Raw genomic sequence first — 461,373 nt, 5'->3', positions numbered from 1 at the left:
CTTTAGTTTTGTTACCAAGACAATCGGTTTTAATCCTTAAACTGTGCTTTCCAGCGCGCTATTGCTTCGTTATCCAAGTATAGTTTCACACTCATCTCTTCATGGATTTTTTCCTCTAACTCTGCAATCCGGTGACGCTCGAGCACATTCAACCCGATATCGTTTCGCATTTCGAGTGCCCGATTATCTATTCCGATAATGATGGCTTTCCGCTTTTTCTGCAATGCCCGTATGCCCGCATGGAGGCGTGTGCCCACATATTCACATTGTTCGTTTTCAAGGAACTCATCAAATGCGGATAACTTAGGTGCAATATAGCGGATATCCGATGTTAGGCTCTCGATATATGATTGATCTTTCGCCCCCTGTATCCAAACATACACCTGGCGATAGTGTGCTTTCAGAATTTCGAGCATCCGCTTGTCCCGTTCGGGATCGCGCATGTAATCCGTAATGGTAGTGACTACCGTATCGCGCTTCTTGGGGTTAATTTGCGAGCAATGTGGTTCATTTAACCCCCACGCCGTAGGGCAGCCTGTGTTGACAACATTCCTAATCCCAATTTCGCTTAACTTATTTAGGGTATAGTTATCCCTGACAGCATGAAGATACTTGGTTGAAAACAGCGCCTTATACATCATCCGTGAATATGCGGACACGGGTTTTTCCTGATATTGCCACCAACCTACTCCCAACAATACAATTTTGTGATGCAATACGGCTAAATCTTTTAGTCCGACCTTCCATTGGCTTTTCCGCAGGGTATTGTTCTTCAATAGATTAGTGCCCCCTACGAGGCCGGTGTCATATTTTCGAAGCCTGAATAGGTCTTTTGGATGAATGGAAAAGTGAGTGGGCACGTTGATGACAAAATCATTCATAAAAAGCTCATCCGCAATCCGATTGACCGCATCCATAATGATGTGGTCTCCAAGATTAGTGGTACCTATTGACGTGTCAAAAATGATTTTCGGCATAGAACTCTTTGCAGTTTATCTCTTCATTAAACGTTGAAAGGTTGGGACAAAAAATAGTGCTTTTAGCATCATCCATCCTTGGGCCCTTGTTTTGGGTACAAAGATAACAAACAGCGCCGTACATGCATATGCCAATAACGTTGCGTATGCAGCACCAATCATGCCATACTTAGGAATCCACACAACATTCAGCACGATATTCGCCAATGCACCAATCAGTGCACGGATCAACGATAGAAATGTGTATCCCTCTGCGATGAGGTATTGGCCACTTGCCACATTGAGGAAAACAAATATGCCCGCCCAAACATGGACGGTGAGAATGGATGCTCCTGCCGCAAATTCGGGCTTGTAAAGCAAGCCATACAGCATCGGAGCGGCAAATGTGATCAATACGGCGATGCTAATGCTGATTACCGACATCAGCTCATACAGGTTTTGCAACCTTCGTTGATAACGGGCCGCATCGTCGCGCCGTGCATTCATAATGGCTGGAAACAATGCCGTCACAATGGCCATCGGGATGAAATACCACCCTTCACTGAGGCTCACCACCGTGGTGTATATGCCCAAAATAGCCTCGCCCATGTATGCTTCAAGCATCAGTTGATCGATTTTCATGTATAGGGTAATGAAAACGGCCGAAAACGCCAATGGCCAAGCATAGTTGAGTAAGTGCTTGGCCATCGATCCGTCAAACTTCCAATCGAAAACACGGTGCCCCCGACGATGATACATATATAGGTATCCCAAGGCCAGCAATACTGAATCTACTAACAACATCCACACAAACCACGTGAGGGATGCTTGCCAGAGGACGAGTAGCAGTTTAGCCAACGCAGACAGTAAATTGGCTCCCACCTGCACATACATGATGTATTTTCCTTGTATGCTTGATTGGAAGTAGCTGTCTATGATATTGATGGATTGGAAAAGGCAGACAAACGAAACGATGATCACGTATTCAATCGGCGTGGCGCGCGCTTCGGCAGCATACCTACCAATAAGATGGTAGGTGAGGTAAATTAAAGGAAGTGCTACGATGCCGGCAATCAATCTGAGGCGGAATGCTGTGCCCAATATGCTGTGTTGCTTGTGCGGCTCTTGTAGCAATTGGCGGGTTACGAAACTGTCCATACCCAATGCACAGGCAGCCATGAAAAAAGCGACCAATACCAGCGGGTAGTTGAGTATACCGTTTTGACTGTTGCCTAAATAATTGGGAATAACGATGGCGGTAATCACCATTTTAATAAACAATGATCCCGCGCGGGCGATCATTAGCCAGCCTGTGTTCTTGAAATAGGTGTAAAACGCAGCTTGGTCGAACCCGGGCAAAGACGGAGTCTTCATTAAAACAACCTGCTAGACGACCTCCACCACTTTACCAAACCCCACCAGACTGGGGTGTTTGGCGTCCAGGTCGGTTACCAAATAGGAAATGGCATTGAGGCTACACACTTTCATTTTCTGTACAGAATTTAGTTTTTCCGCAATGCTCAGGATAGCGGTCTTACTTGAGCATCGGATCATCGCTTTCTTGATTTGCACGACCTCCCAATCGGAGTCGGTTACGCCATCCTCTACCGAAAGGCTGTTAGTGCCAAGTAGGCACAGGTCTACCCGTATCTCCGACAACTGGTTGATCACCTGAGATCCAATGCTGATATTGGTATTGCGGGAAAGTTTGCCTCCGATGAGGATGACATCTGCATGGGTGCGCTCCGCCAATTCGAGCGCCACCAAGGGGCTGATGGTAAAGAATGTACACTGAAGACTTTCGGGTATAATCCGTGCCAGCTCAAGCATGGTAGTGCCCCCGCCCGCTAAGACGGTCATTCCATTTTGGACGAGCTTAAGTGCTTTGCTGGCAATTTGCTTTTTGGCATCGCGCGCATACACGTTGTTTTCCTGAAAGGGGTATTGGAACGATTTGGATAACGCCCCGCCATACACTTTCAATACTTTCCCATTCTCTGCCAACTCATTCAAGTCACGTCTTATAGTATCTTCCGAGACATTGAGCTGTACACTGAGATCCGACGATAATACCTTGTTATGCAAGTTTATTTGATGGATGATAAAAGCTTGCCGTTCTTCTTTCAACATGGTGTATGCGGTTTATTCATCGGGTAAAGATAGGATAAACTTAGATAAATTTGTTTTATTTGTACGCGTGCTCTGAAAGTAGCTATAAAAATTAACTAATGAAATCGATGACCGAATCACTCACCGCAATCACCAATGGGATTGTTTTTACTGGCGAAAAGCTGGTTAGCGACCGCGTCGTTTTGATTAAAGCAGGTAAGGTGTCAGGCCTTATCTCTACGGTCGAAATTCCTGAAGGTGCTGAAATCGTCGACGCAATGGGGAATTATGTGGTGCCGGGGTTCATCGATTTGCAAATATATGGCGGTGGCGGACGGCTATTTTCGGCTAGTCCCACGAAGAAAACAATGGATGAGATTGCCCAGGGCTTGGTAACGTCGGGCACCACCAGCTTTATGATCACCGTGGCCACCAATACCATGGAATTAGTTGATGAAGCATTGACCACGCTGAGCGACTACCGGCACCCCGCGTTATTAGGCTTACATTTGGAGGGGCCGTATCTTAATCCGGCAAAGCGGGGAGCCCATCCCGCAGCATATATCCGCAAGCCGGAAAAATCGGAGATCAGTAGGTTGTTGGATAGGGGAAAAGGTTGTCTGCGCATGATGACCATAGCACCCGAGCGGTTTGACCCCGAGACCATTACTTTGCTGCTCGACCGCGGAGTACTATTATCTGCCGGACATAGCGATGCCACGTTTAACCAAGCAATGGACGGATTTGGCAATGGCATCCAGGCGGTCACCCATTTTTTCAACGCCATGTCTCCTTTCCATCATCGCAATCCCGGATTACCGGGCGCTACATTCCAGTCGGATAAAGTAAAGGCGAGCATCATCGCCGATGGAATTCATGTGGATTATCAGACACTCGCCATCAGCAAAAGGCTATTGGGCGACCGGCTCTTTTTGATTACCGATGCCGTAGTAGAGGTGAATACAGGCACTTATACGCATGTCTTCAAGGGCGACCGGTATACCTTGCCAGATGGCACGCTATCGGGGTCAGCATTAACGATGATGCAGGCTGTCGCAAATTGTGTCCTTCATGTGGGGATTTCACTGGAGGAGGCTTTGCGGATGGCGACCTTATATCCGGCGTCGTTGATCGGGGCAGCGCATTTGGGCCGAATAACAACGGGAGCCACTGCAAATGTGGTTGTTTTCGACAGCCTATATACGGTTAAGCATGTTTTTCTTGAGGGAAAACGCCAATGAGAAAATTAGTCAACCTCCTTTACTTTCAAGTACTCGTAGCCATTATCATTGGGGTTCTGATCGGCCATTTTTACCCGACACTCGGTGTCCAGTTAAAGCCATTTGGTGATGGCTTCATCAAACTCATCAAGATGGTAATTGCGCCGCTGATCTTCTGTAGTATCGTATTGGGTATCGCGGGGATGGAAGACGTCAAGAAAATCGGTAAGGTCGGCGTAAAAGCGTTACTGTATTTCCAGCTGTCTACCATGGCAGCCATGCTGCTCGGTGTGCTGGTCATCAATCTGGTTAAACCGGGAGAAGGTATGCACGTCGACCCAAAAACACTGGATACGACCGAAGTCTCCTCTTATATTAAGGAAAGCGGACACCAGGGCGGTGTGAAGGACTTCCTATTGGATATCATCCCCGAGAATGTCTTCGGTGCCTTATCGTCAGGAAATCTGCTGCAGGTGCTTTTCTTTGCGGTATTGTTTGGCTACGGTCTATCGAAGATAGGCGCTAAAGCCGAGCCCGCCATGCGCGTCATGCAATCTTTTCTGGATGGTTTATTCGCCGTAATCAAAATGATCATGAAAGTAGCTCCAATCGGAGCGATGGGGGCTATGGGATTTACCATCGGGAAATACGGTATCAGTTCCCTCTCGTCACTGGGTATGCTGATGCTTTGTTTTTATGCTACGTGCTTGTTGTACATCTTTGTGGCTGTAGGCTTGATCCTCAACTATTACGGCATAAGCATCTTCAAGATGCTCCGATACATCAAAGAGGAATTGCTTGTCGTGCTGGGTACCTCTTCTTCAGAATCGGTACTACCGGTGATCATGCAGAAACTGGAGCAAATGGGTTGCTCCCGGCCGGTAGTAAGGCTCGCCATACCTACTGGATATTCATTCAATTTAGATGGGACAACCATCTACCTCACGATGGCGGCCATTTTCCTTTCGCAGGCATTGGATGTGCCGATGAACCTGATGGAACAACTGTTGTTATTGTTTGTGCTGACTATCACATCCAATGGCGCAGCGGGTGTAACAGGAAGCGGATTTATTATTCTGGCTGCGACACTACCCATTGTCGGGCATATGCCGGTCGAATCCGTGGCGTTGATCTTCGGTATCGACCGCTTCATGAGTGAAGCACGCGCGCTGACCAACGTCATCGGCAATACGGCCGCGACCCTTGTCGTAGCCCGCTGGGAAAACGAACTGGATATGGACCAATTGAAATCGGAGCTGGGTTAGCTTATTCCTCTTGCTGTGCCGGCTCTGAAGTCTCACCTTCGTTGGCGAGATCAGCCAGAATGTGATTTACTTCCTCTTCCGTGGCGGTAAGCTTGGCTTTGCATATATTGGTGAGCAGCGCGGCACGTTTCACTTTCTCCGAAAGCTCATCGATGGAGATTTCTCCCCGCTCAATTTCCGACACAATGGTCTGTAGTTCATCAAATGCGTCTGTATAGGTGTATTTCTTATTCATCACTTGGATTTAACTCTTTTACCGTGCTTATTATGTTCCCCGAAGCCAGGGATGTCTCAACGATATCGCCTTTTTGAATGCCGTCGGTACTTTTTACAGCACGCCCGTTTAGTCGGGTAATGCTATACCCTCGGCCCAGCACCTGCTGGGGATCCAATAGGTTAATGGACCGTTCAGTACTCGTTAAATCAACCTTTGTGTTTTTAAGGCTTGCTAAACTGATCGTTTTCAATCCTTGCTGGGCGTTTAACACTTGTTGTTGTGCTTGCCGTAGAGACATTATACTTGCCATATTCAACTGTATGCGCCCGTGTCCGAGCGCCTTTTGTTGCTGCTTCACCAAATGGATGCTGTTTAGGCGGAAATAACGACCCGTATCGTTGAGGCTGGTTTTATATACGGCCAATAGCTGTGTCGCCCGTTGTATGATGATATCTCTCGCCCTGCTCACCGATAGGGCGAAATTGTGAAAACGCCGGATAAGAAAGTCCGCCAGTTCACTGGGTGTGATCGCTTTTTTGTAAGCCACCATTTCACTCACCGTTTCGTTGGTCGAGTGACCGATACCAGTAAGTATGGGAATGGGAAATTTGGCGATAGCCGCAGCCAACATATAATTATTGTAGCTTGATAAGCCGACTTCGCCCCCACCACCGCGGATGATAGCCACCGCATCATATGCATCCGAATGCTCGGCGATGCGTGTCAATTGATTGATAATGGAAGGGATTGATTTATCGCCTTGCAATAAAGCCGGGAACAATGTTTTCTCAAACCGGTAGCCCCAGGGATTTCCGTCGACGATTTTCAGGAAATCAGCATACCCCTTACTTGTTTCTACCGATATGATAGCTAACCGCTTTGGTACGACAGGCAGCGAAAGCCCCTTATTGGCTTGAAAAATTCCCTCTTTTTTGAGGCGACTGATACTCTCCTGCCTTTCCCTTTCCAGTTCACCAAGCGAATACGCTGGATCGATGTCCATAATGCGGAGCGTCATACCATATAGGGGGTCATATGAGATGGTCGCCTGAAACAAAATCGTGACTCCATTTTTCAGGGGCTCTCCTGTAATTTCGATAAACCGTTGGTTGACGCGGCGATAATCACCATTCCAAAGCACGGAGCGCATCTCGGCAATGACCTTGCCGTCCATCTTTTCCACCAGCTCGGGGTAGCAATGGCCCGAGTGCGCGTAATGGTTAAGCTTGTTCATTTCCGCTTTTATCCAATAAACACTTTTATAGCGCGCTGCAATGGCTTTCTGAATACTACGGGCCACCTCTGCGAGGGAAAAGACCGCCTTGTCAAACAATTTCTCGGGCATAACCAAAGGTAAGCTTTTTCCATAAAATCACTACCTTTGTGCCATGAAACCTGCCATATCATCGCTTTGTCTAAGCAAGGGGCAATGAAAATGCAGGTTCCATAAGGCCCTTAAGTGCAAAGTATATTCGAATGAAATTACCTATCATCGCCTATGGCGACCCTATTTTAAAACGAAAAGGGATAGAAATTGAGAAAGACTATCCAGACTTACAGGAATTGATAGCCCATATGTTTGAAACAATGTATGCCGCCCATGGTGTTGGGCTGGCTGCACCTCAGATTGGACGCTCCATTCGCCTATTCGTGATAGATGCCAGCCCTTTTGACGATGATGAGCCAGCTCTTAAAGATTTTAAGAAAGTCTTTATCAATGCGGAGATGATCGATGAGCACGGGGAAAAGTGGTTGTTCAATGAAGGGTGCTTAAGCATTCCGGAGGTTAGGGAAGACGTAAGTAGGTACCCCGCTATTTCTATCCGTTATTTTGACGAGAACTGGGTGGAGCATGAAGAGGATTTCACCGGGCTTGCGGCGAGGATTATCCAACACGAGTATGACCATATCGAGGGTAAGCTATTTACAGAGAAACTTAGTCCGCTGCGGAAGGCCATGATAAAAAGCAAATTGGAAGCGATCTCCAGGGGGCAGGTTGATGTGGATTATAAAATGAAGTTCCCCGCGTTGAAAAAGAAAAAGCGATGAGGCGCCGGTTTCAGCCCCCTACGATGGGTAAACTAAGCCGATACTTCACTGCAACGATCCGGATAATCACCACCGTGCTTACACTCAACAATGCGTTGACGTTGTAACCTACGCCGAAATTATCAAGTACCACAAAAAGGACAGCCCCCGAAAGGCAGGCCGTGGCGTAGATTTCTTTCCGGAAAATCAATGGCGTCTCATTCATCAGTGTATCACGGGTTACCCCACCCATTACCGCAGAAAACATACCCAGCACGACAGCGGCAATGCTGTTGCTCTCAAACTCCAGCGACTTCTGCACGCCTACCACGGTGAAAAAGCCGATGCCCAATGCATCAAATAGAAAGAGTGTCCTGGCCAACTTGCCCCAGATGTTGCGGAATGCAATAGCAACCACCACCCCGGTTAGTATGGCTAATAGATAAGCACCGTCATCTACCCATACGGGTCGTGTGTTGAGAAAGATGTCGCGAAGGCTGCCGCCGCCGATGGCGGTTACAAAGCCAGTAAACGCGGCCCCGAAAATATCGATATTATGCCGTCTTGCTGCCATCGCACCCGATATCGCGAATACCATGGTTCCCAATAGGTCGATATAATAGATGAATTCCAAAACACCGTTGCGTTAGTTTCAGCTGTAAAAATACAATAAATTCCTGTCCGGTCAGTATTGCCGTGCGAATCTTAGCAAGGCACAATCCATTAATCGAGGCTTGAAGTCAGATTTTTCCGGCCTGATTTAGAGCAGTTAACAAAGAAATACATCACTATTTTCAACCTCTGCTTTGGAAGTAGTGAAAATAGTTATACCTTTGCATCCCGCTTCGGAGGAGGCGGTTGTTCATTGTCAGGTTGCGGATGGTTTTGGTTTGGTTTTCCTGGGGTTCTGTTGTGTTGTTTTGGGGTCGGAAAAAAAACTTAAAATTTAATTTGCAATAACGAAAAAGGTTTCTACCTTTGCAGACCCAAACGGAACGGGGTTCAGCGATGAAGAGGTTCCGGCCCACCGGCGCGATGCGGGTGGGGATTGAAAGCAGCAAGTTTGGCCGGTATAATCTGCCGGTTGGATATAAAAGCCGAAGCGCGAGCGGATGGCGGGAGAGTTCTTGAAAGTTATTGATATTCATGTAGCGTAGCGAGTAGTCTGATTTGATCGGGCGAAAGCTTGAGAAGAGAAGACCTAAGCCGGTCGGGGTCGATAGACATAATTAATTTAAGATCGGTTCTAAGGATTGAGTTTTTTAGGGTCGGCGATCTTAACGATTCATTTTTACAATGGAGAGTTTGATCCTGGCTCAGGATGAACGCTAGCGGCAGGCCTAATACATGCAAGTCGAACGGGATCCACCAGCTTGCTGGTGGTGAGAGTGGCGCACGGGTGCGTAACGCGTGAGCAACCTACCCATATCAGGGGGATAGCCCCTCGAAAGAGGGATTAACACCGCATAAGATTATAAGATGGCATCATCAAGTAATTAAATATTCATAGGATATGGATGGGCTCGCGTGACATTAGCTAGTTGGTAGGGTAACGGCTTACCAAGGCGACGATGTCTAGGGGCTCTGAGAGGAGAATCCCCCACACTGGTACTGAGACACGGACCAGACTCCTACGGGAGGCAGCAGTAAGGAATATTGGTCAATGGGCGAGAGCCTGAACCAGCCATGCCGCGTGCAGGAGGACGGCCCTACGGGTTGTAAACTGCTTTTGCACGGGAACAAACCCCGGTACGTGTACCGGTTTGAGTGTACCGTGAGAATAAGGATCGGCTAACTCCGTGCCAGCAGCCGCGGTAATACGGAGGATCCAAGCGTTATCCGGATTTATTGGGTTTAAAGGGTGCGTAGGCGGCGCGCTAAGTCAGTGGTGAAAGACGGTGGCTCAACCATCGCAGTGCCGTTGATACTGGCGCGCTTGAATGCGGATGAGGTAGGCGGAATGTGGCAAGTAGCGGTGAAATGCATAGATATGCCACAGAACACCGATTGCGAAGGCAGCTTACCAAGGCGATATTGACGCTGATGCACGAAAGCGTGGGGATCGAACAGGATTAGATACCCTGGTAGTCCACGCCCTAAACGATGATGACTCGGTGTCGGCGATAGAATGCCGGCGCCCAAGCGAAAGCGTTAAGTCATCCACCTGGGGAGTACGCCCGCAAGGGTGAAACTCAAAGGAATTGACGGGGGCCCGCACAAGCGGAGGAGCATGTGGTTTAATTCGATGATACGCGAGGAACCTTACCCGGGCTTGAAAGTTAGCGACGGCGCCAGAGATGGCGCTTCCCTTCGGGGCGCGAAACTAGGTGCTGCATGGCTGTCGTCAGCTCGTGCCGTGAGGTGTTGGGTTAAGTCCCGCAACGAGCGCAACCCCTATGAATAGTTGCCAGCATGTAATGGTGGGGACTCTATTCAGACTGCCTGTGCAAACAGTGAGGAAGGCGGGGACGACGTCAAGTCATCATGGCCCTTACGTCCGGGGCTACACACGTGCTACAATGGGCGGTACAGCGGGCAGCCACCTGGCAACAGGGCGCCAATCCCGCAAAGCCGTTCACAGTTCGGATCGGGGCCTGCAACTCGGCCCCGTGAAGTTGGATTCGCTAGTAATCGCGTATCAGCAATGACGCGGTGAATACGTTCCCGGGCCTTGTACACACCGCCCGTCAAGCCATGAAAGCCGGGGGTGCCTAAAGCATGTTGCCGCAAGGAGCGTGTTAGGGCAAAACTGGTGATTGGGGCTAAGTCGTAACAAGGTAGCCGTACCGGAAGGTGCGGCTGGAATACCTCCTTTCTAGGGTACCCCATCGGTACTCGCCACGCACATGGATCATCAATTGACTTCAAAAAGGAAAAAAGAAGAATAGGACACCGTTCCCTTACACGGTATCCGACAGGCAAGAGATAAGCTAGTCCCGTAGCTCAGTTGGTTAGAGCACTACACTGATAATGTAGGGGTCAGCAGTTCAAGTCTGCTCGGGACTACCGATTTCGGGGAATTAGCTCAGCTGGCTAGAGCACCTGCCTTGCACGCAGGGGGTCAACGGTTCGAATCCGTTATTCTCCACGGTTTTCGTTGGATGTGCGGATGCACAGGTAAACGGAAAAAAAGTTCTTTGACATATTGGAAGAAAACAAGAAGAGAGAAGAGAGGGCAACAGAAGCCGTCCGCGCGAGCGGCGGCAAGAGCAGCCGCATGGTAGCAAAAGGCTATGCGGTGAAGAAAGTCAATAAGGGCACACGGGGGATGCCTAGGCTCTCAGAGGCGATGAAGGACGCGACAAGCTGCGATAAGCGCCGGGGATCCGCAAATGGGAATTGATCCGGTGGTTTCCGAATGGGGCAACCTGATGTACTGAAGGTACATCGTATAATACGCGAACGCGCTGAACTGAAACATCTAAGTAGGCGTAGGAGGAGAAAACAACAGTGATTCCGTAAGTAGTGGCGAGCGAACACGGATTAGCCCAAACCGGATATGTTACGGCATATGCGGGGTTGTAGGACCACGACATGGCATTTGCATAGCGAAGTGGAAACCGGAAGGGAAGCCGGTACCGTAGGGGGTGATAGTCCCGTACACGTAAGCGAAGCAAGCCTAGTGGTATCCTGAGTACCGCGGGGTCGGAGACGCCCTGTGGGAATCGAGCGGCACCATCCGCTAAGGCTAAATACTCCTGAGAGACCGATAGTGAACCAGTACCGTGAGGGAAAGGTGAAAAGAACCCCGAACAGGGGAGTGAAATAGAACCTGAAACCGTGTGCTTACAAGCGGTCGGAGCGGACCTGTTCCGTGACGGCGTGCCTTTTGCATAATGAGCCTACGAGTTACTCTTCATTGGCGAGGTTAAGTGGTTCAGCCACGCAGCCGAAGCGAAAGCGAGTCTGAACAGGGCGCACAGTCAGTGGAGGTAGACGCGAAACCTTGTGATCTACCCTTGGGCAGGTTGAAGGTGCCGTAACAGGTACTGGAGGACCGAACCGATAAACGTTGAAAAGTTTCCGGATGACCTGAGGGTAGGGGTGAAAGGCCAATCAAACTGGGAAATAGCTCGTACTCCCCGAAATGTTTTTAGGAACAGCGTGGCGCTTAGTTCCATGGAGGTAGAGCTACCGATTGGGTGCGGGGGAGTCACATCCTACCAAATCCAGACGAACTCCGAATGCCATGGGATATGCGCCGCAGTGAGGCTCTGGGTGCTAAGGTCCAGGGCCGAGAGGGAAAGAACCCAGACCATCAGCTAAGGTCCCCAAATACACGCTAAGTTGGACTAACGAGGTCCGGCTGCACAGACAGCTAGGATGTTGGCTTGGAAGCAGCCATCCATTTAAAGAGTGCGTAACAGCTCACTAGTCGAGCGGCCGGGCGTGGATAATGAACGGGCATCAAGCGTGTTACCGAAGCTATGGGGTAATTAATTACCGGTAGGGGAGCATTCCGGCGGGGGCGAATCCGCAGCGCGAGCTGCGGTGGACTTTCCGGAAAAGCAAATGTAGGCATAAGTAACGATAAGGGGGGTGGGAAACCCCCCCACCGAAAGACCAAGGTTTCCTGATCAACGCTAATCGGATCAGGGTCAGTCGGGGCCTAAGGATAAGCCGAAGGGCGATTCCGATGGACAACGGGTTAATATTCCCGTACTTTTGATGGTTGCGACGCGGGGACGGAGAAGTGACACCACCGCGCACTGACGGAATAGTGCGTTGAAGGGCGTAGGTATACGTATCCCAGGCAAATCCGGGATATGTGCTGAAACCCGATAGTACGGCAAACCTCCGGGGGCGCCGATAGCGTGGGTAATCAGGCTTCCGAGAAAAACCGCTAAGCTCCAGACCATCAAAACCCGTACCGCAAACCGACACAGGTGGTTGGGGTGAGAATCCTAAGGTGCTCGAGTGAATCATGGCTAAGGAACTCGGCAAAATGGCCCTGTAACTTCGGGAGAAGGGGCGCTGCCAGCAATGGCAGCCGCAGTGAAAAGGCCCAGGCGACTGTTTAACAAAAACACATGGCTTTGCGAAATCGAAAGATGAGGTATAAGGCCTGACACCTGCCCGGTGCTGGAAGGTTAAGAGGGGATGTCAGTCCGCAAGGGCGAAGCATTGAATCGAAGCCCCAGTAAACGGCGGCCGTAACTATAACGGTCCTAAGGTAGCGAAATTCCTTGTCGGGTAAGTTCCGACCTGCACGAATGGTGTAACGATCTGGGCGCTGTCTCAGCCATGAGCTCGGTGAAATTGTGGTATCGGTGAAGACGCCGGTTACCCGCAACGGGACGGAAAGACCCCATGAACCTTCACTACAGCTTAACATTGGGACTGGGTGCGTGATGTGTAGGATAGGCGGGAGGCTTCGAAGCGGGTTCGCCAGGATCCGTGGAGCCGACCTTGAAATACCGCCCTTTGCGTATCCGGTTCCTAACCCCGCTGAAGCGGGGGACACTGTTTGGTGGGTAGTTTGACTGGGGTGGTCGCCTCCAAAAAGGTAACGGAGGCTTTCAAAGGTAAGCTCAGTACGCTTGGTAACCGTACGCGGAGTGCAATGGCATAAGCTTGCTTGACTGTGAGGCATACAGGCCGAACAGGGTCGAAAGACGGACATAGTGATCCGGTGGTTCTGCATGGAAGGGCCATCGCTCAAAGGATAAAAGGTACTCTGGGGATAACAGGCTGATCTCCCCCAAGAGCTCATATCGACGGGGAGGTTTGGCACCTCGATGTCGGCTCGTCACATCCTGGGGCTGGAGAAGGTCCCAAGGGTTCGGCTGTTCGCCGATTAAAGTGGCACGCGAGCTGGGTTCAGAACGTCGCGAGACAGTTCGGTCCCTATCTGTTGCGGGCGTGGGAACATTGAGTGGGGCTGGCCTTAGTACGAGAGGACCGGGCTGGACCGACCGCTGGTAAACCAGTTATGCCGCCAGGTGTACCGCTGGGTAGCTACGTCGGGTTTGGATAAGCGCTGAAAGCATCTAAGTGCGAAACCGGCCACGAGATGAGTGTTCCATTGAGGGTCCCCGTAGACTACGGGGTCGATAGGCCGCAGGTATAAAGGTGGCGACACCAAAGCCGAGCGGTACTAATAGCCCGAAGCTTTCTCAAGCAGCAGAATCTGGCGCCCTCTCCGATCACTCCCTGTTTTCTTCCAGTAATATGTCATAACGATCTTCAGGTGCCTATATCGGCGGTGACCACCTCTTCCCATACCGAACAGAGAAGTTAAGCCCGCCAGAGCCGATGGTATTGCCGTAACAGGCGTGAGAGTAGGTCGGCGCCGGATTTTATCCAAAAGCCCCGTTGCAGCAGCAAACGGGGCTTTTTTTGTTATATGCTAGGATAGATTTTCCAATCACGCTACAATAGGTTTCCCCAACCTATACGGATTAAACCAAAGGTAAAATTACACCAAAATAGGTATTGCCCACGTTTCTAGCGCTTTTGATATTTGTGTTGTTCGATAATGTAGTCGACGATAACAAATACCGTAAATGCTCTACCAAGCTATTGAAAACATCCAACGTGCGTTGAACGATAGCATTACACCTACTGTGGCGATAGGCAACGTGGTTGATATCGTCGGCGGAGGCGATGAGCAAAATGATACCAATATCATTATCTCTTTGGTCAATATCGAAGAGGTACGTCTAGCCCGGGATCAACAGTACGTTGTTAAGATCAACGATCAATTGCTCCCCAAGCATCCACCGGTTCATCTCGATATAACGCTGTTATTCACTGCTTACGGTGCTGGATACGAGAATAATATCAGAAACCTGCAAGATGTTATTGCTTTTTTTCAGCGGCAGCCGGTTTTTCGGTCGATGGAAATTGCGGAGCTTGCCGCCGATGGTATTGATCGGCTCACCGTGGAGCTGGTTACCCTCAGCTTGGAGCAATTGCAACAGCTCTGGTCAATGCTGGGGGGCAAGTACCAGCCTTCTATCCTTTATAAAATACGCATGCTGACCATTGATAGCGTACAAAATCGCCCGGTTGCCCCGATTAAACAGATTGATACTCATTTTAAGCGAAAGGGATAGAAACATGGAGACCACCACTGTACGATATGAGAAACTGTTTTCGATTTTGCTCACACATGTCGATTTTCCTTCGCCCTCCGATGGCGACAGCTGGCGTGCAATACTCTCCAATGAAATGGCTATTGAACCCGATGAGCCAACCAAGAAATTATTTGCTACCCATGAAATTAAATATCGGTTTACCTACAATACATTATCCTGCTATATTCGCGTGGAGACGACTACGGACCGTCCTTTTCATCGATTGCCCACTAATTTTTCAGCGCGATTTATCTTCCATGCATCCGGTGCGCTGATAGCTAGATCTGCGCTGTCACCGGAATTGGGCGGAACGAATACTTATCACGTTCGCGTGAAGCTCAAGACCACCACTTCTTCCGCCAATTTGCAGAATGGATTATTGACCGGCGTTGTGTCGGCAATTCCGGATGTGGTATTTCAACCCGGATATGGCGACCAACCCGGGCAATGGGTAAACTATCCCGTATCCATCAGCGGTTGTATGGCGGTTCTGGATATCCTAACGGAAGGTAGTGGGAAAAATAGGTTGTATAAGCAAGAGGCATCGCAGCTACTCAACTATACCGTCGCAAACGGTAAGTCGGACCAACACCTATATCGAATTATCCTAAAAGCGTAAATGTATTACAGTTTATAACCATAAAATTTATTAAGATGGCACAAATTAATGAAACAGCAATCAAGACCCCGGGGGTATATGTCAATGAAATACCCTTGTTTCCACCCTCAGTGGCCCAGGTCGAAACCGCAATCCCAGCGTTTATCGGTCATACGCAGAGAGCCGAAAACGAATTGGGTGAGTCGTTGACGAATATACCGACCAAGATATTTTCATTGAAAGAGTATGAGCGGTATTTTGGGGGACCAGAGAATCAGTCCGACATCAAGGTAACCGTAAATGAGACTACCGAGGGAACGACCGTCACATCGCTCTCCGCATTGGCCGAACTACCTGTAGACAAGATTTCAAAATACAAGATGTACTATAGTCTACGTCTTTACTTTGCCAACGGTGGCGGGCCATGCTATATTGTATCAGCTGCTCCGACTACCGCCAATATTACGCCGGCGACATTGGAAGGCGGATTAAATGCGTTGGCTGCAGCCGATGAGCCGACAATCATCGTTATTCCAGACGGGTTGTCGCTGGCCAAAGACAAATACTATGAGCTGGTTGGAAAGACCATCGATCAATGTGTATTGCTCCAAGATCGGTTTACATTGGTAGATGTACACAGTGAAGGTACGAATGTGACCAATACCGTTAATACTTTCCGGACAGATTTTGCCAAAAACGATAACCTGAATTATGCTGCCGCTTATTATCCCTACCTGAAAACCACCTTTGAATATGCCTACGCAGATACCGCTGTGAATGTCGTGGTGGTAACGAACGGTACTGCCGCAGGGGCTGTGAAGTTAAACACGTTGAAGACCACACAAACGGCCATCTATAACCTATGCTTAGAAACCATTAGTAATAAATTAAGCCCGACCTTGGCGCCATCGGCCGCTATAGCCGGTATTTACGCGCGTGTCGATGGCTCGAGGGGGGTATGGAAGGCTCCTGCCAATGTTTCCGTTAATTCTGTATATGGCCTGAGTGCCAATATTTCGGATGCCGAGCAAGGTGCGATGAATATCGATGCAACAACAGGAAAGTCGGTGAATGCCATCCGCTCATTCCAAGGAAAGGGTTTTCTCGTATGGGGGGCACGTACGTTAGCCGGCAACGACAACGAGTGGCGCTATGTCAATGTAAGAAGACTGTTCATTACCGTTGAAGAATCGGCGAAAAAGGCAACGATGCAATTTGTGTTTGAGCCCAATGATGCCAATACATGGGTGAAGGTACGTGCTATGCTTGAAAACTACTTGACCTTGCTTTGGCGCCAAGGGGCATTGGCAGGCAGTAAGCCGGAACATGCATTTTATGTGCGCTGCGGCCTGAATCAAACCATGACTGCGCTAGACATTCTTGAAGGTAAGCTAATTGTTGAAATCGGTATGGCTGCTGTGCGTCCTGCCGAGTTCATCATCCTCCGGTTCTCACATAAGATGCAGGAATCGTAAGGTGTTCGTTCTATTCATTACTTGATATTAAATCTATAAATCCGAAATAAAATGGCAAATTATCCGCTACCAAAGTTCCATTTCCAAGTAGAGTGGGGTGGAGCAAAAATCGGCTTCACCGAAGTAACCGGCTTGGATGTTTCAGTCGAAGCAATCGAATACCGCGACGGGGCCAGCCCGGAATATCACAAAATCAAAATGCCCGGCCTTCAGAGTTTCTCCAATATTACGATGAAAAGAGGTGTTTTCAAAGGGGACAATGATTTTTACAATTGGTGGAATACCGTCGCTCTTAATACCATTGAGCGGCGCGACATTATCATCTCTTTATTGGATGAAGCGCATGCTCCGGTTGTCGTGTGGAAAATAAAGAATGCTTGGCCACTTAAAGTACAATCCACAGACTTGAATTCGACTGGTAATGATGTGGCTATCGAAACGGTCGAGATCGCGCATGAAGGGTTGACGATCCAAAATGAAGGGTGATGTTTTCCTATCCGCCAGTTGGCTTCCATTTTTTGGTGACTTTTGAGTTGTTTCCGCAGACGCCCAATGATTTCCGTTTTCAAGAAGTGAGCGGTTTGGAAATGACCATGGAAACTGAACCCATCGCAGAAGGTGGTCAGAACCGCTTTACATGGGAACTGCCCGTAAAAGCCAAGTATAGTGACTTGGTGCTTAAGCGTGGTATGTTTATCGGATCGGGAATTCTGATGTGGTGTAAAAATGCCTTCGAGAATTTTGTATTCGAACCTGTAAATATCCTGATTGCGTTACTGAATGATCAGCATGTGCCTATCCAGGCTTGGTATGTAGTTAATGCTATACCCAAAAAATGGGCTGTATCAGCCTTTGATGCTGAAAAAAGCAGTGTTGTTGTAGAAAGCATTACACTGAGTTACCAGTATTTCAATATTATCAGTGTAGACTCCGTGTTGTCCGCTGCGGGAAGTATAAGTGGTTCGATTAGCATTTAACTCGAAATGGATCATGCCTATCGAAATTAAAGAGCTCCACATTAAGGCGGTAGTGGTTGCTGAACAACAGCAGGCACATCCGCCAGCAACAGTCAACACGGCAAAACTGAAAAGGGAAATTACGGACGACGTACTCAGGAAAGTTTTGCTGAAGCTTAAACAGAAAAATGAACGATAATGTTTGGTGACCTTACATCTGCCGAAAAGTTGTACGTGGAGCCGTATATCGATGCAGCTTTCACCCGGAAAGCGCCGGGCGACAAGTTCAGTGCGCTTATCAATCCGGCCACGTATACGTGCAAATACGAGTTTGAATATGATGATACACAAGCTGGCGGGAAGTCTTCCGTGCAACTCAAATTCAACAAAATCAAACCGCAGAAATTCACGTTTGATTTTCTATTTGACAGTACCGGTGTTGTAAAAAACGCATCGGTGTTAAATATTTCGGTTGCCAACCCTTTCGCTAAGCCGGTTTCGGTAGCTGAGCAAATCGAAGATTTTAAGAAAAAGATTATCGAATTCAAGGGCACAACCCACCGCCCCTACTACCTTAAGATCCATTGGGGAACATTGCTTTTCAAAGGCGTACTGAACCAAATTGATATCGAATACAAGGTGTTTACTACCGACGGTACGCCCATACGTGCAGTGGCCAAGTGCTCGTTTACCGAAAGTATTGAGGACGATCTCCGCGAGGCCCTTGAGAACAAGCAGAGCCCGGATATCACCCACGAGCGGATTTTTACGGGAGCTGAACGTATTGATCGCATGACGGGTCAAATCTACGCGCGCGATACGTGTTATATCGCTGTCGCTTCATTCAATGAGTTGGATGGTTTTCGAAAGATTACGCCCGGCACCAAGCTTTATTTTCCACCCTTAGAGAAATAGCACGATTATGTCCACAGCCAACCTTAACGATCTGGTCACCTATACGATTCTCGTTGGAAACCAACCGGTGCTGACGGCAGCCGATGAGTTGCCTCAGGTACTGCATGTGGTGGATGTCCAGATTGAAAGTTCGCTCAACAAAATCCCAATAGCCACGCTTACTATCGCGGATGGTAATCCCTATGAACAAGATTTTGAGTTGAGCAGCAGTGGATTACTCGCTCCGGGAAAGTTTATCGAAATTAAACTGGGCTACAATGGGAATAATGCTACGGTGTTTAAAGGGCTCGTCACGGCTAACGGCCATCAAATACAGGACGCACAATCGCTATTGGTCGTTACCTGTAAGCATGAGACCGTCAGGATGACGATTGCGAAGAATAGTCGCCATTATGCGGAGATGAAGGACTCGGACATCGCTGAGCAATTGCTAACCGAAAGCGGCATCAACGACTACGATGTGATGGCAACGGATGTTACTCATGAACAATTACTCCAGTATCAGGTTTCTGACTGGGATTTCATGATGACGAGATTGGACGTCAATGGGCTTTATTATTCGGTTGATGGCGGAAAAATAGTGATTCAACGAACTGATGTCGACGGACCATCGCTACTGACGCTTGCTTATGGGAATAACATTGTGTCATTTGACGCAACCATCGACGCACGTGTCCAGACCTCGGAAGTGGTTGGGTATGCGTGGAATCCTGCTGTACAGGACATTACGGAATCTGAAGGGGCGGAGGGCTCGTTTGCCTATGCCGGAGCGCAGTCAGCGGGCGAGCTGGCGAGTATTATGGACAGGCCGCTCGAAATCAGGTTGCCCGGATCGATGGAAACACAGACACTCCAGTTATTGACGAATGCAAGGAAGACTAAGCAATCACTTTCCAAGATCAAGGGAAAAGTCAGATTTGCAGGTGAATCAATCGTTATCCCAGGCTCGTTTCTTACGCTATCTGGGCTGGGCGATCAATTTAATGGGAAGGTTTTCGTTTCCGGGGTGCATCACGAATTTGGCGAAGGGAGCTGGATGACGGAGGCGACGCTGGGCGGGGACGAGGTTTTTTTTTCCGAACAACTGTTTCCGGAACATCCTGTCTCGTTCACTGGCCAATATGTGGCTACACAAGGGCTGCATGTCGGCGTGGTAACGGATATCATCGACCCGGCTGGCCAGGGGCGGATCAAGATACGGCTACCGATCGTCAGCATGGCTGATGATGGAATTTTTGCGCGATTGACCACACTTGATGCTGGAGATAGCCGTGGGACATTTTTCATGCCGGAAGTCGGTGACGAAGTGATCGTCGGCTTTTTGGGAGATGACCCCAACTATCCTGTCATCCTAGGGATGCTGCACAGCGGAGCAAAACCCGCTCCACTTGTTGCGGCAGAGGCAAATGACGAAAAAGGATATGTATCCCGATCAGGAATAACCATACTCATCCATGACGGTGACAAACGGGTCTCCATCGAAACACCGGGCGGCCGGAAGCTGGTGCTTGACGATGCTAACAGCCTATGCAAGGTGGAAGATGCAAAGGGAAATAAATTAGTATTGGACGATAGCGGCATCACGATATCCGCAGCGAAAGACCTTGTATTAAAGGCAACGGCATCGATATCCCTATCGGCGCCGCAGTTGGATATCAAGGCGAATGCGGCGGCTAAGTTGTCCGCCAGCGGTTCGCTAAGTATCGAAAGTTCGGGCATTGCCGAAATAAAAGGATCAGTCGTAAAAATTAATTAACGAATCATGAGTTTAGCCGCAAGAGTCAGCGATATGCATACGTGTCCGATGAGTAGCCCCAATCCGCATGTTGGCGGCGTTGTACTGCCAGCTGGTTGCCCCACGGTGCTGGTTGGCGGGTTGCCAGCAGCACGGATAGGTGATTTATGTGCATGCCCCGGACCACCCAATGCCATTGTTAAAGGATCTGCAACGGTGTTAATCGGTGGACTTCCAGCGGCACGTATGGGTGACCCGACAGCACACGGGGGAGTTATCACGGGGGGGTGCGCAACAGTAATCATAGGAGGATGAATAATGTATAAGTTACACAAATCTTTCCTCGGTACAGGGTGGGGGTTCCCGCCGCAATTTGACAACCAAAGTGGAAATGTAGCTATGCTTAGTGACAGTGAAGATATTCGAAGCAGCTTGGAAATCCTGCTTTCTACGCGACCTGGAGAGCGGGTGATGTTATCCGACTACGGTTGTCATCTCGACGAATTATTGTTCGAACCATTGACAACGACGATGAAGACCTATATGAAAGACCTTATTCAAACGGCGATATTGTACCATGAACCCCGTATTGAGGTCAACAAAATCGAACTTGTTGATACCGGGGAAGTGGAAGGACGTATCCTCATCACTGTGGATTATACCATTCGGGCTACCAATTCGCGGTTTAATTATGTTTTCCCCTTTTACCTCCAGGAAGGGACCGAAATAAAATGATAAGCCATGGCGTGTTCAGATAAAAATAGCTTGGTACGTGAAGGAACCGCACAATACAACAGGTTCCTGAAAGCATTGTCTCCCACTTTTGTACAAGTGGATGAACGGAACCTTCGCGAACTATTGTTGTTTGTGCAACGCTATGCGGCCCATGTATCCTATTTCGACACGGAAAATAATAGTGCGGGAACATGGGAACCCCTTATCCAACGCGATATAAGTGTTGTCCTTGCCTCTTTGACCAACTTAGCACCCCTGACATTCGCGGATTATCATAAATCACTCGTGAAACGCATCCGACTAGCGGTTCGGGAGGCGGACATTGATGAAGCTAAGCGTTGCTTTAAATACCTGTTCGATTTGGTCTACACGTTAGCCAAAACCGTTGACCAACAGTGCGCGCTGTTGGAAGATGATATGGATTATCAGCAGGTGATCAGAGATACCATCGCATTGAAAATTGATAAAGGAATACGTGCCCTGCTGACATTCTGCACAGCCAATCATAGCTTGTTGCCGGCGTCGAGCACGACAGACCCATTGGCACCTTTTATCCCATTGAATTCGTCTGTTACGGCCTATGGATTCCATTACATTAGTGATGATCCAGAGCCACTGAACATCAGTGTCCCGGATACAGATGATCTTTCAAAGATTAATTTTATCGTGCATCACAACCTCTTTCAGCGACAGGTAAAGGCCGTGCTTACGGGCACCGCACTGGCCATACAAAAAGCGGACGCATTGTTTGCCGAGTCTATGAGCAACTACAAAAAGCATCGTCCGCATATTGCGCTGCTACAAACTTTTTTGCGGTTGTTTGGCCACGCTCAGGACCAGTTAAATCGGTATGGGAAGAACCACTTGGAGTATTATTATAAAGATATATTGCAGCTCAGGCCGAGACGACCAGAGCCGGATCGGGCGCACCTTGTCTTTGATTTGCACGCCCAGCTATCCGACCACCTGCTGAAGGCCGGAACTTTATTCAAGGGGGGGAAAGACAGCGATGGGAAACCGCTTACATACCAACTATCACAGGACGTTATACTCAACCAGGCGAAAGTAGCGTCGGTTCATTCGATGAATAAAGTCAACGGGACATTGTATGCGTCAGAAAACAGCAATCAAGTTCCCATGTTTCTGTTCGGGGAATCCCAAAACCCGTCGAAAGCAATCGGTTTTGCAATTGCCTCCAAGCTGCTTTTCCTTAAAAGTGGGGAACGTACCATCACCGTATCCATTCACCTTAACGAGACACGGTTATCCGTGAAATGGAGTAGGTTTCGGAGTCTCACATTCCACACACGATTGACGGGCGAAAAAGGATGGCTGGAGGATCAGGTGCGTGCTATCTATCATCCGCAAAGTGGCGAACTGGTTTTTTCGATCACCATTGACGGCGGGAAGGACGCTGTGCAGCAGTATGATGAAAAAATCCACCAAAAGAATATGCAGGTTTCAATGCCATTGTTAATGGTCTACATTGATCAGGAGGCATCCGGGATGAGCTATGACCTGTTGGCGGAAAAAGCTATTGACAGGGTCCGAATCAGCGTAAATGTACAAGGGTACAAGGAAGCCATCTTGAGCAACGACATCGGACTGCTCGACGGCAGTAAACCATTCAAACCATTTGGTGACCTGCCGAGACGAGGCTCAGGCTTTTATATCGGGAGCGATGAATTGTTCCAGAAGCCACTGACGTCGTTGAGCTTGATAACAGACCTTCCTGCTGAATTTTCCGCAGCTTATTTGTACCGGGGAAAATGGACGGCCTTGTCGCTCGAAAGAACCAATGGCGGCTACACCCTTGGCATACCGAAACAACCCATCCAGGAGCGTAGCCTGGCAATTTTGACGCGTGCATATGGAACCGGTGACCGAGATGGCCATATCCGCCTCGCACTTACCACGGATCGGTATTCCCTATCGGCATTCATGGATAGCTTGACCCAAAGTTTCAATGAAACCAAGTTGATGAAAATTCCGATTCAAACCGCTGTTGAAGGGCTGTTTAGGTCCGACCTGATTACGGGTGAGGCAACGAAGAAAGTTGAGGCGAAAAAAATGGAGGTCGGGGTTGCGGCTTCCCTTGAAGACAACCATAAAGAGTTGTTGAAGACGGTCGTATCCGCGACACAGTTTGAAGGATTCAGGCTAGTAAGGAATTCGACCCCAACACCCAAGGAGCTCGTTGCCGGTACTTTTGAAATCAATTACTCGGCAACCGATACGTTGACTTTCGGAAATGAAACCAAACCGGGCTTTTTCCATCTCTATCCGTTCGGTTACAAACAAATCCAACAGTCTAAACGATTGGGATTGTTACCCGCTGTGTCAAACAACGGGGAATTGTTTATCGGACTGGCTGGCGTACAAGCGCCCAAGACCATTTCGTTACTTTTTGAAGTGGTGGAAGGAAGTTCCAATCCGCTGAAACCCGCTGAAGCTGTGCATTGGTATTACCTTGACGGCAACAACGACTGGAAAAAATTCGAAAAAGAGGCCCTAATTGACGGTACCAAGGGCCTTACCCGTACGGGAATCGTCGAGGTATCCCTCCCCTCGGACGCCACAAGTCAAGGTACAGTGATGCCCCAAGGAATGCTTTGGATGATGGCGGCTGTAGAAGAACAGATTGATGCAGTCTGCAAACTGGCCAGTATCCGCGCACAGGCAGGGCAGGTAGAATTGATTCAGGACGAAGCCAATATGCTTTATTTCAAAACAACGTTGCCCAAGGGAACGATTTCAAAAGCCGTGGTGAGCGACGCTGCAATAAAACGCATCGAACAGCCGATGGATTCGTTTGGCGGCAGACCCCTGGAGCTGGCAGATCGATTCTATACACGGGTCAGCGAGCGGCTACGCCATAAGCAACGGGCCATCACGATGTGGGATTACGAGCGCTTGGTCCTCGAGCAATTTCCTGCCATTTACAAAGTGAAGTGCATCAACAGGGCCGGATTCGTCGAAGCGAATGGAACAACCGTGTTTTGCGAAAATTATCCCGGGCATGTAACCGTGGTGACTATTCCGGATTTAAGCAAATCGGCCAAATCGAATCCATTGCGGCCGTATACACCGATAGGGACGTTGGTCGATATCACCGATTACCTAAAGGACGTCAATAATCCGTTCGTTACGTTGCATGTCCGGAATCCACAATTCGAGGAAATACAACTGGAGTTTGCTGTGATTTTCCGCCCGCAGTTGGATGAAACCTACCACCTCAAACTGTTGAATGACGATATCGAGCGTTTTCTTTGCCCTTGGGCGTTTGACACTTCTACCCCGGTTGCGTTCGGTGGCAAGATCCAGAAGAGCACGCTTATTGATTTTATCGACGGCCTGCCCTATGTCCATGTGGTCAGCACATTCAAGATGCATCTGATCGTTCGAGACGAAAAGCAGACCATCCAAACGGCAACCTACGATGTTGAAGAGGCGGTGGCCACTTCGTCACGCTCGATATTGGTTTCATATGCCGATGGGACGACGAGGCATCTAATCCATGTAATACCAAACTGTGAATGTGTATGAAAAGCTATACCATACCGGCAAGGCAGCAGTTGCATCCAGCGCTGGATTATGCGCTCCTACGGGAGGAAGGATTGAAGCACATCGAGCAATTGGCAAGTGACCTGTGGACGGACTACAATGCGCATGATCCGGGAATCACCATCTTGGAAGCGCTGTGCTATGCGATTACCGAACTCGGCTATCGGAGTTCTTTTGAGATGAAGCATCTGCTGCATGGTGCTACCGACCAAGTACTGTATCCGGCAAGGCAGATATTGACCACCCACCCACTCACCATCGCTGATTACCGGAAGTTGCTGGTCGATATCGACGGGATAAACAACGCATGGGTTGTTCCTGCCAAGCATCAGGAAACCCCGATTTTCTTCGACCATGAGGAAAAAAAATTGCAAGTTGACGCGACAGACACTCCTATCCGACTCAACGGATTGTATGATGTGGTCTTGGATTTTGATAGCGACGAACGATACGGCGACCTGAATAGTGGAGATGTGGAATTGCTCAGCCTTGAAGGTGACTTTGCCGTGAAATTTGAATTCCCGCGCTACGGCGACATCCATCCGGATGTGTTAGGGAAACCTATCGATTCCGTTTCGGTACAGGAAACCGATGCCACCGAACGATATGAACTGGTATTCACCGATACGAGTGGGACCGCTTTCCGTATTCCGTTCGGTATGACCGTTATCATGCATCCGCCAACAGGAAAGATCACGGCGACACAGCTTGAGGAAATGCTGGATGATATGGATTATGTCCAGCAGATCGCCGACACCTATCTGGAGAAATTGAAAACAATTGATACAATTTTCAAGCGGGCGGTCAAGCAACTGCAGTCGCATCGCAACCTGTGTGAAGACTTCCTTTCCATCAAGCAAGTACGGTATGAGGAAATCGCTGTTTGCGTGGATATCGACGTATTGCCGGATGCAGATATCGAACGTATACAGGCTGAGCTTTTCTTTGCGATTGAACGCTATCTGAGCCCATCCGTCAACTTCTATTCGCTGAAAGAACTGCTGGACAAGGGTTGGACAATACCCGATATCTATAACGGAGTAGCACTAAATAATGGATTCGTCGATCCCAAGCAATTGGATGAGACGCAGTTGCGCACGCATATTTATGCATCAGATATCATCAGCTTGTTAATGGATATCGACAGTATAGTGGCAGTCAGAAACCTGGTAATGACCAAATACGGACATAACGGAAAACCGGTGGATGGATACGTCGGCTTGGACTGGTGCGTGGCGATCAGTGAAGGACATAAACCCGCATTGAGCGATTCTCGTTCCAAAATTTTACTCTATAAAAATGGTTATCCGTTTCAGGCCCGCATGGGTGAGGTGAGCGATACCTTGTCGGTTATGAGAGCGCAGTATACACTCGGGAAACGCAAGGGCTATGACCGGGACGTTGCCGTCGTCGAAGGCCGCTCACGTGATACCCTTAGCTATTGGCCCGTTCAATACGATTTGCCCGGCGTGTACGGTGTGGGTGAGGCGGGCCTCGCACCACATGCCGATACCTTGCGAAGGGCACAGCAGCGGCAATTGAAAGGCTACCTGTTATTTTTTGAGCAGCTGTTAGCGGATTTCTTTGCACAATTGACCAATGCTAAACGGTTGTTTTCCATTGAAGATATCAAGCAGACTTACTTCGCACAATACCTAGCCGATATCAAAGATATCGACGGACTACTGTCTGACGATTTGGAAAATGCGATTGCACTAGGACCCGGTAGCGAGCAATGGCAGCGACTGTATGAACGGCAGGCACCCTATGTCGAACGCCGGAACCGTTTTTTGGACCATCTGCTCGCCCGATTTGCCGAGTCGTTTAACGATTTTGCATTGCTCAGGTATCAGATTAACTATGAGGAGCAAACAGTCGAACGCATTGCCGGTGAGGAATTGATTGCAGCGAAAATACAGACGTTGAAGCAATATCCCGAAATCAGCGCGAACCGTTCGAAAGCATTCAATTATTTTCCTCAAACGGATGAATTTGATTTAGCAACCGACCAGCTTTGGGATACCGATAACATATCCGGGCTGGAAAAGCGTGTAGGTGCACTCACGGGTATGCAGGAGTTGACCCGCAGGTTTCTGTATTGCATCAAACATACCGAAATCCGGTGTGAGGAGGAGCATGCAGACAACGAAATCCGATGCGTGCACCGCTTTGAACTGGTCTCCCGGGAAGGGGTGGTATTGACGTCCGCAAAATTCCTGACCAAAGAACAAGCAGCTACGGTGCTGGCCAAAGTCATCGATGCGGCATCGATAGTTGGAAACTACAGCATAGTGGCGCATAAGATTGTATTGCTGGTTGATGGAGAAAATGTGTTGGAAACGTTAGATACGTTTGAAGATGCAGCGGCAGCGGATGACGTTATTGAAAAACTTGCTGCTGAATTCAAGCAGGGCTGCGGAGATCCAGAAGGACAACATTTGATTGAACACATCTTGCTGCGGCCAAGAACACCAGCATTTAAGCTGATGGATCGCTGCGAAATCAGTGCTGATTGCAGCTGTGAACTCGACCCCTATTCTTTTCGTATTTCCGTGATACTGCCCTACTGGCCAGATCATTTTGATCATCCATCTTTCCGGAACTACATCGAAGACAAACTCCAGGAAGAAGCGCCTGCGCATATTCAGCTAAAGGTTTGCTGGATTGGAAACGAACAGCTCCGGCAATTTGAAAATCGATACAAAGCTTGGATCGAAGCACTCGCTAACTATTTCCAAGAGCGAAAAGAAAACACATCGGCACTACAGGAAGCCAATGACAAGCTGTTGGAACTGCTGCCGGAGCTCAAAAGCGTTTATCCGCGGGCAACGCTGCATAATTGTGCGGAAAGCAATATCGAGAACAACCCTGTCATGTTGGGCAGAACAACTTTAGGCACTTATTTAAATCAATGACCATGAACAAGATTGAGTCATATCCCATTTTTGAGGCCGATCAGGTATTGACCAATAACCACCTGAACGACACCGTAAACTATTTGGATCGGCAGAGCCGTTTATCGAGGGTCCGGCTTATTGGAAACGGCATCGTTTGCGGATTGGAAATCACGGTTGCGGATGAAGGCATAGTAATCAGTGGCGGTCACGGTATCACATCGCAAGGCTACCTTATCGAACATTGTCAGCAGGAGTATACCCACTATACCGGCTATATTTCTCCCGACATTCCCACCGGATTGAACTTGATTACAGGATGTGGTGATGGACCGGAGTCGTTGCCCTATTATGGTGTGGAAGGTATTTTTGAACTCTTACCACCCGACTCGCAAGTAACAGCTAAAACGCCGATTTCTACATTAAAAGCATATGAATATGTGGTCGTGCTATTGCTGGAAGCCAAGCAGGTGAGATTGAAAAATTGTGATACGAATGATTGCAACGACAAAGGAGGACGACTGGATTTCGAGGTGAAGCCGCTATTGGTTCATTCAGATTTGCTCAACGGGAGCGTCGAATCCGTATTCAACACCATACTGCTGAAACGGTACGGTGTACCCGTGGGCGATCGCCTGGAAAATGGTGAACAAGTGCTCCAGGCCTTTTATGACATCGTGGATAATGATACACTCGATAGGCTAGGGCAGAACCTGAATAGGTGTTGGGACCGCTACGCGCACCTCCTCGGACTTCCCGAATCTAACCCATTTGAGAAGCTGGATCTGAAAGTAATCCGGGATAAGCATAGCTATCAGAACGGCAATTTCCATTACATCCAATATTTCTATGACTTCATTGATGATCTGGTAAAGGCATTTGGAGAGTTTACAGGCAAGGCACAAGATTTTTTCGGTGGCTGCCGTGCCAATGAAGGAGCTTTCCCATTGCATCTCTTACTCGGATTGGCTTCGGAGAGTACCCAGTTCGGCCATTGGGATAATTACCGGCAATATTTCGTGCCCGTCCATTACCTTTATGGGCAACGGCATCTCAAGGAGGAGGTTACGCAATTGTTGCAGCGACTGAAATACATGGTGGAGGAATTCGATAGCACATTGCCATCCAAGAACCAACTCGTAGCGATTACGCCCAGCTACATCGGCAAGGAGTCATTGTCGGACCGTTGTATCCCTTTTTATTACCGGCGCGAAAGCCTCGACCAATGGTGGGATTTTCAACGCAACAAGCAAGGAAACGGCCGTATGGCTCGCGGCACCGGAATCACCATCAGCCCTATCCGTAATACAACTGGTAATGTCCTACTCTATGATATCGAGCGTTTCAATGCGTTCCGCATCGAAGGGCATGTGGGTAAGCGCTATTCCACGGCATTGGCTGAAATCGTAACCGAGCGGGATAGATTCAATTTACCTTTTGATGTGGTAGCATTAAGCGCGGTTGATTTGAAAGACATTACCAATGGTAATGAGGTAACTTGCAACGTTCAGGACCTGGAGTCGAATTATAACGTGCTGATTGCAGGACTGCTATGCAGGGTAGAGCAGATTTTGACCTACGTGGGCAGTCTACGGCCAAAACGGGATGTCGTTATCGGCGATGTACTGGTCGCGGACACCATCAATGTGGGCAAAATAGCTTCCCTACCCACGTTCTCTAAAAAAGTATCGTCGATCAAAAAGGAGGTCGCCGCAAAAAAGAAAGTGACTACCCAACCCGTAAGTGAAAAAGTAAACTATATCGGCAGAGTTGTCGATTTGGATACCGATGATACGGAAATCAAACTGATGGATTTCGTAGCCAAGGATATCAACGCGTTCCTGGTCACTGATCGAAAGTTGTTCGAATACGTGCTGCCCAAACCAGATTTGCTCCTGGTGTTCCTTCAGCAACTCAACGCGATTCTAGGGTATCTTTTTGAGCATGATTTGCCTGATTTCAAGGTGGATGCGTATAATGCACTCTGGGCGGATTATCAGTCAACGGTCAATAGCATCATCAAAGAATCAGCCAATTCGCAAAACGAGGCGCTAAAAGAATATTTTGCCCCTAAAAACAACAATGTATTGTTTAACTGTGCCAATGAAGAACTGTATGCGATCAGGGAAGAGTACAACGAAAGGCTCAATCGTTACCAAGAAGCGGTCACTTTCGCTAAATACTTTGAGAAACATAAGGGACTTGAGCATAAGGCGGGGGTGCCGAAGGGAGGAACATTTGTATTGGTATATCAGCCTCCGGCAGCTCGGTATTCGGCTATCATACCCGAAAGGGACCTGCGATTAGTTGCACAGCCGATCGAAGGTAGCCAGCTTGTTAAATCCACGGCGGCGGCTACAAAGGCCATAGCCGCAAACACCATGCTGCTGGGGTCAAACCGAAAAATATATACGGATGCAGTTAGTCTCATTGAACAATTGAACCTCGGTACTGCAGCCTCCAAGGTCCTGGATGCACTGAAAAAGCGTGAAGAGGAAGAAAAGCAGGTCAGCCAACTGCCCAACGGAGTGGTCATCGCCGATTTCTATGTGCCCTATGTGTGCAAAAGCGACTGCCCACCTATCGCCTATGTTTTCCCTACATCACCGGATGAGCCATCGGAACCAGGCAAACCTGACGAGCATTTACCCACAGTATCCATTGAACCTACTGTTTTCTGCATTGCCGATAAAAAGGAATATCCAATAAAAACCAATCCGGAAGGCGGAAAATTAACCATAAATGATAAAGAAAGTGAACCAAAGATTGTTCCGGCTCGGTTGGGTGCAGGCACGTTTAAGGTGGCTTATATACTAGAATCCGGGGCAGTAGCTGCGACACAATTTGTGGTACAGGAGAAAGCAGACGCAGATTTTGGAATTTCGGCGGCAACGTATTCCGAGCGTGAAGGCAATTGGAATGTCACACTGAAATCCATCGCGCCCAACGCCGACACAGGCAGTACGCAGTGGCTTATGGACGGTAAGCCGATTGCGGCGGATCAATCGGAAGTAACGCAATTACTGACACCCAACAACCCCAAGTCGGCCATTACCTACGCGATACGTGAGAGCATTTGCGGGGCCGCCGAGCGTACCCGTACCTTTATACGGGAAGATCATACCCGTACGATAGGTTCGGACGCTGCGTCGGTGACTATTCCGGTGAAAACTTCCGGTGTCATCAACCTGGTAGCCGCGCCGAAAGGGGTCGTGGTGAAGGATGGTGCATTGGTTATTCCTGCGGCGCAATTGATGAAGGAAGGAATGAAAAGCGCCATCATCGCCTACCATTATCCCAATGGCGATGAGGTAATATTGGCGGTGCTAACGGTGACGTTGGGTACAGCAGCCTTCGAAATGGTAATCGGTGTGCCGGATAGCAGCACGGTGCTGACAAGGCGTGGTGCGGTCACGGCCGTCAACATTGCGCTGAAGGCACTATCAGACGGCGGAACATCGAAATGGACCGTCAATGGGAAGGCGGCCAAAGCAACAGCCAGTATCCCACTCAAGGAGTTTGATCAGCTCAAGGAGCTGGTGATCACCCACCAGATTGAATTTGGTGATGGTTCCGGTAGTGCGGTGAAAACATTTACCCAATCCATCACGGCGTTGCGTAAACAGCTAGAAGCAAGCAAGGGGAAAATCATTGTGGAATAGCGGCCATGCAACAGCTCCGCCATATCATCCATCAGCAGTCGCTGGAAGTCGCATTTGAGCGGCCAGGGCAAAAGCCGGGCATTCAGGAGCGACTGGCCGCTGTCCATTATCAACGGATCCTACCGGGATTGGATCAGGTATTTGGCGAATTCGAAGCGGAGCTGCCCGATGGATTGACGATCCCGATCGTATCAATAGACTGCGGTATACTGCACGAAGCCAGTTGGGAAGACGAGCTCGTGGCAACGGTGTTCAACAGGATAAAGGAAGAGCTGCAGCGACACAGGGGCTCGCCAAAAGACGACAAGCAATTGGCTAGCCAACGGAATGTGGAATTTATCCAGTTTCTACAAACAGGCAGATACCCATGGGATAGCCGGCGGGAAGTTCCGGCAGACTACGAACGCCGGCTGGTACTGGACGAAATGTTTTTGGATAAGCTGACCGCGGCACTGCAGACGGCTGACGATGTGTTGAAGCGCCTCTTTTATTATTGTTCAGCTGAATTTATCATTCGGTTGGCAGAAGCACTTTCAGTGCGCCATATTCCGCCGGAGGGCTGGGCATACGTGTCGTTTTTGAAAGAGGCCGGGGTGGAATCGGCGGTGTGGCCAACGGCTGTTGTTAGCGCCTATTGTGCGGCTTACTGCCGGCCATCCGCGACCAACGTATCGTTTGCCATTGCGCTGACCGAGATGGTATGGCCAAAGATCGATACCATCCAGCGTACAGATATCGTTCAGCAAATTGCTCAACTCCTGACAACGGCAAAAAGCCAAGTGCGTCCGCAGTTCTTGGTTCCTGATTTCATCACCGCTTTGCTGCCATTGCTTTCAAGAGATTTCCCCGAATGGGCTGCGATCATCCGACAGCAAGGTGGTGTCGAACACGATGAGCCACCGGCGGCACCGGTCAAGCAAATAAGACCAATACCCGATAGCCTGGCGCGCAGGGAGCCAAATGCGACAGCAAATAGGCAACCCGATCATGTAATTGATACGTACTATGTTACGAATGCAGGCCTCATCCTCGCCTATCCATTTATCGCTCCGTTGTTACAGCGCACGGATCTCATGAATCAAGATGGGCAATTAACACTGGAGGCCAGGGGCAAAGCAACGGTGCTGCTCCAACAGCTCATTTATGAGGAGCCACTTGTAGAGGAACACGAATTGCCACTGAACAAGCTACTTGTCGGTTTACAACCGACATCGTTCGTAGATCCAACACTACTGGAATATACGTCGCAGATTCGTCAAGAATGCGAAGAAGTATTGGATGCTATCATTACGCATTGGAGTGTCCTACGCAATACTACCGTAGCGGGACTCCGGGAAACTTTTTTGCAACGCGACGGTAAGTTGACGTTACGGGCAGATGGTTGGTTGCTACAAGTCGGCTCTCAGGGCGTCGATGTGCTGCTGGCGAGCCTTCCATGGTCCATCGGGGTCATCAAGCTTCCTTGGATGGATGGCATGTTGCATGTCGAATGGACATGATAAACTAAAACGATGAGCTATGAAATTGTTAAAAATTAACAGCCGAGGGGATGCCGTTGAACTGCTCCAGGAGCTACTCAACGAGTACGGACATGAATTGGCCATCAACGGCATATTTGACGAGTCGACTGAACAGGCAGTCCGCGCATTCCAGACAAAGCATGGCTTAGTGAGTGATGGCATTGTCTATACCAAAACATGGACAAAACTCATCAATGGTGTCCCCATCGATATGAGCAAGATGGAAGAAAAGTACCTGAAGGAGTCGGACATCAGCACGTTGGCCAATTCACTTGGCGTCGACATAGCCACCATCAAGGCCGTCAATGAAGTAGAAAGCCGAGGTAGAGGTTTCAATGCGGACGGCAATCCCAAGATCCTGTTTGAGGGGCATGTGTTCTGGAAAGAACTGGAGAGGCGGGGCGTGGATCCTACCGCACACGTTTCGGGAAATTCCGATATCCTGTACAAAAAATGGACAAAAACGTACTATAAAGGAGGAGCTGCCGAATATGAACGGTTGAACAAAGCGATTAGCTTGATTCCCAATAATAGCAAAGTTGCGGCTGCGGCCTATGCTTCCGCATCCTGGGGGTTATTCCAGATCATGGGTTATCACTATGAAACGTTGGGGTATGATACGGTTGTCGAATTTGTGGGCGATATGCAATTAAGCGAGGGGAAACAATTGGAGGCATTCGGTACGTTCCTGGCTAAAAACAACCTAGTGGGCTACCTTCGGGATAAACAATGGACGGAATTCGCCAAGCGCTATAACGGGCCGGAATATGCAGCGAATCAGTACGATAGCAAGTTAAGAGAGGCCTATCAGCGGTATGCCGCGACAGCTCGGGATGAAGCAATGGTCGATATGCCACGGGGCCTGATAAAAAAAGGAAATACAGGTGAGCTGGTCCGCGAGCTGCAATCCATCCTAAACGAGTTGGATTATGCATTGCCCGTAAACGGGATTTTCGATGCCAAGACCGAACAAGCAGTCAAGGATTTTCAAGGGTCACACTTAGATAAGCATCAACAACCGTTGACCGTAGATGGTGTCGTAGGGCAATTAACTTGGTGGGCCTTTGAAAATCCACGCCCCCGGGTGACTTCCGGGGTAATTGCGTATGACAAGCTACCACCTACGGAACATGGCGAGAGCCTGTTGGGAAGAGCCGCGCTCCGGGTAGCCATTGCTGAGCTGAAAGCCGGAGCAGGCGAGGTCGGTGGAAACAACAAGGGACCATGGGTCAGGAAATACATGGAGCCTGCAGGTTTACCAGACGGACACCCTTGGTGCGCCGCTTTTGTAAGCTGGTGTTTTCTCCAAGCCGTGGGTGGCGACCGCCGCGATATGCCGTTTAACTACTCGGCAGGCGCACGCAATGTATTCAACCAGCTGAAAAGCAAGGGCTGGAGTTTCACGGGCGAATCGGAAAAGCAGCCTAAGCCGGGAGATGTTGTTTGCTGGTGGCGCACGTCGCTGGCTTCTGGCAATGGACATATCGGAATCGTCCACCATTGCAATGACGGATTCCTTTACACCATCGAAGGCAATAAGGCGGCTAACGTAGCCGGATTTTCCTATGTAAAGACCCGGATGGATAAGTTGTTGGGCTTTGCGAGGGTTGGTTGATTTTAATTAGAGACTATGTTTTCTTCAAAGGTCGCTTCGGAAAAAAAGGCACGAGAAACGAACAACGGGACGTTTTTCCAGCCCAAGCTGGCCGTAAATGATCCCAGCGATCGGTATGAGCAAGAAGCCGATGCAACAGCAGCGCGAATCATGCGGATGGCGGAGCCTGCACCGCAAAGCGGCATCGACTTTTTTTCACCGGCACTTAGCCCGGAACCCCAAACGATTTTCAGGTCAAGAGACGGAGAAAGTACACAGGAGGGGCTCAATGAAGAAACGGTAACCTGCCCTCCGTCCGAACGCCTGGATGAAATCGAGCAAAATTATCGGTCAATGATCGAATCGGCGAGAGCGGAGGATGCGGATGTTGCTGCAGACAACCTGGATTATTTTCTTTCAGGGGCCGGGGGAACCCGGACGTTAGGCGTGGAGTGGTTGCGCGGCTTTTCGGAAGTCACCGATGCAGAACGAAAGAATCAGGAGCGATTCGAAAATAGCTTAGCGGATATTGCAGATACGATACACCATGGAGATGCCCGCAGTTTTGACGACTACTGGGATGCCCAGCTAACTGGAGGTGTAACCACAGAATTGTACTATGCGAGCGGCACAAGCACCATACGCTCGACGGGTAACTTCACCTTGGATCGAATTGAGGACATCGTCAATATCAGCGGGTCGGTCGCACATCGATGGTACGACCCCTACGATTGGCACGCCGGGCTCGGCGCGTTTATTCCCGGACATGGGAGCGTCTCGGACACCGATGGTCTGGTTATGCAATCTTGCAGGGGAGCTCAACCCTTTCAGATGGAAGCCACATGGAACCAACGGGTATCGGGCACAGTGAGGATTCGGGATTATTGGTTCAATAGTACTTCGTTCAGTTGGACAGGTCCTTGACATCAAAGCAAAAAAATAAACGCCATGCGTACAGGTAATTATATCGATAAAAGCGTTGCAGGCCACCCTAAACGGGTAAATAGGCCTTTCTTCCAGCCCAAACTTGAGGTCAATGCCCCCGGCGACCGATATGAGCAGGAAGCCGATCAAGTGGCAGATCGTATCATGCGTGCTACCATTCAACGCAAATGCCAGCAATGCGAAGAAGAGGAACGGCACGTGCAGCGCCAACCAGCACAGTCCTCGGCTCCAGGGATCAATGAAGATTTCGAACACTACGTTTCGACGCTAGGTGGGTGTGGCAAACCGCTGTCATCCGAAGAACGTAACTTTTTCGAACCTCGGTTCAAGGCGGATTTCTCCGCCGTACGCATTCATACGGATGACGCCGCAGCACGGTCCGCCCATCAGATTCACGCACATGCCTATACCCTCGGAAACGATATTGTTTTCAACAATGGCCAATACCAGCCGCAATCAGCGGAAGGCAGGCGGCTGATGGCACATGAACTGACACATGTCGTACAGCAGCGGGGCAATGGGATGATGCCCATACAGCGCGACGTCAAAGCCTACTATAAAGAAAAGAGTGATGCGGTTTTTTCCGGTGGCTTCATGGACGGAGGGTCGTCTTCTGTTGCCGGATATTCGGCGCAAGCGCAGGAACTGCACGACGCCTTGGCAGGGTTGATTGCCGACGGGAAAATAAGTGAGGTCAAGTCTACGTCGGGTGATGCGGCTTGGTTTGCAGCCAACCATCATAGGAATGCCCAACTTGCCGAAATTACCCAGGCATTGACTGACGCAGGATTAACCAATGCAGAGAAACTAGCAAAAGCCATTTACGATATTCATGCAGAATACCTCTACAGCCAACAAACATTGACAACATATTCCGCATTCTATAGCCATACCACCAAATCCAAATCGGACTTGAACAGGAACAACAGCCGTGATTTGACAGAATATGAAATAAGGCAAGCAAAACGGGTGTTTAAAAATGCGATTAATTATAGCAAAGTAACGATCGAGGAGCGTTCTAAAATTGGATCGGTTGGCGGGTATGCACGGACCATTGGCAATACGATCTATTTTCCCGATGAGGTGCGAAGTACACGGTGGCTCATTCACGAGCTTACCCATGTGTGGCAATATCAAACCACAGGCTGGACCTATGCACCAAAAGCGATTTGGGCGCAAGTCGATGAAGGATACGACTATGCCGACGCCGGTAAAACCAACGATCAGTCGCTTATCGATGCCAGGGCCGCCGGAAAAACGCTGTCAAGCTACAACAAAGAACAGCAAGGCGATATCGTTGCCGACTATTTCTCCCGGTTGCAATCCGGAGCGGATGTCTCGGCATACCAGCCATTTATTGATGATATTAAATAGCGTATTGGGATGACTTATTTCGAACGGCTTACTGACGGACTGCAACTTCATGAGGTTGCCATGTTTATACTTGGTGGGCTCCTCTTTATCGTCTTGCTTTTTCTGATCGTGCTGTTTGCGCTCCGCAAAAGGCAGCTCAAACCGCTACTGCTCTTTTTTCTCATCCCCATCGTGATGCTGGGTTGGCCTTCCATTGCCAAGATACAACTGAATCAGGAAGGGTTGACCCTGGTCAACAACCTCAAGGAGCTGGAAAAACATCCGGATGACGAGGCGCTACAAAGCAAGGTAGAGCAAAGCATACAGGTGCTGGAAGAAAAAAATGTAAACGCACCGGATAAGTTAGCCGATATCGCACGGGCAAAGTACCTGTTGGGAGAGGACAAGGGGGCGTTGGAAACCATCAATAAGATACCCGAAGCGGATAAGGCGGTATTGGGCGTTGCGGAGCTGCAGCGCGCGATACGCGCAACGCAGGATCTGGAACGAAAACTGGAAAAGGCAAAAGCATCCCCTACACCGGAAAGCTTGGATATACTAAAAATCACCAAGACGCAGATTGAAGCAGATTATAAATTCAGCGAGCATGTACGGCTGCAACGCTACGTGAATGAATCGGACTCATTAATTAAAAGGAATCGGTGAAGCAATCTATTGAACATACCGGGTTAAAGCAGGCCAAGACAACGTCTTCCGGAGGCAATGTGACCACCGGCCGGCAGTTTTTCCAGCCAAAGCTCACGGTAAACCAACCCGATGACGTTTATGAGCAGGAAGCGGATGCTGTGGCCGAGCGGGTGATGCGGATGGCGTCTCCGGAGGCCGATAGCCCCCCTTTTTTTGCACCGAGGCCTGTGGTGATCCAGCGAAAATGCAAGGAATGCGAAGAGGAACACGTACACCGAAAAGAAAGCAATGGCGGTATGCCAGCGGCCGATTCAGATTTCGAACAATACGTTATGGGTTTGCCGGGCCGTGGAGCACCATTATCCGTACAAGAACGCAGTTTTTTCGAACCCCGGTTCAATCGTGATTTTTCAGACGTACGTATCCATACCGATTTGGGTGCTGTAGACTCTGCCCAACGTATCGATGCGTTGGCCTATACGACAGGGACCAATATCGTGTTCAATCAAGGTCAATACCAGCCTGACTCGGAAAACGGCAGACGGTTACTGGCGCACGAACTGACACATGTGGTACAGCAATCGTCGGACACTGTAAGGCGACAGGAAGATCCCAGAGAGAGCTTGGTAGACGAAGGTAGGCAGGGTCGTACATTTGCCCCACGGGGCAGATCACGGTCCGGCAGCGACCTTGGTGGTCGTGTACATGCAGCCATGGACGTGCCGGGTCCGCGGGGGTCCCTGGTCTATTGCCCCGCTGATGGTGTTGTTATTTTTGCCCGCGCCGTCAGTGGCTACGGCAATTTGGTTTCCATATTCCATGCAACCCCTCCAGCGACTGAGGTCGCGGGCACACAACCGCTGACGAGCCACTATGCTCATTTGGATCGCATCGATGTCTCCGAAGGGCAGGCGGTGGGTCGGCAAACTGCTGTCGGCGCCATGGGCAACACCACGGTAGATGCGGCGGGCGACTCCGGTGCCGTACCGCGCGGCATGGGCGTCCACCTGCATTTCAGTGTACTGCGGATGAACCGCGATCGTCCAGTCGCGCGGCTGTCATCTAGGATAGAAGAAAGACTGGCCATCCGCCCCGATACCTGGTTGAGTGAACTCGGTGTGGAGGTGGCCAGGCGTGAATACCGGCCTTCCACCACGGGTGACGCGGAGATAAGGCGCAAACCCTCACCGGCGGCCACAGCGAGTAACACGATAATCGTGCAGCGTTTGGAAAGAAATACGGGTGAGATGCACAGCGGGATTGCGTCTGACTATCGCCGATATTTGGGAATGCCGGAAAGTGAGTTTGACGAGCGGGGAAGGCGGCAGGCCTGGTCCGATGCCCGCCTTGTGTACGGATCGGCGCAGCGTACCATGCGGTTGGAGCAGCCTCAGATAGAATCGCTGATAGAGCGGGCGGTATTGTCATCGCCCCACTCCATGCTTCCCGTAGCCTATAGGCACCAATTGCTGTCATTTAGATCAAGCTATCCGACATTGGATACCCGGTTTACTGAGTTGGTTGATGCGGCAATGGCTGCGGATTTGTTTTTCCCCCAGCAAGGTCGTATCGCCGAAACGGGTGCGGCGGATCTTTTGGAGATCATGACAAGGATTTTTATCCTCGACCCTTCCTCATCGTCCTTGGATTTACTGCCCGGCGGCCAGGGTGAACGCTATCGTGATTTTTCTTGGGGTGTAAATGATTATCCAGGTGGTACACGCGGTGCAAATGAAGGCATGGCGGGCGAAATGACGCGGGAGCTAAGCACAATAAGACCGGAACGCAGGGCCAATACCGGTGGTAGTGCAGTTGTAACCCGAGGTGAGTTCGAGCGGGATACCGGTTTGCGAGAATACGTTGCAAATGAACTTCGGGCAATTCCTGATTTTGATGCGGCCAGTGGTTTCAGCCAGGGCCGAGGACATCGGCTGAACCAGCATGCCTTGGAATCGTTCCTTCTAATGCGGCAGGCAGCGCTGGATGATGGCGTCCCATTGATCGTCGTTTCATCGTATCGGTCGTCGGCAACAGCAAGAGCCAATGCCGCGCGGTCAGGCAACCCATCGGCAGTAGCTTCGTTTTCGGCACATACGCTCGGATTGGCGATGGACCTGAGAATGAGCTATACCATTACACAAGGGGAAAGTACGATTTCAGAAACGTACGCAGAAACCACCACTACGCCGATGCAGAATGTGGTAGATATGCGGCAGTCACCGGTACATAAATGGCTATTTATCCATGGAGCACAATATGGTTGGTTCCCTTATCAAAATGAGCCGTGGCACTGGGAATATAACCCTGTTGGGTTCAGGGATACATTTTTATCAAACCGATAGTAGCAAATAAACCAAGGCAAAATCAGAAGTCATGATTCATAAGAACAGATGAAACAAACTACTGAGCATGGCACCCCTAAAATTCCCGGAGCCGCTTCTCTTAAAGGCAGTAAGGCAAGGGATCCTGTGTTTTTCCAACCCAAACTTGCTGTCAATCAACCGGGGGATGTCTATGAGCAGGAAGCAGATGCCATGGCCGAGCGGGTGATGCGTTTGGTCCCGCCCCGGGGGAATAATACGTCCTTTTTTTCGCCAAGACCTGTTGTGGTACAACGCAAGTGTAAGGAATGTGAGGAGGAAGAGCGTAAAGCACGTCCGCAGACCCAACCTGCTGTGCAGCGCAAATGCGCGAAATGTGAGCAAGAAGAAGAACAGGTGCGCCGGAAAGCGGTTGACGTTCACGTGCCAGAAACTGATCCGGCCTTCGAGCGGTATATGGCAGGCTTGGGTTTCCAGGGCCACCCGCTTTCAGCCGAAGAACGCCAGTTCTTCGAGCCGCGTTTCAACCGCGATTTCTCGGATGTGCGCGTCCATACCGGCACGGAGGCATCGCAGTCTGCAAAAACCATCGATGCATTGGCGTACACCGTCGGCAACCATGTGGTATTCAGTGATGGACAATACCAGCCCCACACCGATGCTGGCCGACGGTTGTTGGCGCACGAATTGACACATGTGATACAGCAAAACGGGCACGTAGCCCCAAAAAGTATCCAACGAATGCCCAACGGGATCAGTGCGTCCGGGCGATGTAAGGAATACAATGTTAAGTTTGAGGGATATATCAGTAATCCGCATGGGGAACTGCTCTACCAACAAGGTGGTGTGCCGATAAGAAATGGAGACCAGGGGCAACCGCTGAAGAACCCCGATGGCTCAAATGTCGTGATTCCGTACAAGACAAAGATTGCTGTTGGCGACATCGGGTTTAAATATTGGCGAGCCGTGTGCTTGTTAGTACCCCAACGAACGAATCCTGAGCTATTTTGGGTGAGGGCTAGCTATGTGCAGCAAGTGGACGAATCATTGCCGGATAAGTCATCCAATACACCGACTGCACCGCCTTCGGCACTTTGGGATTACATTGAAGTGATTCCTGAGTGTCCCCCTCGCGCACGATTGCTAAATACATCGGTTGATCATCAGGAAATTGCCCAGGAGCTATACGGTGGGCAAGCCATAGCAGTTTCGTTGACGGATGATTTTACGTTTGACGTGCTTTACGAAAACCTGTCACCCGTTTGGAAGCCCCGATTTAAGGGGTGCGTTGCCGAGGAAGAGGAAATTCCGGCTGAACAGCAGGTTTGCCGTGCCGACACCGAATATGTTGGAGATGTCGAAATAACCCCCGGGCGGGTAAGTGCGCCCAAAGGGATCAGGCTGCATACCACGCCGGATGTGGCAGACTGTGACTATGTCGCCAAGGAGGGGATAGCAGCTACGGTCTTTGCTAAAGGAACAGATCTGATTATCATTGCGAAAGGCAATGCGGATAATGAAGGGTGGGTCAAGATCCAGATCGGGGACCAGCAGTATGAAGGATGGATACAGGAACAATTTGTCAAACGGATAAGCGACAAGGATAAAACGAAAGACGCGGTCACCTTACTGACCTATACCGTACAAACCGGCGACAAGTTGGAACCTTTGGTAAGGGAGATCTATAAAGACTATCCGTATACCACGGGCAATGATAGGCGTACGATTGTCCACGCATTTTCAGTACTGAATGAAGGCAGTCCCGCTATCTATTTCGAAGGCAATACCGGCTCTTGGAAGGATATCTTTGACCCGGATTTTGCGAAGTCACGAGATATTTACCAGACGATCAAATTATATGCTGGCGCCGAAATCCGTTTTCCAACGGTAGCTTATATCGACTATTTACGAGACGAGGGTCAAGTAGGAGTGCGTCCGGAATGGAAAAATACGGCAATCGCATTTGCCCGAAGTCTAGAAGGCTTCTTGGAAGGCATTGTCATTGGCTTCTTCAAAGCCGCTTGGGACACCGTCAAGGGGCTCTGGGACCTGATCAAAGGCATCTTTACGGGAGAGTTGCTCAATCAGGCGTACGAACTCTATAAACAGATTAAAGAAAAGGGCTGGTCGGTCATCTGGGATATGATCAAAGGTTTTGCAGAAGGTATCATCAATGACTTTGAGAACGCCTGGAAGAACCCTAATCCATACCAGAAATGGAAATTCTTCGGTGAAATCGTAGGCATGGTGGTTTTGGAGGTCGTGATTGCTTATTTCACGGCCGGGGCCGGGGCAGCAAGGCATATCGGGAAGGTGGATAAGGTACTTGACGCCCTGCCCGCATTGAAGAAAGTGGTGACCAAAGTCGGAACAAAATTAGATGACATACCTGCAAAAGGTAAGCTCGATGTATCCAAATTGGGTAAAGTAGAGAAGAAAATAGACGACTTGGGCGACATGACCGGAGAAACGCGGAAAATGCTGCGTGATCCGAAACATGCACCGATGCTCGATTCGCTTACTGACAACAAGAAAGCGGCTAAAGCACTTAAAAAATGTGCCTCACCTTGCTATAAGGATTTTCTTTCTACCCGGCAAATCGATGAGGTAGAGGCCATACTTAGAAAGGCTGAGACACACAACGTTAACATCAACTACGATGAGCTAAAAACCTATTTTCATAAAGCTGTTGATGCAGATGACCTGGATGAGAAAATTGACGTGCTCCGCAGTGGTCTTGATCGATTCACGTACGACAAATCAAGGGGGGTGTCTCCGTTCGAACTGGATCGGCTCAACAAAACCGAAAAACTAAGAAATATGCCCGGAAGGTTATCCGGGGGAGATCATCTTCCTACGGTCACGAAAGACAATGTATCGACATGGTATGGGGAAAAGCCGGTAGGCTCCACGCTTTCCCAAGCTACCGAAGGGAGTATCATGATGCCTCCGAAGCAAGTGGTCGATCGATTAAAAGCTAGGTTCGCCAGTCAGGACATCACATTCAGGAAATTGCGGGAGGAGTTCTGGAAAGAGATGTATGCTGATGGGGTGATCAATAAGTTCTTTAGCGACCGCGGTGCGGTAAGGAGCCTCGATGAAATGAAGAATGGCCGCGCACCATTCGCGTTGAAAGACGGTAGGATGGGGGGTGGTGCAAATGCAAAACTGCAACTGAACCATCAACAAGCGCTAGAACATTTGGGTGATCGTGCTGATGAGGTGTTGAACTTCGATAACCTGGAGATTGTCTCCCCACGATTCCACGAAGCAATGAAACAATGATCGTACCTGTATTAACCCCCGATAACTGATGAAGTCAATCAAACATTTGCTAAGCTATTGTCAAGCGCTGGTGACCAGCCGGTTAAATCACCATTTCACGGCCAATGATATGCCGATTTCGCTGCCCGGACCGCTGTTGATTCCCGTGGAAGATTATTCCCCGTTATCAAGCATATTAGCCGAGGCGTCGATCACGGAGCAGCAAGTGCTTGCCATTGCGCTTAGCCCACATATTCTCCCGGCTTTTTACGACCGTATTATCCAGGAGTTCCTGCCCAACGGTGGCGATATCATAGAAATGGGCGGTGTGAAGCATGCAGGTAACCACCGAGGCTTTCTGCCCACGGGCGAGACGTTGCTGTTCATCATCGCCGGGGACGACATTGAAGAACGGTTGGAGATTCAGCGGGCACTCTTGGGTGAAAGCCGATTGGTCAAAGAAGGTGTCGTCTACCTTGAAGCAGTAAAAGAAGGAGAACCTCTGATGAGCGGGCGACTGATTATCGCCCCAGAGTGGCTTGCCAAGTTGTTGCTCGGCAAAGAACAACTGCCGGTATTCGGTCCCGATTTCCCAGCCAAACCGGTAAGCACGTTATTGGATTGGGAAGATTTGGTGATTGCCGAGAAAACACGTGAACAGTTGGATGATATCAGGACATGGCTCCAGCACAATACGACGTTGGTTGATCAATGGAAGCTGCGACGGGTGATCAAACCCGGCTACCGGGTGCTTTTCTATGGCCCTCCGGGTACCGGAAAAACCCTCACAGCCACGTTGATCGGCAAAGAGTTCGGTCGGGATGTTTTTCGTATCGATCTTTCGCAGGTGGTGTCCAAATACATCGGCGAGACCGAAAAGAACCTCGAAAAAATCTTCCAAAGAGCCGAAAATCGTGATTGGATCCTGTTTTTTGATGAAGCAGATGCCCTGTTCGGCAAGCGCTCCAATGTGCAGAGTTCGCACGATCGGTATGCCAATCAGGAAGTAGCCTATCTGCTGCAACGGGTCGAAGACTTTCCCGGGTTGGTCATCCTTGCTTCCAATTTCAAGAATAATATCGACAAAGCCTTCATGAGGCGCTTCAATGCGGTTGTCCACTTCCCCGTACCGAGTCCGGCGGAACGGTACAAACTGTGGCAAACCATACTTCCTGCAAGCGGTACCCTTGAGCGGGATATTCAACTGAAAGAAATCGCTGAGAAGTACGAGTTAAGCGGGTCGGCAATCGTGCAGGCCGTGCACTATGCATCGCTTAAGGCTTTTTCCAAAGGCGATCTGATTATTGAAAAAAAAGAGCTGCTGGCCGGAATACGGCGCGAATTTGAGAAAGAGGATCGGGTATTTAAGTAGGATCGTCCTTTCTAGGCGGAGTGCTTCCTGCTTTAAAGCGGGGCTTGAAGCCCAGCGGCTTGGACGTGGTTCCGGGAGTAGGTTCAGGTGCTGGTTCCGCCTTCTCCTTTTCAGATTTTTCGCCCTCGGCATTTGGTTTTGGCGTATTGGTCACACCGGCTTTAAAGCGTGGTCTGAAGCCAAGGGGTTTTCCCTCGGATACGGGTTTGCCGGGTTCGGTATCCGGTTGTGGAGCCTTAGCCGGGGGTGTCTGCAAATCGCTACTGGTTGCCGCCTTGGTAGGTGGCGTTACCCCCGGTTTGAAACGGGGTGTAAATCCGACTGGTTTTGCTGTCGTCGTAGCCGCGGGAGTTTCTTCCGATGGTGGTGTTTCCCCGCGTGGCTTTTCCGAGGGGACAGTCGGATCCGGTGTGGTTTTGGCCGCGGGAGCCTTAAATCGAGGCTTGAAACCGATTGGTTTTGCTGTGGATGGCGTTCCTTCGGATTGCGTTTCTGATGATGTTTCGGAATCCGCCACCGATTTCACAGCGGCGGCCTTGAAGCGGGGTTTAAACCCCGAAGGGCTCGTTGAAGTTATTTCTGTCTGCTTCACCGCTTGGGATACAGATGCCGCGGGCTCATTTGCCGCTGCTATTGTGGGTTTTGCAACCGGAATCGGGGCCGTAGGGGTTGCTTCCCCTTCCAATAAATAGTCTTTACGGAGCTGATTAAACCAGTATTTTTTGGTATGGTCGAAGCTCTTTTCGCCCATTTGCGCATAATGCTGGTGAAACTCTTCATAAAGATCCGGTTTGGCGTGCTGCAATAACGCCAGATCGATTTTCTTCTTGATGAAAAATTCCTCAAAAGTCATCAGCCCATATTATGGTATACAGCCTGTACATCGTCGTCTTCCTCGATTTTGTCGATGAGTTTTAGTACATCTCCCGCACCCTCCTCGGATACTTCCGTATGTGATAAGGCGATCCGCTCCAGTTGAGCACTTTTCACTTCGATACCCTTTTCTTCGAGTAGGCGCTGCATGTTGCCAAAATCTTCGAACGACGTCTGCGCTACGACGACGTCGTTTCCTTCTTCGTCGGCTTCTACATAGAGTTCTTCCAGTCCGCCGTCGATCAATTCCAGTTCCAATTCCTCCAGATCCACGTCATCCGCAACGGTAAACCGGAAAATCGATTTGCGTTGGAAAATGAAGTCGAGCGAACCCGTCTTACCTAATGTGCCGCCTGATTTGCTGAAATAACTACGGATGTTGGCCACCGTACGATTCGTATTGTCTGTAGCCGTTTCGATAAGAACCGGTACGCCATGTGGACCATAGCCCTCGTATACATGTTCCTCATACCCTTTAGCGTCTTTGTCCGAAGCCCGTTTGATGGCTGCTTCGATGCGGTCTTTGGGCATATTTACAGCCTTCGCATTTTGAATCGCCGTTCGCAAACGTGAGTTGCCCTCGGGGTTAGGCCCCCCTTCCTTCACTGAGATGGCAATTTCTTTGCCCAAGCGGGTGAATTGGACGGCCATTTTTGCCCATCGCTTGAATTTGCGTTCTTTCCTAAATTCAAATGCTCTTCCCATCTGCTATTTTATATGTTATCTTTAAGGTTTGTAATCATTTCTTCCGTAATGTCGGCCAGATCAAATCGGGGTTTCCATCCCCAGTCTTGCCGTGCAGCGCTATCCTCGATACTATTAGGCCAAGTGTCAGCGATTGCCTGTCGGGGATCATGGGTTTCGTAGTTGATGATGAAATCCGGGAGGTGCTTACGGATTTCGGTAGCCAGCATAGCGGGCGTGAAACTTACGCCCGTAAGGTTGTAACTTGATCGTACACTTAGGGCGCTTGCTGGGGCATCCATTAATACGAGTGTACCGCGGACAGCATCGTCCATATAAAGCATGGGCAATGCGGTGTCTCCCGAAAGGAAGCAAGTATAGATATTGTTCTTCAACGCCTCATGAAAGATATGGATGGCATAATCTGTTGTGCCACCTCCGGGGGCTGCCTTCCAGCTGATGATGCCGGGGTACCGTATACTTCGTACATCGAGTCCATATCGACCATGGTAGTATTCGCAGATGCGCTCGCCTGCCAACTTACTAATACCATAAACCGTGTTGGGGTCCATGACCGAGTATTGGGGTGTATTCACTTTAGGCGAATGTGGACCAAAGACAGCTATGGAACTTGGCCAGAAGACTTTGTTGACACCGTATTCGAGGGATAAATCCAATACATTCAGTAGGCCATTGACATTGAGATCCCATGCTTGGCGCGGATGTTTTTCACCGGTTGCCGAGAGCATGGCGGCCAAAAGATACACCTGCGTTGGACGGTACTTGGTGAAAAATAGGTGGAGCGACTTCCTGTCTAATACATCGATGATTTCAAAAGGGACGTCTGGATTGGATGCTTGTGGTGCGCGTATATCGGACGTGATGACGTGTTTTATGCCGAATTTGGTGCGTAAGGCAGCAGCTAACTCTGTGCCGATTTGGCCATTTGAGCCGATGATGACTATCCGTTCTTCCATTGGCTACAAACTTAGCAAAATTTCTATCGTCATCACAGTTTGGCAGCCAATACGAAGCTCTTTCGGTACATTTTTCGCAGCCCTTTGGCACTATAGATTTCAATTACGGCTACATATATGCCCAGGGGGAGCCGTTGATTGGCGTCCGTTAATCCGTCCCAGCTGATCTTCCCTTGTGTCGCCAAGCTTTGATTTCGTTTCAACTTCCGTACTAATAGGCCTTCGTCCGTATAGATGTCGATATTAGCCATGAAGCCACTTTCCCCGAAATGGTAATTGATTTCCAGGTAGTCTTCGAAGCCATCATTGTCTGGTGAGAAGGTCTTAGACGTCAAAAATAGCTCATCTTCGGTCACTTCAGCAGGGTGTCGCGAGTTTTGATATCCCGGTGTGGCTCCACCTATTGAAGTAGCCGCTGATTGAAAGTTACCCGGAGCGTTGGTTGGTTCCGAAAAATGCTGTCTTTCTAAGGATACACCTTCATGGTTGATGATGAAAGGGGATTGCATCGCAGACATGTAAAAAAGGCTATCAATTACGGAACTATCGCTGTAAAGTACAACGCCACCCGTTTCATTATTGAAATTTGGGAGCGCAGGCATTTCGATAAACGTGCGTAAGTCGCTTTTCGGGTAATGTTGTTTGACGATGGCAGGCTTGGTCGTCAGTACGCGATATTCGTTTGGGTGGAGGAACAATGTATGGTTGGCGATTTTTTGGCGAACACCCACCACACCGCTAGCATTTATATTTGCAATATCGATTTGAGATAAGTTAATTGCCTTGTTTGAATAATTATAGAGCTCTATGAAATCTACTCCACCGGGCATCGGGTTGGAAAGTATTTCATTAATAAGTATATCACCGGGCTGAACGGCATGCCCGGGGTTAGGCTCAGCAGTTAGGTCTAACGGCTTGATGAGTAAGTAGTCGATTTTGAAATCACGCCACCGTGTGGGCGAAAAGTTGACGAAATACCCACTATACGTCCCGTTAATATAAGTGTCATCCAAGGCGTTAGGTTCACCATCTTTGTCGGAGATCACTGCAAACGAGCCGCTGTCGTACTCGTCTGTGAGGATTTGCCATAGTCCGTTCGAAGTGCAGGTTATTCGAATGCGTGCGCGGAACGTATCCGTTTGATTGGAAATGGGATCACTCTCAAAAACAATCGAGCGCGTTCGGCCATTTTGCCGCCACAGGCGGTACACATGGTAGTCATTTACGCCGTCTATTTGGAGATGATAACCCGTTTGGGGCTCATGCGGGGAGCTTTTTGTTGCAGCCAAATACAGCCTCACATAGTTGCTGGTTGAGAAGGCACCGTTTACCTGCACGCCAGCTTCCCATACCGTATTTCGTACCCGCGGCGAAGGGATGGTGATGGAAACGGGTGCCGTGGCATGTTCGACAGGGCCGAGACCGCCGTTGGTCGTATCAAACGAAGTCACATCGCCGTGCCATTGGGACGACCAGTTGCCCGAAAAGTCGTCGAAGAAGCTTACTCCCGTTGTATCGTCGGGCACCAGTTTGGCTGTCGGCCATTTCGGCCGGTTGAGCCCTTCCGTGCTAGGCTCCCAGAAGTTGAATTGCCCGTTTGGAAATAGCGACCATAAACCAAATAATAGGAAAACAGTGTGTTTCATTGGCTTAAGGACTGATCAGCAATAGTTTCCGGTTAAAGGTTTTTGAAATTCGTTACCATGAAGTTAAGCAAATTTCGTATGTTTGACAGCTTTAAAAAATAAAGTTAAACAGTATAATTTAATTCACAAAATTAACAACACAAAAAAATGAAAGTGGCAGTAGTCGGCGCAACCGGGCTGGTGGGCTCGGAGATGTTAACCGTGTTAGCAGCGCGTAATTTTCCCGTAACAGAATTGATTCCCGTTGCCTCCGAGCGGAGCAAGGGTAAAGAAATCACATTCAAGGGAAAGCAATACAAGGTGGTCACACCCGACGATGCCATTGCCCTCAAACCTGACGTGGCACTGTTCTCGGCCGGTGGGAGCATGTCGCTGTCCTATGCGCCTAAATTTGCCGAAGCGGGTATTACGGTTATCGACAATTCCTCTGCCTGGCGTATGGATCCAACAAAGAAATTGGTTGTGCCCGAGGTGAATGGCCATCTATTGTCTGCCGAAGACAAAGTTATTGCCAATCCCAATTGCTCAACGATTCAAATGGTCGTTGTGCTGAAGCCCCTCCATGAGCGATATGTCATCAAGCGGGTAGTCGTATCCACCTACCAATCCGTCACAGGAACCGGTGTGAAAGCCGTGCAGCAACTGAAGGACGAACGCGCGGGAGTGGATGGCGAAAAGGCTTATCCATATCAAATCGATTTGAATGTCATACCCCAGATAGACGTATTTCAGGACAACGGGTATACCAAAGAGGAGATGAAGATGATCAAAGAAACCAATAAGATCATGGACGATGATACCATCCGCATCACCGCTACCACGGTACGTATTCCAGTCATCGGCGGACATTCGGAATCTGTGAATATCGAATTCGCCAATGATTTTGAATTGGACGAGGTCCGGACGTTACTGGCGAATCAAGCCGGGGTGGTAGTCATAGACAATCCCGCTAATTTGGAGTATCCCATGCCCAAAGACGCTCATGGTAAAGATGAGGTATTTGTTGGCCGCATCCGTAGGGATGAAAGCCAGCCTAATACCCTTAATCTTTGGGTCGTGGCAGATAATCTGCGTAAGGGAGCAGCCACCAATGCGGTGCAGATTGCGGAGAAACTTTTGGAAAAGGGATTATTGTAGGCGTGTTTTCCCGTCATTACTGAATAATGCGAAAGCATCCGTCATTGGCGGATGCTTTTGTGTTTATGAATAAATACAACATCGAGTAAGGGTAATACGTGGCGCCGTTGTCTTATGCTGAAACATGATATAGATGATGGAAAAAAAGAACAGTACTCGATGTGTATTTCAAGCGATGGCTCTCGCAATTTTAATGTCTGGCGTTATAACTGATGTATTCGCGCAGGAAGGCAAATCCAACCTCACCCATATCGGGCTCATCTATCCATTGAGCACCAATGGCAAGACTGCCCAGTTGGACACCAATGATTTTTCGCTGCACTTGATTGCAGGAATTTCCCGGCAAGAAAACAACTTCCTGATTGCAGGCGTTGCTGGCATTGTGAAAGGTGATGCCAAGGGAACGATGATTTCGGGCGTGTACAATCAAGTGGGCGGCCATGCAAAGGGAGTGCAGGTAGCTGGTTTGATCAATCGCATCCAGCAGGATGCGGAGGGCGCTCAAATCGCCGGACTCATCAATCAATCGGGTCGTGCGCAAGGCATCCAAATTGCCGGACTTATGAATAGATCGGGCGATGCGACTACGCAAGTGGCCGGATTGGTCAATGTGGCCAAACGTGTAAGCGGAGTTCAGGTTGCTGGGCTTATCAACATTGCCGAGCAAAGCGACTATCCGATCGGGATACTCAATTTCATCAAGGAAGGCGAGCAGCAAATAGGAATTGCCGTAGATGAAGAAGGGAGCACAACGGTGGCTCTACGTTCTGGTGGAAGGGTGCTATATGGGATTGTAGGCTTGGGATATAACTTCAAGCATGAAGAAGCACGTTACGTTGTTGAAGCCGGCATCGGTGCGCATCTGGTTTCTGCAGGGGCTTTCCGGTTAAATGCGGAGGTGGCTAGTGCCGCGATGACCAATTTTGAGGATGGTGTCTATGGTAAACAACGCCTTGGTGTGCTTGCCGGTTTCCGGATTACGCCCGGTATCGAGTTATTTGCCGGCCCTACCCTAAATCACTTGCTGACCGAATCGGACCAGACAGACCTCAGGGATAGCCGGTATTTGTGGAGTTGGGATGGAGATGATGTGCATAGCGGCTTTTTCGTTGGTGGCATGGTGGGCGTGCAATTCTCGCTTTAATTTAAAAAATAACGGTAAATTTGTCGTTCACCAAATAAGCGTTGATCCATGCACGCATTGATTATCGTAGATGTTCAATATGATTTTCTCTCCGGAGGTGCGTTGGCCGTACCCCATGGTGATGAAGTCATTACGGTGATCAACCGGATTCAGGAAGATTACGACCTGGTCGTCGCCACGCAAGATTGGCATCCTGTTGGCCACAAGAGCTTTGCCTCTGTTCATCCCGGCATGAGACCTTTTGATGTCATCGAGCTAGCGGGGCAGGAGCAGGTCTTATGGCCGGATCATTGTGTGCAAGGTACGGCGGGCGCGCGCCTTAGCGATCAATTGGATCCGTGTCGTATTGAAGCTATTTTCCGGAAGGGCACGGAGCTCGATATTGACAGTTACAGTGGTTTCTTCGATAATGGAAAACGCAAGAATACTGGGTTGGCGGGCTACCTGCGCGATAGGGAGGTGTCCGTGGTATCGGTGTGTGGTCTTGCCGCTGACTACTGCGTATACTTTACCGCCATGGATGCCCTGCAATTGGGTTTTGATACCCATATCATTGAAGATGCAGTACGTGCAATCGACGGAACGGCATATGCGGTCAAGCGGGCGGCTTTCCTACAGCAAGGCGGCAAGCTGTTTGGTGAATAGCCGCTAAAAGCGGCTACCACCGCTTGGTGGTCTGCCGCCACCGAATTTCCTTAGGTTATACGTAAAACTGAGTAAAAAATAGCGTTGGAGTGCATTGTTTTGGGTGTCTTGGATATAGCGTTCGCTAATACTTCGATTGATGTTTGTGTTCCGGTTTAGTAAATCATATGCCGACAACGTAATTTCAGCTTCCTCTCGTCGCAATAAATTTTTGCCTATCGATGCATTCCACAGTGCAAATTGTTGATTGTAGCCATCCGCCAACCCTTGGTTGTAGTTATAATATAGCGATGAGGCTATACGTATACCTTTCCAAAAGGTGTAGGCGACGTCGTTGCGTATGATTTGATTGTAGGCATTGTAGTTTAAGTTGGTATTCGAATTGTTCTGTACGATGCTGTAGTTGCCGGTATAGCTTAGCCCGACGACCAAGCGAGGTCCGAAGCGACTGTTTACGCCCACCCGTTGGTTTACGCCATAAGAATTGGAATAGGTCTCCCTACGGTTGGTTAAGCCAATATCGTGATTATGATAGATATTGGTACTGAGATTAATGTTGATTTTCAAAGGTTTGACCGGTGTGCCATAGGTTGTATTGGCGCTTAAACTGTAATAGCCGTCTATGTTGACAGGCCGGGTAAATTGTCCGCCTGCACCCAGTAATATACCCGGGGCAATCAGCGTGTCGGCACCGGCGATTAAGGTGGAGGTTACGATACGGTTATTGGCAAGTTCCGCACCGACATTGACCGCAAAATTGCTTCCCGATTCCCGGTTTACACGGTTAAAGCGCAAGGTGAAGCGATGGCCATATTCCTGCTTTAGATGGGCATTCCCTGTGCGGATGTTCAATGGATTCTGATTGTTTATCACATCTTGCAGTTCATTGATAGCGGGTGCTTTTGTAGCAGTCCGATAGCCGATATCGAATTTTTTATCCCGGGAAAAATTGTAAGAAAATTCGGCACTCGGCAGGTAACTGCTGAAACGGCTGCCCATGGCGGTCGCATCCGGAAATGTACGATTGTTGTGCAGGTGCGCCTCTTGAAAGTCCATGCCGACTTCGAAGCGGAACGAATCCCGCTTGGCGATTTGATAAGACAGGCCGCCACTGTGATAGGTATAGTCATTCCTGAATTCGTTGGATAATTGCCGATTAAGCTCCCCTAGTTGCCCCGTTTCGGCCAGAAATTCAAACGTTTCCCTGTTGGAATAATTAGCCGTATTGCGCAGGCTGTAATTGGCTTGTAGGCGGCTGTGCCGACCTAAGGGTTCGGTATACGCCATTCTTCCCGTTATACCGTTGCCATAGCCAGCGGTGAAACTTCGATTACTTACCGTGTCAACACGATCCAATGTTTGATTGCGGAAAAATTCGTTGAGCGAATAGGTGCGTGCCAATCCTTTATTGCTATTGGCAGACCCATTCGCACTTAGCGAAACAGTTCTGCCTGGCTTGCCCAGCCGCAGGCTGTAATCAACGCTGCCGCTCAAATTAAAATTGGAATTTTCGTTATCGTTGTTTCGTGCCGAAGCATTCACCGGATCGTTGTTGGTTAGCATGGTACTGTTGTTCGAGAAGGTGTTCCGGTTGTTTTGCTGGAATGATAGGGTAGGCCGGAAATCGATACGCTGGTTTGAGTCGATATCAAACCGTACGCGTATGTTGGCACGGTGGCTGTAGTTTATACTGCCTGATTCTTGGTTTTGCGTGTTGAATTGATTGGCATTCGCTCCGATCAAATATTCGCGGCTGGTCAGGCTGTTGGTTTCATTGTTTGTCGAATTAAATGCATAATTTGCATTGATGTCCAATCGCTCATTCAGCCATTCGTCGTTGAAGTTGGTCGATACGCTTTTGGTGTTGTTGATACCGCTTCCACCTCCTGCACCCGATGCATTGCTGCGGTTTCTACCCCCGCGGTTATTGCGTCCGCCTTCTTGCTCACCACCAGCAATATTTGCCATGGAAAAGCCCGATTGGTTGACGTTATTAGATACCGCGAAAATGGTCAGGCGCCGGTCGCCATCAAAGCTGTTCAAATTTCCACCTGTATTGTATCTTTCGCTGGCGCCATATCCCCCTGCAACCCTTCCGAAATATCCTTTCCGGCGGTCCGGACGAGTCACGATATTGATTACTTTACGACGCTGCCCATCGTCAAACCCGGTAAACTGCGCTTGTTCGCTCTGCTCATCGATTAGCTGTATTTTGGAAATGATATCCGCAGGAAGTGTTTTCAGTGCGATGCGTGGATCCGTACTGAAAAACTCTTTGCCGTCCACGATGATGCGCTGTACATCTTCTCCCTGTGCTTTTACCTGCCCGTCTTCATCGATTTCCACACCGGGAATCTGCATGACCAACGCGTCAGCATCGGCATAGGGCTCTGTACTGAACGCCGCAGCGTCAAACTCCGTGGTGTCGCCCTTCAGTACCGCCGCGGGCGGGGCGGCAATGATGGCCACCTCTTCCAGTGCACGGTATTCGGGAAGCAGTGGGATGGTCAGCGATCCGATGGCAGAGTCGGCAGGCACCTCGATATGGACATACGCCGGTCGATATCCGAGATAGTTTATTTGAAGGCGGTACATTCCCGGTGGCACCTGTTTCATCTGGAATTGTCCATCGGTTGAGGTACTGCGTTGATCAATCAGGGAATCTTTAGCAGCAAGCAACCGCAGATTGGCACCAAATAGTCCCACATGATCCACGCTATCTACGATTTTACCTCGAATAGGCTGTTGGGCCATCATGCATTGGGGTAGAAAAAGGAAGATCAAATAGGAAAGATTCTTAAACGGATTACACATGTATGTTTAATATCGGTATGAGCGGTTATTGGTATAAGATGGAATTGCGAACGAATGGTTTAAACGTAAAGGCATTGTTACAGCAGGATGCAGCCGGTCAGCAGGATGGCTGTTCACATCACGTGGTATGTAAAAAGAACTTATATTTGCGTTTTATTTTGCATGGGCTATGATGAAGCAAAAGACGGAGAGCAGAAAGGAACGGATAATGAAGGAGGCACTCTTATTGTTTGCTGAAAAAGGCTATGTGGATACTTCAACCAAAATTATTGCCCAGAAAGCCGGAGTGTCTGAAGCACTTATTTTTAAGCATTTTGGAAACAAGGATAATCTGTTATCCCATTTGATTAAATCGGGGTACAGACGCGTATTGCAGCATCATCGGGGAATGATGATTTACCGAGATGCAAAAAGCTTCCTGCGCAATATGATCAACTTACCTAAAGAGCTGGTCAATGAAGATCCTTTATTTTGGAAGTTGCAAGAGCGATTGTCGCATCATGAGTTCTCACGGCAGCAGCATGAGCTCTTTATAAAACCAGTTTATCCAGCAATCAGAAGGGCCTTTTTGGAGTTGGGCTATGAAGACCCGGAACTGGAGGCGCAATTGCTTCTGCACATTATCGAAATATTATGGAAAAAGGAAGCAAATGGCGACCTTAGCCGATCTGCCGAATTAGCAAGAATATTAGAAGCAAAGTACAGCATAGCGACCTGAAAGGTGCAAAAAAACGCATGATTTATTGATAACACGCACGAACATGCAGAAAAATATCGTTAATATTGGGGAAAATTCCGGTATTGAGCTGCTGGGTATCGTTTTTGTAGACTGATTGACTATGCTAGGAAAAGCTGTCTTTGTATTCACATTCAGCGGATTGCTGTGTTTGAGCGCTTTGGCTCAGCAGCGCGAGGCATTCATTCCTTTTATCAACAGCGAGCACGCCTGGGTTGATTCCGTATTCAACACGTTGAACGATCGGGACAAGGTCGCGCAGCTTTTTATGGTGCGTGCCCATAGCAATTTGGGTCAGCGCTATATTGATTCGGTTGCCGCTGTTGTGCAGCGTGAGCAGCTCGGTGGGATCGTGCTGTTTCAGGGTGGCCCTGTGCGTCACGCACAGGTAATCAATCGGTATCAACAGCTTTCTAAAGTGCCCTTGCTCGTTGCGTTTGACGGGGAGTGGGGCTTGGGTATGCGATTACCCGATTCGACCATATCCTTTCCTTACCAGATGACGCTGGGTGCGGTACAAAATGAGGCATTGATTTATCAAATGGGCCTGGAGGTAGCCAAAGATTTCAGGCGGATGGGTATGAATATAAACTTTGCACCCGTTGTAGATATCAATAATAATCCACGCAACCCGGTAATTAATTTCCGATCGTTTGGCGAAAACAAACAGAATGTCACACGGAAAGGCTTAGCCTATATGCGCGGAATGATGGACGGGGGGCTTGTAACGTCGTTGAAACATTTTCCAGGGCACGGCGATACCGACGTAGACTCGCATTATGACCTGCCGCGGCTCAACTTCACGGCGGGGCACTTAGATTCAATGGAGATGTATCCGTTCCGTGAATTGATCAAAGCGGGTGCCTCGGGGGTGATGGTCGCTCACATGAATATACCCAGTTTAGATAAAACACCCAACCTGCCCTCATCATTGTCTAAGCATATCGTTACCAATGTGCTCAAGAAGAGGCTCGATTTTCAAGGGCTTACCTTTACAGACGCCATGGATATGAAGGGGGTTGTGAAAAATTTTGGCGGCGGCGAGGCCGATGTGCGGGCAATCATTGCCGGCAACGATGTGCTGGAGCTTTCGGAAAATAGTGCGCGAGCAATAGATATGGTATTGCAAGCTATTAAACAAGGCAGGTTAACGCAACAGGATATCGATACTCGCGTCAAGAAGATCATCGCCACGAAATACTGGCTCGGTCTGGACAAGCTATCGGCGGTGGATTTGACCAATCTATACCGCGATCTCAACCGGCCGCAAACCGAAGCGCTCAATCAGCGGATAGCGGATGCTGCGGTTACATTGTTGAAGAGCGATAGCCTAATCAAGGCCATAGATTATACGCGGCGTACTGCAATAATCAGCGTGGGGCTTGCGCAGATTTCAGAGTTTCAGGATATGCTGGGATGGCGTTTTGACAATCACATGCACTATGTGCTTTCCCCCCAGGCCACAGCAGATGATGTCGCCGCAGTAGCGAATGAACTGAGAAGGTTCAATCAAGTCATCGTCGCCCTTCACGACAATCGCGTGCGCCCCCGGAGCACCTTGAACTATAATAGCACTGTACGCCTATTTATCAACGAATTGGCAAGCATGAACACCGTTTTCTGCATTTTCGCCAACCCCTATAGCCTAGCTGGGTTACCCGGTATCGAACAGGCGAAATCTATTCTGGTTTGCTATCAAAATGACGACATTATGCAACGGGCTGCAGCCAAAGTCATCCTAAAAAGGCTGACCCCATCCGGAAGGTTGCCCGTTACAATCAATGCGTTTTTCCGTTATGGTGACGGGAATTAGCTACTCAATATACAGCTCCCTGACGTTCGAGGGCAAGCTTTCGTTTTTTAGCCGGTCTATGGCAGTCACTACGTATCGGTAGTGTCCGTTTTTACGCGCCATATTATCGGTATACTGAAATTGTGTACGGTCGTACGTAATATGCATAATGTTCTGCGGATTATTCAAATCCAGCGGTTCGCCCGCGTTAAATCGATATACCACATAGCCATATAGCTCCTCTGCGTCCGCAGCTGGGGCACCAGGCTGCCAATGCAAGATCACAGAGGTACCGTTCTTCGCTACCTGGGCCAATAGGCCGAAGGGCGGTTCGGGCGCAATGCTATCCAGCCAGGGCATCGTGGGTGGAAGTGATTTATAGCGATACAGGTTGTACTGCAGGGAGTCGCGGAGACCAGCGACATTATTGGTGATGTGCTTGGCACTGTAATAAATGCTCCCCTGCGCATGAGCATGTTGCCGGGCATATCGCACTTGATTTGGGATTTGACTGCGGTCCCGCCACCCAGCTCCATTTCCATCAGCCCGGTAAGCGGCATGGCCAATATACAAATGCTTCCCATTCGCATGTTGGCTCCACCAGTCCGCCAGCACCTCATAAGGTGCAGCAGGGTTGCCAAAAGGAAAATAAATCTGTGGATTGATGTAATCAACCCAACCTTCTTCCAACCATTTCAGGGCATCGGCATAAAGTTGGCGGTAGCCACTCAGGCCAGACGACGCCGAGCCGCGGGGATGATCTCTTTTGTTGTCCCAGATGCCAAATGGACTTACCCCGAATTTCATGTATTTTTTTGCGCTGTGTACACTATCGGAAACCATTTGGATGAGCAGATTCACATTATTTCTTCGCCAATCGGCGATATTTTTGAACCCATTCGGGTACTGTCTGAATGTCTCCGTATCGGGAATTTGTTTGCCGCTTTCGGGATAGGGATAGAAATAGTCGTCGAAATGGATGCCATCGATATCGTAATTGCGTACCACATCCATGACAACACCAATAATATATTCCCTTACTTCCGGAATGCCGGGATTGAATAGCTTTTTTCCACCATATACAAAGAACCAATTCGGCTTACGGCGGGTAATATGATCGCTTGTCGTATTGGCAGTTATTAGATCGAATGTCGCCCGGTAGGGATTGATCCACGCATGCAGCTCCATACCGCGCTTATGTGCTTCTTCGATGGCAAATTCAAGCGGGTCATAAAACGGCGCCGGTTGTTTGCCAGGTGTTCCGGAGAGGAATCGACTCCAGGGCTCCTTACTTTTCGCATACAATGCATCAGCCGCTGGCCGTATTTGCAGCATAATGGCGTTGATACCCGCCCGTTGGTGATTATCCAGATGCTGGATGAGCTCTTGCTTTTGCTTCTCGCTACCCAGGCCGCTGGCAGACGGCCAATCAATGTTGACTACCGTAGCGATCCATGCTCCACGTAATTCACGCTTTGGAAGCATATCCGACGGCGGTTCCGGACGGCAATAACCGATGCAACAAGCGAGTAGTAAGAAAATCGTAATGAGGTATGCAAAGCACACGCGAATATAGCTCATCTCCAGTGTCATAATCGCGGTAAAGATATTAAAATTTAGCTTTGCGCAATAAGCGGTAAGCTGGTCGACTGAAGTCGTTGTAGCTAATGATCATGCCACAATTTTAGCAGATACACCCCAATAACAAACCAACCGCACGCTACAGCGATGACTTTCAGTCCGATACTGCGGCTATCGAAGCGGAATATTCCTTTTAATGAAGCGTATGCCAACACAACGAGCAGGGGTACGGTGGGCGGGTAGAGGTGATAGCTTTCCGACCACTGGCCCTGAAGCAACGCCAATAGGGAGCGTTGAAATCCACACCCCGGGCAGTCGAAGCCTGTGATGGCCTTAAAGGGACATGGCAGTAATAAATCGTAGAGCCAAGAGCACACGTCGATGTTGCAAATCATCAGCACCCAAAGCTTGGTGCTGGCGGTACTATAGTGGTGGATTCTGCGGTTTGTCTTTATCGTCAAATGAATCTTTTAAATTGTCGAAATCATTTCTCAGGTTACTGAATGAGTCACCACCTGTGGCCTCAGCTGCCGTTGGGCCGACATATTTCGCATCGCCAAATCCGATTACAGGAATGGTCACGAAGCCGAAAAATACGGTCAATACGGTCCATAGTGGAACCTCCTTGCCAAAGCTTTTCATTAGCAAATTCAGTAACCATATACTGAAAACAATGTTGACACAAGGGACCAATGCGGCGACAATTCCCCACCAGATGGGTTTGCCCACGATCTCCGCGATGATAATCATGTTGTAAACGGGTACGATGGCCGCCCAACCCGGTTTCCCGGCTTTTTCGAACATTTTCCAGAAGCCTGCGATATACAAGACGATAATCGCCAAATAGAAAATCATCGCACCCACGCCGATGCCAGCAAATAAGCCGCCACCCATGGCGTCATAATCTCCATAATTGTCCATGATTTTTAGTTTTGATGTGATCAGTGAAATATTAAGTTAATTGGTATCTACTTGTTTTTCAGTTCAAAGATAGTAGATAATTCGAGAAATGCAACGCTTTATTGCAAACTGAGAAGCCAATCTGAGCATACATCCCGCAAAGCAGAAATAAAGCAATATCTTTGTAAAAACGCCTAAAATCAAATGGTGATGATAAAGGAGCAGATTTCGATTTTCGATATGTTTAAGATTGGCATAGGCCCCTCAAGTTCGCATACGCTCGGCCCGTGGCGTGCCGCCCAGCGATTTACGCAAAGCTTAAACCAAAAAGGGGCGCTTGAAAAGGCCGAAACCATCAAAATCTTACTTTATGGTTCTTTAGCCAAAACTGGCATAGGACATGGTACCGATGTAGCGATCCTGCTGGGGTTGAGCGGAGATGATCCCGTGACTTTTGCCGTCGACCAAGTTACTCCAAAAGTTGCGCAGATCAGGCAGGAGAAACGGCTGATGTTGGGCGGTGTCCGTGAGCTACCTTTTTGCGATACAGATGACCTGTTATTTTTATATGCTGAAAGCCTCCCTTTCCATCCCAATGCGGTAACCTTTCAGGCGTTGTTGGCGGATGGCACAGCGGTCAGCGAAACCTATTATTCTATCGGAGGTGGCTTTGTTGTCCAGGAGGGCGACGACGGTAACGACGGGCAGCAAGTTGACCTGCCCTTTCCTGTGCAAAACGCCAAGGATTTGTTGGTTTGGTGCATGAATACGGGTCTCAAGATTTCCGAATTGGTATTGGAAAATGAACAGGCTTGGCGTTCGGAGGAAGATACAAAGATCGGTATACGTCAATTGTTTGAAACAATCCGCGACTGCATCTACCGGGGGTGCCATACCACGGGCGTGCTGCCTGGGGGGCTGCGTGTCGATCGCCGCGCCTATAAACTTAATAAAAAGTTAATAGCCGGACAGCCTTATGTAGACTATCGAAGCTGGGTGGCAGCTATCCGTGCAGGGGGTGATCGTTTTCAATACACATTGGATTGGGTAAGTTGTTTTGCCCTGGCCGTCAATGAGGAGAACGCTTCGTTCGGTCGGGTGGTTACTGCGCCGACAAATGGTGCCGCAGGGGTTATTCCAGCTGTACTGCAGTATTTTATCGTATTTCACGACGGCTACGACGAAGACCGAATCATCCGGTTTATTGCCACGGCCTCCGAAATCGGGAGTATCTTCAAGAAAGGCGCCACCATTTCGGCAGCCATGGGCGGGTGTCAGGCCGAGATTGGCGTTTCGTCAGCCATGGCGGCGGGTGCGCTTACCGAGTGTTTGGGCGGTTCACAGCGGCAGGTGCTGATGGCTGCCGAAATAGCGATGGAACATCACCTTGGCCTCACCTGCGATCCTATCGGCGGACTGGTGCAGATTCCCTGCATTGAACGAAATACCATGGGAGCGATCAAGGCCATCACGGCAGCACAATTAGCACTGCAATCCAATCCGGATAAGGCACGGGTGAGCCTCGATGCCGTGGTGAAAACCATGTGGGAAACCGCTCAGGATATGAATGTCAAGTACAAGGAGACCGCAGATGGCGGTTTGGCCGTAAATATCCCGCTGAGCTTGCCAGAGTGTTAGTCCCTCAAAAATGTCGAAATTTTTAAAGTTGTTTCCGCCTTTTTTTACGTAATTTGCTACATGCCGCTTTTCATCAGTTCGATCGCTTCAGGCAGTAATGGCAATTGCTATTATATTGGTAATGGGCGTGAGGCCGTATTGGTTGATGCCGGCATTTCGTGCCGCGAGACGGAGAAACGCATGGCGAAGCAAGGACTAGCTATGCAACAGGTGAAGGCCATCTTTGTCTCGCATGAGCACACCGACCATGTAAAGGGATTAAGCGTATTGGCCAATAAATACCAATTGCCAGTCTACCTCACCAACGGCACCCGGTCTTCGTGCAGGCTAGCCATACCCGACCGATTGCTGCACCCGCTTACCGATATGCAGTGCGTCGAAGTCGGCAGTCTTACGGTAACGTCTTTTCGGAAATTCCATGATGCTGCAGACCCTCACAGTTTCCTTATCGAGGGCGACGGTTATACGGTGGGCGTTTTTACAGATATTGGCCGGGTGTGCGAGCGCGTAACTGATTTCTTTAGTCGGTGCGATGCAGCTTTTCTAGAAGCCAACTACGATGTGGATATGTTGATGCAGGGGCGTTATCCGTTTTTCCTCAAAAATCGCATTCGTGGGGGCTACGGGCACTTGTCCAACGCAGAGGCATTGGAATTATTTGTCGAACGCCGGTCGCCGAAACTTAGCTATCTTTTTTTGTCACACTTATCGCGCGATAACAACGACCCTGATTTGGCATACCAATTGTTTGATACCCATCGGGGTAACACGGAAGTGATTGTGGCCGGGCGCTATGCGGAGACGGCGGTACACACCCTAGGAACCGAGTTTCTACAGGTCAATAAGGAAGCACATATCCAAGTTGAGATTGAATATGGCTACCGGTATATTTCAAAATAAAATCCTAGAACAAACTACCCTTCTTCCTGTTTTTATTTAGATTTTTAATTAAGTTTGATTTATCTTTAATTCGGCACCATGCACACAACGTATTTAGGCTTATGGCGGGCGGGGAGAGCTTTATTTATGCTTGCTCCGTTACTTTTATTGGCAATAGCCTGTAAAAAGGAGGACAATGGAAATGGACAGCCTTCCGCAGATGAAGCGACCAATAAGTGGGTAATCGAAAACATGCGGGATGTGTATTATTGGAATACAGCTATCCCGGAGGATAGAAATCTGGATTTCAATCTCGGACCGGAGGATTTCTTTGACAAGATCTTGCATCCGGATGATCGGTTTTCATGGATTCAATTGGCAAAAGATTTGGAGGACAATCTGTCCGGCGTTTCGACGACGGTGGGGTTGGGGATTGGCCTACTTCAGATAAACCAAGCTGGCGACGTGATCATCTCAGTACAGTATGCACTGGCTGGCTCGCCGGCCGATGAGGCAGGAATCGAGCGGGGTGATATTATCACCGAAATCAATGGCCGAGCGATGACCATCAACAATTACAGCAGTGTGCTTGATGCCTACTATGGATCAGCTTCTTTTTCCGTTCAATTGGCGCATATCAATGAAAATAATCAGATCGTCGATGACCGAGAAATTGAGCTTACTCCCGTGGAGCGATTTCAAGAACAAGCGATCCATATGGATACGGTTATCAATACGCCGGGTGGAAAGAAAGTAGGTTATTTGTTCTACAATCGTTTTCTCAACGACCAACCCAATGAACTGTTGCAAGCGTTTAATAAGTTTAAGGCGGCAAATGTGAGCGATTTGGTGTTGGATTTGCGGTATAATGGCGGCGGCGGTATTTGGATCGCGGCAATTATGTCGGGCCTGATTCAAGCCAATTTTAAGGAGAAGGAGCCTTTCATACAGTATAACTATAACAGCAACTATACGGATGAGACGGTTACCTACTACGGATTGTTTGGCGGTGATTCGGAAGACCCCGATGAAGTAGCATCTGCAGACGAAGTCGTCACCGCCATTAAGGCCTTGAATTTGAATTTACCCAAAGTGTACATTATCGCTACAGACAATTCCGCATCGGCGAGCGAGCTGGTGATCAATAACCTTAGGCCGTTTCTCTCAGACGCCAATGTAATCCATATTGGTGAAACTACAGTAGGCAAGAATGAAGGTTCCTTCACCATCGTCGATGAACGGGAACCACAGCAGATTGAGTGGGGTATTCAGCCCATCGTGGTGAAGTTGGCTAATAAAAATGGGTTTGGTGACTATCCGAACGGATTGGATCCGCAATACGAAATCAACGAATGGGATTACTTGCCATGGGCACCTATCGGTTCATTAGATGATCCATTGTTAGCAAAGGCGTTGGGTATTATCGATCCGAGTTTACAACCCATTGCCGCGAAGACGATGAGCACCAAAGCGCAAACAGCACGGAGACTGCAAGCGGTGAAGGTGGCCGGGTTTGAAGATAAGCTTAATAAGCCTATCCCAGTTGATATCGGCAATCGCGGAAGGCTTAATCGCTAAGCTCCATCCCAAACAATTCAGCAATATGATTTTTTAGTCGGCCCTTCACGGCGTTGATGTCCTGCAATGCACCCAGTTCCCGTTGCATGGACGTTACATCCTTGTCATCGATGCCACAGGGCACGATGTTGCCGAAGTAATCGAGGTCGGCATTCACATTGAAGGCAAATCCATGCATGGTTACCCAGCGACTGGCGCGTACACCCAATGCGCATATCTTGCGTGCCCGGTCGTTGTCGGCATCCAGCCATACCCCCGTATACCCCGGGTATCGACCGGCCGCTATGCCATAATCCGCCAACGTACGGATGACCGCTTCCTCCAGCGTACGAAGATACAAGTGGATATCCGTAAAGAAATTATCGAGGTCAAGGATTGGGTAGCCCACCAGCTGGCCCGGCCCATGATAAGTGATGTCCCCACCGCGGTTTATCTTATGGAAGGATGCCTGCTTTTCTTTCAACCCCTGCTCATCCAATAGCAGGTTTTCAGGTTTTCCGCTTTTGCCCAGCGTATATACATGCGGATGCTCGGTAAAGATGAGGTAATTCGTGGTAGGGGATAACGTTCCCGCTAATCGGTTGGCCGATTTTTGGGCCACTACTTGAGCAAACAAGGCTTCCTGCCTATCCCAAGCCACTTGGTAATCCATTAGCCCCCAGTCCTCGAAAATTACTTTTTTATTCACCCTTTAGTACAACAAATTATCGTACGGATACCTTTCTGTGTGCATGTTCACTACCGTTTCATAGAGCAGTTTCCTGAATTCATCTACATTCATTTTATCGGTGGCCGAAATGAATACCGCGGGGCTATTGTGCTTACCCATCCAGCTGCTTTTGAAGTCCTCCAAAGAAACCGGTTGGGGCTCCATATCGGTGCCCTCTTCATGCTGTTCGCTTTCAGGGCGGTAAGCATCGATTTTATTAAAAACCGTAATGGTAGGCTTATCCAATGCGCTCAATTCCCTCAACGTTTCGTTTACCGCTCGGATGTGATCCTCAAAACTGGGGTGGGAGATATCCACTACATGCAGCAATACATCGGCTTCCCGTACTTCATCCAATGTCGATTTGAAACATTCAACCAGATGGTGTGGCAGTTTGCGGATAAATCCAACCGTATCTGAAAGTAGAAAAGGCAGGTTTTCGATCACCACCTTGCGCACCGTAGTATCTAAGGTTGCGAACAGCTTATTCTCGGCAAACACCTCTGATTTTGAGATTAGGTTCATGATGGTTGATTTGCCTACGTTCGTATAACCCACCAACGCCACGCGAATAAGCTGCCCTCGGTTCTTGCGTTGGGTCTCGGCTTGTTTATCAATGGCCTTTAGCCGCTCCTTCAGCAACGCAATCTTATTCAAAATCATGCGGCGGTCACTTTCGATTTGGCTTTCACCGGGCCCCCGCATGCCGATACCACCCCGCTGGCGCTCCAAGTGGGTCCACATGCGGGTAAGGCGCGGTAACAGGTATTGCAATTGAGCCAACTCCACCTGTGTTTTGGCCTGTGCTGTTTTGGCCCTTCGGGCGAATATATCAAGGATTAGGTTGCTACGGTCTAAGATCTTCACCTGCAGCTCCCGCTCGATATTGCGCAATTGGGAAGGCGATAATTCGTCGTCAAATACGACAATGTCGATTTCCTCAGCTTCCACGTAAGCCTTTATTTCGTCTAGCTTGCCGGAACCGACAAACGTAGCCCGATCGGGATGATTGAGCTTTTGTGTAAATACTTGCTTCACAACGCCGCCGGCGGTATCCACCAAAAAGGCTAATTCTTCCAAGTACTCTTGCTCTTTCTCCTCGCTTTCGTCAGGAAGGACAATGCCGACCAATATGGCGGTTTCGGGTTTTATAGCGGTTTCAAATAGCTGTTGTTTTGCCATGTATTGAAAATAAAAGTTAAAAACAAAAAATTACTTAGCGTTTGTCACAAGCGGCTGCTACACATGGTGCTTGTAGTGTGTATTACACGGCGTTATGGTAATTAACAAAATGCAAAGGTAAAGGTTTTTTCAATAAAATTGCTTAACTGCTCAAAGCCGGTTCGGCCAACTCTTCGTGTTGGTAAAGTGGTAACGAGACAAAAAAAACAGACCCTTCACCCAACGTGCTTTCTGCCCCTATTTTTCCGCTATTCAGGCTGACGAGTTGTTTGGATAGAAATAACCCCATACCGAACCCTTTTTCATGCTCTGTGCCATAGGTAGATTGGATATCGCCGTCAAATAACAGATTTAAATCTTCCTTTGAAATCCCAATCCCGCTATCACGGATAGTCAGTGTGGAGTTGGCGTCATCTTTACGTACCAAAATATCAATCGCCCCATTTTTTGGTGTGAATTTCAGGGCATTGCTGATGAGATTTCTGATAACAAGTTCCAGCATGTCTATGTCCGCTCGGACCTCCACATCCGGCTCGAAAGATGTCCGTATCGTAATTCCCTTTTTGTTCGCAACGAATCGCTGGATTTCAAGTACATTGGCAACGACATGCTCCGGATGTACCTTTGTTAGCGTCGGTTTCAGGCCTTTGATCTGGTTGGACGTCCAAGAAAGGAGATTATCAAGCAATTCACTAGTATTTCGAGAAGCTAGTAAGAGCTCTTCTTTCATTTTTTTCTGTACGTCGTCTGGTAGCTTTTGTTCGGTGAGAATTTCCAATACGCCCGTTATTGCGCTCATTGGGTTGCGGAGGTCATGTGCAAGTATGGATATCAACCGTATTTTCTCACTATTAGACTGCTGAAGGAGCTTATTCTGCAAACTGATCTCGTGGTTTTGTGCTTCAATTTTAAGGGCACGTTGTTCTGCTTTTCCCCGTTCCCTTTCGTAGTTGCTTCTCAGGTAAATGGTGATGCCGTACGTACAAATCACGATGACGATCATTGTTGTTGCTATGTCAATAGATCGGTATTGCACATCAGCGTATATATCGGGGATGAGATGGGGAGCGATATATTCCAGGTAAAGTAACGAGGTTGGCACAAGTAAATGAAGTAACGTCCAAACTCGGTGAAAGCGGTGGTTGGTGAAGGCAATCAGAAAAAGGTAAGTCAGCAGAAATAGGTACAGTGCAGAGCCCTGGCTACCCGAATTGTACAGGAACGTAATCGTGACGACCAAATAGCTTGCTCCTGCGTAAAATAGCAAGCTGAATGTATACTTTCCGTATATCCTGGATCGGACGTAAAGCACGACCAATATAATTGCAATAATGACGAGCATAACAGACACAACCCGGAGTTCGAGAGCGATGTTCACGGGGATTAGGAAGAGCATCAAAGCGATTGTGATCACGCCAATCACATGAAATGCCCGCTGTTCAGCGGTCATATGCTCTGGGTTACCGACTAGTTTATGCCAAAAATTCTGAAACCATACCAACATTACAAGTCATGTATTAATCTAGACAGCCTAAACCATCTGTCGAATAGCAAATATAACTTAATAATAGTTAAATATGGAGACCACCCTTGTCAACTACAAAATCAGCTATGAAGCCGCTAAAGCTATTCTGTCTCGTTGGTAAAGTAATCCCACGCCGCTTTTGCAATATCGGCGATTATCCGTTCGTTTGTTTCGATATTTTCAGTAGAGTTTGTGAGGAATACGCTAATGAAAAAATGGCTGCCTTGTGGCAATCTAATGACGCCAATATCGTGTACTGCCGCCGTAATGCCTTCCTCATTCGTTCCAGAAAAGCCAGTTTTGTGGGCAACGACCGTACCAATAGGGAGGTGCCCCTTTAGCCTGTTTGGCCCGGTTTGCGTTTTTTCCATCACTTCCCAGATGAAATTATGGCTTTCTTTCGATAGCTGACCGTTTTCATTGCGATAGAACAAAGCCAATGCCTCATTGGCTGCTCTCGGTGTGGTCCAGTTTTGGAATTGCAGGTCCCAGTTCGCTTGCATTATTTCTTCATTAATTTTTATCGAAATATCAGTTATACCCCGTTCGATAAAAAAGTCTTCAACCACCTCGGGGCCACCAATGAGCCTTAATAAAACATCGCATGCCACATTGTCGCTTTGGGAAACCATGTATTCCATTGCGTCAGCAATAGTCAATTCCACCCCCGTTGGATACGCTTCCCTTATCGGGCTCCAAATATCGGGTGTAAGGTCCTCTGGCCCGATTATTATCCGCTGATCTACTGCGAATTTTCCCTTGTCGATTTCGGACAACAACGCTGCCGCTATATGGAATTTAAAAACACTCTGCATCGGAAAGCGTTTGTCGGCATTGTACATCACTACATCGTTCCCGTCGTCCCGCGCGATTGCTACGCCGATCTCGGCATTTTTTGAAGCGGCGATTTGTTCGATTTGTTGCAGTAAAGCATTTGTTTTCCGGGCGGGCGTCCCACAAGCTGCAACCAATAACAGACAGCCTACCGATATCCATTTTTTTAATGAAGCGATCATAAGTCGTAAAAATACGAACTTTGGCGCATCAGCGCGTGGCATCGAACAATTTTCGCCCCATAATCAATCGATTTATACCCCCAATTGTCCGGGAAGCCAGCTAGTTTTACCGTTTCGATCAGGATAATCCATCATATAGCATTATTTTATTGTGAAAAGTATTCGATTCATTACTGCCTTGCTACCCTTATTTGTGGTAACCATTTCGCTAGCCCAGCAAAAGCACCGCCTCACCGAGAATTGGGAATTTGTACGCCAAGACCTTGGCGGTATCTGGGAAGCCGTGAGGCCATACAAACCTGGTAGTCCGGAGGCGTCACCCATTTGGGAAGCGGTAACTCTTCCCCATTGCTTTAATGCCCACGATGCTGTAGCACCAGGTGTCAATTACTATCAAGGCCCCGGTTGGTACCGGACAATGTTGGATATCGATAATCCGTATGACAACGGGCGTATCTTGCTCCATTTTGAAGGAGCCGGCCAAAAAACGTCGGTTTACATCTATAAGCAAAAGGTCGCCGAGCATATAGGAGGATATGACGAATGGACCGTGGACATCACGGAAGCCATTGAAGCATTTAAGTCAACAGCAGCCTATACAGAACAGTTCCGTGGGCAGGTGCCGCTTTCTATCCGATGCGACAATTCGCGCGACCTCGAACTCATTCCGTCCGACATGTCAGATTTCAACCTATATGGGGGTATATACCGTTATCTCAACCTGGTCTATGTGCCCCAGCTGTCCGTCGATAAGCTTTTTGCCTCCGCAACGATAGATGCGAAAGGACGCGAGGGTCACATTCAATTAAACGCCCGTTTCCACAATCCCGATCAGGTACCTGAAGCAGATGTCATCGTTCAACTCTTCGATCCCAAAGGCCGGCTCGTTGCCAGGCAACAGCAACACCTAACTACGCTTCGTGACCCGGTAGCAGCTCTTATGGGGATCCAAATAGAGCGGCCGGCGCTATGGTCGCCAACGGAGCCGCAATTATATACCCTCCGCCTCTCCCTGTCGGCCGGCAAAGACACGGCCATCCATACCGAGCGGATAGGGTTCCGTCATTTTGAATTTGCAAAAAAAGGCCCCTTTTACCTCAACGGCGAGCGACTCTTGCTTCGCGGGACCCACCGCCATGAAGATCACGCTGGGGTAGCCGCCGCCATGACCGAAGATATGATCTGGCAGGAGATGCGTATGATGAAAGAAATGGGCGTCAATTTCATCCGGTTGGGTCACTATCAGCAATCACGCATCGTATTGGAAGCTTGTGACAGCTTAGGTATCCTCGTATGGGAGGAGATACCCTGGTGCCGCGGCGGTTTGGGTGGTGATGTGTATAAGGCACAAGCCCGCCGGATGTTGACCAATATGATTGAGCAGCATTATAACCACCCTGCGGTAATCATCTGGGGTTTGGGTAATGAAAACGATTGGCCTGGTGATTTCGAGGTGTTTGACCAACAGCAGATCCGGGCGTTCATGAAAGAATTGAATGACCTGTCGCATCAGATCGATCCCACCCGCAAAACGGCTATCCGCAGGTGCGACTTCTGCAAAGACATCGTAGATGTCTACTCCCCTTCCATCTGGGCAGGCTGGTACCGTGGCATCTATACCGACTATAAGACGGCCACAGCCGCTGAGTTCGAAAAGGTAGACCATTTCCTCCATGTCGAGTGGGGTGGCGATAGCCATGCCCGCCGCCATTCTGAAAGCCCCGACAATGGGCTCTCCACAGTGATGCACAGTACTTCGGCCGATGAACGCGCGGGGGATGCCTCATTATTCGGTGGGCCGGCAAGGGTTTCCAAAGACGGTGATTGGAGCGAAAGCTACATCTGTAACCTCATCGACTGGCATCTTAAAGAGCAGGAAACCATGCCCTGGCTTACAGGTACCGCGTATTGGCCGTTCAAGGATTTTTCTACACCCATCCGGCCCGAAAATCCCGTGCCGTATGTCAACCAAAAGGGCGTGGTGGAACGCAATTTCAATAAAAAAGAATCGTACTACATCTTTCAGTCATATTGGACCGAAGATCCGATGGTACATATCTATGGCCACACCTGGCCGGTGCGCTGGGGTGAGCCTGGGGAGGAGAAGATGGTTAAGGTATATTCCAACGGTGCCGAGGCCGAACTGTTTGTTAACGGCATAAGCCAAGGTACTCGTAAGCGCAACAGCCAGGATTTTCCTGCGGCAGGTTTACGTTGGATGGTCGTGTTCCGGGAAGGTCAAAATAAATTGGAGGTGGTCGCAAAAAGAGGGGACATTACCGTAAAAGACAGCATAACCCAGGTTTACCAGACTGCCAAATGGTCTAGGCCCGCTACCATACACCTCGACGTATTGTGCACGAATGCCGATACGCTTACCCTCCAGGCAACGCTGCGCGATGAAAATGGTGTATTGTGCTTGGATGCAGCAGATTACATCCGTTTCTCCCTCGCTGGTGATGGTAAAATGCTGGCCGACCTCGGTACTTCGGATGGTTCACGGACGGTGCAAGCCTATAATGGCAGGGCCATGATCCGGTTGAAACAGACAGGAAGCAACCTCGCGGTGGCTGCAGCGGTGGATGGCTTGGAAACGTCGGTGTTGCAGCTCACAGACGCACCATTGCCACAAGATTCCGTCGAAACCGTGGTTGTCGAAACGCTACGCGAAAAAACCTTGCAAGATGCGCAATGGGCGCTTTCGCAACAGCCCGAAACGGTCACGGTCAGCACCGCCAAACGCAGTGCAGGAAGCAAGCACGATTTCTACTCGGAAGGCGACTACTGGTGGCCCGATCCAGATAATCCGGATGGGCCTTATATCCGTCGGGATGGCGTTACCAACCCCGACAATTTTGTGGACCATCGCCTGGCCATGATCCGTTTCAGCCGCGTTGTAGGTGCCTTGGTATCGGCATGGAAACTCACGGGTGACGAAACGTACGTCCACCACGCCCTGCGGCATATAGTGGCTTGGTTCGTCGACCCCGATACCCGGATGAACCCCTCGCTCCCATACGCCCAAGCCATCAAGGGCCGTGTCACCGGAAGAGGGATAGGCATTATCGATACGATTCATCTGATTGAGGTAGCTCAGGCACTGAAAATACTGGCCGATGCGGGATTACTAAATGTCGAGACGCTTCAGGGTACCAAACAGTGGTTCGGAGACTACCTCACATGGCTCACCACCCATCCGTACGGGATCGAAGAAATGAATGCTGAAAACAACCATGGAACCTGTTGGGTGATGCAAGTGGCAGCCTTCGCCCGGTATACCGGAAATGAAATCATCCTGCATCAATGTGCCGAACGATATAAAACGGTACTCCTCCCTAAACAGATGGCCGATGACGGAAGCTTTCCATTGGAAACCGAACGCACCAAGCCTTATGGTTATTCGCTCTTTAACCTCGACGCGATGGCGACCATCTGCCACCTGCTTTCCAGTCCGGAGGAAAATCTCTGGACCTATGCCACGGAAAACGACCGTTCCATAAAAAAAGGAATCCAATATATGCTGCCCTACATGCAACACAAAGGCAAGTGGCCACACGGGCAGGACGTAATGTATTGGGATAACTGGCCCGTTGCGCAGCCATTTCTCCTTTTGGGTGCCCTGGCCTATGGCAATAGGGAGTTGCTGAATACCTGGTCATCGCTGGAACACCACCCCTCCGAGACGGAAGTGATACGGAATCTTCCCTTACGCCATCCACTATTATGGTTCTGAACATTTTTTACCCCACATTCAACCGATAATTACCCCATTACAAGGCTTACCCGCGGGTACTTTTGCTACCGGTAACTATTTTATAAACTCATATAAACCTATACAGATGAGCAAACGTTTTACAAAAAGACGAAGCTACGGTTTCGTAATCGCGCTGTTGGTAGGTTGGGCTGGCTTGGCCTACGCACAATCGCCCATCACCGTGACCGGAAAAGTCCGCTTCCAAGACGGCACGCCTGCGCCGGGCGTCAGTGTGACGGTAAAAGGTGCCGGTACGGCTACGGCATCGGATGCCCAAGGCAACTACCGAATCGGCACCGCGGGCGATGCCGTACTGGTGTTTACTTTGTTGGGCAGTGCGCCGCAGGAAATCGCCATCAACAACCGCGCAACCATCGACGTCATCCTCGAGGAGGATGTGTCGGCTTTGGATGAAGTGGTCGTGGTCGGTTACGGCACACAAAAGAAAGTAAACCTCACCGGTGCGGTGGCACAAATCAGTGGAGATGCCTTGATGAACAGACCGGTAGCCAATGTCACTGGCGCTTTGCAGGGTGTTGCCCCTGGAGTAACCGTGGTAAGGGGCAGCGGTAAGCCTGGAGCAGAGGGTTATGGTATCCGCGTCCGTGGATTCTCCTCATCCAATGCCACCAATGCATTGGTGCTGGTGGATGGCATCCAAATGGACATGAACCTGCTGAACCCAGATGACATCGAATCCATTTCGGTGTTGAAGGATGCTTCAGCTTCCGCGATCTACGGTGCACGGGCTGCAGGAGGCGTTGTCTTAATCACTACCAAAAAGGGTACCGCTGGAAAAACACGCATAAATTTCAATAGCTACTATGGAATCAACGTGACCGCCCGCCAACCCGAGCGACTTAATTCATGGGACGAGCAGATTCTCATCGATGAATCACGCCGGAACGCCACCGGAAACCCCGAGTTTAGCGAAGAGCAACTGGAGTGGGTGAGCAATCCCAACTTCTCCGTACGTCCCAACCCCACACAGGACCGCTGGGAATACTTTGGCAACAACAATTGGCTGAAAGAAGGGATGGACAAAGTAAATTCCATGCAAAACCATACCCTTTCTTTGGGTGGCGGCACGGATAAGATGAATTACCTGGTGTCCGGCGGTTATTATAAGCGCGATGGAGTACTTCGCTACGGGCCTGATGATAATTCGCGATATAACCTGAAAGCCAACATTAATGCCGAGCTCAACAAGTACCTAAGTGTAGAGGTCGTGGCGGGCTATATCGGCTCCATCGTCAATGAAAATGCCTATGGTACCGACCAGATCATCAATCGTCTTTACCGCAGCCGGGCCCGCCAAAGCCTGTATGTGCCCGAAGAGGACATTACTGGCCAGCCTTACAACGGCGACCTCCAGATCAATGCGGTGGATATCGAGAAAAATGCCGGTTTGGAACAACGGTATTATGAATCCTTTACCGGACGGCTGAATCTCAAAGTGCAAAACCTTGTTAAAGGGCTGACATTCGACTTGTCCGGCTGGCGTAACCAGGACTATTACTCCATGGAGAACGACAGCCGTACCTTGCTTTGGTATGGACGGAGTACCAATACCGTGCGGTTCCGCATTCACGACCCAAACACCAAGGCCATGGTGAAAAACCGGGGATACCACAATAACCTTCAAGGTGTATTTACCTACAACCTGTCATTAGCCGATGCACATCACTTTACCCTACTGGGCGGTGCTTCCTTTGAAGAGTACCGCAAGGACGAGTTTTCGGCAGGTGCGCAGTCGATGATTACCAATGATTTCTTCAGCTTTAACTTCGCAGACCCGTTGACAAAGACCAATAAGGATCTGGTGGAAACCTGGGCAATCGGCTCGTTCTTTGGTCGCCTCAACTATAACTTTCGGGAAAAATACCTACTGGAGGCCTCTTTCCGGCATGATGGCAGCTCACGATTAGCACCTGAAAACCGGTGGCAATTGTTTCCTTCGTTTTCTGCGGCTTGGCGTATCGATCAGGAAGATTTTATGCAAAATCAGTCGGTAATCTCCGCACTTAAGCTCCGGGGCTCTTGGGGCCAATTAGGCAATGGGGCCGTGCTGGGGCTGTATGACTACATCGCACTCTTAACCAGCGGGCTCACCGTTACTAACCAATCCAACTTGGTGTTCAACGATATTCGTACACAGTATTTCTTCCAAAATCAGCTAGCCTCACCCCAAAAGACGTGGGAAACGGTACAACAGTCTAATATCGGTGTAGACGCCGGATTCCTACGTGATCGATTAACGCTTACGGCCGATTATTATGTAAAACGGAATAAGGATATGTTGGCTGAATTAAACCTCCCTAACCTCATCGGCGTGAACGTGCCCTCCATGAACATCGGTGAGCTGAAAAGTTGGGGGTGGGAGTTTGATGTGCGGTGGCGGGATCGGATCAATAGTTTCGATTACCGGATCGGCTTTAATATTTCAGACAACCAAAATGAACTTGTGCGGTATGACGGCCGTAACTCCATCGGTAATGGCGGTGTCGTCAATTTATTGGAAGGGTATCCGCTCAATAGCGTTTGGGGATACCGCACGGATGGTTTTTTCCAAACCAACGAAGAATATGAAGCTTATAAACAGCAAGTTACCACACCCTTTTTTCCAGGGAATGCCGGCGCAGGAGATATTAAGTACCTGGATGTCGACGGTGACGGTAGCATCAATGCCGGCGAAGGCACACCCGAGAATCCGGGCGACTTGGTGTATCTGGGTACCACCAATGCGCGTTATACGTATGGCCTGGACTTAGGTTTCAACTGGAAAAACTTCGATTTCTCCATATTTTTCCAAGGTGCCGCGAAGCGCAGCTTTCTCATCAACGAAGGCACGCTTTCCCCGATGTTGGGTACAGCAGATATGCCCTGGACCATCCACATGGATCGGTGGACACCCGAAAACCCGGATGCCTATTTCCCGCGGATGTACCAGACCAGTGCACACAATTACCGATCGTCCGATCGTTGGGCACAAAACGGTACGTATATCCGGCTGAAGAACCTCCAACTGGGATACACCGTGCCGATCCGATGGACTGGTATCCAACGGTTGCGGATTTATTTTTCTGGGCAGGACCTCTGGGAAAAAACGGATGTGTTGCGTGTATTCGATCCGGAAGTGGGCAATAACACAGGCGCGACTACCTATCCGTTTTATCGTTCATTTTCCTTTGGTTTAAACCTCACCTTTTAATCTGTACGACCATGAATTATCCCAATAAGACCAAAAGTTTGATCTGGATTTCATCCTTATGTGCGCTATCGCTTGTTGGCAGCTGTAGCTTGGATCGCTTCCCGGAAACGCAGTTTAGCGATGTGGATTTCTGGAACACGGAAACCGATCTGATGAATGCAACCAACCGGCATTATCAGCTATTGGCCGGATTTCAACTGGATGCGCGTGGCGATGATAACGTGAACCAAACCGCCAATAGTGTCAGCAATGGCACCCGCACCATACCCAATACGAGCGGCGATTGGAGCGACCCATACCGCGATATCTTTACCGCAAACAACATCCTGGAGAAGGGCGTAAAGGCGCAGGTTTCCGACGAAGTCAAAAACCGCTATTTCGGTGAAGCCCGCTTTTTCAGGGCAAGTGCCTATTTCGGTCTCGTGCAGAAGTACGGCGATGTACCCCTGCTGCTGAAAACACTGGATACCGATGCGCCGGAGCTGACCATGCCACGTACGCCCAAGGCCGAAGTTATCCAAGCGATCTATGATGACCTCGATTTTGCCGCCCAATGGTTACCCAGCCATCATGAACTGCCCGGAAACCAATATGGCCGGGCTACCAAAAGCAGTGCGCTGGCATTAAAGGCACGCGTGGCGCTATATGTGGGTACACGTGCCAAATTCCACAACGATGGCGATTGGCAGCCGCACCTCAATAATGCTGTACAGGCCGCGCAGGCGGTCATGGCCGAGGGCCATCAACTTTATCCCACGTATGACGGGCTTTTCCAGCATGAAGCCGAAGGGCCTTCCAACACGGAAAACATCTTCGTGAAAACCTATGGCGTGAGCCCTTCCAACCTGATTGTGGGCCACAACTATTCCCGCGACATGGAAAATGGGCGGAATGCACCGACACGGAATCTGGTACGCCAATACCTCTATACGGATGGCTTGCCGGCCTTTAATGGGCAAAACCAACCCTCGGCAACACGTTCTGTGCATTTCGTGGAAGAAGGCGAAGAAGATAGCTATAATGCCATCTTCGAAAACCGCGACCCCCGCTTGGCCATGACGCTTTTCCAAGCTGAAGAGCAGGCGTACAAAGGACCATGGGTGCCGACAACCACTCTCGGTTCGCGTTCGGCCTATGCCGCCAAGAAGGGGTTCAATGTCGAAGATTGGCAAACCAATGGCGCAGGTACGGTAGATAAAATCCTCATCCGCTATGGGGAGGTGTTATTGATCTACGCCGAGGCGAAATACGAATTGGACGGCGCCATCAGCGATGCCGACCTCGACCTCACCATCAATGCGCTACGGCAGCGGGCTGGTTTCGAAGCGCGTTTGACCAACGCGTTTGCTGAGGCCAACAACCTGGATATGCGTGAAGAGATCCGCCGCGAGCGGACCGTTGAACTCGCCTTGGAGGGATTCCGTTACGACGACCTTATCCGCTGGAAAACGGCCGAGGTTCAGTTGGGTGGGCAATTGCTCGGCGCCAAGTTTGACGCGGAAGATTGGGTGGGAGCCGATCCGTCCACGTTGAATATCAACGATGATGGCGTATTGATTGTCGAAGATACCAATGTCCGCTCGTTTAATACTGATCGGGACTACCGCTACCCGATACCATTCAATGAGATTACACTAAGTGGTGGAAGCGTAGTACAGAATCCAAATTGGCAATAACCATAAAATGATAACGACAATGAAAACACGAAATATATTGATTACTTTGCTCATGGTGGCAGGCGGATTGTTTTTTGCCTGCGAGGACAAGGATTATCCCGCGGGTCTGCCGGAATACGAACACCATTATTACATCGTGTATGTGCCCAATAATAACAGTGCAGTGACGGTGAATAGAAGTCAGGCCGAATTGGTGAAATTCCCGGTACAATTTTATTCGTCATTCACACGGGGCTACGATGCCGTGGCCCACTATGCTGTGGTGACACCCGATGTACCCAATCCGGCCGTCTTGGGCGTGGATTTCGAGCTAGTAGACAGTGATGGAAATACCATACAGCCCAATAGCGACGGCAAATATTCCATCACGTTCCCACAAGCCAAAAAAGCTACGGGCGCGGTGTATGTGAAATTGCTCAACAATCCAGAACCGGGGACACGCGTGGTCGAAATCAATTTTGAGGATAATATCACGCCGGATTACCGCGTCGATATCTTCTCAACGGCTTTCAGGCGAACATTAACCATTGAATAGCGATCTTGATCTATGAAGACAACACTCATCATGGGAATCGCGTTGCTCCTCACCCACGTTGGCCGCTCACAGGAGGTCGACGTGGATCGGATCATCCGCTACAGTGAAGAACAGGTCACCTTGCTGTTGGCGGAAACCCAGCGGCTCGCCGCCGATGGCCGGGTGTCTCCCCGTACATTGGATACCGCTGGCCGGTTGGTGCTGGTGCCGGCCAGCGACTGGACGAGTGGCTTTTTCCCGGGAATATTGTGGCAGTTATATGCAACTACGAACGATGGCAAATGGCTGGAGGCGGCACGGGAAGCTACAACGAAGCTGGAAAGTGAAAAATACAACGGGCGTACCCACGATATGGGGTTCAAAATCTATTGCAGCTTCGGTAACGGTTATCACCTCACCGGCGACAGCGCGTACCGGAAAGTCATCATTCAGGCGGCGCAGACACTGTCTACGCGATTCAATCCCGTAGTGGGTTGCCTCAGGTCCTGGGATCACAACAGCCACCGTTGGGACTTCCCCGTCATCATCGATAATATGCTCAACCTGGAGTTGCTGTTCGCGGCTACACGGCTTACAGGGGATTCCTCCTTCTATCATATCGCCGTGTCGCATGCCAATACCACGTTGAGAAATCACTTTCGCCCCGATGGCGGTACATACCATGTTATCGATTACAATCCTCAAACGGGCGAGATTCAACACCGTAATACCCATCAGGGCTATGCCGACGAATCGACATGGGCAAGGGGACAGGCATGGGCATTATACGGTTATACGATGTGTTATCGGGAAACGAAAGATAAGCGTTATCTGGACAAAGCGATAGCCGTTGCCCGATGGCTGATGACGCATTCCCATATGCCGTCAGATGGTATTCCTTATTGGGATTTCGACGCACCGGGCATTCCTGATGAACCCCGAGACGCTTCTGCGGCAGCCGTTATCGCTTCAGCGCTATATGAGCTTAGCACCTTCGATTCAGCAGCTGACACATTCCACAGCTTTGCGGACGGTATTGTCCGTAACCTTGCCGCGGCCTCTACCGCTCGTACAGGTACCCACAGCGGATTTATCTTGCTACACAGTACCGGGTCGAAGCCTGCGGATTCGGAGGTTGATGTGCCACTGATTTATGCCGATTACTACTTTCTGGAGGCGCTCTTGCGGAGGCGGGAGCTTTCAGGTTTGCGTAAACTCGACTAATTTTTCGATATTGCAATTCCAATGGATAGCTATTAATTGATTGACGATGCACGCCGTTGCCGTACGTTTCTGCTTTCTTGCCGCGCTGTTGTTGTACGGAAGCCTGGGATTTGGCCAAACCGTGGAAGGACCTGCGAAGTTTACACGCATCGGGCTTCGGGAGGGGCTGTCGCAAAGCAGTGTGTTCTCACTTTGCCAAGACTACCTCGGCTTCATGTGGGTGGGCACAAGAGATGGACTGAACCGGTACGATGCGCGAACGTTTATTACCTATCGGAATACCCCGTCGGATACTACCTCGCTCACCGACAATTACATCCTGTCACTCCTGGAAGATAGCAAAAAGCGGTTATGGGTGGGCACCAGCGCTGGCGTTAATTGTTACGATAGGAACCGGGACCGCTTCGTGCGGTTTCCGCTCGTCAACAATCAATCAGGCAACCGCCTGTCGGAACCGATCGTATCGGCTATCGTTGAGGACCGTCGGGGGCGGGTGTGGTTTGCTACCTCTCAAGGGTTGTATTGCCTCGATGACAAAGCAAGCCCCGGGCAGCTCACACTGGTCTTCGATGCCACTATGTACAGCGAACAACATGTGCCGATGGGATGTAATAATGTCCAGTCATTCTACGAAGATGATGATGGGAACATTTGGCTAAGCACGGTTAATGGTGTATTGATTTTTGACCCGTATCAGCGCGGGCGTTCGCTGAGGCTTACCCGTCACTTCCGGCATCGTACCGGCGAGTTGAATAGCGATGACGTGCGGGTTGTACAAGAAGTCGCCGACGGTATTTTTTGGTTTGGAACCAAGGAGGGCGGCATCAACGTGTACGATACCCATACCGGTAGGTTTGAATACCTTACCCATCAGCCACAAGCCAACGGGCTGTCGCTGGCCAGCAACGACGTGCGGTCGATTCTTAAAGATCGCTTCGGCGGCTACTGGATAGGCACCATCAATGGTCTGAACTATTACACGAAAGAAAATGGATTCTTAACCTATCTGGCCAATGATTACGACCAGTTTTCACTCAGCAACAATTCCATAAGGCCCATTTTTCAAGATACGCGCGGATCAGTTTGGATAGGTACTTATTATGGTGGTGTATGTGTCTTTGATCGGCATATTCCCACTTTCCAAAACTACACCCACAGTCCATACGTGAGCAGCTTGAGCTATAATGTAGTGAGCGGCATTTTGGAGGATAATAATCAAAATCTATGGGTAGGTACCGAAGGTGGCGGATTGAATTACATGAACCGTTCTGGCCAGGTATCCTATCATTTCAAACACAATCCAAAGGATCCGGGCTCACTAAGCCACAATCACGTCAAATCCTTGCATCTCGACACGCAAGGCAATTTGTGGGTAGGTACCTATGCCGGAGGAGTGAATTTGCTAAAGAAAGGAACCCAAATATTCCAGCATATTCGGCATGATCCGTCGGTCTCTCATTCGCTATCTAACAACAACGTCTATGCAATAAAAGAAGATGGACAGGGAAATCTGTGGTTTGGCACGTACGGTGGGGGGCTTAATCTAAAAAAACCGGGCCGTAATCTGCAATTTGAGAGCTACCGAGCGGCCAAGACAGGCCGTTACCACATCAGCTCCGATCTGGTACGGACCGTTTTCACAGATAGCCGTGGCAACCTGTGGGTAGGCACAGAGGATGGATTAAACCTTAGGCGGGCAGGGACAGACCACTTTGAGGTTTTTCGGTTTTCGCTTGACGACTCCAAAAGTATCAGCGGCAATATCATCATCAGTATCTTCGAAGACAGTCAACGCCGGGTGTGGTTTGGTACCTATAAAAATGGATTGAATCAATATCATTTTGATACGGGGGAATTCAATCGTATTTCAGACCGGGAGGGCCTACCCGGCAATAATATTTTCGGTATTTTGGAGGACAATCGCGGCCAACTATGGCTGAGTACCAATAACGGCATCTGTTGCTTTGACCCCATATCCGGTGTTGTCAAATCCTACAATACCAAGGATGGTATCGGTGGCAATGAATTTTCCATCGGTGCTTACTGCAAAACCTCGGATGGCCAGCTGGTTTTTGGCGGCTCACATGGACTTACTTCTTTTCATCCGCGGGATTTCAGTGTAAGCAGCTACATCCCACCGATTGTGTTTACCGATTTTCGATTGTTCAACCAATCGGTGGTGCCGGGGAGTAGCACCATCTTGGAAAAGCCCATTTCGATAACCGATACAATTGTACTCAACCATGCTCAAAATATCTTTACCGTAGAATTTTCGGCACTCAACTTTGTGCTCCCCGAAAAGAATAGATACGCTTACCGCCTGGATGGATTGGAAAATCAATGGAACTATGTAGATGTCCCTTTTGCTACTTACACCAACCTACATGCAGGTACATATACCCTGTTGGCAAAGGGTTCCAGCAACGATGGCATTTGGAATGAAGTGCCGAACAGGTTGACGATTAAAATATTACCTCCCCCATGGAAAACCTGGTGGGCATATCTTTGCTATGCAGCATTGGTAACAACCGCCTTGTATGTGATTGTCCGGTTTACCAAGATCAGGAGCCGGCTGGAACATCAATTGCAGTTAGAACACCTCGAGAATGAAAGACAGCAGGAGATCAACGAAATCAAACTCAATTTTTTTACCAGTATCTCCCATGAATTCCGTACACCACTTACCCTTATTCTCGCCCCTGTGCAGCACTTGCTTGCCCATATGAAGTTGGAGGAAAACGCGCGGACGATGATGGTTACGGTGAAAAATAACTCTCTGCGGCTGCTCAATCTGGTCAATCAATTGCTGGACTTCCGTAAGCAGGAAAGCGGTAATTTCAAGCTGGCAGTATCATCACATGACCTCGTCGTATTTATTGACCGGATTGCTGCCGAATTTAGACATTATGCTGAAGAACAACATATCCGTTTTGATTATAGTAAACCGATTACAGCCATAGCGGCATGGTTCGATGTCGACCAATTGGAAAAGGTGATTTACAATTTGCTTTCCAATGCGTTCAAATTTGCACCCGTAGGGGGTAACGTGAGACTGTCGATCGAAAAAATCGAACCCACAGATAAATATGCTGCAGGTTCAGTCATCGTTCGCGTATGGGATAATGGCAAGGGGATTCCCAATGACAAACTGGCATCTATTTTTGAGTTTTACTATCAACTCCATACGGGTAATGAGCAAAGGCGGGGGCATTTGGGCTCTGGAATAGGTTTAGCGCTCGCAAAAAATGTCACGGAAATGCATGGGGGTGAAATTGCTGTAGAAAGCTATTATGGTAGTGACAAGCCCACATACACCTGTTTTACCGTACAGCTTCCACTGGGCAACGCATACCTGGATGAGCGACACGTCGTATGCCGCCATACCGAAGACCCCCATCGCGGAGCTACCCCACTCCCTGATCGCAGTGTGTCTGATCTGGCCATTGCCGATGAGGTGGCAGATAACCGCGTGGGCGCACATCGCCCGCTTATCCTTGTTGTAGAAGACAATGCCGAGATACGAACACTCATTGCCGGTAGTCTCGAAACCGATTATGCCATAATGGAAGCGGCCGACGGCCTGCAGGGTTGGCAGTTGGTCAAATCCGAATTGCCCGATTTGGTGATTACCGACATCATGATGCCTGTGTCGGACGGCATATCGTTATTGAAGCAAATCAAACAACATGTAGCTACCAATCACATTCCGGTATTGCTGCTCACAGCGCGGACTTCCGTGGAAAGTATCATCGAGGGATTGCGGTATGGCAGCGATGATTACATCACCAAACCCTTCTATCTCGACGTGCTTTCCCTCAAAATCCGCAACAGTTTAGCGGCGCGCGAACGCTTCCGTAAGAAATTCATCCGTGACTATGTGCTTATGCCGCGTCAGGCCCTCCACGAGCCAGACACTGACCAGCAATTTTTGGGGAAAGTCGTCAGGCTAATCGAAGACAACCTGGCGGAGCCCCAGTTCAACGTCAATGCATTGGCCAGTGAATTGGGTATGAGCCGACCTGTATTGTACCGCAAATTGAAACAGATGACTGACCTGAGCGTTATTGAACTCATCAACGTGCTCAGGCTTAGGAAAGCAGCTCAACTTCTTGTCCAAGGCACCCTTCCCGTGAGCCAGATAGCTTATCAAGTCGGATTTAGCGACCCGAAATATTTTGGAAAATCATTCAAAAACTATTTTGGCAAGTCGCCAAGCGAGTATGCCGCGCTGGATACCGATGAACAACAGCAGGTACTCACACAGAAAATCAATTCGTTTTAACTATGCATATAATCAATTCTACTTTCGTATGCTTGGCTTTGTTTGTTTGTCAAATCGCTTACGGCCAAAGCCAGCTTTCCGTCAGGGGTTTTTGTATCGCTGCACCGAGCCCTGATCGGTTGCTCGAATTTGTTAACTTCATTGATGAGGAACTGGCGCCAAGGGGGGTGAATACGTTGGTGTTACGGATAGACTACAATTACGAGTTTGAAAGTCGGCCCGAACTGCGTGATGAAGCTGCATTATCCAAAGCGGAGGTTAAACAACTGGTGGCGGTCTGCCAGAAAAACGCCATTCGCATCATCCCACAGATCAATCTGCTTGGCCACCAATCCTGGGCCGGTAAAGCCGGGAAATTACTCACGGTATATCCACAGTTTGATGAGACCCCCCATGTGGAAATGCCTGTGGAGTACGAGTGGCCTAACGCCGATGGGCTGTACTGTAAGAGCTATTGCCCGCTGCACCCCGAAGTGCACGACGTGGTCTTTGATTTGGTCGATGAAATCTGCGATGTTTTCGAAACCGACGCCTTCCATGCGGGCATGGATGAAGTGTTTTATATCGGCCATGATAGCTGCGCGCGTTGTGCGGGTAGGGATAAGGCTGAGTTGTATGCCAACGAGGTCAACAAGATTGCGGACCATTTGGCGAGGACGGATCGCCAGCTCTGGATGTGGGGCGACCGCCTCATCGACGGCAAGATGACCGGAATCGGCATGTGGGAAGCCAGCATGAACAATACCCATCGGGCGATAGACCTGATCAATAAGGGAGTGATGATCTGCGACTGGCATTACGATCAACCCCTGCAGACTGCCGTATATTTTGCCATGAAGGGTTTTTCTGTGGTAACCTGCCCTTGGAAAAAGGGAGCTGTAGCGACGGCACAATTGCAGGATATGGTCAGTTTCAGGCAGCAGGCAACTACAGAGATGGCCCCCCGTTTCGGTGGCCTGATGCAAACCGTCTGGTCTGGTGCCGATTCGTTTCTCGATGAATTTTACGGCATTAAGCCGCCGGCGGCGGAAAGTGAAACCGCTTGCTTCAAGGCGCTGTTTGCTGAAATCGGGAAGCGCTAACATGAATGTTTAAGGAACGTCAGATTAATGCAGGGCATCATCCGGCTGTCAGGAAATTCAATATTAATCCCTAACTTTGCTTTATGATTGAACTCCCCGTGATACCGGCGAACCAATTGCAGCGCAAGCCCGATTGGTTGCGCGTAAAACTCCCCGTAGGCAAGGAATATCGGCATGTGCGCAGTTTGGTAGACGAACACAAGCTGCATACCATTTGCGAGAGTGGCAACTGCCCGAATATGGGCGAATGCTGGGGAGCGGGTACAGCGACATTCATGATATTGGGCAACATCTGCACGCGCTCCTGTTCGTTTTGCGCTGTGGCTACCGGACGGCCCTTGGCGGTCGATTTGGACGAGCCCAATCGGGTAGCCCAGTCCGTCAAACTCATGGAGGTGAAGCACTGTGTCATCACGTCGGTAGACCGCGATGACCTGAAGGACGGCGGATCTATAATTTGGGCGGAAACGGTCAATGCCATCCGCCGGGAAAGCCCCGATACCACATTGGAGACCCTGATCCCGGATTTCAAGGGTCAATGGGAAAACCTCGAACGCGTACTGGCGGTACGCCCGGAGGTCGTGTCCCATAATCTCGAAACCGTGCGTCGCCTCACCCGTGAAGTGCGCATACAGGCTAAATATGACCGTAGCCTGGAATGCCTGCGCCGCATATCCGCCGCCGGATTGCGTACTAAGTCGGGCATCATGCTTGGGTTTGGCGAAACGGAAGCCGATGTTATCGAGGCGATGAACGACCTATATGAAGCGGGTGTGCACATCCTCACGCTCGGACAATATCTTCAACCAACGAAAGCCCACCATCCCGTAGTGGAGTGGATTACCCCCATCCAGTTCAACTATTATCAAGAAATCGGACTGCGGATGGGCTTTAAGTATGTGGAAAGTGGTCCGCTGGTGCGTTCATCCTATCATGCCGAGAAGCACTTGTTTGATATGTAATAAAATCGCGCTCTTTCAGCGAACTATTTCTGTTATATGTTTGCGTATGTTCTCGCTGATTTTGTCTATCGGGAGGTCGTCGGGGTCATTGCCAAAAGGATCTTCAATAGATTCCGCAATTAACTCCAAGGATGCCATGACGTAAAATACAAACGGTACGGCTGCAATTACGAAATATCCCATAGAAAATACATATCCTATAGGCAGCGTAAGCACGTAGACGATGATGAATTTCTTGATAAACGAACTATAGGACCACGGAATCGGTGTGTTCTTTATCCGTTCACACGCACCGCAGATATCCGTTAGTGCTAGCAGTTCATTATTGATTACAATCAATTGGTCGCCCGTAAGCACCTCATCCCTATACAATCGGTTGGTACGGCTATACATCAGGGATGCCACCTGATTGGGTCCATGTTTCCTGTTGTCTAGATGCTCAAATTCGGGGTGGGCTTTTTCGTCCAACATAAACCGGGTTTTATTGGAGCGTAGGTGCTCAAATAGCGTGTGGGCATACATGGGGATGGTTTTTTCAAAGAAATCCCGATTGGCCTCGTCCTGCGGCGCGAGGAATGCGTTCACCTTGATGGCAAGATTACGACTCACATTGGTAAGCATCCCCCATTGTTTGCGCGCCTCCCACCAACGATCATACGCCGTATTCGTGCGGAATACCAATAGGATCGACATGACAAATCCCAATAGGTTATGGAGGATGGTGATATTTCTTATCCAGCTCCTTTCGGAAAGCTTCAGGTATTCCAACTCCCAATAGGCAATACCCCAAGAATAGAGCGCCATAACCACCATCAGTGGGAATAGCTTGCGCACCGTATCCGAACGATGCAGGGTAAACGTAGCATGGATCCAATCCTTAGGGTTGTATACAATCATAACACAAACATAGCGAAAGAATCTGTATCTTTGAATGACGTGAAAAACACCACAGCAACACAAGAAGCGTTCATCCAAACACCGCTTGGCGTAACCTCCATCCAAGGCGATGCAACCGGCATTGTTTCTGTTCAGGTCTTAAAATCAGATACGGTTGCCCCGTCGGTAGAAATTCCCGATTGTTTGAAAGAGGCGGTGGTGCAGCTTCAGGAATATTTTTCCGGAACACGGCGGCTATTCGAATTGAAGCTCAACCTTAAAGGCACAGATTTCCAGAAAAGCGTTTGGCAGGAATTGCTCAACATCCCCTATGGAAAGACCATTTCTTACTTAGAGCTTTCTAGGAGGCTGGGCGACATGAAGGCCATCCGCGCTGCGGCCGCAGCCAACGGCCAAAACCCCTTCTGGATTGTCGTGCCCTGCCACCGCGTCATCGGCAGTGATGGGTCGCTCACTGGATATGCCGGCGGACTATGGCGTAAGAAATGGCTGTTGGAGCATGAAAGCCCCTATAAGCAGCAATCCTTATTTTAGGGTGCTAGGATACCGCAATGCACACTATCGGAAATTTTATCAAACATCGTATTTCGGAACGCGGCATACACGTGGACCGGGGTTTTCCATGAAATGCAACAGCTTTACCTCCAAGGTCTCCATTTCTTTACATCGTTCCGATCTCTCGGAAGTAGCGGAAGATCTCACCATCATATAGCAACAGCATCAACCGATCAGAACCACTTGCCTGGCCGGAGTGGTCCCAACGGATGGTCAATTGACTGATTGGCGAACGGCTTCCGCTCATTGTCCAGATCGATTGCGTTTTTCCTGACCTAAGACTGGGCTAATTGGAATGGGCTCACACGGCTTCCAGGAGGCGCTTCGCGCTGATATCTGATACATGAGCAATTGATAGGGGTAAACTGTCGGGATAGACAAACGAATTTGATTGTTGGGTTAGGCTAGCCTTTGAGAAAGAAGGATATAATAGAGCCAAAATAAGACAATATCCTAAGGGGTTTAGGTGGGATTTTAGTTTATTTTTGTTTGTTATAGACCTTTTGACTCCAGTTAAGTTGTGTTTGCGATGGAGGGTATCGATTTTTCAGGCAAAGGGCTCAACCGAATGTGCGAGTAAAATCAAATAGACAATAAATTATGGTCAGACATTTTGGTGTTTTGGTGTTTAAGAAGGAAATCAGCGAGGCTGAGATTGAAGAAAGTCTTCGCATGATGAAAGCGCTGGTTTTGCAAATCCCTGGCCTGCTGGACATGGAATACGGTCCTTACAGCAGCCCTGAAGGGATGAATGATGGCTTTACACATGGGTTTTTAATCACGTTCGACAGCGAGGAGTCCCGAGATGCTTATCTCCCGCACCCCATCCATGAGCAAGCGAAAGACGTGGTTGTTCCCCGTCTGGAGCGCGCGATTGTCTTTGACTTTGTGGTGAAATAGCTATGGATGTGACGTATATGGATCGCCGGGCGGTCGTGATGATCGGATGTTTTGATACCAAGGGCGAGGATTTTTCGCTGCTTAGGGAACGCATCATCAAGTTGGGTCAACCCGTTTTAAGTATTAATGTAGGCGTCAAAGGGACCACAACACTTTTCCCGGTAGCTGTTGAGGCCGATCAGGTCGCTGTGGCGGCAGGTCGTACATTGGATGGATTGCGGTCGCTTGGTGATCGCGGCTTTGCTGTGGCGGAGATGGGGCGTGGTGCGGCTAATATTTTGAAAAAACTGTTTGATAAAGGACAGGTGGCAGGGGTCATCGGGATGGGCGGTGGCGGTGGCACCCACATGGCGTTGACGGCCATGCAGACGATTCCCTTCGGCGTACCGAAGGTGTGCCTAAGCACGATTGCGACCAGAGACGTGAGCATGCAGGTGGGCAGTGCCGACATCGTATTGGTACCGTCGGTAGTGGATATCGGTGGTGTAAATAGTATCAGCCGGATTACTATTGGCCATGCGGCAGCTGCTATTTGCGGGATGGTGCAGGCCAGCTGGGAGTCTGGGGAGGATGAAGGCGGTGAAGGTAAAGGGCGGATTGCCATTAGTATGTTTGGCAATACGACTGCCTGCGTTACGGCGTGTACAGCACTGTTGCGTGAACGAGGCTACGAGGTTTTTTCGTTCCATGCCAACGGTGCTGGCGGGCGTACGATGGAGTCGCTGATTGCCGGAGGGTACTTTGATGGTGTGCTTGATATTACGACCACAGAGCTGGCAGACGAACTATGTGGCGGTGTGTGCAGTGCAGGGCCAGACCGAATGACGGCTGCTGCCAAGCATGGTATCCCGCAGGTAGTCGTGCCCGGCTGCCTGGATATGGTCAACTTCGGGACACTGGATAGTGTGCCCACGCAATACCGCGATCGATTCCTTTACAGTTGGGCACCTGATGTAACGCTGATGCGTACCGATGAGGTGGAGAACCAGCAGCTTGGGGAGCAGCTTGCATTGAAGGCAAATGCATCCTCAAAAAGCACCATTGTAATGCTCCCATTAAATGGAGTCTCACAATTAGATGCTGAAGGCGGTCTTTTTTATCGTCCGTTGGTGAACCAGGTATTATTCAAATCCATCCGTGAAAACCTGGACCCCAATATCAACATATTGGATATTCCATTTCACATCAATGATCAGGGATTTGCAGCTGCTGCTGTCAATACGATGCTGGGCTTAATTGGTGGCGATACGGCAAATTAAATAGGTCGCCGAATAATTAACGAAATTTCAGACATCAGAAATATTTATAATAACAGTATGGCTAATCAATGGACGGGAAAAGGAAACCCCTATACAAAACAGGAAGTAAGAGACCGGTTTCAGAAAACGGTGAACGACGGAAAGGCGATTATCGCCGCTGGTGCAGGCACCGGTATCAGTGCAAAATTTATTGAACGTGGCGGCGCAGACTTGATCATCATCTACAATTCGGGTCGTTTCCGTATGGCTGGCCATGGCTCGGCAGCGGGTCTGATGGCTTATGGTGATGCGAATGCGGAAGCCTTGGATCTCGGAGAGTTTGAGGTGCTCCCGGTGGTTGACGAGATTCCAGTGGTGTGTGGCGTGCATGGTTCGGATCCCCGTAGAAGGATGTGGCATCACCTGCTGAAAGTGAAAGATATGGGATTCTCCGGTGTCAATAACTTTCCGACACATTGCGTTGTAGACGGTCATTTCCGCCGTGTTCTGGAAGAAACGGGAATGGGTTTCCATAAGGAGGTGGAGATGGTAGACCTGGCTACAAAAATGGATCTTTTCTCGATTGTATATGTGGCTACAGCAGAAGAGGCGCGCCAGATGGCACATGTGGGGGCAGATGCAATTATTTCACATGTCGGGACGACCATCGGTGGCTCCATTGGCGTAACAGGGGCAACCTGTAGCATGGATGAAGCCATCGAAAGGACACAAGAGATTGTTGAAGCCGGAAAGGAAGGCAATCCCGACATTTTCTTCCTTGCGCATGGTGGCCCAATCATGAGCCCTGAGGATGTACGCATGGTGCTCGATCGGACAGATGCCCACGGATTCGTTGGGGCTTCCTCGCTGGAACGGATGGGTGTGGAGCGTTCCCTTGAGACCCTAACGAGGGAGTTCAAATCACTTGCATTGAAAAAATAGCTGGCCGCTATTTCCTGCTCAAGCTAGCGCAGACCATCAAGGCCTGCGTTGAAAAATTTAGCAAGCATCATTTGGATTCCGGGTTCAGATTTTCCTATCTTCACCCAGGAAATACCAGATGATGCCTGTACCACCACTAAAAATACTCAAAGCATCGGCCGGGTCTGGCAAGACCTTCAGCCTCACGGCACATTACCTCACGCTGCTATTTTCGGGAGACAGTAAATACCGCGAGATATTGGCTATTACCTTTACCAACAAAGCGACGGCCGAGATGAAAGGGCGTATTTTGGAGGTGTTGGAGGCGCTGGCGATAGAAGATGGATCGACCGACAACAGGGCCGGTGCGTATCGTGAAATCCTGTTGGAAGCCTTCCCGTCGTGGGATGCTCAAATCTTGCGCCAGCGCGCGGCAGCGATATACCGCAGGATCCTGCATGATTATAGCCGTTTTGCCGTAAGTACCATAGACGGTTTCACACAGAAGGTCATCCGTGGCTTTACCTTTGAGCTGGGGATCGACGCCGGATACAAGCTGGAGATGAACATTCGCAAAGTAAAGGCAGACCTCGTATTGCGGCTTAACCGAAGGCTCGATGAGCGACCTGAACTATTGAACTGGATTATGGATTATGCGCAAGCTAAGATCGAGCGGGATGAAAACTGGAATTATCGCTGGGCATTGAGCGATCTAGCGGCCGAGATTTTCAAAGAAGATTTTCAGGACTTCGACAAAGCTGTCTCCGGTATTCCCGAACGGGAGCTTTTTGAGAACCTCGACAACTATTGCAAGGAAACCATCAAACAGTTTGAAGAAGCATTCGAGCAGTTGCTCAAAACAGCCACTGAGCTATTCGTTTCCTCCGGGGTAGATATCACGGATTTGGCGGGAAAGTCGCGCAATCAACTGGGCAAGTTAGGCAATCTGTCTGCCCAAAACCCACATGATGTGGTCAAAAAATTGGAGAAATACATCCACGCGCCGGACGAATGGCAGAAAGGCGGGCTTATTGGTCAGATCGCCCTGTTATATGGCGATTTGAATCCGTTATTGGAGCAGCTATACGACTTTTATACCGCACAAGGCCCGGATTACTACCTTGCCAAAGCCATCGATGAGAACCTCTATTACTTGCGCCTACTCAAAGAAATGAGCGCGTTGCTAGCCGAATGGCGAATGGATAATGGCGCTCAGCTTATCAGTGATGCACAGATTCTTCTGAACAATATCGGTATCAATGAGTCGGGCGATCCTACCTTCATCTGGGAAAAGACAGGCAATCGTTTCCGGCATTTCCTTTTTGATGAGTTTCAGGATACTTCTCGCAAGCAATGGGACAACCTGCGCCCGCTACTCATCAATGCGATAGGCAATGCCTCCGGCAGGGCCGTTGAGCATCTCATCGTGGGCGATGTGAAGCAAAGCATTTACCGCTGGCGTAATGGCGACTGGCGTATCCTATTGGATCGGGGCGAGCAGCAAATCGGCGCGGCTTTTAATACGATGGATACATCATCACTCATCCAGAACGAGACATTGGAGACCAACTACCGCAGCCATGAAAACATCGTGGCCTTCAATAATCTGATTTTTGAATATGCTCCCTCGCAATTGCAACGCAGGCTGAACGACCGCATCCTGACCGAACTGGGCAATGAACACTACGAACACTGGTGGAAACCCTCGGGTTACCACGATACGATTATCCGGGCGTATGAGGATAGCCGCCAGCAATTTCCTCCCAATGCGCGGAAGGCGGGTGGCACCGTGCAGGTAGATTTCATCGAAGTGGAAAGCAATAACCACCGGGCTAGTGCAGTAAAAGAGGAAGCACTGACCCGGTTGGCTGACACGCTCATGGGCTGGGTCGCGGCGGGCACGTACCACCCCGGCCAGGTCGGTATTCTCGTGCGTACCAATAACGAGGCGCGAGAGATTATCCAATACCTGCTTGATCGGCAGCGTGAATCTGAGGTCGCATTCGATATCATTTCGGGTGATGCATTGGTTTTGGGCAGCCATCCCGCCATCCGGCTACTGATCGATACGCTACACGCATTGGTGGGAAGACTGCCCGATTCGGCGTTGTATACGGCCAATTGCATCTACTTATTTCACCAGTTGCAGGGTAAGGGAGAGGCAGTCTCACCCGATGATTGGATGCGTATAAGCACGTGCCAGCCCGTTCAACTGGCCGGACTACTGCCTGAGCCGCTTTGCAGCAATTGGGCTTCGTGGTCCCAGCTGCCGCTGGCCGAACTCGTAGAGTCGCTGATCGTGGCTTACGGACTCCAAACGAATGAAGAAAGCCTGCCTTATCTCCTTGCATTCCGCGATCTCGTTGCCACGTTCACCGCCAACGGCGAACGGGGAATCCATGCGTTCTTAACGTATTGGGAAGAGGAAGGGAGCGATCGGGCATTGCCGGCTGCAGGCGAAACGGACGCTGTGGAGGTCCTTACCATCCACAAGTCTAAGGGACTGGCGTTTGATGTCGTGATGATTCCGTTTTGCAGCTGGCCCATCGATGGGCGCATCAACGGCAATTTCTGGGTAAATACCGAAGATACACCATATGCACTCCTCCGCAAAACACCCGTGAAATATAAAAGTGATCTCGGCAAGTCGCGTCTTTACCGGGCATATTTCGAAGAAATGTTGTTTAACTATATGGATGCCCTCAATACACTCTATGTAGCCAATACCCGGACACGCAAGCACCTTTATATCACCGCGCCTGGGAAAAAAGGTGACGGGGAGATCAGTTCGTTGCTTGCCGGCGACCTACTCCTTGACATATTACCTGATGTTGCCGGTGCGTTGAATGTGGCTTGCAACGGGGGTATGTGGTTGGGAGACGTACCCATAATGGATATCCATGGCGCGCGTGAACCAGTAGCAACTGGGTGGACGTTCGATCATTATCCGGCCTCCGCCCGGATGAAGGAGGAGTTGGCCCGCCCAGAAATACAGACCGAATTGGATATCGTGCGGTTGGATGCGGCCAAACGCCATGGGCAATTATTGCACGAATTGATGGCTGAAGCGGATTCCGAATCGGATTTAGATGTTCGGTTGGATGCTTTGCAGGCCCAGGGATTGCTTCAGGGAGAAGAGCGAGCCGACGTGTTGGCCATGGCTATGGATACCTGGAGCCATCCGCAGTTGGCGAAGTGGTTTAATGGCGCCTATTCGCACTGGAATGAACGGAGTATTATCCTATCCAGCGGTAGGACACTGCGCCCAGATAAAGTTTTGGTGGGCGCGTATGAGACCATCGTACTGGACTTCAAATTCACGCAGCACGAGGATGAATCCCACCTCAGGCAGGTAGCCGACTATCAACTGGTGCTCCGTGAGATGGGCATGCCAAACGTCAGTGGGTATGTGTATTATGGAGAATTGAAGAAATTGGTGGCCGTATGAGAACCGATCCATTCCTCCGACAAGTTGCAGCAGATCTATTGTCCCGGTTTGGCGACGATTTGAAAGACGTGGGCGTGGTGCTGACTAACAAGCGACCGATCGTTTTCCTGCGCAAACACCTGGCTGAGCTGGTTGGTAAACCCTTATGGAGCCCTTCATTTTTTACGGTACAGGAATTCCTTCGTCAGTCGGCCACGGTGCCAGAGGCGAGCCCCTTGGCACAGTTCTTTATTCTGCACCGGCTACACAACACGTTGCTCCGCGAGGAAGGACGACCGGAGGAAATACCGGATGAGTTCTATCCCTTGGCTGAGATCATCTTGAGCGATTTTGCCCAGTTGGACTATGACCTGGTAGCACCGGAAGAAGTTTATGCTGAATTACGCGACATCGCCCTCCTCCAACAACGTTTCCCCCATCTCTCTGTCGATCAGCAACGCTTCATGCGCCAATTTTGGGAGTCTTTTTCGGTGGGCAAACAGACGGCTATCCAGCAAAAATTCCTCCAGCTGTGGGGGCGATTACCCACGCTTTACCAACGGTTCAAAGCCGAACTGGCTCTGCAGAAGCTGACTACCACGGCGGGAATCTACCGCACGCTTGCGGAGGGTCGTGCGGACAATCCCGGCTTCATCGACGCATACAAGCAAGTTGCGTTTGTAGGCTTCAACGCACTCAACCAATGCGAGGTGAAGCTCTTCACACAATGGCAGGAAGCCCAAAGGACACGCTTCTACTTTGATGCAGACAGCTACTACCTCGACGACGACCTGCAAGAGGCAGGACTCTTTCTTCGGAAAAACATCCTGCAGTACGGGCTGAAGAATACCTTGGGGGAATTTCCGGTCACGTTGGCGTCAAAAACCAACCGCATTGAATTGATTTCGACTTCAGGTAAAGTAGCGCAAGCCAAGCTGTTGTCGAAATTGCTGGCCGATCGACCAGCCGAACGGGGTACTCCAACAAACACGGCCATCATCCTGGCCGATGAAAGCCTGCTCGTGCCGGTACTGCAAAGCCTGCCTGATGGCTTCGATTTTAACGTGACCATGGGTTATCCGTTAACGCAATCCACGCTTTTCGGATTCATCGACGGTTGGCTGAGCGTCCAGCAACAGTTGGCTGCTAATCAGGGGCGATACGTACATCACCTCGACGTAGAAGCTATCCTCAGCCATCCACTAAGTGGCATATTGCCCGAAGAGCGGGATGTGTTGCAGCAAACCATTAATGCCAACGAATGGCTGGAGGTACCCGTTGCGGAACTCTTGTTGAAGTCTGGAAGTTACCCTCATTTTTTTGTTCCGCGGAGCGGTGGTGAGGGATTGCTCCAAGCCTTGCATGTCCTATTAGACGGGGTGCTTGATTATCGTCAAAACTCCCATAGTCTTCGGCATATCGAGGCGGTGCTGATCCTTGCCGTGAAGAAAGCACTTAACTTATTGCAAGACGGGCTGATGCATTATCCTGAGCTGTCGATGCCTTTTCTTTGTGCACTGATCCGTAAAGCCCTCAAAGGGATATCGGCTCCAATCGAAGGTGAGCCGCTGAAGGGTGTGCAGATCATGGGCTTGCTTGAAAGCCGTTGCCTCGACTTTGAGGAGGTTTATATCATTGGGGCTAATGAGGGAAAGCTACCCAACATCACCGCTGCACCGACTTTTATCCCCGACTCCATCCGGCGCGTCCACGGCCTGCCGGTACTGGAAAATCAAGATGCGTTGTCTGCATACTTGTTTTACCGGCTACTGCAACATCCCCAGCATATCTCGGTAGTGTACAACACGGTCGTAGACGATAGCAACAATGGCGAGGTAAGCCGATTTGTAAGGCAATTGGCCTTCGAAAGCCGGTTTACATTCCAGTATCGCAGCCAACAGCAACCTATCAAGACTATCCCTGCGTCTCCTTCGCTCACCTTGTCCAAAACCGGAGCGGTATGGCATAAACTGAGCCGTTATTTAGACGACACAAACCCGGATCGCCCGAAATTGTCGGCTTCGGCGTTGACAACGTACTTGCAATCGCCGCTCCTATTTTTCCTCAAGTATATTGCTGGCATCAAGGAGCCACCCAAGTTAACCGAGGAGTTCGAAATGAACCGGCTGGGCTCGGTTGTACACCAAGTGATGCAGGATGTGTATGAGCAGCTGAAAATGAATGACGATATGATCACGGCACAGCGCATCCGGCAGAAAATCAGTCTGCTCCCACACATTTGCCTACAGGCGTTGTCGAAAGAACTGCACGGCGAAGCCAATAGGATCAGGATGCCCAATAGTATGCAGCGTATCCTGCTCAAGGTGGCCGAAGAGTATGCAGCGGTGTTCCTCCATTACGATGCGGCGCAAATAGCCCCTTTGCGCATCGTGGAGCTGGAAAACGAGCGGGATTATTCCGTGGCCTTTCCCATAGCCGTACAGGGCGAACCTCAGACGGTTAAGCTCTATGGCATTATTGACCGGGTGGATGAAGTAAATGGTAAAATGCGCATCGTGGACTACAAAACCGGGCGCGACGAAGTGAAGTTCAACGGACTGGATACCCTGTTTGCTCCCGCATCGGCGAAGAGCAATAAGGCAATGATACAGACGCTGTTTTACACGTATGTATATGAGCAGGTAACTGGTAGCCGTGGGGTAGAGCCCAACCTATACATTGCCCGCAAACTTCGTGCGGAGGGTACGTTATTTTATACCAGTGGGCGGGGAGGCAAGCTTGTTGCCGAAGGCGCTGCCCTGGAAGATATCAAAAGTCAATTTGTGACGTTCCTGCGCCAGACGTTGGAGGAGTTGTTCAATCCTGATGTTCCGTTCCGTCATAACCCGGATGCGGTGTTGTATCCCAATGACCCCTACAGCGAATTTTTAAACCAGTTGCAACCGCTATCGGATGACGAAACCTAGGAAACCACTTTTACTTTTGCTTGCTCGATCGATAACTGCTGCGCAACCTTCCCGGCGATTTCCAGAAATGCAGTACGTGCGGGATTGTCTTCGTCCATCATTACGGGCAATCCGTTGTCTCCGGAATCACTGATGCTTTTCACCAAAGGAATCTCACCAAGGAATGGCGCATTAAAGCGTTCCGCCAGCCGTTTTCCCCCATCTTTGCCGAAGATGTAATAGTTATGGTCGGGCAATTCTGCCGGAGTGAAATAAGCCATATTTTCTACGACACCCAAAAGCGGGATGTTGATCGAATCCATCAGGAACATGCCAATCCCCCGTACGGCATCAGACAATGCCACGTTTTGTGGGGTAGTTACCACAACGGCCCCCGAAATGGGAAAGCCTTGGGCCACAGTGATGTGCACGTCCCCCGTCCCCGGAGGTAAATCCACAATTAAATAATCCAATTCGCCCCACTCCGCATCATTGAACAACTGTTTAACGGCTGTACTTACCATTGGGCCACGCCAAGGAACAGGCTGGTTAGGGTCGGTGAAAAATCCGATGGACAGCAGTTTTATACCATATTTCGTTATCGGTTCGATTTTTGTCTTGCCATCTGAGGTTTTGGAGGCTTTGGGTCGTGCGCCCTCCAACCCAAACATAATGGGCACGGAGGGTCCGTAGATATCTGCATCGATTAGGCCAATCTTGGCTCCTTTAGCATGTAAAGCCAGGGCCAAGTTAGCGGCAACGGTGGATTTGCCTACGCCCCCCTTACCCGATGCAACGAGAATAATATTTTTAATATTGGGCAGTTGGTCCCCTTTCGGACCAGCCACATGGGAAGTCATATTGATATCTACGGCAATGTTTTTATCCACAAACAACGCGATGGCGTTACGGCAAGCATGCTCGATATGCCCTTTTAATGGACAAGCTGGCGTGGTAAGTACCACATCAAAACGGATTTTTGATGGGGTGATTTCCACGTTCTTTATCATATTAAGGGTCACCAAATCTTTCTTAAGGTCGGGGTCGTCTACATGGCTTAGCGCATGCAGCACTTGTTCTTTGGTAATCATCGCTCCTTTATCTGTTTGCAATTTCAACGATTACAAAACTAAAGAAAGCGAAACACAAACTTGTCATATCTTTGTTTTTAATGATAATTATCCCGTATTTAGGCTCAAAATAAAGTCAGCATTGCAGTTCGTATGTTTAGGCAGCTATTAAGCAGAATCACCAAAAGACAACTTGTCATCGGCGGTGTTGTACTGGGAATACTGGTATTGGCTGGCCTTATTGCATGCGTGGTTGCATACCATAAGCGGGAGGCATTGCTGGCATCGACTATTGCGCGTATCCAATCCAGGATGGCTGCAGATTACCAAATCGACCTCGCCATCGGGAAGGCTTATTTTTCGGGGATGACCACGGTGACCCTTGAAGAGGTGAAGGTTTTACCGCATGACCGGGAGCAATTGGCCGGTGTGGAGGAAGTATCCGTTAGCATCAAGCTTTTTCCGCTACTTACCGGCGATGTGAGGTTTGGACGTCTGCGCGTACACGACGCTCAGATCCAGCTGATCAAGAAAGACAGCATCAGCAACTATGATTTCGTTTTCAAAGGTCTGGATACGGTAGATACTGCCGAAGAGGGGCTGGCGGAACAGCCTGATGAGGCAAGTGTCAATATGGCCCAAGCGGCAAACCGCATGCTCAACAGTGTGCTCTACAAAATACCCGAGGATATGGAGCTACGTGACTTCATACTGACGTACCGTGACGATAGTATTAGCCAACGCATCAGTGTGCCAAACGCCGATATTGACAACGGTTACCTCACATCCGCCGTATTCCTTAATGACAACGAAGCGGCCTGGCAGGTCTCGGGCAAATTAAACCCCCATAAACGCCAACTGTATGTAAAGGTACATGCCAATGGTCAGAAAATCGCGATACCACTGCTTGAACGCAAACTTGGATTGAAACTCAGCTTTGATACGATTGAGACCCGTCTTCGCGAAGTTTACTGGACCAACAACGAATTTTTGCATTTCAAAGGGGAATGGGCAGTCAAAAACCTGACGATCAACCATTGGCGCATTGCCCAAAAGGATGTCGTAGTGCCCGATGCCCATGTAGACGCCGAAGTGATTGTCGGCAACAGCCATATCGAACTTTCCAAAACATCGGCTGTAACGGTCAAAAAACTTGTGGTACATCCTTTTATTCGCTATACCACCGTGCCGGACAAGACCTATGCATTTGGTCTGGAGACACCCGAAATGGAAGCTCAAGACCTTTTTGACGCATTCCCAAAGGGGCTTTTCGAATCGCTGGAAGGTATACGTGTATCGGGTAAAATCCAATATAAGCTGGATGCTTTTCTGGACACCGCCAATCCGGACAGTGTACAGTTCGACTCCAACATGGAACAAAAGGATTTTAAAGTGAATGCATGGGGCAATGCGAATATCCCGAAAATCAACAAGACGTTTGTATACACCCCCTATGAGGATGAAAAACCCGTGCGTGATATTGTGGTAGGCCCCGAGAACCCGAACTTTATACCGCTCGCCCAAATATCACCCGACCTGCGGAATGCGATCCTCACAACGGAAGACCCCTCGTTTTTCAGCCACAACGGATTTGTGGAAGAAGCGATACGTACATCGATTGCTATCAATTTCAAAGAAAAGGCATTCAAACGTGGTGGCAGCACCATTTCCATGCAATTGGTCAAAAACGTATTCCTCAACCGGAACAAGACCATTGTGCGAAAGCTGGAGGAAATATTGATCGTTTGGTTAATGGAAAGTACACGGGCTGTGAGTAAAGAACGGATGTATGAAGTGTACCTCAATGTTATTGAATGGGGACACAATGTCTATGGTATCAACGAGGCCGCCCGTTATTATTTCAGCAAGCATCCCGCTCAACTCACGCTCGGGGAAAGTATCTACTTGGCAAGCATTGTCCCCCGGCCCAAAACAGGCTTGTATTCGTTTAATTATGAAGGTGGCCTCAAATCGTACATCGCACCGTATTTTAGTTATATCGGCAATATTATGGCCAGACGTGGTTTGGCTCCGGCTGATTCATCGGGAAGTTATGGGTTTTATGCGGTGAGTCTCCGGGAAGCACTACGTCCGGACAAGCCTGTCGCCGCGGATACGTTACAGTTGGAAATGCCGCCCACGGATTTCGAAACGGAATTGCAGCAGGTACGGGGTTTGCTGGACCGTATCTTCAACAGCTCCGAAGAAGAAGAAAACCAATAGCTAACGGATGAAAATTACAATAAACCACAAAGAGTTTGAGCGTATCATAGACTATAACCAGATAAAGAAACGTATCCGGCTTATCGGCATACAGCTCAATGTAACCTACGAAAAGCAACACCCGGTTTTCATCGGAGTGCTTAATGGCTGCTTCATGTTCATGGCAGACTTGATGAAACAGATCCATATTGCCAACGAGCTGTCTTTTGTTAAACTCTCATCTTATGACGGCGTTTCCCAACGTCGGCAGGTAGACGAATTGATTGGCCTTGACTGTGACCTTGCAGATCGGGAAGTGGTCATTGTAGAAGATATCGTGGATACCGGCAACTCATTGAAACATACACTTGATCTGGTAAACGCCCAAAACCCGGCTTCGGTAGCTGTATGTACCCTGCTGCTCAAACCGAAAGCCGTAAACCATATATTTGACAATATTGCCTATGTAGGGTTCGAAATCGACAACGATTTCGTGGTGGGTTACGGATTGGACTATCAAGGCATGGGGCGGACCTTGCCGGATATCTATCGGGAGGTCATACCTGAAAAATGACGGATATCACTACGAATGCTGATCAACATCCCCTAATAGTCCCGACTGTTTCATATCGTTTCAATAGGATTTTTTAACTGGCTGACCGAGAAAGCGGACATCCAGAAAGCGGGTAAGGCCGAAATCAACGAAAGGCTTAGCGCTTTAACCCTTTATCGGCTTTAATATATGATGTGCTCAACGCAACAGATTTTCAATCAAAACCATTTAATAGTTGAACCCTATCCCATTCGGCGTAAATGTTTGAAAAGAAGAGAAACTTGTGATAATTTTTAATAGAAGTAGTGAAAATTCGCCTATTTTCTAGATTATCCTATCTTGACCAAATACTTGTATAAACAAGAAAATAGCTGGCTAAAAGGTTTTATGCAGCAAAAATCGATGCAGGATAGTACAGGTTGCAATTCAAGTAAATCGTATCTTTATTTGATAAGACGCCAATGCGATTATTTTATAACTTAAATTCATGCTATGAAAGGAACACTTACTCGCTCTCATTTACCAAACCCTTATGCCCCTAGCCAGTAACGGGTATCATCTCCTTTACCAACGTGGTTGACATTGATTAGGCTGCGGTCGGCCTAACAAATTAGGATCTAAAACTCCGCGATTAAAAACGGAAAGCAAGTTAGCTGGCAACGCTGATTCATTCGGATAGCTGTAAACGGTTATGGTCTGGTTTATATAAGACCATACAAAGCTATGCTTTTGCGAAAAAACCAATAATGAATAAATAAAAACAATACATTCAAGTTAAAATTACATGGGTATAAAAAACAAAAACACTTGGCTTTTATCTTGCGGGATGTTGATGCCTGCGCTGATAAGTATGCTTGCCATTCAGTCCTGTAAGGACAAAGAACTGACGAAATCCGGGAGCGAGTATGATCCTGGGTTACCAATCGAACTGACATCTTTCTATCCAGATTCCGGGATATTCCAGGAAAAAGTAATGTTGATTGGAAAAAACTTCGGATCTGATCCGAAGCAAATCCGCGTTTGGTTCAATCAACGTAGGGCGCCAGTCATTGGTTCCACGGGCGAACGCATGTATGTGATGGCACCACGCCTACCAGGCGACACATGTGTCATTTCAGTGGCGGTCGGCTCTGATTCGGTCGTATTCCAAAAGAAATTTCTATATCACACCTCGGTGACTGTTACAACAATTGCCGGAAATGGTAGTCGATCTGAGTACCGGGATGGTGACCTAACCCAATCCATCGTAACACCGAGGTTTCTTTGCGTGGATAAGGACGACAATATCTTTATGATCAACCGAGAGGCCGGCCTTTACCATGTAGCCCGTATAGACGAAGAAGCCAACGAGCTAATTACAGTGGCACGTGACGTCGTGGGCAATGTGCCCGCGGCCGACCCGGTCAGCGGACTGATCAGCTTTCCGACCGAAACCACGATCGGATCATTCTATACGCTTGATCCACAAGAGTTCTGGGCACCGCGAATCCGGGAAATGAAATGGCCCGCCACGGGTGACCGGCCGGAGGCGGGTTGGAAGCACAGTATGGTGTTCAATCCTTCCGACGGCTATATCTATACGCGTTATTATCATGGTCACATTGTAAAAATCCACCCAACAACGTACGAAGTCGAAACGATCTTTAAGACCGAACAGGGAGATAGTTATGGAATGACGTTTAGTCCCCTAGAACCCAACATTCTTTATATGTCATTTTTCGGCAATGCGGGTGTCAATGCGAACAGCATCTGTAGCATTGATGTAACCGATCCGGACAATACCTTCAAAAAACTCAACAGTTCAACAGCTGGCGGACATCGTGACGGCCGCCTAGAAGTGGCGCAATTCCGTAACCCGGACCAGATTTTCTGTGATCAGGACGGCAATATCTTTGTCGCGGACCGGAGTAATCACTGCATCCGTCGGATTACGCCAGAAGGTATGGTGGAGACCGTTTTGGGCATGCCGGGTACTGCGGGCTGGCGGGATGGCGGGCGCGAGGAAGCGCTGTTTAACAATCCAACCGGTATTGGTATCAGCAGCGACGGTTCGGTTTATGTGGCCGATTTCGATAACAACCGGGTAAGAAAATTGTCAGTCAATTAATCATCAAACCTCAAACTTAGGATGAAGTATTTAACCTACTTACTGGGGGTACTGTTATCAGTATCCTTCATTGCCCGCGCACAGGAGCAGAGTGCCTATACCATGCAGGGCGTGGTGTATGATGAGAACGAGAAACCTTTGGCAGGAGTTTCGATCTACCTGCGGGATAAGATCACCATCGGAACGGCGTCTGCCGACGACGGCAGTTTCACCATCCGGGCATCCCGGGGCGATATGATTGTTTTTAACTACGTTGGATACGAAAAATTCGAATACTTGGTAACCGAGGAAAAGAAGGATGTCGTGGTCCGCTTCACCGAAAAAGCAGAAGCGCTTGATGAAGTCGTGGTGACAGGTTTAGGCCGGACACAACGTAAAATCTCTTCCGTGGCAGCGATTACTACAGTCGACCCGAAGGATCTACAGACGCCAGCACCCTCCATAGCTAACCTGTTGGGCGGGCGTGCGGCAGGGGTAATCTCCATGCAGACCAGTGGCGAACCGGGGAAAAACATTTCCGAGTTCTGGATTCGAGGCATTGGCACTTTTGGGGCAAATGCCAGCGCCCTGGTACTGATTGACGGATTGGAAGGAAATATCAACACGATTGATCCGGCAGACATAGAAAGTTTTTCCATTCTGAAAGATGCATCAGCAACGGCGGTATATGGCGTTCGCGGAGCGAATGGGGTCGTGTTGATTACCACCAAGCGCGGTCAATCCGGCAGGCTAAGCATTACTGGGCGGGTCAATTCAACGCTGTCTTATCTAAACCGGGTTCCCACTTATTTGCGGGCCTATGACTATGCGAGGCTCGCCAATGAAGCGCGGGTACTTCGCGGCGAAAGTGAAATCTATTCCGACGTGGAACTGGATATCATTCAGGACGGTCTTGATCCAGACATCTATCCCGATGTAAGTTGGCAGGATGAAGTGTTGCGTAAGCAGAGCTTGCGCCAGGGTTACTACGCTAGTGCACGTGGTGGTGCACAGGTGGCCCGTTACTTTCTAAGTCTTGGGTTCACCAACGACCAAGCCGCTTATAACTACGATAAAACCAGTGTGTATTCGGCCAATACCGGTTTTAAGACCTACAACTACCGAACGAACATCGATCTCGAACTCTCCCCTTCCACCAGCCTATTTTTCGGGACGGATGGCTTTTTGGCCATCCGAAATAATCCGGGTGTAGCCAATACCGATTATATCTGGTTTGCCCAATCTAATCTGAATCCATTATTGCTACCAACCATGTACTCGAACGGACAGTTTCCGGCGACATCGGAAACCGCTTCGCTCCGGTCACCAAATGTGATGATCAATAACATGGGGCGGCGTACCGATCAGGAATATCGCGGCAAATTCACCCTACAGCTTGATCAGGACCTATCGATGTTTCTCGAAGGCCTGAAAATCCGGGGGCAAGGCGCTTATGACCTGATCAGCCATTTTAACGAAAGCCGGATGACGTATCCTGCCCTTCACCAAGCTGTAGGCCGCGACCAGCAAGGCGATCTCATTACCATCGAACGCGTACAGAAAGGCGCGATATCCTATGGGCATAGCACTAACCAATATCGGCGGTACCATTTTGAAACCACCCTCAACTACGACAAAGTGTTCGGCGGAGATGGGGCTCACCGTGCGTCAGCATTAGTTTATTATTACATCAGTGATCAAAAGTGGGCGCAAGAACCTGGTCAACCGGCTCCCAACAATTTAAGGGCTATCCCGATCCGCTATCAAGGTGTTTCCAGCCGGTTTACATATGGGTTCCGGGACACGTATATGATTGACTTTAACTTCGGATACACGGGCTCCGAAAACTTCCAGCCGGGTAGGCAGTACGGCTTCTTTCCTTCTGTAGCGGGCGGTTGGGTACCTTCAAATTATGAGTTTGTAAAAGACAATATGTCTTGGATTAACTTCTTGAAGTTCCGTGGATCATACGGTACCGTGGGTAACGACCGGATCGGTTCGCGCAGATTCCCATACCTTACACTGGTGAATCAATACACTGTCAGCCCATGGGGTACCAGTCAGATCAATGATGCGGTTAACGAAGGGGTTGTAGGAGCCGACAACCTGGAGTGGGAAAAAGCGATCAAATCCAACCTGGGTATTGAAGGCACACTTTTCGACCACAAAGTACAATTTGTGTTTGACTTGTTTAATGACCAGCGAAACGGCATCTTTATGCAACGTGTGCAGGTGCCTTCCTATGCAGGTCTGGTGAATATGCCTTTTGGCAACGTGGGTAAGATGAGGAGCTATGGAGCAGACGGAAGCACCAGCTTTACCCAGAAATTGAATGCCGATATGAACTTTACGGTAAGGGGAAACTTTACCTACTCCAAGAACGATGTACAGAACTGGGAAGAAGCTAACCCGAGGTACCGATACCAGGAAATCTCCGGGTTCCCCCACGGTGCGATACGGGGTTATCAGTCGTTAGGTCTATTCAAAGATTGGGACGATGTGGATAACAGCCCTGCCCAGTTTGGTCAGGTGATGCCCGGCGACATCAAATACCGAGACATCAACGGCGATGGAGTCATCAATACCGATGACCAAGTGCCGTTGTCGTATGCGACATATCCCCTGTTGATGTTTGGCTTTGGTGGCGAATTCCGCTATAAAGACTTTACCGTCGGTGTACTATTCAAAGGTACAGGTAAAACGGATTTCTTTCATGTTGGGCAATTTGTTCCAGGTTATGGCGTCAATGCCACCGGCTACGTGCCGTTCTATAACGGAGTTAATGGCAACGTACTTTCCCTCATCAATGACCCATCTAACCGATGGATACCACGGGAGTATGCAATTGCCCAAGGCATCGACCCGGCATTAGCCGAAAATCCAAACGCGCGCTTTCCCAGGCTCACTTACGGATACAATGAGAACAATACCCGGCTTTCTGACTACTGGAAAGGCGATGCACGTTATATTCGGCTGCAGGAGGTCACGTTAAACTACAACTTGCGCAAGGCATTTCTGCAACGGCTGAAAATCACATCCATTGACTTTCAGCTAACAGGCAATAACTTAGCTATTTGGGATAGGGTTAAGATTTTCGACCCCGAACAGGCACAACGAAATGGAGAAGTCTATCCGATTCCGTCAAGCTTTATCCTCCAACTTTACATTAACTTATAATAACAATCCAGCATATGAAACTAATGAAATTAGGTAAATGGTTGGTGCTTTCGGCAGGTCTATGCCTTACCGGATCGGCCTGTAAGGACTTTTTGAGCGTAGACAATTACTTCAGCGAAGAGCTGAAGCTTGATTCGGTTTTCGCTGAGAAACGTCATTTGGAAGCGTACTTGTGGGGAGCGGCAGGCATGTTTCCCGACGAAGCCAATTTTTTCCAGAATAATATTACGCCGGGGCCGCTGGCCACGGATGAGGCATTCACCGCATTTTTAACACTGCATAACTACAACGGGATGCGCTTTGTCCTCGGTGAAATTACTGCAGCCAATGTTGGCTCAGCAGGATGGGGGAACTATTATCGCATAATCCGCAAGTGCAATACTATATTCACCCGGATTGATGAGGCAAGAGATCTGACAGCAAACGAGCGTTATGAGATTCTTGCCTATACGCGGTTCATCCGGGCGTATGCATATTACAGTATTCTTGTAGATTATGGCCCTCCAATCCTACTTGGTGACGAGATTATCGAATCCAATGCACCATTGGCCGATTATGATCGCGCACGTACCACGTATGATGAGGCGGTGGAATACATTTGTGCAGAATTCGAGACAGCTGCAATCGCTTTGCCAGCTTCAGGGAGCCTGATGGAGTTTGGCCTTCCGACAAAAGGTGCCGCCTATGGTTTGATAGCCCGTCTCCGGCTTACACACGCCAGCCCATTATACAACGGCGGCCAGGCAGCCCGTTCGTTTTTCGGCAATTGGCGGCGCTCTACAGATAATGCACAATATGTTTCTCAAACCTACGACGAGCGGCGCTGGGCATTGGCGGCGGCTGCCGCAAAGCGGGTGATGGATCTGAGTCTGGCTGGCGGTGTTTCTTATCGCTTACATACAGTAGCAGCAGATTCGGATACCCCACCTCTTCCTTCAGGAATAATCTCCGATCCTGATTACTACAAGCCTTGGCCGGAAGGAGCTGCGGGCATCGACCACTACAAGTCTTATTCGGATATGTTTACCGGCGAATCAGTTATTCCTACAAACCCCGAATATGTTTGGGGACGCAGAAGCAGTGTTGTTCAAGCCAATACGCAAATGGCTTTCCCGGAAAAGCAGAGTGGCTGGAACGGATTGAGCGTTACACAAAAGATCATTGACAATTACCGTATGATTGATGGTCGGACCATTGACAATTCGAGCCAGGAATATCCCTATACGGAAACCGGTTTTGCGGGATCCGCTAAATTATTCTCCGGTTATCGGCTGAATGCCGGGGTGAGCAACATGTATGTGAATCGCGAAGCCCGGTTTTACGCCTCCATTGGCTTCAGCGAATGCTATTGGCCAATGAGCTCTTCAACCTCGTCGGGCTTTTATAATCAAACGATTTCCTATTATTACGATTCTCCCAATGGGAAAGGTGGTGTAAGTAGCCCGACTGACTTTCCCGTAACGGGCTACGTGATCAAAAAATTCATTCATCCCACCGATGCCTTTGGCGGAACCAATGCGCGCCGTATGGATAAGGCCTTCCCAATCATTCGGTATGCCGAAATCCTGTTATCCTATGCTGAAGCGTTAAACAATTTGACTGGTAGCCACACCATTGATGTGGATGGGCGACAACTTACTTTAAGCCGAGACACGGAAGAGATTCGCAAAGCCTTCAATCAGGTGCGCCACCGGGCTGGATTGCCGGGCATTACTGGTGATGAAAGTGTCGAAACCATACAGCAATTACTTGAAAAGGAGCGTATGATTGAGTTTCTGTTCGAGAATCGCCGCTATTTCGATGTGCGGAGATGGGGTATTTACGAGCAGACAGAGAGTGAACCCATCCGTGGTATGAACATTGAAGGTTCGAAAGACGTGTACTATACACGGGTTGTACCAAATACGTCACGAATCGGGGCGCGTATTGTAAATAGAAGGCTGGCATTACTGCCGCTTCCGCTTGAAGAGGTGCGGTTGCTGCCTTCGTTGGATCAAAATCCAGGTTGGGAAAATTAATAAATCCGAGCATGAAAAAATTTTCATATATAAAATATTCGGCCTTAGCCGCTTTCGCCGTGATAAACTTATCGTGCGAAAGGGATGAAATCTTTGAACGCGAACAGTATAAAAATGTATTCGCTCTAATTAGTGAAAATGACAACGTATCATCCAAATTCCACGATTTGGGAAGCGAAACAATAGGCTATGTTGCCGCTTCATTGGGTGGAACAACGCCGACGAACAAACCCATTGAGGTAAATCTGATTGAAGACCCGACATTGATCGATGAGTACAATCGCACCAATTTTGATGTAGATCATTCCAAATACGTCCGACCACTGCCGACAAGCAAATATGACATCGAAAAGTACTCGTTTACAATCCCAGCGGGAGACATCGGCGGACGCCTTCCGATACGGATCAGGCCGGATGGACTGTCGCCCGATTCGTCTTACTTTATTCCGTTGCGGGTCGAGTCGCATTCGTCTTACGAAGTCAATCCAGAGAAGAGCTTCCTGCTGTACCGCGTACGGATCAAAAACTATTGGGCACGTGCCGACGGAAACACCATCTACAGCATGCGTGCACGGCTACGTCAGGATGGCTCCGCATTTGAATTGCAGCTGCCCGGTACCAAAATCATGCATCCCATCGGCGAGCGCGAGGTCCGGATCATGGTAGGTAACGAGGCGTACTCTTCAAATGTGAACGTGTTTAACCGCGCGGCGATTACCTTACTGATCGGCGAGGATAACAAGGTGACCATTCGCCCCTACAAAGATGTAGAAGTCCAGCAGATCGATGGGGATAGCGACTACCCGAATACTTTTGCCATTGAGGACGACGGGTTTAAAACCTACAAAACATTCCTGCTCAACTATTATTTCCGCATGGATGGTGTAGTCTATCAAATGAAAGAAGAGCTAAGACTGGAATTTGATCCGGATGAGGAAACCAGATTGTAATAGATTTTGTCCTTTTAACTGTGTTGAAATGAAAAATAAATTTAATTACCTTGCCCTAGGCATCTTATTGTCGCTGTGCACAATGGGCTGCGACGACTATGAGGTAAAAGATATCCCGAAAAACATCTACGTCGACAAAGCGTCCTTATCGCTCTTCGTAGGCGAACAGATGCAACTGAAAGTCAGCCCTACAGACGGCACCTACAACTACCAATGGACGAGTGAAGATCCTGCCATTGCTACGGTTAGCAGCAGCGGGTTGGTCCAGGCAATAAGTTCAGGCTTCACGAATGTCATAGTAACCGGAGGCCCCGCGAAAACACTTGTGCCGATTACATCCATTACGCGGATTCCGCTTGAAGATGTTATCTTAAGTGAGAACAACATCGAGTTGATGCCCGGCGGACAAAAGACGCTTTTGGCTACCTTTATACCTGCGACGGCGAATGATATCCCGGATTGGCAGTGGGTTTCGGAGAATCCGGAAATCGCAACCGTTAGCGAAAACGGCGAAATCACGGCCATAGGTGAGGGGATTACACATATTGTCTACCGGGCAGGCACCGTGGAACAACGCGCTGTCGTGGACGTAAGCTTCACCAGTCCGTTCAATGGTCCACACATCCTCTCGGCAGCAGCGGAACGAATTATTTATGCTGCCGATTTTGATTATGGTGGTGAAGGTCTTGCATTTCACGACGCGGATGCCACCAGCGCGATTGGTAATGACAATTACCGCCGTGGTAAAGGTGATACCGAAAGCTTCGCGGTAGAAATTGAGGGCGACGGCAACAATATTGGCTATATCAATGGTGGCGAATGGTGGCAATACACCGTATACGTACAGGATGCTGGCGAATATTGGTTTGATTTGGGATTGTCGGCCGCCGGCGACGCCAAGTTAAGGGTTGAAGTGGATGGCGTGAATGTAACCGGTACCGTCGATGTTCCGAACAACGGCTCCTGGGCCGACTGGCGCTGGTTCCCAGACCCAAGATTGGTAATCAATTTCACGGCAGGCAAGCACAAGGTGAGGATATTTACCGAACAATCGGGCTTCAACCTACGGGGTATGCGCTTTTTCAAAAAATAGTGATAACCCCCCTAAATTTAAATGAATGCCAGGTAGATCAATTCCTGGCATTTTCTTTTTCATTTAAAACTTAAATGCTGTGGCGTTGCTCTTTCCAATTGCAGACCCTGTTCCTCGGGCTAGCTCACCTTATGGGCACGATGTACGCCCCCTCTTGCTTTGCGCGTATTGGAAGGTGTCTATCGAGAGGCCATACTGGAAAATGACGGATATCACTACGAATGCTGATCAACATCCCGTATAACCCGCTGTTAAACAGCTTTCTTTGACCTTCAGTGAAGGACTCATTTTTTTATAAAGAAAGTTGGAACAAATATTGTATTCCAAGGAACATTATTCGCTCGGAATGAGAGAAAATATTCCAATCACCGAAATCGTTCGCAAAAGCGATATCGTTGTACATGCGCAGGATCGGATAAGTGTTGCTTATCGATTAATGAAAAGTAATATGCTCCAGCATATTCCCGTCATGGACCAGGACAGGGTCATCGGTATCATCGGCCGTAAAGATATGCTGCGGTTGGGGTTCGGTTATACTTATGAGGGGCGGGAAGATATCGAAATAGGCATGCTCGACATGCTGCAGGTCGACCAGGTAATGGATAGAGATTTGCCCTTGGTAGCCTTGGACGCTATAGTCTGGGAAGTTGCAGAATTGATGGCAATACGGGATTTCGCTGCCTTGCCCGTTGTCGAAGAGGGTAAACTGGTCGGACTTATTTATATCAACGACATCGTGCTTTTTCTGCTCAAAGCGCATTGATACCTATTCGTCATCGCCCAAGCTTTGGGGATCCCAAAAGGTCCGGTCAAAATCGACCACTTGGTCATCAATGACCATGACCCCTTCATTCGCTAGTAATTGCTGCATTAGTGTAGGGCCGCCAAATGCCCGTTTACCGCTCAACAGACCTACGCGGTTAACTACCCGGTGAGCAGGGACAGGCGGATTAGCGCGTGACGCTGCCCGCATGGCATAACCAACCATACGCGACGATCCCGCGGTGCCTAGCGCCCGTGCTATAGCTCCATAGGAAGTGACTCGTCCTTCGGGGATTTGCCTTACGAGCTGGTATACTTGCTCGAAAAAATTAGCAGTTTTATCCGTCTCACTCGCCATCTTACGATATCGTTTTCGTAAAAAAACAAACGCCAATTGTGTCGATACTTATAAAAATCAGTATAATTGGCCTTTAATCAATTGTAATTTGATGAACAAAACTAACTAATATAGTAGACAAATCGACGCTTTTTGTTCTTTTCTTGAATCACTCAATAACAACATGATGAAAACACATACATACATCCAAAAACGTTATGCGATAATGGTGGTCTTACTGACGGGCCTTGCATTCACTTCATGTACCACCGCAACCGATAATTGGGAGCCGTTATTCGACGGAGAAACCCTCAATGGATGGAAGCGCGTTGGAGGGGAGGCCCCGTATGCCATTGAGGACGGCGCAATCGTTGGAACAATGACTTCAGGAACACCGAATTCTTTTTTGGTCACCGAAAAGGAATATGGTGACTTCATCCTCGAGTTGGAGGTCAAACTGGAAGGGGAAGCGACAAATTCGGGCATTCAGACGCGTAGCCATTTGGATGAGGCGGCCAATGACGGCCGTGGCCGCGTTTACGGTAGACAAGTGGAAATAGACCCGGGTACACGGGCATGGACCGGTGGAATTTACGATGAAGCCCGTCGAGGATGGCTTTACCCGCTTGATCTCAACGAGGAAGCTAAGGCGGCTTATAAAAAAGAAGAATATAACCATATCCGTATCGAAGCCATTGGTAATGAAACCAAGACATGGATAAACGGCATTCCGACCGCCTATGTGGTCGATACCTTAGATGCCACGGGTTTCATCGGTTTGCAAGTGCACAGCATTGGTGATGAAGCCCTGGCTGGGAAAAAAGTATATTTCAAAAATATACGGATACAAACCGAAAACCTGAAACAGCAAGATTTCCCATTGGGCATCTATGTAGTAAACCTCACTCCGAATAGCCTCACGGCGTATGAACAGCAGAGCGGTTACCAATTGCTTTTTGACGGACATAGCAACGCCGGCTGGGTAGGTGCTTATAAAGATGCGTTCCCTGCCAAGGGATGGGAAATCAAGGATGGCATTATTTCCGTATTGCCCGCTGATGGTGGTGAATCTACCAATGGCGGTGATATTGTGACGACCGAGCAATATGGTGCTTTTGATTTTTCGTTTGAGTTCAAGCTCACCGAGGGGGGCAACAGCGGTGTAAAGTACTTCGTAACGCTGGACGAGCATAACACGGGTTCGGCTATCGGGCTGGAATACCAGGTACTGGATGACGAGCGGCACCCAGATGCGAAAATGGGGAAAGATGGCAACCGCACGTTGGCCTCACTTTATGATTTGATTGTAGCCCAAAAAACCAATCGCTCGCTGCGCAAAATAGGTGAATGGAATAAGGGGCGGATTGTTGTGCAGCCCGATAATATCGTGACACATTACCTGAATGGTGAAAAAGTATTGCAGTACGAGCGCGGCTCGGATGCCTACAAGAAGCTGGTAAGCGATAGCAAATATAAAAATTGGGACAATTTTGGCCAAGCAGCACAGGGCCATCTTTTACTGCAAGATCACGGGGATCGTGTGAGTTTCCGGAACCTGAAAATTAAATCGCTATAAAAAAAGCGATTTTGCCTACCTTTACGGGCACATTGAGTGGGCAGATGAAGCATTTATTTTTACTGGTAGTAGGCGTTATGTCTTGTTTGGCCATAGCAACTACGGTGTTTGCTCATCTACCTGTGCAGCAAACGCGCTACCTCGCTTTGCGGGATTCGACCAGACAGGCGCAATTGGTGGAGAAGAAGCGATTGGCTGATTCGATCGCTCGTGTACAGGATTCGCTGACGATGCAATACATCGGCCTGCCGGATCCGGATCGGCCCAACCAATTTGCCGATAGTTTGCGGAGCCACCTGGTTGTAGAAAACGGTGATTTCATGGGCTGGCTGGCATTTGCCCGTACGTTGGAAAAGGATATCAAAACAGATGCTGAAAAAGTGAGTCGCGAGCGATGGGTTGTCGGTGCGATAGGCCTCCTGCTATTGCTGCTCGGCATTGTCAGGATTGCGTTTCCCACTGAAGTGCTTTCCATCATCCAAGCATTTTACAACGACCGGATCTTGCTGCAGATCAACAAGGAAGATACGCTATATAGCTCCTGGCCCTTTGTTTTCTTATACATTGTATTCGGTTTTACTGTTGGGCTGTTCATCTACCTATGCAGCATGTATTACACGCGGAGTAGCGGCAGTGGTGGCATAGGGGACTTCTTGGGGATATCGCTTTTCGTGATGCTTTTGTTCATTCTGAAAATCATTGTCACCCGATTCCTGGGGTTTGTCTTCGACTTGCAACGTATCGTGCGCGAATATGTATCCATATTATATTTGAGTTATTTTAATGCAGCATTAGTATTTCTTCCTATTGTGTTGGTGTTGAGCTTGGTTCCGCACAACTACACGATTTGGATTATCCCGATAGCGCTATTTATTGTATTCGGTTTGTTTGCTTTTCGGTTTGCTAAGACCGCGAGTAACCTGCTTACGAATCATCGGTTTTCGAAATTTTATTTATTTATGTATCTTTGTTGCCTCGAAATCGCTCCCGTACTTATTTTGGTAAAAGTATTGGGGAATTAACGTAAGAAACATGCAAGTGTCAGAAGCAGATAGAGCAAAGAAAGTAAAAAGCATTTTAGTAACGTTGCCTAAGCCAGAAAACGAAAAATCACCCTACTTCGCGCTGGCACAGAAGTATAATCTAAAGCTTGATTTCAGGGCTTTCATCCATGTTGAAGGAGTGCCAGCGCGTGACGTACGCAAAGAACAGCGGATCAATCTTTCCGATTTTACTGCCGTCATTTTCACCAGTCGAAACGCGGCTGATCATTTCTTTCGCATTTGTGAGGAAATGCGTTACGAGGTGCCGGCAGATCTCAAATATTTCTGTCTGTCAGAAACCATTGCCCTCTATCTTCAAAAATACATCCAATACCGTAAACGCAAGATATTTTTCGGTAAACAAACCGCAAAGGATTTGGCCGATGTGTTGAAAAAACACGCCAAGGAAAAGTTTCTTTACCCTTGCTCGGACGTTGCCAACGAAGAGACCTATAATTGGCTTCAGGATCATGGTTATAATGTTACGCCTGCGGTGCTTTTCCGTACGGTGGTCAGTGATCTTTCCGACCTGAAGGATGTTTTTTACGATATAATCGTATTCTTCAGCCCGTCCAGTGTTCAGTCCCTGTTTGAGAATTTTCCAGATTTTAAGCAAAACGATACACGGCTTGCCGCTTTTGGGCCCACTACCCACCAAGCGATCTTAGACCGGGAGCTCCTATTGGATATTGCCGCCCCGACACCGGAAGCACCCAGTATGACTATGGCTGTTGAGCAGTACATCAAAGCGGTAAATAAGTAGGCGATTTGACATGTGCCTCGCCATCCCGGGAACAATTTTTTTAAATATCTTCACCTTCTTTAAAGAAATACCGTTTCTTTTGATAAATTTATGGCCGCTATTCCGAGGAGGAATAAATTAAGTATTTATCTACATAAGGAGAAACGCTATTTTGAACGTGCGAGAAAGATAGTTACATTTGCTTAGTCAAGCAGATGGCACTCATAGAAGGTTTGGTCTGAAATTTGCTGCCGTAACGGGTTATTAATCACGGGCTTTTGAGAAAAGCAATGGGGTGATTGTCGGAATCGGGGAGGTAGGCTAACCATTGCATGTGCTTTCGTAGCCATAGATATATCTAAATGAATAGAAATTGTTTACCTATACTATCCGTAATTATATTCGCTGTTTTCTTAACCGGCTGCAGCAAGTCTGGTGGGGGGGAGCTCGTAGGTGTCAAACGGGAACGCCTTAAAACCAATAAAGTGCCGCATGGTATGGTGCTCATACCAGGGGGTACGTTTATTATGGGACAATCCGATCAGGACATTACATTCGCCCAGGTGGCCCAAAATAGGCAGGTCACTATTTCATCGTTTTATATGGATGAAACCGAGATATCCAATAGTGAATACCGGCAGTTTGTCAATTGGATTCGTGATTCCATATTGATTTACAATTACCTGCAAGACGACAATTATTTTGTACAGGTGGAAGGCTCCAACGAGCGATATATCGATTGGTCTAAAGTAAATGGAGGTAAGCGTTCGCTATGGAATTCGAAAGACCAGGCCGTTAGGGAGCGCACGCGCCAGATGTATTACCAAGGAGAAGATCGTATTTTTGGAAAAGACGAACTCGATGTACGACTGCTGCGCTACCATTACGAATGGTATGACCTGCGTGCCGCCACGGCGGCAAAAAACGATCCTGCCAAGACGCGGTCGGACTTTATCCGGCGTGACACCATTTTGGTCTATCCCGACACAACGGTGTGGCTCAACGATTTTAGCTATGCGCAAAATGAACCGATGGTGGAAGGGTACTTTTCCCATCCATCTTTTGATGAATATCCAGTTGTAGGTATCACTTGGCGGCAGGCCCAGGCGTTTAACACATGGCGCTCTCGCCTATTTGAAAATCATCAGCGTAGCCGGAAATCTGGAAGCCGCGAAATCCGCCAGCCCTATATGCTCCCTTCCGAAGCCGAATGGGAATATGCCGCGCGTGGCGGCAGGGTAGGGTCGCAATACCCGTGGGGCGGACCGTCCGCACGGAATGCGAAAGGTTGTCTGATGGCCAATTTCAAACCCGGAAGGGGAAATTATATCGATGATGGTGCCGCTTATACAGCACCCGTCTATTCTTATTTCCCCAATGACTTCGGCCTGTATAACATGGCCGGAAATGTGGCGGAATGGACATCGTCATCCTTCAACGAATCTGCATCATCATTTGTCCATGATATGAATCCAACTTACCGATACGATTCAAAGCCCGGAGATCCCCAATCGCTGCAACGCAAGGTCGTAAGAGGGGGCTCTTGGAAAGACATTGGGTATTTTTTGCAGAATTCCGCCCGTGCCTACGAATACCAAGATACCGCTAAATCTTACATTGGCTTCAGGAGCGTATCCGCATTTCCGGGAGTAGATCCCATGAATAATTAATAGACGTATCAATCAACACTTAAACATTTAGCTTATAGACTATGGCAGCACAACGCAAATTCAAAGTAGGTATCAATAACGTCGTCTCTTGGGGAGCCACGGTGGTCATCATCGGACTGATGGCTAAGTTGCAACACTGGCCTGCAGGAGATTGGCTCATCATTGCCGGTCTCGGCACGGAGGCGTTGTTATTCTTATTGCTTGGTTTCCAAAGCGAGGATAAAGATGTGGATTGGACTAAGGTATATCCCGAATTGGCTGATGACTATTCCGGAGAACTGCCAAAAGCCACAGCCCGGCCAGTAGCTAATGTCGGTACCACCGCCGCGCTTGATAAGATGCTGCAGGATGCGCATATAAGCCCCGATCTGATCGGAAAACTCGGTGATGGCTTACGTACCTTTGGCGATAAGGTATCCGCTATTTCCAATGTGTCCGATGCGTCAATTGCCACTAGCCAATTCACTGAAAAGGTGAAGGGAGCGACTATTAGCTTCGATAAACTCAATGTGGCTTTTGAGAAAGCGTCAAACGATTTGGCCAATATCAGTTCGAGCGGGTCTGATGTCAATGCGTACCATGAGCAAGTGCACAAGTTAGCAAGTAACTTGCAACACCTTAATGCCGTTTACGAAATGGAATTAAAGGATACTGGCAAAAAGCTGCAAACCATTTCTCAACACTATGACAGTATTGCGCACACCCTGCAAAACTTCAATGAGTCTGTCGTCGATACGCAGCAATTCCGGGAACAGGTAGCTCATCTCAATAAGAATCTGGCATCGCTCAATGCGGTATATGGAAATATGTTGGCCGCCATGAACCAACCCCGTGTGTAATTTATTCTTTAAGAAATTAACAACCCTTCAACCTTAAAAAAGTAATATTACACCATGGCAGCAGGAAAACAGACTCCAAGGCAACGAATGATGGGTATCCTATACCTGGTGTTGTTGGGATTGGTAGCATTGAATGTAAGTGACTCCGTACTCGATGCCTTTAAGAATCTCGCGACAAGCTTAGGTACGTCTACCCAAAATACACAAGCCGGTATAGATAATATGTTTAATGCCTTTAGGGCCACTAAGTTAAAAGACGAGCCCGAAAGAGCCAAACCGATATTGGATCGCGCCGAACAAGCCAGTCAGTTAGCCAGTAACCTTTCCAGTTATATCGATTCGCTTAAAATATTGCTCGAACAGGAAGGCGGCGGCCAAAATGAATCGACGGGTGATATTCGGAAACGTGACAACCTGAGTATCAGCCCACGCATCATGATTAAGCAAAAGGAAAAGCGTGCGGAAAAGCTGCGGGATCTCATTAATGAGACCCGGCAACAGCTGCTGGAACTATCGAAGAATGAAGTGGCTTTTTCATTGGATGCTCAAGATCCGCCTGCGCGCGGGGGTATCCAGAAATCATGGGAACAGGCTAATTTTGGTGATGGCATCCCATTGACCGCTGCCATCACAGCGTTGGAAAAAATAAAAGCGGACGTAAAGAATGCTGAGGCAGCCGTTGTGAAGCACGTTTTCGGCGAGATGGATATGGCTGTGGTGAACCTCGATCGTTTTGCAGCGGTAGCCGTTGCGCCGTCGTCTTACGTCATCCAGGGACAGCCTTATACGGCGAAAGTATTTCTCACGGCCTATGACTCTAAATCCAATCCGGAAATCACTGTAGGGGGCAATACGCTTCCCGTCACCGACGGGCAAGCTACGTATTCCATAAACACGGGCAGTGAAGGCGTTTTCAATTGGACGGGTACCATCCGTGTAAAGCAAACAGACGGGACGGTCAAAGAATACATGACCGAGCCACAAACCTATCAGGTAGCGCGGCCTTCTGCGGTAGTTTCACCGGACGCCATGAATGTCTTGTACATAGGTGTGGATAACCCCATTTCGGTATCAGCTCCTGGCATTCCGAAAGAAAGTTTGTCCGTAAGCGGTCAGGGTGTAAGTATATCCGGGTCCGGGGGCAAATATGTAGCTCGAGTGACCCAACCGGGCACCGCTAAGATAAACGTGTCGGCGCGGATGGGCGAGCAGACTCAAGCATTAAGTTCTACCGATTTTCGTGTAAAGCGTATTCCGAAACCGCAGGCCCGCGTGGCCGGCCGGTCTGGGGGCGCCGTGGCGGCTGCACAGATTAAGGGGCAGGACCGCATTTTTGCTGCGCTGGAGGATTTCGAATTTGATGCTAAGTTCAACATTTCCCGTTTTTCCTTGTTGATACAGAAACCACGGGTCGATCCCATGGGGCCATACCAAGGTACGAACGGTACGTTCTCAGGCCCAATGCAGAACGCGCTCGGCTCGATCTCGCCCGGCTCTTTTGTGTTTTTTTATAATATTATCGCCGTAGGGCCTGATGGAATACAACAAGAATTGGATCCGATCTCATTCCGGGTCAATTAAAATAGTTAGAAAGGAGGTCACGATGAAAGTGTATGGTTTTTTGGTTTCCATGTGTGTAGGGTTGATAGCCCATGCACAACAGGGCAATCTTTCCAACAGCACAACGCCTATTGCCGCTGAGGAGCCACCAGTGGACGGTTATTACGTAAAATCCGATATTTTGGATAGGGAAGTTGTGCCCTATTCAACGATAAGGCCCACGGATGTGGCGTATGTTAAGCGGATTTGGCGGGAGTTTGACGTGCGGGAGAAAATGAACAGCTTATATGCCTCACCCAAATCCCGGTTGATCGATGTGATTATGGAAGCGGTAATGGCCGGAGAGCTTACCGCCTATGACCCTACCCCTACCCAAGATGATCCTACTGGTGACAGCTTTAAGACTCGTCTTGCGCCCGACCAGGTAATGGGTAGGTTTGGCGCGGATAGTACCTTGGTAGAGGAATATGATGCGGATGGGAATGTAATCGCGTCGCACTTTGAAGCGTCAGCGTTCAATCCCGATGATGTTGTTCGATTCCGTATTAAGGAAGACTGGATTTTCGATAAACAGCGCGCTGTGTTTGAACCCCGCATCATTGGTATCGCTCCGTTGGTTACGCCTAAGGTGGATGAGATCACGGGCGGAAGCCCCAGCGGTTTTGATGGCGAAGAGCTAGTCGATGATATTCCCGGTTTGACGGAAGATGAGAATGCACCATCGGTAGCGGCAGATGCGTATCCCGCGTTCTGGATCTACTTCCCAGAAGCTAGGCATATCTTGGTAAACAAAGAAGTGGCATCCAGACACAACGACGCTACGGGGCTGAGCTACGATGATGTATTTATCAAACGGTTGTTTGCCAGTTATATCATCAAACAGTCCAACCCCGAAGACGTGCGTATAAGGGACTATATCGACAATGGAATAGACCGGCTATATGAAGCCCAGCGTATTAAAAAGGAGCTTGTTGATTTCGAGCAGGACCTTTGGTCGTATTAATGGCTAAAAATATATCGTGACGTTTTGTCTTTTTGGCACGCAAATCGTTATATACCATTTTATAATGCGAATGTAAAATTGGCTTATGGCGTATTGGGGCACATGAAGATTTCCTAAGTTTGCATTAATGTATTGACAATTGGTTTTCAAACTAGCTATTAAGTCGTGCAACTCAAAAAAGTAGAAAAAATCTCCGGGATAAGCTCGGCTGACTTTATCAAAAATCACCTGAATAAAGGTGTGCCCGTCGTCATGGATGATTTCGTCAGAAAGGATAGTCCTGCGTGGACCAAGTGGAGTTATGACTATTTCAAGGAAATGGCCGGAGATGCTATGATTTCTTTACATGGACGGGAAGACGCATCGAATGATCGAGCGGCCAGTGCCCCTGTGGCAAAAATGAAATTCAGCGAGTATTTAGACCTGATTGAGCGCGAACCGACCGATCTCCGGATTTTTCTGTTCAATCTCATGAAGTTGAAGCCGGAACTTAACCACGATTTGATTTACAATGATGTGACTGGGGGAAAAGTGTTGCAATGGTTGCCCTATCTCTTTTTCGGTGGTGAAGGGTCCAGTACGCGTAATCATTTTGACATCGACATGTCACACGTGTTTATCACCCAGTACAAAGGGGTGAAAAAGGTTTGGTTATTCCCGTTAGAGCAATCGGACTTGATGTATAAATTACCCTATAATTTTCATAGCATTGCCAACATCAAAAATCCCGATTTTGAGAAGTTTCCGGCATTAAGGCATTTAAGCGGATACGAGGCGGAGATACATCCGGGCGAAACCTTGTTTATGCCCTCTGGTTGGTGGCACTATATTCAATACGTAACGGAGGGCTATTCCATCAGCGTACGGGCTTTGCCATCCAACGTCTATGACAAATGGCGTGGGTTCAGGAATTTGGTCATTACCCGGCACTTTGATAATACGATGCGCAGAATCTTCAAAGACCGTTGGTTCAATTATAAAATCAACGCGGCGAATAAGCGTGCAGAAAGGGCGCTAAAAAAGGTTAAGTAATTCACCCGCTTTAGAAAATGAACACGCCGCCCTGAACAGTTGCTATCAGGGCGGTTTTTTTAATTTCGTACGTCATGTATTTTTTTAGGAAAAAAGACCCAAACAGACCGAATAGCCTCAATTTACGGATCATGCATGTGATTAACGTAACGGCCATTATCGTGTTTTTGCTGGCCATCCTTTACAAAATCTTGGAACGTTTTTTTTTCAACTGAATATATACAGAAAACCATGTCAACGAACAAGATAATCATTAATACTGCGCAGGCCCCGGCACCAATTGGCCCCTACAACCAGGCAGTAAAAGCCGGTAACACGCTTTATATATCTGGGCAAATCGCCCTTTCGCCTGAAACGGGCGAGCTGGTGGAAGGCACGGTAGCTGACGAAGCACGACAGGTACTCGAGAACCTCAAGGCCGTGCTGGCTGCCGCAGGGTACGCCTTTATCGACGTGGTCAAAACCACGATTTTTCTTCGTGACATGAACGACTTCGGGACTGTTAATGCAGTTTACGGCACATACTTTGAAGAGCAAGCTCCCGCACGGGAAACCGTTGCTGTGGTCGGGTTGCCAAAGAATGTTAACGTGGAGATTTCCGTTATCGCCTGGAAAGCATAGATGTCGGGACGGTTAAAATATTTTTCGGCAGCCTTCTTTGCCGCGGCATTGTGGGGTTTTATGGCCATCCCTTTGCGCGAGATCAAGGCGTGGCCGGCCGAAGACATCCTCTATTACAGGATCTTTGCTTCGGGGATATTGATCTGGCTGTTTATTTTTATTTTCCGGAGAAGGCAGTTGAGCGCCGACCTCCGTCATGTTCGAAACCTGCCCCGTTCCTTGCGGAAGCGACTCATGTGGCTCACCTTGGTCGCATCGATACTTATCGTGGGTAATTGGTTTACGTTTATCTACGCGGTTAATCATGTAAGTATCCAGTCTGCCGCGTTCGCTTACTTGGTTTGCCCGTTGCTTACCACCTTGGCAGGGTTCCTTATCCTGAAGGAGGATTTGTCCATCATCAAGAAAATCAGTATTGGCATTGCGTTTATTAGCGTAGCGATGCTGGCTCAGGGATCGCTTTATGAAGTCTCTTGGTCGGTAGGCATTGCTTCATTCTACGCCCTGTATCTAGTCGCCCAACGGGTTATTCAGCAGGTGGATAAACTGACAGTCCTCGCCGTACAGCTTACGATATGTAGTCTGCTTATTTTGCCGTTTTTGCTATGGCAGCACCACCCCCTCCCGTTGGAGTCCAAATTTTGGCTTAATATCGTGGTTATTGCAATCATATTTACCATCATACCGCTCTACATGAGTATGTATGCACTCAATGGTATCTCATCGTCGACCGTGGGTATTTTGCTCTATGTCAATCCCATCATTGCATTCGTGGTAGCTGTGGTGTATTTTCATGAACGTATCTATGTGTATCAATTGCTGGCCTATTTTGTTTTGTTTGTAGCTGTATTCCTGTTTAACTGGGGCACACTTCGGAAAGTTTTGCATAAATTCGCATGAACCGTTGAAAGCAAAGAACAGTTGTGGCATCGTTCAGCACCATAACCCCCATTGAATACCTCAAAGGTGTCGGGCCGAGCCGTGCAGACGTGCTCAAAAGCGAGTTGGGTATTCACACGTTTGGCGACCTGTTAAAGCATTATCCCTTCCGATATATCGATCGCACGCAGTATTACAAGATTAATCAGCTGCATGCCGACATGATCGCCGCGCAGGTAATCGGTCGATTGGTACATTTGGAAGAGCTGGGCGAACGCCGGGGCAAACGCTTGGTAGGCCGTTTTCAAGATGACACGGGCACGATGGAACTGGTATGGTTCCAAAGTATCGGCTGGTTGAAAAAGACCTTGCAAGTGGGGGCCGCATACGTCATCTATGGAAAGCCAGGCGTATTCAACAACCAGCTCTCCATGACGCATCCCGAGATGGAGGTTTATAATTCCCGTATCAAGCAACGGGGCAACATGAGCCTTCAACCCGTATACAGCGCTACCGAGAAGCTAAAAAAATTTGCGCTTGACAGTCGAGGTATTCAGAAACTGCAGGCTGCCTTACTGGAAAGCATCATCGGCCAACTGGAGGAATCGCTGCCGGATTACGTGGCGAGAAAGTATCACCTGATGCCGCTTCCAAGGGCGTTGGTAGCCATTCACTTCCCCCGTGACCAACAGGAACTTGCACAGGCTATTCATCGGCTCAAGTTTGACGAATTGTTTTTCATTCAATTGAAACTCTTGAAAAACAAGCTGCTGAACATCCAGAAATTCAAGGGACATCGGTTTGATATCGTAGGCAATCGGTTTCATGCCTTCTATAATGAACACCTCCCGTTTTCGCTCACCGGTGCGCAGAAACGGGTAGTTAAGGAAATCCGGAAGGACACGGCGTCGGGTGCGCAGCTCAACCGGTTGGTGCAGGGTGACGTAGGAAGCGGCAAGACGGTAGTAGCCCTGATGAGCATGTTGCTGGCTGTTGATAATGGCTTCCAGGCGTGCTTGATGGCACCTACAGAGATCCTGGCCCAGCAACATTACCAGAGTATCAAGAAGCTTTTGGGGGGGCAAATTGCTTCTGTACAGCTCCTTACCGGGTCCGTATCCAAGAAGGATCGTAGGGTTATCCATGCCCAATTGGAAGACGGCACATTGGATATCCTTGTAGGTACCCATGCATTGATTGAAGACGGAGTGCGCTTCAAGAACCTCGGGTTTGTCGTGATCGATGAGCAACATCGATTCGGTGTAGAACAGCGGGCCAAGCTTTGGCGCAAAAATCACACGCCACCGCATATGTTAGTCATGACGGCAACTCCCATACCACGGACACTTGCGATGACCTTATACGGCGACCTGGACATCTCGGTCATCGATGAATTGCCGGCCGGTCGAAAGCCCATTAAAACGCTGCATCTTTATGAAAGTGGCCGGTTGCGCATGTTTGGATTCATGAAGGATGAAATCACCAAAGGCAGGCAGGTGTACATTGTATATCCCTTGATCAAAGAAAGTGAGAAAATGGATTTGTTGCACCTTGAAGCGGGATTGGACGCGCTGCGGACGGAATTTCCGCTGCCACACTACCATATCAGTATCGTACATGGCAAAATGCCGGTGAAAGATAAGGATTTCGAGATGCAGCGATTTATTAAGGGCGAAACACAAATCATGGTCGCTACCACGGTTATCGAGGTCGGTGTGGATGTTCCCAATGCCTCAGTAATGGTAATTGAAAATGCGGAGCGCTTTGGCTTGTCGCAATTGCATCAACTACGTGGGCGCGTGGGGCGGGGGGCCGAGCAATCCTATTGTATTCTGATGTCCGGCGGTAAGCTCGGCAAAGAAAGCAAGCTACGGCTGGAAACCATGGTCCGTACGAATGACGGGTTTGAGATTGCCGAGGTAGACCTGAAACTCCGGGGCCCAGGTGACATCGGCGGTACGCAACAAAGCGGGGTACTCGACCTCAAGTTAGCCGATCTCACTACCGACCAAACACTACTGACCGAAGTGCGTAACAGCGTTATCGGTATCTTCACTGCCGACCCGCTGCTTGCCAGCGCTGAAAATGTACGGCTGCGTGAATACCTCACGCGTACGGAGCCAGGCATCAGTTGGGAAAAGATCTCATAGGATCGGGAAAAAATGCATTTTTTTAAAAAACTGTCTAAAAAAATTGCGTAGCTGAATGACTTCATATATATTTGTAGTCAAATAGCTACATAATGCGTATTCGAAGAGACGTTTTCCAAGCCATAGCCGACCCGACAAGGAGGGCTATCCTGTTATTGGTTGCAACCCAATCTATGACCGCGGGTGCAATAGCGTCAAACTTCGATACCGCTAGGCCGACCGTCTCAAAGCATTTGCAAATACTTACGGAATGCGAATTACTCGAACAAGAGCAAAACGGCAGGGAGATTCACTATCACATCAATGCAAAAAAGATGAAGGAAGTGGCAGATTTTATCGAACCGTTTCGAAACATGTGGGACGACCGGTTTAATAAACTGGAAGCGATAATGAAAAAATACCAATCAGAATAATAGCCTATATGGAACGGAAAACAAAAATCCACGCCGAGGATGGTAAACAAGAATTAGTGATAACCAGGGAATTTGATCTGCCGCTGGAATTACTTTTCAAAGCATATGTTGAACCTGAGATTGTAGCGCAATGGATGGGTACGAATGTGCTGAAACTTGAATGCAAGCCCCACGGCGGATGGGAGTTTGAGACAACCGATGCGGAGGGAAACGTCGTATTTCGGTCAAATGGGGTCATTCACGAGTTTATTCCAAACCAGAAAATCACCCGGACATTTGAAATGGAGAACACGTCCTTTGCGCCACAACTTGAGTTTTTGGAGTTTGAACGGCTTACCGACGACACCAGTAAACTCCAAATGCAAATTGTATTCCGGTCGGTTGCACTCCGGGACCAATTATTGCAGTTGCCCTTCGCTCAAGGCATCAATATGGCACACAACCTATTGCAAAACATCGTAAATAAAATAAAAACAAATTAACTCACGAAACATACAATGATGAAGAAGCGAGATAAAATTATCTATTGGATTGCCACGGCTTGGCTTGCGTTGGGGATGCTTTCGACCGGGATCGTACAATTAATTAAAATGAAGGAAGAGGTAGCGGTTATCACGCAATTAGGCTATCCCGCCTATTTTTTGACGCTCTTGGGTATTTGGAAAATTCTGGGTGTTGTGGCCATACTAATTCCTAGATCGCCTTTGCTGAAGGAATGGGCTTATGCAGGCTTTTTCTTTGCCATGACGGGAGCAGTGTTCTCGCATATTGCATCAGGCAGTGCTGCTATCGAACTATTTGGCCCATTGTTGCTGTTGGTGCTAACAGCAGTATCGTGGTTTTTCCGGCCAACCGGGAGGAAAGTTAGTACGTTGTCTGTGGCTTAAGCGAGGTAGTGTAACTGATGTAACTGATAATTATTTATATATGAATAGTAATAAAAAAGAGCTGTTGCCCGAGCAACGCGACGAACTGCTCCGCACATTGAAAGCTCGTTTTGAGAAAAACAGCCACCGCCACAAGGGACTGGAATGGGCGAAATTGGCAGCCAAGCTGGAAGCCAATCCCGAGAAACTATGGGTTCTCGATGAAATGGAAGTAACAGGCGGTGAGCCAGATGTTGTCGGCTTTGATAAGAAGACGGGCGAATTCATTTTTTACGATTGTTCGGCTGAAAGCCCTAAAGGACGCAGGAGTCTTTGTTACGACCGTGAGGCGCTGGACGCCAGGAAAATGCATAAGCCAGCGAATAGCGCGGTGGATATGGCCGCTGAAATGGGTATCGAACTATTAAACGAAGAACAATACCGAGCGTTGCAGGAACTGGGGAAATTTGATGCTAAAACGTCAAGCTGGGTCGAAACACCCGCAGATATCAGGAAGCTCGGCGGAGCCATCTTCGGTGACTGGCGTTTCGGCCGTGTCTTCATCTATCACAATGGCGCAGACTCCTATTATGGCGCCCGGGGATTCCGTGGCTCGTTACGGGTATGATATTAATAAATTGAAGCGTCCGCCGGGAGCAGCATCTCCATTGACATACCAGTCCAGCGGATCAGCTTTCTGCATATTGTCAGACCACTTGAATTCCAGGTTGATACGCTGCGTCGGCAGGCCAAGCACGGTGAGCGGGACGGTGATCATTAATTGATTGCCTGAAAGTTGATGGTTCAGGGCGCCGATGTGCCGCCAGAAGCCGTTCACATAGCGTTGAAGTTCGTTGCCATTGACGACACGGAAATCGTAACCATACCAACCCGATTGATACGATTGATCGACATTCAGCCAAAGCGTCATCCAATTATCGCCCGAGGTGGGGGTGATATCAGCTGCTGTTTGTGCGTAAAAATAAAGCGCCTCATCGCTTGCCGCAACCTTGAGGGTTTCAAAATCGTTGCGTCCCGTTTCATTTATATAGGTAATCTCAGGGTCAGACTGCGCTCCGGGATGACGGCGATGCAGGACGTCGCCGACGTAGTCGGTGTAGGCGGCCGTTACCTCCTTCCAGTCGGACCATTGGCTAATTACCCTTCGTATACCGAGCGGGGATACCGTATCCGTTCCTTTATAGTGGCGTATATTGCCTACCATTTGCATGTAATAATGGTCCTTTAGGCCATCGGTCAACGACGGTTCGATGTCTCGGCTGTATTCGGCATTAGCTTGGTCAACAAATAATGCCTGATTCTTGTCGCCTGTGCTGCGCCGCCATTTGCCAGCAATCCATTCATTCCAGCCGGTGATGAAAATGAATGGGACATCTTGCTGTAGAGCAAAATTCCATTGCTCTTGCACGTTATATCCATGCCAAAGGTCGGTTGTGGGGTTGCCGGGAGAACTGTTGCGATAGCTTCTGCCCCAATTGCCTGCTTGTTCGTAAAATGCCGAACCTCCCATGGATGCTTCTAAATTGGGGTGTTGGGCAGTGGAAACATTGACGATTTCCTTTTCACCTTTGTGATTGTAATATACCTTTTGAGGTCGCTGGAACTCAATCCAGGGCCATCCGTTGATTTTCTGCGGTTCATTGGGCCACTGGGACTCTCTGATAGTGAAAAAGTCAGCGTAGTCACGACCTGCGGCCTCCCGGGATAGCCCGATAATCAATGGTTTTCCTTCCAGGTGAAACCAGCAATTGGGATAGCGATGCGGCGCATTGTCTTTATAATAATTGTTGTAGATTTCCTCCATGGCCTCACCGGAGGCTGTATTGGTATAAAAGACGATTTGGGGTGGTTGCTTACCCTGCTTCCGAACGGTTTCGATCGCCTCCATCAGCACAACGGACTGCTTGGGATAGGTCAACCGGTTAGTGGCATCGATGACTAGGAAATCAACGCCCGCGTCGGTAAGCAGTTGCATGTTTTTCAAATGTACCCAATAATCGTCACCCCGGTAATATCCGTAGATGGATTCGCCCCAAAAGTAATACTTGCCTGGCTGACCAGCTCCGCCACCCCAACCGGGATGATCAAAATCCTTAAATACCGCCGGTGTCTTGGCATACAGTTCGCTCAAATCCCAGTGACGTTCCGAGGTAGGGGACGATTTATCGCCTTGCCACAGGAAATAAAACAGCCCCACATGGCGGTTCGCTTTTTTCGCACCGGTTTCTTCATACTGCGGTAAAATCCTGCCTAATTCGTCAACGCCCGATAGCACTTGTCCATCACTGGACCTAGGGATTAAGACGAACATCGCGACTATGCCCATTATAAAATGCATCCAACGACTGATACTTGTTGAGTTGATTATGGGGGCGATCTTTTTCTTTCCAAACATGCTCAATCGTTTTAAGAAATTAGTTGAATGTGAGCCCTAATTTGATGATACTTACTGGGTTTATAATAACGCAAATATATCCCGATGACCTTCCGATGGCAACCCGCACTATACTGTGGTAACCTGTACCATCCTGACGCTGATACATTAATGGGAAGCTTAGGGATTGCGTTTTAGGGGTTGATGGAATTAACGATATGTATTATTTCCCCATGAGCTGATCATCCCAAACTAATTTCGGTTTGCCGTCCTCACATACGACGCGGTTTGGAGCTACCACAAACATGCAGTCCGATACGACATTCCATTTTTTGTTGTAAGTTCTCTGAAAGGTGGTATAGGTTGCAACCTTATTCAAGAAAGCGGCAGTATCCGATTCCGCGGCATAGGCGATATATCCTGCAGGGCCCCCGCAAGCTTTTTCTCCGATAGCGGTAAATCGCCATTCCCCACGGTCTTCACAAGCGTGTAGAGCGGCCAATGAGTCTATCTCTTGGTATAACTTTTCCAACAGCAAACTTTCCGCTTCGGCATTCCCCACGATGGACTGCTTTTCGCACGCAAACATAATCAGGGCCGCACCGATACTCATCAAATACGCGAACGCTTTCTTCATATGTATGACACGTTATTTTTAATAAAGACGAATATAAAAAAACTTTTGCGACAATCGAAGTGCTGCTTACATTTGCGTTCAGCTATCGTAGGTAATGACACATATTTTAAACAATCCGGCATGGCATGCATTGACTTCGGGCAACAGATCTTTAGCCCACGGAAGTGGACCAGTTAGGTATTTTTGGAATGACGTGTCCCCCTTCGCCGGGTTGGAAGAAAACTCCGTTGAGCAGTTTGATGAGTTGGCTCGGCTTGTTCCCTTTGATAGTCCGTTAGCAATTGTGTTGCCTACAGCGACTACGCTACCAGCTCCTTGGAGCATTATACAGCAAATAGCTGTATGGCAAATGGTTTATATTGCGCCACTGCACAAATTGCCATCAGCTACATCCGTTGTACAGTTGGGTAGCGCGGATGTTCCCGAAATGCTGAAATTGACAAAACTAACCAATCCCGGCCCATTTGAACACAATACGCTCCGGTTCGGTCATTATGAAGGTATTTATGAAGGTGACCGGTTGATTGCCATGGCAGGACAACGGATGCACCCCCAGCCGTACGCTGAAATCAGTGCGGTGTGTACCCATCCTGATTTTTTAGGAAGGGGGCTTGCATCCCAGTTGTTGGTTAGGCAGATCCATCGAATCAAAGCAGCAGGAGAAATCCCTTTTCTCCATGTCAAGTCAGAAAATTCAAGGGCGATAGCTGTATACCGGAACTTGGGCTTTGAAAAAAGGAAAGAAGTCGTTATTTACATCATCCAAAAAATATCGCCTACCTCGTAGTCTTTTTCGTCTATAAAAACACTCGTTTCGTCTAATCCCCAATCCATTGGTCGATTGTTGATGCCCGTTTGTCTATTATCGCCCATTGCGTGTGCAACGTTTTTTGAAGCTTGTCGTCTTATCCATAAAAGCGAATAAAGAAAACAAAAATCGAATAGTTATGAAATCGTTAGTATTAAGCGCCATGATTTGCGCAGCAGCAGTAGGAAGTAGTGTCGCAAGCACGTATGTGCCCACCCATTCCGTAAAAACCGACAAGGAAATCGTAAGCGACCAAAAAACGGTCGCGACGTTCAAGCAGGTCATTGCTTTCCACCAGCGGAATGTGGATGTATTATGGCAACAGTATCAAATGGCCGAAGTGCGCATAAGGGAAAGCCGGGGCAACCACGCCGAGTTAGAACGAGATGAGGCATTCTTCAAAGGCGTTTACCAACAAGATATTGACCGCGGAATCCGTGTAAAAGAAAGCAAAAAAGCAATTGCTGAGATAGAGGCCACTTACGAGAAGAAGCATGCCCAGCGTGACACCCGTGAACGAACAGAGGTAGCTCGTTTACAAGGTCAGTTAAGGGCTGAGTTGAATAATGAAAAGAAAAGATTCGAGAAAGCGAAGAAACAACACGCCAAGTTAGTAAACGATGAGACCCTTCCATTGTTGAAACAGGCAGAGCAGCATTTTGCCAAGGCGATTGATCGAGCAAATAGTTTCGATACTGCTGACACAACCATTGCAGCGCGCTAAGCAAACCTCCTCGGAGTCTATATATAGCCAGGCAGCCCCTTTGTTAGGAGAGGCTGCCTTTGTTTTTGCGCATACCAAGCCCATTTTATTCCTAAAAAAGTTTACCTTAGTGTCACAATATTTATACACCATAAAAAAAGCATCATGAAGAAGTTATTTACAACTGTTGTTGTTTTAGCGATTGTCGCTTCGGTGGCCTTTGCCCAAAAGATGAAGGTTTTGTCTGGCGATTTTAACTTCCTGAAGGGTCAGGAGACCGTTATGGTAAAATTAGACTTCAGTGAGGTCACGTTTTACAACGAAAACCTATCCGAACAGGAATATATCGACAAGCGCATCAAGGAAATAGAAGAAAAGGAACCTGGTGAATCAGCCAATTGGGTAAATGACTGGAAATCGTTTAGGGATACCCGGTTTTTGGATAAATTTATTTCAATAGCCACGGAGAACTCTAAAGCAAATATCGAATTTACCAAGACTGGCAGTGCCCCCTATACACTTATCGTCAAAGCAATATGGATTTACCCGGGTTGGTTTGGCGGTGTGATGAAACAGCATGCCAAAATCAGTACATTACTGCAGTTTGTCGAATCCGGCAATCCGGATAAGGTACTATTGGCCATTGAAGCAGATAAGGCACCTGGAGACATTGCGTTTGTAGGGATACCCAATAACAATGACCGGATTGCAGAGGGTTTTGCCAAGACCGCGAAAACACTTGTACAACGCATCGACAAGGAGCTGAAATAGTAAGTAATTTCAAGATGTCAGTTCTCGACTGACATGTTGGGGCGAAAAAAATGACAGGTTGTCGGTAAGTTTGTCGTGAGGGCGAGGCGCAACGGATTACATGGTAAAAGAAAGGCCCTGAAACGGGGAGAATCAGGGCCTTCTAACTAACCAATTATAAACCTAAATTATGAAAAGACAATTTTACATGATGATATATTCAATTTCCATGCCTAAAATAGCTAGCGTTTGTTAAGTTTTGTTAAAAGAATGTAAGTTATTTGCCCCGTCTATTTAAATCAGTCAATTTTCCTCAGTCGCATTTTTATCGAGTCGTTTTCCATCGTTCCGGAGAGAAGGTGTCCAGTCCTTGATAAAAGGTACAACACTATTCCAGTCTTAACTGTTCTTGTACCACTGATTGGCCTCGGATGGCGCGGTAAGCTTCAATCATCTCATGCAGCTTATCTGGCTGTATTTTCGCTAGGTTTTGCTGTTGACTGATATCATCTGTGAGATTATATAGCTGATATTCTTTCGAATTACCCAATTCGATGTTGACTTGCTTATTCGTCTGAGGACCGCTATAAGGTGGTATCATCACCCAGTCTCCTTGCCGTAATGCCGTTCGCGAGCTGGCTTCCAATACCACATTGGTGCGTCCCTTTTTGCTGTTGCCCAATAACACCTCAATCATATTCTGACTATCGCTGTTTTCCACATCGATGCCCACCAGGCTGGCTAAAGAGGCAAGCAAATCCATTTGGCAAACGAGAGCGTCTGAGATGCCCGGCGTGATTTTTCCTTTCCATTGCACAATAAATGGCACACGTGTACCTGCTTCGTAAAGGCTATATTTGCCTCCTCTCAGTGTACCGGACGGTTTATGGTCGCCCAACAATTCCACAGCCTCGTCGTAATATCCGTCATTAACGACCGGGCCATTGTCGCTGGAGGAGATAATCAGTGTGTTTTCCAGTAATCCTTCATCGGCAAGTGTCTCCATAAGCTGGCCTATACACCAATCCGCTTCTACAATGACATCACCCCGAGGTCCCATGCCTGACAATCCTGCGAAACGCGGATGCGGTGTGCGAGGTACGTGTGGCTGGTGTAATGCATAGTAGAGGAAAAAAGGCTGCTTTTTGTTCTCTTTAATATAATTTTGGGCTTTGACAAGGAACGTATCGGCCATGTTTTCGTCTATCCATTTAGCCTTTTCGCCGCCTTTCATAAAACCGATACGCGGGATACCATTGACGATACTGTTGTTATGGCCATGATGCCAGCGCATACGCAGGAGTTCCGGATTATCAAGTCCTGTGGGTTCGCCCGCAAAGTTTTGATTATAATCCACCTCAATGGGGTCATGGGCATCCGTACCGACCACCGTTCCATTTTCGATGTAAACGGTAGGTACCCGATCTTGCGTGGCTGCCATGATGAACGAATAATCGAAACCGATTTCATTCGGGCCTGGTGATATGTGTTTGTTCCAGTCGACATAACCGCTGCCCAGACCCAAATGCCACTTGCCCACCACGCCTGTATGGTAGCCGGCGCGCTTCAATACATTAGGCAGTGTCTGCTGCTGGGTATCGATTAGCAGGGGAGCGGTGCCGGGGAGTATTTTGGCTTCTTTATTTCGCCAGGGATATACACCGGTAAGCAGTGCATAACGGCTGGGTGTACAGGTGGATGACGAAGCGTAACCATTGGTGAACTTCAATCCAGCTAAGGCGAGTTTGTCCATATTGGGCGTTTCTATGGCTGTAGCTCCATAGGCACCGAGATCGCCATAGCCGAGGTCATCTAGGTAAATAACAACGATGTTGGGGTGGCTGGCGTTCTTTTCTTCGTGGATTTGGCTGCAGGCAATAGTAACAAAAAATCCAATTAATAGACAGGTATAATATATTGCGCTTTTCATGGTATTATAATTTGTGGTATCATCGGAACTTAGTCCCTAAAAATGTGGAAAATACCAGCACTGTCGATACAAAGGTGCCAACAAACAAAAAAGGAGCCTTTACAGCTCCTCCAGTTTCTCTGCGGTTACTTCCGCCTTGATTTTTGCTTCCAGTTCGTCCATCAGGTCGGGGTTGTCAAGCAGCAACGTTTTCACGGCGTCACGTCCCTGGCCAAGTTTGGTTTCGCCATAACTGAACCATGATCCGGATTTCTTGATGATATTGAAATCGACACCCAAATCAATGATTTCCCCAGCTTTGGAGATGCCTTCGCCAAACATCACATCAAATTCCGCTACGCGGAAAGGGGGAGCTACCTTATTTTTTACAATCTTTACCTTTACGCGATTGCCCGCTACTTCGTCGGCATCCTTGATCTGTGCCATGCGGCGGATATCCAAACGTACTGAAGCATAGAATTTGAGGGCGTTACCACCCGTGGTCGTTTCAGGGTTGCCAAACATGACGCCGATTTTTTCACGCAATTGGTTGATGAAGATGCAGCAGCAGTTGGTCTTGGAGATCGTGCCGGTCAGTTTTCGCAAGGCTTGCGACATCAACCGCGCCTGTAATCCCATCTTCGAGTCGCCCATTTCACCTTCAATTTCGCCTTTTGGCACCAAAGCTGCCACTGAATCGATGACAATCACATCGATGGCTCCGGAACGAATGAGGTTATCGGCAATTTCAAGTGCCTGCTCGCCGTTGTCGGGTTGTGAAATCAATAGATTCTCAATGTCCACACCCAGTTTTTTGGCGTAATACTTGTCAAATGCATGCTCTGCATCGATAAACGCTGCAATGCCTCCTTTTTTCTGAGACTCCGCAATGATATGGGTAGCCAATGTCGTCTTTCCCGAAGATTCGGGACCGTATATTTCGATAACTCGACCCTTTGGTACGCCACCGATCCCCAAGGCGATATCCAATCCGATGGATCCTGTGGAAATAGCGTCAATAGGTTCTACCGCTGAATCGCCCAATTTCATGACGGTACCTTTGCCATAGGACTTCTCTAGTTTATCTAACGTAAGCTGTAAAGCTTTTAGTCTTTCTTGGTTGCTCATACATTTAGTAATTATTCGGCCAAAGGTAAATTATTTAATTCTATTTTACTAATTATTTTCGCTTTTTATTCCAGCCAGTTTGCGGTTGCCCATATTTGCCTTCCTCCGATTAGCCGGCTCACAACGTACGACTCACGACTTGCTCGAAATATTTGCACATCCATGTAATCGGGCACTCCTCACATTTGGGCCTACGCGCCACGCAGGTATATCGGCCGTGTAAAATTAGCCAATGATGGGCAATTGCCAAAGTATCTTCAGGTAAATATTTCACCAGTTGCTTCTCAACGGCGAGGGGCGTTTTGGCATTGCTAGTTAGTCCGATACGGTTGGCCACACGGAAGACGTGTGTGTCTACTGCAATGGCGGGTGCATGATATACAACTGATGCAATTACATTTGCGGTTTTACGGCCCACACCGGGTAATTTCTGGAGGTCGTCCACGCGCTCGGGAACAATACCACCGAAGTCACTGATCAGCTTTTGGGCCATGCCTACCAAGTGTTTGGCTTTATTGTTGGGATAGCTTACGCTGCGGATATAGGTATACACTTCATCGGGCGTGCTAGCCGCAAGGCTTTCCGCGTCAGGAAATCGATTGAACAAACGTGGCGTAACTTGATTAATCCGCTTGTCTGTGCATTGTGCAGATAGGATAACCGCAACGAGTAATTCGAAAGGGTTGCTGTAATTCAGTTCAGTCTGGGCATCGGGGCTGTGCGTAGAGAAATACGCCACAAAAGCCTGATAGCGTTCCTTTTTGAGCATGGCCCAGTCTTTAAATCAACGGCATGCGCCAAGCTTTGGAATACGAGGTGATCTTGGTGATGCTTCCCGATCGCGGTTGGCGCAGCAGGGCATCCATCTCGTTTTTAAGAAAATCGTAAAACAATTGATCATCGACATCTAGTCGAATACCCTCTTTATCTAATTTCTTAATGGCCCCTCGGGGGGAGTTCTTTAGCGTATAAGTTTCTATCATAAGCATGTTCAGCTATTGTGTATACCGTATATAACGCCGTAAATAGGCGATTAGTATACCTGACAGTACGTTTTCCGACGTTTACTTCTGCTTGGCCAGTTCGGACGCTTTTTGTTCGGCCAGCTGCAAGGCTTTATATGCATTCACGATTCCCCCGGTTACACAGATGTCATTCATGGACACCCGCATATTGCGGCCATCAGGTCCTGTTACCTTCACGCGTTGGTCTACCCTTGTGACGGATTGCATGATTACACGTTTTACTTCCAAAGCAGGCAGCTGTGGATAGTAGGAGCGTATCAATGCGGCAAGGCCAGCAACCACGGGCGAGGCCATACTGGTGCCCTGTTGGTCTTCGTAGGTCGATCCGGGCATTGTAGAATGAATAGCGACACCGGGGGCGAACACGTCGACCGACCGGCGGCCGTAGTTGGAAAAGGAAGCGACCAACTCGCCATCATTTTTCCACTGGGTTGCTCCAACTTCAATCCATGCGCCGGCCTCACCTTTATTAATGCCCAGGCTGTCCACATAGTTGCGGTTGGGGAAATTCGGATGTGCATCGTTGTCCTGACCTTCATTTCCCGCTGCATGGATAAGTAGGACATCATGTTCCAAGGCAAACCTTACCGCATCATCCACCACTTGTTTGTCTTTGGCGAACGCTTTACCAAAGCTCATGTTGATGACTTTTGCGCCATTCTCCACCGCGTAACGGATGGAGTTGGCTACATCTTTGTCGCGCTCATCGCCATCGGGTACAGTGCGCAACGCCATGATACGGACATTGTCGGCCACACCTTTAATGCCAATATGATTGTTGCGTGTAGCACCGATTATTCCTGCCACGTGCGTACCGTGATCAGCATCGGGGCCTACTACATCCGGATTGCCATAATAGCGCTCGTGGCTATTTTCATAATCATCGCCAACAATGGATCGCGAATCGTATTCTTTGTTGAGGTGGTAGTTGACCTGGTTGTTAAAATGCTCCACGCCATCTTCGAGGTCTTTATAGAATTTGCCGAAATCGGGTTCATCTTTCAGTTCTTTCTTTACAATTCTCAAGGCCATCTTTTCGAGATCGCCTTCAGCTTTGTACTTATCAAAGTCGGCTGGTGTCGGTTTTTCCTTACCTATCCGGGCTACCATGGTATCCACTGCGCGCTTCAGCCCGGTATAACTGACCTGTCCGAACCGGGCTTCCTGCATTTTGCTGGCGTAGTAGGTAACCATTTTTTGGTATTCCGAGAATTCCCTGCGCTCTTCACCATCCATGGGGGTGGTAGGCAATACGGATACGTACTTCGGTTCTAATTTTCGCACCAACCGCGTCACTTCGAGGTTGTCGTAATGGACATTTTCGCCGTCGGCGTTACCCAGGAAATTCCATCCATATTTATCATTGATATAGCCATTGCCATCCTCATCCGTTCCGGTGGCTATGCTATCTTTTTCGTTGATCCAGATCACATCCTTGAGGTCCTCGTGGTTTACGTCTACACCACCATCGATTACCGCTACAATTACAGGGGTGCTTTTTTTGCCTTTCAGTAAGAGGTCATATGCTTTTTCCGTGCTGATTCCCATTACACCGTCCCGCTCATAATCGAGGTTAAACCAATTGGCAGGAGGGGTATCTTTTGCTTGTCCGAATGAAAGTAGGGGAAATAGGATGATGAAGAATGCGTTTCGCAATTTCCAGAACGCCATATAGTGATCTAATTTTAAGTGTGCAGACAAATATACTATTATTGCTATGAAGTAAGCGTTTCTTGTCCGAATGTTTGATAAATATCGAGACAAAAGGTTTAATGGAAGGATTATAATTCTTTCATTTGTGCTGGAATAACTAGCATGCTTCGCCATGGATCATAAATTTTATTACCTATTGTTGATGAGTACTGTCACTACCGCCTGCACGCAGGAAAAGCCGAGCCAAGCCGCTTTCGAATGGCCAAAAGCCGCCGCCCCCATCGCGTTGACAAAGCCACATGTAAGGGTCTTACATGGCGATACGGTGGTCGATAATTATTTCTGGTTGAATGACTATTTTAAAAAAGGCCCGGACTCGGCGATGGTAGTCGCTTACCTCGAAGCCGAAAACAAGTATACGGACACCATGATGAAGGGTTCGGAGTCGCTCCAAAGTAAGCTATTCGCTGAAATGAAAGGCCGTATTAAAGAACAGGATGAGTCTGTACCCTACCTCAAAAACGGATATTATTACTATACCCGTACGGAAGTAGGTCAGCAATATTTCAAATTCTGCCGGAAAAAGGGGAGCTTGGATGCCCCGGAAGAGGTGCTCCTTGATGTGGATAAGATGGCGGAAGGCTATCCATACTACAACGCCACAGGATTCAATATAAGCCCGGATAATAAACTGCTTGCCTATGGCGTGGATACCGTTTCCAGACGGCAGTACACCATTCATGTCAAAGACCTCGAGACGGGGACGATATTAGCGGATGCAATTCCGGGCACATCTGGTGGATCGGTTTGGGCCAATGACAACCGTACGCTTTTTTATACCAAGAATAATCCTGCGACATTACTTACCGAAAAGGTCATGCGGCATACCCTGCACGCGGATAGCAAGGTGGATGCAGTAGTTTACCATGAATCAGACAATACCAACTATATCGGTGTTGGTAAAGCCAAGTCTGGCAAGTTCATCTACCTCTACTCCGGGGGCACCTTATCATCAGAAGTCCATTACCTGAATGCCGATGATCCGACCGGTGTTTTCAAGGTCTTTCAGCCTCGCATGACGGATGTGTTATACAGCGTTACCGCTCTGGAAGATCGGTTTTTGATCGTGACTAACCAGCATGCCAAAAACTTTAAACTTATGGAATGCCCATTTGACCATACCGGGATAGCGGATTGGAAAGAGGTGATTCCTCACCGCGAGGATGTCCTATTGGAAGACGTAGACGAGTTTAAGGATTTTCTAGTCATATCCGAACGTAAGAACGGCCTGATCCAATTGGCTATCCGTAACTTAAGAGAAGGCTCACAACATTACCTCGATTTTGGCGAGGAGGCCTATACGGCCTATCCTGCGACCAATCCCGAGTACAACACAACGATATTGCGCTACGGATACACCTCACTTACAACCCCTTCGTCTACTTATGACTATGACATGAATACCCACGAAAAGACCCTGCGGAAGCAACAAGAAGTCGTGGGCGGGTACAACGTTGCCGATTACACCACCGAACGTTTATATGCAACTGCCGAAGACGGCACCCGGGTACCCATTTCGCTGGTGTACAAAAAGGGATTCAAGAAAGACGGGAATGCGCCATTACTCCTGTATGGTTATGGTTCTTACGGTGCTACGATGGATCCATCGTTTAGTTCTGGTCGGCTAAGCTTGCTTGACCGGGGTTTCGTTTATGCCATTGCACATATCAGGGGTGGGCAGGAAATGGGCAGGCAGTGGTATGACGATGGGAAGATGATGAACAAAATCAATACGTTTACAGATTTCATAGCCTGTGGTCAATTTTTGGTAGACCAGCGGTATACAACCCCTGCACATTTATATGCCCAGGGAGGCAGCGCCGGCGGACTGCTGATGGGGGCGGTGAGCAATATGGCGCCCGAGCTGTGGCACGGCATCGTTGCGCAGGTGCCCTTTGTGGATGTAGTAAATACCATGTTGGATGAAACCATTCCGCTTACAACCAATGAGTACGATGAGTGGGGTAATCCGAATGACAAAGAGGCGTATGAATATATCAAAAGCTATTCACCTTATGAGAATATCGAAGCCAAAGCTTATCCCCACATATTGGTTACCACGGGTCTGCACGATAGCCAAGTCCAGTATTTTGAACCAGCAAAATGGGTGGCAAAGCTTCGGGCTACGAAGACGGATAATAACGTATTACTCCTTAAAACGGAGATGGACTATGGACACGGCGGGGCATCCGGCCGGTTTGATTATCTCCAGGATGTGGCTTTGGAGTATTCGTTTTTATGCGTATTGGAGGGGATTACGGAGTAGGACCGGGGACATTTTTTTCCTGTGATTCCTTTTTCCGTTCCTCAAAATTCTGTACCGCATTTTTGCTAGCGCGCACCGAGGCAAACACGGCCCCGATTACAAGGAGCGTAACAATGATAATGCCCCAGATACCTTTGCGGCGGTCTTGCTTCATCAGCCAAATGAGAAAGGCGATGAGCGGAACGGCAAAAATCAAGATAAAAAACCAACTGGTCCCTGTCATGTTACAAAGGTCGTAAATTTGTAGCGCTGTTTCGCTGTTTTTTTGTTTTTCCTAGTCGTCCCTGCTGTTGCACCTCGGAAATGCAGTTTACAAAAAAGTGAACAGGAAAAACATAAAATAAATGGGTCGTGATAACAATTTTTTCGCTATATTTGGCACCTTAATTGTATTAGAGCTGCAATAGCTTACACGATGAACACAAAAAATATAATAGCGGTATCTACAGTGTCGTGCTTTCAGCACCACACGATGGGCTTTTTTTGTGAAATTTCAACAGCCGAAAGGCCGGTGCTTCGGCTCCGACGACCCATATTGCCCCGGGCTTAATAAGGGGCATCCCTCTCCGAAAACGTACGGCAAGGAGTCCGAAGCCGTGCATGACCAGCTATTTTTAAAGTTATTTAGTATATCAAACACAACTTAAGGTTGTTTGTTTTCAATTTTTGGGGTCGTATATTCCAATGGAACTTTCAGATTTTAACATCATCCCCGCAACCGAGCAATACATCGGTTATGCACAGCAGATCTGCGATGAAATGGCAGAATCGGCCAAAGCCCGTGGCACCGGTATTGCGCGCCGCAGCCCGGAATATGTTGCAAATAAGATGCGTGAGGGCAAAGCAGTTATTGCTATACGCAAATCGGATGGTGTATGGGCAGGATTTTGCTATATCGAGACATGGAGCCACGGTGATTTCGTGGCCAATTCGGGATTGGTGGTCAATCCTGATTTTCGGAAAGTGGGCTTGGCCAAGGCCATAAAAAAACGTATCTTCGACCTCTCTAGGGAAAAATATCCGAAGGCGAAGATTTTTGGGCTCACCACTGGGTTAGCCGTGATGAAAATCAATTCGGATTTGGGTTACGAGCCTGTTACCTATTCGGAGTTGACACAGGATGAAGAGTTTTGGAAAGGCTGTCAGAGTTGCGTAAACTATGACATCTTAACCATGAAGCAACGCAAGAATTGCATGTGCACAGCGATGCTTTGGGATCCCGTGGAGAAAGAGAAGGAATTGCGTGAACGGATAGAGATGAAGGCCAAGGCAAAAGAACGGTTGAAACAGATCACAAAGAAATCGTCGCTCTTAAAGCGTATCGAAGCAAAGTTGTGGAAATCGACCAAGAAAATGGTGACGGCATTCATAGCCAGGCACCCAAAAGCAGTATAATCAGAATAAAAGTCAAATGAAGAAAGTCGTGTTAGCATTCAGTGGTGGGTTGGACACCTCGTTTTGCTGTATTTATCTATCCAAGGATTTAGGTTTGGAAGTACACTCTGTGATCGTCAACACGGGTGGCTTTTCGGAGGTGGAGCTGGCTCAAATTGAAAAGCGCGCTTATTCCCTTGGTGTGAAATCACACGCTGTAGTGGATGAAACCCAAAACTATTACGACAGCAGCATCAAGTACCTTATCTTCGGTAACGTGCTTAAAAATGCCACCTATCCGCTTTCGGTGAGTGCTGAGCGCGTGAGCCAGGCCACGGCCATTGCCAACTATGCCAAGAGAATCGGTGCAGAGTACGTGGCCCATGGCAGTACGGGGGCAGGCAACGACCAGGTGAGGTTTGACATGATATTCAATACGCTCATTCCCGAAGTGGAAATCATTACCCCCATCCGGGATTTGAAGTTGAGCCGCGAGGCCGAAATCGAATACCTCCACAAACATGGTGTTGAGTTTAACGCCGAAAAGGCGAAATACTCGATCAACAAAGGAATCTGGGGTACATCCGTGGGTGGAAAAGAAACACTGACTTCCCATGAAACGCTTCCCGAAGGGGCGTGGCCCACACCCGCAACTTCCACCGAGACGCGTCGGATGACCATTGATTTCGAACAGGGAGAGCCGGTAGCGTTAGATGGCGAGAAACTGGGCCCGGTTCAGGTCATCCAGGCATTGCAGGCTATCGCACAACCGTATGGCATTGGGCGAGACATCCACGTGGGTGATACCATTATCGGTATCAAGGGTCGGGTGGGCTTCGAGGCGGCTGCACCGCTAATCATCATCAAGGCGCATCACACCCTGGAAAAACATACACTCACGAAATGGCAGCTGAGCTGGAAAGATCAACTGGCGGCTTTCTATGGCAACTGGATGCACGAGGGGCAGATGCACGACCCCGTAATGCGCGATATCGAAGCGTTTTTGCAAAGTGCCCAGCAAACGGTGAGCGGTAAGGTTGTCGTAGAATTGAATCCCTATCGGTTCACCGTTATCGGTGTCGAGTCGCCGCACGATTTGATGTCCAATAAATTCGGCAGCTACGGCGAAATGAATAATACTTGGAGCGGCGATGATGTAAAGGGCTTTTCTAAGATATTCGGCAACCAGGTGTCGATCTGGCACAAGGTAAACGGAGGCGGAAAATGAGCAAAATCAAAATAGGGATCATCGGGTCTGCGGGGTACACAGGCGGGGAGCTGCTTCGCATACTCATCTATCATCCCCATGTAGACATCGTGTTTGCCCATAGCGCCAGTAATGCGGGCAATAGCGTGGCTGAAGTGCATACCGACTTATTGGGCGATACCGATCTGCGGTTTTCAGAAACTTATCAAGGCGATATCGATGTGTTGTTCCTTTGTGTGGGCCACGGCGACGCGCGGAAATTTTTGGAAGCCAACGCGATTGATCCGCATGTAAAGATCATCGATCTTTCGCAGGATTATAGGCTTGCCGCCAATCGGGAGTACCAAGGAAAATCATTTATTTACGGCCTGCCCGAATTGAACCGCGAAGCTATTCGGTCTGCGCAATATGTTGCCAATCCCGGTTGTTTTGCCACGGGTATCCAGCTGGCTCTGTTGCCGTTGGCCAACAAGCGCCAGCTTGCCGGAGAAATACACATCAACGCCACCACAGGTTCCACCGGGGCTGGGCAGAAGCCTTCCGCCACCTCACATTTTAGTTGGCGGAGCAATAACCTTTCCGTCTATAAGGCCTTTGAGCATCAACATTTGCAGGAAATCAGCGAGTCATTGGAACAGTTGCAGCCGGGTTTCCTTCCCGCGGATGAGGGCACGTTGCTACAACGCGCCATGGAGCGTATCAACATTATTCCGCAGCGGGGCAATTTCCCGAGGGGGATTCTGTCTGCCATCTACGTAGATAGTTCCCTGAGCGAAGACGAAGCCAACGGGTTATACGAGGCTTACTATGCTACACATCCTTTTACACACATCAGCAAGCCGAATATTGATTTGAAGCAAGTCGTAAATACCAATAAGTGTCTGATCCATTTGGAAAAGCATGGTAATAAGCTATTCGTCGTTAGTATCGTTGATAACCTGCTCAAGGGCGCTAGTGGACAGGCTATACAGAATATGAACCTGCTGTTTGGATTGGAAGAAAAGGCAGGACTGACGTTGAAAAGTGTAGGGTTCTAACTTTTGTGCCTAAACACCTCATCTAAGCTCTCAAAAATAGCACGCTTGGCTTTTTCAAGTTCTACCTTGGTGTGAGCGGCTGATACAAAACCTACCTCATAGCCCGAGGGTCCGAAATATATACCACGATTAAGCAGTTCGCGGTGGAATGCCTTGTAGTATTCCATGCTATGGTGATCGATATCGCTTGCGGCCCTTATTTGCTCCTTATCCGTAAATGCGAACCAAAAAATAGAGCCAACACTGAAAAGTTTGAGCTTGTAATTTTTGGCCGCAGTATATCGTCGGATTGCTTCAACAAATTCGTTGCTCTTGGTATGAAGGCTTTTATAGAAACTGCTACTTTTCAGCTCGCTGAGCTGGGCAATGCCCGCCGCCATTGCCACGGGATTACCCGAAAGGGTGCCGGCTTGGTATACACCGCCGTCGGGCGAGATATGGCCCATCAGCTCTGACGACGCCCCATATGCGCCTACGGGCATGCCCCCACCGATGATTTTGCCATAGGTAATGATATCGGGCTGGATTCCGTAATAGGCAGCAGCCCCTTCAAATCCGAGGCGAAAGCCAGTGATTACCTCATCGAATATCAATAATGCACGGTGTTTACGGGTAATGTCCCGTAGGAATTGGATGTATGCTGGCTCTTGGATCAGCAATCCGTTATTTGCCGGTACACCCTCGATGATGATGGCGGCGATCTGCCCATCAAATTGTGCAAAGGCAGTTTCTACGGCTTTGGTATCATCCAGCGGAATGACAATGGTCTCATCGGCAAACGACTGCGGGACACCTGCAGAAGATGTCTCACCGAAGGTGACAAGCCCGGATCCGGCCTTTACCAGCAAGGAATCAGAGTGGCCATGATAGCAACCCTCGAATTTGATGATTTTATCACGACCAGTATATCCCCTGGCAAGCCGGATGGCCGACATTACGGCCTCGGTGCCAGAGCTGACGAACCGGATTTTTTCAATGCATTTGTTGTTTTTGAGAATGAGCTCCGCGAGTTCATTTTCCAGTGCCGTGGGCGCTCCAAAACTTAAACCCTTTTCAAGGGCTTTGGATACTTTCTCACGTATTTTGGGATGGTTGTGACCCAATATCAACGGACCCCACGAGCAACAGAAATCGATAAATTTGTTGCCGTCAGCATCCCACAGAAAGCAACCGTCGCCACGTTCGATAAACAGGGGAGTACCGTAAACGGATTTAAATGCCCGAACCGGGGAGTTGACGCCTCCGGGAAAGTACTGTTGAGCCTTTGCATACAACTCGGCTGATTTTTCTCGGGAGATGTCTCCTTTTTTGCCGGATGGTTGATGTTCTTCATTGCTGGTAAAGGCTTTTTTTATTGCATCTAACATGCTTCGTCAATCTAAATCTTTGTTCTAATACCTGTCGTTTAGCTATTCTATAGCCATTTATTTGCTAACACTTCTTTAGCATGGTAGGTGAGGATGGCGGTGGCGCCCGCTCGTCGGATGCCTGTAAGCACTTCCATCGTAGCGCGTTGCTCGTCGATCCAGCCGTTTTGTGCGGACGCTTTTATCATGGCGTACTCGCCGCTGACGTTGTATGCGGCTATTGGGAGGTCAAAATCATCATTCAGTGATTTGATGATATCTAAATAGGCCAACGCAGGTTTCACCATCAGGAAGTCCGCCCCTTCCCGGCTATCCAATTCGGCTTCAATCAGGGCCTCCCGCTGGTTTGCCGGATTCATTTGATAGGTCTTTTTATCACCGTGTTTCGGTGCCGAATTGAGTGCGTCGCGAAATGGGCCGTAGAATGCACTTGCGTACTTAGCGGTATAGGACATGAGCGACACGTTAGTGAATCCGTTTTCGTCCAATACATTGCGGATATAGCCGATGCGCCCGTCCATCATATCGGAAGGGGCAACGATATCTGCCCCGGCTTGAGCGTGAGCCACTGCCATCCTGCCCAAAATGACAAGCGTTTCGTCATTGAGGATCTCGCCGTTTTCCACAATGCCGTCATGGCCGTCACTACTGTAGGGGTCCATGGCAACATCGGTGATGACACACGCCTCGGGAAAACGAGCTTTGACCGCGGCGATGGCGCGAAGGTATAATCCTCCTTCTTTTGTGCTCGCTGTAGCGTATTTGTCTTTGAGCGTCTCATCGATATTGGGGAATAGATCAAACGCACGAAGCCCCAATTCCATGCAGCTTTCCACTTCTCGGAGCAGGTTATCTATCGAGTACCGGTAAATTCCCGGCATCGAACCAACTTCAGATCTGACATTATCCCCCTCGACAATAAACAATGGGAAGATTAAGTTGGAAGCCCTAATTTGGGTTTCCTGCACCATATCCCTTATCACCGCAGACTTGCGGTTCCTTCTTGGTCTTATTAACATCTTCAAATCATCAAAATTATCAAATCGATACCACTTCAAACCGACTAATAATCCAATCCGAAAACAGCTTCAGCCAACCCAATCTCATCCGGAGAATAGGGAAGGGTATAAGTAAGGCCCAGCTCTTCAATTTTCTTACCGGTGGAGCGCCCGATACAGATGATCTTTTGGCCAGGGTCGACAAGGTTGTCCACAAAATACGCTTCTACGTTAGAAGGGCTGGTGAAGATAAGTACGTCGGCGTTTGATTTGGATACATCGGTATCGATACGTGTCTGATAAATTGGCAGGTTAATAACTTTGGTATCCGCCGTCAATGATTGCTGTATGGTTTCCAATGAGTCTTTCGCTCTTGGTATCAAGACAGTTGTTCCCGAAGCAATTTTACCGAATTCCTGTGCAATTTCCTCCATGTTGATTCCGAGTCGCTCCCCTGTAAAATCGGGAGCATATCCAAATTGCCTTAACATTTCCTCGGAACCCCGACCGATAACTGCGAATTTTGTCCGTTTGCTAAGCCTAGGTTGGAGTTTGAAGAAGTTCTCAATGCCATTTTTACTGCCAAAGAAAATCCAGTCGACATATTTAAGGATATACGGATCTAGCTTATTGATCATGGGAAATATCCGGATCAACGACCGTCCTTCGACGGCGATGCCGTGTTTGGCCATTGCCCGATGAAAATAGCTGGCCTCCGATAAGTCGCGCGTAATGAATATATGGGATGGCAGTTTCCTGTTTTTGTCGTACTTGCTTGCTATTCGTTCGGCCAGTCCCTCGGTATCGGTTGCAGAAAGATAAAGACGATCGGGAAACTCTTCATCACTGTCGGATTTAGAGGTCCACACTTCGTAGAGGCCTTCCTGTTTGCGGCAATAGCAACCCAAAGGGGCATGGCAGCCTGCATCAAAAAGATTCAAGACTTTGCGTTCCACAGCGATGGTGTCCATTACGTCGACGTCATTGATCGCCTGAAGCAATTCATGGAGCTGCTGGTCATTTTCACGGATCTGCACGGCCAACACGCCTTGTGCCGGGGCGGGAATAATTTCGACAGGCGGAAGCTCTTCAATATGGAAGTCACTCAAATCCACGCCGACGCGGGTTATTCCGGCCTTAGCCAACATGATTGCGTCGAAATTTTCATCACGGAGCTTTTCAATACGTGTTATCACATTGCCACGTAGGTCATCAAACTCCAGGTCTGGCCGCAGGGCAAGCAACTGTGCTTTTCGACGATTGGACGAAGTGCCCACAATCGCGTTGTGTTTGAGTGCAAGCCGCTTTTTGAGGTCTACACAGTCTTTATGGATGATGAGCAGTTCCGATGGGTCTTCACGGGCACTCACTGCCGCAATGGTCAGCCCGGGAGGGTGTACGGTGGGAAGATCTTTGTGCGAATGCACAGCGAGGTCGATGCCGCCGCTTAAAAGCTCTTCTTCCAGTTCCTTGGTAAAAAACCCTTTCCCTTCCAACTTGTCCAACCGCAAGTGCTGCACGATATCCCCTTGAGTCTTGATGACCTTCAATTCGGCGTTTACGCCGATGTCAGCCAATTTGGTTTTAATGTAGTTGGCCTGCCATAAGGCCAGTTTGCTCCCACGGGTGCCTATGATGAGTATCCGATCCACCTTTTTCGTGCTGGGGGCAACTGTTTTAGTCAAAGGTTCCTCTGTTAGCATACACAAACTTAGATAAATTCACTTTATATGTGCAATATAACTTGTTTTTGCATATAAAAGCAATTATTCATTCCAGACTTTCCCATATCGGCACGAATGAAGGCTCCGCTGTTTGTCGGTTTCTCCACTACCGTTGAGCACTGTTTAACTATTAACGGAAATCTTGCGAATAAAAGCATTATCCGAGCGGATATGTTAAAAAGACTATGCCTAACGGCGGGCGACGAAACGTTAATTGATATCGTAATGGTTGGTCTTAACCAAAATATCCTTAGCCATTACCATGGGTACTTTAATGTACTTTTTTTCCATATAGTCAATCACCTTTTCCAACACCTCCCTCGAATTGGCATCCAGCGCTCCTACCTCGGTGGCAAATACCTCGTTGAGCGCAAATGACCGTATTTCTTTTACCTTTTCAGGCACCTCACGCATGGCCAATTCCACGCGCCGTTGTTTAAGGAGAGGAAGGAAATCACGGATGTTGTCAGCGATAATTTGTTCGGCATGAGCCAGTTCGTCATAGCGCTCTTGTATATTTTTAGAAGCAATCGCCTGTAGACTGCTTACTTCTATATAATATACCGGATGATGCTGAAGTACATCCGGATGTACATCATTTGGTATTGCCAGATCCACAATTACCTTCTTGTCTGTGTCACCGTTAAGGAGTGATTCGTACAGTGCTGTATCGACAATCGCCTCTGGCGAACCTGTACAAGTAATCATGATATCAAAGCCACCTTTATAATGCGGTAACTCGCTCAATGGATAAGCATTGGCTTTGAGGTCAGCGCTCAATGTTCGAGCGTTTTCCAGCGTGCGATTGAATACCACAAAGTTGGAAAATCGATGCTTTTGTAAATATTTGGCAATGTTTTGATTGGTTTCCCCTGCACCGATGATCAGAATGCGGGGTGTATCGTGCAATTTGATTTCCCGTAATTTGCGATAGGCCAGTGAAACCACGGAAACCGGATTGCGGGAAATGCGTGTATGTGTGTACACCTCTTTGGCCGTTTTGACAAGGCGATCCATAACCATTCGTAGGAAATCACCGGTGAATCCACATTTACGGCAGCGCTCATAAGCTCTACGCACTTGGGCTAGGATTTCTTTTTCGCCCACTACCAAGCTTTCCAACGAGCAGGACATCCGCAGCAGATGGTTGAGCGCATCGATGTCTTCATACGTATTGACCTGATCTAAAAAACAATCCAGCCGCTCAGAAGGAACACAGAAATTGAGACTGTGCATGAAATCCTTAATGAACTCGGGAGTCAATTCGTGCGCCCCATAGAAGACAAATTCCACACGGTTGCAGGTACCTACATAGAATATTTCGGGAATGTCAAAGCTATTTTTGAGATTGATTAGCCTACTCTCCAACTCCTCGTTGCAAATCACAAGGTTTCCTAAATCCTTAAGATCCACATATTTGTGCGTAAATGCTATGACTTTGAGATTCTTCAAGGTTGTACTATGCTCACTTAATTTCCGGTAACAAAAGTACAACATCTCTTAGCTGACCTATGTCAGAACTGTGTAAAACACAGATATTTAGAATGGTTATAAATTAGATATGATTCTGATAGAGATTTGTTGGTAATAAATATGCTGAACTTCCGCTATAAGGTCAAAAACATTTGCCATTGCAAGTCGATTGCAATACCTTAGCGCCGTAATATGACAGTTATCGGAAAGCGGTTGTTTAAGCGTGTTTATTTTTTTGCGTTATTGATCACCATCATCGGCGCATCGTGTGGTTCCTCAGCGGAAAAGCGGGTCAGAGCCGAACGAAAACAACATGAAAAGGATAGTATAGCACTCGTTTATGATACCGCGAACGCTGATAAACGAATCGACGTATTCATGCAGCGGCTGCATAGTCGATCGGGCTTCAACGGTAATGTGCTGGTCGCAAAGCATGGTAAGATCATTTACCAAAATACGTTCGGCTGGGCTGATTACCTGATGAGAGACAGTTTGAAAATTAACTCTCAATTTGAGCTGGCATCAGTTTCCAAGCCGCTTACCGCGACAGGTGTGCTTATGTTGATTGAAGCCGGAAAAATCAAGCTCGAGCAGACGGTGGATGAATTTTTCCCGGATTTTCCATATCCGGGCGTCTCGATAAAACTGCTGCTTACCCACCGATCGGGGTTAACCAATTACCTCTACTTTACGGATAAAAAGGAAATATGGCCCGACAAGCGTAAAGGGATGTCCAATGCGGAGGTGATGGAGTTGTTGGCGAAGCATAAGCCGGATAAATACGCTAATCCGGATGTACGGTTCTTTTACAACAATACGAACTACATGGTTTTGGCAGCGATTATCGAAAAGGTAACCGGTCAGGATTTTGCTGTATATATGCAAGAGCACATTTTTGCTCCCGCAGGGATGAAAAACACCGCCGTATACTCCACGGCGGTTTACGAAAAAATCCCGACGGGTGTCATCGGGCATGACCGGATATGGCGGCGGTCAGTGGTACAGAATTTTCAGGACGGACCGGTGGGCGACAAAGGCATCTACAGCACCGTGCAGGATTTGTTTTTGTTTGACCGTGCATTGGACGAGGGCCGGTTGCTTAAACCGGAAACCCTGGATTCGGCTTATGCTGGTTATAGTAAGCCGACCAAGGAGCTTTTCAATTACGGATATGGCTGGCGCACTTTTGATCCCGGAAACCATAAGGTCGTATATCATACCGGCTGGTGGCATGGATTCCGGAATATTTACGTGCGTGATTTGGAGCAAGATATTACAATCGTATTACTAGCCAATCTGGCAAATGGCAGCTTGCTCCATCTCGATGAGCTTTATCAAATACTCGAAATGCCTGTCATCCGACAGGCAGCGTATTCCGCTTCCGGAGAGTTCATGGCCGAATAGCTAGGATGTGAAACTTTTTTCTTATTTAGTGGTTGTTTGAGAGCATGGAGAATAAACGAACACTTGTACTTGGGGCTACACCGAATCCCGCACGCTACGCCTACCTAGCTGCCCACCGTTTGTTGGCTGCGGGGCATGAAATTGTAAATGTCGGTATTAAGCACGGGGAAGTAGCGGGAGCACCGATCCAACAAGCCGGAAGTATACTGCCTGGTATTCATACCATTACGCTGTATATTGGTCCGCAACGGCAACCGCAATATTATGACTACATCATTAAAACCAATCCGAAACGTCTGGTCTTTAACCCCGGCACGGAAAACCCTGAACTGGAAATGCTAGCCCACCAGCATGGTATTGAAACGTTGGCTGCCTGTACATTAGTGCTGCTGAGCACGGGGCAGTATTGACGGAGTGATTTGCTTTTTCCAACAAAATAATGTTGCTTTGAGCTTGCGGCATTTTGTAAGATGACAACGAAGAAGTCAAAGTCTGAGAACAGTATTGTGGATATTGCGAGGGTACTGGGCATATCCCCGGCAACAGTTTCCAGAGCGCTCAATAACAACCCGCGGATCAGTGAAGCCACCCGTAAGCGGGTTAAGGAGACCGCCAAAGAAATGGGTTATCGCCACAATAGCATGGCCTCTTCCCTTCGGAACCGCCGGTCAAATATAATCGGGCTGATTGTGCCACGCATATCCATGTATTTCCATTCATTCTTTATCACATCGCTTCAGCGGCAGTTACAGGCAGCGGGTTATAACCTGATGATTTGTCAGTCTAATGATTCCGTAGATCTAGAAAAGGAGTTGGCTAATACACTGTATTCCGCACGGGTAGACGCATTGGTCGTTTCGCTTACCTTATATACGAAAGATATTACGCATTTTGAAGGGTTTCTACAACAGGGGATACCTTTGGTATTCTATGACCGTGTGCCGGTATTGGGTGCGCCTGCATACATCATCAAGGGAGATGACTATCGCGGTGGGCTATTGGCCGGTAACCATTTGATGCAGGCGGGTTGTGTGCACATGGCTTACATCAGCGGGCCGATGTCAAGTAGTATTTACCAAGAGCGCACCCGCGGATTCTTGGATGCATTGGCTAAACAGGGCATGTCAATGCGTGAAGACTGGGTTTATCACCATGAGTTGACGGTGGAAAACGCGTGGAATAGTTTGCGCAGGTTGTTTGAAGGCGAGCAGCTACCCGATGGAATATTTGCAGCCAACGACACCACGGCTATCGCTGCCGTCGAATTCGCACGCGAACGCGGCATCCGGATTCCGGACGATTTGAAAATTATCGGTTACTCCAACGATCCAAGAACAGCCATCGTCACACCGGCCATCACGTCCATTGAGCAATATCCGAGTGAAATGGCCGATAAAGTGGCCGACACGTTAATTCATGCATTACAGGCTCATCCTACGGTTTTTCATGCCATTGGTGAACCGTTGGTCTGCCCGGTTGATTTGGTGAGGCGGATGACCACCTAGTTCAATCGATGGAGATTGATGATTCACGGATAACCAACTCCGGCTTTAGCACTTCATAACGGTAGTTTTCCCGTTGTTCTTTACTGGCAAAATGGTCGAGCACGATTTTGGCTGAAAGCATACCCAGTTCGTATACGGGCTGCCACACGGTAGAAAGGGGTGGATAATAGTATTGAGCGTACGATTCGTCATCAAATCCAACCACCGAGATATCTTCCGGGACGCGGTAACCTTTTTCGCGTATGACGCATATGGCACCGATGGCTACTGCATCATTAACGGCAAATATAGCATCAACCCGGTCGTTATTGGCCATAAGCTGCATAGCTGCATCGACACCGTAGTCGGACGAAAAGCCATTGCTGTATACGATTAGCTCGGATCGGATCGGAATGTTATTGTCGTAATGCGCGTTGAGGTAGCCGTCCAGTCGTTGTTTAAACGTTGGGAAAGCAATCGGTCCGGCGATATGGGCAATATGCTGGCAGCCGGTCTTAATGAGGTATTCCACCGCTTGGTAAGCGCCATCATAACTGTCTACCAATACCTTATCTGCCTCGAAGTGAGGGCAGTCGCGGTCGAAAATAACCATAGGTATACCCGCCCGTTGGAGCCGCTCAAAGTGGCCGAAGGTTTTCGTGCGGAAGGTTGGTGAGATCAATACCCCGTCAACACGCAGTAGCGTCATATCTTGCAATAGCTTTTTTTCTTCTTCAAACGACTCGTTAGATTGGCAGATCAGTAATTTATAACCGGCCGACGATACCATGTCCTGTACGCCACTGATAACCGTAGCAAAGAAGTAGCTGGTAATCTCAGGTACCACAATGCCAATGATACCGGTTTTTTTGTTAAGCAGGCTTAATGCGAGCAGGTTGGGCTGATAACTGTGTTTTTCGGCCATCGCCAATACATTCTTTTTGGTCTCCGCGCTGATCGACGGGTGGTTGTGAAGTGCGCGGGACACGGTAGATGGTGATACACCCAGTTGTTTTGCGATGTCAATAATAGTCGTTTGACGATTTTTCTGCATTAGGGATTATTAAATTGGTAGTCGTATCGTTATGATGTCCCTAAGTTCGTTAACATATGCCGGATAACCAAATGAGTGTTGTGCCTTTAGGATAACTGTATTTAAAACTCACTGATTTACTGATAGTTGATTTGGTTGTTGGCCGCAGATAGCCTTCGCGGGCCGGCCTCATGCCGTTATATTTGGAGGTTTCCAATTCACCGAGCCTTACGGGGCTTGGTTTCCTGTTGTCACGTAACAATGAATAATGAGGCAGTAATCACGCTTAGGGGATAGTCCCCTAAAATACGGGTAATTTTAAGTTATCGCTCAACGGATATCCAGTAGCTATATAATATCTAAAAGCTGAATATATACTGGAGTCATACTGGATAGCTACTGGACAACTACTGGATAGCTATTAAAGTTATACCGGATATATACCGAGATACCATCCACATGGCGACCAAGAACGGAAAGATGATCAGCACTTTGCTCAACGATGCCTTTAGGGAGCAAATCTTAGGTTATTTTTAAATGTGGTTGCTCTGTCGCACCTTACGCAAACCTTTGCGCTTGGGTGCCGCTGGAACCCCTTGATTTATTGGCTAAAAAGCGATTAGTTTGCTATACAATTATAAATTATACATACATGCTTACCACGCTGGTTTTAGCGGATTTTGCTGATCTGGTTTTAATCTACACTAGAAAAGTAACACCGAATTAATGGCAAGTTTGAGTGGTAGTGGTATACTTGCGTTGGAAATAAAACCATGCATTAGTCTGGAATAGTTGATATGAGTAGCATTTTCAGTTTCAAATTATATGCGTTATTGATTGGTGTTTACTGCGGATCAATACACTGGGTAGCAGCTCAGGAAGGCCGTGTGTTAATCCATGCGCATAACGACTATCACCAGCGAATGCCTTTTTATCAGGCTTATGCGCAACGGGCTTATACGATTGAAGCGGACGTATTTGCCGTCGACGGGCTACTATTGGTGGGGCACGACCGGGAGGAACTGCAACCTCATCGGACACTGGAGGCGTTGTACATCAAGCCTATCGTGGACACGTTTGCGTCGAACGGCGGCAGGGCTTGGGTGGCTTCGGACAATCGATTCGTGCTCCTAATCGATCTGAAAACACCGGCCGCTAACACGTTGCAGCAGGTGATTAATCTCATTGCCAATCACTCCGCTGTATTTGACGAGACCGTAAACCCCCATGCAGTAACTGTGGTGATTTCCGGAGCGATGCCAGAACCAAAAGCGTTTGCTGACTTTCCAGGCTACATCCAGTTTGACGGACGACTTGGTGTTGACTACACCGAAGACCAGTTGGAACGTGTGGCATTCGTCAGTGCGTCGTTTTCCGGCTATGCAACATGGAATGGGAAGGATTCGTTGACCGACAAGGATTTCGAACGGGTTACGGAAGCTATCGATCAGGCACATGGAATGGGCAAGAAATTTCGGTTTTGGGGCACGCCCGACGGGCCTACGGCGTGGAATACACTTTATGAAATGGGTGTAGATATCATCAATACCGACCAGATTGAATGTTGTACCGAGTTCTTCAAAGAACGCAAACCTTTGCGTTGAGATAGCTGCTCAACGGCTTGATTTATTGGTGAAAAACTGATTAGTTTGTTGTTGCAATTATAAATATACTAACCACTAGCGGGTATGAAGACCAACCCCAGAAGTCGGGGAACCGTGGCAATGATGGACCATTAAAACAAAGATAACATGGAGTTAACCACAAGTACCAACCGCAATGCGATTATTACCAGAAATTTGCTGAATTTATTCGATGACGTAACGATTAAAAAAGGAGGGCGATAGCACGAATACCGGAAAAAAAGATAGGTGCGGCAAAGTGCCGCACCGGTCTGATTTTGGGAATGCACTTAGACTGGACATCTGTGATTGCTTCCCCGACGAGTAACACGATATGGTATCACCTTACCTCCAAAGATAGGAAAAGGAATAGACTTGACACTTTGGAGGCAAAAATTAGTGTGTAATGAATCATTTATTACGAGGTAAATGGTATGTAAGAATAGCTTTACTTTATTTTATTATCGCAGCAGACGGGCCTTTGCTGCATGCATCAACCAACTATGAAACCCAGCAGACAGGCCGTATCGTCGGCCGTGTGACTGATGCGCAAGGTTCGCCCTTGTCGGGTGCGAGCGTACGCATTGCCGGCCAACAACAAAGTGTTGCCACGGACGATGACGGCCAATTCTCCTTGGTTGTAGCACCGGGTGAACACATCGTTGAGGCTTCTTATATTTCTTACGGTACACAACAGGTGACCGTGACTGTACGCGAAGGTGCCAGTGTAGATGCCAATTTTGTTTTGACCGAAGAAGCCGATGCACTGAGCGAGGTCGTGGTTGTGGGTTATGGTACACAGCGGAAAGTTAACCTAACCGGCGCTGTAGACCAAGTAACGGCTGAAGTTTTTCAGAATCGACCCATTCCAAATATTTCACAAGGACTGGTGGGCGTCGTACCCAACTTAAATATTAAAATGTTTGATGGAAAGCCGACCCAGTCGCCCGAATTCAATGTCCGGGGAACAACCTCGATTGGCCAGGGTGGTAGCGCACTGATCTTAATCGACGGCGTAGAAGGCGACCCAAGGATGCTGAATCCCAATGATATCGAGAGCATATCGATATTGAAGGACGCATCTTCGGCATCCATTTACGGGGCACGGGCTGCATTCGGCGTTGTCTTGATTACGACCAAAGCTGCGGTGGAAGGGAAGACCTCGATCACGTATTCGACTAACCTGTCCTCAAAATCACCGACGACAATCCCGGATAATATCACGGATTCCTACCCATGGGCACAGGGATTCAGCGATGCATGGTCGCGGTGGAACGATAATGGTAACACCCCGACAGCGGTAAATAAGACCTTGCCTTTTTCACCAGCTTACCTAGCCGAGATCAAAAGAAGATGGGAGGACCCCTCATTGCCACGGATTGAGGTAAATCCCTCTACCGGTGAGTACCAGTACTTTTACAGCACGGATTGGTATCGGGAATTGTATAAGGAACGATTCTTCGCTCAGGATCACAACCTGGCGCTTTCAGGCGGTAACGATAAGGCCGCGTTCTATGTGAGTGGCCGTTATAATGGTCAGGATGGACTGTTTCGCTATAACTCAGATACGTACAGCATGTATAACCTACGTGCCAAAGGAAACATCCAGCTGACGCCTTGGTTGCAATTGGAAAATAACACCGAATACTCACGGATGGAATACCACCAACCGCTCAATGTGGGTGAAGGAAGTGGTATCTGGCGTAATATGGCAGACGAGGGGCACCCCCTGGCGCCGTTGTTGAATCCCGATGGTACGTTGTCGTTCCCAGCGGCTTACACGGTAGGCGATCAATACATTGGAAGAAACGCCGAGGATGAAGGACGCCGTTTCCTGAAAAATCGGGTGGCGGCTACCGCGACATTTTTGGATAAGAGTTTGACGCTACGTAGCGACTTTACTTTTCAAAGTTCGGACATCGGGGCGCAGCAAAATCGGGTACAGGTGCCTTATAGCCGGTATGAGGGTGTAATTGGCTATACCGGCACGAACACCAATGACCTGCAGGAATTCAGACAGACGACCGATTACCTGGCAACGAATGTCTATGCCGACTATGTGAAATCATTTAATGATGCCCATAACCTTAACTTATTGGCTGGCTTCAACTACGAGCAGTCGTTGGAGAAAAGCCTGACCGCGCGACGTAATGGTATTGTATATGCCGATGCGGATGACATCAACCTGGCGCTGGGGCAGAGTATTGTCACCACCGGCGGGAATAAGAAATGGGCAATAGCCGGTGGATTCTTTCGGGTAAACTATAATTTCAAAGAACGTTACTTGCTGGAAGTCAACGGCCGGTACGACGGATCGTCTAAGTTTCCGAATGATCAGCAGTGGGCATTTTTCCCATCGGCGTCTATCGGTTGGCGGATTTCGGAGGAGCCGTTCTGGAACGTAAACCCAACAGCTTTGTCTAACCTGAAGTTCCGTGCGTCCTACGGTTCGCTGGGGAACGGGAATATCAATCCGTATTCATTTACCGAAAACTTTGCGATTTCGCAATCGGGTCGCATTATCAACGGCGTACGGCCGCAGCGCACCGGGCAGCCTGGGGTAATACCCGCAGGGCTAACCTGGGAAACATCAACTACGGGTAACCTGGGACTCGAATTTTCCAGCTTGAATAACCGGCTCCAGTTTGTGGGGGATCTGTACCGACGCTGGACGAGCGATATGTTTACCGTTGGGCCTACGCTGCCGGCAATTTACGGGACTACCGTGCCAAAAGGCAACTACGCCGATTTAGAAACGACCGGATGGGAAGTTTCCCTGACATGGCGCGATCAGTTTGCCATGGCCGAAAAGCCGTTTACGTATGATGTCCGGGTAACGATGGCTGACTACCGGGCGACGATTACAAAATTCAACAACGAAGAGAAACGGCTGACGGATCCATATGCAGGTATGCGGGTAGGCGAGATTTGGGGATATCAAGTCGAGGGATTGTTCCGATCGGAAGAGGAAATCGCTAACTCACCTTCCCAAGCCAATGTCCCTAATACCAACACGCGGAAAAATTATGTTGGAGACTTGAAGTTTAGAAACCTGGATGGCGATGATATCATTTATCAAGGTGATAATACGGTATTCAACCCTGGCGATAAATCCATTATCGGTAACTCGGAGCCGCGCTATACTTACGGATTTAATTTGAACGGGGACTGGAATGGCTTTTTCCTCTCGGCCTTTTTCCAAGGGGTACTGAAGCAGGATTACTACCCTTCGGCAGAGGCACGGTTTTGGGGGCAATACAATCGTCCGTACAACCAGTACCCCCGCTGGCATGAAGACAACATGTTCCGACCGGAGTTGGGCAACTTCGATGCTTACCTACCACGATTGGTAGGCTACGTCGCTCAGGGTAGTGGACGTGCGTTAAGGGAAGCGAACGACCGCTACTTGCAGAATGCGGCCTATATCCGTTTGCGTAACCTCCAAATTGGTTACTCGCTGCCGAAGCGGTTGATTTCCAAACTGCACGCCAACGATCTGCGGCTGTATGTCTCTGCGGAGAATCTGTGGACCTGGTCGCCAATGTACAAATGGACCAAAGACACCGATGTGACCAATATCTACGGTTCAGACAGGGATTTGAGTGGTGGGACAAGCGGCGATGGATATAACTATCCGATGCTCAAAACCATATCGATGGGTCTAACTGTTAATTTTTAATCTAGCGAGGACGACAATCATGAAGAAATTTCATTATATCTTAACATTGGTGGCCATCTTACCCTTTGCCGCCTGTGATTTGGACGAGATGCCCGTGGATACCGCAACGAATCAAGCCATATTCGGTTCGGCAAGCGGGATGGACCTTTACGCCAATTCATTTTATGACATCCTGCCCGGCACGGATGTAGGGGTGTTTCAAGGTGACGACAATTCGGACCTGGTCGCTCGCAACGGCGTGGATGACCTATTGGCCCCCGGTGCGCTGAGCCCGATTACCAGTTCGGGGTGGAATACGACAGATTGGGACGATCTGCGGAATATTAACTATTTCATCGAAAATGCAGAAAAGAGTGCGGTGCCCGAAAAGAACCACTACATCGGCATGGCACGATTCTTCCGGGCCTTGTTTTATTTCGAGAAGGTGCGGCGCTTCGGCGATGTGCCTTGGATCGATAAAACCATCGAAGTGGGCGATGAGGCGATGTTATATGGCGAACGGACGAGCCGTTTTGAGGTCATGGATAACGTGCTGGCCGATTTGGACTATGCCATTGCCAACATTACACTGACAAGCGACCCATCCTGCACACGGATTACCCAAAATGTAGCACGGGCTTATAAGACGCGGATATGCCTTTTTGAGGCTTCATTCAGGAAATACCACACCCGGTATGATATGCAATCGACAGCCGATGCCTGGTTCCAGCACGTGGTGGATGCCGCCAACGCGGTTACCGGCTATACGCTGCACCAATCAGCAGCATCAGACCGGTCTTACCGCGAATTATTTATAACGAAAGTCCCGTACGCCGATGAAACGATTCTCGCTGTGGCCCTGGATGCCAGTTTGCAGGTATTCAGCTCGGCAAACCGCCGGTTCATCAGCCCTACCTATGGCAACCGGCCAAGCCTGACCCGTAATTTCGTGAATACTTACCTTAAGTTGGATGGGACGCGTTTTACCGATGATCCGAATTATGAAATGACGCCTTTTGTCGATGAGGTCAAGGATCGCGATCTGCGCTTAAAGCAGACCGTCCGTTTGGGAGATTACCAGCGTACAGAAAACGCAGTTCCGGTAGTGGCGGCCCCCAACTTCAATCAAACATTTACCGGTTATCAGCCCATCAAATGGTGTTATGACGAGCGGTTCCCCTATGATGACGAAAGTCGGAACGACAATGCGCACATCGTCATGCGGTGGGGTGAGGTGTTGCTCAACAAAGCCGAAGCACTGGCCGAATTCGGTACGATGAACAATACAGAATGGACCGCTACCATCGGTGCACTGCGCCAGCGTGCAGGTATCACAGGCTCCACATTGACCACCATGCCGACTGCTGCTGATCCGTATTTGGTGGACTATTACTTAGGTAAGTTTACCAATCCCGTACTGCTGGAAGTCATGCGCGAGCGGGCAGTCGAATTGGTGTTTGAAGGGCTTCGCCCTGACGATTTGAGGCGATGGCATATCGGGGAGCTTTTCCAAGAGGCTCCCATGAACGGTATCTACGTGCCTGAGCTGGGCGAACAGGATCTGAATGGCGACGGCGTGATGGACGTTTGTTTCTACCAGGGCACACGACCCACACCGTCTAATCCTTCTATCGCATTCGTAGATGTATCATCTTCAGCGGCGGTGGGAAGGATACAGCTTTCAAATGGTACCTCCGGAGAAGTAATCTGGAACCCAGGTGAACGGGAATGGTTGGATAAAAAGTATCTGTACCCCATCCCCCAAGCGGCGCGGGATGTAAATGAAAACTTAAGTCAGAACCCCGACTGGTAATGGGGATCTGGGGCAGTTGCACGATCTGCAACTGCCCTATTCATTCTAAATATAATCATCATGAAATCGTATTTTCTAATTCTTTTCTTCTGTTTCTATAGTGCTGCTGCCTTTTCGCAAAAAACGGATGTAGCTGAAATCCGCGTGGCCAGTTACAATCTCCGGATGGATACGCCTAGAGATAGCCTGAATGCCTGGCCAAACCGGAAAGAAAATGTAAAAGCATTGATCCGCTACCATGATTTTGATATCATCGGTACGCAGGAAGGATTTGTACACCAGTTGACCGATATCCTTGAACTGCCGGAGTATGCATACTTTGGTGCAGGTCGCGACGACGGAAAACAAGCCGGAGAACATTCGGCAATCATCTATAAAAAAGACCGTTTCCGTATCGTTGACTCTGGTAATTTCTGGCTGAGCGAGACACCCGGAGAGCCGGGACTCGGCTGGGACGCTACCTGTTGCAACCGAATCTGTTCGTGGGCAAAATTCGCAGATAAGGGGACGAAAAAGGAGTTTTACGTATTCAATGTACATTTTGATCATCAAGGCGTGATTGCCCGTAAGGAATCCGGAAAACTGATGGTTGCAAAAATTAAGGAAATCGCAAAGGACGCTCCGGTCATCTGTATGGGGGATTTTAATTCAACACCGGAGACCGAGCAGATCAAAGGTATGTCGGCCATACTGAACGATGCCTATACAATAACCAAACAGCCGCCGTACGGTCCGGTCGGTACCACTAATTCCTTCCGGTTTACAGCTCCAATGAAGAATCGCATCGACTACATATTTGTAAGTAAGGATTTTGAGGTGGCAAAGTATGCGGTATTAACCGATGCAAAGGACCAACGGTATCCATCGGATCATTTACCCGTGGTTGCGGATGTTCATTTAATCGAGTAGTATATGTGCAACATTTAGAATAGACCTAATATGAAAAAGCAAATCTTCGTAATTGCTGCCATGCTATGGTTTTCATTGAGTGGCTTTTCGTTGACAAACGAGCAACGGCCAATCAACGGCGTGGTAGTCAGCACTGATGGTACGCCCGTGGTGGGAGCCACGGTGAAATCACTCTCCACTGATCGCGCGACAACAACCAACGAACGCGGTGAATTTACACTCGAAGCCGCAGATGGGGAAAAACTGACGATATCCTACGTGGGCTATGTGACTCAGGAAGTTGCGGTAGCTGATGTGTCGTTGCGTGTAACACTAATAGCGGCAAGCAACTCGCTGGAAGAAATTGTCGTGGTCGGCTACGGTAGCCAAGCGAGATCTGACGTGACGGGCGCATTGACCCAGTTGAAAGGTGAAGCCCTGAAGCAAGGGGTAAGTGTTTCGGTAGACAACCTGCTTCAAGGCAAAGTAGCTGGGGTACGCATCGCCCAATCAAGTGGTGAGCCGGGAGCGGGAATCGACGTGTTTATCCGGGGTGTGGGATCTATCCGTAGCGGCAGTACACCGCTTTTTGTCGTGGATGGCGTGCCCCTGAGCAACGAAAGCGTGAGTGCGGGGGGAGCGAATTTTGGATTGGGTAGTTCGGAAGCGAAGAACCCGCTTAATTTTCTAAATACCAGTGATATTGAGACGGTAACCATACTGAAGGATGCGTCCGCAGCTGCCATCTATGGCGCACGGGGATCGAATGGTGTGGTTCTGATTACGACCAAACGGGGACAGAGCGGCGAGCCGACACTCACCTATGACATGTATATCGGATCGTCTTCGGTAATCCGGAAGCTGGATGTGCTGTCTGCCGCTGACTACCGGGCAGCGCTCCCTGATCCGGCTTACGACCATGGTGGGAATACGGATTGGCAGGACGTGATCTATCGGAATGCGTTGACACAAAACCACAACGTCTCGTTCGCCAAAGCTACTGCATCGGGAAATTACATGGCTTCACTATCCTATATGGATCAAGAAGGAATCGTGCAATCGAGCGATTTTAGGCGCACGACCGCGCGGTTGAATGCCGAGGAGTCGTTTTTCGACAACGAACGACTGAAAGTGAAAATGAACCTGACCGCAAGTGACATCGGGGAAACGGGTGTGCCGAACGGCAATACCGCGGGATCAGACGGTCAGCTCATCATCCATGCGCTGATGGCCAACCCAACACGCAATGTGCGTGATGAGAACGGTGACTACACCAACTTCAACATGAATGCGCATTACAATCCGGCTTACCTCTTGGAGGTGTTTGACGATAAGACCAATACGTTCCGTGTATTGGGTAACGTAGAAGCTACACTGCGCATCTTACCGGGTTTAGAATATCGGTTTAACTACGGTATCGATAAATCGACATCCGAAAGGAGTTCAACGATCTACCCGAATGTGACCGACCGTACGCCGTTGGGTGCATATGTGCAGAACAACCGATCGTCATTAACCACCTTGCTGGACCATTACCTGACGTACAACATCACTGCGGACCGGCATCAAGTGGAACTTCTCGGCGGGTTTTCCTACCAGCAGTTCAAATTCTCAGGTACGTCGTTTGGTATGGAGAATATCGCTAATCAGGGTGAGGGGGTTGCTCCCGAACACAATCCGGGTTATTCGGGCATTCCCACCAACCCGGGTGGGTTTGCACAGGAAAATGAACTGCAATCGTTTTTTGGCCGTGCAAATTACAATTTTGATAACCGGTATCTGGTTACGGCATCACTTCGCGCGGACGGTTCGACACGTTTCGGGGAAGACAATAAGTATGGATATTTCCCATCGTTCGCGCTGGGTTGGGTGCTCTCCCGCGAGCAGTTCCTGAGTGACGTCAGCGGCGTCCGGGAGCTGAAACTACGGGCCAGCTGGGGGCAGACGGGGAATCAGGAAGTTCCCAATAAGATTACACAGGCCAGTTATTCGCTGTCCCCATCATCTGGTTATTACCTTTATGGCGACCTCGCGTTGATCAATGGCACCGACGTGAACCGGACTGCCAATCCGGGGCTGAAATGGGAAGTGGTAGAACAATTTAACATCGGGTTGGATTTCGACTTTTGGAACAGCAAGCTTTATGGCGCATTGGAATACTATAACAAGACCACTAAGGACCCGATATTGAACATCCCATCCGAACCGCTAAGCCCCACGACAACGGTATGGAAGAACGTAGATGCGCGATTGGTTAACAAGGGGGTTGAATTGACGTTGGGTTCGCAGCTTTTAAGCACACAGCTGTTTAACTGGTCAGTAGACGTGAATGGATCGACATTGTCCAATACGATTGAGGATTTGCCCGTCTCCGAACTCTATTCGGGCAGTATTTCTGGTCCGGGCTTGTCTTCCGTTTATGCCAATATTTATAAAAGCGGTTACGAAGCAGGTTCTTTTTTCATGTTGAAGCACCTCGGATATGACAGCGAGGGGAAAGATATTTTTGAAGACGCGAGTGGCGATGGGGCGATTAATGCGGATGATCGGCAAATTTTTGAAGGAGCGATTCCCAATTTCAACTTCGGTTTGAACAGCCAGATGCGCTATAAACAACTGGACTTTTCGTTTTCCATCATCGGGCAGACGGGCGGCTATTTGGTAAATAACACGGCAATCAACCTTAACATCAATAGCTTGGCCTCCGATCGTAACGTGTTGGCGGATTATTATGATGCTGGCGCCGCCACCACCAATGCCGTGCAGTTGTCTTCGCTGTATTTGGAGAAATCCGATTTCGTACGATTGAACAACGTTCGCTTGGGCTATACGCTGGCACCGAGGGGCCTTGGTTGGTTGCAATCCGTGAATATTTATGCCAGTGCACAAAATTTACTCACGATTACCGGCTATTCCGGATACGACCCGATGGTGAACACCGCCAAGAGTGTAGGTGGAAATCAGTCGCTGGGTGTGGATTATACCACTTATCCGCCGGCAAAGACGTTTATGGTTGGTGCAACGATTAAATTCTAATCCATAAAGACATGACAACGATAATAGTTAAATCGAAGAAGTTAGTTTGCATAGTGCTGGCAATCGTCGTGGCCGGGTGCACAAACCTGGAAGAAAAGGTAATCGATGAGGTGCTGGGCTCGGAGAGTGCGAAGCCAGAGAATGCATTGGCAGCAGCTTACAACAGGCTGAGCAATGCGACGTTTGTTGACCATGGAAACGTTTTCGCGTTGCAGGAATATTCCACCGATGAGGCGTTGTTGCCCACACGGGGCAGCGATTGGGGTGATGGCGGCAGATGGCGGGTTTTCCACGAATTTACATGGGGACCGGATGAGGGTGTAATAGCAAATACATGGAATAACCTGACGCATGGTATCACGCAATCGCTTACAGCAATCGGCACCATAAACGGTCAGGATTTTGCAGAAAAAGCACTGTTCCTTGCCGAAGCGCGGGGCTTACTGGCCTTCTATACGTTTCATACGCTGGACCTCTTCGGGCAGGCACCCTACCGGGACCCATTGGTGGATGACGCGCCGTTTGAGGTATTACAGGCCGCCACTGCGATCGACGAGCTGATTCAAGAGGTAGAGGCCATCGTGCCCGACCTGGCGAACGTGGGGGAGCAATCCACCCACAGTGGGCGCTTCACCAAGCAGGCAGCATATGGTCTGTTGGCCGAAATGTACCTGAATCGTGCGGTATTCAAGGATCGCTATGCCGCGGATTTCAATTTCAATGCACAGGCCGTCGACGGCAACGGAACGGATATGGATAAGGTAATCCACTATACATCCGAACTTATTGGGTCTGGTCAGTTCCATCTTGAAAGCAATTACTTCAGGAATTTTGACATCGACAATGCTGGTCGCCCCGAGATGATTTTTGTGGCTTCGCAGGATAACAATACGTTGCGTGGCAGCGATAACGATTTTGCTTATATGCCGATGGAACGGAATCAGAAACCGTCGCCTGCCAATCGTGGAACAAATGCGTCTTGCATCACTCCTGAATTCTATTATTCATGGGAAGGTAATTTTGACGACCCACGGTTTCACCGGCACTATCAATACGATGACGGGACGTGGTTTATGAACGACGGCACCGATGTGAGTATGCCGGCGACGAGCATTGTACCCAATAGTGATGGGCTGCCGTGGTTCCATTTTAACCGAGGTATCATGGCAGGGCAACAATATGGCCCTACGCTGCTGTCTAGCGGGGCGTTTGAGATGACAGCTGATGGACGGATCAAGGTGAATATGCTTTATTGCGAAAAAAACACCACGCTTGCTATGGACTTTACGCCCGAGCTGGATTTTGATAATCCGGCGCAATCCGTGTTCACCCAAGCGCAGATCAACCGCGGGGCACGCATATTCAAGTGGGAATTTGATCCGGAGAATGGGAATGGCACGACGGGAGTGGATGTTCCGTTCTATCGTTTGGGAGGTATTTATTGCATGCGCGCCGAGGCGTACTTCCGTAAGGGACTAACCGTCGAGGCAATGGCCGATGTGAATGCGCTTCGTACCAGCAGGACGCGTGAGGCGCTTTTCGACAATGCACCCGGTAAGCCCATTAATGCATTGAACGAAGAAATCCTTTACAATGAAATCGGCTATGAAATGTACTGGGAGATGAACCGACGCAAACAGATGATCCGGTTTGGGAAATTTGAGGATGCGTATACCGCCAAGCCAGTGTCGGAACCGTTTAGGCGCATCTATCCCATACCGCAGGCCACGATGGATGCGACTGATGCTTTCACGCAGAATGAAGGGTATAACTGAACATGATACCGGTACGCAAACCTTTGCGTTTCGAAGGCTTGCATGTTAGCCTGAATTGTCGTTTTATTGCAGGACCAATTGACAAGACCTTATGGTGGTAAGACCCGATGTGCTATTTAATCACTGCTATGGCAACTATGCGATAGCGGCCATCAATGTCTTTACACTGGAGCAGGTACTGGGTGTCTTCCGTGCAGCCGGTGTTAGCCGATCGCCCGTCATCATCCAAACCACACCGGTGGCTAGGGAGTATGCAAGTCCGACGGTATTGACGGCGATGATCGGGGCGGCCGCACAGTTTTATCCCGAGGTCGTGTTTGCCCTCCATCTTGATCACGGCAACGAATCCCATATCACCGAAGCGCTCCAATATGGTAAGTACAGCTCCGTGATGATCGATGCCTCGCATGATCCCATAGAGCAAAACATCGTCCGGACGCGTAAGATGGTCTCGATGGCACATGAACGAGGCGTGTTCGTTGAAGCCGAATTGGGCGTGTTAAGCGGGGTCGAAGATCAGGTAGCGGTAGCGGAATCTGAATCGACGTATACGCGGCCTGAAGACGCTGCTTATTTTGTGGAACAGACGGGGTGCGATAGTTTGGCTATAGCAGTGGGAACCAGTCACGGCGCTTACAAATTTTCGGGCGATCAAGGGATACGGTTCGATATCCTGCGGGATATCCAGCAGCGACTGCCCGGTTTTCCATTGGTTTTACATGGGGGCTCTTCCGTGAACCCAGATGAGTTGGCCAGAATTAACCAGGCTGGCGGACGAATGCGACAAGGAGCACGTGGGGTTTCGGATGAGGAGATTTTGCAGGCGACGGCCTATGGTATCTGCAAAGTCAACGTTGCTACAGATCTGCGGGTGCTTTGGACCCGGGTACATCGCGAGTTTTTCGCTATGCATCCCGAACAGTTCGACCCCATCGTGCCTGGAAGGATGTATGTAGCGGAACTGGAGAAGCTATGCATCGAAAAATTTGAAAAATTAGGGGCGGCCGGAAAAGCGGAAGCTTTTCGGGCGTAATGCCGCTACTGATTATAAAAAGTACCTATTAAAATGAAGCAGGACGAGCAATGTCGGCTTTTAGCCAAACCCAGTGATGCCACCGCCGTCTACCAGCATATCAGCAGGGAAGACGGCGCATGGCAATACCTGAATTTCGCCGCGCGCGTAATGCGGAGAGATGAAATATGGAAGGGAGATACGGGTGACCATGAATATGCGATCATCTTGCTGGGGGGTAATTATCGGGTGAACACGAATAAAGGGGCATGGCAAACCGTCAACGGACGGAAAGATGTTTTTTCAGGCATGGCCCATTCACTTTACCTGCCGCGCCATACCCCATTCGAACTGATTGCCGAAAGCGATGTGTTGGACATTGCATATGGATGGTGTGAAACCGACCGCGATTTTTTGCCTGTATTCAAGCGGCCTGAGGAGGTACAGATCGAAATCCGCGGAGGCGACAATGCCACCCGGCAAATCAACGACCTGCTCGGCCCGGGGTTTCCATGCCATCGGTTGGTGGCCGTGGAGGTGTACACGCCGTCGGGTAACTGGAGCTCATTTCCCGCCCATAAGCACGATGAGCGCATCGTGGATGAAAATGGGACATTGGTGGAAGCAAGGTTGGAAGAGACTTATTTTTACAAAATCAGCAAGCCCCAAGGATATGCGATACAACGTGTTTATACGGCCGATGGTAGCCTAGACGAGATAGCGGTGGCCCGGCACAACGATGTGGTACTGGTGCCTAAGGGCTATCATCCCGTGGTAGCGGGGCATGGGTATGATGTATATTATCTCAACTTCCTGGCGGGATCGGATCAGTCGTTGGCCAACACGCCCGATCCGGACCATGCGTGGATATTCGGCACATGGAAGGGACAGGATGAACGAATTCCAATGGTAACTGCAAAAATGAATGGATGATGGACGGCAAAGTCAAAAAATATGATGTGCTCACAGTAGGTCGATCATCAATCGATCTTTATTCACAGAATATCGGCGCTGAATTTACAGCCATCAAGGGGTTTGATGCCTTTGTTGGCGGGTCGCCATTGAATATTGCTACAGGTTGTAGTCGGCTGGGCCTCCGTGCCGCACTGCTTACCGGTGTAGGCGATGACAAGGTGGGCGATTTTATTTTAAATTTCCTACGGCAGGAAAAAGTAGAGACAGCATTCATCCCCCGTATAACCGGAGCAAGGAGCAGCGCTGTACTACTGGGTATCCAACCGCCCGATACCTTTCCGTTGGTGTTTTATCGCAACAACGCTGCCGATTCGCAGCTTACCATTGACCATGTCAATGCTATCGACATGGGGGAAGTGCGACTGATTGAATTGTCTGGGACTGCCTTGAATATCGAGCCGAGCCGGAGCGCGGTTTTCCATGCTGTGGAACGGGCCAACGGCCACGGCGTAACAACGTTGCTCGATATCGATTTCAGGGCCGATCAATGGTCGGATATCCGATCATTCGGTATCATGGTCCGGGCGCTGCTCCCCAGTATTAAGATTGCAATCGGCACCGAGGAAGAACTCCTTGCAGCGATGTTGGAAGATGCTTCCCAGGTAACCATCGAACACCAGCAAATTTCGGCACCTACTGTAAGCGGTGATATCAATAAGGCTATTGCAAACGTATTGTCGCTAGGGGTGGAAATATTGGTGGTGAAGCGGGGTGCTACAGGTGCCACAGTGTACGATAATAAAGGCAATAAAGAAGAAGTGCCTGGATTTCCGGTAGTACCGTTGAATATCCTCGGTGCGGGTGATGCATTTGCATCGGGATTTATCTACGGTTACCTGAACGGCTGGGACGTGTACAAATCATGCCGAATGGGTAATGCCAGCGGGGCACAGGTGGTGTTGCAGCCCGGCTGCGCTAATTTTATGCCCACCCTGGAGGAGTCCCTGAAATTTATTGAGAAACACGGAGGGTTTTAATTATGAAGTTGACTACGTCACAGGCGCTTATCCGATTCCTCGATCAACAGTATGTGGAACGGGATGGCATACAGCATAAATTCTTTGCAGGATGTTTTGGCATCTTCGGACACGGAAATGTGGGGGGGATTGGCCAGGCGTTGTTTGAATATCCCGCGTTCACCTATTACCAAGCGCGTAATGAGCAAGCCATGGTGCATACCGCTGCAGCATATAGCCGCATGAAGGACCGGTTGTCTACCTTTGTTTGTACGTCGTCCATCGGGCCGGGGGCCACCAATATGTTAACTGCCGCCGCAGCCGCTACCATCAACCGGTTGCCCGTGCTGTTGCTTCCAGGAGATATTTTTGCCGGTCGCCATGTGGACCCCGTGTTGCAGCAACTCGAATATCCGACTTCTGCAGATGTGTCCGTCAACGATTGCTTCCGGCCGGTCTCTCGGTATTGGGACCGCATCAACCGCCCGGAGCAACTGATTGCCTCATTGATGCAAGCTATGCGTGTGCTTACTTCGCCCGCAGAGACCGGTGCAGTTACCCTCTGCCTTCCTCAGGACGTGCAGGCGGAGGCTTATGATTTCCCTAAGGAGCTATTCGAAAGGCGGGTGTGGTATATTCCCCGTCCGTTGCCGGATGGGGAATTGATACAGCGTGCCGTTGCTCGGATCCGCGCGGCTAGGCATCCGATGATTGTGGCCGGCGGTGGAGTGATCTACGGAGGAGCCACCGATGCCCTGCAGGCATTTGTGGATGCGACCGGTATCCCCATTGCTGAAACGTTTGCTGGAAAAGGTTCCTTGCCTTATCATGATCTCCATCAGTTGGGTGCAGTAGGGGCCACGGGTACGGAAGGGGCTAACGCGATTAGCGCAAAGGCAGATTTGGTTATTGGCATTGGTACGCGATACAGCGATTTCACGACGGCTTCAAAAACCGCATTTCAAAACCCAGCGGTTTCCTTTATCAATATTAATATTGCCGAGTTCGACGCCCACAAGCAGGCTGGGCTGGCGCTGACTGGCGATGCACGGGCGACCTTACGCGCTTTGTTGGAAAAGTTGGAAGGTTATCGCGTAGGTGCCGCCTATGAAGCCGAGGTAGCGGCCTATAACCGGAGCTGGGATGAAAAAGTGACATTGGCCTACCATCCGGAAAGCGATCTACGGCTCTCCCAGGCGGAAGTCATCGGGCTGGTCAACGATTTTTCCGCGCCAAAAGACGTGGTGGTATGTGCTGCGGGCAGCCTGCCGGGCGATTTGCATAAACTTTGGCGTACAGCAGATCCTAAAGGTTTTCACCTGGAATACGGGTACTCGTGCATGGGCTATGAAATTGCAGGGGGATTAGGCGTCAAAATGGCCGACCGGGGGCGTGAGGTTTACGTGATGGTGGGTGATGGAAGCTACCTAATGATGTCTTCAGAAATTGTGACTTCCATACAGGAAGACCATAAATTGACCATCATCCTGATCAATAACAATGGCTTTGCGAGCATAGGTGGGCTGTCCAAATCGCTGGGCACCGAGGGTTTCGGTACGCAGTACCGGGCCCGGGATGAAGGCTCGGGGCAGTTGGACGGCGACCTGCTGCCTGTGGATCTTGCCAAAAATGCGGAAAGCTTGGGTGCTGCCGTGATTCGCACAACGAACGCAGTTTCATTTAGCGAAGCATTGAGACAGGCGAAGCTCAACGATAAAACCACGGTTATCTATGTGGAAACTGCGACCGAGCGCAAAATGGCTGGTTATGGCCACGCGTGGTGGGAAGTACCCCTTGCCGCTGTGTCTGAAAGCGCCAGTGTGCGGCAAGCCCGTCAGCAGTCGGTAAGCCAAAAGGCAAAACAACGCCTTCATATATAACGTAAACTTTAGCTAATAGCCGTTGCTTATGTTCGAATCCGCTTCATCTCTTATCGCCATAACTAGTTTCGTGGGGTTTACCCTATTTGTCGGCGTCTACGCCTGGTTGCGCATGCGCAAGGATAACCTCAGCACGCAAGATGGCTATTTCTTGGGCGGCAGGAGCCTGACGGGCCCGGTAATCGCAGCGTCCATGATCATGACGAATATTTCTACCGAACATTTGGTCGGCATGAACGGTTCCGCCTATAAAAACGGATTCATTATTATTGCTTGGGAGGTAACCTCCGCCCTGGCGCTCATTGCAGCGGCGGTGTATTTTGTGCCCAAGTACCTGCGGATGGGGCTCACCACCATTCCGGAATACCTGGAAAGGCGATTTGATAAGAGTACCCGTTCGTTGATTGCCTTGTTTTTGATGGTTTCGTTTGCCGTAACCCTATTGCCCATCGTATTGTATACCGGGGCCATCAACCTGGAAAGCATTTTCAATATTTCCGAGTCACTGGGCGTAAGCAGGGAGACGGGCCTTTGGATTACGGTTGTAGTGGTGGGGTGTATCGGAGCGGCGTATGCCATAATCGGTGGATTGAAAGCAGTGTCGGTATCGGATGTGATTTATGGATACGGCCTGCTGCTCGGCGGGTTGTTGATCCCCGTATTAGCGCTTATTTATATCGGCCAGGGAAATCCGCTGAATGGGCTAGCCCGTGTATTTGAGCATAGTCCAGAGAAATTCAATGTAATCGGCCGTGAAGATTCGGTGATGCCGTTTAGCACGCTTTTTACGGGATTGGTGATCAACCAGCTTTATTTCTGGTGCATGAACCAAACGATTGTACAGCGGGTGTTGGGAGCAAAAAACCTCAAGGAAGCCCAAAAGGGGTTGCTGTATACCGGCTTGCTGAAAATCCTCGTTCCCTTCATTATTGTCCTGCCGGGTGTAATCGGCTACTATTATTTCGGCGACACCTATTACGACAATCAGGATATGGTATATCCCGAATTGGTGAAGCGGATTCTTCCCGTGCCGCTTCTGGGCCTTTTTGCTGCGGTAATCATGGGTGCGGTGCTCAGTACCTTCAATGCGGTTCTCAACAGCGCTTCCACCATTTTCAGCATAGACGTGTATAAGCGGATGATAAAAAAGGGAGCGGCAGAAAGGAAACTGGTAAGCATGGGTCGGCTCGTGGCAACATTACTTGCCGTAACGTCTATTATAGCAGCTCCCTTTGTAGCCAATGCACCTGAAGGCCTGTTCCAATTGCTGCAAGAGCTGAATGGCATCTTTTTTATCCCCATTGCCTCCATCATGATTGGTGGTTTCTTTTTCAAAAGCATATCGGCGTCAGGAGCCAAGGCCGCATTAGTTACGGGATTGATTTTTTATGTGCTGTGTACGTTTATCTTAAAAGTGGACATCCACTTTATCCACATCTGGGGCATTGAATTTTTGCTGAATATGGCGGTGATGTTCGGCGTTTCCAAGTTTTACCCACCGCGGGCTCCGGTAGCGATGGTACCGTCGGATACCACGGCCGTACCGATGGAAGCGTGGCGCTATACCAGACCATTCGCTGTTAGCCTGGTCATCATCACCATCGCCATATACATCTTATTGGGAAATGTTTAAAACGAATAATTCATGGAAGTATTGCAGAATTACATCAATGGCCGCTGGCAAGCAAGCCGGGAAAAACAGACCATTGACATCATAAACCCAGCGACACAGGTGTGCATGGGGCAAGTTCCCTGTGGGAATGATACGGCCATCGATGTAGCGGAAGCCGCGGAAGCCGCAGCACGTGCCCAGCGAGAATGGGCGGAAATGCCGGTGATGCAACGGGTACAACCTTTATACCGGTTGAAGATACTGTTGGAAACGCACTTAGAGGATTTGGCGGAAACCATTACCCGTGAATGCGGAAAGACTAAAGCGGAGTCGATCGGGGAATTGCAGCGTGCCATCGAGAATGTGGAGACCGCCTGTGCATCACCCATGTTACTGCAGAGTGAGTTTTCGGAAAATATCACCCGCGGCATCGATGAATTTATGATCCGGCAGCCCGTGGGGGTTTGTGCCTGCATCGTGCCTTTCAATTTTCCAGGAATGATTCCTTTTTGGTTTCTCCCCTATGCGATAGCTTGCGGCAACAGTTTTATTATAAAGCCCTCGGAGAAGGTGCCACTGACCATGCAGAAGGTTATGGGATTGATAGATCAAGTCGGATTGCCCCCCGGTGTGGTCAATCTGGTGCACGGGGATAGGGCATCGGTAGATGCTTTGCTTGAACATCCGGAGGTAAAAGCGATCAGTTTTGTAGGATCCACTTCTGTGGCGAGGTATATCTACGCTAAGGGCGCTCAAAACGGTAAGCGCGTACAGGCGCAGGGCGGTGCGAAAAACCCGGTGGTCATCCTTCCGGATGCGGATTTGGAAACCTCATCGCGGATCATCACCGATAGCGTGTATGGATGTGCCGGACAACGCTGTTTGGCCGCCTCTAATATTTTGTTGATAGGCGATGAACAAGGACGTGTCAAAGATGCCTTATATGAAGCAGCCAAAAGCCGCAAAACCGGATACGGGTTAGTGGATGGTGTGGAGATGGGCCCGGTGATTTCCACCGAGAGCAAGGCACGCATCGAGCGGCTCATCGATCTGGGAGTGCATGAAGGTGCGAAATTGCTGCTGGATGGTCGGAAGGCATCGGTTGAGGGATTCGAAACCGGTAATTTTATTAGGCCTACCATATTAGAAAATGTACCCCTGAGCGGGGAAATTATACGGACGGAGCTGTTTGGCCCCGTCATGAGCTTGGTCAACTTGCCGACGGTTGATGCCGCATTGGAATTTATCAATGGCAATCTTTACGGCAACATGGCATGCCTATTTACGAGCAGTGGTGCCAATGCGCGCAAGTTCCGAAACGAGGTCAAGGCAGGGAATGTGGGAATAAACATCGGCGTCGCCGCCCCTATGGCGCAATTTCCTTTCAGCGGCTGGAACGATAGCTTTTTTGGGGACCTGCATGGCCAAGGGCGACATGCCATCGAATTTTTCACACAAACCAAAGTGGTGATTGAGCGCTGGCCAAAGGAATGGTCAAGAAAATTTTAACGATATGGAAGGAATAAAGGTTGCAAATGCACCATGCTCTTGGGGAGCGTTGGAATTCGAATTGGGAGCTGCTGCACCCGATCATTTGCAGGTATTGCGTGAGATCGGTGAAACGGGCTACGTTGGTACGGAACTCGGCGATTGGGGTTTTATGCCTACAGACCCTATCGCGTTGCGGGATGTCGTCAGTCGATTCCAGCTGGATCTTATCGGGGCTTTCGTGCCCGTTCCATTGGTGAAAGAGGCCGCACATAAGCGTGGCGTGGAAGACGCATTGCGCGTGGCTGGACTGATGGCACAGGCGGGCTATCCGGATGCCTTTGTCGTATTGGCTGATGACAACGGTACCGTGCCGGAGCGGACTTCCCAAGCGGGGCGTGTTCGTGCGGATATGGGTTTGGATACAGCACAATGGGACCGCGTTGCCGACGGTGCTATGCGGGTAGCACGGGCGGTAAAAGACGAATACGGAATGCGTACGGTGTTCCATCATCATTGTGCCGGCTATGTAGAGACACCCGAGGAGCTCGATTCGTTGATGACCTTAACCGATCCACAACTGCTTGGACTTTGCTTTGATACCGGACATTATGCCTTTGGCGGTGGAGAACCAGTAGCGGCTGTAAAAAAATACGGCAGTCGGATCTGGCACATGCACTTCAAAGATTATGATCCCCACATCGGGCAACTTTCTCGTACGAAGGGATGGGATTATTTTGAATCGGTGAAGCAAGGGGTGTTTTGCGAACTGGGTAAGGGAAATGTCGACTTTGAGAGCGTGTTAAACACGTTGGGTATGGAGCGTTACCGTGGATGGGTTGTGGTGGAACAGGACGTCTTGCCCGGTATGGGTACACCAAAAACATGTGCGCACAACAATAGGGTTTATTTAAGTCAATTGGGATTGTAAGATCATAGCTATTAAAACAAACGTTATGCAATTGAAAATCGGGATCATCGGCCTCGGAAGGATAGGCAGGATACACTACAACCACATCCGTCAGCAGCTGCCGGAAGCGGAGATCGTTATGGTTTCCGATGTCAACAAGAACGAGTTGCCGAGTGACGTGCAGCAGGGGGAGGTGGATGAATTGATCGGCCATCCGGCTATCGATGCGGTGGTGATCTGTTCGCCTACCGATACACATGCTCAATACGTTGAACAATGCGCACGGGCAGGCAAGCATGTGTTTTGTGAGAAACCTTTGGATTTATCGTTGGCACGGATACGTGAGACCCTCCGGGTCGTTCATCGACACAACATACAACTGATGTTGGGTTTCAACCGGCGGTTCGATGCGAACTTTATGAAATTGAAAGCATTGGTTGATGCAGGAAAAATCGGCGACGTGCAATTGGTGAAGATTACCAGTCGTGATCCTGCACCCCCGTCTGTAGATTACCTGATGCGTTCGGGCGGACTTTTTTTGGACATGACAATTCATGATTTTGACATGGCCCGGTATGTAATGGGCAAAGAAGTGAAGGAGGTGTACGCTACCGCATCAGTTTTAACCGGAGGGGCGGTTGCAGAGGCCGGCGACATTGACACGGCGGTGGTTACGCTTAAATTTGAAGATGATTCTATCGCGGTGATCGACAATAGCCGGAAGGCGGTATACGGATACGACCAGCGGGTAGAAGTTTTCGGTTCCAAAGGGATGGCCAACGTCGAAAATAACAAACCCGATAGCCATGTATACTACCACGAAGACGGCGTGGAATCTGCACTGCCGCTACACTTTTTTATGGAACGGTATACGGGTTCATACCTCACCGAAATGCGGGCCTTCATCCAAGCCGTGCAGGCGAAGCAGCGCGTTCCGGTGGGAGGGACAGATGGGTTGAAAGCAGCGATGATTGCAGTGGCTGCACAACGATCTTTTAGTGAAAACGTACCGGTAAGGGTGGAAGCCGTGGCCAGCTAGGTTTCCTCATCTCAACCCATTTGGCGTAAACGTTTGCACTTTTCTTTCCGAATGTATATTTTTGAGCGGTTAACCAATGTGGATATGATAAACCCATGATCATGATTTTTTTTCGGAAACGTTTTGTATTTGTTCTCGCGGGTGTGATGACGACTGTTTTGGCATGCCAAAATCAATCCGCACCACAACAGGAGAAGCTCCAGCTCAGCGCTGAGTTTATTAATAGGCAGCTCGATGACGCCATTTCTCAGGTTAGGGTTTTGGCAGACAGTGTGCCGACCGACCAGATGCCCCGGACCTTCCAGGCTGATACCAGCGTGTTTTCTAACACCGGTTGGTGGACATCAGGTTTCTATCCCGGCCTGTTGCTGTACCTTTATGAATACTCGGAAGATGAACAGCTGCTCCAATTGGCGAAAGCGAAGTTGGAGATTCTCGAAAAGGAAAAGTATAATAAAGGTACGCACGATCTCGGCTTTATGCTCTATTGTAGCTTTGGTAATGCGCTTAGGCTTACCGGTGACACAGCGGCCTATAAAGACATACTGCTCACCGGGGCCGAATCATTGATCAGCAGGTACAGCCCTACGGTCAAAGCCATCCGCTCTTGGGAGGGTTGGACGTATCCAGTCATTATTGATAATATGATGAATTTGGAGTTCCTTACTCAAGCATCCAAACTGGGCGGTGACCCGAAGTACCGCGATATCGCCGTAATCCATGCAAACACCACCATAGTCAACCACTATCGCTCCGACTATAGCTCGTACCATGTGATAGATTATAATCCCGTGGATGGAAGCATTGTCGGCAAAAAGACCGCACAAGGTGCTTTTGATGAATCTGCATGGGCACGTGGGCAGGCGTGGGGGCTATACGGCTATGTAATGATGTACCGTGAAACGGGAGACAAGACCTACCTTGATTTTGCGAAGCATATTGCCTCGTTCATCCTCAATCACCCCAACCTGCCAGAAGACTTCGTGCCTTATTGGGATTTCGATGCACCTGATTTGCCCGCCGGCAGCCCTTATGCGCACGCATATAAAACATACCGCGACGCTTCGACGGCCTCGATACTGGCCTCGGCACTGATTGAACTGAGTACCCACACCGAGGATGATGACGGTGCTACTTATTTGGCCACGGCCGAACGGATATTACAAAGTCTTTCATCGTCCGCTTATAAAGCAGAAATCGGCAGCAATGGCGGCTTCATTCTGCGGCATAGCGTGGGTTCAATACCCCATGGTAGCGAAATCGATGTGCCGCTTACCTACGCCGATTACTATTACATCGAAGCGTTGATGAGGTACCGGAGACTGTTGGAGGGTAAGCTGTTGTTTGAAGATGTTGCTGGCAGATAAGCTGCTCCGACAACGCATTGAGATGTCTTCGACACTTGCTCGACATTGCCTCGATGTATTCGCACGGTCTGGCCACGGCCTGGCCATATTGAAAGCACGACTAATGCGGCAAAACGTGGACTGACGGTGGACTAACCCTGCATGTACTGTGTTAGGATGTCGAAGGAATCTCGAAAGAATTTCAAACCTAAAGAGAGTGGGTAGAAAGTAGCCTAACCGGAAAATAAAAAAATAATTTACTAAGTATTTGATACTTACTGTAAGTTTCCTATCTTTGCCGTCCCTTTTGAGGGGATGGTATGTCTTGAACGAAGCCCTACTGCTTCGATGGACGTTAATAGATTAATAAAAACATGTCAGGAATTATTGGAAAAAAAGTAGGAATGACCAGCATTTTCGATGCGGACGGGAAGAATATTCCGTGTACCGTAATTGAAGCTGGCCCGTGCGTGGTAACGCAGATACGCACGGAAGAAAAGGATGGCTATTCCGCTGTTCAACTCGCTTTCGATGAAGCAAAGGAGAAGAACACATCGGCACCTTTAAAGGGGCACTTCGCCAAGGCGAAGACCACGCCCAAGCGTAAATTGGTAGAATTTAAAACCTTCCCCGACGAAAAGCAACTCGGTGATTTGGTGACGGTTACCATTTTTGAAGAAGGCGAATACATTGATGTAGTCGGCACTTCAAAAGGAAAAGGTTTTCAAGGGGTAATGAAGCGCCACGGTTTCGGCGGTGTCGGTGGGGCTACTCACGGACAGCATAACCGTTTGCGGGCGCCCGGTTCATTGGGAGCTTCATCTTGGCCTTCGCGCGTGTTCAAAGGTACGCGTATGGCGGGTAGAACAGGAGGTGATCGCGTGAAAGTTCAGAACTTGCAGGTGCTGAAGGTTTACGAAGAGCAAAACCTGATCGTGGTAAGCGGTTCCATCCCTGGAGCCAAAGGTTCTTACGTAATCGTAGATAAATAAGGAGATGGAAGTTAACGTTTTAAATATATCAGGTAAAGAAACAGGTGCCAAGGTGCAACTTCCTGAATCGATATTCGGTGTAGAACCCAATGACCATGCGATTTATTTGGATGTGAAGCAATATCTGGCTAATCAACGCCAGGGAACGCACAAATCCAAGCAACGCAACGAGATAGCCGGTTCGACCCGTAAATTACATAAACAAAAAGGAACAGGTGGTGCCCGCGCAGGGAGTATCAAGTCGCCATTGTTCAATGGTGGTGGCCGTATTTTCGGCCCGCAGCCCCGTGACTATAGCTTTAAATTGAACAGAAAGCTGAAATCACTGGCTCGTAAGTCTGCGCTGAGCTACAAAGCCAAGGAGAATAATATCGTTGTGTTGGATGAAGTAAACTTCGAATCCATCAAGACCAAAAACTACATGAGCTTGGTAAACAGCCTGAATATAGCGAACGAGAAAACGCTGTTGGTGCTGCCCGCTCAAAACGACAACGTTTATTTATCAAGCAGGAATTTGAAGAAAGCAAAGGTCATCACCGCAAGTGAGTTGAATACGTATGACGTATTGAACGCGGGCAAGCTTTTGTTAACCACAGCTTCCGTTAAAACATTGGAGGAGGCATTTGCCAAGTAACATGGAAATTATCAAGAAACCCATACTGACGGAGAAAGCGTCGTTGCTTACTGAAAAGCTGAACCGCTACGCTTTCAAGGTAGACCCTAAGGCAAACAAGATACAGATTAAGCAAGCTGTAGAGCAAATGTTTGGTGTAACCGTTTTGGCAGTGAATACCATCGTGGTGGCTGGCAAGGCGAAAAATCGCTATACTAAAGCTGGGTTTGTATCTGGAAGGACCCCTAAGTACAAGAAAGCCATCATCACAATTAAAGATGGCGAGACTATTGACTTTTACAGTACTATATAATAAGAGATGGCAGTTAAAAGATTCAAACCGGTTACCCCTGGCACTCGATTCAGAATAGGAGGAGACTATTCTGACGTCACCACCAACGTTCCTGAGAAGTCGTTGGTCGTGAAGATCAAGAAGTCGGGTGGAAGGAACGATTCCGGTAAAATGACTATGCGTTACCTCGGTGGGGGGCATAAGAAAGCCTACCGATTGATTGATTTCAAACGCGATAAAAAAGACGTCCCCGCGAAAGTCGCCACGATAGAATACGATCCCAACCGCACAGCGCGTATTGCGCTTTTGCATTATGTAGATGGCGAAAAACGCTACATCATCGCGCCAACAGGATTGAAGGTAGGACAGACGATTGTATCAGGTGATAAGGTGGCCCCTGAAATCGGCAATACGTTGCCATTGCAGAACATCCCATTGGGCTCGATTATTCACAACATTGAGTTGAATCCTGGCCAGGGAGGTTCGATAGCGCGCAGCGCGGGTACCTACGCTCAACTTTCGGCACGTGATGGCAAATATGCCATTATCAAATTGCCATCGGGCGAGAGCCGCATGATATTGGCTACCTGTTTAGCCACTATCGGGTCGGTATCCAATGCGGAGAAGGCCACAGAACGATTGGGCAAGGCGGGAAGAAAACGCTGGTTAGGCCGTCGGCCACGTGTTCGTGGTGTAGCCATGAACCCTGTGGATCACCCTATGGGTGGTGGTGAGGGCCGTGCTTCAGGCGGGCACCCACGCTCACGCAAGGGGCTATTGGCGAAAGGCTACAAGACCCGTAGTAAAAAGAAAGCATCGAATCGTTACATCATTGAGAAAAGGAAGAAATAGTGGCTCGTTCAATTAAAAAAGGTCCTTATATCGACCACAACTTAGAAAGAAAAGTTCTTTCTATGAATGAAACAAACAAAAAATCAGTCGTCAAGACTTGGTCTCGCAGATCCATGATTTCGCCTGATTTTGTTGGCCATACGTTTGCAGTGCACAACGGCAATAAGTTCATTCCGGTGTATGTAACGGAAAATATGGTTGGTCATAAGCTTGGTGAATTTGCGCCGACGCGCACCTTCAGGGGCCACGCAGAAAAGAAAAAATAATAGGCAATGGAAGCAACACGAAAACTAAAGAAGTCTGTTATAATCAAGCAGCGCAAAGAGCAGGAGAAAGCTCAGGTAGGAGGAGCTTCTACTGCCAAATTATTGAATTGCCCCACCTCGCCGCGTAAGATGCGCTTGGTGGTGGATCTTATCCGTGGTGAGAAAGTAGAACACGCCCTGTACATCCTGAAGCACACCAACAAAGAAGTGGCTATCCGTGTGGAGAAGCTATTGCTATCAGCGATTAAGAACTGGGAAGCGAAGAATGAAGATAAGTCCGTGGAAGAAAGTGAATTGTTCGTCAAGGAAATATCCGTAGGCGGGGGCCGCCAACTGAAAAGATTGCGCCCGGCACCACAAGGCCGCGGATACCGTATCCGTAAACGCTCAAACCACGTTACTTTGGTGGTAGACAGCAAGAACAACGTAGCACAAAACTAATTTATCAAGTAATGGGACAAAAAGCAAATCCAATAGGTAACAGATTAGGAATCATCAAAGGTTGGGATTCCAATTGGTTCGGAGGCAAGAACTATTCCGATAAATTAGTAGAGGACGAGAAAATCCGGAAATACCTATCGGTTCGTATTGCCAAAGGTGGTGTGGCCAAGGTAGTCATCGAGCGTACATTGAAGCGCATTACGGTAACTATCCATACCGCACGGCCTGGTATTGTTATCGGTAAAGGTGGGCAAGAGGTTGACAAGATCAAAGAGGAGTTAAAAAAGCTGACGAAGAAAGACGTTCAGATTAATATTTTCGAGATCAAACGGCCTGAATTAGAAGCTCATTTGGTTGCAGAGGGGGTTGCTAAGCAACTTGAGGCACGCATCTCTTTCCGCAGGGCAATGAAGACTTCGATTGCATCTACCATGCGGATGGGAGCAGAAGGCATCAAAATCATGTGTTCAGGCCGATTGGGCGGTGCCGAAATGGCCCGGACCGAACAATACAAAGAGGGTAGGATACCATTGCACACATTCCGTGCGGATATCGATTATGCGTTGGTGGAAGCTTTGACCACCTACGGGAAAATCGGTGTAAAAGTATGGATATGCAAAGGCGAAGTTTACGGAAAGCGTGACCTGTCTCCGAACGTTGGAGGTCAAACATCCGGTGCGAAACCAAGGACTGAGGGCGGTGCTGGCGACTTCCGCGGTGATAACCGTAGAGGCGGCGGTGGTGAACGCAGAGGTAATGATCGTCGCGGGGGTGGTGACCAGCGTCGCGGTGGCGGGCACGGCGGACAGCACCGTAGTGGCGGTGGCGGCGGAAATCGCGGCGGCGGCAACCGTGGTGGGAGATAGTAGCAATAAATAAACAAGCATTAACGATTAATCCCATTAGGTAGGGAATTTAATAAGATACGAACATGTTACAGCCAAAAAGAACAAAGTTCAGGAAGATGCAAAAAGGCCGTATGAAAGGCAACGCCACCCGCGGGTCGGAGTTGGCCTTTGGCTCCTTTGGCATCAAATCAATGGAACCGGCATGGATAACCAGCCGTCAGATTGAAGCGGCACGTATTGCAGTAACCCGTTTTATGAAACGTGAGGGGCAGGTGTGGATCCGTGTTTTTCCGGATAAACCCGTGACAAAAAAGCCTGCGGAGGTACGGATGGGTAAAGGTAAGGGTGCGCCTGAATACTGGGTAGCCGTTGTGCGTCCGGGGCGGATGCTTTTCGAAGCTGAGGGGGTTCCCTTGGAGGTTGCCAAGGAAGCGTTGCGTCTTGCTGCACAAAAGCTGCCGGTACAAACGAAGTTTGTGATACGTAGGGACTACGTATAAGCATAAACACGCTGGCGCTGCCTGCCATTGGTCTTGCCGCCGTTACCGGCAAGCCGCCATGGGGTTTTAACCGTGGAAGTACGCTGATGGGGGTATCCAGTATAATAGTAATAGAAAATGAAAAATTCAGAAATCGTAGAATTATCAACAGAGGACTTAGTGGCCCAAATCGCTGAAGAGAAGGCTGCCCTCACCAAATTGAAGTTTGCACATGCTGTTTCAGCGATAGAGAATCCAAATCGCATCAAGTATACGCGCAAAACCGTTGCGCGCCTGATGACCGAGTTGACGAAACGCAAGAACGCCGAAAGGGCGGCTGAGGAAGCCGCCGAAACAGCCGCTGAGGCATAAATCAAAAGTCGAAAATGGAAAGAAATTTAAGAAAAACAAGGATCGGCTTGGTAGTAAGCAACAAGATGGACAAATCCATCGTAGTGGCTGTGGAGCGTAAAGTGAAGCATCCGATTTATGGTAAGTTCGTGAAGAAAACTACCAAATTCAAGGCTCATGACGAAGAAAACACCTGCGGTATCGGCGATACGGTGTTGATTATGGAAACTCGTCCGCTGAGCAAGACCAAGAATTGGCGATTAGTAGAAATTTTAGAAAGGGCTAAGTAACATGGTACAGCAGGAATCAAGACTCAATGTAGCCGACAATAGCGGGGCTAAAGAAGTATTAGTTATCCGTGTATTGGGTGGTACCGGCAAGCGTTATGCATCGATTGGCGATAAGATCGTTGTTACCGTGAAAAGTGCATTGCCATCTGGAAACGTAAAGAAAGGAACGGTTTCCAAAGCAGTGGTTGTAAGGACGAAGAAAGAAATCCGCCGCAAGGATGGATCCTATATCCGCTTTGACGACAATGCCGCCGTATTATTGAACAATCAGGATGAGCCGCGCGGAACACGTATCTTCGGACCAGTTGCGCGGGAATTGCGTGAAAAGCAGTTCATGAAAATCGTATCATTAGCACCGGAGGTATTGTAATTATGGGACAGACAAAGACATCGACACATAAGATTAAGATCCGGACGGGAGATTTGGTGAAAGTCATTTCCGGCAATTCTAAGGGAGCGCAAGGTAAAGTGCTACAGGTTATTATAGCTGAGAACAGGGCTATTGTTGAAGGCGTTAATATCGTCAAAAAGCATACTAAGCCGAGTGCGGCTAATCCCAATGGTGGAATTATTGAGCAGGAAGCCGCGATTCATATCTCCAACCTTACACTCATCGACCCTAAATCGGGTAAACCAACCCGTGTAGGACGGAAAGTGAAAGAAGTGGACGGCAAAAAGAAAATTGTACGTATAGCAAAAAAATCAGGGGAGGAGATCGACTAATGACTTACATTCCAAGATTGAAAGCGAAGTATAAGGAGGAAATCCGTACAACGCTGAAAGAAAAGTTTCAATATAAAAGTGTCATGCAGGTGCCTCGGTTGGAAAAAATCTCCGTAAGCCAAGGCGTCGGCGCAGCCACAGCGGATAAAAAACTTATTGACAACGCTATCGGCGAGATGACGATGATTACCGGTCAAAAAGCCGTTGCGACCAAGTCAAAAAAGGATATATCCAACTTCAAACTCCGTAAGGGAATGCCAGTCGGTGTGCGAGTGACCCTTCGCGACAGCAAGATGTATGAGTTTTTGGACCGCCTGATAGCTGTGGCCCTTCCCCGTATCCGTGATTTCCGCGGTATCAATGACAAAGGTTTTGACGGAAGAGGCAACTATACGCTAGGTATCACCGAACAGATTATTTTTCCTGAAATTGATATCGATAAAATCAATAAAATCCAAGGTATGGATATTACCTTTGTGACCTCAGCAAAGACAGATGTGGAAGCATTGGAATTGTTGAAGCAATTTGGGTTACCATTCAAAAATCAAAATACGACAAGTAATGGCTAAAGAAGGAATTAAAGCACGCGAGATAAAACGCGCCAAGTTGGTAGCGAAGTATGCTGAGAAACGCGCTGCCTTAAAAGCAGCGGGTGATTACGAGGCACTTGATAAATTGCCGAAGAACGCATCGCCCGTTCGTTTACACAACCGGTGCAAGTTAACCGGGCGTCCTAAAGGCTATATGCGCCAGTTTGGCATTTCACGGGTGACTTTCCGCGAAATGGCATTGGCCGGGAAGATACCGGGGATAAAGAAGGCGTCCTGGTAATACATGGCGTTTGTTTCACCGAAACGAACTGCTCGACGAGCGAATTAGAATTTTAACCGATAGTAGGTCCGACGCCAGGGTGGCTTGCGGAAACCATTATCACAATGAATATCATAAATGAATACAGATCCAATAGCGGATTACCTTACTCGAGTAAGGAATGCCATTAAGGCCAACCACAGGGTTGTTGAGATTCCTGCATCGAACCTCAAAAAGGAGATTACCAAAGTACTCTTTGATAAAGGTTACATTACCAATTACAAGTTTGACGATGACGGCGTGCAAGGCAACATTAAGATTGCCCTGAAGTATCATCCGGTAAGTAAAATTTCGGCCATTCGTACCTTGAAGCGCGTGAGCAAGCCTGGCCTGAGGAAATATGCAGGGGTGGATAGTATGCCACGTGTGTTGAATGGTTTAGGAATCGCCATCCTTTCGACGTCGAAAGGAGTGATGACGGACAAGGAGGCTCGCCTTCAAAACGTTGGCGGTGAAGTTTTATGTTACGTATATTAATCAGGAGGAGCATACGAAATGTCAAGAATTGGAAAAGCCCCTATTGCCATACCCGCTGGGGTGACAATTACCGTATCGGATAAAAACCTGGTAACGGTCAAAGGGCCGAAAGGTGAATTAACACAGCAAGTGGATCAAGATATCGCCGTGGCCCAAGAGGAAGGTCAGTTATTGGTGAAAAGGCCTACAGAGCAGAAAAGACATAAGGCGCTTCATGGCCTGTATCGTTCACTATTGTACAATATGGTCGTTGGTGTTACAGAAGGCTATAAGACCACGCAAGAATTGGTAGGTGTTGGTTACCGCGCCAGCGCACAAGGAAGTACCCTCGATCTTACACTGGGATTTTCGCATCAGGTGGTGCTTATCCTTCCTAAGGAGGTGAAGGTATCTACCACGGCGGAGAAAGGAAAGAACCCAACCATTACATTGGAGTCTATCGACAAGCAATTATTGGGACAGGTTGCGGCAAAGATCCGTTCATTGCGGGCACCGGAGCCATACAAAGGAAAAGGTATCAAATTTGCTGGTGAGCAATTGCGCAGAAAAGCAGGTAAATCAGCGGCTAAAAAATAATAATCGTCATGGCAGGAAATAAAGTATCGCGTAGGGAGCGGATAAAAAAGGGGATAAGAAAGCATCTTTCTGGATCTTCCGAGCGCCCGCGCTTGTCGGTATACAGGAGCAATAAAGGCATCTATGCACAGGTGATCGATGACAATGCCGGAACCACCTTGGTATCGGCTTCGTCCATAAGTAAAGATTTTTCGGCATCAGGCAATAAAGTAGAACAGTCTAAAGCCGTAGGAAAACTGATTGCCGAAAAAGCATTAGCAGCTGGAATTAGTAAGGTAGTTTTTGACCGTAATGGGTATTTGTACCACGGCCGCGTGAAATCGCTTGCCGAAGGTGCGCGGGAAGCTGGTTTGGATTTTTAATTAATCGAGAACATGTCATTAAGCAATATAAAAAGAGTAAAGTCAAGCGAAATCGAATTAAAGGATCGCTTGGTGAGCATCCAGCGCGTGGCCAAGGTAACGAAGGGTGGTCGTACATTCAGTTTTTCAGCCATTGTGGTCGTGGGCGATGAGCATGGTGTTGTAGGGTATGGCCTTGGTAAGGCCAAGGAAGTAACCGAGGCCATCACCAAAGGCATTGACGACGCGAAGAAGAACCTGATTAAGGTGCCAATCATCAAAGGTACGGTACCCCACGAACAACGTGGTAAATATTCAGGTGGTAATGTCTTAATCAAGCCAGCGGTTCACGGTACGGGAGTATTGGCTGGCGGTGCGATGCGTGCTGTATTGGAGAGCGCCGGCGTAACCGATGTATTGGCCAAGTCATTGGGATCATCCAATCCACACAATGTGGTAAAAGCAACCATTGATGCGTTGCTGAAAATGCGCGATGCTTATACCGTAGCCCAACAACGGGGCGTGGATTTGAACAAGGTATTTAACGGATAACTATCATGGCAAAGATCAGAATTACCCAGATTAAAAGCGTCATCGATCGGAGTGAACGCCAAAAGCGGACCATCCAAGCATTGGGGTTACGCAAGATCAACCATACCGTTGAAGTGGAAGCAACTCCATCGATTATCGGCATGGTGCGCAAGGTGAACCACCTTGTGGCAATAGAACAAGTATAAATACGTTTAATCGTTGTACCTGTATAGTGAAAGCGAAGGTACAGCATAATATCAGTTTCAAAGATGAACTTAAGTAATCTAAAACCAGCAGCAGGATCAGTAAAGAGCAAGAAGCGTATAGGTCGTGGAACGGGTTCTGGGCGCGGTGGTACGTCCACTCGCGGGCACAAGGGGGCGCAATCTCGTTCAGGCCATAGCAGAAAAATCGGTTTTGAAGGTGGGCAGATGCCTTTGCAGCGCCGAGTGCCTAAATTTGGTTTCAAAAACCCGAACCGTATCGAGTACGTTGGCGTCAACCTGGATGTATTGCAGCGATTGGTAGAGGAATTCAAGCTATCTGCTGTGGACCTCGATACGTTGAAGTCACATGGATTAGCATCCAAGAATGATTTGGTGAAGATTTTGGGTAGAGGTGAGTTGACATCCAAGATTGAAGTAAAAGCGCATGCATTTTCAGCCACAGCACAGAAAGCGATTGAAGCAGCAGGGGGCTCGATTGTAAAACTCTAATACATGAAGAAGCTAATCACAACCTTAACCAATATTTGGAAGATCGATGATCTAAGAACGCGTATCTTGAATACGCTTTTATTTCTTTTGATCTATCGCGTTGGGTGCCATATTGTGCTACCCGGAGTTAATCCTGCCGCGCTTCAACACGAAGCCAAAGAGGGGTTGCTCGGGTTGCTTGATATGTTTGCCGGCGGGTCTTTCTCTCGCTCGGCAATATTTGCTCTGGGGGTGATGCCCTATATTTCGGCATCCATCGTTGTCCAACTGCTTGGAATTGCCGTGCCCTATTTCCAGAAACTGCAGAAAGAAGGGGAAAGCGGCCGCAAAAAGATGACGCAGATTACGCGTTATCTTACGTTAGCGATTACACTGGTGCAGTCTGTGGCGTATGTTCGTACGCAGATAGACGGAGGAGCCAAGATGATTGCTGATCCGATGTTCACGATTTTATCGGCTTTTGTTCTGACTGCGGGAACGCTGTTTGTCATGTGGCTGGGCGAGAAAATTACAGACAAAGGTATTGGTAACGGTATATCGCTGATTATCATGGTCGGTATCATCGCGCAATTGCCAAGCGGTATTACTGCCGAATGGTTTTCCAGAATGAGTACTGGTGGTGGTGGGCCCATTCCATTGCTGTTGGAGTTTATTGCGCTGTTTTTTGTGGTGATTTTTACGATCCTCATTGTACAGGGCGTGCGGAAGATACCTGTTCAGTATGCCAAGAAGATTGTGGGAAATAAACAATATGGCGGTGTGAGGCAGTATATACCGTTAAAGGTAAATGCAGCTGGGGTAATGCCCATTATCTTTGCACAGGCTATTATGTTTGTGCCAATGAGCCTTAGTCAGTTTTTTCCTGACCTGCAGTCGTCATTCCTGACCTCGTTGAGCAATTATACATCAGTTGCTTATAATGTGACGTTTGCGATTTTGATTATCGCATTCACCTTCTTCTATACGGCGATTATGGTCAATCCGCAACAGATGTCTGAAGACATGAAGAAGAACGGCGGGTTTATTCCGGGTATAAAGCCAGGGCACGCCACTAATCATTATATCGACAGTGTGATTTCTAAAATCACCCTTCCAGGAGCATTTTTCTTGGCGATTGTCGCTATATTTCCTGCAATTGCAAGTCTTTTTGGTGTGAACAATCAATTTGCTCATTTCTATGGCGGTACTTCCCTGCTTATTTTGGTGGGTGTGGTATTGGATACCTTACAACAGATTGAAAGTCATTTGCTGATGCGCCACTATGATGGATTGATGAAAACCGGTCGTATTCGGGGGCGTGCTCCGGTTGCGTCGGGTGGTCCTACCCAATCAGTCATTTAGCGTAACTCTTAGCCTTTGGCATGTCTAAAGTATATTACAAGTCAGCGGAAGATATCGAACAACTGCGAAAGTCGGCCAACGTACTTTCGCAGTTGCTTGGTGAAATAGCTCGGGAAATCAGACCCGGTGTCACCACGTTGTCCTTAGATAAGTTAGCGTACGATTACATCCACGATCACGGAGGGCGTCCGGCATTTCTTAATTACAACGGTTTCCCCAATTCATTGTGTATTTCGGTAAACGATCAGGTGGTGCACGGTATCCCGAGCGACTACGAACTTCGGGATGGTGATATCGTATCGGTTGATGGGGGTGTGGAATTGGATAAATACATCAGTGATTCTGCTTATACGTTTGCCGTGGGCAATGTGTCTGACGACGTGAAGCAACTCCTCGATGTAACGTTGGAATCACTGAATTTGGGTATAGCTCAAGCCGTTGCCGGTAAGCGGGTGGGCGATATTGCCTTTGCCGTGCAGGACCATGTTGAGAAGTACAGCTATGGTATCGTCCGTGAGTTGGTGGGACATGGTGTAGGATATAAGCTGCATGAGAAGCCAGAGGTGCCAAATTACGGCAAACGAGGTACGGGATCCAAGTTGGAGGAAGGGTTGGTCATCTGTATTGAGCCTATGATTAATATGGGTAAAGCCCAAGTTAAATTTTGGGACGATGGCTGGACAGTGAGTACGGCGGATAGCAAGCCATCGGCGCATTACGAGCATATGGTCGCAATCCACAAAGGTTCGCCCGATGTGCTGACGACTTTTGCATATGTTGAAGAAGTTTTGGGTAAAAAGAATTGACATTCAGTTTTTTTTACTTATCTTTGCAACCCTGTTTGTGCGGGGGTATAATTAGATAATAATCAAGACTATATGGCTAAACAATCGTCAATTGAGCAAGACGGAGTCATTAAAGAAGCGCTTTCCAATGCCATGTTTCGTGTGGAGTTGGAGAACGGGCACGAGATTGTCGCCCATATTTCGGGTAAGATGAGGATGCATTACATCAAGATTTTGCCCGGAGATCGGGTTAAGTTGGAGATGTCTCCTTATGATTTGACAAAGGGAAGAATAACGTATCGATATAAATAGAGCGGAAATAGACTGCTCAGTTAGTAACATAAGATCATGAAAGTCAGAGCATCCATCAAGAAGCGCAGTGCGGATTGCAAGATTATCCGTCGGAAAGGTAAAGTATTTGTAATCAATAAGAAAAACCCGAAGTACAAACAACGTCAGGGATAAAAATCATTCATTAATATATGGCAAGGATCGCAGGTATAGATTTACCTAAAAACAAAAGGGGAGAAATAGGCCTCACATACATCTACGGAATCGGTCGTTCTACGGCGCAGCGCATTTTGGATAAAGCCGGCATTGATTACGATGTAAAGGTGCAAGAATGGGATGACGACCAGTTGGCGGCCATTCGCGGCGTCATCAATGACGAGATTAAGGTAGAGGGAGCGCTTCGTTCGGAAGTTCAATTGAATATCAAACGCTTGATGGATATTGGCTGTTACCGGGGTCTTCGCCATCGTAAGCATTTGCCCGTTCGTGGCCAACGCACGAAGAATAATTCGCGTACGCGCAAGGGGAAGCGAAAGACTGTCGCGAACAAGAAAAAAGCTACTAAATAATAATTGAGAAAATATAATGGCTAAAAGTAAGAAAGTAAGCAAAAAGCGTGTTGTTACCATTGAGCCAGTTGGTCAGGCACATATTAACGCTACCTTTAACAATATTATCATTACGCTTACAAACAACCAAGGACAGGCCATTTCTTGGTCGAGTGCAGGAAAAATGGGTTTCCGGGGTTCTAAGAAGAATACACCATACGCTGCTTCACAAGCGGCATCGGATTGTGGCAAAGTAGCCCACGATTTGGGATTGCGGAAGGTGGAAGTATTCGTGAAGGGACCCGGTGCAGGGCGCGAGTCGGCAATCCGTACCTTACAGAATTCGGGGATTGAAGTGACCGCGATCAGGGACATTACGCCGTTGCCTCACAACGGATGCCGCCCTCCGAAACGTAGAAGAGTATAATACACAAATTTTTAAAGCTAAGATTCTTCGGCTATAGGCCGAAAGATACTTTAAAACCAATCAATATATGGCGAGATATACAGGACCTAAGTCCAAAATTGCACGTAAATTCAGGGAACCTATTTTTGGACCTGACAAAGCATTAGAACGTAAGAACTACCCTCCCGGACAGCATGGGGTTTCAAAACGCCGGGGCAAGCAGTCGGAGTATGCGGTTCAGCTGCTTGAGAAGCAAAAGGCAAAATATACTTACGGTGTGTTGGAGCGCCAGTTTGCTAACCTATTTGCAAAGGCGTCTTCCAAGCAAGGCATTACGGGCGAGGTTTTCCTCAAATTGTTGGAGGCCCGATTGGATAACACCGTTTATCGTTTGGGGATTGCGCCTACGCGTTCAGCCGCTCGTCAATTAGTGGGACATAAACATATCATGGTGAATGGCGAAGTGGTAAATATTCCATCTTATAGCCTCCGCCCTGGCGATACCGTAGCTGTACGGGAGCGCTCGAAATCACTAGAAGCCGTTACCACTACGGTGGCTGGACACAAAATCAACAAATTCAGCTGGCTGGAATGGGACGCAAACAGTTTGACCGGTAAATTCCTTAACTACCCGGAACGTACCGAAATTCCTGAGAATATCAAGGAAAACTTAATTGTAGAGTTGTACTCCAAATAAGTAACGCGCAGGAAGAGCATGGCCGATTGGTATATGCTGTTCTTGTTGTATAGCAATTTTTGTAAACAATCTTAAGAATAAGTAAATGGCAATCTTAGCATTTCAAAGACCTGATAAAGTTATCATGCAGAAATCGACGGATTTCGATGGCACGTTTGAATTTCGACCATTGGAGCCTGGTTTCGGTGTGACCATCGGTAATGCTTTACGCCGTATTCTATTGTCCTCGCTGGAAGGATATGCAATTACGTCGGTTCGCTTCTCAGGTGTATCGCATGAGTTTTCCACCATTAAGGGTGTTGTAGAGGATGTCACTGAAATCATCTTGAATCTCAAGCAGGTGCGTTTTAAGAAAACGGGTGAGATGGGTGATTCTGAGAAGATTTTTATGGTCATTAACGGCCAGGATCAATTGACTGCCGGCGACATCACCAATTTTTCCAACAACTTTACCGTGTTGAATCCCGATATGGTAATCTGCAATATGGAAAGCTCTGTAACGTTGGAACTGGAGCTCAATGTGGCCAAAGGCCGTGGGTATATTAACGCAGAGGAGAATAAGGTTACTGACGGACCGGTGGGCTTGATTGCTGTAGATTCTATATTTACCCCGATTAAGAACGTAAAATATACCATCGAGAACTATCGGGTAGAGCAAAAGACCGACTACGAAAAGCTGTTGTTGGATATATCTACCGATGGCTCCATTCATCCGGAAGATGCACTAAAGGAAGCCGCAAAAATCTTGATTCAGCATTTTATGCTGTTCTCGGATGAAAACATGTTGTTGGAATCCCAAGCCAAGGAAGAGACGAAAGTGGTGGATGAAGAAATCCTGCACATGCGCAAGATTTTGAAAACCGAATTGGTTGACTTGGATCTGTCAGTACGTGCACTGAATTGCTTGAAAGCAGCTGATATCCGTACGCTCGCTGAGTTGGTGACGTATGATGTGGCAGACATGTTGAAATTCAGGAACTTTGGTAAGAAGTCCTTAAGCGAAATCCAGGAATTGGTTAAATCGAAGGGTTTGTCATTTGGTATGAATCTAGCCAAATACAAACTGGACGAGGAATAAAGAGAATAATTAGCGACCTGTTGCATAATTCCCCCCGATAGTTATCGGGGACGGTATGCACAAATTAACATTAAAATGAGACACGGAAAAAAATTCAATCACTTAGGCCGCACAGCAAGTCATCGTAAGGCGATGTTGTCTAATATGGCTACTTCGCTGATCAAGCACAAACGCATTACCACCACATTGGCTAAGGCCAAGGCGTTGCGTCAATATGTCGAGCCGTTGATTACCAAATCTAAGAATGACACGACGCACTCTCGCCGTACTGCGTTCAGCTACCTACAAGATAAGGAAGCCGTAACGATACTTTTTCGTGAGATTTCCGAGAAGGTAGCCAACCGCCCCGGGGGATATACCCGCATTATTAAGCTAGAAAACCGTATGGGTGACAATGCCGAGATGGCTTTCATCGAATTGGTGGACTATAATGAGGTGTACAAGAAGGACGGCGTTGCTACGGAACGCAAATCTACACGACGACGTGGTGGTAAGAAGAACGCAGGTGCTGCAGCCCCTGCTGCTGACGAAACAACGGAAGCTGTGATCGACGAGAAGACACCAGCAGCGGAAGAACCAGTTGTAGAAGAGACAGCAGTAGAAGAAGCGGTAGCCGAAGCAGAAGCCGCTCCGGTAGCTGACGAAGTAGAAACTCAAGAAGAAGATGGCCAAGAAGAAGGCGAAAAAGAAAAGAAAGACTGAGTTTTTTAACGTTGATAAGGTATTGGAAACCGGCTTACTCAAAGCCGGTTTTTTTTGTTTTTATCCAATTCAATTCAAGTTTATATCTTTGTGAAAGATGATTTACTCCATTAACAATCCTGTCCCTCTATCAAGGAAATCGCAGGAGCTATTCAGTAAAAAAATGAAACTATTTGATGTTTACGCCATTAATCCCGTGGAAATCGCACGTGGCGAGGGCTCTATCGTTTGGGACAACAATGGTAATGAGTATTTGGATATGTATGGAGGGCATGCGGTTATTTCCATCGGTCACACACATCCGCACTATGTCAAACGAATTACCGACCAACTACACAAAATAGGGTTTTATTCCAATTCGGTTGAAATTCCGGTACAGGTACAGTTGGCAGAATTGCTTGGCAATGTATCCGGAAAGTTTGGTTTTCAGTTATTTTTATGCAATTCGGGGGCTGAGGCGAACGAAAATGCATTGAAATTAGCGTCTTTCTATAATAACAGGAAAAAGATCATTGCCTTTACTGGTGCTTTTCACGGACGTACTTCGCTGGCGGTTGCCGCCACACACAATGCCAAAATTGTAGCCCCTGTGAACGAAACCGATAACGTGATATTTTTGCCTTTTAATGATACTGAAGCGCTAGAGCACGCATTCGCGGCCTATGGAGATGAGATTTCTTCCGTTATCGTAGAAGGAATTCAAGGGGTGGGGGGCATCAAAGTAGCTTCTTATGAATTTCTGAAGCAAATACGGAATCTTACCTCGCAATATGATGCCATCTTCATTGCCGATTCGGTGCAATGCGGATACGGTCGTTCGGGCTCTTTTTATTCTCATGACTTAGCAGGGATAGAAGCAGATATCTATAGCATGGCGAAAGGCATGGGTAACGGATTCCCGATAGGTGGTATTGCTATTTCGCCTAAAATCAAACCTTGGATAGGCATGTTGGGTACGACGTTCGGTGGAAATCATTTAGCTTGTGCGGCCGCATTGGCTGTATTGGAAGTGATTGAGAAGGATAATCTCATTGAAAATGCGGCTAACATGGGTACGTATTTAATTGATGAGCTGAATAAGATGGATAAAGTTTCAGAGGTTAGGGGTGAAGGTTTGATGATCGGGATAGACCTACCCGAAGAACTATCGATGGTAAAGAAGGATCTATTGGACAAAAACCGTATCTTCACAGGCGAGGCCAAACCGAATGTCATTCGGTTGTTGCCGGCGTTGAATTTGACGCAGGCCCATGCAGATCGCTTTCTGGAAGCATTAGACGAACGGTTGAAAAGCATATAGGATTTTAGATAATAAACTCATGAAGCAATTTTTTTCGGTCGCGGATGTAGACGACTTGCGCGGTATCGTGGAGGAAGCATTGAGGTTGAAAAAAGACCCTTTTGCGTTTGAAGACTTGGGCAAGCGGAAAACCCTGGGTTTGGTTTTCCTGAATCCAAGTTTGCGCACACGTCTAAGTACGCAGAAAGCGGCTATCCAATTAGGTATGGACGTAATGGTCATGAATATGGACAAAGATGGCTGGGCGCTGGAGACAAGAGATGGAGTAGCGATGGATGGTAAGACGGTGGAGCATATTAGGGAGGCTGCGGCGGTGATGGGTCAATATTGCGATGTGCTGGGGATTCGGTCATTCCCCAAATTACAGGATCGTGAAGAGGATTACAGTGAAGGCTTATTCAAAAAATTTATCAGCTTTTGCGGTGTGCCCGTGGTGAGTCTGGAGAGTGCGACCCGCCACCCACTCCAGAGTCTTACCGATCTGATAACCATCCGGGAACATTGGCAACAAGATAGAAAGCCTAAGGTGGTCATGGCATGGGGGCCCCATGTAAAAGCCTTGCCGCAGGCGGTACCCAACTCGTTCTCGGAATGGATGTGTAAGGCTCAAATGGAGGGCATCGTCGATTTTACCATAGCTTATCCTCAGGGTTATGCGTTATCTGAAGCGTTCACACCAGGTGCGACAGTTACAAACACGTTGGAGGATGCGCTACAGGGCGCCGATTTTGTATATGTGAAAAACTGGTCGTCATATGAGGATTATGGCAAGATTCATCCCGTATCTGAAAAATGGATGCTCGATAACGGCAAACTGGCATTGACAAATCAAGCAAAGGTAATGCATTGCCTGCCTGTTCGCCGTGACGTTGAATTGGCAAGTGAGGTGCTGGATGGGCCAAATTCGTTAGTCATTCAGGAGGCGAGCAATCGGGTATGGGCCGCACAGGCGGTATTGAAGCGAATGCTCGAACAATTAAACAAGCGATAACGAGATGTCGAAAAGATTGTTTGTCATCAAGATCGGGGGCAATATTATCGACCATCCCGAAGGGCTGAATCGCTTTTTGGAGCGCTTTGCCAGCCTGCGGGGAGATAAGATTCTGGTACACGGCGGCGGGAAAATCGCAACACGCATGGCTGCCGATCTAGGTATCGAGGCCAAACTGGTTGCGGGACGCCGTATCACGGATGAACCCATGCTCCGTATAGTGACCATGGTGTATGCTGGCCTGACCAATAAGCAGGTCGTAGCCGGCTTACAGGCATATGGATGCAATGCAATCGGGCTTAGCGGTGCGGACGGCAATAGTATTCGAGTGGTGAAACGACCGGTAAATGAAATCGACTATGGTTTTGTCGGGGATATACTTCCGGGATCGGTCGATGCGGACGCCATCGCAGCATTATTGGATATTGGTTTTGTTCCTGTTTTCTCCGCAATCACCCATGACGGACATGGACAGCTACTGAATACGAACGCTGATACGATCGCGTCGGCCGTGGCAGTTGCACTTTCCTCGCGATACAGGACGTCATTGGTGTATTGTTTTGAAAAGCGCGGAGTACTCCGGGATGTTAATGACGAATACTCGGCGATAGCTGAAATACGTGCCGGGGAGTTTGAAGATTTGAAGGCCTCGGGTATTGTTGCCGACGGCATGGTTCCGAAATTACATAATGCGTTTGATGCGATAGCGAAGGGCGTGGACGAGGTGTGTATCGGCCATGCGGATGACCTGCATTTGCTGCGCGACCAGCAGTTTGGTACACGGATGATTAGATGACCGGGCAAGGATCGCAGACACTAAACAATAGCCGTAAGTATTTACTTGCGAATTACAACTTAGGACAGAAGAAATGAATAAGATAACCATCATCGGAAGCGGTAACATTGGCCTGTCTTTGGCCAAAGGATTGGTAAATAAGGCTTATTGCCAAGCAGAAGACATTACGTTAACACGGAGGAATCTCAAGCTGCTAAGTGAAGAAGCGGCCGCAGGATTCAAGGTAAGCGACAATAATAATGTGGCTATTTATGATGCAAATGTTATTGTTCTAGCCGTTTTACCTCAACAACTGAAAAGTGTATTGGAAGAGATTGCCCCTACGGTATCGCCAGAAAAGCAACTTGTGGTATCAGTGGTGTCTGGCGTTACCTGTGCAGATGTTCGAGATAAGCTGGGCAATGATATCCAGGTTATCCGCGCCATGCCCAATACCGCTATCGCCATTGGTCAATCCATGACGTGTATCGCATCTGATAATGCATCCGATGAGCAATTTGAGCGGGTGACACAGTTGTTTGAGACGGTTGGGGCGGTGGTCACGATAAACGAGGACCTGATGACGGCAGCAACGGCACTGTGTGCTTGCGGCATCGCTTTTTTTCTACGCAGTATTCGCGCGGCATCTCAGGGCGGCGTGGAAATTGGGTTCCATGCACATGATGCGTTAAAAATGGCGATACAAACGGCCAAGGGCGCCGCTGACCTCTTACTGCAAACCCAAAGCCATCCCGAAGGTGAGATAGACAAGGTGACATCACCTAAAGGCTGTACTATTGCGGGATTGAATGAAATGGAACATAACGGGTTCAGTTCGGCCTTTATCAAAGGGATCAAGTTGTCTGCGCGCAAAGCAGGAGGACTTTATAATGATTGAGAAGCTCATACAGGATAGTACGGACCTGTTGCGTGACCTCATCCGTATTCCTTCTTTCAGTAGGGAGGAAAGCCAGACCGGAGATACGATTGAGCGATTTTTGCAGCAACGAAGCGTCCGTACCTACCGAAAGGTGAATAATGTGTGGGCGTTTAATAAGTTTTTTGATTCAAAAAAGCCTACCATTCTGCTCAATTCCCATCACGACACTGTAAAGCCCAATACTGGCTATACCCGTAATCCCTTTTCGCCCGACATCACCGACAGCAAATTGTATGGACTAGGCAGTAATGATGCAGGTGGGTGTTTAGTGTCCTTAATAGCCACTTTTTTATATTTCTATTCACAGGAAGGGCTCACCTATAATTTATGCATCGCGGCTACAGCAGAGGAAGAAATCTCTGGAATCAACGGATTGGAACTGGTCATTCCCGATTTGGGCCCGTTAGATTTTGCCATTGTGGGAGAGCCGACGCTCATGCAATTGGCCGTTGCCGAACGCGGACTGATGGTATTGGACTGCATAGCCCATGGTAAAGCGGGGCATGCAGCCCGCGAGGAGGGAGATAATGCCATTTACAAAGCACTTAAGGATATCGAATGGTTCATCAGCTATCGTTTTCCTAAAGAATCTGATGAGTTTGGCACCGTCAAGATGAGTGTAACGGTTATCCAAGCCGGATCGCAACACAATGTGGTGCCTGCGACCTGCGAGTTCGTTGTGGATATCCGGGTAACGGATGCATACCGAAATGAGGAAGTTCTTGATATCATCCGCCAACATGTAAGTTGTGAAGTAAAGCCGAGGTCCATGCGGCTTAAACCTTCTTCGATACCTAAAGACCACCCGGTAGTACAAGCCGGCCTTGCACTTGGGCGTACTACGTATGGATCGCCCACTACCAGTGATCAGGCGCTACTCGATATCCCGTCGTTAAAGCTTGGACCAGGTGATTCCGCCCGCTCACACATGGCCGATGAATTTATCCATGTCGATGAAATAGCTGAGGGAATCCGCCTGTATATCGCTATCCTCGACCGTGTGGTAAGAAAGTAGCATTAAGGGAATTTTTTTCATGGTGTGAGTAAGGGTAAGTTGCCTTTGGGTTGTCTTGGTATGAAATCAAGAACAAAAAAATAGTATAATCATGAAAAAAGCAATTCGTTTAATGATCGTAGTAGGTGTAGTTTTAGTAACATTTACAGCGTGCGATAAAGAAAGTGTCGTTTCTGCCGATGGCCTACCAAAGGATGCACAGACTTACATCACCCAACATTTCCCCGATCAAGAAGTCCTTCAAGTTGTAAAAGAGCGTGACGATTTGAAAACCAGTTATGATGTGTACCTCAGCGAAGGGTTTAACCTTGATTTTGACAAAAAAGGTAAAATACTCGGTGTCGAGGGTTCCAGTAAATTACCGGATAGTGTGGTGCCTGAGAAGATCTTGGCGTATGTCGTTGCCAATTATCCTGATTTTTTTATTCTCGACTGGGAGCTGGACGACCGTGGCCAGGAAGTGAAACTCTCCAATGGTATGGATTTGAAGTTTGATAAGAACGGCAATTTCCTTCGGATAGACTGATGATCGACGCGTAACTTTCTCTTTCTCCAGGCGTCCAAATGGAAAAGAGATTGTTATGCTTATTACAACAACACCACAGGTAGAAGGAAAGAAGATTGTACGGTATATTGGCTTGGTCAGCGGTGAGACCATTATCGGAGCCAATTTCTTCAGGGATATCTTCGCGGGAATACGTGATATCGTAGGTGGCCGATCGGGCTCATATGAAAAAGTGCTTCGCGAAGCCAAAGAGACGGCCGTTTATGAAATGCAACAGTATGCTGCCACCATGGGAGCGAATGCGGTGGTAGGTGTTGACCTCGATTATGAAACCGTTGGCAGTGGGGGCAGCATGCTTATGGTAACGGCTAGTGGTACAGCAGTGGTCATTGAGTAGATGGCGAATTATAAAATCGCTGCAACCCTTTGATAAAACTTAATTGGCCCGTATCCATATGGTCTAGATAATTGTATATGATGGCGTCTACGTGAAGGTGAGGGATATTCTGGTTTTTGAAAGAGACCGTCAGCTTATGTATGGGATTAAGTGTCCATTCGCTGTTTTCAAGGCTGCCAGCCGTAATCACAATATCCAGCATAGCTTTCGGATCGCTTGAGGCGATTTTTTCCGGCAGTTGATTGAGAAAAAAATCGTGGTACCACAATGTGGGGCTGGCTGCGATTACATTGGAAAAGGTGACCCGTTCTTCCTCTATTTGCTGAAGCAATGCAAATAGGGAGAAGTAGCCACCAAGGGAATGCCCCATTAGTGTTCGTTGAGCCGTATCTACGCGGAGCGTGGTTTCCAGACGGGGTAGTAATTCGTGGGTTATAAAGCGATAGAAATTCAGTCCACCACCTGGTGCCACCATTTCATCGGATTCCAACGGCTTGGGATAGAGAAAATCGCGTACCCGCAGTGAGTCCATCTTTTGAAAGTCGCCATAACCTATGCCCACCAAGATCATCGGGGGTAAAAGTCCTGTTATTTCATATTGACGCAAGAGCGGCGCCAAAGTGGGAAAGTAAAAATCACCGTCTATCACCAGTGTTATGGGATAATGCGTCTCCGCTCTGGTTTCATATTCCTTGGGTAGCTGTACACTTACGGTAAATGTATCACCCACGGCCTCGGAATAAAAATCTATGGTTTCTATTTCGCTGTAATTTGAGGTGTGGTTAAGTTGGGCGGTGCCCATAAGTGAAGATAGGATAAGTGTTAAAAACGCCAAAATGCTTTTCATGATTTATTGATTATGTAAGGCCAAAAATAATCGCCTAACCAACAGCCATGTAAGGATTTAACGTTTTTAACAACTTTTACATTTTTTAACAACAACTTTTCAGCTGACCTACGAAACGATGCATTTGGGCACTATAGCCCAAATGCAATGGATTTGAGATTGAAGCCACCAGTTTCTGCTTTAATGCGTATCACATTTTTGCCCTTGGTCAGTTCCGGAATCTCGATGGGTACAAGCACCCATTCTTCCTCATCTCCAGTCGTCGGAATGGTGATGGGTTGTGCCAATGTTTGACCATCGATGCTCACGTTAATGCGCCCGGTCTCAATTTCACTGGCAACTTGTAACTGTAAACCTGTGATGCCCTCATCTGTTACGGTTACGGAATATTGCAGCCATTCGCCATCTTCAATATGGAAAATGTGATGGCCTAATGAATCCGGTCGGATATCTACCCCATCATTTCGATAGCTGCGGCCACGGTTGCCCTGTGTGTTCAAACCGGGCGTATAGTGGTAGCTAGCTGTATCGGTATCGTAGTAAGCCACCCGTTGTCGGCCGAGATCGAAATTGACGGCTGGTAAGATGGTACCGTTCTCCACTGCATTTTTGCTGAAAGGAAGCGCCTCATATGAGTAGATTTGTCGGAACATCGCATCTACTACGTCTTGGTGAAACGTATTGTTTTCCAGTTTGAGATTTTCCAACCATTCGTTTAATATGCTCAACGCCTCTTCGGGGGAGGGTTTTTCACCTTTTCCCGACCAATAATCCAACAAACGTTCATATCCTTCCGGTTGTTTGATTTCGAGGGGCTGGTTGATGCCCATTTTTTTGTTTTGCCACCAAGCCCAGCCTATGCCATTGGTTTCACATAACGCAATGGCCTCGGTAAACCATGTATTGGAATTTTCGCCAGATTCGCCCAGCCAAAGCGGGATATCATGTTCTTCGCGTAGGTCAAGAAAGCGTTGGATAGCCTCTTGGACATTAGGGTTACCGTATTTGTGAAAGCTCAACACCAGGTTGTCATCCCATTTTGGAAAGATGCCATTGTAGTTGTTGGCGAAGCCGTTGCCCTCCAAGAAGATAATGTGGTTGGCGTCCACCTCACGGATGGCGCGGGTAACATCTACAAGGAATTGCCGCAATGGTGCATTGGATTGTTCTTCCGTGCCGCGGAAGTCGGCCGTATCCTCAAAGCCCCAGTTGGTTTCATTGAGTACATCATAGCCACCGATCCATTCTTCATCGGCATAGCGCTCGGCCAGTCTGCGCCAAAGCGCGATCGTTTTTTCTTGGTTAGCCCTGCTTTCCCAAAACGAAGGTTTGTCGGGGTTGCGGTCGGAAATGTTGAGATCGTTACCCTGTCCGCCGGGAGCGGCGTGAAGATCGAGGATGAGATATACGCGATTGGCTTTACACCAGGCAAGCAAGCTGTCGGTCAGGGCAAAGCCCTTTTCCAACCAGGTGTTTTCACTTCCTACGGGCTCGTCTTCCACAGATAACGTGTACAGGTTATAGTGCATGGGCAGTCGTATGGAGTTGAATCCCCATGCTGCCATGGAATCGATGTCTACTTTCCGCGTGTGATTTGCCAGCCATTGCTGATAGAACCTTTCGGTTTCTTCCGTACTGATGATGTCCTCGATGCTTTCACGTATACGGTATTGCTGTCCGATGAACCCCAACCGAAACATATATCCTTCTTGTAGCATCCAACCGCCGAGACCCATTCCACGGAGAATGATGGTATCACCCGCTCCGTTGACGATATGATGGCCTTGGGCACGAAGGAAATTTTTCTTGGGTGCATTGCATGAAGCAACTAATAGGGCGTTTAGAAAAAGGAAAAGTACAGTTCTCATGGTGAATACGTTGTTAAAGGATAAAGGTCGCTACGGCACCACGCTGGAGCGTTGAGGTAAATTGCTGTTCATTGTTTCTTACACGGAATATTTGTGTTGAATCACTTTCATTCAGTACAATCAGTACAGTCTTACCCGCCGGGGTGTGGAACGCCACGTTGGGGAGACCGGCCAATTCATTGGAGGCAATACGAACCGATCCGGGACGGACGAATTTCGCCGAATGGGCTACGACATAATAGGCTGGATTGCGGGTTATACGGTCGCCGTCGATGGTTATCCCCCCCAAGCAGCGGTCACAGCCACCACGATCTGTATGGGGTTTGTGATCTGGGCCATTGGCCAGGTTCCATTCCAACACCGTACGGCTCCAATTGCGGGTGGCTCCGATGGTAAGTTGCTTGATGTGATTGGGCATGTCCTTTGAAAGGTCACCCGGCGCACCCATCCATTGCTCAGTGAAATGCAGTTCCTTGTCGGGATGCTTTTCATGTACGGTCGAGAGTGCGTCGATGGTACCACCGTACAGGTGGAACGCGGAACCACTGACGTATTTCCTGGTTTCGGGATCATCCAATATGCTGATGGGATAATCGGGTCTGTCGCAGTTGTGGTCATACACGATGATTTTGGTAGCGATGCTTGCCTGCTCAAATGCGGGACCGAGGTGGTTTTTTACAAATTCACCCATTTCTTCAGCAAGCATTAGCAGACTGGGATTATTTCCAGGATGAAGGGGTTCGTTTTGCACGGTAATGGCGTCGATTCGGATACCTTCGGCCTGCATTTGTTGGATATACTTGACGAAGTACTTGGCATAGGCAGGGTAATACTCCGGCTTAAGACTGCCACCACGGGTATCGTGGTTGGTCTTCATCCATTTTGGAGGTGACCATGGAGAGCCCATGATAAGCAAGTTGGGATTGATGGAAAGAATTTCCTTCAAAATTGGGATCACATCCTCGCGATCGGGGCCGAGATCGAACTTCTCCATGCCGGGATCCGTTTCGCCATCGGGCAGGTCGTTATAAGAAAAAGGATAGGCATTCAGGTCGGACGCACCGATACTCACTCGCAGGTAACTGATGCCGATATTATTGGCATCAGTGGCAAAAAGTTCGCGGAGCAGCGCAGTTCGTACATCGGTTGACATCCTAATAAGATGTTGCGCACTTCCACCAGTGAGCGAGAAGCCAAATCCATCAATCGTTTGATAATGATGACTACTGTCGATCTCAATAACGGGTAAATCGCCTTCCGTGTATTTACCTAATGAGATCGCGGTTTGCTTTTCGAACAATGCCGAGCCATCGTGCGTATTGGTAAGCCACCATTCCACAACTGACGATTGGGGTGAATTACAAGCTAACGGCAGTAGTATTGTTGCTACAAATAGGCCAATGCTGAGTTTTTTCAAGATTTTAGAAATCATATGAACCGGTTAATCATGATTAATTCTCAATCAGGCCATACACCCGGACATAATCGACTTCCATGCTAGCGGGAAATGCTTCTTCATCGACCCCTTGCTGACCACCCCAATTGCCACCCACCGCAATATTGATGAGCCAATGGAATTTCTTGTCGAAAGGCCATGCTTTGAATCCCGTCCCTTCATTCGAGAAGCTGAAGAGCTGGACATCATCCACATACCCCCGGATGTAATCGGGCGTCCAGTCCACACGGTAGCGATGGAAATCGGTGGTCGCATTTTGGATTTTCTTGGTTGCGGTTTTCTGGGTCCCGGCGACATGATTATATGCCTCTGTGTGTACACTGATGTGCACGACGTCCTGATCATGTCCTACATGCTCTAAAATGTCGATTTCACCGGATGCAGGCCAGCCGCCATAGGCCCAGTCGGTCGGCAGCATCCACACCGCAGGCCAAGTGCCGCGGCCCGGGGGCACTTTTGCCCGTACTTCGAACCGGCCGTACAGGAAGTCAGCTTTGCCGCGGCTTACGAGCCTAGCCGACGTATAACCAAGTCCGCCATGTTCTTCCTTGATGGCGGTGATGGTCAGTACGCCGTTGGCGACACGCGCATTTTCAAGCCGCTTTTCGGTATAGTATTGCAGCTCGTTGTTGCCCCAACCGTTGTTTTGTGGATCTACATCATAGCCCCATCTGTCATCATCGGGAAGCCCTTCATAATCAAACTCGTCTGCCCATGTTGGAACGCTTGTAAACGTATATTCCTTAGGTTGCGGGGGTTCGGGATCGGGGATATTTGGCGTTCGTGATTCTTTGCCGCAAGCAAGCAGTAATAGCAGCATTAAAAATAGGTTTGTCATGCGATAATTGTTCATGCAACGTGTTTAAAAAACTCAAAGCAAGCCGATACAAAGGGTATCGACTTGCAGGGATTCACTTAATTAGCAGCAGCGCGTAACGTGAATGTCCACCAACCTGAACCACCGATATTAACTCCGAGTTTCAGTATGTCATACCCTTTGCCACCTACATTTTGCTCCATCGCCAGGATGTCATAGGTTACGGAATTGCCGACGGGACCCGTCGGCGTTTCGCCACCGTTATGCGCTTTCTTGATGCCGATATGGGCGCCTTTGCCGGTCAGTACCAGTTGTCCCAGACTATTTACGCCTGCTCCTTCGATGACAGAGAAATTAAATGTCCCCGAATTCCACAGTGTTTGGTCGCCAGACAAGTTGCTAGCGGGTTCGCAGCCCGTCGTTTTTGTCCCCAGGTATCCATCGGCAAAGAAGTCGCCCTTATTATCGTAGATAAACGTTCCCTCAGCATTGAATTGGAAAGTGAACTCGTCATTGAATTCACAGGCGCGTCCGGTTACATCACCGTCTGTACTACTCCACCAATTGCCAGCGTCAGGGCCGGCGTCGCCGACCTTGAACGTGCCTGCTTCCGGATTATAGCGCCACACTTTTTCCGTGCATCCCGCAATAAAGCCCAAGGCACGGTCAGGGTTGCAGGCTGTCGGATCACTCTGCGAGATGGATACCTGTTTGGTGATGGTAGCGGTGCCGCCCGGCGTGACGGCTGTTAAGGTTACATTATACTCCCCCTCAAAAGTGAATCGGGCAGACACGTTGTCACCTTTGAATTTCTGGCCTGTACTCGTTTCCCAGTAGGCGATGGAGGTGCCGGGGGTACTGTTAACGAATACCAACGTATTGGCATCCGCACCTGCCTGAACCTCAAAATCCGGTGTTGGGATGTTTCCTAAGCTGTACTTTTCTTCCCTGCACGCGTGGAAAGAAACAATCGTTATTAGGAGCCCGCCCACGAGCACTTTTAGTGGGCGAGTATAGCTATTTCTGTTCATGGTTGTTTCGATTATGTTCTTACTAAACCGTACTTTATTTATAAGCCTCATGCTGGACTAATTTGGTGTTCAGCAGTTCGTTATATGGAATTGGCAGGATTTCATGTTTGCCGGCCACGAAGCCTTTGCCTCCCAGTGCAGCCGGAGCCTGTCCTGACCTCACCAAGTCATACCAACGGTGGCCCTCGGTAGCCAGCTCTTTGCGGCGTTCGAGAAAGATGTTGTCCAGTGTAGCTGTTATCGGTGGCAGCCCGACCCGGTCACGCACAGCGTTGAGTAGTTCGTAAGCGCGGGTTCCAGCACCACCGCCCTGACCGCTTTCGATAAGTGCTTCCGACTCCATGAGATAGGTATCGGCAAGGCGCATCTCGATATAATTCTGTGGATAATTTAGTTCGCGGACGCCTGTAGTAGCTGCAAATTCCACCAAAGGCGCAAATTTTTGGATAAAATATCCGGTATTCATGTAGCCCTTTTCATATTGGGCCAGCCCGGCGTCCTCTAAACTATCCACATCGGCAATTGTTGCTTTAAATCGGGGATCATAATGCATCAAGTCATATAGTTCTTCCGTAATGGGACAAAAACTCCAACCGGAGTAATAACTTGGGCCACTATAACCTCGCGGACCGAACATCACGGTAGCGACATTGCCATAAAATTGACCCCAGGCACCCCAGTCAAGCGCCCCAACCGCCGAATGCACGATCTCGAGTATCGATTCGGAGTGGAATTTATTGTCTGGCCGAAAAATGTCTTCGAAGTTATCCAGCAATTTATAGCCATATTGGCTGGTGCCCCCCGGTGTGCCGTTCACTTCCGCGAACTGCGCTGCGGCATCATTCCATTTTTTCTGGTAAACATACACTTTGCCCAACAATGCCTGTGCTGCCCCCTTGGTAATCCGGCCCCCTTCAGTGGCTGTAGGGACCGTAGGCGGTAAAGCCGCGATCGCATCTTTAAGGTCCTGCTCGATTTGGGCGTACACCACTTCAGGTGCGACCTGTGTCTGTTCGCGCATATTGTCGGTAGTCAGCGGCTCGGTGTAGAAAGGGATGTTGCGGAATAGTCTTACCAAATCAAAATAGTAGTAACCCCGCAAGAATTTTGCTTCAGCGATGTAACGTGCTTTCAGCGCATCACTAAGGCCGGGGATTCCTTCCTCAACTTTTTTGATAAAGATATTGGCACGTGAGACTCCGGTGAAGTTCCGATCCCAATAATCTTCTTGTGGTCCTATCGACTCGTTAAGTGTATAGTTGCTCCACCGCTGCCAAGTCTCCATGTCATTGGGACCACCACCACCGGCCACATGATCATCGGACGCCGCATTCAACGCACCAAAATTCAGGTACGAGACCGCGGTCTGCCAACCAATAGGATCATATACCGAAACCAAGCCAGCAAACGCTTCATTTGGATTGCTGTAATAGGTGTCCTCCATCAACGTCCCTTTAGGGTCCGGATTGAGAAATTCTTTGGAGCATGAGCCAGTGATTAATGCTGCTGAGCCCAAAGCCGTGAAATATAACTGAAATGTCTTTTTCATAATATCAATGCTTCAATTTTACAACGTTAAATTAAGGCCAAACAGGAATGAACGAGCCTGTGGGTAGACGCCGGTATCTATCCCCCATACGTCTGACCCCCCACCAACTTCTGGATCGTATCCTGTATACTTGGTGAACGTGAATAGATTATTGCTGCTTGCATAGGCCCGGATTTTGCGGAGGCCGATTTTCCCAGTGAGCGATGTGGGTAACGTATAGCCCAGTTGCAGGGTCTTGATCCGCAGGTATGAACCGTCTTCAAGGTAGAAATCGGAGGGTTTCGAATAGTTTTGATTCGGATCGGCCAACGTTGCACGTGGGCGTTCGTTGGTACTGCCTTCGCCTGTCCACCGTCCCAGTGCTTTGTTATGCCAGTTGGCGTTACCGATATCCAAGCGCCTTAATCCCTGGAAGATCTTATTTCCACTTGCGCCTTGGCCGAAAATCAATAAATCGAAATTTTTATACGACGCATTGATACTCAATCCATACGTTAAGGTTGGGATGGGGGTACCGAGAAATGTCCGATCATCGGCATTGATGGAACCGTTGCCATCCAGATCTGCCCATTTAAAGTCTCCCGGTACGGCATTGGGCTGTACTCGGTTACCCTCAGGTCCAACATAGGCATCGATATCAGCCTGGTTTTGGAAGATACCGAGGATTTGATAACCATAAAACGAATTATAGGCTTGGCCCGGGGCGGTACGTTGTAACCCGTGGACGAAGTTCTGTATGCCGCCGGCACCATCCTCGATAAACGCGATATCTTCTCCGAGGTATGTGACGTTGTTGGTTGTATATGAAATATTCCCGTTTGCACCCAAGTTGAAGTCACCGAATGCCTTTCGGTAACCCAGCTCGAATTCCACACCCGTAGACTCCAGGTCAGCGAGGTTGGCGGTCGGTGTCCCTAAACCGGTGTATCCAGGAATTGCAACAGGGCGAAGGATGCCAGAGGTTTTTTTCTCGAACCAATCGAATGTAAATGTCCAATTCTGAAATAGTGCTGCATCCAAGCCGATATCAAGCTGACTGGTTTCCTCCCAGGCTAGCGTAGGGTTTGCCGGTGCGTTGGGACTGGCGCCAATAAACATATTGTCTACACCAAAAATGTAATTACGACCGCCACCCATGCCAATGGTAGGTACAAATAAGAAGTTACCAATGTTGTCATTTCCTACTACCCCATATGATGCTCTTATTTTCAGGTTATTCACGATATTGTTGGGCGCCCAGAATTCTTCATTAGTTACTACCCAACCAACTGAAGCAGAAGGAAAAATACCATATTTCCGATCGGCACCGAAACGCGACGAGCCATCTTGCCGAATAATTCCAGTAAATAAGTATTTTTCCTTATAGTCATACACGACACGGCCGAACAATGAAGAGACGTTGTGTGTAATGCCATCATAAGCACTTGATATGCGGTCTGCTGTCGGTACCGAGAGATTAAATGTGGCCTCGTCAAAATTGCTGGCAGCGATATTGTTATAGGTAATGAAGACACCGCTCGTTAGGTTTTCAAAATAAGCCCCTTGGCCAAGCAATACGGTAAAGTTGTGGTCGTCGATTTGCTTGGTATAAGAAATGGTGTTTTCGAGGTTCCAGTTGAAGCCTTGTTCACGTCCTCTATTGAAAGCGGTAGTTGAACGATTTTGGGCCGCGTTGAGGTAATATATGCCGTCGAAGCTTTCATTGCCCCACCATGCCAGCTTAGCGCCCACGGTCGAGCGGATACGTAAGCCCTTAATTGGTTCGATTTCGGCAAAAACGTTGCCCACAATATTATGCGACCATCCATAATTCCCAAGCCTTGTATCCAAGTAAGCCAATGGGTTGGTCATTTCCTGAGCCACATTCTGCGATATCCCATATGGATTGCCATTCGCATCACGCACAACCGGCTGGTTACTGTACGGAGGCTGGTTTAGTAAATCCGCGTCGGTCATGACGACTGGCGTAAGGGGGTCCAGGTTAATCGCAGAACTCAAGGGCCCACCGAATTCGCTGTTTGTTGCCAATGAACCTTGATTTTTGATATACGAGTAGCCGAGGTTTTCGCCCAAGCGTAACCAGCTTTTTACCTTGTGATCCGAGTTAATACGGATATTGTAACGATTGTAATTTGAAATTTCCGGCGTTACGACACCTTCTTGCCCGAAATAACCAAATGACGTATAGAAGGTGGATTTTTCGGTCCCACCACTGATGCTCAGTTCGTGATTTTGAATAGGAGAATTGTTGTCGAAAATCGTGCTTTGCCAATCAGTGCCAACGCCGAGAGACGATGGGTTTGGAAATACGATGTTTCCCCCGTCGTTGAGTGCGGATTCATTGCGGATCGTGGCGTATTCGGTAGCATTGAGGAGGTTGAGCTTTTTGGCAGGCGCCTGTGTACCGTAATAGCCGTTGTAGCTGATTGCCATATCGCCAGCTTTGCCTTTCTTGGTAGTGATCAAAATCACACCAGCGGCTGCCCGCGTGCCGTAAATCGCTGCTGAAGCTGCATCTTTTAATACATCGAAGGATTCGATATCTGATGTATTGAGGTAGTCGATACCGCCGGCGTCTACTACTACACCGTCTACGACATACAGCGGTGTATTGTTATTGGTGGTTGTTATCCCCCTCACCAAGATGGACGCACCGGAACCCGGTGCACCCGAGTTTGTGGTAATCGTTACGCCTGAGGTCCGACCTTGGAGTGCGGTCTCCAACCGGCCCACAACTTGGTTTTCGATATCCGAAGCCTTTACGCTGGTAATGGCTCCCGTAACCACACTTTTCTTTTGTGTTCCATAGCCAATCACCACAACTTCTTCCAAGGTACTGAGATCATCTTCCAAAGCTACATCGACAGTGCCACTTGTACTAACTACGATATTTTGCGTAGCCATACCCAACTGCTGGAAAACCAATGTGGAACCTGACTCGGCCACGGTAATCACATAATTGCCCGCATCGTCTGTGCTGGTCGCGGTGCTCGTTCCTTGCACGGTAACGGTTACACCCGGCAAGGGCCTTCCATCGGCTGCTGCCGTAACTTTACCCCTCACCTGAAGGGTCTGCGCAGCAAGCGCAGATGACGAAAAGCACATACACAGCATCATGAATGCATGTAGAATTCTTTCTTTCATAATAACTGAATTATTAATAGGGTTAAAAAAATTGGTTCAATACATTTCGCACATCAAGGGCGAAAAGCATGAGACAAATCTATGGAACGAGATTTGGATTTCGGATTTTTCCATGTTCTACAACACCCCTACAATACCGATGAAACGGCTGGTATTTTCAAAAATTAGACCTACAATACCACTACAATGCTGAGTTATTGTTCTGATTCATAAGTGTTTGATTTTTTGAAGCCGCCGGAGAGATTCAAGGTTGTTTTTCGGTAACAGCGATATGCAATAAAAACTCGTAGAGATTCTGTTCTGGATCCAATCTAAGTTTTTTGCGTAAACGGTATCTTCCTACTTCCACGGCCTTAATCGTGATATTCATCAACTGCGCGATTTCTTTAGAGGATAGGTTCATGCGCAGGAAGGCGCATAATTTGAGCTCATTGGGTGTCAACTCGGGATAGTGGTCTTTGAGACCTGTGAAGAAACCTTCATTCACGTGATTGAAGTGCAAGCTGAATTGCTCCCAATCTTCGTCGGTACGTTCGGCATTGCGGATGAGTCGAATCAATTGCCTGAAGTTGATGGTGCTATCGCTGAAATCATGTTTCTTTACCACGGATAGTATGGTTTCCTTGATTTTGGCGAGTACTTCGCCTCGTTGGATAAGGTGCATGGTCATATTGGCTAACTCCTTATTTTTGAACATGATTTCTGTTTCCAGCTTTTCATTTTTGAGTCGTACAACCTCTTTTTCACTTCGATCGAGTTCCAGCTGGTTTAAGTACAACTCGCGTTCATGTTTTTGCTGCAACTTCCTTTTCTGCCATTTAAACAGTAGGAAAATGAGGAAGCAGATGAGTATGGCATAGATCGTATAACTCAGTGGATTGGCATACCAGGGTGGAGAAATGACAAATGGATAGTTGCTGATCGCAGATTCGTTGCCTTTGCTATTCCTTGATTTCACTTTAAAGACGTAATCGCCGGGGGGAAGGTTGGTATATTCCTTTTCACTCCGGTTATTCCATAGTGACCATGCCTTGTCAAACCCTTCCAGCACATAGCTGAATTCCACATTTTCTTGCTGGTCGTATAGCGTCGTGGAAAAGGAAAAATGAAATGAATTGGATTGGTAGTCCAGTATGGGCGAGGTAAGTTTGGTAGTTTTATGGCCTCCATATAAGGTTTTTTCCTGCTTGTCGCTATCTATCACCTTTACAAGACTAAGTAATACATCCGGTTTGCTGATTCCTTCTTTGTATCGTTTGAAATTAAGATGTATCGCGCCCTTATTGGCGCCGATGAAGATATTCTCATCATTTAACGGATAGATGGTTTCGAAACCACCAAGCACTTTACCATTCAATTCAGGAAAATAAGTGATGGAAAAGGGAACATCACCATTTGGAAGGTTAAAATCGGCAATCCCCAATTTTTTATGACTGATAAACCAAACATTGCCGTTATCATCTTCTTTAAGGTACTGGATTTCCAGGCCTTTGAATTGCTTATAAAATAAAGACGACGGGACAAATCGGTCTGTTGCCGTGTCATATTCATAGATGCCATCGTTGGTGGCTATTGTGATTTTATTCTTGATGAAGAAGAGATAATTATAGAGGGTGGATGGAAGCCCATTTTGCTCGGTGTACGTTTTTTGTTTGACGACGGTACGGTTATCTTGCGATAGGTGAAGTTTGAAAATTCCCCGGTAGGGATGCGATGCCCAGATGGTATGGTCGTGATCGTCATAATAGATAAATCGTAACGACTCGTAGGGGCCATCGATACGACCGGCATCACTGAAATTATGATGGTCGAAGGTAAGATGTTGCAGGCCTAGGTAGGTGCCCGCAATAAGATGGTGAGTGGGAAATACCCTTGATAAAGGTTGATATAGCCAGGTACCGGGTATGGTGTAAATCTTCCGTGCGGATTGTGCCACGATCTCAAACCCACCGTCTTCATGCCCCATTAACAGGCGGTTGTTTATTTCACTAAGGCTCCACACCTGGCCCTCGGTGTCGCTTACTTCAGAAAAATCGGCGTTAGAAAGACTGATATCCTTTTGCGTCCTATCAACTACGGATGCATACAATCCATTTGACGTGCCGATGTATAAATGATCGTCAAATAGGCGAATTGCATAACTGCTCGTCGGATTTGTTTTATTGGGATGAATGTATTTTACGGCGCTGTTTACGGCGATGAAATCAATCCCATCATCAAGAGCCAACCATAAGTTTCTATTACGGTCGATGAACACATTCCGGACATTGTTTTTCTGCAGCCCTTCCCCATAGATGTATTGCTGCACCAGCTTATTCGCCCTATCCATGATCAGCACGCCGGCGGATGTTGTCCCGAAAACGAACCAATCCGCATTTACGGGGAGGGCACAATAGATACGGTCCACCGAAAACAGGTCATCCAGAGGCGTTTTTTTCGGCACCAAGGTGTTTCCGGTAAGGTAGAAGAGGCCGCGTTTTAGCGTCGTAACCAAAAGGGTGTCTTGGCTATAGGGCATAATAGCCGTCACGATATTTCCATCAAGTTCAGGGTGGTCGGTCAACGGTTTCCAAAACCCAGCTTCATACCGCAGAATACCCTGATCCATGGCTTGCGCATAAAGTGCGCCCTCCGCTCCACCAAGAAATTGCCATTCCGTATTGGCTTTGTCTACCGTGATTAGGCCATCCTTATAATGAAGTATTTTGGTGTTAGCCCTGAAAAATGCCTCATTACCCACTATGGCGATATCCCACACATCGGCAAATTTGCGTTCTCCGTCGGGGATGAGGCTCACCAAAGAATGATACTGCAGCATACCCGTACTATCGGCTTCGAAATAACCTAATTCATCTTGTCCTCCTACATATATCCGGTTGTTTTTGTCGATAGCTATAGACCTTACAACCGTTGCGTTGGGGAGTGCATGGATGTCCCAATAGCGGCCATTGAAGGTGAGCAACCCTTCGTTGTTGCCAAAGTACATAATGCCATTGGAGTCTTGCGCAATATCCCAATTCTGCAGCCCACCCTTATATTGATTGTTGTTATAGTTAATGATTTGAGGGATTGCCACCCGGTGTTGGGCGAATCCGGCTAATACAGACGTAAGAAAACAAAAGAAAAAGAAGGCTTGTTTCATCGATTTTTTTCCAGTACTCGGCGAGAAATGGCTAGCGTTTTTCCAATAGCAAAGGTAATGATAATTGTATAATTTGTGTATTTTGAGTAAGTTTGTGTCAGATACATTAAAAACAAACAGATTCGCATGGCTCAATATGCATCCCGCTTGTTGTTGGGTTTGCTGGCTGTGCCGCTTATCGTGGCAATGCCCGCCTTCGCCCAAAATGAGGTTCCCATCATCCCTAGGCCTACTCTTGTGGAAATGCATGAAGGGAAGTACGTATTTCCTTCGGTAACATCGATCTATGCATTTGAACCGTTCGTTGATATTGCTACCTTATTGGCCGAACACCCCGTAGCCCGTTTTATGGCGGTCGAGCGCATCAAGTCTTATAAACGTATTCCCGGATCGGGGGTACGGCTTATTCAGGCCCGTGATATGGACCGCCTTGCTGCAGATGCTTACCGCCTGGTGGTGGATACGAGCGGTATCATCATCACGGCACACCAACCTGCGGCTATGCTTAACGGTATACTTACGGTGTTACAACTGGCCTATACACAGTCAGCCGGAGGTGAATTGCCGGCTATGCTAATCGAAGATAGGCCACGGTTTGTCTACCGGGGGCTTCATCTCGATGTTTCGCGGCATTTTTATCCCCTATCGTTCTTGAAGAAGTTCATCGACCTGATGGCACTTTATAAATTCAATACCTTCCATTGGCACCTTACCGACGGAGCGGGCTGGCGGCTGGAAATCAAAAAATATCCTGAACTTACGCAGAAAGCCGCTTGGCGAACCCACGCAGTCTGGAAAGATTGGCAACAGCATGGGCGACGGTATTTGGAAGCGGGAGCTCCCAATGCAAGCGGTGGCTATTATACGCAGGCCGAAGCACGTGAGTTGGTAGCTTATGCGATGCGAAAGGGCATTACCATTATACCCGAGATCGAAATGCCGGGGCATTCGGAAGAGGTGCTTGCGGTTTACCCCCAGTTATCCTGTACCGGTAAACCCTATCACCACGCCGAGTTCTGTATAGGCAATGAGGAGACTTTTCTTTTTCTCACCAATGTACTGGACGAAGTAACCGCTATCTTCCCTTCTGAATATATTCATATCGGTGGCGATGAAGTCAATAAGGAATCCTGGACCTCATGCGCCAAGTGCAAAGCGCGGATGGAAGAAAAAGGGCTGAAGGAAGTCGGCAAACTGCAACATTATGCAGTAGGGCGTATCGACAGTTTTTTGCGATCAAGAGGGAAGAAACTGATCGGATGGGACGAAATACAGGAAGGTGGGCTGCCGCCGGGAGCTACGGTGATGAGTTGGCGGGGAGAAGCAAGGGGTGTTCAAGCAGCAAATGCAGGGCATGACGTCATCATGACGCCAACCTCACATCTTTATTTTGATTATTATCAAAGCGATCCACGTACCCAGCCGGAGGCTATCGGAGGTTACATACCCTTATCTGCTGTATACGCCTACGATCCCATGCCGGCGGGTGTTGCCGCTGACAAGGCCAAGCACATATTAGGTGCGCAGGGAAATGTTTGGACGGAATATATGCCTACCACGGAGCATGTTGAATATATGGTTTTTCCTCGTGCGCTCGCCTTGGCAGAGGTAGTATGGTCAGATACCAAAAATCGCGACTGGGATGATTTTTACAGGCGCTTGCAAGCGCATTATCGGCTGTTACAGCAGCTGAACACCAACTATTACCGACCGTCTTATGGGGTCGATATCGACGTCACTTTCAATCCCGATACGCTGACAAATACCATTTCGTTAGTGACGGAGCAACATCGGCTTGGAATCCGGTACACGACAGACGGGCAGGAGCCCGATGCTAAATCACCGCTGTATACCAAACCTATCGAACTGGCCATGCCCGCCACTATTCAAGCTGCTTATTTTGTTGATTCGGGCCGTGTCGGGCCAATAGCCGTGGCCAAAGCTGATATCCATAGAGCCATTGGGAAGAGCATTGCATATCAAACCCCTTGGGATGCTGCCTATCCGGCACAGCAAGACAGCACACTGTTGAATGGCCAAAAAGGAGGGAAGGGTCCTGATGATGGACAGTGGCAGGGTTTTACAAACAACGTTGATGTGACGGTGGATTTTGAGCGGCGGGAAGCACTGAATACGGTTACGATCCGGTTTCTACAGGATGCCAGTGTCCACGCTTATCAACCCGGAGAAGTGACGGTGTTGCTATCTGACAATGGGAAGAACTTTAGGGAAGTTGGAAGCCTGACCAACGACCTGCCGCCCGAAGAAAAATTCCGCAAGGTAAAAACCTATACGTTCGATTTCGATACGACGCAAACTGCGAGGTATGTTCGAGTTGTGGCCACCAATGCCCAAAATGCACTATTGCTTACGGATGAGGTAGTGGTGTATTGATGGGGATTCCATTTATGGACTCCGGAGGTAGGGATAGAAATTCGCCAATCCAGTATTTGTCTGTGCTAATCCAGTATTTGTATACACGGATAACTATCCATATTCTTGTATCTTGAACCAGTTACTGAAATCAATGATACCATATTCTCCTTTGATGCCTAAAGGCGAGGATTATCCTGTCTATCATAGTGATGTATGTAGATGATTCTTGCCCAATTTGCTAAATAAGATCAAAGTTGACATGAAAAGAGCCTTAAGTTACGGTTTGGTGATCGCCCTCCTTATTTCATTTTTATCCTGCCAGCAGGAGGCGGAGATACGGCCACTTACGCCGGCACCGAACAGCAGCATCGTGATCATCGGTAATTCATTTGCCGAGGGGTTGCAGCGGAGCAATTATTTCGAGACACTGCTGTACCGGAGTTTCCCGGAGCACAACCTCCGGGTGAGGAACCTGGGTTGGAGTGCCGATGAAGTCCGCCTGCGTCCGCGTCCCCTGAATTTCGGCACACTCGACGAGCATCTCCACCAGCAGGGTGCCAACGTGATCATTGCATGCTTCGGCATGAACGAAGCGTTTAAGGGGCTGGATAGCTTGGATGCTTTCAAGGAAGACCTGCGCGGTCTGCTTTCGGGCATGCAGGCGCACAGCTATGATGGCAAGACCCCTCCCCAGGTCATTCTGGTGTCGCCGATCGCGCATGAAAAGCTTGGAGGCTTCCTTCCCGACCCCACTGAGCACAATAGGAATCTGAAGGCTTACACCCGCGGTATGCGGGAGGTGGCCCGGTCGCTGGATATTCCCTTTATCGACCTGTATGCCCCTACCAAGAAACTGATGGAAGCGGGGGATGATTCGTTGACAACGAACGGCATCCACCTGAATGATAGTGGATACCGGATTGTGAGCGGCCTGATGGCCGAAATGCTGGATCTACCGCTAACCAGTTGGCCTGAAGATTCGCATGTGGCCGCGTTGAAAGAACTGGTGGCCACGAAGAACAGGCATTTCTTTTACCGGCACAAGGCCCAAAACGGTGAATACATCTACGGTCGGCGTCGCGAATGGGCGGGCGGTGGGTCGCTGCCCACCGAGCTGCAGGACATCGACCGGATGGTTGTCCGCCTCGATAGTATGATTTGGGCGAACGCTAGTGAGGGTGCGGCGGTGGACTGGGATAACGTCAAGAAGATCATCGATTCCGAAGCGGATGAAGGAAAACAGGCCCGTACGCTTACCACAGCGAAGGACTTGGAGATTGCCAAATCGCAGTTCGTGTTGCAGGAAGGCTATGAGATCGAGCTCTTTGCTTCCGAACTGGACTTCCCGCTGGCTAACCCGGTATCGATTACGTTCGACGCCCAGGGCAGGCTGTGGGCGGCCACCATGCCGGCATACCCGCATTACACACCCGGAAATCCACCCAATGACAAGATCATTGTACTGGAAGATACCGATGGCGACGGCAGGGCCGACACGCACACCGTGTTTGCCGACAGCCTTTACTTGCCACTCGGCTTCGAGCTGGGTGACGGTGGGGTATACCTTACCCAGGCGCCGGACTTTGTGTTCCTGAAAGATACCGACGGTGACGGCCATGCCGACACACGGCAGACACTGCTCTCGGGTTTCGGAACGGAGGATTCCCATCATACACTCAATACGTATGAATGGGGACCCGACGGGGCACTGTACATGCACATGGGAACCTTCCTGCACACCCAGGTGGAGACGCCATACGGACCACGCCGGGGTGCTTACGGCAATACCTGGCGGTATGAACCGCGAACAATGAAATTTGACGAATACATCTCTTATCCGTACGCCAATCCCTGGGGCAATGTGTTCACCCGTGACGGAACGCACCTCATTGCCGATGTGTCTACGGGAATGAACTACTTCGCCCCGCCGCTCACGGTGGCCATTGACTACCCGAAGAAGCATATGGGCATGAAAGACTTCCTGACCACGTCATCCAAGCCGAAGACATGCGGCATTGAAATCATATCGAGCCGGGCCTTCCCTGACAGCGCACAGGGCAATGTACTGTTCAATACATTCATTGGTTTCCAGGGCATCCGGCAGCACAAGGTATTGGAAGAGGGGAGTGGCATCGTGGCTCATGAGATCACACCGCTGTTGCAGTCTAAAGATCCCAATTTCCGTCCGGTTGACCTGCAGTTTGGTCCAGACGGTGCGCTGTACGTGGTGGATTGGTATGATCCGATTATCCAGCATGGTGAGCAGGCATTCCGCGATCCGTTGCGGGACCATACGCGTGGCCGTATCTGGCGGATCACCCATAAGGATAAGCCCACATTGGCGCCGGTCGACCTAAGCCGCATGGGCATCGACGGACTACTTGACCAACTCAAAACCCCAGAGGACCGTACGCGTTACCGCGCGAGGCGGCAACTGCGCGAGTTCGCGGCCGATGAGGTGCTCCCCGCTGTGAAGGATTGGATTGCCGGTCTGAACACCAAGGAACCGGAAGTAGAACAGCATCGGCTGGAGGGCCTTTGGGTCTACCAGCAATTCAACGTAGTTAACAAAGGGCTTCTGGACGAACTGCTGGCCAGTAAAGACCATCATGTCCGTGCGGCGGCCACGCGCGTGTTGCGATACTGGTCGGACGGGATCAGCGACTTCCACGACAGGCTCGTCGCCATGTCTGAAGACCCCTCGCCCCGGGTACGGCTGGAGGCGATTGCGGCATTAAGTCATTTCGAAACGGAAGGAACGGTGAGGGCGCTGCTCGCGGCGACCGAATTGCCCGTAGACGATTACATCGGTTATGCACTGGGAGAATCCTTCAAACACCTGAAGCCGGTGTGGATGGAGATGTTCAGGAAAGACAAGCGCTTCCTGGCCGATGAGCCAGAGAAGGCGTATGCGTTGCTTCGGCCACTTGCCTCCGCAAAAGAATTGCAGGTGCCGGGCTTCATCACTGACGACCCCGGTCATGGCAAATATGGTGTCGATCCGCTATCCGCGGGCGACTTCGAGCAACTGGAAGGCGCGGTTGCCGTGGAGCGGTTTCACGATAACAACCGGGATATCCTGGAGCCGCAGTCAGCGGTCGACCAAGCTGCAGCCAAAAAGCCCGAACAGGAACTGGGGGAAGTTGTGCTACACCTCAAGGCTTTGCCCGGCAAAATGGCCTTCGATCAGGAAGTGCTTACCGTTTCAGCAGGCAAATCGGTATCGTTGCTATTCGACAACAGCGACCAGATGCCACACAACATCGTGGTGGTGAAGCCGGGGGATACAGAAAAGGTGGGTACAGCTGCCGATGGCATGGCCAGCCTGGCGGATGGCTACGAAAAGCAGTTCGTGCCCGATATGCCGGAGGTGCTCTTTGCCACGCCGCTGGTCAATGCTGGAGAGACGTATCAATTGGATTTCGAGGCGCCGGATGCTCCGGGGGATTACCCGTTTATCTGCACCTTCCCCGGCCATTGGCGGATCATGCAGGGTATCTTAAAAGTACAATAAATACTGCTGTCAACCGCGTACATCAATAAGTTGTCGGTAGCTCCGGGCGATATATTGGTGTATTCCTGGGAGCTATAGCCCGAGCTAAAAAACCAAATTGATTCATTAATTGATTTACGGATAACGGTTAGTTAATCTGAGTGAAATAGTATTGCAAAAAAAATTAACTATGCGATACCTATTTACACTTTTTTTTGTTGCGTTGTTTTTCTTGCCCGGCGTTGCACAGCAAAGTGGCGTGATTTCAGGGCGGGTTATCGACCATGCAACTCGGCTATCATTGCCCGGTGCCACACTTCGAATTACCACAAACAACCGCTACACGATTTCTACACAGACGGGCGACTATGAATTTCTGGGTATACCGGCCGGTACTTATGAAGTAGCTGTGAATTATCTTGGGTATCGTACGCAAACGGCTACGGTAACGGTACAATCTGGACAGAACACGGAGTTGGGCTTTGCTTTGGAAGCAGGTGGTACCGAACTTGGCGAAGTGGTAGTCATGGGCGATCGCTTGCGGGGGCAGGCCGCCGCACTGAACCAGCAGAAAAACAATCCCAATATTACGAACGTAATCAGTGCTGATCAAGTGGGGCGTTTTCCTGATGCCAATATCGGTGACGCACTGAAACGGGTACCCGGAATTACCATGCAGAATGATCAGGGCGAAGCACGCAACATCATTGTGCGTGGTTTGGCACCGTCCTTAAATTCAGTGACGCTGAACGGCGACCGTATTCCTTCAGCAGAAGGTGATAACCGAAACGTACAGATGGACCTGATTCCTGCAGATATGATCCAAACCATCGTCGTGAATAAAACACTGACGCCGGATATGGATGCCGATGCGATAGGAGGATCGGTGAATTTGGTGACAAGAGCCGCCCCCAACGGCCAACGGATATCAGCCACGATCGGTGGTGGCTATAATCCCATTCGCGAGAAAGCTGCCTATACCGGTGCATTTGTATACGGCAATCGATTTGCCAATAATAATGTCGGCATGGTACTCAGCGGTTCGTACAACGACAACGACTATGGTTCCGATAATGTAGAAGCAGTATGGGCTGAAGATGATTTTGGGAATGTGTATATTGAAGAACAGGACATCCGCAAATACGATGTACGTCGTACCAGACGGAGCGTGGCCGCGGCATTCGATTTTCAATTGAACCCCAGTCATTCGTTGTATATCAATGCCATGTACAATTGGCGTGATGATTGGGAAAACCGATTTCGTTGGAATGCAAAGGATCTGATACCCACTTATGATGCGAACGATAACATCGTTGGCTATCAAGGTGCGATGTCATTGGAAACCAAAGGTGGTATTAATACCAACCGGGTAAAACAACGGCGGTTGGAAGAGCAACGCGTGCAAAATTATAGCCTGGGAGGTAACCATCTTTTTGGGCCATCGCTGGATATGGATTGGTCCGCCAACTTCGCCAGGGCGAGCGAATATCGACCCAACGAGCGGTACGTTGAATATGAAATCCCATTTGATGAAGATGAGCCAGAAGAGGAACCCGGTATCGCCTTCCATAGCAATTTTGGCCCAACGAGACGACCTTTACTTACCTATGTAAATAATCCGGCGTTGGCTGATTATGACTTTGATAAAGTAACTGAACAAAACGAGAAGACGGTGGAGGAGGAGTTCGGTGCTAAATTGAATTTCCGAGTACCCTTGAACGTGGTGTCCGGTCAGAAAGGTCGTCTGCGATTTGGTGGCAGGGTACGTCTGAAATCCAAAGACCGGAACAATACCTTCTACGAGTATACACCGATTGGTAACATCAATTTCGACCTCGACCAGATTCCTGTCAACGATCTGCGCGGAATGCGATGGAATCCGGATGATAAATATGCCATCGGTATCCTCCCATCGAGGGATTTCCTGAGTGGGCTGCCGTTGACGGATGCTGCGCAGTTTGAGCCAGAAGCTGACCCTACTGAGTACCTAGCGGCAAACTACCACGCGAAAGAAAACATTGTGGCGGGGTACTTACGTTGGGACCAGGACTTTAGTAATAAGCTATCGATGATCCTAGGTGCTCGCGTTGAACGAACCGGGATTACTTATACGGGCAACATCATCGAAAATGAAGAAGACCTGGAAGGCCAACGCAAGGTGGAGAATAGCTATGTAAATATACTGCCTAACTTAAGTTTCAAGTATAATCCATCTGCCAACTTGGTGCTTCATGCGGCATTTACCACAGGCATCGCCCGGCCAAATTATTATGCCCTGGCGCCTTATGTTGATTCGCGTCCGAGCGATGACGAGCTGTTTGCGGGGAATCCCGATCTTGCTGCATCCTATGCTTGGAATTTTGATTTGATGGGTGAGTATTATTTCCGTTCGATTGGCCTGGTGTCTGGTGGTACTTTCTACAAAAGCATTGATGATTTCATTTACAACAAGCGGGACGAACAATATACAACTGAAAAATTCGGCCGGGATTTCGCAGACCTCAGCAACCCCATTCCCGCCGGAGCAAACTGGACATTTGTACAAGCCCAGAATGGCGAGAATGTACAGGTGTATGGATTCGAACTGGCTTTCCAACGGCAATTGGACTTTTTCTCGAATAAATTCCTGAAGGGTTTCGGTTTGTATGTCAACTATACGTTTACCGAATCGAGTGCAAAAGGAATCACCAACGAAGATGGAGAAGAGCGCACAGGGCTAAGTTTACCCGGTACTGCCCCTCACATGCTCAATGCATCAATTTCTTGGGAGAATCAACGCTTCAGTGCACGGTTATCACTCAATTATGCGGCCGCCTACTTGGATGAACTCGGGGGCAATGCTTTTGAGGATCGTTACTATGACCAGCAAACGTTTCTGGACGCGAATGCATCTTATCGCATTACCAAAAACCTGCGTTTGTTCGGAGAGGCAAATAACCTCACGAACCAGCCCTTGCGCTATTATCAAGGAATTGCTTCACGTACTATGCAAATGGAATACTATCGCCCACGGTACAATTTGGGCTTAAAATTGGACTTGTGATTAAAACCAAACAATTTATCTTTATTAACAAAATGAATCTGATATGAGGAGAATAATCGGACTGACGGGTACGGCATTAGTCGCCTTAAGTTGCAACGAGGGGCTGGCTCCCGTTCGAGCAGATGCACTGAAACCAATTGTAATTACACAACCGACACCCCACGATACTGACGACCCAGCTATTTGGATCAATCCGATTGATTCATCCAAAAGTCTCATTGTAGGCACGGATAAGGATAGTGACGGTGGTTTGTTCGCTTACGATCTGGATGGAAACATTGTTAACAAAGTAACAGGCCTAAAGCGTCCAAACAATGTAGACATTGCCTACGGTCTACAGTATGGTGATGCGTTAATCGATGTTGCTGTATTGACTGAACGAGAAAATAATCAAATCAGGATATTCCGTTTGCCAGATTTGACCGCGATCGATAACGGAGGAATCCCCGTGTTTGAAGGAGAGGAAGAAAAGGCACCCATGGGAATCGCGTTATATACGCGGAAAGCAGATTCGGCCATTTTTGCAATTGTGGGAAGAAAATCAGGGCCACAGGATGGATACCTCTGGCAATATCGGTTGGACGGATCAACAGGAACGGCAACCGCTACGGTGGTCCGCCGGTTTGGAAAATATAGCGGAAAGAAGGAAATAGAAGCCATCGCCGTGGACAATGAGCTTGGATATGTCTATTATTCGGACGAGGGGGTTGGTGTAAGGAAATACCACGCTGACCCCGATGCGGGAAACGACGGCGAGCTGGCACTATTCGCTCAGGGCGCGGTAAAAGATGACCACGAAGGCATAGCCATTTATAAAAGCAGTGATAGTACCGGCTACATCCTGGTGTCAAATCAGCAAGCCAATACGTTTATCGTGTATCCACGTGAAGGCTTTCAGGGTAAGCCGCACCAACACGAGCTGCTTGCCGAGGTGCCCGTATCCACTGTCGAATGTGACGGTGCAGATGTGACGGCAGTCAATTTGGGAGGCCTTTATCCCAAAGGGCTGTTTGTGGCCATGAGCAACGGCATGACGTTTCACTACTACAACTGGCAGGATTTCCAAAGCTGGATAGACGCGGGAAAATATTAATCGCTCATTTTGCGATTACCTTGTTGCTGTTTTTGTGTTTGGAACTGTTGTTTTCCAGAAAATCCTTTCTGACTATTGTCTTTTTGACACAAACGGACTTTATAATTTTTAAGTCCGATGAAGTTTGTCTAAATTTCGCCGATGCCAGACTTGGATTAAAACATGAATATGCTACAAAAACTCACTTTATTTTTTTGCCTATTGATTGCGATACCCATATACGCTCAACGGAACATCAAGCTTACCTCGCCGGACGGCAATATTGTATTCGCTTTTAAACTCACGGACAATTTGCCCGTATACCAGGTAACATACAAAGGAAAAGTGCTGATAAAAGATTCCGAATTGAGCATGTCATTTAAGGAGGGTGGTAGTTTTGGTACAAATCTTAAACGACCGGAAGCCCGTTTTGACGAAGTTGATGAAACGTATGACCTGATCGTTGGGAAAACAAAGACAGCAAGAGATCGGCATAATGAAGTGATCATACCGTTGATAGAGCGTGGTGGAGCGGAAAGGCAGCTTCACTTGGTGATTCGTGCTTTTGATGACGGTCTGGCCTTCAGGTACGAATTCCCTAAGCAAAAAAACTGGTCGTCTTATACACTCACGGATGAAGGCAGCTCATTTAATGTTGTGGGTAACCCATTGGTTCGTGCGTTGCTATGGGATAATTACAACAATACCCATGAAGGATTTTATCAGAAACTTTCCGTAAGTGAGATTCCAGCAGACACCTTGATGGATATGCCGGCCCTGTTTGAATTTTCGGATAACGTCTATATGGCCATAACGGAGGCAAATTTGAGGGACTATGCAGGTATGTACCTGACTAAGCGCGACGGCATCCTTAAAAGCCAGCTGTCTCCATTGCAGGGACAGACAACAGAAAAGGTAAAGGCGCAACTGCCGCATCGCACGCCGTGGCGGGTAATGATGATCAGCGACCGGATCGGTGAGTTGCTAGAATCCAATATCCTGACCAGCCTGAATGATCCCTCTCCGGTAACGGATTGGTCTTGGCTAAAACCGGGAAAGACCTCTTTCCATTGGTGGAATGGAGATATTGTCCCTGATACTATTTTTCCGCCGGGCGTTAATTTTGAAACAAACAAGTATTATATAGACTTCTGCGCCCGTAATCATATCGAATATCATTCTGTAATTGGCTACGGTGGGTTTGCATGGTACAAAAGTGACGCGGCGGGTTATGGCGTTGTGGGGCCGCATACCGATGTTACCCAAACCGTTCCGAGTCTGAATATGCAGCAGGTGTGCGATTATGCAAAGGAAAAGGGCGTTGATATCCATGTTTGGGTACACTGGAAGGCGATCTATCCTGATCTCGAAAAGGCGTTTACTCAATTTGAGAAATGGGGTGTAAAAGGAATGATGGTTGACTTCCTGGAGCGGGATGATCAGGAAATGGTGAACATCCAGGAAGAAATACTGAATGTAGCCGCGAAACACAAGCTGTTCATCCAGTTTCACGGAGCCTATAAACCGACCGGTCTGCACCGTACTTATCCGAATGAATTTACCCGGGAGGGGACACATAATTACGAGTTCAACAAGTGGAGTGAGTTGCCTGTCAGCCCTGATCACGATCTCGATATTGCTTTTACGCGTTTGCTGGCTGGAGCGGCAGATTACCATTTAGGGGGATTCAGGGCTGTTCCGGAAGCCAAGTTTAAGACGCAGTATACCAGACCACTGATGATAGGGACTCGTTGTCACATGTTGGCCATGTACGTGGTGTTGGAAAGCTATCTGAATATGGTAGCTGATTATCCCGAAGCGTATGAGGGCCAGCCTGGCTTTGAATTCTTGCAAAAAGTGCCGACAGCATGGGATGAAACACATGTGCCTAATGCCGAGATTGATAAATTCGTTACCATGGCTCGTCGTAAAGGGGCAGCTTGGTACGTCGGAACGATAAATAACACTGAAGCTAGGACGATACAAGTGCCATTGAACTTTTTACCTGAAGGTACTTTTAAAGCAACGCTTTATACCGATGGAGCTGACGTGAGTAGCGATCCTAATGATGTAAATATAGAACTGAAGACTGTTACAAATGAAGATGTGATTACCATACCCTTGACCGCAGGTGGTGGCCAGGTCATGCATTTAATCAAAAATTAACACCTATAAATAATTTCATTGCACCAGCTTATTCGCACAGGCGGAGCTTGGGGACGGAGTAGAATGGACGGTTCCCCTTCCACAGATTTCAACCATACCTCTAGAGTAGGCTTGCAAATGCCGATGCTTACATTGACGACTTGCCGGTAGCTCCCGGCAATGTGTTAGTGTATTTCTTAGAAGCCAGGATTGGAATAGTACGGTTCGACATCTACGTTTGGTGCGTTTTAAGTGTTTCACCTGAATTCTTGGATTTTATTAAAAAGTTTAATTACGTTTGTAGGAGTAAACTAATCACATAAACGTGGCACGCTCCTGTTACTCCTGAGGTTCTCATCACCGTTTAAAGGGAGGAATTATGGACCAAAGCTACTATAGCAAAGATGCTTCGAGCGACGAAGCGCTTGTCTTGCGTATCCAACAAGGCGACAGGGATGCTTTTGCCTCATTCTATGGGCGGCATCGTGCCAATATGTATTTGGTGGCGTACCATTTGCTGCGTGACGAGGATGATGCCCAGGACGCCGTGCAGGAACTTTTTTCCAAGGTGTGGCAACAGGCCGATCGTATTGACACCACTGGCAACATCAAAGGATACCTCTATACCGTATTGCGCAATCGTATCTTAACCGGAATGGCCCGCAGTAAGCACCTCGATGAATACATCAACTCCTACTTGGCCTTCGAACGGCAGAGCGTCAGTACCACCGAGGAAACGGTACTGGTGCGCGAACTGGAACAACTGCTCGAGGAAAAGGTCAACGAACTGCCTCCGAAAATGCGGGAGGTGTACGAGTTCTCGTGGAACGAAAACCTAACCAATAAGGAAATTGCAAAACGGATGGCTATTTCCGAAGGTACGGTGAAGCAACATAAACACCAAGCAATGCGCATGCTGCGCGGTAAGCTAGAGCGGTTGGTTTGTGTATTCCCGCTTTTTTTTTAAATTTTTCATCCCATCAACTATAACCTTTGCCTTTCCCGGTCGTATAACGTCATAAAGGGATGAGAACCTTTGGAGACCAGTTGTAGCACGTATGCACGAACGCGAAGAAATCAGACAATTGTTTGAACGGTATAAGCAGGGGAAGTGTACTCCCGAAGAGAGGGTGCGCTTGCATGCGTGGTTCAATAGGTATGCAGCGAGGGAAGCCAGTGGGTTGGATGACCTGCAAGCTTCCTTTGCTTCGCGATATACCGGTAGGAGGAAATTTCTGCGGTGGCTCCCGTACGCAGCGGCTGTGGTGCTGGTGGCAGGTGTCAGTATTGGGTTATATGTAAGCGATGGTCAAAAGACGTCAGCGGACAAATTCGTTGTGGAAGATATCGCTCCGGGCGGTAACCGTGCCACGCTGACACTCGCGGACGGCCGCGTGGTCGATTTAAGTTCCAAACAGGCCGGTATTATTATAGCAAACGGGATTACTTACCTTGACGGCTCAACCGTTAGCCCGGAAGTGGGAAAGTCCGAAAATCCGGAAGGTCGCCGATTCGATATGGAGAAAGGCAGTCTAACGACGGACTACTATGTACTCAATACCCCTAGGGGAGGAACTTATCAGGTTACATTGCCTGACGGTACCAGAGTTTGGCTGAACGCAGCATCAACACTAAAGTATCCTTCAAGATTTGAAGGGCGCGAACGCGTTGTCGAAATCGAGGGCGAAGGTTACTTTTCCGTCGCGAAAGACGCCGAAAGACCATTTAGAGTCATCAGTCGGGTACAGGAAATCGAAGTTTTGGGTACGGAGTTCAACATTTCTGCCTATGGCGATGAAAACACCGTGACGACGACTCTGGTGAACGGCACGATAGCGGTACGGAATCCGGCGTCCAATCGGGTGGCCAAGCTATCGCCGGGACAACAAAGCACCATCAAGGGGTCAGAAACCTTGGTCGGACAGGTAGAAACCAGCCTATACACCAGTTGGAGAAAGGGCGTATTTTCCTTTAAAAGAACACCTGCCCAAGATGTCATGAAGCAACTGGCTCGATGGTATGACGTGGAAGTCGTTTACAGCGACGGAAATCCCCCAGCCATCACGTTCTCGGGTGAGATGGGCCGCGACGTGAGCCTGCGGACCGTCCTAGAATTCCTGGAACTCTCGGGTATAGCCTTCCGATTGGAAGGCCGCAAACTAAATATCGAGTAACCTTATGCATACCACTAAAAAATAATCGATGGAACGAAAACCGACATAGCCAGATAGCGAGGGAAAACAAACAGGGAAGTGTCTTCAGCATCTCCCCTGTCTTGTTCGGAAAGCCATTTAGTATCAGAGTAAATAACCAGTTTCCAAACCCTGCAAACATACGCATTTTGCGCTGTCTTTAAAAAGCGACGGCGACAATCTTACGCGATGGATGCGGCAGTATAAGTAGATAATGAATGAACCAATTCGTAATTCCGGTTACGGCCGTTTACCGGAGTACATCAAACAAGTAGCTTTGACGATGAAAATCACGGCTTTTTTACTGCTTGCGGGTTGCATGCATCTTAGTGCAACCTCGTTTTCACAAAAGGTAACGTTTACGGCGAAGCGAACGCCGCTGGCCGAGGTGCTTACAGCGGTACAGCAGCAAACTGCCCTGCGCGTAATCTATAACGACAGATACATCCTCCGCGCCCAGCCGGTGACCATCGCGGCGAAAGAAATGCCGCTCGAACGATTCCTTGAGCAGGTATTGGCGAATCAATCACTGACTTTTGCCGTAAGGGAAAAGACCATCATCATCGGCAAAGATAAGGCTTCGCCAAAAAATCAATCTACCGATCCTTCCAATTCAGTACCACAGGAGCGTGTCATCACGGGCAATGTGACAGATGAGTCAGGCATGCCCCTTGAAGGCGTAACGGTGACCGTGAAAGGTACGCAAACCAAGGTGATAACTGATGTTGACGGGAACTATCAAGTAGCGGTTCCCGCTGACGGAATTCTACTGACTTTTACTACCATTGGATTCGAGAGGGCTGAACGGTCGATTGGCAAGGAAAGCAAAGTCAACATCACGATGAAAACCTCCGTCAGTGACCTGGACGAAGTCGTTGTCATTGGGTATGGCACCCAACGCAAGAGCGACTTGACCGGCTCGGTGGTCAGGGTATCCATGGGAGACAAAGAAAACCAAGCTAATGTCAACCTTTTACAAGCACTATCAGGTACTGCCGCCGGCGTAAATATCCAGGCCACAGGCCTCGCGGGCGGCGAACCTAACGTATCCGTCAGGGGCCAAACCTCGCTGTCCGCCAATGATAATCCGCTGGTGGTGGTGGACGGCATTATCTACAACGGGGCCATATCAGACATAAACACGAACGATGTGGAGGCAATAGATATCCTCAAAGACGCCAGTGCAGCAGCCGTTTATGGATCCAGATCCGCTAATGGCGTAATGCTCATCACCACTAAAAAAGGGAAGACGGACAAACCGAACCTGTCGTTTAATATGTATTACGGATATCAGGATATGACCAATAATCCCATGAAGGTCATGAATGCTGAACAATATGCCATCAGGCTGGTAGACTATTTCTACCAACAGGACTTGTATAAGTGGTACTACACAAAGCCAACAAGCGCCGAGGGCAAACCGATGAGGCCCGATGTGACCGACCGGGAACTGGTTGCCGCTCGGTTAAGAACGCAGGAAGAACGCGATAACTACCTGGCGGGCAAATCCATCGATTGGGTGGATGAGGTTACGCGCAGAGCACCCATCCAAAACTATGACCTCAGCCTGTCGCAGCAAACGGAGCGCAATAATTACTTCGTGTCAGCTTCGTATACCGACGAGCAAGGAATACTTTCCAATGACGCGTTCAAGCGGTTCACCCTACGTACCAATTTTGAGAGTAAGGTGACAGACTGGCTGACCTTCGGGTTAAATTCGTCTTACTCCTATCGAGACTATTCAGGGGTGGAAGCAAGTTTTAACAATGCCAGGCGTGCAAGCCCTTTGGCGAATAATAAGATTGGAGCCCCTGATTATGATATGTTCCTAACAGGGGAAACTTATATGCCCTATCCGTTCAACAACCTGAATGTCGACAACAGCGATATCCGCAACAATCTCTTTGTGGTGGGGAGAGCAAAGGTCACTGTTCCCTGGGTAAAGGGCCTCACGAATGAGCTCAATTACTCCAACACCTACTCCGCCAATAACAATAACAGCTTCTATCCGATCAATACGCCCGAAGGGTCGGCCAACAAAGGGGAGGCCCGGAAACACCCATCTCAGGAGAGGAACTGGATCTTGAATAACATTGTGAGTTATCTCGGAGACTTCGGTAATCATCAGATTAACGGTACCTTGTTGTTTAGTCGTGAGAATCGGTATGCAGACAATTCGACGATTAGCAATACCGGATTTGAAAATCCGATTCTCGGATACAACAACATTGGCATGGGCACCCTGCCCGTCGTAGAATCCTCGGCATGGGAAGAAAATAGTTTATCGTACATGGGCCGTGTTTCGTACAGCTACAAGGACCGGTATTTAGTCACCGGTACGGTTCGTAAAGACGGCTTTTCCGGTTTTGCCGCTAACAAAAAATTTGCGACTTTCCCTTCCCTATCGCTGGGCTGGGTACTTTCAGAAGAGCCATTCTTCGACAATGTCAAGGACGTATTTTTAAAGGTCAGGCTTTCTTACGGGAAAAATGGCAACCAGGGCATTGGTCGGTACTCTAGTTTTTCGCGAATGGTTGCTAGGCCCTATGTATACGGTGCCACCACGGCAAATGGTGTGTTGCCGACCTCATTGGGGAACGCCGACCTCGGCTGGGAGACCACTGGGTCCTATAATTTAGGTGTTGATTTTGGCTTCCTGAACCGGCGGATCACCGGATCGGTCGATATCTACAATGCTAAGACAACGGATGTGCTCGTTAGGCGTGCGCTTCCCCCAGCCAGCGGCTACCCGAATATATGGGCCAATATCGGAGCCATCGGCAACCGGGGCGGCGAATTGGAGATGAGGACCATTAACCTACAGGACAAGCTGCGTTGGGAAAGCAGTTTTGTCTTTTCACTGAACAGAAGCGAAATCACACAATTATACGGGGGCGAAGCAGATCAGGATCTCGGAAACTCGTGGTTTGTGGGGGAACCGATCAGCGCTATTTACGACTATGAAATGGCGGGTGGTGTATGGTCAGAAGATGACCTCTACAATGGCCGGACGTTAATGAATTGGTATCCAGGTCAATTCAGATATGTCGACCAAAACGGGGATGGCGTTATTGACCCTAATTCAGACCGGACCATCATTGGCTATGAAGCACCGAATTATCGTTTCAGCATTGGCAACAACCTGTCTTATAATAACTTCAGCCTTTCTTTCCTGCTCAATTCCATACAGGGGGGCAATGGCTTTTACCTCATGGACAATTCCAGAGCCGTCAATGTAGCATGGAATGCTGACGACGTATTCCGCATCAATGCTACGGCCGTGCGTCCATATTGGACACCGGATAATGGGGTAGACAATGCAACAGGCATATATAACACACCGGTGCGGCAAAGCGGAATTTATGAAAGCAGGAGCTTTGTCCGGTTACAGGATATCACGTTCGCCTACCGATTTGCCCCATCCTTATTAAAACCATTGAAGCTGAAAGCGTGCCAGATATACGTCTCTGCCAAAAACCTGTATACCTGGACCAACTGGTCGGGTTGGGATCCTGAAGTCGGGCTGGGCAACTCCGCCGACCAAGACACCCCGTTAAGCAGGAACGTGACCGCAGGTTTCAGGCTTACCTTCTAATGTTTAAAGCAAAGACGATATACATGTTAATAGCTAAAAGTCATGAAAAAATCCATATATAATTTATCCAAGAAGTGGCCAGCACTTGCTCTACTCGTGTTATTTTTGTTCCCTTCGTGCAGTAAGGACATACTTACGGAAGTTCCGCTTGATTTCCTGGCCCCGGAAAATGCCTATCAAAACGTGGAAGGGATCAGGCAGGGCATCACCGGGCTGCATTACAATGTCAGGGAAACGTGGTACTACGCCGACGATATCTATCTGGGTTCATCGCGACAGGACCCATTTGCCATCCTGATCGGCAGCTTGGGCACGGACGTGGCGTTTCACGGCGAAAATCCGGGAGGGAACAGGAAGCTGGTCAATTACCGATCGGAAATGACTTCGCAGGATCCGCAATTCACATATTTTTGGGTAACGTCATATCAGATAATACAGCAGGCAAATGTGCTGATCGCTGGCATCGAAAAATCGGATTTATCCATATGGAACAGTGAAGATCAAAAAAATCAATTCTTGGCCGAAGCCCTGTTCTTCCGATCCTGGATGTATCGCCTTTTAGTGCCTTTGTATGGCGATGTGCCTTTGGTGACAGAAGCCATCAACACGGTCAGGACAGATTTTATCCGTACCCCGAAGGCCGAAATATACCAGTTGTTGGAGCGCGACCTCATTTTCGCCGGCGAGCATCTACCTGCCAGAGGAAGCGAGGAAGCCCCAGGCCGAATCACCAAAGGTGCTGCGTGGCATACTTTGGCCGAAATATACCTGAACCAATCCAAGTTTGAAGACGCTATCGATGCCGCCTCAAAAGTGATTGATGGCGCAGGGTACGCCCTCATGACTAGGCGCTTCGGATCTACACCGGACGTTTTCGGATCCGGTGATTCCTTTTTGGACCTTTTCACTTACGGAAATCAAAATCTGGCAGAAAACAGGGAAGCCATTTGGGTAATCCAGCTCGAGCCCCTTGTCGTCGGAGGGAGAAAATTCCCGGGCGACCGGGGATGGGGTCCGGCCTACTTCCGGATGGGAAACACTCCCGACGGATTCCCCGCATTCAGAGGGGAATTGGTAAATGGTCAATATACCGGTTATTCGGATACGCTCGGGCGGCCCGTATCATGGATAAAACCGACCAACTATGCGGCTTACGATATCTGGAGAAGCGATTGGAACAATGATATCCGAAATGCGAAACACAATATCAAGCGCGATTTTTATTTTGATAATCCAGCGTCAAAATATCACAAACAAAAAATCGATTTCGGCCTTTACCCTCCGGGCTCACGTAACGCGATGCGCGACACATGCCAATACATCTATCCCTACTTCTTGAAACATGCTTCGCCATTGCAGCATTTCACCGACCCCGCACAATCCGGTGCAGGCTGGACGCATAAAGACGTATACGCCATCCGACTTGCTGAAACCATCCTGTTGCGGGCCGAAGCCTACATCGGCCTGGGCAATTTGGACCTTGCGGCCGCAGATATCAATGCTATCAGGGAGCGGGCGCACGCCAAACCTGTTGCTCCTGCGGATGTAGATATCGATTACCTGCTAGATGAACGGGCCAGGGAGCTTTACGGCGAGGAGTTTCGGCATATTACCCTGCGCCGGGTGGGCAAACTGCTCGAAAGGGTCAGGAAATACAACAACAATCCCATCTATCCGGCCTGCAATATCCAGGACTATAATGTACTGTTTCCCATTCCGCAAAGCCAGATTGACTTAAATATTGACCATAAAATGAAGCAAAACCCCGGCTATTAATTCTTATCAAAAATTATTAACTGCAAAACGAACAATGACCATGGAAAAAAGAAGGGATTTTATCAAGAAGGCAGCCATTGCTTCCGCAGGCCTCACCTTTGGCGGGCCGATGATTTTCAGTGCAAAAAGCTACAGCAATATCATGGGAGCGAATGACAGGATCCGCGTCGCCACCATTGGCGTAAATGGCCGCGGCAACAGCATGTCCTCCACTTTTGCCAAACAAAAGAATACCGAGGTGGCTTGCATCTGTGATGTGGACGAGCGGGCCATTCCCAAGACGATCAAGCGCGTCTTGGACGCCGGGCAGGCCAATGCTCCCCGCCCAGAGAAAGACTGCCGTAAACTACTGGAAGATAAATCTATTGACGCTATATATATTGCCACGCCCGACCACTGGCACGCACCGCTTACTATCATGGGCTGTCAGGCCGGGAAAGATGTCTACGTGGAAAAACCCATAAGCCATAACCCGCGGGAAGGCGAACTGGCCGTCGCCGCAGCAAGGAAATACGATCGCGTGGTCCAGATGGGGGCACAGCGCCGTTCAGCACCTACCCTTGCCGAAGGCATTGAAGCCCTACATAATGGCATCATCGGCCGCGTTTATTTTGCAAAAACATGGTATACCAATAACCGCAAGCAAACTTTTCTGAAACCAGGTGCTGTACCCTCTTGGCTTGACTATGAACTATGGCAAGGCCCCGCCCCCCGCATGGCATATAAGGAGGGGTTGATCCACTATGACTGGCACTGGTTCTGGCATTGGGGTACCGGAGAGGCACTAAACAACGGCACCCACGAAGTGGATGTGGCCCGGTGGGGCCTGGGAGTGGACTTTCCCATCCGCGTTAGCTCGGTAGGAGGCCGGTATCAGTACAGAGACGATTGGGAAACACCCGATACGCAAGTCATCACGATGGATTATCCCGGTGGCATATCCCTGATGTGGGAAAACAGAAGTTCAAACGGACGGCAGATCGAAAGTAGGGATCGTGGCATTATCTTCTATGGCGAAAAAGGAAGCCTGGATACCGGTGGCGATATGTATACTGTTTATGACAGTGAAGGTAAGTTGGTCAAGGAAGTAAAACCCCAGCAGAAAGAGGAAAGCATGCAGGGCCGCAATACGGCCAGTCCAAGCCTCGGTCTGGACAGCCTTCATGTGGCAGATTTCCTAGACGCCATGCGAAACAGGCGTCGGCCAAACTGCGATGTGGAGCTTGGCCATAAGAGCACAATGGCGATGCAAATCGGGAACATTGCGTGGCGACTGAAACGCGATATCCAGTTGGATCCGGCTAACGGCCATATCATTGGCGATAAGGAAGCACAACAACTGTGGAGCCGGGAATACGAAAAAGGCTGGGAGCCTAAGGTTTAATTTATTGATGTTGAAAAACAGTTAATCATTAAAAAATTATGCTATCAAAATATTGTCTTTTAGGTGTTGCCATTGTTATAGGTACCTTGGCATGTGAAAGCCAGCCGATCCTCTCTCCTAAAGAGATTGGAATGGTTTCCTATACGTATAGGAATGAATTTGCGAACGATGTGCCAGCCACATTGGATGAAATCCAGCGATTGGGTATCGTTGACATGGAATTTTCAAACCTCTTTGGGCAGACCGCCCAAGGTCTACGGAAACTCCTTGACGAAAGGAAAATGTCGTGTTCTTCATTTGGTGTCAGTTACGGCGATCTAGTCAATAAAACTTCTGAAGTAGCCGAGAATGCCAATGCATTAGGCGCGAAATATGTGCGCGTGGCGAGCATTCCGCATGAGCGTGGTTCATTCACGTTGGAAGAGGCAGAGAAAGCCGTTACCGATTTCAATAGGGTGGGCAAGGTACTTCGGGATGAGTACGGCTTGCTATTTATTTACCACAATCACGGATTTGAGTTCCATCCGCATGAAGGCGGTACATTGTACGACTACATTGTGAATAATACCGACCCCGAATACGTGGGTTTCGAGCTGGACATCCTTTGGGCATTTTTCCCGGGTTTCGATCCGGTGGAGCTTTTGGAAAAATATGGTTCCCGGTACAAGGCACTTCATTTGAAAGACCTGAAGCAAGGGGTGGAAGGGAACCTATCCGGGAGTACCGCCAAGGAAAATGACGTGGCATTAGGGACCGGCCAAATCGACATCATCGCCATTTTAAAAGCGGCCAAGTCAGCAGGGGTAATGCATTACTACATAGAGGATGAAAGCGACCGCATCGACGAGCAGGTACCGCAAAGCATCCACTACCTAAAAAACTTGCGCAATTAAATCGCGACGGCTACTGCACCACCTTATTCGCACAGGCGGAGCTCGCAAATGCCTCTGGCTTGGCCTTGAAGACGAAGCCCATACTGAGGATATAGCCCATGGCGTCGTGCAGCGCAAGGTTGGATTTGAACATCGGATTGGTATTGATATCAGCGTGTACTTCAAGGTCTACGTGATAGCGGTCAAGCAGGTCGCAGAGTGAATAGGCAATTTCAATGGAGCGCTGCACCTCGGCGAGCATACGCTCTTTGATACTCATTTTTTGGCTGGTGCGATCCTGGTGGATGTACATGAAACCACCCTTTCCCTCACGGACAAACACGATGACCGCAGCAAATTCGGTGGTGCCGCTTTTTACCTGAGAGTCGGTGCCGATGCAGACTTTGAGCTTATTGCCCAAGGCATACTCACGGGCAATCGTGGCGGATACTTCATCAAGGATGGGTTGGCGTAAGGGTTCGCCACTGAATTTTTTCCAAGTCATAAAAGTGGGGTTAATGAATGATACGGAAAAGAACTTTATTGAATGCGACATAAAGTTACCTATAAAAAGGCTTTAATACCAATAACTTAGTGTTATGTTTTTATTAACAGACAAACGGTTTTCAACACCGTCATTCCTTTACCCCATACGCCAAATCGCCAGCATCGCCTAGCCCAGGTACAATAAAGGCTTTACTGGTCAGCTCGCTGTCCACATCGCCGACCCACAGTTGTACTTGGGGCAGGAACGCTTGTACATGAGCGATACCTTCTTCGCTGGCAATGGCTGACACAATAAAGAGCGACTTGATCGCAAATTCATCCAGCAGGTCCTTACAAGTGAGCACGGCCGTCCGACCTGTTGCCAGCATGGGATCAACCAAGATAACCGTGCGGTTGTCTAAGCCGACACTGCTAACGTATTCCTTTCGGATTTCGAACGTGCCGCTTTTTTTTGTCTTGCGATAGGCACCGACAAAGGCACAGTCGGCGTGGTCGAAAACATTAAGCATACCTTGATGCATGGGTATCCCGGCTCGGAGAATCGTAGCCAGTACGGGCTGTTCATGAATCAAAGACGTCTCCGCAACACCGAGTGGCGTTTCAATCTCCATAGGTTCATAGGTTAGCGTTTTGCTGATCTCGTAGGCAAAGATTTCTCCTAATCGTTCAAGATTTCTTCGAAAGCGCATGCGATCCTGTTGCACTTCGATATTACGCAATTCGGCGAGGAAATGGTTAGCAATGCTGTTTTGCCGGGTTAGGATATGAACCATAATTCAATATGTAAATAATTTCACCTGCTTTCATTATCTTTGTTCTCTTGCTCTTAAACAATCCAAGTCTTCCTTGGTTTTAATGATCAGCATTACATGAAGTTTAAACTCACATCAGAATACATGCCTACAGGTGATCAGCCTGAGGCCATCCGACAGCTTGTTGAAGGTGTCAATGCCCGTGAAATGTATCAAACGCTATTGGGGGTAACCGGATCCGGCAAAACCTTTACGATTGCCAACGTCATTCAGCAAACCCAGCGCCCTACACTGATATTGAGTCACAACAAAACACTGGCTGCGCAACTTTATGGCGAGTTCAAGCAGTTTTTTCCCGAGAATGCGGTTAACTATTTTGTTTCCTACTACGATTACTACCAACCGGAGGCTTATATCGCCTCTTCGAATACCTATATTGAAAAGGACTTGGCCATCAACGACGAAATCGAGAAATTACGGCTGCGCACAACCTCCGCATTGATGTCGGGGAGGCGTGATGTCGTCGTGGTTTCATCGGTATCCTGCATTTACGGAATGGGCAATCCGGAAGATTTTTCCCGTTCCGTATTTCGTTTTGGGGTCGGCACCGTCATCAGCCGTAACGCTTTCCTGCATCGCCTGGTGGAAATTTTATATTCGCGCACGACCACCGATTTCAAACGGGGAACTTTCCGCGTTAAAGGTGATACGGTTGATATATTTCCGGCATACCTGGATGAGGCGTACCGTATTTCTTTTTTTGGCGACGAAATAGATGAGCTGAGTGTAATCGACCCGATCTCCGGCAAGACACTCGAAAAGATGGAGACGATGGCGTTATTTCCGGCGAACCTGTTTGTAACGCCAAAGGAAAAATTCACCCAATCATTATGGGCAATAGGAGAGGAATTGGAGTTGCGTAAAGAACAATTGCTGCATGATGGCAAACCATTGGAAGCCAAGCGGCTTGAGGAACGTGTCAATTATGATTTGGAGATGATGCGCGAACTGGGATATTGCAGCGGTATCGAAAATTATTCCCGCTTTTTTGACGGTAGGCAGCCCGGTATGCGCCCCTTTTGCCTACTGGATTACTTTCCGGATGATTATTTGATGGTCATCGATGAGAGCCACGTCACCATTCCACAGATCCGGGCGATGTACGGCGGTGACCGTTCGCGTAAAATTTCGTTGGTAGAGTTTGGCTTCCGGTTACCCGCGGCGTTGGATAACCGGCCACTGAATTTCCCTGAATTTGAATCGTTGGTGGCACAGACCATCTATGTAAGCGCTACGCCGGGCGATTACGAGCTACAAAAGACGGAAGGCGTTGTGGTGGAACAGGTCATCCGGCCAACGGGCCTTGTGGACCCCGTGATTGAAATCCGACCCGTGGTAAATCAAGTGGATGACTTATTGGATGAAGTAGACCGCGTAATCAAGGAGGGGGGGCGGATATTGGTGACCACCCTGACTAAGCGCATGGCTGAGGAACTGACCAAATACATGTCAAAATTGGGCATCAGGGTGCGTTATATCCACTCGGAAGTAAAGACATTGGAGCGGGTTGAAATTTTGCGCGGATTGCGATTGGGTGAATTCGACGTTTTGGTGGGCATCAATTTACTACGCGAGGGCTTGGATTTGCCAGAGGTAACGTTGGTAGCTATTCTGGACGCAGACAAGGAAGGGTTTTTGCGGTCGGAACGGTCACTTATCCAAACGATTGGCCGGGCTGCACGGAATGATAGAGGACGTGTGATTATGTATGCCGATACGATTACCGAAAGTATGCGCATCACCATCGAGGAGACAAACCGCCGCCGGGATAAACAAATCCGATATAACGAAGAACACGGCATCACGCCGCGGACGGTGGGCAAATCCAGGGAGGCTATCTTAGGGCAGACATCTGTGGCCGATTTCAAGGGTGGCGAAGCCAAGATTTATGTGGAGCCCGACCGTACAAGCAGTATAGCTGCGGATCCACTGGTACAATATATGAGTAAGCCACAGATGAAACAAGCCATCGAAAAGGTACGCAAAGACATGGAAAAATCGGCCAAGGAAATGGACTTCTTGCAAGCCGCAAAGTTGCGTGATGAACTATTTGCCTTGGAAAAAACCTATTCGGATTTGTTTGGTGATCAGTGATTAGTTAAACCGTTCAGGGTCAAAAAGCCGGATATCCGCAGATGTCTTTTCCCCTTGTGCGAGTTCGGAGACAATCTTTCCTGCTGCGGGTCCCAAACTCAGGCCCATCATCCCCATTCCGCCAGCAACGATCAGGTTGTTGATGGTGGACGAGTGTCCAATATATGGTAATCCGTCTGGTGAGCAAGGACGGAATCCATGCCAAATAGCCTGCTTTTCGGGCATGGGTAGCCGATATTCCGGATAATAATCCGGTATGGCACCCACGATACCTGCTACACGGTTCATATTCACGTGATGATTAACCGGAGCCAGCTCCATGGTGCCGCCGATGCGCACTTTGCCTCCCATGGGCGTCAGCGCGACGCGCGCCTCCAATAGCAGAGCGGGGTGCCTTACCTTGCCTTCAAATGCATTGGTCATGAATGAATAGCCCTTGCCCGGCATCAACGGTACGGTGAGTCCTGTTTTTTTGGCCAGGGTACCTAACCATGCCCCACCGGTAAGTACAACGACATCCGCCGATAACTCTCCAGCGGTGGTAATGACTTTAGTGATTTTTCCGCCATTGCGTTCAAAGCCCTTCACTTCGGTGTGCGATTTCAGCCCAACCCCGAGCTGTTTTATTCGATGTATCAAACTAGCCATGAGCGCAGGAGGGTGGAGGTGGGCGTCGCTACGATAATGTGTGGCACCCATCACATCCAATTTTACGTCGGGTTCAAGGGCTTGTACCTGTTCATGGGTCAATATTCCGACATCCAACCCCAGGGCTGTGGCCTGCTCGGCCAAATGAACTTCTTCCGCAGCCGTTTTCTCCGTCTTAAACAACATGAGAATGCCCCGGCATTCCAATCCAAACTCATCACCCAATTCGTTAGCCAACTCATTGTAGAGGTCCTTACTCAGGTTATTCAGTGCTAGGATATCCGGCGCTGATCGAACAACGTGTTGTTCATTGGCGTGCCGGATAAACTTGAGGCCCCACGAAATTAACGAGAGGCTGGGCGACGGTTTGACATAGAATGGGCTACGACTATTGAATAGCCATTTGATCCCCTGCGTAATGATGCCGGGAGCAGCCAATGGCGTGAAATGACTCGGCACAATCATCCCAGCGTTGCCATAAGAACAATTGTCGGTAAAGTCATCCCGGTCTACGACGGTTACTTTCCAACCTCCTTTTGCAAGGTAATATGCGGATGTAAGCCCTATGATTCCACCACCTACGATGATTACTGAGCCTTTATCAAGATTGCTCATTTGTTGTTTTTGAACTTTTGCTAGTTAATTGACTATCGGGAATCTTTTGTCAACGGCGATTAAATTACCTGAAATCCATGTGCATACGGATCATCGTCATCAATAATAATCGTATTGTAGCCGGTTACCATGGCCCACCCTTCGATTCCGGGTACAATAGCCGGTTTCCCATCACCAAAAGCGTTAGGTACTTCATCTTCGATGGTGCCGATGAATTTGGATCCGATGATGCTTTCATGCACAAATCGGTCTCCTTTTTTGAGCTTTCCTTTCGCATACCATTGCGCCATACGGGCGGAAGTGCCCGTACCGCACGGAGACCTGTCGATCGCCTTATCGCCATAGAATACCGCATTACGTGCGGTAGAAAGGGAGTCGAGTACCGAACCCGTCCATTGAACATGGCTCAGCCCGTTAATGTTTTTATCTTCGGGATGTACAAATGTATAGTGGTCGTTTATCCGTTGACGTAATATCCGACTCCAGCTAATCAATTGGCCGGCAGAATAGTGCTCCAAGCCCTTAAAATTCGGCTGTGGATCGATAATGGCATAGAAATTTCCGCCGTAAGCGACATCCATGCTCAATGTACCCAAGTCGGGACACTCAACCGTAATATCTTCTGCTGCCAAAAATGATTTGACATTGGTCAACTTTACAGACGTTACCTTTTTACCTTCCTGGGCATACTCGATCAGCACTAATCCCGCTGGGGTCTCCAACCGGAGTTTCCCCGCCTGCTTGGGTACGATCAGACCTTCCTCTACGGCTATGGTGACCGTGCCTATTGTCCCATGGCCGCACATCGGCAGGCATCCGCTGGTCTCGATATAAAGCACACCCATATCATTCGCCGGGTCAACTGGCGAATAAAGGATGCTGCCACTCATCATATCGTGGCCACGGGGTTCAAACATTAGCCCTTTCCGGATCCAATCGTATTCCGCTAAAAAATGGAGCCTGCGTTCCATCATACTTTGACCTTGCAACAATGGCCCGCCGCCTGCTACCAATCGCACCGGATTCCCGCAGGTATGCGCATCGATGCAGAAGAATGTTTTTTTCATTATAAACCGGCCTTCGTTAATGTACCATTTACCGTACGCCAGATTCCTAGTGGATTCGCATTTTTCAGTTCGTCCGGGAGCACTTCATCCGGGAAGTTCTGATAGCTAACTGGCCGTGCAAACCGTTTGATTGCATCTGGCCCCACGGAGGTAAATCGACTGTCCGTTGCCGCAGGGTATGGCCCGCCGTGTTGCATCGCACCACATACTTCTACACCTGTGGGAAACCCGTTAAATAGTACGCGGCCACTCTTATCTGCCAGTGCAGCAACCAGCTCCCTGTTCGCTGCCAGTTCAGCGGGTTCAGCTAGCAGCGTCGCCGTTAGTTGTCCTTCGAGTCGCTGTGTGACGGCCAATAATTCTTGGGGACTGTCATATGTAACGATCAGGCCAAACGGGCCGAATACTTCTTCGCTCAACTTGGGGTTACCCAAAAATGCTTGGGCGGACACTGTCGCGATGGTTGCATTACCATGTGTTTCTGGCGTGGTTGCCGGAACTTCGGCCAAGACTTCAACCCCATCTTGGGCGAGCAAATCGGCCTTGTTTTTATGATATGAAGCTGCAATACCTGAATGTAACATCGGTGCAGATGGAGCCTGTGTAATCTGCGCCTGCAGGGTAGTTAAGAAGCGGGGCAGGGCACGATCATTTGGCGCTATAAATATTCCGGGGTTGGTGCAAAACTGTCCTACGCCCAAGGTCAACGACTGCGCATATTGATTGGCAACCTCTTCTGCGGCCGCCGCCAAACGTTCGGGAAGCAGCACGACCGGATTGACACTGCCCATCTCTGCAAACACTGGAATCGGTTCCGGGCGCTGGCTGGCAATGTCAAACAGTGCTCGCCCCCCTTGGATTGACCCTGTAAACCCAACCGCTTTGACAAGGTGGTGTTTTACCAAATGCTGCCCGCCTACAACTCCATCCGTGGCAATAGCAGCGAACAGGTTGCTTGGCAATCCGGTCTTTTGGATGGCCCGTTCAATGGCTCCTGCCATGATTTTCGATGTTTCTGGGTGGCCTGAATGACTTTTGAAAATTACCGAGCAGCCCGCGGCGATGGCAGAGGCAGTGTCGCCGCCGGAAGTAGAAAATGCAAAGGGGAAATTACTTGCTCCAAAGACCACGACGACGCCGACGCCCACATAAGTCTTGCGGATGTCGGGTTTCGGCGGAGTCCGATCCGGATTAGAAGTATCAATCTGTACCGGCAGTATATTACTGTTGGTCAATGCATCGGCATAGCTCCGCCACTGAAACGCCGTCCGGGCTTTCTCTCCGTTTAACCGAGCTTCCGGGAGGTTGGTTTCGGACTGGGCCGTGGCAATGAGTTCAGGTCCCAACGCTTCGATCTCATCGGCTACCCGATGCATAAAGTCGGCGCGTTGCTTCGCGTTGGCTTGTTTGAAAACCAGAAAGGCTTCCTGTGCTTGTATGACTAATTGATTGATTTCTGGGATGGGCGTATTTTCGTTCATGACGCTTGTTCTATGGTTCGACCTACCGGCAAATTTAAGTAATCTGGCAATACTGGCCTCGAGGCAATCGCATCATTTATGATTTTTTGCGTACGGATCAGCTCTTCACCCTCCAACTGTAGCCTAGGTGCCCTTACATATGGATTGCTAAGTCCTTCGGCTGTCGCCGCAAGTTTGATGTACTGAACAAGCCGCGGATGGATGTCCAGCTCCAGCAAAGGCATAAACCAACGGTAGATGGCTAACGCTTCTTCCAACTGGCCAGCCTGCGCCAAGCGGTAGATGGCTACCGTCTCACGGGGAAAGGCATCAACCAAACCAGCCACGGAGCCATGGGCACCAACCAACTGGCTCTCCAATGCTATGGTGTCTACGCCACCCAGGATTTTGAATCGCTCGCCAAAGGCATTGATCATCCGGGTAATGTTGGTGAGGTCGCGTGTTGACTCCTTTACCGCTTGAATGTTCGGACTTTCAGCCAATTGCTTAAACATATCTACGGTTACATGGATGGCATAATCTACGGGGTTATTGTAGATCATGATCGATAAATTCGTGGCAGCGGCTACGGTTTTGAAATACGTTACCACTTCCCGATCGGAGGCCCGATAGCGCATGGGGGGGAGCAGCATTAACGCATCGGCACCGAGTCGTTCGGCTTCTTTTGCAGCATTTACTGCATCCGTAGTGGTTTGCTCGGCAATATTGAGGACAACAGGCAGGTGTTGCGGCATATGTTGCTTGGCGAAAACCAGCAAATCATATTTTTCCTGTGTACTCAACGTACTGACCTCACCAAGAGACCCGGCGATAATTACCCCAGAAACTCCCGCCTCTGCCTGCGCTAAGAAATTCTTTTTAAACATTTCATAGTCGATGTCACCTGCTGCTGTAAATGGCGTCAATAATGCAGGATAAACCCCATGCCAAAGTTCGGTCTTACTCATGTCTTTATTGTATGTTTTTAGTTTAACGATAGGCAACAAAGCCCTTACTTTACCAATTAGTAGGTGCGTCGCGACACACCCACCTTAAATGATTGGCACAAATATATGGCTAACCCAAAGCCAAAACCACCCGCTAATTAATCAATGCTATGCATATATTAACAGCCGGCCTGTTATTTCATATTATGGAGGTATTTAGAGAGGTACTCCTTGGGCGATGCCCCCGCCACGCTTTTGAACACGCGGTTGAAATTGGTGATGCTATTGAACCCGCAATTGTATGCCACAGTGGCAATACTGTCGTACTCGCCGGCGGTAAGCCGCTTGCAAGCTTGGTTTATCCGCATCTCGTTGAGAAAGGTAACAAAGGTAACGCCTGTATGCTTTTTGAAGTATCGGCAAAAAGCTTGTGGAGTGAGGTGAGCTTCGGCAGCTACCTCTTCCAGGGTCAACGCGTTTCGGTAATGCTGAAGGACATAATTGTAAATGTTGCCCATCCGCATCCCCTCGCCATCCGTAATGTGCTCTTTGCTGAACGTAGAAAGATGCTTGGGCTTGGGATTCATCCGGCAGAATGTCCGCAAAAGGTGGAGAAAATGCAACATTTGGTCCATGCTGTTGGATGCTTTGAGTTTCAAAATGTGTTTGGCAACTGAATGAAAATGCTGTTCGGGGAGCTTAAATCCACATTTATACTCCTTCAGAAACGCATTCAGCTGGCTCAGTTCGGGTAGCTGGAGAAAGTGGGCGAGATGCCCATCCGGATCATAAAAAACAGAAATGGTATGGACTCCCTCATCCTCCATGTTGTGGACAGCCTGCCGGCTACCTTTGAATACGTGCGATTGATTGGGCGCGATCATAAAGATGTCGTCGGGCCGGAACGTATGCATGGTGTTTTCTGCGATCAATGTACCCTCCCCTTTGATAATCCAAATCAACTGGGCCTCCTTATGCCGGTGCAAATGTGGATAAAATTGGGGGATAATGTCTTCCTGTATGATAACAGTCTTGTCCGGTGTAACCGGCACGGTGAATTGGAGTGCCTTCATAACAGTACGAATTAATAAAACCTTAACATAAATATACAGATATTAACCTCATTTATGCAAGTATTTAAAGAAGGTGGTTAAAATATGGTTATTGATGGGTAATAACTGGATAATATGAAGGACATTGACAAAACGGGTGTACCATATTTTATCTCACTTTTTTTCGGGAAAAGTGAAAATCAATTCTATTTTTGTATCCGAATTTTGACAATCAATTTATACAACTTATACAACCGAATTTCGCATTAATGATGAGCTGAACAGCGTATCGTGCAGCTGCTTTTTAGCGGTAAAATCGGATTTTGATTTTTCAAGCATTTGTTTGATGGATTTAATATCAGTAATCATACCAGTTTACAACTATGGTTTTTGCCTGAAGGAAACAATCTGTTCATTACAGGGACAAACGCATACAAATTGGGAAGCGCTGATCATTGATGATGGCTCCAGTGACGATACCCATGCTGTCGCAAAAATGCTTGCTGAAACAGATGTAAGGGTAAAATACTGCTACCAAGAAAACCGGGGCGTATCTTCGGCCAGAAATTTGGGTATTGAGCAAGCGATTGGAGATTACCTCCTTTTTCTGGATGGAGATGACCTCATCACGCCCAATAAGCTAGCTGAACAGGCGGCACTAATGAGGACGCACGAAACCGTGGATATCTGCTATACCGATGTATACTATTTCCGAAATGGAAATCCGGATAAGTTGTTTTTCGGCAGATTGGGAAACAGGAAATGGACCATCAAATTAAATGGCAGCGGATATGAGATCATTCGCGAATTCATCAAGAAAAATAGGTTTACGATTCACAGCCCTGTTATCCGTACAAGATTCTTAAAAGATAGTGGCTTGAAATTTGACGAAACCTTAAGTTATAAGGAAGACTGGGATTTTTGGCTTAGGTGTTTGTTTAATGGGGCAAACATTCACTACGTAGCTAACCCCGCCGTTTACTCGCTGGTGCGGGTTCATCCGGCTAGCGTAAGCCATCAGTCTGTAAAGATGGATAAGGCAACGATAATAATACGTGAATGTATTAAGCATTATGTGTATTCGTGCAACGAGTTGACGAACGCTCAAAAGGATAGCTTGCTAAAGGTCAACGATGTTAAAAAGCGAGGACCATTAAAGAAGATGATTTACTATAACCTTCACTCGCTTGCCAATCTGAGGGAATTATATCGGGCCGAGCCAACCACGAAATTTTTTATCTGCTTTATAAAGGCTTTAAACGAAAGACGAAAGGATTTTTTTTAAACACCTTTCCCAATTGTTTTCAGCATTCACGAATAATTTCAATCGATGAGTAGCGCTCGCGCTGAAATTCTCGTTATTACCGGGAAAATCATTTTGATTAAAATTGGCAGGTTAATTGAAGAGTAACAGTTGTTTTTAACTTATCTACCAAAATAAATAACAGAGCTAAATGGCTATATTTAATGGCAAAACGATTATTTTAGGGGCTCCTACCGCTTATGGTTTTTCCGAAATTATTGAGCAGGAGTTGCGATATCAAGGCTTTGAAGTGTTTAATTTGTCGTTTTCTCATGGCGGCCCATTTAAATACAAAAATATATTTGAACGATTGGACTCCTATGTACATAAAAATTTTCTTGGACATAGAGATTACAAAACCTATTTGAAGTTTAAGCGGGTAGAGGGTACGATGCGGGATCGGTTGGCCGAGATTCCCCGTGTGGATTATGCTTTGCTTATCCGCCCTGACCAATATTCGGAAGACATCATCAATATGATCGGGCTCAAGGCCAATAAAACAATCGGTTACCAATGGGATGGTTTAAGCCGATTTCCGGCTGTTTATCGGCGGATTGATCTTTTTGACAAGTTTTTTGTCTTTGATCCGAAAGATGTTAGGTATCCGAATATGCTGCCGATCACGAACTTTTATACCAATTCTTTTGATATCGGATATAGCGAGGAACACGAATCAGATGTGTACTATGTGGGAACGTATATGAAACGACGTGCTTCCCAATTGGAGGAGGTTATTACCACGCTACAGGCATATGGGCTTTCCGTCAAATACCATATTTGCAAATTCAAAAACAGAAAGCCGAGTTTCAAGTATTTGGATACCACCTCAGCGGATTTAACCTACGCTGAAAACCTTCGATTTGCATTCAATAGCAAGATCTTGCTAGATGTACCTACCGTTTTGCACAACGGATTGTCTTTTCGGACGTTTGAAGCTATTGGGTTTGATAAAAAGCTGATCACGACCAATAAGGAAGTGAAAAAATACGATTTCTATCATCCAAACAATACGTTCATTTGGGAAGGGCAATCAGTTGAAAGGCTTACGGATTTTCTTAATGCACCATACGTTAAATTGGCCCCGCATATCAAGGAAAAATATAGTTTCAATCATTGGATAAACAACTTACTTCGGGAAGATCAGCTGCAGCCGGTGGCATTTCCGAGTGTGGATTTGGAGCCTGCATTAGTATATGGATATTAACTGATAGGTGGCTGGCTAAAGTAAATGGAAGAAAATAGACGGGTCTATTGATACAGTAATAATTGGAGCCTGAATATACATGCGCGCTAATAAAATTACCCGGTGGATTGACAGGAAAAATTTAGCAGTAAGCCTAATCATTGCCCGTAAATATTACAGAAGTAAAGCCTTAGGCAAGTTACCTCCCATTCTGAAACCAGCCTTTTTATTAGCGATTATTCAACGTTTTTTTTTTCTAGGACTTAGTTTATTCCGATTTAATGGCGGATTATTTGTTGATTATAAGGGATTGACAATTTCTGAGTTCGGGAGAAGACTACTTGGTATAGGCAAATTTGATATCCCCGGTTTGCTGCCAGTACCTACGTCGTTCGACGCGTTTTCATTTCCCACTTGGGAAATCCCACAGGTAAGTATCATTGTCTGCGTACACAATCACATTGCATTTACCTACAATTGCCTGCTATCTATCTTAAATAATACCAAGAACAACAGCTATGAGGTTGTCATCGTAAATGATTGTTCGACAGATGAAACCAAGGATGTTTTGAGTAGTATCGGCAACGTGCATGTTATTGAAAATGAAAAAAACATCGGCTTCTTAAAATCGTGCAACAAAGCATTGGCGTCTAGCAAAGGAACGTATATCTGTTTCCTGAATAATGATGTTCAGGTTTTGCCCGGCTGGCTCGATAATTTGGTCGCCCCATTTGAGAATTTTGATCGCGTTGGGCTAGTTGGTGCCAAGTTAATTTATCCCTTTGGGCTTTTGCAAGAAGCAGGAGGGATTGTAAACTATAAAGGGGAACCGGGGAACTACGGTAAATTTAAAGATCCACAAGATATTTTTTACAATTACCTGCGAGAGGCTGACTATTGTTCAGGCGCGTGTATATTGGCGTTGAAGACGGATCTTATTGAGTTGGATGGCTTTGATGAGGCATTCGCTCCGGCTTACTATGAAGATACCGACTTAGCGTTTCGGATACGATATCAGTTAAACAAAAAAGTCTACTACCAACCATTAGCTCAAGTTGTTCATTTTGAGGGGGTCAGTTCGGGTAAGATTTCCGATGGAAAAAATGTAAAAAGTTATCAGGTTGTCAATGCAGAAATGTTTAAAGCGAGATGGCAGTATATTTTCCAAGGGTTTCCGCAAACAACTGATGCAGCCACCATTGCTCGGAAATTCGTTCAAAAGGACAAATATATCTTAATTGTCGAGCCTTCGTTACCGACTTTCGATCAAGACTCCGGGTCGCGCCGGATGTTTGAGCTCATCAAGCTGTTACTGCGACTCAATTGGAGTGTTATTTTTTCTTCTGGAAGGGATACCCAGCAAGAACCTTACTATTCCACACTGGTTAACATGGGTGTTTGGGTGCTGAATAAGCCCTCATTTCAAAAATCCTCCAAGAATGTTTTGAAGCGCGTTATACAGTGGGTGGACGTTGCTTGGGTGTGCCGCCCTGGCACGAACAGACGATATGGGCGGTTTATTAAAAAATTTGGTGTGCGATGGATTAATGATACCGTCGATATTCATTTTTTGCGGGAGGAGCGTGCACTAAAAATGGGGATGATGAGTCAGCGTAAGTCACGGAAGGTGGCGCGTCGGAAAAGGCGCGAGCTTTCGCTGTTGCATGACGCCGACACGGTAGTCGCGATCACCGATGTCGAGGCAGATTTGTTAAGTAGTTATGGTGTTTCACGCGTTGTCGTCATCCCCAATGTCCATCATCCTATAAGCGTTGAACAGCCGGCTTTCGATACAAGAAAAGGGATTTGTTTTATCGGAAGCTACCGCCATCTACCCAATATTGACGCAGCCACTTGGTTAGTCAATGAAATCATGCCGCTGGTCTGGGAAAAGCTCCCTTCAATCCCTCTCTATTTGCTGGGTAATGAGCCCACGAAGCAGGTGATAGGCTTGAAATCGGAAAACGTGTATGTACCAGGTTACCTAGCGGATGTTTCACCGTATTTTTTGTCAAGCCGTGTTTTTGTAGCCCCACTTCGTTTCGGGGCGGGGATGAAAGGTAAAATCGGACAGAGCTTAGAATTTGGCCTTCCCACGGTAACAACCGATATCGGTGCGGAAGGCATGGGGTTGATTGATCGGAAACATTATCTGCGGGCAAATACTGCCGAACAATTCGCGACGGCTATCCTAGACCTATACAGTAACGAGCAATTGTGGTCCGAGATTGCAGCGGGAACACGAGATGCACTCACACCCTATGCGCCCGAACGTGTTAAAAATTTACTAATTGAAGTGTTGCAGCAATGAGTATAAAACCCATCGCCATGTATCTTCCGCAGTACCATGCAATTCCTGAAAATGATGCATGGTGGGGTAAGGGATTTACGGAATGGACAAATGTTAGGAAAGCCAAGCCCAGATTTCGCGGACACTACCAGCCCCATTTGCCGGGCAACTTGGGGTACTACGACCTCAGACAGCTTGAGGTCATGGCGACGCAGGCGGAATTGGCAAAAGCATATGGGGTGCATGGCTTTTGCTATTACCACTATTGGTTTAATGGCAAACTGCTATTGCAACAACCACTCGAACAAATGCTTGCCGCAGGAAAGCCTGATATGCCTTTTTGCTTATGCTGGGCAAACGAGAATTGGAGTCGAAGATGGGACGGCCGGGACCATGACCTGTTGATTGAGCAGCATTATTCCTTGGAAGATGATCGTGAACATATCCGGTACCTTATCCGGTATTTTCGCGATGACCGGTATATAAAAATTAACGGAAACCCCGTGTACGTGATGTATAGGCCTGAGTTGCACCCAGAAATTAAAAACGCCACCGACATCTGGAGGGAAGAGGTGAGGCGGGCTGGTTTCGACGGTCTGTATTTAATCGGCGTAGAAAATTTCATGAAAGGTGTCGACCCCGTCACGCATGGCTTTGACGCCGCCATGGAGTTCGCCCCTGATTTTCCCTGTCACGGCCCGAAATATCTCAAAAGATTCCCGATTAAGTACTTAGCCACAAAGTTGCTACATAACCTAAGTCTGAGCCGGAGTGGTTTTTTTGAAAATCACGTATACAGTTATGATAGATTGGTGGATAATATGTTGAGTAAGCCCCCCGCTACCTACAAACAATTTAGAACAGTATGCCCGTCTTGGGACAATGCGGCAAGAAGGGCGACCAACGCCACCATTTTCCATGGGTCTACCCCTGCAAAATTCAAAAGCTGGGTGCGGCAGATCGCCAATTATACATTGGACCGGTTTGAAGGGGATGAGCAGCTGTTTTTTATTAATGCTTGGAATGAGTGGGGTGAGGGGTGTCATTTAGAACCGGATCAGCGTTTTGGTGTTGAGTACCTTCAGGCTCTTAAGGAGGGACTGGAGAGCTAGCGTTTCCTTTTTCCGAATTTGTGACGAAGGTATAACGCATAGGCGCTGTAGGCGTGGGAAAGTTCAAGTTGCGCCAAGAATCCCTTGGCTGCGTTTTTGAAGGCCTTCTTAAAAGGGGCAAAATCCGGACCTTTCAGTTTATTCCCGAAATAGCGGATTGTATTCATCCATTTATCCTTGGCAAACACCGGGTCGTCTTGGACTGAGCTGACACCGCCGCCGACGAAGACAGATACGATCACCGGTACGTAGCAAACTTTGTATTTTGCTGTGCAAAGCAGGTTAAAATCGTAGTCCGCACAGATTCGGTACGGTGTTTTATAACGATGACCATCGTCAAAAACCTGCCGATGGTAAAAAACTGCCTGATGACTGTAGTTGTGTGATAATAATTCAGGTAGGGGGGTTTCGCCCCGATAGACGGTGCCTGATTTCGCCCAAGGCGTATCTCCTGCCATTTTTACATCACCATATACCAGTCGCGCGGTTATATGGGATAACTTATTTCGCATATCAGCTAGAACGGCTGAACTGAAAAGGTAGTCATCGCTTCCGAGAAAGAGCAACCAAGTTCCGGAGCTACGCGCGATGGCTTTATTCATAGCATCGTAGATGCCGGAATCCGGTTCGGAAAAGATCTTAATGCGGTCGTCGCCGATATTGCGCGCAACCAGCTGAGTGTTGTCAGTGGACCTGCCATCCTGAATGATGATCTCTATGTCGCTATCAGTCTGGTCAATGATACTTATCAAGCACCTTTGGAGTGATTTATCAGCATTGAAGGTGGGGATAATGACGCTGAAGAATGGCATGGCGACTACTTGGTTAACAGTTGCTTAAGCTTAGTAAAGAAAGAAACCCGCTGCTTTTTTTCGTATTTCCGGATGTGCTTCCAGTCATCGCCCACAGGATGTTCCCGTTCGTCAATCCGCTCACCCACGAAGCGATAACGGTGCCGTTTCACCGGAAATGGCTTTTTTTCGAAAAAATCATCGTGTACCGTCTGCGAATCCTTGAATTGCTGATAGATTTGTTGGAGGAATGCTTGATCAATGCCGTATTCGTCTGGTTTATCATTTATAAAACTGTCGATAAGCGGCCGCAACCGGACCGTATTGCCTCTAATCCCCCACATACCGCCGAGGATGGAAAGCCCTTCGGCCCCGTATGGGACCTGATGGAATGGATGGTCACGCATGATGTGTAGCACATCGCCGTTAGCCATCCATTCGTCCACCGCTTTACGCTCCCTGCGGGATAACCTGGAATCCGTATCACGGAATATCGCATAGTCGCAATCTGGACGATCTGCCGCAAGAAATCGCCAGAATAGGCCATAAACGCCCGAATCAGTCATGTCTTCCAGCATAACTCCTGCTTGATCAAGCCGTTTGAGGACATCGGCAGGGACTGTGTCGTCATGGTACACGATTACCTGCCAGCTTGGATAAATCTTTTTGGCCAAAGCCGCATTTCGGATGGCACCCATGGTATATACGGGTGAGCTGCCCCATAAACTGAATGATAGGTATTTGACCGCACTATTGTTGCTCATCATGCTCCTTCTTAAAATCTTCAGAACCAGTCAAAGTTATCTAAAGTAATTGATAATCTTAACTGAACGCGCTTTGTATAGAAAAGGCTACATTTGCGGGGCCCTAATTTTTATTCGTATGTCAAAACACATTGGACAACAACGATTACCAGGTGTTTCTGTGCTGATGCTCGCCTATAATGTCGAGCAATATATCGATAGTGCAATCCAAAGTATACTGGATCAATCCTTCGGGGATTTCGAATTGATTATTTATAATGATGGCTCTACAGACGGCACAGCGTCTATTGTGAGGCAATTTTCAGATCCCCGAATCCGATTTGTCGATCAACCCGTTAATAAAGGATTGAGCCATGCCCGCCAGGCTACGTTAGAAGCCGCTACCGGTAAATATATAGCTATTTTGGATAGTGACGACATTTCGTTTTCCGAACGTCTAGGATTGCAATATGGTTTTATGGAAGCCCATCCAGATGTGATTTTATGCGGGGGGAATGCGGTGTTGATCGATGAAAACGGGAACTCATCAGGCGAGCTATTACATCCAGTCTACAAAGCTGGCGAACTAAAAGTTCGCTTTTTTTTTAATAACATCTTTGTTAATTCCAGTGTGATGTTCCGCAGGAGTGAGGCATTACTTTTAGGCGGCTATCAAGACATGGCGCCTGTCGAAGATTATGATCTTTTTGTGCGGCTAGCAGATCAGCATTCGATACATGTTTTTAATGAACCGTTGGTATATTACCGGGTACATAAAGAAAATATATCACAAACCAAGCGCGATAGGGCAATCGCACACCTCCGAACGATCAAGGATAATCAGCTTCGGCTACTCGGCATTGATCCCGAGGTTCATGGCGCTGTTTTTGATGCATTGCTATGGGGACGGCTGAAAGACTACGCCATTGATGATTTCTATAAACTATTGTTTGCACTAAAATCAGCGAATCTCAAGCTTGGCAAATTCCCGGCAACAATATTTGAAAAAGAACTGTTTGATCGATGGTATTTGGTTGTTACCGCTGCCATGCCCAAAAATAGAGCAGCCAGCTATCTGCTCAAAGAAGGGCTTTTTAAGGTTTCGTTAACCTCCTTCAAACAGAAGCGCCGTATTTTCAAATTTTGGTTGAGATCATTATTTAATTAGAAAGATTAAAGGAGAAAGCGATGTTAAAGAAAATATTCGGCTATCGGCCAAGAAAGAAAGATACAGATTCCTTTAGCGAATTTGTAGCCAATAAGGTCGCTTTCGATCAATTTAGGGAATACATCGGCTTCCACACAAACCTTCCCTCACTGCATATCGTCAAGCAGAATAATGTCCATAAATATCGCCAAAAATATGATTTCAAAATATTCATTGAGACGGGCACCTATTTAGGCGATATGGTTGAGGCGCAAAGAAGCAATTTTAATCAAATCTATTCGATTGAATTGGGGGAATCGCTTTATCAGAAATCTACTGAAAGGTTCAAGGATTTTCCTCATGTGAAAATCCTGTTGGGAGACAGTAGTATCCTACTTGAAGATTTGTTAACAAAAACAATCGAACAACCGGCGCTTTTTTGGCTTGATGGGCATTACTCGTCGGGTGTTACGGCAAAAGGGGAAAAAGACACACCCATCATGGAAGAGCTCGCAGCCATTCTGCAATCTCCTATTCATCACGGTATTCTTATTGATGATGCCCGATTGTTTACGGGGGAAGCGGATTACCCGAGTATCGATGAACTTTCGTCATTTATAAAAGCCAAAGATCCGAAAAGAAAGGTCACCGTGGCCGATGATATCATTTGCGTTTTTCGCGATTAAGATTTAACTTAATTGAAATCATGAATTAGTTATGGGATTCAGACGATTCTGGCAAAAAAGAGCAAAAGGAAAAGCCAAGAATTTACCTAAACACTTCATCTCACAGTATGAAAGCTTGTCGGCGCAGGAGAAGGCGACGCCTGTGCGTTTTCGGCTATCCCGAGATTTATTTTATCCGTGCCTGCAAGATGCCACCAGCGAAACCGGTTTCGACAGGCATTATGTCTATCATCCCGCATGGGCCTTTCGTATCGTAAACGCATTGAATCCAAAACGGCATATTGATATTTCGTCCACGCTGCATTTTTGTAGCATGTTATCCGCTATTGTGCCAACCGACTTTTATGATTATCGCCCTGCAGATTTGGTATTAGATAACCTGACTTCGGCATTTGCCGACTTGACAAACCTGCCTTTTGCCGATAATAGCGTGCCTTCTTTGTCTTGCATGCATACCGTAGAGCACATTGGGTTGGGCCGTTATGGAGATAGCCTCGACTACGATGGCGATTTAAAAGCCATTGCCGAGCTCAAACGCGTTGTTTCGCCGGGTGGCTCCTTGCTGTTTGTTGTGCCGCTGGGGCGTGAGAGTGTGATTTGTTTTAATGCCCACCGTATTTATGATAAGCAGCAGGTGTTAACGCTCTTCAACGACATGGAATTAGTCGATTTTACGTTGATTCCGGAAGACGGTAACGACGGCGGATTGGTGCCTGATCCGTCGGATGAATTATTAGGTAAGCAGTTTTATGGCTGTGGTTGTTTTTGGTTTAAAAAAAGGACTGCACAGTGAAGGTCGTTAAATTTCTCGGTGGCCTGGGCAACCAGCTTTTCCAGTATGCCTTTTTCTGCGCGCTGCAGCAAAAGTTCCCAAAAGTCAGGGCAGATCTGTCCGAATACGATTCCTATGGGCGCCACAATGGATTTGAATTGGAGCGGATTTTCGGTGTCCAGCTACCGCAGCTCACACCTTTTGAGCGGCGGCTTTTTAGCTGGGAAGACCGCCGGTGGCTACAGCGGAAGCTGCGCCGGATTTACGGAACAAAAAGAGCGTATTACGAAGAGAAGGTGTTATTCGGCTATGATGGCCCAATCTTCGAAGACCGGAAACATCGTTATTATTGGGGATATTGGCAACATATCCGCTATATCGAACGGGTGGCAGATCGGTTGCGTGCTGAGTTGCGTTTTCCGGATTTTTCAAGTTTGGAAAATATAAGACTCGCAGAAGTACTCGCCGATAAAAATACCGTGAGCGTGCATGTCCGTCGAGGAGATTATATAAATGATCCGCTACTGGGCGGAATTTGCGATGTTGGTTACTACCAGCGAGCCTTAGCCTATATCGGAGCACATGTTGATCACCCTCGTTTTATCTTTTTCTCGGACGATATCCCGTGGTGCAGAAAAAACTTCCCGAACCCCTATGCCGTTTTCGTGGACTGGAATACAGGCAAGGATAGTTTCCGGGATATGCAATTGATGAGCTTATGCAAGCACCATATTATCGCCAACAGCAGTTTCAGCTGGTGGGGAGCTTGGTTGAATACCCAGCCCGATAAAATTGTCGTTTCGCCCAGTCGCTGGGTCACAATCGATGGGCTGGAACTCTCGGGAATTATCTTGCCGGGATTCCGGGTTTGTTGAGTGGCGATGTCCGTCATTATTATCTTGTCGCGTTTTATGAGCTAGATTCGTTTTCATAACAAACCAATAATCATTGAGTATGAAAAGATACATGATCTGGACCGCGTTTTGTTTTATTACAACATTCGTTGCATGTGAGAAGAACGAACCGGGAAACGAATACGACCGGTGCGAAAACTGTACTTACACGTTTCAACAGCATGCCCAACTGGATAGGTTTAGGGTAGCTGGCGGAAATGCCTTAGTGTTTACCTATAAACAGTATTGGGATTGGGGTGGGGGAGTTAAGAATAGTGCTAGCCCCTATAGTGCTTTGTCGTTTGAAGTAGCTGGCGGAACTACCTTTTTCAACTACGGTAACAAAGAGATTGCCGGTGATAAGGTGTCTTTCCATACGATGTGCATTAGCTGCGGTACGGTGTCTTTTGAACCCGTGGGTGGGCGAATTCAGGGAAGAAAGATAGATGATCGCACATGGCTGGTTGATGGCAATGTTTTCCTAGAGTCACCGAACGGAAGCCACAGAGACACCTTGTCTTTTAAAGGGTTTTTCACCAAAATTTAGGTTGTACTAATTCAAAGATCAATAATTTAGCTAAGTTTAGCCGGTTTTTAGATTAGTAGGTATGTATAGCAGCGGTAAGCGGGCAATTGTACGGTTTCTCAATGCCTATGGGCTCAAGGAGTACTACATGGTATTGAAGTACTACAAGCTTTACGGTAAGCGCACAAGGGTGCCGATGTTGATTTCCGTTGTAGACGAACGACGGAAAACCAAAGGGCTTACCGATCGTTTTAAGGGAATTGTGAGCGTTTATGCACTTGCCAAGGCGCAAGGGGTTCCATTCCGGTGTATCTTTAACCATCCAATGGAGCTAACTGGTTTTTTGGTGCCCAATGCTTATGACTGGATACCGAAGCCCGGCGAACTGAGTGAGTCGGTGTGGGACATTAGATTCAGGATTATGAGCAAACAGCCACCGCTGAGTCGGCTTACTAAGCTGTTCCCGCTCAAAAAACAGGTATATATTTATGCCAAGGTTGATTACCTCGACAAAATCAACAAGAAGTATAATACGAGTTATCAATGGGGAACGCTTTTTAACGAACTGTTTAAACCAACGAGCGTATTAGAGGAACGCTTGCAAGTGCACCTTAGTGAAATCGGAAATACGAATTATATCGCCTGCGTATTCCGATTCCAAGCCTTACTGGGTGATTTTAAGGAATACCATTTCAAACCCCTGCCGGCAGCGGAGCAACAGCAACTTCTTGAAAGAAATTTGCGCGCGCTGAGGCAGATTACCGAGCAAAGTAAGGTGCCGGTATTGGTGACTTCGGATAGCGCCACCTTTCTTTCGGCAGTGAGCAGCTTGGCCAATGTGTATGTTATTCCCGGTAAAGTCGTGCACATCGATAATGTGGCAGACGCCGAAAATGAGGTTTATATGAAGTCTTTTCTGGATTTTCTGATGCTATCGCGTGCGCAGCATATCTATAGTATCGGTACGGCTAACATGTATCGGACCGATTTCCCGGCTTATGCTGCCAAAATCAATAATATCCCGTTTGAGCGGATTTTGGTCGAGTAGGGCCGTTCGGAATAAAAATATTATTTTTGACCACCAAACAATCCACAATGGATATTGATTTTGTAGTGACCTGGGTAGATATGAATGACCCGAAATGGCAAATGGATTTCGCTGCCTATTCAGGTAAGATAGATAATAAGAAGAATGAGGTAACTGAGGCTCGTTTTAGGGACCATGGCCTGCTAAAGTATTGGTTTCGAGGTGTGGATAAGTTTGCTCCATGGGTGCGCAACATCCATTTCGTTACCTGCGGACAGCAGCCTGAATGGCTGGATACAAGCCACCCGAAACTGCGGATGGTAAATCACGAAGATTACATCCCTAAGCAATTTCTGCCGTGCTTCAATTCGAGCCTGATCGAAATTTACCTGCATCGCATTCCAGAGTTAGCAGAACATTTTGTTTATTTTAATGATGATTTCTTTATCATCAACGACTTGCCGCAAGCTCGTTTTTTTACCGATGGAGTGCCCAACGATATTGCAGCCTTCCGGATGAACATGGGGCTGTCATTGTGGAGTAAATGCTTGAAGAATAACATCGCCATCATCAACCGGCGCTTCGATAAAAAGGAGGTAATGGCGCGCGACCACGATAAGTGGTTTCATGAGAGCTATGGGAAACGTTCGCGTTTGACCAGACTGCTGAAATCATACGACAAGTTCATTACACTGCGCACCCCGCACAACGCACAACCGTATACCAAGACGACCTTCGAGGAAGTCTGGGCATATGCAGGCAAAGAACTGACGGAGATGTCGGCCCATCGATTCCGGAGCCCGAAGGATTATACACAGGAACTATTCCGTACGTGGCAGATATGCCGATCTAATTTCGAACCCTATAATACGTATCAAGATACGAAAATGTTTCCGTTGGTTTTCAGGGCACCGAAAGCGATCAAAGCCATACGCGAGCAATCGTACAAACTCGTCTGTGTAAACGATAGCGAACACATTGTCAATTACGACAAAACCATGCAGGCCGTCAGTGATGCATTCAATCACATATTGCCTGAAAAATCAACCTTTGAACGATGAAGATTTTAGTGACCGGTGCTGCAGGTTTCATTGGTTTCCACTTGGTAAACGCACTCCTAAAAAGGGGCGACCACGTGATAGGCATTGACAATATAAATGATTATTACGAGGTAGGACTGAAATATGGACGCTTGGCCGCATGTGGCGTAGGCCGCGATAAGCTTAGCGATAATGTGCCGGTGCAAAGCCGAACCCAACCGGCTTACACGTTTCAGAAAACAGATATCACCGATCTGGCAAACCTTACGGCGTTGTTCCAAACCCAAGGGTTTGATCAGGTTTTCCACTTGGCGGCGCAGCCGGGCGTCCGTTATTCGATGCAGAATCCGCATGCCTACGTGCAGTCCAACGTGGTGGGATTCGTCAATATGCTCGAATGCTGCCGCCATCACCAAATCAAACATCTGGTGTATGCCTCCAGCTCATCGGTTTACGGTACCAATGCCAAGGTGCCGTTTCACGAAGACGACCGGGTGGACCACCCGGTAAGCTTATATGCGGCGACCAAGCGGAGCAATGAGCTACTGGCCCACACCTATAGCCACCTGTACCAGTTACCCACCACTGGCCTGCGTTTCTTTACGGTGTATGGCCCCTGGGGCCGGCCGGATATGGCCCCCATGCTTTTTGCCGATGCCATCTGCTCGGGCAAACCCATCAAGGTGTTTAACGACGGCGAGATGTACCGGGATTTTACCTATATCGATGATATTATTGAGGGCGTCATACGGGCGGGTAGTCATATCCCCACAGCTACGGAAGCCGTGTCCTATTACCGGATTTTCAATATCGGAAATTCACAACCCATACACCTGATGGAGTTTATCCGTATCATGGAGGCAACTTTCGGGCTGACCGCCAAGCTGGATATGTACCCCATGCAGCCGGGCGACCTGAAAACGACGTATGCCGATACCGAGGCATTATCGGCCGTAACCCATTATCACCCTGATACGCCATTAGCGGCGGGCGTGGAGCATTTCGTGGCCTGGTACAGGGATACGTACCGCCGGCTATTTTTCGAAGGCGGACTTGTCGGGGAATAAGGCTTCCAGAAAAGGCCGGATTTTCTTCCGGTCTTCATCCGATACGCGTTGGTTGTCATTTAGGCAGAAGAGTTGGGGTCGATAACGCTCCATGTACGCCATGAAATCGTGCTTGTAAACCAAAATGCGGCTGGCCTCCCTCCGGCCGACGTATCTGAGGTGGCCGTGGCCGATAGCAAGCGCATAGTAGGTAAACGCGGTCCGATGAATATCGCCGAACGTGCGCACGTGGTGCGTCTGCGACTCGCCTACGCGGTCTGCAAAAACCTCCTCCACGGCATGCTGGTAGTCGGACCGGAGGAACGCATCGATGTTGTGGTGGGGTACACCCGAATAGTAAGTTCCAGATAGCTTTTCTACCGCACGGGCCGAGTCGGCCAGTTTCTGTGCATATTGTCCCAGTTTTTTGCCAACCAGTCCCTTGAAAAAAGCAGTCAACCGCGGGTGCCACTTACCGAAAAACTTTCTTTTCAGCCGAACAATGGGGTAGCCGTCATCCGAAAAGAAGAAGCCGGGCCGAAGGTCGGCGTTGAAAAACATGTCGTCATTGGCAAACAGAAAGCGCTCCGATAACCCTGGAATGCGGTACAGGAAATATTCAATAACCGTCGAATTGAAACAGGGGAGTGCAGTATCAGGCATGATTTCCTTATGGTCTACTACCTGTATACGCGGATGGTCTGCATCCAACCAATCCGGGCGCTGGTCGTCCGTTACGATAAAGATCCGCCTTATCCAGGGGGCATGCTTCTCGGCCGACCGCAACGCGTAGCGCAGTTCGTCGTTACTCACGTACCGCCCCTTGTTGTTGGTCTCGGAATCGTCGCTCACCACACCGGTAAACGCCCGCTTTTTGGCTTGCCATTTCGGGTCGTTGCCATCTACCCAAAGATAAACCAAATCAATTTCGAAGCGCTGATCGTCCATTTTTGATGATTTCATTTCAGCATGGCGCTCAATTACAACATGCTAAAGGCTACAAAAGTATAACAAAAATGATGTATGCAACGCTTCTTTTTGTTTGTTTTTATCCGCATTTTTGCCAAATCGGTACGGCGGTTGCTACTATTACTTGGGGTAAATAAACTAGGGGGCAGCAGATTATGGCAAAGCACTTATTTATTATTAGGCACGCAAAGTCGGATTGGAGTTTTGATGTAAGTGATTTTGACCGGCCGCTCAATCCGCGCGGATTCAAAAATGCACCAAAAATGGCCATGTGGCTAGCTCAGTATCCTGTTCAACCCCAACAATTGATTAGTAGCCCCGCTAAGCGGGCGATCACTACCGCTCAGATATTTGCTGAGCACCTAGCGCTGCCTGTGAACGCGATTCAAACGGACGAGCGGATATACGAGGCCTTGCCGAATACTTTGCTGCAGGTTATTAATGAGTTGGACAATGATTATGAGAGTGTAGCCTTTTTCGGACACAATCCCGGTCTCACTTTATTGGTGAATTACCTAGCTGACGAGCATATTTATAACCTCCCTACCTGCGGTATTGTACACATTCGGTTTGATGACCTGACGGATTGGGTGTCGGTAAGTGGAGGCACCGGAACTAACGCTTGGTTTGCTAGGCCCGACGATACGAATTAGTTAGCAGAAAACCTTACCTTTACCCCCACATGCCGAATAAGCTCCATAGCGAAACTTCGCCCTATTTGCGGCAACATCAGTTTAATCCCGTTGAATGGTATCCCTGGGGAGATGAGGCCTTGCACAAGGCGAAAGCAGAAAACAAACTTCTTATCGTCAGTATTGGTTATTCAGCGTGCCATTGGTGCCATGTGATGGAACGTGAAAGCTTCGAAGATGAAGAGATTGCGGCGGTGATGAATGCGCACTTTGTTTCCGTTAAAGTCGACCGCGAGGAACGGCCCGATATTGATCAGATATACATGATTGCCGCGCAACTGATGACGGGGCAGGGGGGGTGGCCGCTTAACTGCATTTGCCTACCCGATGGGCGTCCGATTTATGGAGGAACCTATTTCCGGCCTGCCGACTGGCAAAACGTGTTGCTGCAATTAGCAAACATGTGGAGGGATAAACCCGAGGTAGCCCTTGACTATGCCGATCGACTTACCTCAGGTATCCGAAAGAGCGAGCAACTTCCAATCAATCGCATCCCCGAAACCTACACTGCGCAAGATTTGGCAGCAGTAGTGACTCCTTGGAAAAGCCTGTTTGATGCAAAGGATGGCGGACATACACGGGTGCCCAAATTTCCGCTACCCAACAACTGGCTGTTTCTGCTTCGCTATGGCGTATTGGTAGATGATCGGGAAGTGCTGGAGCATGTCCATTTTACCCTCGGGAAAGTCGCTTCGGGTGGAATTTACGACCACGTGGGCGGTGGTTTTGCCCGGTATTCCGTGGATGGTCGCTGGCATATCCCGCATTTTGAAAAGATGCTCTATGACAATGCGCAATTGGTAAGCCTCTATGCTGAAGCTTGGCAGCAACGGCCAACCGACCAGTACAAACGCGTGGTGGTCGAAACATTGGCGTGGATACAACGCGAAATGACCAGTCCAGACGGAGGCTTTTATTGCGCGTTGGATGCCGATAGCGAGGGTGTGGAAGGGAAATTCTATACGTTTCAGCTCGCTGAAATCGAAACCATACTCGGCGAAGATGCCGAGTTATTTACGCGTTACTTTGGTGCCACGGATGAGGGCAACTGGGAAGAGGAGCAAACCAATGTACTGAAAATCGATGCCGAAGCGGACAAGATGGCCCAAGAGGCCGGCTTTTCTGCTGAGGAATGGGAGGCATACCTTGCCGAAGGCAAACGGAAACTGCTTGATTATCGGAATAAGCGCGTGCATCCCGGTTTGGACGATAAGTTGCTGACCTCGTGGAATGCGCTGATGCTTAAAGGTTTTGTAGATGCTTACCGGGTTTTTGATGTGCCGGAATATTTGAACGTGGCACTCGAGAATGCCGGATTTATACGTCAGAAACTCTATGCGGAAGATGGCGGCTTATTGCACCAGCCCGAAGCTAACGGTAAGGCGATTGCTGGCTTCCTCGATGATTATGCATTCAGTATCGAGGCGTATATCGCCTTGTATGAGGCTACTTTTGATGAGCTGTGGCTGCACGAGGCGAAGCGTCTGATGGAATATGTATTGAGCTATTTCTATGAAAGGGAGGCGTCGGCGTTTTATTACACATCGACGCATGCTGAACAACTCATCGCCCGCAAACAGGAAATCATGGATAACGTGATTCCGTCCTCCACCTCAACAATCGTCCGGCAGCTCTATCGATTGGGGTTGATTTTTGACGAACGGCGGTATTTGGAAATTGCCAGGCAACTGCTGGCAAATGTAGTCCCGCACATTTCGTCATACGGATCTGCTTATTCCAATTGGGCTATCCAATTGCTGGAAGAAGTGTATGGAAGCTTCGAAATTATGCTTACCGGCCCTGGGTGGCAGGCCATGCGTAAAGAATTGGATATCCATTACCTACCCAATAAAATGATATTGGGCGGAACAAAAGGCAGCCTGCCATTGTTGGCAGGGCGGATAGGCAATGCAACCAGGGCATACGTATGTCGCAACAAAACGTGTAGCTTACCGGTGGAGCATACGGATGAATTATTGCAATTAATTACAAAATGATAACTAGGGCATGCGTGCCATGCCCATAACTTTAACACAATGACGATAGCACCCAATAGCGTGGTTACGCTGACTTACAAACTCCACACCATCGAAAATGGCGAAAGAACTTTTGTTGAAGAAGCCGGCAAGGACAATCCGTTGGATTTTCTGTTCGGTGTAGGCATGATGTTGCCGAAGTTTGAAGAGCATATTTCCGGTTTGGAAGCCGGAGATACTACGGATTTCGAGTTAGCTGCCGAAGACGCTTATGGCGAGGTCAATGAACAAGCGATCGCTACACTCCCGGCTGATATGTTTAAGGAAAGTGGTATACCCGCTGTGGATGAAATATTGCCTTTGCAGGATAACCAAGGCAACCAATTCCGTGGTAGGGTGACTGAAGTGAGCCCTGAAACCGTTGTGGTTGACCTCAACCATCCGATGGCCGGGCAAAACCTGCACTTCGCCATCGAAGTCTTGTCGGTGCGCGAAGCAACGGCTGACGAATTGGCCCACGGCCACTCACATGGGCCGGACGGCTCGCATCATCATTGATGATCGTTTATTGCCCGGAGCATTTCTCTTTTCCCTGGTGCTCCGGGTACTTTTTCAATGGTAAACCCAAAAGATTTCAGCGTCCGCTTGAGGTGCCCGGTAATCGCATAAGTCACAAATATTCCTCCAGGCTTTAAAAAGGCACTTACATGCCGCAAGGTTTCTGCTGTCCACATATCCGGTTGATGGGCGGCGGCGAAGGCATCGAAATACAATACGTCATACCGCTTTTCCGTAGCAAACTGCAATGCTTGGCAGGGAGCGATTTCTAATGAGCAACCCACGAGAATAGCTTGTGCAGCTTGTAAACTAGCTGTATAATGCTGTAGAAAAGATTCCCATAATGTCGGCGCTACATAAGCCTCATAGCCGGTTTGTGCGAGTAAATCCATAGCTATAGGGTAGGCCTCCACACCGGTATAATCCAGTTGTATGCCTTTTTTTTGGCAGTAATCTGCACTCAATAGGAAATTGAGCCCGGTGCCAAATCCGATTTCCAATATGGACACAGCTTCTGATCGATGTGTCTCCAGGAAATACGCCAGCCCCCTACCCAAAAATACGTGCTGGCTCTCTTGCACTGCGCCATGGCGAGAGTGATAATGCTCGCCGATCGCCGGATGATATAGCGTTTTGGACCCATCGGATGTGATAACAAATTCTAGCATCTTGTGCAAACTTAAAATAAATCCAGTACTTTAGTGACGTAAATATGGAAAGGCAGTTGCCCAATTTCTTGAAGAATTACGGAAGCATTTTGCTCTTATTGCTCGGTATTGTAGTTGGAAGCATTGTCGGTGGCTTTTTCCCCGAAATTGTGGCCTGGCTCAAGCCGCTTGGCGATATTTTCCTTAACCTATTGTTTGCTGCCGTCATTCCATTGCTATTTTTTGCTATTGCTTCGGCGGTGGCCAATATCGACGGCTCGCAGAAATTGGGACGCATCATCTCCACGATGGCGGGTGTATTCTTGGGTACCGTTATTATCGCTGCGCTATGTACGATCATCGTGCTGTGGTTTTTCCCGGTCGATGCTCCACAGGTGGCGCAGGAGACCGCAGACGAACTCTTACAGGGCAATCCCGGTGATACCTGGGGCGATAAGTTGGTGAGGTTTGTTACGGTAGATGAGTTTTACAAGCTGTTGTCGCGGGAGAACATGCTGGCTTTCGTGATTTTTTCGTTTCTCGTGGGGATTGCGGCCATGCGGTCGGGTGAGACGGGCGCATCCTTCAGAAAATTCCTGATATCGGGTAATGAAGTGATGAAGCAACTGCTGATTCTAATCATGAAAATAGCACCTATCGGTCTTGGTGCCTATTTTGCCTATCAAGTGGGCACGATTGGCCCCGAACTCTTCGGATTCTATGCCAAACCACTGGGATTATATTATATCCTTGGTGCTTTCTATTTCATTGTTTTTTTTAGCCTATATGCTTATGCTGCGGGCGGAAAACACGGTGTAAACCGTTTTTGGAGAAACAACATCCTGCCCTCGGCTACCGCCATCAGTACATGCAGCAGTATCGCTACGATGCCCGTCAATCTTTCCGTGGCCCCTAAAATGGGTATTCCGGCAGCAGTGGCAAATGTGGTGATCCCCTTGGGGACAACCTTGCACAAAGACGGGTCATCGATGTCCAGCATCGTTAAGATTTATGTAGCCTTCGTGCTCATCGGTTGGGATTTTTTTGACCCGATGACCTTGCTTACTGCCCTCGGTATCACGATACTGGTCAGCATCGTGGCCGGCGGCATTCCAAATGGCGGATACATCGGCGAGATGTTGATGATTTCAGTATACGGACTTCCCACCGAAGCGATTCCGGCCGTTATGATCATCGGTACCTTGGTAGATCCGATGGCCACGTTGTTGAATGCGACAGGGGATAATGTAGCTGCGATGCTGGTGGCGAAGTTTGCCGGCGCACGGGGTACGTTGAGCGCGGCCGATGGATTGAACACTGATGACGCAGATGGAACGGATTGACACTGGTTTACTTCTGCCCTTCGTGCAATTCCAAACATCGCGGAGCGGCGGTGCAGGTGGGCAGCATGTGAATAAAGTGGAAACGAAGGTTACCCTGTTGTTTGACATTGCGGCAGCTACCGTATTTTCCAACGAAGAGAAAGCGCGTATAAGGAGGCGGCTATCCAACCGATTGCAGGCCGAAGGCCTCCTGCAGGTCAGTAGCCAGGAGACCCGCAGCCAATTGCAGAATAAGGAGATCGCACTTCAAAAGCTGGTAGCATTGCTTTTGGGTGCGCTTAAGGAGGAAAAGCCGCGTAAAGCTACCAGGCCTTCCAAAGCCGCTGTGCAGAAACGCCTCGATACCAAGCGTAAGCAGGCGCTGCGTAAAATCAATAGAAGGAAAGATTGGTCCTAAAACCGATAGCCCATACCCACCGAGCCATAGCGGTGGCGGAAAAACATACCCGGTACTTCCTTGGTATAGAAGATGTATTGCAAGTGTAAAGAAAGCGCATTTTTTGCATACATTATGCCGACTTGATTGTACCACACCCAGCGAGCGGGTGTATAGGTCACTGGCCCTTTATTGCGTAAAAATAGCCCACCCTGGAGCGTAGCATCATAGGCGACAAAATTCAATTGCGGACTATAGTAAAAGAAGAGTTCTCTTCCAACGGATTTGCCCCTGGCTTGCAGTCGGCTGGAGGTATAAGCGGATTGGCCAATAGCGTTTATCCGGCCAAATCGCAATGTGGATGTCATGGATAAACCCGTATGATTGAGCCCCAGTGTTGCCTTTGCATCACCTGATATATCGAACCAGCGGGGCGTGTTGCGATATAGTAGCCCGCCGTATCGAGCGGAAACATCAATGCCAAAGGCATTCTCCAATTGGTATTCCCACCCCGTAATATCGTAAAGGCGGAATACTTTATGAACGCTCTCCTGAAACTGCCGGCCCAGTGCCCGTTGCCCGATAGTACCCGCTTCTGCGGTCAGCAATAAGAATGTTTCATTGGCAAAATAGCGATCCACATTGGCGGCAACAAAAAGATAGGCCGTGATAGGCCGATCTACTTCTTCGATATACCGGATACTGGCGGTATACGCATTGTACATTTTCTGCCCCAACGTTATTCCCCATAGCCTGTTGGTTTCATCAGTAGCTAAGCGGGCGGTGTCTACTGCTCTGCGTAAATTGAAGAATATACCGTTAGTGTAATATTGGTCTTGTTTGTTGAATAGGTATAGATCATTGTCATTACGGAAGTTAAACTCCGCCCGGGGGATATGCTGGGCAATACATACGGTATACGCAAACAGTAGCACAAGCGTAACGCTGTTTTTACCAACGCGATATAGCCTTTTGGTCATTATAAAACGAATGGTGCTGCAAATTCTCCTGAAGCAAACATACGGAATTTTTTCCCCTTCTTTGTTTAGAATAATTCTAAAAAACTGCAATCACTTGCAATATTCGTAGCTTCATTTTCCAATTCGTAATTTTGTATTCCAGTATTAATCCGTTGGGGGATAATGACATGAAGAAAAGTTCAGTAATAGGTATTATCATTATCGCGATAGCTATTGCGATGATTGTAGTGATCTACGCAGATTCGAGTACCTACTCCACATTCAGCGAAGCCAAGGAGAAGCAATCTGAATTGTACGTGGTGGGTGTCCTTAACAAAGAAAAGGATTTACATTATAATCCCGTTGAAGACGCCAATCATTTTTCGTTCTATATGTACGACAATGACAGCACGGAATGCCGGGTGATATTCCGGGGTGCTAAACCGCAGGACATCGAGCGCTCGGAGCAAATCGTCTTAACGGGCAAGATGATGGGGGATGAGTTCCATGCCAGTAAGATTCTGATGAAATGTCCGTCAAAATACAATGATGGTGAAGTAGAAGTGATCGAGGCGTCAACGGCAAAAACCATGGGTTTTGTTGGGCCATCAGCCAGTAATCGATAGCATACGTAGATGGATATAACTTATGTAGGTGAAAGCCTTTTGCCTGGTAAAATCGGCCAGTTCTTTGTCATTCTTTCTTTCGGCTCCGCATTGTTGTCGTGTGTGGCCTATTACTTTGCGGCAAAGCAACGCGAAGACCGTTCGTGGCTGCGTATAGCGCGGATTTCCTTTTGGACCAACGTCGTGTCGGTAGTGGCAATTGGCAGTTGCCTATTCTATATTATTTACAACCATTTATTTGAATACCATTACGCATGGGCCCATTCTTCCATGTCGTTGCCTACCCATTACATCATTTCGAGTTTTTGGGAAGGACAGGAGGGAAGCTTTTGGTTGTGGATGTTCTGGCAGGCGGTACTGGGTACCGTGTTACTTTTTAAAGCCAAGAGCTGGGAAAGCCCGGTAATGGCCGTGGTGATGCTGTGCCAGGCCGTGCTGGGTTCCATGCTGATCGGTATAGCCATTTTCGGGGAGCGTGTGGGCAGCTCACCTTTCATTCTGCTGCGGGAAGCAATGGACTTTCCGATTTTGTCGGATCCCAATTATCTCGGGATGATTGTTGATGGCCGCGGCCTGAATGCTTTGCTGCAGAATTATTGGATGGTTATCCATCCACCTACGCTCTTCTTGGGATTCGCTGCCATGATTGTGCCGTTTGCCTATGCTGTAGCGGGGCTATGGCAACGGCGGTTTAAAGAGTGGATTACGCCTGGTCTACCTTGGGCACTCTTCGCCGTGATGACCTTAGGCGCTGGTATTATCATGGGGTCTTTTTGGGCGTACGAAGCGCTCAATTTTGGTGGCTTTTGGGCTTGGGACCCAGTCGAAAATGCGTCTATTATCCCTTGGTTTACGCTCATCGCGGCTGTACACGTAATGGTTGCCTATAAAAATTCTGGACACTCTTATTTCACCGCTACGTTTTTGGTCATGGTGAGTTTCGTGCTGGTCATTTATGCATCTTTTCTTACGCGAAGTGGTGTATTGGGCGAAACATCGGTGCATTCATTCACCGATTTGGGCTTATATTGGCAACTCGTGGCGTTCAATCTGATTTTCTTGGGCATCATGGTATACCTGCTGGTTAGGCGCAAGAAAGAGATGCCGTCCACCCAGAAAGAGGAAGACATTTACTCGCGCGAATTTTGGCTATTCATCGGCGCATTGGTGCTCGCTGTAGCTTGTGTGCAGATCATCGCATCTACTTCTATCCCGGTATTCAATGCGGTTTTTGGAACGAAAGTGGCTCCTCCGATTGATCCGATAGCACATTATAACAAATGGCAAGCGGGCTTTGCAGTGGTTGTGGGATTGCTTTCCGCATTCACGCAGTTCATGAAATACAAACGGACGGATATCCGTAAATTCTACGCGGCAGCCATCGCGTCGTTGGTCGTGGCGGCGGTTGTTACAGCCATTGTAGTGTACGTGACCAAGGTGTACGCCAACTTCATGTATATCCTGCTGGTATTTTCTGCGGCATATACGATTGTCGCCAATGGAAAAATACTGGGTGACGCCATCAGGGGTAAATGGAAGCTCACCGGATCGGCCGTAGCCCACATCGGGTTCGGGCTCTTGCTTATCGGCGCACTCGTAGCGGCAGCTACCAACGAAGTAATTTCCGTAAACAGTAGCAATTACATTGCCGTGGCGGGTTTCGACCAAGTCGAAAAGCCCGGGGATAACTTATTTCTCACCGAAGGTGAACCCGTGCAGATGGGGGATTACCGCATTACCTACGTGGGTGATAGTGTGGCTCCGCCCAATGTGTATTATAAGATTAACTATGAAGAAGTAGATGAAGAGACGGGGAGGGTAACAGATAGTTTCCAACTGCGTCCCTTTGCGCAGAACAATCCTGATATGGGTGGTCTTATCGGTACGCCTGATACCAAGCATTACCTCACGCACGATGTTTATACGCTCATCACCGCAGCGATGGCCGACACGCATCAGCAAGGACAAGGGGATGGAGAACAGACCGGTTTTGAAGACTACGAGGAGCCAGCGGTCTATGAAACCAATATCGGTGATACCTTGCGCTATCGTAATGGCTTCATCGTCGTGGAGGGAATTAATCGTAATGCTACGGTACAGAACATCCCGCGTGAAGCGGATGATGTCATCGTTGGCCTAAAACTCAAGGTCCACGCCGCCAGTGGAGATACCTACGATGCCGAGCCGGTATTTCTCATCCGGGGCGGTACGACGTTCGACTTGTTCAAAGACGTCAAGGAGCAAGGATTGCGGTTCCGGTTCAGCAACATCATGCCTCAGAAGGACAAACTGGAATTGATGGTTTATCAAAAGCCAGTTCCCGAAAAGCGGTGGGTGGTTTTCAAGGCCATCAAATTCCCATATATCAATTTCTTCTGGTGTGGTGCCATTGTTATGACCATCGGCTTCTTCCTGTCCATTCTACGTCGCAATAAGGAAGTCAAATCCAAGCACGTCTGAGATGGAGGTCGTGTTGCTGGGTAGCGGCAATGTGGCCACGCACCTTGGCCATGCTCTTTTAAATGAGGGGCATAAAATATTGCAGGTATATAGCCGTGCACAGGCCCATGCCGACGCATTGGCCCGTACGCTGCGTGCGCAGGCGATTAGCGATTTCGGTACACTCACTAAAGAGGCTGACGGTTACATCATCGCGGTAAAAGACGATGCGATTGCATCGGTGGTCGCGCAACTGCCGTCGCCTTTGCGAGGCGTGGTGATGCACACGGCAGGGAGTGTCGGTATCGAAGTTTTTGGGGCGCGTGTTGTTCGGTATGGCGTATTGTATCCCGTGCAGACCTTCTCCAAGGCGAAGGTAGTCGACTTTTCAACCATCCCTGTCGCCGTGGAGGGATCCGACGAAGAAACGTACGGGTGGATCGCACGGCTGGCAGGTAACTTGTCCGGCCAGGTTTTCCGTTGTGACTCCAAACAGCGGCTATCCATCCACGTGGCCGCGGTGTTTGCCTGCAACTTCACCAATCACTTGTATTCGATTGCCGCAGACTTGCTTGAGGAATACGGCTTGGATGTTGACCTCCTCCGGCCGCTGATCCTCGAAACTGCCGAAAAGGTAATGGACCATCAGCCCAGGGATGTGCAGACCGGCCCGGCAATACGGAATGATGAGCGCACGATGCAGAAACACATGGAGTTGTTGGAAAATCAGCCAGACCTCAAAGCTATATACGAAACGCTAAGCTTCCGAATTGGTGGAAAAGGAGTGTCTGGAAAAGTTTAGTTGGGGTCGTAAAACTGACCCTTAATCCGTTCCAAATTATCGATCATTTCCTCGATGCGTGCATTTTCGTTATGGATGTACTGTTTCATGAAGACGAAATGGCAAATCAGGAACCAGAAGATGATAAAGACAATGGCACCGACAAATGTCCAAAGTGGCAGTGCAAAATACATTTCAACGCCATACAAAGCGAAGGCGATTGCGATGCAGATTTCATAAACGGTATAACTTCGTGTATTAAAGCGATTGCGCCGTTGCTGGAAAACCTTTAGGTAGTTGATGTAATCCTGTGGTTTGGACAGCAGATGATGGCTGTTGCTAATGGCACGGTAGTCACTCAATTGGTTTACGAAGTAATAGCAGATACAGCCAATCATAATGACCAACGCAAGGTACGTTGTCCAGGTCGAAAAATCAACGGCTACGCACATCCAAAGTAAGATTACCACACCGATACCTACAGCTATACTCTGCCAGAACAATTTCCTAGCGAGTGCAGACCGATTACCCTTAATGCGCATCAACATGGCCTCAAAGCTAACGTTTGGGTCGGGTGCCTGCCCTTGCCAAAGTTGTTGTATCTCATCAAACCCTTTCATTGCTGTTGTATATTTCTGTTAGCTTGTGCTTTATCCGGTGTATTTTCACGCGCAGGTTACCTTCGGAAATACCAGCCACATCCGCAATCTCGGGATAAGGAACCTCATCGAGTACCATGGTGATGATAATCCGTTCATTTTCTTCCAACTGCGCGATGGATTTGTATAGCAGCGCGATCTGTTCTTGTTTTTCCGAAGGCTCCTCTGTATAATTTTCAATGATGTTTTCGTTGAGTTCATCCGTTGTCCGGCGCTTTGCTGTCCGTAAATAAGAGAGGCAGGTGTTTACCGCGATCCGGTATATCCACGTCGAGAACTGTGATTGGTTACGGAATTTATCGAGGTTTTGCCAGACCTTGATAAAGGTTTCCTGCATCAGATCATTGGCCGAATCGCTGTCGCCGGTATAGCCGTAACAAAGGTGATACACCCGCTTGGAGTTGTCTTCAAATAATTTCTGGAATAGTTGTCGTTGGCTACTCATGTACGGCAGTTACATGGATTAGACACTCATCATTACCCGATGTTACAAATGTAGGCTATGGAAAGCAGGTGTTTCGTTTCGTTATCAAAAATTTCCGTAACTTTATACCATGGAGACCATTATACCGATACTTATCGCAGTCGTAATTTTTGCATTTCAGGCGTATTCAAACTTCCAGAAAGAGCAGGAAAAGGCACAAAAACGAAACCTGGGCCAACCCCCGTTGCCGGAAGATAATGCGGATCGACGTGCTCACATCCCACCCATGCCTGCCCAACAGCCGGCAACACCCGTAAATACCGAGTTTGAGGCGTATTCGGGTGTAATGGATGCAGAGGGGGCAACACGTGTATATAAAAGTGGCCAACGTCCGGCAATACCCACACGACTGGCAATTAGTGAAGAAACGCACGATCAAGCCACATTCGATACGGCAAAATTCGACCTGCGCGATGCCATTATTAAGTCAGTTATCCTCGAGCGGCCATATCGATAGCCAACAATTGAAGGCGGATACTAGATTTCCAAATTGAAATTATCCATATCTTTTAGGAAAGGCAAGCCCTGCCGGGTATCATCCAGGTCTTTCCGATAAATTGTAAATGTGTAGAGGTCTTCATATTCCGGTTTATAATATACAACGTCTCCTACAGGGGAAATGCACATGGAACCTCCGGAATAGTAAATCTCATTTCCATCATGTCCTACCCGATTTACACCGATGACAAACGCTTGATTTTCGATGGCGCGGGCAGGGATTAAGCTGCGCCAATGTGCTGATCGTTTGTCCGGCCAGCTCGCGATATAAAGCAAGATATCATATGCCCCATCGAGGTTGCGCGACCAAACCGGAAAGCGAAGGTCGTAACAGATCATTGGGCATATCTTCCAACCGTGGAGGTCTACGATGACCCGTTGGGTCCCGGCGGTAAATACGGTGTCTTCCTTGGCCATGCCGAAAAGATGACGTTTATCATATTTAACATAATCACCGTCTTTGGTCATCCATACGAACCGATTATAATAATTGCCATCCTCTTCAATAATGAGGCTCCCTGCTACAACACAATTGTATTTTTGTGCCATTTCCAGCATCCAATGCATGGTTTTCCCATCTGGCCTCTCGGCACATCGCTCCACATTCATCGTAAATCCGGTATTGAACATCTCCGGCAATACAATCAAATCGGTCTTTTCGCGGATGCCCGACAGTTTCAACGCGAGGTTGTTTAGGTTTTTGTCGATATTCTCCCAAAAAAGATACGCTTGGAAAGTCGTGATTTTTAATGCATCCATATTGATGAGGTATGGTGTCTATATTCTGTAGCGTGCAAAAGCACAAGTTAGTAATAAATCATCAAAACTAAAACTGATAGGTCGTATTGCTGCAATTATACTGCCAGTTATATACGGCGGCCCGCCGTCGCCTTGCTTGTCAATATTTTCAGCATGTTTCCTAAGTTAACTATAATGCAAATAAGGTATTAATGATTTATAATCCGGTAATTATAGGTGTTTTTACCTATGAAACCCCTATTATTACCCTATAATAAACCAATAATTTGGAATGGAATTAGCAAGCCAATAGTTAACCTATAGGAAAAGCAGGTTGAAAGGGCAAGCGAATAACATGGGATGAGGCAGTTGCCTATTGCCGCCGGTTTAACAGCGCTTGCGCCAATTGCCGCAGCGGTGTCTTGCGATTAGATTGGACAGGGATAGTGTCTAAGGCGGTATAGGCCCGCTCAATGTGTAATTGCTTGGCGGACTCCACCTCACTTCTTACACCTAGATTATTGTATATGGCCGTTATCCGGTCAATTTTGTCCGTAGGATGGTCGGTATCTGCTAACCAAGCGCGTAATTCGGTTCGGGTCGCAACATCAGCCATCTCCATTGCCTTCACCAATAAGTATGTCTTTTTGTTGGCAAGGATATCTCCTCCCCGTTGCTTGCCGAATTGCTCGGGATCTCCATATACGTCGAGAATGTCGTCCTGCAATTGAAAGGCGATGCCCACGTCAACGCCAAAGCTATAGATGGACTGTGCGTTCGTTTGGTCAGCACCGGCAATTAGCGCCCCCATTTTTAGCGCCGCTCCCAACAGCACGGAAGTTTTGAGCCGAATCATGTTGAGGTATTCATCGATGCTGACTATATCGGTCCGCTCGAAATCCATGTCCGACTGTTGTCCTTCGCATACTTCAGCGGCCATGGTATTGAAGGTTTTCAGGATTGCTGGCAAGTTGTCGGCAGGACAGTTCGCCAATTGTCCATAGGCCATAATCAGTAGATTATCGCCTGAAAGGATAGCGATGTTGGGATTCCATTTTTCATGTACGGTCTGGTGTCCACGTCTCAATGGGGCATTGTCCATGATGTCATCATGCACGAGCGAAAAATTATGGAACAACTCGATTGCCAGTGCTGCCGGTACTGCCTCTTCGATGTCAGCGACAGAAAAAAGGTCGGCCGCCATGAGGGTAAGTAATGGCCGGATACGTTTACCACCAATTTGCAACATATAGCGGATGGGATCGTAGAGATTACCAGGAAGTTGAGGAATACCGAGTTCTGACAATCTTTCGGTAATCCGTTGCTGCAATGCGCCGGTGTCGTACATGGGGCTCTAATTTTTGGCTAAGATAGGAATATCCACGCCAATGGTGGGGCATTTCAAAATCAAAAAAAATGTGGTAGGTTTGAAGGGATATATGGGTTACTATTCGAGCATAAGCGTATTAATCAGTGAGTAAATTGAGCAAACCTGCTGTACCGGGAGCAGATCTGAGAATCATCGATGGCATTGCGCACGGTGATGCAGTTACCTTGGAGGGATTATATCACGATTATTTTCCGATGGTACTAAATATGGTTGTTCAGAATAGTGGTACGGAAGATGAAGCAAAAGATGTTTTTCAAGAAGCGATCATCGTCCTTTACGACAAGGTTAAGCAAGGTGATTTTGCGCTGAGCAGCAAATTGAAAACCTATATTTACTCCGTATGCCGAAGGCTTTGGCTCAAACAGTTAGGAAACAAGGGTCGCACTTTCCATGATGTCAGCAATTATGAGGACGTCATTCCAGTTGAAGAAGATTTGGCTAAACATGTGGAAAAGGACCTTCAACTGACCGTGATGGAACAGGCATTGGACAAATTGGGCGAGCCATGCCGGACGATTATCCATGATTTTTATATCATGAATTTGTCGATGCAGGAGATTTGCGAAAAATTCGGCTACACCAATACGGATAACGCCAAGACACAGAAGTACAAGTGTCTGCAACGGCTAAAGAAATTGTTTTTTACCACAACAACGTAAGTGAAACGGATATGATGAATGAGCAGGAATTCATAGTGCAGGCCGATAGATACCTGAACGGTGAGATGGATGGTTCCGAGCGGATTGTCTTTGAACAATATTGTCAGGAAAATGCAGCCGCGGCCGAACAGTTGGCCACGCATCGGTTATTTTTACAGCAACTTAAAGATCATGCTGACCGAAAAGCCTTTAAGCGTACATTAGCGTCAGCAGCAGCAAAATACCAAGCAGGGGCTATGCGACCATCGGTGGATCGCATCGAGCCGTTTGTGATTACACTTTGGAATAAGTTCAAAGTGAATTCATTGGTTGCCGCGAGTGTGGCCATTTTTGCCGTATTCTCCACATTGTGGTTATCAGGGTATTACAAGACCATTGAAAACACCACGACCAATTATAGTGCATTGCGACGGGATATGAATACCGTGAAGAAAAATGTGAATGCCCAGAATGCTGTGATTCGTAATATTAACAACGAGAAACAAAAAGGCGAGCAGTCAGCAAGTCATTTTGGCGCTACTGGTTTTATTATTTCCGCCAATGGCTATGTGGTAACCAATTATCACGTCGTGAGGGGAGCAGATTCAGTCCACTTACAAAACACAAAAGGGGAGTCGTTCAAGGCAAAGGTAATCTACATCGATCCTACCCATGACCTAGCGATGCTGCATATCAATGACAGTACGTTTACCGGTATGAAAAATGTGCCTTATACATTCAAGGAATCCGCCTCGGACCTTGGGGAGGATGTATATACTATCGGTTATCCAAGGGATGAAGTGGTATACGGGCAGGGTTACCTCAGTTCGCGTACCGGCTACGCTGGTGATACCACAGCATATCAAATATCTATCCCGGTCAATCCGGGCAATAGCGGTGGGCCTGTATTGGATAGCAAAGGCAACGTAATCGGTATTATCAGTGGCAAGCAAACGGGTATTGATGGAGCCTCGTTTGCTATCAAAACGGAAGCGCTATTGAAATCGATATCGGCGGTACCAGCAGATTCACTGGAAAGCAAGTTAACCATCAATAAAAAGAACGCGCTCAATGGATTGAAGCGGACTGAGCAAATAAAAAAGATACAGGATTACGTTTACCTGGTGAAGGTCTATTAAGTTAGGGACTTTGTGAAATAAAGGAAAAAGCGGTAGATCTCCAAGATCAGCCGCTTTTTTAGTGAGTTAACTTTGTAATTGGCCGACGGATATTAGATATTCGGCTGGGGGGTGGTACGGAGGTATGGCTTGATGACTTTGTGACCTTTCGGGAATTTTGCAGGGATTTCTTCCGTTGGAATGGCGGGCACTACGATGACATCTTGACCATGCTCCCAATCTGCCGGTGTGGCTACACTATAATCGGCTGTCAGTTGCAACGAATCAATTACCCGTAGGATTTCCAAAAAATTCCGTCCTGTCGACGCTGGATACGTAAGGGTCAGCTTGATTTTCCTGTCTGGACCGATAATGAACACCGAGCGTACAGTTGCCGTGGCGGATGCGTTGGGGTGGATCATGTCATACAATTCAGCCACTTTGCGGTCGGCATCCGCGATAATCGGGAATTCCACATTGGTGTTTTGCGTTTCATTGATATCCTTGATCCAGCCATGATGGCTATCAATAGGATCGACGCTTACTGCCAAAACCTTGGTGTTACGTTTCTCGAATTCCGCATTCAGCTGTGCAGTACGACCCAATTCAGTGGTACATACGGGAGTGTAGTCCGCGGGATGTGAAAACAAAACTACCCAGCTGTTTTCTGTGTAGTCGTAAAAATCGATTTCTCCGATTGTCGTTACCGCCTTGAAATTCGGCGCGGTATCACCTAATCTTAAACTCATGTTTTACTCCTCCTTAATTAGTTTGTAGTCTACAAAGTTAGTAGGTTTTGTCACAATTAAAAGATTCTGCTATTATTTTATGACGATGTGATGGTAAAACTTATCGTAACAAAATTAATTTTTACCCGTCAAAAAAACATGGAAGAAGCGTGGGGCGCTGACATGTCGCCATTATACCGCAAAAAGGTAACAATTGAACTGGCATTTTGGAAGCACAAAATGACAAAGAAGCAAGCGGTGGGTAGCGTATGGGCTAAAAACATACAAACGAAACTCAATAACCTGATCCCTGAAAAAGTTCATCAAGCAGTTACTTTCACCATTGAAAAGATGGTGAAGGGCGTGCTTTTCGGGGCGAAATACACCACGACATCCCCGAGGGTATCCGGTAGCTTCCAATTGCGGGAGGCATACGTAAGGAAGTTTATTGAGACCTACAAAAAGACCGCTTCTGTGGAAGGGGCTGTCACCGGTGCAGGGGGACTCCTGATGGGTATGGCGGATTTTCCGGTATTATTGGCCATCAAAATGAAAATGTTATTCGATATCGCAGTTACCTATGGGTACGACGTAAAACAGTATAAAGAACGACTTTTCTTGCTTACTGTATTTCAACTGGCATTTTCCAGCCACAAATACCGGACTGAGGTATATGAACGGCTACTTTCCTGGGATGCATATGCCGAAGGGTTACCCGACGATGTGGATAGCTTCGATTGGCGTACGTTTCAATTGGAATATCGGGATTACATCGACTTGGCCAAAATGGCTCAATTGGTTCCTGTGATTGGCGCCGCTGTCGGCGCGGTGGTCAATTACCGACTCGTGCAGCAATTGGGTACAACAGTGATGAATTGTTATCGGATGCGAATGTTGGAGGCAAACTAAAAAAACAGGACCTTTGCCGTATGGCATTTTCCAGTGAAATCATTGCTTGGTATAATCTGAATAAGCGGGATCTGCCGTGGCGGCATACCCAAGATCCTTATGTCATTTGGCTTTCCGAGGTCATCCTTCAGCAAACCCGAGTGGAACAAGGGCTCCCTTATTTTCATCGGTTCCTTTCGCGTTATCCCGATGTGACGTCCTTTGCCGAAGCTCCGGAGGACGAAATACTACTCCATTGGCAGGGACTGGGGTATTATTCGAGGGCACGCAATATGCATAGGGCTGCAAAAACTGTCGTGGCGGAATATGCGGGTATTTTTCCAGCCCGGTATGATGATCTCATCAAACTTAAGGGGGTTGGCGAATATACAGCGGCTGCGATTGCCTCCTTTGCTGGTAACGAAGCAAAGGCTGTGGTAGATGGCAATGTATTTCGGACATTGGCCCGATACTTTGGAATCGATGCGCCCATCAATTCGTCAAAAGGCAAGAAGCTTTTTCTCGCACTGGCGCAAGAGTTACTTGAGGTTACACAACCCGGCATTTACAACCAAGCGGTCATGGAATTTGGTGCTATGCAATGCAAACCCAAAAACCCGGATTGCGCCACCTGTGTCCTGCAATTGGACTGTAAGGCACGGCGGGAAGGACGCGTAGCCCAGCTACCGGTGAAAATAAAGAGTAAACCAAGCCGTAACCGCTATTTCAATTATTTCGTGATGGTGGATGGGGATCGTATTTTAATGAATAAACGGGGGCGGGGAGATATCTGGGAAAACCTCTACGAATTGCCGTTGATCGAGACGCCCTATCAGATGGAAACGCACGAACTGGCGAGCACCCCGGCAGTTGTTGCATGTTTCGGTGCAACCGCAGCGTTGCGATTGTTGGCAGGACCGGTGAAGCATGTATTGAGCCACCAAAACCTCTTTGCACAATTCATCGCCGTGCATGTGAATGGAGGCATTGGCGACAAAAAAATGAAATGGGGTTATGTTTTTATCAAAGATTTAGGTACATTAGCTAAACCGAAGCTTATTTATTCTTTTTTAAAGGATTATATGTTTGAATGATTCATCAAAATACACCTAAATTATTATGTCAGGCATCAACAAAGTTATTTTAGTCGGCCACTTGGGGAAGGACCCGGAAATCCGACACCTGGAAGGCAATGTTACCGTGGCGAGTTTCCCGTTGGCGACTTCCGAAATGTATAACAAAGATGGTCGAAGGGTGGAACAGACCGAATGGCACAATATCGTAATGTGGCGTGGATTGGCGGAAGTTGCGGCAAAATACCTCTTCAAAGGTAAATTGGTGTACGTGGAGGGTAAGTTGAGAACACGGACGTACGAAGACAAGGAAGGGATAAGGCGCTATACGACGGAGGTGGTTGCCGAAAACTTTACTTTATTGGGCCGTAAGAGCGACTTTGATGCCCCAAGTAATCCCACGAATACAGTTGACGGAACGGGCGAGCAGGTCGCCAAGAAGAGCGACGGTAGCAGCTCCGAGGTTAATTTTAAGGAAAATGAGGGTGAAGATGATGCACTTTTTTAAAAAAATAACTAAGCTCCGAAAACAGTCCACAGACAGCTAAAAAAAGAAAATTTCGTATCTTTGGCGTCATGTTGCACGAGAAAATAGCAGAGTATACCCAAGAAATTAACCAGTTTGTCGCCCAATCGCACGAGGATGTAGAAGCATTCCGTTTGAAATACCTGGTGACCAAGGGAGCGGTCCGCAACCTTTTCGAAGCGTTTAAATCGGTATCGCCCGATCAAAAGCGTGTGCTTGGGAAATCATTGAACGATTTAAAGCAGACTGCCGAACAAAAATATAAAATATTACAAGCGCAATTTTCATCAGGAATGGAGGCCCGCAAGCGAGATGAGGATGACCTCACCTTGCCGGGCGAAGGATTTGTGGTTGGCTCGCGGCATCCGTTGTCTTTGGTGCGGAAGGAAATTGTGGAAATATTCAAGAAGTTGGGGTTTTCGGTAGCTGAAGGGCCGGAGATAGAAGACGATTGGCACAATTTCACGGCACTCAATTTTCCGCCGGAGCACCCCGCTCGGGATATGCAGGATACGTTTTTCATCAAGAAGCAAGATGGTAATGATATCGCGCTGCGTACACACACATCATCGGTACAGGTAAGAATGATGGAAAATGGCCAACCCCCTTTCCGTGCTATTATGCCCGGCAGGGTGTATAGAAACGAGGCGATATCAGCGCGGGCGCACTGCTTTTTCCATCAAGTGGAGGGGCTTTATGTAGATGAGGATGTTTCTTTTGCCGACTTGAAACAGACGTTATACTACTTTGTACAGGAGTTATTCGGTGAGGATACGAAAGTTCGGTTCAGACCCTCTTACTTCCCCTTTACCGAGCCATCTGCGGAAATGGATATCAGCTGTACGATATGTAAGGGTAAGGGGTGTGCGCTGTGCAAAGGAACAGGGTGGGTAGAGATATTGGGTTGCGGCATGGTAGACCCCAATGTGCTCGAAAATTGCGGGATCGACGCGTCGAAATACAGTGGTTTTGCGTTCGGCATGGGTATCGAACGTATTACCAACCTCAAATATGAAATCAAAGATTTGCGGCTTTTTTCCGAGAATGACGTGCGTTTTCTGAGCCAGTTTGAAACGGAATTGATTTAGATGGGCAAGGTCGTTTGGTGTATTGCGTTCTCAGCCGTCTCGCTGTTACCTACGGCCTGCAAAAAGGGTGGATGCAATGTGGTTGACTATCGCCCGTTTAATACAACGATATCGTTAGTGGAGTTTAATGAATTGCGCTTACTCATGCAACCCGTCGCCCTGGGCGCCGAACACGGCGGGGTTGCGGGACTCCTTATTATGCAGGTAAGCGATGGACAATATGTAGCATTTGATCGATGCAGTACGGTCAATCCGCAGCGGCAATGCGCCGTCGAACTCGAAAAAGGCGCGCCATTGGCCATTGACCCATGCTCGGGAGCAAAGTATATTTTAACCAACGGCTCCCCATCAGCTGTTGCCGAATGCCCCCTGAGGCCTTACCACGTGAGGAGAAATCAGGACATTTTAATTGTTTCAAATTAATAAATGGAAGCTGATAAAGTAAAAGAATCAATCAAGAAAGCTGCCCGGGACCTTTTCAGGAGATACGGTTATAAGAAAACCAGTGTCAATGAAATTGCCCGCCGGGCAAAAATCGCCAAAGCTACCATTTATAAATACTTCGATAGCAAAGAACTGGTTTTGCATGCTATACTCATGGATTATATCCGTGAAAGTGTGGCGGATTTACTGAGCAAATATAACAATCAGGCAGACTTGGAAACCTATTTGGGTAACACGATCTTGAGGGTGAGCCGCCTTACGTATACGATATGCAATGAATTTTTGGGATGGGATTTTATCCGTGAATCTACCAATACGCAAGAATACCTGCGTACGCTGTCTGACGACTTGGAATTTCTGCTCATCAGCTCCTTTATCAATAATGCGGAGATTGGTAAAGCCGTAGCGCCCGAAAAGTTGACCTTTCTGATCAAAGCCAGTAAAAACATCGTTTTTTCATTTGCTTTCACTTCGGTGAGCGAGGCCGACGTCCGCAAAAACTTCGTCTCTTTCCAAAAGGAAATCCTCCCTTACCTTGTTAAAGCCACTGTAGAGTAGGTGTTGTAAAAAACCCGTACCTTTGCATCCCTATGAGCAGAAGAAGGATTCCACCCGAACAGCGATTGCTAGCTGATATTTCGATTGTAGACATTGCTGAAGAGGGTAAGGGCGTAGCCAAGGTTGACGAGTTGGTTGTTTTTGTAGACAAAGCCATTCCAGGTGATGTGGTAGACGTAGAATTGCTGCGCAAGAAAAAGAATTTTGCGGAGGCACGGGTACACCAACTCAAGAAAGCATCATCCCATCGGACATTGCCATTTTGCGAGCATTTTGGTGTATGCGGTGGCTGCAAATGGCAGCACATGGATTACGACGCTCAACTTCGCTACAAACAGCAGGGTGTAAGCAATGCCCTTACCCGCCTGGGGAAGGTCGATACCTCAGCCATGGAGGCCATATTAGCGGCACCTCAGACGCAGTATTACCGTAATAAGCTGGAGTATACCTTCTCCAATAAACGGTGGCTAACCAATATAGATGATGCGCAAGAAGGCTTGCAAATGAATGCGCTGGGTTTTCACGTGCCTTCGCGGTTTGATAAAATCCTCGACATCGAACATTGTTTTTTGCAGCAAGATCCTTCAAACGCCATTCGCAACAAGCTGCGGTCTTTCGCATTGGAAAATAGCATTTCATTTTATGACTTGCGGCAACATGAAGGCGCCCTACGCAACCTCATCATCCGTACGGCCTCTACGGGCGAACTGATGGTCATCGTGATATTTGCCTATGCAGACGAGGACACCGTTAAAAGGACAATGGCCTTTCTGCATCAGGAATTTCCATCGATTAGCTCGCTGCTGTATGTGCTAAACCACAAGAAGAACGATACGATATTTGACCAGGACATCCACGTCTATGCGGGTCGCGACCATATTTTCGAGGAAATGGAAGGGCTGCGTTTTAAAATCGGTGCTAAGTCATTTTATCAGACAAATTCAGCACAAGCATACCAACTCTATAAGATAGCCCGCGACTTTGCCGCTTTTCGAGGAGATGAGCGGGTGTATGACTTGTATACCGGTGCCGGAACAATAGCCAATTTTATAGCACGGGATGTACACGAAGTTATCGGTGTGGAATACGTACCGTCGGCAATCGACGATGCGAAAATCAATTCGGAGCTAAACAACATCGGCAACACGAAGTTCTTTGCGGGGGATATGAAAGATGTCCTCACGGCGGATTTTATTCTGGAACATGGTGAACCCGACGTCGTTATTGTTGATCCGCCCCGAGCCGGGATGCATGCCGATGTAGTAGCCCGATTGTTAGCCATGGCGGCACCTAAGATTGTGTATGTAAGCTGCAATGCAGCCACACAGGCCCGGGATTTGGCGTTGCTCGGCGAAAAATATGAGGTCCGGCGGATACGCCCTGTTGATATGTTCCCCCATACACAGCACGTCGAAAACGTCGTGTTGCTGATGTTGAAGAAGTAGTACGGCTGGGTTGTTGGTTTTTTTGACTTGATTTTTTATGGAATTAAGAGATTTGCTTGGCGCGCAAGCCGATGACGACGGGCAACCGAAAAAGGAGAGCCCGTTGAAGAGCCTTCAGGCGGATTTAGATTTTTACAGCGAATCCATTAAGGAAATTGCCGTAGAGATCATGGCCGAAGGACTGTCTGCTTACCCTATCTTTATCGCCCATCAGCATGAAGTAAGCTTAGGGGAACTGATACTGAATAAGGACGAACTGGGAACAAATTGGTCTATCCAGGCTTCCACGTTGGAGGAGTTGGTAGAACGCGGAATCATCAAGGAAGATCGACAAGCACATTTCGTCAAGAAATACAAAAAGCCGGAGGATTTTATGTGTCTATTTGTTGTTGTACCGGAAGGCGCCAATTTTGTATTTTATCCGTATAAAGCTTGATAATTGATACAAGATGACGTGCCGTTTAAACGTTTGAAGTAAAAAGCAGTCAAATGGAAGTAAGCGTATGGGTAATCTTGATAAAATAGTACTGTTTATTTCCTTGTTGATATTGCCGACTTGGCTCTTTGCACAAGAGTCCGGAATTGTCCGTGGTATCGTGGTGGAGGCCGGATCTAGCAAGCGCCTGGGGAGCGTGACCATCACGAATAAAACTACCGGCCAGGCCGCTGCTTCAGGGAGTTTGGGTACCTTTGAGCTATGGGCTTCGGTGGGAGATTCACTCGTGGCGACCCTTATGGGTTATCAAACTGCTACGACCGAAATTAAGACACTAAGTGACATCCTTATTGATATGAGTCCTGGAAGCATTCTTTTAGATCAGGTAGATGTAAACCGGATGAGTAAAGAAGCTGAACTCCGTGATGTCATGCGCGGCTATCGTAAGCAAGGGGTCTATTTTGACGGTAAGCCACCCGCATTAGCCTATATTTTTAACCCCATTACATCGCTTTACGAACTGTTTGGCCGTACGCCGCGGAATGCCCGGCGTTTTGGTAATTATATGGAGCGCGAGCTTGCCGAAACGGAGGTAGACCAGAAATTCAGCAGCCGGAAAATCCAGGAGCTGACGGGTCTGAGCGGCGACGATCTTACCAATTTCATGATCTGGTATCGACCATCCTATGAGAAAGCCCAATATTGGGGTGAGTATGATATTACCAACTACATTGTTCAATCCTTCAAGCAATTTGACCGCGATGGCCGACCCGCTGCGCCGAAGCTGCCCAAGCTGGAAGCTGAGCTCAACCAGTAACGGCTTTACCTCATCGGTGCCTCGGTATGCATTTTTGGCATTGGGTTTGCACTCCTTCGTTGTAAATAAAAGATGAACATCATGATGACGAATAGAAGACTAGCCTTATTGGGACTTTCGGTAGCTACATCGGCGATGCTGTTGGGCAGCTGTGGTACAATCCAGTCGATGAGTAATACGCAAAAAGGTGCCGCCACAGGTGCGGTAGCAGGTGGTGCATTGGGTGCACTTATCGGTAACAAGGCAGGCAATACTGCTGTGGGTGCGCTTGCGGGCGCTGCGATAGGTGGTGTAGCTGGTGGGCTTATCGGTAGAAAGATGGATAAACAAGCTGCAGAGATCGAACGTACGGTTGCTGGAGCAGAGGTTATCAAGGCTGATGAGGGTATTATCGTGAAATTTGATTCGGGGATCCTGTTTGATTTTGACAAAACGGATTTGAAACCGGCAGCGCAAGATAATATCGCAAAATTGGTTGAATCGATGAATAATAATCCAGATACCGATATCTTGGTTATCGGCCATACTGATAACAAAGGCACGGATAACTATAATCAAGGGCTTTCGGAACGCAGGGCGCGGTCGGTAAAGAGTTATGCTGTTTCACAAGGTCTGGCTGGGCGTCGGGTCAAAACCGAAGGAAGAAGCTTCCATGAGCCGATTGCCGACAATGATACGGACGCGGGACGGGCCCAGAACCGCCGGGTGGAAATCGTGATCGTAGCCAATGATAAGATGATAGAAGAAGCAAAGAATCAAGCTGGCACATAGCGGGCTATTACATCAAATCGAAGAGTGCGGCCCACGTCTGTGTGGCCGCATTTTTTAATTACCCCAAGCAGTTACCATTAGCCGTCGGCTACCACCGTGATTGCGGTGTTCGCAAACGTATATCCCTTGCCAGGTACCTAAAGCCAGTTTCCCATTTTGGATGGGAATCGTTACCGATACGCCCATCAGCGAGGACTTGATGTGTGCAGGCATATCATCCGATCCTTCATAGTCGTGGCGATAATCAGGATCATTTTCGGGGACTGCCTTATTGAAGTAAGTTTCGAAATCCATCCTGACAGTTGGGTCGGCGTCTTCATTGATGGTAAGTGACGCAGAAGTGTGTTGGATGAAAACATGGCATATCCCTACTTTCCAATGCGATATGGCGGATAAACAATCGGCTATTTCGCGGGTGATGAGATGGAAGCCCCTCGGTCGTTCCCGTAGTGTCACCTGTTGTTGAAAGATCTCCATAAGGTTGGCAAGATAGCAAATATTTTGCGGTGGCCACGGATCCACCATGGGCTCCTCGTTGTTGGATATAAAGGGTAGTTTAGCTAAGTTTGTTGTTATGAATGAACATTATGTCATCCCGTCCCAAACACGGATCGGGCACGTCCATCTCAAAGTGTCGGACCTCGAGCGTTCGCTAGCGTTTTATTGTGATTTATTAGGCTTTGAGCTAACAACACGCTATGGCGGGCAGGCGGCTTTCATCTCGGCCGGCGGGTACCATCACCACATCGGACTGAATACCTGGCATAGCGAAGGTGCTCCACCTGCGCCAACATATGGCGTGGGACTGTTTCATACGGCTATTGTATATCCAGAAAGAAAGGATCTCGCTGTCATTTTTGACCGGTTGCAGCGGGCAGACTATCCGCTGACCGGAGCAAGTGATCATGGTGTGTCGGAGGCGCTGTATTTGGATGACCCAGACCGTAACGGCGTGGAATTGTATTGGGACCGGCCTAAGGAGCAATGGCCCCACCTGCCTGACGGCTCGCTGACAATGTACACGCGGGCGCTGGACTTGGAAGGATTGTTGCGTGAGTTGGATTAGTGGCGGAACTTGTCCGATTTTTACAATTGTGATTCGACGTTTTAGGGCAACTTTGCATAGTTAAAACGAAAGAATTATGCATTTATTCACCTTACTGTCTGTAGCATATGCCGTTTCCAGCGCAAACGCCCAGCATGCGGACAGCATCAAAAATCAAACGACGATGAAATTAAACGCAGGAGTCATTACCGAAAAGCTAGCGGAAACCAAGTCCTTTTACACCGAAATAATGGGTTTCGGCGTGACGTTCGAGAACGAGTTTTATCTCTTGCTCCATACGCCCGATCGAACCGCTGAAATCAGCTTCTTATTGCCCAACCATCCTTCGCAGCAACCACTCTTCCAGCCGCCCTTTCAGGGGCAGGGTGTGTACCTCACCATAGAGGTGGATGATGTGGATGCATGGCATGAAAAAATGATAGCGAAGGGCGTTACGATCAAAATCAGCCTTCGCGATGAACCGTGGGGGGATCGGCACTTTGCGATCGAAGATCCCAATGGGATCGGCATTGATATCGTGAAGTATTCAGGAGCGGCCGAATAACGGCAAAGTGATTGTAATACTATGCTTGCATAGTATTTTTTTGTTACCTTTGCCTTAGGTATAGCTGATACCTTATTAACCGCACAGTTATGATATTCGAACTCACCGAAGAACAACGGATGATACGGGATGCCGCCCGTGATTTTGCCCAGCAAGAACTGAAACCGGGTGTTATTGAGCGCGATGAACACCAGCAATTCCCTGTCGAGCAGGTAAAAAAAATGGGCGAATTGGGATTTTTGGGAATGATGGTTGACCCGAAGTACAACGGAGCTGGATTGGACACAGCATCCTACGTATTGGTCATGGAAGAATTATCCAAAATCGACGCATCGGCTTCGGTGGTGGTATCTGTTAACAATTCATTGGTTTGCTATGGTCTTGAAAAATATGGCACCGAAGAGCAGAAAGAAAAATACCTGAAGCCCTTGGCCAGCGGAGCATGTATCGGGGCCTTTTGTCTATCGGAGCCGGAGGCGGGATCTGATGCGACCTCCCAGCACACCACGGCGGAAGACAAAGGTGACCACTACCTGCTCAACGGGACGAAAAACTGGATTACCAATGGAAGTAGTGCATCTACCTACCTCGTAATTGCGCAAACCTATCCCAAAAAGGGTCACCACGGTATCAACGTACTCATTGTGGAAAGGGGTATGGCGGGTTTCACGATAGGGCCAAAAGAGAATAAATTGGGTATTCGAGGGTCAGATACTCATTCCTTACTATTCAACGATGTAAAGGTGCCAAAGGCGAATCGAATCGGCGAGGATGGCTTTGGCTTCAGATTCGCGATGAAAACGCTAGAAGGTGGCCGTATCGGTATTGCGGCGCAGGCCCTTGGTATTGCCGCTGGAGCGTATGAATTGGCGCTCAACTATGCCAAAGAGCGCCAGACATTTGGCAAGCCCCTAGCCCAGCACCAAGCTATCCAGTTCAAACTGGCCGACATGGCCACGCAGATTGAAGCTGCAAGACTGCTATGCCTTAAAGCGGCGTGGCTCAAAGATAATGGACAACCCTACACCCAAGCGGCATCCATGGCCAAGCTTTTTGCCTCCGAAGTGGCCATGAGAACTACCGTGGAAGCCGTGCAGATCCATGGTGGATATGGTTATGTAAAGGAGTATCATGTGGAGCGCTTGATGCGTGATGCCAAGATTACCCAGATCTACGAAGGTACCTCGGAAATCCAGCGAATGGTGATATCCAGGGAATTATTGAAGGATTGATGTGAAAATGTGGTCGGAAACGGCCAATTTTGGGGTGGTCTTCATCAGTTTTATCGGTTATCTTTACCCTTTCCGAAAAAGTGATTAGGCACCTTTTAATGAAATTGAACCATCATGATTCACATTTCCGGTGAGCAGGTTGTTGCTGCGTTGGACTATAGCTTACTGATCGATGCATTGCGTCGCATGTTCCTGTCGAATTACACCATGCCGGTACGTCATCATCATTTCTACCGTACCGATAAAGATATCGAAAATACCCTTATTCTGATGCCCGCTTGGAATGACGATTACCTAGGCATCAAACAGGTGGTAGTGGCACCAGCGAACAATGATAAGAAACTGCCCGCCATTCATGCTAGCTATACCCTTTTGGATGTTCGGACGGGCGTGCCATTGGCACACCTGGATGCTGCACAGCTCACGTCGCGGCGTACAGCATGCACATCGGCCCTCGCGGCTTCCTATCTGGCACGCGAGGACGCGGCGTCATTGCTGGTGGTAGGTAGTGGTAAGGTAGCGCACCACCTCGTGCAAGCGCACGCAACGGTGCGGCCGTATAAACACATAATGGTTTGGACACGCGACATGCATAAATCGCAAGCCTTTGTGGATCAGCTGGCAGCAGAAGGATATTCGGTAGACGTTGCTGAGAATCTGGAGGAAGCTGCACGTGAGGCCGATGTGATCTCATGCGCAACATTGTCGCCGTCGCCGCTAATAAAAGGCGCGTGGCTGAAGCCCGGTACACACCTAGACCTGATTGGCTCGCACATGCCGAAAACACGGGAGGCAGATGATGAAGCTATTCGTAGGAGCAATGTGTTTGTTGATTCCCGGGAGGGCGCGCTCCACGAAACCGGCGAACTCGCTATCCCGATTGCCAATGGCGTATTCGATCCTAAGGATGTACAAGCTGATATCGTAGCGCTATGCAAGCGAGCACATATCGGTAGAATCACCCCAAACGAAATCACACTCTTCAAATCAGCAGGGCTGGCCATTGAAGATTTGGCAGCCGCACTTTTGGCATACGAATCGGTGGCCGGGTAAGCGGCAACTCATTCCTTATGCCATAACGATGTTACATGCCTTGCTCAAATCGGGGCATGATAAGTTAATATGTGATTACCTTTGCTCGCGTATCTTATCCTATATTTGCTCCAATTGCTAACCCATTTTAGTAAACCTGTTGCTTTTTGATTCGGAGCGGCTATTTTTAAATTGTTCATTATGACATGTAAGTTACGAAATACGTTTGCCGCATTATGCTATGGGATTTTTATTCCTGCTTTTGCGGTTGCGCAGCAAACGACCCAATTAACCAGCTTATACGAGCAGGCGAGCGAAGTGTCGGGCTTGGTGGTACAATATGGCCAAGATACACGGGCCATCGCCTATTTCTATGGCCCCATGTCATCAGGTGGATATAGTCGTTGGGGGAGTTCTTCAGCCAATTCGCCCGAACAACGGGAGAGGATGCTTAAATTGGATAACGAATACCTCGATAAGCTGAATCGACTGGACTTCGATGGCATGAGTATCCATGGGCAGGTCGACTATGTGCTGTTAAAGCGGAAAATCGAGGCCAGTCTCAAAGATCTTGAAGAAGAAGCGGTGCAATACCGGCGTGTTGAGCAATATATTCCTTTTTCCGAAACCATCTATGATGTTGAAGCGAAGCGCCGCCGGGGTACGAGTGTAGACGGTGCTGCCTTTGCTCAGCAGCTGGACGATGCACTGGCAGCATTGGAGGTGGCCAGAGATGCCGTGGAAAAATTGGATAAAATCGACCAAAACGACGCGACCTTTTTGGCCGGTGTACTGGAAGGACTGAAGTCTCGCCTGAAAAGTGCCTACGATTTTTATAACGGCTACGATCCGTTGTTTACGTGGTGGGTACCCGAGCCTTATAAGGCACTTGATGAAGCGCTAGATAGCTATTTGAAGGTCATCCGTTCGAAAAGTGATGCAAAGGTATTCGACGATGGCAGCAATATTGCTGGGCAGCCCATCGGGCGTGAAGAACTCAATCGCCAATTGCAGGAAGAACTGATCGCTTATACGGCGGATGAGCTACTGGAACTCGCGGATAAGGAGTTTGCTTGGTGCGAGGCGGAATTGCTAAAGGCTTCCCGTGAGATGGGTTTTGGAGATGATTGGAAAGCCGCGCAGGAAAAAGTAAAGAATAGCTATGTGGCGCCCGGCAAACAGCCCGAATTGATCATTAAGCTCAATGACGACGCAATGCAATTCATCAAACAGCATGAACTGATGGATTTGCCGCCACTTGCCGAGGAAACCTGGGGCATGATCATGATGACGCCCGAAAGGCAGCTGGTAAATCCATTCTTTACCGGCGGTCGGGAGATTAGTGTCTCTTACCCCACCAACACGATGTCGCATGACCAGAAGTTGATGAGCATGCGTGGCAATAACCCTTACTTCTCCCGTGGTACAGTGCAACATGAATTGGTACCGGGGCATCACCTGCAATATTTCATGAATAGCCGGTATAAAACGTATCGCCGTGAAGCATTCAACACACCGTTTTGGACGGAGGGATGGACCCTCTATTGGGAATTACTCCTATATAATAAGGGATTTGCCAAAACACCGGAAGAGCGCATCGGCATGCTATTCTGGCGGATGCACCGGTGCGCCCGCATAACCTTTTCCATCAAATACCATCTCGGCGAATGGACCCCACAACAATGTATCGACTACTTGGTAAACCGTGTAGGGCATGAACCCGCCAATGCACATGGCGAAGTGAAGCGCTCGTTTGAGGCCAATTACAGTCCATTGTACCAATTGGCATACCTCGTTGGCGGATTACAGCTCTACAGTATCAAAAAAGAACTGGTAGATAGTGGAAAAATGACTTTCAAGGCGTTCCATGAGGCGGTCATCAAAGAAAATTATCTGCCTATGGAAATGGTGCATGCCACGTTGACCAACCAAAAGCTGAAACGAGATTATGAACCGAACTGGAAGTTTTATGACTTTAACTGATCTAACAATCAAGGCAAATTACGATGGGTACGACAACTAGTGGATTTAAGTCATCATTGGGGCTGATGGATGCCACGATGCTGGTGGCGGGGAGTATGATCGGTTCTGGGATTTTTATCGTTAGCGCGGATATTGCACGCAATACAGGCAGCGCTGGTTGGCTGATGGCCGTATGGTTGATTACTGGATTCATGACGCTGACCGCCGCATTGAGCTATGGAGAGCTGAGTGCCATGTTCCCTAAAGCCGGAGGTCAGTACATTTACTTACGGGAAGCCTACAATCCCCTTGTCAGCTTCGTTTTTGGTTGGACTTTTTTTACCGTTATTCAAACCGCTACGATCGCTGCGGTGGGGGTGGCCTTCGCCAAGTTTACGGCTTATCTCCTCCCACTGCTGGATGAAGACGTCATCCTGATGGACCTCGGCTTTTTACAGCTGTCGTCTGCCCAGCTGGTTTCCATTGTGGTTATTTTGCTGCTTACGATTGTCAATACCCGCGGGGTCAACAGCGGTAAGGCCGTGCAGACGTCCATCACTGTTGTAAAAATTGTTAGTCTTTCGGGATTGGTCCTTTTCGGCCTATTTGCCTTCAATGGCGAGGTATGGCAAGCCAATTGGCTATCGGGCGATGCGTGGAATCTTCGGAGGCTGAATGCAGATGGCTCGTTGGCCGACTACACGACATTTGCGGCATTAGGAGCTATCGCCGCGGGTATGGTGGGTGCCATATTTAGCAGCGACTCGTGGCATGCATCGTCGTCTGTGGCCGGAGAGATCAAAAACCCAAGCCGGAATGTGGGGCTCAGCTTAGCTTTGGGTACCATCATTGTCACCGTTGTTTATCTGCTCACCAACCTCATGTACACCGGTGTACTGACGATGGAACAGATGGCGGCATCCGATAAAGATCGGGTAGCGATGACAGCCGCGCAGGAAATCTTCGGTACTGTCGGTATTATCATCATTGCCGTGATGATCATGGTTTCCACTTTCGGATGCAACAATGGACTGATTATGGCTGGTGCGAGGGTTTACTATTCGATGGCTCAGGATGGGCTTTTCTTCAAGAAAGTAGGGCGGCTCAATAAATCTGCCGTTCCGGGCGTGGCCCTTTGGTTGCAGTGTATTTTTGCATCATTATGGTGTTTAAGCGGCAAGTATGGCGATCTGTTGGACATGATTTCCAGTGTGGTGGTTATCTTTTACGTACTGGCTATAATCGGTATTTTCCGATTGCGTAAGTCACGGCCGGATATACCGCGGCCGTATAAGGCTTTTGGCTATCCGGTATTGCCCATGATTTACATCGTGATGGGTATTTCATTTATCGTGTTGATGACTATTTACAAGCCTAATTATACATGGCCGGGAATCATCATTGCATTATTAGGTATTCCAGTATATTATTTGATTCGTAAAAAATCGATGCCTGAAAACTCATAGTGCAGGGCAAACGAAATAACCAAAGGTTGGCGGCTACGTCGACCTTTTTTATATTCAGCCGCATTTCCCAAGGTCGAATATATTGAGTTAAATTACGGTTTGTATCCGCCAATATGCGGTTAGGCTCGTCCTATACACCCCACTATATTTGCAATAGTGGGTGTCTTTTTGACATTTTCAACCAATTATTCAATTATTAAACGAGGCCGGGATTTAACTATGGTCACTTTCGAACGTGACGCAAGGCGAGTTAATTTTTCAATGTTTACTGACGTTACAAAATGAATCCAAAAAATTATGAAAAGAATCACTTCACTTATCTTATTTTGTGCGGTTTGTTGCTCGATTGCCTATAGCCAACAGAAGACCATTACCGGCAAAGTAATGTCGGAAGATGGAATTCCGATTGCATCGGTGACCATACAGGTTCTGGGCACTTCGGCGACGAGTCAAACCGATGAAGAAGGCATGTTTTCGTTGGTCAGTAATGTCGGTAGTACCGTTTCGGTCACTTCGGTGGGTTATCAGCCAGCCACATTTTCTATCGACAACCGAGATGATTATGAGATTCGCCTGATTGGCGAATCGACCGATCTGGATGAGGTAGTGGTAACTGCCCTTGGGATAAGAAGGGAGCGAAGACAGCTCACTTATAGCACCCAGCAGGTCAGCGGTGAATCCGTTGCGAATTCAAAAGAACCGAATGTACTGAATGCGCTTACCGGCAAAGTATCGGGTGTCCAGATTACGTCATCCAGTGGCCAGCCGGGAAGTTCGTCACGCATCGTTATCCGTGGCACCAGTTCGTTATTGGGGGAGAATGAAGCACTGATCGTGCTGGACGGTGTCCCCATAAACAATGATGAGGGCGGCAATGCCGGACCCGGAGCAGGGATAAGCCGTATTTCCGATATCGACCCAGCTATTATTGAGTCCATCAACGTGTTGAAAGGGTCGGCTGCCGCTGCATTATATGGTTCGAAAGCCGCGCGGGGCGTGGTGATGATTACTACAAAAAATGGGTCGAAGGATCGCAAACCTACTATTTCGTTTACTTCCCAGTACTCATTGGAAAATCCGATCCTCCCTGAGGTACAAGAAAAATATGCGCTGGGAGATCGCGGGGAATATTATGACGGCGATGAGCGAAAGACAAGTACCGTTTGGGGGCCGCCAATCGCGGAACTCCTGGCCAGCGGCCTAGTCACGTATAATAAAAACCCGATGGAAGAATTTTTCCGGACGGGAAAGACCGCAACCAATTCGTTGAGCATCGATGGGGGAAGTGCGCGATCCAATTATTTCCTATCCTATTCGTTTGTCAATCAGGGAGGCGTGGTGCCCGAGTCTGCCTACGACCGGCATGCCATGTTTGCGAAATACACGACTGAGATCTCCGAAAAGCTGTCGAGTACCATCCAACTGAACTATACCACGTCGTCCTCAGACCGGGTGCCGGAAGGTCACGGGCTGGAAAGCCCATTGTGGACGATCTATACAGCTCCCCGGACCTGGAATCCGTTACCTTACCTAGACGAAAACGGCAACCAGCGGGTTTTCCGTTTCTCCAGGAATAATCCGTACTGGGTGTTGAATCATATCAATAATGAGTCGATTGTCCATCGGTTCCTCCCGGTCGCCACGTTCACATACAAACCATTCACTTGGTTAACGGTTACCGAACGCATCGGTGCGGATATTTTTGCGGAACAGACCAAGTACTATGAAGCGCGGAGCAATACCTTGCAGACACTCGGTGTGATCCGCGATCGCAACAACAACTTCCGCCAGTTCAATCACGACCTTATCGTTGAGGCCCGGAAGCAATTTGGTGAGGATTGGGATATCAGCCTGATGCTGGGAAACAACATATTATCCACCTACAGCCAGAATTATCAGATCGAAGGAACCGGGCTGACCATCGAGGACTTTAAAAATGTCAGCAATTCCGAACGGCAGGTCAGCACGGAAAGCCACTACCTCCAGCGAAAAGTCGGATTTTATTCGCAGGCCAATATCGAATTCAGGCGCTTCCTCAACCTTTCCCTGACCGGCCGCTATGATGGTAGCTCGGTCTTGAACGTCGGCAATCGGTATTACCCTTATGGTTCGATGTCTTCTTCGTTCGTGTTTTCGGAACTGCTGGATGTACCGGCCATCACGTTCGGTAAGCTTAGGGCCTCCTATTCCATAGTGGGCAACGATAACATCGGCCCGTATAGCCTACAAACGCCTTTCCAGATTGCTGGTAATTTCCCGTTCAACAACCGGAGCGGTTTTCTGATGGGCAACACCCTGGGCAACAATAGTTTGGTAAACGAAAAGACGAAGGAATATGAGGTTGGCCTTGAAATGCAATTCCTGAAGACTAGATTGGGTTTTGAGTTTAGCTATTTCAATCGAAATCATGTGGAATTGCTGACGTCGAATATTCCGATCTCGCCGGCAACGGGCTATAGTTCCACGACACTCAATGCAGGTGATATGACCAACAAGGGCATTGAATTGATCGTCAACGGATCACCTATTAAAAACGCAAATTTTTCATGGGATATGACCGTTAACTTCTCGCGGATAAGGAATAACGTAACCCGGATATATGGCGACCAGGATCGGCTGCAGATCGGCGAAACATGGGCTTTCCTCAACCAGCCTTACGGGGCGTTCTATAACTATGGCTACAGCCGGAATGAAGCAAATGAAATCCTTATCGATGCAGGTGGACTACCCATGGTTAGCAACGAATTGCAGATGATCGGTAACATACAGCCAAAATGGCTGGCCGGCATAACGAATAATTTCAGGTACCGCAACCTTTCTTTTGATTTCTTCTTTGATTTCAAAAAGGGCGGCGATATCTTCAATTCGGATGAGCGGTACGGATTTTTCTACGGGACACCCAAGGTGACAGAAAACCGAGAGCCGCGCGTGATACCGGGAATAAGCGTTGTGGACAACCAGCCGAATACGGTAGAAGTACAGGCACAAGATTACTACCAACGGCTGAATCTGATTTACGAATCCATCATACAGGATGGAACTTTCCTGAAGCTGCGCAATGCGTCTATCCGATATCAGTTTCCTGAAAAATGGATCAGTAGGACGCCGTTTAGTGCAGTGTCCCTCGCCGCGACCGGCAGGAATTTATGGATTTATGCTCCGAATTTTACGGGATCCGATCCAGAAGTAAGCAGCTTTGGTTCTTCCAATGGTTCCCAAGGGGTGTACGCCTATTCCGTACCGACAGCCAGATCTTACAATTTTACCCTATCCGTGAATTTCTAAACTAAAAGCTGATGAAGACGCGTATTTTTTCTTTCATTTTTGCAGTAGTATTGTTTGCTGGTTGTGAAAACTTTATAGATGTCAACGAGAATCCGAATGCCCCTACCAAGGTGGATGAGAAGCTGCTGCTGGCTCCCCTTTGCTATCAGATTGCGCATAACATCACGGCGGGCAACGGTACGCTGTTCGTCAATTACTATATGCAGAATATCGCCTTGAACCAGCCCATTCCCAATCATGGTACCTATTTGCTGGTGCCAAGTGAGCTGGATGCGCCGTGGACGGCATTGTATGCGACCAGTTTAAAAAATTTGAACATCCTGAAGCTGCAAGCCGAAGAGCGCCAGAATTTTCATTATGCAGGTATCGCCAAGATATTGACTGCCTATTGCCTTGGGCTGGGGACCTCTTTTTGGGGAGATATCCCGTATTCGGAAAGCTTGCAAGGCGAAGGCAATTTCACACCCGCATATGACGCTCAGGAATCCATTTATCAATCCATCCAGCAACTGCTGGATGAAGGGATTGCTGACATTGGTAGAAATATCGGGCTGACGCCCGGCAACGATGATTTTTTCTTCGTTGGGAACATGGAGAATTGGGTAAAAGCTGCTTATACCATGAAAGCTCGCTTTCATATGCACCTCACCGATGCTCCCGGATATGATGCGGTACAACAGGCCACGCAAGCCCTTCAGGCGCTGGCGCAAGGGTATGGGAGCAATGCCGAAAACATGGAGTTTGATTACCCGGGTGGCGCTGGTACGCAGAGCCGGTGGTTTACGCGGATGTTGCCCATCGAGACCATCGTGCTTGCTGCCAATGCCGTGGATACACTCGTGTCCCGGAATGACCCGCGCCTTCCGCTGTTGGTCACTCCGGCAAAGAGCGATGGCGAGTACCGGGGACGACCTTTAGGGCAACAGGGAATTGGTAGTTTGGAATCGTATTCCATATTAGGGGATTACTATGGGGGGCAGGACGCCAGCGTGCATTTGCTGACTTACTCCGAAGCGTTATTCATTGAAGCCGAAGCAACGCTTATTGTTTCAGGGCATGCGGCTGCTGAACCGATATTCCGGGAGGCCATATTGGCCAATATGGAACAGGTGGGCTTGTCTCGTGACGATGCGGACGTACAGACCTACCTGTCTACACGGTTACCACTTACCGCCGGCAATGCTTTACAACGCATCATGGAAGATAAAAAGGTTGCTAATTTCCTTTCGGCTGAGAACTTCAACGATTGGCGGCGCACGGGCTTTCCGGTTATGGCGAAAGTGGAAAATGCACTTTCCGATATCCCAAGACGGTTGATTTACCCATTGATTGAGGTCTCTACCAACCCGCAATCGCAACATACCGCAACGTTGACGGACCGTATATGGTGGGATCAACCCTGATAAAAACAAGTTCGTAATAGCTTATGACACACATCGTGAAAATAAAAGGCATAATAGCACTTATCCTATTTGTAATCAGTACACTGCCCAGTAGCGCACAGCAAGAGCTTTCAGCGGTGCCCTGCCAGGAAGTACCCCACCTTATTCAGCAGTTTACTGCAGATCGACGGGCCGTCAACCGGTTTTATACAGTGGGCATGTCTCCCGAGCGCCGCGAGCGGCTTATTTTGTTATACAACGATTACCTGACGGCTTTGGATGGGCTGGATTTCAATGTATTGAACCAAGAATGTAAGGTGGATTACCTGCTTTTCCGAAGGAATTTAAACGAGTATATCCGCTTTGCAAAGAAGGAAGAAGAAGAATTCAAGAAGGTTGTGACTTGGTTTCCCTTTGCCGATTCGGTCTATGCTTTGGAAAAAAAGCGTAGACGGGGTGCAAGTATAGATGCCAAACGTGTGGCGATCTATTGGAACAATCTTGCCAAGGAAGTTAGGCAGCTCAATGAACGGTTCGTGGAAAGCGACGCACAGTTTACTACGGGTGAGATTCTCACGGCCAAACAGACCATCGCTGGGTTCCAGACCGCATTGACCAGCGTATTCGAGTTTTACAACGGCTACGACCCTTCGTTTACCTGGTGGGCGGAGCGTCCTTACAAGCAATTGGACAGCACGTTAAGTCGGTTTGCAACGCAGTTTGAATCGAAGCTGCCACCCGCTGACCAGAATGGCATCATCTCTAGGGAACCCGTGGGACGTGATGAGCTGGTGAAGCTATTTACCTACGAAATGATTCCCTATACGCCCGAGGAAATCTATGAGATTGCGCAGAAAGAGATGGCGTGGTGCGATCAGGAATTGATCAAGGCGTCGCGCGAACTTGGCTTCGGCGATGATTGGCGAAAAGCCAATGAGTATGTAAAAGAGCAATACGTGGACCCCGGTAAGCAACCCGAAACGATATTGCGATTGTACAACGAATCGATTGATTTTATCAAATCCAACGATTTGATAACGATTCCGCCTTTAGCGGAGGAGACGTGGGGCATGATCATGATGACGCCCCAGCGGCAACGGTACACGGCGTTTTTCACGGGTGGGTGGGAAATCAGCATATCCTACCCCACGAATACGATGGATATCGACCAACGGCTTATGAGCATGCGGGGCAATAATCCACATTTCTCTCGGGCTACGGTACATCACGAGTTGATTCCCGGGCATAATCTCCAATTTTTCATGCGCGACCGGTACCGGACCTATCGGTCGGAGTTTTCCACACCGTTCTGGATGGAAGGCTGGGCGCTATACTGGGAATTGTTGCTGTGGGACAAGAAATTCCCGCAAACGCCCGAGGATAGAATAGGCATGCTGTTCTGGCGGAGACACCGCTGTGCGCGTATCATCTTTTCCCTGAATTTCCATTTGGGGAAATGGACGCCCCAGCAGTGCATCGATTACCTGGTGGATGAAGTGGGGCACGAGCGCGAAAATGCGATAAGCGAAATCAGGGGGCCGCTCAGTGCGGGTACACGGGGCGCGCCACTTTATCAGATCGCTTATTTGCTGGGTGGTATCCAGATGATGCACATGAAAAAGGAGCTGGTTGATGGTGGGCAGCTGAGCTATCGTGATTTCCATGATGGGATTATCAAGTTGAATGCCATGCCGATGGAAATGATACGGGCAGTCTTAACCGGTCGGCCATTAACGAAGGAATACAAAACCCAATGGCGGTTCTACGACGATAACGACTTGAAAATAATAAAATAAACGTACCGATGATGAGAACATCCCTACTCCGCAGCCGGGTTATAGTGGCTGCATTACTTCTGTTGGCGCCCGGACGTGCACCGGCACAAGCGGACAATGAATTTGTACCCTGCCAGGTCATGCCCCAACTGATTACACGCTACGATGCCGACCTGGCATCCCTGCGGATAGCCTATATCGTTGAATATTCGCCGGAGCGCCGGGCACGCTTTGAAAAGCACGATCGGGATTATTTGGATAAATTGTCGAAGATTGATTTTTCGAGTTTATCGCAGGAGTGCCAGGTTGACTATATCCTGTTCAAACGGGATCGCGAAGAACAGCTCCGGCTTTCGCAGGCCGAGCGGGAGGCCGTTGAAAAAATCACCAAGTGGTTTCCTTTTGCGGAGGCTATTTACGACGAAGAGCGCTTCAGGCGCGACGGCAGTGACATACCCGACTCCAAACAAATCGCGTTGCGTTATACGGATATGATAAAGCAGATCAAGGCGTTGCGGGCCCAACTAAAAACCGACGAAAGCCTGAATGTGCTGGATATCTATACCGCTGGCAATATCATTACCGGATTACAAACGGCTTTGCGCAGCGCCTATGAGTTTTACAATGGCTACGATCCGCTATACACCTGGTGGGTACCCCTGCCATACGAAAACCTCGTGAGGGAATTGTCGGGATATGCCGACGATTTCGGGGAACAATTGGTTGCAGGCCGTCTTCAAATGGACGACAGTGGTATCGTAGGCAAACCCGTTGGTAGGGAGGAGCTTATCAAGCTTTTGCGATACGATTTCATTCCCTACACGCCCGAGGAATTGATTGATATCGCCATGAAGGAGTTTGAGTGGTGCGATGCCGAAGCCTTGAAAGCTTCACGGGAAATGGGCTTCGGTGACGATTGGAAAGCCGCACAAGAGAAAGTAAAGGAAACGTATGTGCCGGCGGGAGGTAAGCCAGCACTTATCCGTAGGCTGTTCAATGAATCGCTCGATTTCATCAAAGCGCATGATCTAGCAACGATCGATCCGTTGGCCGTAGAGGTCTGGGGATTGCGGATGATGTCGCCGGAGCGTCAACTGGTGAATCCCTTTTTCACTGGCGGAACTTCAATCAGCATATCGTATCCAACCAACACCATGGAGGTTGAAGACCGGATGATGAGCATGCGCGGCAATAATCCCCATTTTTCGCGGGCAACCGTGCATCACGAATCGATCGTGGGCCATCACTACCAGCGGATGATGACCAACAGATACCGTACCTACCGCTCATTTGGAACGCCATTCTGGACCGAGGGATGGGCATTGTACTGGGAGTTCCTGCTCTATGATATGGACTTTCCGCAATCGCCGGAAGATCGGCTCGGCATGCTTTTTTGGCGGATGCACCGGTGTGCCCGGGTAATCTTCTCGCTCAACTACCATCTGGGTAAATGGACACCTCAGGAGTGTATCGACTTTTTGGTAGACCGCGTCGTCTTCGAACGCGCAAACGCCGAAGCTGAGGTTAGGAGGTCATTCGGCCTGCGTATAACGCCGCTGTACCAACTGGCTTATATGATGGGTGGCTTGCAATTTTCCGGACTGAAACGGGAGTTGGTGGATAGTGGGAAAATGCCCATTAAGGAATTTCATGATAAGGTGTTGACCTTAAACGCGATGCCGGTGGAAATGGTGCGAGCTATCCTTACAGAACAGCCTTTGGACAAGAATTTCAAGACGAGCTGGAAATTTTATGAACAAGCCCCATTCTGGAAATAACCATGGGTGATTTCAACAAATTAGACCATATGAAGACAATAAATTATCTAGCCATCTGCCTAATGTTCGGTGGGCTGCTTACCGTCGACGGCGCTTTCGCACAAGGTGCCGTGGCAGATTACAAACGAGCAAACGCCTTTGGCGAAACAACCCGGAATAAAGTATTTTATGCGCCAACGGCTTTTTCTTGGTTGGAAGACCAACAACGATTATGGTATGTGCATGAAACGCCGGCGGGAAGGCGGTTTATATTCGTAGATGCCTCCAAAAAGCAAAAGGCGGAAGCATTCGACCATGCGAAGCTTGCTACGGCGCTCGCAATGGCCAGTGATGAAGTGGTCGATGCCGACAGCCTTCCATTTTATAGTATTGCCTATAAGGGAACCAACCGGATCGAGTTTGATGCGTACGGCAAAGTTTGGAGCGCGAATTTAGCTGATTATAAGGTTTCAGACACCGGAAGGAAACCTGAGCCTAGGGGCCGACGGGGTTATTGGGGCAACCGCGAAGAAAATGAAAGCCGGGAAATCCCTTCGCCGGATAGCAACTGGGTAGCTTATATTAAGAACCATAATGTGTACATCCGCGAGCGGGGTGATGGCAAAGACGAAATTCAGCTGAGCTACGACGGTGCGCTTGGTCATCACTATTCGTCCCAGATCGCTTGGTCACCTGATTCCAAAAAACTTGCTGTCAACAAGGTCAGGCCCAACACACCTCACAAAATCTATTTTGTCGAGTCGTCGCCGAGCGCGCAACTGCAGCCAATCCTTCAAGAACGGAACTATTTGAAACCCGGCGATGCGCTCCCACAAAGCCAGCCGGTGCTTTTCCTTCTGGAGAGCAAGCAATCGGTACCGATAGACCCTGAGCGGATACCCAACCAATACAGCATCTCGCGTCTGGAATGGCGCGAAGATAGTCGGGCGTTTACGTTTGAGTACAATCAGCGCGGGCACCAGCGTTATGAAGTTATGTCCGTAGATGCCAACAATGGCGAGGTGAAAGCACTGATTACGGAAACCAGTAAGACCTTTGTCGAATATAGCGGCAAAAAATACCGAAAGGACATCCATGATGGCCAGGAAATCATCTGGGCGTCGGAGCGCGATGGCTGGAATCACCTGTATCTTTACGACGGGCAAACCGGCAAGGTGAAAAACCAGATTACCAAGGGCGAATGGGTAGTGCGTGAGGTGGCGTATGTAGACGAAGAGCATCGGTACATCATTTTTGCCGGAAGCGGCAAGGAGGCCGGCCAAGATCCGTATTTTATCCAATACTACCGGGTTAATTTCGATGGTTCGGGGTTTAGGCCACTAACGACGGAAGACGGCAATCACCGGGCGTCGTTTTCTTCGGATTTCTCGACGTTCGTAGATACTTATTCACGGGTCGACGCTCCTCCGGTATCGGTATTGCGCAGCGCGACGGACGGCAACATATTGTTTGAACTGGAAAAAGCGGACGCCAGCGCGTTGTTGGCAACCGGTTGGAAATATCCCGAAGTATTCCATGCCAAAGGGCGTGATGGAGAGACGGATATATGGGGTGTTGTCATCCGGCCTTCGAATTTCGACCCCAACAAATCCTATCCCGTCATCGAAAATATCTATGCCGGGCCGCAGGGTTCTTTCGTGCCTAAGAATTTCGGTACGCAACAGGGGATGGCCGCGCTGGCCGAACTGGGTTTTATCGTCGTGCAGATTGATGGGATGGGTACATCCAACCGATCAAAGGCATTCCATGACGTGTGTTGGAAAGATCTTAAGGATGCCGGATTTCCCGATCGGATTTTGTGGATGCAGGCAGCTGCGCAGCGGTACACCTATATGGACCTCGGCCGGGTGGGGATATACGGTACTTCCGCTGGCGGACAGAATGCTGCGGGAGCGGTGCTGTTCCATCCAGAGTTCTATAAGGTCGCCGTGTCTTCGTGTGGTTGCCATGACAACCGGATGGACAAGATGTGGTGGAATGAGCAGTGGATGGGTTATCCCATTGGTCCGCAATATGCCGAATGCTCAAATGTCGTCAATGCACATAAACTGGAAGGGAAGCTGATGCTTATCGTGGGCGAGGTGGACGACAACGTAGACCCTGCTTCTACCATGCAGGTCGTGGATGCGCTGATCAAGGCCAATAAAGAACACGAATTGGTTGTATTGCCCGGCGCTGGCCATACTTCGGGCGGGGAATATGGTGAGAAGAAGCGACGCGACTTTTTTGTGAAATACCTGTTGGGCGTAGATCCACCGGTATGGGAAGGGCAGAAAGCGGTGTTTTAGGTACCCTGTTCACTTCGGTGTAGCTAGGAATTTATACACCAACCCCAGCATAAAATATTGACGCAGGGTTAGTTGTTCCTGGTAATAGTTGGTGTTGCCGTAGCTACCCATCCAGATATTTTGATTCTGGTTGAGGATGTCAAACGCGGTAAACTTCAATTCGCCCTTCCGCTGCATGATCGGATAGTACAGCGACGCATTGACGAGGTGCAGGTTAGTACGGTCGTTACGTAAGCTTTGAGGTTGGTTTCGCACCGTATATGAAGTCTCGAGACGAAATTTACCAACATCATCCAGCCTCAGCATCGCACCCACACTGTGGTTGATATTCGAGATATCCCGGAAGTTTACCGTTTGCTGTTCATTCCGGACCCTATTCGCGTTAAGGCCATAAGTCGGTATGAGGGTCACTTTGTTTTTATAGCTGATGTTTAGGCTGTTGTCGAGATTGCCATATAACGATTGTGATTTATTTTCCTCGCGATTCACAATCGAATACGAGTTGCTCGTCGAACCATACCCGGAGAGGTTCCAGCTGATATTCCACACCTTGTTTTGCACGAAGCGCTTCGATAGGTATGCATTTACGTACAACCGATTGGTACCCGGTGCCTGATAGTATTCACTGACGGTTTCCGAGCTAGAAACGTCATACGTGGTGTTTGATCCAATAGACGAGTCATAGGTCGTATAGCCTATCGAAGCATTTAAATTTACCTTGCTACTTGCAAACCATTTGAAATAGCGAAAACTGATGGCCTGCTCTAGTTGATTACTAAAATAAGGGCTGGCTATAGTCAGCGAAGTCGGGTACAGGTCTGAATTTACTGCAACAATCTGGTAAAACGAAGGCAACCTCACCTGTTTGTTGTACGATAGCGTGAGACCGCTATAGCTCAATGAAGCGTTCGGCAGCCAATAGCGGTTGCGATCATCCAGGTCGGTGGCTTTCCCATAATAGTGATAACTGCGACTTAGATCCAACCACTCCACGCCGGCTGAAATTTTCAGCTTTTCCTTGAACAGGGAGGCGTTTGCCCGCGTGCCGAAATAGACAGATCCGAACCGCCCCTGCTTGTTGTTGGCTACGTCATTCCGATTCGAGAATGCGTCCGCATTGATTTTATTATCTATTTCTTCTATGTTTCGATTCAGCTCCCAGTTGTAGCGGGCATAAGTGTCCCAATTCAACTGTTTGCGGATGGGCACTTGAACGTTTAGCGTATTTCCAATGCTCATATTATCGCCGTTGGTTAGCTGCAATATGCCTTGGTCTACAATACTGTCATTAAATAAATAATATCGGTTGATGGTATTTCGAATGTTGTTATTTTCCGTTTGCCGAATGTTGGTGTTTTGGTTAAACGACAGAAGTATCTTTGAAGCGGTCAGCTTTTTTTCAGCTTGCAGATTATATCGGTAATTTCGGTTGTTTGCCATACTGTTGCTGATGTTTTCGCCATCCTGAACGCTCGCTCCCTCCTCCCGGATCCTGCTCGAATTGCCGAAGTGGTCATTTACGTTCCGGCCAAGCTCCACATGAGCATCCAAGGAAACCGTTGATGTCGTATCCGGTGCATAGCGCACAAATGCACGGAGACGGTGCGCATAGTTATTGAAGGTTGAATTGTTGTGGCTGTTTGCGATTTCGGTTATTGTTTCATAGAAATTCGAGTTCGTCCCCCTGTTGTCCACATAGTCGTTCTGTTGCTCAAATGTGTACATCAAATTTGTCTTCAGCTTTTTGGCGATATCGTAATTTGCGTTTACGCCAAGGGAGATCTTATTTTGCAAGCCGCCATAACTCATGTAGCTATATGAGTTGTTTTCTGCGCGGCTCATTCCGCCATACTGCGCCAGTTCGCTATAATCAAAACCCTGTCTACTGATGTTATTGGCATAGCCGATAAAGCTTATCTGCAGGGTATCCCGAAAAGTATTGACCAGCGCTCCCGCTTCATAGCGATCGCGCGTACCGCCGCTGCCGTAAAACTTGCCGAAATCAGCCTTAACAAAATCTTTTTTGGTCTTCAGGTTGATTACGATGGGCAGCTCCGAGTCATCCAGTATTTCCCGTTTGGATTCGCCTTTATCTTTGATTACCTGTACGATGTCAATCAGTGAAGCGTCCAGATTGCGGGTCGCCATCGTGAGGTCTTGGGCAAAGAAATCTTTATTGTTGACCCGTATTCCCGAAACTTGCCTGCCTTGGTAGTAGATCGTTCCATCTACATTGACCTGCAAACCGGGTAACAGTTGCAGTAATTCCTCCACATTGGCGTTGGGGCGCGTCTTGAAGTAGTCGGCCCGGTATTCGAGGGTATCACCATTTAACCGGATGGGTGCTACGTGCGTTACAACGACCTCATCCAAATTGACCCCTTCCAACGCTACGGTGTCAAGCGACAAGATCTCCTTCGGCTTTAGGGAGAGTTCGCGGCTAAAAGGTGAACTGCTAACATGTGTGATGTGTATGATCAACGCTTGCGATGCCGGTATTTTTACCAGATCGAACTGACCGTCAGTGTCCGATAAGGAGTAAGTGATTACGGTAGAATCCTTGACGCCAACAATCGCTATCGTCGCCTTTTCCAGCGGTTGTCGGTTCGCATCCACCACAATGCCTTTAATCTCGCCGTTGTTTTGCGCGGCTGTTAAATGAGACGACAGCAGGCAGATGCCCAAGAAAAAGAACCGCATATAACAACGTTAAAAATGGTTAGTTATGGTTTATCATGCCACTAATATATGAAAAAATATGGAGGAGGCGCTCGGATGATAAGCCTGTTAAATTTCTACCCCTTTCCGCTAATATCCGGTTAGTGTTGTATAACCTATGCCTTTACCTTTGTATCTACCCGATGCGTATTGGGCATACGTAACCATGATAAACTAACTATACGACAAGGGTACATGCATCATTGGATATAGGCAAAGTACACAGTGTTATGAAGATATTTCCACATGTGATGATTATTGCAGTAATGGCAACGGCAGTAGCTTGTTCAGGCAACAACGACGAAATACCTAGGGAAGTGACCAACTTTCCGTTGACGGCGGTGAAACTTCTGGACGGTCCTTTTAAGCATGCTACCGAATTGAATGAAAAAATCCTGTTGGCATACGAACCCGACCGCTTTCTGGCCCGATTCCGCCAAAACGCCGGGCTAGAACCCAAAGCCGAAAGCTATGGGGGCTGGGAAGCCCAATCGCTGGCGGGCCATAGTTTGGGACATTATCTTTCAGCATGCGCATTGATGTATAATGGCACGGGCAATAAGGAATTCAAAACTCGCGCCGACTACATCGTGGACGAGCTTGCGCTATGCCAAGAGGCTGACGGCAACGGTTACATCGGGGCGTTTGACAATGGCAAAGAAGTTTTTGAGCATGAAATTGCGAAGGGAAATATCCGTTCACAGGGATTTGATCTCAACGGTATCTGGGCACCATTTTACACCCACCACAAAGTGCTCGCCGGATTGAATGACGCATATGTGCTGCTTGGCAATGAGAAAGCCCTCACCGTGGCCAGCCTTTTTGCCGGTTGGATAGGCACGATCATCGATCCGCTTACCGACGAGCAGATGCAGCAGGTACTGCATTGCGAACACGGTGGTATAAACGATGCGCTGGTGGATTTATATCATTATACGCAAGATCAAAAGTACCTCGACATGGCCGGGTCCTTTTACCACAGGGCCGTGCTGGACAACCTGGTGCAGGGCAAGGATTCGCTTAACGGATTGCATGCCAATACCCAGATTCCCAAAGTTATCGGATTGGCCAACCGCTACGAGGCGACGGGAGATAATAATGACCGCAATGCCGCATTGTTTTTCTGGAACCGGGTGGTGCTTCACCATTCCTACGTGACTGGTGGCAACGCCAACCACGAATACTTCGGAAAGCCGGATAAATTGAGCAAACGGTTGAGTGACGAGACCACGGAAACCTGCAATGTGTATAACATGCTGAAGCTCTCAGACCATATATTCCAGTGGGAACCAAATGCTGAAGTGGCGGATTATTACGAACGGTCGTTATTCAATCAGATACTGGCTTCACAACACCCCGAAACAGGCCATGTTACTTATAACCTATCCTTGGAGATGGGGGGGCATAAGCATTACCAGGATCCGTTTGGCTTTACTTGTTGCGTGGGTACGGGCATGGAAAACCATGCGAAGTATGCCGGGCATATCTACTATCACAATGATGATGAATTATACATTAGCCAATTTATAGCCTCAGAACTAAAATGGGAGGAAAAAGGTTTAGCTGTGAAACAGGAAACGAACTTTCCGCGACAACAAGGGACGGCGCTGACCTTCGATCTGGACAATAAGCAGCAATTCGATTTGAAGGTGCGCTACCCTTATTGGGCGGATAGGGGAATGACCATCAAGATAAACGGCGAGGCTATGGCAATAGCCGATAGGCCGGGCAGCTTTGTATCAATAAGCCGCGTCTGGGAAGACGGTGACCATGTAGAAGTGGAATTCCCCTTCTCGCTTCGAAAGGAAGACATGCCGGATGACCCCACACGCTTGGCGGTGTTATACGGTCCGCTGGTGATGGCTGGCGAATTGGGGCAGGTCCACGACCCACACGCGAAAGATCCGGAATTCGTGCCTGTATTTTTTACCGAGAATACCGATCCGAAAGCATGGGTTGAACCCACGGGAACAGTTAACACATTTCATACACAGGACGTAGGTAAACCACGTGACGTGTACATGCAGCCCTTTTATACGGTCTATGATGAACGCTATTCGGTTTATTGGGATGTCTTTACCCAGCAGGAATGGGAAGAACGCCAAGCCGAGTATGAAGCGGAAAAGGAGGAACGGGCCCGGCTGGAATCCATCACGCACGACTTTTTCCAACTCGGCGAAATGCAACCGGAGCGCGATCATAACTACATCGGTGAGGAAGCCTATGTGGTACAGATACAGGATCGCAAAGCACGCCAAGCTGAGCGTGGCGGATGGTTTGGCTTCGAAATGGAAGTTTTGCCTGAGCACGCGATGGCACTCGTCTTCGAATATTGGGGTGGCTACACGGGCAGCAAGACATTCGATATCCAGGTAGATAGCCAAACCGTTGCTAGCCAAAACATCAGCGGACTCAAAGATGGATCATTCGTTGCTGTGCAATACGATATACCGGAAGAACTGACCAGTGGAAAAGATCGTATCAAGGTGAAAATTGCACCCCATACGGGTAGCCGCGGGGGGCCGTTGTTCGTAGCAAGAACGGTAAAGCGATAAATGACAATGCGATCGGTTGGTGAGGGTTTGACCAAACGTTATCAATATAGTGAATCAAAATTTGCCTGGCAATGGTGAAAATTTGACTACAATGTAGTTTAAAGCAAAAGTACCTTTGCTATCAGATAAACGCTAATACCAATTTTAAATCATCACTGAGATTTCGCGAGGGCGTACTTATTATTATATTAAAAGTGTTTTTGCGACATCTGATAATGTTCGACCGGCCTTCTTGCCTAGAAAAATTTCTATAAGACGCTTGTATAATTAATTAAATCTTGTCATATGAAGAGAAATATTTTACTTGTTTTTTATTGTATTTGGCACGCTTGGTGTTGGGCCCAGTCCGGGCCGATAAGGGGAGTGGTGACTGATGAAAGCGGAAGTCCGTTGGCAGGCGTAACCGTTTCTTTAAAGGGAGCGCCTGGCGGTACGCAGACGGATGACGAAGGCATGTTTGTGATTGACGCAGGTAGAAATACTACGTTGGAGTTTTCTTTAATGGGTTTTGATAAGCAGTCTGTAAATATTGAAAACAGAAGTAGTATTGAAATAAAGCTTCATGAGTCGCAAAGTTCACTGGATGAGGTAGTTATTATTGGGTACCAACAAGTAACTCGGAAAAAGACAACAGCCGCTATTTCAAGCATTTCTGGTAAAGAATTGGCCAACTTGCCTGCGGCAAGCTTTGATCAACTTTTGCAGGGGCGTCTAGCGGGCGTAAATGTCCAGAATTTTACTGGCGAGCCGGGAGCTACACCTGTGGTACAGGTGCGGGGGAATACCAGTTTAAGTCGAGAGTATGATGAATTCAGCGTTGGTAATGCGCCACTATATGTGGTAGATGGTGTGCCACAACCACCACAGCAGTATACCAGTCCGCAGACAGGCACAGGAACCAATTTTATTGCGGGTATTAACCCGCAGGATATTGAGAGCATTGATGTGCTTAAAGATGCATCCGCAGCTGCAATCTATGGATCACGGGCTGCAAATGGAGTCATTATGATCACCACTAAAAAAGGTCGTAGCACGGAACCACAAGTGATGGTATCAGCGTACACTGGTCTAACCTCTCGGCCTGAGTTACGAGATGTCGTCGTTGGAGCCGAGGAGCGGAGGCAAAAGATGCGACTTCTGGAAGACCTGAAACCGCTAAGGGATGGCGGCGAGAGTGGGGGTATTGACTATCGAAGGCTCTCTTATTTACTAACCGATAGTTTAAATCCTGCTTTCAACGGCCAAACAGATTGGCAGGATCTTTTCTATCGGACCGGACGTATCAATAGTGCTGATCTGAGTTTGAGCGGAGGCGGAACGGGAGGAACGAACTACCGATTCAGTGCAGGGCTGTACGACGAGGACGGGATTGTGAAAGCAACGGGCTTCAAACGTTATTCCATGCGTCTAAATCTGATGTCGAGGGCTTTAAAAGAGAAACTGATGATTAATCCCATCGTAGCCTATACACGTACGGACCGGTCGAGAGGAGGAGGTGAAGGCATCAGAACGGATGCAAGGTGGACACCGGCATCTTATTTTAACCTTAGCGATACCCGGAGAGATTACCTGTTGGGAATGTACAACGAGGATTTAGATGTCAATATTGGTAACCAGCTTACGTTCAATCTCAACCTAGGCTACGAGTTTAGCAAGGCCTTGCAGTTCACATCGCAAACTTCCTATATCTATTCGAATAGCCGCAGGGACGTCAGTCAACCTAATGCGGTGACTAATTTTACCGGCAACGAGCAGAATGTTTTTTCGGATAATCAAGTCAATTTCCTTTCTTCTAATTATTTCAGCTATACGAAGAGTTTACAGAAACACAACTTGAGCGGGATTCTGGGATCGGATTTGGAATATAATCAGTACCGTTCGGTAGATGCTGGTGCAACTAACGGATCCTCAGACCAAATTCAAGTAATCCAGGGTTTCCAACAACGATATTTAAGCGCGTCTTCAGACTACCAAGCCTATAGTATGGCTTCGTTCTACAGCCGATTGGCGTATGATTACGATTCCAGGTATTTATTATCCGCGAGCATACGGGGTGATGGTTCTTCCCGTTTCGGCAAAAACAACAAATGGGGTTATTTTCCTTCGGTATCAGTGGCGTGGCTTGCTTCCGAAGAAAGTTTCATGGAAAACTCTGCATTTTCATTGCTGAAACTGCGCGCGAGTTTGGGTACCTCAGGCGGATTGCCTGGCAACAACTACCTGCAATATAACTTGTACCGTGTAAACGCTGGTAACTACTGGGGGAATAATGGAGCTACGTCATATAACGGTATCACGGCGATCACCCCTAATTTGGTCGATGGTGTAGCTCAGCCTAATATCAGTTGGGAACGGTCCGTACAGTGGAACATTGGCGTGGACGGAGAAGTGGCGAATGGTCGTTTCTCATTCGCGTTCGATGTGTTCAATAAGGAGAACAAGCAATCGTTGTTTGATGTGGTGCTTCCCATTACTACGGGATATGATCGGGCGCTGACCAACTCCATCGGTGTACGTAACTACGGTGCAGAGGCTATTTTGATGGCTAATCCGCTACCCAGAACAAGCCCCGTGCAGTGGTTCAGCCGATTGAATATCTCATATGTTAGAAATAAGATTATGAACCTGCCTAATTCAGGTCGCGATTTAGTAGTTACGGGTTCACGGTTTGATAAGACCCATATCCTCTCCGTAGGAAGCCCTATCAATACATTTTATCTGTATGAGACACTTGGAATTTATTCAACGGTGGATGATATTCCCATCAATCCACTGACTGGCGACCGCTTTAGCGGCGGTGGCGCGTACCAACCGGGCGATATGTTCCTGCGCGATGTAGATGGTGACTTTATAATTGATCCATTCAACGATGGAATCAACCCGGATAAGCTACCAATTGGCGATCCTAATCCGAAATGGACTGGGGGGTGGACAAACAATTTTACTTGGAAGAATTTCACCTTGGGCCTACTGTTTAACTTTGCATTTGATCGCGATGTGTTAAATCTTTATGCATCCGATTTATATGAAAACGGCGCTGGAACCAACGGCACCGGGACATACGCGCAATATGCGATTCCTGATCTCAGTAAAGTAAATATTTGGCGTAAGCCAGGTGATCAGGCAGAGGTGCCCGCTTACCCGTTGGGTTCGTTTAGGTATTATTCTGTGGCCGGCCAAACTTACTTTTTGGACAGGGGTGATTATCTCCGAATAAAAAGCGTCAGTCTTGCTTATAACCTGCCGAGTAGTTTCCTCTCACGCGTAGGAATGGATAATGTGAGGGTATACGGGATCGCCGATAACCTAGCGATGTTCCAACGGTCTAGTAGGTTGCCGGATGCCGAAGCCGTCAACTATTGGGGAGAATATAGCGGTGATGGATATCCCATTCCGACAAGGTTTACGTTTGGTATTGAATTGCAATTTTAACGAAATAACGATGGTATCGAATCATAAAATATGGAGGCTACTTCCGCTTAGTTTGATGGTTGTTTTATTGGCTTCCTGTGAGAAATTTTTAGAAGAAGAGCCTAAAAACTCCACCTACAACGAAGTGTTTTGGGATGACGCGCGTGCTGGAAATAATGCAATTGCTGGTAACTATGCGCTAATGCGAAACGCGCTCATGGATGGGTTTTCCGGCGTAGGAAACCGATACTACATGTATGGTGATATGACGGCCAACATGTATATCGGCGTACATTCCGATGGATATGGGCATAACGAAATCGGAAATGGAAACTATACAAGCAATTACATGGTTCAATCCTATGGGAATTGGACGCTGTTTTATAAGTCGATTACCATGTCTAACATCATCCTCAAGGAAATGCCGTTAGTGCCTGAAGACGTGTTGTTGTTGGAGCAGGATAATCCGGAAGCGTTCCGGCAGAAGATTATGGGACAAGCTTATTTCTTGCGTGCGTTTACCTACTTCATGCTCACTAAGGTATGGGGTGACGTGCCTTTGGTAACGGAGGCGTATGATGATCCAATCAATGCCCCACAATTACCGCGGAGCCCGCGAGCAGATGTGCTCAAGCAGATTGAAGACGACTGCCACAAGGCAGCAGCATTGTTGGATTGGGGATATACCAATTCTTCGGAAAGGGCTGTTATCGTTAACAAAGGTTCCGTTTATGCCTTATTGGCACATATGTACCTGTGGCGGGCAACAACCAGCGATCTCTCGTCAAACCAGCCGGAAGTGAGGGATGTGTTTAGCGCGGATACTACGATTTTAACATTATTGACAGAGGGGGGCTATTCCCAAGCTGACACCGCGAATTATCACAATATCTTTATCGGGCGGTCGTCCGAAGGAATATTTGAGCTCAATATGAGTGAAAATACACTGGAGGGCACTGATGGGCATATCGGGATGAAATTTTTGAACAATAACTACATTCCCACATACGGTGCCGATGCGGCATTTTTCGTGAAACCTGGATATCTAACTTCGCATTTTTATGAGTTGAAGGCAGAATGGCAGTGGGTTTGGCATGCGGACATCGCACAGTGGGTGTGGGAGGAAGTGTTAGTAAATGCGTTGGACACAAAAGATATTCGGTTTAGAAGTAATTTTGAGGATTATTCGGCCGAGCGACCGGTGTGCGTGAAGTATAGCAATGTAATCTTTCGCAACCCTGGCCAGGAATTGGAACCTCATCTCAGCAACAATATGACGCTATTCCGGCTAAGTGATATTTTGTTGCTTCAAGCGGAAATCGCATTGTATCAAGGTAACATGCCACGTGCAATCGAGGTCATTAACGGGTTCAGAGAGCATTATGGTGCATCGGAGACTTCGCTTCTCACCGCCGATATGTCTGAAGAAAAAATAATGACGGAATACATCTTGGAGCGGGGCAAGGAACTTTATCTAGAGGGTCATCTATTTTTTGATTTAGTCCGAACGCGCAAATGTTTTGACTATGTGCCATGGCTTACAGACACTCGGTTCAAACAAGGCGGATTCTTTTGGCCAGTAGATCCGAGACTCTTTAGCGAAAACCGATATTTGGTACAGACCGAATACTGGCGGGGTAAAATTTAATTAATAGTAAAATGATAGGTATTAAAAAGATGATAAAATACATAGGTAAGCTGATTGTACCTACGGGGCTTCTCTTAGCAATCGTATTACTGGTTTCATGCGATAAGGATGACTACATAAACGATGGTGGCGTACACAACCCCAATGTCAACATGACAACGTATGATTTCCTCGATTCGCATCCCAAATTTGATTCGTTAGTGCGCATTATCGACAAGGCGGGCCTAAAGGATCTGGTCAACAGTAACGTTACCTTTTTTGCGACAACCAACGAGGGCGTTGCCGATTATGTGAGCGCGAAGAAGCAAGAGCGGATTATTGAGGATGGCGATGAAAACATCAGTTTCAGCATCGATGATCTGGACGCAGAGGAACTAAACGATTCGCTGAAGATATATTTGTTTGAAGGGGCTATCGAACGCGACCAGCTCGCCATAGAAGGTGCGTATTACGAAAGTTTGTTTGGTCCGATGGATGATACACGAATTTTATTAGGGTTACGACGTACCAGGGATTATAGCGATTACGTCGACTACGTCGATTATTTGTATTATACAAAAGTGGTAGGTACGCGCGATAGTGAAGAATCAAATCAAAGTGCCATTCCTGAAGAATTGCGAGATACACGGATCGACGTACAGACCTCCGGTATCATCACTACTACAGGAATCGTACATGTATTGGATGGCTATCATAGGCTGTTTTTCAATGAACAATCTACGGCAAATTAATGATGATATATAGTTACTGCAAGATGAAAGTAAAGACATTATTTAAATTTTTGGCTATCATTGCTGTAATCGCATTTAGCCTTTCTTGTTCGAAAATTGAACAGGGCTTCTTAAGTGATACCATTCGGTACCGCGATAATGTAATTTTTGCTAAGCGCGGTATGACACTGACGTTGTCCGACCGTATCAATGCGGATGGTTCAACGCCACCATTCACATTCAAGATGCTCAACTTGAGGCATAAGGCTACTGGTGAGCCCGCTCCGTCTGAATTCTTTACTGAGTATGATGTGGAGGTTTTTAAAGATGGTATGACGTTCAACGCGGCCACGGATACAACAGTAGAGTTGTTAAATGCGAAACGTGAATTGAAGCAGGTGACACCCATGGAATTTAATGAAGTCAGTGGTCAGATTAGTTTCAACCGAGCGTCGGCAAACCTACCTTTGGGGGAGTATATTTTTGATCTCGAGGCATCAAATCGTTGGGGAACCAAGTTTTATGAGTCCTTTGCCGAAATACATGTAGTCGATCCGACAAACGACGAGTTATACGAAGTGACAACTTTACAAAATAATGCCTCTACATCGGCAGAGGTTTTTACCGGCTTATCGGCTCCTAGGTTTTCCGTTACAAAAATTTCGAACGATGGAGCGCGCGTTATACTCAAAATCGTGGACAGGAACGGAGATGCGTTTAACCCTGCTGAAGGTGAGATTATTAAGCGTGGGGATAGGCCAATGTTTGAAACATATGCGAAATTCAACGAAGTGATTGTTACAGATACGGCACTGATCTGTGATTTTGAAGTGGCCCCTTTCCCGTTGGCCGCATATAACGATGGCGTAACAGATTGGGGTTGGTTACATTATTATCGCATTCCCAGTCAATACGTGATTATAGAAGGTCAACCAAACAGCGCCGCTAACCCCGCATTTTCTTATCAGATCAAGATGGAGGGCACTTATGTGGTCGAGGTGAAGATGATGGAAACCACACGGATTGCGGGGGGTGCGCCACCAATGGATAACTAAGTAAGTGTAGCAAACTCAAGTCTTTAACGGTTGTCTTTTTAATTGACAATGATATGAACCGAGCAAGGAAAAACGTGATACTAATTATCGGATTAGTTTTAGTGGGTTGTCTGGCAAAGGCGCAACAATCATTGCAGGCTGACTCAAAAGAACTGTATATCCCCACCAAGGTATACCGCGTACCGGATAGCAACGATTATAACGACAACAACAGCGAATTCAGCTACCAACGGATGGTCGAAACGCCGAATTTCGCCGCGTTTTGGTCAAAGCAATATGGTGATGACCCGATGACGAATCCGAATCCGGCCATGCGGTTTAATCTGAAGGAAGCACTGGCCGAAGCGGAGCGATTCTATGGCTTTTTTATCGATACACTCAAATTTGCCGATCGTGGAAGCTCATGGACGGACAAGTATAAAATTTTAGTGTATGTGATAGGCAGTGAGGACGGGGGCGGTACCGCATTCGGTGGTGGAAGCGAAAATGTAGGGATATTCTGGACGCCTCCGGGCCGGATCAATAAGGCACCATATGCCACACTGGCACATGAATTGGGACATTCGTTCCAGTTTTTGGTCCGTGCCGATGGTGCGAACGGAGCCCATGGGTCGATGGCAGAAATGACTTCACAGTACATGCTGTGGCAGGTATACCCCGAATGGATGACGTTCGAAAATTATCACCTGGTGAGTTTTATGGAAAAAACGCACTTCGCTTTGCTACACCCCACCAATATGTACCATACGCCGTATGTGCTCGAATACTGGTCGAGCAAGCATGGGAAGGACTTCGTTTCCAGGCTGTGGCGTGAGTCCGTTGAGGGTGAGGACGCAGTGATGACCTACAAACGGCTGAACACTGTTAATCAATCGGATTTTAATGATGAACTATTCGATGCGAGCCGCCGGTTCATCACTTGGGATATGGACCGTATCCGCGATGTGGCCAGTCCATATGCCAACCAGCATTTCACATCCTTAGTCGATATGGGTAACGGTTGGCATCGTATTGACAGTTCGAAATGCCCGCAGAACTATGGCTATAACGGTATCAGACTCGAAGTGCCCAAGCCTGGTAGTAAGGTGAAATTACAATTCAAAGGCCTGGCCGGCCATGATGGATATACTTCATACAATGTAGATAAAGCCGGTTGGCGGTATGGATTTGTCGCATACACCGCCAGTGGCAAGCGCGTCTACGGCAAAACACAATCTGCCGCCGATGGTACGACGACGTTTAAGGTGCCAAAGGGTACCCAGTACCTTTGGCTAGTCGTCATGGGTGCGCCAACCGAGCATTGGTCGCTTCCGATGCGCCGTAGGGGGCAGCAGGCTGAGGCGCCAAAGGAAGAACGGTGGCCTTATCAAATTAAGCTGTCCGGAACGACTGTCGCTGAGTCAACCTAGCCCATTAAATTCTATCGTAAGACATGATTTGAAAAGTATGTCGTAAATTAACATAGGTGGATTTTTCCGCCTATGTTAATTTACGACAGGTATTTGTTAATATGCGGTTAGCTAGGTAACAAAACACACTATATATTTGTATTATAAGATGTCGTTGTGACATTTTATTTAATAACCAAACTATAGACCAACAAGCATTGAGGTCACTTTTTAATGGAAGATTCCGCCCGCGAGCGGATGTTTCCAAAATACGTAGCCAATATAGGTTACAGTAACGGAGCTGAAGTAGACAATGAAATCTTAAATCTGATGATAACATTATCGGGCTACTATAATAAGTGTTTAACATACATTTCATTAGTGGGTGACTATACGTGAGAAGATCAGGAACTTGTCCGGAGGTCAACTGTGGATGCTTAGTCCTTTCAATGGTGTATAAATAAATTAACTAACCATGTATTTATCAATTAACCAATCAATCAAAAAATGAAAAGTCTGCATTTAATAAAGATTCCATGCACGCTGCTCATGCTTTATCTGCTGTCGGGTGTTCCAAATGTTTTTGCTCAGCAACTGTCTGTATCGGGTACAGTGAGAGACGAACGAGGGACCCCACTGGCAGGCGTGACAGTAAAAGAGAAGGGGAGCTCCAATACGGTAATAACGAATGACCTGGGGAAGTTCGTGATTACACTTAGCGCCCCGGGCAATGCGATTATTTTCTCCTATGTCGGATTCCATCCCCAAGAGCGGGAAGCCACCAGCAGTAATCCCAATTTGGACATCACGCTCAAGGAAGATGCTTCCAGTCTGGATGAGGTGGTGGTTGTTGGCTATCAGGACGTTCAACGGCGGAAGATGACCGGGGCGGTATCCAGTGTCAAGGGGAAGGATTTCGAGAATACACCCTACGCTACTTTTGATGCCATGCTGCAAGGACGCGTCGCTGGTCTGGCTGTAATGAGCACGTCGGGCGAACCGGGGACGAACAACATCGTGAACATCCGCGGATCCAGCAACCTCGGCTTGGCGGATAACCAGCTGCAAGCGCCACTCTACGTCATCGACGGGATTATTTATGACGTAAGCGACATTCGTGCGGCCTATGGCGATGCTAGTCCCTTGCAGGCGATCAATCCGAATGATATCGAATCCGTGGATATCCTGAAAGATGCATCAGCTTCGGCTATCTATGGTGCCCGGGCGGCGAATGGGGTGATTATCGTCAAAACGAAACGGCCGGCGTTAGGGACACCTGAGGTTCGCATCGCGGCGTATACGGGCATTTCTAGCCGGCCTGCGATGAAACCGATTACCGTTGGAGCCGCGGAGCGCCGGATGAAAATGGGATTGCTTTATGCCGGCGGGGAATACGATTGGTTCTCGAACGGGCAGATTCACCAGATGCTGACCGACAGCTTGAATCCCGGCTATAACCAAGCTACGGATTGGCAGGGGTTGTTTTTGCAATCGGCGCCGATTACCAATGTCAATGTCAGTATCGGTGCGACGATGGAGAAATTTCTTTATCGTATTTCGGCCCAGCACTATTACGAAGAGGGGGTCATGATGGGCTACGAGAATCAAAGCTTGACGCCTCGGCTCTTGCTTCAGGTAAATCCCATGAAGAATCTCCAGTTTGAGACGAATATATTCGCGGGCTTTACGAAAGCTAAACATGGTTCGGGAGATGGTTCGAAATATCCGTTCTCCACTTGGGGATTCCCTTCGTCATTTTGGCAGATTACGGATTTGGAGGAGCAAGTGTATACGGGTCGATATGACGGATTGTTGGATGACGACCGCAGTACCAGTATCAACGGTAATATCGCGGGCACGATTCAGGAGTTTTTGGTCCCCGAATTGTCCCTACGGTCTCAGTTTTCTTTCAATGTGAACAACAATACCCGCGACCTGTATCGGCCGAAGCTGCTGACGGGAAACCAGAATATCGCTCAAAATTGGGTGAATCAAAACCGCCGCTGGGAATGGGAAAGTTACGTTAACTATGCGAAAACCCTAAATGACGCGCATACCGTCTCGGGTGTATTGGGTTACGGTTTGGAAAAGAACGTGGCCAATTACAACTACTTGCGGGGCAGGAGCGATAACAATGAAGCGATCAAGACCGTCACTGGAGTTGGTCCTGGTCCAAACCTGTCGGGCAATTCGAACATCGCGGAACGTTCGCGGATGTCGGTATTCGGTCGATTCGGTTATGATTATAAAGACAGATACCTGATTTCCGCAAGTTATCGGATGGACGCTTCATCCCGTTATAATGCGGATAATCGGTGGGGTATCTTCCCTTCCATTTCAGCGGGGTGGACGTTGACCGAAGAGGAATTCTTCAAGGGCTGGACAAGCTTTATTTCCTACTTCAAGATCCGGGGTAGCTACGGCCTCACTGGCCGGGATCCGGGTTCGGAGTATGCCCACTACACCATGTTGGCTTATAGCGGCGCTTATTATGGATCGGTCATCGACAATGGTTTGCCAGGCAGTCAAAATACAGATAATGGTTTGGAAATAAGTCAGTTTACCTACAATGGCGTCAATGTCAACTATCCCAACTATAACAGCGATGCGACATCGGCGACCATCAAGTGGGAACGCTCCCCGCAATTCAATGCGGGCGTCGACCTGAATTTGTTGAATGACCGGATAGCCATCAACGCCGATTATTACATCCGTGATTCCAAGGATTTGGTGTATGGCTTGCAGATGCCTGCGACTTCCGGCTATTCGAACATTTCCACCAATTTTATCAGTGTGCGCAACTCGGGCGTTGAGCTAACCCTCAATTCGCGCAACATGTCGCCACGCTCAACCTTTCAGTGGAACACTAATTTCAATATTTCCTATAACCGAAACTATGTGACCAGGCTACCGAATGGAGGGCAGGAAATCAAAGTCGGCCCGCCGTGGATGGAACGTACGCTGAATGTCGGGCAGCCACTGTACCCCTTTAAGGTATGGAAAGTCGATGGGGTATATGCGACCAATGAAGATGTACCCGTTAATCCGCTCACCGGTGACCGGATGCGGCATTATGGTGGAACCATGTACCAGGCCGGCGATCCTAGGCGTCTGGATATGAATGGGGACTACAGCATCGACGAAAATGACAAAGTGGATATGGGCGACCCTAACCCCGATTTCATGGGCGGGATGACCCACACCTTTACGTACAAAAATTGGTCGCTATCGGCACTGACCACCTTCATTTTCGGTCGCACGCTCTGGAACGGTTACCTGTCGGACAAGCTGCAGGATGCCGGTTCTGCCACGTTGTTCAATACGTGGGGGCCCAACTCCGCTATTGCCGGAGATTTTACGATGGCCGATTTCTGGATGAAGCCGGGTGATCAGACCAGGTTCCCCTCCTTGTTCCACAACACGGTGGATAATTGGCATATCGCCAACAGTACCTTCGTAGAGAACGCCAGCTTTATCCGGATCAAAAACGTACGGGCGGGCTATACGGTGCCCCAGGCTTTTTCGAAACGGTTCGGGATGAGTTCGGTACGGCTTTACGCGGTTTTAGACAACATCGCCATCTTTTCATGGTCTACCGTGCCGGATCCAGAGGCTGTTGAAGCGAATGGGTATTCAACGGGAAATGGGTACCCGATACCCAAGAAATGGACATTTGGTTTGGATATTACTTTATAGGAGAAAGAGGTCATGAAAAGAAATCAATTGGTTGTACTTCTTATGAGCATGCTCGTTATCACGTCATGCAAGGATTTTTTGGATTTAGCGCCGAAAAGCGTTTCCACGGATGAAAATTTCTGGAAGACGCAAGCGGACGCAAACAGCGCCGTAGCGGGGATGTATTCCCTGCTCCGTGGCGCATTTAATGGTGCTAATGGCGTCGCCTTCTATGCGTATGGCGATATGCCATCGGATGAATTCACTACGTCAAACACGTACCCCTATCAGCATGTGGTCAGCATGAACTGGGGGCTGCCGCTTTCCGTTTACGATACCGGCAATCCGATGCACCAGCTTCGGCGGTACGATCTGTTCTATCGCGTCATCGATCAGGCCAACCGCGTCATCAAGTATGTGCCGGAAATGGATGCCAATGTGTTTGATAATCAGCGTGCGCGGAATTACCTACTCGGCGAAGCCTATTACATGCGCGCATTTACTTATTTTTACATCAGCCGCATATGGGGTGGGGTTCCGGTACTTACCGAAGCGGTCGCCCCGATCTATGCGGAAAATCATCCGGCGGCAACATCGGATGAGGTGATTGCGCAAGCCCTGGCCGATCTTGAAAAAGCCAAGCAACTGTTGGATTGGCAAAACCTAGCTTCGGCAGACTTTGCCATGCGGGCCAATAAGGGAGCTGCATTTGCATTGGAAGCACATGTACAGGCATGGACGGGCAATTACGAAGCATCCGCGGCAGCTGCCGATTCGGTTATCCAAAGCGGCTTGTACTATTATGTATCGCGCGATAGCATCCCTTACCACACGATTTTCGAGGGCCGGTCCGCCGAGGGAATTTTCGAAATATCGCAGGGTGCCGCCAATGAGGGTACCCGGATAGGGATTGGTGATTTCACGTTGGCGGGTACCAAATACCACCGTACCTACACCGCACCGAAGTTAACCACCACAAAGGCGCATATCAAAAGCTTGTTTGACGAACCAGAAGACAAACGGTTGAAATATACCTACGATACCACGGTCAATAATAGCTTTGTCATCTGCAATAAATACGCAAACCTTACCTATTCGGATGAAACAAACAATGCGGTAGGGATTTACAAAAACAACATCATCATATTCCGCTTTTCCGATATCAAGCTCTTACGGGCGGAGGGGTTGGCGATGACCGGTGCTGCGGCAACTGCCCGTACCATCTTGGATGAAATCCGTGCACAGGCTGGTTTGCAACCGTGGGATGGCGAAGGAGACCTTACGGCTGCCATTTTCCGTGAGCGGGCCCGGGAACTGTTTTTGGAAGGGCATCGGTACTATGATATGGTGAGGCAGTACAAGTATAGCGGAGACTATGCCTTCAATAACACCCGGATGAGTGAGGAATTGTTTAACCGGGGGAAATACATCTGGCCGTTCGATCCGAGTTTGCTTAACCTGAATCCGCTGTTGCGGCAGACTGCCTATTGGTCTACGGTCAATTTATAACACATTAAGAAATACAGTATGAAAGCCATATATATCACTTTACTGGCGGTTTTGATCGGGTTTTCGGCATGCAAGAAGGCAGCGTACCTGACAGATGATGGACTGCATACCGCTGAAGTCAGCCAAAACACATATGATTACCTCGCCTCGCACCCGAACCACATGTTCGATACGCTACTGATGGTGATCGATCACTTTGGACTGAAAGACGAGGTGAACAATGCCAAAACCTTTTGGGTACCTTCGGATTATTCGATTGCGAGGTACTATCAGCTGAAACGTGGTTTGGTTCTTGAAGAAAATGAAAACGCCACCTACGAATTTGCCGATTTCCTGGAAGATATCAATGTGGACTCCGTGCGGGCTTATCTCTACACAGATGGCCAGCATAGCTTGAATACGGCAAAAACCGATTATACCACCATGGATAACGGCACGGAGATCAATGGGTTTGCCTATAATAAGCAGTTGGTTCCCCAAGGAGCATGGTCTTACCAGGATGTCTATTATCTGTATTACATCAAGGTGCGGGGTGAGCCTGATGCCACAGCACCTGATGGCAGTGTACGGGTAGACCGGAATGACCTGGCAGATACCCGTGTACTGTGCCAGACGACGGGCATAAAGACGGCTTCGGGTACGATATTGAATGTATTGGAGAATCGGCACACATTTATCGCCGATTTTAATCCGACTGCCGATAGCGGCCCATTCATCGAGGATCTGGAAGATGGCGGGATACGCTTTACGTACAGCGTCAAATTTAAGCCCGCCAGTGCTTACGTCGGTGCTTCGGTCGTGGCGTCGAGTGCTTGGATTGCGGATGCATTCGGTGTGGAAGCGGACGAAATACCGGGTTTGCTGGGTAGTTCGATTGTCTTCTATGCCATTGAACCCGACGGCACATTAAACGGAACTTCCACGGCGAATGCACCGGGACACTGGTTCGGAGCCAATGGTAATGTAGTAGCCTGGGGTGCGGATGCACGGCTGTTTTCTGAATATGCGGCAACGTCGTTTACATTCACCATCGGGCAATTCCCGGATCGGTCTGCCGTAGGTGACACCTACACGATCAAACAAGCCATGGTGTATACCAATCGAAGCAATGAGCAGATCCGTGCCGAATTCGTATTTAATGTGACCATTATTTAGCGGGAATTTAATCTTAAATCATATGAAATCGAGAAAATTATGGCGATTGATACTGGTTCCGTTTGTACTCATGCAAGCGTGCAAACCGGAGCAGATCGGATACCTAAATGACCATTTAAGGTACAGTGTCGCCCAAATACAGGTGGTGCAGGGAACATCGATTAGTACGGACCCGTTGATTGCCAATGGCAGTTCGACGCCTATGCAGGTGGAGCTGCTCGAAGTGCGCAATAAAGCGACGGGGTCCGCGGTGCCTGAGTTTTTGGTATCCAAAGAGTTTTCCGTGTATTTGGCAGAGGTCGGTGCCGCAGACCTTACCTTGGAACAGCTTGCCGCAAAGATTGGCATGAGCTCGGCCCCTGCGATCGGTGTGAATAGCATCGGCGGCAAGGTGACCTTTTCTCCGGCTACGGAAGATATCCCGCCAGGTGTTTATACGATTGATTTGCAGGTGAGCAACATATCTGGCACCAAGATCTATAAAGATGCGCTGGAAATCAATCTCATTCCGATGAAACCCGATTCGCTTTTTGCGGCAACGGCCAATACCAGCGTTATCGGATCGGAGTCTGCCACAACTACCATGCCCAGCAGCGAGTATTCAGTCACGGTCGAGCACCGCCCATCGGCGGAGAATAAGATCATTTACATGTGGTTGGATAAAGAGGGTGAGCCCTTCAATCCCGCAGACGGTGAAGTGATCCGGCGGGCTATGTTGCCCAGTTTCGCGGATTGGTCGCCATTCCATCCGGAGGAACTTACCGACACCGCAATCGTCTACGAATACCCTTATTTTAAAGGATTGGTTTATCCGGTCAAGAATAGGATCACCGTGGGGGCGAGTGAATACACCGATAACCCCGTCGCCAACTATCGCGTCATGGGTGATGCGGTGGATATCGGAAAAAACATCAACACGGCGACCACGGCTAGGTTTTATAAACCCGGAACGCATATTATCCGGTTTAAGTTGAATTCCGTTAGACGTTCCGTTGCGAAGGTCGTTACGATTACCCGGGATGTGACACTGCCCGAAGGCGCGGGATATGCAGCCACGCCGGCCGTCCTCGATCCGACAGAGCTGGAAGGCGTATTTGGACTACCTGCCAGCGAGATTGTCGGCAAGTTGGGTTCGGACATCACCTACTATGCCATCGAACCCGACGGTACGCTTAATCCGAACAGTACGGCTGCCGCCCCGGGACACTGGTTTGGAGCCGATGGAAATGCACTCAATTGGGGAGATGGGGCAAGGTTGTATTCCGAATTAAAAATCAACGACTGGGTGTTTAATATCGGGCAGTTTCCCGACCGGAATTTTGCCGGAGACACCTTCACGCTGAAGCAATCCCTGGTATACAATAGTGGGTCGGGGATCGTGCAGGTAATTTTCGTATTTAACATTACGGTTGAGTAATCTGGTTGAAGCGCGTTTCCGGAGCGTAGCGGCCCGGAAACGTTTTTTACAAAAAAATCAAAAATCGGGAAATGGTCAACGTACTAGTCAACATCCGACCGGCTTATTTGTTCTTCGCACTCTTTCTGGCATTGGCTGCAGGTTCCTGCAAAAAGCCAGTAGCTGTAGTCGAAGCGGAAGAAGAAGAACCCACGGATACACTTGCGGTGTATATGCCAAACGAGTTTTCGGATATGGATTTCAACGACGATGCCAGTACCTGGTCACACCAGCGCAGTCGGCATTCGACGCATTTTGTGGTGTTTTGGGGCAAAGGCTATGGTACCCATGATCCCGGATCTGCTTCGGTGGAGACTGCGTATCGTGTGGATATCGATGATCTGTTGGAAAAAGCCGAGGCATTTTACGCGCTGAATATCGATACATTGAAATTCGCGGAGCGCGGCGTAGGGCAATCGAAGCTGGACCAGTATAAGATGATGATTTTCCTGCATTATACGACAGATTGGATGGCTTATGGTGGCGGGTATGACGATGTCATCGGCGCACTATGGATCAGCCCGAATACCGCGCAGCCGGTAGGCGCTACCATCGCACATGAAATCGGGCACAGTTTCCAGTACCAAGTACGTTGCGATCTGGGTAGTGCGCATGGATTCCGCTACGGTTTCGGGGGCAATGGCGGCAACGGATTCTGGGAACAGACCGCCCAGTGGCAGGCCCATCAAAGCTATCCGTTGGAAAATTTCGAATCGCATCACTTCTCCGTTTATGCCGAAAACTATCACCGGCATCAATTCCATGAATGGTACCGCTACGCCAACTATTTTATCCACCATTATTGGGTGGATAAATATGGGCTGGATATCGTCGGCAGGGTATGGCGTGAGGCCGTACAACCTGAAGATCCGATTCAAGCGTATAAGCGCATCACCGGTATTTCCGATGTACAGTTCAATGAGGAGATTTACGATATGGCAACCAAGTATGCTACATGGGATATTGATCCACTGCGTAGCTTAGGGAGCGATTACATCGGGGCATTGACCTACAAGTTTACCGTGCTTGGCGATGGCAGCCTGTGTGTTACTTACGAACGTGCACCCGGCACAACGGGGTATAACATCATACCCTTGGAGGTGCCAGCTGCAGGCACAGTGGTTTCAATCGATTTTACTGGATTGACAGCGGAGCCCGGCTTCAATCCGATAGCCGATCCTGCCCGCGCAGGCTGGCGCTATGGCTACGTGGCATTGCTGCAAAATGGCACGCGCGTGTATGGCGATATGCACAGTGGTGCAACTGGCATGGCTTCCTTTACGGTGCCGGTAGGGTGTGACCGGCTATTCTTTGTCGTCACCGGCGCCCCCACATCCTATGCCCCGCATGCCTGGGATGAGGACGAGGCCAACGACGAGCAATGGCCCTACCAGATCAAGGTTACCAATACCGAAGTCATCGGATACCTCACATTCGATGACGACGAACCGCGAGATACCACGTTTACCTTCAATGTCAGTTTCCCTCGCGACACGGTAAACTATTCCGGCACGACGGTAGCCGTCGATCAATCCGCACTCGCTAGGGCATTCGTGTTGCAGCCGAGTCAGATCACGGATATGCTGGGTGATGAAATCACGTTCTATGCCGTGGAAAGCGATGGCGGACTGAATGCGATGACAACAGCCAATGGCTACGGGCACTGGTTCGACTCCGTGGGAGACGTCATTGCTTGGGGTGCGGGCGCACGGGTATTTTCGGAATTCAATGAAAGTACCCAGGTGTTTACCATTGGGCAGTATCCCGGCCAGGCGACTACAAATCATACATACATCATCAACCAGGCGTTGGTATATGAATACGAGCCGGGCCAAACGGTACAGGCTACATTTGTATTTCATATCACCCTTGAATAACGTCGTATGCGAATTAGAGTCGAGTGTTAATGCATCGTTCATATGAAGCTTTGCTTTATCCGTCGTCTTTTTTCAGGCTAACTTTGTATGTCTGGCTTCCCGATACGCTCGTCAATTTATGGTTTGCATCGGACAATATGTGGTTAGTCCAGCGGTCGCATACTCCTTACCTTTGTATTATAAAGATGTCGTTATGACATTTTATACCGAATTATAGGCCGTCTTACATTGAGGCATTTTTGCACAGTTATTTAAATGTTGTTTTGACATTAAATTATAAGTCTTTTAACCAAGCGATTACTATAATGACCAAATGCATGAAAAAGTTATCCATTTATCTCTTTCTATTAGGTATGCTGGGTGCTCATCTGGGATTTGCACAGCAGTCGACCACCCTCAGGGGAAAGGTCCTCGATGAAACCGGTGTCCCGATAGCGGGCGCATCACTTAGTTTACAGGGTACGCAAACCGCTACTGCTACCGATGAATCCGGTAATTTTACCATCCAATATACTTCGCCCGCGGTTTTGGTAGTGACAGCGTTGGGGTTTGTTGGCGAAGATGTGAATTTAAGCAATCAAACTACGCTTACAATCCGTCTGCTGGCCAACGAGGAGACCTTGGAAGAGGTCGTGGTGGTTGGGTACGGAACCCAACGAAGAGGAGAAGTAACCAGTGCGATTTCCAGTGTGAAAGCGGAAGATTTTACCAAGGGAACGGTGCGCGATGCTGCTCAGCTGATCCAGGGAAAGGTAGCGGGTATGCGTATCACCACACCGAGTGGTGATCCAACCGGCAGTACGCAGATAAACCTTCGGGGCCTTAATTCCATCAACGGATCGCAGAATCCATTGGTACTGATTGATGGTGTCCCTGGAGATATCGCTACCGTTGCTCCGGAGGACATAGAATCTGTAGACGTCTTGAAGGACGGTTCGGCCGCAGCCATTTATGGTACACGTGCTACTGGCGGGGTACTATTGATCACGACGCGAAAAAACCGGAGTTCTGAATCCAAGACGTCTATCGAGTACAATGGCTATGCCAACGTGCAAACGATACAGCGCCGACCGGATATGATGGATGCCAGCGATTTCCGGAGGCTGATTAGCGAAGGTTACGAATACACGGATTACGGGGGCAACACCAATTGGCTTGATCAGGTTCTCCAGACTCCGGTGAGTCATAACCATAACCTGACGTTTTTTGGGGGCAATTCACGGACGAACTTCACCGGGTCATTGAATTACCGGAATTGGGAAGGTATTATGTTAACAACCGGCCAGGAGCGGCTTAACGTGCGCGCTGCCTTGAACCACGATATGTTTGATGGCAAATTGCGTACGAATATCCAGGTGATTAACCAGACTTCAAAATCGAATCAAGGTGGTACCGGTGGATACATTTGGAGGCAGGCGATGATTCGTAACCCAACGGACAATATCTATAATGAAGACGGTGGATGGCAGGAACGCAATGATTACGCATACGACAACCCGCTGGGTTTGATACACGAGTCGATAAACGATCGTATATTTCGGGAAAGCCGATTCAGCGGTTCGGTCGATTATCGCCCGATAGGTGATTTGAGCCTAAAAATGTTGATATCGCGGGTTATCAATAATGACCTCACGGGCAATTCCACAACGTTCGATCACGTGAACACCACGAAGAACAACCTAAATGGTACCGCTAGCCGTTCAACCGGTGCCAATACGGAAGATTTGTTGGAACTGACAGCCAATTATAACAAGTCATTTGGCGATCACCGCTTTACCCTACTTGGGGGATACAGTTATCAGTATAACGTCGGCGAATCTTTTGAAGTGTATAATTTTGATTTTCCGACGGATGAATACACGTATAACCGATTGGAAAGTGGTACGGCCTTACAACGGGGGCTGGCTACAATGGAAAGTGAAAAGGACATGTGGAAACTGGCCGGTTTCTTCGGTCGGGTAAATTATTCGTGGAAGGACCGCTATATGTTGACGGCCAGTATACGCCGGGAAGGTTCTTCGGCCTTTGGAGCGAACTACCAGTGGGGTACATTTCCCGGCGTTTCAGCGGCGTGGAATGTAGCTAATGAAGAGTTTATGCAACCTGTTGCATTTGTGTCTGAGTTCAAACTACGGGGTGGTTTCGGGGTGACCGGTACCATTGCGAACAATCCTTATCAGTCGCAAACAAGCTATAATTTTAACACATCTCAAGGCGCCTACATCAATGGGAAATGGGTGCCGGGTTTTGTGCCAGCTCGGAATTTCAACCCAGACCTGCGGTGGGAGAAAAAGGAAGAGTGGAACGTGGGTCTGGATTTTGGCTTCATGAAAAACAGGGTGACGGGCTCACTCGATTATTATGTCCGCAATGTGAAAGACTTGTTGTATAATTTCCCTGTCCCGACCCCTCCTTACCTTTTTGGAAATATGATGCTCAATGCTGGTGAGATGCAGAATTCGGGCTTTGAGGTTCTGGTCAACGTCCGGGCAGTAGAAACCAAAACAGTGAAATGGAATACCAATGTAACCTTTTCGACCAATAAGAATAAGCTGGTTAATCTTTCCAATGAACAGTTCAATGTGACGCGGGAATTTTTCGACGCTGGGCATACCGGAGAGCCCATCCAGATTAGTACGCACCGGGTAGCTGTGGGTGGCCCGATTGGCCAATACTTTGTCTACAAAAGCGTCGGTTTGGATGAGAATGGTGGCTGGTTGGTTGAGAGTCGTGAGGGTGAAGTGATTTCCATGGAAGATGCGACGCCCGAAGACCGGCAATATTATGGAAACGGTATTCCCAAATTCAATGTGGGTTGGAACAACACGGTGAATATCCAGAATTTTGACGTTTCGGTAAATTTCCGCGGGGCTTTCGGCCATCAGGTGCTGAACATGCAGAGCCTGTACTATGACAACCCGGTAAACCGGTCTTATAACGTGCTTAAAACAGCGTTTGACCCAATTGACGGCAAAGAGTTGCGGAACTCGCTGGTGTATGTGTCCCATTACATCGAAGACGCTGATTACCTCAAAATCGACAACGTAACCTTGGGGTATACCTTTAAACCCAACTCAATTAAGGGGATAAGTAATCTGCGCATTTATTTCTCAGGTTTGAACCTGCATACCTTCACCGGATACAGAGGTATCGATCCGGAGGCGGTGAGCTATTCCGGCGACTTTACCTTTGCGCCGGGGATGGATCACCGCGACAAGTATCCGTCGACACGCACGTATACATTGGGACTAAATGTTACTTTTTAAAAAATTGATTATAAGTATCTCATGAAAATGAAAACGAAAATAGTAGCCTATGGTTCCCTCTTGGCGGTTACCTTAGGGGCCGGGATCAGTTCTTGTACAAACTTGGATGAAGAAGTCTATTCGGAAGTGCTGGCCAGCTCGTTCAAACCGACCGAACGCGATTTACCCTATATATTAGCGCCGATATATGCGCCATTCCGGGGTTCGATGTTGGGTTGGCACGGTTATTTTGATTTGCAGGAGGAGTCGGCCGATGCCGTCGTGACGCCGGTGCGCCCCAATGGTTGGGACGATGGGGGCACGTACCGTCGCATGCATCAGCATAATTGGACATCGGAGCAGTCCCAACCCAACAATGCATGGGGGATGGCTTTCTCCAGCATCTCCAGATGCAACATGACCATTATGCAGATTGAGGATGGTACCCTTACTTTACCTGAAGATGTTGCCGCAGCGGCGCTGGTTGAACTGCGGGCGGTCCGTGCGTTGGCCTATTACTTCTTGTTAGACAACCACGGTAATGTACCGATTGTGACCGACTACCGAGATGACTCACTGCCGGAGCAAAACACCCGGCAGGAGGTGTATGATTTCATCCTTTCGGAACTGGCGACGGTATTGCCGGATTTGACGGAAGAAGTATCGCCGAATACCTATGGACGGATGACAAAATGGGCGGCAAGAGCGTTGCTTGCAAAAATCTACCTCAATGCGGAAGTCTATACCGGTACACCGCAATGGGATAAAGTAATCGAAGAGGCGGATATAATTATCGGCAGCGAGCTGTTTGCGCTGGATGCGAATTATTCCGATGTTTTTACCTATACCAATCAGAACTCGGGTGAGATTATCTTTGCTGTTCCTTATGACGAAATATACGGACAGGGGGCTTCGTTGCATATGAAGACCCTAGATCCGTTAAGCCGCTTGGTGTATGGGATGTCTGCTGGGCCGTGGGGTGGCAATTGCGCGGTGCCTCAATTCATCGATACCTATGATCCGGATGATACCCGTTTGCAGGATACGTGGATACAGGGCCCGCAATACCACGCGTCTACGGGCGAAGAGGTCATCAACTATGTGAAAGAGGTATCTGAAATTGCCCGGGATGGTGGTGTGCCCAGCAATGCTGGTTTCCGGGTCGGCAAGTATAAAATCAAGCAAGGAGCGACAAATAACCTGGACAATGATTTTCCACTATTCCGATATGGCGACGTGTTGATGATGAAGGCAGAAGCGCTGTTGCGCAAAGGTGATGCGAACGGTGCTGCAGCACTGGTAACGGAGGTGCGGCAACGGGCTTTCAAGGATAATCCGGAAAAAGCAGCAGTTACTGGCGCTGATCTACTGAAAGGAAGTACGTACCAATACGGATGGCAAAATCCGGATGGAACTGTCGATGAAGTGAATGGAGGAGCGGATATCAAGTTTGGACGCTTTTTGGATGAGCTGGGCTGGGAATTTGCCGCAGAGGCCCGCCGTAGGCAGGATTTGATCCGTTTCGGCGTGTTCCAGACAAAAAGTTGGTTTAACCACCGCCCTCATGCGCAGGCACAAACCCGCACCTTGTTCCCAATACCCTTTGCAGAGTTGTCGAAAAATCCGAAGCTCGAGCCTAATCCGGGTTATTGATTTATTGGTTTGGTTTGCGTAAATGGTCATGCGGCTCTCGGTCGTATGGCCGTTTACGTTAGTAACATGACACATGAGAGTCGCCATAAAGAACCTGATTGGTTGTTGTTTCTTATGCATCCTGTTAGTGGAGGTACAGGCTCAGTCTACCACGATCGACAACAATGCCCATATCTATAGTGGCAGAGCATACGTGGGGCTACGAGCGCGTTTAGTGGGGAGTGTGTGGGTCGGCGGGCACCATTCACTGCTGGGCGGTATCCGTTTCAACGGTGTGGATTATGATTCGGTGAGGATTGGGTATGACCTGATGCGGGACGAGGTAGTGACGACCAACCCAAATGAGCAGTTGCTGACGCCTGCACAGGAAAACGTGCAGGCGTTTTCTTTAGAAGATCGGCAATTCCATCGCTTAATGGGAGAAGAGCGGCTGTTCACGGGTTTGCCTAACCAAGGGTTTTACGAGCTGTTGTACGATCGAGACAACACCAAGCTGCTGGTGAAGCGGCGTGGCGTGCTGAAGGAAAACCATGAGCAACACTATCTTCAATTTTCAGTAGTTCGTTCGGATAGCTATTATTTGGTCAAAGGGGGGCATGCTTTCCCACTTGTGGGCAGATCATCGATTTACCGGGTTTATCCAACGGCAAGACGGGAAGCTAAGCGATTTGCGCGCCAGCGTCAGCTGGATTTTAAACATGATTTTGAACGAGCGCTCCTCGAGACGTTGATTTTTTGTGAGGATATTCATTGATGCCGCATGAGGAAGGTCTTATTTATGGTTTATGCGATATTGGCTGCGTTGGCGGCCAAAGGCCAGGATGTGTGGCCTAACGTAGACCTACAAGTAAAAAATGCCACGTTCATGGAAGTAGCTGCTGCCATCGAACACCAAGTGCCCGTCCGTTTCTTTTTTGACGAGCGACAGCTGGATGGCCTCTCGGTATCCATCCAGACGGCGGATAGATCGTTGGATGAAGTTTTGCAACAAATTTTCAAAGGTACTGCGTTTCAAGTTATACGGATGGCGGATGATATATTTATCATCGAAGGCGACCCTATCCAAACCGAACTTCCGGCAGCCTATTTTGGCGAAGCCATCCAAGAAGTGGTAGGCACGCAACGTGTTTCCGCGATGGAAACTGCGGAGATTGCATCGTTGCCGAACAAGTTGTATACGATTGGTTATGCGTCGGCGGGAAAGGATACGGTCCTATTAACCGGTAAGGTAATCGATTTGACGTCTGGAGCGTTCGTTACGGCTGCACGAATCGGAATCAACGAAACGGACAAAACTGCTATGACGGATGCAAACGGGGCTTTTCGGCTGGCTATTCCGAAAGGTTACCAAACATTGTATGTAAATGCCGCGGGGATAACTAGCGCCAATAGGCAATTGCTGGTGAATGGTGACGGTCAGCTGATTGTCGGTGTCAACGAAAAGATGACGGTATTGAGCGAGGTCGTCGTGAATGCAGAACCGTCTAGCAACGTGAGCAGTAGCTTAAGTGGGGTTGAAACGTTGGGGATAAGGCAAATCAAGCAAACACCGGTTGTGTTTGGCGAAGCTGACGTATTGCGCGTCGTATTGGCGTTGCCGGGTGTATTATCCGTGGGCGAGGCTAGCACGGGTTTCAATGTGCGTGGGGGTGCAGCAGATCAGAACCTCGTGCTGTTCGAGGGAAAGACGATTTATAATCCGACCCATTTTTTTGGCTTTTTTTCAGCGATTAACCCGGATATCGTGGAGAACCTGGAGCTGTATAAGGGCAGCATCCCCTCGCGATTCGGTGGTCGGCTTTCTTCCGTACTTGATATCGCGGCGAAGCGCGGGAATCGGGAAAGACTGAAAGGGAGTGGCGGAATCGGACTGTTGACCAGTCGGCTCGCGCTGGATGGTCCGCTGGGGAATGAGCGCACCACATTCGTGGCAGGCTTACGTAGCACGTACTCCAATTGGCTCCTGACGCTGCTTCCCAAGGCGGATTTCGGAAAGAGCCGGGCTTCATTTTATGACGTCGATATGCAGATCGAACACATTCGAAGGAATGACGATACGCTTCATTTTTCTACTTACTTCAGTGACGATCGCTTTAAGCTGAACAGCGATACCTTATATCATTATAACAATGAGGCGTTGCAATTCAGGTGGATTCACCGGAGCAGTGATCGGTTGCGATGGGCGTTTTCGGGGACATACAGCGGCTATCGCTTTGGGGTGCGAGATGAATTGTCTTCCGCAACCGACTATCAGCTTACTTATCGATTGCGGCAAACCGAGGTCAAAATAGGTGCTGACTATAGGCTGGGTCCGGCACACTTGCTGCAATTCGGTGTTCAGGTGAAGCACTATGCCTTGAATCCTGGTCGGATGACCGGGTATAGCACGACTTCGCTGGTCAAGGCTGTCTCATTACCTGGCGAGCAGGCATTGGAGCACGCGGTTTACCTGGAGGACCACTTTACGGTGGATGACCGCTTTTCCATCGACTATGGCGTACGCTATTCGATGTTCAATGCGATGGGGCCGGGGACGGTGAAGAAATACCTGCCCGACGCACCGATGAGTGAGGCTACGCTTATTGAAGCTCAACGGAAAGGGTCAGGTGCATTCATGAAAACCTATCACGGTCCGGAGATCCGGGTATCTGCCCGGTACAAGCTGTCTGATAACACCGCAATAAAGGCTGGTTACCATACCCTCCGGCAATACATCCACATGATTTCCAATACCGCGACCATGGCCCCCACAGACAATTGGAAGCTGAGCGATTTTAATATACGGCCGCAACGCGGCAGACAGGCCTCCCTGGGGCTGTATCGGAATTTCTATGGAGATCAGGTAGAAACCTATATCGAAGCTTACCACCGAGTTATCCACGACTACCTGGATTACAAAGGTGGTGCGAGACTGACCATGAACCCGGATATCGAGCGCGACGTATTGGCTACCGAAGGTGAGGCGTACGGCGTGGAACTGATGGTGCGCAAAAAGGGAGGACGATTGAATGGTTGGTTGGCTTACACGTATTCGCGGATACTGCTTACGGCAGATAGCCCGTTTCAAACCGAACGTGTAAACGGGGGCAATCCGTATCCGGCGAATTACGACAGGCCACATGACGTAACGTTGGTCAGCAATTTCCGCTTTACGCAGCGATTTTCCGTCTCGTTCAACTTCAATTATGGTACAGGCAGGCCCATTACGCTGCCTATCGCTCGTTATGACATGAATGGATCGGGCCGGGTATTCTATTCGGAACGGAATGCATACCGGATACCAGATTATTACCGTGCAGACCTGTCGATGAATATCGAAGGCAACCACAAGTTGAAAAAGCTGGCACACAGCTCGTGGGCGGTGGGTGTATACAATGTTACCGGCAGGAAAAATGCATATTCCACGTATTTCGTGTCCGAACGGGGGCAGATCAATGGCTATCAGCTGTCCATTTTCGGGAATCCCATTCCATTTGTCACCTACAATTTTAAATTCTGATCCGGATGCGTACCTTACCTATCATCATATCGGTTTGTTGCCTGTTGCTCTGCCAATGCAAGGATCCATTCTCCCCGGACATCGAATCCCCAAAGCAAGGATACTTGGTCATCGAAGGATTCCTTGATACGGCAAATCCAACGGAAATCCGATTGACCAGAACCCGCGGACTGCAGGAGACGGAAATTGCCTATGAGAACGGCGCTACCGTGACGGTCGAAACCGAATCGGGTAGTGCCTTCAACTTGAGCTTCCACGGTGATGGATTGTACAGCGCTCCGCCGCTTGCCCTAGGCACCGAAAAAGCGCGGCTACGGATTGTTACTGCGGGCAATGTGACCTATCTATCTGATTTTGTCGAATCGAAGATGGCCCCTCCGATTGATAGCGTGACCTGGGAACGGCGTGATGATGGGGTGCATGTGCTCGTTAATACCCATGACAACTACAACCAAACGCATTACTATTTCTGGACTTACGAAGAAACCTGGCACTTCAGGTCATTATATGAGAGTCACTACGAATACGCGGGCGATGGCGAAGTCCGTGTACGCGAAAATGACATTTATAACTGTTGGTCAAGCCAGCGTTCTACCGGTGTCTATTTGGCGAACACCACCGGGCTAAGCGACGATCGGGTGATCGGCCAGCGCCTGCTTGCCATTCCGAATCTTTCCGAAAAACTGGGGGTCAAATACAGCATACTGGTGAAGCAATATGTGCTGACAGCTGAGGCTCATCAATATTGGGAAGTGCTGCAAAAAAACACCGAAGAAATGGGGAGCATCTTCGATCCGCAACCCTCCAATCTGGAAAGTAACATCCGGAATGTGGACGATACCAATGAACCGGTTGTCGGCTACATCAGCATTTCTACCATGCGGCAGAAGCGGATTTTTATTGATAACATGGAATTGAAAGATTGGGAAATCCATGTGCCGTTTTACGACGATTGCGTATTGACACAAGCGGGAATACCGGAATACGATAAATATTTTCGGATTCGGGATTACATACCGCTGTTTCACATTCGCGACGCAGTGGGGCGTATCGTAGCCTATACGACTACATTTGACCACTGTGCGGATTGCACCATTCGGGGAACAAATGTAAGGCCGGCATTTTGGCCGCAATAAACTTCGGTTATGAGAAAACCATTGGGATACGTTGTTTTAACCGGATTGCTGCTCATGTCGGCCAGTCTCCACACATCCGTTGCCGAAAAGCGCGTTAACGAAAAGGTATCGGCGTACAGCGAACAATTGATTTTGCATATCGACAAGCCGTTGCACCTCGTCGGCGAACGTATCTACTTCAAGGTGTATGCGGTTGCCATGACCGAAGGGAGCGTGCAATCCAGTTTAAGTAGGGTGGCTTATCTTGAATTGCTGGACCGTACGAACACACCGGTCATCCAGTTGAAAATAGCACTGAACAACGGTTCAGGGTCTGGAATCTTGGATATCCCTAAGCATTTGCGCACGGATTACTATGTGCTGCGGGCTTACACCAATTGGATGAAAAACAGCGGTCCGTCCGGTTTTTTCCACCAAGTGCAGGCCATCGTCAACCCGTTTGTGCCGATAGGATCCCGGAACGCTACAGGTGACCCTGTCGAGATTTCGGGTGTCGATGACCTATCAACTGACCAGCGTTTTGTAATCCGCAGTACGGTCGATGCGCCCGTGTATGGTAAAAGGGAAAAGGTGGCTTTGCAACTAAGTACCCGAAACCGTTCGGAAAAGCCTATAGGCGCCGAACTTTCGGTATCGGTGTATCGGATGGATGAGTTGCAACGGGTTGGATCTGAAAAAGGCCAGCAGTTTGTGGGCGATCCCATCGCGCCGGTGACAATTGGCGGTGAAGCGCAGTATGCGATCGAAAAAGAAGGTCCATTGATCACTGGAAAGATAGTTGACCGTAGTACCGGGCAGGCAAAAAAAGGCGTAAACGCATATTTGTCCGCAATCGGCGACCCATCGGTGCTTTGTATGGCGGTAAGCGATGATACGGGGCGGGTCGTATTCAACCCGCCGAGATTGGTGGGGCACCTCGAAGGCGTGGTACAGTTCGTTGATGCAGACAGTTCGTCGAGGATTATGCTGGAGAATCCATTTTCTGAATCCTATCTCAACCGTCCGCTTCCGGAAATTTCCCTTTCACCAGCGCTGGATTCCCTGCTTAACGCTTACAGCATTCAGACGCAATTGGATGTAGTTTTTCGACATCGGGATACGGCAGCCACACCGGTTTATAGGCCGTTTTACGGCGAGGCAGACAAAACCTACCGACTGGAAGACTATACGCAGTTTGCCACCCTGCGCGAAATATTCCGGGAATATGTATTGGAAGTGGCACCAAGGGGTGTGGATGATGATTTGACCCTACGGCTATTGAACAAAGCAGATGGATATATGTTTGAGCGCAATCCGCTGATGCTGTATGACGGTGTACCTGTTTTGGAAGCGCATAAGCTCATGGCGTTGAACCCGCAGGAAATCGAATGGGTTGACGTGGTGACGGCTCGTTATTATCACGGAAATGCCGAGTTCGATGGTATACTGAGTTTCAAATCGCATCAAGGAAACTTTCATCGGTCGCTTTTCAATCCCAATGCGCTGGTCGTCGATATGATGGGGACGCAACCGGCCACCGCAAATGGTTTTCCGGCTTACGTTCCAGGCGACCGGCGTGAGCGCATACCGGACTTGCGGAGTACATTATATTGGAATCCGTCGGTTCATACGGATTCGCTGGGCGTCGTTTCCGTTGAATTTTTCACTTCCGATATCGGGGGCACTTTCGCAGTCGTTGTACAGGGCATCGATGCAACTGGGCAGCGTGGGGACCAACTATTTACATTTGAAGTGAAGTGACAAAAGTGGGAAAGGAGCAATACTAAAGAAAATAATGATCCCCATGAAGCAATTAAAATACATGCTATCCCTCGTCGTTTTGATGCAGATGAAAGTCCTTATGGGCTTCGCGCAAGAACGCCAGCAGTTCCGCTTGGAAAATGAAAAAATGGAAGTTATTATCAGCCGGAGCGGAATATCCTCAATTAAAAGTCCCAGTGACTCTTATGGCGCTGAAATAGTAGGAAGTAATTCCTGGGGCAGGGCTAACCTTACTTATCGAATTTGGGACGGAAGCTGGCTGGCGATCCACCGGGGCAGCAGCACGAATTTTGCGGTGCTGTCGGATTCAGTGGTTCGTATTACAGACTACGAAAAAGGGATGCCCCAGCAGATGGAACAGACGTTTACGCTGGTGGACGACGGTTTGGACTTGGACATCCGGGTGAAATCCATGATGCAGTTTCCGTTTGAAGTTGGTGACTTATCACTTGACTTACGCCCCCACGGACCGCGAAGTGAACAGTCGAAGGAAGGAATTTTCCAAAAAAGCTTCATCAAGCATCAGTACATTTCTGGCCATGGATCATTTATCTTCTATGCGAAGCCTTCCGGGAATGGACCTTTCCTTATGGTGCTACCTAAGGCGGGAACAAGCTTGGAGTATTTCGATAACCAGGGGGGAGGTGAGCGCGTGTATATCCACTCCAAGTTGCCGGGCAGTTTGCAGCAACAGGGCACATGGCGGCAGGAGCATACTAGCGTATCACTCAATCCTGCAGGCGAAACGGATAGTGAAGTGGAATACGGTTTTAAGCTGAGGTGGGTGGATGGCTATGACGAAATGAGGGATTTGTTGTTCAAGGAAGGGCTGTTCGATATCCGTGTGGTCCCGGGAATGACAATACCCACAGATCTGCGCGCGCAATTCTCCCTGCGTACCAAGCATAATATCGATTCCATCTCCGCTGAGTTTCCAACACATACTGAATTGCGATTTGTGGAAGAGGTGACTCCGGGTAATTATATTTATGAGGTGCAATTCAGTAAATTAGGGGAAAATATGTTGATTATTCACTATGGCGATGGTTATCAGACATATTTGGAGTTCTTCGCTACAGAACCCCTTGAAACGTTGATTAAGAAAAGGAGCTCTTTCATCGTAAATCACCAGCAGCACCGGGATACCAGCAAATGGTACAATGGACTTTATTCCATCTATGATATGAAAAACGGAATATTGCGAAGCCCCGACGATACCGACGGCTTTGAAGGCTGGTGGAGTTATGTCGTGGCGTCAGACGATCCGGTGCTGGGCAAGGCACCGTATGTAGCCGCTAAGAATGTTTACTACCCGGATGATACGGAGATCGCTTCTGTGGAATACCATATCAAGAACTTTGTATGGGGCGGATTGCAGCGTACGGATGAGGAGACGCCCTATCCATATGGCATTCACGGGGTACCTAATTGGAAAGTAGCACGAGATATCAATGCGCGTACCGCCTTCAGGGCTCGGCAACTTGATCGGATGCAGGTTTGGCGGACTTATGATTATCCGCATGTATTCATGTTGTACTATCACATGTATGAAATCGCTAGCAAATACCCTGATAAGGTCCAATACTTGGATGCCGCTGGTTATCTGGAACGGACATTCCAGACGGCCAAAGCTTATTTTATGTATCCTTACGAGATTTGGGGCGACTATTATAAAATATACGAGGTGGCATGCTATAATGAACTGCTTATTCCTGACATCATCCACGCGCTTGAACGGCATGGTAGGGGTGACGATGCCGAATGGCTTCGCAACGAGTACGAGAAGAAAGTGAAGTATTTTATCTATGATGATGAATATCCTTATAGTTCGGAGTATTCGTTCGATCGTACGGCGTTCGAATCGACCTATGCATTCGCAAAGTATGGGATGATCACGGAAATGGAACCTGATTCGAATCTGTGGTTTGACAAGAATAGGGAAATCTGGTACTCACATGCCAACGTCAGTAAACAGGCTGCAAAGCACTTTATGGAACGCCAACATGGTGCCGGCCTTTCCATCCGTGGATGGTTGGAAACAAACTATTATAAATTGGGTGCGGATAATTCCATGAGTTATATGGCCAAGATGGGGGGGTGGTCGGTCTTGGATTACGGAATCAACTTCGCAGAGAAGCCCTATGATTGGTTGCAGCTGGGGTATGCGTCTTATTTGAGTTCCTGGGCATTGATGAACACGGGTACGCCCGAATCCAATTACGGATTTTGGGCTCCCGGGAAAGAAAATGACGGAGCGATGGGCTGGGCATTCATCGAGCAAAAGCGAGGCCGCTCTTGGTTGGGCAGGGACATGGATCGGGGTCCATGGTATTATGACGGTGAGGCAGACCTTGGACTAGGGGCTGGGATCCGGATGGCGGCTACCGTGGTATCAAATGATCCAATCTTTGGATGGGTTGCCTATGGCGGGAACATCCGGGAGGAGAAGGAAAATCTATACGTCGTGCCGAAGGATGGGCTCAACGCGCGGTTTGTCTATGTGCTAGCGGATAAACGGGTTACGTATGAGCTTGACCGAGATGGTTTTTTGAAGGATGCGGAAATCATCACGGACAAAAATAATAACAGTATCTCGTTTGTCGTGGAAAATAGGTCACAGGATGTGCACCTCACGACGTTGAAAATTTCGGCTATTTTCAATGACATCAAGCATGTCCAGGTAGCCTTCGATGGCAAACCATTGAACGCAACCCGAAGGGACGGTAGTCATTTTTTTGAAATTCAATTGCCCATGCAGCAAGCTTCGCACCATGTTGAGATCAAACTCGGCTACGAAGCCGACTTAGCGCGATGATATAGCCATTGTTCTCGTTGGCAACACATCGTTTTTACATATTACTGATGGTTATTAACCGGAATAATGGTAATTTCGGCCGCTCTGCAACAATAGTAATAAGATGACTCCATTATCCAAACGTTTTAATCTGACAGTTCATTGTTTTTTGTTTGTTGTGTTTTTGGTGATTTCACCTGCAGCAATCGCCCAGTATTCGATCGGTGGCAAGGTGTTGTCGCATGCAAACGACGGCATACCGAAAGCCAGCGTGCAGGTGTTGAATTCCAATATCGCGACAGCCACTGATGAACACGGTAATTTTGTGCTCGATCGCATTCCATCCGGTACACACGTGGTCCGCGTGAGTGCGCTTGGATACGCCACCGAAAATCACACCGTACTGGTTGATGGTAATGTGACGCTCGACTTTCAATTGACTGCTATCGAGAACCGCTTGGATGAAGCGATGGTTACCGCGCAGAAAATGGAAAGCGATCCCCATGATATCCCGTCGAGCTTATCAGTGGTTGGTGCTAAACAGGTGGAACAGCAGTACATTTGGAATATTATGGACGTGACGGCATTGGTGCCTAACCTGAATATGGCCAACCCCGGTGATGGTCGAAATGTCGCATCCCTTAGGGGGATTACGACGACTTCTTACAACCAAGCCGTAGCCACCTACGTGGATGGGGTAAACCAATTCGGACTGGATACCTATATCCCATACTTGCAGGATGTGGAACGCATTGAAGTACTCCGTGGACCACAGGGGACATTGTATGGACGGAATGCGATGGCCGGGGTGATCAACATCATCACCAAGCAGCCAACCAATCAGACCAGTGGATTGGCCGAGATCAACGTAGGTAACTACGGACAGCAACGGTACTTATTGGGCATCCGTACACCCTTGGTTAAGGATAAGCTATTTTTCGGTGCTTCGGGTATGTATAATGGGTTGGATGGGTTTTATACCAATGATTTCGATGGCTCACATTATGACAAACAGCATACGGTGTTTGGCAACTATTACCTGAAATACTTGTTGAATAGCCAGTGGGCAATGACATTGAATTTCAAACACGTTGAGAACCGTAATGGCGGTGCATTTGCGTTGATTATGGGGCTCGATGATGCATTTGGAAACCCCTTTCATTTAACGCAGAATGCAAAAACGGAAATGGTGGATAATTCGCGTAATGTATCGTTGTCCGTTAACCATTTTGGGAATTCTATTAATTTCAGTTCGCAAACGGCATTCCAATCCAACTATCGGTACTATAAGGATCCCATCGACGGCGATTTTTCACCCCTGGACGCGATTTCGATAGTCAACGACTATGGCAAGGCATGGAATCACGTGAAGGTTGTTACGCAAGAGTTTAAGCTTTCCTCGGCACCATCCAAAGATATTCCGTTACACTGGACTGTGGGTACCTTTTTGTTCCATCAGGACGCACCCACGAAGCAGGGAACTTATTTTGGTGCGGATGCCGGCATGATGGGTGAAGGAACCCCAACCCATGCAACGAGCATCTTGACCAATGCGGCGATCAATCGGGGAGCGGCAGTTTTCGGCCAATTGGGGTATGATTTTAGAAATGGCTTGGAACTTCAAGCAGGATTGCGTTATGATTACGAGCATGCAAAGCTGGATGCTCGAGGTGAATTCCAACCGGACGGAGGGGATGTGATGGTTACACAACCGGATACAGCTGCATCGGCGAACTTCCACGCGCTCTCGCCGAGCTTCAGTGCCAAGTATGCATTTGACGAGACCCGCCATGTTTACGCAACTTATACCCGGGGATTCCGTGCCGGCGGAATTTCGCAATTGTCGTCTGATCCGAGCGAAGGTTCCTTGAGGCCGTTCGATCCGGAATATAGCAATAACGTGGAGGTCGGATCCAAGAACATGCTGTGGAACCAACGGCTGCAGCTCAACTTGGCAGCATTTTATTCGCGGGTAAATGATGCACAGGTACCGACACTGATCTTACCCGACGCGATCACCGTAACCGAAAACACGGGTCGCATGGAGAGCATGGGCATCGAGCTGGAAGCGACCACCCGTGCCGCACGGAATCTAACGCTCTGGGGCAATGCGGCCTTTACCCACGCTCGTTACCTGGATCTGAATACGGCGGGTGAAGCGGGTAACGTACAATTGAAAGGCAACCGACCTGTGTTTACACCGGAGTGGACCGGATTTTTAGGTGCTCAATACACCCTGCCGCTTGGTGTTTCCAACCGCCAGCAACTGCAATTAGGCGTGTATGGAAAGTTTATCGGACAACAGTATTTTACAGTCGAAAATACCTTGGGGCAGGAGGCGTATAGCTTATTAAATGCCAACATCGGCTATTCATATCAAGGCTATGAGCTTATCTTATGGGGGCAGAATTTAGCGGATAAGCGATACGCGGATTATGCATATGATTTCGGGTTTGCTGCCGTCCATCTTGGAAGACCCGCCACCTATGGCGTAACCGTGAGGAAACGGTTTGAGTTGTAGTCAAAGTGTCAGAAACTTCTGCCGGTACTCCGTAGGGGTCATACCTATAAACGTTTTGAACTGCTTGTTGAAGTTAGACAGCGTGTTGAACCCCGATTCGTAGCAAATCTGTGCAATATTCTTCGCTTCTTCGGTGGATAGTAGTTTGCATGCATTTCGGATGCGGAGCTCGGTAAGGAAATACGAAAACGATTTACTGGTCTTCATCGTGAAATATCGGCTGAACGATGTAGGAGTCATGTTCAGCAAGGCAGCGACTTCCTCCAGGGTAATTTTGTATTTGAAATGTTTGGCGGCATAATTATAAACCAGATTGATGCGATTTGTTTCCACATCTTTGAGTTGGTAATATACCATATCGTCGTGCAACAAACGGTACTCCTTGCTTTTTGCAAGCGAATCGAGTATCCTGAATAAAAGAATGATACTTTCCATTCCATGGAGGTGCACCAATTCATGCATCAGTTTGGCCGTCCGTTGGGCTGTTTTTCCATAGAGCTCCATCCCACATCTTACCTTTTCCAATAAGATTTTCAATTGGCCAAATTCCTCCTTTTCGATGAGTTGGCCAAATGCAGCGCCGTTGAAGTAAATAACCAAACCACGACTGATATTTTCGCAATGCGGTTCAAAATAACATTCGTCACTGCGCCAAAGATGGGGGGTATTGGGGCCGAGAAAAGTCAGGTCACCACTATCAAAAGGTTTTACCGTGTTCCCAATGAATTTAGTTCCAGTGCCCTCCACCACCAAGAAGAGTTGGTATTCCGAGTGGGCGTGCCAAGTCGCATCGAAGTGCTTGTCATGGAGTTCCCGTATAAAGAATATGTTTGATTCTGGGATTCGGGTCTTTTGGATAGCCGTTTTTTTCAGTGCGACATTCATTAACACATAATTTGTATTATACTGGCCTAATGGAACCTGTATCGCTCATTGCCGTTGTATAAACACCGACCTGTCAAGTTTCCATAATGACTTTATTCGTTGGTTTATTGAAGCGTTCAAAAATACATAAACGGATGGCTATTCCAATTTATTGTAAAGGAAATGTTATCTTGTTATCCGTTATTCGTGTTAGATTGACAATAAATGGACAAAATATAGTCAGTATTTGTTAATTAATAGGTGTGCCGCAATTGGCTAAACCGCTACCTTAGCGGTTACAATAATAACCAATACGATAAATTAGGTACATAAAATTTAGTTGCATAGTTATTTATGGCGTTAGATATTAAACTGGGTGTAAGCACTTGGCTGTGGACATCTCCGTTCCGGACCGAAGAGGCTGCTGCGTTGTTTCGAAAAATAGCCGATCTTGGATACCGTGCCGTGGAAATTGCCGTGGAGGATCCACGATTGATCGATACACAAGCTATTAAAACAGTATTGGCTGCAAACGAGCTTGAAGTAATTATTTGTGGCGCGTTTGGCCCTACAAGGGATTTGACGAGCGACGACGAAAACCTACAGCAGACGGGGAAAGCTTATATCGATGATTGCTTGGAGATTGCAGAAGCGCTTGGCGCGCGGATCTTTGCCGGACCGATGTATTCGGCGGTCGGAAAAGCGCGTATGGTGCCCGCTGAACAACGCACAATCGAATGGGAACGTGCGGTGACCAATCTACGCTCCGTCTGTGACAAAGCCGCTGCCAAAGGAGTGGAAATTGCGTTGGAACCATTGAATCGCTTTGAGTCAGATTTAGTCAACAATGTGGATGATGTACTCCGCCTTATCCGTGATATTAATCATCCGGCGGCCAAGGTATGTCTCGATATGTTTCATATGAATATTGAGGAACCGGACCCCGAGATGGCCATTCGCAAGGCAGCCGATAAATTAGTCCATGTACAGGTTTCGGAAAATTATCGGGGTACGCCCGGCACCGGAAATGCCAGTTGGGATGCTTATTATCGTGGGTTAACAACTATTGATTATCACGGAGTGGTGTCAATTGAAAGTTTTACACCGGAAAATAAGGAACTTGCAGCCGCTGTGTGTATCTGGCGTGACCTTGCGGAAAGCCAAGATGCGTTCGCACGTGACGGATATAAATTTTTGCGTCGTTGGGCATCTGGCAATTGACGGCTAAGCATATACAAGAATAACTAACAAGAAAAATAAAACGAAAAAAGCAGACAACAAATATGAGTAAAAAACCAATCAATGTAGCCATTGTTGGCTTGGGTTTTGGAGCGGAGTTCATACCCATTTATCAGCAGCATCCAGACGCTAATATGTATGCCATCTGCCAGCGGAATGAAGAAAGCTTGAACAAGATAGGCGATACGTTCAGTATCGAAAGGCGGTATCGCGACTATGATGAGCTGTTGAAGGATGATCAGGTCGATGCCGTGCATATCAATACACCGATACCTAACCATGCCGAGCAGTCATTGAAGGCCCTGAGAGCGGGTAAACATGTGGCCTGTACCGTGCCGATGGCCACTACGGTAGAGGAATGCCGGCAGTTGGTGGAAGCGACAGAAGAAACGGGATTGACCTACATGATGATGGAAACCGTGGTATATGCCCGTGAGTTCCTCTTCATGAAAGAGTTGTACGAAAAAGGCGAATTGGGTAAGATCCAATTTCTTAAGGCCAGTCACCAACAGGATATGGAAGGATGGCCAAACTACTGGCCGGGATTGCCGCCGATGCACTACGCCACACATTGCGTGGGTCCGGTATTGGGGCTCACACGCAGCGAAGCCGAATATGTGTCGTGCTTCGGCTCGGGCACCATCAGAGAGGAATTACACCGACATTACGGATCGCCATTTGCGGTTGAAACTGCCCATATCAAATTCAGGGACTCGGATTTGAGTGCCCATGTCTACCGTTCGCTGTTCGATACAGCCCGGCAATACCGGGAAAGTTTTGAGGTATATGGCTCCAAGAAGACCGTGGAGTGGCCATTGATAGAAGGCGATCCACTGGTAGTGCATACTGCTAAGAAAGAAGAGCACGAAATCCCGGAAGCGGTAGTTTGCCCGGATTATGCCCATCTGTTGCCGGAGCCCATTCAGCATTTTACGACCGGCGGCGTTTACGACGAGGATGATAACCAACATCTTTCCTTTACCCAAGGAGCTGGTCATGGTGGCTCGCACCCGCATTTGGTACACGAGTTTATCAGCGCGTTGGTGGAAGGCCGTCGACCATTCCCTGATGTACGGCAGTCTGCCAACATCACCTGTGTGGGAATTTTGGCACACGAGTCGGCATTGAAGGGTGGCGAGCTGGTCCGGTTGCCCGAATTTACGCTGGGGGTTCGATGATGATCGACCCCCTTTTATTGACGTAGCATACAAACTATCTGTTGGATAGATATAATAGTTATAAATCAATAAACGTCATTTGAACAATAAAATGAAAAATCTAACTAGAATGCTGTTTTTGGCACTGATACCACTGTTCCTTTGGAATTGCGGTGGCCAAAGGAACAGGGATGATGGACCAAGGCGGCTGGAGCTGTTTTTCCTTGGCCATGCAAGTAAGCATCACGATTCTGAGCTGTTGGCCGACATATTGGCCCAGGAGTACTTTACCGAGGGAATCAACATCACGTATTCGAATGATCCTGAAGAACTCACGCGCAAAGATCTTCAGCGGTACGATGGATTGATTGTGTATGCCAATCACGATTCCATCAGCCCAGCACAGGAAAAAGCGCTGCTAGACTATGTAGCGTCGGGCAAGGGGTTCATTCCATTGCATTCTGCCTCGTATTGCTTCCGCAATTCACCGGAAGTAGTAGCGCTTATTGGTGGTCAATTTAAAAGCCATGGAGGCGGGGCCTTTTCCGCCGAAATCGTTAAGCCGGATCATCCCGCCATGGAGGGAGTGACAGCGTTTGAGACCGAGTGGGATGAAACGTATGTACACGATCATATCGCTGATGATATCGTCGTGCTGATGGAACGGGTAGACAGCACGGGTCGTGAGCCTTATACTTGGGTAAAGGAGTACGGCAAAGGGCGTGTGTTTTACACCGCTTTCGGCCACGACGAACGTACATTCCGAAATCCGGGATTCTTGCAACTGGTGAAAAGCGGAATCCGGTGGGCAGTGGGCGAGGAAGCGGTAAAGAAGATGGAGGCGTACACCATTGCCCAGCCTACTTACGAAGAGGGTCGGATGCCAAATTATGAGCGTCGCGATCCGCCCCCGCGTTACCAATTGCCGCTCAGCGCCGAAGAATCGCAAACGCTGATACAGGTGCCGGTTGGTTTCAAGCTGGAGCTTTTTGCCAGTGAGCCGGATATCAGAAAGCCCATTGCCATGGATTGGGATGAAAGGGGAAGACTGTGGATCGTGGAAACGGTCGATTACCCCAATACCGTCCGGAATGACAATAGCGAAGGCGATGACCGCATCACGATCTGCGAGGATACCGACGGCGACGGCAAGGCGGATAAATTTACGGTCTTCGCGGAAGGCTTGAATATCCCCACCTCATTCACTTTTGCCAATGGTGGCGTCATCGTTGCGCAAGCACCCGATTTTCTCTTTCTCAAGGATACCGATGGAGACGACAAGGCTGATGTGCGTGAAGTGCTGATTGAAGGCTGGGGTACGTATGATACCCATGCTGGCCCTTCGCATTTGCAATATGGGCTGGATAACAAGATTTGGGGTACGGTGGGCTATTCTGGATTTGAGGGTACCATTGGCGGGCAACCGTTCAAGTTTGGTGCGGGGGTATACCAGTTTGATTCAAGTGCGAAGCACTTCGAATTTTTGGGCAATACCACAAATAATACCTGGGGACTTGGGTTTTCGGAGGACTTTGATGTTTTTATTTCCACGGCTAATAATGAGCATAGTGACTTTTTTGCTATCCCGGCGCGCTATTACGAAAAGGCAAACTTGCACGAGCGGGGTATCGAAAAGATCGACGGACATTATAATATGCATGTGTTGACCAAGGAGCTGAGGCAGGTGGATGTGCATGGTGGATTTACCGCTGCCGCTGGGCACAGTCTTTACACGGCACGGGCGTTTCCACAGGAATACTGGAACCGGGTAGCGTTCATCTCGGAACCCACGGGCAGGTTGGTTCACCGGCACATCCTAGAGCAAGTAGGCGCTGGATTTAAGGAAAAGGGAGATGGTTGGAACCTGGTGGCCAGTTCCGATAACTGGTTTGGACCGGTCGCTGCAAAGGTTGGTCCGGATGGTGCGGTATGGGTGTTGGACTGGTATAACTTTATCATCCAGCACAATCCGACACCAGATGGCTTTGAAAACGGGGAGGGGAATGCTTATATCGACCCATTGCGTGATAATACCAAAGGTCGGATTTACCGGCTGGTGCACGAAGATGCCAAAAAGTACAAGCCGTATAAATTGAATGCAGAGCGCCCAAGCACATTGACCGGTGCGTTGGAGAGTGACAACATGTTCTGGCGGCTTACGGCGCAACGGTTGTTAGTCGAATCGGGGAACAAAGACGCCGCCGGCGATTTGCATGACTTGATAGGTGATCAATCCGTTGATGATGTCAATGTAAACGGTGCAGCTACTCACGCGATATGGACATTGCATGGATTGGGATTATTGGATGGCACTGACGAAAAGAGCTTGTCCGTAGTTATCAAAGCGTTGAAGCACCCCGCTCCCGGTGTGCGGAAGGCAGCTATCCAGACGCTCCCCATCGGCAATGCTGAGGTGGTGCAGGAACTGCTTAAATCCGGTGTTATGCAGGATCCGGATTTGCGGGTACGATTAGCAGCATTCCTGGCGTTAGCAGACGCAACGCCGACGGCCGAGATCGGAAAAGCGATATTCGATGCGGTGCAACAACCCGAAAACATCGGCGACAAATGGCTATCACATGCGCTATTGATTGCAGGTGCCGTGCACCGGCAAGCGTTTATGGATGGCTATCATCAGAAATTCGGACATCCGGATTTATCGAACACCGATGGTTCGTTGGCTGAGCGTATTTTCGCCGGAAAACGCATGTCAGTACTGCCGTTGAGTACCGAGCGCGGTGGAATGGTGGGCGGGCGTCAGATACCCGACTTCGCCAATCAGGAAATCAGTTTCGTAACAGATGTGAAACGGCCGGAGATGCGTCGTATTCTGTTGGAGGGCATATTGCTATCGCATGGAGACCAAAAAGATGGTTACACTGTTTTCTTAAAGGATGATAAAGTGCATTTTCAAGTAAACCAAAAAGGCCGGAAGGTGATAATCAGCTCAACAGATTCATTGCCTCGCGAATTTAGCGTGAAGGCCTCGTTGCTGTCCGACGGAAAAATGACCTTATCGATTGATGGTAACCAAGTGGCCGAAAGCAAGACAGTCGGTCTATTCGCTGAAGTGCCGCCAGGAGTTATTCGAGTAGGAAACAACCGCCAACGTCGCTGGGGTGATGCGCCTCCTATACCCAATGTAGGCGCCTATCCGGACGACTTCGATTTTACGGGGTTATTGGAGAACGCACGGCTTGTCATCGTCAATACACAGGAGGAGGGCCAAGATGATGCCGTAGTGGCTGAAAATTCGATTACCATCAAGGCCATCATCGGCGAGATGAAATACGACATTACCAACTTTACCGCCAAGGCGGGGCAGACGTTGAAGATTGTCTTTGAAAATCCGGACCACATGCAACACAACCTATTGATTTTGAAGCCGGGTACGTTCGAAAAAGTAGGTCAGGCTGCAGATGAACTGGCTAAGCAACCCAATGGTGTTGAAATGCAGTATATCCCGGCTACGCCAGACGTATTGTTCAGTACGCCATTGGTGAATCCCGCGGATCGCTATGAGCTAACATTTACGGTACCCGCCACGCCGGGTGATTATCCGTATGTATGTACGTTCCCAGGGCACTGGCGCATCATGCACGGTGTAATGAAAGTGACCAATTAGCAAGTACAATGTGATGAACTAGCAAAAGAAAATCCGCTTGAAAGCTCTTCAGGCGGATTTTCTTTTGCTAGGTTTGGGAATGGCAGCCGATCAAACAAAAATATCAATATAGACCACTTCCTCCGAAACCGGCATGATGCCATGTTTTTGCAGTGAATTGAAGTATAGACTATCTCCTTCAAAAAGATGGTATTCGGTGTCTCCTACTTTCATAGACATTTCGCCTTTAATTACATAAATGAATTCCTCGCCATCGTGCGATAATTGGTGAAGTTTCACTTCATCCTTTCGGGCTACAAAGAGGAACGGCTGCATCTTTTTCTTATGGAAACCCGATGCGAAGGGATAAATGTGATATCCTTTATCGGTTAAGGTCAGGTTTCCTTCTGCGGTATCTTTTTTCGTGTGGATAGCGTTCAACCAGCCCTGTTCTTCCAAGAGACTCGAAATATCTGTGGCCAGCGCTTTTGCAACCTTAACCAACGTTGCCACCGATGGCACGGTAAGGTTGTTTTCAATCTTGGAAATCATGCTCTTTGACAATCCGCTGGCATCTGCTACTTCTTGGAGGGTTCTTTTCTGGTTGATCCGCAATGCCTTTACCCTATCTCCAATATTCAGTTGAGGACTCATTTCTATTGTTGGTGTTATACAAAAATGCGTTTAAACCACATTCGTTGGTAAACTGTGTTGAACCAATTATACAAGGTTTAATCAAATCAAACAAGAAAAATGTTTAGTTATCATTTAAGATGTTGTTTTGTAGTGAGTTAATTTAAAGGACAATCGGCGTAACGCGTACCAACTCTTCTTCTCCGAGGTCATGATGAACCGGATTGATGAGCGGCCGGCCGAGCTGTTCCCAACTCACTTCACAGCTATCGCCATGCTCGAGGTAAAGCTGATTGCCGAAGCTGAAGGCATCGGCTCCGAAAAAGTGGACATGTACCTGTCCAGGGATACGATGGGCATCGTACTTAAAATGGTGGTGTTCGAGGTTTGCTAGCGAGTGTGCCATATAGTGTTCTCCGCTCATGATATCATGCTGCCAGATTTCGTCTCCATTCCTACGGATTTTGACACGGCCTGCAAGGGTTGAAAATGGGATCCCCACAGCTAATTCCGGACCAATAGCGCATTGCCGTAGTTTCGAAGGGGCGAGATAGAGGTAGTTCTTTTTTTCCATCACGTGATCCGAAAACTCATTTCCATTGCAGAACCCGACCCTGATCGGCGTTCCTTGCCGGTCAATGATATATAAACCAGCGATTTCCGCTTCTTCACCACCGTCATCTGCATAGGACGGTATGCGAAGAGATTGTCCATGTGCCCGGAGGATTGCACCACTCCCTTTATAGAACCATTCAGGCTGCGTACCTACCTGCCCGGTTTCGGGTTTACCCCCCTCAAGGCCCCATCGGTATATTTTCATGCTATCTGTCAGCCCTTCGGGTTCTTTGATATGCATAGACTGTCGGTTTAGCGCGCTTGATCGATGCGTCAAACCGGTGCCTGAAACGAGGCAGGCATACGGATTAGTTGGGTGATCAAGGGGAGACAATAGTTTCCACAGGGTTTCACCATGGTATATGGCTCCATAGTCCAATGCTTCGTCGGTCACTGCAGAACGCACAAGGTCCCCAAAGGATAGTTCCTTTTCGAACGCTGCCAAAACAAGGAAATATGCGGAATTGAATTTTTTATCAAGCAGCATCAGGTGCGGTTCGTTGACCAATGCAACGCGACGACCCTGCTGTGGGTGAATCAATTGAACTAATCTAATGGTTTCCATGTCGAGTAATCGTTTGTGGGTTAACTTATTGTGCAATCCAACCGCCATCGATGGCAAATCCTGCTCCAGTGACAAAACCAGATGCCGGACTGGCAAGATACAGGGCAATCCCGCCAATTTCCTCGGGTTGTGCCCATCGCTTCATGGGAATCTTGGAGATGAAGGCTTGGTATTTTTCCGGGTCTTCCAACAGGGGCAGGTTAAGCTCGGTAGCGAACGGGCCAGGTAGCAGTGCATTCACATTGATTTGGTCTTCCGCCAGCTCGATAGCAAGTGAACGCGTAAGTTGAAGGATTGCACCTTTACTTGTCGCATAAGGTGTCCGTTCTGGGATTGCGGTCAGCGAAAGCATGGAACCAACATTAATGATCCTTCCGTAACCATTTTTCTTCATGTGGGGCACGACTTCCCGGCAAGCAATCCATGCGCCATTGACGTTTACCTGTTGTACTTTTTGGAAATCCGCAAATGAAAGCTCCTCAATCCGACCGCGGATATTGATGCCTGCGGAATTGATGAGGATATCTATTTTGCCAAATTGCTCGACAGTATTTTGGACGGTGGATACAATCTGCGCTTCGTGGGATACGTCGCAGGTAAGGCCAATGCAGTCGACCTGATAATTGCTGCTGATTGATTCCGCGGATTTCAGGTTGGTTGCTGTATCGCGGGCGGCAATTGCGACATTCGCACCGGCGTCAGCCAGGGCATTGGCCATCGCAAGACCTAGCCCCCTGTTGCCACCGAATATCAGCGCAGATTTTCCATCGAGTTTGAATTGTTCTAAAATAGGATGTGTCATGTATGGTAAGCGTTGTTATTGGATAATGGTAAAATTTCTGAGATCTGTTGTTTTCAGGGTTAAGCCCATGCCGGGCTTTTTATCGTCGAGTTGCAGGTTCCCGTCTTCAGCTACGGCTTCACCATTGAAAATATACCAGAATAGCTCGTTCCCCACTTCGATTTCGGTTTTCGGGAAGTACTCGGCCATCGGCGAGGCAAAGGAGCTCATGACCACGTGTAAGTTGTGCATTTGCCCGCCGTGTGGAATAATTTCTATCCCTTCGTTGTACGCAAGGGTACAGATTTTCTGTGCTTGTGTAAACCCGCCTACCCGGTTAGTGTCGAACTGGAAAATATCAAGTGCATCGGCCTTTACCAGATCATAAAAGCCGAAATGGCCGTACTCATGCTCGCCGCCCGAGAGCGGAATCGCGGTATATTGCTTTAATTTGTTGAACAGGTGGATTTCGTCGGGAAGGAGAAGCTCCTCAACCCAGCGTAGGTTATAGGGTTCGAGTTCCTGCAACAATCGCTTTGCATAAGGAAAATTGAAGCCCATATAGGCTTCGAGCATGACGTCGACATCATCGCCCACGGTTTCGCGTACCAGCCGGACCATTTCGACATTTTTCTTCATGCCCGCAAGCCCGTCTGTAAGCGGATAGCCACAGCGTAGCTTCATGCCTTTGAATCCCAGTGATTTGTAATGTGAGGCTTCCGCCTGAAGATCGTCGAGATTGCGGGTATAAAGCCTGCTGTAGTAGGAGGGGATATATTCCTTCGTCCGCCCACCGAGCAACATGAACACCGGTTGTTGCATCACCTGCCCCTTGATGTCCCAGAGGGCGATATCCAGTGCGCTGATGGCAGCCATCACGGCACCTTTCCGACCGTAAGCCACGGTAGAACGGTACATCTTTTCGTAGAGGTACTCGGTATGGAGTGGCGATTCGCCGATGAGCAAGGGAGCAAGTCTGGTGTCTACGATGAGTTTGGTCACATCGGGGCACAACCCGGCATTGCCAATCCCCACATGCCCGTCGGTCGTTTCCACTTCCACAACCAACCAAGAGAAAAAGCGGTAAGGCGCCTGTGCATCGGTTTGGAAAGGGAGTAAACTAACGGGTGTTGCAAAGATCGTATCTGCTGTTTTTACCGGACCTTTCCAAACATATAGTTTTGTTTTGATGGACTTGATGTTCATTTGACAGTTGGTATTTGTTTGTTTTATCTAATGTTTTTATCGCCTATAACTTGAAACTGGCTTCTTTTCCGCTATACGTGATGGTCTTGAACTGACCTCCCGGAAACAATTCGACAGTGAATACCCGGTCGGCCACCTTTTTTCCGTCGCTATGCGTCGGCTTCAGGGTCAGGGTGCGGCTGGCATCATCCCACGTAATCGTTGTTTGATTGAAGGTGCCTTTGAGGTATTCCTGGCTGTTGCCATCATCCTCGTACAGGGTGAATGTCCCATTTGCTCCTCCGTATACCTTCAGGGTGGTGTTGCCGCTCACTTCTTCGGCGGTATATTGCCTGACCGGATCGAACGGAATGATGGCTCCGGCACGGACGTATAGTGGCAACGTTGCCAAATCTACTTTCCGCGCAATGAAACGTCCGCCCGCTATCACTTCGTTGGTCCAGAAGTCGTACCAATTGCCTTGTGGTAGGTATAAATTCCGAGAGGTTTGTCCACGTTCGTAAACCGGAGCAACCAGCAGGTCGTCACCCCAGAAATACTGGTCATCCATATTGGCAACGTGGCGATCGTCCGGGTAGGCAACCCACATCGCTCGCATGGGCGGGACTCCGCTATCGTACGTCTCTTTGAAAATGGAGTAATTGTACGGAAGCAGTTGATACCGTAGATTGAGGTATTGGCGAGCAATCGGCTCAATCAAGGTATTCCTCAATTCGTCGGGATAAGGATATCCGTGCTGAAGCGTGGCATCGCGATTTTCGCTGTCGAAGATGGACGATTCAGGCGGACCTACGTGACCCTGGTTCCATCCCCAAGGGAGCCGCAGATGCCAGGTACGGCCGTGGGCCCGAAACGAAGCGGTAAATGCCGCGAACTGGAACCATCGGATATACAGTTCGCCGGTAAGCTCGTTTGTGGGAACGAATGCTGCAATATCTGCACCCCAGAAAGGTGTCAGGCTGACCGAATGATTGAGGCCAACCGCAATATGCGTTTGGAGGGTTTTCCATCGGCTGCTGGGGTCTCCGGACCAAATCCAGCCACCGTAACGATTCACACCGCTATATCCCGTTCTGTGCAGGCTCCAAGGCCTGATATTGGCTTTGTCGTATAACGGACCTTGATAGTACATTTTGTGCCGTGCGACGCGGGATTCGGCAGAAAGTCCCTCGCCACCATCAGGCCACCATGCATCGACCAGGCTGTTGGCTGCACGATGCCTGTTCCAAAAATGGTTGATGTTGCCGGTATCGGTCGGATTGGAACCGTCAATGGACGCGCCATGGAGGTTGCGTGGCGGGGCATAGTTATGAAGCACCACCTTGAAATCGAGGTTTTGTAAACTATCGATAATCCCCTCGGGGTTAGGGAATATAAGTGGATTGAAGTCGAACGAATCGTGGCCGTTATTCCAGCCGGTGGGTGTAAAACCCGTTCCCAAATAAATGAGCGCATCAGTTGGCAGGTTACGCTCACGTAGGTTGTGGGCCACCCAAAATAGTTCATCGGGGCCCGAAAGGGTACGATGGGACTGCATGTATCCCAACGACCACTTCGGCGGTAACGGCGTTACTCCAGCTATTTTCCGGTATTCCGTGAAAATTTCGATAGGCTTGGTCCAGCACGTAGCGATGAACGTCAACGGTTGTTCCAGCATTTCTAGTGCTGGAAGGAATTTGCCATCTGCATGGCGCATATCAATGAAGTTGCCCTTGCTAATGGGGTGGTGGAAAAACAGCGACCAGCCGTTAAGTCCGATCAGCATCGGAGCTGCGATGTAGGCCCCATGCGTAGCCAACTCATAAGACGCATTTCCATCCTTCATCGGGTGAAGAAAGCCTCTCCGGTCTAGGTGATCCAGCCTTCCACCTTCACCCATTCCATAAACAGGTGCAGGTGTCTGGAAAGATGTGGCACCCGTCTCTTCATCCGGCCAGGCGAACTCCTGTATCACGGTTCCCTCCCGATCTTCGATGCTTACCGAAAGCGGGGATGAGCGGATATGGATAGTGAGCGCGCCGGCTTTTTTGGTTATTTCGCCGCCAGCTATGGTCGTTCCCCGCCAGAGTAGGGTACGGGGATAGTCGATGAGCACATCGGAAGGCGGAGATACCGTGGGTTCCCCATTAGCTCCAAGCGGAGACAATTTGATTTCCAATGTGAGGTCGGAAACCTGTGAGATAGCAAGTTCGGCTTTTCTTTTTCCGTAACGGATTTCGGTGCTGCTTTGCCCGTAAACCGTTACACTGCATAGTAAAACCGCTGTTATCGTCCAAAGGATTTTCATGATGAACTAAATTAAAAAGTAAGTTCCGTGGGCGCGCCGGAATACGTGATTTCCCGAACGGTCCCTTGCGGAAGTAATTGTACCTTGAACGTCCGGGTACCGACAGCGTAACTGTTGTTTTCACCAGGGGTTACGGTCAGTTTTTTAGCCGTGTCGTCCCAAGCAAATGTCGTAAAAGCTGCTTCTCCCTTTAGGTAGTTCTGACTCACGCCATCGTCTTCATATAAGGTGAAGCGGCCGTCATCGCCACTGTAAACTTTAATGGTGGTGGGTTCGTTTACGTTCTCCATGGTATATTGACGGATCGGATCAAACGGAATGATGGCTCCGGCGCGTACATAAATCGGCATGGTTGCCAAATCTACTGCACGTGAGACGGTCTGTTTTCCATTTTCCTTTTTGTTGGTCCACCAGTCATACCAAACACCATCAGGCAGGTAAACTTCCCGCGTTTTGGCTCCTTTCTGGAACACTGGTGCGATCAGCATGTCGCGGCCCCAGAGGTATTGGTTTCCGAGTGTCCGGGCAATTTCATCATTGGGGTAATGGAGCCACATGGCCCGCATCAAAGGCAGTCCCTCGTTGCGGGCTTCCCAGCTAAGGGTGTAGACGTAGGGCAACAGCTGGTAACGCAGCTCAGTATAGTGTTTGGCAACCGGTTCGATTGCCGGGTTGTTGAGCTCGGATAGCAGGATATTCCGTTCAGGGTTACCGGTCGGAGAGTTGTCATTGGTGTTTTCGCGGACACCGACATTGTCGGAACCCCACGCCCATGGTAAACTCAATCTCCAGGTCCTTGCGTGTGATCGGAATGATCCGCAGAAAGCCCCAAATTGGAACCACCGCGCATACAGTTCACCAGTCTTTTCCTTGTTGGAGTAAAATCCGCCGATATCCGATCCCCAAAAGGGCCCAATACTTAACGAGTAATTGATACCCACGGCAATCTGCGCTTCGAGCGTTTTCCAGGAGGCATCGGTATCACCTGACCATACCCAGCCGCCCCATTGGGCGATACCGGGATAGCCATTCCGCTGTAAACTCCAGGGCCTAACGTTTGGTGTGGTATAAAGCGACCCCTGATAATACAATTGGTGGCGCTTGATCCGTTCATGCAGATTAAACCAATCGCCTTCATCCGGCCAGAAAAAATCAGTGCCGTCGTGTACCAACGCTTCGTGTTGTTTCCAGTAAGTTAAGAGATGTCCACTATCCACTTCTTCGTCGGCTCCTGCCGGGATGCTACCATGCAGTGTTGGTAATTTGTCGCGGTCCCAGGGCACCATATGCAGCCCTACCTTAACATGGCGGTTATGCATGTCCTGGAAGAATGGCTTTCCTCCCCGTTTGAAGATGTCCGGATGATAGTCAAAAGAAGGTTGTTCGGTATTCCAGCCCTTGGGTACGAAACCGGTACCGAGATAGATCACGGCATCTAACGGGATTCGTTTGGTTCTGAAGGTATCCACGATGCCGATCATCTGCTTTTCGGAATCGAGCGTCCGGTGTGATTGCATGTATCCCAATGCCCATTTTGGTGGCATTACTGCTGGTCCGGTGATCATGGAAAAGTCCTTGATGGCCGCCGTTGGGTCTTCCGCGTCAAAGACGAAAAGATCATAAAATCCGGGGATCACCTGGTCTGCCGGTGGTCGTCCCTTGGTTTGCCTTAATCGTTGATTGCCATGGGTTTGGGGCTGGTCTGCCCCTTTCTCCGGTTTCCATGGAACGAAAATGCCAGCTTCCTGGCCGTTTTCCAGATTGACCTCCACCCATGGAGTTGCCACAAAGAGCCCCCAACCCTCGGTACCCATTAACATGGCCACCGGATTACGTGAGCCGTAGGCATCGCTCTGCCAACGCGGTTGCATGTGGTGGTAGCGCCCCCGCCGGTCATACTCGACCTCCAGCGATCGCCAGTCACTGCCCTTTTCCGGTTCAGGACCGCCTTCACCCATACCAAGAATGGGGGCATCCCCCTTTTGGAAGGACAAGGTGCCGTCTTCCAGAAAAATGAGGCGTTGGATGACCCTGCCGGATTTACTGTTGCTGACAACGACCGACAGTGGATTACCTGTTACCTCGACAAGCATATTCCCGATCTGTTCGTTGACCGGCTGCGTTATTTCCCGAAGGCTTATTGCCGGTTCGGGGTATTGCCGGTCAACAACTGCAGGCGTTTTGGGGATATCGGCGACGTCCACGGGTTTGAGTGTGATGCGGAGGCTGTTTTCCCCTGCTTCACGGATATCAAGTTGTGCAGGTACACCAGCCGTCTGAAGCTTCGAACCACTGGTCGTGCATGCAACAAAAGCCGATATGCACAAACCTAAGAAGAATAGTGTTCTTTTTTTCATGATTTCAATACGATAGCATTTCAAGTCATTAATGTTGACGCATTATGAAACCGTTACCGGTATCCATTAAAACGTGACGTCAACCGGTTTTCCCGTATAGTTGACTTCTTTGATTGTTCCTGTAGGCAGCAGCTCGACTTTGAACGTCTTGGCCTTCGCTGTGCCGGATGATGCCGGGCTGATGGTCAGTTTATTGCCGGCATTATTCCATATAAACTGAGTCTGCGTGGATTCCCCTTTTTCGTAATCCAGGGTCACACCATCGTCTTCATAGAGCGTAAATGCACCATCTGCGCCATGGTATACCTTGATGGTCGTCGGGCCAGCTACCTCCTGCGTGGCATATTGACGGATGGGGTCAACCGGAATGATGGCTCCCGCACGTACGTAAATAGGCATAGTAGCCAAATCCACTGTGCGGGAAACGGTCCGTTTTCCGGTTTCTTTTTTGTTGGTCCACCAGTCGTACCACTCGCCTTCGGGCAGATAGACTTCCCGTTGGGTTGCTCCCTTTTTATAGACCGGTGCAATCAGCATATCACGGCCCCAAAGGTATTGGTCGCCCAGGCTGGTTGCTTTTTCGTCTTGCGGATAATAAAGCCACATGGCCCGCATCATGGGCAATCCCTCACTCCGGGCCTCTGCTGCCAGTGTGTAGTTATAAGGAAGTAACTGGTACCGTAGCTCATCGTACTTTTTCACGATGGGTTCCACTAGCGGGTTGTTCATTTCTGACTGGGCAATAATGCGATCCGGGTCTGTGGAAGGTTCGTTTCTCCCGTTGTCTTCCTTCGGTCCCATATCGTCCAGCCCCCATCCCCAAGGCAGGCCTAAGTGCCAGGTTCTGGTGTGTGAGCGGAAAGAGCCACAGAAAGCTGCAAATTGAAACCAGCGTGTATACATTTCTCCAGTTCGTTCGGAAGTGACATAGAACCCACCGATATCCGAACCCCAGAAAGGTCCGATACTCAACGAATAGTTGATGCCCACGGCGATTTGACCTTCAAGGGTTTTCCAGGTCGACTGTGTATCACCGGACCATACCCATCCGCCCCACTTGGCAATGCCGGGGAAACCATTGCGTTGAAGGCTCCAGGGACGGACGTTAGGCGTGGTGTATAAAGATCCCTGGTAATACAACTGATGGCGTTTTATCCGCTCAAACAGGTTGAACCAGTCGCCTTCATCAGGCCAGAATGCGGCAGTCCCCATATTCACCAGGTTTTCATGGAGGTTCCAGTAATTGAAGATGTGCGAGTTGTCAAGCACTTCATTGGGTTTCGGTGGGATGGTTCCCTGTAAGGTCGGCAATTTGTCCCGGTCAAAAGGGACCATATGCAGGACTACCTTGACGTTCCGATCCTTCATGTCATTGAAGAAATCAATGGGTTTGCGTTTGAAGACATCGGGATTTGGCTCAAAGGAAGGTTGTTTTTCGTTCCATCCCCGGGGAGCAAATCCCGTACCCAGGTAAATGACGGCATCCAATGGAATATTCCGTGTGCGGAATGTATCGACAATGCCGATCATCTGATCGTCATCCTTGAGGGTCCGATGTGATTGCATGTATCCCATTGCCCATTTGGGCGGCATGGCTGCTTTACCGGTAATCGTTGAAAAGTCTTTCATTGAAAGGGTCGGTTCGTGAGCGTCAAACACGAACAGGTCATATAAGCCGGGGACCACATCCTTTACCGGATGTCTTCCCTTGCCGTTCTGATCATGCTGATTACGCTGTGTTTGAGGTTGTTCCACGTCTGTTGGCGCTTTCCAGGGAATGAAAAACCCGTTTTGGTCGCTACTTTCCAAGTCTACCTCAACCCAGGGAGTAGCCACAAAGATACCCCATCCCTGCGTTCCCCAAAGCATCGCAACCGGATTCCGTGAGCCATAGGTATCGCTCTGCCAGCGCGGTTCCATCTTATGGTAACGCCCCCTTCTGTCGTATTCGATTGTCGCGTTTCTCCAGTCAGCGCCCCGTTCAGGCTTTGGGCCGCCTTCACCCATTCCCAATATTTGCTCGTCTCCCATGTTGAACGATAACCGTCCCTCGCTATCGAAAACCAGTTTCTGGATTTCCTGTCCGGTAGTATTCGTTACCGTTACGGTAAGGGGATCCGGGCTGACGGATACATTCAAATTGCCTATTTTTTTGGTGACTGCTCCTGAAATCTCGGTGAGGCTGATTGCCGGTTTTGGATATGCAATGTCATCAATGGCAGGGTTTTTCGGGAAATCGGCCTTAAAGCTTATGGGTTTCAACGTGATCCGGATGCTATGCTCACCGGCAGCCCGGATATCAAGCTGTGCTGGCTGTCCTTCAGCCAAGATGGGTTGTTGTGCAACCAGCGACTGCGTGCATGCCGCAAATGTGAACAATAGCGTAATGAAGGGATTCGGCTTTTTCATGTCGTATTAGCTTAGTGGTATTAATTATAACCTTCGTTTTGTTGCAGGTTACCATTGACGTCCAATTGAACCTGTGGTATGGGGAAATATACGCGATGTGCTCCATTTGGTCGATGTGCAAACCAAGATTTTGTGGTAAACACACCAAAGCGTATGAGGTCTTGCCGCCGGTGATGTTCGCCAGCAAATTCCCATCCGAGCTCATCCAGAAACCCACCGTAGGGGATGTCTGCACCGCCCTCCGTCGATGTCATGGTGCCGTTGGCATAGTTGCCATACACGTAGCGGCTGCCCGCGGTTAGCTGATTGCCCGTTACCGTTGCCTTGTCGGGGTTTGTAGTTGCGAAGGCGCGTTGCCGAATGGACGTTACGATGGAAGCGGCACCGGCGGCATCGTTCAGGCGAAGGAGACATTCTGCCTTGATCATCAACGCATCCGTATACCGAAAGAAGGGGACGTCATTACCCAATCCGGCTAAGGAGCCTTGCTTGATTTCATATTTGATGAAACGCAGCCCTTCATTTTCCTGTGAGCCGGTCAGCGCTGTCAATCTATTCGTATAATCCAATGGTTGGTTTCCCAGTATCAGCGGTTGTCCGGTAGCCGAATATTGCGGCCCGGAGAGCCACGTGTCGTCCAACCTGCTGTCATCGGAATCATAGGTATCAATAAATTTGGGGATTGCACAACTCCCTCCCCAAGGTTCTGCTTGGATGCCAAATGTTTGTCTACTGAGTGCATGCAATGTTTTCATGTGATAATTAAACTCCTTAGCATATATCTCATCGAAGGGTATGGAAAAAATCTGTTCGACGGATCCTTCATTGTCAGTGATAAACGGATCTTTGTAATTGGCTGCCAGGCTAAATTTCTTGCTGTCGATGATATCATCAACTTGGACCATTGCATTTTCCCATTTTGGCGTACCGATATATATTTCCGCGTTGAGGTATAGTTTAGCCAATACCATTTTGGCTGCCCATTTATTCATCCGGCCGTAGGTAACGGCACTCTGTTCTTCGCTTAAGCGAGGCAAGATTTCGGTCAATTCACTTTCCACGAAAGCGAACACCTCGTCTGCTGAATTTTGCTCGGGCAAGAAACCCTGTGGAACGTCAAACCGATCCACGATAGGTACATTCCGGAAATGGTCCAAGAGGATATAGTAATAGAACGCGCGCAATGCGCGTAACTCATCCAGTGCTATTTCCAGGTTCTCGAGTCCGTCTATTTGCTGTAGCTGATACATGGCGCGGTTTGCGTTGTTGATGCCCGCGAAGCACCGGCTCCATAACTGCCGGGTGTGACTTTGCGTTGCATCCCACGTATGCATATGCATGGTCCGATACACACCTCCGTCATCCCATCCCCCTCTTGGTAGCCTGATCGGTGTCACGATTACATCTGATGACTCCTCCTGTGTGTCGAAATAGCTGTGCCATCCCCAATACAGCGCCCGGAGCGAAGTATAGGCCGGGGCGACGATGTTGTTGATATCGTCTGAGGTCAGTTCTGTACTTTCCGCGATAATGGAATCGTATACCGATTCATCTAATTTCGTACATGAAAGTATGGCGGACACGACGACGGCCGCGCTCAACGTGAATGTGTTTCTCATCATTTTCTTCATGGCGATAAGGAATTAAAAGGTTACGTTCAGTCCAACAGTCAAGGTCTTATAGGTCGGGTATTTGTCCCTGGAATCGGTACCTGCTGTCAATTGATTCCGCCGTTCAATTTCAGGATCCAACCCTTTATAGTCGGTGAAGACAAATAGGTTGGTCCCTGCGGCATATATTCGCGCGGAATTCAGAAATTTAATGGTTTTTGTAGGTAGGTTATACCCGATGGTAATATTCTGTACTTTAAGGTAATCGCCGTCTTCAATGTAATGGCTTACGTAGGCCTGTGGATAATTGAGCGTTGCTTTTCCATAAACTTTATCAAAGGCGCTGTTGAGCATATTATATTGGATCGTCGGATTTTCGTAAAACATCCGTTGGAAATTGAGGATTTGAAAATCGAATTCACCTGTGATAACAACACTGAGGTCGATGTTTTTATGCCGAAAGGTATTTGTCAGGCCACCACTCATCGCGGGTATACCGTTGCCCAAATACTGTTTGTCGTCATCACTGGTTGCTTCTGATATTTTTTTCCTTGTTCCGTCAGCCGTTTCGATAACCCATTCGCCATTTTCATCGATGTCTACCGCTTTTAAACCAAAGAAGTTACCAACAGACTTTCCGACCTGCAAGCGGTGTGTGTACGTCTGGATGGGGGCTGCCGTCGCACCCGTGTTGAAATAGTCGCCAACGACCTCAAAAAGATCGTTCGAAAGGCTATTCAGTTGGTTTTTATTGCGTGAAAAGGTGAATGAGGCACTCCATTCAAAATTAGCTTTCTTTACGGGCGTGGCATTTAACAGCACTTCTATCCCTTGGTTTTGCATTTCACCCACATTCGCTTTGATTCGATTGTAGAGGTAAGGGGGTACGGGTACGGTATAATCCCAGAGCATGTCCTTGGTCAGCTTATTGTAAGCGTCGATGCTGCCACTCAGCCGATTTGCAAAAAGGGAGAAATCCAACCCGATATTCACTTCATTGCTCTTTTCCCAGCGTAAGTCAGGGTTGGGGTTGCTAACGGGTACAAGGCCTTGTATCCATTGATTGTTGGTATAGAAATTCCCTTCATAGGTCAGTAAGGTTTGCGAAAGATAGGAGTCATTCGGAATCACGCCAGTAACCCCGTAACCCCCTCTCAATTTCAGGTTGGTTAAAAATCCGATATCCTGCATAAATTGCTCATTGCTGATGGTCCAACCCAACGATAAAGACGGGAATGTCCCCCATTTGTTGTTCACGCCAAATTTTGAGGATCCCTCGCGCCTTACGCTGGCGAGGATATTGTATCGGTTATCAAAGCCGTAGCTTACCCGGCCAAAAAAGCCAATAAGCCGATCATCGTCCTTATTACTGCCCATTGTGGCCCGCCCTTCCAAGAGGGCTGCCCCGGTCGTCATATTGTGATACGAGTACTTGTCCGTCGGGAAGTCCGAATTGGTGTAAAAGCCTCCTGAATTGACATGGTATTGGTAACTGTAGCCTGCCAACGCATTCAGTCTATGCCTGTCCATCGTTTTCGAATAGGTGGAAGTCATTTCCAAATAGTCCGTCGTGCTTTTGCCGTCGCCCCTAGAGGCATAGCCGTTAAGCCCGTTTTTCGTGTTGGACGCATGTTGTTTAGTCTCGGAATACCCTTCCAGCCGAGTACGCCTATCCGTAGCCAGCATCAGCTTTGCATCCCAGCCGTCGAGGATTGAAACCGTGGCATTAGCGGTTACGCGGGTCCAGTCATTGGTTATGATCCCATCGGTTTCCTGAATCATTGCTACCGGATTGGTGGATTCGCGTAGGGAAGTCTCATACCATTTTCCCTGATCATCAATCACCCTTTCCGTTGGGTTCCTAATCAGGGCCTGGCGGTATATTTCTTGATTGAACGGTTCACCGTCACCAAGGGCACTGCCTGTCCGCGACCCCCTAAGTATGTTGGCATTCAGTTTTAACCGGTTGTCAAACATACTGTGGTTGACGTCAAACGATAATCGCAACTCGTTGTTGTACGACCGTACAAATACACCGTCGTTTCCCAGGTAGTTGAAGTTACCAACGTAGTTAGACCGCGAGTTTCCACCTTTGATATTGAGATTGTGGTTTTGGATGAATCCCTTTCGGGTGATTTCGCTTAGCCAATCCGTGGTATGCCCTTCGTCGTATGACTCCGGAAGAAGCCCTTGTTGAATCAGCCCCCGCAGTTGACCGGCATCTACGAAGTCTGCCCTTTTGTAGAAGTCAGTTTGCGAAAAATATGTGCTGTAATCGAGCGTTGTCGGAATGTCGCGATCCACTTGCTTGGTCGTGATTAAAATGACACCGTTTGCGCCACGGGTTCCGTAGATGGCTGCCGCGGAGGCATCTTTCAACACATCGATAGACTCGATTTCCTGTGGCGCAACGGTATTGAATTCGCCCGGAATCCCATTAATCAAAACCAGGGGTGCCGTGTTTCCCTGTAACGACGAAATACCTCTGAGGTTGATGTTTGGCGTAGCAGCGGGATCACCCGAACCGTTGGTTATATTCAGGCCAGCCACTTTCCCACGGATAAGCTCGGAGGCATCGCGCATAGCACCTTTGGTAAAATCCGCCTCCTTCAGACTGGCAATTGCGCTGGTTACATCACCTTTCCGCTGGGTGCCATACCCGATAACGACAACTTCTCCCAATTCGGAAACATCTGTCGCGAGTGCAATGTTAATGGTAGACTGCGTGCCAACAGCGACCGTCTGGGTAACATAACCCAAAAAAGCAACGGTTAGCGTATCGCCCGGTTGCATCGCGATGGAATAATTGCCGTTGACATCGGTCGAAGTACTTCCGTTGGCGAGTTGGGCTTTTACAGTGACGCCGGCAAGCGATTCACCGGAATCAGCGTCGGTAATTTTACCCCTGATTTCCCGCTGTGCCTGCGCCATGCCGGATAATGGGTACATGCAAATCAAATAAGCGATGCAAAACCATTGGAATGAATTGAAGCTTTTCATATCGTTGGAGGTTAGTTATTTTTCACTTGTCCGTTTCGACGTATCGATGCAATTCCTCATTTTTTTTCAGTGGTCCCATAAAAAAGAGCATGATAAGCAAACCAATGAGCCCTGCGATACCGAATCCGATAAACAGGATATCATAGGCGGTAGTATAGCTGTAAACCGCAGAATACGTCTTCACGGTGACACCCGACAACGCTTGGAAAAGCGCTCCACCGAGTCCCGTACCGACGCAAGCCAGCCCCCAAACCGATGCAGTAGCGCTCTTGGGCACCACATCTGCGGGAAATGCGAGTGAATTTGCCGTATAGGCCGTATACCCGAAGCCCGAAACGCCAAACAAGATCAAAGCGGACATCGGGGAAACGACGATGAACGGCGCAAGCAAAAGCGGCAGGCACATCAGCGCGCCGGCTATACCCACTGCAATTTTCCGAGCCTTGGGGATTGGCACCCTTTTTTTGATGATAAATTGGGTAAAATAACCGCCGATGAGATTACCCACATCTGCAATGAGAAAGGGGATAACGGCATACCACCCGATTTTTGCCATATCCCATCCATGCACGTCTGCGAGGTAGCGACCGATCCAGAATGTCACGAAATACCAGATGGGATCCATGAAAAATTTAGAGAGCGTAAACATGCGCAGGAACCGCGTTTTGAATAGCTTCATGGGGGGGATAATCCTCGCCCGCGCTTCTTTGGTCGCACGTTCGGGCGTATAATAGGTAAACCAAAATGCGGCAAGCCACAGGTAACCCGTAATACCCAGAATGATGAAGGTCGATTGCCAACCATAATTGATGCCTAGGAACGCTACTAAAGGCGGGGCGATGATAGCCCCCAGCGCCGAACCGCTGTTGAAGATGCCGGAAGCGGTTGACCGTTCATGCGGCGGAAACCATTCGCTGATCAATTTGATGGCCGCCGGCCAATTTCCCGCTTCACCCAATCCCAGAAAAAAGCGGACCAAGCCAAATTGGAAGGGTGTAATAGCAAAGGCATGTACCAACGCCGCGGTTGTCCAAAATGCCATACAGAGTGCATAGCCCAATCGCGTGCCCAACTTGTCGATAGCAAGGCCGGAGAAGGCATTCGATAACATGTAGGCGATAAAGAATGCGGTACCGATATAGCCGAATGCATCGTCCGGAATCAGTTCACGTAGTTCACCGTCGGCACTCAAATAGTTAAAAGAAAGCCGGTGTACATAGTTCAATACCGTGGCGAGAAAAGCCAGAATGACCATCACCCAGCGTATTTTCAATGGCTTTTCATCGCCTAAGGTATCGTGATTTATCTTCATAATTTGGTCTTCAATGGGCCACAAAATGTGAACCGTCTTTGAATGGTTACAATTCAGCCAAGGATAACGCCTGTCATCGAGGCTTCATGAAACAAAGTGTATTTTTCAAAAACACGTTGTATTTATATTAAACAAAGTTGAATAAAATTACCGAATAATTCAAGCCATATTTTGTCAACAATCAACCGTATTTTGATTGAACGGGTCACCATGTCAAGCGCAGCAAGGTCACCCCTTGTTGCGGCAGTGAGAAGGTCACGGATGACTTTCCGTTCTCCGTGGAAATCCATTGGGGTGACTCCAGCAGTTGAAGCTGTCCGGCTTTCTCCAACTCGCGGATCTGCACTTCACTAGGTGACTGTGGAGATCCCATTTTTTTCCGGACTTCGTAGGAATTACTATGTTCCTGATCAATCCGGTAATGTTGGAGGTAGACTTTTTCAGCGGGGATGCCAGCGATATTTACAACCACTGGGGCTGCTTGCCCGATGACGTTGTCATCGTGATAATTCCAAACCATGACGGCCGCACTCCGGTCATCCTTGGATGCCAGAGCGTTGATGTCTCGCTCAGCGCCTCGCACGCTGTTTTCCAATATCTTTTTGAAGTCATAGTTAAATTGACCAGAGACATTGACGCGGTTTCCGGTCATCATGCCAAACATCCGGAATACGTTTAATACTGGCTTGTCGACTCCATTGGTGGCCAGATCCCGGAAACCGGCAAACCACGGCTGGTCTTCAAATTCGAAAGACCAACTAACAGCACCGATCAAATCTGTGTTGTGATGGTCAGCGATATCCAATTTGCGAGCAAAGGATGCGGCGGTATAGCTGGAATACATCATGCCATTCCGATACGCATTATGCGGGTAGATGGCCTCGGAGCATGCTGCGCAACCTTCTGGATCCGATTCACCGATGACGACTGGCAGGTGCTTGAATTGCGGGTAAGAACGCTAATGCTATAAGACAGGTTCGTTTGGCATGATGGCGAGTGTCTGTTGTTTGGGTTGCAAGGGGATTACATATTGTCCCTGTTCATTTTCCTTGTATCCGTTCAATGCATAGTGGCTGCCGGTTTGGGCAGTCTGTTCCAGCCGCAGGTAAGCGGAGGGAACATGGGTAGCTGCCTTGGCTAAGGTAATGCGCACTTCGGCTGTCTTTTCGTTATACGCAACTTCATCAATAAGTCCGGCATCCATCGTGATCCAAAGGCCAATAGGCGCAATGAAAACCCGTGATTGTGCGGCGGTGGTCACCTTGGTCGTTACCCAATTACCGCGCTGTTTCAATATACCGCTAAAAGCCAACCAACCGAATTCGGGGTGTTTGACCATGTATGTGCCGGAATTGACGGCATAGCCGTAAAATCCGCAGCCGTAGTCGCCTGCGTAGCCATCGATGGCGAGTGTCGAAGGATAGGAATGGAAAGCGGCCGGGCCAAAACCATCTTGGGTAATGTTGGCTAAGGCACCCAATGCACCCGCGTGACCTACCCGTAGCAGGTGGAAATCGTCGGGATTGTCGCGGTATTGGGTAAGTACAGGTATTGCATTGAGCGCTGATCCGTAATGGTGTAGCTGTCGTTCGATGCGGGAAAGTTTGCCGCCATACACGAAATCCCAGTATCGGCGAGCGCTGCCATTATACCCCCAATGGGGTACGGTAGGCATATATGCCAGTATCGCGTTGAGCGTCACCATCGCTTTCTCATCAAAACCGAAATATCGTGACCACAGGTATACTTCTTCCTGCCCGGTGGAGTCCCAGGGCATTTCGCTGCCGAAGGGGTAGGCCAGTGTGTGCCAGTGCTCGGCCCGTGTCCGCATGGCTGCTTCCAATTGATTGGCCATATCCGTATAACCTTCGGTTTTTAGGTCATTGAGCACCAATAAGAAAATAGATCCTTCCATTTGGCCAAATTGGGCATAGTGTGGTGCATGTTTCACCATAGCCATCGCCGTGTGGTATGCGCGTTCAAGGGAGGTCTGCCAAGGTGTTTCGGTGACTAGCCCCGTGTAATTTCGGGCTAATCGATACATCATCCAATGCGCTGCGGTCACATGTGGATAATTGTAAGACCGGCCGGGGCTATTCGCTTCCTTTTTCTTCCATGCCGCCCAACCGCGGTAGTTGATTGTGTCACTATACGTGCCAGCCGGCATCGAATCTGGCTCGTAATAGAACAAGCTTTTTTTAACCGCATATTTTAATTCGCCATCCGCATATTGGATGCCACCCCACAGTGTCTCGTTGACGAAGCGCTGTAATTTGTCTACTTCTTCCTTGTCTGGGCGTAGCACCTGTTTCATGATGGCAGCCAACCAACTGCCCGCGCCTGCTTCGTCGCTCAATCCGGCAAACCAAGCACGTGATTCTTGTGTAAGCTGCTTCTTGGTTTCGTAATCGTAGTTGATAACCGACGGAGAACGGCCGAAAAGATCGTTGTTGTCTTCATACCATTGCTGGGTAGTAAGAAAGTGACCGAGGTCGGCGACGGCGTCTTTTTCCGGTTTGATGACTTTGTAATTGATGGTCTGTCTCAGACCATCGGTATAGGTAATCGTCAGCCTGGCCCGACCCCATTGTTTTCCTTCGATTTCATATGTCTTCCGACCGTTTTTCGTTTGGTCGCTCTTTTTAATGCCAAGTGCATCGGCAGGATACGACTCCACAGATTTTACGTCGTTGGGATATTGCAGGAAAAGCTTAGCCGGCACGTCCTGGGGTACCACATAGCCCGGAATCCCGATGGCAACAGGGCGCTTTTGTTCCGCAAGCGTTTCCTCAATCTGCCGGATACTGGGTGCCAAGACAAAGCGCAGTGCAACCGATTTTGTTTCGCCGGGCTGTAGGATGGACGAAGTAGGTGCGTTCCATTGCGCCGCATCCTTCCATCCCGTTTCTGCATGCGCCTTGCTGTGGATCATCCATTCGTGAAAGCCTTCGAAGACGATGCTGCGTGGAGTGGGGTCATCATTTAAAGGACTGTAGGCTTCGAAAGGCGCATTTTCATGCGGAAGGACCAGTAGCACAGGACCTTCACCATGGAGCCGGTTTACTTGTAGGTAACCCGCATCCTGCCCGATATAGGGGTCAAAAAAGACGTTGTCGGCGTGGGCCTCATCCAGGCTTTTGTCCTGTAGGATATTGTTGAATATCATAGGGATGCCCAATGAGCCGATTTCAAGGGCATTTGCTGTTTTATTCGTCAGTTCGAAACGAAGTACCAAATTACCATTCACCGATTGCCAGAAGCGTTTTACCGAAAGGGGGGCATCCGCAGGTAACGTTGGTCCGAGGTCTGCTCCCACTAAATTCTGGCCTACGGCTACTAGCGGGATTACCGGCGCACGCTTGGAGGCGGTGGAATACGATTGCCAAGCGGCTTGCTCGCCCGTTCTTATTCGGAAATTGATATCACCGAGGTGATACAGGCCGTCTTTTGCCCGCGCTTCCAGTCGTTCGTCCGGTGTATAGTCAAACGCCGTGTCTGCCAATGGGACCAGGCCGGCCACGGTTTGCGACGACTTCACAAGCTGGAGTTCGAAAGGAGCAACGGTAAACACAGTGATACCGTGTTCCAACCCTAGTGTGGATGGGCGCTGGGCAATGCGCTCCCATGGTGATTGGGCAAATCCGGTGTATGCAAATAAGGTAATCAGTGCAGCAGAGAGACTAGCCATTTGGTGAAGTGATCGGGGAAGTAGGAGAGCTGGTATACGCATGGTATGGTTATTTTTGATTAACAAATGTAAATAAGACGTTTTTAAGTCGATGGCCAAATTTTAGCTGATTTTACTTGGATATTGATGCGCACTAATACGGTTCCCGAAATTTTCTAAGTGACCGTTTTATATTTCAATTTTCCTGTTACCTTTGCTAAGTTAACATTTTTGATTAAACCTGGTTTAGCATGGAGAACAACAAAATAAGCATGTCGATAGCGGTGATTTTGGCAATTGCCGGAGTATCGGCTTGTAACGCACCCCAAGAACAATCATCCGATGCCAACGCTTCGTCGGTCTTAACCGTAGTGCCTGCTGATTTCGAGGCAGACATTAATGGGGATTCGGTGAAACTATATACACTGACGAACGGTACGGCGATAGCCGCTATCTCCAATTACGGGGCCCGCGTAATCAGTTTGCATGTGCCGGACAAAAACGGAAACCTGGTGGATGTCGTACTTGGCTACAAAGACCTGGCGGCGTACCGGCAACCCGGAGAAGGTTTTTATGGCGCTGTCGTGGGCCGTTACGGCAACCGTATTGCCAAGGGTCAATTTGAATTGGAAGGCCAACAATACCAATTGGAGCTGAACGACGGGCCGAATACATTGCATGGGGGTACAAACGGTTTCTTTGGAAAAGTCTGGGAAGTGCAGCACGTGACGGATAGCAGCTTAGCGTTGCAATACGTGTCACCGGATGGTGATGCGGGTTATCCGGGAAAGCTGGAGGCAACGGTGAAGTATACGCTTACGTCGGATAACGGATTGGATATTACCTATCGTGCCACCACGGATAAAGCAACGGTGGTAAACCTGACCAATCATGCGTATTTCAACCTCAGCGGGGAGGGAGACAGCACGATACTAGACCATCTATTGACCATTCGCGCAGATGGCTATACGCCTGTAGACGAGACCCTGATCCCTACGGGTGAAATTGCACAGGTTGAAAACACGCCGTTTGACTTTCGCCAGCCCACCGCTATTGGTGCGCGTATCGACACCGCAGATGCACAGCTGTTGCTCGGAAAGGGATACGATCACAATTTCGTGCTGAAAAAAGATGCTGGTTTGCAACTCGTGGCCACCGTGGAAAGCCCGAAAACGGGTATCGTGATGGATATCCTCACCGAAGAACCGGGCCTGCAGTTTTACAGCGGTAACTTCATGGACAATGTGCAGCACGCAAAGGGCGGCAAGACCTATAATTATCGTTCGGCATTTTGTTTGGAGACCCAGCATTTCCCGGATGCGCCAAATCAGCCGGAATTTCCTTCTACCATATTGGATCCCGGCAGTGAATATAAGACACGGACGGTGTACCGATTTAGGTAGCTGGAAGCTGTAAACCGCTTATTTTTTCAGCAATTCATTCGTCACGTACGCATAGCTTTTTGCAATGCTTTCAAACGGATCAATGGTGATAAAATCCTGTTCCACGAAAGCATATTGCAATCCCGCTGTGCTAGCCTCCATCATGATTTTCTTGAAGTCGATACTACCGGATCCTACTTCGGAATACGTGATCGCCTCGGTGATTTCCATGACGGGTTTGTCGTCGTAGTCGGTACCCGTGACAGTGGCGGTGTTTCCTTTATCCATGTCTTTGATATGCCAGAGCGGGAAACGGCTTGGGTGCTTTTCGAAGTACAGGGAACTGTCTGTTCCTGATTTTTCACTCCAGAACAGATCCAGTTCAAATGCCACGAGGTGTTTATCTGTGTTTTCGATAAGGATATCCAAACCGATGCTGCCATCAGCTAATGTACGGAACTCCCAAAAATGGTTGTGATAGCCGATCGTTAGCCCAGCCTTAGCAGCCAACTCACCACCCTTGTTGAGTTGTTCGGCCATGAAACGATAGTCGTCTGCAGTAAGTTTATCGATAAGTAATAATGGTGGGATGGGCGCAATGAGGTAACGTTGCCCCAACTCAGCGGCCGTATCGATGTAGGCTTTCAACAGTTCCTCGCTGCCATTCCCACGCGTTAGGAACTCGTCGAGCAAGTAATGTCCACTATAACTTTTCAGGCCATTTTGGCGTAATTGATTGCGCAATGCCCCCGTTTCCCATCCCCAAAAACTCATTTTCCCCGCTTCGTTGCCTGCTGCGCCGAAAGTCTCCACATGGTCATATCCGATTTCTGCCACTCGCGTGAGCGTCGCGGCCACGTCATCAGCCAACTGGTCTCGCAAGGTGAAAAGCTGGAGACCGATTTCTTTTAATACCGAGGTGGATGTCGTCTGCCGAGTGCATGAAAACAACGATGGTGCAAAACAAGCTGCTGCCACGCTGGCTGCCGCTTGCTTCAAAAACGCTCGCCGATTGGTACTCATAATCCGGTTATTTTAGATAGCTAATGTAAGTGTTAACGGCTTAAAAACCAAATCAGTTAACCACTAAAGTATACATAAGCCGCTATAATCAACACAACGATACCAATGGATGAAATAACATCCCATTGGTTCCAACTCGCGCGGGTTTCTCGTCGATGTTCGTCGGTTATGGTGCCGAAGGTTAACCCTGCGATTTTTTCGTATGAAGGTGCAGCGGTGGCGTAGCTCACGACAAACATCACGGCTAAGCTGATCAAGAAAATGATCAAGCTGTAATATTGGAAGAATATGTTGTTCAAAATCCAGAAAAACGAACCTTCGGCGTAGGCAAAGCCATCCGATAACTTCACGGGTGTGTCAATGACCAGCCGCAGCAGCCCGAGGAAAAATCCCGTATAGAGCGCCGCCAAGCATCCTTGGGCGTTTAACCGCTTATGAAAGATGCCCGCAAAAAAGACGACCGCAATCGGTGGTGCCAGATAGGCTTGCACGCCTTGTAAGTAGTCATACAGCCCTTTTCCGCCACGTATGACTGGAATCCAGAGTAAGCCAATCACAATCATGACCACGGTAGCAGTACGGCCTACCCATACTAATTTTTCTTGGGGCACGTTGGGCCGGAGCTTCGAATAGAAATCAATGGTAAATAAGGTAGAAGAAGCATTGAAAGCGCCCGCGAGCGAACTCATCAATGCAGCCAGGAGACCAGCTACGACAATACCGCGGATACCTACCGGGAGGACATGTGCGACCATCAAGGGGAATGCTTGCTGGGCTTGGTCACGGATGATTTTGCCATCTGCACCGATGAGTTGTTCGGTCAGTACTGGCAGCTTGCCGCTCGCAGCCAGCCCATAGCAAATGATTCCCGGAATTATGAAGATGAATACAGGGAAAAGCTTAAAGAATGCTGCGGCAATAGAACCTCTTCGGGCTTCGGTTTCGTTTGGTGCGCCGAGTACCCGCTGTACAATGTATTGGTCTGTCGTCCAATACCACAGTCCGATAATGGGTGCACAGAATAACATGCCGATCCATGGATAATTATCATTGAAGTACCAGGCCATCTTGTCGGTTTCTTTTACCGGACTCCATGTGCCTTCGATGCCATCTGGAACCAGCGGCTTCCATAGGTTAAACATTTCGTCACCTACCGTTTCCCGCAACGCTGACCATCCCCCCATGGCCTGTAGTCCGAGGATAGTAACCAATGCAGAGCCGATGATGAGTACTACCGTTTGAAATGCTTCGGTATAGGCGACCGCTTTCATTCCACCAACGACGGTATACAGCCCCGTGAGGATAATAATCAGCACGGATCCTACCCAAAAGCTATCGAATCCCAGAAAACTGACCTCAGGGAGTAAGCCGGTAAAAACCATTCCGCCAGCATATACACCTACTGCGAGTTTGGTCAGTACATAAGCCACCAAGGAAATAGCTGAGAGGACCGTCCTTGCACGCGGAGAAAATCGTCGTTCTAAAAACTCAGGCATGGTAAACACTTTCGAACGCATATAGAACGGGACAAGCACCCAAGCCAATATCAGCAAGCACCAAGCATGGAGTTCGTAATGTGCCATGGCTACACCATCGGTTGCCCCGGAGCCCGCTAGGCCAACTAGGTGTTCAGAACCAATGTTGGATGCAAAGATGGATGCGCCGATGACAAACCATCCAAGACTTTTGCCCGCAAGGAAATAGTCCTGCGCCGAATCGTTCTTCTTACGCATCGACCAAACGGCGATGCCTACCACCAGCAGAAAGTAAAGGCCTATGATGACCCAATCGAGTGTTTCAAGGAGTTGCATAACGGTTTATAATTTAATTGAGGTTAGTATTTGCCAGCAAAGTATCGTTCGCTCCAGTCGATTTCTTTCAAGAAATCAGTAAGGTGAGTATTTTTTCCGATATGGAGTAATTCGATACCGGCGATTGTAGCGAAATCCTGGAAATGTTGAATGGTGAGGTTTTGGCTGTAGACGGTATGGTGTGCTCCGCCCGCATAAATCCATGCCGAACAACCTGTCTTGAGGTCAGGTAACGGAGTCCAAAGTACGCGAGCCACGGGAAGTTTGGGTAATTGATGTTGGGGTTCGTGTGCTTTCACGTTGTTGACGACCAAGCGGAAACGATCGCCCATATCGACAAGGCTCGCATTGAGTGCAAAGCCTCCGGGAGCATCGAAGACTAGCCGTGCTGGGTCATCTTTGCCGCCTATTCCCAGCGGGTGCACTTCTAAGTTCGGTTTCCCGCTCGCTAGCGAAGGGTCAACCTCCAGCATATGCGCGCCAAGAACCAATGCATTTGCTGGATCCAAATGATACGTGTAGTCTTCCATGAAGGCATTTCCACCCGGTATGCCTGCAGCCATTACCTTGGCAGCACGCACCAGGACAGCGGTTTTCCAATCGCCTTCACCCGCATAGCCGAAGCCCGATTGCATAAGCCGCTGGGTAGCGATGCCCGGTAATTGTTTGAGGCCATGCAGGTCTTCAAAGGTGTTGGAAAAGCCCTTAAATCCACCATCTACAAGAAACTTACGAAGCCCGATTTCGATTTGGGCAGCATCACGTAGGTGCAGACGCTGAGCCCCATCATGTCGTACATTTGGCGCCAGCGTATAAGCCTGCTCGTATTCGTCGATGAGGGAATCGATTTGTGCGGAAGTGACGCCGTTGACCACCGCAACCAAATCGCCAACCGCATAGGTATTGACCGAAAAACCGAACTTAGCCTCCGCGTCTACTTTATCACCATCCGTAACGGCAACATTGCGCATGTTATCCCCGAAACGAGCAAACTGTGCGCCCTGCCAGTCGTGCCAAGCTGCTGCTGCACGGCTCCAGATATTGATCTGATCAATGACGTCCGTATCTTTCCAATGCCCCGTGACCACCTTACGGTTGATACGTAGTTTGGAAACGATATGGCCAAATTCACGGTCGCCATGGGCACTTTGGTTGAGGTTCATGAAGTCCATATCGATGGTATCCCACGGGATATCCCGATTATACTGCGTATGGAGGTGCAGCAAGGGTTTATGCAAGATGTTCAGCCCCCTGATCCACATTTTTGCCGGCGAGAAGGTGTGCATCCAGGTAATAAGCCCGATGCAATGTGTTGAATGATTGGCTTCTGCAATGGTTGCGTAGATTTCGTCCGACGTCGTGACGATGGGTTTGAAGACCACGCGTACGGCAATCTGGTCGGATTGGTCAAGGTGTCTGACAATTTCTTCGGCATGAGCTGCGGCTTGTCTGAGTGTCTCTGCGCCGTAAAGGTGTTGGCTTCCCGTAAGAAACCATACTTCTAAATTTCTAATGTCTATCATGTGGTTTGCTATTCGCTTATCTATTATTTGCTGATTCGTTTATCCGTTTTTTGCTGTTCGTTTTTACTTTTCGGCTAATGGCTTTTGTCTCCCTACTACGACTGCCCATAGTATGAATCCGGTCCATGCTTACGTTCGAAATGTTTCTTGATGAGCGCATCTTTCAACCGGGGCGCTTTTAGATTGATTTGTTCAGTCAGTGTTGCCATTTTTGCCACATATTCCAGGACGGCACTATTATATACTGCTTTTTCACCAGTTTTCCCCCACGTGAAAGGCGCATGGTTGCCCACCAATATCATTTCCACTTCTTCAGGATTGAGATTATTCGCTTCAAAATGGTTGAGTATCTGGAATCCTGTTTCATATTCATAATTCCCTGAAATCTTTTCGTCGGCCATGGGCGGTGCACATGGGATATCGATGGTTAGATGGTCGGCGTGGGTGGTTCCATAGATGGGGATATCGCGCAGACTTTGTGCCCATGCAGTAGCATACGTGGAGTGTGTATGAACAATTCCCCCGACGGTCGGCCAGTGTTTATACAAGACGGCGTGGGTTTTGGTATCCGATGACGGGCGCAGGTTGCCCTCCACGCCCTTTCCGTCAAAATCCACAATAACCATCTTCTCAGGGGTTAGGTCCACGTAAGCCACACCGCTTGGCTTGATCGCGAAGACGCCCAGGCGATGGTCGGCGACACTGGCATTCCCGAATGTGAACAAGACCAATCCCAGTTGTGGCAACTGCATGTTCTGCCGATAGGCTTCCTGCTTGATTTCTTCGTATTGACTACTCATGTGACTGATTCGTGATCTGTTCTTCAATAAAATTCCCCACACGGGTATACCGCGCATATCGCTTAGCATATTGGATGGTATGTTGGGGATTGGGACGATATTCCCGATCAAACCCTTGGCCCATTTGCTGCATAGCTTCTGCTACATCAGTGAATACGCCCGCCGCGGTCGCTGCAAACATGGCTGCGCCGATGGCACAGGTTTGTTCTGACCGATGTACCTTGATGGGCATGCCAATGACATCAGCCATCAACTGCATGACGAATGGCGACTTGCGAGGTATTCCACCAAGCGCGATCAGGCCTTTCACGGGAATGCCTTGTTCGATAAAACGATCAACGATTTTCTTGGCCCCGAAAGCCGTAGCCTCGACCAACGCCCGGAATATCCGGGGTGCATCGGAAGCCAACGTAAGCCCCACAATAGCTCCTTTGAGCAACTGGTTAGCATCAGGTGTACGCCTTCCGTTGAGCCAATCGACAGCAAGTTCGATATCTTCGGTGACCGGAAGCTGCATCGCCTGCTTGCTGAGTTCGTGTAGCAGTTGATCTTCGACTTGTTGCATGATCGCATGTTGGCCTGCCTCCGCTAACGTTTTCAATGGCCATGCCAACAGGTTTTTGAACCAAGCGTATACGTCGCCGAAAGCCGACTGTCCCGCTTCCAGGCCGATCATGCCGGGGATGACAGAGCCGTCTACCTGTCCACAGATACCGTGCACCAGCTTGCCTTCCATTTCATGCTTGGGTGCAACGAGGATATCGCACGTAGACGTACCGATGATTTTGCTGAGGTAGTACGGTTCAATCTGTCCACCTACAGCCCCCATGTGGCAGTCAAATGCGCCAATGCCGATAACAACATCCGTATGGAGTCCCAGTTTTGCGGCCCACTCGGCACTCAATGTACCCGCAGCTTGGTCGGCGGTAAACGTCTCTTGCGGTAATTTTGCAGTAAAACCATCCAATAATGGATCCAACGTGGCGAAAAAATCATTCGGTGGGAATCCACCAAATTCGGCTGCCCACAATGACTTATGCCCTGCTGAACAGACACCCCGTTTGATGTCGGCGGCTTGGTCTCCGCCGCATAGCAAGAAAGGAATCCAGTCGCAGTGCTCCACCCACGAATGCGTGGCTTGATTGACCTGTTCATCCTGCCTGAAAACGTGGAGCAGCTTGGCCCAGAACCATTCCGACGAATAAATGCCACCAACATATTGGAGGTAGTCTGTTGCAAATTTTTTAGCGTGGGTATTGATTTCGGCTGCCTCCTTTACCGAGGTATGGTCTTTCCATAACACGAACATCGCATTTGGATTGTCGGAAAATTCGGGAAGCAGCGCGAGCGGTGTTCCCCGCTTGTCGACGGCTACAGGAGTAGAGCCCGTCGTGTCTACGGATATACCTACCACACGTGCAGCAATGGCAGGACCCGCTTGCTCAACACAAGCACGTATCGTGTATTCCAGCCCCTCGATATAATCCAAGGGGTGCTGCCTGAATTGGTTTTGAGTTGCCTTGCAATACAACCCGTTTTTCCAGCGTGGATAGTCGAATACGGCCGTGGCAGCCGCTTCTCCGGTTTCGGTACTTACCAATACCGAGCGAACCGAATCCGTTCCGAAATCTACACCGATTACATATTTTACGCTCATTCCGCTATACTTCTTGAGGTTAATTGATTAGTCGTGTCAAAATAACATTTAATTGATGAGAATTAAAAGCAAAAACGAAGCAAAATTTTATTTATTATCCAATCGTTTATTTTTTAGTATTCGGGATTCGACACGAAATTCAAGAACTTGGTGAATTTTTCTTTGTACGTCGTTTTATCGAGTTTGTAGTAAAAGGCACCTTTCTTGGAGTTCTCCTTGTCTTTGTCCAGCTGTTTGATGAGCAGTCCTGTTGAACGCAATTTGCGTGTGAAATTACGCTTATCCAGTTGCACATCATATACCTGTTCGTAGAGGGTCATGATCTGCGGGATGGTAAATTTTTCGGGCAGCAATTCAAACAAAATGGGATGCAGGGCTGCTTTATACCTTAATCTGTTTTTAGCATGTTGCACCATTTTGTCGTGATCAAAGATCAATTGCGGTATGCGGTCCAACTGGAACCATTCGGCTCGATAGTCGTCACTGAGCTGTTTTTCATATTTTTTGATGTCAATAAGCGCAAAGTAGGTGATACTGACGGTCCGTTCTATGGGATCCCGTTCCGGTTCACCGAATACCAATAGCTGTTCCATATACACATTCTTCAACCCAGTGAGTTGCTTAAGCACCCGCGAGGCGGCGTCCTCGGGTTTTTCATCCGATTGGACAAATCCACCCATAAGGCTCCACTTATTCTTTTCGGGTTCAAACCCCCTTTTAATCAACAACAATTTGAGGTTAAAACCATCAAATCCGAATATAATGCAGTCCACTGCAACCAGGATACGTGTCTGTTTAATGTATTTTGTCATAATGTCGGGTTTCTACTGTTGATATTTGTACAATAATAATGGATTCAAATGGGATTATACGACGTAATTTAACTTTTTAATAACTGATTTTACCCTAATTTATGGCGATATGTTGTCAGCAAATGACATTATTTTATCATGCCGGATGCAAGGTTGCGCAAACATACAAATGAATTTTAAATTTTAAGTGTTTGCAAATGAGTTTTTTAATTTTATTAAGCAGCATTTAGTTTAAAATTACTTAAATGTTTTGTTGACGTTTATTTAAAATAATCCGAATTTAGTCCTATCGATTTTGCTTGCTTAAAGCGAGGCCGATTATAAACACTAAAACATCATCTACATGCGCGGTATCTGCTTATTTATTAGCATGTTCGTTTATGGGGGTGCGTTGGCGCACAGTGAAGAACATTACACCTTATCAAGTCCCGACAATCGGTTGAGCACCGAGATATGGTCAGACGGTCCGGGCCAGATTTCGTATTCGATAAGCAAGGACGGCCATACGGTATTGGATCGGGCGACTTTGGGTGTTTCAGCCGAGGGTAGGGACGATGTACGTATTGTGGCCGCATCGGAGCCGGAGCGAATAACAGCTGCCTATGAGGTCAGGACGGGGAAACGGCGATTGAACACCTATTCGGCCAACCGACGCATATTGCAATTGCGCAATGGCGATAATCAGGGCTATGATCTGGTTTTTCAAGTTTCGGACGATGGTGTCGCTTTCCGTTACTATTTCCCAAACTCCACGGGGCAGCAACTGACCATCCATAGGGAATTGACATCCTTTCGATTTCCGAGTCATGCGAAGGGTTGGCTGCAACCCATGGCTGCTGCCAAATCCGGATGGGAACAAACCAATCCGTCGTACGAAGAACATTATGAACAGGGAATCCCTGTAAGTACGGCAGCGCCGGCCACGGGCTGGGTGTATCCGGCACTTTTCCAAGTAGATCGTGTATGGGCACTGATTACCGAGGCAGGTCTGGACGGGACGTACTGTGCAACACGGCTTGTGCAGGGCGAGGCTGCCGGCGAATACCGGATCGGTTTCCCCGATCCGTTGGAAGTCATGCCAGATGGCGGATTACTTCCAGCGTCCAGCGAGCCGTTTTACTCACCTTGGCGTGTGGTCACGGTAGGTTCACTGGCCACTGTCGTGGAATCCAATTTGGGGCTTGATGTCGCTGATAAGGCCATTGTTATTGCTGAAGATGTCGTGAAACCGGGTAAATCATCCTGGAGCTGGATCAATTCGAAAGACGATCGCATCGTATACGAAGAACAGCGGAAATACATCGACTTCGCCGCTGATATGAACTGGCAATATTGCCTGATCGACGTCAATTGGGACCGCAAGATCGGTTACGAAAAGATAGCGGAATTAGCCGACTATGCAGCAACCAAAAATGTTGGCTTGCTATTGTGGTACAATTCTGCCGGCATTTGGAATACAGTCAAATACACACCAAAAGACAAACTACTTACCCACGAGGGCCGGAACGAAGAATTTGCGCGTATCAAGGCGATGGGGATCAAAGGTGTCAAAATCGATTTCTTCGGCGGCGACGGGCGATCGGTGATCCGATATTACATCGATATTTTGGAAGATGCCGCCAAGCAGGGGCTATTGGTTAATTTTCATGGGGCTACGTTGCCCCGCGGCTGGTCGCGCACCTATCCACACCTGATGACCGTGGAAGCTGTACGTGGCTTTGAGATGGTCACCTTTATGCAGGAGGATGCGGACCGACAGGCTACCCATGCAACGATCTTGCCGTTTACACGCAACGCATTCGATCCCATGGATTATACGCCGATGAACCTGTCTAAGGTACGTACCCAAGTGCAACGGCGTACCACCGCAGCATTTGAACTGGCTACCAGCGTGCTCTTTATTTCCGGCATACAGCATTATGCCGAATCGCCGGAAGGTATGGTACAGGTGCCGGCACAGGTCAAGGCATTTCTGCGCGCGCTACCCAACTCCTGGGATGATGTTCGATTTATCAGTGGGTTTCCCGGGAAAGATGTGACCATCGCCAGAAAGTCGGATGGACGATGGTATATCGCGGGGATTAATGGTGAGGCCGAAGCGAAGAAATTGACGGTCGACCTGTCCACATTTGAGGGAATTCATCACGCCATGCTGATAACGGATGGACCGGAAGCCGGTGATTTTAAGGTGGAAACCGTCCCGCTTATGGAGATTGCGATTGCTGTAAAGCCAAATGGGGGCTTTGTGGTCGTACTGGAATAAGGAATCGTTTCGCAATGTATTTATATTCAGTTATTAAATTATGAGACCGCTTGTTTTAATTATACTCGTTGTCGCATGTAATATCGGAAGCACCCGAATTTATGCGCAACCCACTGCCGTCCGGGTACACGATCCGGTAATGGCTAAACACAAGGGTACTTATTACCTGTTTGCGACGGGGCGGGGAATCGCCGTGTGGTCGTCGACCGACTTAACCGAATGGAAACGGGAATCACCCGTGTTTAACGCTCCGCCAGCGTGGACCATCGCCGCTGTCCCTACCTTTAAGGGGCATTTCTGGGCGCCAGACATCAGTTATCACAACGGCCAGTATTACTTGTATTATTCGGTTTCCGCATTCGGGAAAAATACATCGTGCATTGGTTTAGCCACGAATGTAACGCTTGACCCCGAGGATCCCCGATTTGAATGGAAGGATCGCGGAAAAATCATCCAATCGTATCCCGGCATAACGAATTGGAACGCGATCGACCCGAATGTCGTGGAAGACGATGCCGGTACGGCGTATTTAAGCTTTGGCTCGTTTTGGGGTGGTTTGAAGATGATCCAGCTCGCGCCAAATCGAATGGCGGTTGTTGGCGATACATTGCAGTTGCCCACCATCGCAAGCCGGATAGCCGGCTCCGGAGCATCCAACCCGCCGGCTACTGCAGCTAATCCCAAAGATGCCGGCGGCAATGCCATCGAGGCGCCGTTTATCTTCAAAAAGAAGGATTACTATTACCTATTTGCCTCCATCGATTACTGCTGCAAAGGCCTAGAAAGCACGTATAAAATGATTGTGGGACGATCAACGCAGGCAACCGGACCCTATGTCGATGACCATGGTACGCCACTCGCTTCCGGTGGCGGTAAATTGCTGCTGGCAGGAGATGAGCGTTGGCAAGGCGTAGGACATAATTCGGTCTATACGTTTGACGGCGAGGATTACTTGATTTTCCACGGTTATGATGGCGACGATAACGGTGTTTCCAAACTGCGTATAGCGCGGTTGGCTTGGGACGAGCACGGGTGGCCGGAGTTGATAAACTGAAAGGCTTTTTTGTCTATAAATAAGTGTTTTGTTAACAATATATGTGCTTGGTAAGCGCATATCGCAATTAACCATTCGGTATGAAACGACTATTCATCGGCCCTCCGCCATGACATTTCGATGTTTCCGGAAGCTTTAATCAAATAATTACCAACCAGAAAATTAACTAGTTATGAGCAAGTATAGACTAAAGAAAGCAATCTTTAGACGCTTTATGCATATCGGGGTACTCCTAGGTATGGTGTTGGGAGGGCATGGATATGGGATAGCCCACTTACAAGAAATCGTGGTGCAGGGCACCGTTACCAATGGCGAAGGCGAACCGATTGCCGGCGTGAGCGTTTTGTTGAAGGGGGGTAACGGTGGAGCTACCACCAATGAACAAGGGGTGTATTCGTTGCGGTTGCCCAACGGCAACGGTATATTGGTATTTACCTACATCGGTTACAGTACCCAAGAGGTGGCCATAGCCAACCGCACGACCATAGACGTGCAACTGGAGGCCAGTAATGAGGCCCTGAGCGAGGTCGTTGTCGTGGGATATGGTACGCAGACCAAAGCATCGATTACAGGGGCGGTCAGCACGATTGGGTCGGAAGACCTGGTGCGGACGCCCGCTGTTGCTGCGACCAGTGCATTGGTAGGCAAAGTGCCTGGTGTCACCGCGCGTACCACGGATTCGCGGCCGGGCAATGGCGCGAATATCCAAGTGCGCAACTTGGGGAATCCATTGTATGTCATCGATGGGGTACCGTACAGCACCAGTGACGGAACAACTGCATTCGGATTCAATACGGGGGTATCGGGCCAGAATATCTTCAATAACCTCGGGCTGGAAGATATCGAGAGCATCACGGTATTGAAAGACGCTTCAGCGTCCGTCTACGGATTGCGGGCATCCAACGGCGTTGTCCTCATTACCACCAAGAAAGGCCGGAGAGGTGAAAACACCAGCATCAACGTGACCAGCTACTACGGCATGCAGAATTTCACACGTTTTCCCCGGCCGGCAAACGCGGGCCAGTATATCCGCGGGTTGCTGGAATCGGCACAGAACTTTGGCAATGACCCTGCACTGCTCTATAGCCCCGACCAATTAGTCAAATGGGAAGCGGGAACGGAAAAGGGATACAAAAGCTACGATTATTTTGAGGAAGTGATGCGTCCCAATGTACCGCAATACTACCTTAGTGCCAACGCTTCGGGTGGCTCAGAGCGGTCCAATTATTACATTTCGCTGAGCCACATTAATCAAGATGCCATCGTCAGGGATTTCAATTTCAACCGGACGAACCTGCAGGCCAACATCAGTGGCAACTTGGCCAAGGGACTGACGGTGGGCACGCAGATTAGCGCACGCGTGGAAAAAAGGCATAACGTGGGTGTACCGGGCCTAGACGATTACTTCAATCCCCTGCTGAGCGTATTCAGCATGTGGCCTACCGAAAGCCCTTATGCGAATGACAATCCGGACTATATCCACCAGACACACAACGTAAATGTCAACCCGGCTACCTACAAAGACGATGTGACCGGGTGGGTAGACGAGTGGTGGCGTGCGATGAATGTAAATTTCACTGCTGAATATGATTTTAAATTCGGACTGAAGGCGAAGGGGCTGTACTCGTATAACTTCACCAACGAGGACTTCGATGGCTTCGAATATACCTATGATGCCTACCTGTATGACGAGGCCACGGATACGTATTATACCCAGCCGGGTTTCGGTAACCAGAACCCCTGGCGTGAAAAACATAAGCGCAACGTCGTATCGCGGTTTGCACAATTCCAGCTGAGCTACGACAAACAGATTGGCCAGCATTCGATCGCTGCGGTGGCCGCTTTTGAACGATCAGATATGGAAAATTCCTACAATGTCATCCACACGGTGCCATCTAACAACTACATCCCGCTGATGTTTTTTGCTGAGCAAGACTATCTGGCGGACGAATGGAGTGTAGAAGCGCGTGCGGGTTATATCGGTCGTATCAATTATAACTTTGCCCAAAAGTACTTACTTGAATTAATGGGTCGTTATGACGGTTCATTCCTTTACGCGCCAGACCACCGATGGGGTTTCTTCCCGGGTGTTTCCGTAGGTTGGCGGCTCAGTGAAGAAGCGTTTATCAAGGACCGTATTGGCAATTGGCTGAATGATTTCAAACTCCGGTTATCGTACGGTGAGACGGGCAGTGAAATCGGTATCGGCGCCTTTGACTACCTGCCCGGCTATACCTTCGGCGGCGGCAATGTGAATGCTGGCCGGAGTGCCGTACTCGATGGGAATTTTGTGAATGGATTGCGGCCACGCGGGTTGCCCATTACCAATCTTTCGTGGGTAACCAACCGTACACAGAATGTGGGGTTTGATTTTACGGTGTTCGGCAAGTTGAGTGGTCAATTTGATTTGTTTGAACGTCGGCGTACGGGGTTGCCCGCTGCCCGATATGATGTATTGCTGCCCAGTGAAGTCGGATATACACTGCCCAACGAAAACCTAAATGCCGATGCGACACGAGGCATGGACGGCATGGTCACCTGGCAGGACCAGGCTGGCAATGTGCAGTACTCCATCGGTGTGAATGCGACCTTGGCCCGCCTGCGCAGCCTGAATACCTATAAGCCGCGCTTTGGGAATTCATACGATGAATATCGGCGATCGGCGGAAGACCGCTGGGCAAGCATCAACTGGGGATATCAGGTCATCGGTCAATTCCAGTCGCAGGAAGAGATTGATAACCACCCTGTCAATATCGACGGACAGGGCAATCGCAGCCTGCTTCCGGGCGACCTCAAATTCAAGGATGTCAATGGTGATGGTATCATCAACGATCTGGATTTGGAACCTATCGGCTATGCCGAAGGCGCACTGCCTTATTTCAATTACGGCATCAACGGCAGCGTTGGCTGGAAAGGTATCAGCGTTGCCTTCGATTTTGTAGGTGCGGGCATGCAGACCTTTTTCCGGGATTGGGAATTGAAATATCCCTTCCAGAATAACGGAAACTTACTCCAGTCGTTCGCCGATGACCACTGGCGCCGGGTCGACCCGTACGACCCGAACAGCCAATGGATACCGGGAACTTATCCGGCATTGCGGAAAGACCTCAATACACACGTCAATTATCGGAGAAGTGATTTCTGGGTCACGAATGTACGTTACCTGCGCCTTCGGAACCTGGAGGTCGCTTACAGCTTCCCCCGGCAGCTCATCGAACGGGTGGGTATATCGGGCCTACGCATCTTTGCCAACGGCACCAACTTATTCTCCTTGGATAACGTGAAGGAGTTTGAAATCGATCCGGAAATAAGCAGTACAAACGGGCTGGTGTATCCGCAGCAGAAACTATACACGTTTGGATTTAATTTGTCGCTTTAAATAGGATAGCCATGAAACGAATATATCAGTTAGCCATACTCAGCATCTTACCGCTCGCCTTTCTTTCCTGTGCGAAGGATTGGTTGGAGCGGACGCCAAAGAACATCATCTTAGAAGAACAGGTTTGGAATGATCCCAAACAGATTTTGGGATTGCTGGCCAATTTTTACGACCGGTTGCCCACGGACATGGGGCTGAACGATCCGGATCATACCTCCATTGATGCCAACCAGGAACGGCAGGCCCAATGGCGACGGATGGCCGACTATGACGACGCCATGTGGTCGGGTTTTTCTAACGAAGAAGGCAGGAATAACATCGTCAATTATCCATTCGATCGCTGGCGCGTGTGGAATTACAGCCTGGTACGGGATATTAACCTCGCGTTGGAGAATATCGAGAAATACGGGGTGAGCTTGAGTGGCGAGCAAAAAGCACAGTTCAGCGCAGAGCTCCGCTTTTTGCGGGCCTACAATTATTTCGAGCTGGTAAAGCGCATGGGCGGTGTGCCACTGATTACCACACAGCTTATTTACGATTACAGTGGCGATCCGTCTTACATGCAGGCACCACGTGCCAAGGAAGCCGAGGTCTATGATTTCATTGCCGATGAAGTGGATGCGATCAAAGACGACTTAGGCAATACCGGAAGCAACACGCGCGCCAACAAATATACGGCGTTGGCATTGAAAAGCCGGGCCATGCTATATGCGGGATCGTTGGCGAAATACAACAACGAAATGGGCGGCCCCATTACCACTCCCGGTGGCGAAGTGGGTATACCCGCCAGCCGCGCGGACGAATACTTCGAAAAATCGCTTGCGGCGTCTGCGGAGATTATCACTAGCGGAGGGTATGCACTTTATCAGAATAACCCGGATCTGGGCGAAAACTTCTACGAAGCGGTGGTCAGGAAGACCGGAAACGACGAAGTGATTTTCGCATGGGATTTCTTGTCGTCGAAGGATAAACGGCACGGCTTCGCGTATGACAACATCCCCCGGAGTATCCGGGAAGATAACCTCAGCTCGTCCAATATTACACCTTCGCTGAACTTGGTGGAGCGCTACGAATACCTTGACGGCAGCAACGGCGAATTAAAGACGCGTACTGCGGACAACAGCGATTTCATCTATTACGATCAGGTAACCGATATCTTTGCCAATAAGGATGCACGGCTCTACGGCACGGTGATTTATCCCGGTGCATCGTTCAAGGGGCTGACCGTTGAGATGCAGGCCGGTGTAATGGTTTGGAATGCAGCGTCTAATTCCTACCAGACCGTAGAAGGGGCTGATCTGGGCTCGACATGGGGCGGAGAAAGTTATCCCCATGGTGACGGAAAGCTCCTGACGGCCACTGGAGGTCCGCACCGCTCCATCATGGAGGTTTCCAACACCGGGTTCTATCTCCGGAAATATGTCGATTCCGGTCCGGGCACCAGCACGCGGGGTATCCGAAGCGACGTATGGTGGGTGTGGTTCCGTTTGGGGGAGGTTTATCTCAATGCAGCCGAAGCGGCGTTTGAATTGAATCGGGATGCAGACGCGGCCCAATACCTGAGTACATTGCGGGAACGCGCGGGCTTTGGTGCGAACAGTGTAACTGCATCGACAATCACCGTGGAGCGGATCCGGAATGAACGACGGGTTGAACTGGCCTTCGAAGACCATCGCGTATGGGACCTGAAGCGTTGGCGGATCGCGCACGATGTTTGGAATGGAAGCTCCAGCAACCCCGATGCAGTGGTTTATGCACTCTATCCCTATCGTGTGGTACGTCCGGGCGACGCTGCGCGCGACGGTAAGTATGTATTTGTCAAAATGGCGGCACCCCGCTTCCGGGCACCCCGGTTTTTCCAGATGGGCAACTATTACTCATCCATCGATCAAGGTGTGATCAATAACAACCCGAAAATCGTTAGAAATCCATTCCACTAATTGTAAGTATCATGAAAACAATTAATTATATATATAGCCTCCTTTCCATAGTGGTCATTATGGCGATGGGTTGCGAAAAGGATAATTTTGATGCCCCGACATCGATGCTCACGGGGCGTGTGGTTCATCAAGGGCAACCACTGGGATTGCGATCCGGTGGCGTGCAGCTGGAACTCTGGCAGCATGGGTACGACTTGTTCTCGAAGATTCCCATTCACGTCGACCAAGATGGATCCTTCTCCGCGCGATTGTTTGATGGCAATTATAAGCTCGTCCTTTTGCGGGGGAATGGTCCTTGGGCAGACAATACCGACTCCCTGGATGTAAACCTAAAGGGAACGGCTTCGGTGGATGTTCCAGTGGACCCCTATTTCATTATCACGAACCAGTCTTTTCAGCGTAATGGAAATGAAATCACGGGTACGGTAACCATCCAGCAAGTCAACACGTCTCGGTCGCTTGAGCGTGTGGCGATTTACTTGGGGCAGACGTTGATTGTGGATCAAAACAATAGCGCAGCACGGGCTGAGGTCGTATCGGGAGCGATTGCCGACTTCAATCAACCCATCGAGCTGACGGTAAGTATTCCGGCTTCTTTAGCTGATAAGGGTTACTTGTTTGCCCGTATCGGCGTGAAGGCGACGGGAGTAGCGGAGTACCTCTATTCGCAGCCCCAGCAGATTACCTTGTAAAGCAAAGCTAGCTTTGCTGCTTTTACCATCAAGGCGCCCAATAAGTTGGGCGCCTTTTTTTGTAACAAACCTGAAACAATATAAAATAGTTAGCTATAGCTAGTTATGGATTACGCAAACGTTTGTGTAAGTTACGTAGTTGAAAATATAAAACTAATGCGCTATTATTGTGAAAATTATGATTCGTATTTGCTAGGTAAGTAGGCAGAAAACAAACACACACTAGTTTTTCAAACACCTCAGCAAACCATATTGGTTGAAAGCATCTATCTTAAGACTACATATCCCTTCAATATGATTGAATAAATATGTTAGCTTCTTTGGCGGAAAACAACTGATAGATATAAGTGTTTACTTAACGATAAAAATTATTTGGTTCGTACTGCTTTATTCTAAAGTAGTAAGTTCTACCCTTAAAACAAACCAATTTATGAATCACAAACACACCAAGAAAAGCCACAAAGCGTGTTCACCTATTTTATTTCACACCATTAAACACACACCATTATGATCCAAATGTTAATCAAAGGTGTTCTTAGCCAGACAGATTCTTGGGTAAGAACAGCTGGGTTGTTTCGATTTCGAGACAAACTGAATTACTTTTATCGGAGCTTGCTAAGCACCTCGCTCGCCGTACTATGGATGGCGATGGCACTTTCAGGCAATTTGTTGTTGGCCCAAGAGGGCACTTTGACAGTACAAGGTAAGGTCACTGACGTGCAGGACGCACCTATCGCTGGTGTAAGCGTTGCCGTAGCAGGAAGCACAATTGGGACTACGACCAATGACGACGGGAATTACAGCCTCGAAGTTACCAAGGGCGCAGCGCTGGTGTTTTCATTTGTTGGATATGTTTCCCAGACGATTACCGCTGAAACCGCGCGTATCGATGTTCAATTGGAATTAGATGCCTCAATGTCTAACTTAGAAGAGGTTGTAGTGGTCGGATATGGAACCCAGCGTAGGGAAACGATTACCGGATCGGTAGCGTCGGTGAAAAGCGCGGAGTTGATGAAGTCGCCTACCGTCAACCTATCCAATGCATTGGCAGGCCGTTTGCCGGGTGTCGTAGCTACGCAGGGGAGTGCTGAGCCGGGATATGATGGGGCGTCCATTCGGATACGGGGTACAAATACATTGGGCAACAGTGGTCCGTTGATTGTTATTGATGGTATCCCTGCTCGCGCCGGTGGTTTTGAACGCGTGAACCCGGCAGACATCGACAATATATCCGTACTGAAAGATGCCTCTGCGGCCATTTACGGAGCGAGAGCGGCCAACGGAGTAATCCTCATCACCACCAAGCGAGGCCAATCTGGGAAGCCTACCTTATCGTATACCTTTAATCAAGCGTTTTCACAACCAACTGTAATCCCCGATTTGGCCGATGCGGTGCAGTATGCGGAGATGCGGAATGAATTGGAGGTGTTTAAGTTGCCGGTGGCCGAATGGTCGGGTGCACAGTCGGCATTGGATGAGACAGGGACGTATACTCGGGCAGATGGATCGGTGCTGACGGCACCGTTCTCACCAGAAGACATCCAGCTGTATGCCGACGGATCGGATCCTTGGGGGCATCCCAACACCAATTGGTATGATGCCGCACTGAAGAACTGGTCTCCGCAATCCCAACATAACCTGCAGATAAGCGGCGGTACCGATGATATCAAGTACCTCACCTCTATCGGTTACCAGAACCAAGATGCCTACTACAAAAAGTCGGCTACAGGTTATTCGCAGTATGACGTACGGGTAAACCTAGATGCCAATATCAACAAGTATATCAGTACGAAAATCGGCCTATTGGGCAGGCAGGAAGACCGAGAGTTCCCAACTAAATCAGCGGGTGCGATTTTCCGGATGCTGATGCGGGGTATACCTACGGAGCCGGCTTTCTGGCCAAACGGGATGCCTGGCCCGGATATCGAATACGGTGAAAACCCGGTGGTTATTACCACCGATCAAACGGGGTACGACCGCGATAAGCGGTATTACTTCCAGACCAATGGCGAGGTGAACATCACCGTGCCTTGGGTGGAAGGGCTTAAATTCACGGGTACGGCGTCCGTCGACAAATATGTCCGGAAAACAAAGCGGTGGGAAATCCCCTGGTACCTGTATACCTGGCAGGGCGATTACGAAGATGATGGGACTACCCCATTATTGGTTCGGGGACAACGTGGGCCCGCCGAACCACGACTTAACCAAGGTGACGAGGATCAATTAAACGTATTGTTGGGGGGGATCCTCGCGTATGATCGAACTTTCGGTGATCATACCCTCAACCTGTTGGCCGGTGTCAACAGGGAGACGATCAGCAATGAAAACTTCAATGCGTTTCGCCGATACTTTATTTCAACAAATATCGACTATTTATTTGCGGGAGGGGAAGCGGAAAAAAACAATGGTGGTGGTGCGTGGGAGCGTGCGCGACTCAATTACTTCGGCCGTGTAGGCTATAACTATAAAAGCAAGTACATCGCCGAATTTCTCTGGCGCTATGACGGTTCCTACATGTTTCCGGAAAGCAGTCGATACGGTTTTTTCCCTGGCGTAATGGCTGGCTGGATGATTTCGGAAGAGGACTTTTGGAAAGACGGAGTGCCTTTTGTCAACTACCTGAAGCTACGTGGTTCGTATGGACAGATGGGTAATGATAATATCGAGTACGATGGCGCATTGCAGGAATATCAATATTTTTCAACTTATGGATTCGGTACTTATATCGTAGGCAATGAATTGGTTAAAACACTCTATGAAACTCGTGTACCCAATGCATTCATCACCTGGGAAGTCGCAAATAACTATAATATCGGTTTGGATGGACAGCTGATGGGTGGCAAATTTAATTTTACGGTGGAATGGTTCAAAAACAGGAGGGAGAGTATTCTTTGGCGCAGAAACGCCTCTATTCCCCAAACCACGGGTATGACACTGCCCGCCGAAAACATCGGCATCGTAGAAAATGGCGGCTGGGACTTTAGCGCGGGTTACACGGACCAAATCGGCGAGTTGAACCTCAATGTAAGCGTGAACGGTGGATATGCGAAAAATAAAATTATATTCTGGGATGAATCGCCGGGCGCACCGGAGTGGCAGCAATCGACCGGCCGGACCATTAACTCGGGTTTATTTTACATCTATGACGGCGTATTTCGGGATGAAGCGGACATTGCCGCCAATACGTTGGATTATAGTGACGTAACCAACTCATTGAGACCGGGTGATATGAAATTCGTCGATTACGACGGTGATGGTGCCATTACAGCCGATGACCGGGTGCGACGCGACAAGAATACAATACCCACCTTCCAGGGTGGACTCAATATCGGCCTGCAGTATAAAGGCTTTGACCTTACGGTCCTTTTCCAAGGGGCCGCTGGCGGTGAGTTGCGGGTTGGAACGGATGAGTCGGGCGCCATTGGCAACTACCTGTTGGATTTTTATGAGAATCGCTGGCGGGTGGATGCGCCGAGCAGCGAGCATCCCCGTATTACTGACCGAAGTGACCAATATTATTCGTCCGGCAACACCTACTGGATGCGAAGTACCGATTACATTCGGTTGAAGAACCTCGAGCTCGGTTACACGTTCCCGACCCAATGGATGAAGCCGGCGGGTATCAGTAGTCTCCGTGTATATATGAGCGGATTCAATCTATTTACGTGGAGCAAAGTTGGCGTATTGGATCCGGAGTCAACCAATCAATTGGGACACTATTATCCCCAAGCCCGGTTGTTGAATACCGGTATCGCTGTTACATTTTAAAGGAAGGAGACTAAAGAGATGAAAAGATTCAAAAAATATCAAGCGTTTGTACAGTGCCTACTATTGGTAATGATCTGTACCGCGGCGTGCAACGATGATTTCGTAAGCACAAAACCTTTGGGAGAGGTGTCTGACGAGGCTGCATGGCGAGATGCCGGACTGGCGGAGGCGTTTGTCATTGAGATTTATAATGGCTTTGGCCAGGGAGGATTCGATGAAGAAATGTTGGCATCTTTATCAGACGAAGCGATGTTTACCCATCCGGGCCGGGGAATCAATACGATTACCGAAGCTCGTTCGAACGATGCTAGCCAGGGGTGGAATAGTCAAATCAGTGCAGGAACGCATAACTGGGGAAATCTGTATCGACGTGTCCGGGCAACCAACACCGCTATCAATAATCTTACGAACCCCCAGTTCGACAACTCGTCAAATATTGCCAACCAGTTGATGGGTGAAGCCCATTTCCTCCGCGCTTTTTTCTACACCGAATTACTGAGGTATTATGGCGCCGTTCCTTTAATCGACAGCGTTTATGGATTGGGCGAAGCAGATTATACCATTGCTCGAAATACATTCGAAGAGAACGTGGAGTTTATCGTGGCGGATTGCGATCGGGCCGCTGAATTGCTAGCGGATGCACCGGTAGCGGACGGGCGGGCTTCTGTAGCGGCGGCACTGGCATTGAAAACCCGTATACTAACAAAGGCGGCCAGTGACCTGCACGATGTCCCCACAGCGTCCGCCAATTCGGAAACCATTGCGAGTTATACAAACCCTGAATACGTTGGATATACGAGCGGCAGTCAAACAGAGCGCTGGGAACGTGCCAGGACCGCGGCCAAAGCCGTGATGGATGCCCATGGAGCGGGCTATATGATGGACCTCACCGAGCCGGTAACCCCCGAAGAAGGGACGGCCAACTACCTGTCGATCGCGATGGCCGGCGGCAGCAAGGCTGTATCTGCCGACGGCAAGGCCGATTTGATTCTCGGACGCTTTTTCATAGATCTCAAGGATGAGGGTGGCAATTATGTAGGCCGGAATAACGGCCCGAACGGTTATCACAATTGGGCAGGTAACAGCCCTATACAGGAATTGGTCAACGATTACGACTTGATAGATGGAACACCCTTTAGTTGGGGTAACCCAGCCCATGCAGCTACACCATATGCCGATCGGGATCCGCGTTTTTATGCCACCATCTTGTATGACGGGGCGGATTGGAAGCCACGTACGGCTGACGTGACCGGTCGGGATCCTAACAATCAGATCCAAACCGGCCAATATGAAATCATGCAGAACGGCAATAAGGTTATCCACTACGGATTGGATACCCGCAATAGTAGTGTAGAAGACTGGAACGGCACGCATACCGGTTACTACATGCGTAAATTCATCGATCCAGATCCCGCGGTGGTCGACCAGAATACACGGCAGTTCGTCCCTTGGCCGGTGTTGCGTTATACCGAGGTGGTGCTGAACTACATCGAGGCCTGTATTGAATTGGGCCAGGAAGCAGAGGCTCGGACATGGTTGAGCCGGATCCGCTTCCGGGCAGGTATGCCAGCGATTGCCGCATCGGGCGATGCACTGCGTGATGCCTATCGGAAGGAGCGGCGGGTCGAATTGGCTTATGAAGAGCATCGCTTTCACGACGCACGTCGGTGGATGATTGCCGCCGAAACGCTGGGTCGGAAGGTCGGGATCATCCGGATATTGGGTAGGCTGAAGCCCGGAAGTTCAGTCTCCATATACCGATATGATCCCGAAAACTACACCTATACGTATACCGTAGGTACTATTGATCCGGGTATTGAAAACCGGCAATGGCTGGATAAGATGTATTTCATTCCGATCCATCGCGATGAAATGAACCGGAATGGTCAACTCGTGCAGAATCCAGGTTACTAGTCACATAAGGGGGACGTTTAGGCGTTCCCCTTTTTACTGTAATATCCCAAAGTCGCCGTTTAGTACCGATTATTAATCATTAAAGTTTGATTATAGGAAGATACGATATGATGTATTTAAGTATCCTGCTGATACCCCTGCTTTTGATGTCACTAGGTGACGGGATGCCCGTAGGGAGCGTTGGTGACTATCAATTGATTTGGTCTGATGAATTCGAGAAAGATGGTTTGGTCGACTCCTCCAATTGGCAGTTTGAGCATGGCTTCGTCCGTAACCACGAAAATCAATGGTATCAACCGGACAACGCCTATTGCAAAAATGGCTTCTTGATTATTGAGGCTCGCAAAACGAATAGGGCCAATCCTACCTATGATCCGTCGAGTACACACTGGGGACGATCCCGGAAGACAATTGAATACACAGCCTCGTCCATCAATACGCGCGGCAAGAACCAATGGCAATACGGTCGTTTTGAGATGAAAGCTCGTATTCCCGTCGGCGCTGGGCTATGGCCGGCTTTTTGGACATTGGGTATAGATGGGGAATGGCCTTCCAACGGTGAGATCGATATTATGGAGTATTATCGTGGGATGATTCTGGCTAACATCGCTTGCGGTACGGATGAACCGTGGCAAGCTAAATGGTACGAAGAGACCAAAAGTGTCGATTCGCTAGGAGGTAAGGAATGGGCAAAGCAGTTCCACATTTGGCGGATGGACTGGGATGAAATGCACATCTCGTTATATATGGATGGGATGCTAATGAACCGTGTGGCATTGGATGAGCTAGTCAATAAGGACGGCACCGGCATCAATCCATTTAAACAACCTCATTATATCCTGTTGAATTTAGCATTGGGCGGTATCAATGGCGGTGAAATAAACGATAGCCTATTGCCTGCAAAATATGAGATTGACTACATTAGGATATATCAGCGGAGATCGGTAAAGTAGCATATATCACGTAATGCGATCTATATTTATTCATTCCGCTGCACGTTTTGTAAAATCACGATGGTTTCATATCTTAGTCGCAGAATACCATCGATAAAGCCATTATTATGAATACCACGCGAAGAAAATTTTTGGGCACAATGACAACGTTGGCAGCCGCTACTGGTGCAGCTTCTGCTTTTCCCGCTGCCTTTGGCGGTCTGGCTGATTTTCGTCAAGATACCGTCCGTGTTGGACTGATTGGTGCAAACGGTATGGGATGGGCAAACCTCAACTCCATGCTGAAGGTACCAGGTGTACAATGTACGGCGCTGTGTGATGTGGATGCTAATGTATTACAGAAACGTACAGCAGAATTGAAGGAGCGCAATATTGTTCCAAAACTATATACTAAACACGAAGAGTTGCTGGCTGATCCTAATATAGATGCCGTCATCATCGGTACGCCGGATCATTGGCATTGCCTGCAATTGGTGGATGCCTGTGTCGCAGGAAAGGATGTCTATGTAGAAAAGCCACTAGGCAATTCCATTGCAGAGTGCAATGCCATGGTAGGCGCAGCCAAGAAGCACAACCGTGCCGTGCAGGTGGGGCAATGGCAACGCAGCCAGCAGCATTTCAGGGACGCTGTTGATTTTGTTCATTCGGGTAAACTGGGTAAAATTCGGTTGGTGAAAGCCTGGGCCTATCAAGGCTGGATGAAAAGTATCCCTGTGAAGCCCGATGGACCTGCGCCGGATGGCGTGGATTATACCCGCTGGCTCGGACCGGCCGAACAACGGCCCTTCAATCCCAACCGCTTCCATTTCGAATTTCGTTGGTTTTGGGACTATGCAGGTGGGTTAATGACCGACTGGGGTGTACACATGCTGGATTTTGCACTGATTGGCATGAAGGCTACTACGCCAAAGTCCATTATGGCTACCGGTGGCAAATTCGCTTATCCGGATGATGCAGCCGAGACGCCCGATACACTTACCACGGTCTATGAGTTCGATGATTTCACCGTACAGTGGGAACATGCCAACGGCATTGATGGCGGCCCTTATGGCCGTAACCATGGCGTGGCTTTCATCGGGAATTATGGTACACTGGTGTTGGATAGGGGCGGATGGGAAGTGATTCCGGAAGGAGACCGGATGGAGGCGGTACCACTCCAGAAGAGCCAGGATAACGGATTGGATAAGCATACCACTAATTTTGTAGAGGTCGTACGCTCAAGGAACTTGGAAGCACTCCATGCGCCCATCGAGGCCGGAGCCCATATCGCGGTTTTCTCGCAAATGGGCAATATCGCTTATCGCACCGGCGAAAAAATCTATTGGGACGCTAAGAGGGGGAGGTTTACCAGTAGCGCTGCCAATAAATTGCTCGCAGCTGATTATCATAACGGATACCGCATCCCTACGGTCTGATAGGTGATTAATAGGTTGACGAAAATGTCGGTATTTAAAAAATTGACGGGGGGCATTATTTGTCTTTTACTAGCGTACACATCGTTTTCCCAGCAAGGCGATAGCGTATATGCTTTCTCTTATTTTAAGGACAACGGGGAAGATGGCCTACACCTTGCCTACAGTGATGACGGATTCAAATGGAAGGCGTTAAATGACGGCCGGTCGTTTTTGAGACCGGAACTGAGTGCCGACAAATTAATGCGCGACCCCTGTATTATCCGTGGTGCCGATGGCCGATTTCATATGGTTTGGACGGTGAGTTGGACCGATCGAGGGATCGGCTACGCTTCGTCGGATGATTTGATTCATTGGTCAGCACAACACTATATCCCGGTGATGGCACATGAACCTGAAGCACGTAATTGTTGGGCTCCAGAGGTTACCTATGATCCGGAGCATGCATTGTACGTGATTTATTGGGCTACGACGATACGGGGCCAATTTCCGGAAACGCAGGTAGAGGCAGACAACGGTTATAATCACCGGATGTATTACGTGACGACGAAGGATTTCAGGACGTTTAGCGATACCAAACTGTTTTATGACCCAGGGTTCAATGTGATTGATGCGACAGTGGTGCGCGAGGGCGACCGGTGGGTGATGTTCCTGAAGGATGAAACACGTGAGCCAGACCAGAAGAACCTGAAGATTGCTTACGCTACTGCGCTAGAAGGGCCATACGGTGCTGCCGGCAAGCCGATATCCGGGGATTACTGGGCCGAAGGCCCTACGGTGACGCGAATCAATGGCGAGTGGGTGGTGTATTTCGACAAATATACCGAACATCAATACGGTGCAATCGCTTCGAAGGATTTAGCGCGTTGGCAGGAGTTCTCTGAAAAGCTGGTAATGCCGGAAGGTATCCGACACGGGACGGTTTTCCAGATCAGTAGAGAAGAACTGCAGCGATTGATACAAGTGAGCAGTAAGTGAACGGCTTTATACTTTATATTTCAAATTCAAATTCCTTCGTTTTCGACTTCCCGCGCACTTTCTTCTACCTTCTTGGCCAATTCGGCTTTATAGCTCAATAGGTTTTGTGCGATTTGCTTATCGGAAACCGCTAGGATTTGCGCGGCGAGGATACCGGCATTTTTGGCCGCATTGAGTGCTACGGTTGCCACCGGGATGCCATTGGGCATCTGTAGGATGGAAAGCACCGAATCCCAGCCGTCAATGGAATTGGATGATTTGACCGGTACGCCAACGACAGGCAGGTGGGTGATGGAAGCCACCATACCCGGAAGGTGGGCAGCTCCGCCGGCACCGGCAATGATGACCTTTAGGCCACGAGCGGCCGCGCCCTTGGCGTAATCAAACATGCGGTCTGGAGTGCGGTGCGCTGATACAATGGTTACTTCTATGCGTGCACCCAACAACTTCAATATTTCGACTGCATCTTGCATCACCGGCAGATCGGATTTGCTGCCCATGATGATGCCTACTTCTGGGAGATGATGTGTGGTCATTTGTTTGCTCTTTAATTCTTACTCTTTATCCGTTACTCCGTACGCTTGCCGCTAGGTAATCACCTTGATCGTCTGTTGTACTTCCCTTGCCGTATTGATAGCTACCTCTCGATCTTCATTGACGATGCAAACGTGGCCCATCTTGCGGAACGGCTTGGTATATTTTTTGCCATAGAGGTGTAGATATACACCTTCCATCGCTAAAACTTCTTCAATGCCTTCATAACGAGCAAGCCCATCGTGGCCGGCTTCACCCAGTAGGTTTACCATCACGGCATTGGTCCGTGTCGCGGTATTGCCCGCAGGGAGATTGAAGATGGCTCGCAGGTGCTGTGCAAACTGCGATGTGAAATTGCCCTCAATACTTTGGTGTCCGCTGTTGTGTGGGCGAGGAGCGAGTTCGTTGACTAGTAATTGCCCGTCCCGCGTCAGAAACAACTCCACGGCCAAAAGTCCAACAATCTGTAAATCCTCGGCGATCTTTTTAGCCAACAATTCCGCCCGTTGCTGGATTTCGAAAGGCAGTGTAGAGGGCGAAATCAGAAATTCCACGAGATTGGCCTCCGGATTGAATTCCATTTCCACACAGGGGAATGTGGCGACTTCGCCATTGTCATTTCGCGAAACGATGATAGCCAGCTCTTTTTCAAAATCAATCCACTGCTCAATAAGGCTGGGTGCTTCGAAGGCCGACTGGATATCAGATTCATTGATGATTTTTTTAACGCCCTTGCCATCATAACCGTCTCTACGGAGCTTTTGGATATAAGGCAACGGGATGGCCGCATTCGCCAGGTTTTCTTTCGATGAAATCAACTGGAAAGGCGCTGTGGGGATGTCATTTTGTTTAAAAAACTGCTTTTGCAGCCCCTTGTCCTGTATGAGTCGGATAATGCGCGACTGCGGATACACCAATACCCCATCTTCTTCGAGTTTTTCGAGTGCATCTACATTCACTTTTTCGATTTCGATGGTCACCATATCCAGCCCTTTGCCAAAAGCATATACGGTATCAAAATCGTTCAACGCCCCATGTACGAAGCGGTTGCACAAGTTGCGGCAGGGTGCATTTTTATCGGGATCGAGGATATGGATGTTCACATTGAAATTGATGGCTTCCTGGATAAGCATGCGGCCCAGTTGTCCGCCGCCGAGGATACCCAATTGTAATTCGCCATAAAAATCTTTTGCCATAGGAGGATTAACTAACTATTGAAGGTTAAGCGCGTGCTGATCGCACTTTGTCGGCTACGATATGTTCGGTTTCTATTTTTTTTTGCAGTTCCAGAAAGGCACCGATAAGCGCTTCGGGTCGGGGTGGGCAACCTTGAACGTAAATATCCACGGGGATGATACGATCCACACCTTTCACCACGTGGTAACCATGCTGCCAATAAGGACCACCGCAATTGGCACATGAGCCCATGGAAATCACATATTTGGGGTCGGGCATTTGCTCGTACAGCCGTCGGATGCGGTCGGCCATCTTAAAGGTTACCGTGCCCGCAATAATCATCACGTCCGATTGGCGGGGCGACGGTCGTGGAAACACACCGAAGCGATCAAGGTCATAAGTAGAAGCCATCGCACCCATCATTTCGATGGCACAACAGGCTATGCCGAAGCTCATGGGCCACATCGATGACAACCGGGCCCAATTTAGCAGATCATCGAGCTTTGCAATGACTACCCCGTTACTTTCCAATTGTTTATCGATGCTCATGAGGATGTTGTTCCGGGTTTTCTGAATACGGGCTTGAATGCCGGTTTTTTTGGTTCACCTGCTGAAGATAGCACTTTTGGGGTCGCGGTCGATTCCGTGATTGGCTCAAACTTGCGGACGCGATACTGCTCGCGGTTCAATTTATCATAGGCCGATTGGGGAATGTTCACGGCTACGCGGGGCGTCATTGTTTGCGGCTTCACCCATTCCAAATCCCCTTTCTTCCATACGTATAGCAGGCCGATGATCAATATCCCTACAAAGACGCCCATTTCTACCAAAGCAAACCAACCCCAGCGCGGGTCGGCGGCAATCAGTTCGGGCTGGCCGAAGATGGTTGCCCATGGAAAAATGAATATCAGCTCGACGTCAAACAGCAGAAAGATGAGCGCGATAACGTAAAAACGGGGATTAAACTGTACCCAGGAATTGCCCACAGCTTCTTCGCCGCATTCATAGGTGCTAAGCTTTTCGGGCGTTGGTTTCTTGGGTGAGAGAATCTTTCCCAGCAGCAGCGTGAACAATACCAATAAGATACCCATTACTCCGATGAGGAGTATTTTGCCAAATTCGGTCAGCTGCGCCGGGTCATCCATGATTCAAAGATAGGGATTTTTTGTTACCTTCCCATGGGCATCTTGGGTGCGCCACGCATCATGCGCGCCATGGCGGCAGGGTTTGACATTTGTTTCATAACCTTGCGCATGTCGCCAAACTGCTTCATCAATTTATTTACCTCCACCAAGTCCGTACCGGAGCCCTTGGCGATGCGTGCCCGGCGTTTTTGGTCGATGATATCCGGGTTTTCACGTTCGTAAGGGGTCATGGAATTGATGATGGCTTCAATAGGGGTAAAGGCGTTATCATCGATGTCTACGTCCTTGATCGCCTTACCCACACCGGGAATCATGCCCATGAGGTCTTTCATGTTACCCATTTTCTTGATTTGCTGGATTTGGCTTTTGAAATCGTTGAAGTCAAACTTGTTCTTGCGGATTTTGCGTTGCAGCTCGGCAGCTTCCTGCTCATCAAATTGCTGCTGTGCACGCTCCACCAAGGAGACCACATCGCCCATTCCCAGGATCCGGGAAGCCATCCGGTCGGGGTGGAAGACATCAAGGGCCTCCATCTTTTCGCCGGTACCGATGAATTTGATGGGCTTGTTGACCACCGATTTGATGGATAGGGCAGCGCCGCCCCGCGTATCGCCATCCAGCTTGGTAAGCACGGCTCCGGTAAAGTCGAGTCTATCGTTGAATGCCTTAGCCGTATTCACCGCATCCTGGCCGGTCATCGCATCTACGACAAACAAGATTTCATGTGGTTGTGTAGCGTCCTTTACAGCAGATATCTCATTCATGAGTGCCTCATCAATGGCCAACCGGCCCGCTGTATCGATGATGACCACGTTATAACCCTTTTGTTTGGCCTCAGCCACGCCCGCTTTGGCAATACCGATGGGGTCTTTTGATGCTGTGTCGGCATAAACCGGTACATCCACCTGTTGGCCCAGTACCTGCAGTTGGTCGATTGCAGCCGGTCGGTATACGTCGCCCGCCACCAACAGTGGTTTCTTTCCTTTTTTCTCCTTAAGGTAGTTGGCGAGCTTACCCGAGAACGTGGTTTTACCCGCACCGTTGAGTCCAGCGATGAGAATGACAGTTGGGTTTTTCGATACCTCCAGCTCAGTGGTGGAGCCGCCCATTAATTCGGTCAGCTCGTCGTTCATGATTTTGGTAAGCAACTGGCCGGGAGAAATGCTGGTGAGTACGTTTTGGCCCAGAGCCTTCTGTTTCACCTCGTCGGTAAATGCCTTGGCCGTTTTATAGTTTACGTCGGCATCGAGCAACGCCTTACGGATTTCCTTCATGGTCTCCGCAACGTTGATCTCGGTAATATTTCCCTGGCCTTTTAATACCTTGAAGGCCCTATCTAATTTATCCTGTAGGTTCTGAAACATCGTCAGTTATCAAATAAAAATGAACGAAATGCAAAGGTACGAAATCCATAATAAAAAAGTCCATCCCGAATCTATCGGGACGGACTAACTCGCTTAATCTTCAAAGTAGGTGCTTACTCTCTTCTGCCCAACAACATGCTGGCGTAGTAAAGCAGCGTCACCAATGATGACAGGGCTGCCACCACATACGTCATTGCTGCCCACCACAGTGCGTCTTTAGCGCCAGCGTGTTCTACGCTGCTATGGGTAATGCCTTTATTGTCCAGCCATGCCAGCGCACGCTTGGAAGCATCAAACTCCACGGGGAGCGTCACAAATGAAAATAGGGTAGTGATCGCCAATGCGGCTACGCCGATGGCAAGCACGTAATGGTTGCCAGAGAAAGCCATCATAATCACGCCGATCATCAATACCCAGGTGACCATGTTGGATGCAACGCTTACGATGGGCACCATTGCCGAGCGGAACTGCAACCAGGAATAGGCCTTTGCGTGCTGCACAGCGTGTCCGCATTCGTGGGCGGCTACGGCTGCGGCCGCGACGCTACGGCCGCTATACACTTCGGGGCTCAAATTGACCGTGCGGTTGGCGGGGTTGTAGTGGTCGCTCAACCGGCCCTGCGCCGAAATGATCTCTACATCATAGATCCCGTGGTCATGCAACATTTTCTCAGCAATATCCCTTCCGGTCATGCCACTGCTCAACGGTGTTTCCGAATACTTCTTGAATTTGCTCTTAAACCGCCACTGCACAATCATGCTAACCAACATGATACCGCCGAAAATAATCCAATAACTCATCATAATATCTTTGTTTTATCTGTTTCTGTCTACTTACTCTTTGTATTCTTTGCTATTGCATAGTCAAAAAATATACCGGACGCCTTTCGCTGACGAGATGGCTGTCTGGACATGTTACGAATATAAAAAATCAACGGATGACCTGCAAATCCGTCCGGTGGTTTGGTCGATTATAATGACAAAGTTGCACAAAAAAGCCATCCATGTATATCCATCGATGGCTTTAGAGGCTCTCGGCTGTAAAAGGCCTACACCGTCATAATATCTCTTTCCTTGGCTTCGGCAAGTTTATCCACGTCTGCGATGTGTTTATCGGTGAGTTTCTGGACTTCCGCTTCGCCGGCTTTGATTTCATCCTCAGATACCCCGTCATTTTTCAATTTTTTGATGGTATCGTTAGCGTCCTTGCGAATATTCCTTACCGCCACACGTCCCTTTTCGGCTTCTTCTTTTACCTTTTTCGCCAAATCCCGGCGACGTTCTTCCGTAAGCGGGGGGATATTCAGCCGGATGATACTGCCGTCGTTCTGCGGGTTCAACCCAATATTGGCTTCGAGAATGGCCTTTTCGATGGGAGACAGCATGGTTTTCTCCCACGGCTGGATGACCAGTGTCCGGGCATCGGGCGTATTGATGTTGCTGACCTGTGAAAGTGGTGTAGCCGTGCCGTAGTAATCCACATGAATACCATCAAGCATCGAAGGCATCGCCTTGCCGGCGCGGATTTTAGTCAGTTCGGATTCCGTATGTGCCACTGCTTTTTTCATCTGATCGGCACTATCGTCAAGTTGTAAGGATATCAGTTCGTCCATGGTTATACGTTATTAGGATGGGTCAAACTTAGATAAAATTGAAGATATATGCAATTTTATCGATTTCTCATCTGCCGTTGAAAATAGACTGTTAGAGATGAAACATAGTTATTCTCGTACTAAAGTTCCAACGTGTTCGCCATTTGCCAGACGTGTCAGGTTGCCGGGTTTATTCATGTCGAATACGATGATTGGCAATTTGTTTTCCTGGCATAGCGTGAACGCCGTCATGTCCATCACATTGAGTCCGCGATTGTATACATCCTGGAATGTGATTTCATCAAATCGCGTTGCTGATGGGTCTTTGAGGGGATCGGCGGTGTATATACCATCCACGCGGGTGCCTTTAAGTACCACATCAGCGTTGATTTCGATAGCGCGGAGCGAAGCTGCTGTATCGGTGGTGAAATAGGGGTTGCCCGTGCCGGCGCCAAAGATGACCACCCGGCCTTTTTCGAGGTGACGTACGGCACGTCGCCGGATAAATGGCTCGCAGATCTGTTCCATTTTGATAGCCGTAAGCAAGCGTGTCTTGATTTCCAGTTTCTCGAGCGCATCCTGAAGTGCCATGCTGTTGATGACGGTGGCCAACATACCCATGTAGTCGGCTTGTACACGGTCCATTCCGGCTTTTTCGGCACTGAGCCCCCGGTAGATGTTACCGCCGCCAATAACGATGGCTATCTCCATGCCTTTGCTGTGAATCTCTTTGATGTCCTTAGCATATTGGGCTACGCGGTTGATGTCGATACCGTAATTTTGATCGCCCATGAGCGCTTCGCCGCTGAGTTTGAGTAGGATGCGTTTATATTTCATATCTGTTGCTGTCTTGGAAGGGGGCTCCCAAGCGCCAAAGATAAAAGAAATTTTTTAACTGCTTGTGATTACCTCTTGGTAATACTGCTCATATAGCGGCATGATGTTAGCCAACTGGAAGTCCTTGGCGCGCTCCAGAGCTGCTTCCTTAAACTGCTGCAACCGATCGCAGTCTTCCAGTATATAGATGGCGTTGGCCGCCATGGAATCCACATCGCCTATTTCACTGAGAAACCCCGTTACACCGTCCACATTTAGTTCGGGCAGCCCGCCTGTATTGGATGAAATAACGGGTACTTTGCACGCCATGGCCTCCAACGCGGCGAGGCCGAAGCTCTCCGAACCGGAGGGAATGAGGAAGAGGTCGGATACCGAAAGGATTTCCTCAACGGCGTCCTGCTTGCCGAGGAAACGGATATCATTGGCGACGCCCAACTCGCGCGATAGTTGCTCGGCGGCGGTACGCTCCGGGCCATCACCTACCATCAGCAGTTTGCTGGGAATTTTCTCCTGTACTTTCTTGAAGATGCGAATCACGTCGGTGGTGCGTTTCACCTTACGGAAGTTGGATGTATGCACAAGCACCCGCTCATCACCGGGCGCTATGGCCTGTTTGAAATGCTGCCGGGGCTGGAGGTTAAAACGGCTGAGGTCGATGAAATTGGGGATAACACGGATTTCCCGCCTGATATCAAAATGACTTAGCGTCTCCTCCTTCAGATTTTCGGATACCGCCGTTACGCCATCCGATTGGTTGATCGAAAAGGTAACCACGGGGCTGTAACTGGCATCTTTACCCACAAGGGTAATATCCGTGCCATGCAATGTGGTAACCACTGGGATGTCAATACCATATGTGGCCAGAATTTGTTTGGCCATGAACGCTGCGGAAGCATGGGGAATGGCGTAATGCACATGGAGCACGTCCAGCTTTTCAAAACGGACCACATCGACCAGTTTGCTCGCTAAGGCCAGTTCGTAAGGCGGAAAGTCGAACAGCGGATATTTGGATATGGTGACCTCGTGGTAATAGAGGTTCTCGGAAAAGAAGTCTAACCGTGCCGGCTGGCTATAGGTGATAAAATGGATCTGGTGGCCATTGGCGGCCAACGCTTTGCCCAATTCTGTAGCGACTACACCGCTTCCACCAAAGGTGGGATAACATACAATACCAATCTTCATGTACTCCCTTCAATTTGTTGCATGCAAAATACGGTTAAATTTCCCGATAGGTTGTTCATCCGAACGTAAAAAGATTGAGATGATTAAATGAATATTAAAAAAAAACTAAATAATTAGTTGTAAAACTAAAATATAAGTTTTACGTTTGTATTGGATGTTACTAACTATGGGATTCACAAACAATAATAAAATATAAAGTCAATGAAAGAACTGAAAGAGTTGACCCGTGCGGAAGAGCAGATTATGCAAGAGCTGTGGGACTTGGAGAAGGCGTTTGTAAAAGACATCATAGATAGGCTGCCCATTCCAAAGCCCGCTTACAATACTGTATCCACTATTGTACGGATATTGGAGACCAAGGGTTTTGTGGGGCACGAAACGTTTGGCAAGAGCCATCGGTATTATCCCTTGGTTTCTAAGGAGGAGTACCGCACATTCGCTACAGGTAAGCTCCTTCACGGGTATTTCAATAATTCGGCAAGGAACATGCTGTCGTTCTTTTTGGAAGAGCAAAAGCTCGACATCAGCGATGCGGATGAACTGTTGAAACTGCTTGAAGCGGCCAAGAAAAAAGGGAAATGATGATGACCTGATCATTTACGAATTAAAACGTTAAATTATGATGTACTTATTGCTCGCCAACCTTTATCTCTGTGTTTTCTATGGCTTCTACTACGTATTTTTACGTCGGGAAACCTTCTTTCAGGGGAATCGGATTTACCTGCTTGCTGGCTTATTGCTGGCGTTTACCTTACCGCTGGCCGAACATGGTGAGTTCGACAATACGGTGGTCTATCAATATCACTTGCCCGTAATCCATTTGGGAGACGCTACCCCCGAGCAGCTTGCTACTGGGGTGACGGCCGTAGAGTCGCCAACGTCCATACGGCAATACCTGTCCATCGGTTATGTGATAGGCTGCCTGATCGCTGCGCTCTTTGTCGTGATGCAATTCGTTTATACCATAAGCGCATTGCGGAAACGGCATCCGGGACAAGCCTATTCTTTTTTTAATAGGGTACGGATCGACCAGGCAGTCTACGGTAGCCACCAGATCATCAACCATGAACAGGTCCATGTAAGGCAGTGGCATAGCGCGGATATCGTGATGATGCAAGTGGTTAAGATTCTTAACTGGTTCAATCCGGTGATCTACTTTTACGAGCGGGCGTTGCGGTTGCAACACGAATACATCGCCGACGGGAAAACTGCAGCCAACGACCAACTGGCTTATGCGGAGTTGTTGGTGTCGCGTGCAATGGGGCTGAATGGTCCGGTGTTGGCGAACTCATTTTCGAATAAAACTTTACTGAAACGCCGTTTGACCATGTTGTTGCGGGATAAATCGTCAAAATACAGTTGGTTCCGGTACGCATTTCTTTTGCCTATTGTCATCGGCATGGTTATTTTTTCCATTGCCTGCAACCATCAGGGAAAAGGGGGGGCAGCTGGAACCACATCCGAAAAATCGACGGCAGCGACGGAAAGCGCTCACGCGTTTAAGAAGGAATTAGGTATGTGGGTAGCGTACGGGGAAGAGGCTTTGCGCAGTGGTACGCAAGGTGTATTGGCATTTACCTTTGAAAAAAGCAAGGCGGGCCGCATTGAAGACATCCAGTTTCTCAACGAGTTGGGCAGTGGACAGGAGGCTGAAGTAATCAAGGCACTTCAGCGGGAGAACGTGGAGCGTGTAGCACCAATTGGTAAATACATGGTTTCCATTAGTTTCCGCATCAGTGGGGTGGATCCAACCGATATGCCCCCGCCACCGCCGCCCGTTTCAAGTGACTACACCTCCCTCGGCGAGGTAGTCATTGTTGGCTATGCCCCCGAGTTGCCGCCTCCGCCACCCGTAGAGCCGCCAACCAAGAAGGAGGCTGGTAGTGCCGCGGCCAAAGCCGAAAAGCAGTACCCAGAGCCTACGGTGGTACAGGTGAAAGTCGCCGATAAAAAACCAGAAGTAGTGGAAGAAAATACAGATGTCTTATTCCAAAGCGTGGAAATCGACCCCAATCCACCGGGGGGGATGGCGGCATTCATGCAGTATATCGGCGCAAACTACGATTATCCGCAAGCGGCTATCGACGCGGGGGTCAACGGGCAGGTACAGGTTGCGTTTGTGGTTGAGAAAGACGGTAGCCTTACGGACCTGAAGGTTATCAAAGACTTAAAATACGGTACAGGTGAAGCGGCCATCCGCGTATTGCAAAGCAGCAGCAAGTGGTCACCGGGCATCCAGAACGGCAGGGCCGTGCGGGTGGCCTACACCTTGCCTATCCGGTTGAACCTACAGCAGTGATTTGAGCATTCTTCAACAGATCTTTTAGGTGTTGAATAAAGCCCGGCGGATGAGTCGGGCTTTTTTTGTTACCTTTGGTGCGTATCAAGTGAGTTTGTTTACTACCCAATTGCCAACCATGGATAACACCACAAACGCGCCTGCGCTGATTACCAATGATGCCGCCGTATTTGGCCTGTTGATGGTCATTTTGGCAGCAGTGTTCTACACATCCGGCAGCAAGCATCCGGGCTTCAGGAAATTTTATGCCATCCTACCGCCGCTGCTGCTCTGTTATTTCGTGCCGGGCTTATTCAATTCATTCGGCGTTATATCCGGAAGCGAATCCGAGCTGTATACGATGAGCTCCAACTACCTGCTCCCCGCGTGTTTGGTGCTTTTTACCTTGAATTTGAATTTTCGTGAAGTATGGCGACTTCGAAAGAACGCCGGCTTGCTGTTCTTTACCGGCATGATCGGTATTATCCTGGGCGGTCCGTTTGCCGTGTGGTTGTTCTCGTTGTTTGCACCCGAGGTGGTGGCTGGCGAAGTATGGAAAGGATTGGCTACACTCGCCGGCTCGTGGATAGGTGGTGGGGCCAACCAGGCCGCCCTGTTCCGTATTTTTGAACCACCGCCGGAGATTTTTGCCGTTACCGTGGCGGTGGATGTATTTGTGGCCTACGGGTGGATGGCTGTACTGCTTTATGGGGCGAGTAAGCAACAACAGCTCGACCGCTACTTCAAGGCTACGGGCAATGAGGTGCAGGAGCTTACGCAGCGCATGGAGGCTGTTGCGGGGGAGACCGGCAAGGCTAATGAAACAAAGGACTATATCGTCATGTTGGGTGTTGCTTTTGGCGTTACCGGGATTGCCCATCTCTTGTCGGGCAGCATCGCGGACTACATTGGTGTGCATGCGCCACAGCTCGATAAGTTCAGCCTAACGTCGAGCTTTTTCTGGCTGATCCTGCTGGCCACGTTGATGGGAATCGGTTTGTCTTTTACCAGCGCTCGGCGGCTGGAAGCGAAGGGAGCGTCGCGCTTGGCGACAGTTTTCTTATATGTCCTTATCGCTACGATCGGGATGCAAATGAACATATTTGCTATCCTGGACAACCCGGGGTTATTTTTGGTTGGTCTTGTTTGGCTGGCCTTTCATGCATTGCTGCTGTTTGCTGTGGCCAAATTGGTTAAAGCTCCTTTCTTTTTCTTGGCTATCGGCAGCATGGGCAACATCGGTGGCGTTGCCTCCGCCTCGGTCACCGCCGCTGCCTTCCACTCGGCGTTGGTTCCGGTAGGGGTATTCATTGCCGTGCTCGGTTATGCCGTAGGTACCTACGGCGGCTATTTGTGTGGGATATTGATGCAGATGGTAGCGCCATGATCGGGTTGACCCTGTAGCATTAAAACACTTCCTCCGATAATAACCCTATTGGGAAAATTAAAAATACGTACATTTGCCCTCATGACCAAAGAACACATACACGACTTGAGGGATAGAGCCGCTTCCCTGAGGAGGCACCTTTGACATCGATGCCCGGAAAGAAGAAATAGAAGGCGAACAAACCCTTACCCTACAGCCCGATTTTTGGGACGACTCCAAAGCTGCGGAGAAAGTTCTGCAATCCATCAAAAGCAAGAAAATTTGGACCGATCACTTTGACGAGGTAGCCACCGCCGTGGATGACGTGTTGGTGATGTATGAGTTCTTTCAGGCGGGAGATGCATCCGAAGCCGATTTAAAAGAACAGTACGACGTGGCCTTGGTTAAGGTAGAAGCATTGGAGTTCAAAAATATGCTGAGTGCCGAGGAAGACCAATTGGATGCCGTCTTGCAGATTACAGCGGGCGCCGGGGGTACTGAAAGCTGTGATTGGGCAGGGATGCTGATGCGCATGTATATCATGTGGGGAGAAAGCAATGGCTACAAAGTGACCGAGCAGGACTATCAGGAAGGTGACGTGGCAGGTATCAAAACAGTAACTTTACAGTTTTCCGGTGATTTTGCCTATGGTTATCTCAAAGGTGAAAATGGCGTGCACCGTTTGGTGCGTATTTCACCGTTTGACTCCAATGCCAAACGCCATACGTCCTTCGCTTCGGTGTATGTATACCCCTTAGTGGATGACAATATAGAAATTGATGTGAAGGATTCGGAAATCGAATGGGATACCTTCCGTTCCGGCGGGGCCGGCGGGCAGAACGTAAATAAAGTGGAGACCGCGGTACGCCTGCATCACAAACCCACCGGCATCATCATCAAAAACCAGGAGTCACGTTCGCAACTGCAAAACAAAGAAAATGCATTACGCTTGTTGAAATCGCAGTTGTACGAGATCGAAATGCGCAAACGGCAGGAAGCCACGGCTGCAATAGAAGGTAACAAGAAAAAAATCGAGTGGGGCTCGCAGATCAGGAATTACGTATTGCATCCCTATAAGCTGGTGAAAGACCTACGCACTAATGTCGAGACTTCCAATACACAGGCAGTACTCGATGGTGAAATCGACGAGTTTTTGAAAGCGTACTTAATGGAATTTGGGGGCAATTAGAATTCATTCTTCCACATCATGCTCTCAACGGGGCGCGTGGTTTTGTTGTTGTATTTAGCGTTGCCCTTCGAGTTGTACAGGATCTCGATTTCACCCTCCACACTGAAATAGATCAACTGGCCAATGGGCATCCCTGCATAGATGCGCACGGGTTGAGCCACGGAGATTTCCAGCGTCCAGGTATTGCAGAATCCCACGTCGCCTTTACCGGCGGTGGCGTGGATATCGATGCCCAGCCGACCGGTGCTGGACTTGCCCTCCAGGAAGGGAACATGGTTGTGTGTTTCGGTGTATTCGAGCGTCACCCCTAGATACAGCGTGTTCGGTTCGAGTACGAAGCCCGTTTTCGGAATTTCAAAATGGACGATTTCATTGTGTTTCTTCGCATCAAGTACCCGGTCTTTATAGGTAGCCAGGTACTTGCCGAGGTGAACATCGTACGAATTGGTGCCGAGGCATTCCCGGCGGAATGGTTCGATAATGATGGAGCCGCGTTCGATTTCTTCCAGTATGCGCTTGTCAGATAAGATCATTTTTTTAACGATAAGACGTGTGGCAAGAGACGCATGTATAGCTCGGTTCCGGCCGAAACACGATGGGCAAAAATACACTAATGAATCATATTTTTAAGGGCTATTTGGTAATAATCGCTAATTTTATCTAAGTTTGGTTTTATGGCGTTAGCATACCTGCGTGAGTTAGATAATAATGTGCGATTTGCCATTTGGCGGATCGAAGAAACGGCCGACGAGTTGATCGGCCGCCTGCAGCTCGATAGCCGTGAGCAAACCATCCTGAACCGGCTGAACAAGGGAAAACGGACGTTGCACTGGCTGGCCACGCGCGTCTTACTCCGCACCATGTTAAACACACCCGGCTTCATTGATTGCCCCTCGGACGAGAACGGCAAGCCGTACCTGGCAAATTTTCCGCAGCGGATTTCGCTGACGCATTCATTCGACTATGCGGCGGTGATGATGAGCGATAATGGTGAAGTAGGCATCGATCTGGAGCTGGTAAAGCCCAAAATCTTGCGAATCGCCGACAAATTCATGAAAGCCGAGGAGTTGGTGTCCATTGGCAAAGATCACATCGAAAAGCTCTACGCTTGTTGGTGTGCCAAGGAAGCGGTTTATAAATTGCAGGGGAATAAGGGGGTGTCTTTCAAAGATAATATGACCATCAAGCCTTTTGACTTCCAAGATCAAGGTGTGCTGTTTCTGGATCTGGATGCGCCCCATCGTAAAGAACAGTTTAAAGTTTATTATGAAAAATTCCAGGAATATCTGCTTGGATATGTCGTGGAGGAATAGTTGCGAAGCACATGTTGAAAAGAGATTCATTAACGGCCCAGATGCAGCAGCTTAGCCACACACTGGCCAAAGTGAAGCGCCTGATCGTGGAAGAGCAGAAAGGGGAAGCACTTTCGGTACTAAAGGAAGTGTTGGGGGAATATTTTGGTACGACCATTACAGACTTATTGGAAACCCCGGCCAACTTATTCCGGCAGCACCTGGATAGTGTAGGTTTTCAGCCGGAAGAATTGGGCCTATTGGCGGATTTTCTGGATACGCTGGCCGATCTGAGCGAACTCGGTCCGGAGAAAACAGGTATTTGGGAGAAGGTACTGCTTATTTACGATGCGTTGGAGCAAACGCATAAAGTCGTCTCTTTTACCCATATAGCCCGGCGGGGGGAAATCCTGTCCATGCTGGGCAACGGCCCGTCATAGGGCAGGTGGTTGTTCTTCCCCGGGTGGGGGCATCAGCAACTGCACCAAGCTGTTTATCCGCTGATTTTTCATCAGGAGTTTCCCGTTGATGAGCTGCTCATTATCTTCGATGGATTGTCCGTACGCTTCAAGGCGGTCGAATGGTCGGACAATGGGAACGGCTAAGGGTGCAATGTCCTGTACGTCCATTTTGCTGAAGTTGATATGGAGCTGAAATCGCTCATGCGCTCCGCGGCCTGGTTCTGGTGGCACTTCGGCGTGGTCTGCCGTATGGAACTGAATGTAATCACCGATCCTTGGATTTACGCCGATTTGAAATAGCGGAAACACGTCGCGGTTGATGGCATTGCCGGTTGCGTTCAATATTCCTTGTTCTTGGAGGTAACGATTTAAAGCCGAATCGGCCCGTACGGAAAGATAGACCTCAGGTACGCGTTTTTCAACGATTTCGCGGCGTTCTACTGCATCGAAATTCTCGTCGTAGTCGTATTCGATCACTGTGTCTTGCTGGATGATGGTACTCCGCCATTCCAGAAGGATATGGCCTCGGTAATGGCGGAGTAAGCTATCGCCGTGTAGGGTATGTGTGCCGATGTGGAATTTGCGGCCGCTCAGGAGGCTCGTCAGTGGCCCTTGGAACCACAAGCTTACTGCATTGGAGTCGGTAAAATGAGGCGTACCCGTTTCAATGGCTAGCGGAGTGTCCATTGCCTGGCGCACATAAAACAGTATTTCTCCTTTTTTGAAATCAACCGTAGCGTCGTGTTTGCCAAGCATACACAGGTGGCCGCCACGGTGTTGGATTTCCGAGAAACGGCTCTCTCTAACGGGAATGCTTGCGCCCGGCTGCAACAAGGTGTCTAACAGTCCGGTGAGGAGGTGCAGGTCTTTTGCCGGTCTTGCCGGCGATATGGCGAACAAGACCTGTCGCGCTTTAAGGAGGATTACCGCCCGCTCGGATAGGGCCACCGTACCCAGCGTATCCTGCCGGACCTGCATGCCCAATTCGCTGGCCAGCCACCCCGCGAAGGCCGCCGAGTCTGCCAACTGGAGCGAGCCGAAAAAGACATCCGGAAAGGCCACTGATTGCTGATGATCGAGCTGATATAAGAATATATTGGCCGGGATAGCTATCCCCGACTGCTTTCCTGTTTTGCTATCAAACGCAATAGGTTGGTCTCCCGTTGAATCTCCGTAATAATCCCCATTCCACAGCGCGTTCCAGGCGATGTCTTTCGCGAGGGCATCCACTTGGATGCGGATAACGGATGTGGTCGCCCGTGGAATCAGCGTTTGATAAGAGCAGTATTGACGATAAGTCAAATAGCCCCAACCCACCGTTACGGCTAAGAGTACCAGACCTGCAATGACAAAGATGACGCGTCTCATGGGCAATCAGCCAAGCAGTTCCCTTACCTGTTGCGAAGCGCGCTCGTTGTCGACTTTGTCAATAATGTGGGTGATTGTACCCTTTTCGTCGATGACGAACGTTGTGCGTAGTGTACCCATGTATTTTCTGCCAAACAGCATCTTTTCGCCCCATACGCCGTAGTCATTGGCAATTTGCTGGTCGGTATCGACCAATAGTGTAAAGGGTAGGTTGAATTTCTGGGCGAAATTACGGTGGGATCGCTCTGTATTCACGCTTACGCCGATAACCTCAAAGCCGTCCGATTGCAGGGATTGGTAGTTGTCTCGGAAATTGCAGGCCTCGGTCGTACAGCCCGGTGTATTGTCCTTGGGGTAAAAGTAGAGAATCACTTTTTTGCCGATGAAATCGTTCAAAGAAACGGTTTGACCGTGTTGGTTTTTCGCGGTGATTGCCGGTGCTTTATCCCCGGCTTTTAATTTTGCCATGTGTTGTCTGCGTGGTTTTATTTGATGAAATTGATGTCGTAAACTTGTTTATTGTCCTTCCAGTCGATGACCTCGAGCCGGAAGCGGTGCGTGCCTTTTGACAAGGCGCTTTCAAATTCATGCCAAAGCGACCGTGATTTGGAGTCGTATTCCATCAGCACCCAATCGTTATCGATGTACCCGTTGAATGACTGTATTCCCGATAGGTCGTCAAAAATCTTGATGTTTATACGGCTTACCGCACCCATGTCTTTACCAGCGCTGATGTTTTGCGGCTGGATGGTGGGGGCAACCGTGTCTACAGCAATATGGAAACTGCCGAATGAACGGGTTTTGGTACGCACCCAGCCATCGTCAAAGTTGCCGCCATGCGAATTCCGCTTGTCGTCCACGATGATTGCTTTGGGTTTCAGCGCGTCCGTCAGCGTCGAGTCCGGTTTGATTTTGAGTTCATAACTTTCGAACAGGGGGATAAACCGATTGTGTACATGCTGCACCATCGAATAGCCATCGGTTGGCCGGGCGCCTTGGTGGTAGTTGAAGTGCAAGTGGTCATATAAGGCATCCGGCGGCATGGTGATTTCAATATTTTCGGCAGCAAAGCGATTTTCACGATCATACCGGAACATTGCTGTCCCGGTGGTACGTTGCCGGACCGGTACATAAGAAGCATCATTCCTCACCTTGATCGTGTGGCTGCTGGTGTTACCATGTGCGTCGCGCACTCGATAAGTGAGGGTGTGCTCCTGCGAATCGGTCAACATGATGCTTCCGTCCCCTTCGAGGACATGGAAAATGTTGATGGGGTTGTTGGGATCCTTGAAACTTTTCTGGACCCGTGTCTTTTTGAGTATGTAATAGGGATAGTCGATGTAGGAATGGATAGCCCGTGATGTCTCAAACGAGAGCGCTTCAAATAGCACGGTACTGATCGGCTTGTTATCCAATAGGAGCTCGACTGAATAGACGCCGTTATTGAATGTGGTACCGTTGTGCCGGTCTACCGTATTGATGCCGATGCCGAAACGACCATTTACCGCAACGGTTTGGTAATCTTTTACGGATAAGTGCCTTCTGGGGGTATGTTCGCTGAACGGTTCGTCAGCCAGATCGTAGATGGTAACTCCGTGGATGGTAGGCGGGATGTTGTCTGGAAATGCCAAACCAAACAGCTGTGGATTCAGGGGCGCTTCCGTTTCGGTATCGCGTATTTCAAAGTGCAGGTGTGGTCCCTGGGAGCTGCCCGAGTTGCCTGACAACCCGATCCGGTCGCCTTTTTTCAGGGATACGGTCCGATTATCGAGCAGGATATCCACATCGAACCGCTGCAGTTCATATTGTTTGGCTTTGACGATGGCCGTCAACTGAGCATTAAACTCGTGCATGTGCAGGTATACACTGGTATAGCCATTGGGGTGGGAGATGTACACCGAGTTGCCGCCACCGCCGATTTGTACACGTACACGGGATACGTAACCATCGGCAACTGCGAAGATGGGCAAGCCCACGCGTTGCTGGGTACGGTAGTCATCGCCGGCGTGAAAATGGGTGGACCGTAGTTCGCCGAACGTTCCCGAAGCTTGCGACGGAATGGCCAGTGGGTTCCTGAAATAGCCCTGGGGATATTCTCGCGTGGTGATGACATTCGTTTGTGCCGCTGCGATAAGCGTACTGAAAAGGACAATCGTTAAAATAGGGATATACTTCATGTATACTATCATTTCACATAAAAATGAAACATTCGTTGGTCATTGATGAAGCCCTCGAGGTGATCACCAATAGCCACGGGACCCACGCCCGCGGGAGTGCCCGTAAAGATAAGGTCGCCCTTGCGCAGGGTGATGTACTGCGATACGAATACCAGAATATCCTCGAATGAAAAAATCAAACCCGCGGTATTGCCCGTCTGCACAGTTTTTCCATTTTTGTCAAGACGGAATCCCAAGTTATATACATCGGCGAACGTTTCTTTGGAGAGCAGGGCACTGACGGGGGCCGATCCGTCAAACGCCTTAGCCAACTCCCACGGCAGGGATTTTTCTTTATGGAGCTGTTGGATATCCCGTGCTGTGAAATCGATCCCCAGCCCGATCGCGTCGTAGTAGGCATGTGCAAATTTCGCGCCGATGTGCTTTCCCTCTTTGCAGATACGGATCACCACCTCCACTTCATGGTGGATGTTTTTGGAAAAATCCGGATAGTAGAAGTCGCGGTTATCTTTCAATACCGCGGTATCGGGTTTGAGGAAGATTACAGGCTTTTCCGGAACCGGATTGTCGAGTTCTTTGGCATGCTCGGCATAATTGCGGCCGATGGCGATTATTTTCATGGGTATTAACGAATGATGTTATAATTATAGGCAATCTGACTATGCAGGCCCGATTTGCCCGATATACACGCTTTTACTGTATTGTTTCTTGCTGGCACTGTGCAGGAAGAGGTAGGCGTGGAACGGCGCTGTCCGCAATTGCGGGGGCAGGTCGACCTTGATGTATCCATCGTTACGCGTACAGCCATCGGTATTGCGTCCGGCTATACCGGCCTCGGGGCTGTACACCACCAGCACCACCCCGTCGGCCGGCCGTGCCAATGGGTTTTCCCCGCTGGTGAAATGGATTTCGAGTTCCCCCGGGCCGTGCACCACATCGTGGATTTCCACCGTCGGGAGCATGCCCGTACTGACCGCCACGCGCTCCGGCACGATCCGTTGGTCGGGATACTGCCCTTCAACCGCGTCCTGCAGCAGCTTTTTCAGCGCCTGCCCGAATGCCCTGCTTTTATTCCCTTTGCCGTGGCCGGCCCAGCCCGCTGTGACGATGGGTCTCAGCGGGTTGAGGAACGCCATGGCCAGCCGCATCCGCTGCTGTACGGCCAGCTTGCCGTATGACCGCTCTTTGGTCTTTATGATGCTTTTGTCGTAGAAAAAATCCATCAGTCCGTTTTTTTCAGGATACCGGCCCGGTGAGCGGGATGTAAACGGTTCTGGAAGCCCGCTTCCCCCTGCTGTCCGCGAAGAACAGCCACACATGGAATTCACCGCCCGAAGCATGCCCGTTGAAGGAGAAGGCCACCTCCCCGGCATGCCGCTGCGCATTCCCGCCAAAGAACAGGCCGCTCTCCGGATGGTGGGCGATGGCATGGCCCACGTCATCCATTTCCCCGCCCACGCCGTAGGTCCTTGGATCCCACCTCACCCTGATGCCGCCGTTTTCCAGCCACGCCCTTTCGGCACCCGCGGTGTACAGCGTCCCCCGGCTGAAAGCCAGTTCGCGGTAGTTGAGCGTCAGATCGTCGCCGTCCATCCGGAAGGCATGGCCGTAATTGTGGCTGAACGCGGCGTTGACGGCGGTCGACCTGCCCGTGAACTGCCCGAAGCCCGTTTCCAGTATCTCCGCCACCGGACGGAGGAATCCGTTAAGCAGCTTGAACCTGCGGTGCTGGGCAGCCTGCTTCGGCGAGGGCTCCGGCTTGGTCTCCTTGATCCGCCGGAAGCCTTTGATATAGTTTATCTTGCGCCAGCTGCTGCCCACCACGCTGCCTACCTTCCCGCTGAAGGGTCCGTTTATCCCGTCTTTCAGTATCGCCATATCATCACGGTTAATTGTTCAACAAAAATGCACCCCGGCCAAAGGCCGGGATGGGTCTATAATAAGCAAGTATACAGAATCCGGGAATTTTCCACAAATAAAGTTATCATAAAATAATACAAATTTTATAATAATATTAGGACTAATAGTTATTTATTATACAATATACCGTCTTTTTATCGACAAAAAGACGATGAATTGTCGATGAAAAGACGATAAAAAGACGATGAAATATAAAATATATACAACTATAATATAAGTTTTGTATAATTATTTTTGAATGAAATGTTAAAGAAAAGTTAAGACACATCCACCTCACATCAACATTATATCCATCCCATCGTACGTAAAGGTTTTTTAAGAGGTTGTGGTATAGCGCTATATCCTACTGCCCCCAGATTGGACCAAGCGGACACGGAAATAGGGTTGACCTGTAAACTAGTACAAACTTGCTTGCAAGTAAGTCTTTTATTACATATCTTAGCTCTATAATCAGTTAGTGTATTACAAAGCGAACCAAAGTGTAAAACAACTAATTAAATTCACCTTCTAAAACACACACAAACGATGTCAAAAAGCTATTTATTCCTTATTAGCTAAAATATTTTAGCTTCTTCTGTTTAGCCCGTGAGTTTTTATACTCCCGAGCGGTTACGGGGTATTGCGTGAGCGTATCCTGTACTTTGCGTCTATCCTCGATCTATAGCGCTTCAAGTAGGGAAGGCCGGTTAAAGCCGCCCCTTAATTTGGTGCTTTTATAGGTCGGTTATGGTAGAACGCAATGAACCCAGTACACTATAAAGAAACCAAAAATTAAAAAAATGAACCAACACACTACAAAAACAAGATGTGGGAAGATGCGATTATCGCTTCTACCCTTAGTAGCAGCACTGTTTGGTGGTCCGGTGTTTGCTGAACCCGTCGGCGACTCCATGCTGCCATTGACCGAAGCGGCTGCACAACAAACGATCACAGGTACAGTGACCAGTGCAACCGACAATACGCCTTTATCCGGCGTTTCGGTAGCCGTAAAAGGGACGGCAAGGGGAGCTGCCACGGATGACTTGGGCAGGTACTCGATCCCCGCCTCAGCCGGGGAAACGCTCGTGTTTTCCTACCTCGGTTATATTAGTCAGGAGCTTATTGTAGGACAAAGCGCCACTATGGATGTACAACTGCAAGACGATGCGGAAAGCTTGGATGAAGTTGTGGTGGTCGGCTACGGTACGCAGCGGAAGTCCGATCTGACAGGTTCCGTTGGTGTGCTATCGGGAGAGGATCTCCTTCAGGCTCCGGTAAGCAATGCGTTGCAGGGGATGAAGGGCCGCGTGGCCGGGGTAAACGTCTTCCTCAATTCCGGCTCGCCGTCAGGCAGCCCCCGTATCCTCATTAGAGGGCTGGGTACGATCAATTCGTCGTCCAACCCGCTGTTCGTGGTGGATGGTGTGGCCATGGAGAACATCCAGTTCCTGAATCCCAATGACATCGAGCGTATGGAGGTGCTGAAAGACGCTTCATCGACAGCGATTTATGGTGCCCGTGGTGCAAACGGGGTCATCCTGATCACTACCCGTCGCGGAGCCAAGATGACCGGTACGATCGTGGGCTATGACGGGTTTATGAATGTCGGTGTTTTGCCGCGCAAAATCGACGTGCTTAACTCAGCCGAATGGCTGGAGGTTATCGAGCGCGGTTTTGCCAACCATTCCAAATACAGCACGAACACTATACCCACGCTCAGCCGGGAGGATCCGCGGTTGTTCGATGCACAGGGCAATCCGCTTTACGATACCGACTGGCAGGAGGAGGCCACCCGTACAGCGGTGTCCCACAACCACCAGTTCTCCGTACAGACCAAGGCTGAAAATTCCTCGTTCGGTGCATTCATCAACTACGCCAACATGCAGGGAATCATGCTTAACAACGCCCTGGAGCGTATCAACGGTAAGGTCGCTTATGACGCGAAGCCCAAGGAATGGCTTTCGCTGGGTATCAACTTACTAGCAAATTACACCAAGGAGAACGAGTTCGAAGAGGGTGGTGGGCACCAGATGCCGCGCCGGTCTATGCTCGAAATGGTGCCCATTTTTCCGGTGAAGTTTCCTGACGGGACCTGGGCCAACAGCAGCATGATCACGGATCCGTTTGGCCTGGAGGCCATCCCCAATCCGGTCCATGTGCTGGAGACACAAGACCGGCTTCGCAAGCGGCAGCAGTTGTTTGGGAATGCTTTCCTGACCTTCCACATCCTGCCGGGATTGGATCTGCGCACGCAGTTTGGCTTTGACAAACACGATACCAACATCCAGGAATATAGCCCCACGGATTTAATCAATATATCGCAGCCACTCGGCCGCGCCTACCTTGAAAACCAGCGTTCGTTTTACTGGCAGGAGGAAACTTATCTGAATTATAATAAGGAAATCGGCGATCACCGAATCAACTCGGTGTTGGGGCTCAGCTGGCAGCAGCGCGTCTATGCAAACAATTCGATTTCCGCCGAGGGTTTTGCCGACGACTTTTTCCGGTTCAATGCGATCCAATCGGCCAGCCAACCAGGGGCGCCCAACTCGTCGTACGATAAGTGGGCGATGAATTCCTACTTCCTGCGCGGTAGCTACAGTTTCAAGAATAAATACTTGGTTACCGTTACCGGGCGGATAGACGGTTCTTCGCGGTTCGGTGAGAACAATAAGTACGGGATTTTCCCTTCCGCCGGTTTGGGATGGGTACTCTCCGAGGAGTCGTTCCTGAGTGATGTCCAGGGACTGGATGAATTCAAGATCCGGTCGAGCTACGGCATCACGGGCAACACGGAGATTCCAACCTACCAGTCGCTTGGTACAATTTCTACGGGTACCACGCTCCTCAATGGGGCGCGCGTTTCGCAAAGCTTCGTCAACCGGCTACCCAACCCCAATCTGGAATGGGAGAAGACCAACCAATTTGACGTGGGCTTTGACCTTGCATTATTCAATAGGCGACTTACCGTGGCGTTCGACTACTATTATAAACTCACCACTGACCTGTTGCTTGATAAGCCCGTACCGACATCCACGGGCTTTACCGGCGTACGCGACAACATCGGATCGGTATCCAACAGGGGCATCGAAGTACTGGTTAGTGGTGCACCCGTAGCGAATGAAGTATTCAATTGGCAGTCTACGATCAACTTTAGCTACAACAAAAACCGCATTGAGGCGTTGGGCGAGAATGACGAAGACATCTTCCCCGGCCCTAACTGGGTTTCGGGCAGCCAGACCATCCTCCGCGTAGGTGAGCCGTTGAGCTCATTCTGGGGCTATCGGCGATTGGGTACATGGGGTACGGACGAGGCCGCCGAAGCGGCAGCGGTAGGTGCCATCCCGGGTGTGGCCAAGCGCAGCAGCGAGCGCCAGATTATCGGCAATGGGTTACCGGAATGGGTAGGGAGCTTCGTGAATAACGTGCGCTATAAAAATTTCGATCTTACCGTTGACCTGCAGTTTGTGCTGGGAGCGGATATCCTGCAGCAATTTACGCACTCCATGGAAGACCGAACCGGCCTCTCCAACGGGCTAGCGACTACGCTGTATGACGCCTGGACGGAAGATAACCAGAATACCATGGTGCAGCAGATCCGGAATGGTGCCTATTCGGGGCAAAACAGTGAGGTGGACGACCATTGGGTGGCAGATGGATCATACCTGCGTGGGAGCTTGGTGTCGCTGGGCTATAGCTTCGGTGACCTGACGCTGACTAACCTCAACCTGCGTGGACTCCGCATCTATGCCAGTGTGCAGAACGCCTTCCTGGTTAAATCAAAAGACTTCAAGGGATACGATCCGGAGGCGACTTCCTGGGGCGGCGACCAGTGGGGGCAGAACATTTTCTTCTTCCAATACCCCAATCCGCGGACGTTCACAATAGGTACCAGTTTCCAATTCTAACCCTCAAACTTTGAAAAGATGAAAAAGTTAATTGCAATCATATTCACAGCGGGGCTTTTGGCCACGTCCTGTTCGGAGTTCCTCACGGAGGTACCCAAGGACGAGATTGCCCCCGACCAGTTTTTTAAGAACCCTGACCATGCTTACAACTCGGTAAATGCCCTTTATCGATCCGGTGTGCCGTCATTGTTCGGTGCCAGCGTTTATGGTGGCTCACGGCTCATGATTGGCCCTTACATGTCAGGCCTGGTAGACAACGATTACAAGGGCCAGGAGATACACGTACAGCATGCACAGCAGCTCACGCTGAATAGCGTCAATATGTCGGGTTACCTGGGCAACTTCTGGCGCGATATGTACCTGGGTATTTCGCGTGCCAACAATGCCATCAAGTATATCCCCGCCACCCCCGGGCTGGTCGAAACCGAAGCGAACAAGCTGTTGGCCGAAGCCCGATTCTTTCGGGCAATGAATTATTATTACCTGGTCCGCTATTTCGGTGGCGTGCCGTTGATTACCGAACCTTACGAGAGCCTGGATAACCTCTATGTTCCCAGGTCGCCAGTTGCTGATATCTACGGACTGATCGTAGCGGACCTGACGTTCGCGGCTGGGGAAGGTAACCTTCCGAGTACGACCATGGGTAGCAACGGCAACCGGATTACGCAGGGAGCGGCACAGGCCTTGCTGGCCGAGGTGTACCTCACCATGAGTGGCTACCCGTTGCAGGCCAATCATTACGCCGATGCTGCCCAGGAGGCGCGGGCAATCATTAATGATGGCAATTACTCGTTAACCCAGCACGGACGCTCCGGCGGAGCTGTAGATCCTGCCAACAGTGCCTACAACAAGGCTCGCCTCGCGGACAACCTGCAGAACGAGCATATCTATTACTATGAATACTCCGTGGGTATCTCCAATTCCGGCTATACCCAATATGCGTTCCCGGTGAGTATGGCACCCGAGCTGGCGTACGCCATTTTCAACAATGCTTATCGACCCACCGCGGGCTTACTACGGGCGTATGACGCGGGTGAAGATCTCCGTATACAGGAAAAGCAATACTTCCACTCGTCGCTCACTCGTGAAAATGGTACAGTAGCCAATTTTGACACGGCTCCACATATCTGGTTTGACGAGGAAGCGTCGTTGGAGACTGCCACTTCCGGCAAGGACCTGCCGATTTTGACCTACGCCAATGTACTGCTGATCGCCGCGGAAGCCATCGCACGGTCGGAAGGGGTTACGGCTGAGGCCGTCGATTACCTCGCCGAGATTAGGGCACGCGCATACTGGAAGCAGACCGAGGCGGAGGTAAAGGCTCAGTTGAGCGGTCTCAGCCCTGAGCAATTCGTGGAAGAAGTATGGAAAGAGCGGTTGCGGGAACTGCTATTCGAGTTTCAGGTATGGTTCGATATCCAACGCACCCGGCAGTATCCAGTGACAGCCAGCAATGGACAGATCAGTTTCGTGGATGTGATCGGCCATCAAAATAGCTTCGGGGCCACGTATACCGAGAACCACTTATTGTTCCCCCTGCCCGACGACGAATTGCAGCGCAACCCGGCGTTGGAACCAAACCCGGGATACACCAACTAATGGAATTGCCAGCAAGTTGTTACGCAACTGCTGGCAATTTTTTTCTATATTAGCCCCATACAATTTGCGATGGGTTAGTTGTAATGACCAAGATACTAAGGATAAACACGCATACGCTAAAACAATTTATTATAAATGGAAAAAAGTAATCAATCAAAAGCAGGTGCAACCCGTAGAGATTTTATCAAGACGGGAGCTGCAGCGGCGGCAGGTTTTATGGTCGTACCGCGACATGTATTGGGAGGAGCTGGTTTTGTAGCACCTAGTGACAAGCTGGTAATTGCGGGCATCGGTGTGGGAGGCAAAGGCGAATCCGATTTGAAGAATTTTCACGATAGCGGCAAAGCCGAAATCGCATTTCTTTGTGATGTGGACGACCGCCGAGCGGCTGGCTCGGTGAAGCGCTTCCCCAAAGCGAAATATTATAAGGATTTCCGGGAGATGCTCGATAAGGAACACAAGCATATCGATGCGGTTTCGGTATCCGGACCGGACCACAACCACGCGATCCATGCGTTGCCGGCAATGCAATTGGGCAAGCATGTGTATGTGCAGAAGCCACTGACCCATGATGTGTTTGAAGCGCGTGCATTGACCCAAGCGGCAAAGAAGTACAAAGTAGTAACCCAGATGGGTAACCAAGGTGCTTCGGGTGATGGGGTGCGCATCATGCGCGAATGGTTTGACGCGGGCCTGATCGGCGATGTGCACACGATTTATACCTGGACAGACCGGCCGGTTTGGCCGCAAGGTATCCAATGGCCTACGCAGAAAGCCGAAGTACCTAAGGAACTCGATTGGGACCTGTGGTTGGGCACTGCCCCCTACAGGGACTATGTCGATAAACTGGTGCCGTTTAACTGGCGCGGCTGGTGGGACTATGGTACGGGAGCTCTTGGTGATATGGGCTGTCACATCATGGAAGCGCCATTCAGCATCTTGGGCTTGCAATATGTAAAGGATGTACAGGCCAGTGTGGGCTCGGTATATGTCGATGAGTTCAAACGTGGATATTTCCCGCAAAGCTGTCCGCCGTCGAGTTATGCAGTGATGACCTTCCCGAAAACCGAAAAGACATCCGGTGACGTGAAAATCCATTGGATGGATGGTGGTATCCAACCGCAACGTCCTGAGGAATTGGGACCCAACGAGGTATTTGGAGATGGTGGTAACGGTATCCTGTTTATCGGCACGAAGGGCAAGATGATGGCGGGTTGCTATGCTGAAAATCCAAGGTTATTACCGACGTCGCTTACCGAGCAGCACAAATTACCGGTGAAATACGAGCGTGTACCCGGCGGGTCTGGTGGACATTATGCGCAGTGGGTAGAAGCGGCTATCGCCGGATACGGCAATAAGCCCGTAAGTGCTCCGTTTGAAATATCCGGACCATTGACCGAGGCATTGCTGATGTCTAATCTGGCCATCCGTGGGTCTGATCTGCAGATCGATAATAAATATCCGGGCAGAAACCTCAAGTTTATCTGGGACAACGCTAACATGAAGGTAACCAACTTCGATGAAGTCAATCAATTTGTGAAACGCCAATACCGTAAAGGTTGGGAGTTACCAACCGTGTAAACGCGTATAACGGTTGTTGACCGATCTGAATAGCAGGGTATCCGAAACGGGTACCCTGCTTTTTTTTGCCGGTTTGTGAACTCAAAAAATAATTGATAATTATTTAGACTTATTATAAACTAGTATCTATATTTGCGTTCGAAAACAATAAAGCCACACAGTTCGCACCTGTGTGGCCCATCCACTAAAAGTGGTTTACTTTTAAAAAACGTTGAGCACATTTATAAAAGCCATGCAAAATAGGCAAATTTTGCTTGCGGTGACGTTCTGCACCCGTAAAATTATTGCTATACCTCGTGGGGTTGCCAGAAAGCTGCCCTACCATTCCATATCTTCACTTCTAATCGTTCAATCATCATGAAAAAAATGCATGTTATTAGTTTCTGTATTGCCTGTTTGTTTATCGTTAACCAAGCTGCGGCACACGCCTTATGGATAGCCACCAAGCCCACAGGCAAGTCCGGGAAGGCGCAACAGGTACATATCTACTATGGCGAGCCCGCTGAGGGCGTGTTGGAGAACGTCACGGACTGGTGGTCTGACGTCGGTTCGTTTGTCCTTACGCTTCATCATCCCGATGGTAGCAGTCAGCAATTGGAAACTAGTGCACAAGCCGACCATCACGTGGCAACCTTCACGCCTACTAAAGAAGGGGTGTATACACTTAGCGTGGCACAACCGGTAAAAGAGACCTTTGATGGCCACAAGTACCAGTTTAATAGCACCGCATTTGTGAATGTGGGTAATGCCGATGAACCAACGCTACCTGAAACCTCCGATTTCCGGGTAATTTCTGGACTTTTTGATACGAAGGCCGGCAAACCGATTTCGCTAAAGGCTCAATTGGGTGCAAAACCACTCAACAAACTCGAAGTTACTGTCTTTTCGCCCAATGGTTGGAGTAAAACATTCCACACGGATGAAAGTGGGTTGATTTCTTTTGTGCCCGATCGGAAAGGGCATTATCTAGTGGAAGCGCTCTACAGTGTGGATGTGGATGGCGCTGACCACAAGCATCTCCATCGCATCGCTACCTGGAGTATAAAAATAGATTAATCACCTGATGTCATTCAACAATGGGAACCGTTAAGCAATTAATCGTTTTGTTTTTGCTCGCTTTCAGTGGTCTGTACCAAGGGCACGCCCAAGAGGGCAAACATGTTGTAATTATCGGGAGGGTTACGACGTCCAATGGTTTGCCTGCCGATCGCGTGTCCGTTACGGTGGCGGGCACCCCGTTTGGCACACAAACAGGTACAAACGGAGACTATCGCATCGAACTCAGTCAAACGGGAGGCATTACTTTGGAAGTTAGCGCATTGGGGATAGCAAAGCAGTCGAAGGCCATCACCGTAAACCTCGGCCAAACCTATACGCAGGATTTTACGATCAATATAACCAGCCAACAGTTGGAAGAAGTATTGATCAGTAAAAACAGAGGCAACTATAATGTTTTGACACCGTCTCCTACGCTGCGTTTGGACGCACCGCTTATTGAAATCCCACAGAATATCCAAGTGGTATCCGGCAAGGCACTGGCAGACCAGCAGGTCATCAGTATGAGCGATGGTCTGATCAGGAACGTGAGCGGCGCCGTACGGTTGGAGCATTGGGGTAATCTTTATACAAATATCAGTATGCGGGGCACGCAAATCCAAGCATTCCGGAATGGGTTTAATGTAGTCGCTTCTTATTGGGGGCCACTTACGGAAGATATGAGTTTTGTAGATCATATCGAATTCGTAAAAGGACCTGCTGGCTTTATGCTGTCTAATGGCGACCCGTCAGGATCATACAACGTGGTGACCAAGAAGCCAACGGGAGAAACCAAAGGCGAAGCGACGCTGACCGTCGGCGAATACGATTTATACCGCGCATCACTGGACTTGGACGGCAAGCTTAATAAAAGCGGCCGACTCCTGTACCGTTTCAATGCATCGGCACAGACCAAGGGATCCCATCGCGCCAATGAATTTGACAACCGCTATGCGGTAGCTCCGGTGGTTTCTTATCAGGTGGATGAAAAAACAAAGGTCACTGCGGAGTATACGTTGCAGTATGCCAACATGTCGGATGTGGGATCGTATTACGTGTTTGGCCCTACGCCGGGGAAATATGCGAGCTTGCCCAGAGACTTTACCATGATGCCGACAGGATTGGAACCTACGAATATTAAGGATCAGACCTTTTTGGTCAACCTGACCCATGATATCGATACGAACTGGTGGATTACAGCGCAGGGATACTATTTATTGTATGATCAGGTAGGCTCATCCATGTGGCCAGCATCGGAAATGACCGACGATGGTAAAATCATACGCGGTGTCGGGGTCTGGGATGCGTTGAGTGAGATGAGCTTGGGCCAGGTGTTTGTAAACGGCAACCTCACCACCGGCGCAGTGCAACATCGTATCCTCGTGGGTATCGATGTGGGCAAAAAGAACTACTTGGCCGATTGGGGCCAAAGCCACGCTCTGGATACGGCTAATGGCGGTGAATTTGATGTGCACAATCCAAATTTAGGCGTGCCATCAAATGGGTATCCGTCGTTTGACCGTATCACCAGCCTGGAAGCTCGGGCTGCACTAGCCGGCGGAGCCATGGCCCAATCGTACAAAGGTATTTACCTGCAGGATGAACTTGGTTTCTTTGACAATCAGCTGCGGCTCACGCTCGCTGGGCGTTTTACGTCTGTAAGCCAAAGTGCGTATGGGGCGGCACCTGAAAAAGCCAGTCACTTTACCCCGCGCATCGGTCTCAGTTGGAGTGTGGATAAGCACACCGCTTTATACGCGTTATATGATCAGGCATTCGTGCCCCAGTCTGGAAGGATATATGACGGCGGTAAGGTGAAACCGATTACAGGTAATAACCAAGAAGTGGGTCTTAAACGCGATTGGATGGATGGTGCATGGAATACGTCTGTTTCCGTATACCGGATCCTAAGGGAGAATGAGCTTACGCCCGACCCCAATCGGCCCCCTACGGAAAATTATAGCATTGTTTTGGGCCAGAAGGCCGCCCGGGGTATTGAGTTCGATGTGCATGGCCGACTGGCACCGGGGCTTGATCTGGTTGCCAATTACGCGTATACCAACGCTGAGGTAACCGAAGTGGCCGACGGCGTCACCGTCTATGAAGTAGGGGATGATCTGTTTGGCTATGCGGCCAATACGGCCAATGCTTGGCTGGCTTACCGTATCCAACGTGGCACATTGAAGAATCTGGGTGCCTCGGTGGGTTTTACCTGGCTGTGGGATCGTAAGACGGATAATTGGGATGAAAGCGATGTCAGATTGCCTGATTACTTCAAGTTGGATGCCGGGCTGTTCTGGGAAAACGACAAACTCCGGGTTACCGCAAACCTATTCAATCTGCTGGATGAGTATCTTTATACCGGATCGTACTATTCATGGAACAACGCATTCTATTGGCAATCCGAAACGCCACGCAATTTGCGGCTGAGCATCGGCTATAAGTTTTAACAAAAAAGGGGCGAAAGCCCCTTTTTTATATCGCAATTGATGTATCCATCACGAAATCCTCATCCCTAAGATGAACGATTTCCATCGATTTCTCGTAGTTGGTCGATTTCTTGGAGAAGAAATCATGTTGGGTGGTTTCTACATTGAGACCGTTCATCACAATGGGATTTACGCGCTTAACCTCGAAAATCGGTTCGAATCCCAGATTCATGAGCGCTTTATTTGCATTGTAGCGCACGTACTCTTTCACCTCTGCAGTAAGACCCACTTCGGTATAGATTTCCTCGGTGTACTTAAGCTCATTTTCATAAAGTTCGTTAAGCAACGCTAAGAGCTTTTCTTTAGCCTTCTCGGGATGGGGTAGTTTTTTGTATACGTCTTGCGCCAGCAGTCCAACAAATACACCGTGAATGGATTCGTCTGCCACGATTTTCTTGATGATATCCGCACTGGCTACCATGTGTCCTTGCCCGCATAGCCATAATGGAATGAAGAACCCGCTATAAAACAGGAAAGATTCCAGAAATACCGAAGCACACAACCCCATGAAAAGGTCTTCTTTACTGATGTCCGTTTCGGCCAGTTTACGGTAGTATTTATCAATCATGGATGCTTTAAACTGTAAATACTTGTTGTTTTGCACCCAATGGAAAATGTCTTCAATATCCCGTGAGGTCGCTACCGTGGTAAAGATGGTCGAGTAGGATTTCGCATGGATTGCTTCCATCATGCACATGTAGGCCAGTACCGATTTGTTTTGCAGTGAATCGATGTGATCCATGATTTTCGGCATTCCGGTATGGCTTTGCAGGGTATCAAGCAGTGTCAGGCCGCCCAATGCCTTTTTATAGCATTCCCGCATCTCCGGAGAAAGGGCTTTCCAACTGTCGATATCCTTGGAGGGGATGTATTCTGTATCGATCCAGAATTGTTTGATGTTCTGTTCCCAGAACATCAGGGCGTAATCATTTTCAGGTTCGTTCCAGTTGACGGCTTTATATTGTTTCATATTTGCGGGGGTTAAATGGGTAAATTTGATGTTAGACAAGAATACGAAGCAATATTTCCTATGCTGAGCACGAGACACACTCGTCAATGGTAGATTTGCGGGTCCGCGTGTAGTATAACGATTTCAATCCCACTTTATGTCCATAGATGTAGTACTTGGCCAAATCCCGGGTATTATCCTTGGAGTTGGTATGCAGGATGGTGGATATTCCCTGATCTACGTGCCGTTGGATGACAGAGACCAGCCGCAATACCTTCATCTGATCCATATCATATGCCGATTTATAGTAGAAGTAATTTTCATTGGTGAGATACGGCATCGGGTAATAGGTGGTGCTATCGCCATATTCGCGCACCTCGATGGTATCCACAATCGGCATCACCGATGCTGTAGCATTCATGATGTATGACGTCGATTGGTTGGGGGCAATGGCTATACGGTATGCGTGATATATACCGTGTTCGTGTACCTGTTGCTTCAATACTTTCCAATCTTCCATCGTCGGTATAGCAATACCAGCAAACAATTCGCTCACTTTGATGGTGGTTGGGAAGTAATCGCGGTTGATATATTTGTCAAAATACGAGCCATCGGCATAAGCTGATTTCTCAAAACCGTTGAACGTTTCCTTTCGCTCACGGGCAATCTCCATGGAAGCTTGGAGGGAATAATAGTTGACCATCATGAAGAATACGTTGGCAAAATCCAACGCTTCCTCGCTTTCGTACATGATGAAATTCTTAGCGAGGTATCCATGCAGATTCATCGCCCCTAAGCCTACGCTGTGCAATTCGCGGTTGGCCTTTTGGATGGATGGCACCATGGCGATGTCTGTTACATCGGATACCATGGTGAGTGCACGCATCGCTGTTTTGACGGCTTGTTCTACCCGCTTGTTATCCATAACGGTGGCAATATTGAGCGAACCCAGGTTGCAAGAAATGCCGTAGCGGATGGTATCTTCCTGTCCGTAGATGTTGATATCCGATACCTCGGAAACCTGCATGATTTCCGTACAGAGATTGGAAAATTTGACTTTACCGACACCGTTCAGGGCATGTTGGCGGTTGGCATTTTCCTTGAAGAAAATGTAAGGATAGCCGCTTTCCTTCTGGGTCTGGGCGATCTTCACCAACAGGTGGCGGGCATTGATCTTGCGTTTCTTTATTTTGGGATTGGTGATGAGTTCGTCGTACATTTCGTCCATATCCAGCTCATCGAGGTATTTGCCATATTCCTGCATCACCGTATGCGGATGAATCAGGTAGCAGGGTTCGTCTTTGGTGGCCAATTCCATGAATTTATCGGGAACAATCACACCAATGGAGAGGGATTTGATGCGAACCTTTTCGTCCACGTTGATTTTCTTGCAATCGAGGAATTCCTCGATGTCCGAATGGAAAATATTGAGGTACACTGCCCCTGCCCCCGGGCGTTGGCCCAATTGGTTGGCATAAGAAAAGGTGTCCTCAAGGATTTTCATGATGGGCAGTACGCCGCCAGCACGCCCTTCAACGCCTTTGATGGCTTCGCCGCGGGCCCGGATTTTGGAAATGTTGAATGACACCCCACCGCCGATAGACGACAGCTTCATCGCTGAATCCACCGCGTAACCGATGCCGTTGAGGTTATCACCGATTTCATCGAGGAAGCACGATACCAATTCCCCGGAACGCTTTTTGCCTGCATTGAGGAAAGTAGGTGTAGCGGGCTGGTACTCCTGGTTGATCAACAGCTCTGCGTATTGCAGGGCATGTTCTACTCCACCCTGACGGGCAAGGAACAGCGATACAGCGGCTACACGGTCTTCATAGCGTTCAAGGAATTTTTCACCGGAGTCATCACGGAGCGCATAGCTTTGGAAAAACTTGAAAGCGCTCATGAAAGAGGCAAACCGGAATTTTTTCGAGGCAATGAAATCATACACCTTTTCCATCTCCTCAAACGTAAACCACTCATAGAAATTAATGTAGTAGTTGTTTTCGATGAGGTAATCTATCTTTTCCTTCAGCGTGTAAAAGAAAACGGTGTTTTTGTTGACATACTCCAGGAAATAAGCGCGCACGGCCTCTTTGTCCTTGTGCAGGCTAAATTCCTCCTCATGTTTGATCATGATTTCGTTATTGAGCAAAATCCAGCTCTTTGCTACCTCGTTTGTTACCATGGTGTCTCCTTGCTTTAATAATGGCGATAAATTCATTGATGTCTTCGTTGGTTCCCGATAGCTCAAACTTTAAAGCCAACGGTATACCGTATTCGGTTGCAATCTTGTCTCCGGCAATGGCGAAATTCTGTCCCCAATTTCGGTTTCCGCTTGAAGATACGGAAAGGAGATACGGACTCGCATGGTGCAGGAAGCGCTTTGTGGTTTCGGGTACCTCCCCGAATCGGGTGGTAAAGGTTACCAAATGCCCTTCTTGCACCGCATCCATGTCGGGCTGGATTTTACAAACAGACCATCCGGTCAGCTCAGCCACTTTCTGCATGAACCGCTCCACGTTGCCCGTTTTGCTGTCATAATATATCCACTCCATGTTGCAAACCTTTTAGATGCTGAACCCCCACGTATCGAGGGGGTTCCTTTTATTTTTTAGTAACCTGTATTGCAGGTGTTTTGAGGCTTCGACGGCTATTACATCGTCAGTGCCGATAATTCTTCCGGCTTAAACCCAATGATACGTTGGGTTTCCTGATCCTGGTTAAGGACGATAACCGTGGGGACGGTACGTACTTTATATTGGATGGCCAGTTCCGGTTTATCAAACGGATTTACTTTTTCATACGAGATACCTCTGCGGTCGAGAAACTCAGACACTTGATTGCAGGGTGCACAGTCATTTTTTTCAAACTTAATAATCCGCGTCATAGCAATAAGATTTTTAAATGTTCAATACCAATCGGCCGCCGAATGTTTCCCGGTAGATCCCGATAATTTTTAGTCGCGTCGGTTGGTAAGTTGTAGCCTTGAACAAATATCAGCTATTTAATTTCAGGACGGTAAGAATTGTTATCAACAGATGTTGAATTATACACATTGTGGATAATTCATGTAAGTGTAAGTGGTATTAATCTATTGATAAATAGTTGTTTGCGAAAATAAAACTCGACGATAAGTTGCTGTGGTGGATAATTTTTGAACGGTTTCGGTATGTTAATTGATATACGTATCCGCTATGGCCTAAACCGCTCATGAAGCCTTGTTATTTTTGCAGGTTTGCCTGCCGCCTTCAGATGAGGTATTCAAATAATGTTTGATCACTGTTCACTTCCTTGAAGTCAAAGCGGTGTTTACGCATACGCTCCACCAAAGCGGTGTAATCGGTAGCTTTTTGCAATTCAACGCCTACTAGCGCAGGCCCCCGCTCGCGCTGTGTCTTTTTGATGAATTCGAAACGGGTGATATCATCATTAGGCCCCAATACATCGTTGACGAATAGTTTAAGTGCCCCCGGGCGCTGTGGAAAGCGGACGATAAAGTAATGCTTCAATCCTTCATACAATAGCGAGAGCTCTTTGATTTCGCCCATGCGGTCGATATCGTTATTTCCACCGCTTATGATACATGCCACTTTTTTGCCTTTAATCTCGTCAGCGTAGAAATCGAGCGCTGCAACGGCGAGTGCCCCGGCGGGCTCCGCTACAATGGCATCCTTATTATATAATTCGAGGATGGTGGTGCATATCTTGCCTTCTGGGATAAGTTGTACATCACGCAGTAGTTCCCTGCTATATTGATAGGTGAGGTCACCGATACGTTTCACGGCTGCGCCGTCTACGAAACGGTTGATTTCATGGAGCGTTATCGGTGCGCCATGTTCCAAAGCCGCTTTCATCGAAGGTGCCCCTTGGGGTTCCACGCCATAGACCGTGATTCCCGGTTTGGCTTCCCTGAAATAGCTCCCCACGCCGGACACCAGTCCGCCTCCGCCGATCGGAATAATGACGATGTCGGTATCGGGTTCATCCTGGAGGATTTCCACCCCCACGGTACCCTGCCCTTCGATGATGTCCGGGTCATCAAATGGATGGATAAAGGTCATGCCGTGTTCGGCACAATATGCCAGGGCAGACTGCTGGCAATCGTCAAACGTATCGCCTGTCAGGATGATTTCGATACGGCCATTGCCGAACATTTCGGTTTGACTGATTTTCTGACGAGGGGTGGGGCCTGGCATGAATATCACGCCGTTGATACCAAGCCGCTTGCACGAAAAAGCCACCCCCTGGGCATGGTTCCCTGCACTGGCACATACCACGCCTTTGGTACGTTCGGCTTCCGTAAGTTTGTTTATTTTATTAAACGCGCCCCGCAACTTATACGAACGGACTACCTGCAGGTCCTCCCGTTTGAGGTATACAGCTGCCCCGTATTTTTCAGAAAGCCGCAGGTTGTATTGCAAAGGGGTGTGGGTCACAACCCCTTTCAAACGTTCTGCCGCTGCCTCAGCGCGATGCTTCATGGAGCCGGGGTTGCAGCCGCTTCCACCTGGCCCACTTGCGCGGCCAGCCAATCGCCCACCTCACTGGTCTTATAGGCCTTGTTTTTTCCCGCCAGATCTTCCGTCACGATTCCTTCGGCCAATGACTGGTTTACGATGGTACGGATGAGTGCCGCTTCGTCCTTTAGGCCGAATGCATCTTCGAACATCATGGCCGCAGAAAGTACGGTAGCCAACGGATTAGCGATGTCTTTACCTGCAGCCTGTGGGTAAGAGCCATGTATCGGTTCAAACAGCGAAGTGTGGACGCCGATCGATGAAGATGGCATCAACCCCATGGAACCGGAAATGACCGATGCCTCGTCGGTAAGGATATCACCGAATAGGTTTTCGGTAATCAGCACATCATAGGCACTTGGCCACTGCACCAAGCGCATGGCCACTGCATCCACAAACTCATAGCTCACTTGCACTTCGGGAAAGTCCTTTTCCATATCCTGTACGGTTTCCCGCCACAGGCGAGAGCTTTCCAATACATTCGCCTTGTCTACGCAGCATAGCTTCTTGCTCCGGCTCATCGCCATCTCAAATCCCAGTTTCGCTAAGCGCTGCACCTCTTCACGTGTATAGGTACAGGTGTCGAAAGCGGTATTGCCATCGTCCTTACGGCCTCGTTCGCCGAAGTAGATGCCGCCGGTAAGCTCCCGGAGGATAATCAAGTCTGTACCTTCGATGCGCTCCCTTTTCAGTGGCGAATTATCGATCAGAGAGGGGAATGTAAAGGTAGGCCGTACGTTGGCAAAAAGGCCGAGCTTTTTCCGCATTTTCAATAATCCCTGTTCGGGTCGTACAGTGGCTTTGGGATCATTGTCGTAACGGGGGTGGCCGATGGCACCAAACAATACGGCATCCGCCGCCATGCAGATCTCGTGGGTTGAATCCGGATAGGGATCGCCTACCGCATCAATCGCAGCGGCTCCCGTCAGTCCGGAGGTCCAATTTACCTGATGGCCGAATTTTACGGCTACTGCATCCACCACTTTTACGGCTTGTCCAACTACTTCAGGGCCGATTCCGTCGCCCGCTAAAAGCGCTATATTTAATTCCATGTTGTAAAGTTAATAGTCAAAAGTGAAAATTTAAATTCATACTGGCTCTGGCCGAGTGCCCCGCGTCTCTTGCCTTATCGCATTAAGCATTTTTTGGGTAGCCTTGATCGCAGATACCGTTTGATCCGAATCGAGCCCGCGTGTCGAAAACGTCCGTTTTCCGGCTTGCCAGGTAATCGTGGTTTCGCAAAGCGCATCCGAACTGCTTCCGGGGGCTATACGGACGTTATAGTCGATCAAACCCGGTAGGCGGATGTCGTTTTTGGAATAAGCCATGGTCAGCGCATTCATAAACGCGTCAAACTGGCCGTCTCCCTGTGCATGTTCTTCAAATAGTTTGCCGTTTATCCGCACAGCTATCGTTGCTGATGGACGGAGACCCTTGGCGTGTGTGAGTACGTAGGATTCTACGGAAATCTGCTCTTCGTGCACGTTGTTGGCCAGCACATCCGATATAATGTAGGGTAGGTCTTCAGTGGTTACGTTTTCCTTCTTATCGCCAAGTTCGATAACCCGTTGGGTTACTTTTTTCAGGTCTTCTTCGTTCAGCTTGAGGCCAAGTTCCTGCAGGTTTTTTTCGATGTTGGCTTTACCCGACGTTTTTCCCAGCGCATATTTGCGTTTGCGGCCAAAGCGTTCGGGAAGCAGGTCATTGAAATACAGGTTGTTTTTGTTGTCGCCATCTGCATGGATGCCCGCGGTCTGGGTGAAGACATTATCCCCGACGATCGGCTTGTTGGTAGGTATCCGTACCCCCGAAAAATTTTCCACAAGCTTGCTTACCGTGTAGATAGCTGACTCCTTGATGCTTACTTCGGCATCATCCAACAAATCATTGATGGCCGCAACGGCACTTGCCAATGGCGCATTCCCGGCCCGTTCGCCCATTCCGTTTACGGTCAGGTGTAATCCATCAATGCCGGCTTTTACCGCTTCCAAAACATTTGCGGTACCGAGGTCATAATCGTTGTGCGCATGGAAATCGAGATGAATCTGCGGATAGCGCGCCCGCAATGTGCCGATGAAAGCCGCTGTTTCCGTAGGTGTAAGTACGCCAAGGGTGTCGGGCAGCATGATGCGGTCGATAGGCTGCAGCGCCAGAAAATCGAGGTATTGCAGTACATACTCCGGGGAGTGGCGCATGCCGTTACTCCAGTCTTCCAGGTATACGTTGCTTCGAATTCCTTTTTTTGCAGCCAGATCGATAACCGTGGCAATTTCGTCGAAGTGTTGCTGCGGAGTCTTCCGCAATTGATGGGTCAGGTGGTTGAGCGAGCCTTTGGTCAGCAGGTTTTGCACCCGGACGCCCGCCTGTTCCATCCACCCGATTGATAGGCCGTTATCGACGAACGCGAGTACTTCAATGCGGTCCAAACATCCGTTATCGGCAGCCCAAGCGGCAACGGCTTTCACACAGTCCAATTCGCCTTGTGACACCCGTGCCGACGCAACTTCTACTCGGTCTACCCGAAGTTCTTCCAAGAGCAACTGAGCGATGGTTAGTTTTTCTGAAACCGAGAACGACACGCCCGAGGTTTGTTCACCATCGCGCAGTGTTGTGTCCATGATTTCTATCTTCCTATTGCCCATGTAATTATAACGGAAGTGTCTTTGAAAACTCTTGGATGTTAGCTTTGATGTTGAGCAGGTAATCGATATCATCAAATCCATTCATCATGTTGCTCTTTTTGTAGGAATTGATTTCGAATGATTCTTTTTCGCCGGTTGCTAATAACGTGACAGTCTGTTCTGGCAGATTCACTTCCAATGTCGTATCCGGGTTGGCATAAATCGCAGCAAACGTCTTTTCTAGGAATTCAGCGCTTACCTGCACGGGCAAGACACCTATATTCAGGCAGTTACCACGGAATATGTCTGCAAAGAAACTGGAAATCACACACCGGAACCCGTAATCGTAGATTGCCCATGCCGCATGTTCGCGGGAGGAACCGGAGCCGAAATTCTTGCCACCCACCAGGATTTTGCCGGTATAAGTGGAGTCGTTCAGTACAAAATCGGTTTTCGGACTATTATCGGGATGGTATCGCCAGTCACGAAAAAGATTATCACCAAACCCTACTCGTTCGGTAGCTTTGAGGAATCGTGCGGGGATGATTTGGTCGGTATCCACATTCTCAATGGGGAGCGGTACCGCAGTGCTTGTCAATATATTAAAACTTTCGTATGCCATATTTTTATTGTAAGAGCGTTCTGGGATCGGTTACTTTGCCGGTTACTGCCGCCGCTGCCGCCACCAATGGACTGGCTAACAATGTGCGTGCACCGGGCCCCTGCCGACCTTCAAAATTGCGATTGGATGTACTGACCGCATATTTGCCAGCAGGAATCTTGTCATCATTCATCGCCAAGCATGCGGAGCAGCCCGGTTGACGAAGCGTAAAGCCGGCCTCGGTAAGGATATCTAGGATACCTTCCTCCTTGATTTGCTTTTCGACCACATGCGAACCGGGAACGAGCCATACCGTCACATCGTCCGCTTTGTGTTTTCCCTTAACCAGCGAGGCGAAAGCGCGGAAATCTTCTATACGGCCATTGGTGCAACTTCCTAGGAACACGTAGTCGATTTTTTTGCCGACCATCGCCTCTCCTTCGTGGAAGCCCATATAACCCAACGATTTCTCATAGGTGGTTTTTCCTCCTTCCACGGCGTCCGCGTCTGGTATATCTTTCGTGATGCCGATGCCCATACCTGGATTGGTACCGTAGGTAATCATCGGTTCAATTTCAGATCCATCAAACGTAAGTTCTTTATCAAATGTTGCACCTGCATCGGTTTTGAGGGTTTTCCAGTATTCCATGGCTTTATCCCAATCTGCACCCTTAGGGCTGTATTCGCGGCCCTGGATGTAGTCGAATGTGGTCTGGTCTGGTGCAATCATGCCGCCACGCGCACCCATTTCGATGCTTAGGTTACAGACGGTCATTCGGCCCTCCATGCTCATCTGTTCGAATACGGTGCCGGCATATTCCACGAAGTAACCTGTTGCTCCGGATGTGGTCAATTTGGAAATAATGAATAACGCCACGTCTTTCGGCAATACACCCGTTCCCAATGTACCGTTGATGGTAATGCGCATCTTTTTGGGTTTGGGTTGCATAATGCATTGCGTGGAGAGCACCATTTCCACCTCAGACGTACCGATACCAAAGGCGATAGCGCCGAATGCGCCGTGGGTAGAGGTGTGTGAATCACCGCAAACAATCGTGGCGCCGGGTTGCGTAATCCCGTTTTCAGGGCCGATTACGTGGACGATGCCATTTTTGTAGTGTCCCAACCCCCAGTGCCGGATGCCATATTCCTTCGTGTTTTCTTCCAGTGCTTTCAGCTGGTTGGCAGACAGCGGGTCTTCTACGGGTAGGTGCTGATTGATCGTTGGCGTATTATGATCTGCTGTGGCGAACGTCCGTTCGGGATATAATACCCGGATATTACGGTTGCGTAAGCCTAAAAATGCCACGGGGCTCGTTACCTCGTGAATCAGATGCCGATCAATAAATAACACATCAGGCCCCCCTTCAATTTTATGCACGACGTGTGCATCCCACACTTTGTCAAATAATGTCTTACTCATTTTTATAGTTGTTGTTTTTTTTGTTAGCTGATGACCGTTCGTTAATAATTTACCGTTTCCAGTTCAATAAACTTATTCAGCGCATCGAGATAGGCATTTGCTGATGCCCTAACGATATCCGTACTGAATCCATAACCCATATACGATTTATCCTCATAGACCACGCGCATATCCACTTTGCTGACATCGTCGCTGCCACCGTGGATGGAATGGATGTTGAATTCTTTGATTTCGATATGTTTGCCAGTGATTTTTTCAATCGCTTTGATGGTAGCACTTACGGGGCCATTACCAGTCGCAGTAGCTGCATAATCCGTGCCGTTGTGGCTGATCTTGATGGTCGCTACTGGTGTTTCTTGATCACCGGTAGTCACCTGAAGTGTGCTTATAGCGAGCCCATTTCTAATGTTTTCTTCTGCCTTGGCACCCATCAGTTGGAGCAGGTCGTCGTCTTTTAGTTCCTTTTTTGCATCGGCCAGTTCCAGGAACCGCTGATAGACCTGATCGAGGTCAATCCGGTCGATGGCATAACCCAGGCGCACCAGGTGATGTTTCAACGCATGCCTGCCGCTACGGGCGGTTAGTATGATTTCCGATTGGTCGATACCGACATCTTCGGGGTTCATGATTTCGTAGTTTTCACGATGTTTCAGAACCCCGTCTTGGTGTATACCGGAGCTGTGTGCAAATGCATTGCGCCCTACAATGGCTTTATTGGCCTGCACGGGCATGCGCATCATACGGCTCACCATGCCACTTAGCGGGTACAGTTGCTTGGTATTGATTGCAGTGTGCAAGTCGAGGGATTGGTGAACTTTCAATGCCATGACAATTTCTTCGAGTGACGTATTGCCTGCACGCTCGCCGATGCCGTTGATGGTACACTCTACCTGACGGGCGCCATTTTGCAACCCCGCAAGGCTATTTGCAGTAGCGAGTCCCAGATCATTGTGGCAATGAACGGATATGATGGCTTGGTCGATATTTTTTACGTTCTCTTTGAGGTATTTGATTTTAGCACCGTATTGCTCGGGGAGGCAATAGCCGTTGGTGTCCGGTATGTTTACCACGGTCGCTCCTGCGGCGATAACCGCTTCGATCATGCGAGCAAGGTATTCATTATCGGCCCGGCCGGCATCTTCCGCATAAAATTCGATGTCTTCTACGAAACCTTTGGCATATTTAACCGCTTCCACTGCCCGTTCGAGTATCGCTTCACGCGTACTGTTGAATTTAAATTTGATATGCATGTCCGAAGATCCGATACCGGTATGTATCCGGGGATGCTTGGCATATTTCAGGGCTTCGGCCGCACAATCGATATCACCCTTGTTGGCGCGCGTAAGTGCACAGACCGTGGGGTTGGTGACCAATTTGGATATTTCGACGACACTGTTAAAATCACCCGGACTTGAGATCGGGAATCCCGCTTCGATGACGTCCACGCCAAGTGTTTCCAACGCTTCGGCAATGATGAGTTTCTCAGGTGTGGTCAATTGTGAACCGGGTACCTGTTCTCCATCGCGGAGGGTGGTATCAAAAACGTATATGCGGTTGGGATCGTGCAACATGATAAACTATTTTTTGTTTCTGTTATTGTATGCTGATAGCTCGCTCGCTTAATAGGCAAGTTCGCTCATCTCTTCTATTACTTGGACTTCGCCTTTTTCCAATACCATTTTCTTTTCCAAACAATTGGGCAGCTGTGTTTCGTAGTGGCCAACATAAATTAGTGTTTTCCCGAAACCGCAGAGTTCATCGACCACGGCATTGAAAAGCGCCGTCTGCGCACGGTCAAGCCCTTGGCAGGGCTCATCCAGTATCAATAATGGTGGGTTTTTGATAATCGTTCTTGCCAGCAATACCAAGCGCTGTTTCCCCAGTGGCAGGGTCGTAATCAACCGATCTTTATCTTCAGTAAGTTCAAAAAAAGCCAACAGCTGATCGATTTTCTGTTGCTGCTCATAGCTGACCTGTCTGAATAAGCCGATGCTATCATAGAAACCTGAGGCGATCGCTTGCCATACACGGGCGGTTTTATCAAAATACCAATGCAGTTCGGGAGAGATGATGCCTATGCGTTCTTTGATGTCCCAGATGCTCTCCCCACTACCCCGCCTATGGCCAAACAGACGGATGTGATTGGCGTAAGCTTGGGGATGGTCGCCTGTAATCAGGCTTAGCAGGGTCGATTTACCCGAGCCATTATGGCCCTGGAGCAGCCATTTTTCGCCTGACCGGACTGTCCAATCAATCCCTTTCAGTACCTCTTTCTCTCCATAGCGGATACGGATGTTCTCCATTTCGACCATGATGTCAGCGGATAACGCGGGCGCTTCGGTAAGAAATGGGGGTATTACCTTCCGTGAACGGCTGATATCCATTGACAGGGCTGACACGGAGTCTACCTGCTTGAGCTTTCCTTTTTCGATTTCGGCGAACCGGTTGATACAACTCGGTAAATCCGTTTCATTGGTAATGAGCACAAGGTGTACGCCGGCCGAAGCGAGCTCATCGAAAAAGCCATTAAGCTTTTGGCGTGACGCTTTGTCCAATCCGGTGTAAGGTTCGTCGACGATCAGTAGCTGGGGCTTTAACCACAGCGCTTTGATCAATTGCAATTTCTTGTGCTCACCGCTGGAGAGCTCGATCAGCTGGGTGGCCTTCAGGTCAGCAAATTCAAAAAGAACAAGGTATTTCGCTAAGTCTTCAAGGAGCAGGTTCTCGGAATTGGCATAAGCCGCTAACTCGGCATAAACCGTTAGTGTATCGTTTTTTTGTTGTTTGTTGTAGCGCTGCTGGTAGTAGAAATTACGATCTCCTTCTAAGTTGGTGAACTGGTACCAGTTGGACACGTAGAGTACACGTGGGGGCAGGGGAGATTGCGGATCAATGTTGACCTGGACGGTGCCGCTTGTTTTTTCTAAACCGGCCAATGCTTTCGCTAATGCACTTTTGCCCGAACCGCTTCTCCCACCGATGAGCCAACACTCGCCACGGTTGATTTGCCAGTCCAATTGATCCAATATCACATCATGTGCATACTGCAGGTTCAATTGGGCGATATGGACGACCGGATCAGTCATTATAGTTCGATACAAATTTATGCAAAATGGCGATGATATGCAATGGCGCCTTCTTTACGGTATGTAAGTGGTCTCCGGGCAGATCCCAGCCATTACTGGCCGTACCTGCCCGGAGACGGGTTTTTTTTAAACTGTTTTAATCGCTTTCATCGCGGTCATGGCCCTGCGTAATACCGCACCGACTTTTTCGACCGGATGCGTACGGATGGCCTCATTTACAGCAATCAGCGACTGGTTGTCTACCGCTAGGTCTTTGCCTTCGTTGAAATCCCTACCAATGATGTCTGTGTCTACGGTTTTCATGAAGCCTGCCAATAGCGGCTTACATGCGTGATCAAACAAATAACAACCGTATTCCGCCGTATCGGAGATAACACGGTTCATCTCGAACAGTTTTTTACGGGCGATGGTGTTTGCGATGAGCGGAGTTTCATGCAGCGACTCGTAGTATGCCGATTCGGGTTTGATGCCGGCTTCGACCATGGTTTCGAATGCGAGTTCAACCCCTGCTTTAATGTAGGCTACCATAAACACCGCGTGGTCAAAATATTCCTGTTCGCCGATCTTTACGTCGCCGGCAGGTGTTTTTTCAAAGGCTGTTTCGCCCGTAGCTGCCCGCCATTGCAACAGGTTTTTATCTCCATTCGCCCAATCTTCCATCATGGTACGGCTGAAATGGCCACTCATGATGTCGTCCTGATGTTTTTGGAATAAGGGACGCATAATCGTCTTCAGCTCTTCGGAAACTTCAAACGCTTTAATTTTAGCAATATTGCTCAACCGGTCCATCATGGCGGTAATTCCACCTTGTTTCAGGGCTTCGGTAATGACTTCAACACCATATTGAACCAGCTTGGCGGCGTAACCCGGCTCGATGCCTTTTTCTGTCATCTTGTCAAAGGACAGGATTGACCCGGTTTGCAGCAATCCGCATAAAATGGTTTGCTCGCCCATGAGATCGGATTTGACCTCGGCTACGAAAGATGAACGCAAGACACCTGCCTTGTGACCTCCGGTTCCCACGCAATAAGCTTTTGCCTCGGCGAGGCCTTTGCCCTGCGGGTCATTTTCGGGGTGAACAGCGATAAGCGTCGGCACACCGAAGCCGCGCAAATATTCTGCTCTCACCTCCGAACCGGGGCATTTTGGAGCGGTCATGATCACGGTGATGTCTTTACGGATCTGCTTGCCCTCTTCCACGATGTTGAACCCATGCGAATAGGATAGTGTGGCACCTTCTTTCATTAACGGCATCACCGCGTCGATTACGGACGAATGTTGCTTGTCCGGAGTCAGGTTACTGACCAGATCTGCCGTGGGGATAAGTTCCTCATACGTGCCTACCTTAAAATGGTTATCGGTGGCATTCTTCCAGGAGTCGCGCTTTTGCTCGATTGCTTCCTTGCGAAGCGCATAGGAAACATCCAGTCCGCTGTCCCTTAAATTAAGGCCTTGGTTGAGGCCCTGTGCACCACAGCCCACGATGACGATCTTCTTGCCTTTTAAAGCGCTAACGCCGTCTGCGAACTCGCTGATATCCATGAATTCAGCGACGCCTAATTGGTTTAATTGTTCTCTAAGGGGGAGGGTGTTGAAATAATTTGCCATTGTTTTATTTATGTAATTGACTTTTTTGTTGGTGTACTGCTTTTCTAAGTGCATTGGCATAGCCAAAATGAAGGTTGTCGTGGGCAAGTGACATCACCAGAACTTCTTCGATGGTATCCATTTCCAGTCCGAAGGTTGCCGTTGAATAAGGCACAACGGTCGCGAACGCACCATTTTTGTAATCCTGTTCGATCAGGTCGATCGTATTCAACGCTTGCGACTTGAGGGCGTGGATTTCCGATTCGCCGATCCAGTGTTCAGGTTTTGTGCCTTTTGCGTAGGATTCCACAAACTGTATCTGCCGGTCGGGCTGTACCTGCGTCCGCCGGTAGCACAATCCGAGCGTGCTCACCACAATGTGTCCGAAATTCCAGGCGATGTTATTGCGGAAGCCCTCAGGAATGGTATTGAGCTCGTCGATGCTTAATCCGTCTACCAGCTCAATGAATACCTTTCTGGTTTGTCTGATATATTCAAATACTAAAGCTGTCATATCCAATTCGCCGGTAGGTTACATGGTGAATACTTTGTCCTGTTTGTTGAGGTATCGATTTTCGACCACCTCTTCTGCCGGTTCCGTTTCCTCAAATTCCTTTAGTTTCTTATGGAAGCCCTCGCTGTCTTTGATGATGGCGATCCGGGCGCTGCGTACAAACTCGATGAGGTTGTACTCGGCCAGCGCATCGGTGAGCGCGTCGATTTCTTCGCGGTGGCCTGCCGTTTCAAATACCGTATAATCATTACGGATCACCACCGCACTGGCACCATACTGGCGTAACAGGCGTTCCACAGGTGCCTTTTCGGTAACGACCTCCGTAGGAACTTTGTATAGCGCCTGCTCTTGCCAGATGACCTCGTCATTGGTATTGTAGTAAGCTTTCAGCACCTCTACCTGCTTTTCGATTTGGCGGCATAGCTTTCGTACCACTTCTTCGGTTTCATTGATGACAATCGTAAACCGGTGTATGCCCTCTGCTTCCGACGGGGAAGTGTTGAGACTTTCAATATTGATTTTCCGCCGCGAAAAAATGGTAGAAATTCGGCCGATCATCCCGATGGAATTTTCCGTATATAGGGTGATGGTATATTCCTGCTTTTCCATGTTGTTCATTCAAAAGTTAAAAATTAAAAAGGGCAAAAAATTACTTCAACCTTATTTCAGCGACACTGCTTCCTTGCGGCACCATCGGAAACACATTGTTTTCCTTGCCTACCATCACTTCGAGGAGGTAAGAACCGTCGTGCGCGATCATGTCGCTGACCGCCTGTTTCAAATCCTTGCGTTCGCGGATGCTTTGTCCGGGAATGCCATATCCTTTGGCCACTGTTACGAAATCGGGGCTTGTAATGTTGACAAATGAATACCGCTTGTCGTGGAAAAGCTGTTGCCACTGACGGACCATGCCGAGGAACTCATTGTTAAGGATGAGAATCTTCACTTTGGCTCCGAATTGCATAATTGTTCCCAGTTCCTGGATGGTCATCTGGATACCCCCATCGCCGATGATGGCTACGACTGTCCGATCGGGAGTGCCGTACCAGGCACCGATGGCAGCGGGTAGTCCGAATCCCATGGTGCCCAAGCCCCCGGAGGTAACGTTGCTTTTTGACTGGTTGAATTTGGCGTAGCGACAGGCCACCATCTGGTGTTGGCCTACATCCGTGACGATGACGGCATCGCCGCCCGTAAGCTCGTTTAAGGTTCGTATTACCTCACCCATCGTCAACACTTCCGATGTGGGGTTCAATTCGTCGTGGATGACCTCTTTGATTTCTGCTTGTTCCAGCTCGCGGAAACGGCCTAGCCATTCCTTATGGTCACGCCGCGTCACCAAGTCGGTGAGTAGCGGGAGTGTTTCTTTGCAATCACCCCATACCGGCACCGTTGCTTTCAGGTTTTTGTCGATCTCTGCGGGATCGATATCGAGGTGTATGATCTTGGCCTGTTTAGCATATTTATCCAATCGACCCGTTACCCGGTCATCGAAACGCATGCCGATGGCGATCAGCACATCGCAATCGTTGGTGAGTACATTTGGTGCGTAGTTGCCATGCATGCCCAACATACCAACATGCAGCGGGTGGCTGGTTTCCAGCGCGCTCAAACCCATAACGGTAGCCGCTGCTGGGATACCCGCTTTTTCGATAAATGCCTTGAACGCTGCTTCGGCCTTGCCCAGGATGACGCCTTGGCCAAATAATACAAATGGCTTTTTCGCCTCATTGATCAGTGCGGCCGCCTGTTGAACATACTCCATGCGCACAATAGGTTTAGGGCGGTAGCTGCGGATGTGATTGCACGGCTGATACCCCGCATAAGCAAACAGCTGAAGTTGCGCGTTTTTGGTAATGTCTATCAGGACGGGGCCGGGCCGCCCGGTGCGGGCCACATGGAAGGCTTTGGCCAAAGCCGTCGGGATTTCGCATGCATCGGTAACCTGGTAGTTCCACTTGGTCACCGGCGCGGTAATGTTGATTACATCCGTTTCCTGGAAAGCATCGGTGCCCAAGAGGTGTGCGAATACTTGGCCGGTGACACAGACTATGGGGTTGCTATCAATCATGGCATCGGCCAATCCCGTCACCAAGTTGGTGGCACCGGGACCACTCGTGGCAAAAACCACACCGACACGGCCCGAAGTGCGGGCATAGCCTTGGGCAGCATGGATGCCACCCTGTTCATGCCGCACTAAGATATGTTTCAGCCTGTCATTGTAATCGTACAAGGCGTCATAAATCGGCATGATCGCGCCGCCGGGGTAACCAAATATCGTGTCCACGCCTTCTGCCAGTAGCGCTTCGAGTACGGCCTGCGAGCCGCTCAATTGGGTGGTGGTTTCGGGTTCTTTTGTGATTTCCAACGTATTCATAGTCTTTTTATTATTAGCTACCAGCTTTCGGTTATCCGCTTTCAGCTTTTACCCGTCGGCCTTTTGACTTTTTAATTTTGACTTCTCTTGTTTGTTCAACATTCATCTGTTACGCAGCCGGAGGCCGCATCCGCGACGGTCTTTGCATATTTGTAAAGCACGCCTTTCGTTACTTTCAAATCGGGTTTTTTCCATCCGGCGCGCCGTTCGGAAATAATTTCCTCGGATACCTGCAGGTTGATGGTGTTATTGACCGCGTCGATGACAATGGTGTCGTTATCTTCCACCAACCCGATAAGCCCGCCCTCATGGGCCTCAGGTGTGATGTGGCCAACCACAAACCCATGGGTACCGCCGCTGAAACGGCCATCCGTAATCAAGGCGACGCTCTTGCCTAGTCCGGCCCCGATGATCGCGGAAGTAGGTTTCAACATTTCGGGCATCCCCGGGGCGCCTTTAGGGCCCTCGTTTTTGATGACGATAACGTCGCCGGATTTTACACGGCCTGACGCCAATCCGGCAATCAGCTCTTTTTCGCCGTCAAACACCCGGGCAGGTCCTTCAAACCGTTCGCCTTCTTTGCCTGAAATTTTGGCAACACTTCCTTTCTCGGCGAGGTTTCCATATAGGATTTGCAAGTGCCCCGTCGGTTTAATCGGGTTGTCCAGTGCATGTACGATAGGCTGGTCTATTTCATTGACCGGGGTTACGTCTGCTAGGTTTTCGGCCAATGTTTGCCCCGTCACCGTGAGGCAATGGCCATGTAATAACCCTTCATTGAGTAGGTATTTCATCACTGCAGGTACACCGCCGTAGTTGTGGAGATCCTGCATGAGGTATTTGCCACTTGGCTTGAAATCTGCAAGAACGGGTGTACTATCGCTCATCCGCTGGAAATCATCCTGGTTGAGGTTGATGCCCACACTTTTGCCGATAGCGATGAAATGGAGTACCGCGTTGGTGCTACCGCCGAGCACGATAATGACGCGTAATGCATTTTCGAATGCTTCTCGCGTCATGATGTCCGAAGGTTTGATGTCGCGTTCGAGCAGGATACGGATGTATTTACCTGCGTCCTGGCATTCCCTTCTTTTTTCTTCACTTACCGCGGGGTTGGAAGAGGAATAGGGAAGACTCATACCCAGCGCCTCGATGGCTGCCGCCATGGTGTTTGCCGTATACATGCCGCCACAAGCCCCTGCTCCGGGGCAGGTGTGTTTAACAATCCCCAGGAAATCCTCGTCGGATAGGTTGCCGGCAATTTTTTGCCCCAATGCTTCAAAGGCAGAAACAATATTAAGCTCCTGTCCTTTGTAATGTCCGGGTGCGATGGTACCACCGTAAACCATGATGGAAGGCCTGTCGAGTCTGCCCATCGCCATGATGGAGCCGGGCATGTTTTTATCGCAGCCGGGTATGGTAATCAGACCGTCGTAATATTGGCCCCCACAGATGGCTTCGATGCTGTCGGCAATGATATCCCGGCTTACCAGCGAATAGCGCATGCCATCGGTACCATTACTCATACCGTCACTCACGCCGATTGTGTTGAAGACGAGTCCTACCAAGTCGTTGCTCCATACCCCTTCCTTCACCACCTGGGCGAGGTCGTTGAGGTGCATGTTACATGTATTGCCATCATAACCCATACTGGCGATTCCCACTTGGGCTTTCTGCATGTCGTCGTCCGTCAAGCCGATGCCGTATAGCATCGCCTGGGCGGCCGGCTGGGTCTTGTCTTGGGTAAATACCCTGCTGTATTTGTTCAATACCGTCATTTGGTTAGTTAGCATAATTATATGATCACTTCGTAATTCTCTTTTTCCAACGTTAAGTTTTTGTAGGCACGCTGCATGGTGGCCCCGAGTGTGTCGCCCCACTCTTCGGGGAAGGTTGTATCATCTACTCCGGCTATGCCTACGATACCGGTTGCAGTGCCGGTCAGGAACGCGCTGTCTGCAGCCTTCAATTCTTCCGTCGAAATCTGCTTCTCCATTACTTCGATGTTGAATATCTTAGCAATTTCAAGCACGGTTTGCCGTGTGATCCCCGGGAAAATATGGCCGAGGGATGGCGTATATAGGACGGTGTCCTTTTCGATGAATAGGTTGTTGCTGGAAGCTTGGGCCACATAACCATTACTATCCAGCAGAATAGCTTCGTCAAATCCACGCTTCGTTGCTTCGGTCGTGGCCATGATCGAAGCGACATAGTGGCCGGAGATCTTGGCATCGACGGGCACAGATTTTGGGTTCGGCCGTTCGAAAGGCGATAGTGTCGTACGGATGAGGTCCGTTCCAAGGAAGGGTCCCCATTCCCATGCCGTGATGACAATGCTGGAATCGCTGGCGGGCGTCAGGTACATGTTGTGGCCGGTAGTAACCAATGGTCTGACATAAGCACTCCGTAGGTTATTTTTCTCGAGAAGCTGGTAAGTTTTGTCTACCAAAAGGTCGGTTTCCCATGGGAAGGCAATGCCCGTCTGCTTACAGGAATGCCGAAGCCGGTCGTAATGCTGTTCGGCCCGGAACAGGCGCGTACCATTGTGCGTGTTATATGCGCGGATGCCTTCTATGGCTGAATAACCATAGTGCAGTGATTGGCCGAAGAGATCAATCACCGTGCTGTCTGCCTTAACAAACTCGCCGTCTAAGTAGACCCATGTGTTTTTACCGAAGTACTTCATTTTTCTTTACCTGAAATTTGCCAATCCGCACCCCATTAAATGCCCGGATTCCTCCGTTAAATTCGCAGCAGGCAACTACTGTTTTTCCACTTCATCAAGGTATGACCTTTATTCATTATCGGCAATAGTAAAATGATAAATTATCAAATCAGAACATAATTTTATTATTTTGATTTTAGCGAATTAATATTCTGATATATTTTATTTTTACATTATAAATATCTGATGCATGTATACCAAAACCAACTTTGGTATTCGGTTCATTTTTTTGGTGTAAGCTATTTTGACTTCAAATTCTGCGTAAAAATCGGATTAGGATCAAAAAACTGGTAAAAAAGAAAGCCCTCCGGACGTTGATTACCGGAGGGCTTTTGTCTTTTATTTTTACGGTTTTTATTTTTCCTTGATCCCTTCGGCAAGCACGGTAATTTTGTTGTGGATGACTTCCACAACACCACCAATAATGTTGATAATCTCTTCGCTTTTGCCGGTCCGGATGATGATTTTTCCATCCTCCAGGGTGGAAACAATCGGCGCATGGTTTTCCAGTACCTCAAAGGCGCCACCGGAACCGGGCACAGTGACCGATGTGGCATCACCGTCGAAAACGGGTTTATCTGGCGTAATAATAGTGAGTCTCATCTCGTGCTGCTAAAAACTTCGGATCTCGTACTTTGTAATTCCGTATTGTTACTAAACGGCTTCAGCCAGTAGTTTCTTGCCTTTTTCGATTGCGTCTTCAATAGTGCCTACCAAGTTGAATGCGGCTTCGGGATACTCGTCCACTTCTCCATTGATGATCATGTTGAATCCCTTGATGGTATCCTTGATGTCAACCAATACGCCTTTAAGGCCCGTAAACTGTTCTGCCACATGGAAAGGCTGTGACAAGAACCGTTGTACGCGGCGTGCACGTGCAACGACCAACTTGTCCTCTTCGGAAAGCTCGTCCATACCGAGGATGGCGATGATGTCTTGCAATTCTTTGTAACGTTGCAGGATTTCTTTTACGCGCTGCGCGGTATCGTAGTGCTCATTACCCAAAATAACAGGATTCAGTATCCGTGAGGTGGAGTCTAAGGGGTCTACGGCAGGATATATACCCAATTCCGCGATTTTACGGGAAAGTACCGTTGTCGCATCCAAGTGGGCAAATGTAGTGGCCGGAGCCGGATCCGTCAAGTCATCAGCTGGCACATACACAGCCTGTACGGAAGTGATGGAGCCGCGTTTGGTCGACGTGATGCGTTCCTGCATAAGCCCCATCTCAGTAGCTAGCGTAGGCTGGTAACCCACGGCAGACGGCATACGCCCTAGCAGTGCCGATACTTCAGATCCGGCTTGTGTAAACCGGAAGATATTGTCAATGAAGAATAGGATATCACGGCCAGCACCTTCATTATCACCGTCACGGAAGTATTCAGCAATGGTAAGTCCGGAAAGGGCCACACGCGCACGCGCACCCGGGGGCTCGTTCATTTGTCCGAATACGAAGGTCGCCTTCGAATCCTTCAATTCTTCGGCATTTACTTTTTCTAAAGGCCATTCGCCTTTTTCCATGCCCTCCATGAACTCCTCGCCATATTTGATAATGCCCGACTCCAACATTTCGCGGAGCAGGTCATTGCCCTCACGGGTACGTTCGCCCACGCCCGCAAATACGGAAAGGCCGGAGTATGCTTTAGCAATATTATTAATCAGTTCCTGGATCAGTACGGTTTTTCCTACACCGGCACCACCGAATAGACCGATTTTACCACCTTTGGCATAGGGTTCCAATAGGTCAATCACCTTGATGCCTGTAAAGAGTATTTCGGTTTCGGTTGAAAGGTCCTCGAATTTAGGTGGAGTGTTGTGGATGCTGCGGCCATCGGATTTGTCGAGGTCTTTGATGCCATCAATGGCATCTCCCACAACATTGAATACGCGTCCTTTGATGCTTTCACCAACCGGCATTTTGATGGGAGCTCCCGTATCAACGACCTTCATGCCACGCATCAATCCCTCCGTTCCATCCATCGCAATCGTACGCACGCGTTCTTCACCAAGGTGCTGCTGCACTTCTAAAACAATGCGTTGACCATTTTCTTTTTCAATTTCCAACGCATCATAAATCTTGGGGAGTTTGGCGTTTTCAGCGAAACTTACATCGACTACAGGACCGATGATTTGAGCTATTTTTCCAATATTGGACATACTATCAGGAACTAAAATTTTATAAACCAACGTAATAAAGGCGAAATGCAAGCCTCAATTTTGGTCTGCAAAAATACGTTTTAAAGAATTAAAAGCAAATTTAAATGTAAAGAATTATTTGCCGATTACTCAAAGACCACGGCATGATAAATGGCGGTGGCGAATTGCGGAATCAGGGATAATACCGGCCAATCCGTTCCACGATTTCCTTCCGGAGTGCCAAGGGATCGATTATGCCCATTTGACGGTAAACAATTTCACCCTCCGGAGCGACGAGTATGGTATAAGGCAAGGCGCCTTGCCACGCTTCGTCCACCGCTTCAATGAGGTCATATTTATTTTCGTCGCCGAATATGTAATTTTTGTTGCTTGCATATTTCTGCTGGAGAAAGGATAGTACCTTATCTTCCGATTTACGTGAATCCAACGATACGGTAATGAAATCGAAGTCTCGGTTCCGATACATTTTGTCGGTTTCCACAAGCGCTGAAAACTCAGCCACGCATGGTCCGCACCACGTTGCCCAGAAATTGATCAAGCGATATTTCCCCGAACCGTTTTTGAGTATCGTTTTCAGCTCTTCTATCTCAACCGTATCAAGAACCACTGGCTCCTTTTTCCAATCTTCGGCTTCCTGGATTTTCCAGTCGGTCTTTGATTTCCATTTTACCGAGCACCCGAATGTTCTTGTGGTGGCTGTCGTAACGGGTTGCCCGGCAAGCAACTCGTCCACCGCATTCGTTAAATCGAACGTTTTAGCCCGGCCAATGTGTTCGTCATCATCGATACGGCCAACATAGCGTAGTATACGGCGCTCATCAAATACAAAGGCATGCGGCGTAACAACCGGTCCATATTGTTCGGCCACTTCCTGTGTTTCGCCGTCATACAGATAAGGGAAGTTATAGCCCTTATCTTTATACCGTATCTTCATCTCTTCGAAGCTGTCATTCAGGTCGGTATAACCCAGCTCATCGAATCTAACTGCTGCATCTGCATTCGGACTGATCGCCACCACCTGTACGCCTTTTGAGGCATAAGCCGAGGTAAACGCAATGATGCGGTTCTCGTATGCCTGCGCCGTGGGGCAATGGTTGCATGTAAAGACGATGACGAGCAGTTTGGCATCCTTGAAACTGTCCAATGTATAGCGCTTATCATCCACGCCTTGGAGATTGAAATCGGGGGCCTTTGAACCGATGGATAGCGTTTTGGGATCATCCGCGTGGGCGGTAGCGGGGACGATGAGGACCAATAAGGCCAGTAGCAACAGCATCTTGTTGAATGGTTTCATCATGCTACCCCAGTCGTTTATTGATCTCGTCCTGCAGTTGGCGTTTGAGCTTCTGTTCTTTTTCCATAGCCTTTTTACGGTGCTGCTCAAATTCACCCTGAAGGTCTTCGATCGCTTTTTTGGTATCCTTGGTCACCACGTGACTTTGGTTGAATCGGTAAACGTAGAAGGCCAGCGCCGCCGCCAATAGCAAAACAATGCCCCACATCATTAAACTATATGTCGCTTTTTGCAGGGAAATACCAATGAACGAAAAGCTGTCTTTTTCTTGCCGGGCTGCTTGGAGATCGTTTCGGACCTGCGCTAGTGAATCCGTAACGGCTTCTACCGTCGCCCGGTGGCTGCCGTCTTTGGCTTTCAAATCGGCAATTTCCTTGGTAAATGCTTGGATGGTATCGGCGATATTTTTCCGGATTCGCTCCAGATTAGCTTGGCGGACATGTTCAATACCATTTTGTGATCTCGAAATTGCATAGAGGTAAACAAATTGGCTATCGATGGTTCCACTGGTGAGTGACCCTTTGGGGGGCTCCCTCCGGGGCGCATCTTGGCCAAAAGCGGTTCCTATTGAAGTCAATGCAATCAGCATGGTAAGGAATGTAAAGTTTCTCATGTCTTCAGCTGTTTCTAATTAAGTTTTCGTTCAAATAAATTGTTTTCTTCGGTAATGAGCTTGCCTGCGTCGTCGCGTCACTTTATGTGTGCAATCCATGCAAGTTTTAACTATAAGAACACGATATTACGGGTTTTATTGTTAAAATGAAAATCAAACAACAGAAAATTAAACAGACAGCCGTAAACATGACAGCTCATAACAGTTCGCTTTTCCATCTTTTCTATCTTGCACCGTTTTTAATTGCCAGTTTAACCGTATCGATATGCAAGCATTAGCAGGAGTATTTTTTCATTTCATTGGTGGATTCGCATCGGGAAGCTTTTATGTGCCCTATAAGAGGGTAAAGGGTTGGGCATGGGAGAGTTTTTGGATTGTAGGGGGGCTTTTTTCGTGGCTCATCGTGCCGCCCTTAGCCGCTTACTTGACCATTCCTGGTTTTGCAGAAATCATTCGGCAGGCGGATGGCGGCACACTCGGTTATGCTTATCTTTTCGGGCTGCTTTGGGGTGTCGGCGGACTTACCTATGGTTTGGGCGTAAGATACCTCGGCGTGTCGTTGGGAAGCAGTATTATTCTCGGATTGACTATGGTGTTCGGCTCGCTGGTTCCCTCCATCTTCTTTTATTTCAACGGCAGTGAAGGTAAAGAAACTATCGATTTGTTTTTTACAACAACGTCTGGTCGGACGATTTTAATCGGTTTGGCAATTTGTGTGTTCGGGATCTACTTGTGTGGTAGGGCGGGCGTATTGAAGGAGCGGGAATTAGCCGGGTCAACGACCGATGCAAGTGGGAATAAAGACTACAAGTTTGGCTTAGGGCTGGTGGTGGGTATCGTTTCCGGTATCCTGAGTGCCTGCTTCAATTTTGGACTGGAGGCCGGGAAGCCCATGGCTCACGTGGCCAATGACATCTGGAAGGCCGCTAATCCCGGGCAAGGTGAATTCTTGTTTCAAAACAACGTCACTTATGTGGTTGTCCTTTGGGGTGGCCTGACTACCAATTTCCTGTGGTGTATGTTTCTGAATGCCCGTAATAAGACATTTGGTGACTATGTAAATACGAAGACGCCAATCGCACGTAATATTTTCTTCTGTGCTTTGGCGGGAACCACCTGGTATCTTCAATTTTTCTTTTACGGTATGGGAGAGAGCCGGCTGGGTAATGGGGCGAGCTCCTGGATACTGCACATGGCATTTATCATCCTCATTGCCAACGGCTGGGGCATCATCTTGAAGGAATGGAAAGGGGTAAGTAGGAAAACGTATGCAACGATCCTCGGCGGCATAGCAACGATGATCCTTTCTATTTTACTGGTGGGATTTGCGCGGACACTATAAACAGCGGCAGGCAATTACATAACGCATAAAACAAAAACAAAATGTCAAAAATTATTGGAAAAGAATCATTCAAGCATGTGAGTTATTTGTGGGATGAAGCGAAAGCTGCAGCGTTGGAGGGCGATGAGGTAGCGTTGTTGCTCTATCGTTCCAACCTGTTGGGAGCCGATTTGCGGCTCACGAATTACGGTGGGGGCAATACCTCATGCAAAGCCATTGCCAAGGATCCGCTAACGGGGCTTGATACCGAGGTGATGTGGATCAAAGGTTCGGGTGGTGATATCGGTACCCTCACGCGAAGCGGACTTGCAGCACTGTATATCGACCGGTTGCGCAGTTTGGAGCACGTGTATCGTGGTATTGAGCATGAGGACGAAATGGTTGAGTTATTTAACCATTGCATTTACGACTTAGCATCAAAGGCTCCATCTATTGATACCCCCTTGCATGGGTTCCTTCCCTTCAAGCACATTGATCATTTACACCCCGACGCTGCGATCGCCATTGCGGCGGCAAAGGATGGAAAGCAGATCACAAAGGAGTTGTTCAATGGGGAGATCGGTTGGGTGGAATGGCAACGGCCCGGGTTTGACCTGGGACTGAAGTTACGGGAATGCCTCAATGAGAACCCCGGAATAAAAGGTATTATGCTGGGTTCACACGGGCTTTTTACCTGGGGAGACACCGCCTATGAAAGCTATGTAAACACGCTGACCGTCATTGAGCACTGCGCTGAATACCTGGAAGCTAATTACGGTAAGAAGCGACCCGTATTCGGAGGGACTAAACTGGCAGAGGTGCCTGCCGAATTACGTAAAAAGCAAGCCGCGGCATTGGCTCCGGTGCTCCGCGGATTCTGTTCTTCCGAACGCCATATGGTCGGGCATTTCACGGATGACGCCCGTGTACTTGAGTTTATCAACTCCAACGACCTCGATCGCTTAGCGCCTTTGGGCACCAGTTGTCCTGATCATTTTCTGCGCACTAAAATCAGTCCGTTGGTACTAGACCTTGCACCGGATGCCGACCTGTCTGATATGGAGGCGTTGAAAGCCTCATTGGCGCCGGCTTTTGAAGCGTACCGGGCAATGTATAAAGATTATTATGAAACATGCAAGCACCCCAATAGCCCGGCTATGCGCGATCCGAATCCGGTGATCATTCTTTATCCGGGCATCGGTATGTTTTCCTTTTCAAAAGACAAGCAAACCACCCGTGTTGCATCGGAATTTTACATCAATGCCATCAACGTGATGAAAGGGGCTGAGGCCATCTCTGAATATACGTCGCTGCCCAGACAGGAGGCGTTTAATATCGAGTATTGGCTGTTGGAAGAAGCCAAGTTACAACGTATGCCCAAGCCCAAACCCCTATCGGGCAAAATTGCCTTGATTACCGGCAGTGCAGGTGGTATTGGGAAAGCGATTGCCAAGAAATTCGTGCAGGACGGAGCAGTTGTTGTCTTGAATGACCTCAATGCGGAACGGCTGGAAGAGGCCGGCAAGGAGTTTCAGGCTATGTTTGGGAAAGATGCCTATGCCACGGCACTTCTTGATGTTACCGATGCTGACCAGATCCAGCAGGCTTTTGACGCTGCCGCATTAGCTTTTGGTGGTGTCGATATCGTCATAAACAATGCGGGTCTTTCGATATCCAAGTCGATCGAAGACCATACGCAAAAGGATTGGGATCTACTTTATAATGTATTGGTAAAGGGTCAATTTCTGGTCACCCAATCTGCCGTGTCGGTGTTGAAGAAGCAATCCATTGGCGGAGACATCGTAAACATTGTAAGCAAGAATGCGTTGGTCAGTGGGCCAAACAACGCCGGATACGGCTCAGCTAAAGCTGCACAGCTGCACCTGAGTAGACTGAATGCGGCCGAGCTTGGGGCGCACAAAATCCGTGTAAATGTTGTTAATCCCGACGCGGTAATCAGCGACAGTAACATATGGGCCGGTGGCTGGGCTGAAGGGCGGGCCAAAGCGTATGGTATCACTGTGGAGGAATTGCCAGCTTATTACGCTAAGCGCACGCTGCTTAACGAGGTCATTCTGCCCGACGACATTGCAAATGCATGCTTGGTATTGGTCGGTGGCCTGATGAACAAATCCACAGGCAACGTGCTGAATGTAGATGGGGGAGTAGCCATGGCATTTGTACGTTAAATTATCTTTTATTAGCAGAATTGTCAGTCCAATCTTCTTGAAGCGCGTGAATTGGCAATGCTTTTTTAACTTTGACAAGAACCCGCTATGAATATCGATAGAAATCAAATAGCTGAACATAACAAACGGTTGGAGCATACGCAGCAACGGAGATTTGCGCAATTGGCGGAGGATATGCCCAACATCGACGGTGTCGTGCAGAAACTGGTGTCGTTTCAGGTGGCTATCCCAAGCTGGGCATTAGGTACCGGCGGGACCCGATTCGGCCGCTTTTCAGGCGGTGGCGAACCCGGAAATTTAGAAGAGAAAATTGCTGATATCGGGCTATTGCATGCGCTTAATCAGTCAAGCGGCGCCATATCACTGCATATTCCGTGGGATATTCCAAAAGATTATGCTGCCATACGGACGTTGGCGGAGCAGCACGGTCTGGCATTTGACGCCATGAACTCCAATACGTTCCAGGATCAACAGGGGCAAACCCATAGCTACAAATTCGGCTCCATGCAACATGTAGACCGAGCTGTTCGTAAGCAGGCTATAGACCACAATATCGAAGTTATCAAGCATGGCATTGAATTAGGCTCCAAGTCGCTGACCGTGTGGTTGGCTGACGGATCGAGCTTCCCCGGCCAGCTTAATTTCCGTCGTGCTTTTCAAAACACCCTCGAAAGTTTGCAGGAAGTATATGCGGCGTTACCGGCCGATTGGAAAATTTTTGTCGAATATAAAGCGTTCGAACCCAATTTTTATTCCACGACGGTAGGCGATTGGGGGCAATCCTTGCTGTATGCCAGCAAGCTTGGCGACAAAGCTTATACCCTGGTGGATTTGGGGCATCACTTACCCAATGCCAATATCGAACAGATTGTTGCCTTGTTGCTGATGGAAGGCAAACTCGGTGGATTTCATTTCAATGACTCCAAATACGGGGATGACGATCTGACCACCGGGAGTATCAAACCGTATCAGCTGTTTTTGATATTTAGCGAATTGATAGAGGGGATGGACAACCGGGGCATGGAACATGCCAAGGATTTAGGGTGGATGATCGATGCATCGCATAACCTGAAAGATCCATTGGAAGATTTGCTCCAATCGGTAGAGGCAATCCTTATCGCATACGCGCAGGCATTGCTGATAGACCGTAATGCGCTCAATGAGGCACAGGCAACTAATGATGTCGCGCGTGCGCAGGAGGTGTTACAGCAAGCCTTCCGTACTGATGTTCGGCCGTTAGTGGCCGAGGCGCGTTTGCGCGCGGGTGCGGCGTTGAATCCAGTCCAGTTGTACCGAGAACTGGATGTGCGTGGAAGGCTAGTTAAGGAACGGGGTGAAAAAACGGTAGCTACGGGATTATAAGCAGAAAAATGAAAACGCCGGTTATAGCGATATTTGATGTCGGGAAGACCAATAAGAAGCTGTTCCTCTTCAACGAACAATATAAAATTGTTTTCGAGCGATCAGCGCGGTTCACCGAAACGGTAGATGAAGATGGCGACCCATGTGAAAACCTGGAAAGCCTTCGGCTTTCTGTCTTTGATTCGTTGCACGAAGTATTCCGAAGGTCCGAGTTTGACATCAAAGCGATCAACTTCGCAGCGTATGGAGCTAGCTTGGTTTGCGTTGACGAAGATGGTAAACCCGTGGCACCGCTATATAACTACCTGAAGCCTTACCCCGATAACCTGCAACGGAAATTTTATGAAACCTACGGTGGGGAAGAGAAAGTCGCGTACACTACGGCCTCACCCATTTTAGGCAGTCTCAATTCGGGTATGCAATTGTACCGGATCAAATATGAGAAACCTGCGCTTTTTGAGCGAATCCGTTGTGCCCTACATCTACCGCAATACCTGAGTTTTCTGATTTCAGGACGTATGTACTCCGATATGACGAGTATCGGCTGCCATACCCACCTTTGGGATTTTACGGCAAATGACTACCATGAATGGGTGCGCCGGGAGGGTATTATCGATAAGTTGGCCCCCATTGTCGCCGGAGATGCCGTATTTCCGGCGTCTTTTCCAGGCAATGGATATGGTGTAGGAGTGGGATTGCACGATAGCTCGGCTGCACTCATACCTTACCTGGTCAGTTTTCACGAGCCTTTTGTGCTGATATCTACGGGTACATGGTGCATCAGCCTCAATCCGTTTAACCATACACCGCTGACTAAGGCAGAGCTGGAAGCCGACTGCCTTTGCTACATGCACTACCAGGGAACGCCTGTTAAGGCATCCCGGCTCTTTGCGGGTTACGAGCATGAACAGCAGGTGAAACGGATTGCAGAGCATTTCGGCCAACCAACCAGTCGCTATCGGAATATGGCATATGACCCCAATCTGGTAGCCAAGTTACGGAAAGCAGTTGGAGGACCCGCACCGATAGGGGGCAAGGTATCGGCATTTGCACAACGTAACCTGTCGGATTACACTTCATACGACGAAGCGTACCACCGCCTCATGATGGATCTGGTAGATTTGCAACAGATTTCTACCGGTTTGGCGATCAAGGGGTCCGATGTAAAACGTATTTTCGTCGATGGGGGTTTTAGCAAAAACACGGTCTATATGAACTTGTTGGCAGATGCGTTCCCGGAGATGGAAGTGTTTGCAGCCTCCATGGCACAAGCCACCGCCGTAGGGGCAGCATTGGCCATTCACGCCACATGGAACAAACGTCCGCTGCCCAATGACCTGATTGAATTGCGGTTTTACGCACATGCTAACGAAAATAAAGAGCAACATAGATGAATCCCGAATTACTGAAATACAATCCCCAATATCCATCGGTACAAGACTTGAAGAAAAAGGCCAAGCAACGTATCCCCAAGTTCGCCTTTGATTACCTCGAAGGCGGATGCAACGATGAGCTAAACCTCTGGCGCAACGAGGCCGATTTTCGCGATATCCAACTTATCCCGCGGTACCTTAAGAAGCACAGGGGTGTAGACATGCGCACCGAATTGTTTGGCCATGTTTATGATGCGCCATTTGGTATATCACCCATCGGATTGCAGGGATTGATGTGGCCAAACGCACCAGTCATTTTGGCCAAAGCCGCACGGAAGCATAATATCCCCTATATCCTCAGCACGGTGTCTACGGCAAGTATTGAAGAGATTGCAGAAGTCGCCGGATCCCAGTTTTGGTTCCAGCTTTACCACCCCACAGAAAACAAGCTGCGTGATGACATCTTACGTCGGCTGGATGCGGTAGAATGTCCTGTATTGGTGGTTCTGGTAGATGTTCCGTCCTTCGGGTTACGCTACCGCGAGATCAAAGCAGGGCTGTCCATGCCGCCTAAAATCACCATCAACAATTTCATCCAGGCAGCTTTGCGGCCGGCGTGGTCCGTTGAGTTTCTGAAAGCCGGCATGCCTACTTTTGCCACATTAAAACCCTACATGGGAAAGGACCTCGATATCAAACAGCTCGGAAAGTTCATGAACGCTACGTTTACTGGGCGTGTGGACTCCGAAAAAATTAAAGCCATCCGGGATCTTTGGAAGGGTAAATTGGTCATCAAGGGCGTGGTGTGTGACGAGGATATGGAAGAAAGTATCCGCTTGGGGGCAGATGGGGTCATCGTATCCAACCATGGTGGACGGCAAATTGACGCAGGCGAGTCTACCATAAAACCCTTAAAAGGACTAGCCGATAGCTACGGCGACAAAATGACCATTATGATTGATAGCGGCTTGCGTTCTGGCCCCGATATTGGACGGTCGTTGGCATGCGGTGCTAAGTTTACCTTTATGGGGCGTCCGTTTATGTACGGAGTGTCCGCTTTGGGCAAGCAGGGAGGTGATCATACCATTGCGCTGTTGAAGGCTCAATTAAAGCAGGTGATGGAGCAGGTCTGCTGCGAACAGGTTGGCGATTTTCCGACAGCGTTGGCCTCCTCGTAGACTTACAGCTGATCGGTTAGCCGCATTTATTTCCAAAACTCATCCAACCAGTCGTCACAGTGGGTTGCAGCATTGTGGTGTTTGGCGATAGTGGAAAGCTGTAATGTAGTTGCGATTCGTTGCACCTCATTAAATAATATCCGCTCTTCGAAGCGGATATGGCTATCTAACTCTTCCTCAATCAAATTTAACGACCGCCAGATATCCGTTTCCTGCATAAACAATCGTTTCAGCCGTCGATGTTCGGAAAGGGCCTTTTTTACCAATTCATGGTTACTGCCCAACACCGGAAAGACGTGTTTTTCTTCGATATCAAAGTGGCTGGCTAGGTGGGATTGCCAAAACCAGTCGATATATGGTTTAATGCGGTCAGCCGATACACCCCGTTTGAAGCCTTCCCTGATTTTCCAGCACAGCAACAGGCCATGATGGTGGTCACGGCTGATGGCTTTCAGGTACTCACTCCTTTTCAATGGTTTGGTGTCATTCATGGCCGTTTGGGATTTGTTTAAGATTCCAACACTTGCATTAATACGGAGGCATGATTAACCTTTTCGTCTTTCGCGGCGTATAACAAGGTCACCCCGCCTTTTTTGGCCAGCTCACGCAACTTGGCGAGGTCTGATACTTTCGTGGAGAGTTCCTCCCGGTATTTTGCCGAAAACGCTTCAAAACGATCAGGTCGATGGTCAAACCATTTTCTGAGCGCTGTTGAGGGAGCGATCTCCTTCTTCCATTCATCAAGCTTGGCTTCTTCCTTGCGTTGCCCCCTCGGCCACAGCCGGTCCACCAATATGCGGTAACCATCCGCGTCAGCAGGAGGATCATAGATACGTTTTATTTTGAATCTTGCCATAAAACAACATGTATAGATCGAGCTTACAACAGGGGCCGTGCCGGGTTGTTTTTGTAGTACTGTATTTTGTGCAGAAACATTTCTGCCATGCGGTCGGCTTGCCACTTCGCTCTTTCAGCCTTTTCACCGATGAAGTATTCATCGACAGTCTCGACAAACAGTTCCATCCAACGATCGAAATGACTTTTTTCGACAGGTAGCTCCGCGTGGGGCACAAAAGGGCTTCCGAAATACGTATGCTCCCCTAATAGAACCGTTTGCCAAAAATGATACATTTTCTCCAAATGTGCTGGCCAGCGGTCTTGGATGACATTGTTGAAAATAGCTTTCAACAGGTCATCCTCACGTACCTTATCGTAGAAATTGTCGACCAACAGTTTGATGTCGTCAAGATTCGATATGTTTTTTCTAGTTTCCATTGGTCATCGTGCAGTTAGTGCGAGCGAGGAAGTATCTCCCCGATTTCAACCCCATTGCGAGATCGTGGACGGTCGTTGTTTCCAACATGTTTTTTAATTGCGACCTGACAACGACAAATTTGTCGTGCATGGGGCAAGGTTGCCTACTGTTGCATTCGTTTAACCCCAGTCCGCATCCGTTATACAGTGTGTCTCCATCCATAGCACAGACAATATCGCTCACTTTTGTCGATTCCATTTTGAGTGGGTCGATTTCAAATCCACCATAAGGCCCTGTATAGGAAATGACAATGCCCCGTTTGGTTAATGTGCCCAGAATCTTCCCGGTAAAGGCTTCAGGCGAACCGATATTGTCTACAATATCGCCGATTTTAACTCGTTTGTTTTGCAGCGTCTGTGTGGCAATATAGATTACTGCCTTGATGCCGTATTCGCATGATTTTGAAAACATTAACTTGCCATTTGATGGCAAAGATACGAAAGTTTCTTATTTACGACAAATTTGTCTTAAATAGCAAGAATGTCGGTTTCCGGAATTCTATTGTGCCGAGGATGGTTGGTTATCAGCTATTGCATCGGTGGTTGCTTGTTGATACGACACGAAAGGCCTAGAGAGAGAAATAGGCTATCATCGTCGTCAAACAGGGACCGGCCACCCGCAATATCTATCTGGCAGTTCGTTATACACAATCAATTTGGTCCTTACAGATAGAAAAGCCCAATCATTGCAATAAAATAAACCCCTAAAGCTATCCAGGAATCCGTACCCATACCTCTGTGTCGTTTATCGCTTTTGATAATCATCCCGGAAAGGTATACAAGCGTAACCAGCATGGCGATACTCGTTAGGTAGATGTTTACGTTGTTGGCACTGGGCAATATCGCGTTGTTGGTAATCAGGGTAGCAGGAAGAAATAAAACGGGCAAAAAAACATTCCCACCAAATATATCGCTGATGATGGGTTGATAAGATTTGTTGCGAACAAAGGCCAAGCCACCTGAAATTTCAGGTAATGAGGTTACCAGCGCTAATACCGTTGCGCCGAAAATGACACCGTTTATTTCGTAGTGGGCCGCAATGGCAGAACTTGAAGCTTCTAGTAACACACCAAATACCAATATGATAATGGATACAACAACGAGCCCTATCAATGCCGAAGTTTTGGAAAGCCTGGTTTTCGCTTTTTCTTTAAGTGGAAGGGGGGAGCTTTTCTGAAATTTTTTCATCGCAAAAATACTGGCGATCCACATGAGGCCGATGAGCAGCTCCGGCGGTGTAGTTCTTGCAAAAAGCAACGTATTGCGAAATAAGTGCCCGATAATAACGATGGTCAAAATCGCAACAAGGAAAAGTCCTTGCAGGATGCTAGTTTCGCTGCTGGTTAGCGTGGAAAGTGGTTTAGATTGTTTTCTTGACGCGAAATCGAACAGCGCCAGCAACGTCGATTGGATGGCAATTCCACCTAGAATATTTCCAGTTGCCATGTCAATATCACCTTTTATAGCACCATTTATCGTAATCGCTATTTCTGGCAAATTGGTGACTATGGCGAGAATCATCGTTCCTCCGAACGCGCTTCCCAGATTAAATTCTACATCGATGAAATCAACAAGCGTAGACAGCTTCGTGCAAAAAAACCAAATTATACCGGATGCGATAATAAATAGGATAATACTTAAATTGATTCCGAAATTAAGCTCCACTTATTAATGAATTAGGTCCTTAATCAATCATCGCTATCGGCGGCTTGCGGTATCCCTTCTCTCCACTCACCGATCTGAAAGGATTGTAGGCGCAAATACGTTGATGCAAGGTAAGAATTTTTGATGCGAAACGCACGCCAAGATGAAAATTTCTGATCCGGATAATTGCATGAACGAGGCGCTGTAAAAACATGAAAACGCCTGCAAATTGAATGCAGGCGTTTTCATGTTTTGACTTCAAGATGTGTAGCCCGTAGGGGAATCGAACCCCTGTTTCAAGAATGAAAATCTTGCGTCCTAACCCCTAGACGAACGGGCCTTTTTTACCGTCAAAATCCAAACGCTGGGTTTTTTCGGTCTGCAAAGATAGGAGTATTTCCATTTCTTCCAAAAAAAATCATATAAATTTGATGTGTGGTCAGTGTATCATTTCCTTGGCAAGGATAAATACTTCTTCACGCACCATTTCTTGTTTTGCGGCACCCGTGATTTTCTGCGCTCGTACCTTGATATCCAACAGGTCGAAACCATTGGTCAACAGCAGCTTTTGTGCCTCTTCCGGCGTATAGAGCGTAAACCCATAGGTGGTAAATGGAAGCTGTTCCATAAATGCCTTACTCGCAATGGCCAAGACGAATATACCAGTGGGTTTTAGTACCCTCTTGATTTCAGCCAATTGCTTGGCAGGTTCTGTCCAGAAATAGAGGGTATTGACGGTAAATACCTTATCAAAAGTTTGGTCCGAAAACGGGAGATGTATGCCATCCACGTGCTGGAAGGTAACCCGGCCTGCGTCGATGTGGTGTTTGTTGATTTCTCGAGCGGTCACAACCATGGTCTTTGAGATGTCGACTCCTGTATAAACGATTTTAGGCCCTTTGGCCAATACGTATGAAGCAAAGTGCCCGTTGCCTGGACCGATCTCCAGTACCTGATCATTATCCCCGCAATCGAGCAGATCCACAGCATGGCGAGTCATGTCTGCATTGCTTATATTCATATGCTCAGCAGTTTTGATCCCCATATCGCCCTCTGGTTTGGATAACTGGGCTGCCAAGGCCTTAAAATCAATCGAGCTGTCCATATTAACTACTTTTTGTCCATGCTATATTTGCCGGGCCCCACAAACGCAAGACCTAAAAAGACGACACCGATCTCGATGGCATGGGATGCCCCTTTGATTCCATCACCCCGGCCCAGGTGGGATAGTGCTGCAATCAGCATCGTAAACGCAAGCACAAGTGCTACGGGTCTGAAAAATAAACCGAGTATTAGACATAGGCCACCAAGGGTTTCGGCTAGTGCAGCAGCCAGTCCCCAAACAACAGGAAGAAACGTAACCCCGACATGCCCCATTGCGCTACCCACGCCTTCCCATCGGTCTGGTCCACCCATGAGCTTGGGATAACCATGCATCACGAACATAATACCTAGCCCGATGCGGATAAGCAACAATCCAGTATTCTTAAATCTACCTAATGAAGAAAGTGCAGCCATATTGATTTACGATTTTGTTCAACCACCTATTTTATTCCGCGCAAATTGATTTATCTTTGCCACAGTTGCAAACAATGGGATTCATTTTTCTGTAATAATTGCGTCCTTACCCGCTAAATAACTGAAATACATTGAGTAATATAGCTTTACCCTTCAAACGTTATACGATTACCTCGGCATTACCTTATGCCAACGGCCCACTGCATATCGGACACCTCGCAGGTGCCTATATTCCGGCTGATGTCTACGTGCGTTTCCTGCGCCTGAACGCCATGGATGTGGTGTATGTATGCGGTTCGGACGAACATGGCGCTGCCATTACCATCAAAGCCAAGAAGGAAGGAACCACGCCACAGGCCATCATTGACAAGTACCACGCACAGATAAAAGACAGTTTCGAAGAATTCGGGATCTCATTTGATATCTACCACCGTACTTCCGAACGGATACATCACGAACTTTCGCAGGAATTTTTCCGCAATCTCTACGAAAAAGGGGAGTTTATCGAGCAGGTGACTGCGCAATATTATGATGAGGAATATCATCAATTTCTGGCTGACCGATATATTACCGGTACATGCCCCAATTGCCAAAATGAAGGTGCATATGGCGATCAATGTGAGAAATGCGGTACATCGCTCAGTCCGACGGACCTGATTAATCCGGTCTCTACACTCAGTGGGAAACCTCCGGTGCTTCGTGAAACCAAGCATTGGTACCTGCCGTTGGATAAATACCAACCCTGGTTGGAAAAATGGTTGCTCGAAGGGAAGAAAGCGGTGCTGAAGCCTAATGTCTACGGGCAATGCCGGTCTTGGCTTAAATCGGGGCTGCAACCCCGCTCGATGACACGCGACCTCGATTGGGGTGTTGACGTGCCGCTGGAAGGCGCTGAGGGTAAAAAGTTGTATGTGTGGCTCGACGCACCGATTGGTTATGTATCTGCTACGAAGCAATGGGCATTGGACACGGGAAATGATTGGGAAAAATATTGGAAAAAGCAGGCTGATCCCGCGGATGATGCTTGCCTGATCCATTTCATCGGCAAAGACAATATTGTATTTCATTGCATCACGTTTCCGAGTATTCTTCATGCGCATGGCGAGTACATCTTGCCAGAGA

At 48.7% G+C, this 461,373-nt stretch carries 362 protein-coding genes, 3 tRNA genes, 3 rRNA genes and 1 pseudogene (2 of these 369 cut by a window edge); 242 read left to right on the top strand and 127 right to left on the bottom strand.

Translation table 11 applies throughout. The annotated features are described in order from the left end of the window. The 4 genes in view from IEV98_RS03840 to IEV98_RS03825 are tightly spaced (at most 15 nt apart) and all read right to left on the bottom strand, a layout consistent with a single transcriptional unit that may run on beyond the window. A protein-coding gene (locus IEV98_RS03840; protein WP_188504583.1) for a class I SAM-dependent methyltransferase crosses the window boundary here: on the bottom strand, positions 1-18 show its start. The gene continues 714 nt to the left of window position 1, outside the view; only the first 18 of its 732 coding nucleotides appear in the window; it begins with the start codon at positions 16-18; its stop codon lies off the left edge, out of view. An 11-nt stretch (positions 19-29) separates the two neighbouring features. Further along, positions 30-977: a polysaccharide pyruvyl transferase family protein gene (locus IEV98_RS03835; RefSeq protein ID WP_188504582.1), complete on the bottom strand. Its 948-nt coding sequence runs from the start codon at positions 975-977 to the stop codon at positions 30-32. Between the two features lie 15 nt (positions 978-992). Beyond that, positions 993-2,330 (bottom strand): flippase, encoded by a 1,338-nt coding sequence (locus IEV98_RS03830; protein WP_188504581.1) that lies wholly within the window; start codon positions 2,328-2,330, stop codon positions 993-995. Between the two features lie 12 nt (positions 2,331-2,342). Then, complete coding sequence (locus IEV98_RS03825; protein ID WP_188504580.1) at positions 2,343-3,086, bottom strand: DeoR/GlpR family DNA-binding transcription regulator; 744 nt, start codon at positions 3,084-3,086, stop codon at positions 2,343-2,345. Between the two features lie 98 nt (positions 3,087-3,184). On the opposite strand from IEV98_RS03825, the gene nagA reads away from it, so the two are divergent. Together nagA and IEV98_RS03815 are read left to right on the top strand one after the other, a co-directional pair. Next, a complete protein-coding gene (gene nagA / locus IEV98_RS03820; RefSeq protein ID WP_229738551.1) occupies positions 3,185-4,306 on the top strand; it encodes an N-acetylglucosamine-6-phosphate deacetylase in 1,122 nt (373 codons plus the stop codon). Beyond that, the gene (locus IEV98_RS03815) at positions 4,303-5,550 is read left to right on the top strand and encodes a dicarboxylate/amino acid:cation symporter (protein WP_188504579.1); all 1,248 of its coding nucleotides are present in this window, start codon (positions 4,303-4,305) and stop codon (positions 5,548-5,550) included. The genes nagA and IEV98_RS03815 overlap by 4 nt, the downstream gene beginning before the upstream one ends. Position 5,551: 1 nt before the next feature. Here IEV98_RS03815 and xseB read toward each other — a convergent pair whose 3' ends face one another. Beyond that, positions 5,552-5,785, bottom strand: coding sequence for an exodeoxyribonuclease VII small subunit (gene xseB / locus IEV98_RS03810; RefSeq protein WP_188504578.1), 234 nt, complete (start codon positions 5,783-5,785; stop codon positions 5,552-5,554). Beyond that, the gene (gene xseA, locus IEV98_RS03805; RefSeq protein ID WP_188504577.1) at positions 5,778-7,112 is read right to left on the bottom strand and encodes an exodeoxyribonuclease VII large subunit; all 1,335 of its coding nucleotides are present in this window, start codon (positions 7,110-7,112) and stop codon (positions 5,778-5,780) included. The genes xseB and xseA overlap by 8 nt, the downstream gene beginning before the upstream one ends. A 131-nt stretch (positions 7,113-7,243) precedes the next feature. Between xseA and def the strand changes: the two genes are divergently transcribed. Beyond that, positions 7,244-7,816 carry a peptide deformylase gene (gene def / locus IEV98_RS03800; protein ID WP_188504576.1) on the top strand — a complete coding sequence of 191 codons (573 nt, stop codon included), beginning with the start codon at positions 7,244-7,246 and terminating at the stop codon, positions 7,814-7,816. A 10-nt stretch (positions 7,817-7,826) separates the two neighbouring features. Here the strand turns inward: def and IEV98_RS03795 are convergent, their stop codons facing one another. After that, entirely contained in the window at positions 7,827-8,429 is a 603-nt protein-coding gene (locus IEV98_RS03795; protein ID WP_188504575.1) for a trimeric intracellular cation channel family protein, read from the bottom strand. Positions 8,430-9,088: 659 nt separating this feature from the next. Between IEV98_RS03795 and IEV98_RS03790 the strand changes: the two genes are divergently transcribed. The 26 genes from IEV98_RS03790 to IEV98_RS03660 all read left to right on the top strand — a co-directional run bounded on the left by IEV98_RS03790 (position 9,089) and on the right by IEV98_RS03660 (position 44,425). Continuing rightward, positions 9,089-10,610 (top strand): 16S ribosomal RNA (locus IEV98_RS03790). Positions 10,611-10,727: 117 nt separating this feature from the next. Further along, positions 10,728-10,801 (top strand) — tRNA-Ile (locus IEV98_RS03785). Between the two features lie 8 nt (positions 10,802-10,809). Continuing rightward, positions 10,810-10,883, top strand: a tRNA-Ala gene (locus tag IEV98_RS03780). Positions 10,884-11,036: 153 nt separating this feature from the next. Further along, positions 11,037-13,915 (top strand): 23S ribosomal RNA (locus IEV98_RS03775). A 66-nt stretch (positions 13,916-13,981) separates the two neighbouring features. Then, positions 13,982-14,093 (top strand): 5S ribosomal RNA (rrf, locus tag IEV98_RS03770). The 16S, 23S and 5S rRNA genes sit together here with 2 tRNA genes alongside, the layout of an rRNA operon. Positions 14,094-14,301: 208 nt before the next feature. Next, positions 14,302-14,853, top strand: coding sequence for a Pvc16 family protein (locus tag IEV98_RS03765; protein WP_188504574.1), 552 nt, complete (start codon positions 14,302-14,304; stop codon positions 14,851-14,853). Positions 14,854-14,857: 4 nt separating this feature from the next. After that, on the top strand, positions 14,858-15,493 hold the full coding sequence (locus tag IEV98_RS03760; protein ID WP_188504573.1) for a hypothetical protein: 636 nt from the start codon (positions 14,858-14,860) through the stop codon (positions 15,491-15,493). A gap of 35 nt (positions 15,494-15,528) precedes the next feature. After that, a complete protein-coding gene (locus tag IEV98_RS03755) occupies positions 15,529-16,947 on the top strand; it encodes a phage tail sheath family protein (RefSeq protein ID WP_188504572.1) in 1,419 nt (472 codons plus the stop codon). 51 nt (positions 16,948-16,998) lie between these two features. After that, complete coding sequence (locus IEV98_RS03750) at positions 16,999-17,433, top strand: phage tail protein (protein ID WP_188504571.1); 435 nt, start codon at positions 16,999-17,001, stop codon at positions 17,431-17,433. Then, entirely contained in the window at positions 17,433-17,924 is a 492-nt protein-coding gene (locus IEV98_RS03745) for a phage tail protein (RefSeq protein WP_188504570.1), read from the top strand. Before IEV98_RS03750 ends, IEV98_RS03745 begins: the two co-directional genes overlap by 1 nt. Before the next feature lie 13 nt (positions 17,925-17,937). Continuing rightward, the gene (locus IEV98_RS03740) at positions 17,938-18,102 is read left to right on the top strand and encodes a DUF5908 family protein (RefSeq protein WP_188504569.1); all 165 of its coding nucleotides are present in this window, start codon (positions 17,938-17,940) and stop codon (positions 18,100-18,102) included. Then, on the top strand, positions 18,102-18,818 hold the full coding sequence (locus IEV98_RS03735) for a CIS tube protein (protein WP_188504568.1): 717 nt from the start codon (positions 18,102-18,104) through the stop codon (positions 18,816-18,818). The genes IEV98_RS03740 and IEV98_RS03735 overlap by 1 nt, the downstream gene beginning before the upstream one ends. Before the next feature lie 7 nt (positions 18,819-18,825). Next, the gene (gene vgrG, locus IEV98_RS03730; RefSeq protein ID WP_188504567.1) at positions 18,826-20,574 is read left to right on the top strand and encodes a type VI secretion system tip protein VgrG; all 1,749 of its coding nucleotides are present in this window, start codon (positions 18,826-18,828) and stop codon (positions 20,572-20,574) included. 6 nt (positions 20,575-20,580) lie between these two features. Continuing rightward, complete coding sequence (locus IEV98_RS03725) at positions 20,581-20,868, top strand: PAAR domain-containing protein (RefSeq protein WP_188504566.1); 288 nt, start codon at positions 20,581-20,583, stop codon at positions 20,866-20,868. 3 nt (positions 20,869-20,871) lie between these two features. Then, positions 20,872-21,288, top strand: a complete 417-nt coding sequence (locus IEV98_RS03720) for a GPW/gp25 family protein (RefSeq protein WP_229738550.1) — start codon at positions 20,872-20,874, stop codon at positions 21,286-21,288. Between the two features lie 6 nt (positions 21,289-21,294). Further along, the gene (locus IEV98_RS03715; RefSeq protein WP_188504565.1) at positions 21,295-24,834 is read left to right on the top strand and encodes a baseplate J/gp47 family protein; all 3,540 of its coding nucleotides are present in this window, start codon (positions 21,295-21,297) and stop codon (positions 24,832-24,834) included. Further along, entirely contained in the window at positions 24,831-27,767 is a 2,937-nt protein-coding gene (locus IEV98_RS03710) for a baseplate wedge protein (RefSeq protein WP_188504564.1), read from the top strand. The genes IEV98_RS03715 and IEV98_RS03710 overlap by 4 nt, the downstream gene beginning before the upstream one ends. 2 nt (positions 27,768-27,769) lie before the next feature. Further along, the gene (locus IEV98_RS03705; RefSeq protein WP_188504563.1) at positions 27,770-31,408 is read left to right on the top strand and encodes a hypothetical protein; all 3,639 of its coding nucleotides are present in this window, start codon (positions 27,770-27,772) and stop codon (positions 31,406-31,408) included. 5 nt (positions 31,409-31,413) lie between these two features. Then, a complete protein-coding gene (locus IEV98_RS03700) occupies positions 31,414-32,907 on the top strand; it encodes a contractile injection system tape measure protein (RefSeq protein ID WP_188504562.1) in 1,494 nt (497 codons plus the stop codon). A 19-nt stretch (positions 32,908-32,926) separates the two neighbouring features. After that, on the top strand, positions 32,927-34,543 hold the full coding sequence (locus tag IEV98_RS24380) for an N-acetylmuramidase domain-containing protein (RefSeq protein ID WP_229738549.1): 1,617 nt from the start codon (positions 32,927-32,929) through the stop codon (positions 34,541-34,543). 15 nt (positions 34,544-34,558) lie between these two features. Next, complete coding sequence (locus IEV98_RS03685; protein WP_188504561.1) at positions 34,559-35,446, top strand: hypothetical protein; 888 nt, start codon at positions 34,559-34,561, stop codon at positions 35,444-35,446. A gap of 24 nt (positions 35,447-35,470) precedes the next feature. Continuing rightward, entirely contained in the window at positions 35,471-36,841 is a 1,371-nt protein-coding gene (locus tag IEV98_RS03680) for an eCIS core domain-containing protein (protein ID WP_188504560.1), read from the top strand. A gap of 9 nt (positions 36,842-36,850) precedes the next feature. Further along, positions 36,851-37,486 (top strand): hypothetical protein, encoded by a 636-nt coding sequence (locus tag IEV98_RS03675; RefSeq protein WP_188504559.1) that lies wholly within the window; start codon positions 36,851-36,853, stop codon positions 37,484-37,486. Continuing rightward, positions 37,483-39,810 carry an eCIS core domain-containing protein gene (locus tag IEV98_RS03670; protein ID WP_188504558.1) on the top strand — a complete coding sequence of 776 codons (2,328 nt, stop codon included), beginning with the start codon at positions 37,483-37,485 and terminating at the stop codon, positions 39,808-39,810. Before IEV98_RS03675 ends, IEV98_RS03670 begins: the two co-directional genes overlap by 4 nt. 48 nt (positions 39,811-39,858) lie before the next feature. Beyond that, the gene (locus tag IEV98_RS03665; protein ID WP_188504557.1) at positions 39,859-43,074 is read left to right on the top strand and encodes an eCIS core domain-containing protein; all 3,216 of its coding nucleotides are present in this window, start codon (positions 39,859-39,861) and stop codon (positions 43,072-43,074) included. Between the two features lie 28 nt (positions 43,075-43,102). Further along, the gene (locus tag IEV98_RS03660; RefSeq protein ID WP_188504556.1) at positions 43,103-44,425 is read left to right on the top strand and encodes an ATP-binding protein; all 1,323 of its coding nucleotides are present in this window, start codon (positions 43,103-43,105) and stop codon (positions 44,423-44,425) included. Here the strand turns inward: IEV98_RS03660 and IEV98_RS03655 are convergent. From IEV98_RS03655 to IEV98_RS03640, 4 genes are read right to left on the bottom strand one after another with little or no spacing between them, the layout of a single operon-like run. Further along, entirely contained in the window at positions 44,418-45,278 is an 861-nt protein-coding gene (locus IEV98_RS03655) for a hypothetical protein (RefSeq protein WP_188504555.1), read from the bottom strand. The genes IEV98_RS03660 and IEV98_RS03655 overlap by 8 nt on opposite strands. Beyond that, positions 45,278-46,003 carry a YebC/PmpR family DNA-binding transcriptional regulator gene (locus IEV98_RS03650; protein WP_188504554.1) on the bottom strand — a complete coding sequence of 242 codons (726 nt, stop codon included), beginning with the start codon at positions 46,001-46,003 and terminating at the stop codon, positions 45,278-45,280. The genes IEV98_RS03655 and IEV98_RS03650 overlap by 1 nt, the downstream gene beginning before the upstream one ends. Before the next feature lie 8 nt (positions 46,004-46,011). Further along, a complete protein-coding gene (locus tag IEV98_RS03645; protein WP_188504553.1) occupies positions 46,012-46,959 on the bottom strand; it encodes an NAD-dependent epimerase/dehydratase family protein in 948 nt (315 codons plus the stop codon). Between the two features lie 32 nt (positions 46,960-46,991). Next, entirely contained in the window at positions 46,992-48,605 is a 1,614-nt protein-coding gene (locus IEV98_RS03640) for a lamin tail domain-containing protein (RefSeq protein ID WP_188504552.1), read from the bottom strand. Positions 48,606-48,752: 147 nt separating this feature from the next. Here IEV98_RS03640 and IEV98_RS03635 point away from each other — a divergent pair, with 147 nt between their 5' ends. From IEV98_RS03635 to pncA, 3 genes are all read left to right on the top strand, one after another. After that, on the top strand, positions 48,753-49,742 hold the full coding sequence (locus tag IEV98_RS03635; RefSeq protein ID WP_188504551.1) for an aspartate-semialdehyde dehydrogenase: 990 nt from the start codon (positions 48,753-48,755) through the stop codon (positions 49,740-49,742). Positions 49,743-49,935: 193 nt separating this feature from the next. Further along, positions 49,936-50,886 carry a hypothetical protein gene (locus tag IEV98_RS03630; RefSeq protein ID WP_188504550.1) on the top strand — a complete coding sequence of 317 codons (951 nt, stop codon included), beginning with the start codon at positions 49,936-49,938 and terminating at the stop codon, positions 50,884-50,886. A 48-nt stretch (positions 50,887-50,934) separates the two neighbouring features. After that, positions 50,935-51,531 carry a bifunctional nicotinamidase/pyrazinamidase gene (gene pncA, locus IEV98_RS03625; RefSeq protein WP_188504549.1) on the top strand — a complete coding sequence of 199 codons (597 nt, stop codon included), beginning with the start codon at positions 50,935-50,937 and terminating at the stop codon, positions 51,529-51,531. 3 nt (positions 51,532-51,534) lie between these two features. On the opposite strand, the gene IEV98_RS03620 is transcribed toward pncA, so the two are convergent. After that, complete coding sequence (locus IEV98_RS03620; protein WP_188504548.1) at positions 51,535-54,345, bottom strand: outer membrane beta-barrel protein; 2,811 nt, start codon at positions 54,343-54,345, stop codon at positions 51,535-51,537. Positions 54,346-54,514: 169 nt separating this feature from the next. Between IEV98_RS03620 and IEV98_RS03615 the strand changes: the two genes are divergently transcribed. After that, positions 54,515-55,063 (top strand): TetR/AcrR family transcriptional regulator, encoded by a 549-nt coding sequence (locus IEV98_RS03615; RefSeq protein ID WP_229738548.1) that lies wholly within the window; start codon positions 54,515-54,517, stop codon positions 55,061-55,063. A 121-nt stretch (positions 55,064-55,184) separates the two neighbouring features. Beyond that, on the top strand, positions 55,185-56,894 hold the full coding sequence (locus IEV98_RS03610; protein WP_188504547.1) for a glycoside hydrolase family 3 protein: 1,710 nt from the start codon (positions 55,185-55,187) through the stop codon (positions 56,892-56,894). On the opposite strand, the gene IEV98_RS03605 is transcribed toward IEV98_RS03610, so the two are convergent. The 3 genes from IEV98_RS03605 to IEV98_RS03595 all read right to left on the bottom strand — a co-directional run bounded on the left by IEV98_RS03605 (position 56,895) and on the right by IEV98_RS03595 (position 59,375). After that, a complete protein-coding gene (locus IEV98_RS03605; protein WP_188504546.1) occupies positions 56,895-58,454 on the bottom strand; it encodes a glycoside hydrolase family 10-like protein in 1,560 nt (519 codons plus the stop codon). It lies immediately after the preceding gene. A gap of 83 nt (positions 58,455-58,537) precedes the next feature. After that, the gene (locus IEV98_RS03600) at positions 58,538-58,849 is read right to left on the bottom strand and encodes a DUF2752 domain-containing protein (protein ID WP_229738547.1); all 312 of its coding nucleotides are present in this window, start codon (positions 58,847-58,849) and stop codon (positions 58,538-58,540) included. 28 nt (positions 58,850-58,877) lie between these two features. Beyond that, positions 58,878-59,375 carry a DUF5684 domain-containing protein gene (locus IEV98_RS03595; RefSeq protein ID WP_188504545.1) on the bottom strand — a complete coding sequence of 166 codons (498 nt, stop codon included), beginning with the start codon at positions 59,373-59,375 and terminating at the stop codon, positions 58,878-58,880. 189 nt (positions 59,376-59,564) lie between these two features. Between IEV98_RS03595 and IEV98_RS03590 the strand changes: the two genes are divergently transcribed. The 3 genes from IEV98_RS03590 to IEV98_RS03580 all read left to right on the top strand — a co-directional run bounded on the left by IEV98_RS03590 (position 59,565) and on the right by IEV98_RS03580 (position 63,449). Then, on the top strand, positions 59,565-60,992 hold the full coding sequence (locus IEV98_RS03590; protein ID WP_188504544.1) for an L-serine ammonia-lyase: 1,428 nt from the start codon (positions 59,565-59,567) through the stop codon (positions 60,990-60,992). Positions 60,993-61,052: 60 nt separating this feature from the next. Then, entirely contained in the window at positions 61,053-61,892 is an 840-nt protein-coding gene (locus IEV98_RS03585; protein WP_188504543.1) for an MBL fold metallo-hydrolase, read from the top strand. Between the two features lie 78 nt (positions 61,893-61,970). Next, positions 61,971-63,449 (top strand): S41 family peptidase, encoded by a 1,479-nt coding sequence (locus tag IEV98_RS03580; protein WP_188504542.1) that lies wholly within the window; start codon positions 61,971-61,973, stop codon positions 63,447-63,449. Here the strand turns inward: IEV98_RS03580 and lipB are convergent. The 4 genes from lipB to bla all read right to left on the bottom strand — a co-directional run bounded on the left by lipB (position 63,439) and on the right by bla (position 67,881). Then, a complete protein-coding gene (lipB, locus tag IEV98_RS03575; protein ID WP_188504541.1) occupies positions 63,439-64,137 on the bottom strand; it encodes a lipoyl(octanoyl) transferase LipB in 699 nt (232 codons plus the stop codon). The two genes, IEV98_RS03580 and lipB, sit on opposite strands and share 11 nt — an antisense overlap. Before the next feature lie 3 nt (positions 64,138-64,140). Continuing rightward, positions 64,141-65,340, bottom strand: coding sequence for a GTPase HflX (gene hflX / locus IEV98_RS03570; protein ID WP_188504540.1), 1,200 nt, complete (start codon positions 65,338-65,340; stop codon positions 64,141-64,143). A gap of 142 nt (positions 65,341-65,482) precedes the next feature. Beyond that, positions 65,483-66,790: a sensor histidine kinase gene (locus tag IEV98_RS03565; protein ID WP_188504539.1), complete on the bottom strand. Its 1,308-nt coding sequence runs from the start codon at positions 66,788-66,790 to the stop codon at positions 65,483-65,485. 176 nt (positions 66,791-66,966) lie between these two features. Beyond that, a complete protein-coding gene (gene bla, locus IEV98_RS03560; RefSeq protein ID WP_188504538.1) occupies positions 66,967-67,881 on the bottom strand; it encodes a class A beta-lactamase, subclass A2 in 915 nt (304 codons plus the stop codon). A gap of 151 nt (positions 67,882-68,032) precedes the next feature. Between bla and IEV98_RS03555 the strand changes: the two genes are divergently transcribed. From IEV98_RS03555 to lipA, 8 genes are all read left to right on the top strand, one after another. Further along, positions 68,033-71,614: an alginate lyase family protein gene (locus IEV98_RS03555; RefSeq protein ID WP_371870649.1), complete on the top strand. Its 3,582-nt coding sequence runs from the start codon at positions 68,033-68,035 to the stop codon at positions 71,612-71,614. A gap of 106 nt (positions 71,615-71,720) precedes the next feature. Beyond that, entirely contained in the window at positions 71,721-74,846 is a 3,126-nt protein-coding gene (locus tag IEV98_RS03545) for a SusC/RagA family TonB-linked outer membrane protein (RefSeq protein ID WP_188504537.1), read from the top strand. A gap of 11 nt (positions 74,847-74,857) precedes the next feature. Next, positions 74,858-76,522: a RagB/SusD family nutrient uptake outer membrane protein gene (locus tag IEV98_RS03540; protein WP_188504536.1), complete on the top strand. Its 1,665-nt coding sequence runs from the start codon at positions 74,858-74,860 to the stop codon at positions 76,520-76,522. 19 nt (positions 76,523-76,541) lie between these two features. Further along, positions 76,542-77,057, top strand: coding sequence for a hypothetical protein (locus IEV98_RS03535; RefSeq protein WP_188504535.1), 516 nt, complete (start codon positions 76,542-76,544; stop codon positions 77,055-77,057). A 12-nt stretch (positions 77,058-77,069) separates the two neighbouring features. Then, positions 77,070-78,260 (top strand): glycoside hydrolase family 88 protein, encoded by a 1,191-nt coding sequence (locus IEV98_RS03530; protein WP_188504534.1) that lies wholly within the window; start codon positions 77,070-77,072, stop codon positions 78,258-78,260. A 46-nt stretch (positions 78,261-78,306) separates the two neighbouring features. After that, positions 78,307-82,542, top strand: a complete 4,236-nt coding sequence (locus tag IEV98_RS03525) for a hybrid sensor histidine kinase/response regulator transcription factor (protein ID WP_188504533.1) — start codon at positions 78,307-78,309, stop codon at positions 82,540-82,542. Between the two features lie 2 nt (positions 82,543-82,544). Then, positions 82,545-83,624 carry a family 20 glycosylhydrolase gene (locus IEV98_RS03520; protein WP_188504532.1) on the top strand — a complete coding sequence of 360 codons (1,080 nt, stop codon included), beginning with the start codon at positions 82,545-82,547 and terminating at the stop codon, positions 83,622-83,624. Positions 83,625-83,707: 83 nt separating this feature from the next. Further along, positions 83,708-84,586, top strand: a complete 879-nt coding sequence (gene lipA, locus IEV98_RS03515; protein ID WP_188504531.1) for a lipoyl synthase — start codon at positions 83,708-83,710, stop codon at positions 84,584-84,586. Between the two features lie 15 nt (positions 84,587-84,601). Here lipA and IEV98_RS03510 read toward each other — a convergent pair whose 3' ends face one another. Beyond that, on the bottom strand, positions 84,602-85,483 hold the full coding sequence (locus IEV98_RS03510; protein WP_188504530.1) for a bestrophin family protein: 882 nt from the start codon (positions 85,481-85,483) through the stop codon (positions 84,602-84,604). A 39-nt stretch (positions 85,484-85,522) separates the two neighbouring features. Here IEV98_RS03510 and IEV98_RS03505 point away from each other — a divergent pair, with 39 nt between their 5' ends. After that, entirely contained in the window at positions 85,523-86,017 is a 495-nt protein-coding gene (locus IEV98_RS03505; RefSeq protein WP_229738707.1) for a methylated-DNA--[protein]-cysteine S-methyltransferase, read from the top strand. A 127-nt stretch (positions 86,018-86,144) separates the two neighbouring features. Here IEV98_RS03505 and IEV98_RS03500 read toward each other — a convergent pair whose 3' ends face one another. Further along, positions 86,145-86,285, bottom strand: a complete 141-nt coding sequence (locus IEV98_RS03500) for a hypothetical protein (protein WP_188504528.1) — start codon at positions 86,283-86,285, stop codon at positions 86,145-86,147. Between the two features lie 353 nt (positions 86,286-86,638). On the opposite strand from IEV98_RS03500, the gene IEV98_RS03495 reads away from it, so the two are divergent. The 5 genes from IEV98_RS03495 to IEV98_RS03475 all read left to right on the top strand — a co-directional run bounded on the left by IEV98_RS03495 (position 86,639) and on the right by IEV98_RS03475 (position 95,451). Next, positions 86,639-86,938 carry a Dabb family protein gene (locus IEV98_RS03495; protein WP_188504527.1) on the top strand — a complete coding sequence of 100 codons (300 nt, stop codon included), beginning with the start codon at positions 86,639-86,641 and terminating at the stop codon, positions 86,936-86,938. Between the two features lie 2 nt (positions 86,939-86,940). Then, a complete protein-coding gene (locus tag IEV98_RS03490; protein ID WP_229738546.1) occupies positions 86,941-88,197 on the top strand; it encodes a Tm-1-like ATP-binding domain-containing protein in 1,257 nt (418 codons plus the stop codon). 57 nt (positions 88,198-88,254) lie between these two features. Beyond that, on the top strand, positions 88,255-89,118 hold the full coding sequence (locus IEV98_RS03485) for a phosphoenolpyruvate hydrolase family protein (RefSeq protein ID WP_188504526.1): 864 nt from the start codon (positions 88,255-88,257) through the stop codon (positions 89,116-89,118). Positions 89,119-89,236: 118 nt separating this feature from the next. After that, the gene (locus IEV98_RS03480) at positions 89,237-92,545 is read left to right on the top strand and encodes a UvrD-helicase domain-containing protein (RefSeq protein ID WP_188504525.1); all 3,309 of its coding nucleotides are present in this window, start codon (positions 89,237-89,239) and stop codon (positions 92,543-92,545) included. Then, complete coding sequence (locus tag IEV98_RS03475) at positions 92,542-95,451, top strand: PD-(D/E)XK nuclease family protein (protein ID WP_188504524.1); 2,910 nt, start codon at positions 92,542-92,544, stop codon at positions 95,449-95,451. Before IEV98_RS03480 ends, IEV98_RS03475 begins: the two co-directional genes overlap by 4 nt. Here IEV98_RS03475 and IEV98_RS03470 read toward each other — a convergent pair. Then, complete coding sequence (locus tag IEV98_RS03470; RefSeq protein WP_188504523.1) at positions 95,448-96,521, bottom strand: Mrp/NBP35 family ATP-binding protein; 1,074 nt, start codon at positions 96,519-96,521, stop codon at positions 95,448-95,450. The genes IEV98_RS03475 and IEV98_RS03470 overlap by 4 nt on opposite strands. A gap of 132 nt (positions 96,522-96,653) precedes the next feature. Between IEV98_RS03470 and IEV98_RS03465 the strand changes: the two genes are divergently transcribed. From IEV98_RS03465 to IEV98_RS03430, 8 genes are all read left to right on the top strand, one after another. Continuing rightward, positions 96,654-98,723, top strand: coding sequence for a transglycosylase domain-containing protein (locus IEV98_RS03465; protein ID WP_188504522.1), 2,070 nt, complete (start codon positions 96,654-96,656; stop codon positions 98,721-98,723). Between the two features lie 7 nt (positions 98,724-98,730). Then, positions 98,731-99,276: a hypoxanthine phosphoribosyltransferase gene (hpt, locus tag IEV98_RS03460; protein WP_188504521.1), complete on the top strand. Its 546-nt coding sequence runs from the start codon at positions 98,731-98,733 to the stop codon at positions 99,274-99,276. An 811-nt stretch (positions 99,277-100,087) separates the two neighbouring features. Next, positions 100,088-101,362, top strand: coding sequence for an IPT/TIG domain-containing protein (locus tag IEV98_RS03455; RefSeq protein WP_229738545.1), 1,275 nt, complete (start codon positions 100,088-100,090; stop codon positions 101,360-101,362). A gap of 21 nt (positions 101,363-101,383) precedes the next feature. Beyond that, the gene (locus IEV98_RS03450) at positions 101,384-104,518 is read left to right on the top strand and encodes a SusC/RagA family TonB-linked outer membrane protein (RefSeq protein ID WP_188504520.1); all 3,135 of its coding nucleotides are present in this window, start codon (positions 101,384-101,386) and stop codon (positions 104,516-104,518) included. Positions 104,519-104,532: 14 nt separating this feature from the next. Beyond that, on the top strand, positions 104,533-106,536 hold the full coding sequence (locus IEV98_RS03445; protein WP_188504519.1) for a RagB/SusD family nutrient uptake outer membrane protein: 2,004 nt from the start codon (positions 104,533-104,535) through the stop codon (positions 106,534-106,536). Positions 106,537-106,547: 11 nt separating this feature from the next. Continuing rightward, positions 106,548-107,486 (top strand): BT_3044 domain-containing protein, encoded by a 939-nt coding sequence (locus IEV98_RS03440; RefSeq protein ID WP_188504518.1) that lies wholly within the window; start codon positions 106,548-106,550, stop codon positions 107,484-107,486. Positions 107,487-107,514: 28 nt separating this feature from the next. Further along, on the top strand, positions 107,515-108,579 hold the full coding sequence (locus IEV98_RS03435) for an Ig-like domain-containing protein (RefSeq protein ID WP_188504517.1): 1,065 nt from the start codon (positions 107,515-107,517) through the stop codon (positions 108,577-108,579). A gap of 346 nt (positions 108,580-108,925) precedes the next feature. Next, positions 108,926-109,342, top strand: a complete 417-nt coding sequence (locus IEV98_RS03430; protein WP_188504516.1) for a CBS domain-containing protein — start codon at positions 108,926-108,928, stop codon at positions 109,340-109,342. A gap of 3 nt (positions 109,343-109,345) precedes the next feature. Here IEV98_RS03430 and IEV98_RS03425 read toward each other — a convergent pair whose 3' ends face one another. After that, positions 109,346-109,699, bottom strand: a complete 354-nt coding sequence (locus IEV98_RS03425; protein WP_188504515.1) for an MGMT family protein — start codon at positions 109,697-109,699, stop codon at positions 109,346-109,348. Between the two features lie 166 nt (positions 109,700-109,865). On the opposite strand from IEV98_RS03425, the gene IEV98_RS03420 reads away from it, so the two are divergent. The 16 genes from IEV98_RS03420 to IEV98_RS03350 all read left to right on the top strand — a co-directional run bounded on the left by IEV98_RS03420 (position 109,866) and on the right by IEV98_RS03350 (position 124,700). Continuing rightward, positions 109,866-111,254, top strand: coding sequence for a 3-keto-disaccharide hydrolase (locus tag IEV98_RS03420; protein ID WP_371870665.1), 1,389 nt, complete (start codon positions 109,866-109,868; stop codon positions 111,252-111,254). 44 nt (positions 111,255-111,298) lie between these two features. Further along, entirely contained in the window at positions 111,299-112,276 is a 978-nt protein-coding gene (locus IEV98_RS03415) for a DUF4271 domain-containing protein (protein WP_188504514.1), read from the top strand. 10 nt (positions 112,277-112,286) lie between these two features. After that, the gene (locus IEV98_RS03410; RefSeq protein WP_188504513.1) at positions 112,287-113,060 is read left to right on the top strand and encodes a uroporphyrinogen-III synthase; all 774 of its coding nucleotides are present in this window, start codon (positions 112,287-112,289) and stop codon (positions 113,058-113,060) included. A gap of 341 nt (positions 113,061-113,401) precedes the next feature. Next, complete coding sequence (porK, locus tag IEV98_RS03405; RefSeq protein ID WP_188504512.1) at positions 113,402-114,709, top strand: T9SS ring complex lipoprotein PorK/GldK; 1,308 nt, start codon at positions 113,402-113,404, stop codon at positions 114,707-114,709. Between the two features lie 41 nt (positions 114,710-114,750). Next, entirely contained in the window at positions 114,751-115,548 is a 798-nt protein-coding gene (gene porL / locus IEV98_RS03400; protein ID WP_188504511.1) for a type IX secretion system motor protein PorL/GldL, read from the top strand. 54 nt (positions 115,549-115,602) lie between these two features. Further along, positions 115,603-117,129, top strand: coding sequence for a type IX secretion system motor protein PorM/GldM (porM, locus tag IEV98_RS03395; RefSeq protein ID WP_188504510.1), 1,527 nt, complete (start codon positions 115,603-115,605; stop codon positions 117,127-117,129). Between the two features lie 22 nt (positions 117,130-117,151). Further along, positions 117,152-118,111, top strand: a complete 960-nt coding sequence (locus IEV98_RS03390; protein WP_188504509.1) for a gliding motility protein GldN — start codon at positions 117,152-117,154, stop codon at positions 118,109-118,111. Between the two features lie 165 nt (positions 118,112-118,276). Continuing rightward, the gene (locus IEV98_RS03385) at positions 118,277-119,143 is read left to right on the top strand and encodes a cupin-like domain-containing protein (RefSeq protein WP_188504508.1); all 867 of its coding nucleotides are present in this window, start codon (positions 118,277-118,279) and stop codon (positions 119,141-119,143) included. Positions 119,144-119,217: 74 nt separating this feature from the next. After that, on the top strand, positions 119,218-119,358 hold the full coding sequence (locus tag IEV98_RS24625) for a DUF6728 family protein (RefSeq protein ID WP_307726850.1): 141 nt from the start codon (positions 119,218-119,220) through the stop codon (positions 119,356-119,358). 16 nt (positions 119,359-119,374) lie between these two features. Further along, on the top strand, positions 119,375-119,764 hold the full coding sequence (locus IEV98_RS03380) for a RidA family protein (protein ID WP_188504507.1): 390 nt from the start codon (positions 119,375-119,377) through the stop codon (positions 119,762-119,764). Beyond that, the gene (locus IEV98_RS03375) at positions 119,765-120,664 is read left to right on the top strand and encodes an EamA family transporter (RefSeq protein ID WP_188504506.1); all 900 of its coding nucleotides are present in this window, start codon (positions 119,765-119,767) and stop codon (positions 120,662-120,664) included. A 23-nt stretch (positions 120,665-120,687) separates the two neighbouring features. Further along, a complete protein-coding gene (gene recG, locus IEV98_RS03370; protein ID WP_188504505.1) occupies positions 120,688-122,793 on the top strand; it encodes an ATP-dependent DNA helicase RecG in 2,106 nt (701 codons plus the stop codon). 92 nt (positions 122,794-122,885) lie between these two features. Continuing rightward, positions 122,886-123,206, top strand: coding sequence for an ArsR/SmtB family transcription factor (locus IEV98_RS03365; protein ID WP_188504504.1), 321 nt, complete (start codon positions 122,886-122,888; stop codon positions 123,204-123,206). A gap of 8 nt (positions 123,207-123,214) precedes the next feature. Next, positions 123,215-123,688, top strand: coding sequence for an SRPBCC family protein (locus tag IEV98_RS03360; RefSeq protein WP_188504503.1), 474 nt, complete (start codon positions 123,215-123,217; stop codon positions 123,686-123,688). 15 nt (positions 123,689-123,703) lie between these two features. Beyond that, a complete protein-coding gene (locus tag IEV98_RS03355; RefSeq protein WP_229738543.1) occupies positions 123,704-124,093 on the top strand; it encodes a DoxX family protein in 390 nt (129 codons plus the stop codon). Positions 124,094-124,133: 40 nt separating this feature from the next. After that, entirely contained in the window at positions 124,134-124,700 is a 567-nt protein-coding gene (locus IEV98_RS03350; protein ID WP_188504502.1) for a DUF4256 domain-containing protein, read from the top strand. On the opposite strand, the gene IEV98_RS03345 is transcribed toward IEV98_RS03350, so the two are convergent. Then, positions 124,689-126,488 carry a hypothetical protein gene (locus IEV98_RS03345; protein ID WP_188504501.1) on the bottom strand — a complete coding sequence of 600 codons (1,800 nt, stop codon included), beginning with the start codon at positions 126,486-126,488 and terminating at the stop codon, positions 124,689-124,691. The two genes, IEV98_RS03350 and IEV98_RS03345, sit on opposite strands and share 12 nt — an antisense overlap. A 202-nt stretch (positions 126,489-126,690) precedes the next feature. After that, positions 126,691-127,104, bottom strand: a complete 414-nt coding sequence (locus tag IEV98_RS03340; RefSeq protein WP_188504500.1) for a hypothetical protein — start codon at positions 127,102-127,104, stop codon at positions 126,691-126,693. A 94-nt stretch (positions 127,105-127,198) separates the two neighbouring features. Here IEV98_RS03340 and IEV98_RS03335 point away from each other — a divergent pair, with 94 nt between their 5' ends. The 3 genes from IEV98_RS03335 (at position 127,199) to IEV98_RS03325 (ending at position 129,386) form a co-directional block, all read left to right on the top strand. Next, a complete protein-coding gene (locus IEV98_RS03335; protein ID WP_188504499.1) occupies positions 127,199-127,891 on the top strand; it encodes a GNAT family N-acetyltransferase in 693 nt (230 codons plus the stop codon). A 160-nt stretch (positions 127,892-128,051) separates the two neighbouring features. After that, entirely contained in the window at positions 128,052-128,636 is a 585-nt protein-coding gene (locus tag IEV98_RS03330; protein WP_188504498.1) for a hypothetical protein, read from the top strand. 144 nt (positions 128,637-128,780) lie between these two features. After that, positions 128,781-129,386: a hypothetical protein gene (locus IEV98_RS03325; RefSeq protein WP_188504497.1), complete on the top strand. Its 606-nt coding sequence runs from the start codon at positions 128,781-128,783 to the stop codon at positions 129,384-129,386. Positions 129,387-129,753: 367 nt separating this feature from the next. Here IEV98_RS03325 and IEV98_RS03320 read toward each other — a convergent pair whose 3' ends face one another. From IEV98_RS03320 to IEV98_RS03300, 5 genes are all read right to left on the bottom strand, one after another. Further along, positions 129,754-131,295, bottom strand: a complete 1,542-nt coding sequence (locus tag IEV98_RS03320) for a sulfatase family protein (protein WP_188504496.1) — start codon at positions 131,293-131,295, stop codon at positions 129,754-129,756. A 99-nt stretch (positions 131,296-131,394) separates the two neighbouring features. Then, entirely contained in the window at positions 131,395-132,402 is a 1,008-nt protein-coding gene (gene recA, locus IEV98_RS03315) for a recombinase RecA (protein WP_188504495.1), read from the bottom strand. A gap of 118 nt (positions 132,403-132,520) precedes the next feature. Next, positions 132,521-133,171 (bottom strand): endonuclease III, encoded by a 651-nt coding sequence (gene nth, locus IEV98_RS03310; protein WP_188504494.1) that lies wholly within the window; start codon positions 133,169-133,171, stop codon positions 132,521-132,523. 10 nt (positions 133,172-133,181) lie between these two features. Further along, positions 133,182-133,385: a hypothetical protein gene (locus IEV98_RS03305; protein ID WP_229738542.1), complete on the bottom strand. Its 204-nt coding sequence runs from the start codon at positions 133,383-133,385 to the stop codon at positions 133,182-133,184. Between the two features lie 81 nt (positions 133,386-133,466). Continuing rightward, the gene (locus IEV98_RS03300) at positions 133,467-135,098 is read right to left on the bottom strand and encodes a S8 family peptidase (RefSeq protein WP_188504492.1); all 1,632 of its coding nucleotides are present in this window, start codon (positions 135,096-135,098) and stop codon (positions 133,467-133,469) included. A 154-nt stretch (positions 135,099-135,252) separates the two neighbouring features. On the opposite strand from IEV98_RS03300, the gene IEV98_RS03295 reads away from it, so the two are divergent. Beyond that, on the top strand, positions 135,253-137,406 hold the full coding sequence (locus IEV98_RS03295) for a S9 family peptidase (RefSeq protein ID WP_188504491.1): 2,154 nt from the start codon (positions 135,253-135,255) through the stop codon (positions 137,404-137,406). Here IEV98_RS03295 and IEV98_RS03290 read toward each other — a convergent pair. Next, positions 137,396-137,629 carry a hypothetical protein gene (locus IEV98_RS03290; protein WP_188504490.1) on the bottom strand — a complete coding sequence of 78 codons (234 nt, stop codon included), beginning with the start codon at positions 137,627-137,629 and terminating at the stop codon, positions 137,396-137,398. The two genes, IEV98_RS03295 and IEV98_RS03290, sit on opposite strands and share 11 nt — an antisense overlap. Before the next feature lie 461 nt (positions 137,630-138,090). Here IEV98_RS03290 and IEV98_RS03285 point away from each other — a divergent pair, with 461 nt between their 5' ends. Genes IEV98_RS03285 through argC form a run of 3 tightly spaced genes read left to right on the top strand, consistent with a single transcriptional unit; the run spans position 138,091 to position 141,024 of the window. After that, positions 138,091-138,801: a GNAT family N-acetyltransferase gene (locus IEV98_RS03285; RefSeq protein WP_188504489.1), complete on the top strand. Its 711-nt coding sequence runs from the start codon at positions 138,091-138,093 to the stop codon at positions 138,799-138,801. A gap of 16 nt (positions 138,802-138,817) precedes the next feature. Then, positions 138,818-140,008 carry an argininosuccinate synthase gene (argG, locus tag IEV98_RS03280; RefSeq protein ID WP_188504488.1) on the top strand — a complete coding sequence of 397 codons (1,191 nt, stop codon included), beginning with the start codon at positions 138,818-138,820 and terminating at the stop codon, positions 140,006-140,008. Further along, positions 140,005-141,024 (top strand): N-acetyl-gamma-glutamyl-phosphate reductase, encoded by a 1,020-nt coding sequence (gene argC, locus IEV98_RS03275; protein WP_188504487.1) that lies wholly within the window; start codon positions 140,005-140,007, stop codon positions 141,022-141,024. Before argG ends, argC begins: the two co-directional genes overlap by 4 nt. On the opposite strand, the gene hemL is transcribed toward argC, so the two are convergent. The 4 genes from hemL to hemA all read right to left on the bottom strand — a co-directional run bounded on the left by hemL (position 141,021) and on the right by hemA (position 146,565). Further along, on the bottom strand, positions 141,021-142,391 hold the full coding sequence (hemL, locus tag IEV98_RS03270; protein ID WP_188504486.1) for a glutamate-1-semialdehyde 2,1-aminomutase: 1,371 nt from the start codon (positions 142,389-142,391) through the stop codon (positions 141,021-141,023). The two genes, argC and hemL, sit on opposite strands and share 4 nt — an antisense overlap. Positions 142,392-142,438: 47 nt before the next feature. Further along, entirely contained in the window at positions 142,439-143,410 is a 972-nt protein-coding gene (gene hemB, locus IEV98_RS03265; RefSeq protein ID WP_188506095.1) for a porphobilinogen synthase, read from the bottom strand. Positions 143,411-143,454: 44 nt separating this feature from the next. Then, complete coding sequence (gene hemC, locus IEV98_RS03260; protein WP_188506094.1) at positions 143,455-145,041, bottom strand: hydroxymethylbilane synthase; 1,587 nt, start codon at positions 145,039-145,041, stop codon at positions 143,455-143,457. A gap of 282 nt (positions 145,042-145,323) precedes the next feature. Next, positions 145,324-146,565, bottom strand: a complete 1,242-nt coding sequence (gene hemA / locus IEV98_RS03255; RefSeq protein WP_188504485.1) for a glutamyl-tRNA reductase — start codon at positions 146,563-146,565, stop codon at positions 145,324-145,326. Between the two features lie 213 nt (positions 146,566-146,778). Between hemA and IEV98_RS03250 the strand changes: the two genes are divergently transcribed. Genes IEV98_RS03250 through IEV98_RS03240 form a run of 3 tightly spaced genes read left to right on the top strand, consistent with a single transcriptional unit; the run spans position 146,779 to position 149,495 of the window. Further along, positions 146,779-147,990, top strand: coding sequence for a serine hydrolase domain-containing protein (locus IEV98_RS03250; protein WP_188504484.1), 1,212 nt, complete (start codon positions 146,779-146,781; stop codon positions 147,988-147,990). Between the two features lie 44 nt (positions 147,991-148,034). Beyond that, positions 148,035-148,400: a CoA-binding protein gene (locus IEV98_RS03245; protein WP_188504483.1), complete on the top strand. Its 366-nt coding sequence runs from the start codon at positions 148,035-148,037 to the stop codon at positions 148,398-148,400. A 60-nt stretch (positions 148,401-148,460) separates the two neighbouring features. Then, a complete protein-coding gene (locus IEV98_RS03240) occupies positions 148,461-149,495 on the top strand; it encodes a LacI family DNA-binding transcriptional regulator (protein WP_188504482.1) in 1,035 nt (344 codons plus the stop codon). A 1-nt stretch (position 149,496) separates the two neighbouring features. Here IEV98_RS03240 and IEV98_RS03235 read toward each other — a convergent pair whose 3' ends face one another. Then, positions 149,497-150,528, bottom strand: coding sequence for a LacI family DNA-binding transcriptional regulator (locus IEV98_RS03235; RefSeq protein WP_188504481.1), 1,032 nt, complete (start codon positions 150,526-150,528; stop codon positions 149,497-149,499). 776 nt (positions 150,529-151,304) lie between these two features. Here IEV98_RS03235 and IEV98_RS03230 point away from each other — a divergent pair. The 51 genes from IEV98_RS03230 to IEV98_RS02980 all read left to right on the top strand — a co-directional run bounded on the left by IEV98_RS03230 (position 151,305) and on the right by IEV98_RS02980 (position 195,946). Continuing rightward, entirely contained in the window at positions 151,305-152,111 is an 807-nt protein-coding gene (locus tag IEV98_RS03230; protein WP_188504480.1) for a phosphatidylinositol-specific phospholipase C/glycerophosphodiester phosphodiesterase family protein, read from the top strand. 424 nt (positions 152,112-152,535) lie between these two features. Then, complete coding sequence (locus IEV98_RS03225; RefSeq protein ID WP_188504479.1) at positions 152,536-155,808, top strand: SusC/RagA family TonB-linked outer membrane protein; 3,273 nt, start codon at positions 152,536-152,538, stop codon at positions 155,806-155,808. A 19-nt stretch (positions 155,809-155,827) separates the two neighbouring features. Then, positions 155,828-157,600, top strand: a complete 1,773-nt coding sequence (locus tag IEV98_RS03220; RefSeq protein ID WP_188504478.1) for a RagB/SusD family nutrient uptake outer membrane protein — start codon at positions 155,828-155,830, stop codon at positions 157,598-157,600. A gap of 60 nt (positions 157,601-157,660) precedes the next feature. Further along, the gene (locus IEV98_RS03215) at positions 157,661-158,509 is read left to right on the top strand and encodes an endonuclease/exonuclease/phosphatase family protein (protein WP_188504477.1); all 849 of its coding nucleotides are present in this window, start codon (positions 157,661-157,663) and stop codon (positions 158,507-158,509) included. A 30-nt stretch (positions 158,510-158,539) separates the two neighbouring features. Then, positions 158,540-161,524 carry a SusC/RagA family TonB-linked outer membrane protein gene (locus tag IEV98_RS03210; protein WP_188504476.1) on the top strand — a complete coding sequence of 995 codons (2,985 nt, stop codon included), beginning with the start codon at positions 158,540-158,542 and terminating at the stop codon, positions 161,522-161,524. A gap of 11 nt (positions 161,525-161,535) precedes the next feature. Continuing rightward, on the top strand, positions 161,536-163,299 hold the full coding sequence (locus tag IEV98_RS03205) for a RagB/SusD family nutrient uptake outer membrane protein (protein ID WP_188504475.1): 1,764 nt from the start codon (positions 161,536-161,538) through the stop codon (positions 163,297-163,299). A gap of 91 nt (positions 163,300-163,390) precedes the next feature. Then, positions 163,391-164,332, top strand: coding sequence for a class II fructose-bisphosphate aldolase (locus tag IEV98_RS03200; protein WP_188504474.1), 942 nt, complete (start codon positions 163,391-163,393; stop codon positions 164,330-164,332). 33 nt (positions 164,333-164,365) lie between these two features. Then, entirely contained in the window at positions 164,366-165,244 is an 879-nt protein-coding gene (iolB, locus tag IEV98_RS03195) for a 5-deoxy-glucuronate isomerase (protein WP_188504473.1), read from the top strand. Next, positions 165,241-166,263: a 5-dehydro-2-deoxygluconokinase gene (gene iolC / locus IEV98_RS03190; RefSeq protein ID WP_188504472.1), complete on the top strand. Its 1,023-nt coding sequence runs from the start codon at positions 165,241-165,243 to the stop codon at positions 166,261-166,263. Before iolB ends, iolC begins: the two co-directional genes overlap by 4 nt. A 2-nt stretch (positions 166,264-166,265) precedes the next feature. Then, positions 166,266-168,122: a 3D-(3,5/4)-trihydroxycyclohexane-1,2-dione acylhydrolase (decyclizing) gene (iolD, locus tag IEV98_RS03185; RefSeq protein ID WP_188504471.1), complete on the top strand. Its 1,857-nt coding sequence runs from the start codon at positions 166,266-166,268 to the stop codon at positions 168,120-168,122. A gap of 28 nt (positions 168,123-168,150) precedes the next feature. Next, positions 168,151-169,755, top strand: coding sequence for a solute:sodium symporter family transporter (locus IEV98_RS03180; RefSeq protein WP_188504470.1), 1,605 nt, complete (start codon positions 168,151-168,153; stop codon positions 169,753-169,755). A gap of 12 nt (positions 169,756-169,767) precedes the next feature. Beyond that, positions 169,768-171,243: a CoA-acylating methylmalonate-semialdehyde dehydrogenase gene (locus IEV98_RS03175; protein WP_188504469.1), complete on the top strand. Its 1,476-nt coding sequence runs from the start codon at positions 169,768-169,770 to the stop codon at positions 171,241-171,243. 4 nt (positions 171,244-171,247) lie between these two features. Further along, positions 171,248-172,153: a TIM barrel protein gene (locus tag IEV98_RS03170; protein ID WP_188504468.1), complete on the top strand. Its 906-nt coding sequence runs from the start codon at positions 171,248-171,250 to the stop codon at positions 172,151-172,153. Between the two features lie 25 nt (positions 172,154-172,178). Then, entirely contained in the window at positions 172,179-173,171 is a 993-nt protein-coding gene (gene iolG, locus IEV98_RS03165; protein ID WP_188504467.1) for an inositol 2-dehydrogenase, read from the top strand. Between the two features lie 101 nt (positions 173,172-173,272). After that, positions 173,273-174,538 carry a glycoside hydrolase family 88 protein gene (locus IEV98_RS03160; protein WP_229738541.1) on the top strand — a complete coding sequence of 422 codons (1,266 nt, stop codon included), beginning with the start codon at positions 173,273-173,275 and terminating at the stop codon, positions 174,536-174,538. 353 nt (positions 174,539-174,891) lie between these two features. Then, positions 174,892-175,509, top strand: a complete 618-nt coding sequence (rplC, locus tag IEV98_RS03155) for a 50S ribosomal protein L3 (protein WP_188504466.1) — start codon at positions 174,892-174,894, stop codon at positions 175,507-175,509. 4 nt (positions 175,510-175,513) lie between these two features. Further along, a complete protein-coding gene (gene rplD, locus IEV98_RS03150) occupies positions 175,514-176,143 on the top strand; it encodes a 50S ribosomal protein L4 (protein ID WP_188504465.1) in 630 nt (209 codons plus the stop codon). Position 176,144: 1 nt separating this feature from the next. Continuing rightward, positions 176,145-176,435, top strand: coding sequence for a 50S ribosomal protein L23 (gene rplW / locus IEV98_RS03145; protein ID WP_188504464.1), 291 nt, complete (start codon positions 176,145-176,147; stop codon positions 176,433-176,435). Between the two features lie 6 nt (positions 176,436-176,441). After that, complete coding sequence (rplB, locus tag IEV98_RS03140; protein WP_188504463.1) at positions 176,442-177,266, top strand: 50S ribosomal protein L2; 825 nt, start codon at positions 176,442-176,444, stop codon at positions 177,264-177,266. After that, positions 177,266-177,532 carry a 30S ribosomal protein S19 gene (gene rpsS / locus IEV98_RS03135; RefSeq protein ID WP_013665004.1) on the top strand — a complete coding sequence of 89 codons (267 nt, stop codon included), beginning with the start codon at positions 177,266-177,268 and terminating at the stop codon, positions 177,530-177,532. Before rplB ends, rpsS begins: the two co-directional genes overlap by 1 nt. A 6-nt stretch (positions 177,533-177,538) precedes the next feature. Then, the gene (rplV, locus tag IEV98_RS03130; protein WP_188504462.1) at positions 177,539-177,973 is read left to right on the top strand and encodes a 50S ribosomal protein L22; all 435 of its coding nucleotides are present in this window, start codon (positions 177,539-177,541) and stop codon (positions 177,971-177,973) included. A gap of 11 nt (positions 177,974-177,984) precedes the next feature. Continuing rightward, the gene (gene rpsC, locus IEV98_RS03125; protein WP_188504461.1) at positions 177,985-178,839 is read left to right on the top strand and encodes a 30S ribosomal protein S3; all 855 of its coding nucleotides are present in this window, start codon (positions 177,985-177,987) and stop codon (positions 178,837-178,839) included. 65 nt (positions 178,840-178,904) lie between these two features. Continuing rightward, positions 178,905-179,321, top strand: a complete 417-nt coding sequence (gene rplP, locus IEV98_RS03120; RefSeq protein WP_188504460.1) for a 50S ribosomal protein L16 — start codon at positions 178,905-178,907, stop codon at positions 179,319-179,321. Positions 179,322-179,438: 117 nt separating this feature from the next. Then, entirely contained in the window at positions 179,439-179,672 is a 234-nt protein-coding gene (gene rpmC / locus IEV98_RS03115; RefSeq protein ID WP_188504459.1) for a 50S ribosomal protein L29, read from the top strand. A gap of 14 nt (positions 179,673-179,686) precedes the next feature. Next, entirely contained in the window at positions 179,687-179,941 is a 255-nt protein-coding gene (gene rpsQ / locus IEV98_RS03110) for a 30S ribosomal protein S17 (RefSeq protein WP_130143043.1), read from the top strand. Position 179,942: 1 nt separating this feature from the next. Then, positions 179,943-180,311: a 50S ribosomal protein L14 gene (rplN, locus tag IEV98_RS03105; protein ID WP_073405786.1), complete on the top strand. Its 369-nt coding sequence runs from the start codon at positions 179,943-179,945 to the stop codon at positions 180,309-180,311. A 2-nt stretch (positions 180,312-180,313) separates the two neighbouring features. Continuing rightward, on the top strand, positions 180,314-180,664 hold the full coding sequence (gene rplX / locus IEV98_RS03100) for a 50S ribosomal protein L24 (protein WP_307726849.1): 351 nt from the start codon (positions 180,314-180,316) through the stop codon (positions 180,662-180,664). Then, positions 180,664-181,233: a 50S ribosomal protein L5 gene (rplE, locus tag IEV98_RS03095; protein WP_307726848.1), complete on the top strand. Its 570-nt coding sequence runs from the start codon at positions 180,664-180,666 to the stop codon at positions 181,231-181,233. Before rplX ends, rplE begins: the two co-directional genes overlap by 1 nt. Further along, entirely contained in the window at positions 181,226-181,495 is a 270-nt protein-coding gene (gene rpsN / locus IEV98_RS03090) for a 30S ribosomal protein S14 (RefSeq protein WP_188504458.1), read from the top strand. The genes rplE and rpsN overlap by 8 nt, the downstream gene beginning before the upstream one ends. Positions 181,496-181,612: 117 nt before the next feature. After that, positions 181,613-182,011 (top strand): 30S ribosomal protein S8, encoded by a 399-nt coding sequence (rpsH, locus tag IEV98_RS03085; RefSeq protein ID WP_188504457.1) that lies wholly within the window; start codon positions 181,613-181,615, stop codon positions 182,009-182,011. A gap of 18 nt (positions 182,012-182,029) precedes the next feature. Continuing rightward, entirely contained in the window at positions 182,030-182,587 is a 558-nt protein-coding gene (gene rplF, locus IEV98_RS03080) for a 50S ribosomal protein L6 (RefSeq protein WP_188504456.1), read from the top strand. 8 nt (positions 182,588-182,595) lie between these two features. Further along, on the top strand, positions 182,596-182,949 hold the full coding sequence (rplR, locus tag IEV98_RS03075; RefSeq protein ID WP_188504455.1) for a 50S ribosomal protein L18: 354 nt from the start codon (positions 182,596-182,598) through the stop codon (positions 182,947-182,949). Positions 182,950-182,961: 12 nt separating this feature from the next. Beyond that, entirely contained in the window at positions 182,962-183,480 is a 519-nt protein-coding gene (gene rpsE, locus IEV98_RS03070) for a 30S ribosomal protein S5 (RefSeq protein WP_188504454.1), read from the top strand. 5 nt (positions 183,481-183,485) lie between these two features. Then, on the top strand, positions 183,486-183,665 hold the full coding sequence (gene rpmD / locus IEV98_RS03065; protein WP_188504453.1) for a 50S ribosomal protein L30: 180 nt from the start codon (positions 183,486-183,488) through the stop codon (positions 183,663-183,665). 63 nt (positions 183,666-183,728) lie between these two features. Then, positions 183,729-184,175 carry a 50S ribosomal protein L15 gene (gene rplO / locus IEV98_RS03060; protein ID WP_188504452.1) on the top strand — a complete coding sequence of 149 codons (447 nt, stop codon included), beginning with the start codon at positions 183,729-183,731 and terminating at the stop codon, positions 184,173-184,175. Positions 184,176-184,178: 3 nt separating this feature from the next. Beyond that, positions 184,179-185,516 carry a preprotein translocase subunit SecY gene (gene secY / locus IEV98_RS03055; protein WP_188504451.1) on the top strand — a complete coding sequence of 446 codons (1,338 nt, stop codon included), beginning with the start codon at positions 184,179-184,181 and terminating at the stop codon, positions 185,514-185,516. Positions 185,517-185,536: 20 nt separating this feature from the next. Next, a complete protein-coding gene (gene map, locus IEV98_RS03050) occupies positions 185,537-186,322 on the top strand; it encodes a type I methionyl aminopeptidase (protein ID WP_188504450.1) in 786 nt (261 codons plus the stop codon). A gap of 72 nt (positions 186,323-186,394) precedes the next feature. Further along, positions 186,395-186,613 carry a translation initiation factor IF-1 gene (gene infA / locus IEV98_RS03045; protein ID WP_188504449.1) on the top strand — a complete coding sequence of 73 codons (219 nt, stop codon included), beginning with the start codon at positions 186,395-186,397 and terminating at the stop codon, positions 186,611-186,613. A gap of 36 nt (positions 186,614-186,649) precedes the next feature. Then, the gene (gene rpmJ / locus IEV98_RS03040) at positions 186,650-186,766 is read left to right on the top strand and encodes a 50S ribosomal protein L36 (RefSeq protein WP_038702005.1); all 117 of its coding nucleotides are present in this window, start codon (positions 186,650-186,652) and stop codon (positions 186,764-186,766) included. Positions 186,767-186,783: 17 nt separating this feature from the next. Then, positions 186,784-187,161: a 30S ribosomal protein S13 gene (gene rpsM / locus IEV98_RS03035; RefSeq protein ID WP_188504448.1), complete on the top strand. Its 378-nt coding sequence runs from the start codon at positions 186,784-186,786 to the stop codon at positions 187,159-187,161. 16 nt (positions 187,162-187,177) lie between these two features. Continuing rightward, positions 187,178-187,567: a 30S ribosomal protein S11 gene (rpsK, locus tag IEV98_RS03030; RefSeq protein WP_188504447.1), complete on the top strand. Its 390-nt coding sequence runs from the start codon at positions 187,178-187,180 to the stop codon at positions 187,565-187,567. A gap of 67 nt (positions 187,568-187,634) precedes the next feature. Further along, positions 187,635-188,243 carry a 30S ribosomal protein S4 gene (gene rpsD, locus IEV98_RS03025; protein WP_188504446.1) on the top strand — a complete coding sequence of 203 codons (609 nt, stop codon included), beginning with the start codon at positions 187,635-187,637 and terminating at the stop codon, positions 188,241-188,243. Between the two features lie 85 nt (positions 188,244-188,328). Next, positions 188,329-189,321, top strand: coding sequence for a DNA-directed RNA polymerase subunit alpha (locus tag IEV98_RS03020; protein ID WP_188504445.1), 993 nt, complete (start codon positions 188,329-188,331; stop codon positions 189,319-189,321). A gap of 75 nt (positions 189,322-189,396) precedes the next feature. Continuing rightward, positions 189,397-190,023: a 50S ribosomal protein L17 gene (gene rplQ / locus IEV98_RS03015; RefSeq protein ID WP_188504444.1), complete on the top strand. Its 627-nt coding sequence runs from the start codon at positions 189,397-189,399 to the stop codon at positions 190,021-190,023. 163 nt (positions 190,024-190,186) lie between these two features. After that, a complete protein-coding gene (locus IEV98_RS03010; RefSeq protein WP_188504443.1) occupies positions 190,187-191,323 on the top strand; it encodes an aspartate aminotransferase family protein in 1,137 nt (378 codons plus the stop codon). Between the two features lie 19 nt (positions 191,324-191,342). Beyond that, positions 191,343-192,314, top strand: coding sequence for a Rossmann-fold NAD(P)-binding domain-containing protein (locus tag IEV98_RS03005; RefSeq protein WP_188504442.1), 972 nt, complete (start codon positions 191,343-191,345; stop codon positions 192,312-192,314). A gap of 4 nt (positions 192,315-192,318) precedes the next feature. Next, entirely contained in the window at positions 192,319-193,110 is a 792-nt protein-coding gene (gene argB / locus IEV98_RS03000; protein WP_188504441.1) for an acetylglutamate kinase, read from the top strand. 73 nt (positions 193,111-193,183) lie between these two features. Beyond that, the gene (gene proC, locus IEV98_RS02995; protein ID WP_188504440.1) at positions 193,184-193,987 is read left to right on the top strand and encodes a pyrroline-5-carboxylate reductase; all 804 of its coding nucleotides are present in this window, start codon (positions 193,184-193,186) and stop codon (positions 193,985-193,987) included. Continuing rightward, positions 193,980-195,044 (top strand): M20 family metallo-hydrolase, encoded by a 1,065-nt coding sequence (locus IEV98_RS02990; protein WP_188504439.1) that lies wholly within the window; start codon positions 193,980-193,982, stop codon positions 195,042-195,044. The genes proC and IEV98_RS02990 overlap by 8 nt, the downstream gene beginning before the upstream one ends. 91 nt (positions 195,045-195,135) lie before the next feature. Beyond that, positions 195,136-195,570: a PepSY-like domain-containing protein gene (locus IEV98_RS02985; RefSeq protein ID WP_188504438.1), complete on the top strand. Its 435-nt coding sequence runs from the start codon at positions 195,136-195,138 to the stop codon at positions 195,568-195,570. Between the two features lie 55 nt (positions 195,571-195,625). Continuing rightward, positions 195,626-195,946, top strand: coding sequence for a heavy metal-binding domain-containing protein (locus tag IEV98_RS02980; protein ID WP_188504437.1), 321 nt, complete (start codon positions 195,626-195,628; stop codon positions 195,944-195,946). Here IEV98_RS02980 and IEV98_RS02975 read toward each other — a convergent pair. The 8 genes from IEV98_RS02975 to IEV98_RS02940 form a co-directional block, all read right to left on the bottom strand. Next, entirely contained in the window at positions 195,936-196,793 is an 858-nt protein-coding gene (locus IEV98_RS02975) for an alpha/beta hydrolase (protein WP_188504436.1), read from the bottom strand. The two genes, IEV98_RS02980 and IEV98_RS02975, sit on opposite strands and share 11 nt — an antisense overlap. 131 nt (positions 196,794-196,924) lie before the next feature. Beyond that, positions 196,925-198,661: a cellulase family glycosylhydrolase gene (locus IEV98_RS02970; RefSeq protein ID WP_188504435.1), complete on the bottom strand. Its 1,737-nt coding sequence runs from the start codon at positions 198,659-198,661 to the stop codon at positions 196,925-196,927. A gap of 13 nt (positions 198,662-198,674) precedes the next feature. Further along, positions 198,675-200,093, bottom strand: a complete 1,419-nt coding sequence (locus tag IEV98_RS02965) for a glycoside hydrolase family 30 protein (RefSeq protein ID WP_188504434.1) — start codon at positions 200,091-200,093, stop codon at positions 198,675-198,677. 19 nt (positions 200,094-200,112) lie between these two features. Further along, positions 200,113-200,970, bottom strand: a complete 858-nt coding sequence (locus tag IEV98_RS02960; RefSeq protein ID WP_188504433.1) for a glycoside hydrolase family 16 protein — start codon at positions 200,968-200,970, stop codon at positions 200,113-200,115. Between the two features lie 62 nt (positions 200,971-201,032). Then, entirely contained in the window at positions 201,033-201,965 is a 933-nt protein-coding gene (locus IEV98_RS02955) for a PKD domain-containing protein (protein ID WP_188504432.1), read from the bottom strand. A 34-nt stretch (positions 201,966-201,999) separates the two neighbouring features. Beyond that, positions 202,000-203,514 carry a RagB/SusD family nutrient uptake outer membrane protein gene (locus tag IEV98_RS02950; RefSeq protein WP_188504431.1) on the bottom strand — a complete coding sequence of 505 codons (1,515 nt, stop codon included), beginning with the start codon at positions 203,512-203,514 and terminating at the stop codon, positions 202,000-202,002. An 18-nt stretch (positions 203,515-203,532) separates the two neighbouring features. Further along, a complete protein-coding gene (locus IEV98_RS02945; protein ID WP_229738539.1) occupies positions 203,533-206,658 on the bottom strand; it encodes a SusC/RagA family TonB-linked outer membrane protein in 3,126 nt (1,041 codons plus the stop codon). 244 nt (positions 206,659-206,902) lie between these two features. After that, the gene (locus IEV98_RS02940) at positions 206,903-209,800 is read right to left on the bottom strand and encodes a ligand-binding sensor domain-containing protein (protein WP_188504430.1); all 2,898 of its coding nucleotides are present in this window, start codon (positions 209,798-209,800) and stop codon (positions 206,903-206,905) included. A gap of 126 nt (positions 209,801-209,926) precedes the next feature. Here IEV98_RS02940 and IEV98_RS02935 point away from each other — a divergent pair, with 126 nt between their 5' ends. The 11 genes from IEV98_RS02935 (at position 209,927) to IEV98_RS02885 (ending at position 231,769) form a co-directional block, all read left to right on the top strand. Further along, positions 209,927-212,194, top strand: coding sequence for a glycoside hydrolase family 20 protein (locus IEV98_RS02935; protein ID WP_188504429.1), 2,268 nt, complete (start codon positions 209,927-209,929; stop codon positions 212,192-212,194). A 241-nt stretch (positions 212,195-212,435) separates the two neighbouring features. Beyond that, a complete protein-coding gene (locus tag IEV98_RS02930) occupies positions 212,436-215,690 on the top strand; it encodes a PVC-type heme-binding CxxCH protein (RefSeq protein ID WP_188504428.1) in 3,255 nt (1,084 codons plus the stop codon). Between the two features lie 169 nt (positions 215,691-215,859). Then, positions 215,860-218,712 carry a TonB-dependent receptor gene (locus IEV98_RS02925; RefSeq protein ID WP_188504427.1) on the top strand — a complete coding sequence of 951 codons (2,853 nt, stop codon included), beginning with the start codon at positions 215,860-215,862 and terminating at the stop codon, positions 218,710-218,712. Between the two features lie 43 nt (positions 218,713-218,755). After that, positions 218,756-219,805: a phytase gene (locus IEV98_RS02920; RefSeq protein ID WP_188504426.1), complete on the top strand. Its 1,050-nt coding sequence runs from the start codon at positions 218,756-218,758 to the stop codon at positions 219,803-219,805. Between the two features lie 162 nt (positions 219,806-219,967). Beyond that, positions 219,968-221,950 carry a glycoside hydrolase family 97 protein gene (locus tag IEV98_RS02915; RefSeq protein WP_229738538.1) on the top strand — a complete coding sequence of 661 codons (1,983 nt, stop codon included), beginning with the start codon at positions 219,968-219,970 and terminating at the stop codon, positions 221,948-221,950. A 358-nt stretch (positions 221,951-222,308) separates the two neighbouring features. Further along, positions 222,309-222,896: an RNA polymerase sigma factor gene (locus IEV98_RS02910; protein ID WP_188504425.1), complete on the top strand. Its 588-nt coding sequence runs from the start codon at positions 222,309-222,311 to the stop codon at positions 222,894-222,896. A 91-nt stretch (positions 222,897-222,987) separates the two neighbouring features. Beyond that, positions 222,988-224,103 (top strand): FecR family protein, encoded by a 1,116-nt coding sequence (locus IEV98_RS02905; protein WP_188504424.1) that lies wholly within the window; start codon positions 222,988-222,990, stop codon positions 224,101-224,103. A 232-nt stretch (positions 224,104-224,335) separates the two neighbouring features. Further along, complete coding sequence (locus IEV98_RS02900) at positions 224,336-227,716, top strand: TonB-dependent receptor (RefSeq protein ID WP_188504423.1); 3,381 nt, start codon at positions 224,336-224,338, stop codon at positions 227,714-227,716. Positions 227,717-227,758: 42 nt separating this feature from the next. Continuing rightward, positions 227,759-229,492, top strand: coding sequence for a RagB/SusD family nutrient uptake outer membrane protein (locus tag IEV98_RS02895; RefSeq protein ID WP_188504422.1), 1,734 nt, complete (start codon positions 227,759-227,761; stop codon positions 229,490-229,492). A 40-nt stretch (positions 229,493-229,532) separates the two neighbouring features. Beyond that, a complete protein-coding gene (locus IEV98_RS02890) occupies positions 229,533-230,876 on the top strand; it encodes a Gfo/Idh/MocA family oxidoreductase (RefSeq protein WP_188504421.1) in 1,344 nt (447 codons plus the stop codon). Between the two features lie 38 nt (positions 230,877-230,914). Continuing rightward, positions 230,915-231,769: a sugar phosphate isomerase/epimerase family protein gene (locus IEV98_RS02885; RefSeq protein ID WP_188504420.1), complete on the top strand. Its 855-nt coding sequence runs from the start codon at positions 230,915-230,917 to the stop codon at positions 231,767-231,769. A 10-nt stretch (positions 231,770-231,779) separates the two neighbouring features. Here the strand turns inward: IEV98_RS02885 and IEV98_RS02880 are convergent, their stop codons facing one another. Continuing rightward, positions 231,780-232,253: a ribonuclease H-like YkuK family protein gene (locus IEV98_RS02880; RefSeq protein WP_188504419.1), complete on the bottom strand. Its 474-nt coding sequence runs from the start codon at positions 232,251-232,253 to the stop codon at positions 231,780-231,782. 130 nt (positions 232,254-232,383) lie between these two features. Further along, on the bottom strand, positions 232,384-233,028 hold the full coding sequence (upp, locus tag IEV98_RS02875) for a uracil phosphoribosyltransferase (protein ID WP_188504418.1): 645 nt from the start codon (positions 233,026-233,028) through the stop codon (positions 232,384-232,386). Positions 233,029-233,124: 96 nt separating this feature from the next. On the opposite strand from upp, the gene uvrB reads away from it, so the two are divergent. After that, a complete protein-coding gene (gene uvrB, locus IEV98_RS02870) occupies positions 233,125-235,161 on the top strand; it encodes an excinuclease ABC subunit UvrB (protein ID WP_188504417.1) in 2,037 nt (678 codons plus the stop codon). Here the strand turns inward: uvrB and IEV98_RS02865 are convergent, their stop codons facing one another. From IEV98_RS02865 to IEV98_RS02845, 5 genes are all read right to left on the bottom strand, one after another. Then, positions 235,162-236,424, bottom strand: a complete 1,263-nt coding sequence (locus tag IEV98_RS02865; RefSeq protein WP_188504416.1) for an NAD(P)/FAD-dependent oxidoreductase — start codon at positions 236,422-236,424, stop codon at positions 235,162-235,164. Positions 236,425-236,483: 59 nt separating this feature from the next. Then, on the bottom strand, positions 236,484-237,491 hold the full coding sequence (locus IEV98_RS02860; RefSeq protein WP_188504415.1) for a 4-hydroxyproline epimerase: 1,008 nt from the start codon (positions 237,489-237,491) through the stop codon (positions 236,484-236,486). Beyond that, positions 237,491-238,972 carry an aldehyde dehydrogenase (NADP(+)) gene (locus IEV98_RS02855; RefSeq protein WP_188504414.1) on the bottom strand — a complete coding sequence of 494 codons (1,482 nt, stop codon included), beginning with the start codon at positions 238,970-238,972 and terminating at the stop codon, positions 237,491-237,493. Before IEV98_RS02855 ends, IEV98_RS02860 begins: the two co-directional genes overlap by 1 nt. Then, positions 238,969-239,919 (bottom strand): dihydrodipicolinate synthase family protein, encoded by a 951-nt coding sequence (locus IEV98_RS02850; protein WP_188504413.1) that lies wholly within the window; start codon positions 239,917-239,919, stop codon positions 238,969-238,971. The genes IEV98_RS02855 and IEV98_RS02850 overlap by 4 nt, the downstream gene beginning before the upstream one ends. A gap of 173 nt (positions 239,920-240,092) precedes the next feature. Beyond that, entirely contained in the window at positions 240,093-240,971 is an 879-nt protein-coding gene (locus tag IEV98_RS02845) for a helix-turn-helix transcriptional regulator (protein ID WP_188504412.1), read from the bottom strand. Positions 240,972-241,296: 325 nt separating this feature from the next. On the opposite strand from IEV98_RS02845, the gene IEV98_RS02840 reads away from it, so the two are divergent. From IEV98_RS02840 to IEV98_RS02825, 4 genes are all read left to right on the top strand, one after another. Beyond that, on the top strand, positions 241,297-242,235 hold the full coding sequence (locus IEV98_RS02840; protein WP_188504411.1) for a glycosyltransferase family 2 protein: 939 nt from the start codon (positions 241,297-241,299) through the stop codon (positions 242,233-242,235). Positions 242,236-242,404: 169 nt separating this feature from the next. Next, on the top strand, positions 242,405-243,457 hold the full coding sequence (locus IEV98_RS02835; RefSeq protein WP_188504410.1) for a WaaS/CpsH family glycosyltransferase: 1,053 nt from the start codon (positions 242,405-242,407) through the stop codon (positions 243,455-243,457). 289 nt (positions 243,458-243,746) lie between these two features. Beyond that, positions 243,747-245,747, top strand: coding sequence for a glycosyltransferase (locus IEV98_RS02830; RefSeq protein ID WP_188504409.1), 2,001 nt, complete (start codon positions 243,747-243,749; stop codon positions 245,745-245,747). Next, positions 245,744-246,838: a glycosyltransferase WbsX family protein gene (locus IEV98_RS02825; RefSeq protein ID WP_188504408.1), complete on the top strand. Its 1,095-nt coding sequence runs from the start codon at positions 245,744-245,746 to the stop codon at positions 246,836-246,838. Before IEV98_RS02830 ends, IEV98_RS02825 begins: the two co-directional genes overlap by 4 nt. Here IEV98_RS02825 and IEV98_RS02820 read toward each other — a convergent pair. Both IEV98_RS02820 and IEV98_RS02815 read right to left on the bottom strand, forming a co-directional pair. Next, positions 246,835-247,650 (bottom strand): glycosyltransferase family 2 protein, encoded by an 816-nt coding sequence (locus IEV98_RS02820; RefSeq protein WP_188504407.1) that lies wholly within the window; start codon positions 247,648-247,650, stop codon positions 246,835-246,837. The genes IEV98_RS02825 and IEV98_RS02820 overlap by 4 nt on opposite strands. 5 nt (positions 247,651-247,655) lie before the next feature. Continuing rightward, positions 247,656-248,396, bottom strand: coding sequence for a hypothetical protein (locus tag IEV98_RS02815; protein ID WP_188504406.1), 741 nt, complete (start codon positions 248,394-248,396; stop codon positions 247,656-247,658). A gap of 46 nt (positions 248,397-248,442) precedes the next feature. On the opposite strand from IEV98_RS02815, the gene IEV98_RS02810 reads away from it, so the two are divergent. From IEV98_RS02810 to IEV98_RS02775, 8 genes are all read left to right on the top strand, one after another. Continuing rightward, positions 248,443-249,540, top strand: coding sequence for a glycosyltransferase family 2 protein (locus tag IEV98_RS02810; protein ID WP_188504405.1), 1,098 nt, complete (start codon positions 248,443-248,445; stop codon positions 249,538-249,540). 20 nt (positions 249,541-249,560) lie between these two features. Further along, the gene (locus IEV98_RS02805) at positions 249,561-250,205 is read left to right on the top strand and encodes a hypothetical protein (RefSeq protein ID WP_188504404.1); all 645 of its coding nucleotides are present in this window, start codon (positions 249,561-249,563) and stop codon (positions 250,203-250,205) included. A 31-nt stretch (positions 250,206-250,236) separates the two neighbouring features. Continuing rightward, entirely contained in the window at positions 250,237-250,998 is a 762-nt protein-coding gene (locus IEV98_RS02800; RefSeq protein WP_188504403.1) for a DUF268 domain-containing protein, read from the top strand. Then, the gene (locus IEV98_RS02795) at positions 250,995-251,852 is read left to right on the top strand and encodes an alpha-1,2-fucosyltransferase (RefSeq protein WP_188504402.1); all 858 of its coding nucleotides are present in this window, start codon (positions 250,995-250,997) and stop codon (positions 251,850-251,852) included. Before IEV98_RS02800 ends, IEV98_RS02795 begins: the two co-directional genes overlap by 4 nt. A gap of 79 nt (positions 251,853-251,931) precedes the next feature. Next, entirely contained in the window at positions 251,932-252,417 is a 486-nt protein-coding gene (locus tag IEV98_RS02790) for a hypothetical protein (protein ID WP_188504401.1), read from the top strand. A gap of 61 nt (positions 252,418-252,478) precedes the next feature. Beyond that, positions 252,479-253,444 carry a hypothetical protein gene (locus IEV98_RS02785; RefSeq protein ID WP_188504400.1) on the top strand — a complete coding sequence of 322 codons (966 nt, stop codon included), beginning with the start codon at positions 252,479-252,481 and terminating at the stop codon, positions 253,442-253,444. Between the two features lie 47 nt (positions 253,445-253,491). After that, positions 253,492-254,484 (top strand): stealth family protein, encoded by a 993-nt coding sequence (locus IEV98_RS02780; protein ID WP_188504399.1) that lies wholly within the window; start codon positions 253,492-253,494, stop codon positions 254,482-254,484. Next, positions 254,481-255,530 (top strand): NAD-dependent epimerase/dehydratase family protein, encoded by a 1,050-nt coding sequence (locus IEV98_RS02775; RefSeq protein ID WP_188504398.1) that lies wholly within the window; start codon positions 254,481-254,483, stop codon positions 255,528-255,530. The genes IEV98_RS02780 and IEV98_RS02775 overlap by 4 nt, the downstream gene beginning before the upstream one ends. On the opposite strand, the gene IEV98_RS02770 is transcribed toward IEV98_RS02775, so the two are convergent. Beyond that, a complete protein-coding gene (locus IEV98_RS02770; protein ID WP_229738537.1) occupies positions 255,498-256,472 on the bottom strand; it encodes a stealth family protein in 975 nt (324 codons plus the stop codon). The genes IEV98_RS02775 and IEV98_RS02770 overlap by 33 nt on opposite strands. A 161-nt stretch (positions 256,473-256,633) precedes the next feature. Between IEV98_RS02770 and IEV98_RS02765 the strand changes: the two genes are divergently transcribed. The 3 genes from IEV98_RS02765 to IEV98_RS02755 are packed head-to-tail and all read left to right on the top strand — an operon-like array spanning position 256,634 to position 259,704. Then, positions 256,634-257,131 (top strand): SixA phosphatase family protein, encoded by a 498-nt coding sequence (locus IEV98_RS02765; protein WP_188504397.1) that lies wholly within the window; start codon positions 256,634-256,636, stop codon positions 257,129-257,131. Between the two features lie 29 nt (positions 257,132-257,160). Beyond that, on the top strand, positions 257,161-259,167 hold the full coding sequence (locus IEV98_RS02760; RefSeq protein WP_188504396.1) for a thioredoxin domain-containing protein: 2,007 nt from the start codon (positions 257,161-257,163) through the stop codon (positions 259,165-259,167). 39 nt (positions 259,168-259,206) lie between these two features. Next, the gene (locus IEV98_RS02755; RefSeq protein WP_188504395.1) at positions 259,207-259,704 is read left to right on the top strand and encodes an FKBP-type peptidyl-prolyl cis-trans isomerase; all 498 of its coding nucleotides are present in this window, start codon (positions 259,207-259,209) and stop codon (positions 259,702-259,704) included. Here IEV98_RS02755 and mnmC2 read toward each other — a convergent pair. Then, entirely contained in the window at positions 259,698-260,372 is a 675-nt protein-coding gene (mnmC2, locus tag IEV98_RS02750) for a tRNA (5-methylaminomethyl-2-thiouridine)(34)-methyltransferase MnmC2 (protein WP_188504394.1), read from the bottom strand. The two genes, IEV98_RS02755 and mnmC2, sit on opposite strands and share 7 nt — an antisense overlap. Positions 260,373-260,416: 44 nt before the next feature. On the opposite strand from mnmC2, the gene IEV98_RS02745 reads away from it, so the two are divergent. After that, a complete protein-coding gene (locus IEV98_RS02745) occupies positions 260,417-261,694 on the top strand; it encodes a dicarboxylate/amino acid:cation symporter (protein WP_188504393.1) in 1,278 nt (425 codons plus the stop codon). Then, the gene (gene arfB, locus IEV98_RS02740) at positions 261,681-262,091 is read left to right on the top strand and encodes an alternative ribosome rescue aminoacyl-tRNA hydrolase ArfB (protein ID WP_188504392.1); all 411 of its coding nucleotides are present in this window, start codon (positions 261,681-261,683) and stop codon (positions 262,089-262,091) included. Before IEV98_RS02745 ends, arfB begins: the two co-directional genes overlap by 14 nt. On the opposite strand, the gene IEV98_RS02735 is transcribed toward arfB, so the two are convergent. Further along, the gene (locus IEV98_RS02735) at positions 262,088-263,050 is read right to left on the bottom strand and encodes a lipid A deacylase LpxR family protein (protein WP_188504391.1); all 963 of its coding nucleotides are present in this window, start codon (positions 263,048-263,050) and stop codon (positions 262,088-262,090) included. The two genes, arfB and IEV98_RS02735, sit on opposite strands and share 4 nt — an antisense overlap. A 167-nt stretch (positions 263,051-263,217) precedes the next feature. Here IEV98_RS02735 and IEV98_RS02730 point away from each other — a divergent pair, with 167 nt between their 5' ends. From IEV98_RS02730 to IEV98_RS02720, 3 genes are read left to right on the top strand one after another with little or no spacing between them, the layout of a single operon-like run. Then, positions 263,218-263,655: a cytochrome c maturation protein CcmE domain-containing protein gene (locus tag IEV98_RS02730; protein WP_188504390.1), complete on the top strand. Its 438-nt coding sequence runs from the start codon at positions 263,218-263,220 to the stop codon at positions 263,653-263,655. A 9-nt stretch (positions 263,656-263,664) separates the two neighbouring features. Further along, the gene (gene ccsA / locus IEV98_RS02725; RefSeq protein WP_188504389.1) at positions 263,665-266,115 is read left to right on the top strand and encodes a cytochrome c biogenesis protein CcsA; all 2,451 of its coding nucleotides are present in this window, start codon (positions 263,665-263,667) and stop codon (positions 266,113-266,115) included. A gap of 1 nt (position 266,116) precedes the next feature. Beyond that, positions 266,117-266,896, top strand: a complete 780-nt coding sequence (locus IEV98_RS02720) for a Rossmann-like and DUF2520 domain-containing protein (RefSeq protein WP_188504388.1) — start codon at positions 266,117-266,119, stop codon at positions 266,894-266,896. Here IEV98_RS02720 and IEV98_RS02715 read toward each other — a convergent pair. Together IEV98_RS02715 and IEV98_RS02710 are read right to left on the bottom strand one after the other, a co-directional pair. Further along, positions 266,893-267,495, bottom strand: coding sequence for a hypothetical protein (locus tag IEV98_RS02715; protein WP_188504387.1), 603 nt, complete (start codon positions 267,493-267,495; stop codon positions 266,893-266,895). The two genes, IEV98_RS02720 and IEV98_RS02715, sit on opposite strands and share 4 nt — an antisense overlap. Continuing rightward, positions 267,482-267,979, bottom strand: a complete 498-nt coding sequence (locus tag IEV98_RS02710; RefSeq protein WP_188504386.1) for an RNA polymerase sigma factor — start codon at positions 267,977-267,979, stop codon at positions 267,482-267,484. The genes IEV98_RS02715 and IEV98_RS02710 overlap by 14 nt, the downstream gene beginning before the upstream one ends. Positions 267,980-268,088: 109 nt before the next feature. Here IEV98_RS02710 and IEV98_RS02705 point away from each other — a divergent pair, with 109 nt between their 5' ends. After that, entirely contained in the window at positions 268,089-268,475 is a 387-nt protein-coding gene (locus IEV98_RS02705; protein ID WP_188504385.1) for a hypothetical protein, read from the top strand. 20 nt (positions 268,476-268,495) lie between these two features. On the opposite strand, the gene IEV98_RS02700 is transcribed toward IEV98_RS02705, so the two are convergent. Next, a complete protein-coding gene (locus tag IEV98_RS02700; protein ID WP_188504384.1) occupies positions 268,496-269,275 on the bottom strand; it encodes an amidohydrolase in 780 nt (259 codons plus the stop codon). A gap of 352 nt (positions 269,276-269,627) precedes the next feature. Continuing rightward, the gene (locus tag IEV98_RS02695) at positions 269,628-270,602 is read right to left on the bottom strand and encodes a polyprenyl synthetase family protein (RefSeq protein ID WP_188504383.1); all 975 of its coding nucleotides are present in this window, start codon (positions 270,600-270,602) and stop codon (positions 269,628-269,630) included. A gap of 125 nt (positions 270,603-270,727) precedes the next feature. Between IEV98_RS02695 and IEV98_RS02690 the strand changes: the two genes are divergently transcribed. Further along, positions 270,728-271,303 carry an RNA polymerase sigma factor gene (locus IEV98_RS02690; protein ID WP_188504382.1) on the top strand — a complete coding sequence of 192 codons (576 nt, stop codon included), beginning with the start codon at positions 270,728-270,730 and terminating at the stop codon, positions 271,301-271,303. An 11-nt stretch (positions 271,304-271,314) separates the two neighbouring features. Next, complete coding sequence (locus IEV98_RS02685) at positions 271,315-272,421, top strand: S1 family peptidase (RefSeq protein WP_188504381.1); 1,107 nt, start codon at positions 271,315-271,317, stop codon at positions 272,419-272,421. Between the two features lie 92 nt (positions 272,422-272,513). Here IEV98_RS02685 and IEV98_RS02680 read toward each other — a convergent pair whose 3' ends face one another. After that, positions 272,514-273,149: a peroxiredoxin gene (locus IEV98_RS02680; RefSeq protein ID WP_188504380.1), complete on the bottom strand. Its 636-nt coding sequence runs from the start codon at positions 273,147-273,149 to the stop codon at positions 272,514-272,516. 138 nt (positions 273,150-273,287) lie between these two features. Between IEV98_RS02680 and IEV98_RS02675 the strand changes: the two genes are divergently transcribed. The 10 genes from IEV98_RS02675 (at position 273,288) to IEV98_RS02630 (ending at position 281,174) form a co-directional block, all read left to right on the top strand. Further along, positions 273,288-274,037 (top strand): EcsC family protein, encoded by a 750-nt coding sequence (locus tag IEV98_RS02675; RefSeq protein ID WP_229738536.1) that lies wholly within the window; start codon positions 273,288-273,290, stop codon positions 274,035-274,037. Positions 274,038-274,057: 20 nt separating this feature from the next. Next, positions 274,058-275,110 (top strand): A/G-specific adenine glycosylase, encoded by a 1,053-nt coding sequence (gene mutY / locus IEV98_RS02670; RefSeq protein WP_188504379.1) that lies wholly within the window; start codon positions 274,058-274,060, stop codon positions 275,108-275,110. Positions 275,111-275,135: 25 nt separating this feature from the next. Beyond that, positions 275,136-275,597 carry a single-stranded DNA-binding protein gene (locus IEV98_RS02665; RefSeq protein WP_188504378.1) on the top strand — a complete coding sequence of 154 codons (462 nt, stop codon included), beginning with the start codon at positions 275,136-275,138 and terminating at the stop codon, positions 275,595-275,597. A gap of 68 nt (positions 275,598-275,665) precedes the next feature. Next, on the top strand, positions 275,666-276,703 hold the full coding sequence (pheS, locus tag IEV98_RS02660) for a phenylalanine--tRNA ligase subunit alpha (protein ID WP_188504377.1): 1,038 nt from the start codon (positions 275,666-275,668) through the stop codon (positions 276,701-276,703). Next, positions 276,704-277,126: a hypothetical protein gene (locus IEV98_RS02655; RefSeq protein ID WP_188504376.1), complete on the top strand. Its 423-nt coding sequence runs from the start codon at positions 276,704-276,706 to the stop codon at positions 277,124-277,126. It abuts the gene before it with no gap. 3 nt (positions 277,127-277,129) lie between these two features. Beyond that, positions 277,130-277,705, top strand: a complete 576-nt coding sequence (locus IEV98_RS02650; protein ID WP_188504375.1) for a TetR/AcrR family transcriptional regulator — start codon at positions 277,130-277,132, stop codon at positions 277,703-277,705. A 32-nt stretch (positions 277,706-277,737) separates the two neighbouring features. After that, on the top strand, positions 277,738-279,150 hold the full coding sequence (gene rlmD / locus IEV98_RS02645) for a 23S rRNA (uracil(1939)-C(5))-methyltransferase RlmD (protein ID WP_188504374.1): 1,413 nt from the start codon (positions 277,738-277,740) through the stop codon (positions 279,148-279,150). A 37-nt stretch (positions 279,151-279,187) separates the two neighbouring features. After that, positions 279,188-279,586: a hypothetical protein gene (locus IEV98_RS02640; protein ID WP_188504373.1), complete on the top strand. Its 399-nt coding sequence runs from the start codon at positions 279,188-279,190 to the stop codon at positions 279,584-279,586. 67 nt (positions 279,587-279,653) lie between these two features. Next, a complete protein-coding gene (locus tag IEV98_RS02635) occupies positions 279,654-280,403 on the top strand; it encodes a peptidase associated/transthyretin-like domain-containing protein (protein WP_188504372.1) in 750 nt (249 codons plus the stop codon). 81 nt (positions 280,404-280,484) lie between these two features. After that, positions 280,485-281,174, top strand: a complete 690-nt coding sequence (locus tag IEV98_RS02630) for a YiaD family glycine zipper/OmpA-like lipoprotein (RefSeq protein WP_188504371.1) — start codon at positions 280,485-280,487, stop codon at positions 281,172-281,174. A 54-nt stretch (positions 281,175-281,228) separates the two neighbouring features. Here IEV98_RS02630 and IEV98_RS02625 read toward each other — a convergent pair whose 3' ends face one another. After that, positions 281,229-281,651 carry a secondary thiamine-phosphate synthase enzyme YjbQ gene (locus IEV98_RS02625; protein ID WP_188504370.1) on the bottom strand — a complete coding sequence of 141 codons (423 nt, stop codon included), beginning with the start codon at positions 281,649-281,651 and terminating at the stop codon, positions 281,229-281,231. 97 nt (positions 281,652-281,748) lie between these two features. Between IEV98_RS02625 and IEV98_RS02620 the strand changes: the two genes are divergently transcribed. The 11 genes from IEV98_RS02620 (at position 281,749) to IEV98_RS02570 (ending at position 298,984) form a co-directional block, all read left to right on the top strand. Continuing rightward, entirely contained in the window at positions 281,749-282,240 is a 492-nt protein-coding gene (locus IEV98_RS02620; RefSeq protein WP_188504369.1) for a VOC family protein, read from the top strand. A 76-nt stretch (positions 282,241-282,316) separates the two neighbouring features. Continuing rightward, positions 282,317-282,784 carry a VOC family protein gene (locus IEV98_RS02615; protein WP_229738535.1) on the top strand — a complete coding sequence of 156 codons (468 nt, stop codon included), beginning with the start codon at positions 282,317-282,319 and terminating at the stop codon, positions 282,782-282,784. Positions 282,785-282,873: 89 nt separating this feature from the next. After that, positions 282,874-284,016, top strand: coding sequence for an acyl-CoA dehydrogenase (locus tag IEV98_RS02610; RefSeq protein ID WP_188504368.1), 1,143 nt, complete (start codon positions 282,874-282,876; stop codon positions 284,014-284,016). A gap of 114 nt (positions 284,017-284,130) precedes the next feature. After that, positions 284,131-285,069 carry a bifunctional Delta(1)-pyrroline-2-carboxylate/Delta(1)-piperideine-2-carboxylate reductase gene (lhpI, locus tag IEV98_RS02605; RefSeq protein ID WP_188504367.1) on the top strand — a complete coding sequence of 313 codons (939 nt, stop codon included), beginning with the start codon at positions 284,131-284,133 and terminating at the stop codon, positions 285,067-285,069. 180 nt (positions 285,070-285,249) lie between these two features. Then, complete coding sequence (locus IEV98_RS02600) at positions 285,250-287,031, top strand: DUF885 family protein (RefSeq protein WP_188504366.1); 1,782 nt, start codon at positions 285,250-285,252, stop codon at positions 287,029-287,031. A 23-nt stretch (positions 287,032-287,054) separates the two neighbouring features. Continuing rightward, on the top strand, positions 287,055-288,476 hold the full coding sequence (locus IEV98_RS02595) for an APC family permease (RefSeq protein WP_188504365.1): 1,422 nt from the start codon (positions 287,055-287,057) through the stop codon (positions 288,474-288,476). A gap of 297 nt (positions 288,477-288,773) precedes the next feature. Further along, positions 288,774-291,761: a SusC/RagA family TonB-linked outer membrane protein gene (locus IEV98_RS02590; protein WP_188504364.1), complete on the top strand. Its 2,988-nt coding sequence runs from the start codon at positions 288,774-288,776 to the stop codon at positions 291,759-291,761. Positions 291,762-291,772: 11 nt separating this feature from the next. Beyond that, positions 291,773-293,164 (top strand): SusD/RagB family nutrient-binding outer membrane lipoprotein, encoded by a 1,392-nt coding sequence (locus IEV98_RS02585; protein WP_188504363.1) that lies wholly within the window; start codon positions 291,773-291,775, stop codon positions 293,162-293,164. Positions 293,165-293,187: 23 nt separating this feature from the next. After that, positions 293,188-294,939 (top strand): DUF885 family protein, encoded by a 1,752-nt coding sequence (locus tag IEV98_RS02580; protein ID WP_188504362.1) that lies wholly within the window; start codon positions 293,188-293,190, stop codon positions 294,937-294,939. An 8-nt stretch (positions 294,940-294,947) separates the two neighbouring features. After that, entirely contained in the window at positions 294,948-296,696 is a 1,749-nt protein-coding gene (locus IEV98_RS02575; RefSeq protein ID WP_229738534.1) for a DUF885 family protein, read from the top strand. 29 nt (positions 296,697-296,725) lie between these two features. Then, the gene (locus tag IEV98_RS02570; protein WP_188504361.1) at positions 296,726-298,984 is read left to right on the top strand and encodes a S9 family peptidase; all 2,259 of its coding nucleotides are present in this window, start codon (positions 296,726-296,728) and stop codon (positions 298,982-298,984) included. Between the two features lie 9 nt (positions 298,985-298,993). On the opposite strand, the gene IEV98_RS02565 is transcribed toward IEV98_RS02570, so the two are convergent. Continuing rightward, positions 298,994-301,684 (bottom strand): peptidase associated domain and porin domain-containing protein, encoded by a 2,691-nt coding sequence (locus tag IEV98_RS02565; RefSeq protein WP_188504360.1) that lies wholly within the window; start codon positions 301,682-301,684, stop codon positions 298,994-298,996. A gap of 248 nt (positions 301,685-301,932) precedes the next feature. On the opposite strand from IEV98_RS02565, the gene IEV98_RS02560 reads away from it, so the two are divergent. From IEV98_RS02560 to IEV98_RS02470, 19 genes are all read left to right on the top strand, one after another. Further along, positions 301,933-304,257 (top strand): glycoside hydrolase family 127 protein, encoded by a 2,325-nt coding sequence (locus tag IEV98_RS02560; protein ID WP_188504359.1) that lies wholly within the window; start codon positions 301,933-301,935, stop codon positions 304,255-304,257. Between the two features lie 285 nt (positions 304,258-304,542). Then, complete coding sequence (locus IEV98_RS02555) at positions 304,543-307,689, top strand: SusC/RagA family TonB-linked outer membrane protein (RefSeq protein WP_188504358.1); 3,147 nt, start codon at positions 304,543-304,545, stop codon at positions 307,687-307,689. A gap of 10 nt (positions 307,690-307,699) precedes the next feature. Beyond that, on the top strand, positions 307,700-309,316 hold the full coding sequence (locus IEV98_RS02550) for a RagB/SusD family nutrient uptake outer membrane protein (RefSeq protein WP_188504357.1): 1,617 nt from the start codon (positions 307,700-307,702) through the stop codon (positions 309,314-309,316). Positions 309,317-309,345: 29 nt separating this feature from the next. Next, positions 309,346-310,047: a hypothetical protein gene (locus tag IEV98_RS02545; protein ID WP_188504356.1), complete on the top strand. Its 702-nt coding sequence runs from the start codon at positions 309,346-309,348 to the stop codon at positions 310,045-310,047. A gap of 23 nt (positions 310,048-310,070) precedes the next feature. Beyond that, positions 310,071-311,081 (top strand): DUF5007 domain-containing protein, encoded by a 1,011-nt coding sequence (locus IEV98_RS02540; protein ID WP_188504355.1) that lies wholly within the window; start codon positions 310,071-310,073, stop codon positions 311,079-311,081. Positions 311,082-311,134: 53 nt separating this feature from the next. After that, positions 311,135-312,490: a DUF6055 domain-containing protein gene (locus tag IEV98_RS02535; RefSeq protein WP_188504354.1), complete on the top strand. Its 1,356-nt coding sequence runs from the start codon at positions 311,135-311,137 to the stop codon at positions 312,488-312,490. A 486-nt stretch (positions 312,491-312,976) separates the two neighbouring features. Beyond that, entirely contained in the window at positions 312,977-316,165 is a 3,189-nt protein-coding gene (locus IEV98_RS02530; RefSeq protein WP_188504353.1) for a SusC/RagA family TonB-linked outer membrane protein, read from the top strand. A 12-nt stretch (positions 316,166-316,177) separates the two neighbouring features. Beyond that, positions 316,178-317,653 (top strand): RagB/SusD family nutrient uptake outer membrane protein, encoded by a 1,476-nt coding sequence (locus IEV98_RS02525; protein WP_188504352.1) that lies wholly within the window; start codon positions 316,178-316,180, stop codon positions 317,651-317,653. Between the two features lie 18 nt (positions 317,654-317,671). Continuing rightward, positions 317,672-318,808, top strand: a complete 1,137-nt coding sequence (locus IEV98_RS02520; protein WP_188504351.1) for a DUF4859 domain-containing protein — start codon at positions 317,672-317,674, stop codon at positions 318,806-318,808. Between the two features lie 22 nt (positions 318,809-318,830). Beyond that, on the top strand, positions 318,831-320,225 hold the full coding sequence (locus IEV98_RS02515; RefSeq protein ID WP_188504350.1) for a DUF4859 domain-containing protein: 1,395 nt from the start codon (positions 318,831-318,833) through the stop codon (positions 320,223-320,225). 71 nt (positions 320,226-320,296) lie between these two features. After that, on the top strand, positions 320,297-322,141 hold the full coding sequence (locus IEV98_RS02510) for a DUF4859 domain-containing protein (RefSeq protein ID WP_188504349.1): 1,845 nt from the start codon (positions 320,297-320,299) through the stop codon (positions 322,139-322,141). A gap of 317 nt (positions 322,142-322,458) precedes the next feature. Next, entirely contained in the window at positions 322,459-325,407 is a 2,949-nt protein-coding gene (locus IEV98_RS02505) for a SusC/RagA family TonB-linked outer membrane protein (RefSeq protein WP_229738533.1), read from the top strand. Positions 325,408-325,434: 27 nt separating this feature from the next. Beyond that, complete coding sequence (locus IEV98_RS02500) at positions 325,435-327,039, top strand: RagB/SusD family nutrient uptake outer membrane protein (protein ID WP_188504347.1); 1,605 nt, start codon at positions 325,435-325,437, stop codon at positions 327,037-327,039. A gap of 73 nt (positions 327,040-327,112) precedes the next feature. Further along, positions 327,113-327,793, top strand: coding sequence for a hypothetical protein (locus IEV98_RS02495; RefSeq protein ID WP_188504346.1), 681 nt, complete (start codon positions 327,113-327,115; stop codon positions 327,791-327,793). A 6-nt stretch (positions 327,794-327,799) separates the two neighbouring features. Next, positions 327,800-330,538 (top strand): TonB-dependent receptor, encoded by a 2,739-nt coding sequence (locus IEV98_RS02490; RefSeq protein WP_188504345.1) that lies wholly within the window; start codon positions 327,800-327,802, stop codon positions 330,536-330,538. A 5-nt stretch (positions 330,539-330,543) separates the two neighbouring features. Then, the gene (locus IEV98_RS02485; protein ID WP_188504344.1) at positions 330,544-331,674 is read left to right on the top strand and encodes a DUF4249 domain-containing protein; all 1,131 of its coding nucleotides are present in this window, start codon (positions 330,544-330,546) and stop codon (positions 331,672-331,674) included. A gap of 9 nt (positions 331,675-331,683) precedes the next feature. Beyond that, positions 331,684-333,414, top strand: coding sequence for a hypothetical protein (locus IEV98_RS02480; protein WP_188504343.1), 1,731 nt, complete (start codon positions 331,684-331,686; stop codon positions 333,412-333,414). A gap of 43 nt (positions 333,415-333,457) precedes the next feature. Then, positions 333,458-336,250: a DUF5695 domain-containing protein gene (locus IEV98_RS02475; protein WP_188504342.1), complete on the top strand. Its 2,793-nt coding sequence runs from the start codon at positions 333,458-333,460 to the stop codon at positions 336,248-336,250. A gap of 166 nt (positions 336,251-336,416) precedes the next feature. Beyond that, complete coding sequence (locus tag IEV98_RS02470) at positions 336,417-338,750, top strand: TonB-dependent receptor (protein ID WP_188504341.1); 2,334 nt, start codon at positions 336,417-336,419, stop codon at positions 338,748-338,750. On the opposite strand, the gene IEV98_RS02465 is transcribed toward IEV98_RS02470, so the two are convergent. Then, entirely contained in the window at positions 338,751-339,635 is an 885-nt protein-coding gene (locus IEV98_RS02465; protein ID WP_188504340.1) for an AraC family transcriptional regulator, read from the bottom strand. Positions 339,636-339,968: 333 nt separating this feature from the next. Between IEV98_RS02465 and IEV98_RS02460 the strand changes: the two genes are divergently transcribed. From IEV98_RS02460 to IEV98_RS02450, 3 genes are all read left to right on the top strand, one after another. Then, positions 339,969-340,835, top strand: a complete 867-nt coding sequence (locus IEV98_RS02460; protein ID WP_188504339.1) for a sugar phosphate isomerase/epimerase family protein — start codon at positions 339,969-339,971, stop codon at positions 340,833-340,835. Positions 340,836-340,897: 62 nt separating this feature from the next. Beyond that, positions 340,898-342,031, top strand: a complete 1,134-nt coding sequence (locus IEV98_RS02455; RefSeq protein ID WP_188504338.1) for a Gfo/Idh/MocA family protein — start codon at positions 340,898-340,900, stop codon at positions 342,029-342,031. Between the two features lie 91 nt (positions 342,032-342,122). Then, positions 342,123-345,635: a PVC-type heme-binding CxxCH protein gene (locus tag IEV98_RS02450; protein WP_188504337.1), complete on the top strand. Its 3,513-nt coding sequence runs from the start codon at positions 342,123-342,125 to the stop codon at positions 345,633-345,635. Between the two features lie 90 nt (positions 345,636-345,725). On the opposite strand, the gene IEV98_RS02445 is transcribed toward IEV98_RS02450, so the two are convergent. The 12 genes and pseudogenes from IEV98_RS02445 to IEV98_RS02390 form a co-directional block, all read right to left on the bottom strand. After that, positions 345,726-346,268, bottom strand: a complete 543-nt coding sequence (locus IEV98_RS02445; protein WP_188504336.1) for a helix-turn-helix domain-containing protein — start codon at positions 346,266-346,268, stop codon at positions 345,726-345,728. 142 nt (positions 346,269-346,410) lie between these two features. Next, positions 346,411-347,427 carry an AraD1 family protein gene (gene araD1 / locus IEV98_RS02440; protein WP_188504335.1) on the bottom strand — a complete coding sequence of 339 codons (1,017 nt, stop codon included), beginning with the start codon at positions 347,425-347,427 and terminating at the stop codon, positions 346,411-346,413. 25 nt (positions 347,428-347,452) lie between these two features. Further along, complete coding sequence (locus IEV98_RS02435) at positions 347,453-348,229, bottom strand: SDR family NAD(P)-dependent oxidoreductase (RefSeq protein WP_188504334.1); 777 nt, start codon at positions 348,227-348,229, stop codon at positions 347,453-347,455. A 15-nt stretch (positions 348,230-348,244) separates the two neighbouring features. Continuing rightward, positions 348,245-349,414 (bottom strand): enolase C-terminal domain-like protein, encoded by a 1,170-nt coding sequence (locus IEV98_RS02430; protein ID WP_188504333.1) that lies wholly within the window; start codon positions 349,412-349,414, stop codon positions 348,245-348,247. A 43-nt stretch (positions 349,415-349,457) separates the two neighbouring features. After that, a complete protein-coding gene (locus IEV98_RS02425) occupies positions 349,458-351,701 on the bottom strand; it encodes a glycoside hydrolase family 31 protein (RefSeq protein ID WP_188504332.1) in 2,244 nt (747 codons plus the stop codon). An 11-nt stretch (positions 351,702-351,712) separates the two neighbouring features. Continuing rightward, positions 351,713-354,058, bottom strand: coding sequence for a glycoside hydrolase family 31 protein (locus IEV98_RS02420; protein WP_188504331.1), 2,346 nt, complete (start codon positions 354,056-354,058; stop codon positions 351,713-351,715). A 66-nt stretch (positions 354,059-354,124) separates the two neighbouring features. Further along, a complete protein-coding gene (locus tag IEV98_RS02415) occupies positions 354,125-356,467 on the bottom strand; it encodes a glycoside hydrolase family 31 protein (RefSeq protein WP_188504330.1) in 2,343 nt (780 codons plus the stop codon). A 20-nt stretch (positions 356,468-356,487) separates the two neighbouring features. Next, the gene (locus IEV98_RS02410; protein ID WP_229738532.1) at positions 356,488-358,098 is read right to left on the bottom strand and encodes a RagB/SusD family nutrient uptake outer membrane protein; all 1,611 of its coding nucleotides are present in this window, start codon (positions 358,096-358,098) and stop codon (positions 356,488-356,490) included. Between the two features lie 12 nt (positions 358,099-358,110). Further along, entirely contained in the window at positions 358,111-361,077 is a 2,967-nt protein-coding gene (locus IEV98_RS02405; protein WP_188504329.1) for a SusC/RagA family TonB-linked outer membrane protein, read from the bottom strand. 22 nt (positions 361,078-361,099) lie between these two features. After that, complete coding sequence (locus IEV98_RS02400) at positions 361,100-362,389, bottom strand: MFS transporter (protein ID WP_188504328.1); 1,290 nt, start codon at positions 362,387-362,389, stop codon at positions 361,100-361,102. Positions 362,390-362,594: 205 nt separating this feature from the next. Continuing rightward, positions 362,595-363,329, bottom strand: a pseudogene (locus IEV98_RS02395) (GH39 family glycosyl hydrolase); the annotation flags it as partial. Between the two features lie 24 nt (positions 363,330-363,353). After that, positions 363,354-366,119: a DUF5695 domain-containing protein gene (locus IEV98_RS02390; protein WP_229738531.1), complete on the bottom strand. Its 2,766-nt coding sequence runs from the start codon at positions 366,117-366,119 to the stop codon at positions 363,354-363,356. 188 nt (positions 366,120-366,307) lie between these two features. Between IEV98_RS02390 and IEV98_RS02385 the strand changes: the two genes are divergently transcribed. After that, a complete protein-coding gene (locus IEV98_RS02385) occupies positions 366,308-367,459 on the top strand; it encodes an aldose epimerase family protein (RefSeq protein WP_229738530.1) in 1,152 nt (383 codons plus the stop codon). An 18-nt stretch (positions 367,460-367,477) separates the two neighbouring features. Here IEV98_RS02385 and IEV98_RS02380 read toward each other — a convergent pair whose 3' ends face one another. The 6 genes from IEV98_RS02380 to IEV98_RS02355 all read right to left on the bottom strand — a co-directional run bounded on the left by IEV98_RS02380 (position 367,478) and on the right by IEV98_RS02355 (position 375,064). Continuing rightward, complete coding sequence (locus tag IEV98_RS02380; RefSeq protein ID WP_188504327.1) at positions 367,478-368,461, bottom strand: sugar phosphate isomerase/epimerase family protein; 984 nt, start codon at positions 368,459-368,461, stop codon at positions 367,478-367,480. Between the two features lie 56 nt (positions 368,462-368,517). After that, positions 368,518-370,272 carry a sodium:solute symporter gene (locus IEV98_RS02375; RefSeq protein ID WP_188504326.1) on the bottom strand — a complete coding sequence of 585 codons (1,755 nt, stop codon included), beginning with the start codon at positions 370,270-370,272 and terminating at the stop codon, positions 368,518-368,520. Between the two features lie 23 nt (positions 370,273-370,295). Beyond that, entirely contained in the window at positions 370,296-371,795 is a 1,500-nt protein-coding gene (gene araA / locus IEV98_RS02370) for an L-arabinose isomerase (protein ID WP_188504325.1), read from the bottom strand. A gap of 95 nt (positions 371,796-371,890) precedes the next feature. Continuing rightward, entirely contained in the window at positions 371,891-372,595 is a 705-nt protein-coding gene (locus IEV98_RS02365) for an L-ribulose-5-phosphate 4-epimerase (protein ID WP_188504324.1), read from the bottom strand. Further along, a complete protein-coding gene (locus IEV98_RS02360; protein WP_188504323.1) occupies positions 372,588-374,252 on the bottom strand; it encodes a ribulokinase in 1,665 nt (554 codons plus the stop codon). The genes IEV98_RS02365 and IEV98_RS02360 overlap by 8 nt, the downstream gene beginning before the upstream one ends. Before the next feature lie 113 nt (positions 374,253-374,365). Further along, on the bottom strand, positions 374,366-375,064 hold the full coding sequence (locus IEV98_RS02355) for an NUDIX hydrolase (RefSeq protein WP_188504322.1): 699 nt from the start codon (positions 375,062-375,064) through the stop codon (positions 374,366-374,368). Between the two features lie 343 nt (positions 375,065-375,407). Here IEV98_RS02355 and IEV98_RS02350 point away from each other — a divergent pair, with 343 nt between their 5' ends. The 10 genes from IEV98_RS02350 (at position 375,408) to IEV98_RS02305 (ending at position 393,417) form a co-directional block, all read left to right on the top strand. Then, positions 375,408-377,327 (top strand): glycoside hydrolase family 97 protein, encoded by a 1,920-nt coding sequence (locus IEV98_RS02350; protein WP_188504321.1) that lies wholly within the window; start codon positions 375,408-375,410, stop codon positions 377,325-377,327. A 40-nt stretch (positions 377,328-377,367) separates the two neighbouring features. Then, a complete protein-coding gene (locus tag IEV98_RS02345; RefSeq protein ID WP_188504320.1) occupies positions 377,368-378,381 on the top strand; it encodes a family 43 glycosylhydrolase in 1,014 nt (337 codons plus the stop codon). Positions 378,382-378,553: 172 nt separating this feature from the next. Beyond that, positions 378,554-381,760 carry a SusC/RagA family TonB-linked outer membrane protein gene (locus IEV98_RS02340; RefSeq protein ID WP_229738529.1) on the top strand — a complete coding sequence of 1,069 codons (3,207 nt, stop codon included), beginning with the start codon at positions 378,554-378,556 and terminating at the stop codon, positions 381,758-381,760. 11 nt (positions 381,761-381,771) lie between these two features. Further along, positions 381,772-383,700 carry a RagB/SusD family nutrient uptake outer membrane protein gene (locus IEV98_RS02335; RefSeq protein ID WP_188504319.1) on the top strand — a complete coding sequence of 643 codons (1,929 nt, stop codon included), beginning with the start codon at positions 381,772-381,774 and terminating at the stop codon, positions 383,698-383,700. A gap of 11 nt (positions 383,701-383,711) precedes the next feature. Then, positions 383,712-384,392: a DUF3823 domain-containing protein gene (locus IEV98_RS02330; RefSeq protein WP_188504318.1), complete on the top strand. Its 681-nt coding sequence runs from the start codon at positions 383,712-383,714 to the stop codon at positions 384,390-384,392. Positions 384,393-384,899: 507 nt separating this feature from the next. Further along, positions 384,900-388,160 carry a SusC/RagA family TonB-linked outer membrane protein gene (locus IEV98_RS02325; RefSeq protein WP_229738528.1) on the top strand — a complete coding sequence of 1,087 codons (3,261 nt, stop codon included), beginning with the start codon at positions 384,900-384,902 and terminating at the stop codon, positions 388,158-388,160. Positions 388,161-388,178: 18 nt separating this feature from the next. After that, positions 388,179-390,074, top strand: a complete 1,896-nt coding sequence (locus IEV98_RS02320) for a RagB/SusD family nutrient uptake outer membrane protein (protein ID WP_188504317.1) — start codon at positions 388,179-388,181, stop codon at positions 390,072-390,074. A 107-nt stretch (positions 390,075-390,181) separates the two neighbouring features. Then, positions 390,182-391,027, top strand: a complete 846-nt coding sequence (locus IEV98_RS02315; protein ID WP_188504316.1) for a glycoside hydrolase family 16 protein — start codon at positions 390,182-390,184, stop codon at positions 391,025-391,027. A gap of 107 nt (positions 391,028-391,134) precedes the next feature. Beyond that, positions 391,135-392,442, top strand: a complete 1,308-nt coding sequence (locus IEV98_RS02310; protein ID WP_188504315.1) for a Gfo/Idh/MocA family protein — start codon at positions 391,135-391,137, stop codon at positions 392,440-392,442. A gap of 24 nt (positions 392,443-392,466) precedes the next feature. Next, positions 392,467-393,417 (top strand): glycoside hydrolase family 43 protein, encoded by a 951-nt coding sequence (locus IEV98_RS02305; RefSeq protein WP_188504314.1) that lies wholly within the window; start codon positions 392,467-392,469, stop codon positions 393,415-393,417. 26 nt (positions 393,418-393,443) lie between these two features. Here the strand turns inward: IEV98_RS02305 and purE are convergent, their stop codons facing one another. The 9 genes from purE to bshA form a co-directional block, all read right to left on the bottom strand. Then, positions 393,444-393,953: a 5-(carboxyamino)imidazole ribonucleotide mutase gene (gene purE, locus IEV98_RS02300; RefSeq protein WP_188504313.1), complete on the bottom strand. Its 510-nt coding sequence runs from the start codon at positions 393,951-393,953 to the stop codon at positions 393,444-393,446. A gap of 51 nt (positions 393,954-394,004) precedes the next feature. After that, on the bottom strand, positions 394,005-395,147 hold the full coding sequence (locus IEV98_RS02295; protein WP_188504312.1) for a 5-(carboxyamino)imidazole ribonucleotide synthase: 1,143 nt from the start codon (positions 395,145-395,147) through the stop codon (positions 394,005-394,007). A 25-nt stretch (positions 395,148-395,172) separates the two neighbouring features. Further along, positions 395,173-395,676, bottom strand: a complete 504-nt coding sequence (locus IEV98_RS02290; protein WP_188504311.1) for an NADH-quinone oxidoreductase subunit B — start codon at positions 395,674-395,676, stop codon at positions 395,173-395,175. Further along, entirely contained in the window at positions 395,673-396,272 is a 600-nt protein-coding gene (locus tag IEV98_RS02285) for an NADH-quinone oxidoreductase subunit A (protein WP_188504310.1), read from the bottom strand. The genes IEV98_RS02290 and IEV98_RS02285 overlap by 4 nt, the downstream gene beginning before the upstream one ends. Positions 396,273-396,295: 23 nt before the next feature. Further along, entirely contained in the window at positions 396,296-397,636 is a 1,341-nt protein-coding gene (ffh, locus tag IEV98_RS02280) for a signal recognition particle protein (protein ID WP_188504309.1), read from the bottom strand. Positions 397,637-397,749: 113 nt separating this feature from the next. Next, positions 397,750-398,439, bottom strand: a complete 690-nt coding sequence (locus tag IEV98_RS02275) for a zinc metallopeptidase (protein ID WP_188504308.1) — start codon at positions 398,437-398,439, stop codon at positions 397,750-397,752. Positions 398,440-398,684: 245 nt separating this feature from the next. Continuing rightward, positions 398,685-399,248: a ribosome recycling factor gene (gene frr, locus IEV98_RS02270; RefSeq protein ID WP_188504307.1), complete on the bottom strand. Its 564-nt coding sequence runs from the start codon at positions 399,246-399,248 to the stop codon at positions 398,685-398,687. A 108-nt stretch (positions 399,249-399,356) separates the two neighbouring features. Next, a complete protein-coding gene (gene pyrH / locus IEV98_RS02265) occupies positions 399,357-400,064 on the bottom strand; it encodes a UMP kinase (RefSeq protein ID WP_188504306.1) in 708 nt (235 codons plus the stop codon). 54 nt (positions 400,065-400,118) lie between these two features. Further along, positions 400,119-401,246, bottom strand: a complete 1,128-nt coding sequence (gene bshA / locus IEV98_RS02260; protein WP_188504305.1) for an N-acetyl-alpha-D-glucosaminyl L-malate synthase BshA — start codon at positions 401,244-401,246, stop codon at positions 400,119-400,121. A gap of 201 nt (positions 401,247-401,447) precedes the next feature. Between bshA and IEV98_RS02255 the strand changes: the two genes are divergently transcribed. The 4 genes from IEV98_RS02255 (at position 401,448) to prfB (ending at position 406,079) form a co-directional block, all read left to right on the top strand. Continuing rightward, positions 401,448-401,828, top strand: a complete 381-nt coding sequence (locus tag IEV98_RS02255; protein ID WP_188504304.1) for a BlaI/MecI/CopY family transcriptional regulator — start codon at positions 401,448-401,450, stop codon at positions 401,826-401,828. Between the two features lie 37 nt (positions 401,829-401,865). Beyond that, complete coding sequence (locus IEV98_RS02250) at positions 401,866-403,545, top strand: M56 family metallopeptidase (RefSeq protein WP_188504303.1); 1,680 nt, start codon at positions 401,866-401,868, stop codon at positions 403,543-403,545. Positions 403,546-403,594: 49 nt separating this feature from the next. Next, positions 403,595-404,911 (top strand): DUF819 family protein, encoded by a 1,317-nt coding sequence (locus tag IEV98_RS02245; protein WP_229738527.1) that lies wholly within the window; start codon positions 403,595-403,597, stop codon positions 404,909-404,911. A gap of 81 nt (positions 404,912-404,992) precedes the next feature. Next, positions 404,993-406,079 (top strand): peptide chain release factor 2 gene (gene prfB, locus IEV98_RS02240; protein WP_188504302.1). Its coding sequence is split into 2 segments (ribosomal slippage): positions 404,993-405,052 and positions 405,054-406,079, totalling 1,086 coding nucleotides; the frame shifts between segments, so codons are not numbered across the junction. Here prfB and dcd read toward each other — a convergent pair. Further along, positions 406,076-406,612, bottom strand: coding sequence for a dCTP deaminase (gene dcd, locus IEV98_RS02235; protein WP_188504301.1), 537 nt, complete (start codon positions 406,610-406,612; stop codon positions 406,076-406,078). The two genes, prfB and dcd, sit on opposite strands and share 4 nt — an antisense overlap. 141 nt (positions 406,613-406,753) lie before the next feature. Between dcd and IEV98_RS02230 the strand changes: the two genes are divergently transcribed. Next, entirely contained in the window at positions 406,754-407,392 is a 639-nt protein-coding gene (locus IEV98_RS02230) for a 4'-phosphopantetheinyl transferase family protein (RefSeq protein WP_188504300.1), read from the top strand. Positions 407,393-407,403: 11 nt separating this feature from the next. Beyond that, the gene (locus IEV98_RS02225) at positions 407,404-407,811 is read left to right on the top strand and encodes a hypothetical protein (protein ID WP_188504299.1); all 408 of its coding nucleotides are present in this window, start codon (positions 407,404-407,406) and stop codon (positions 407,809-407,811) included. Here IEV98_RS02225 and IEV98_RS02220 read toward each other — a convergent pair. From IEV98_RS02220 to IEV98_RS02195, 6 genes are read right to left on the bottom strand one after another with little or no spacing between them, the layout of a single operon-like run. Beyond that, on the bottom strand, positions 407,806-409,200 hold the full coding sequence (locus tag IEV98_RS02220) for a hypothetical protein (protein ID WP_188504298.1): 1,395 nt from the start codon (positions 409,198-409,200) through the stop codon (positions 407,806-407,808). The two genes, IEV98_RS02225 and IEV98_RS02220, sit on opposite strands and share 6 nt — an antisense overlap. 6 nt (positions 409,201-409,206) lie before the next feature. After that, positions 409,207-409,668, bottom strand: coding sequence for a thioredoxin-dependent thiol peroxidase (bcp, locus tag IEV98_RS02215; protein WP_188504297.1), 462 nt, complete (start codon positions 409,666-409,668; stop codon positions 409,207-409,209). A 17-nt stretch (positions 409,669-409,685) separates the two neighbouring features. After that, positions 409,686-411,377, bottom strand: coding sequence for a M23 family metallopeptidase (locus IEV98_RS02210; protein WP_188504296.1), 1,692 nt, complete (start codon positions 411,375-411,377; stop codon positions 409,686-409,688). 8 nt (positions 411,378-411,385) lie between these two features. Next, complete coding sequence (locus IEV98_RS02205; RefSeq protein ID WP_188504295.1) at positions 411,386-411,997, bottom strand: fumarylacetoacetate hydrolase family protein; 612 nt, start codon at positions 411,995-411,997, stop codon at positions 411,386-411,388. A gap of 39 nt (positions 411,998-412,036) precedes the next feature. After that, complete coding sequence (locus IEV98_RS02200; RefSeq protein WP_188504294.1) at positions 412,037-412,600, bottom strand: DUF6266 family protein; 564 nt, start codon at positions 412,598-412,600, stop codon at positions 412,037-412,039. A 13-nt stretch (positions 412,601-412,613) separates the two neighbouring features. Then, a complete protein-coding gene (locus IEV98_RS02195) occupies positions 412,614-413,255 on the bottom strand; it encodes a DUF6266 family protein (protein WP_188504293.1) in 642 nt (213 codons plus the stop codon). 857 nt (positions 413,256-414,112) lie between these two features. On the opposite strand from IEV98_RS02195, the gene IEV98_RS02190 reads away from it, so the two are divergent. The 5 genes from IEV98_RS02190 (at position 414,113) to IEV98_RS02170 (ending at position 423,849) form a co-directional block, all read left to right on the top strand. Continuing rightward, complete coding sequence (locus IEV98_RS02190) at positions 414,113-417,184, top strand: SusC/RagA family TonB-linked outer membrane protein (protein ID WP_229738526.1); 3,072 nt, start codon at positions 414,113-414,115, stop codon at positions 417,182-417,184. A gap of 18 nt (positions 417,185-417,202) precedes the next feature. Beyond that, positions 417,203-418,783 carry a RagB/SusD family nutrient uptake outer membrane protein gene (locus IEV98_RS02185; protein WP_188504292.1) on the top strand — a complete coding sequence of 527 codons (1,581 nt, stop codon included), beginning with the start codon at positions 417,203-417,205 and terminating at the stop codon, positions 418,781-418,783. Between the two features lie 135 nt (positions 418,784-418,918). Next, a complete protein-coding gene (locus tag IEV98_RS02180; RefSeq protein ID WP_188504291.1) occupies positions 418,919-420,364 on the top strand; it encodes a Gfo/Idh/MocA family protein in 1,446 nt (481 codons plus the stop codon). Between the two features lie 357 nt (positions 420,365-420,721). Next, positions 420,722-421,420, top strand: coding sequence for a DUF4198 domain-containing protein (locus IEV98_RS02175; RefSeq protein ID WP_188504290.1), 699 nt, complete (start codon positions 420,722-420,724; stop codon positions 421,418-421,420). 20 nt (positions 421,421-421,440) lie between these two features. Next, positions 421,441-423,849 (top strand): TonB-dependent receptor, encoded by a 2,409-nt coding sequence (locus IEV98_RS02170; protein ID WP_188504289.1) that lies wholly within the window; start codon positions 421,441-421,443, stop codon positions 423,847-423,849. Positions 423,850-423,874: 25 nt separating this feature from the next. On the opposite strand, the gene nrdF is transcribed toward IEV98_RS02170, so the two are convergent. From nrdF to IEV98_RS02065, 21 genes are all read right to left on the bottom strand, one after another. Further along, the gene (gene nrdF / locus IEV98_RS02165) at positions 423,875-424,858 is read right to left on the bottom strand and encodes a class 1b ribonucleoside-diphosphate reductase subunit beta (protein ID WP_188504288.1); all 984 of its coding nucleotides are present in this window, start codon (positions 424,856-424,858) and stop codon (positions 423,875-423,877) included. Positions 424,859-424,916: 58 nt separating this feature from the next. After that, complete coding sequence (gene nrdE, locus IEV98_RS02160) at positions 424,917-427,022, bottom strand: class 1b ribonucleoside-diphosphate reductase subunit alpha (RefSeq protein WP_188504287.1); 2,106 nt, start codon at positions 427,020-427,022, stop codon at positions 424,917-424,919. After that, positions 426,979-427,392: a class Ib ribonucleoside-diphosphate reductase assembly flavoprotein NrdI gene (gene nrdI / locus IEV98_RS02155; RefSeq protein WP_188504286.1), complete on the bottom strand. Its 414-nt coding sequence runs from the start codon at positions 427,390-427,392 to the stop codon at positions 426,979-426,981. The genes nrdE and nrdI overlap by 44 nt, the downstream gene beginning before the upstream one ends. 98 nt (positions 427,393-427,490) lie before the next feature. After that, positions 427,491-427,724, bottom strand: a complete 234-nt coding sequence (locus IEV98_RS02150; protein WP_188504285.1) for a glutaredoxin family protein — start codon at positions 427,722-427,724, stop codon at positions 427,491-427,493. A 361-nt stretch (positions 427,725-428,085) separates the two neighbouring features. After that, a complete protein-coding gene (gene ilvA / locus IEV98_RS02145; protein WP_188504284.1) occupies positions 428,086-429,318 on the bottom strand; it encodes a threonine ammonia-lyase IlvA in 1,233 nt (410 codons plus the stop codon). Further along, the gene (gene leuB / locus IEV98_RS02140; protein ID WP_188504283.1) at positions 429,315-430,406 is read right to left on the bottom strand and encodes a 3-isopropylmalate dehydrogenase; all 1,092 of its coding nucleotides are present in this window, start codon (positions 430,404-430,406) and stop codon (positions 429,315-429,317) included. The genes ilvA and leuB overlap by 4 nt, the downstream gene beginning before the upstream one ends. A 36-nt stretch (positions 430,407-430,442) precedes the next feature. Continuing rightward, positions 430,443-431,996 carry a hydroxymethylglutaryl-CoA lyase-like TIM-barrel protein gene (locus IEV98_RS02135; protein ID WP_188504282.1) on the bottom strand — a complete coding sequence of 518 codons (1,554 nt, stop codon included), beginning with the start codon at positions 431,994-431,996 and terminating at the stop codon, positions 430,443-430,445. A gap of 4 nt (positions 431,997-432,000) precedes the next feature. Then, positions 432,001-432,597 carry a 3-isopropylmalate dehydratase small subunit gene (gene leuD / locus IEV98_RS02130; protein ID WP_188504281.1) on the bottom strand — a complete coding sequence of 199 codons (597 nt, stop codon included), beginning with the start codon at positions 432,595-432,597 and terminating at the stop codon, positions 432,001-432,003. Between the two features lie 4 nt (positions 432,598-432,601). Beyond that, positions 432,602-433,999, bottom strand: a complete 1,398-nt coding sequence (gene leuC / locus IEV98_RS02125) for a 3-isopropylmalate dehydratase large subunit (protein WP_188504280.1) — start codon at positions 433,997-433,999, stop codon at positions 432,602-432,604. A 41-nt stretch (positions 434,000-434,040) separates the two neighbouring features. Continuing rightward, entirely contained in the window at positions 434,041-435,570 is a 1,530-nt protein-coding gene (locus IEV98_RS02120) for a 2-isopropylmalate synthase (protein ID WP_188504279.1), read from the bottom strand. Between the two features lie 48 nt (positions 435,571-435,618). Continuing rightward, positions 435,619-437,085: an ATP-binding cassette domain-containing protein gene (locus IEV98_RS02115; protein ID WP_188504278.1), complete on the bottom strand. Its 1,467-nt coding sequence runs from the start codon at positions 437,083-437,085 to the stop codon at positions 435,619-435,621. Between the two features lie 126 nt (positions 437,086-437,211). Then, positions 437,212-438,693 carry a ketol-acid reductoisomerase gene (gene ilvC, locus IEV98_RS02110; protein ID WP_188504277.1) on the bottom strand — a complete coding sequence of 494 codons (1,482 nt, stop codon included), beginning with the start codon at positions 438,691-438,693 and terminating at the stop codon, positions 437,212-437,214. 4 nt (positions 438,694-438,697) lie between these two features. Next, on the bottom strand, positions 438,698-439,186 hold the full coding sequence (locus IEV98_RS02105; protein WP_188504276.1) for a DinB family protein: 489 nt from the start codon (positions 439,184-439,186) through the stop codon (positions 438,698-438,700). An 18-nt stretch (positions 439,187-439,204) separates the two neighbouring features. Next, positions 439,205-439,795 carry an acetolactate synthase small subunit gene (gene ilvN, locus IEV98_RS02100; protein ID WP_188506076.1) on the bottom strand — a complete coding sequence of 197 codons (591 nt, stop codon included), beginning with the start codon at positions 439,793-439,795 and terminating at the stop codon, positions 439,205-439,207. A 40-nt stretch (positions 439,796-439,835) separates the two neighbouring features. Next, positions 439,836-441,563 (bottom strand): biosynthetic-type acetolactate synthase large subunit, encoded by a 1,728-nt coding sequence (gene ilvB, locus IEV98_RS02095; protein WP_188504275.1) that lies wholly within the window; start codon positions 441,561-441,563, stop codon positions 439,836-439,838. Positions 441,564-441,658: 95 nt separating this feature from the next. Next, positions 441,659-443,356, bottom strand: a complete 1,698-nt coding sequence (ilvD, locus tag IEV98_RS02090) for a dihydroxy-acid dehydratase (protein ID WP_229738525.1) — start codon at positions 443,354-443,356, stop codon at positions 441,659-441,661. 2 nt (positions 443,357-443,358) lie between these two features. Next, positions 443,359-444,249 (bottom strand): branched-chain-amino-acid transaminase, encoded by an 891-nt coding sequence (gene ilvE / locus IEV98_RS02085; protein WP_188504274.1) that lies wholly within the window; start codon positions 444,247-444,249, stop codon positions 443,359-443,361. Between the two features lie 393 nt (positions 444,250-444,642). Beyond that, positions 444,643-444,891: an ATP synthase F1 subunit epsilon gene (gene atpC / locus IEV98_RS02080; RefSeq protein WP_188504273.1), complete on the bottom strand. Its 249-nt coding sequence runs from the start codon at positions 444,889-444,891 to the stop codon at positions 444,643-444,645. Between the two features lie 51 nt (positions 444,892-444,942). After that, the gene (gene atpD, locus IEV98_RS02075) at positions 444,943-446,445 is read right to left on the bottom strand and encodes a F0F1 ATP synthase subunit beta (protein WP_188504272.1); all 1,503 of its coding nucleotides are present in this window, start codon (positions 446,443-446,445) and stop codon (positions 444,943-444,945) included. A 172-nt stretch (positions 446,446-446,617) separates the two neighbouring features. Next, a complete protein-coding gene (locus IEV98_RS02070; protein ID WP_229738524.1) occupies positions 446,618-447,742 on the bottom strand; it encodes a redoxin family protein in 1,125 nt (374 codons plus the stop codon). A gap of 1 nt (position 447,743) precedes the next feature. Then, complete coding sequence (locus tag IEV98_RS02065; RefSeq protein ID WP_188504271.1) at positions 447,744-448,352, bottom strand: hypothetical protein; 609 nt, start codon at positions 448,350-448,352, stop codon at positions 447,744-447,746. Between the two features lie 265 nt (positions 448,353-448,617). Between IEV98_RS02065 and rhaT the strand changes: the two genes are divergently transcribed. From rhaT to IEV98_RS02040, 5 genes are all read left to right on the top strand, one after another. Continuing rightward, positions 448,618-449,694: an L-rhamnose/proton symporter RhaT gene (gene rhaT / locus IEV98_RS02060; protein ID WP_188504270.1), complete on the top strand. Its 1,077-nt coding sequence runs from the start codon at positions 448,618-448,620 to the stop codon at positions 449,692-449,694. A 41-nt stretch (positions 449,695-449,735) separates the two neighbouring features. Further along, positions 449,736-451,862 (top strand): bifunctional aldolase/short-chain dehydrogenase, encoded by a 2,127-nt coding sequence (locus IEV98_RS02055; RefSeq protein WP_188504269.1) that lies wholly within the window; start codon positions 449,736-449,738, stop codon positions 451,860-451,862. 87 nt (positions 451,863-451,949) lie between these two features. After that, a complete protein-coding gene (locus tag IEV98_RS02050) occupies positions 451,950-453,224 on the top strand; it encodes a sugar isomerase (protein ID WP_188504268.1) in 1,275 nt (424 codons plus the stop codon). A gap of 8 nt (positions 453,225-453,232) precedes the next feature. Further along, positions 453,233-454,618: an FGGY-family carbohydrate kinase gene (locus IEV98_RS02045; RefSeq protein WP_188504267.1), complete on the top strand. Its 1,386-nt coding sequence runs from the start codon at positions 453,233-453,235 to the stop codon at positions 454,616-454,618. Next, positions 454,615-455,775, top strand: a complete 1,161-nt coding sequence (locus IEV98_RS02040; protein ID WP_188504266.1) for an alpha-hydroxy acid oxidase — start codon at positions 454,615-454,617, stop codon at positions 455,773-455,775. Before IEV98_RS02045 ends, IEV98_RS02040 begins: the two co-directional genes overlap by 4 nt. A 26-nt stretch (positions 455,776-455,801) precedes the next feature. Here IEV98_RS02040 and IEV98_RS02035 read toward each other — a convergent pair whose 3' ends face one another. The 8 genes from IEV98_RS02035 to IEV98_RS02000 all read right to left on the bottom strand — a co-directional run bounded on the left by IEV98_RS02035 (position 455,802) and on the right by IEV98_RS02000 (position 460,251). Beyond that, complete coding sequence (locus tag IEV98_RS02035) at positions 455,802-456,266, bottom strand: hemerythrin domain-containing protein (RefSeq protein ID WP_188504265.1); 465 nt, start codon at positions 456,264-456,266, stop codon at positions 455,802-455,804. 17 nt (positions 456,267-456,283) lie between these two features. Next, on the bottom strand, positions 456,284-456,631 hold the full coding sequence (locus tag IEV98_RS02030; protein WP_188504264.1) for a DUF488 domain-containing protein: 348 nt from the start codon (positions 456,629-456,631) through the stop codon (positions 456,284-456,286). A 23-nt stretch (positions 456,632-456,654) separates the two neighbouring features. Continuing rightward, entirely contained in the window at positions 456,655-457,050 is a 396-nt protein-coding gene (locus tag IEV98_RS02025) for a group III truncated hemoglobin (RefSeq protein WP_188504263.1), read from the bottom strand. Further along, entirely contained in the window at positions 457,040-457,501 is a 462-nt protein-coding gene (locus IEV98_RS02020) for an RrF2 family transcriptional regulator (protein WP_188504262.1), read from the bottom strand. The genes IEV98_RS02025 and IEV98_RS02020 overlap by 11 nt, the downstream gene beginning before the upstream one ends. Positions 457,502-457,752: 251 nt before the next feature. After that, entirely contained in the window at positions 457,753-458,754 is a 1,002-nt protein-coding gene (locus tag IEV98_RS02015) for a sodium:calcium antiporter (RefSeq protein WP_188504261.1), read from the bottom strand. Positions 458,755-459,001: 247 nt separating this feature from the next. Further along, a tRNA-Glu gene (locus IEV98_RS02010) sits at positions 459,002-459,073 on the bottom strand. A gap of 99 nt (positions 459,074-459,172) precedes the next feature. Next, a complete protein-coding gene (locus IEV98_RS02005) occupies positions 459,173-459,838 on the bottom strand; it encodes a class I SAM-dependent methyltransferase (protein WP_188504260.1) in 666 nt (221 codons plus the stop codon). Positions 459,839-459,843: 5 nt separating this feature from the next. Continuing rightward, a complete protein-coding gene (locus IEV98_RS02000; RefSeq protein WP_188504259.1) occupies positions 459,844-460,251 on the bottom strand; it encodes a DoxX family protein in 408 nt (135 codons plus the stop codon). A 131-nt stretch (positions 460,252-460,382) separates the two neighbouring features. Between IEV98_RS02000 and metG the strand changes: the two genes are divergently transcribed. Continuing rightward, on the top strand, positions 460,383-461,373 hold the beginning of the coding sequence (gene metG / locus IEV98_RS01995) for a methionine--tRNA ligase (protein WP_262892472.1). It continues 1,085 nt past the right edge of the window; only the first 991 of its 2,076 coding nucleotides appear in the window; the start codon lies at positions 460,383-460,385; its stop codon lies beyond the right edge, outside the window.

The organism is Parapedobacter pyrenivorans, from assembly GCF_014636865.1.
Taxonomy (GTDB): Bacteria; Bacteroidota; Bacteroidia; order Sphingobacteriales; family Sphingobacteriaceae; genus Parapedobacter; species Parapedobacter pyrenivorans.
This window is presented reverse-complemented; position numbering and strand designations above follow the sequence as displayed.

Coding starts and splice junctions, on each gene's coding strand:
- IEV98_RS03835 (WP_188504582.1), bottom strand. CDS start 977: ATGCCGAAAATCATTTTTGACACGTCAATAGGTACCACTAATCTTGGA.
- IEV98_RS03830 (WP_188504581.1), bottom strand. CDS start 2,330: ATGAAGACTCCGTCTTTGCCCGGGTTCGACCAAGCTGCGTTTTACACC.
- IEV98_RS03825 (WP_188504580.1), bottom strand. CDS start 3,086: ATGTTGAAAGAAGAACGGCAAGCTTTTATCATCCATCAAATAAACTTG.
- nagA (WP_229738551.1), top strand. CDS start 3,185: ATGAAATCGATGACCGAATCACTCACCGCAATCACCAATGGGATTGTT.
- IEV98_RS03815 (WP_188504579.1), top strand. CDS start 4,303: ATGAGAAAATTAGTCAACCTCCTTTACTTTCAAGTACTCGTAGCCATT.
- xseB (WP_188504578.1), bottom strand. CDS start 5,785: ATGAATAAGAAATACACCTATACAGACGCATTTGATGAACTACAGACC.
- xseA (WP_188504577.1), bottom strand. CDS start 7,112: ATGCCCGAGAAATTGTTTGACAAGGCGGTCTTTTCCCTCGCAGAGGTG.
- def (WP_188504576.1), top strand. CDS start 7,244: ATGAAATTACCTATCATCGCCTATGGCGACCCTATTTTAAAACGAAAA.
- IEV98_RS03765 (WP_188504574.1), top strand. CDS start 14,302: ATGCTCTACCAAGCTATTGAAAACATCCAACGTGCGTTGAACGATAGC.
- IEV98_RS03760 (WP_188504573.1), top strand. CDS start 14,858: ATGGAGACCACCACTGTACGATATGAGAAACTGTTTTCGATTTTGCTC.
- IEV98_RS03755 (WP_188504572.1), top strand. CDS start 15,529: ATGGCACAAATTAATGAAACAGCAATCAAGACCCCGGGGGTATATGTC.
- IEV98_RS03750 (WP_188504571.1), top strand. CDS start 16,999: ATGGCAAATTATCCGCTACCAAAGTTCCATTTCCAAGTAGAGTGGGGT.
- IEV98_RS03745 (WP_188504570.1), top strand. CDS start 17,433: ATGTTTTCCTATCCGCCAGTTGGCTTCCATTTTTTGGTGACTTTTGAG.
- IEV98_RS03740 (WP_188504569.1), top strand. CDS start 17,938: ATGCCTATCGAAATTAAAGAGCTCCACATTAAGGCGGTAGTGGTTGCT.
- IEV98_RS03735 (WP_188504568.1), top strand. CDS start 18,102: ATGTTTGGTGACCTTACATCTGCCGAAAAGTTGTACGTGGAGCCGTAT.
- vgrG (WP_188504567.1), top strand. CDS start 18,826: ATGTCCACAGCCAACCTTAACGATCTGGTCACCTATACGATTCTCGTT.
- IEV98_RS03725 (WP_188504566.1), top strand. CDS start 20,581: ATGAGTTTAGCCGCAAGAGTCAGCGATATGCATACGTGTCCGATGAGT.
- IEV98_RS03720 (WP_229738550.1), top strand. CDS start 20,872: ATGTATAAGTTACACAAATCTTTCCTCGGTACAGGGTGGGGGTTCCCG.
- IEV98_RS03715 (WP_188504565.1), top strand. CDS start 21,295: ATGGCGTGTTCAGATAAAAATAGCTTGGTACGTGAAGGAACCGCACAA.
- IEV98_RS03710 (WP_188504564.1), top strand. CDS start 24,831: ATGAAAAGCTATACCATACCGGCAAGGCAGCAGTTGCATCCAGCGCTG.
- IEV98_RS03705 (WP_188504563.1), top strand. CDS start 27,770: ATGAACAAGATTGAGTCATATCCCATTTTTGAGGCCGATCAGGTATTG.
- IEV98_RS03700 (WP_188504562.1), top strand. CDS start 31,414: ATGCAACAGCTCCGCCATATCATCCATCAGCAGTCGCTGGAAGTCGCA.
- IEV98_RS24380 (WP_229738549.1), top strand. CDS start 32,927: ATGAAATTGTTAAAAATTAACAGCCGAGGGGATGCCGTTGAACTGCTC.
- IEV98_RS03685 (WP_188504561.1), top strand. CDS start 34,559: ATGTTTTCTTCAAAGGTCGCTTCGGAAAAAAAGGCACGAGAAACGAAC.
- IEV98_RS03680 (WP_188504560.1), top strand. CDS start 35,471: ATGCGTACAGGTAATTATATCGATAAAAGCGTTGCAGGCCACCCTAAA.
- IEV98_RS03675 (WP_188504559.1), top strand. CDS start 36,851: ATGACTTATTTCGAACGGCTTACTGACGGACTGCAACTTCATGAGGTT.
- IEV98_RS03665 (WP_188504557.1), top strand. CDS start 39,859: ATGAAACAAACTACTGAGCATGGCACCCCTAAAATTCCCGGAGCCGCT.
- IEV98_RS03660 (WP_188504556.1), top strand. CDS start 43,103: ATGAAGTCAATCAAACATTTGCTAAGCTATTGTCAAGCGCTGGTGACC.
- IEV98_RS03655 (WP_188504555.1), bottom strand. CDS start 45,278: ATGACTTTTGAGGAATTTTTCATCAAGAAGAAAATCGATCTGGCGTTA.
- IEV98_RS03650 (WP_188504554.1), bottom strand. CDS start 46,003: ATGGGAAGAGCATTTGAATTTAGGAAAGAACGCAAATTCAAGCGATGG.
- IEV98_RS03645 (WP_188504553.1), bottom strand. CDS start 46,959: ATGGAAGAACGGATAGTCATCATCGGCTCAAATGGCCAAATCGGCACA.
- IEV98_RS03640 (WP_188504552.1), bottom strand. CDS start 48,605: ATGAAACACACTGTTTTCCTATTATTTGGTTTATGGTCGCTATTTCCA.
- IEV98_RS03635 (WP_188504551.1), top strand. CDS start 48,753: ATGAAAGTGGCAGTAGTCGGCGCAACCGGGCTGGTGGGCTCGGAGATG.
- IEV98_RS03630 (WP_188504550.1), top strand. CDS start 49,936: ATGTCTGGCGTTATAACTGATGTATTCGCGCAGGAAGGCAAATCCAAC.
- pncA (WP_188504549.1), top strand. CDS start 50,935: ATGCACGCATTGATTATCGTAGATGTTCAATATGATTTTCTCTCCGGA.
- IEV98_RS03620 (WP_188504548.1), bottom strand. CDS start 54,345: ATGTGTAATCCGTTTAAGAATCTTTCCTATTTGATCTTCCTTTTTCTA.
- IEV98_RS03615 (WP_229738548.1), top strand. CDS start 54,515: ATGATGAAGCAAAAGACGGAGAGCAGAAAGGAACGGATAATGAAGGAG.
- IEV98_RS03610 (WP_188504547.1), top strand. CDS start 55,185: ATGCTAGGAAAAGCTGTCTTTGTATTCACATTCAGCGGATTGCTGTGT.
- IEV98_RS03605 (WP_188504546.1), bottom strand. CDS start 58,454: ATGAGCTATATTCGCGTGTGCTTTGCATACCTCATTACGATTTTCTTA.
- IEV98_RS03600 (WP_229738547.1), bottom strand. CDS start 58,849: ATGATTTGCAACATCGACGTGTGCTCTTGGCTCTACGATTTATTACTG.
- IEV98_RS03595 (WP_188504545.1), bottom strand. CDS start 59,375: ATGGACAATTATGGAGATTATGACGCCATGGGTGGCGGCTTATTTGCT.
- IEV98_RS03590 (WP_188504544.1), top strand. CDS start 59,565: ATGATAAAGGAGCAGATTTCGATTTTCGATATGTTTAAGATTGGCATA.
- IEV98_RS03585 (WP_188504543.1), top strand. CDS start 61,053: ATGCCGCTTTTCATCAGTTCGATCGCTTCAGGCAGTAATGGCAATTGC.
- IEV98_RS03580 (WP_188504542.1), top strand. CDS start 61,971: ATGCACACAACGTATTTAGGCTTATGGCGGGCGGGGAGAGCTTTATTT.
- hflX (WP_188504540.1), bottom strand. CDS start 65,340: ATGGCAAAACAACAGCTATTTGAAACCGCTATAAAACCCGAAACCGCC.
- IEV98_RS03565 (WP_188504539.1), bottom strand. CDS start 66,790: ATGACCGCTGAACAGCGGGCATTTCATGTGATTGGCGTGATCACAATC.
- bla (WP_188504538.1), bottom strand. CDS start 67,881: ATGATCGCTTCATTAAAAAAATGGATATCGGTAGGCTGTCTGTTATTG.
- IEV98_RS03545 (WP_188504537.1), top strand. CDS start 71,721: ATGAGCAAACGTTTTACAAAAAGACGAAGCTACGGTTTCGTAATCGCG.
- IEV98_RS03540 (WP_188504536.1), top strand. CDS start 74,858: ATGAATTATCCCAATAAGACCAAAAGTTTGATCTGGATTTCATCCTTA.
- IEV98_RS03535 (WP_188504535.1), top strand. CDS start 76,542: ATGAAAACACGAAATATATTGATTACTTTGCTCATGGTGGCAGGCGGA.
- IEV98_RS03530 (WP_188504534.1), top strand. CDS start 77,070: ATGAAGACAACACTCATCATGGGAATCGCGTTGCTCCTCACCCACGTT.
- IEV98_RS03525 (WP_188504533.1), top strand. CDS start 78,307: ATGCACGCCGTTGCCGTACGTTTCTGCTTTCTTGCCGCGCTGTTGTTG.
- IEV98_RS03520 (WP_188504532.1), top strand. CDS start 82,545: ATGCATATAATCAATTCTACTTTCGTATGCTTGGCTTTGTTTGTTTGT.
- lipA (WP_188504531.1), top strand. CDS start 83,708: ATGATTGAACTCCCCGTGATACCGGCGAACCAATTGCAGCGCAAGCCC.
- IEV98_RS03510 (WP_188504530.1), bottom strand. CDS start 85,483: ATGATTGTATACAACCCTAAGGATTGGATCCATGCTACGTTTACCCTG.
- IEV98_RS03500 (WP_188504528.1), bottom strand. CDS start 86,285: ATGAGCGGAAGCCGTTCGCCAATCAGTCAATTGACCATCCGTTGGGAC.
- IEV98_RS03495 (WP_188504527.1), top strand. CDS start 86,639: ATGGTCAGACATTTTGGTGTTTTGGTGTTTAAGAAGGAAATCAGCGAG.
- IEV98_RS03490 (WP_229738546.1), top strand. CDS start 86,941: ATGGATGTGACGTATATGGATCGCCGGGCGGTCGTGATGATCGGATGT.
- IEV98_RS03485 (WP_188504526.1), top strand. CDS start 88,255: ATGGCTAATCAATGGACGGGAAAAGGAAACCCCTATACAAAACAGGAA.
- IEV98_RS03480 (WP_188504525.1), top strand. CDS start 89,237: ATGATGCCTGTACCACCACTAAAAATACTCAAAGCATCGGCCGGGTCT.
- IEV98_RS03475 (WP_188504524.1), top strand. CDS start 92,542: ATGAGAACCGATCCATTCCTCCGACAAGTTGCAGCAGATCTATTGTCC.
- IEV98_RS03470 (WP_188504523.1), bottom strand. CDS start 96,521: ATGATTACCAAAGAACAAGTGCTGCATGCGCTAAGCCATGTAGACGAC.
- IEV98_RS03465 (WP_188504522.1), top strand. CDS start 96,654: ATGTTTAGGCAGCTATTAAGCAGAATCACCAAAAGACAACTTGTCATC.
- hpt (WP_188504521.1), top strand. CDS start 98,731: ATGAAAATTACAATAAACCACAAAGAGTTTGAGCGTATCATAGACTAT.
- IEV98_RS03455 (WP_229738545.1), top strand. CDS start 100,088: ATGCCTGCGCTGATAAGTATGCTTGCCATTCAGTCCTGTAAGGACAAA.
- IEV98_RS03450 (WP_188504520.1), top strand. CDS start 101,384: ATGAAGTATTTAACCTACTTACTGGGGGTACTGTTATCAGTATCCTTC.
- IEV98_RS03445 (WP_188504519.1), top strand. CDS start 104,533: ATGAAACTAATGAAATTAGGTAAATGGTTGGTGCTTTCGGCAGGTCTA.
- IEV98_RS03440 (WP_188504518.1), top strand. CDS start 106,548: ATGAAAAAATTTTCATATATAAAATATTCGGCCTTAGCCGCTTTCGCC.
- IEV98_RS03435 (WP_188504517.1), top strand. CDS start 107,515: ATGAAAAATAAATTTAATTACCTTGCCCTAGGCATCTTATTGTCGCTG.
- IEV98_RS03430 (WP_188504516.1), top strand. CDS start 108,926: ATGAGAGAAAATATTCCAATCACCGAAATCGTTCGCAAAAGCGATATC.
- IEV98_RS03425 (WP_188504515.1), bottom strand. CDS start 109,699: ATGGCGAGTGAGACGGATAAAACTGCTAATTTTTTCGAGCAAGTATAC.
- IEV98_RS03420 (WP_371870665.1), top strand. CDS start 109,866: ATGAAAACACATACATACATCCAAAAACGTTATGCGATAATGGTGGTC.
- IEV98_RS03415 (WP_188504514.1), top strand. CDS start 111,299: ATGAAGCATTTATTTTTACTGGTAGTAGGCGTTATGTCTTGTTTGGCC.
- IEV98_RS03410 (WP_188504513.1), top strand. CDS start 112,287: ATGCAAGTGTCAGAAGCAGATAGAGCAAAGAAAGTAAAAAGCATTTTA.
- porK (WP_188504512.1), top strand. CDS start 113,402: ATGAATAGAAATTGTTTACCTATACTATCCGTAATTATATTCGCTGTT.
- porL (WP_188504511.1), top strand. CDS start 114,751: ATGGCAGCACAACGCAAATTCAAAGTAGGTATCAATAACGTCGTCTCT.
- porM (WP_188504510.1), top strand. CDS start 115,603: ATGGCAGCAGGAAAACAGACTCCAAGGCAACGAATGATGGGTATCCTA.
- IEV98_RS03390 (WP_188504509.1), top strand. CDS start 117,152: ATGAAAGTGTATGGTTTTTTGGTTTCCATGTGTGTAGGGTTGATAGCC.
- IEV98_RS24625 (WP_307726850.1), top strand. CDS start 119,218: ATGTATTTTTTTAGGAAAAAAGACCCAAACAGACCGAATAGCCTCAAT.
- IEV98_RS03380 (WP_188504507.1), top strand. CDS start 119,375: ATGTCAACGAACAAGATAATCATTAATACTGCGCAGGCCCCGGCACCA.
- IEV98_RS03375 (WP_188504506.1), top strand. CDS start 119,765: ATGTCGGGACGGTTAAAATATTTTTCGGCAGCCTTCTTTGCCGCGGCA.
- IEV98_RS03365 (WP_188504504.1), top strand. CDS start 122,886: ATGCGTATTCGAAGAGACGTTTTCCAAGCCATAGCCGACCCGACAAGG.
- IEV98_RS03360 (WP_188504503.1), top strand. CDS start 123,215: ATGGAACGGAAAACAAAAATCCACGCCGAGGATGGTAAACAAGAATTA.
- IEV98_RS03355 (WP_229738543.1), top strand. CDS start 123,704: ATGATGAAGAAGCGAGATAAAATTATCTATTGGATTGCCACGGCTTGG.
- IEV98_RS03350 (WP_188504502.1), top strand. CDS start 124,134: ATGAATAGTAATAAAAAAGAGCTGTTGCCCGAGCAACGCGACGAACTG.
- IEV98_RS03345 (WP_188504501.1), bottom strand. CDS start 126,488: ATGTTTGGAAAGAAAAAGATCGCCCCCATAATCAACTCAACAAGTATC.
- IEV98_RS03340 (WP_188504500.1), bottom strand. CDS start 127,104: ATGAAGAAAGCGTTCGCGTATTTGATGAGTATCGGTGCGGCCCTGATT.
- IEV98_RS03335 (WP_188504499.1), top strand. CDS start 127,199: ATGACACATATTTTAAACAATCCGGCATGGCATGCATTGACTTCGGGC.
- IEV98_RS03330 (WP_188504498.1), top strand. CDS start 128,052: ATGAAATCGTTAGTATTAAGCGCCATGATTTGCGCAGCAGCAGTAGGA.
- IEV98_RS03325 (WP_188504497.1), top strand. CDS start 128,781: ATGAAGAAGTTATTTACAACTGTTGTTGTTTTAGCGATTGTCGCTTCG.
- IEV98_RS03320 (WP_188504496.1), bottom strand. CDS start 131,295: ATGAAAAGCGCAATATATTATACCTGTCTATTAATTGGATTTTTTGTT.
- recA (WP_188504495.1), bottom strand. CDS start 132,402: ATGAGCAACCAAGAAAGACTAAAAGCTTTACAGCTTACGTTAGATAAA.
- nth (WP_188504494.1), bottom strand. CDS start 133,171: ATGCTCAAAAAGGAACGCTATCAGGCTTTTGTGGCGTATTTCTCTACG.
- IEV98_RS03305 (WP_229738542.1), bottom strand. CDS start 133,385: ATGATAGAAACTTATACGCTAAAGAACTCCCCCCGAGGGGCCATTAAG.
- IEV98_RS03300 (WP_188504492.1), bottom strand. CDS start 135,098: ATGGCGTTCTGGAAATTGCGAAACGCATTCTTCATCATCCTATTTCCC.
- IEV98_RS03295 (WP_188504491.1), top strand. CDS start 135,253: ATGGATCATAAATTTTATTACCTATTGTTGATGAGTACTGTCACTACC.
- IEV98_RS03290 (WP_188504490.1), bottom strand. CDS start 137,629: ATGACAGGGACCAGTTGGTTTTTTATCTTGATTTTTGCCGTTCCGCTC.
- IEV98_RS03285 (WP_188504489.1), top strand. CDS start 138,091: ATGGAACTTTCAGATTTTAACATCATCCCCGCAACCGAGCAATACATC.
- argG (WP_188504488.1), top strand. CDS start 138,818: ATGAAGAAAGTCGTGTTAGCATTCAGTGGTGGGTTGGACACCTCGTTT.
- argC (WP_188504487.1), top strand. CDS start 140,005: ATGAGCAAAATCAAAATAGGGATCATCGGGTCTGCGGGGTACACAGGC.
- hemL (WP_188504486.1), bottom strand. CDS start 142,391: ATGTTAGATGCAATAAAAAAAGCCTTTACCAGCAATGAAGAACATCAA.
- hemB (WP_188506095.1), bottom strand. CDS start 143,410: ATGTTAATAAGACCAAGAAGGAACCGCAAGTCTGCGGTGATAAGGGAT.
- IEV98_RS03250 (WP_188504484.1), top strand. CDS start 146,779: ATGACAGTTATCGGAAAGCGGTTGTTTAAGCGTGTTTATTTTTTTGCG.
- IEV98_RS03245 (WP_188504483.1), top strand. CDS start 148,035: ATGGAGAATAAACGAACACTTGTACTTGGGGCTACACCGAATCCCGCA.
- IEV98_RS03240 (WP_188504482.1), top strand. CDS start 148,461: ATGACAACGAAGAAGTCAAAGTCTGAGAACAGTATTGTGGATATTGCG.
- IEV98_RS03235 (WP_188504481.1), bottom strand. CDS start 150,528: ATGCAGAAAAATCGTCAAACGACTATTATTGACATCGCAAAACAACTG.
- IEV98_RS03230 (WP_188504480.1), top strand. CDS start 151,305: ATGAGTAGCATTTTCAGTTTCAAATTATATGCGTTATTGATTGGTGTT.
- IEV98_RS03225 (WP_188504479.1), top strand. CDS start 152,536: ATGAATCATTTATTACGAGGTAAATGGTATGTAAGAATAGCTTTACTT.
- IEV98_RS03220 (WP_188504478.1), top strand. CDS start 155,828: ATGAAGAAATTTCATTATATCTTAACATTGGTGGCCATCTTACCCTTT.
- IEV98_RS03215 (WP_188504477.1), top strand. CDS start 157,661: ATGAAATCGTATTTTCTAATTCTTTTCTTCTGTTTCTATAGTGCTGCT.
- IEV98_RS03210 (WP_188504476.1), top strand. CDS start 158,540: ATGAAAAAGCAAATCTTCGTAATTGCTGCCATGCTATGGTTTTCATTG.
- IEV98_RS03205 (WP_188504475.1), top strand. CDS start 161,536: ATGACAACGATAATAGTTAAATCGAAGAAGTTAGTTTGCATAGTGCTG.
- IEV98_RS03200 (WP_188504474.1), top strand. CDS start 163,391: ATGGTGGTAAGACCCGATGTGCTATTTAATCACTGCTATGGCAACTAT.
- iolB (WP_188504473.1), top strand. CDS start 164,366: ATGAAGCAGGACGAGCAATGTCGGCTTTTAGCCAAACCCAGTGATGCC.
- iolC (WP_188504472.1), top strand. CDS start 165,241: ATGATGGACGGCAAAGTCAAAAAATATGATGTGCTCACAGTAGGTCGA.
- iolD (WP_188504471.1), top strand. CDS start 166,266: ATGAAGTTGACTACGTCACAGGCGCTTATCCGATTCCTCGATCAACAG.
- IEV98_RS03180 (WP_188504470.1), top strand. CDS start 168,151: ATGTTCGAATCCGCTTCATCTCTTATCGCCATAACTAGTTTCGTGGGG.
- IEV98_RS03175 (WP_188504469.1), top strand. CDS start 169,768: ATGGAAGTATTGCAGAATTACATCAATGGCCGCTGGCAAGCAAGCCGG.
- IEV98_RS03170 (WP_188504468.1), top strand. CDS start 171,248: ATGGAAGGAATAAAGGTTGCAAATGCACCATGCTCTTGGGGAGCGTTG.
- iolG (WP_188504467.1), top strand. CDS start 172,179: ATGCAATTGAAAATCGGGATCATCGGCCTCGGAAGGATAGGCAGGATA.
- IEV98_RS03160 (WP_229738541.1), top strand. CDS start 173,273: ATGATTTTTTTTCGGAAACGTTTTGTATTTGTTCTCGCGGGTGTGATG.
- rplC (WP_188504466.1), top strand. CDS start 174,892: ATGTCAGGAATTATTGGAAAAAAAGTAGGAATGACCAGCATTTTCGAT.
- rplD (WP_188504465.1), top strand. CDS start 175,514: ATGGAAGTTAACGTTTTAAATATATCAGGTAAAGAAACAGGTGCCAAG.
- rplW (WP_188504464.1), top strand. CDS start 176,145: ATGGAAATTATCAAGAAACCCATACTGACGGAGAAAGCGTCGTTGCTT.
- rplB (WP_188504463.1), top strand. CDS start 176,442: ATGGCAGTTAAAAGATTCAAACCGGTTACCCCTGGCACTCGATTCAGA.
- rplV (WP_188504462.1), top strand. CDS start 177,539: ATGGAAGCAACACGAAAACTAAAGAAGTCTGTTATAATCAAGCAGCGC.
- rpsC (WP_188504461.1), top strand. CDS start 177,985: ATGGGACAAAAAGCAAATCCAATAGGTAACAGATTAGGAATCATCAAA.
- rplP (WP_188504460.1), top strand. CDS start 178,905: ATGTTACAGCCAAAAAGAACAAAGTTCAGGAAGATGCAAAAAGGCCGT.
- rpmC (WP_188504459.1), top strand. CDS start 179,439: ATGAAAAATTCAGAAATCGTAGAATTATCAACAGAGGACTTAGTGGCC.
- rpsQ (WP_130143043.1), top strand. CDS start 179,687: ATGGAAAGAAATTTAAGAAAAACAAGGATCGGCTTGGTAGTAAGCAAC.
- rplN (WP_073405786.1), top strand. CDS start 179,943: ATGGTACAGCAGGAATCAAGACTCAATGTAGCCGACAATAGCGGGGCT.
- rplX (WP_307726849.1), top strand. CDS start 180,314: ATGGGACAGACAAAGACATCGACACATAAGATTAAGATCCGGACGGGA.
- rplE (WP_307726848.1), top strand. CDS start 180,664: ATGACTTACATTCCAAGATTGAAAGCGAAGTATAAGGAGGAAATCCGT.
- rpsN (WP_188504458.1), top strand. CDS start 181,226: ATGGCTAAAGAAGGAATTAAAGCACGCGAGATAAAACGCGCCAAGTTG.
- rpsH (WP_188504457.1), top strand. CDS start 181,613: ATGAATACAGATCCAATAGCGGATTACCTTACTCGAGTAAGGAATGCC.
- rplF (WP_188504456.1), top strand. CDS start 182,030: ATGTCAAGAATTGGAAAAGCCCCTATTGCCATACCCGCTGGGGTGACA.
- rplR (WP_188504455.1), top strand. CDS start 182,596: ATGGCAGGAAATAAAGTATCGCGTAGGGAGCGGATAAAAAAGGGGATA.
- rpsE (WP_188504454.1), top strand. CDS start 182,962: ATGTCATTAAGCAATATAAAAAGAGTAAAGTCAAGCGAAATCGAATTA.
- rpmD (WP_188504453.1), top strand. CDS start 183,486: ATGGCAAAGATCAGAATTACCCAGATTAAAAGCGTCATCGATCGGAGT.
- rplO (WP_188504452.1), top strand. CDS start 183,729: ATGAACTTAAGTAATCTAAAACCAGCAGCAGGATCAGTAAAGAGCAAG.
- secY (WP_188504451.1), top strand. CDS start 184,179: ATGAAGAAGCTAATCACAACCTTAACCAATATTTGGAAGATCGATGAT.
- map (WP_188504450.1), top strand. CDS start 185,537: ATGTCTAAAGTATATTACAAGTCAGCGGAAGATATCGAACAACTGCGA.
- infA (WP_188504449.1), top strand. CDS start 186,395: ATGGCTAAACAATCGTCAATTGAGCAAGACGGAGTCATTAAAGAAGCG.
- rpmJ (WP_038702005.1), top strand. CDS start 186,650: ATGAAAGTCAGAGCATCCATCAAGAAGCGCAGTGCGGATTGCAAGATT.
- rpsM (WP_188504448.1), top strand. CDS start 186,784: ATGGCAAGGATCGCAGGTATAGATTTACCTAAAAACAAAAGGGGAGAA.
- rpsK (WP_188504447.1), top strand. CDS start 187,178: ATGGCTAAAAGTAAGAAAGTAAGCAAAAAGCGTGTTGTTACCATTGAG.
- rpsD (WP_188504446.1), top strand. CDS start 187,635: ATGGCGAGATATACAGGACCTAAGTCCAAAATTGCACGTAAATTCAGG.
- IEV98_RS03020 (WP_188504445.1), top strand. CDS start 188,329: ATGGCAATCTTAGCATTTCAAAGACCTGATAAAGTTATCATGCAGAAA.
- rplQ (WP_188504444.1), top strand. CDS start 189,397: ATGAGACACGGAAAAAAATTCAATCACTTAGGCCGCACAGCAAGTCAT.
- IEV98_RS03010 (WP_188504443.1), top strand. CDS start 190,187: ATGAAACTATTTGATGTTTACGCCATTAATCCCGTGGAAATCGCACGT.
- IEV98_RS03005 (WP_188504442.1), top strand. CDS start 191,343: ATGAAGCAATTTTTTTCGGTCGCGGATGTAGACGACTTGCGCGGTATC.
- argB (WP_188504441.1), top strand. CDS start 192,319: ATGTCGAAAAGATTGTTTGTCATCAAGATCGGGGGCAATATTATCGAC.
- proC (WP_188504440.1), top strand. CDS start 193,184: ATGAATAAGATAACCATCATCGGAAGCGGTAACATTGGCCTGTCTTTG.
- IEV98_RS02990 (WP_188504439.1), top strand. CDS start 193,980: ATGATTGAGAAGCTCATACAGGATAGTACGGACCTGTTGCGTGACCTC.
- IEV98_RS02985 (WP_188504438.1), top strand. CDS start 195,136: ATGAAAAAAGCAATTCGTTTAATGATCGTAGTAGGTGTAGTTTTAGTA.
- IEV98_RS02980 (WP_188504437.1), top strand. CDS start 195,626: ATGCTTATTACAACAACACCACAGGTAGAAGGAAAGAAGATTGTACGG.
- IEV98_RS02975 (WP_188504436.1), bottom strand. CDS start 196,793: ATGAAAAGCATTTTGGCGTTTTTAACACTTATCCTATCTTCACTTATG.
- IEV98_RS02970 (WP_188504435.1), bottom strand. CDS start 198,661: ATGAGAACTGTACTTTTCCTTTTTCTAAACGCCCTATTAGTTGCTTCA.
- IEV98_RS02965 (WP_188504434.1), bottom strand. CDS start 200,093: ATGATTTCTAAAATCTTGAAAAAACTCAGCATTGGCCTATTTGTAGCA.
- IEV98_RS02960 (WP_188504433.1), bottom strand. CDS start 200,970: ATGAACAATTATCGCATGACAAACCTATTTTTAATGCTGCTATTACTG.
- IEV98_RS02955 (WP_188504432.1), bottom strand. CDS start 201,965: ATGAACAGAAATAGCTATACTCGCCCACTAAAAGTGCTCGTGGGCGGG.
- IEV98_RS02950 (WP_188504431.1), bottom strand. CDS start 203,514: ATGAAAAAGACATTTCAGTTATATTTCACGGCTTTGGGCTCAGCAGCA.
- IEV98_RS02945 (WP_229738539.1), bottom strand. CDS start 206,658: ATGAAAGAAAGAATTCTACATGCATTCATGATGCTGTGTATGTGCTTT.
- IEV98_RS02940 (WP_188504430.1), bottom strand. CDS start 209,800: ATGAAACAAGCCTTCTTTTTCTTTTGTTTTCTTACGTCTGTATTAGCC.
- IEV98_RS02935 (WP_188504429.1), top strand. CDS start 209,927: ATGGCTCAATATGCATCCCGCTTGTTGTTGGGTTTGCTGGCTGTGCCG.
- IEV98_RS02930 (WP_188504428.1), top strand. CDS start 212,436: ATGAAAAGAGCCTTAAGTTACGGTTTGGTGATCGCCCTCCTTATTTCA.
- IEV98_RS02925 (WP_188504427.1), top strand. CDS start 215,860: ATGCGATACCTATTTACACTTTTTTTTGTTGCGTTGTTTTTCTTGCCC.
- IEV98_RS02920 (WP_188504426.1), top strand. CDS start 218,756: ATGAGGAGAATAATCGGACTGACGGGTACGGCATTAGTCGCCTTAAGT.
- IEV98_RS02915 (WP_229738538.1), top strand. CDS start 219,968: ATGAATATGCTACAAAAACTCACTTTATTTTTTTGCCTATTGATTGCG.
- IEV98_RS02910 (WP_188504425.1), top strand. CDS start 222,309: ATGGACCAAAGCTACTATAGCAAAGATGCTTCGAGCGACGAAGCGCTT.
- IEV98_RS02905 (WP_188504424.1), top strand. CDS start 222,988: ATGCACGAACGCGAAGAAATCAGACAATTGTTTGAACGGTATAAGCAG.
- IEV98_RS02900 (WP_188504423.1), top strand. CDS start 224,336: ATGAATGAACCAATTCGTAATTCCGGTTACGGCCGTTTACCGGAGTAC.
- IEV98_RS02895 (WP_188504422.1), top strand. CDS start 227,759: ATGAAAAAATCCATATATAATTTATCCAAGAAGTGGCCAGCACTTGCT.
- IEV98_RS02890 (WP_188504421.1), top strand. CDS start 229,533: ATGGAAAAAAGAAGGGATTTTATCAAGAAGGCAGCCATTGCTTCCGCA.
- IEV98_RS02885 (WP_188504420.1), top strand. CDS start 230,915: ATGCTATCAAAATATTGTCTTTTAGGTGTTGCCATTGTTATAGGTACC.
- IEV98_RS02880 (WP_188504419.1), bottom strand. CDS start 232,253: ATGACTTGGAAAAAATTCAGTGGCGAACCCTTACGCCAACCCATCCTT.
- upp (WP_188504418.1), bottom strand. CDS start 233,028: ATGGTTCATATCCTAACCCGGCAAAACAGCATTGCTAACCATTTCCTC.
- uvrB (WP_188504417.1), top strand. CDS start 233,125: ATGAAGTTTAAACTCACATCAGAATACATGCCTACAGGTGATCAGCCT.
- IEV98_RS02865 (WP_188504416.1), bottom strand. CDS start 236,424: ATGAGCAATCTTGATAAAGGCTCAGTAATCATCGTAGGTGGTGGAATC.
- IEV98_RS02860 (WP_188504415.1), bottom strand. CDS start 237,491: ATGAAAAAAACATTCTTCTGCATCGATGCGCATACCTGCGGGAATCCG.
- IEV98_RS02855 (WP_188504414.1), bottom strand. CDS start 238,972: ATGAACGAAAATACGCCCATCCCAGAAATCAATCAATTAGTCATACAA.
- IEV98_RS02850 (WP_188504413.1), bottom strand. CDS start 239,919: ATGAGTAAGACCGAACTTTGGCATGGGGTTTATCCTGCATTATTGACG.
- IEV98_RS02845 (WP_188504412.1), bottom strand. CDS start 240,971: ATGAAGGCACTCCAATTCACCGTGCCGGTTACACCGGACAAGACTGTT.
- IEV98_RS02840 (WP_188504411.1), top strand. CDS start 241,297: ATGGATTTAATATCAGTAATCATACCAGTTTACAACTATGGTTTTTGC.
- IEV98_RS02835 (WP_188504410.1), top strand. CDS start 242,405: ATGGCTATATTTAATGGCAAAACGATTATTTTAGGGGCTCCTACCGCT.
- IEV98_RS02825 (WP_188504408.1), top strand. CDS start 245,744: ATGAGTATAAAACCCATCGCCATGTATCTTCCGCAGTACCATGCAATT.
- IEV98_RS02820 (WP_188504407.1), bottom strand. CDS start 247,650: ATGCCATTCTTCAGCGTCATTATCCCCACCTTCAATGCTGATAAATCA.
- IEV98_RS02815 (WP_188504406.1), bottom strand. CDS start 248,396: ATGATGAGCAACAATAGTGCGGTCAAATACCTATCATTCAGTTTATGG.
- IEV98_RS02805 (WP_188504404.1), top strand. CDS start 249,561: ATGTTAAAGAAAATATTCGGCTATCGGCCAAGAAAGAAAGATACAGAT.
- IEV98_RS02800 (WP_188504403.1), top strand. CDS start 250,237: ATGGGATTCAGACGATTCTGGCAAAAAAGAGCAAAAGGAAAAGCCAAG.
- IEV98_RS02790 (WP_188504401.1), top strand. CDS start 251,932: ATGAAAAGATACATGATCTGGACCGCGTTTTGTTTTATTACAACATTC.
- IEV98_RS02785 (WP_188504400.1), top strand. CDS start 252,479: ATGTATAGCAGCGGTAAGCGGGCAATTGTACGGTTTCTCAATGCCTAT.
- IEV98_RS02780 (WP_188504399.1), top strand. CDS start 253,492: ATGGATATTGATTTTGTAGTGACCTGGGTAGATATGAATGACCCGAAA.
- IEV98_RS02775 (WP_188504398.1), top strand. CDS start 254,481: ATGAAGATTTTAGTGACCGGTGCTGCAGGTTTCATTGGTTTCCACTTG.
- IEV98_RS02770 (WP_229738537.1), bottom strand. CDS start 256,472: ATGAAATCATCAAAAATGGACGATCAGCGCTTCGAAATTGATTTGGTT.
- IEV98_RS02765 (WP_188504397.1), top strand. CDS start 256,634: ATGGCAAAGCACTTATTTATTATTAGGCACGCAAAGTCGGATTGGAGT.
- IEV98_RS02760 (WP_188504396.1), top strand. CDS start 257,161: ATGCCGAATAAGCTCCATAGCGAAACTTCGCCCTATTTGCGGCAACAT.
- IEV98_RS02755 (WP_188504395.1), top strand. CDS start 259,207: ATGACGATAGCACCCAATAGCGTGGTTACGCTGACTTACAAACTCCAC.
- mnmC2 (WP_188504394.1), bottom strand. CDS start 260,372: ATGCTAGAATTTGTTATCACATCCGATGGGTCCAAAACGCTATATCAT.
- IEV98_RS02745 (WP_188504393.1), top strand. CDS start 260,417: ATGGAAAGGCAGTTGCCCAATTTCTTGAAGAATTACGGAAGCATTTTG.
- arfB (WP_188504392.1), top strand. CDS start 261,681: ATGGAACGGATTGACACTGGTTTACTTCTGCCCTTCGTGCAATTCCAA.
- IEV98_RS02735 (WP_188504391.1), bottom strand. CDS start 263,050: ATGACCAAAAGGCTATATCGCGTTGGTAAAAACAGCGTTACGCTTGTG.
- IEV98_RS02730 (WP_188504390.1), top strand. CDS start 263,218: ATGAAGAAAAGTTCAGTAATAGGTATTATCATTATCGCGATAGCTATT.
- ccsA (WP_188504389.1), top strand. CDS start 263,665: ATGGATATAACTTATGTAGGTGAAAGCCTTTTGCCTGGTAAAATCGGC.
- IEV98_RS02720 (WP_188504388.1), top strand. CDS start 266,117: ATGGAGGTCGTGTTGCTGGGTAGCGGCAATGTGGCCACGCACCTTGGC.
- IEV98_RS02715 (WP_188504387.1), bottom strand. CDS start 267,495: ATGAAAGGGTTTGATGAGATACAACAACTTTGGCAAGGGCAGGCACCC.
- IEV98_RS02710 (WP_188504386.1), bottom strand. CDS start 267,979: ATGAGTAGCCAACGACAACTATTCCAGAAATTATTTGAAGACAACTCC.
- IEV98_RS02705 (WP_188504385.1), top strand. CDS start 268,089: ATGGAGACCATTATACCGATACTTATCGCAGTCGTAATTTTTGCATTT.
- IEV98_RS02700 (WP_188504384.1), bottom strand. CDS start 269,275: ATGGATGCATTAAAAATCACGACTTTCCAAGCGTATCTTTTTTGGGAG.
- IEV98_RS02695 (WP_188504383.1), bottom strand. CDS start 270,602: ATGTACGACACCGGCGCATTGCAGCAACGGATTACCGAAAGATTGTCA.
- IEV98_RS02685 (WP_188504381.1), top strand. CDS start 271,315: ATGATGAATGAGCAGGAATTCATAGTGCAGGCCGATAGATACCTGAAC.
- IEV98_RS02680 (WP_188504380.1), bottom strand. CDS start 273,149: ATGAGTTTAAGATTAGGTGATACCGCGCCGAATTTCAAGGCGGTAACG.
- IEV98_RS02675 (WP_229738536.1), top strand. CDS start 273,288: ATGGAAGAAGCGTGGGGCGCTGACATGTCGCCATTATACCGCAAAAAG.
- mutY (WP_188504379.1), top strand. CDS start 274,058: ATGGCATTTTCCAGTGAAATCATTGCTTGGTATAATCTGAATAAGCGG.
- IEV98_RS02665 (WP_188504378.1), top strand. CDS start 275,136: ATGTCAGGCATCAACAAAGTTATTTTAGTCGGCCACTTGGGGAAGGAC.
- pheS (WP_188504377.1), top strand. CDS start 275,666: ATGTTGCACGAGAAAATAGCAGAGTATACCCAAGAAATTAACCAGTTT.
- IEV98_RS02655 (WP_188504376.1), top strand. CDS start 276,704: ATGGGCAAGGTCGTTTGGTGTATTGCGTTCTCAGCCGTCTCGCTGTTA.
- IEV98_RS02650 (WP_188504375.1), top strand. CDS start 277,130: ATGGAAGCTGATAAAGTAAAAGAATCAATCAAGAAAGCTGCCCGGGAC.
- rlmD (WP_188504374.1), top strand. CDS start 277,738: ATGAGCAGAAGAAGGATTCCACCCGAACAGCGATTGCTAGCTGATATT.
- IEV98_RS02640 (WP_188504373.1), top strand. CDS start 279,188: ATGGAATTAAGAGATTTGCTTGGCGCGCAAGCCGATGACGACGGGCAA.
- IEV98_RS02635 (WP_188504372.1), top strand. CDS start 279,654: ATGGGTAATCTTGATAAAATAGTACTGTTTATTTCCTTGTTGATATTG.
- IEV98_RS02630 (WP_188504371.1), top strand. CDS start 280,485: ATGATGACGAATAGAAGACTAGCCTTATTGGGACTTTCGGTAGCTACA.
- IEV98_RS02625 (WP_188504370.1), bottom strand. CDS start 281,651: ATGGAGATCTTTCAACAACAGGTGACACTACGGGAACGACCGAGGGGC.
- IEV98_RS02620 (WP_188504369.1), top strand. CDS start 281,749: ATGAATGAACATTATGTCATCCCGTCCCAAACACGGATCGGGCACGTC.
- IEV98_RS02615 (WP_229738535.1), top strand. CDS start 282,317: ATGCATTTATTCACCTTACTGTCTGTAGCATATGCCGTTTCCAGCGCA.
- IEV98_RS02610 (WP_188504368.1), top strand. CDS start 282,874: ATGATATTCGAACTCACCGAAGAACAACGGATGATACGGGATGCCGCC.
- lhpI (WP_188504367.1), top strand. CDS start 284,131: ATGATTCACATTTCCGGTGAGCAGGTTGTTGCTGCGTTGGACTATAGC.
- IEV98_RS02600 (WP_188504366.1), top strand. CDS start 285,250: ATGACATGTAAGTTACGAAATACGTTTGCCGCATTATGCTATGGGATT.
- IEV98_RS02595 (WP_188504365.1), top strand. CDS start 287,055: ATGGGTACGACAACTAGTGGATTTAAGTCATCATTGGGGCTGATGGAT.
- IEV98_RS02590 (WP_188504364.1), top strand. CDS start 288,774: ATGAAAAGAATCACTTCACTTATCTTATTTTGTGCGGTTTGTTGCTCG.
- IEV98_RS02585 (WP_188504363.1), top strand. CDS start 291,773: ATGAAGACGCGTATTTTTTCTTTCATTTTTGCAGTAGTATTGTTTGCT.
- IEV98_RS02580 (WP_188504362.1), top strand. CDS start 293,188: ATGACACACATCGTGAAAATAAAAGGCATAATAGCACTTATCCTATTT.
- IEV98_RS02575 (WP_229738534.1), top strand. CDS start 294,948: ATGATGAGAACATCCCTACTCCGCAGCCGGGTTATAGTGGCTGCATTA.
- IEV98_RS02570 (WP_188504361.1), top strand. CDS start 296,726: ATGAAGACAATAAATTATCTAGCCATCTGCCTAATGTTCGGTGGGCTG.
- IEV98_RS02565 (WP_188504360.1), bottom strand. CDS start 301,684: ATGCGGTTCTTTTTCTTGGGCATCTGCCTGCTGTCGTCTCATTTAACA.
- IEV98_RS02560 (WP_188504359.1), top strand. CDS start 301,933: ATGAAGATATTTCCACATGTGATGATTATTGCAGTAATGGCAACGGCA.
- IEV98_RS02555 (WP_188504358.1), top strand. CDS start 304,543: ATGAAGAGAAATATTTTACTTGTTTTTTATTGTATTTGGCACGCTTGG.
- IEV98_RS02550 (WP_188504357.1), top strand. CDS start 307,700: ATGGTATCGAATCATAAAATATGGAGGCTACTTCCGCTTAGTTTGATG.
- IEV98_RS02545 (WP_188504356.1), top strand. CDS start 309,346: ATGATAAAATACATAGGTAAGCTGATTGTACCTACGGGGCTTCTCTTA.
- IEV98_RS02540 (WP_188504355.1), top strand. CDS start 310,071: ATGAAAGTAAAGACATTATTTAAATTTTTGGCTATCATTGCTGTAATC.
- IEV98_RS02535 (WP_188504354.1), top strand. CDS start 311,135: ATGAACCGAGCAAGGAAAAACGTGATACTAATTATCGGATTAGTTTTA.
- IEV98_RS02530 (WP_188504353.1), top strand. CDS start 312,977: ATGAAAAGTCTGCATTTAATAAAGATTCCATGCACGCTGCTCATGCTT.
- IEV98_RS02525 (WP_188504352.1), top strand. CDS start 316,178: ATGAAAAGAAATCAATTGGTTGTACTTCTTATGAGCATGCTCGTTATC.
- IEV98_RS02520 (WP_188504351.1), top strand. CDS start 317,672: ATGAAAGCCATATATATCACTTTACTGGCGGTTTTGATCGGGTTTTCG.
- IEV98_RS02515 (WP_188504350.1), top strand. CDS start 318,831: ATGAAATCGAGAAAATTATGGCGATTGATACTGGTTCCGTTTGTACTC.
- IEV98_RS02510 (WP_188504349.1), top strand. CDS start 320,297: ATGGTCAACGTACTAGTCAACATCCGACCGGCTTATTTGTTCTTCGCA.
- IEV98_RS02505 (WP_229738533.1), top strand. CDS start 322,459: ATGAAAAAGTTATCCATTTATCTCTTTCTATTAGGTATGCTGGGTGCT.
- IEV98_RS02500 (WP_188504347.1), top strand. CDS start 325,435: ATGAAAACGAAAATAGTAGCCTATGGTTCCCTCTTGGCGGTTACCTTA.
- IEV98_RS02495 (WP_188504346.1), top strand. CDS start 327,113: ATGAGAGTCGCCATAAAGAACCTGATTGGTTGTTGTTTCTTATGCATC.
- IEV98_RS02490 (WP_188504345.1), top strand. CDS start 327,800: ATGAGGAAGGTCTTATTTATGGTTTATGCGATATTGGCTGCGTTGGCG.
- IEV98_RS02485 (WP_188504344.1), top strand. CDS start 330,544: ATGCGTACCTTACCTATCATCATATCGGTTTGTTGCCTGTTGCTCTGC.
- IEV98_RS02480 (WP_188504343.1), top strand. CDS start 331,684: ATGAGAAAACCATTGGGATACGTTGTTTTAACCGGATTGCTGCTCATG.
- IEV98_RS02475 (WP_188504342.1), top strand. CDS start 333,458: ATGAAGCAATTAAAATACATGCTATCCCTCGTCGTTTTGATGCAGATG.
- IEV98_RS02465 (WP_188504340.1), bottom strand. CDS start 339,635: ATGAATGTCGCACTGAAAAAAACGGCTATCCAAAAGACCCGAATCCCA.
- IEV98_RS02460 (WP_188504339.1), top strand. CDS start 339,969: ATGGCGTTAGATATTAAACTGGGTGTAAGCACTTGGCTGTGGACATCT.
- IEV98_RS02455 (WP_188504338.1), top strand. CDS start 340,898: ATGAGTAAAAAACCAATCAATGTAGCCATTGTTGGCTTGGGTTTTGGA.
- IEV98_RS02450 (WP_188504337.1), top strand. CDS start 342,123: ATGAAAAATCTAACTAGAATGCTGTTTTTGGCACTGATACCACTGTTC.
- IEV98_RS02445 (WP_188504336.1), bottom strand. CDS start 346,268: ATGAGTCCTCAACTGAATATTGGAGATAGGGTAAAGGCATTGCGGATC.
- araD1 (WP_188504335.1), bottom strand. CDS start 347,427: ATGGAAACCATTAGATTAGTTCAATTGATTCACCCACAGCAGGGTCGT.
- IEV98_RS02435 (WP_188504334.1), bottom strand. CDS start 348,229: ATGACACATCCTATTTTAGAACAATTCAAACTCGATGGAAAATCTGCG.
- IEV98_RS02430 (WP_188504333.1), bottom strand. CDS start 349,414: ATGAACATCAAGTCCATCAAAACAAAACTATATGTTTGGAAAGGTCCG.
- IEV98_RS02425 (WP_188504332.1), bottom strand. CDS start 351,701: ATGAAAATCCTTTGGACGATAACAGCGGTTTTACTATGCAGTGTAACG.
- IEV98_RS02420 (WP_188504331.1), bottom strand. CDS start 354,058: ATGAAAAAAAGAACACTATTCTTCTTAGGTTTGTGCATATCGGCTTTT.
- IEV98_RS02415 (WP_188504330.1), bottom strand. CDS start 356,467: ATGAAAAAGCCGAATCCCTTCATTACGCTATTGTTCACATTTGCGGCA.
- IEV98_RS02410 (WP_229738532.1), bottom strand. CDS start 358,098: ATGAAGAAAATGATGAGAAACACATTCACGTTGAGCGCGGCCGTCGTC.
- IEV98_RS02405 (WP_188504329.1), bottom strand. CDS start 361,077: ATGAAAAGCTTCAATTCATTCCAATGGTTTTGCATCGCTTATTTGATT.
- IEV98_RS02400 (WP_188504328.1), bottom strand. CDS start 362,389: ATGAAGATAAATCACGATACCTTAGGCGATGAAAAGCCATTGAAAATA.
- IEV98_RS02390 (WP_229738531.1), bottom strand. CDS start 366,119: ATGCGTATACCAGCTCTCCTACTTCCCCGATCACTTCACCAAATGGCT.
- IEV98_RS02385 (WP_229738530.1), top strand. CDS start 366,308: ATGGAGAACAACAAAATAAGCATGTCGATAGCGGTGATTTTGGCAATT.
- IEV98_RS02380 (WP_188504327.1), bottom strand. CDS start 368,461: ATGAGTACCAATCGGCGAGCGTTTTTGAAGCAAGCGGCAGCCAGCGTG.
- IEV98_RS02375 (WP_188504326.1), bottom strand. CDS start 370,272: ATGCAACTCCTTGAAACACTCGATTGGGTCATCATAGGCCTTTACTTT.
- araA (WP_188504325.1), bottom strand. CDS start 371,795: ATGATAGACATTAGAAATTTAGAAGTATGGTTTCTTACGGGAAGCCAA.
- IEV98_RS02365 (WP_188504324.1), bottom strand. CDS start 372,595: ATGAGTAGTCAATACGAAGAAATCAAGCAGGAAGCCTATCGGCAGAAC.
- IEV98_RS02360 (WP_188504323.1), bottom strand. CDS start 374,252: ATGAGCGTAAAATATGTAATCGGTGTAGATTTCGGAACGGATTCGGTT.
- IEV98_RS02355 (WP_188504322.1), bottom strand. CDS start 375,064: ATGACAAAATACATTAAACAGACACGTATCCTGGTTGCAGTGGACTGC.
- IEV98_RS02350 (WP_188504321.1), top strand. CDS start 375,408: ATGCGCGGTATCTGCTTATTTATTAGCATGTTCGTTTATGGGGGTGCG.
- IEV98_RS02345 (WP_188504320.1), top strand. CDS start 377,368: ATGAGACCGCTTGTTTTAATTATACTCGTTGTCGCATGTAATATCGGA.
- IEV98_RS02340 (WP_229738529.1), top strand. CDS start 378,554: ATGAGCAAGTATAGACTAAAGAAAGCAATCTTTAGACGCTTTATGCAT.
- IEV98_RS02335 (WP_188504319.1), top strand. CDS start 381,772: ATGAAACGAATATATCAGTTAGCCATACTCAGCATCTTACCGCTCGCC.
- IEV98_RS02330 (WP_188504318.1), top strand. CDS start 383,712: ATGAAAACAATTAATTATATATATAGCCTCCTTTCCATAGTGGTCATT.
- IEV98_RS02325 (WP_229738528.1), top strand. CDS start 384,900: ATGATCCAAATGTTAATCAAAGGTGTTCTTAGCCAGACAGATTCTTGG.
- IEV98_RS02320 (WP_188504317.1), top strand. CDS start 388,179: ATGAAAAGATTCAAAAAATATCAAGCGTTTGTACAGTGCCTACTATTG.
- IEV98_RS02315 (WP_188504316.1), top strand. CDS start 390,182: ATGATGTATTTAAGTATCCTGCTGATACCCCTGCTTTTGATGTCACTA.
- IEV98_RS02310 (WP_188504315.1), top strand. CDS start 391,135: ATGAATACCACGCGAAGAAAATTTTTGGGCACAATGACAACGTTGGCA.
- IEV98_RS02305 (WP_188504314.1), top strand. CDS start 392,467: ATGTCGGTATTTAAAAAATTGACGGGGGGCATTATTTGTCTTTTACTA.
- purE (WP_188504313.1), bottom strand. CDS start 393,953: ATGACCACACATCATCTCCCAGAAGTAGGCATCATCATGGGCAGCAAA.
- IEV98_RS02295 (WP_188504312.1), bottom strand. CDS start 395,147: ATGGCAAAAGATTTTTATGGCGAATTACAATTGGGTATCCTCGGCGGC.
- IEV98_RS02290 (WP_188504311.1), bottom strand. CDS start 395,676: ATGAGCATCGATAAACAATTGGAAAGTAACGGGGTAGTCATTGCAAAG.
- IEV98_RS02285 (WP_188504310.1), bottom strand. CDS start 396,272: ATGGATGACCCGGCGCAGCTGACCGAATTTGGCAAAATACTCCTCATC.
- ffh (WP_188504309.1), bottom strand. CDS start 397,636: ATGTTTCAGAACCTACAGGATAAATTAGATAGGGCCTTCAAGGTATTA.
- IEV98_RS02275 (WP_188504308.1), bottom strand. CDS start 398,439: ATGATGAGTTATTGGATTATTTTCGGCGGTATCATGTTGGTTAGCATG.
- frr (WP_188504307.1), bottom strand. CDS start 399,248: ATGGACGAACTGATATCCTTACAACTTGACGATAGTGCCGATCAGATG.
- pyrH (WP_188504306.1), bottom strand. CDS start 400,064: ATGAAATATAAACGCATCCTACTCAAACTCAGCGGCGAAGCGCTCATG.
- bshA (WP_188504305.1), bottom strand. CDS start 401,246: ATGAAGATTGGTATTGTATGTTATCCCACCTTTGGTGGAAGCGGTGTA.
- IEV98_RS02255 (WP_188504304.1), top strand. CDS start 401,448: ATGAAAGAACTGAAAGAGTTGACCCGTGCGGAAGAGCAGATTATGCAA.
- IEV98_RS02250 (WP_188504303.1), top strand. CDS start 401,866: ATGATGTACTTATTGCTCGCCAACCTTTATCTCTGTGTTTTCTATGGC.
- IEV98_RS02245 (WP_229738527.1), top strand. CDS start 403,595: ATGAGTCGGGCTTTTTTTGTTACCTTTGGTGCGTATCAAGTGAGTTTG.
- dcd (WP_188504301.1), bottom strand. CDS start 406,612: ATGATCTTATCTGACAAGCGCATACTGGAAGAAATCGAACGCGGCTCC.
- IEV98_RS02230 (WP_188504300.1), top strand. CDS start 406,754: ATGGCGTTAGCATACCTGCGTGAGTTAGATAATAATGTGCGATTTGCC.
- IEV98_RS02225 (WP_188504299.1), top strand. CDS start 407,404: ATGTTGAAAAGAGATTCATTAACGGCCCAGATGCAGCAGCTTAGCCAC.
- IEV98_RS02220 (WP_188504298.1), bottom strand. CDS start 409,200: ATGAGACGCGTCATCTTTGTCATTGCAGGTCTGGTACTCTTAGCCGTA.
- bcp (WP_188504297.1), bottom strand. CDS start 409,668: ATGGCAAAATTAAAAGCCGGGGATAAAGCACCGGCAATCACCGCGAAA.
- IEV98_RS02210 (WP_188504296.1), bottom strand. CDS start 411,377: ATGAAGTATATCCCTATTTTAACGATTGTCCTTTTCAGTACGCTTATC.
- IEV98_RS02205 (WP_188504295.1), bottom strand. CDS start 411,997: ATGAAAATAATCGCCATCGGCCGCAATTATGCCGAGCATGCCAAAGAA.
- IEV98_RS02200 (WP_188504294.1), bottom strand. CDS start 412,600: ATGGATTTTTTCTACGACAAAAGCATCATAAAGACCAAAGAGCGGTCA.
- IEV98_RS02195 (WP_188504293.1), bottom strand. CDS start 413,255: ATGGCGATACTGAAAGACGGGATAAACGGACCCTTCAGCGGGAAGGTA.
- IEV98_RS02190 (WP_229738526.1), top strand. CDS start 414,113: ATGCGATTATCGCTTCTACCCTTAGTAGCAGCACTGTTTGGTGGTCCG.
- IEV98_RS02185 (WP_188504292.1), top strand. CDS start 417,203: ATGAAAAAGTTAATTGCAATCATATTCACAGCGGGGCTTTTGGCCACG.
- IEV98_RS02180 (WP_188504291.1), top strand. CDS start 418,919: ATGGAAAAAAGTAATCAATCAAAAGCAGGTGCAACCCGTAGAGATTTT.
- IEV98_RS02175 (WP_188504290.1), top strand. CDS start 420,722: ATGAAAAAAATGCATGTTATTAGTTTCTGTATTGCCTGTTTGTTTATC.
- IEV98_RS02170 (WP_188504289.1), top strand. CDS start 421,441: ATGGGAACCGTTAAGCAATTAATCGTTTTGTTTTTGCTCGCTTTCAGT.
- nrdF (WP_188504288.1), bottom strand. CDS start 424,858: ATGAAACAATATAAAGCCGTCAACTGGAACGAACCTGAAAATGATTAC.
- nrdE (WP_188504287.1), bottom strand. CDS start 427,022: ATGGTAACAAACGAGGTAGCAAAGAGCTGGATTTTGCTCAATAACGAA.
- nrdI (WP_188504286.1), bottom strand. CDS start 427,392: ATGGAGTGGATATATTATGACAGCAAAACGGGCAACGTGGAGCGGTTC.
- IEV98_RS02150 (WP_188504285.1), bottom strand. CDS start 427,724: ATGACGCGGATTATTAAGTTTGAAAAAAATGACTGTGCACCCTGCAAT.
- ilvA (WP_188504284.1), bottom strand. CDS start 429,318: ATGAAGCATCGCGCTGAGGCAGCGGCAGAACGTTTGAAAGGGGTTGTG.
- leuB (WP_188504283.1), bottom strand. CDS start 430,406: ATGGAATTAAATATAGCGCTTTTAGCGGGCGACGGAATCGGCCCTGAA.
- IEV98_RS02135 (WP_188504282.1), bottom strand. CDS start 431,996: ATGGGCAATAGGAAGATAGAAATCATGGACACAACACTGCGCGATGGT.
- leuD (WP_188504281.1), bottom strand. CDS start 432,597: ATGGCATACGAAAGTTTTAATATATTGACAAGCACTGCGGTACCGCTC.
- leuC (WP_188504280.1), bottom strand. CDS start 433,999: ATGAGTAAGACATTATTTGACAAAGTGTGGGATGCACACGTCGTGCAT.
- IEV98_RS02120 (WP_188504279.1), bottom strand. CDS start 435,570: ATGTTGCACGATCCCAACCGCATATACGTTTTTGATACCACCCTCCGC.
- IEV98_RS02115 (WP_188504278.1), bottom strand. CDS start 437,085: ATGACTGATCCGGTCGTCCATATCGCCCAATTGAACCTGCAGTATGCA.
- ilvC (WP_188504277.1), bottom strand. CDS start 438,693: ATGGCAAATTATTTCAACACCCTCCCCCTTAGAGAACAATTAAACCAA.
- IEV98_RS02105 (WP_188504276.1), bottom strand. CDS start 439,186: ATGACAGCTTTAGTATTTGAATATATCAGACAAACCAGAAAGGTATTC.
- ilvN (WP_188506076.1), bottom strand. CDS start 439,795: ATGGAAAAGCAGGAATATACCATCACCCTATATACGGAAAATTCCATC.
- ilvB (WP_188504275.1), bottom strand. CDS start 441,563: ATGAATACGTTGGAAATCACAAAAGAACCCGAAACCACCACCCAATTG.
- ilvD (WP_229738525.1), bottom strand. CDS start 443,356: ATGCTAACTAACCAAATGACGGTATTGAACAAATACAGCAGGGTATTT.
- ilvE (WP_188504274.1), bottom strand. CDS start 444,249: ATGAAGTACTTCGGTAAAAACACATGGGTCTACTTAGACGGCGAGTTT.
- atpC (WP_188504273.1), bottom strand. CDS start 444,891: ATGAGACTCACTATTATTACGCCAGATAAACCCGTTTTCGACGGTGAT.
- atpD (WP_188504272.1), bottom strand. CDS start 446,445: ATGTCCAATATTGGAAAAATAGCTCAAATCATCGGTCCTGTAGTCGAT.
- IEV98_RS02070 (WP_229738524.1), bottom strand. CDS start 447,742: ATGATGAAACCATTCAACAAGATGCTGTTGCTACTGGCCTTATTGGTC.
- IEV98_RS02065 (WP_188504271.1), bottom strand. CDS start 448,352: ATGAGAAACTTTACATTCCTTACCATGCTGATTGCATTGACTTCAATA.
- rhaT (WP_188504270.1), top strand. CDS start 448,618: ATGCAAGCATTAGCAGGAGTATTTTTTCATTTCATTGGTGGATTCGCA.
- IEV98_RS02055 (WP_188504269.1), top strand. CDS start 449,736: ATGTCAAAAATTATTGGAAAAGAATCATTCAAGCATGTGAGTTATTTG.
- IEV98_RS02050 (WP_188504268.1), top strand. CDS start 451,950: ATGAATATCGATAGAAATCAAATAGCTGAACATAACAAACGGTTGGAG.
- IEV98_RS02045 (WP_188504267.1), top strand. CDS start 453,233: ATGAAAACGCCGGTTATAGCGATATTTGATGTCGGGAAGACCAATAAG.
- IEV98_RS02040 (WP_188504266.1), top strand. CDS start 454,615: ATGAATCCCGAATTACTGAAATACAATCCCCAATATCCATCGGTACAA.
- IEV98_RS02035 (WP_188504265.1), bottom strand. CDS start 456,266: ATGAATGACACCAAACCATTGAAAAGGAGTGAGTACCTGAAAGCCATC.
- IEV98_RS02030 (WP_188504264.1), bottom strand. CDS start 456,631: ATGGCAAGATTCAAAATAAAACGTATCTATGATCCTCCTGCTGACGCG.
- IEV98_RS02025 (WP_188504263.1), bottom strand. CDS start 457,050: ATGGAAACTAGAAAAAACATATCGAATCTTGACGACATCAAACTGTTG.
- IEV98_RS02020 (WP_188504262.1), bottom strand. CDS start 457,501: ATGTTTTCAAAATCATGCGAATACGGCATCAAGGCAGTAATCTATATT.
- IEV98_RS02005 (WP_188504260.1), bottom strand. CDS start 459,838: ATGGACAGCTCGATTGATTTTAAGGCCTTGGCAGCCCAGTTATCCAAA.
- IEV98_RS02000 (WP_188504259.1), bottom strand. CDS start 460,251: ATGGCTGCACTTTCTTCATTAGGTAGATTTAAGAATACTGGATTGTTG.